The organism is Gimesia aquarii (assembly GCF_007748175.1).
In the GTDB taxonomy this organism is placed as follows: Bacteria; Planctomycetota; Planctomycetia; order Planctomycetales; family Planctomycetaceae; genus Gimesia; species Gimesia aquarii_A.
Genome location: NZ_CP037422.1, coordinates 6033133 through 6494505, shown reverse-complemented (window position 1 = coordinate 6494505; position 461373 = coordinate 6033133). Strand labels below are relative to the sequence as shown.

Sequence of the window (461373 nt, the reverse complement as noted above, 5' to 3'; positions counted from 1 at the left end):
CATGGCCCATGTTTCAACACAGCGATGACGATAGGCACGCTCCTCAAATTTCATTTCCTTATAAAAATCATCCATATCAAATGTGCGTGGTTTTTCACATTCTCCCTCTACACTGACTGACCAGGGAGTGCTTTTGAAATTCTCAACGTACTTCCAGGCTTCTTTGGTAGTCGGACCTGTGAATTCATAAAAGTTGGTGAATTCTTCTGCCTCTTTGGGGACCGTCTCCGGGCGACCATACTTAAAAGTGGGGTTGTGAGGGGCTGGGTAGATCGATTGAAACGCCTCAGGTAGTGGAGCAACGGCACCCGCTTTCTCAATTTCCTCCTCAGTCGCTTGTTGACAACCTGAAAGAAGATTTGAAAAACCAGCGATTCCTACACCATAGCCCATCATTTTCAGAAACTCCCGCCGATGTGCTTTACGATTCTGAAATACCATTTCTGGTGTATGTTCACTCTCGGAGACGTTCCAGATTTTGCGGATCTGATAGTTCATCAGTGATTCCTTTAATTTGTCTTCATAGCAAGGGATATTGAAAGAGTGGCTGACTCTTAGTTTATCCTTATTGGGAGGAATATCCCTGGCGCACCAATCCTTATAGACGCAACATAAATAGTATAACCGTCAAGATATACGCAAAATAGCTTGTTTCAGGAATTGATTCAATCTTTATATCTTTTCTACTTCGCCACATTGTCGAAGAGAAAGGTTGTTGTTTACGCAAAAAATCTAATCAGTTTTCTTATATTGACATTTGAGGATGGATCTCTCGTCTTTAAGAAACAGGTCCGTCAAGTTAGAAATGTACATTGAGAATAGTTCTATGAAATACGATCTTGTCATTATTGGAAGTGGTCCAGCTGGGCATAAAGCGGCGATTGCCGCATCGAAGCTGGGGAAGCGGGTAGCCATTATTGAACGCAATTTTCGTGGGATGGGGGGAGTCTGTTTGCATAAAGGCACGATCCCTTCAAAAACAATGCGTGAAGCTATTCTGTATCTCACTGGATATCGTCATCGTGATGTTTATAGCAAGCAGTATCGCAAAAAACGCCGCATCACAATGCAGGATCTCCGCTTGAAGCTGGCCAGCGTCGCTGAAAATGAATTGGATGTGATACACGATCAATTAGAGCGAAATGGTGTTGAAGTATTCATAGGTGAGGCCAGATTTGCCAGTCCGCATGACGTGGAAGTAGATTGCGAAACGGGGCGAAAGAAATTGTATGGGGAGTATATTCTGGTGGCGACGGGTACAAAACCTTCTCGTCCTTCACACATTCCTTTTGATGGAAAAACCATCTTTGATTCCGACGAAATACTCGATCTGCAGCAGATTCCCCGTTCAATGATTGTTGTTGGTGGTGGCGTGATTGGGATCGAATATGCGATTATGTTCGCCACATTGGGCGTTGAAGTGACTGTCTTAGATGGCCGAGAACGCTTGCTCGAATTTTGCGATCAAGAAATCATTGACGCGTTGATTCACCATGCCCGCTCTTTAGGAATGGTTTTCCGTATGGGAGAAGAGGTTGTAGGGATCGAACGATTCTCCGATAAAATGGCAGCCGTCCAGACAGAAAGTGGAAAGCGTCTCGTAGCCGATTCCGTATTATATACAGTGGGGCGTGTAGGCGATGCCGACGAATTGAATTTCCAGGCAGCCGGGTTGGAACCAGATGAACGTGGTCGACTGTGGTGCAATGAGGAACATCAGACGTGGGTCCCTCACATCTACGGGGCCGGCGATATTGTCGGTTTTCCTGCTCTTGCCAGTGTTTCGATGGAGCAGGGCAGACGAGTGGTTTGTAATGCGTTTAACGAACCATTTGAGGCCTTTGATATTATGCCCTATGGTCTGTTTACCATTCCCGAAATTTCGATGATTGGGAAAACTGAGCAACAGTTGACCGAAGAACATGTTCCTTACGAAGTGGGGGCAGCCCGCTATCGGGAAATTGCGCGAGGACAAATCTCAGGTGATACAGAAGGGATGCTGAAAATTCTCTTTCACCGCGAAACATTGAGGATTCTTGGCATTCATGCCATCGGAGAATCTGCCACAGAAATTGTACACATTGGCCAGACTGTGATGTCATTTGGTGGTACGATTGAATACTTCCGCAATGCAGTCTTTAATTACCCCACTATGGCGGAATGCTATAAAGTAGCCGCCTTTGATGGGCTGGAAAAAATGAGTTTGGATCGTTTATTCGAAGAAGCCAGACTTACAAAAGCGAATGCCGAACAATCCACCGAGGACAAATCGCAAACTGAACTGGACGAACAGGAAACCATTGAGGTCTAGGCACTCCGTAACCGCTGGAGCGTCTGGTGAAAGTCATCGGGTGCTCCAGCGGTTATTTTCATACATAGATTCGTGATGGGATGAGTGAACTCAATTTGTTCGGCATGCAGTGCTTGTCTCGTAATGAGTTGCCGTTCGGTAGAGAGAGATTCATCGTTTCCATAGAAATCATCGGCGATGATGGGAAATCCTAGATCCGCCAGATGAACGCGAATTTGATGCAATCGACCTGTTTGCGGGAATGCCCGTAGCAATGAATTATGTGGAAAACGCTCTATCACTTCAAATTTTGTCAAAGCCGATTTTGCACGCAGTGCCTGTGGATGTGTAGACATGCAGACTCCCGCTTGTGTGGGGTGTTCCCCGATGGCAGAACGGTTTTCAAATTGATCCTGTTGAGGGCTGCCTCGTACAATCGCGAGATACGATTTTCTGATTTGATTTTTCTGAAACTGAATCGAAAGACTCCGATGTGCCACATGCTCTTTCGCCACGATTAAGATACCACTGGTAAATTGATCAAGGCGGTGCACGATGCCCGGTCTTAACAGGCTACGAATTCCTGTTTGCTGATCCAAATAAAATTGGAGTGCGTTGGCAACAGTTCCTGATAAAATCTTACCAGCCGGATGCGCAATGATTCCGGGAGGTTTGTTAATAATGATTAACCAGGCGTCTTCAAACAGGACTTCCAGCGGCAACGGTTCCGGTTCATAGGTTTTGTCTGGAGGCTCTACAAGCGCAATGCTGACTTGCTGCCCACAAAACACGCGCTGGAGTGGATGGGCAGGTATCTCATTGACTCTGGCAAAGCCAGCCTGCACGATACGCTGTAAACGATATGTCGAATAATTTCTGAAATGACGACTCAGAAACCGATCAATGCGGGCACCATTCAAGTATTCCTCGACGATCAGATCGACTTCATAGACTGGTTTCATCAAATCAGGAATCAGGATTGTGCCAGATCACGGAGTACTTTATGGAGGATGCCGCCATTGCGATAGTATTCGACTTCCACCGGTGTATCCACACGACACTGAGCGGTAAACAGAACTTGAGTCCCATCTGCTTTGGTAGCGGTTACGCGAATGGCTTGACCTGGCTTCAGATCGTCATCCAGTTCAATGTCGAATGATTCTGTTCCATCCAGTCCCAGTTCTTCACGGCTTTCGCCATCACGGAATTGCAAAGGCAGCACACCCATTCCGACCAGATTGGATCGGTGAATTCGCTCGAATGAGGTGGCGATGACCGCTTTGATACCCAGCAGAAATGTTCCTTTGGCAGCCCAGTCGCGTGAAGAACCCATTCCATAATCACCACCGGCCAGCACAATTAGAGGTGTACCTGCTTCTTTGTATTTGAGTGACGCTTCGTAAATCGAAGTCTGATCGCCGGTAGGAAGGTAAGTGGTCACACCACCGGTGGTTCCGGGGGCGAGTAGGTTACTGAGACGAATGTTCGCAAACGTTCCGCGTGTCATCACCCGGTCATTGCCACGTCGGCTACCGTAGCTGTTGAAATTTTGGGGAGTGACACCATTTTCCTGAAGATACTTACCCGCGGGTGAGTCGGCTTTGATCGCTCCAGCGGGAGAAATATGATCGGTGGTCACAGAGTCTCCCACAGAAACGAGTACACGCGCTCCCGTGATCGAACTGATGGGAGCCGGAGTGGTTGGCATATCAACAAAGAAAGGTGGTTCCTGCACGTAGGTGCTTTTTTCATCCCATGCAAAAATGTCCCCATCACCGCCATTGATGTCTTGCCATTCAGGAGAACCTTCTGTTGCTTTCCCATACTGTTCTCGGAACATTTCCGGGGTGATCGAAGATTCCATAGCCGCGTTGACTTCAGCCTGGGAGGGCCAGAGATCTTTCAGGAAGACATCGTTACCTGCTTGATCTTGTCCCAGAGGATCCGTGCTCAAATCGATATCCGTAGTTCCTGCCAGAGCATAGGCAACGACCAGCGGAGGACTGGCGAGATAGTTTGCACGGACATCGGGGCTAATGCGACCTTCAAAGTTACGGTTTCCAGAAAGCACGGCAGATGCGACGATATCATTCTCGTTGATGGCCTTGGAAATAGGCTGTGGAAGTGGCCCACTGTTTCCAATGCAGGTTGTACAACCATAGCCAACTAGATTAAACCCAAGTTGATCGAGGTAGGGGGTGAGTCCCGATTTTTCCAGGTAATCTGTAACGACGCGGCTTCCAGGAGCCAAACTGGTTTTGACCCAGGGTTTTCGTGTAAGGCCTTTTTCAGCAGCTTTCTTTGCCAACAACCCCGCACCAATCATCACTGAAGGATTACTGGTATTCGTACAACTGGTAATAGCGGCGATCACAACCGACCCATCTTCGAGATTGAAATTCTGGTTATCATATTCGACTGCAACACTCGTTTCCGAAGGATCAGATTTGCCGAATGTTTCGCTCAGATCTCTGTGCCACTGTGATTTCATTTCGGTCAAGGCGATGCGGTCCTGTGGACGTTTCGGTCCGGCGAGAGACACTTCAACGGTGGAAAGATCCAATTGTAAGCCACTTGTGAAACGTGGTTCGGGCGAACTGTCAGTTCGGAACAGACCTTGTGCTTTGTAATAGCGATCTACCAGATCGACTTCGGCCTCAGTTCGACCGGTACGACGCATGTAATTCAGTGTTTCATCATCTACGGGAAAGAAGCCGATTGTGGCACCGTATTCCGGTGCCATGTTGGCAATGGTAGCGCGGTCGGCCAGACTCATGTTTGATAATCCAGGACCGTAAAATTCAACAAACTTGCCTACAACACCGTGCTCGCGCAACATCTGTACAATTCTGAGTACCAGGTCAGTGGCGGTGGCTCCTTCTGGAAGTCCACCTGTGAGTTTGAAGCCGACAACTTCTGGTGTCAGCATATAAATGGGTTGGCCAAGCATGACCGCTTCGGCTTCAATGCCACCAACTCCCCAACCAACAACTCCCAGGCCGTTGATCATTGTTGTATGGCTGTCAGTACCGACCAGACTGTCGGGATAAGCAACGCCGTCTTTAGTGAGCACGACTTTGGCCAGATATTCCAGGTTGACCTGGTGCACAATTCCAGTAGCAGGAGGTACGACACTGAAGTTGTTCAATGCCTGTTGCCCCCAACGGAGAAACTGATAGCGTTCCTGATTGCGTTCGAATTCTTTTTCCACATTGTGTTGCAGTGAGAACCGGGTCGCAAACTCATCGACTTGAACCGAGTGGTCGATCACCAGGTCGCATGGCACAAGTGGATTGATTTTTTGAGGATCACCGCCGAGCCGCACCATTGCGCTTCTGAGAGCGGCCAGATCGACGACAGCAGGAACACCTGTGAAATCTTGTAATACGACACGACCAGGCTTAAATGGGATTTCTACTGGGTTCGGTGATTCAGCACTCCAATTGGCCAGATTATTAACATCGGCTTCGTTGACAACGAAGCCATCAACGTTTCGCAGGCAAGATTCAAGTAAGACTCGTATCGAATATGGAAGCGTTTCAATTTCACCAATGCCATCATCAATCAGTTTCTGCAGGCGGAAGTAACTCAATTCTCCGTCTGCTGTTTTTAATTGACTTTCCGCGCCAAAAGGATTTCCGGAAGCCATTAATCATCTCCTCAGTACTACATTTAAATGGATTTATGAACGGTTTCAGGTCGCTTTAGGAGACCTATGTTTAGATTAATTTTTTGTATGCCTTGGATATGCTGTATTCTAGGGAGTCGTATCCCGATCGACAAACGGCAGGACTGCCAAAAACATAAAACATCTGTAGAAGCTGGTGGATCACGCTGAAGCTTGGGAACAAAACTCTATTTTAACGAAGGCAAGGTCTATTTTCCATCACGGATCTTTTTCACCTGTCGTTGCACACTTTCAACGATTTTATCTTCGATTTCTTCAGACCAGCGATGTGAGGGCATTCCATAAACGGCCATGGAGGTGTTGCCTTCGTAACCTCCTTCTTTCAGAACCCTCAGTGAGGGCGTGTATGCCATCACATCATTCGCATAGCCCGTTACCCAGGTGTCGGGACCATATTCTTTTTTCATGGCGAGTGCGTAGTCAATTACGACTTCACCACCGATTGCAATCCAGAGCTGTTTCTTGCCGAGTCTCCAGACTTCAACAGGAAAGGGATACGACTTGATAAAGGGTTTTCCGGAGTTAAGTTGTTTGAGTAACCTTGAACCCCAGCGGGTTCTGTAGGAACCCGGGCTACCAGAGGCAATTTTTTCTAACTCTGATTTGTTAAGATGAGCTCCTAATTTGATGTCGATAATCTCAATCTCGGTTTTCAATTCGGGGTCCAGTTCAACCATTGGAAGACGAACAACATCTGCCACTGCATGAGCCAATCGTGAACCATAAGACTGGGCCAGTTCCACAGTTCTGCGAGGAAGCGGGTTCTGATCTGCACCGCAGCCCATATAGAACATAGCGGTCACTCCTGGAAACATGGCTTCCAAATCGTACTGAGCAAACCCGGCATAGTCGCCGCACCATTTCTGAAAACTCAGTGTGGTATTGTGACAAGCATAGCCGAAGACGATGGTTTTCAGTTTCCCAGCTTTGTCTTTCACAGCTAAAATGGGAACGGAATGGTCAATTGGACCCTTTAATTCGTTAGCCAATCTAAGTTTGGGGACTTCTGCTTCTTTATTTGTGCGACGGTTGACTGCAAAACTCGTAAATCCTTTGCCTGAGTAAAGTGAGGCGGGTTCAAGTTTCTTAATGGCGGTTCCCACTGCAGTGACCAGTTTTTGTTCCAGTTTGTCGGAATACTCATTGATGTCTTTGAGATGATTTGCATTTAGGGGATAGATATCATGCAGCGCCCCTCGCAAAACAGGACCGCAGTGAGTGTGAGAGCTATTGAGCATAATCTGGTTGCGGTCGAGATCGAATTTCTCTTTGAGTGCCGCACAGACATTGTTATAGATAGATTGCGGAATTCCCAATGTGTCCGTTGAGACAATCACGCCACGATGGCCATTACTGGCTTCAATCACTAAGACTTTGAGCCAGAGGTCGTGTAATTTACCTTCGGCAGGCGCTGTACGACCACCGTATCCGGCCATCCAGAGGTCTTTTTCTGGAGTGATCACGACACTGGCTGATCCCGCTTTCCAGGTCACATCTTCAGCAAATGTATAACTCGAGTATGACAAGTGGGTAATCATCATCAGACCGAGTAACAAACCAGACCGAAAATACGTTAAATATTTCATGGAGAAGCCCCTCACTTTTGAGCAAATGGCAATAAAACTAAATCTTCTTAAAAAACTTGATCATTTTAGGGTAAAGAGCCCGAGCGGACATATCAAGTGTTTGGGATGTGTTCTCTTATGTTTAAAGAAGTTAATGTGCATCCTTTGAGGAGTATGTTAGAATTGAATTACGAATGATAAGAGGTATTTTCAGGAATCAACGAAGCCGGGCTGAAATAAACGAAAGGACCACCGCCTGTGAATGTGATAGCAGGTCACAAAAAAACATTCTTAGCCACGGCTTTTATCATTATTCTTTGTCTTATCGCTGACCCCGTTAACAGTCTCAATGCGCAAGGCAAACGTCGCGGAAATAAAAAAGCTGCTTCACAAGAGGCCCAACTTCCCGCTGATTACCGATCTAAGAATTTTCTGATTCATACTGACTTAGAGCCAGCAGATGCGAAAGATTTGCTCGAACGACTGGAAAAAATGTTGAAGATTATTTCAACTTACTGGGGTAGTCCAAATCGTAAGGTCATCGAGTGTTATGTTGTTAAAGACCTTTCTAACTGGCCACGTGGTAGCCTCCATCCCAGTGGGGCACAGTCTGTAGCCAATGGTGGTGGAGTGACGATGGGCCGCACATCCTATCGTGGTAATCAGATCGTTTCCGCTAAAGCGATTGTATATGCGACAGCGGATCGAGGAACACCTCAACACGAAGCAGTACACGCCTATTGCACTCAAAATTTTGGCCGTACAGGACCAGTCTGGTACAGCGAAGGTATGGCAGAAATGGGGCATAACTGGAAGGCCCTTCCTAAAAAAGGACAACCGATTGCGGTCGACTGCCCCACTTATGTATTGAACTATATTAAAAGCAGTGAACCCCAAAGCTTGAATGAGATCGTGAACTCGAAATCGATTTCAGGTGATTCCTGGCAGAATTACTGCTGGCGGTGGGCCTTGTGTCACCTGCTGGCAACCAACCCAAATTACTCACCCCGGTTTCGTCCGTTGGGATTGGGATTGTTGATGAAGAAGCCGGTTTCGTTTAATCAAACCTACGGTTCCATGGCGCGTGAAATTTCATTTGAATATTTGTTTTTTCTGGAACATTTCGATCAAGGGTACCGCTGTGATCTGTGTCAATGGGACTGGAAAACCAAATACCGAAAAACCAATAACGTGCGTGGTTTGCTCACGAAAATCGAAGCCAGTAAAGGCTGGCAGGCCTCTCGAACTTTAGTAGAACAAGGGCAGAAATATCAGTTTTCCGTGGAAGGAGAGTGGAAAACAAATAGAGATGCAAAGCCAACTTCAGCAATAGGCTCTGAGGACGGGCTCGGTATGTTAGTAGGTATTGTGCTCTCTGAGAACGATGAGGGCGAGTATACTCTCAGCGATGAATTTGAGCTGGGTGAGACTGGCAGCTTCACAGCACCTGTCAGTGGTAAGCTCTTTCTGCGTTGTCGAGATGCCTGGCATGAACTGGCTGATAATAGTGGTAAAGTTTCTGTGAAAATTAAGCAGTGACTCTTAGTGGTTCTTGCTCCTGATTCAATTTTCTTGAGATGCGATTGTTTCTTCGGCTTGATTTGCTTTGTTTGGCCAGAGGAGTACGATGATGACCAACAGTGCATAAAATTGATATGAAAGTACCGTGAGTGATTGCCAGGGAAGGGCCACCATGCCACCGTTTTCCCAAGGAGTAATTCCCTGCGGTGTGCCGGCCTTCTGAGAATGAATTGCGAGTGCCCAGACAACACGCGGACTGAGGGCCAGAGCAAAGATGACTAAATTCACAACCCAGCGTTTTCCTGTATGTGGCTGCGATAATGCCAGCAGTAACCCAATTGGCAGAGCGAGTAAAATAAAGTAATGATGCCAGGTGGTTGGGGTCATGAGTAACATGGCGGTGATGGTAATCGCGAATCCCCGATCACTGAACTTTTCGGCTCGCGTTTTCCAGATCGACGCCACCACCAATCCTGTCATCACGAGCCAGGACGACCAGACTGAAATTTGTAGTAAAGTGTGCGAATTCACAAGGGGTTGTATGGTGTCTGCTGAGTGTTCGAAGAGTCGTTTCCAGAATGCAAGCAGGGATGCATTACTCCAGTTGTTGGTGACGTCGGCCAGTGAGGGTAAAGCGACCGTAAGGTAATCGCGGTACGTGTCGACCCCGAAGATCGCAGTAGTGAGCAGGGTAATCAGACCAAAAGAGGCAGCTCCTCCAGAGATGGCTCGCCAGTCGCGTCGAACTAGGAAGTACAAAAATATATAGGCCGGGTAGATTTTGATGGCAGTAGCTAAGCCCAGGCACATTCCCGAAACGAAAGATCTTCCTGAATTGCCAGCTTTCCAGGCACCGACGATCAGCAGAGTCAGTAGCAGATTGGGCTGACCCTGAATCAGGCTTTGTTGAAGAGGGTCACAGGCCAGAAGCAAAGTAAGTAATGCGATTGTCGACCAGACAGTCATCTGAATCTCAAGACCTTTTACAATCCAGTACAATGCGAGGCAGAGCATACCAAGTGACACAAGGTTCCATGTCAGGTGGGCATCACGATAGGTTAACCAGGTAAACGGGATGGCAATCAGGTTTGCTGTCGGAGGATGAGTATTGTACTGGTCAAAAAATCCGTTCGAATTTGTCAGTTTGAGATTGAGGTGTTTTTTTAGCGCCACCCGCTGGTCTGAGTAGACAGGCATTCCAGCAGCTCGATTTTTAACAGAGGCCCACTCCTTAAAAAAATCAAAGATTTGTCCCTCGTCAGGTCTCAGGGCTGCGATGTAACCAGGCGCGAACACTGCCATCGCGCAGATAAAGAGGACCACCCACAGGATCTTACGTGCGGCAGGCCAGTTATTGATCTGAGGTTGTTTAGGTGGGATCGACACTTTTTACTCCAGGAACCAGTTCGAATAATGCCCATTTCAACATCGCACTCCCCCCTGTGTCTAGAAATGGAGTGATTTTTTGACCTTTTTTCGGAGATGATTGACTTAATAAGGTTCGTAGACAACCTATTTCAAGTTCGGACTTTGCGGTTCGAAGGATTTCAACGATTGTAGTAGTAAACGTTACCGGAACCTGTTTCTGAATGGAACTTGATTAATCAATGTGATCAAGATTCGTCTGACGCGTATGGTTACTTTTTAGAAGGTCAGATTATCGTTGTGCTCCCAACTAAAGACATCCCCCTCGGGAAGTGGTTTTACACCAGAGACTCTCAACATATAGAGCAGTTGCGCACGGTGATGCATGCTGTGTGTGATAATGTGCGCGATGCTTGTTCCATAGGCTTTGTCTCGTGGTGGATCATCAAGATGATCTGTCCATAATTCGTCCCATGCATCATCTTTTGCAACTTTTCGTGCAAGGTTTGCGAGTCGCTCTTCAGCGACAGCGAGCCGCTGAGTCATTCCCAGAATAGTTAAGTTCGATTGCTTCTGAATTTCTTCCTGCATCATCAATGAGGTCCAAACCTCCATGTTGTGGATGATATGGTCCAATGTCGCACGCAGCGTTCGATGACCAATATCGAATTCCTGATCAAGCTCAGCATCATTGAGTGTCGCGCAGACATCTAATAACTGCCGTGTGGTCCACGCATCGTGTTGAAGCAGGCGATCAAGTAAATCCATTGTATTTGGCTGACCTTGGTGTTTTTGATTCCAAATTACTTGAGACGTCGATCTACAATATTCAAATAGATTTTTATGTAAACCTTATAGGATCCTGTGTTCAAATTTGTTCGTAAAATAGCCATGACACAAATTGATCAGAGCATTGGTGTTTCTTTCATACTTGAACTGAGATGTATTCTACTAGATTGGTTTATTCTGCTTATAGTATTCAAGAGCTTCGTTGGGATTTCCTCCAGCGAGCAATTTGCTAACTGCTTGCTCTGTACAGCGTACCCACAACAGGAGTAATTCTGTATCTTGAGGACTTAGTAAATTATTTCTTTGCAGCATTCCGTCTGGGTCTAAGCCCCAGAGCCTAGTACGCGTGCTAAGTTCCCAGAGTGATTGAATAACGATAAGCTCCGAGGGGAATTCAGGTAGAGCAGTTATAGCTGTGATTACTTCAGTTAAGTTCTTTTCGTTAAGTTCTTTAAAAGGTCGTAACGATCCGAGAAATCCGTTTCTCCAGTGTGGAAAGCTATCAAGATCTGGATGGCAACCACTATGTATTAGAATAGTTTCTCGGGCTTTTTCAGGAGTCACTCATTTCTCCTCACTATATGAATTTATTCTTAAGAGATTATATTTAAGCTATGAAGTAAATTTCTGATGGAACTTCATTTGATGTTTGGTATTCTCTTCGTATTTTGCTGACCAGTGCTGCTACGGACCGATCAGATTGTGGGTGGTCAATGCTTTGGGTAATCATCATGGACCAATCATCTATGTCTAAGCAGAACTCTCCGAAAAGTGAGTCTGCACTGACTATATCGGGATAGAAACAGAACCAGCAATTGGTTCTTTCTTTTTTGACTAGAATTGCTTTGTGATGGAATACACTCATTGGAAACTTACTCAATTATTATTTTTTCTGCTGCGGATTCAGCAGTATTTCTCCAGTGGTGAGATCGACCCCTGACCATGCCTTTGAGTGTTCGCCGAAGATGTAAAGTTTCGAAATTTGCTTTTCTTCGACATAGACTATCACTAAATTGTCACCAATCGTGAGATGACTCTTGCTAGCGTGTGGTAGTTTCAATTTTGCCCAGAGGGCTGACTTTGCAGAATAGGCGTGAACTTCTTGGCCAAATTTACAAGCAGCGAGTGAATTTGAGACGACAGGATTAATCTTAACGTGTGGAATAGATGATTCCTCTATTAATATCTTTGTCTCACTCCAAGTATTTGTTAATGCACTGTATGCCAATAATTTTGCTCGAGACTTGGGAATGATTAGAATGATCCCTTTGCTTTGAACAGTTATTGGCTCAATCTGTTTTGGTTGTGTTGCGTCTTGTCCAAGGGCGATTGTAGTGCTGGTGCTGAAGAGTGTGATTACTAATAAACGTTTTGCGAAATGTTTCATTGCGTGGTTTCCTTTTCTCAGAATACGAACTGCTAACCCATTAATCCATTGAGAAGTTCGTATGGTAACGTGCACAGTCTGACTATGCTAAAAAAAATATGATTTGAGTAAGTTCTCTTTCATATAAAAGGATTTCCATCTGTGAGCGAAAAAGGAACGAATCTTTAAATTCATCTTGTTATTTCATTGGAGAACTCAGATACTAAAGTTGTTCTGAGTTCTACAGACAGTGATGGTGTTTTCCGCATTTCTTAATAACCATCGAGCCTCGCAGCTGTTTTCGCTCACTTCAAAAGTGGAATCGTGGCTCTATAGGATGAAAGGGAAACCATGACACGTATGATGTTGCTTGCTGCTCTCTCAATAATGGTCGTAATGAGCGTTGGTTGTAGTGACCGTGCTCCAGATATGCCCGAACTGGGTAGAGTTCATGGAACCATTACCCTCGATGGAAAACCGCTTCCTGACGTCACGATATATTTCGAACCCGAGAAAGGACGTCCCTCAACTGCAAAAGCGAACCCGGATGGGTTTTACGAAGCGTTCTATCTGATTGATGCAAAAGGAGTCAAAATCGGACCCTGCAGCGTCCGAGTGGAATGGGGTATCGACGACTCCGGTCCAGCGATCCCTGTGAAATATGGTATCAAGAGTGAACTGAGTCTTAATGTGAAACCAGGTGATAACACATACGATATTGAGATGAAGTCTAGTTAAGTTATCTCAATATTGAGTCATCAGCCTGTCCCTATGCGCGCCTGGGGTTTCTGTATGATCTTTCTTTTAGGAGAGCCGTTATGAACAAAGGCCGAATGAAAATTTCAAGTGGGTTTACTCTGATTGAGTTATTAGTGGTCATTGCGATCATCGCTATTCTGATCGCATTATTGTTACCCGCTGTGCAACAGGCGCGAGAGGCTGCACGGAGGTCGTCTTGTAAAAACAACATGAAGCAAATTGGTTTGGCAATGCACAACTATCACTCTGCGCATAACACGTTTCCACCAGGCTATATCACAAAAACAGCCTGTAATACGACAGGTGTCTGGCCTGCTTGCAACATGGGAGAGTTGGGAGTCTACGGGTGGGCAACGTTCGTGTTGCCCTTCATGGATCAGGCTCCTCTGTACAATTTACTCAATACAGGCAGTGTGACCCTTGACCAAAACTTAGCAAATGCCACCGTGCGTCAAGCGTTGCAAAAACCGATGACGGTCTTTCTCTGTCCTTCCGATCCAGGACCCAATCTCAATGATTATGAATCGGCTTCTGATCGATATGATTTCAATGTGACTGATGGCACCACTGTCTATCAGATTGCTCGTTCGAATTATGTCATGGTGGCAAACGCCTGGGACAGCACGACGCCTGCTGTCTATCGGATTCAATACGGTCCCGCTCATGGAATTGGTTTCGCTAATTCGAACATTCGTTTCCGTGACATTACCGATGGAACGAGTAACACGCTCCTTGCTGGCGAAAGAGCGTATATCTACAAAACAGCAAACAAAGTTGGCGGAGCCAATGTAATTGGGTTCTCAGGTTCGAATAATACGCAAAGTAGCAGCTATGCCAGAAAAGGGAACGGGCTGGCTGCGATTGGTCTGACTTACAATGGCATCAACGCGATTGTCGGGGGAGAACACGATGTGCGCGGTTTTAGTAGTAATCATGTAGGGGGCGCCCATTTTGTGTTCTGTGATGGATCGGTCCACTTTTTGAGCGAGAATATCGATTACAAAAAAGGCACTGTTTCAGTGGCAACTCACGTTCAAGACATCAATTCCACGTTTCAACGCCTCGCTGTTCGAGACGATGGACAGGTTGTGGGTGAATTCTAAGCAAAGTCTATGAGAGATTGGTAAATGATGAAAATTAATTGAGCTTCTGTTTTGAGGGGAATCGAGTCACTCGATTCCCCTCAAAACTATACAATTTCTTTTTCTGAATTTTGCATTTCCAGGTTCAGTAGCCTTTGTTCTAAACTTTTGATGGTGTTATCTAACTTTTGAATCCCTGCATAAGCGTCTGCAGCAAGAGAAGAAGCCATAAACCATTTGAAATCCATCACGACTCCTATTACGAGGGGCAAGAATCTACTGTCTGGTTATATATTTATATGATAACTTTGAGCAGCTTTAGGTGCCAAGTATTCATTATAAGTAGAGCCCCAAACTATTTTTGATTGGTCTCAAACTCTGTAGATTCGTAGGTGATTTTGCTGTTTTGAGTGGTGGAAGACAAAACATGTAGATATGCTGATTGATTACGTGGAGCGGAATCTTCTGAGAACATGTCTGAACTTTTTACGGAGTCTGGTTGATGAGCAATTTTAAAATCGTCTCGTTTGCTGCGCTGACTTTGGTTAGTTCGTCTTTGACGATGGCACAAACACCTGAAAAAAGTAAAAAACTTCAGTATCACTATGAGAACATTGCCATTCCACAAGCGAGCGCCGATGAGCCGATTCGTCAAGAATTTTCGCTTGAATTGGCGGACCGTTATCTCGAACAGGGAGCGCTCGCCTGGACGAAGCAGCGGAAATGTATCAGTTGCCACACGAATGGTCTGTATCTTTTTTCCAGACCTGAGTTGAGTGGGGAATTAGGGCCACCGTCCAGTGAAAGTCGTGACTTCTTTGTTAAGGAGCTACGAAAATTGAAAGCCATGGATCGGGAAAAGTTACTAAAAGGAATTCGGCCAACTCAGGTAGCTTATATTGCAGCAGGATTAGCAGAGTGGGATCGGCATATCAGTAAAACGCTTTCACCTCAGACCGACGAAGCATTGCGGTTTATGTTGAGCTTGCAGGCAAAGGATGGGAGTTGGGGCAATGCGGATTGCTGGCCTCCGTTAGAATCGAGCAACTTTCAGGGAGCGACTGTCGCAGCGCGAGCACTTTCCTCTGCACCAGGCTGGTTAGATGGTTTAAAAGACGAGACTTTACAGTCTGGAGTAGAGAGGCTTAAAGCTTACTTACAGAATACGGAGCCAGCACACGATTACGGCCGACTGATTTTCTTATGGACGGCGGCCCGCTATCCGGATTTGATCAGTGATGAGAAGAAACAGGCATTGATCGAGATGGTGATGCAGCATCAACGACCCGATGGGGGCTGGTCCATTCGTACTTTTGCAGCCCCTGAAGCCTGGGGGCGAGGAAATCGTGCAAAGAAGTTACGCGAAGAAACCGAATTTGATAAAACTGCTAATGCCTGGAAGAATCCAGCCAGTGATGGGCATCAGACGGGTTTGGCGATTCTTGTTTTACGCGAAAATGGTGTGCCCGCCAACGATCCACGGATTCAAAAAGGCATTCAATGGTTGCTGAAAAATCAACGCGAGTCGGGACGCTGGTGGACAAGGTCACTTAACACCGACCGCTGGCATTTCATTACTTATAGTGGAACTTTTTATCCCTTGCAGGCGCTCAAACAGTGTAATGTCTTACCGACATTGAAACAAACAACGGCGAGATGATTTACCTGTATTAGCTGATCAAACCTGCAATTACTTTTGGTTCGCTTTCCATTTTTTAAACTGGGTAGAATTCGTAAATTTGGTATAGTTGTCCAATTCACTGAGATCGAGATCTTCATATGAAAAACCAAATTTCGATTTCAAGATGTCCAGATATTTGATGGTTTGATCGAAGTTGCTTTGCATTACGGAAATATTGATGAGATGCATATAGGGTTGTAATAAGTTCGGTTCAATTTCGCTTGCTTTTCCCGCGTATTTCCCTGCCAAGACGATGTCACCCATTTCGATCAGGATGCCTGCTCGTAAAGAGTAAAGGTAAGGGTCGACGATTTTGATTGAGGCATTTAAGCGATCAAGACACTCCAAAGCTGAGGCATAATCGCCCATTAATACAAAGTAATCGATGCTTAACAATTCTGCGGTTGAATCACCCGGATGGTATTTACGGAACACATTCAAGACTTGCAGATATTTTTTGTGATTCTCTTTTTCGATGGTATCTTGAGCCAGTCTCAATAAAACGGTTTTTCTTCCTTTATACTGCTTGGAAAGTTGCTGATAGGCTTGAAAGGGATCGCCTTTTCCTGAGGAGAGGTTTAGAAAGTCGTATAATTTTTTTTGCTCTTGAATGCGGCTTTTTTCTTCAGCATTCAGTTTGTTTTGAACATTTAATTGTGCTTTCTGGATTTCCGGTATTAAAGACCATTTGATCGTTTGCGAGAGCAATTCACCGGTAGAAAAGCTATCGATGTCAATAATCTTTAAATTGCCAGATTGATGTTTTTCAATAATCAAGGCGTGGTAGTCCAAACTCCAGTCTGGTCTAAGAAAGCGGAAAATGACTTTGTACTGATTCTGCTCTTTTCTCATAGTTAAAAAGCGATAATCAGCTCCATTAGCAATTTCAGCCAGCAATTCGCTATCAATCCCCTGGTTAGTTCCATCATAAGTTGCTTGTAGTTGCTGGCGGATCGGTTTCATAGATTGCTGGACGGCTGGATTCTGTTCGAATTCAGCGAGTGTCCTATTTATAAATGTTTGCCAGTCGAATAATTCACGGAATTTTACTGCGTCCTGAGAACGTACTGTCTGTTGGATCTGCTTGCCAAATGCCTGCAATTCTGTCGGAGTCATCGGTTGTGAATTACGATTTCCATTCGTCTGAGCCATCACATTTTGTTGCAAGCATAGACAGACCGTTAAAATAGTGAGATTGAGTGAAATTTGCCGAAAAACAATTCGTTTGAGATAATGATCCATCATAATAACTCTCGATTTTCTGAGGAAATTGCATTCAAGAATGTGTACTGATGTTTTATTCTTGTTTCGCAATATAAAAATATCACTTCTGATATCGACTGTTCCGTCCCCTGTAGCTTGACAGTTGTTTTAAAAATTGCATAGTATGTTCGATTCCTGTCAGAAAAGCTGGTAAGAGAGATCTCCGTGCGCTTACAGGATCAGTAGTTTACGGTAAGTTGTTTTTCTCGTATAGTTTATGCTAAGTCAGATGTTTTAAGGCGGTCTTTTTCATGGCAGTTCCTAAAAGGCGGATGTCGAAATCTAATTCTCGTAAGAGACGCAGTCATAATAGTATTAAGGTTTCCAAACCAACATACTGTCCACAATGTGGAACAGCGTCACCTTCACATGCCATTTGCCCTCATTGTGGTTTCTATCAAGGGCGTACCATCGTTGATACTGAGGATTAAGCATCAATGCGGATTGCACTGGATGCAATGGGGGGGGATTTCGCCCCCGAACCTAATATTACTGGCGCAATCGCAGCGTTACAGGCGGATCCTGCACTGAATGTCGTGCTTGTTGGACCGCAAGATCAAATCGATTCTCAGATCGAAGCTTCCGGCTACTGCGGAGATCGTTTGTCGGTAGCCCATGCGACTCAGGTTGTGGGCATGGAAGAAAAGCCCACCGACGCAATGCGTCAAAAACCTGACAGCTCTATTTCGATCTGTTGGAAAATGATGGCAGCTCGCGAAGTGGATGCCGTCGTCAGTGCTGGAAATACCGGGGCTGTGGTAGCTTCGGGTTTAAAAACACGGTTGTTTTTGAAGGACGTCAAACGACCCGGAATTGCAGTCACTTTGCCTACGATAGCAGGTCATGCCGTATTGATGGATGTGGGGGCGAACCCTTCAGCGCGTCCATCCCATCTCTATCAATACGCGATTATGGGCGAAATTTATGCGCGCGAAGTACTGGGAGTCGAAGTTCCTAAGATCGGGTTGATCAATATCGGCAGCGAAGATGGTAAAGGAAACGATCTTTACCGTGATACTTACCGCTTATTGAGTGAGGGACCTCTCAAGGATAATTTCGTCGGAAATGTTGAAGGTCGAGGGCTCTATCAAGGAGAGGCTGACGTTCTCATCTGTGAAGGTTTTGTGGGTAATGTTGTATTAAAGGTCAGTGAAGGAATGGCTGATTTTCTAATGCAAGAGGCTTCAAAGCAGATATTAGGTAGCCTTGATACAGAACGTGATCAGGCTAAACGGGCGTTTATGGATATGGGGAAGCGATATCGTTACCACGAAACAGGTGGGGCTCCTTTACTCGGAATTGACGGTATTTGTATTATTTGCCATGGATCCAGTGATGCTCAGTCGATTTCGAATGCTTTGAAGGGGAGTGCCACATTTAAGGATCGTGGCATCAATTCACAGATTGCCGAGCATCTGGCTCAAAAGCCTGTAGCATAACTCGGCATTCTTAACGTTTTTAGCAGTATAGATCATAGAGGGATCGACCAGTGAGCAGAATCGCTTTTTTGTTTCCCGGACAGGGTGCTCAGCATGTCGGTATGGGCAAGACGATTGTCGAAAAATATCCGGCTGCTCAGGAACTTTTTAATCGTGCCGCTGAAATTCTTCAATACGATTTAGCTAAGCTCTGTTTTGAAGGTCCCAGTGAAGAATTGGACTCAACGGTTGTTAGTCAGCCTGCTTTGTTTGTGACCAGCCTTGCGGCTTTAGAAATGCTCCGGGCTGATTCTCCCGACAAAGTCTTAGCTTGTGAAATGGCAGCGGGTCTAAGTTTGGGAGAGTATACAGCACTAGTCTTTGCTGGTGCGATGACTTTTGAAGATGGATTGCGTGTTGTACAACGACGTGGTGAAGCGATGCAGGCAGCTGCAGATGCAAATCCTTCTGGAATGGTCAGTATTCTGCTTCTCGATCGAGAAAAGGTGGTTGAAATTTGTGAAGCCGCTTCCTCTGTTGGAAAGATCTGGGTTGCTAATTACCTGTGCCCTGGAAATATTGTACTTTCTGGTGAAAACAGTGCCTGTGAACGGGCAGCCGAGTTGGCCGAACAAGAGGGAGGCCGTGCAATTCCTTTGGCAGTAGCAGGTGCATTTCATACAGAGATTATGAAACCTGCCGATAGTCAGTTATCGGAGGCGCTGGGAGGAGTCGGGCTTAAAAAGCCGGAAATTCCTGTTATTTCAAATGTGGATGCTGAAATTCATGAAGATCCAGACGAAATACGCGAATTGCTGATAAGACAAGTGATTAGCCCTGTTTTGTGGGAAGACTCAATTCGTAAGATGCTAGATAATGGTTTCGATGAGTTTTATGAAATCGGTCCCGGTAAGGTCCTCAAGGGATTGATGAAACGCATCAATCGGAAAATAACCTGCGAAACCGTGAATGATTCCTGAATCGTATGGACGATTGCCTGTGGCTGGACTGCGGAACTGTATGTCAGAGGGCAGAGAAATTATTTCGTATATTTTGTCCAGTGACTCAGAGCTTGATCTAATCTATCGATCTGTGCTACAACAACTTACAACGATCACTGAAAGAATATTCAAGAGAACCTAAAATCGTATGTTCTCAGACTGGAAATATAACTCTGCTCAAATTATGAGATAACTTTGGTGGAGTAGACAAGACTAATAATTCTTGTCCCATTTTAAGGTTTACATAATTAGGGAAACTGGATATATCATCGCTACAGCTATTAGCGAATACATCCAAGTTGGTTTGGTAAAGATGTTTCCAGCCATACTTAAGATTAAGAATCACTAAGACGGTGAAGGAGAAAAAGAGTGTCAATCGAAGAAAAAGTGGTTGGTATCGTTAGCGAACAGTTGGGCCATCCAAAAGAAGATATTACTCTGGACAGTAAATTTATCGATGACTTAAAGGCTGACTCACTAGACATCGTTGAACTCGTTATGGAATTTGAAGACGAGTTTGATGTCACGATTCCCGATGATGATTATGACAAAATTAAAACAGTAGGCGATGTTGTTGGATATATTACTGAGAAAGCCAGTTAATTAGAGGCAATCATTTCTCAGCGCTCTTGTCCAGTTGTTTTGATTTTATAGTGTCCTGTCTTTTCATTGTAGGAAGTGTTCTCGAATGCGCAGGAGAGTCGTCGTTACCGGGGTGTCTGTTGTAACGGCTTTGGGTTTAGATGTCTCAGAGTTTTGGGACAAAATATGCGCGGGTAAAAGTGGAATTGGTCCCGTGGAGCGCTTTGATTGTTCCGATTACAAAGTGCGCTTCGGTGGCGAAGTCAAAGATTTTGATGCTACTGAATATACTAATCTCACGGCGAAAGATCTGAAACGTGTTGATCGTTTTGTACAATTCGGTCTTGTTGGCGCTCATATTGCTTACCGACAGGCACAATTGGAAGATTTTGATAGTGATCCCTATCGCAGGGGGGTTCTGGTAGGGAGTGGGATTGGTGGTCTGAACGAAATCGAAAATCAGCACGATCGTCTTTATAACCAGGGTCCAACCCGAGTTTCGCCGTTTATGATTCCCAAGCTGATGGTCAATGCCGCCAGTGGAAATATTTCGGTGACTTATAAATTAAAAGGGCCGAACAGCGCTGTTGCTACGGCCTGTGCATCTGCGACAAATGCGATTGGAGATGCATTTAAGTTAATTCAAAATGACGTTGCGGATATTATGGTAACGGGTGGCAGCGAAGCGGCTGTGACGCCGATGGGGCTTTCTGGCTTTGCTCGCATGAATGCGCTTTCGACTCGTAATGATGATCCACAGTCTGCCAGCCGTCCTTTTGATCGTGATCGAGATGGTTTTGTGATAGCTGAAGGGGCTGGCATTATTGTACTTGAAGAGTACGAACATGCCAAAAAACGTGGCATTCCCATCCTGGCGGAAGTCATAGGTTATGGAATGTCGGCTGATGGTTCGCATATGACGGCTCCTGATCCCGAAGGTCGTGGGGCAGGGCGTGCTATGCAGAATGCGATTAGAGATGCTGGTATCAATAACGAAGATATCGACTACATCAATACACACGGGACAAGCACTCCTTTGGGCGATGTTGCAGAAACTGCAGCCATTAATACTGTTTTCGGCGCGCATGTAAAAAAGATGCCTGTTTCCAGTACCAAAGGTCATTTAGGTCATTTGTTAGGTGCGTCAGGTGGGGTTGAGTTTGTTGTCGCTGTCAAAGCGCTGCAAGAACAGACTGCTCCTCCTACGGTTAACCTAGATGAACCTGATGAAAAATGTAATCTCGACTACATTCCTCAAGAGCCGCGTGAGATGAAAATTAATCGAATATTGAAGAATAGTTTTGGATTCGGCGGGCATAATGCGTGTTTAGTTCTTCAAAACGCACCATAGATGGCTATTGCTTTTAAGTGTGCTGGGTCAGTGATCACATGATTCTTGATGTCGGTTGTCTTCAGGCCTTCTCCGAGTAAGGTGAATTTTCCCGAATTATTCTGTATCTCGTTATTGCTTCAGGGTTGAAAATCAGGCCTCGATTGTCTTAGCTATCCCATGTCATCAGTTGCTTGAGGATGTATGAATAGTGTATACATGTTTGATTTTACTGCTTTCTTGGGTTCAGGCAGGAGGTCAGACAGCGAAGGGGTAACTCCACAAATTCTACTTTTTTAGCTATGATATATGGGTCAGTGGATTCTCGTACCGAAATAGGCCAGGGTCTTGCCTGCAGGGAATTATTTTCTACGATGATGGTACGTTAATCATAAATGGCTGACGCGAAGTGTAAGCGGGACTTTCTAAAGAGATTCAAATGAATACGGAATCACAACCACGAATTCTGATAACAGGAATGGGCATCCTCAGTCCCATTGGGGTTGGAGTAGAAGCCTTTCAGGATAGTTTGCTGTCTGGAAAATCGGGTATCAAAAAATCGGAATTGTACTCTTACTTGGCAGTGCCAGATATTGGTGTTGGCGAAGTTTCAGATTTCACTGAATCTTCTGCAAAGAAGCAATATCTTAAAAAGCAGCGAAAAAGTATCAAGGTGATGTGCCGTGAGATCCAAATGGGTGTCGCTTCCGCTAATTTAGCAATGGAAGATTCTGAATTGGATCTAAGCACGATTGATAGTGAGCGTTTTGGGATCGAATTTGGGGCAAACTTAATGTTGAGCCCACCGTCTGTACTTTACGGGGCCTGTATGGCGAGTACTGAGGGGACTGAGTTCAAATATGATCATTGGGGTGCTGACGGGCTACCTAAGATGGAGCCGCTCTGGTTATTGAAGTACCTCCCCAATATGCCAGCCTGCCACATCGGTATTATCATTGATGCTCGTGGACCTAATAATTCGATCACTCAGGCTGAAGCGTCCGGGAACCTGGTGCTTGGGGAAGCACAACGCGTCATTGAACGTGGGTGGGCTGACGTCATGATTGCAGGTGTAACAGGGACGCGTGTGCATGAAGTAAAATCGATTCATGCTAAGTTCTGGGACCAGTTAGCAGATTCGCCTGCCGAGTATTCAAAACGATCTCGACCGTTTGACAAAGGACGAACGGGTCAGGTTGTTGGCGAGGCCGCTTGTTCACTGCTGCTTGAAGAAAAATCACATGCTGAAAAGCGTGGTGCAAAAATCTGGGGTGAGCTCTTGGGAACAGGTGCCTCTTGTGTGCTTAAGCCGAGTGGAGAGCCAGATGTCAGAACAGCCATTACGAACTCGATTAAAGCTGCTTTAAATAGAGCTGGAGTTCAGCCTGATGATATTGGACACATTAATGCTCATGGTCTTGGTGACACTGTCTTTGATGTGAAGGAGTTTCAGGCGATTCAGGATGTCTTTGGTGACAAAGCAACAGAAATTCCAGTAACGGCACTTAAGAGCTATTTTGGAAATTCTGGTTCTGCTTGTGGAATCGTTGAAGCCAGTGGTTCGCTGGTAGCTTTGAAGCAGGGGCTCATTCCTGCCACACTGAATTACGAAGAACCGGATCCTGATTGTCCATTAAATGTCGTTCGAAATGAACCACTGGCAACGAATAATAAGCTGTTCTTAAAAATTAGCACAACAACATGTGGTCAAGCCAGTGCCTCAGTGATTTGCGGCGCCTGAATTTGCTAGCATTAAATTATGAAATACATAGCCTTGGAAAATCTTTCCGAGGCTATGTTTATTTAGAACTTCTTTAATGCAAACTGTGCACCACGATATGCAGACAAGTTTTTCATGTTTGTGTTGAGAGCCTGCTGGAAATTCTGAGTTGCTGCTGCACTGTTCCCCGACATCAATGCTTTTTGCCCAATGAAGTAATATGCTTCGCATGTTTGGGCTTTTGCCCGTTGCGGGTCTTTGGGATCAATTGATTTTAGCAGCTCAGTTTCAGAGATTTTACCCATTAAAAAGGCGAGAAGCGTATCAACGGAATCTCGAGTTTCCGGTCTTTTGGCCAGGATCGATTGGAATTTCGTATCGGCTGCTGCCTTTTGATTGCTGCGTACCATTGCAGTGTAAATCCAAGGGTCTAATACTTTCATTTGTTGTGGAGCCAGTTGTGCAGCCTGATTAAACTCCACTAGTGCTTCGGGAAAATTCTGACTGAAGAAGTAAGAAAATCCTAAGTCAGAGCGTAATGCTGCATTCGATGGATCCAGTTTTACTGCCTGTTTCTGGTCCTCAATTGCTTGAGTGATTTTTCCTTGCAGAAGTCTGGCCTCACCCCGCATACCCAGAACAAACGGTTGGTTGGGGACAATCGACAATGATTGTGTCAGGTCTGATTCAGCCGTTTGAGGTTTGCCTCCTTCCAAGTATGCAAAGCCCCGGTTGGTGATAGCATGATGGTATTTCGGGTCGATTTGGATTGCTCGAGAAAAGTCATTAATTGCTTCCTGGATTTTTCCTTGCTGTTGATAAAACATAGCGCGATTATTGTAAACGACGGGAGAATTGGGTTGCTTTTGAATCACCTGGTTGAAGCTGGCCAATGCCATTTCATTGTTTCCTGCCAAAGCATAGGCATCAGGTAGTGCTAATAAGGCGGCGATATGATTTGGAGAAAGTTTGATTGTTTCAGTAAAATCTTTTGCAGCTTCCTGAGGTCGATTGAGCGGCAAATAGATCATTCCCCTCTGGTAGTGGAAATTAGCTCGTTCTTCGGGGGTCAGATTCGGGCGTGCCAGGATTTGATTTGCAACGTTCAGAGCTGTCTCAGCATGGCTTTTTTTGTTTTCCATCACCGCCAGGTTCATCATCCCATATAGATAGGGGAGGTAGTAGTTGACATTTTTGTTCTGGCTGAAGCGGATGGCTTCGCGTGCATCGCCTACCCCATCTCTAATGGTTTTTGTGTTTCCCTCTGCTCTTCCTAGTTCGACTCGGGCGCTAGCCCGAAGATAGTAGGCGACATCGTCATTGGGCTTTTGTTGTAAAACTTGTGAGGCCAATTCAATTGATTTTGCGAAATCCCCTTTTCGCTGAGCTTGATCGGCTTGCATCTTTTGTTGTGCAAATGGGTCATTTGAATTCTGTAGCTGTGCAGTCGCAGTGAATGGAACTCCAAAGCAAATCAACAACAGAGGGAATATACGAGACATTTTGGGGGTGTCCTTTGGAAAGTGAGTGTCTGTTCTCATATTAACAAGCTGAGTTAAGCGTGAATAAGTATCACTACAGTCGTGATTTCGTCACAATACTATAGTAGTTTTCATCTTCGATGGAGATCAATCTTTGTACAAGGAATAGAAATCGTACAAATTGATCCTATCAAAAGTTTACTCAAGACTTTCTTTGATTGAGGGCGTGTGTAAATGTGTTCATTTTGTGCTGATATAATTTCATTCTGGGATTTATGAACTAAGTCGTTGTGAAATAGTTGGCTGCGGTGCTTGACATCTCAACCTGAGGAGATTAATTTCACCTGATAACAGAGTATTCTGCTTAAGGGTACTTTGTGCGCAATTGTTTTGCATACTGGCGTTCAGTATGTGGGTATGTTTGCAAGGGATCGAGCTAGTCAACTTGACTGCTGCTTCTTTGTGATGAATCGTCATTCGTAAACTCGAATGGAGTCCTCTGATATGTAGGCTGGTTGGAATTCGAGCATTTGCTCACCAATCCGATGGTCGTGTTTGTTGTATTGGAAACAACATCGCGGCTCTGCCAGGCTGTCGTTTTGCGATGGTGCAGGTAGTCATAAAGTGGGCATGTTCCCGCTTTTTTTTGTTAATAGTGATATCTTGAAAGTTGAATTTCTGTGATATCTAACAATCAATATAAATAGATTTGGCCGAATTAGGTCTTGGTTGAGTAGTTTTCGAGTCAGTTGGTTCACATCAACTGTCGAATGAAGGAAACACATTATGGACGGTAAGGAAGTTCTTCGGATTGTTGATGCCATTCAACGCGATAAAAGCATTGATAAAGAAATCGTGTTTGGTGGGATTGAACAGGCCATCTTATCCGCTGCGCGCAGGCATTTTGGGGATGATCACGAACTGACAGTTGAAATTGATCGTGATTCTGGTGAGCCGACCGTATATTGTGATTCTGAAGAGTTAGCTCAAGACATTCTTGGTGAAATTCTGGGGCGTGTTGCTGCTCAAACTGCTAAGCAGGTAATGATTCAAAAAATCCGTGAAGCAGAACGTGATTCGGTATTTGATGAATACTTGGAAATGCAACACCAGTCGGTTTCGGGCACTGTATCCCGTGTCGAAGGGGGAGCAGTGCTTATCAACTTGGGGAAGATCGAAGGTATTCTTCCTCGTGGTGAACAGATTCCTGGCGAATCGTTTCGAGTTGGTGATCGCGTGCGGGCAATTGTTCTGGATGTTCGCAAGGCGGGAAGTCGTGTTAAAGTGATTCTTTCCCGAACACACCCGGATATGGTGCGTCGATTATTTGAACTGGAAATTCCTGAAGTCTCAGATCGTATTATTGATGTTCGTTCTTTGGCACGCGAGGCTGGTTACCGGTCAAAAGTTGCTGTTTCCTGTATTGATAGCAGTATTGATTGTGTTGGCGCTTGTGTTGGTATGCGGGGAGCCCGGATTAAGAATATTGTGGATGAGCTTGCTGGTGAGCGCATTGATATTGTTCGTTGGAATGATTCGCTTCAGGTATTGGTTCCCAATTCACTGCAACCAGCCGAAGTAGAAGACGTCATTTTGTGTCCCATGTTGGGGCGTGTGATTGTACTCGTGCGTGATGATCAACTTCCTCTGGCCATTGGTAGAAAAGGACAGAATGTGCGTCTGGCGTCTAAACTGGTCGGCTGGGACATCGAAGTGATGACTCAAGCTGAGTTAGACGAACAGTTAGATAAAACAGTAGAAGCTTTCTCTTCGATTCCTGGAGTCTCTGAAGAATTGGCTGAGAGTTTAGTCTCACAAGGATTCTTTAGTTACTATGATTTATCTGTGATTGAACCTGACCAGTTAGCTGAGTTGGGAGGTCTTACAGCTGAGCAGTGTGAACAGATTGTTGAAGTAGCTGATCGTGAAAGCGAGCGTGTCGAGGCAGAAGAAGATGCGATGCGTGCCGCGAAGAAAGAGCATCCAGTTGCTGCCAACGAAGTAGAAGCTACGACAGAAATAGAAAATGTGCCAGTAAGTGCCTCTACAGAGACTGATGCGACTGACGCGATAGAAAGTCAAGAACCAGAGAATCTTGAAGCTGACGATACTGCAGAAACATCTGCTGAAGAAGACGTCAACGCTTCAGAGATAACGACAAGTTTAGAAGAAGAAACTGGTTCAGATCAAGAACCGGTCAATGTTGAAAAGACAACGGAAGATTCTACAGAAAAGCAGGATTAAATCGTTTTATTACGAGTAAGTGTTATGGGGTAATTGCCCCATCAAGCAATGCGTTTCAGTTCGTTTTTGTTTTGAAAACGTTTTGCAGAATTGTTCACGGGAGAAGGGCTGTTGAAGATTCGTATTTTTGCTCTTGCAAAAGAGTTGGGAATGGACAGCAAAGTGCTGATCGATGAATGTAACCAAGCTGGGGTGAAGCTGAAAAACTCCGCTTTGGCCAGCATTACGCCCGAAGAACGTGACATTGTTATTGAATATTTGAACAAGAATAAACAGCCTTCTGATAGTCCATCTGCAGATGTGGAAGACCAGGCAACTCTGACCCCTCAACGGGAACAGACAAAGTTGCGAACGATCAAGGCGATGACATCTCGTTCTCAACCTTCTCGTTCTGTATCACAAAAATCAGTCTCAAAGGAAAAAAATACAGAAGAGCGTTCGAGTCAGCAGGAAGACAAACCGAGTGTAGAGACTCATGAAACGGAGGAAGAGCCAGAAACAGCTGTAGTTGAAGGGGCGTCTTCTGAGCTTGATCAGCCTGAAGATGCCCAAGCTCGACCTGATTCTATACAACGTATGGCGGGCGGACGTTCGTCGAAAGAAGATAACGGCGAAGGGGATGATCAAGCTCTTAGCCGTGATGACTATGTTCCTGCTGGGGGAGCGGCTCCCTCTTCCACCATACGTGAAATGAAACCTCGAGGATCTACACGTTCTGGGAAACAACAATCCAAAGCAAAATCTAAATCAGCATTGCCTACAGTAGCTGCTCCTCCTGCCTACAAACAACCTGTGATTCCCAAAGCAAAGAAAAAAGAAGAGAAGGCGCAAAAACCTGAGGTTCGTTTGACTGCTGATATTCTAGAGCAGAAGAGTCCGCTGGCTGCACATCTGGCACAACATACAGAACAGAAAAAGCGAGACAAAGATCGCGATCCACAGGATGAGGATTCTAAGCAACGTCGTGGAAGTATTAGTCTGGTCGAAGCACGAAAACAGCGTCGTGAACAGCGTAAAGAAGGCCGTCGCGTCTTTGCTCCTGATGGAACGGAACAGCAGGAAACAGTGGGGCGTCGTCCCCGTCGCACAAAGCGGAAACAGGATTCTAGTAATATTGTTCACAAGACAGAAGCAGAGGTAGAATTGCCTATCACTGTCCGCAGTCTATCGGAAGCAATGGGGCGTCCTGCAAAAGCCATCATGTCAATTATGTTTAAAGAATTTGGTGAGATGGTAACCATCAACCAAATCATTGAAGAAGAGACTGCTTTAGCTGTGGCATTAGAATTAGGCGTGGATCTGACCTTCAAAAGGCAAAAAGGAATTGAGGAGACAGTCAATGAGATTATTGAGCAGGAAGATGCTTCAGAAGATCTCATTACACGCCCTCCTATTATTACGGTATTAGGACATGTTGACCATGGTAAGACAACTCTAGTTGATTCTCTTCGAAATTCCAAAGTGGTAGAAGGTGAAGCCGGTGGAATTACTCAGCATATCGCAGCGTATCAAGTCGAGCATAATAACCATAAACTGACATTTGTAGATACACCCGGGCACGCTGCTTTTAGTGAAATGCGTTCTCGTGGTGCGAACGTTACTGATATGGTTGTGCTGGTTGTTGCAGCTGATGATGGGGTGATGCCTCAAACTGCTGAAAGTATTAGCCATGTCAAAGCATCTGGCGTGCCGATGGTAGTTGCCATGAATAAGATTGATCTACCAGAAATTAACGAACAAAAAGTATTGACAGATCTTGCCGCACAAGACGTGCTTCCCTCGGAGTGGGGAGGGGAAACCGAAGTTGTTCGTGTATCAGCTTTGAATGGCACTGGTTTAGACAACTTGCTGGAAACGTTATTACTAACAGCGGAATTACATGAACTTAAGGCCAACCCAAATCGACCTGCTGTAGGCGTATGTCTGGAAGGTTTCCGAGATGAAGGTCGTGGCTCGGTTGCCTGGTTAATCGTCCAAAAAGGGACGTTACGTATTGGTGATGCTGTAGTCTGTGGAAAGTCCTATGGATATATTCGTGCCATGTACGATGACAGGGACCAACAACTGGAAGAGGCACCACCTTCATTACCTGTAAAAGTAACCGGTTTGGATAGTGTACCTGGAGCAGGTGATCATTTTGCTGTATTGTCTGATATTGAACAGGCTAGGGAACTGGCCGAAGAAAGGCGTCATGAGGGACGAACTGATACTTTGGCAAGGCACAGTGGTGGCCCACGAACACTCGATGACATTATGGGTTCTGTTCGCGAAGGAGAAATTGAAGATCTATCACTGATCATCAAGGCAGATACACCGGGATCTTTAGAGGCGATCCGTAGCGAAATTAGTAAATTCGAACATCCCGAAGTACGGGTGAAAATTTTGCATGAAGGGGTAGGAGGCGTCAACGAAAGTGATGTTTATTTGGCGACGGCATCCGATGCCATTATTATTGCATTTCATGTGGTTGCTGAAGATCGGGCGAAAAATCTAGCGGTCCAGGAAGGTGTTGAAATTCGTCGTTATAGTATTATTTACGAAGTCGTAGATGATATCAGACAATCACTCGAAGGCTTGTTACGACCTGAACTGGTGCAAGAGCAAACAGGTCGTGCATTGGTTTTGCAGACGTTTTCAATCAGTCGTTTTGGAAAAATTGCAGGCTGCCGTGTTCTCAATGGAACAATAAATCGAAATGACAGAGTGCATGTGATACGCGACCAGAAGATCCTCAATCAGTACCCCATTGCATCATTAAAGAGAGAAAAGGATGATACTAAGGAAGTTCGCGAAGGTATGGAATGTGGGATTTTGTTAGCCGGGTTTAATGATATTAAAGAGGGGGACTTGCTGGAGGCATTCCGGATTAACGAAGTGAAACGAACTCTCGATTCTACTTCTTAAATATTAGTAGAATTGAGCCGAACCGAATAGTGAATGCTCGCGGGGACTGAATGACATCACGTCGATTAGCAAAAATCGCTCAGGCGATATTAGAAACAGTTAGTACAACGATTCTGCTGCATTTACGCGATCCTCGCATTCAGAATGTAACAGTTTTGCATGTTGATGTCGCACCGGATGTGCAGTCAGCCAAGATCTACATTTCGATCATGGGGGATGAAAAAACGCAAGCACTTTGTTTACATGGATTGGAATCAGCAAAAGGGTTTATTCAGTCCAAAATTGCTGATCGAATTCAAACCCGATATACACCTGTGATCAAATTTGTTTTGGATTCCGCTGTGAAAGATTCGGTAGAAGCACTTCGTATTTTAGATGAACTACAGGTTGAGAGAGAAGCGGAAGAGTTGACGAAGGGGGCCTCAGAGCAAGATGATCAAATCACTGAAGAAGGATCTCATGTGGATTAGTTGGTGAAATTTCCGTATATGAAAGAGTTGTTTTCGTTACTTTCCATTTGAACTATCTCAAATATTGTTTAGACAAATATGGTTGCCAAAAAAATTTCAACATCAGATAAACAGGCTATTTGTAAGAAGCTGATCACTCTGCTTAAGAAAAGGTATTCAGCGACGTTACCCAAGTATGATCGGCCTGTATTGGAAACAATGTTACACGCCATTTGTCTGGAGAATACAACGAATTCACAGGCTGATGAAATGTTTGATTCACTTCTGGAAGGTTTTCATGATTTGAATGAAATTCGAGTCAGCACGATTTCCGAATTAGAAGCGGTGTTTTCATCAGACATTGATGCGGAATGGAAGGCATATCGAATCAGATCAGTCTTACAATATGTGTTCGACAAAGAATTTTGTTTTGACTTAGAGTTATTGAGAAAGAAGACGTTAGAGCAGGCACAAAAGCAATTAACGAGAATGAAAGCTTTGACCCCTTTTGTTCTCAATCATACTTTACAGGTAGTTTTGGGGAGCCATTCCGTACCGGCAGATGAGAAAATTTTAAATGCTACTAAATGGTTGGGGTTGCTATCTGTTGAGGAATCAATAGAAACAGCTAGCGATAGCTTAAAATCAAGTGTCCGTAAGACAGACGCTCCGTTATTCAGTCATTTATTACGATGTCTGGCGACAGATGAAGAACTTGCTGCTGACTTCAATTTAGTTAAGAATCCGTTGCCTGAAGAAGGCGTGGATCTAAAACAGGCCCCTGGTCGGCTGGAGGAATTATTTGCGAATCCACTTTCCAAACAGAAAAAAAGAGTGACAAGAAAGAAGAAGAAAGCGCCCACGAAAACGAAAAAAACAACTACAAAAGTGAAAAAGAAAGTACCCACCAAAGCTAAGAAAAAAGCAACCAAAAAAGTGACAAAAAAAACAGCCAAGAAAAAAGTTCCAGCAAAGCGAACTTCATCCAGAAAAAAAGTGACAAAAAAGAAATCCTCTTCTGCCAAAAAATGATCTGTTGGAATTTTAATTTCTTAACTTAGCTTGCCATTCGATTACTACTGACTGTCTTAATGCCGGTATTGTCCGTCAGTTCTGCTTTTCCCTGCCTAACATCTCGTATTTCCCTATACTAAAATAATGGAATCCACAGAAAGCAGACTTGGAGGAGCTGGGGAAGAGGCGTTACAATGGAAAGTCTCGATTCTTGTTCTTATTAGATGCAGCAATTCGTTTCGGGTAAAGAATAAGTAATCTCTGTTTCAGATAATGGAGCTTGAAGATGTGCGGTTTTCCGAAGATGGTAATCATTTTAGCTTGCCAGTTCATGTTGTTACCTGGTTTATTGGTATTTAACGCCTTAATTCCTCTTTCTGCCAAGATGCCCGATAAGAAAGAGGCAGCGAAACAGACACAAAAGCAGTCCACACCTAAAGTATTCTCTCTGGAAGAAGGGATTGCAGATGATGTTGTACTGCCCCTTACACCTCTCAAACCTCGCACTCCTGACGAGTTAAAAGAAGTCGACTCCGCTGCCTGGTATATGACAGGTCGTATGCGTGAGGCCCGTAATGATTTCATAGGAGCTTACGAAGCCTACAAGAAGGCCATGGAATTGAATCCCAATTCGGTCGAAATTTATCGAGTGTTAATCAGGTTGGCTTCAGGATTAGATAAGACTGACGAAGCGATTAAATACGCTCAGAAAGCGGTTGAACTTGATCCAGAAGATTATGAACTCATGCGAAAGCTGGGTTTACATATGGCAGGTCAGGGGCGTTTCGAAGAGGCAGTTACGTTTCTGAAAAAAGCATCTGATTCACCATCCATCGATAAAAAATCTGGTGTGTATGTAATTATCAAGCACGATCAGGCAAATCTCTATGAACGATTGGGGAAGAATGAGGAAGCGGCTCAGTGTTGGGAGGTTGTCTTCAATGCATTGTCGAATCCCGACCAATATACTTTTGAGTATAATTCTCGTTCTCAACTTGAAGCTAAGCAGGGGAAGCTCTTTGAGAGAATGGGGCAGTCTTTTCTTGAGACTGACCGACTGAAGCGCGCAGTCGAAGCATTCAACAAAGCAGCAGAGTCACAAAAAGGGCGACCTGGTGTCCTGAAATATCATCTGGCCCAGGTGTACTTTCGATCTAAACAGTACCAGAAAGCACTTAATGCATTACAAGTTTATTACGATGAGCAACTACAATCAAAAGGCCGTAAGGCTTATGAATTTCTTGCAGAAATATTAAAAGCACTGAATCGTTCAGATGAACTGATTCCTAAGCTGGAAAAACTGGCACAAAAGGATCGATTTAATCGCACGCTTCACTACTACCTGGCAGAACAATATGGAGCTCAAGGACGTTTTGACGAAGCAGAAAAAACATATTTGGATTCAATCGGTAAATCATCCGATTCGGAAGGTTTGGCTGGTTTGATTACTTTGTATCAAAAGAATCACAAATATGAGAAGCTGATTGCAACGCTATCCAAAGCTATCCAAACTGGAGATGGAATCCAGAAGATTCAATCGAATTTACAGGAGATGTCTAAAGATGAAAAGTTCGTAAGAGCCTTGATTGCTGAGGCACAAAAATTGAAAGCGAAAAATCCACCAGGGGTCGATGTCTTTTCTGGATTTATTATAGCAAAATTAGCAGCCGAAGCTCACCAAGATAAAGCAGCACGTGAGTTCTATCAGTTTGCGATGGACTCTGCAGAAAGGCACGCCAAACCACAAATTAGAGGTAATTGGACATTACTCATACTACAGGAATACAGCCAACTATTGAGAGAGGAAAATCAATATGGGGAGCTCTCGATGTTGTTGCAAAAGGCCGTCGAAAATCCTTTACTGGCACCGCAGCGCAATAACTTATTATATTTTTTGGCAGATGCACGTGAGCGCAATGGTGAAACAGAAGCAGCGCTCAAGGTGAATGCAGAAGCTCGACAGACAGCACCTAAGTTTCCGTTGCTAGATTACCAACATGCCTGGATCTATTATCATAATCGCGATTGGAAAAATGCAATCGTACAACTACAGAATTTTCTCAAGAAGTACCCAAGGCAGAAGGAACGGGTATATCAGGTTAAGATGATGCTTTCCAATGTCTACGTACAACAAGGTGATCTTGCTAAAGGGGAAGCAATTCTTGAAGAGATGCTTGCTGAAGATCCAGAAAACCCTTCTATCAATAATGACCTGGGCTATCTCTATGCTGACCAAGGCAAAAATCTGGAAAAAGCGGAAAAGATGATACGAATTGCTTTGAAGTCAGAGCCTAATAATATGGCTTATCTCGACAGTATGGGGTGGGTTTTATTTAAACGGCAAAAGTATGAAGAAGCGCTCGAATATCTTGAGAAAGCCAGTAAATTACCTGGGGGAGGAGACAGTACGATTCTAGATCATTTAGCAGACTGTTATCACAAACTGGGAAAAACGGAAAAAGCGAAGGAACTCTGGAAGTCGGCATTAGAGGAAGCACAAAAATCTTCTCCACCCGATGCAAAAATGATTGAACAGATTCAGCAAAAACTCGATCAATAATCATTTTTTTCAAGCTAGCGAATCTGATAATATCGCGTTAACTTATTTCTTGCCTGTGTTATTCTGACGCAGGTTAATCACTTTTATTCAACTGAGCGAATTTATAAATGGCAGGGCATTCACATTGGGCAAATATCGCCGCTAAGAAAGGGGTGATTGATAAAAAGCGGGGTAAACTGTTCGGCAAATTGAGCCGCGCGATTATCGTGGCGGCACAACATGGTGGGGGAGATCCTGCTATGAACTTAGCCTTGCGGTATGCAATTGATAAAGCCCGCAAAGCGAGTATGCCCAAGGAAAACATTGATCGCGCGGTGAAAAAAGGGTGTGGCGAGTTAACTGGAGAAAAATTTGAAGAGCTCGTCTATGAGGGATATGGTGCAGCCGGGGTGGCGGTGTTATGTGATATCCTGACTGAAAATCGTAACCGTACCGCTGGAGAGATCCGCAAGATTTTTGAAGTACACGGTGGTAATCTTGGCAGTACAGGCTGTGTTGCCTGGATGTTTGAGCGGAAAGGCCTTTTTCTGGTTCCCACAGAGAATGTCGTTGAAGATGAATTATTTGAGATCGCATTGGAAGCAGGAGCAGACGATGTCTCTGCCAATGGTGATGTCTTCGAAGTTACCTGTAGCGTCGAATCTTTCCAACACGTATCCGAGGAATTTGAAAACAGAAAAATTCCAACGAATCTGGCAGAAATTTCACGGATTCCAGCAAATACTGTCGATCTGGGGGTGAATGACGGTAAAAAAGTCCTCAAACTAATGGAAGCTTTAGAAGATCACGATGATGTGCAAAGTGTAACTGCGAACTTTAATATTCCGGATGAAATTATGGCTGAGGTCATAGCGGATTAAACAAAAATCTTGTTTTAAGGGGTGGAAACTTGACGATTGAATTCAGTTGCTCGCATTGCAATAAAGTCTTGAAAACTTCTGATGACAAAGCCGGTCGTCGAGCCAAATGCCCCCAATGTGGAGAACCGATCAGTGTGCCCATGCCAGAAGATGTCGCTGCTAGTGATGATGGGTTTGACGGTTTTGGTGAATTCGATAGTGAATCTCCTGTGAGTGAGGATCAGAGTTTCCTCGCGGATTCCCCGGTCAGGGAAGAGGACAGTTTTCTGAACCAAGAAACCATTGACTGTCCCATGTGCGGTGCTCCTGTTAGTGTTGGCGCTATAAAATGCGAGGCCTGTGGTGAGACCTTACAGGCTTCGGGCAGAAAAGGAGGCCGTTGGGAGCCACGCGTTTTCAGTATTGGTGAGGTTTTTTCTCGTACGTGGGAAGTATATAAAGCCAATTTAGGTATGGTTCTTGGAGTACCATTGCTGGCTGGATTAATTTACTTTATTGGAGCTTTTGCTATTGGCATCGTGGCAGCACTACTGGGAGTTGCCTTGGTTTCGATGGTGGGAGGAGACATGGCTCCTTTGGCTCAAATTCCAGTAGCACTTCTACAAAACATTTTAGTGTATGGAATTTTGTTCTACGTTCAGTTGGGAGGCCAGCTTACTTTTCTCAAGATTGTCCGTGGGGAGAATCCTGAATTGAACGTCATGTTTAGTTGTGGCCCTTTTCTCGGGCGCATGTTTCTTTGCTTTATTATCTATGGTATACTCACTTTTCTGGGGTTTTTATTGTTGATTATTCCCGGCATTATCGTAGCGCTTATGTTTTGGCCATACTCGTTTATTCTGGTTGATCGGAATTTACCTGGAATTGAATCATTCTCAGAAGCTCGGAAAGTGACAGCTGGTAATCTGCTGAATCTGTTTGGTCTGTCAATTTTGTTAGGTTTGATTACGATATTGGGGGCAGTGGTCACTTTGGGGATCGGTTTGATCTTCATCATTCCCTTTACTTACATGGCACAGACCGTTGCTTACGCTGAAATGACCAATCAATAAGCAGTATCATTACGCAAAAGCATCGGCAATTCTTAAGAGCTCTCTTGTCTGGGTTTTACGGCAAGGGAGTTCTTTTGCTATGATATCGGCAATTGAACAGGGGCTGAGCAGTTCCTTAACACTGTACATGAGAACTTGGACAATAGCATGGTTCGTGAGCCCGTCATTAAGGGGGAGGATGACCCGGAAGACGATTTTTCCGGGTCGGAAGATACTTGGCATACTGGCTATATGGCCGATGATGCAGAGTATGATGATGCGCTACGACCTCAAAGGCTTAGTGAGGTTGTTGGGCAAAGACAGGTTGTTGAACGATTAGAAGTTTTCCTCGACGCGACCAGAAAACGAAATGAGCCATTGGGGCATCTCTTACTGGATGGTCCACCCGGATTAGGAAAGACAACTCTTGCCTCTGTGTTGCCCAAAGAACTGGGAACTGAGTTACAAATTACTTCCGGACCTTCATTAAGTGCTCCCAAGGATCTGTTGCCTTTCTTGACAAATGCCAGTCATGGTTCGTTTTTATTTATTGATGAGATTCATCGTATGCCGGCGACAGTTGAGGAATTCATCTATCCCGCCATGGAAGACTTCCGGGTTGATATTACACTAGGCGAGGGTCTCAATGCCCGCACGGTCAATATGAAGTTGCAAAAATTCACAGTCATTGGTGCAACAACACGTAGTGGTATGTTAACAGCTCCATTACGCGACCGATTTGTACGCCGAGAACATTTGGATTTTTATGAAGACGATGAATTGATCGAAATTGTCCGGAGAAATTCGAAGAAGCTGCGGACTGAAATTTCTGATGATTCCGCGTTTGAGATAGCCAGACGCAGTCGCGGCACTCCGCGTAAAGCCAATAACCTTTTACGTTGGGCACGTGATTTTGCCACAAGTAAAGCTGATGGAAGGATCACAACCGAAGTTGTGAACCGTGCGTTTGAGATGTTAGAGATTGATCAGCTTGGTCTGGAACGACAAGACAGGCGCTATCTGGAAACTCTTATCAAAACATTTTCTGGCGGACCTGCCGGAGTTCAAGCACTTGGTCATAGTTTGAATATTCCTGCAGATACATTAGAAGATGAAGTTGAGCCATTTTTATTGCGATGCGGATTTATTCAACGTTCTCCCCGCGGCCGAGTCGTCACAATGTCAGCATTAGAACATCTCAAAATGTCGTTACCCGATTCGGGTAAACTATTCAGCTAAGACAGATCTTTTATTTTACAAAGCAAAACTATGAGTCCGTCGGTTTACTATGAATATGATGTGGTTGTCGTGGGAGCCGGGCATGCAGGCTGTGAAGCAGCATTGGCTGCAGCACGTTTAGGCGCAAAAACCGCACTCTTAACTATGAACTGCGATACCGTTGGTCAGATGAGTTGTAATCCTGCAATTGGAGGGGTTGCTAAGGGGCAAATTGTTCGTGAAATCGATGCCCTTGGTGGTGAGATGGGACGTGTGATCGATGAAACGGGAATTCAGTTTCGCATGCTCAATCTTTCTAAAGGTCCTGCTATGCATAGTCCACGTGCGCAAGCAGATAAAAAGGCCTATCAATTCTGCATGAAATGGAAGGTTGAGCAACAGGAAAATCTGACTCTCAGACAGGAAATGGTCAAGGGGCTGATTGTAGAACAGGATCGGATTTCGGGAGTGATAGTTCATGGCGACGCACAATATCATTGTCGTGCAGTGATTCTCACAACAGGAACATTCCTGCAGGCAATTATGCATACGGGAGAAGCTAAGACCAAAGGGGGCCGCGCTGGTGAAGGGACGACAGGAACTCTTTCAGATAGCCTGGTTCATCTTGGGTTTGAGCTTCAGCGTTTTAAAACAGGAACCCCTGCACGGTTGAACGGTCGTACGATTAACTTTTCAGTGCTCGATGAACAACCTGGAGATGAAGATCCCCAACCGTTTTCGTTTATGACAGAAAAAATAAATCAACCGCAAATGTCTTGTTATTTGACAGAGACGAATGACTACGTTCATAAGTTGATTAATGAAAATCTCGACCGAGCACCGATGTATTCTGGTCAGATCAATTCTACAGGGCCACGCTATTGTCCTTCGATCGAAGATAAAGTAGTACGTTTTGCAGAACGTGACTCTCATCAGATCTTTCTTGAACCAGAAGGGCGTTATACGAACGAGTATTACTGCAATGGTATTTCTACAAGTCTACCGCGTGACGTGCAAGACAAGATGATTCATTCTATACGAGGGCTGGAAAATACCGAGATTATGCGGTATGGCTATGCTGTTGAATATGATTTTGCGACTCCTACTCAGTTGAACCCAACCCTTGAAACGAAACAAGTAGAAGGCCTCTACTTTGCAGGCCAGCTTAATGGCACAACTGGTTATGAAGAAGCCGCTGGTCAAGGATTGTTAGCCGGGCTAAATGCGGCATTGAAAATTGCTCGCAAAGATGATTTTATTTTAGATCGGAATGAGGCTTATTTGGGAGTTCTGATTGACGATCTTGTTACGAAAGGAGTGGATGAGCCGTACCGCATGTTTACTTCTCGGGCAGAATTTCGTTTATTACTGAGACAGGATAACGCCGATCGTCGTATGACGCCTGTTGGTCGTCGTATTGGTTCTGTTTCTAACGAACGTTGGCAGAAATACCAAGCGTATGACACAGAACTCAAAAAGGCTGCCCAGTTTATTCAGAGCACTCGTTATCAAGGCAATACTTTGGAAGAGTGGCTTCGTCGTCAAGATATTGGTTGGACTCAAATTAGTGAGTTTGCACCAGCATTGGAGGACTTTCACTTCTCAGAACGTGCCATACAACAGACGCTGATTGAAGTGCAGTATGCTGGATATATCCGTCGTCAAACTGCCGAGATTGAGAAGCAGAAAAATGTTGAAGCACTGCACATACCTGACCATATTGATTACCAGGTTGTTCCTAATTTGCGTAATGAAGCCAAGGAAAAATTATCTCGAGTTAAACCCAGAAACGTGGGACAAGCAGGTAGAATCAGTGGCGTCACCCCGGCTGATTTAACAGTGCTGGTACTATATCTAAATAGCTCAAGTCGAATGGCGACTTAAATCCTTACAATTTAGCAGCATATTTCTGTTTGAAGCCTCCAGATATATCTGTTTTTTTTGATATGTTCAGGTGGGTCTTGAGAAAGTCTATCTGAATTTATAGTATGAAATAACTGGTCTAATTATGTGTAAGTGGTTACTTCGTATGTATTTATTTCAATTATTGGCTCAAGTCCCGGAATGCGTGTTGACCATATCGTCAGAATAGATACAATCGGAGTTATTGATAATACTGGTAAAGTCAAGCGGTATTGAAAGTTTTGGCGTTTGTATCTATGTAGGATACTTGTGACGTCTGGAAAATCAGTAGCGTTTGGCAAGTAAACGGGCCACATGACTGCACCTTGGAGGATGCGGTTTTTTATCAGTTTACTTGGATTCAGGTGAATAGATAAGAGGCTGATTATGGAGATGTCAGTTTCATGCAGAGGTAATGATGAACGGGTCATCGCTATCAATGCGCAGGGGCTCGGTTATTGCATGTTGTAATAACCTTAAAGCGCTTGGTCTTTCCTGCTCAATTGAGCGGGTCTTCAAAGGATGGATGAGCAATATGAAAACGGTTTTTACCACAGGCGAAGCCGCAAAGATTTGCAAAGTGAGTCAACAGACGATTATCCGCTGTTTTGATTCGGGCCAATTAAAAGGGTTTCGGGTGCCCGGTTCTCGCTTTCGCAGAATTCCGCGCGACGTCTTGTTTAAATTTATGAAGGACAACGGAATTCCTACCGATGCCTTGGAAAGCGGAAAGCGAAAAGCTTTAATTGTTGATGATGATGAAGAGCTGGTAGAGTTAATCCGAGATGTACTGGACGCCGATTCCCGGTTTGAGATTCGAGTTGCCAATAATGGCTTTGATGCTGGGATGATGGTGAAGGAATATCACCCTGATATTATTATTCTGGACGTTATGCTGCCGGACATTAACGGTAAGGAAGTTTGCCAGCGAGTTCGCTCTGACTCCTCTATGGATGATGTGAAAATTATCTGTATCAGCGGTATGGTTGAAGCAGACAAAATTGATGACCTGAAAGCTGCAGGTGCCAATGACTTCATGCAGAAGCCGTTTGAAGTAGAACAATTAGCAGACCGTGTTTGCACGCTTCTGAATCTGGAATCAGTTCACGCTGCCGGTTAATTTCGGGATCACACAATCATCAGTTTCATGATGGTCGGGTTTTATTCCGATCGTCATGAATTCTGTTGTATGGAGTATCAGATGTCGAGCGAAGCCGGTATCGTTGGTGGTCAATTACCGGATGCTTATTATAGACGTTTGTTTTCACTGGTTCCTGCGCGATCTCTGAGCTCCGTGATCAGCGAATTGTCTCTAGTCTGGTGTGAAGCAACGGCTGCTGAAGCAGTTTATCTTGCCGTTTTAGAGCGTGAGAACTTAAAATTATCTGCTGGTATTTTTAGATCTTCTGAAAATGAAGCTCATTGTTTTAATACTGATAGCATAGAGCTCTCAAAAGATCGTCCGATTACAGAGCAGACTCAATCTGTATTTGAACAAGGGCAGTTATTGAGTCAGATTTCCGAAACAGCATTCGATTATTTTTCATTTTCATGTGATCAAGCTGAGATTGCAGGAGTCTATGTTTTTTCTTCAACGAAATTAACAGATGAGGTTCCTGTTATTTCACAGTTGATAAATTTGAGTCAGCGATTGTTATCTCAAGCATTGGAACAAAGACTACAGAATTATTCTGCTTTAAAAAGTGGAAATCTTCCTGAGCCGAATCAGAATTTAAGCTTCGGACAAAAAATTGTACCCAGTTCAGATAAGCTGGAAGCGATGGCTGAATTTGCAGCCGGCGCCGGACATGAGATTAACAATCCCGTTGCTACGATTGTAGGGCGTGTGCAGATGCTGCTCAAAGAGGAGACAGACCCACAGCGCAGACAGTCTCTGGCAACAATTGGAGGGCAAGCTTACCGCATTCGGGATATGATTGGCGATGCAATGTTATTCGCTCGACCGCCTGCGCCTCACCCCGTTTCACTCAATTTGCAAGAAATGACTCAGGAAGTTTTAAACAGTTTGAACGAAAAAATTTCCAAAGCTGGCGTTGATGTTTCTATAAAGCTTTCGAGTTTGCTTGCAATCTGGGCTGATGAAGTTCAGTGGAAGGTCGTTCTCAGTAATTTGATTCTAAACAGCTTGCAGGTTCTTAAAACTGGTGATTGTATTGAGATTTCTGCAGAGGAAATGACACAAAATTCGATTCGTATTATGCATATCCGAGTCGTTGATGACGGTCCGGGGTTAACAGAACAAGAGAAAGAGCATTTGTTTGATCCATTCTTTTCTGCAAGACAAGCCGGTCGGGGGTTAGGATTTGGCTTATCGAAGTGTTGGCGAATCATTTCGCTTCATGGTGGATCAATAGAGGCGGAAGTGAATGCAGACCGAGGAATGACATTTCATCTTTACTGGCCAATTGAAGGTCCGAAAGAATAATGGCTTCATTAAGTAACAAAAGGCTTAAAGGGATATAAATCAAGCGACTTTCTCCAAATCATCGCTTGCAGATCAGACAGGGATCGGTTTCAATATAGCCAGCAGGACGTTTGGAAACTATGATTTCGTGTGAGCTTGATCTTTTTGAACCCTTCCTTTATTTGATTAAGCAGCCTGAGGGACGATGGCGGCGATTCAATCCTATCTGATAATTTTGGCAAGTTTCTTAGGGCAGTCTGAGAAGATCTCGGATGTGCCTCTACAGAAAGAGCCTGCAAGATATACGATTGAAGCTCCGGATGTTACCGTCATCGGCATCCCTGTCAGTAAAGTAACCATCCGTGCTCTCACTGTAGAAGGGGAATTGGATAAGGAATTCTCTGGTCATCCCCAGGAAATTCTTGGTTTGGAGCTTTGGGTTAAAGGGGTTGATACTGCGTTACCTCCTTTTAAGAACGGTATTTTAGAATTAAAGACCGATCTGACACAAAACCAGAAGGTCTTCATTACTCAGGATCTGATTATTGTCGATCCTGACATTCGAGGTACAGGTTCGTTAGAGGTTTATCGTATCTCAAAATGGCTGAGTTTATTGCCTCCCGTCTTAGCTGTTGTACTGGCCATCTGGTTTCGAAATATCATTCTTGCTTTGCTGGTAAGTGTCTGGAGTGGCGCCGTTATTTTAGCGCACGGGAACTTGTTTCTCGGATTTGTGCATACTCTGGATACTTTTGTAATCCATGAGATTGTAGAGCCAGGCAATCCTGATAATTCCCATTTGATGATCATCCTGTTTACGATGTTCCTTGGTGCAATGGTAGGAGTCATGTCTGTGGGGGGAGGCTCCGCTGCGTTAGTAAACAGGCTGTCAAAATACGCGTCTAAACGCGAACACAGTCAGCTCATGACCTGGTTCTTGGGACTCATTATTTTTTTTGACGACTATGCAAATTCGTTGTTAGTGGGAAGTTCGATGCGGCCAATGACTGATCGCATGAAAGTCTCTCGCGAGAAGCTTGCATTTCTCGTCGATTCAACTGCTGCACCTGTATCAGGAATTGCCATTATCTCAACGTGGGTTGGGGTGGAAATTGGTTATATAGCAGATTCCTATGCTAGTTTGGGAATGGCAGAAGACTATTATACAACTTTTTTATATAGCCTGCCGTATCGTTTTTATCCGTTACAACTATTAGCCTTTGTTTGGCTGGTTGCCTATTTGGGGCACGATTATGGTCCGATGTTGAAAGCAGAAGTACGAGCAATTGCATTTGACCAGGTCATTCGGCCAGGGCGAGTCAATGTCGTTGAGGCAGAAACAGTTGCAGAGCAGGGGCAATTGGCACATCGCCTGTTATTGCGAAATGCATTGATTCCTCTATTCGTCTTGCTGGGACTAGTAATGATTGGGCTGATGTGGACAGGGACAATTGAAATCGAACGCCTGAATGTTGAGCGGTTCGAGTCGGGACAAACTTTGTTGCAAAAGAATTTTCGAACTGTTTTAGAACATGCGTCACCAAATCGGGTCTTGCTGATCTCTTCGTTCCTGGCTTCAATAGCCGCTATTGCTAGTTGTAGTTTTACTAGAGTACTCTCATTAAATGAATGTGTTGAAGCCTGGTCAGCTGGAGCTAAAAGTATGTTTCTGGCAATCTTGATCCTGGTATTAGCATGGTCCATTGCCACAATTTGTGATGCGAGCCATCTAGATACAGCCGGAGTTTTAGTGGAGTTGCTCTCAGGAAGCCTTTCTCCGAACTGGATGCCAACAATTACATTTCTATTGGCTGCGGCAGTCAGCTTTGCCACCGGTAGTTCGTGGTCAACCATGGGACTATTGATGCCTTTATCGATTTCTGTGACCTACAGTCTTTTAGTTCCCTTGAACGAAGTCGATCCCAACCATCATTTGATGTTAGGAACGATTGGAGGAGTTTTGGCAGGTGCTATTTTTGGTGATCACTGTTCTCCCATTTCGGATACGACGATACTTTCATCCGCAGCAGCTGGTTCGGACCATCTAGACCACGTTCTTACACAGATGCCTTATGCGATTACTGTTGCTGTTATCTCATTAGTATTTGGTTATATTCCCGTTGGTTTTGGTATTCAGCCATACATACTCTTGCCTGTAGGTCTCATTGTATTATTCCTGATTCTGCAGTTTTATGGACGCTCTGGAGAGGCTGAGGCTGAAAAAATTCTGGAGGCCGGTATCAGCGCTGAGGAATTTAATAATCCTAATCATGAAAAAGACGAAGAGGAGAGTGAATTAACGAATAAGGATGAGGAAGAACCTGATCAGCAGGATGAGTCTGAAGAAGAGCCAACGGAAGCGGACTGAAACTGTGTTCTCTCATCGATTTGTATGCTATAATTTTCCTATACTCTGTAAACCAGCAAGTTTTGTTTTTATGTATAGGTAACCCTCAGGATGCAGCCCCAGTCAAAACTTAGTGGAATTTTTACTCCAAACCTTGTTCCCTACGATTCTAAAGGCGAAATTAACGAACCAGAATTACGCCGCTATATTGATTGGCTTATTGAAAAAGGTGTTCACGGCCTCTATCCCAATGGTTCTACCGGCGAATTCACTCGGTTTACTCCCGAAGAGAGACGTCGGATTGTCGCCATCATTGCCGACCAGACGAAAGGTCGTGTACCTATTCTGGCGGGGGCCGCTGAAGCGAATGTTCGTGAAACAATCAAAGCCTGTGAGTATTACCATGGGTTGGGAATTCGAGCTGTCGCGATTGTTGCCCCGTTTTATTACAAGTTGAGTCCTGCTTCTGTTTATGCCTATTTTAAGGAAATTGGTGATAATACCCCCATCGATGTAACGCTCTATAACATTCCGATGTTTGCCAGCCCGATTGATGTTCCTACCATTCAACGCCTTTCTGAAGAATGTGAGCGTATCGTAGCGATTAAGGATTCATCGGGTGATATTCCCAATATGATTCGTATGATTCAGGCTGTGCGGCCTAACCGTCCGGAGTTTTCATTTCTGACTGGTTGGGATGCGGCGCTAATGCCCTTATTGCTTAGCGGAGCAGATGGTGGAACGAATGCCAGTTCAGGAGTTGTTCCTGAATTAACTCGTAAGCTATATGATATGACCCTCTCAGGACAACTAGATGAAGCACGTCGTATTCAATATGACTTATTGACATTATTTGATACGATGATTTATTCGGCAGAGTTTCCTGAAGGCTTCCGCGCTGCAGTGGAATTACGTGGCTTTAGCATGGGAGAGGGACGCCAGCCAATTACACCAGAGCAGCAAACCGATATCTCTACCTTGAGCCGAACACTGCAATGCATGCTTTCAGAGCACGGTTTTACAAATGAACCGATTGGAGGCTGTACTACGGGAATTACAGAAGACCTAAGTAACAGCGATGTTTCTCAGATAGTGCAACGTGTCGTGGCCGAACTCAATCGGCGTAAGCTGATTTAAGCCATTTCAACTGAGAACGACTAGCCTTCCAGCTTATTGCGATAGTAGCTTGAGCCTGTAGAAAGAGCCTCTTCCAACTTCTCGGGATGTTTACCGCCGGCTTCTGCCATATCAGGACGTCCACCACCGCCGCCTCCGACAACTTGCGCAGCCGCTTTAACGCAGTCACCGGCTTTGAGTCCCTGCTTGACCAGATATTGATTGACGGCAGCCATTAAAGCAACCTTATCATCAATAACGGTACCCAAGATCAGGGCAACATGTTTTCCTTTTTTACGCAGATGATCTGCTAATTCACGTAGCTGGTCTCGCGAAGCATCTTTTGCATAATATGCAACAATTTTTACATCGTTTACAGTGGCAGCATTTTCCAGTAGTTTATCGGCAGTACTGGCCAGTGATTTGCTGGAAAACTTCAAGAGCTGCTTTTTAGTTTCGCGTAGTTCATCCTGCAAGTGTGCAATGCGATGAGGTAGTTCGTCCACTCGCGGTGCTTTGAGTTGCACGGCAATTTCCTGGAGCAGTTTTTCAGTATTTCTCGTTTTTTCCAGTGCTTTAGGACCTGTCAGGGCGTGAATACGTCGAACGCCTTTGGCAACAGGTTCTTCGCTCACAATTTTGCAGAGACCCACTTGCCCTGTATTAGACAGGTGAGTGCCCCCACAAAGTTCAATGCTAAAATCTCCCATTCTGACGACACGCACATTGTCTGGATATTTTTCACCGAACAGAGCCATTGCACCAAGATCGCGGGCAACTTGAAGTTTCATCAGCTCTGTCGTGACATTGGCACCTTCTGAGATACGCTGATTGATGATATCTTCAATCTGACTGATTTCTTCTGAAGTCAGTGACTTGCTATGCGAGAAGTCAAAGCGGAGCATATCTTCTTCAACTTTCGACCCGCGTTGCATTGCGTTTTGGCCTAAAACTGATTGAAGACCATGGTGTAACAAGTGCGTTGCCGAATGGGCACGTTGAATTCCTGATCGCCGGGGCTCAGTTACTGTTGCTTTTAGTGTTTGTCCCTGATCGAGTTTACCCTTTAAAAGGTGTCCGATGTGAAGAATCAATCCACCATTTTTCTGTGTGTTAATGACTTCAAAATGTATGTCATCTGATTCTATGAAACCGGTATCGCCTACTTGTCCACCTGCTTCTGCATAAAAGGGAGTTTGATCAAGCACTAGTACAACAGGGTGGGCGTGTCCTTTTTCAACGAGTGATTCCACTAGCCTGTCTTCAGCAATAATCCCAACAACTTTTGCGTCTGCTTCTGTGGTTTCGTAGCCTTTAAAAACCGTATCGCTGGTCGTTTTGTGTAATGCCGTTAATGGACCTTCTGACATGACTGAGTCTAGAAAGGCACCACTACCACTGCCTTCTTTATGTCGCTGCATCAGAGTATCAAATTCAGCACGGTCTACGGAAAGATTATTTTTGGCAGCGAGTGCTTCAGTGAGTTCAATTAGAAATCCATCTGTCTGATGAAGGTCAAAGACCTCTTCGCCAGAGATTTTTGAGAGCCCGTTCTTTTCGGCATTTTTGACGAATCCTTCGAAGCGTGTCAGTCCTTTTCCAATGACACCCAGAAATTGTTCTTCTTCCTCCTTGATGATGCGCTGCGCATTTTCAACCGTTTTTGCTATATCCGGATAAGGTGCTTTCATGATCTCGACTACGGACGGGACAATCTGGAATAGAAATGGTTCATGTTTTCCTAATAGATAGCCTTCCAAGAGTGCACGGCGTAGTAACTGCCGAACAACATAACTCTCTTTCTCACTGCCTGGATTCACGCCTTCATGAATACTAAAGGTGACAGCGCGAACGTGGTCTGAGATACGGCGGAGCGGGCGACCTGCTGCTGATTCGAATTGATAATTCGTTCCCACAGCATCGCCGGCTGCCAAACAGAGTTTTTTGAGAGTGTCAATTTCAAAGTTACTGGGGACTCCTTGCAGGACCGAGGCTGTACGCTCTAATCCCATGCCAGTATCGATATTTTGTTTAGGAAGTGGTTTTAAATTATCAGGGGGATCTCCCACGCGATTGAATTGAGTGAAAACAAGGTTCCAGATTTCTACATTATCTTTTCCACCATTAGGATGATAAAAAATTTCACTGCAAGGACCACAGACACCATCAGGGCCTAAGGAGGGTGCACCTGCAGGCCAGAAATTTTCGTGTTCATTTTCACGGCTGATTCGATTCGAGGGAACTTTAATTTCATCGTGCCAGATATTGTAAGCTTCATCATCGTCCTGGTAGACCGTTACAGATAGCAGGTTAGAATCCAGACCCAACCATTTTTTATCAGTCAGGTACTCCCAGGCCCAATGAATTGCTTCACGTTTAAAGTAATCGCCAAATGAGAAATTTCCGAGCATCTCAAAAAATGTATGGTGGTAGGGAGTCACTCCCACATTTTGAATGTCTCCAGTGCGCAGGCACATCTGGCAGGTTGTAGCTCGGGTAAATTCGAGTTTACCAACACCCAGAAACTGATTTTTAAATTGATTCATTCCTGCGGGAGTGAATAGCACGGTACGGTCATCACGTGGGACCAATACATCTGAAGGTCGTCTAACACATCCTTTTTCTTCAAAGAAGGAGAGATAACTTTCGCGAAGTTCGTCTGTTTTCATTGCTTTTAAGATTACTTAATTGGGGGAAGGATAACTTTTCGGCCATCCAAAAGTTGTAATGTTACTTGTTGTGAATTGCTTATTTTTTGTACTTCCTGATAAAACAAATCAGGTGTCTTGATTGCTTGATTATTAATATGACTTATAAACGTCCCTTCTTTAAGACCAGCAAGTTGAGCGGGACTTTCTGGATCGATATGGGTCACTACGACTGCAGGTGGGTAACTGAACGGACTATATGTAAATTTGCTGCGCGCTGTGGGGTAATCAACTCTCAGTCCGCGCCAGAGTGGGTGGCGGTATTGAGTTTGAACTATCCCTTCATCGTCAACCACTGGCCATTTTCCTAGTTTCACTGTCAGAGTCAACTCACGCGGTTTTCTTCCTCTTAATATTTGAAGCTTTACTTCATTTCCTGCTCCTGCTTTGCCTACTTCCCGCATTAACTCCAGATGATTTGTCAATTTTTTCCCATTGATTGATAGAATCAAATCATGCGGTTGCATGCCGGCCAATTGGGCAGGGGAATGTTGTTTCACATTGATGGCAGATACATAGAAGGGATCTCGGAGCGGCGAATTTCCAATAAAATTGTGTCTTGCCTGACTACGCTCAATCGTAGTTGGCTGGATACCGAGAAAACCGTATTCTGCTTCCAGTCCAGCAGAGAGGCTGTTAATGATCCGCTTTGTCGAATTATCGATGGGAATGGCATAACCTGTCGACTTTTCATATCCGTCTAATGCCGCCAGTGATGTTGTAATTCCAATCAGATTTCCATCTAGGTCCAATAATGCACCACCACTGGTCCCCAGATCAAGACGTGTATCAACCTGTAATAAAGTTCCAAAATGGTGCAGTGTTTCTTCTTTGGCAATTTCTTGATCAAAAAAGTGTTTTTTTACAGGAACAGGAAATCGGTGAAAGTTACTTACAATTCCCCAACTGGCACTCGGTGAGCCATCGCGGGCAATGGCATATGGATTTCCCAAAGCAATCACAAATTGACCCTTCCGAATCGATTCTGTGTTTCCGTATTTAATGGGGGTCAGTGATTGGGCATATTCTCGAGGAAGATCGCGCGCCGGGACGAGGACAGCCAGATCACTACGCGGGTCAGCAGCGATAATTTCCGCATAGAAGCCCCGTCGATTGACTGTGTGAATATAGATACGATTTTCAGGAATTGTCTTTTGCCCTTCTACAGGGCCCCCCTGTGTCAGATGATAATTCGTGAGGATCAGAGTTCGCTTCTGATTTGTTGAATCTGGAATTAGTATGCCTGAACCAAATTCGTTAGGAATAAAACTCAGATTCTGTGGGTTTTGCGATTCATTAAACTGTTGATTAGGGTCCAATCCAAAAGGAGCAGGGACACGAGATTGGAATTGTTGTTTTTTCGTTTTGATTTTTGAAATCGCAACGACGGACTTTTCAGACTTTTCAATGGCTGTGATCAATTGTTTTTCGACGGCAACAGCAATGGCTCTCGCGTCCAGCCCTTGCGCATGTAGTGAATTACTTTTTTGAGGTGGAAAGAGAAGCAGGCCACTCACCAAAGCCAAGATGAACAACGCCTGGCTTTGAGCAAATTTTGTGGATTGATCATCAGACATTTGTTGCCTTAGTTCAAATTAAAAAACTTTTATAAGTGCTATAGGAAAACATTTCCTACTTGGTTTGGATTAAATAAACGCTAATTTTACAGTGTTTCTGGAGAGAACCCAATGCAAAACGACCTTGAATACCACGTTCGGACTCAAGGTCGTTGAGGGAATTGTCACGAATCACTCATTTGGTAGAAAGATTGCCAGATCAGGCTTCCACTGCTTCTGAAGAAGGAACCAGCCCTTGAGCGATTAGTACTTTCTGTTTAATTTCCTGACAGAGTTCAGGATTTTCTTCTAAAACTGTCTTGGAACGGTCTCGACCTTGCCCGAGTCGCGTTTCTCCATAACTGAACCAGCTACCACTCTTTTTGACGATTTTATTTTCAGCAGCCAAATCTAGCAGGTCCAATTCAAAGTTGATGCCACCAGTACTGAGCATATCAAATTCAGCAATTCGGAAAGGAGGGGCGATCTTATTTTTGACAATCTTGGCTTTCATACGTATGCCGGTAACCGTATCGCCATCTTTCAGCGTCGCCACACGGCGAACATCCACACGCACAGAACTATAAAACTTCAGAGCACGACCACCAGGTGTTGTTTCGGGGCTACCAAACATGACACCAATTTTCTCACGAATCTGGTTGATGAATATCACGGTCGTTTTGGACTTAGAAATAGCTCCTGTCAACTTTCGCATGGCTTGACTCATCATGCGGGCCTGGAGACCAACGTGGGTATCACCAATCTCGCCATCCAGTTCTGCTTTGGGAACTAATGCAGCGACCGAGTCGACGACGATCACATCCACAGAGTTCGATTTGATCAGCATTTCGGCAATTTGCAGCCCCTCTTCACCATAAGTAGGCTGACTAACCAATAATTCCGAGATGTTGACTCCGAGTTTTTTAGCCCAGATTGGGTCGAGTGCATGCTCAGCATCAATGAAAGCGGCGATGCCTCCTTCTTTTTGTGCATTTGCGATCACATGTAATGCGAGTGTGGTTTTACCACTTGATTCCGGGCCATATAATTCAATAATCCGTCCGCGAGGAAAGCCGGTACCACCTAGAGCCAAGTCGAGTGAAAGGGCACCACTAGCGATGGCGGGGACAACTTGCGCATTGTCTCCCGTTAATTTCATGATGGCGCCTTTACCAAAGGCCTGCTCAATTTGCCCGAGAGCATTATCAAGCATTCCATCAGGAGTGGCGGAACCGTTGTTTTGAGTTGTGTTTGTACTAGCGGCTCGTTTTGATCGTGCCTTTGCAGCCATTGAGGTCTTCCTTCAATAATATGACAGTTGCCCCGCAATTGAGAATGAGTTCGTCAGGCGAAGCAAGTGCCTAATTTGTCGAGAATTGCGGGGACGTCATTATTGAACGCCGTCTCGACCCATAGATTTAAAGGGAAATGTCTATTGTGGACGAATATATACTAGCAAGTTTTTCTCCTGTCACAATAGAAAACATGAGAGAAATATATCTGACAGTAATTATTTCAGAATTCAGCCAATCTGAAAAGGAATAAATCACAGGAAAGATTCAAAATTTGCAAGACACTGTTAGGGGACCAAATTAAGGTTTATTTTCAAGCAACATCCCTAAATAAGAATTCCGAATCGGATTGGATAATCCCAAAGATCTTGCCAATTCAATGATGGCTTCTTCCGCATTGGTGAGTTCAGATTCCTCTGCCATTAATTCAATTTCTGCAAAAGTTCCGAGTTCTTCCACCTCGTCTATCGTAATTTCAAAAGTATGTTGGCCGTGTGAATAGCTGAAGGGGGTGCGTACTTTTTTGACAGCTTTGAGAGGTTGAAACCCCAGAATTTCAAGCATTTCCGCCAATTGTTCAAATGCGCGTTGACCTGACTCAAATTCCAGTTCAATCTCCTGACGCACTTTGCTGATTGTTGAGAGTTTTGGGCCTTTATACGTGATTCGATTATTGGACCCGTTACAGCGAATACGAATTGCCTCGTCTGTCTCAGCAAAATTACGGGTAGGATGTGCAAAATAGTGATCTTGCTGTTTCAGGGAATTTACACGGCTGGCGCCAATATGCTTGAGTTGTTGTATCAGATTGTTTTTGTCAGAGATGGCAAATTTTTGTTCTACTTCCAGCATTTTAATCCCGCCAGGGGTGTTTGACTTTTTCCCAATAAGAGTCAAATTCGAAATTGGGGCTATTGTCCAGATCGTGGCACTGATAGCAGGTTTTCTTTTTAGCTTCATCCAGTGTAACCCGCATCACTTTTTTGGCTTCTTCGAGTTTGTCCATATCGACTAGTTCGATGTGTCCACTTCCAGGACCATGGCAGTTTTCGCATTGCTGTCCCAGTAAATGCGGAGATTCTTTTTTGTTGACAAAACCACTTTTATAACGGATCACATCCTGTGGATGCCAACCGGTGACATGGCAGGAAAGACATTCTGGATCATAGATACGTGAAATGACGTTCTGCCCTTTCTGGTCTTCTCGGCCGGTGATGAGACTTTCGTAAGCATGAGCATGCGCGGTAGTGAGCCATTTTTCATATGCTTTTGTGTGGCACTCACCACATGTTTCTGCCCCAACATATGTCGCGCCGCGTGGATGGTCAATGGGTAGCTCCTTCGCAGCCAAATCTTCTTGTTTCAGACGATCTTGATAAAATTGCATATGCTCGGCCATACGTGGTGTGTCCTGAAAGCGTTGCTTATCAAGTTCGATCACCGTGAATCGGAATCGTTTAGATGGATCATCCTTGGCTGCGCTTTCTGGATAATAACCAACGACGCCGGCATTTTTTCCTTTATGACCAACATCAACCATCATCGTTTTGCCGATAAATGTTGGTTTCCCAATTGGATCTTCCACACCGCCGGCGGTCAACAGGATATCAAAAACGGGAAGTTTTTCAGCGATGGACTTTGATTCTTCCTTGTCCGATTGAGAAAGCAGAACCATCAAATCAGGTTTCGCTGCTTGCATTTTTTTAATGACTTCTGGTAGTACTTTAACTGGTTCTTGCCAAACGATATCGGGGACTTTTTCCATCCGACTTTTTCCAATGATGGAAGTCACAGCAATCTTCACCCCACCCACTTCAATAATTTTGAAATGGCTTTTACCCAGATCGGGAGTCTCCAGAATAAGAATATTAGCTGCCAGAAATGTGGGCGTTGTGTTAGGAGATGCTGGTTCTGGGTTATGCAGTTGCAGGAAAATATCAGCACCAAACCGAAGTTCTTCAGGACCCAAACCTATACCAGCATACTTCATGTCTTTCATTGATGCCAAAATGGTCTCATATTTAATCTGACTTTGGCGGCGGTTTCGTTTGACAAGCCCCCCTAGATCAAAGGCAGTCACTGGCCATTTTTGATCTTCGATCTTTTTGACAAGATTAGCAAGTAGAGAAACGCCTCCAGTTTGATTTTGGGTACAGCCACAAGGTTCGAGGTAACCACGACGTTCACCGGTAAGTATGATTGCCAGCTTGGGAGCAGGCCAGTCTTTAAAAAGAGGTCTTGGAGAACTTTTGGAAGCTGATTTGTGATGGCCAGATTCCGTTTTTTGATGTGTCTGTGCAGCAGAAGTCTTTTCAGCAGTGTCGGTCGTAACGGGTTTTTCTGTCTCAGAATGTGCTGACTGGTTTTCAGTGACTGTTGAATCTGAATTCTTTGCTATAGGGGGGGAAGATAGTTTCTTTTCGCAACCAACCAGCAAGAGAATGCTAGCGAGCAGGGCAACCCGATAATGATGCTCTGAGTTTCTTTTATAAAACATTCAATGCAACCTTCCATGGGAATGTATGAGGGGAATAAACACAATAAGAAGCCCTCTTCACCTATTTTAGTTCATAGCATGGTATTGCGTCAAAGTAGATCTGGCTCCAGCCCCGGATAGTTCAGGTATTAAAGTCCAAAAAATGAAGTATCTTCAATTGGGAGCGCTAGGATATTAAAGACATTTAGTCTACAGCGAGATAAACCGAACACGGAAGTTGATCTCTTTTGCGTTCGGATGGTTGGTCTGTAACTTTACATTGGCTAAGTTCCCTCGACCAAATGACATGGAAGGTTTTCCAGCTGGTACTCCAAATTTCAGTTCGTAGCGTTGTTTTGTTTTCGATTGAAACTTGTCATCTTTTTTGAGTTCAAATTTGAGAAAATCAGGTACAATTTCCTGACTCAATATTTTCAAGGGTTGTTCTGTTCCTTCCACAAACATGGAAAGTGTAACTTCTTTTCCTTCCTTAGAATCAAATTCCCCCAGATTAAGGACCATGGTTTTGGGATTCCAGTGAACTCCAAAAGTGGGCACAATACGAATGGGCCCCGTGTGATTTCCTGAGACTTGAATCACAAATTCCTTGTACTCTGCTTGTTCATCATGTTTATGATCATGACCATCATGATCAGCATGTTTGTGTGCTTTGTCTGGCTTCTCAGATTTCAAATTATTAGGAATGTCTGTTTTGACAGTCAATCGTTCCATAAATCCACCAAGTGGAAATTTATTGGGGTCTCCAGTAATTTTTATTCCATATCCAGATTTGGCATCAACTTCTTTTAATTCTTCTGGAGTAAGTGGTTTCGAGGAAGAAGTTAAACCGGGATTACTAGATATCATCTCTAAGATTTTAAAATCATCGAGATACTTGGTATGAATTTTTCCCGTGAACGATACAGGCTCTTCGGTTGACATGACAGGGAGAGACCAATTCGGGCTACCCAGTGAATCACCAGTGAAGGAAATCAGGTTATTGACTGTGCCTTCGATTTGTAATTTCATTTCCTGGTTTTTAGGATCATTGGTCCAAATCGTCGCAGTTTGCCCAAAGGTTTCTTGTGGGGTCTTCGGCGTCCAGATGAGTTCGATTTCAATTGACTCGCCTGGTGCGACCGCATTGTCTTTCATTTCACTGAGTGTGCACTTGCAGGTTGTATTTCCTTTTTTCACCTCCAGTGGAGCTTCTCCCTCATTTTTTAGCACAAATTTATGTGATAGAGATTGCCCAACTGCCATTTCTCCAAATTTATAGAGTTCTTCATCTACAACTGCTTTAGGGTAGGGACCGGTCTCTGAAACTTGAGGTCGGTCATCTTCTACCGATTTTTGCGGGTTCCCAGAATTTCCGGTCTCTAGTGTGCTGTTACCTCTTCCTAACCAGATAGTTCCTGCAAGAGCAGCAATTAAAACAACAATGGTTGTGAGAATAGCTCGAAGATTCATATTTACACCAGCGATGAATTTATTAATTGAGATTATAATACGAAAACAAAATCAGGTAGCAAATACATTTCAAATCACTTGGTAAATGATACCCAATGATATTATGAACCTAAGGTTGCCGGAGTTCAATTCTGATTCCTATGACTTAGGTTAATTATCTCTTTCATTTTATTTAAAGTCTTTTCACTCAGATATTTGTCAATGTGTTGAGCTTGATGATTCGCCTCGTCTAAATCAATGGCTTGTCTTGCCTCGCCCTGGCTCTCATTTATTTGACCTGCCTCAAATAAAACTTCGGCGAGAGCAGCTCGATAGCGGGCATTATTAGGATAGCCGGTGACTGCCTGATTCAGGTTATCGATGGCATCATCTAAGTCAGCTTGTGTTTTAGATATATGATATTCTTGGAAAAATTTCTGCCCTAACTCAAAGTAACTGAGTGGGTTGAAGGGATTCCGCCTGATAGCCTCTTTTAGTTGCTTTACTCCTTGATCAAATGCATCACGGTCATCGTGCTCGCGCTGAGTCCATTGGTTAAAATTTATCTGTGCTAAAGCTTGCCAGGGACCGGGAGAAAGTGGGTCTGTCTGGGTTGCTTGTCTGAAAAACCGTTGAGCACTCTGGGCGGACCGACCACGCAGAAGTGCCTGTTCGCCTTTTATTACGAGTCTTTTTCGGTGGATTGTTGGCGCAAATGATGACCAGACGAAGAAAACAATCATTAAAAGACAGACAAATAAGAGTAAGGTTTTCAAATGTATAGATTTCAGAGGCTTAGATTTACCAGAACTGCTCTTTAGTGGCAGGTTTCCACTTTCATGTGCCTGTTGACAGGTAACAGGCACAGCCAATGCGAGGAGCAAAAACCATGTTTGGGTGATGGCTGGCATGGCAATGCCACCTGCTCCCAGCAGATGAATACTGAGAGCAACAAACCCGGCTGCTAATGACAGCGAAAGTAAAGAGGAGCGGTCCTCTATCTGCTGGAATTCATCGTCTGTCTTCCAACCCAAATTCAACATAAAATAAAGTACCAACCAACCGAGGCAGAAGATCCAGAGCAGGGTTTCATCAATGGATTGTAGAAATAATTGAATCCCCCACAAGAATGGGAATGCGAATATAAAACCGAGTAGCAAAGCCACTTGACTGGTAGACATTTCATTTTGAAACGAATCTATTTCAGTCTTGGATTCGTTACTGGAAGCTGATGGTTTGATGACCCAATGATAACAGGCCAGCATAAGAACGGTTAATAAACCAGTGAAAGCTATCATTCCACCATTGGCCCAGACATCGAGAAACAGGTTGTGAGGATCCGCAATTTCTTCACTAGAGCCAGGAAGCTTGTATTTCAAATAATGCTCGCGAAAGTTTCCCGGACCTGTTCCCCAAAGCGGGGATTCTTTTATCAGATCCCAGGTAGCAGTCCACCATTCCAGCCGATATTTCAGTGATTTGGGAGCTTCTGTCAAAACCTCTTTATCAAAACCACCACTGAATGTTGCCAGAAGAAAAAAGCCAAGCAATATGATCCCAGCCATGCTTCCCCATTTGATCGCTTGCTTTTTCCATGCCTGACTTTGTTCTTTGTGTCGAATCAGCTTCAGTATACCAAGACTAACGAGGCCTCCCACCACGCCGACCCAGGCAGTGCGGCTTTTCGTCAGGATCAGGCAATAGCCGATGAGGATTGTGGGAAGCAACAGGATCCAGGATTTGAATCGACTTCCTTTTGAAGTGACATGTCTGGTTTTGTCAAAAAGGGCATGTACCGTCTGTGAAAATGCAATCAGAAATCCGACTGCGAGCAAACCGGCAAATGTATTTGCCAATGCAAACATACCTAATGGCTCTGTGCTATCCAGCAGACGTTGTTCAAATAGTTGTTGGCCGCTGCCCGATAAGGCATCAGCGGGGACACCCATTGATAGGAGTTTCTTCTGAAATTCGGAACGCTCGGCCGGCGTGGAAGCCGTATCAAATTGCTGTCGCGCGGAGAGATATTCTTCGGCTAATTGGCCATACATCCAATGATGTTGCCAGATTCCATAAACCGATAACAGGACAATCGTTGTTAAGAGTCCTTGTAATAAGACTGTGCGCAATTGTGTGGTAGCAATGATTCGTCGAATTAACGAGAAGGAGAGTCCGAGGGATACCCATTCCCACATTAGATTCAAAGCAGCTCGTTTCTGTCCCTCGGTAATCAAAATCATCACCATCGTTGCGATTACCTGACCTGAAACAAGTAGCCATACCCCAAAATCGTAGCGGTCAAGACGAGGCGTCCAGGAACGATCCAATAGTAAAGAGCTAGAAAACAGAATGACGACGATGAACCAGCCAAGCGCTATGTGTAGTGTATCCCCCTGTGGAGCTGATTCTGCAGGCAGAAAATAACGTGTTGTGATCAATGTGCCAACAAGAAACAGTTGAACTCCGTTCAACAACGAAAGCAGTGGATGGTGTTCAGGCGCAGCGGGATCGGGTTTGCTATGAGATGACTGTGACCGATGTTGTTTTCGGCGTTTACTCATTCTCGATTTTTCCGACCTGCGTTTTCCAGTATTGTGACAATAGAAAGCACACACACAATCAGTAATATGATGAGTAATGCTGCATCCCATGACGAGACTTCATAGAGAATCAGCCCCGCGACTCCCGTTGTCAATGTTGCCAAATGGATGGTAAGAACAGTATTTCGTTTACTCAGACCAAGTTCCACCAGGCGGTGAGAGAAATGGCTTTTATCGGCATGAAAAGGGCTGCGTCCCTCTTTTAGTCTTATCACCATGACCGTACAGAAATCGTAGAGCGGAATTGCCAGAATACAAAGAGGGGCCAGGATGACATGTCGGCTGGCAACGGGTTCTCCCTGTGCTGAATTGCCGGAGTAAAATGTGCCGAGGATCGTCATTGTGGAGAGGATCAAGCCAATAAAATAGCTCCCGGAATCTCCCATGAAAATTTTAGCAGGAGGCCAATTGTGACATAAAAAACCAGAAATTGAACCAGCGAGAACCAGTAACACACCAGCAACGAGCCATCGCGGTTCACTGGTAAATCGCAACATAATCAATGCAAACAGCACCGCGGCGATTAGACCGATTCCCGATGTCAATCCATCCATGTTGTCCAGAAAATTTAAAGAGTTAACGAGCACAATGATCCAGGCCACAGTCAATAACATGCCGATCCACGGCTGCTGGATAAAAAGTGTTCCTCGCACACCTGCAAAAACCAACCCCATTGCAACCAGTAGTTGAATGATCAAACGCGGCTTCCATGAGATATTGATTTTGTCGTCAAGCAGCCCCATGACAGATAGGATCGTTCCACCAGCCAGCACAGCCCATAACAGTTGTGAGCGATAGAGTACTCCTTCTAAATGTGGGGCTAGTTCCTGTGGGATCCAGGAGGGAGTCGCGCCTGATTTCAAGAGAATCAAAACAATCAACTGGGCCATGCCAATGGGAACAACGACACCAAGCCAGATACCTACTCCACCACCCAACGGTGTGGGATTCGTGTGTACTTTTCTTTGTGCAGGCTGGTCAATGAGTCCCCATTTGGGGGCCAGTTTGCGCATGGCAGCCGTTGCCAGAAAAGAAATCAGAAATGAAGGGACCAGGCACGCAATTACAAAAAATAACATTACAAATGGCATTCAGAAAAACGATAGAAACTCTTGGACGAGAAGCTATTTTTATTAGTTCTCATTGTTTCTAAAGTGATCAGTTGGAAAAGTTTAAAAGATTCAAAAAGATCTAAATAAAAAACTCATAAAGCACTAGTTTGGCTAACGAAATGATTTAGTGATAGCCAAAAATGCGATTCTCATCAGTTTTCGATTGATATATTTGATGTATGACGTACAGTTGACTCTATCAATATAACCAGAGCAATTACCAGGGATTTCGGAGTCATAAAACTTCTGCAATGAACGAATTATTTGAGGAACAGTTTCGTTTCAATCGGGATAGTGTTCCCAATTGGGAAGAGGGGGCCACGCACCGGAAGATGCTTACTGGTCATCTGAATGATCTGGCAGGTGAGAATCGAGGTCGGTTATGTGTTTTAGGAGCAGGAAATTGTAATGACCTTAATTTGAAACAATTACTACATGCATTCAGTGAGATTCATCTGGTTGACATAGATGGAGTTGCATTGGAACGTGCAATTCAGTCTCAGTCCTTAGAAAATGAGCCCTCAATTTTTCTACACAAAAGTGATTTGACCGGAATTGGTGAACAGCTTGCCGCATGGAATGAAGACGACAGTAATGCCGGTTCAAATCTGACTGATATTATATTGAAACTATCTCAGCCGGTGAATTTGAATCTGCCGAACCCATTTGATGTTGTCTGTTCGAGCTGTTTGTTAAGTCAATTAATTCATCTGGTTGTCAAAGCTGTGGGTGATACCCATCCACGATTTGAAGAGACAATGATCGCTATTCGCTCTCAGCATATGCAAACGATGATCGACTTGATGGGGGAAGACGGGGCTGGTTTGCTGGTAAGTGATTTTGTTTCTTCGGCCTCCGCACCAGATTTACCACATGTACCCGACCATCAATTCGAGCAATATCTTTCTCAGCTACTCTCGTCCCAGAACTTTTTTCATGGCGTGCACCCGGGAGTCTTGTTTTCGTTGTTGGTAGGGAACTCTCCCTTCGCGCAGCAGGTACGCAATGTCGAGATGTTACCTCCCTGGCGATGGAACCTTGGATCGCGGCAGTACGCAGTAGCCGCGATCCAATTTTATGGACTCAAGAAAGATTGATCTGATCAAAGTGATGATTGGCTTGGATCAGACGTCTCTTCTTTCAACGAGCACTTATTTTTTTGGTTCAGATTTTTTTCTCTGCGTTGCGCCAGTGGCTCTGGGGTTGGGTTTGATGTAAAGTGACGGCGGATCTTTTTGCACCGATCCTCTGTCATCGGGAACCTGATACTGCTTTTGTAATCGTTTCAGTTCTGCCTTAAGTTCTGTAACAACTTGAGCATACTCTGGATCATGATAGACACTTTTCATTTCACGGGGATCTTTTTTCAGGTCATAGAGTTCCCATTCCCCCAGATTGTAGAAATCAATTAGTTTATAGCGTTTCGTACGAACTCCGTTATGGCGGCGTACCATATGGGCTGAACGACGATCATTATAAAATTCATAGTAATGATAATAGAGGCTTTCGCGCCACGCGACTTCATTTCCTTTAAAGAGTGGTACTAAGCTGACCCCTTGCATATCTTTTGGTATTTTTGCGCCTGCAATATCGAGAAATGTTTCTGCAAAGTCGAGATTGGAAACCAGATCATTATTCACACTGCCTGGTTTGATGACTCCGGGCCAGCGTGCCACAAACGGCATGCGATAAGATTCCTCGTACATGAAACGCTTATCGAACCAGCCATGATCTCCCAAATAAAACCCCTGGTCCGATGAGTAAATCACAACCGTATTTTTCGCAAGTCCCGACTTCTCCAGATAGTCGAGCATACGCCCCACATTTTCATCGACCGAGGCAATGCACCTCAGATAATCCTTCATATAGCGTTGGTATTTCCAACGGACCAGGTCTTTACCCGTGAGCTTTGCCTTGCGGAATGCTCTGTTTTTGGGTTCGTAAGCGGCATTCCAGACTTTTAATTGTTCGGGAGTGAGATTTCTGGGAGGCGTTAATTTCAAATCGAAGGGGGTCATTGTGGTTGCAATGGTCATATCCTGTTGTTTGGCTGCGGTCCCGCGCCCTTCATAGTTATCGAACAGGTTATCGGGTTCGGGAATGGTCACTTCATCGTACATATGTAAATACTTCGGTCCCGGTTGCCAATTGCGGTGTGGTGCTTTGTGTTGGTACATCAGCATGAATGGTTTATCCGTATCTCGGCTATTTTTGAGATAGTCAAGTGCGAGATCAGTAATGATGTCCGTCGTGTAACCAACGTGTTTGACACGTTTCCCGTTTTTGATCATGGGGGGATTATAATAGGGACCTTGGCCAATCAGAATTTCTGAATAGTCGAAACCGGTGGGTTGGGTGGCAAGATGCCATTTTCCTACGATGGCTGTCTGGTAGCCATTTCTTCTCAGGATTTTGGGAAACGTTTGCTGTGAACCATCAAATTTATTGCCATTCTGTTTAAAGCCATTCAGGTGACTATGTTTTCCGGTCAGAATTACAGCTCGACTGGGGCCACAAATACTGTTTGTGCAGAAACAGTTATTAAAGATCATCCCTTCACGAGCGATGCGATCCAGGTTGGGAGTTTGGTTGATTTTTGATCCATAACAACTCATGGCATGTGAAGCATGATCATCCGTAAAAATAAACAGGATGTTCGGTCGCTTATGCTCATTGCCATTCGCTTCTGTGAGGTCGTAGCTCATTAAGAGCAGAGAACTAATGAGTGCGCCCAGCATCACTGGAATAGAGAATCGGTTTGAGAGATTAGAAAGAGCCAGCATGGGGATCATCCTCAGTTTTGGAAAACGGTTGGTATTAAATCAGAAGAGTAGATATGCAATTTTCTTCTATCATGTAGGTTTGGCAGAGGAAGTGCAAGTTTTGTGATATTCGAAAGAGTTGACGGAATGAATATAGATCAAAAAGAAGCGATGTAGAAATTACAGCTGAATGTGAAGTAGAAAATGCACTTTTCTCTGATACTTTCGATACGAAGGAAATTTATTGTTGTTAAAAAACGTTTATTGACAGTGAGATAGGTGAATTCTGAAACAGTTGCCTCGTATTTGGTACGGAGGTTGCTTTTGAGAATCTCTGTAAATTTATGATGTCTCAGAGGATTGAGACCAGTTACGGAAACACAACTGCAGCCGGGCAATGGATTGCTTGCCCCACCGGTTAAAAAAGGAATTGATCATGTTAGAAAACGTTTCTCCCAAAGTAATTCACAAACTCATGGCCGCCGAAGGTTATCTCGAATTGGGAATGCCCATTCAGGCACTTGAAGCATTACACGCGCTGGAAGATGCAGGTCTGCTAGAAGCTATGCGTCTCTATTTGATTGGCGAAGCCTATCGTCGACAGGAAAAATACCATGAGGCCATTGAACCTTTACATCAAGCGGCTCGTCTGTTTCCTGTCATGGAAAGCCGAAAAGCCTGGTTTTCATTGAGCGAATGTTTTCGTCTGGGGGGGTATTTGGAATTGGCGGAAGTCGCTTCGCTTACAGCAGAAGCGGTCGAAGAAATCGAAGAAAACTACGAGGCGCTTTACCTCGAACAAATCGGTCGTCCTTTTATCGACTGGTCTGACATTTCATCCCGGATGACCGATTTTGCGGAGCCAAATCGATTTCATTTTCCACGAAATCCCAAGTGAAAAATCTCAAAATTGGATAGTTTTTTGCTTGGATTTTGGACGTTAAGTGTTGTTAAGTCATTTTACAGCAAATATTAAAGAGATATTTGCAGAAACCAAAGTCATATTTGAGTTTTGTCATGTGTTCGCTATACTCCGCCTGTCAATTTGATACCTTAACCACTCTCAATTAAGGGTTCATTCTGATAAACGTGTGTCATTGATCGTAAAATCGCATAGATCAAGGCAGAGTTACCTCCTGGTCAAAGTTCCTTCCTGGTTCTGACCACCATTCCCACACAATCAAACAGAAATACGGATGAGACTATCGATGTTCGCATTGACCTTGATAGTAGGTTCACTACGTATAGACGTTCCATTTCACACTGTCTTCCGGGCTACGATCGATCGGGATTTTCTGAAAGATCTGTGGAAGACGTGTCGACAAAGTAAGTGCTGAAACACGATCGCTCAAAACTCATGACTGATTTTAATTTGTTCATCAAGAACGGCATCTCTGCATTTTTGCTGATTATGCTGCTGGCCCTCTCACAAGGGTGTGGCAAGATGATTACCAATAGTGCGACCGAGCAGTTATTGACGTCCGATGCCGTTGATCAGACGATTTCTCAAATCGATTTCAGCAATCTGGCAAATAAAAAAGTCTTCTTTGACACGTCGTATATCAAAAACATCAAAGGAGTGGGGTTTGTAAATGGCGACTATATTATCAGTTCATTACGACAGCAGATCGTCGCAGCCAACTGTTTGATCCAAGAAAAAAAAGAAGATGCTGATTATGTGATCGAAGCGCGTGTCGGCACCCTGGCGACCAATGGGCATGAAGTGAACTACGGAATTCCTGCCAGTAATATGCTTTCTTCCGCTGCATCATTAGTTCCCACAGCCCCTAGTATTCCAACGATTCCTGAAATCTCGTTAGCAAAGAAGAATAACCATAGTGCCGCAGCCAAGATTAGCGTGTTTGCCTACAACCAGAAAACACGTGAGCGCGTCTGGCAATCTGGTGTTCTCCAGGCTAAGAGCACGGCTCGCAACACTTGGATTCTCGGAGCAGGACCATTTCAACGGGGAACAATCTACAAAGATGGAACTCAGTTTGCGGGTTCGAAAATTGAGATTCCATTGTCAGGTGGAGATGAATTTTCTAATGCGAGTACAGTCGATTACCAGGAATCCGCACGGTTCATTGAAACTCCTAAGTCTTCCTCAAATAAGGGTGACACTACTAAAAAGCGTGAAGTGAAAACACTGGAAGAGTGGATTCAAGCTGAGACGACTAAAGAAAAAGAAAAGCAGAAAACAAAACCCACTTCAAACGCGCCAAAAGTAGAAACCAAGTCTGTAGGCACACAAACGAAAACCGTTGAGGAAGCACAGACTATTCCTGAAGCGAAAGCTGAACTTGATCCAGCGAAGATCAAAACGGTTCTCTTCCTGAAACCAGGAAAAGCAACAAGCTATCAGGATTGGTTACAAGGGGACTCATCCCGAATCTCAACAGTCTGGCCTCAGGACCCCAAACCGCCGCTTAAAAAGACTCCTGAGATCTCCCCAGATTCAAACACAACAGAAAAGTTTGAAATTGACGACACGTTTCGCAAAATTCTTTCTGAATAATACCTGATTGTTACGTAATAGGTTCAGACAGAGGAACGAGAAAAGTCCTCATGCTATTCTGAAGGTGATTCGATTCGAGTTTGTTTAACACGAACCGGGTTGTCATATGACTTGTCTAAATACATGGCTCCCGGTGGTGTCGAATTGAAGAGAACTGCCTATAAAGTGATAGCATTTTGGCTGTCAAAGTGGCACTGTCTAACTCTAGCTGTACGATAGTATTTGTTATGTAAGTATTTGTTATTTAATAAGTTATAGTCTTTGTTTGTCAGGGAAGGCAGGTTTGGCACATCCTATGCGGTAAAATTGAACTAGAAGACTATGAATTTCGTTTTCTAAGATGAAATGGGGATTACTTTGAGAGTGTTCACTAAAGTAAATTCCCCAAACGTTCAACCAGAAGATTCACCCAATGAGGTGGAACGGGAGGTTACAATGATGATTCCTCGAATTCCTCAAAAAACGGTTCGCAAATTGATTGCAGCTGAGGGCTATTTAGAACTGGGAATGCCAATACAAGCACTCAGAGAACTGGATAAAGTCACTGATCCGGGATCATTAACGGCCTCCTATTCTTTTCTACGAGGAGAATCACTGAAACGAGTTGGCCGCTACTCAGAAGCGATCAAACCATTACAATATGCTGCTGATTTGTTACCCATTCCACATAGCCAGTTACCCTGGAAATCATTAGAGACCTGTTATCGGGAAAGTGGTCAGAGTGAATTGGCCGACACAGCAGAACGCACCGCTGATGAAATCGCTTCAGAAGCAAATATCCATCTACGATTTGATCCGCTCGGAACACAATTCAACCCCGTCATGCATCATGAAGTTCATCTCACGATTTCATTTGAGCCTGCTCAAGAAGCAGATGAACCAGACTCTGATGAAAATTTCCTGCTCGATGAAGAGTCGGAAGATTTTGACCTCGATCCTGATGAAGAATAGAAGAATCATTATTAATGATTCTTTATGAATCACCTCTCTAATTAGCTCTAAAACAAATTTGTAACCTTAAGATTGAGAAGTCTTGCCTGATTTTGTACGGTAGAGATTGCCAATTTAAAATGGCAATTCTATATCTTTGATTCTTTTGATTGAGGTTGCGTGCACAATGTGCGTTCTAGTGCGTTCGTTTAACTGGCTTTGTTTTCTTTTTTCCTTAGTTCTATTAAATCAATCTGCTTTTGCAGAGGATAAAACATCACCAGCCAGACCCAATATCATTTTGATTTTTGCAGATGATGTTTCCTGGAATGATCTCGGTTGTTATGGGCATCCCACCATTCGAACTCCGAATCTCGATCGCCTCGCGAAAGAGGGGCTGCGGTTTGATAATGCTTATCTCACGACCAGCAGTTGTAGTCCCAGTCGTTGTAGTGTGATCACAGGCCGCTATCCGCATAATACGGGCGCTCCCGAATTACATACACCGCTTCCCCAAGGTCAGGTTTTGTTTCCGCAACTGCTGCGAGATTCTGGATATTATACGGTTATCTCCGGCAAACAACACATGGGCAATTATGCACTTACTGCCTTTGATCACGTCTCGAAAGGAAAGGGGCCGGGCAGAGAGGCCGATTGGGTTCCCATTCTCAAAAAAAGACCGAAGGACAAACCTTTTTTTTGTTGGTTTGCCTCCGTAGATGCACACAGGGCTTGGCAGGCATCCAAAGAATATCAACCCCATCAACCTTCCGAAGTGGTCGTCCCTCCTTACCTGATCGATTCCCCTGAGACTCGTCGCGACCTGGCGCAGTATTATGATGAAATTAGTCGGATTGATTTCTTTACCGGCAAAATTCTTGATGAACTCAAAACACAGGGAATTGATGACAACACATTAGTTCTCTTTTTCGCAGACAATGGTCGTCCCTTTCCCCGCTGTAAAACCAGACTCTACGACAGCGGTATTAAAACGCCGATGATGGTGCGCTGGCCTGCTGTCGTAAAGCCAGAGACAGTCAGTAAGAGCCTGGTCAGTTCAATCGACATTGGACCGACAGTCTTGGAACTTGCAGGAGCCCCCATTGATCCGCGGATTCAGGGAGTCAGCTTTCAGAAATTGCTCACTCAACCTGATGCAATCACTCGTGACTATGCTTTTGCTGAACACAATTGGCATGTATTCAAGGCACACGAACGCATGGTGCGTTCAGGAGATTGGCTCTACATCCGCAATGCGTGGCCGGAACAGCGGAACCTCTGCGTCGAATCGATTGATTTTCCCTCAGGTGAAGTTCTCTGGCAGCGATTTAAGGCGGGTAAATTGAATCAATATCAACAGGATGTTTTTTTAAAGCCTCGACCCAAGGAAGAACTCTATCTCGTTACGGAAGATCCATATCAGTTTAACAATTTGGCCGCGAAACCAGAGTATGCTGATGAATTGGCGCGGCTGAGAGGCGTATTAAATCAATGGACTGAGGAGACAGGGGATACGATTCCAGAGAATCCGACTTTGGATCGAAATCAGCGACCCGGTGCACCCAAGCCGCCTGAGTTTGAACACCGTGAAATGCCGGGAGATGCAAAGCAGGCACATGCGATTAATGCGCCAGGACCCGTTCGGGCCCGCTAATTTGCTGGATTCAGATTTGGCTGCTCGATTTGATGCTACGGCTTTGGTACGATACTTTTTGCTTGAGATGATATGACAACAATATGATTTTACTTGGAGAGAAAAAATGACACGATATCGAGTCTGGGGATTGAGCCTGGCCGTTCTAGCGGCTGTTTGTCTGACAGGAAGTGTGCAAGCTGGCGAGAAGTCTGGCTGGGTAAATCTATTCGATGGCAAGACGCTCGATGGCTGGGTTCAGCATAATGGGACCGCCACTTATAAAGTGAAGGATGGTACGATTGAGGGGACGACTTCAGAAGGGAGTCCGAATTCCTTCTTGTGTACCAAGAAGAACTACGGCAATTTCGAATTGGAGTTTGAAGTTAAAGTTCATAATAAACTCAATTCTGGTGTGCAGATTCGTAGCCAGCAGGAGAATGGCGATGGTCGTGTGAATGGTCCTCAAGTAGAAATTGAAGCCAGTGGCAATAATGGTGCCGAAGCCGGCTATATTTATGGCGAAGCGATCAAATACAAAGTTGACGGTAAACTCAAAGGCATTGGTTGGATGACACCCGACGATCTGCGCAAGCCACATAAATATCTGAAAGATGGGGAATGGAACAAGTTCCGGGTCATCGCGAATGGCCCACGGATTCAAACCTGGGTGAATGGCAATCAAGTCTCAGATCTAACCGATGAGAGAGTTTATAAGTCGCATCCAACAGGCTTCATTGGTCTGCAGGTCCACGGCATCAAAAAGGGAACCGGTCCTTACTCGGTTGCCTGGAAAAATATTCGGATTAAAACACTCGACTAGACTTTCTGGATCTGCTTTTTAAAAGCATCCGAGTCTCATTTCGCGTTAATGAATCAAGGAGAGTCTGTGTCAATCAGGCTCTCCTTTTGGATTTCACTCGTCTGACAATCGATGAGATCTGGTAATCCCTGAAATCGAGATGATTCAACAAACACAAAATTCTGAACAAGACAGAACTGACAATCTGTGAATCTGAACTAAAAACAGTCATCATGAGTCATCGTGGGTATTGTGAATCAGCTCATGAAGATCACCAGCAGACTAAGATCCACTTGACTCGACCGCGACGAGTCTCCTCTTTCCATTTGGCACAGAACCCCGGTGAAATTTTCGCACTTGACGCCCTCGCGCCGTTCTTGAAACTCCCTGATTCTGCGTCGCGCGCGCGAGGCGCGTTTTTCTGAACACTGCTCACCACGCACCACCTCAGTTTGTGCATGCGAAAAAGCGTCTTTTTTTCCACATTTTCACCTGAAGCTTCAGAACCGGTTCCCCATGTCTCGTATTGAGTCACCCTTTTTGAGCACGCTTTCTGAAGCCACAAGCGAAACCAAACTGCGATTTCGTACCACTTCCGAGACATTAAGGCGCATAAGTTTCTCTTGACCCCTGTGTGCCGTTGGGCATGATGAGACCCACTCAACAAAGCAAGCTCGCCTTTAAATAAAGGAAATATAAGCATGACAACTCTCACCTCTCAAACGAGAACCAGAATCAGCAAAGAACAGCAAATTCAACTGGTACAGCTTGTAAAACATTTACTGAGCCTCGGAAAACATCCTTTGGAAATCAAACGCGCGGTCACTCTGGAATTCAACCTTTCCACACGTTCGATTAACCGCTATATCGCCCGTGCCCGCCACGAAATGGTGGAACGTCTGGAAGTTCCGATTGAGCAGTTACGTGCCGAATCGTTCTTCTTTTACGTCAGCGTGATCAACGATGCCAAATCCACTCAACGCGAACGCCTCCGCGCCCGCGAACGCATCGATAAACTCTTAGGCCTCGACAAACCAGCCCAATCCCGCGGCAGCCTCTGGCAACTCAACCTGACCCCGGCAGACATCCAAAACATGTCCGACGAAGAACTGGAAGCCGCCTACCAGAGCCTGCTGAAAGAAGCTAACGAACAAGAGCAAACCACACCATACCGAATAGCGCCCACTAGCCCAAGCTGAAAATGGAGAAGTGCATTGAGTATACGTAGGGGCAAACCCACGTGTTTGCCCGTCAGAGTTGGTGTGATTGTGATGCGTCATGCGGATGTTTTACAAGGTTCCATTTTGGGAGTGAATCGATGGAACGTCGTAAGGCGGGGCGACACATGGGTCGCCCCCTACGAGTGTGATGTTTGTTGGGCGATATCAGGCTCTGGTTATCTTTTTAATGTCACACCAATGACGTCGGCAGCGTCGTAGTTTTTCGTGCTTTTCGTGAATTTCGTGGTAGTAAAAAGCCGAATCGTCATGACAGTGACATTCAATAGTGCGCAAATTTCAAAGCGATCAAACAGTCCCATGAGCGACAGTGCGCTAGCACTCGGTAATTCGAAAGACCGTTTTCACTCACAACAGTAGGTGCCATACCACAATTCCCAGAATTCACTGTGTGCCACTGTCGGCTCGTCCGACAGTGATGGTCTAGAGGCAACCCTCACACCATCGGCATTCAGAATAAGTGAGTAAGCTCAGCTAAAGTTTGGGCCGAGCACAGCTTACTGGAGGTATAAGAGAATTGATGCTTGGTAGAGTGAATTACCACAGAGCAGGGAACCAAATAGTAACTTATGATTTATAAGAAACAGCACCGTCGGACAAGCCGAGCGGTGGCACCCGGCGAATCCAGAGACTAATGACAAATTTTGCTTAACCTGCCGGGATTACGATAGAAAACTTATAGGACTTCACTTGGGTAAAATCATTGTCGTGCAATTATAAAGTGTAAGATCTGTAATGCTCACCAAATTAAATAACTGAAACACATACTGAGTAGCTGCATTATTTGAATTAGAGTTTTGAAGAATTAATTATTGCCGGCTACTCATATGCTCATCGTACACTTTAAGTAATTTGTGATATAGATTATCAGCAGTAGTACGGTCTAGGTGATCCCAGATTTCACCCCTTTCTACTACTCTCGTAATCACAATTTCTTTGTAACAGTCAAATATATGTGTGTCTTTAAGGAAGAATATTATATTAGACCTTTCTTCGAAGATTTCTGGAATATGTTGACGACTTATGGGAATCAACGTAATCTGATCCATTAATCTTGTCATTGAACTTGATATGCCAATATTAGCATAAAGTCGTTCAACAGTAGCTTGTTCATTGGCCAAGTCATCTGGGTAGAAATATACATACTCTTTACGATCTTTAAGGTTTCTAAGAACCATCTCCGCCGTATCTTTTTTCGAAGAATCAGGCTCAAGATCAGGAGTGACTAACCATATCGTTTTGACAACAGGGGATTTTTCAATTTTGTAAATCGCACTTTTATAACTAAGATATCCCTTTTCAATTAAATGACCATACTCCGATTGCTCTGGTTGATCAGTAAATTCTTTTGCGTATTGCTCAATATCTGATAACTTGCTTTCGAGTTGACCTATCAATAATGTCAAGTCAGCAACTGATAACATGCTGAGCCACTTGCCTTTTCTGGCGATATCATGAATGGATTTTAGAGCTCGCTTTAGCTCATCAACTTTCCATTTTGTTTTGATCTTGAACCATATACTTAAACCAGTAGAGATTATTGCTATTGCGATACTCAAATAAGTCGCAATGTCAGTTCCTTTCATCTATCTGATTCCTTTGCGTGTTTGTTAATTTTATCATTCTTATTAACATGCATTTTTAATCATCACCTTCTACTAAAAATGAATGGATAAGCCCGAATAAAATTCGAACTAAGCACAACGAGTAGGAGATCTCAGGGTGATTCAAACTCAACCATTTCCAGTTTCCCTCGCACTTTCAGTCTGCTTCCCATTTCCCTCATACTCTGAGATGACAGCCTTCACGCGATCCGCATATTTAAAAATGTCATCAATACTATCAAGCTCAACACGTTCTTCGTTTTTATTTGAAAAGACTCCCAGGTATTTCTGTGAAGTATTAAAGCGAAGTCGGCAGATGGGCTTGCGGTTGTTATCGTCGAGCAGGATACCGCAATAGCTTTTGGTGTCTCTCATCGTGACACGCGAAACGTCAACCACTTCGCGGAGAATTGCTTTCACAACGTTAAAGCCATCTGTTTCTGCTTGAGTGGTTTCAATACCTTTTCTTTCAGAAGAGCTCTCGTCAGTCTCTTCTGACTCTGCGGCTTCTTCAGCTGTGGCTTCAGATTGATTGGCAGACAGGGCTGTTTTGAGGCGTTCATTAATGCGCTCATTGATAAATTGACTACGTGCGTCTTTGACAATCTTTGTAAACTGCTCAATGACAGGCTGAGTCAAGCGACCATCATAAACCTGATTTGTGATGAAGCGAACAAATGCTTCTGAAGGATTTTTGAGTTCTTCCTCCAAAATTTTCTTAATTGCACCGGCGTATTTCAGAGTACTCGCCGTTGTGAGAATATCTTCCAGAGAAAAAGCTGACTTCGTGAATTTCTTGAGTTCGTTGATATGATGATCTTCAAACTGGAGCATGTTGAATACAAAGAATGGCTTGGAGTCCATTTTGTTTGTTTCATCAATGTCTGAATAAAACTCGTATTCAATTCCATTTGTCAGAATGGCAAACCGCGCTGAGGTGACAGAAAAATAACGGTAAAGCTGTGACGCATGTTGTTTATGTAAATCGGCCCCAGACCATTTACACTCGACTAAGATAATAATCTCATCATCTTTCTTAATCGCGTAGTCGACTTTCTCGCCCTTTTTGGTTCCGATATCAGAAGTGTATTCCGGAATGACTTCGAGAGGATTAAAGACATCGTAACCCAGTGCACTAATGAAGGGCATGATGAATGCATTCTTGGTTGCTTCTTCAGTCTGAGTATACTCCATCTGCTTGGGGATTCTTGAAGCAATGTCTTTCATACGGTCAATCAGATCCATTGTTCCTCCTGTTGTAGAGCAAGAATAAAGTTACATACATGCCTGCTTTTTCAATTGCTGCACCAGATATGGCGCAACGAAGGAGTTCTGGAAGAATGAGCCATCACACTGCTTAAATTAAGAAATACTCTAATCAGTGAGAGTACAAAAGCACACAAACTCAGAACAAATAAACATTATGACATGCGGTATTCCGATGTCAACAATGTAGTTATTTTCAGTTTGTTGCATCAAGAAAGGCCTGACGCAAATGCCGACAGATTGCTGTTGCCTGTAGCAACCCCGAATTTCACAACAGTGATGCTGGACGATTGGAAACAGAATAGACGATTCAGAATGGCCATTAAGAACACGTAGGGGCAAACCCACGTGTTTGCCCGTCAGAGTTGGTGTGATTGTGATGCGTCATGCGGATGTTTTGCAAGGTTCCATTTTGGGAGTGAATCGATGGAACGTTGTGAGGCGGGGCGACACATGGGTCGCCCCCTACGAGTGTGATGTTTGTTGGGCGATATCAGGCTCAGGTTATCTTTTTAATTAATGTCACACCAATGACGTCGGCAGCGTCGTAGTTTTTCGTGAATTTCGTGGTAGTAAAAACCTCAAGCCGGAACATTGGCGGCTTCATATTCCTCGGCTTTGCGAGTTTCAATGGCTTCGAGGATGGGCGTAATGCCGGCATCCAGGGCGATCATTTCTGCGTTTTCCGCAGTGCGCCATTTCGTTTCAATCTCACCATTCTTGAGGCCCTTACCGCCAATGACCACCCGATAGGGAATTCCAATCAGGTCGGCATCCTTGAATTTGACTCCCGCCCGCGCATTTCGATCATCAAACAGCACATCCACACCTGCGGCCTTGAGTTCCTCGTAATAACGTTCCGCGGTCTGCATGACTTCGTCGTCTTTGGTATTCAGTGGAATGACGAGCACTTCATAAGGGGCAATGGAGAGCGGCCAGATGAGGCCGTTCTCGTCATGTCGTGTTTCTGCCAGACCAGCGACAATGCGGTTCACGCCGATACCATAACAGCCCATGATAATCGGATGTCGTTTTTCTTTTTCATCCAGAAACTCTGCATCGAGCGCTTCCGTGTATTTGGTGCCCAACTTAAAGACATGACCAACTTCGATGCCATGCACGATACTGAGCGGCTCACCACTTTTGGGGCAGGGGTCGCCTGCTTCCGCATTCCGCAGGTCATACGTGGTTTCCAGTTCATAGTCTCGACCGACATTGACATTCAATAAATGCGCGTCTTTTTCGTTGGCGCCCGTAACGGCGTTTTCAATCACAGGGATGTCGTGATCCGCGATGATTTTACACTGAATGCCCACAGGCCCGGCGAATCCTGTAGGAGCGTTTGTGACCTTTTGAACGGTTGCATCGTCGGCCAGTTCGACTGCTTCGGCTTCCAAAGCACGTCGAATTTTACCTTCGTTGGCTTCATGATCTCCGCGAATCAGGACGGCAACCGGTTCGTCATCTGCAAGATAAATCAGCGTTTTGATCATTTGCGCTGGCTCGCATCCCAAAAATTTGCTGACCTGTTCAATACTGGTGGCTTCCGGTGTGGCTTTCTTTTCCAGTGGTGCCGCATTTTGAGAGACTTTGATATCAGGAGTGGTGCGACCCGTATCCGCCCGTTCCAGATTAGCCGCATATCCTGAAGCTTCACAGTACACGATCGAGTCTTCACCGTTATCCGCGGGAATCATGAATTCATGCGAGGCATCACCACCAATGGGGCCACTTTCTGCTTCAACGGGCAGATATTTTAATCCACAACGGGCAAAGATCCGACAGTAAGCGCGATACATGCGGTCGTAGATTTCATCGAGTTGCTCAACCGAGGAACTGAAACTGTAGGCATCTTTCATCAAAAATTCGCTCGTGCGCAAAACACCGAAGCGAGGCCGCTCTTCATTGCGGAATTTCGTCTGAATTTGATACACGGTCAAAGGCAGCTGTTTATAACTGCTGATGCAATGACTCATCAATTCGGTGACGACTTCTTCATGGGTGGGACCCAATGCCATGGGAATGAGTCGATTCCCTCGTGGAACGTCAAACTGAATCAACACAGAACCAAAGGCATCTTTGCGCTGGGTGCGTTCGAACAACCCCAGTGGTTGCAGCGCGGGCATATGCAGTTCTGCAGCGCCGGCTGCGTCCATTTCTTCACGAACAATCTGAGCCGCTTTTTGCACGGCTTTCCAGCCGAGCGGGAGATAGGAGTACGCGCCCGCCATCAATTGACGAATCAGCCCCGCCCGCAACATTAATTGATGACTGGGGATTTCTGCATCGGCGGGAACTTCTTTGATGGTGGGGATCAGGGTATTCGTCCAGCGCACGTTATTTCCTTAAGTGTTTGATTTGAATGTGTTTACGTGAATATTATTTGTTTAAGTTAATTGTGAGGACGCCATCCTTGTGGATGGCCGCGTATTCTAGCAGAACAGAATCGTATTCAAAAGGTTCGGCTTCAGTGCGAAGGAAAATATTCAAATTGACCTAAGTCTATGCTCATAAGTGCCTTGTTTGATTTCAGTCGAATCAGCTGAGCCCGTTCTTCGGATTTACAGCAAAGCCGCGAAAAGCAAATAGGACAGACTTTCAGAACGGACAGGTGCCGGACTTGTTGAGCAGAATCGAACGGCTTAAGATCTTTCTATTGTGATTCTTAGAGAAACTTAAGATCGATAACAGCGTTTTTTTGTGTGATACTGAAAGCCGATTCGAGATGTCTCGTCAATATATCAATCAATTGAAGGATGGTGATACGGTAAATGAAGTTTACCTGTTAGTTGATAAGCAGTTACGTGCAAATCGCAATGCCAGCCTTTTTTTGTCAGCAGATTTAAGAGATTGTACAGGAGTTGTGAATGCCCGCATGTGGAATGTGCTTGAAGAACGGATGCAGCATTTTCAGGCAGGCAACTACGTGCAAGTGAAAGGAAAAGTGCATCTTTTTCAAGGCGCGTTACAGGTGATCTTAACCTATATCGAACCTGTTCCTGCAGAAAACCTGGATCCGGCTGAATTTCAACCTCAAGCCTCACAGGATGTGCAAAAGCTGTTGGCTCAACTGCGTGAGATCTTACTGGGCATCGAAAATAATGAGATTCGGACTTTAATGGAGTGTTTTCTCGTTGATGAAACGCTTATGGAAGAATTTTGCAAAGCACCTGCCGGGGTCAAAACTCACCATGCTTATCATGGTGGCTTGATTGAGCACGTCGTTAATCTGATGGAAACCGCTCAACGTCTGGCTGACTTGTATCCCAAAGTCGATATGAGCCTCTTGTTAGCGGGGATTTTCTTACATGATATCGGAAAAGTACGTGAACTCGGTTACGAAAACGAATTCGTGTATACCGATGAAGGACAGCTATTAGGTCATTTGATCATTGGCGTGGAGATGTTGACGGAAAAGGTGAATGCCTATCAGGAAATGACGGGAGAATCGTTTCCGCGAGAAGCAGAACTTCGACTGAAACATATGATCGTCAGTCATCATGGTACTTATGAGTTTGGCAGTGCTCGCTTGCCGATGACCCCCGAAGCAGTGGCATTACACCATCTTGATAATTTAGACGCCAAGGTAAATGAGTTCGCACGATTTATTGATGATGATCTGAATTCGACATCAAGCTGGACCCCTTATTCGCCCCGCTTGCAGCGAAAATTATTTAAGGGAATGACCGAGGATTAAGGTGATGCCCGATTTTGAGAAGAAAATTCTCGATTACGTTACCAGGCCCGGCTACACACCTGTGCGTGAAAAATCGTTGCTCAAAAAAGTGGGAGGCTCCAAATCAACGGCTTCGGAATTTGAGCAGGCCATGGAGAGTCTGCGTGCCAGAAAAGATATTCTGGTTTCTGATTCCGGTTTAATCCGTCCTGTTAAGAAAGAAGGGTGGATCGCGGGCACGATCAAGAAAACCAATTCTGGTGCGGGATACCTGATTCCTCATCATAAGCCCGATGATATTGCGCACGATCAACGTCACGCGGGAGACCTTTATATTTCCGAACGTGATTTGGGTGATGCTCAAACGGGAGATGAAGTCTACGCCACGGTGGTGAACCGCAGGCGAAGTGGTGGCCAGATTTGTGGTCGAGTCGTGGAGATCATCGAGCGGGCTTCGACCACCTTTGTAGGAACGTATTTTGAAGCTCAGGGAGAAGGCTATGTCCACGTTGATGGCAAAATCTTTAATTCTCCGATTCATGTGGGTGATCCAGGGGCTAAAGGAGTACACTCAGATGATAAAGTGGTAATCGATATCCTGCGGTTCCCTTCCAGGAATTATCTTGGCCAGGGTGTGATTTCGAAAGTACTTGGTCCCCATGGTAAACCGGGCGTTGATCTTCTTTCGATTATTTATGAATTTGGGATTCCGATGGATTTTCCAGAGGAAGTACTCGAAGCGGCCCGCGAACAAGCCAGTCTGTTTGATGAAAAAAAATGGGGTGATCGACGAGATCTGACAAAAGAGACTATTGTCACAATCGATCCCGCAGACGCGCGCGACTTTGACGACGCGATTTCTTTAAGCCGAGACGAACGAGGTCATTGGCTGTTAGGCGTTCATATTGCAGATGTGGCTCATTTTGTCAAAGAAGGTTCTACGCTGGACCGTGAAGCGAAAAATCGTGGTACCAGTGTCTATTTGCCTGGACGAGTCATTCCGATGTTGCCAGAAGTCATCTCGAATGGATTAGCGAGTTTGCAGGAGGGGCAGGTACGGTTTACCAAATCGGCGTTGATCGAATTCACGGCAGAGGGAATTCCCATCCATACGGAATTTGCAAATTCGGTCATTAAAGTCACCCAGCGTTTTGCCTATGAACAGGTCATGCCAATCGTGCAAGGGCGTGATCAGGAAGGTGGTAACGTTTCCACTCCCGTTCGTAGTTTGCTGAAAAATATGCATCATTTGGCGATGATCTTGCGTGGACGTCGATTTTCAGCGGGGGCGTTGGAGTTACATCTTTCGGAGGTCAGGCTTACATTTGATGCCAAACACCGAGTGAGTGGTGTGGTGGAGCGTGAACATGATGAAAGCCACCAGATCATCGAAGAGTTTATGCTGGCAGCAAATATTGCGGTGGCGGAGGCCTTCAATGACCGCGAGCTTCGTTTTCTGAGACGCGTGCACCCCTCTCCTGAGTTGCCTCGTCAATTGGCATTTGCAGACTTCGTGAATGCCCTGGGTTACACTTTGAAGAAGGCGCAAAGCCGTAAGGATCTTCAGAAGATTGTTGAGCAGGTGCATGGCACACCTGTTGAGCAGGCCATTAATTATGCTTTGTTACGTAGCTTAAAGCAGGCTGAGTACACGGACGAAGAGTTAGGCCACTATGCATTGGCTGTAGATCATTATTGTCATTTTACCAGTCCCATTCGTCGCTATCCCGACTTAACCATTCATCGGATGATCGATGAAATTATAGAACGACCCGAGAAGGGCAAAGGGCAAAGTCCGCAAGGCTTAAGGCAATTAGGTCAGGAACTTTCCTTGCGGGAACGACGGGCAGAAGCAGCAGAACGAGAGCTGACGAAAGTAAAACTACTCACTTGGATGATCGATAATGAAATTAAAACTCTCAATACGATGATCACAGGCGTCGAAACTTTTGGTCTGTTTTGCAGAGGGACGGATGTACCAGTTGAGGGGCTATTGCATATCAGCCGGTTGGGTAAACATGACTACTTTAACGTCGACTCTGCCAAATTCAGTATTGTCGGTGAACGGACAGGACAGGAATATCGAATCGGTGATATGTTGACGGTCGAAGTCGAAAAGATTGATCTGGATCGTCGCGAACTGGACTTTCGTCTGCCGAACTCGAAAAAAGCGGGGAAACCCGCAAAGAATGGTGCTTCACAACGAGGAGGGAAGTCGTCCAAGTCCTTTTCAAAAGCAAAACCGAATACAAAGAAGAACAGCCGCAAGCTGAAATCACAACGAGGCAAAAAGAAAAAAAGAAAATAGCAGTAAAGAACAATGAGAGCGGAGATCATTTGCTGACTGTCCGATGATAAGTAGCAGCGTATAATATTTATGTGAAGAGACTTTTTTGTGATCAATCTGGATGAAGTCCTTGAAATTTCAAAAAGGGATGTAGTTTATAATCGGGTGAAGATTGATGTTCAAAGGTAAAGAAATATAATAACTTAAGTTGTATTACGAATTGAAACACCTGTCTTTAAAGAAGCAAAGAAGTTCAAATGTGGGGCTGAAGAAGCCGCCGCTTTAACAAAATTTTATTTCACAACATTATTTGCGGGATCGCCTTAGGGTAACCGGGTGAAAGCTGAATTATGGTGACGAAATTGGCAGAACAACAGCAGTCCTCTTCTCCGGGAAGTGGGAGATCGGCCACCAAGTGGATCATGACTCTTCTTTCCTCCTCCATTGGCCAAAAGTTCGTGATGGGCATCACCGGACTCTTGCTGTGCGGCTTTCTGGTCGTGCATTTAGCGGGAAATTTACTGGTCTATGTTGGAGCAAAGGCCTACAACAATTATGCACATGAACTGCATAGTATGATGCTGCTGCCAGTGGCAGAAGTGGGCTTATTTCTGTTGTTATTCGTTCACATTGCCTTGGCTTTTAAGTTAACCCGCGACAATCAACGGGCGCGGCATATCAGTTATCGGGAGACTCAAACAAAGATTCAGGAAAAGCCTTCCCTCTTCAGCAGGACTCCGATGGGGGAAACCAGTTCCTGGATGTTTATTTCCGGTTCGATCATTCTCGGATTTTTAGTCATCCATATGATCGATATGAAATTGCAAGCGAATCCGACTGTCGATTATACGGATGCAAAACCTTATGACATTATTGTTCAAGTGCTCGGTAGTAGTCTGAGCGCTCCGTTTTATATTGTGGGAACCATCGTGCTTGGTTTTCATTTATCACATGGATTCTGGAGTGCCTTTCAGTCACTGGGGCTGAATCATCCCAAATACATGCCCTGGATTAAAAAGCTGGCGATCATATTCGCGTTTGTCATTGCCGCTGGTTTTGTAAGTCTACCGATCTGGGGATATTTCATTCGTTAATTGTTTCTGGTTTCATTCATTGTTGCAGAAAACGCAATTGTTAAACTGTTTCCGTTTTGAAGGTTAACATCATGGCCGAGGCGGCTACTACGGTTCTGAATTCTCGTGTTCCTGAAGGGCCTATGGCTGAGAAATGGGACCGTTGTAAACAGGAAATGAAGCTGGTGAATCCGGCCAATAAACGGAAGCACAAAATTATCGTTGTGGGAACCGGTTTGGCAGGGGCTTCGGCCGCTGCTTCCCTGGCTGAACTGGGATATCAGGTTCAGTCTTTCTGTTTCCAGGATTCTCCGCGGCGTGCGCATAGTATTGCCGCCCAGGGGGGAATCAACGCCGCCAAAAACTACCCGAATGATGGCGACAGCGTCTGGCGATTGTTTTACGACACCGTCAAGGGAGGAGACTTCCGCAGCCGTGAGGCGAATGTGCATCGTCTGGCTCAGGTGAGCAATAACATTATCGATCAATGTACCGCTCAGGGAGTTCCTTTTGCACGTGATTACGGTGGATTGCTGACGAACCGTTCATTCGGTGGGGCTCAGGTTTCACGTACTTTTTATGCCCGTGGTCAGACCGGGCAGCAATTGTTATTGGGAGCCTATAGTGCATTAATGCGACAAGTGGGGACAGGACGTGTCAAATTGTTTCCGCGACGGGAAATGCTGGATCTGGTTGTTATAGATGGTGTCGCACGCGGGATTATCGTTCGGAATCTGATCACTGGCGAATTCGAGAAATATTCTGCTGATTGTGTTTTACTTTGTACGGGGGGGTATGGAAATGCCTTCTATCTTTCCACGAATGCCAAAGGTTCCAATGTGACGGCAGCCTGGCGTTGTCATAAACGAGGCGCTTATTTTGCCAACCCCTGTTACACGCAGATCCATCCGACTTGTATTCCCGTCAGTGGTGATTATCAGTCCAAACTGACATTGATGAGTGAAAGCTTGCGAAATGATGGCCGTGTCTGGGTTCCTCAGGCACAGGATGATAAGCGTCGTGGAATTGAAATTCCCGAAAATGAGCGCGACTACTATCTAGAGCGTCGTTATCCCGCCTTTGGAAACTTAGTGCCACGCGATGTTGCGTCTCGGGCATCCAAGGAGCGTTGTGATTCTGGTTACGGAGTCGGAACAACGGGACAGGCCGTCTATCTTGATTTCCGTGATGCAATTGCCCGCGACGGGAAACATGTAATCGAAGCAAAATATGGCAACCTGTTTCACATGTATGAAAAGATTACCGGTGAAAATCCTTATCAGGTGCCAATGAGAATTTATCCTGCCGTCCATTATACGATGGGAGGCTTATGGGTTGATTATCACCTGCAAAGTACCATTCCTGGGTTGTTCGTGCTGGGAGAAGCCAATTTCTCGGACCACGGCGCGAACCGCTTAGGCGCATCAGCTCTGATGCAAGGTTTGGCGGATGGATATTTTGTCGCCCCTTATACCACTGGTCACTTTCTTGGCTCTCAGAGTTTGCCTGATGTTTCCACTGAAGACGAAGCATTCTCGGAAGCGATGGCGAATGCCCAGGATCGTAATGCCAAAATTCTGGGTGTGCAGGGAACGCGTTCCTCAGACAGTATCCACCGGGAATTGGGGCACATTCTCTGGGACTATTGTGGCATGTCGCGTGAGAAACAGGGACTGGAATCTGCCATGGGTAAAATTCGTGATCTGAGAGATGAGTTCTGGTCCAGTATCAAAGTGCTGGGGCAGGGCGAGCAGCTTAACCAGAACCTGGAACACGCAGGCCGTCTGGCTGACTTTCTGGAATTTGGCGAGCTGATGGTGCGTGATGCACTCGTTCGAGAAGAGTCGTGTGGCGGGCATTTCCGTGAGGAACATCAGACCAAAGAAAACGAAGCATTACGGGATGACGATAATTTTTGTCATGTGTCAGCCTGGGAGTTCACCGGAGTTGGAAACGACCCGGTCGAACATCGCGAGCATTTGGAATTTGTTGAAGTACCTCTGGCTACGAGGAGTTATAAATAATGAGCGAGACACTGGATCTAACGCTCAAAGTATGGCGGCAGGCGGGAGCGAATGCACCGGGACGCTATGTGGAATACCAATTGAAAGAGATTTCCACACACATGTCTTTTCTGGAAATGCTGGATGTCCTGAATGAGCAGTTGAATGAAAAAGGCGAAGAAATGATTGCCTTTGATCACGATTGCCGTGAAGGCATCTGTGGTATGTGCAGCCTGATGATCAACGGTCAGGCACATGGGCCAGATTCTGGCACCACAACCTGTCAATTGCATATGCGTCGCTTCAAAAATGGAGATACGATTGTGGTTGAACCATGGCGTGCGAAGGCATTTCCAGTCGTGCGTGATCTGGTTGTGGATCGCAGTGCCTTTGATCGCGTGATTGAAAAAGGGGGATTCATCTCAGCAAATACAGGTAATGCGCCCGATGCGAACGCAGTCCTGGTGCCTGCGCCAATTCAGGAAACCGCCATGGATGCGGCCGCGTGTATTGGCTGTGGCGCTTGTGTCGCGGCCTGTAAAAATGCCTCGGCGATGTTGTTTGTTTCTGCGAAGGTATCACATTTGTCAACACTGCCTCAGGGGAAACCGGAGCGTGCTTCTCGGGTAGAGAATATGGTGGCGCAGATGGACTTGGAGGGCTTTGGAAACTGCACGAATACAGAAGAATGTCAAGCCGCTTGTCCTGCTGAGATTTCTGTTTCGAATATTGCCCGGCTCAACCGAGAGTATCTGCGGGCTCAGCTTTGCTCCAAAGAATAACGGTTCCAGTTCAATCTCAATTCATGAAAGCGAGGATCCCTGTTTGTGACCTCGCTTTTTTACTGCGCGAAGAGTTCTGAAATTTTGGGATTCCCGCTGTCTGATGATTGCGTGTTGGAACATAAGCTTTCAAAATAGACCAGCCTCGTTTCAAAAAAATTGAATCTATTTTGATCAAAAAATCTGTTTTCAACCGAGAGAAAAGAGAGAAGTCCCTTGTCTGATTCATTGTTATTTACTGCCTGTCATGCATGGCACGTTGCGCATGGTGGCCGCATGGTTGATTTTGCAGGTTGGGACATGCCTTTATTGTATTCCAACATTACCGAAGAACATCATGCCGTACGAAAAACAGCAGGTCTCTTTGATATTGCCCATATGGGACGGCTTTTTTTTACAGGCCCGGATGCCTGTCGTTTTCTGGATACATTGCTGACGAACAATGTGGAATCTCTAAAGCTGGGGCAGATTCGCTATTCACTGGTGACAAACGAGTCAGGGGGAATTCTGGATGATGTGCTCGTTTACCGGTTTTCCAATTTTTATATGCTGGTGGTCAATGCTTCGAATCGATTGAAGATTGTGGATTGGATTGAGCAACAACGCTTGGGGTTTGATGTTCATGTTGAAGACCAAACCACTGAAAAGTTTATGCTGGCCTTACAGGGGCCGGAATCACTGAATGTGCTTTATCCAATCACAGACGCGAATCTAAGCGAGATCAAATATTATTTTGGAGTCGAAACCAAAGTTTTGGGTGTGGATGCCCTGGTGAGCCGAACCGGTTACACGGGCGAAGATGGTTTCGAAGTGGTGCTTGATCAAACGCATGCAGTTACACTCTGGGAGCGGTTGATTGCTGATGGGCAGGCGGTTGGTTTGGTTCCCACGGGATTAGGGTGCCGGGACACACTGCGGTTGGAAGCGGCAATGCCTTTATATGGTCATGAGTTGAACGAGCAGATTGATCCGTTTACCGCTGGTCTGAACTTTGCTGTGAAGTTGAAGGGCGCTGATTTCATTGGCAAAGAAGCTTTAATTGCAGCAAAAGCACGAGACGACAAAGAAATCCGTGTGGGTATTATATTGGACGGAAAACGTGCTGCCCGGGAAGGCTCTCCCCTGTTTCAGGGGGATCAACAAGTAGGAACAGTCACATCGGGGTCTTTTTCTCCCACGCTCGAAGCCCCCATTGGAATGGCTTATGTTAAGCCGTCATTTGCAGAAGCGGGTCAGACGCTGGAAGCTGATATTCGTGGGAAACGATATCCTGTAAAAGTAGTTGCGTTACCATTCTATCAACGCGACACTTAGGAAAAATCATTTATTGGTGACGTGGTCAGCATCCGCCAGGACTTCCTGTGCTACGTCCTGCACGAAGTTGTCGATCTGTTTTTTCTCTTTGGCTGGTGGCGGGGCACCTGCATTCATACCAACTCCCGGGTTGGAAATAAACGAGGGAGCCATGTCAAGAATCGCGCCCCAGTAGGTCCTGAAGACGGGATATTTGACATCCGGGTTTTGTTCCTGATAGTCATCCATTTTTTGCAGAAGTAAGTTGTGAGCAATTCTGGGATGGCGGTGGTGGGGACCATGTACAAAAATGTCAAAATTAAAATACGTACATAACTTGGTAATGATATTCGAGCCAACGACAGTTCGTGTACCCAACATGGGGTCGTAGCTGCTCATTCCCAAGTGTTCGGTAAACTTCCGCGTATTTTGATAAATTCCCGCCAGATAGTGGGGCAGGAACCAGACGCGTGCTAAGTCCCAAAGTGTCCCATAGTAGGCACAGGCTCCTATAATCGACCCCCAGAACAGGACAATTGCAGAAAATTCATAACGAATGGTTCTGCGTAACTTGGGATCTTTGATCGGTGAATCTTTATGCCAGAAAATGCGTCCATATATGTAAGGCGCCATGAAAAGGCCAAGGAAGAGATCAAACCAGATAAAGATTCTTCGAAAGCGGAGTGACGTATTGGGGTCTGAGTAAGGCCATAGCTCCCAGTCACTCGGTTTATTTAAGTAGGCGTGATGGCGAATATGACTTTCTCTGTAGATCGAGTAAGGAACAAACATCGCTGTTCCCAGAAAACGACCTAACCAGATACTGGCATTTTTAGATCCGGAAAGTGTGTGGTGCGAGCATTCATGAAAGCAACTGGTCCAGCAGAAGAGACAATAAGAAGTAAAGAGTGTCCAGAACACTTGCCAGCCGATCGCGTTATTAGGCCAGTAAGTTGCTATGCACCAAAGTCCAACAGCTCCCAACGGTAAGAATAAAAATCGTGGGATTGTGGATTTTTCTTCAAGATCTTTTAATTCCTGCTCAGTGAATTGTGTGACGGACACGTTGTAGCTCCGGTCTTTTTAAACTGCTAGCACTTTTTCTAGTATTTTATTTTGTGTTTTACCTGATAGAGGCAACTCATAGTTGATATTATTACTCTATCTTATCTCAGATAAAATGTACTCCGACTATTTTTGAGAGTCAACTTATCTGATTTTTCGGCCTTTTTGACTCATTGCTGTACTAAGTCTTGCAGCCTCAGATCGTTAGTAGCATTATTTTTTTAAGTCGGATGATTTGGAGTTAATATATACAATAGGAATTTTAAGTTGATTGCAAGGGTTTCGAGTTGTTAAATTATTGCAAGATTTAGTATTCATTTCTTTAAAAATATTGCTATTTCGACCAGATCCGTAGTTATTAAATAGTTCAGACTTAGCATAGATTTTAGTCAGCAAAGTGGTCTTTCAAACCGATAAAAATCTTCATTATCCATATTTGGCAGGGAGATACTACAATATTCCCTTATAAATTCGTAAAACAAGCTAAGGAGTGAATCCTCTCAGATGGCAGAATATTCAAATTATCAAAAAGATGTGATCAAACGCTACTATGATAACCGCGATTCGATCGACCAGCAAAAATTAGCCGAATTGTGCACAAATCTCTATTTGGCAGAGGGCAAGAAAAAAGCAAAGCTTTGGGACAAAGCTCGTGACATCATGGAACGTTTGGAAATTCCTGCCTCGCGGATTGATCATATTCTTACGTCGGAAGACCCCGCGGTTTTGGCAGAACTTGTCAAAGACCTTGAATCGGGATCCATCCGTTAATGCCGTTTTGAGAGTGAAATGTCATCGGTGGTAGCTCGACAGTAACATTCACTTAATCGAGCGCCTCTTCCAGAGTGGCACAAAGTTCCTGTGGGACTGCTGCATCTTTGCTGACACTGTGATTGGCTGTGACTGAGTACACGGTCGCCGTGAGGGTCATGATAGATGCCGACGTATAGAACATCGGAACGATGCCCCAATTGTCGATAATACTCCCCAGAATGGGTGCAAACACAATCGCACCGATATCGAAGAAACCGAGCACAATGGTAGTTCCCGTTCCACGATAGTGTTTGGGGAACGATTCTGTACCCAGTGAAACGACGGCGGGGAACAGGAGAGCATGCCCAAAACCGCACAAAATGGAGGGGCCAATTAATTGCCATTCCCGTGTGATTGATGGAAGAATGATGTGACCGATCGCATGTCCCATCAGCCCCATAATGATCATTTTATTTCGTCCGACAGTCTCTCCCCAGCGTCTGGTCAAAATACGAATGACAAAGGCAGAGATCGCATAACCGGCAAAGAAGGTTCCAATTCCCCCTAATCCGCGTTGCGTGACGAACCGGGTTAAAAAGACACTTACCACCGTGAAGCTAAGCCCCATCATGATGGCAATCACAACGACCTGACCGGGCCAATAGCGGAACAGCAACTGATGAGCCGCGGGTGTGAATCTAGGTCTGCGGTGAATATCATTACGGGTAATGGTAAGCACAATGATAAAGTATAATAGTCCCAGAACGGCAGGGGTGCCGAACACAGCATAAAATTGAGCATTTCCGGGAGCGAACCAACGCATCATCCAGTCACTGATCTGGGTACCGAGAATGATTCCGACGAAGCCACTGCTACCTAAGCTGCCTATGACTTCGGTTCTGCGATGGTGAGGAACTTTTTGTTGAATATGGACGACTGAGCAGGTAAACATGCCTGCAATTCCAGTTGCAAAAAATGTCCTTAAGGCGAATATTTCCCAATCCAATGATCTACATAATGCCGTTCCGCCTGCACCAATGACAAAGACGACTGCGGAGATGGCCCACAATCGTCTGACTCCATAGCGGTCAATTCCCTGGCCCATAAAGAACCGTGCAATCAATGCCACAAATACACCACAACTAACGATGTCTCCAACGAGTTCTTCAGTTCCGCCAAGATAGGTAATCAAATCAGCAAAACGAAAGGTAAGGGCGTTTGCAGTGACCAGAATCACATTTGCCAGGTAACAAAGCCAGAAAAGTCGGTTGTAGATCGGTTCCTCTTGATTAGTGGGAACAATAGGGGTAATTGACATTTGTTTTTTAAATTAAGGTTGGGCAGATTGCCGTATCCAAGAATGAACTTGTTTATGGAATCTGCACTGTTTTCTGTTTACATTCCAAACGTAAATCCGTTGATGAGAAATCACGGACAGAGGAGAGAAGGTTTCACGAGTTTCATTCGTGAAATGTAGTTGTCACGAACCACACCCTTTAGACACCAAACATGCGCCTAAGTTCGTAATTATGAGGCGAGGAGAGACTCATTTTGGGCAAAACGCCACATCTTACGAAAGTATCCTGAACCTTTCACTAATAATTTTAGCAAAGTGGCAGCCATTCGTCTAACGGAGAATAATGAATCTTTGTGGAAAGAGGATCTGATCTCTGGATTTTCAATTTTGTATTCGGGATCAAAATTGAAGTTTGATGTAGTTAAGATCCTTGTATTTCACCATTTAACCGCCAAAGGCACTATAGCGTTTCGTCCCGAAGTGGAAGGCGACTCGATTCATTACAAAGAGGACAACAATCCAGACCACTTCAATAGACAATTCGAAAATGAGCTCTTCGTTTGTATATTTTCCGAGGAACACGGCACCAGGGAAATATGCCAGATATTTAAAAGGCAATAGCTGCATCCAGTGACTTAGCGGTTCTGGAAAGAGGTCGAGTGGGATCATGTGCCCGGAAAGAAAGTAATTCAACATCATATAAATGAAGATCAGTGAACTGACTTCCAAAAACCAGAAGGCGATCAACCCGATCAATGATTCGATCAGGAATCCCACCAGAAACGCCATTAATAGAGACAGAATCCAGGCAGTGATCGTAAATGCATCGGGTACACCACTGAAATACTCACGGCAAAGATAAAAGACAAGAACAAATGGTCCAATGGCGACCAGGTAATATACTAGTTTGTGGGCCACACGAGCCCAAAACAGATATCCCAGCATATCAATCGGTTGAACTAAATATTTTTTGATGGTTCCATCGCGTACGTCGTTGGCAATGCCGTTGGATAACCCCGGCATACTGGAAAATGCCCGCCCTACCATGACAAGCAGATAATAGGCGACCATTTCCTGATAGTTATACCCTTTAATGGAACCAATGGGAGAAGTGGTATAAATTCCGTAGATCGCGCCCCACAGAAAGATTTGCGTCACAATGGGAAGGAACCGAACCAACGTGGCAAAGATAAAATCTCCCCGGTAAACAAGACGTTCTTCTACAGAAGTCTTTAAAATAATCCAATTGGTTCGCAGGTTGGCGATCATATTCTTGATATCGAAAAGTCGGATTTAAAACCGTTGGTGAATCTTACGGGACGATTTGTTTTGTTTCCAATGCATCAGTTAGTCCGTCGTTGATTGCAGCTCACTCTTTGCGTTTTGTGAATGGTCTGAATCCTCTTTATGCTCAGTGAAGACTTCTGCAATCACTTCTTCCAGTGGTCTTTCTTGCACACCCACATCCAGAATACGGTACTTGGAAAGCAGGCTTGACAGAATTTCCGGAATTTTATTTCGAGGGACTTTTAGTTTGACACGAGGTGCTTCATTTTCAATGACTTCTCCCCACTGTGAAAAGTCTCTGGGCATGTCATCGCCGTCGAACTGGACATCCATAATTTTATGGTTGCTGAACCGATCCAGAATGTCGCTCAATGGGCCATCATGTTTGATCGATCCCTGGTTAATGATGACAGCGCGTTTGCAGAGTGCTTCCACATCTTTCATATAATGACTGGTTAACACAACGGTCGTTTTTTGCTCAATCTGATAGTACTTTAGAAATTCCTGTACGCGCCGCTGAGAAACAACGTCCAGGCCGATTGTAGGTTCATCCAGAAGTAAAACATCAGGTCTGTGGAGTAATGCCGCGATGAGTTCCATCCGCATGCGTTCTCCCAGTGAGAGCTCGCGAACAGGTTGACCAATCAGGTGTCGTACTTCGAGCAGACTGGTTAATTCATCAATGCGTCGCGTGTATTCTTGTGGATCAATTCGGTAGATTTCTTTATGGAGACGAAATGATTCCTGGGCAGGCAGATCCCACCAGAGTTGATTTTTTTGCCCCATGACCAGCGAAAATCGACGACGGTATTCATTTTCGCGTTTCCAGGGAATGTGACCTAAAACGGTTGCGGTACCGGCTGAGGGGAAAATGAGTCCAGACAGAAGTTTGAGCGTTGTTGTTTTGCCGGCACCATTCGGTCCGAGGAATGCCACCATTTCGCCCTGTTCGATCGTGAAACTGACATCAGAAACAGCGTGTACGGTTTTATGATCGCGATGCCATAACCCCTTGATAGAAGCGAAGACTCCTTCATTTTTTTGGTATACTTTGTAGGTTTTTTCGAGATTTTTTACGACGATGGCGTTCATGGTGCCATCTTACGGTACCCGCCGTTTCGGGTCGAGCGACAAAGTATGAGAATCGCAAAAAACAGGTGCCCTACCAGTACCAGATGTTAACCGTCTTGTCTGACTACTGTTGTTTTTCGGCTTCAGCCAGAGCGTTACGGATCTGACTCGCGATTTCCGGGTCGCACTTGGGAATGGTTTGCTTCGGAATAACATGTTCCTGTTTGGCGTAGTAGATGTTCAATAGTGAATTTCGGATGCCGGAGTCGCCTTCTAACTGTTCTCTGCCATGCCAGCTCTTTTTTCTCAGAGTGTTAATCACTGAAAACGCGAATGCACTGTTCGGTTCAAATGGATTCTGTTTGACTTTTTCAAATCCTCTGAATCCTTTTGGTTTACCAAGCACATGTTGTGGGACAAGATTACGTCTGTAAAGGGCAGTTCCCAGTTCGAGTTGAGATCGATCCCGGGGCAGAGCAATCTGGAATGTCACAATTTTTTTGCGTGTATCAGGGTGTGGGGTAATGAAGTAACCTGGTTTTTCACGCATCAGGCTTAATCGAGGAAACGCTTCGATTTGGTTGACTTCTGAACGATCAATACCAAATCGATAAGCGATGCCGGAACTTAAACAATTGAAGACCGCCTGTTTCAGTTCGGAGGACGCTAGAGCATTTCGAATTCCCAACCAAAGTTGCTGCTGTTGCTCATTGAAACCCTGGTTGATTCTTTCCGACGCAAGTTCAAATTCAAAGCGGTTTGATTCACCATTCTCCATAATATGCCGTTCCCCCATCGTTGTATAATTTGATTGCTCTGGGAGATTTTCAATGAGCTCGGCATAGATATCATTTGGGAAGATATTTGTCACAGCGATATAGGGAAAAGGCTCTTCGTACGGTTCGGTTTCATTCAACCGCTTCATCATGTGTGTTAAGACATATTGAGTGATTTCAGTACTGGCTGTGAGTGTTTTAAGGGCCATCTTTTCATCCTTGAGTCGTTTGGCTATGTATTACGATTTGATCGATTGCTCTCTATTGACCAGGAATTTCGTTCTATAAAAGTGCCAATGGTCTCGATCTTACCCTGGTCATTTTTAAAATGATTCTGGTGTTTTATCTGATATGTCAACAAAATCCTATAGCAAAAATTTTTGCGTTCTATTTGCTATCTAATCTAATTAAGTGATCGATCACATCCCATCAACAATCACTTTTCTATTATGGAATTTAAATTTCTCGCGGTGATGGGGCTGTACCAGAAAATTTTCATTTTGAGCTACCGCCATCAATGCTTGCTTTCGCTTAAGCACGTAATTGCCCCAATTTCCTTTCCGGCCTCCGTGAAAATAACATGCGAAAGTGCGGATATTTACTTTTAAAACGGAATCAATCTGCTTTGGACCGTAATTGGGAAATGGTTTTTACTTCTCAGCCAAGGCTTTGCGTATTTTATAAGCAACAAGCGGATCGCACATTGCTGCCGTTGCTATATGAGTCGCATTGGCACCGGCGGCGAGAAAACTTTTTACATCACTGGCAGAGCTGATGCCTCCACAGCAAATCAAAGCAGTATCAGTGGCTTTTCCAGATGAGCTTGCGAGTAATGTAGCAAACATTTTAAGTTGCTTGAGAGCTGCCTCTTTGGTTGCCATACCACAGATGCCCCGTTGTTCCCCAGCAAAGAGTGGTTTGCCTTGATTGTCAATGACAGTGGTCGCTACGCTATTTGTCATAGCGATCCCTGAAGCAAAGGGCTGGATTGCCTGTAATAATTCTTGAGCCTGCTTTTGGTCAGGCACATGTCCAATTTTGACGAGGTACGGAACAGAACGGCTTACTTCTTTGACGCGACTGGCGACGAAGGCGGCTGCCTCTGGTTCCTGATAAAGCTGTCCGTCTCGCGTGCAGACGTTTGGACAAGAAAAGTTTGTTTCAATGCAATCAGCGCCACTTTCGATGGCCCAGCGTGCACACTTTGCATAATCGTCAGCCAGATCGTCAAGCGACCAGCCAGGTTCCAAACTGCCGACGACAGATACAGAGAGTATTTTCTCATCGGCAAGCAACTTACGTGTTTGTTCGATATCCTTGCGCCATATGTCTGGCGATGCTGAGGGCATGCCAAAAGAAACGGCCCAACTTCCCTGCATTTGATTTGAAATTGAAACTTGTTGTTCTCCGCCTTCTAATGAAGTCGTAACGACTGGTTGCAAGTTAGGGAGTGGATAACACTCTCGCGATCTGGATCTGACCGTTTTATAGGTGAGAACATCAAATCCAAGACTGGCGTAATAGAGAACCCATTTCCCATTCAGTAATGGTCCTGCAGGCATTCCCAGTGGAGAAGAAACAGGCAGGCCACAAAATGACCATTGGCCCGGAACAGTCGGCTGTTCCAGCTCGACAGGTTGGGGCGGATTGTCATAGTTCCATTGATAGGTCTGCCGTAGATCATAGCGTGGCAAGGGTTCTGTAGTTTGCATGGGAGAGCCAGAATAGGAAACCGTGTGTTCTTGAATGAGGCTGTTAAAATTGTAGCAGTCTCAGATAAATGATCACAGGTTTAAGTGACTCAAAAGATGCATTGCGCTTTGGAGTGTGTTCTTAGAAATCGCAATGGGAAATGCTATGGCAATCAAACAGAGAGCATAAAAAAACTCCGAACCCTTCAATGGGTTCGGAGCAGGGGCTAGTGCATTCGGTTTAATAATTTTAACGTTGAACTGTATTCATGCTTTTCAGAAGATTCACATAGTCGACGGTGATATTCAGAATTTCATCGTTATAGTGATCTTTCTTGAAAATATCTTTGTCGGCTTTGGTATCTTTCTTTTCTTCCTCTTTCTTTTCTTCTTTATCCTTCGTCAACTCTTTACGACGAGCGGCTTCGTTAAGTGAAATGGTCTTCTGGTTTTTCTTTTCGAGATATTTATCAATCTCTTTCTGAGTTTCTTTGAATTCCTTATTTGCGACGATTCGTTTTGCACTCGATTGCTGTAGAGGATTCAAAATTTGTTGGTTCACCATGCCAACAGGAGCGAATTGAGCAACATCAATTTTGTCGAACTCCATTGCATCATCTAGGAACGATTCTCCTAAATCCATATTGTCGATAAGTGAAGGCAGAATCACGTCTGAACGCACACCCCGATTTTGAGTGCTATCGCCATTGACTCGGTAGAATTGCTGAATCGTGAGTTTTAAAGCTCCCAGATCCTGCTGACCTCCGAGAAAACTAAATGCATTCTTCCTGACGGGCATGACATTTTGTACGGTTCCCTTGCCGTGTGTCGTGGTGTCACCGATGATAATACCTCGTTTGTAATCTTTGATCACACCAGCAAAAATTTCTGATGCGGAGGCTGACAGTCGATTACAGACAACCACGAGTGGTCCTGTATAGACAGCCCCCGGTTCGACATCACTATGAATTTTGCGCTCACCGTCCATTTGTTTGACTTGAACGACCGGGCCTTCATCGACAAATAAGCCTGAAACTTCGATGGCTTCACTGAGAGCTCCACCACCATTGAAGCGTAGATCGATCACGATGCCATCCACGCCTCCCTGATCACGAAAATCGTTCAGTACCTTGCGAACGTCGCGAGCGGTACTCTTAAAGTTCTCATCGCCTCGTTGAGCACCACGGAAATCGCGATAGAAGGAAGGGATACTGATGACACCAATCCGGCCTGTTTGACCCGGGATGCGCTCACCGCTTTCAATGATCTTGCCTTTGACTTCCGATGTACTGAGTTCAATTTTCTTACGAGTTAATTTATAAACATCGGTAGTACTGTCTTTTTCTTTCTTGACTCTAAGTTGCACGATGGTTCCCCGTTTACCACGGATGTATCGCACAACTTTGCTGAGTTTCATTTCAACAACATCAACGAAGTCACCATCTTCTTGGGCAACAGCGATGATTTTATCACCTGCTTTGAGACGACCATCTGCATCTGCAGCACCACCGGGAACAATCTCAGCGACCGTCGTGTAACCATCTTCCGAGCGAAGTGCGGCACCAATGCCATCCAAACTGAGCTCCATGCTGATCCGAAAATCTTCCAGAGTCTGTGGCGACATATAACTGGAATGAGGATCAAAACAGTGAGTCAACGCGCTCAAATACATTTCCAGTTTTTCAGGATTTTCAGTCTGGGTCATTGTTCTCAAGTTATTGCGGTAACGTTTATGCAATTGCTCACGCGCTTCACCAATCTTTTTATCGTCCAAAATCAAAGCCAGTAAATCGTATTTCACTCGTTTTCTCCAACGCTCATTCATCTCAGTTTGATTTTTGACAAAATCAAGATCTTTGGCGTCAACCACGATAGATTCATCAACCGTGAAATCATGATCTACGTCAACCAGTTGCTGGGCATAGTCCATGCGTTCCTGCAGTCTCTGCAGATAGAGGTTAAAACAGTCGTAAGCAAATCTGACATCACCGGCTGTCAGCTTTTCATCTAATTGGTTTTGCTCTGCTTTGAAACGATCAATATCCGATTGGTAGAAATAGAGTTTTTGTGGATCGAGTTGTTTGATGAACCGCTTCATCAATTTAGCAGAGGTTTCATCATTAATGGGTTTACCACTAATGTGAAAACGACTGACCATCGCACACACTCGCTTCGCTGTGACCGAATCATTGGATGAATCTGGAGTGGTAGCTTGCTGCGCAAAAATCGCGGTTCCCAACAGGAGAACCATACAAAGGCTAAGAGCAGAGGCTGCTTTAGAGGGAGGATTTAACTTCATAAGTTTCGTCCGTTTATTGGATTTTAGGTGACGTTGAGAAACAATGAGAGAACCCAGCGTTCAGCCGAGTATCTCTTAATGTAGGCAGCTCGATATTATAGGATCAGAGAAAACAGGACAAGATGACATTTTTTGCTCTTTGAGCGCTCATCTGCTTATCAGAAGCTGATTTACCTTTAAGAGTGCCTCAAAACCCACTGCCACGAAATCATGTCTTCAGTGAAAATTAGTACTTCATTAGTACGTCATTTGTGATGTCTCTGTTGGTCATTATTGCCTGCATTTCGCTGAGAAACAGTTGAAATATGAGTAAAACGTCAAGTTTAACGTTATCTCTGTGATTGAGTTTTATAGAATGATATCAAGGTTGATTGTGGGTATGTCCTTTAATTACAAAGGTTTACATCTTGTTTTGTGTGGATTGATGCTATCAGCTTGGCTGAATGAGCTTGATCATGGTTAATAAACATTCAGTCCAATGTTCCTCGAACTCTTTCGAGTTAACCTTATGTCCGGAAATCAGTTGTGCTAATTGAGGCAGAGTTGCAGGGAAGAAGACCAGAGCCGTTAAGATCGTCATCAAACAAGTTGGGTCAAGTCCCTCTGTAATCGCTCCTTCCGACTGCGAATTTTTCAAGCGATCAATGTGCTTTTGATAATATTCTCGTCTCCAGGGCTCATCGATGAGCGGCTCACCATTATTTTGTTGGGCTTCATTTAAGAGCACTCGAACATAATTCTGGTCTCTTAAGTTTTCTTCGAAGTAGAACTGGAGAATTTCGACAATGTCGACCGGAATTTTTTCGACACTCTCGTTTCGTTCTTCAAGTTTGCTTTGCAGAGCCGCCTCAAACAGCCCCCGTTTATCATTAAAATAGCGATAAATCAGTGACTTATTAAATTTTGCTTGACGTGCGACGGATTCAATCCGCGCTCCGTCCACCCCTCTTTCTGCAAACTCATCGATGGCAGCTTTCAGAATGGCGGCTTGGGAACAGCTTTCTTTTTTGACCGGTGCTGTTTCTGCGTCTGTAGGTGTCATCATTGCTCCATTAATTATGAGAAAGCCGAGTGTAACCGCATTACTTCATGCTGTGAAGATTCCAGAGGAAGGCACATTCAAAATCAGCATTTTCAAAAAATTTAATTTTGTCCCGATTTTTGTTGAAATTCGGAACGAGGGCGACTAACATCGAATATATAGTAACGGTAACGTTACCGTTTGTCCAATCTTTTTTCAAATATGTCGAATGAGTGCCACTAATTGTCTTTCTCCAACGTCATTTCTTTCAGGAGCAGGAAGTTACTGGTTGAGTCATGTTGGTTTACCAACTTTTTGATAATCATTTTTAAAAAATGGATATCAATTTTCGTTGTAGTGTAGGTACTAAATAACCAGAACTTGTGTTTGATGCACAAAATACGATTGTTTTTAAGTAGAGATCTATTTTTTCAACTTTAACGAAACGAGAAGGGGCCACTCACGTTTCTTAATAAATATAGATTACATCACTTTTATTGCGTGAGAGTTCCCGACGTCAAACTGATTCACTGATGACAGTGATCAGAATAATTAGACAGTTCCTAACCCTTTTGGAAATGCGAGGAGTAGCGCTATGGCACATCGTAAACCTCTGAAGAGAGGATTCACACTCATCGAGTTGTTGGTAGTCATCGCAATTATTGCGATTTTGATTGCCTTACTGTTACCCGCAGTCCAGCAAGCCCGTGAAGCGGCGCGCAGATCGCAATGTAAAAACAATCTCAAGCAGTTTGGCTTGGCGATGCACAACTATCACGAAGCGCACAGTACGTTTCCCTTGGGCACCAGTGTGAATTTTGCGACTTCTTCCGGCGGTGGAAACTTTATTACGAGCGGGCTCGTAATGATGTTGCCTTACTTTGATCAAGCGAACTTGGCCAATCTTTACGATCACACAAGGCCATGGGAACAGCAGTCAGCCGCTGTGGCCAGAACGGTCATCCCCATATTTGTCTGCCCTTCGAATGTGGGAACCAATCCTGTGACCGACTCCGCTTTTTCGGCCTTGGGACTTCCTGTCGGAGATACATTCGGGATTACGACCTATGCAATGTGCCGGGGATCAAACGTGGCCTGGTGTAATTCGAGTAACCATGCCAGCAACGTCAGAGGTATGTTTGATCTCAATCGAGGAGCCAAAATGCGGGATATCATAGATGGATCCAGTAACACGATTGCGATGGGTGAAGCAGCTTCGGGTCCTCAATTTATGCTCTGTGATGGACAAGGATGTAATACGGCGTCGGCGACACCAGTCGAAGCGTATCAAGCCTGGGTGGTCGCACAACCACCGAATTCAGACTTTAAACCTGCTTTGGGTCCCAGAGCAAGTGTTTTCGGAAGCACGGCAGACCGCATGAACAAACAATTTACTACGGAAACGCTGATTGACCTCTCAAACTACTCTGATTGCTCATTTGGCGCCGGTGCTGATGCCACGAGCAACTTCCGCAGTCAGCATGTGGGGGGAGCCCATTTTCTTTATGGAGATGGATCAGTTCACTTTATCAGTGAGAATGTGGACCTTGGACTTTATCAGGCACTCTCAACGATTCAAGGGGGAGAAGTTGTCGAGACACCGTAGTCTTCTATGCTGGCTTGATAACATTCGTTCCACAGAAATTGGGTGTTTGTTCTTATGATGGAGCCTACAACCTTGCATCAGCAAGAGCGTTCCGATTCGAATCAGCCTGACATTGATCGGGCATTAGAAGATCTGACTGAAGCCAACCGAATGTCGGTTGGCTTTTCAGTCGAACAGCGTATCCAGTTGACGGAACAATGTTTGCAAAGTCTTTCCGAAGCGGCTCCAGAATGGGTCGCGCTTTCCTGTCAGGCAAAGCAAATTCCAGAAGGCAGTCGGGTGCGTGCTGAAGAGGTACTGGCAGGGCCCGTTTCGGTGGCCCGTTTCCTTCAGATCTTGTTGATTAATTTAAAGGCTGTTCGGAGTTCCGGCGAACCTTTTTTACCGGGGGCCGTTTTCCAATCACTGGAAAAACAACAGCGCGTGCCCGTCTTTCCGACGATTGGACTTTATGATGCGATTGTGTTCTCTGGATTAAAGGCGGAAGCCTGGCTAAAGCAGAATGAGGAATCTGCGTCGCTGTTTAACCTCGAGCAATTGGAGCGAACAAATTCTGAACCGCTTCCTTTAACATTAGTACTGGGTGCAGGGAATGTGTCTGCGATTCCTGCGACGGACGTCTTGACGAAAATATTGCAGGAGGGCGAACGCGTTCTTCTCAAAATGAATCCGGTGAATGCTTACCTGAAACCTGTGTTCGAACAGGCATTCAAACCATTAATGGATGAGGGGCTCTTACGAATCGTTTGTGGCGACGCACGCGATGGAGCGTATCTGGTAGAACATCCTTCGATTGATCGAATTCATATTACAGGGTCGACACAAACTCACGACGCCATTGTCTGGGGAAGCGATCCGACGGAACAGGAAACCCGGAAACAGAATAATCAGCCCCGTATCAATGTGCCCATTACGAGTGAACTGGGAAATGTTTCGCCGTGGATTGTAGTTCCCGGTGAATACTCAGAAAAACAACTCCGTTTTCAGGCCGAGAATATTGCGGCATCGATTGCCAATAATGCATCATTTAATTGTCTCGCTACGAAAGTCATCGTCATAGCCACGCATTGGCAGCAGCGAGATCAATTTCTGTCAATGATCCAAAAACAGTTAGATCAAATTCCGAGACGCTATGCTTATTATCCAGGTGCGGCAGAACGCTGGGAACGATTTGCTGGTGAAGTTCCCGATGATAAAGAGTATCTTCCCTGGAAATTGATTCGAGATGCAGATCCTCAAACGTCTCCCCAGTTATTTCGGGAAGAATCATTTGTCTGCGTTTGTGCCGAGACCGGTTTGGAAGCGGATTCAGATACTGATTTTCTGGAACAGGCAGTCAACTTTGTAAATCAAGAGGTTTGGGGAACCCTTTGTGCTACGATTACGGTTCCGAATCAATTTCAGAAGTCGCAGCGGGAGTTTCTGGACCATTGTGTGTCTCGTTTGCACTATGGTGCTGTCGGGATTAATCATTGGCCCGCGTTGAACTATGCATTCATGTCGACTCCCTGGGGAGGTGCGCCAGGGGGCGATCTGAAAAATGTCGCCAGTGGCATGGGGAATGTGCACAACACCTATTTTCTCAGAGACGTTGAGAAAACCGTTTTATATGGACCGCTGACTTTAATTCCCAAACCGGTTTGGTTCCCCTCACATCCCAATCCGGAATCAGTGGGTTGGCAACTCTTAAAGTTGTACACCCAACCTTCGTTAATGAATCTATCAAGAGTCGGGCTTTCAGTACTATTCAAGTAACGTCATTCACTTCAAGCAGAGTCATTGCAGGATCATCAGACATGTCCAAAATCAATTCTTTCATTTCAACACAGGTTGTCAGTCTCGCGAGTCTTATCCTGGCTGGTGTGCTATTTTCAGAGAATTCTCTGTTGAGGGCCGAGGAATCGACTGCTCCCAAGCTGGTTTCAGCGACTTATACATTCTCACCCGGTCCTGATTTTCCGTTTCGCTTCCAATCGCGATTGATTCAGGCGATTCCTGGTGACATTCTTCAGTTAGAGGCAGGAACGTATGAATTACAGTCTGGTTTGAATCTGGTCACCGACAATGTCACCATCCGCGGGCGGGGACAAGATAAAACCATTCTCACATTTAAAAATCAACGTGATGGAAGTTATGGATTATTGGCGAGTGGAGATAATCTGGTCTTGGAGAATTTTGCTGTTGAGGACACCAGCCATAATGCAATCAAAGTATTAGGGGCAGAGAATGTTACCTTTCGTGGGGTTCGTACGGAATGGACGGGAGGTCCCAAGTCGACCAACGGAGCCTATGGTCTCTATCCGGTTCAGTGTAAGAACGTGTTAATTGAGAACTGTATTGCCATCGGAGCCGCCGATGCAGGGATTTACGTCGGACAGACTACAGACGTGATTGTGAGAAACTGTCGTGCGGAATGGAACGTCGCGGGCATTGAGATTGAAAATACCATTAATGCGGATGTCTATGATAATATCGTGACAAACAATACGGGGGGGCTCTTGGTCTTTGATTTGCCGGGGTTGCCTCAGAAAAATGGACGTCATGTTCGCCTCTTCCGAAATCAGATCATTAAGAATAATACCAAGAATTTTGCTCCTAAAGGGAATATGGTTGCTTCTGTGCCCGCGGGCTCAGGAGTGTTAATCATGGCGACGGATGATGTGGAAGTTTTTGACAATTTCATTACTGACAACAACTCCTTCAGTGTGTCGGTAGTCAGTTTTCTGATTCAACAGAAGAAAACGAAAGATAAAAACTTTGATCCCTATCCAGAAGGAATTTTCATACATGACAATCAGATTAGCGGTGGGGGTACGGTACCCGATGGCGAGTTGGGTTTGCTTCTGAAGTCAATTGTGGGCACTCCACTACCTGATATCACCTTTGATGGAATGATTGATCAGAAAAAGCTGGTCGATGGGAAACTGCCGACTGAGAAATCCTTGCGATTGTCTAATAATGGTAAGGCGCGATTTTTAAATATTGATTTCAGTAATTTAAATCCTGCTAATATTGCCGCTGGGAAATATCAGCCCGGTATGGATATGACTCCTTTTAAAGGAACTCTGACATCGCTAAAGCCGGTGCATCTGAAGCTACATGGAAAACCACAGCCAGCCAAAAATACAACATTACTTGTGTATTACGCGGCACCACAGAAACTGTCAGAACTGGGGCTCTTTAAAGGGAGTGGCGTGACTCAGGAACCCGCTGAAGGGGTGATTCCCTATGATTTAATTACGACCTTATTTACCGATTACACATCTAAGCATCGCTTCATTCGTTTGCCAGCAGGGAAAAAAATCAAATTCAAATCAGCGGGTGTTCTTGATTTTCCGGTGGGGACGATGCTGATTAAAACGTTCTCGTATTTAAACGACATGCGAGATCCTTCACAGGGTGAGCGTTTGCTGGAAACAAGAATCGAATTTCTCAAAGACTCTGGCTGGTATGGATATTCTTACATCTGGAATGAGTCGCAAACGGATGCCGAATTAAGTCTGGGGGGAGGTGAGGTCGATGTTTCCTGGATTCATTCTGATGGAAAACAGCGGTCTACACAACATCTGGTGCCGAATGCAAACCAATGTATCAGTTGTCATAGTCGGCATGACAAATATATTCCCATTGGCCCGGTCGCTGCCAACATGAATCGTACATACCAATACGCACATGGCGAAGAAAACCAGCTAGCCTATCTGAAACGAATGGATCTGATTGAAAGTGCTCCCGAACCGGCGGTCATTGAAATGCTGGCTGATTTTGACAACCCGCATTCCGGGAACCTGAACCAGCGAGTACGTGCTTATTTATCAGTGAATTGCGCCCATTGTCATAGTCCCGGCGGGAATGCTCGTACAACGGGATTAGATTTGCGTTTATCACAAACGGATCCTGTGAAACTTGGCGTCTGGAAAACGCCTGTTGCAGCGGGGAGGGGATCAGGAGGGCGAAGTTATGATATTGTTCCCGGCAAACCAGAGAAATCGATTTTAATGCATCGTTTACAATCCAGTGACCTGGCAGCCCGGATGCCCAATATTGGCAATCGGATTGTGCACCAGGAAGCCGTTGACCTGATTCATACGTGGATTAGTCAAATGGAGAAGACGGTTTCGGAAAAATAGAGTGTCTTACAGAGAGTTCTTTTATGGTTTTCAATCTGCCTTTGTCTATTTGAGAATCAAACAGCTTCTTTATTCTTGTACGCGTGGCTGTCTTGAATGATGAGTTGGTTGCGGCCTTGTTTCTGAGATTTGGCTAAGGCATGTAGTCCACGGTCCAGGATCAATTCTGCTGAGTCACCGGGAACACAAGTGACATAAGCAAGGCTGGCTGTGACAACCACTTCTGAGCTGGTCGTTTCCAGGCGGAAATGATGATGCCGAATGGCATCTCGAATGGTTTCAGCGTTAATTTGTCCTTCGCTGCTGGAAAAGCCGGGAAGTAAAATTGCCAGTGTGTCCGATTTCCAAAAACAGATAACGTCTTCGTCTCTGATTTTATGTAACGCCAGTCGTGAAATTGTTTTCATGAATTTGACGGGAGCCATAATTCCAAAGCGTTCTTTCAACTGCTCGTATTGGTTCATTTGCACAAGCAGCAAACCGCTATTCAGTTCCGTCGAAGTTCCCGCCAGTAACATCATTTCCAGGTTGGCTTCAAACGCCGAGGCATCTGGTAGCTTTAAATGTGTTTGTTCCGGTTGTAAAACCCATTGCATCGCTGGGAATTCCTGCTTTTTCTTCTTGTCAGGCTGATTCTCCAGTTGAATTGGTTCTTCATCTGGAACTTTTCGTTCAACCAATCGATTAATCAGATCCAGTAGCTTCCCGCGTCTGCGGCTGATTTCACTGGTTTGTTCTTTCGTTAGCATCATTCCCGGAAATTTTTCGAGCAACGCACATGCAGCTTGAGCAGTATCCAACGTTTCTTTCACGTGTTCAAAGCAACCCTGGATATGTTTTTTGGCTCGTCGGAGATTGCGCGCAGGGGCGCTCTTACCGACAACATAACCTGCCGTAAAACCCAGGCTGACCGCAATGAGTAACCCTGCGCCGAAACAGATGAGAACATCGTTTGAAATGGAAAACTGTGATGTTAATAAGATTGCCATCATGCTTCTCTTCCTGACTGGGAAGCAACCATGTTTTATCTCAAAAGAGATAAAACGTTTAGCGTTGATCATAGAGATTGGCCAGAGGTGACCAATGCGTAAAATCGTTTTTGACTTCTCTAAGTCAATCAAGCTTAGTTCACGCTCAGGAGGAATGTTCCTTACAATTCTAATCCGAACGAGAATATTAGCCGGCGAATGTAATGATTGTAAGGATTTTTATGAGCAGGGACGTTTGATGGGTAATCTTACTGTCTCAATTCCAGGGTAAAACTCCCGAATCGTCACTTTCGTTCGCTGGTTTCAGTAGGTCCAGCCTGAACAGGAGCAGGCTGGGCTTCCAGAAATTTAAGGCTCAGAATAAGGTCGGTGTCTCGATCATTGAGTTGCTCGACTAATTTTTCATCCACGGTAAACACGAAGGAAATCTGCCTGCCGGAAGGAGCGGCACACAGATAATAAATCCATTGCACGGGAATCTCGTTGGCCTTCCCAGCAACGGTGACCCGATGAACGTACTTTCCATCTGCGGAAGAGAGGTTTTCAGCCTTCAGGATTTTGATCAGTTTGTCGCCTAACGAGGTGCGGATGTCCTGTTGGAACTGTTCTTCTGAAGTGTGGCTACCCGGTTTAACAGAAGCAATTTTTGAAATATTGGCTTGCGCAATCAGACTCCCTTTATCGAGCAATCTTAAGACGGCAACCTGATTCGTTTGATGAAATACATACCAGTTCCGTGGCAGAAGTAATTGAACATTCCAGGGAGGTTCGAAGCTCAAGAGTTTGGACTCTGGTTTTGTTTCCAATGGGATAGAAGCCAACGCTTCATCTGTGAGTGGTCCCGGAGCTGCTGCGAGTGTACGATCCCAATTCACTTTGGCAGTGACTTTCATACCGGGACTGACAGAACCCACAGAACGATTTTCCGTTTGTTCCAATTCCAGGTGACTGATGAACTCATCATTCGAATGGAACTGAAATTTACCTTTGACTGCAATTTCGGTTTGCGCGCCAACAGTGGCCCCTTCAATCGTTCCGCTAAAACTAATCACTGCCACGTTGTCTGCTACGGATTCCAGTTTGCAGGTCAACTCTGACTTTAAGACTGCTTCAAGTCCCGTAAGAGACTGAAGTACCCAACTGTCAGGAGTCCAGGATTCACCAACTTCCACTTCGGAACGTGGTAAGAGTGCGCTGACAGGGAGACAGTCACCAGGAGAATTGAGCAATTCCAGTTCTGATGGCATGAGCGGGCCAACGGGAGAATGTAAGGAAAGACCCTCAGGTTTTCCTTCTGCGACAATCATGCGATGTTTATCTCGACCACGGGCAAATGTTTTTTGTCCTTGTACATCAATTGTGGCTGTGGCCGATTCATAGTAGCGAAGAGAACGCAGTGCTTCTGCATCACGTCCTGTTCCTGGCAATTTGCGTTCGAGGTATTGAAGTTTTCCTTCTACATTGAGCTCGAGTTTTCTCGCTTTACCCGATTTAATAGCTGTTTCCAGATGGCCTTCGACTTGAATTGTGGAATCCACACTATAAGTGCGTGAGTCTTTTGTGGGTTCAGAGAATTCATAGGTTTCTGCGTAAACTGATAGTCTGCTCGAGAGCAGTAAAACAATAATCATAGTAACTGACAGACAGAAAAAATATGATACCCGCGAAGGATTGTCTTTACTCAATGAAAACATGCGGAAGGCTCCGTAAATCAAGCGTCCATACTGATTGGAGAAGGAAAGTAGGAAGTTTATTCGTTTACTGCGACATTTGTTTGCTGAACCATATCACGTGATGTTGCGATAATTCCGGCAACATCCAGTCCCAGGTCAACCAGTAGTTCGTTACGATTCCCATGTTCAATAAAACGATCAGGAATCCCAAGTCTTCTGAGATGACTCGTGTTAAGCCCCGCATCATTGGCAGATTCCAAAACTGCTGAACCAAAACCGCCACAAAGTGTAGCTTCTTCAACCGTAATCACAAAGCCCGATTCTCGAATCGCCCGATGGATGACGTCGACGTCTAATGGTTTGGCGAAGCGGGCATTGATCACGCCAATATCATGTCCTTCTTCCCGGAGTTTTTCCGCTGCCTGAATACAATTGGTGAACAGGGAGCCAAATGCAATCAGCATTCCATCTTTGCCCCAGACATAGACTTCTGATTTACCGAGTTCGACTGGAGCGACCTTCCGCTCGACAGAGTCAGCGGCCGCTTTGGGGTATCGAATCGAAGTTGGCCCGGCATGCTTCAAAGAAAATTCAAGCATCGGTTCGACATCCTGTGCATCTCCGGGGGACATCAAAACAAGATTCGGAAAGCACCTCATGTAGCTGTTATCAAATGCCCCATGATGAGTCGGACCGTCTTCGCCGGCGATTCCGGCTCGGTCCATGCAGAATGTAACTGGGAGGTTTTGCAACGCCACTTCCTGAAAGATATGATCGAAGCCGCGCTGCAGGAACGTGCTGTAAATATCAACAATCGGTCGGAGTCCTGCTTTGGCCATACCGCCTGCAAAAGCAACCGCGTGCGCTTCACAAATTCCCGTATCAAAAAATCGGTCAGGGAATCCATCCCGAATCTTGCCTAGTTTGTTTCCAGTACACATCGCTGCGGTGAGAACAACTACACGCTCATTGTCAGTCATTGCCTGAAAGACGGAATTACTTACGACATCCGTAAATGATTTGGGAGAGCTACTGCCCGGCTTTTCAATGGGAACGATTTCGTTTTCTTCATTACGCTGGAACGGAGCCGGGGCATGAAAGGAGACCGGATCATTGGTGGCGGGCTCAAAGCCATGTCCTTTTTCCGTTAAGACGTGCAATAAAACAGGCCCTTTGATGTTTTTGATCATCTGCAGATAACCGGATAACTCTTCAATGTTATGTCCATCTACCGGCCCGATATAGCGAAAACCCATTTCTTCAAACAGCATGCCACCGTGCAGGAAACCTTTGACGGCTTCCTTGAAACTGCCCAGTGTATGTTCCATTGATTCGCCGACAACCGGGACTTTATTCAGTAGCCATGAGACATCTCGTTTTAAACCATTGTAAAACGGAGCCACACGGGCCTTATCGAGATATTTCGCTAAGCCTCCGACACGTGGGCAGATTCCCATTTTATTATCGTTAAGGATCACGAGGACATCTTTATTCAAGCCAGCGGCATTGTTCATTGCCTCGAAGACGACACCGGAAGGCAGTGCTCCATCGCCAATCACAGCCACGGATTTGCGGTTCGATTCACCAGCCAGATCATCACCGGCTTTCATTCCAAGCACCGTCGAAACGCTGGCGCCAGCATGTCCTGTCATAAACAGGTCATAATCACTCTCTTCCGGATTCGGGTAGCCCATCAAACCGCCTTTGCGGCGGATCGTTGAAATTTGCGAGTAGCGGCCTGTGATTAATTTGTGGGGGTAGATTTGATGCCCTGTATCCCAGATGAGCCGGTCCTGGGTAAAGTCATACGCCATGTGGAGAGCAATACAAAGTTCAACGACTCCCAGGTTACTCGCAAAGTGAGCGGATCGGTCTTCGACGACCGTGCACAGAACCTCGCGGATTTCTGCTGCCAGTGTTTCGAGTTCACTCCCCGACAATGTTTTCATATCCAGCGGTGAGTTGATGCGCGGTAGAATTTCGATCTTCATCAATGGTCTCGTTCTAGTACAAAATGGGCCAGTTCTTCCAATCTTTGGCCGTGGCTCCCAAGTGGGGCGATCGAGAGGCACGCTTCATCAATCAAATTTTGTGCTCGTTGGCGACTTTCTTCAACGCCAATCAGGGATGGGTAGGTTAATTTACCGTGTTTAGCGTCTTTTCGCACGCCTTTTCCCATTTTTTCTGCATCACCGGTTAAATCAAGTAGATCATCGGTAATTTGAAATGCCAATCCTATGTAAGTGCCGTATTCTTCCAGTTTTCGCAGTATTGTCATCTCCGCACCACCGATTCGGGCTCCAATTGTGAGTGCACTACAAATGAGTCTCCCCGTTTTTCGTCGATGAATGGCCTCTAATGTTTCCAATGTAGAATTGTTTAGATGCTCGGATTCTAAATCTGCGACCTGGCCTCCTACCATTCCTATCGCACCTGCTGCATTCGCTAAATCAGCACAACATTCTGCAGCACAAGAGTTTACCTTAATTTGACTTGCCATAATTTCAAAAGCAAGAGTTAATAACGCATCTCCTGCCAGGATGGCATTCGCTTCACCGAATTTGATATGGTTCGTCGGCATTCCTCTACGCAAATCATCGTTATCCATGGCTGGCAGATCGTCATGGATGAGAGAGTATGTGTGCACCATTTCGATGGCACAGGCGGCTGGTAAGGCTGCCTCCAATTCTCCTCCACATGCTTCACAACTGAGCAGCACCAAAATGGGGCGAAGTCGTTTTCCGCCAGCTGACAAGCTGTAAGACATTGCCTCTTTGAGAATGGGGGGGCAATCCGTTGAAAGGTCAAGTGACTCTGATAATTGGCGATTTACCAGGCTTTGAAGATGGCTCCATCTGTCTTTAAAAGAAAGGAATTTATGACTCATTCAAAAGGCATCTTTTCTAATGATTGGTGGTTTTGTTTTTCAGTCTGATTCAGTTGCCGTGGCGAGAAGCAGTCCAATCTGACAGGCTTTGAGATATTCATCAATCATCAACGTTTCTTCTGTGGTGTGAATATCCTGTTGGCCACAGCCTAGAGTCACTGTAGGAAATCCATGTGCGACCATCCAGTTGGCATCCAAACCTCCATTACCAATACTTAACTCGGGTAGCCCTCCTATCTTTTCTATGGCATGCTTTGCTGTTTGAACGACAGGCTCATTTTCACTAAGACGAAAGGACTCATATTTCAAATGGGATTCGAAGGAGACCGTCCCTCGCTGACCATCACTGTTTTTTACTGACTTTACAGACCGTTGGAAGGCTTTTTTAAATTCATCAAGGATCTTTTGTCGGAAGCGTGGGTTATGGCTCCGGGCTTCTGCCTTAATTGTCAGTTCAGGCATGACGACATTTGTGGCAGCGCCTCCAGAAAGAACACCGATATTACTGGAACCTGTATTCCTACCTTTGATGACCAGTCCATGCCAACCATTCTCTGAGAGATCTTCGATGGCCTTTCCCGCAATAACGGCGGCACTGACTCCCCGTTCCGGATGAGCGCCTGCATGACTGGCGACGCCTTCAATGCGAATTAACATTCCAGAGTCGCCAGTCGCTCCAATACAAACCTGATCAACCAGTTTCCCATCCCAGTTAAAGCACATTTTGGGCTTTCCCAGCTTACTGGTCGCTAAATGTTTCACACCAACCAGCCCAATTTCTTCCTGCACCATCCAGCAGAATGTCAAGGGAGGATGCGAGAGATTCTCAGTGAGAATCGTAAGCAAGGCGTTTAAAATGACGCTGCAGCCAGAGCGGTCGTCAGCCCCCAGAGCAGTCTGGCTACTTTTAGAATGAATCAGATTTCCTCTTTTGACCGGTTCCGCTCCGACACAGAGTGGAACCGTATCCATGTGTGCCATCAGTGCGCGCCTGGGGCCTTTTCGCGTTCCGGGAAGTTTCACAATTAAATTTCCCGATTCACCACCAATGGGGCTTTTCTTGTTTGCGGTATCGAACGAGATCAATTTTCGGGGCAGTCCTGCTTTTTGCAGCCGCTCTACGATTTCTGCTGCAATTTTTCCTTCTTCGCCACTTTTACCCGGAATGCGCATTAAGTTAGTTACAAGCTGTAATGCCTGTTTCTGGTTGACTTTAACCGTTGTTGCTCTGTTTTGAGTGCTCATTGAAAGGCTTTTCAAAAGGAGCCATCTGTACGATGCATTTGATCGAGTTGACGGAATTTTAGATTACTTCGTTCAACTTAGACTTTTGGCAACTTTTTTTCAACACGACTCGATGGGCTATTTTTGTATCTATTATGGGGGTTTTCAGACTCATATTGCTGTAATTCTGGATCAAAATTAGAATCCCGGCTGATTTGTGGCTGAGTTCCCGAACGGGTTTTAGATGACCCGGGCTGAATCTTAACATCGGAATTCTGTTTTTTGAAGATGATTCGTTCGCGCTTGCGCTGGCTAAAGCATTTGATGCTGGCATTGATTACTCTCGCTCTGTTCGCAGTGGGGGGGGAAGTCGCTTTACGCATTGATCAGTATCAGCAGCAGCATTCAGCGAACACTTTTGATACTGATAGCGTACTGATTCCTTCCGATGTGACCTATCATCGCGTTCGGCCTTTGCAGGAAGTCTCCCGAAAACACCCTGACTCGGGAGAGCTGATTCAGTTTACGATCAATAGCATGGGAATCAGAGGAAAAGAGTATACCATTCCAAAACCAGCTGGCGTCTTTCGAATTCTCTGTTTGGGAGGAGAAACCGTTCTTGCGCCGGAGATGAAAGAGCCTGATACGTTTTGTATGCGACTGGAAAAATTGCTGCAGAAAAAGACACAACTCAAGGTAGAGGTGGTCAATGCTGGTGTGCCTGATGCCAGTCCTTTGATGTCTTATTTACATCTGAGACACTCTTTGTTGGGGCTCCAGCCTGATTTAGTTTTGTTTCATTTTGATATGTCTGATGTTGCCGATGATCATGCTCTAAGACGTTATACTCAGATTGGTGATTCAGGAATTCCTCTTTGCTCAATGCACCCCTTGTTCGAAAAGATCAATACTCCGGAACGACTGGAAAATCAGTTCCTGGTCTATCGATACACGCTGAGATGGCTCGGTGATTATTGGGTGGAAAATCAACCTGCGGGCCTCGATCGTGATATTGATACGCCACAGGGAAAGTACCTCTGGCTAGAAGACCATCCTCCGGATTGGTCTGTGTATGTGAGACAGACTTTAGAGCCCATTCAAAATATTCAGCAGATTACGCAGGGAACTTATTCGCGATTCATCCTGGCGACTTATCCCAAGCCCTGGCAGGTTTCCGAAACGGCCATGAGTGGGAAACGGGCACGAAGTTCTCTGGGAGTTCGAGATGGGGTCGAGTATGCCAGTCGATTTCCTTTTGATCTGCTCGATACTTATGCCAAGCAGTTAAATGTGACTTATTGTGATACTTCGCCCACGTTTCAGGGTATTCAGAATCCCGATCGTTTTTTTCTGAACAATGTTCCCCGGTTTTCAAGAGAAGGACACGCACTTTATGCAAGGGAGCTTGCGCTGTTTATCCTAAAAGAGATTCCTGGAATCTGGTCAGATTCGATTCCTTCAAACTCAGAACAGCCGATTCCCAAACATGCCCAGGTTCCCGCATATTGAACGAGGATTCGGATGTGAATATGATGATAGTAAGGGATTTCATGCATCGGGTTAAGATTGCCAGAGAGTAAAGAATCACGTAATATTAAACAAAATTAATTTATTGAGTGCTTGTTTTGAGGAATAGACCTCAAAACAGCAAGGGAATGACCCAATTACATGATTTTCAAAGTGTTTAGGCAGAAATATGACATATCTTTTATGAACGTTAAGAGATTTTCATATTTGAGTCTCGAACCAACATTCCAATCATTTTTCTAATCATTAACTATTTTTTCAAATCAATACTATCAATATCTTTAACAGGAGATCCTGTGGGTTCCGCTCTGGCAACAGTGAACTCAGGTCGATAGAGGAAAGAATTCTATGGGTTCTTATGAAACAGCATGTCGTTATTTCGATCAGGCTTCACGTCAAGTCGGCTTGTCGCGCAATATGCAGGAATTATTGCGAACTCCGGAACGCGAGGTCAAAGTGGAAGTCGCAATCGAACGTGATAACGGTGAGATCGCAACTTATATCGGATATCGCATACAGCATGACAGTTCCAGAGGGCCGATGAAAGGAGGACTCCGTTTTCATCATGAAGTTGATGCCGATGAAGTACTGGCACTCGCCTCCTTGATGACCTGGAAGACCGCTTTAGTCAATATTCCCTATGGCGGAGCGAAAGGGGGGATTTCTGTGGATGTGAGCCAACTGTCACAAGGTGAGCTGGAACGGGTTACGCGTAAATTTGTTGACAAAGTTTACGATGTGATTGGGCCTTCCAAAGATATTCCTGCTCCTGATATGGGAACGAATGCGCAAGTGATGGCCTGGATAATGAATCAGTTTGAAAAATACCGGGGGTTCAATCCCGCATGCGTGACAGGGAAACCATTGGAATTGCATGGTGCTGATGGCCGTGAAGAAGCGACCGGCCGAGGCGTGGCTATGATTACCCGTGAGACATTGGATCGATTAAAAATTGATGTGACAGGTGTGACGGTTGCTATTCAGGGGTTTGGAAATGTGGGTAGCTTTGCCGCTCATTTTCTCAACGAATTCGGGGCGAAAGTTGTTGCGGTCTCCGATGCGAGTGGAGGAGTCTATAAGGCGGATGGACTGAATATTCCCCAATTAATCGAGTATTCCAAGGATACGGGGGCAGTCAGGGGTTTTCCGGAAACTGAGGCAATTTCTAATGAAGAATTGTTAACTTCGAACGTCACTGTATTAATTCCTGCTGCATTGGGAGGCGTACTGACGAAGGAAATTGCCAGAGATACGAGAGCGAAATGCATTATCGAGGCTGCCAATAATCCGACGGAGCCAGAAGCCGATGAAATTTTTGAGAAAAACGATGTGGTGGTCGTTCCTGATATCCTGGCAAACGCCGGTGGCGTCACCGTTAGCTACTTTGAATGGGTTCAGAATCGACAGCATTTTAGCTGGGAAAAATCTCGCGTTCGTTCCGAGTTAGATCGTATTATGAGTGACAGCTTTGAATTAGTTTGGAAAATCGCGACAGATAAAAAAGTCTCTTTACGTGTTGCCGCCTATATTCTGGGCATTGGTCGGGTTGGTCGGGCAACTGTTTTAGGGGGGATCTAAGTCCCAGCTGTTTCTAATCTCTTCGATCGATTCAATATCAAATTAAAAATCTAAGTTCAGCACCTGGAGTTAATGAGGTGGTTAAAGTGTTACCAGTTGAGCAGTTAATCAATGAGTGTGTCCTATTCCAGTCAGTGACGCCGGAAGAAATGGATGTCTTACTCCATGCTTCTGAACGTGAAGACTTTCCCGAAGGGGCTCGCATTCTTGATGAGGGAAACTCGACGCGTTATCTCTGGGTTATTCAGAGCGGCACATGCGAAGTACGAAAAAGACTTTCCAACGGCAACGAGCAGGTTTTGACTCAATTAAGCCCCTTTTCGATTTTTGGTGAAATGTCATTTTTTAAACCAGCACCTCATTCGGCAAGTGTTGTCGCATTAACGGATGTGGAAGTCTTTCGTATCCCAGGTCGTGAGTTTGATCAAATGTTGAAAGATGGTGTGTCAGGCGCGCAAAAAGTAGTCTTGAATACCGTTCGAATCATGTCAGATCGGCTTAGAATGATGGATGAATGGACAGCGGAAATGGTCCAGAGCACCGGTTCTCGCTCCAAGAATGCGGAATGGCACGATTTCCGATCCAAGCTTTATTCTGACTGGCAATTCTAGAGTTTCGCTTTTAATAGACATTTGATTTCAAAAAGCTCCTTCAATACCAGAGCCGTTTCCCCTCCGTGAAGATCCCGCGTTGACACATTCAGGCTGATATTTGATACTTCGACAAATTGACTGATCTCGATAATATATCGGGGAATCATTTTCTGTGCGCACTTTTCTCGTAATCTCAGTGTCTGTTAAGATAAGTAAAGTGATTTTAAGAAACCCAGCCGTATTCAACGGGTAAAAACGCTCGTAGATTATTTAAGAGTATCATGACTGAATTCGACTTGCCTCATTACACGCAACAACTGGCTCATCAGGCGCGCGACGCCTCCCGAAAGTTAGTGTCAGCAAACGGAAACCAGAAAAACGACTGGTTGTGCCGGATGATCGAGCTGATTCGGGAGAGAACACCTGAACTACTTGAGGCCAATGAAAAGGACTTGAAGCAGGCTCCTGAATACGGTTTGACTGAGGCATCCATCGATCGCCTTAAATTGACTGATGCACGATTGCAGGGAATTGTTACTGCACTCCAGGAGATTACGGCGCTGCCTAATCCGATTGGCGAAATCATTGGTAGTAATATGCGTCCCAACGGATTGCTGGTGACTCAGGTACGGGTTCCGTTGGGGGTGGTCTTCTTTATTTATGAATCAAGACCCAATGTAACGATCGATGCGGCGGCCTTATGTGTCAAAAGTGGAAATGCTGTGATCCTCAGAGGGGGAAAAGAAGCATTTCACAGTAACATGGCCTTGTATGGATTACTACAACAGGGGCTTAAAGATGTGGGGCTTCCCGAGCAGTCAGTTCAGTTGGTTGAAACAACGGACCGTGAAGCTGTTGGTCATTTTCTAAAGCTGGGAAATCTGATTGATGTTACCATTCCCCGAGGTGGTAAGGGATTGATTGAACGTGTTGCCAAGGATGCGATGATGCCTGTGATCAAACACTTCGATGGGGTTTGTCACGTTTATCTTGATGAGGCGGCAGATTCAGAACTGGCGGTGTCGATTACTGTCAACAGCAAGTGTCAACGTCCTGGAGTCTGTAATGCGGCAGAAAGCTTATTGGTTCACGCCGATATCGCGAAAACAATATTCCCTCAGGTGGCAGCTGCTTTGGTAAAGCAAGGGGTAGAACTCAGGTGTTGTCCACGTTCCATGGAATTAATCAATGATGGTCAATTGGCAACCGATGATGACTACGCCACAGAATATGGTGCCATGATCATGTCTGTCAAAATTGTTGATAGTATGGACGCGGCAATTCAACATATCCATCAATACGGTTCCGGACACACTGAATCAATTGTAACCACAAATTTGGCAGCTGCAGAGAAGTTTACTACTGAAGTGGATTCCGCTGCTGTCATCGTTAATGCCAGCACTCGGTTTAACGATGGGGGTGAGTTTGGTTTAGGGGCTGAAATTGGTATAAGCACCGACAAATTTCATGCGCGTGGCCCCTGTGGCTTAAATGAATTGACTAGTTACAAATATGTTGCCCATGGAGCAGGGCAGATCAAACAATAGAAAGCATTGGATCATTCAATTGTGAATATAGACTGCTGCTGATCTTCCAGATCAGAAGTAGTTTTCCAAGGGAGGCTAGGGATGGCAGATGTACTAAGTCAAAATGAAGTCGAGTCATTATTGTCGGCTTTGGACCCTACAGCGAGTAGTGCTGGTGGGGGGGGGACTAGTCGTCCCGCAACTCGCAATGCAGACTTCAATTCCCAAATCAGTATTTATGATTTCAAGCGCCCGGAACGCGTCAGTAAAGAACAGATGCGGGCTTTTCGTGCGCTGCATGAAAGCTTTAGCCGTGAGTTTGGAGCTGCACTCAGTGGGATGCTGAGATCGATTATTGAAGTCAAATTGATTAGTGTAGACCAGCTGACCTACAGTGAATTCGTTTTCAGTCTTGAAAATCCGACCTGTTTCAATCTACTTGAATCGGAAACTCTTGAGGGACACATCATTTTGGATATTAGTCCTTCCATTATTTTCCCGATCATAGACCGTCTTCTGGGAGGTAATAGTAATTCGCAAGGTTCCTATCCCAATCGGCCATTGACTGAAATAGAGATACGTCTCGTGTCACGCATCACAGGTCTGGCCATTGAAGGGATTGAATCTGCCTGGAGTAACCTCTGTGATTGGAAACTGAAAGTTTCTCAAGTGGAAAGTAATCCACAACTGGTTCAGATTGTGCCTCCCAACGAAGTGATTGTGTTGATTTCTTTTGAAGTCACAATGGGGGAAACACGTGGGATTATCAACCTTTGTATTCCCTTCAATACCATTGAACCACTTTCTAATAAGCTGACATCAGATACCTGGTCTGCTTATAAGAAGAAATCTCCTGACTTACGGCAGCAGTTGAGCTTGGAAACCAGTGTGACCCAATCAAAGATTCATATGAAAGTGGATTTAGATAATAGTAAACTGACGACAGGAGAAGTTTTAAATTTGTCAGTAGGTGACGTGATTATGTGTAATAAAGGGAGTTCGCAATCTTTGACTGTTGAATTGGAAGGTGCTCCTGTTTTCACCGCTTATCCTGGAGTCTATAAGGGGCATAAAGCGATCAGCATCGAAAAAATGTTGGCTGTCCCCAAGGATATCATTGAAGAAAAAGTCAAAAAAGCGGGGGGATTACCACTAGAAGAAAGCCAGTCACACTAGTTCTTAATCAGATGATGTGGTCTAGCGTGTGACTTTGTGTTCACTGTTTGTTCGTGAGCTACGATTATGGATAGCAAGTTGACGTTACCAAATTAAAAAGTGACTCAATCTCTGCTCTGAAATTCAAAAATAGCGTTTTAGCCGGTTTAGAATCTTTTTCTCTGAACTAAACCAGTTTTTAGCTTCGTTTCGGTAGAAAAAACAGTGCCTTGCTGATTATACTGCTCGATCAACTTTCAAAAGAATAACAGGTCTGCCTGTTAATTTGAATACATTTTTGCTTCTGCTTGACGCGTGGTTCATGAGTTGATGAGAAGTGAAAATGTTTATTGTAATTAAAGGTTTACGCTCTAAATCTCAGTTTTCACAGAGTGGGACAGGTTGCTGTCTCTGAGTCGTTCACGAAGATTGAAAAAAAATGCCCAAGCAAAAGACACATAAAGGAATGAAGAAGCGGTTTAAGATTACTGCTTCCGGTAAAGCCAAGCACAGAAAAGCGTTTCGCGGTCATATTCTAAGCAAAAAAAGTCCCAAGCGAAAAATCAGACTTCGTGGTGATGGAGTTGTGACCGGAGCGGAAGCAAAGATTATTCTGAACGCGTTGCGTCCCGGTTCATAGCCTTGTGCACGCCCTTGAGAGTGGCAATCAATCCTTAAAGAAACAAAGCATTTAACTTCGCGGTTGGAAAGTAATCATGAGAGTTCGAAAAGGTGCAGCGCGACGCAGAGCAAAAAAGCGTCTGTTTAAAGAAGCAAGTGGTAATTTTGGCGGTCGTGGTAGCTTATTGCGGACCGTAAAAGAAACGGTGGTTCGATCTCGCGTTTATGCATATCGAGACCGTCGAGTGCGAAAGCGTGAGTTTCGGGCGCTGTGGATTACTCGAATTACTGCCGCCTGTCGCGAGCGAGGCATCAATTATTCGCAGTTCATCAATGGATTAACGAAGGCAGGGATTACTTTGAATCGAAAGTCTCTTAGCGAGCTTGCCATTTCTCAGCCACAGGTATTTGATGAAATCGTGAAAGCCGCTCAAGCAGCATTGGCAGCTTGAAGCCGTTGTTGACTTTATGACTCGAACTATTTTACGCGAAGCATGCCCTTCTTATTAGAAGCATGGTTCGCGTAATTTTTTTATCGATTCTAACAAAACCCTGTTTTACAGCAGGGGGCTCACCAGCCGCAGGGTATTTTCTAATAACCGTTCTTTAAACGATCTGGTTTTCCATTCAGCAGAGTCCAGCCGTCTTGAATCATCAATATAGGTTTGTTGCAAAGAACGTAATTCGTTCGCAAATTCTGGCTCGTAGACAAAGAGTGACACTTCATAATTCAGCCACAGACTACGCATATCAAGATTCGCCGTGCCAAACATCGAAATCGCTCCATCGGCCATGACTGATTTGGTATGTAATAACCCTCCCTGATAAAGATAGATCTTTACACCGACTCTGAGTAGTTCATCGAAGTAAGAACGACTCGCGTAGCGTGTCAATAATGAGTCTACTTTCTCAGGGACAATTAACAGCACTTTAACCCCCCGTCCCGCCGCCCCAATGATTGCTCTGAGTAACGATTCATCAGGCACCAGATACGGTGTGGTAAGCACCAGCTCATCTTGCGCTGCATTAATCAGGGCCAGTAACATTTGCAGCAGCCCATCACCACTTTCACCCGGACCTGAGGGAACAACCTGGACGTCTGCTGGACCATATGGATCGACGAAGTGAAGACCTGCATCTTCAGCAATGTCATTGATTGATTCTCCCGTTTCGAGCATCCAGTCACCAATCATAATAGCCCCCATTGGAATGACCACCGTCCCTTTCAGGCGGACCATTGCGTCAACCCACTGTCCTACTCCCGCTCCCTGTTTAAAGAAACGTGGATCCACGAGGTTGGCACTACCGGTCCATGCGACTTCACCATCAATGACGATGATTTTTCGGTGAATTCGCAGGTCGGTGCGTCCTACGAACGTACGGAAGATGCCAACAGGCAAGGCAGGTAAGAGCTTAACACCGGCTTCCCGAAGTTGTTGAGGTTGTTTACCCTTCCACCAGGGACGGGCACCAAGTGCATCAATCAGGAGACGACAGGAAACTCCACGCTTTGCAGCACGAATGACAGCCTCCATGACCTGATCAGCCAGTCCGCCTGCATTCCAGATGTAAAATTCCATCAGCACACTTTTCTGTGCTGCGTCTACATCCTCTGTGATCTTTTCTAAAATCACTTGTGTATCGGAAATCAGTTGTAATTCACTCCCACAGACGGTGCGACTGCCCATGATCGTTTCGCCGAGTTTGTTCATGCCGCGTGCTGTGAAAGCATGACGAGACCAGTCGACGTCAGTGGCACCTTTTTGAATGGCGATATCCGCTATTTTTTGATAGTCGGTACGCAGACGTTCGATGGCACGTGTACGACCGCGGCCGATCCGATGTTCCCCAATCAGTAAATAGATTAGTACGCCTCCGAATGGCACCGCTGCAATCAGCACCAACCACGCCAGGGCGACACCAGTGGCAGGACGCTTCATGATGACACGAATCGAGACTGCGATCGCAAGTAACGGGTGGAAAATTAAGATGATGTTTGAAGGATGTAATAACAAATAATGAAACATGTAATGATCTCGCTGTTTATAGTTCGGTCTTCTGGTTCTGATATTGAACTCGGGAGTCCTCTAAGAATCTGAGTCTTTTGGTGACCGAACGAAAAATAAGTGAAGCCGATAATGAAGGATAATCTGTAAATGAAAAAATAAGTATACCGTTTCGTATTTGATTTGCGGGTTACTGAAGACAGAAAGCGATTTTTCGGAATTATGTGAGGGTAAAGAATCAGAGATCAAACGCATTTTCTTGAAGGATTGTTACAACTGCTTTAGATGTCGATTATAATGAGGGATAGCCTGGAAAAACTCCAAATCTAAAGTACTCTAAGTGAGAACAACCTTAAATTGAAGCTCTGACGGAGAGTTCAATTGAGCGCAATAAGAAAAAAATAAAAATGATTTTTTCAAAATGGTCCATCGTTATTGCTCTTGTCTGTATCATCGTAGCGGTGATCTATGGCCAATATTTTTTAGCGGATCACAATGAATTGTCGAATCAGGCCGTCAATCGATCTGCAGATGAACGGGAACAAAAATCAGATTCCGTTCATCCCGTTTTACCTGCATCGCCTTCTGAGGGATACCTGGGGAGTCAGGCCTGCATTGAATGTCATGCAGACGTTTGTGATACCTATCACTCACATCCCATGTCCTATTCCGCTCAGACTGTTCCAGGGGCACTCACAATTGAAAATTATGAGCTGAACCCTGGTTTTAGTTCTCCAAAGACACATGAATATGTCATTGACAAAGAAGACGGAGATATCTTTCATCACGAAAAAAGATTAACGGCTGAAAACGAAGTGATTTATGACAAAAAGGAACGTATCGATTTTGCAATTGGGTCGGGAAAACGCGGGAGATCGTATGTCATCAATCGCGAAGGCCTGTTGTTTATGTCACCTATTTCCTGGTACAGCGGCGATCAGACATGGGACCTTTCTCCAGGTTATCAACCCGCACATCATAAACAATTTGAAAGACGTTTGATTGACGGATGCATTCAATGTCATGTTGGCTTAGTTTCAAAAACCGATGGAATCAAAGATAAATTCGATCCGGTTCCTTTTCGAGAGATTTCGATCGGTTGTGAGCGTTGTCACGGACCGGGAGAAAAACATATTCAATGGCATTCCGCCAAGTCAGAAAAGTCAGGCCGGGACCCCATCGTGAATCCAATGGATTTAACTCCCGAAGCGAGAGAGGCAGTTTGTTATCAATGTCACCTTACTGGTGAAGGCCGAGTCCTGCGTTATGGTCGTCATGAATTCGATTTTCGACCTGGTGATTTAATAGAGGATATTTGGATTGTTTTTCAACAGGGAGATCGGATCTCTGAAAAGGGAGAGACACAAGCAGTCAGTCAGGTCGAACAAATGCACGAGAGTCAATGCTATCGGATGAGTCAGAACAGGCTGGGATGTATTTCTTGTCATGATCCTCATCTTGTACCAGCAGAGGTTGATCGTGTTGCCTTCTACGAGCAGAGATGTCTGGAGTGCCACGGTGTAGAGGCTACTGAATGTTCTCGTGCCACAGATGCCCAAAATCAAGCAAAGGAGTCTTGTATTTCCTGCCATATGCCACAACGTCAGGCTAAATCTGTCCCTCATACGTCCTTGACGGACCATCGTATCATTCGCAACAAAAACGAGGGGCAGGCACCAAAGGCTTCACAATCGGAATTATTCACGGTCTTCCGAGAACCCAAAGATTGGAATGCCGCCTATGACCTGAAGCGTGCACGCGGCTTTTTTTACATCTATCTGGCGGAAACGAAAAATAAGCTACAATACGCGCAACAGGCACTTGAATTATTATTGCCTTTACTGGATGACAATGATTCTGATGAAGAATTAATGACTCAGATAGGCATGGCCTATTTTCTAGTGGGGGATAAAGCGAAGTCAAAAACGTTTTTTGAGCTGGCGCTGAAATTGAATCCAAGATCCGAATCTGCGCTGCTGAAGCTTACGACGATTTGTCATGATACCGGTGATTATTCCGCGGGCATTCAATATGCGAAACGGTTTATCGAAATCAATCCCTGGAGAGGGCAGGTTTATGGACGTCTGGTTCATATGTCCGGATTGACGAATCAGTTCGAAGAAGGGGTCAAGTTTGCGCATCGAGGGCTGGAAATCAATCCTGCGTCCTGGCAGTTACATGGTTGGCTGGCACAGGTTTATCAACAGATGGGCAAAACAGAGCTGAGTCATCAACATCAGAAAAAACTACAACAATTTCGTGCCAATCCTTGAGTTTGATTGTTTCGGTTCAATTCGCTTTAGAGTCTGGTCGACGTGGACTTCATTCAAGGTTTCGATTTGCCCGTTTGGCCAAATGATTTTCACGGTGCAATCCGTATTTTCCATACCAAATCCAAAAAAGAGGGCGTGTTGGCTACTCGAGCAATAACTACTGCCTCCGACAAGCTCCTGGTAAAATGTTTCATCATTTTGACTGACCTCGACCTTCGTTCCAATGGCAGAGCGGTTACTGGTTGTTCCGATCAACATGATTTTTAACCAATGGTTGTTTTCTGAATTGTTTTGCAGCAGAGCCGCGGGATCATTTTGATTGATCACAATCAGATCCTGATCACCATCGTTGTCATAATCCGCAGCAGCAACCCCACGTCCGATACGTTTTAGACTAAAATACGGACCTGCTTGAGAGCTACAGTCTACCCATTGTGTTCCTTGATAGGAAAAAAGGAGCGGCGCCATTTTCCATTGATAGCTCCGGTCTTCCAATTGGTCAATGTGTCCATTTGCAATAAAGAGATTCATATGGCGGTTGTGGTTGAAGTCGGCCATGATCGTTCCAAAAGCAAGGGAGGAAAGTGTAGGACGGTGTAAGCTGGCGGCTTTGGTAACGTCATGAAAGCCGGCCTCCCCCAGGTTGGCGTAGAGCGTGTTGGAATCGTCGGTGAAATGGGTGACATAGAGGTCAAGGTACCCATTGTTATCATAGTCGCCATGCGCGATTCCCATACTTGCCTGGTTGTTCCCATCACCACTCATGGCACAGCCTTTTTCTATCGCGGCATCGCGAAACGACTGGCCTGCGTGATTCAAGAATAGAAAATTGGGAGTGACATCATTGGCAACATAAATGTCAGGGGACTGGTCTCGATTCAAGTCTGAAATGATCACTCCTAATGATTTACCCTCTTCTGCCCTTAAGCCCAGGTGATCGCCGGCTGCTTCAAAATGACCGTTTCCTAAATTAATGTAGACTTCGTTATATTCTGCTTCCATTTCATTGGGATGACAGATTCGTTTGATGCCTCTGTTGTCAGAACAATATTTGGGATGATGCACATCAAATTTCACATAATTACAAACGTACAAATCGAGATTTCCGTCTTGATTCAAATCCCCCCAGGCAGCACTGGTACTCCATTGAGAGGTATTCGTCGTTCCCGATGTCTTAGAGACGTCTTCAAAAGTACCATCACCCATATTCTGATAGAGAACGTTTTTTCCAACGTTTGTAACATAAATATCATCAAAACCATCGTTATTAAAATCTGCGATGGTTACGCCCTGTCCATAGGCTGAATTGTTGGCTCCTGCAGCAGAAGCGACCAGATTAAAAGTCCCATTGCCCAGGTTACGAAATAACTGATTACTTATTGGTTGATTGAGGTGAGACTTGCTAGTTGGATCTCCACCTTGGATACAATAGACGTCGATATTAGAATCGTTATCGTAATCCAGCCAGCCAGCCCCTCCTCCAATGGCTTCTACCATAAGTTGATCACCTTTGGCGCCATTTTCATAGACGAATTCAATTCCTGCCTGTGTATGCACATCACGGAATGTCGGTGTCTGGATTAAGGTGTGATCTGTCTGTTTATCATGGATGCTTTTCCTTCGAGAAATTCCCAGCGTCAATTTTGAGTTACGTTTGGAAGGGGAGAGGGATTGCTCGGTTGATGTCGTTTCATTCGAAGGGAAATCTGCTTCCTGCAGATCACAGGCGACTGCAAAGAATAACAGAGAGATTGTGAAAACCCAGATGGAATGATGCACGATTGAGTTCACCGAAAGCTTATGGGTTCTGTGAAAGGAGAACAATCGTTTCCTCTTTCTGTTGTATGTAAAAAAATCCCTCCCATCGAATTTGATGGGAGGGGTAAATTGATTTAGCACGTGGTATCGTCTGGGGATTAAAATTCTCCCAAGGTTTCACCACCAGCTCTTGTGACTAGCGCTCTGTTAACTCCAATGTCCAGGTTTTCGCTGATGAATCGAACTGCACCATCTGTCAGCAAACCGTGAGCGCCTCCCACGTGTGTGCTGCTCCAGTTGGTGCAACGGGTATCATCTGCACCATTGCCAGCAGCAATTTCTTCAGGGTCGGCATTGATAGACGATGTATGGGTATCAATGGCTCCGAGAGGACTCATCCAGGCACCAGATTTATTGATTTCTGAAGGGAATTTCTTACTGAAATTCCAATGATGGTTTTCGTAGAGCGCAATTGTATTGGACGCACCATCAACAATATCACTGAGCCTGGCAGAACCACGCCACCAAAAGATTCCACCAACGCGGCCAAGATCGTTATGTTTGAAATCTCTTCCCGGATCGATCCAGGGTGCCCCATTGGATCCTGTATCGCCACAGTCTTTCCAGCCAGTCCAGATAAAACCCATACTGCCAACATAATCTGTTCGCGCGGCTTGAAGAGAACGGGAATTTCCATTTTGGCCCCCAAAGTCATATTGCATGGCTGAAGCAGTCAACTTTGGTTGGGGATTACTGGGACAAAGCAAAACAGGGATTGGTGTAATTCGAATTGGATCATTGGCGACACTATCCATACCCGGCATTGAAGAAGCCGAACCCGAGGTATTAGTGATATCACTAAAGTCCATTCGGTTATACATCGGGGCCTGATCCATAAAGGGGAGTGACATGGAAATCCAGGAGACTCCACAGGCAACTTGACCCGGGGTTCTTGTAAAATCGTAATTCAGCGGGAAAGTACCATGAGTTTCATGATAATTGTGCAACGCGAGACCTAACTGTTTCATATTGTTTTTACAGGTCGAACGGCGTGCTGCTTCACGTGCTTGTTGAACGGCAGGCAAAAGCAAAGCAATCAGGATTGCAATAATGGCGATCACCACGAGTAACTCAATGAGAGTAAACCCTCGGTATCGCAGGCCAAACGAAAGATAATTCCTTCTCATAAATTTACACTCCTCAAATAAAATACAAAAAAGGGAACTCACAAAATGGTTTTAAAGAGAAAAATAAGAGCATTTACTTTACATATGAAAATGCTATTTATGATGATTTGAATTTCTGATCGCTATTAAAATTCGATATCGACGACGTTCTCTCCCTCTTTCACGGTGTAACTCTTGGGAGTCGTTGTTTTTGAGCTATATGATTTGGGAAAAGGCAATTTCGCCAAATTGGGGTCACCTTTTCCTGAATAACTTTCAGGGCTGGTGGTAACGGACAAAACAACTTTATACGCACCAGCACGCGCTCCCATCCCCCCTTTGGGATTGCTCAGTGCATAAGTTCCATCTTCACCAGAAACCCCCACAGCAGGCGTCCCATCATCAACGGGGACAAAAGAGACACGAACGTCTTTTAAGCCTGTGCCATCTTTTTTAATGGTTCCTTTCACAGGATAAAGTGTAGGCGCATCACCCAAATCCCCACCACCGCAACCAGAAACCCAAATACTCAAACAGACTAATAAGGGAACTCTAATCCAGGTGGTCGAAAATGGATTTTGATGCATGTTTAAGCCCTCTAGGTATAAATTTGGAGTATAATTAGTATGAATTAGTAGTTGATTGGTGCTGGAGAATTGGTTTTAGACTTAATTTATGGGTGATCATTGATCAGAAGGCACACAGGTTCCCTTTATGGGCAATTTGTGAACATAATTAAATTAAGTTTGGATATCTTGTATAATTAATACATTGGTTCATTAATATACAACTGGATTCTACAGCTGCGTTTATAAAAATGTCAATTGTTTTCTGACCTGAATTGAAATAGATAAAATTTTTAGTTTTGCTAAGAAATGTGTTATCAGTAAGTCGTTTTTTGAAGCTGACTTAAATAGTGAAAAACTCAGGGTTTTGAACTCTGATTTGACCTGGTCTTAAGGAAAGTGACTGAGTGCACTGGTGGTTATCAGTAAAAAGGATGCAGTAGATAATCGAAAGAGTCGTGATTGAACTCGATTGAAGTTTGATTTGATTTTTAATATCAAAATGAGGTGATTCAAGCTCCTCGTACAGTATGACATCAAATAATCTGATCCTGATCTGGAGCGATCTATAAGCGTTAAGGAGATTTGCTGAGTCGGTTTTGAATCGCTGTTTCCACTGCAATATCACCACATTCGTGAGCATACTGTCCAATTTCTTGTAACAATTCACGGTTGATCGAATTTGCGTTTTCAAGCTGCTTTAGTTGTTTTGAAAATGCTTTTCCCTGGCTTCCGAGCCTTGCCATTTTCTTTGCTTCACTGACTTTTCCTTTTCTTCTCAGTATCTCTGCCAAACCGAGCCTGGCACGCCAATCATAGGGATTCAATTTAAGTGCCTGTCGATAAGATTCTTCTGCCAAATCGAGTTGATTATTCAGTGCAAGATAACGACTTTTAAATCTCCAGAATCGACTGTCTTGTTCTACATCGTCAGGTGCACTCTCAAACAGCTCAGCAACACGATCCAGGTTTCCTTCTTCCAGAGATTTTTCTAAAAAATAGGCAAGCACTTCTCGATTCTGAGGATATTTTTTCAAGCAGTTAGAAATTAAAGACTGGTCTCCTCCCGAAATTAATTGGGAATCTTTTAGTCTCAAGGATTGATTAGAACTGCTACGCGCAATGTAAATAGCCATTGCCACTTGAAGATCCTCGTTGTCCGGATAATTCTGTAACCAGGAGTTGATGAGGGGAGCACCATTGCTGAAGTTCAAAGAATCTGAAAGCAGAAGGTACACATAGGCCTCAGGTGGCTCACAATTTAAGTTAATTGCTTGTCTGATTTGATCTACCATTTTTAAACGAAGTAACATCATTGAATAGATATAAATGAGACGTTGCCGGGCAAGGTCCACTTTGGGATCAATTTTTAGCATGCGATTACATGTTTCGATAGTTTTGATGGGGTCGTGCAGTTCTGAAAGAAGGAGGTCCGTTTTCAAGGCAAGCGCTTTTAAAATTCTTGGGTCGGAGTCACTTAACCGCCCCAACGCATCGGCTGTTTCTGCGAATTGATTTTGTTTGCGACAGGCTTCTGCCAGTGCCAGCCAGGCATCAGAATTATCAGGTGCTCGAACTGTCCATTTTCTCGCGGTCTCTTCAGCGGCAGCCCATTTTTCTGCTTTTAACAGTTGATTGCTGTCTTCTTTTAATCGTTTTGTCTGATAATGGTTCCACCAGGCTGAGGCGGGGAAAAAAAGGACGCCCGTAAACACCAGGATCAACAAAAATGTTGGGATGCGACTTGAGGATTTTGGTTTGTGATCCATGGTTCAAAGTGATATTGGAGGTAAGGACTGGTTATTGAGCCTAGATACGAGTGGGAATCTCTGTTCTCAATGTTGCTCTTTTTTTGCGAGAATCAAAAGTAAGGAAACTGTCAGTGCGAACATTGATTTGGATAGGCTCGACCCTTTTTGTAATCAAATCAATTCACAAAATACTTTGCCTTTGAATGTGACTCATTGCAATAGGATTTTAGGGTTCAAGTGAACATTTTCTGTTGTCTATTTAGATTCTGCCAGCAGAGATAGTCAAGATAAGGGGGTTTTGAGATTTAAGCAGTTCAGTTTCGTTGTATTCTCTCATGATACTTCTGGGAGAGAGAATGGCATGCGAATGATGAAGATCAAGATCTTAAGATAGCCTCAATCATCAAGTTTTGATACATTACGATTGAGGGTTTGAGTCAGGCTGAAAAGCAATTCGAAGTTGTGTTTCCCTTTCAAGGAGGTGGGGAGCAGATGTCGAAAAGTCAGAAGTTTCAACCAGCTGTATGGGAAAAATTTTCCCTATTTTACTTGATCATGGGGGGGCTCGCCTGTTTGATTGGCCTCACAGCGTGTACCAACTTAGATCGAGTGATCCCGGCACCAATGGTTTTCGATGAGCAATCAAAAGAAATCCTTGCGATTGTGCCGCTCGGAACTCAAAAAGAACGGGCAATCAGCTTGTTAAATGCAGCAGGAATCACAGGTGAATTTGCCTCTAGTCCTTCTATCTATTATTGCGACTTGTGGGAACGCGAAAATGGAAAACGTTGGCATCTAAACGTCGCGTTACTTTTTAATGAGGACGGAGAACTTTATAAAACCCGACCCGCGCAAGCCGCTGTCTCTTGGAAGAGTGATTCGGATTCAGCAAGCGATTCTGAGACTGAGCAATAAAAACACAATTGAGAACAGAGTTCTAAATTTGAAAAAATTGTGTTTTCTAAAGCGCGTGCTTTAAGAATCAACTGGATCAGCGGGTTTCTCCAGTAACTGGATATGACCCTGGCAGAATTTGCAGCAAGCTGTCATTCCCAGATATTTATGCGCGATACGTAATTCTTTTCGGCAGTGTGGGCAAGCTGTATAGAAGCCTTGCGAACTGGATTGGCTTGCATCAACTTTTAAAGAAAAGGGGGCCTGGCAGAAATTACAGCTGACTCGTTTGCCAAGATACTTTTTGTGAACCCGCAATTCTTTACGACACTGAGGGCATTGAAAGAAAAAACCAATTGGGAATGCATCACAGCAAACAGAAAGTTCCTTGAGGGGGTGAAATTCGGGGATTTCCACAGTGTCGTGTTCTAAATCTTCGTTGAGTAGTTCGCGACAGGTTTGGCAATGAACCAGATTTGCAGGCATGTCTTCACTGCAGTTGGGGCAGGGACCACCGGGCCAGGCGGGCATAATCAATCCTTAATTTAATACAATCAATTTTTGAAATGTTGACAGAGTCAAGATGGCCCGGCTCTCTTTCACAATCCAGTTCATAATGAACTGTGGGTATTGATCTCTCAATAGGAGGTTTATGGAGTGTCACATCACACCATAACGAGGTCCCTCTCGCTCAAAGATCTCTCAGATTATAATCCACGTCAAACCCAAGTGCACCATGAGATTGTTGAAAAAGCTTACTTCTTGGCATTCAGACAGTACAAATTTCGAAATGTTCTCAGGAACATTTGGCCATTGGCAACAACGACTGTTGCGTGGCTGGGGTCACTGAGTTTGACTTTGCCATGTGATTTAAATTGAGGAGAGGCATTCACCATGGCAACTTCGCCGTCCTCATTGATACAGAAAAGGATTCCGTCGATACAGACTGGCGAACTGCTATAGCCGCCATCAATTCTTTCCGTCCAGATATTTTTTTGAGTCGCCAGATCGATGCAACTGACTACGCCATTATCTCCCCAAAGATAGAGGTGTCCTTCATAAACAATTGGCGTGGGGACATAGGGCAGTTTTGTAGAGCGTGTGTATTTGATATGTGTTTCTTTGATATTCCCTGAACCTGTAGGATCGACGCCATATAAAAGCTTTCCTCTACCTCCACCTCCACAGGTGGCAAAGATCAGACCTTCTCCGTAGACGGGAGAGGAAACCGTTCTCATCGGAAATTCGCCGGTGGTCCAATTGACCTTACCGGTTTCCGGAACCAGGCTGCTGATGCCGGTGGCCCCGCTGACACAAATCAACTGGGGGTCGGTATTAGGATGATTAATGACAATTGGAGTGGCATAGGATGTTCTACGTTCAGCTCGATCTGCCTGCCAGACTGTCTTGCCAGTCCGTTTGTTAAAGGCAGTCACAACACTGGGGCCCTTCTGATCTTTAGTCGCGATTACCAGATCGTTGTAAATCATGGGAGAACTTCCATGACCGTGTTGGCTTGTGAAGGCGCCTAAATCGCGTTCCCAGATTTTATTGCCTTTCATATCGTAGGCGATCAGCAAGTAGGATTCTTCGTCTGCAAACTCCACAAAGACAAATTCGCCGTCTGTGGCAGGTGTGCTGGAGGCCCAACTCCCTTTTCTGTGTTTGTGGCTCTTTTTCAAGTTTGTCTCACGTCGCCATTTTTCTTTGCCGGTTTTAGGATCAATGCAGAATAGATAGCGGGTTTCTCCCTCTCCCAGGGCAGAAGTCACGAATAGATTGTCGTCCCAAATCGAAGGAGAAGAATGCCCCAGTCCGGGCAATTCTTTCTTCCAGGCGTAATCTTTGTCTGTCCATGTGAGTGGGAAGCCTTTTTCGCTCGATATTCCCGCTCCATTGATGCCGCGAAACCGTGGCCAATTCTCTGCCTGTAACTCTGTCAGGGTAGAGAACGCAAAGCAAGCAGCAGGGACAAGCAGCAAAGTGCATACAAAAAAGCGAGGGGAAAACAATCGGTTCATCGGAGATTCTCTTTACAGGCGGGATGTTATTGACAATTCGCTACTTTAGCTTGACGAATTTTATGTTCTGGTGCAAGTTAATTGAATATAATAATTAATAGGGTTATCGTAAGTAAATATGGTAGATTGACTTCGGCCTTGATTGTGGGCGAGGAAGAGGATGGGGTTAGTCTTGCTCATTTTCAATATTGCAACATTTCCTGCGTTATAATCTATGCAAAACTCTGAGAAACAAAATTCAAATGGATCAGCGTCTGTCGCTTATTTGATCATTCAAGAGTTGGATGAGCGGGGCAAGGTTTATCGTTTGGTGGACCGTCAAGTGACGACTGTTGGCCGTGCGCCCACGAATCGGATCGTACTCGATGACGAAGTTTGCAGCCGAAATCATTGTGAGATCTTCTACAGTGATTCCTCATGGATTATTCGCGATCTGGGAAGCCGTAATGGAACGCTCGTTCAAGGAATTCCCATCAAGCAAGACCATCAATTAGAAGAAGGGTGTGTCATTGAAATCGGAGATAGTGAAGCGATCTTCACTTTCGATGTTTCGCGCTTTTCGTCTCGACCCACTTCTGTAGGCTCAGATTCAGACGATGATCTGGAAAGCGAAACGATTGGGGTGGGGCATCAGTCCAGTTGGGATGAATTCAATGTTCCGGAAATCATCCAACGTAAAAATCAGACCCGATTCCATACACCACTTCCGCAAGCCAACCTCGATCGTGATCGTACCAGCCGTGAACTGGGGCGACTCTATCGTCTTGCATTGGATATGGGGAATTCCCAATCAGATCAGGAACTCTCGCAAATTGTATTGAATGGTTTATTTGAAGGAACCAGTGCGGATATTGGGGCTATTTTGTATTTTGATCCCAGCCGACACGAAGCCCGTAAACCAGAAAATTTAAGAGTGATTGCCTTTCAATCGGCTGATGAAATTCCTTATCAGCGACCTTCTAATTTTCTCTCTGAAATGGTGTTCAATGAGGGGGATGCGATCCTGGCACACAATATTGCCGATGATTCTAAGCTATCTACCAGGGACAGCTTGGGAAAGATTCATGCTCAGAGTGTGATTTGCGCGCCGATTCGCAATAAACGAGGGGTCGCAGGACTGATTCATCTCTACTCAACCAATCCCGATAATCCATTAGATTCTGACGATTTGGAATTCACACTGGCTTTGGCGGATCAGTTAGCAATTTCGCTTCAGAATCTTAGCGATAAAAAGAGCCTGGCTCGGATGGAAGGGGAAAACAAGGCCCTGCGCGAGCAACTTGAGTTGGAGAGTGAGTTGGTCGGTAGTAGCCCTAGCATGGTTGCCATGAAGGAGAAGATTCTGCGTATTGCGCCTACCGATGCCAGTGTGTTAATTCGTGGTGAAAGTGGGGTTGGAAAAGAGCTGGTTGCGCGGGCCATTCACTTTAACAGTGAGCGTAAAAAACACCCTTTCGTTTGTATGAACTGTGCGGCCTTGAGTGAGGGACTCCTGGAAAGTGAACTTTTTGGACATGAGAAAGGCGCCTTTACCGGAGCGACAGGGCAGAAGCCGGGAAAATTTGAGCAGGCACATCAGGGAACGCTGTTTCTTGACGAAGTCGGTGAGATGTCTTTGGGCATTCAGGCAAAGTTCCTGCGTGTTTTGGAGGGACATGCTTTTGAACGGGTTGGCGGCAGTGCTTCAATCGATGTCGATGTACGCGTTGTGGCTGCAACGAATCGTGATATGGAAAAAGCTGTGGCCAAAGGGACCTTTCGCCAGGACTTATATTTCCGATTGCACGTGGTTGAAATCAGCGTCGACCCGTTACGAGTTCGTTCTAGCGATATTCTTTTGCTGGCTGATTATTTTCTGAATCGGTTTGTCGTCAAAACAGGACGACCTATTCGTGGGTTCACCCAGGAGGCCAAAGATCTGCTCGAATCATATCATTGGCCGGGAAATGTTCGTGAACTGCAAAACACAATCGAACGTGCTTTTATTTTATGTACCGATGACATTATTGACGGGGAGGATATCCAACTTTCGGTTGTGGGCATGGAAAGTGATCCTCAATGTGTGCTCCCACCCATGCATGGCCGTTTTCGAGATGTATCACTTGAAGTTGTCGAGCAGGAGCACATTCTCTCTGTTTTAAACAATACGAACTGGAATAAATCCCGGTCTGCGCAAATCTTAGGAATTGAACGTTCTACTTTGGATCGGAAACTGAAGCGGTATGGCATTACTCGTCCTTGACCTGTTTGTCCAGTAATGACTTTAAACAGAGCCAAACACGATTTTGAGTCGTCAAAAACTGGCTGATTTGGCGTGTAGGATGATTACTGTACTTGGATTAATCGCTAAAAATCCAAAGTTGTAGATTTGAGACCCCTTTGTGCATTCGATTTCACAGTAGTTTGTAAAAATGTCAAAAATCTTGTTGACATTTTGTCACAAAAACTCAAGAATTGTCCATGAAACAAGGGATACCTATTAAGTGTCCTTGATTGTGGCTTTGAGCTACAACCCTAATAAATTGGGATGTTTTTTAACCACTAAATTTTAGAAGAGTTTCCCACCTGAAAAAAACTTCCCGCACCCTTGGAGGGTGTTGCTTTTAAATCTCCCAAATAACGCAATGGACGCGTACGCTACGAGCGATTGATTTTCTCGGTTTGGTTGAGATGGCTGATGTTTTATTTCACGTAGAAGGTGTGTCCATTCATATGGTATGAGTGGAAGGTATGGAATTACTTATTGTTGTTGGAGAAAGAAGAAGAGAATGCCGGCATTATTGATGGGTTCGGATGACGTTGATGATCTTTCATGCGAACTTGAAAATGACCAGTCACTGGTTGGTTTTGAAGTAGCGGATTACCCTGAGTTTTCTGAAAACGAAGAGTATGATCCCAACTTTGACGCTTTGTTCGGTGAAGAGGAATACCGTGAAATGGGAATCAATCCCGATGAAGCAACCCAGGCAAAGCCCGGGTCAGAACAAAAAGTTCTGATGTTGGCTGCTCGTTATGCGGCTGGTTTGCCTCTCTGGAATAATAGTGATTGCTATGATCATGGTCCTGGAGAAAATTTACTGCAAGGACTGCTTGCTTAAAATCATCGACCTCGTTGTTTATTTGACTGAGCGAGCCGTCGTGTTTTTCATAAAAAAGACCTTCATCCATTTGTTTGAAGGTCTTTTTTACTGCGCCCCAGCATAGTTTTCGTTACTAATTTGCTTGATGTAAAGCACCAGCATTATTTGACCGACTTTCCATCAAAAAAATTCCAAGTCTTGCAATAGTAAAGAATTCTGAATTCTTATTATGGGTTCACAAAACATGGATTCCGTGGATGAGAAAAAAGAAGAAATCCTAGTCACAGGTATCTGTGCTTGATATAATTTTGGAGGGATTAGCCTCATTTGCAGTAAAGCCGGGCTCAATTCTTCACTCCATGTTACCAAAAATTCACTCCACTGACACTCCCAAAGCCTACCATAACTTACTCTCCAAAATACCCAAAATACAAAGCCAAGAAGAAACGATCCGGGCTCGGTTTCCCTAAACAGAGCAAAAAAGTCCCTCCGCAAAATCCATATTCAAATCACTAAATTGAGAACGTTTGCTGACATACCACTGAATGGTTCAGCAATCTGATGACTACAGGAGCTAAATATGAACAAACAAAAACGTGGTTTTACATTAATTGAATTACTGGTGGTGATTGCCATTATCGCGATTTTGATCGCTTTGCTTTTACCTGCAGTTCAACAGGCACGTGAAGCAGCACGACGAAGTACTTGTAAGAACAATCTGAAACAAATCGGTATCGCGTTGCATAACTATCACGACATTCATTCCACTTTTCCACCAGGAATTACAAGGGCACCCCAGCACCCCTATGCAGGAGTAAGCGGATGGAATACAGGAAAAGTATTATGGTCTGCATTTATTCTTCCCAGTATGGATCAGGCGCCACTCTACAATCTCATTGATTTTTCAGTCCCTGACCCAGGAAGAAATGCGGTCAATTCACAGGTGCGCAATACCATTTTACCTGCCTATCGTTGTCCGAGTGATCCGGGAGGGAAGGGAACAACTGGTTCAAGCAGTGGTCCGAGCAATTACACTGGTTGCGTAGGAAATAGTCCCCTTGGATCTGTTAATGGTGGCGGTACCAACTATCAAAACAATGGTACCACCGTATTCTTTACCGATAGTAAAACGAAAGTACGTGATATTACGGATGGAACTTCCAATACGATGATGATCTCCGAGTTATTGGTTGGCTCTGAATATACGAACTACGGCAACGTCAGCACGGGAGGGATTTTGGATGATTGTAGCGCACCGGGAAGTACTGGAAAACTACGAGGTCAGTCCTGGTTTTATGGAGATGCTTCAATCCGATGGGCTTTTCTAACAGTATTTTCTCCCAATACAGATGTCGCTTGTAGAACATATCAGGAATACGCGAACGCTTCAGCTGCCAGTGAACACGAGGGAGGCGTGCATATTTTATTATGCGATGGAGCAGTACGCTTTGTTTCAGAAAACATTCATTTGAAAACATGGCAGGATCTGGGAAACAAGTCAGATGATAATGTTCTCGGAGAATTTTGATTCCCGGTCTGTTTAATGCTTGAGCGTTCAGCCGACTTTGTCGATGCAAAGTCGGCTTTCAGGTTCTTGTCTATTCTATTTCTTCTGGAAAACGAAAATGTATGCAAAGCGCGTTCGAAATATTTTGTTTGTTGGGGCCATCATGCTAGTTGCCATGGGGTGCAATGGCTCATCGGAGATGAAATACACAACAGCAAAGATTCAAGGGACTGTGAGCTATCAGGGAAAACCACTTGAATTAGGCAAGATTCGATTTATTCCTGATGGTAAAGTGGTGAATGGGCAGGTTGCAGGCAAGGCTGTCTTTGCGGATATCAAAGACGGTAAATATTCGCTTTCTTCTGAAGAAGGGGCGACTGTAGGAAAAAATCGAATCGAAATCAAAAGCTACCGGGAGTCTGGCCGTAATGTTGTTACTTCTGACGGTGATGGAAAAAAAGAAAAAGAAATCGTGCAGTTTATTCCTGAAACCTACAATACAGAATCTAACTTATCAATTAATATCAAAGAGGGTGAGAACAAACATGATTTTGACTTGAAGTAAGGAAGATGCTTCGAGAGAGGAATCTGTGCATTGATTGTTATCGTGAAAGTCACCAAAACACTCATTGGATTACACCGCATAGAGAACTAAGAGCGGTGTGGTCGATCCAGTTCTGTCATGTTGCTCATCCCTCATAGGTCGAATTACTTTTTTAAAGCAAAGGAACCAATACGACAACTTTTAGGATACAATGTTACAATACTACGTAATTTTCTTGACCCCCCGATAAACTTTCGACGTTCTTGTTCATAAGAAAACGTGTTAAGCGTAGATTGTGTCCTCTCTTTTCCTTTATTTTAGTAAAGGGCTTCCGATGCAGAAACGATTGTCTGGTTTAATTCTGTCATTCATTATTGGAGCCTACTGTATTCTTTTTGTTCCTGGGCAAGCGGCTTTTGCAACGCAGGGGCAACAGAATGCCGAGCAAGTTAAGTTGGCAAAAGAGTTTGTCAGCCAACTCTCAAAGGGGAAGTTTGAACTATCTGTCGCCCGTTTCGACAAAGTGATGTCAAAGGCACTTCCTGCCGACAAATTGAAGACGATCTGGGGCGGAATTGTACGTCAGTTTGGCCAACTGCAACGAACCTCAGAAACAAGAGAGGAAATCGTCAATCAGTACCACCTAGTTTTCGTTACCTGTGAGTTTGAGCGAGGCAAGCTCGATGCAAAGGTTGTCTTCTCTGTAGATAATAAAATTACAGGGCTTTTTTTTGTGCCGACCGAGTCATATCGAACCCCTTCGTATGTAGATGCTTCTTTATTTGAGGAAGAAGAGGTTACATTCGGTAAAGGCATCTGGCTTTTACCAGGCACACTTTCCTTGCCTAAAGGTAAAGGGCCATTTCCCGCTGTGGTTCTCGTTCACGGATCAGGACCCAATGACCGGGACGAAACAATTGGTCCCAATAAACCCTTTCGTGATTTGGCTCAGGGACTCGCGTCTCAGGGAATCGCTGTCTTGCGATATGAAAAACGGACCAAGCATCATCGACTGAAAATGGCTCTGCTGATGGGGAATATGACTGTCAAAGAGGAAACCATTGATGACGCTGTGGCTGCCGTGGATTTTCTGGTGAAACATGAGCGAATCGATAGTAGTCGGGTATTTGTGTTGGGACATAGTCTTGGTGGGAACCTGATTCCACGAATCGGGACAGAAACGGACCGGATTGCGGGTTTTATCAGCCTGGCAGGCTCTGTGCGTCCATTGGAAGATCTCGTTCTTGATCAAACCAGGTATCTTTTTTCCTATGACGGTAAAATCACGGACGAAGAACAACTGAAAATCGACGAAATTGCCAGACAAGTGAAGAAAGTCAAATCACCAGAATTGTCTCCTGAGACAGATACGAATGAATTACCATTGGGAATTCCCGCGAAATATTGGCTCGGCTTAAGGGGGTACAACCCGGCAGTGAGCGCCAAAGCACTCAAAGCCCCTTTGCTGATTCTTCAAGGCGAGCGAGATTATCAAGTCACGATGGACGATTTTTCAAAATGGAAAAATGCATTGGAATCACGTAGCAAAGTAAAGTTTATTTCATATCCAAAACTCAATCACCTGTTTATGGAAGGAGAAGAGAAGAGTTCTCCTGCCGAATATACTGTGCCTGGCAATGTTGCTAAAGCCGTTATCAATGACATTGCTCATTGGGTCAAGACCCAGAAATAAGCATTGCTATTGGTATAATAGGGGATTTTTTTCAGATATTCTCTTTATGCTCAGTTGAGTTTTCAAGAATCCTGGGTGAGAAGTACCTCTCTCTTCAGCACACTTTTTGAGCAGTTCGCAAACAAACAACGCACATCGAGAATAAACCGAATCGCGACCAATTATTTACAGACGGTTAAGATTGAGTTCAAACTTGATTTTTCTAAGTCTTGTATGTTGAATCAGATAGGCTTTTCTCATATCAATAGCAGCGAGCCAGACGGGCTGTTTTTTCTGAATGGCTTTTGTTTCGGCACATGATTCGCGACTGTCGAAATGATAGTTCAAATCCGATCCAACACACTTTTTTAAGTAAGAATATTGCGATGTCTTTGCAGATTTTACAAAAGCCGCGAAATGTTGTTGCAGAAGAACCAACAATTCTCGAGAGTCTCTTTGAGAACACAAACCGTCAGGCTAAGCAGAAAATGTCACAGCAGGTTTCCAGCAAATGGGAATCCTGTCCTGCACCAGCGAAGCTGGAAACAGAAATTCTTTCCGGAACTCACCGACAGGTGCAGAATGTGAAAGTGTGTTGCGATCACTCAGGAATTACAGTTTACGGTGTTAGTTCCAGTTACTATCTGAAGCAGTTAGTGACACAAACAATTCAAACATTTGCCCCTTCGATTCCTTTAGCAAACCGGATACTGGTACAGGCGAAATCAAGTTAGGGCAGTCAGGCCTAAGCCCATCTGGAAGCTTTCTCTTTTGGTTGGTTTAGCATGAGCGATAAAAAAGCAGCGGCAGGGATACTTGTGTCCCTTGCCGCTGTTTTAATGTTATCGTTTGAACCTTCAGAAGTCAGTCATCGATTTTAACGACTTCAAAACGTAGTGTTCCTGAAGGAACCTCAACTTCCACCTTGTCTCCGACTTTTTTATTGAGTAAGCCTTCTGCCAGTGGACTGCTAGTGAGGATTTTCATGACTTCAGTTGTATAGTCTTCTTCACCCGGGCCAACAAATTCATACATTTCTTCCAGACCGTCATCGAGATTTTTTACGGTAACCACCGAACCAAAGGTGACAACTCCTTTCGGCATAGCCGATTTATCGGCGATATAACAATTAGCCAGTTTGGTTTTCAGGAGATTGATTTTCGCCTGTGTCAAACCCTGGGCTTCACGCTGTGCATGATATTCGGCGTTTTCTTTTAAGTCGCCTTCGGCACGCGCATCTGCAATTGCTTGTGCGATCTCAGGCATTTTTTCGTTTTCAAGATAACGAACTTCTTCGCGCAGCTTGTCATATCCTTCTTGTGAAATTGGTTGACGGTCCATCTTGTTGGCTCCCGATTTATACTCGTTAATTTGTGTGTTTCAATAAATAGCAAAAACGGGCGACTTTAAACGTCGCCCGTTATGAGTAAAGGCTTATTCTACAGCTAGTATAGCATATGAGCTGACAGAAATGCTACGCAATTTCGACCCATTGCTGATCTTTTGCGCTTTGGAGAACAGCATCGCAGACTTTTTGAGTCTCAAGTGCAGACCGGAAGTCAGGCTGAGTCGGATTACCAGAATCCAGACCCTGGAAGAAATCAGCCAAAGCATTCGTAAAGGTGTGCTCATAGCCGATCGTGCAGCCGGGAACCCACCATTTATCCATATAGGGATGCTCAAAGTTCGTCACATGAATCCGACGCCATCCGGTCACGTGATCTTCGACTTTCTGGCCGGTTGTGGGGTTCGCATATTCAAAATATTGTAGAATCTGAGGATCTTCCAGATCGAAGAATACAGAGCCATCTTCGCCATTCAATTCAAAGGTATTGAAGTTTTTTCGTCCACGTGCATAGCGCGAACTTTCAAATGTTCCCATGGAACCATTGGCAAAACGAGCTAAAAACATACAAGCGTCATCAATTTCAACAGGTGTCTTTTCACCGGTTTCCTGATGGACACGTTCTTTGACAAACGTTTCAGTAGCCGCTGAGACAGAAGTAATTGGTCCATTGAGCCAGATCGCAGAATCAATAGAATGCGCTAAAAGATCACCTGTTACTCCGCTACCCGCGACTTTCGCATCGAGTCTCCAGAGCGTGGCTCCTCCTTGTGGGACATCTTCTGCAATCGTCCAGTCTTGCAGGTAAGTGGCGCGATAGTGGAAAGGACGACCAATTCGTTTTTCATCGACCAGTTGTTTAGCGAGTGTGATAGCGGGAACACGGCGGTAATTAAACCAGACCATGTTTGCCACACCCGCTTTTTCAATCGCGTCTGTCATGGCGACGGCTTCAGCCGTATTCATGGCAAGTGGCTTTTCGCAGAGCACCATTTTTCCGGCTTCCGCTGCGGCGATCGCAATGTCATGGTGTGAATTATTGGGGGTCGTGATGTCAATCAGATCGATGTCATCCCGTTCGATCAGTTTTCGCCAGTCGGTTTCATAAGATTCCCAGCCCCAGTTATCAGCGAAGTCTTTGATTTTGTCTTCGCTACGAGCGCAGGCTGCCTGCAAAACGGGGGTGTGTTCGATATCGAAAAATTTGCTGACTTGTCTATAAGCGTTTGAGTGGGTACGTCCCATGAACCCGTAGCCGATGAGACCGACTCGAATTGGCTTAGTCATTGGTGTGATTCCTTATGGATTAAAAACAGATTGAAAGTGAGATTGTTATTTTACGATTAAGACCATCCGTGGGCGTTTCTGACGTTGATCATTGCACCAAGGATGTCGTTCCAGGTTTGAGGATTCATCATGACTTCATTGGAAAACATACAGCCATCCCAACAGATGTGTGCGAACTTTTTCGTCACTTCACCATTTTCATCGCGTAACCAGTAGCCAGCGCGCTTGGTAATATCGAGCTTACCGTTGGGGTCTTTGGGCAGGCAGTGTCTACCGGTCTTGTCATGAGATCCCGTGCCATGCACGGTACCATCATTCTGAGCGACATGAAAATCAATCGTCCAGGGACGCAGAGCATCGGTCAGAGTTTTGTAAGCAGCGTCGAAGGTTGCTTCATCATTCCAGTCAAAGTCCTCAGGAAGAAGGCGATCTTCAGGAGCATTGTAGCCCATCAGATAGAGGAGTGTGTGGGACATATCTGCCTGGAATCCCAGAACATCAGGGCGGTCTACCATTTCCAGTAGTTGGACCATCCGTTTCCAGCTATGCATGCCTCCCCAGCAAATTTCTCCTTCTGCTGCGAGTCGCTCACCATGATCAGCGGCGATATCAGCAGCTTGTTTAAAGGTTTCTGCAATTTTGGCTTGATTGCTTTCAGGATCGGCGACCCAATCACCAGGACCGGCGGCTGAGTCAATTCGAACTACGCCATAAGGACGCACTCCGAGTTCACGTAATTTTTTAGCGATACCACAGCCTTTACGAACCTGCTCCAGAAACATGCCGCGTTCTTCTTCGCTTCCCATTGCAGAACCGCCACCTGTGGGAGGCCAGACAGGAGCCACGACAGAACCGATCACCAGATTTCGAGCCTGTACCTTTTCTGCCAATTGCTTTAAATCGTCATCGCTGGAGTCGATGCTGACATGTGGATCAAACAGAAACAGGTCGGTTCCGTCAAATTTGATTCCACCTACTTCGGCAGCAGCTGTTAGATCGAGCATGGTATCCAGATCAATGGGAGGCTCTGAATCGGGGCCTTTTCCGACGACTCCCGGCCAGGCTGCATTATGAAGTTTGGGTAATGAATTCGATGTGTGATCACTCATGAGCTGGTCCTTCATGTTAGCAGGAATTATAAGATCAAAAAGAAAACTGCCCGGTAGTTCGGGCAGTTAAGAGTGAATGCTGTCTTTTATTTTCGGTAATCACCGACATTGGGAGCGCTGGGGCACGCACCAGGACCAAAGTAACGAAGCGAGACCAATGGCTCACTGCCGGTATTCTCAATGGTGACACCTTCCTGGGCTGCTTTTTCTGAGACGAAGACTTCATCTTCTGTCATCTGCCCAAAGCGGATCATAGCAGGAGTCTGTAATCTCAATTTTCCGATCGAACCTTCTCCTTGAACCGTGATCCAGCCATAGGCCCCCGAATCTTTAATCGTCACTTTCTTGCCGGGGTCAACAGTCAGCTCTTTCGCGGTGAATAACTGCTCGCCTTTGACTTTACCGTAGACGATCCAACGATCTACATAGCCCTCAGCCGCAGTATCAGCCACTGGAATTGGTTCGAGATAGTTGTTGTCTTTAAAGTTAGGGTCTACGTTGGCCTCCCAGTCGAGGGCTTCAACGAGATAGGTGTTATCGTCGTGCTTGTCTTCAGGGAAGTCCTTCGTCAACAGTGAGCGTGGTACAGCGCGGCCTTCGACCATTGACTGGTACATGCCGAATACGTCGCTCCCCCATTGTGGTTCGTAAGTCACGAGACTACCGGGAGCATGCAATACGCAGGGAGGAATCAGCCAGCCAGTCCCCGGTTTGAGGCGATACGCTTTGGAGAGATCGAGAATGCCATTGTCACCATCATTCCAGCGATCGAGACAGTCAATCACATCCTGTTTTGTCGTGCCTGGCTCAAGTCCCATGAATGTATAAGGGAAATTATTGCCAATTGCGTTCATCTGAGGTGGGAAGTAGTACGATTCCGGCTTGCCTTCCTGCCCGACTAATGCTGCTTGCTCAGCATTTTGATGCATGTGATGTGGAATGGGCCCCATGTTATCGAAGAACTTGGAGTAAACGGGCCACTTCTGATACTTACTCCAGATGGAATCTCCGATGACTTCAGCTCCCAGTTCGGCAATCGCGTCTCTGAGAGTAAATCGTTCCCCCCCAAAGTCACAGTAGCTCAAGCCTTCATCTGGTGGAGCACCTTCATTGGCGGCGGCAGTAGTTGAGCCAAACCAGCGTTCATCAATCCCCCCCCGATGTGTTCCTAGTGCATAATAGTCGCTCGGATGCAATTTCAATCGTCGACCAGGCTGAAGAAACGAACGGGGAACCCATGTGGGAGACAGTCGAAATATTCCACCACCTTCAGTCAGCGCATCGGCGGCTAGTTTGGCAACGTTAGACATTCTTTCCTCTTCTTATGTGTTGAACTGGCGGATATCCACTGAAATCCCTGACAATCACCTACAAAAAACGTGATTCCACAAGGAGTTCGGCATACCTGCAAACCTGATTGCGATCGATAAAAATGACTCGGATCGATGATTTTATTGTGATGTTTAGAAAGGTTTTTGAAAAGGAAACCGAATTGATTTTGCAGCTTAATTTGAAAGAATCATATTCAATCAGGGGCGGATGTATGGCATTGTTAATTCTAAATAATCATTATAAAATCGGGATTTGATTCGAGAAAGGAAACTTCTCTTCCTCGTTTCGATTGAATGGTTGTCTTGGATTTGTGCGTTTATGACTTACCTCGTAAAAAATAGAGAAAGCGGGCGATCCTTGAGGGCCAATTGCTTGTCGTCTCCTTATTCACTCCTAAAATGTACATCTCAAATGCAATGACTCTCGTTTTTTAACTCGCAGTGAGACATTATTTAGCTCTTAAGGCATAGTCGGATCAGGTATCAATGACGAAAGTTGCTATTATGGGGGCCTCTGGTTATGCGGCTCTTGAGTTGATCAAAATTCTGTTACGTAATCCTGAAGTTGAAATTGTTGCTTTGACTTCGCGTCAAACAGATGCGCCACATATCAATGAAATCCACCCTTGTCTCGAAGGACGTCTGGATCTGCCATGCGAAGCACTAACACCTGCTCAAATTTCGGAGCGTGCAGATTTTGCTTTTTGCGCACTGCCTCATGTGGCCAGTATGGAGGTCATTCCAGATCTTTTGGCAGATGGCTGCCGCGTCGTTGATTTGAGCGCCGACTATCGATTGAATGATCCTGCTATTTATGAAAAGTGGTATCATCATGTGCACACCGATCCCACCCGGTTGGGGAGTACCGTTTATGGTCTTCCCGAACTTTGGGCCGAAAAAATTCCCCCTGCAGATCTGATTGCCAATCCGGGGTGTTATACCAGTACGTCGATTCTAGGACTGGCACCGTTACTGGCGAACAACTTAATCGAGCCCACAGGAATTATCATAGATGCGAAAAGCGGAGTGAGCGGTGCCGGTCGAAACCCAAAGCTGGCAACATTGTATTCCGAATGTAATGAAAGTATTACCGCCTACGGGGTTGGCACGCATCGTCACACACCAGAAATTGATGAAGTTCTTTCGACTGTCAGTGGCAAAGAAGTGCAGGTTGTTTTCACCCCCCACTTGACTCCCATGAATCGGGGAATTCTGGCGACTATGTATCCCCGGTTAACCAGTGAAGTAAATCGTGATGAGATTTTAAACGTCTATCGATCATTTTATGCAGGGAAGCCCTTTGTGCGAGTGATTGATCGAATTCCTGTAACTAAGGATGTGGCGGGGACGAATTACTGTGACATTTCTGTTCAATTTTCCGGCGATCAATTGATTGTATTTTCCGCACTCGATAATTTGATCAAAGGAGCTGCAGGAGTTGCCGTTCAGAATTTTAATTTGATGGCCGGTTACTCTGAGACGACCGGGTTAATCATCTGAAACTTCTTATTCATTGAGGACAACCTGTTGACTGCTGAATTAAGTTTACCCCAGGGGTTTCGAGCTGCTGGTCTGGCCAGTGGAATTAAAGAAGACAAATCGATTTTTGATTTATCTTTGTTTGTGTCTGATGCGGCTTGCTGTGGTGCTGGTGTATTTACAAAAAATCAAGTGTGTGGTGCACCAGTCAAAGTGTCTCGCGAACGCGTTCCCTCTGATTCTATTCGAGCGGTCATTATCAATTCCGGCAATGCCAATGCCTGTACCGGAGACCGGGGAATTGAAGATGCGCGTTGGATGACCAGTCAGGTAGCCAATGGTCTGGAAATCAGTGAAGAAGAAGTACTGGTTTGTTCCACAGGAATCATTGGACACTTTTTACCTCGTTCACCGCTTGAACAAGGGATTCCCAAAGTCATTCAGCAATTAGACTCTGATTCGCAGGCGTTTTTAGACGCAGCACGTGGGATGATGACTACGGATACGGTTCCCAAGCAGTCAACTCGTTTATTGACAATCAGGGGTAACACGGTACGCGTGAGTGGTGTCGCGAAAGGAGCGGCGATGATTGCCCCTAATATGGCGACAATGTTAGCGTTAATTATGACTGATGCTCCTCTCAGCACATCACAGACGGATCAGATGCTGCGCCATGCTGTGAATCGAAGCTTCAATTGTGTTTCGGTGGAAGGACATACCAGCACGAGTGATACTGTGGTCTTGATGGCCAATGGCGCAGCAGAAGTTGAGGAATTGAACGAACAGGAACTGAACCAGTTACAGTCTGTCATTGATGAAGTTGCGATGGAGTTGGGGCAGGCTATTATTCGAGATGCTGAAGGGGCTGATCACTTCATTACGATTGAAGTCTCTGGTACGAAGCAGCGATCGGAAGCATTCGAAATTGCTCAAACGATTGCCAATGACGCTTTGGTGAAAACTGCGATTACCGGTTCGGATCCGAATTGGGGACGAATTGTATCAGCAATCGGACGAACCACAGTCAAGCTAAATGAGCAGGATGTTATTCTTTCTATCAATGGTACTTTGATTTATGAAAATGGACTACCTGCTGATTTTGATGAGCAAGCAGTGTCAGAGGGTATGCGGCAAAATCGAGATGTGTTAATCCAGGTTCGATTTCCGTTCGGTGATGAATCGACTGTGTTCTGGACCAGTGATCTGACTCAGGAATATGTACGCCTGAATTCTGAATATACGACGTAAACAAAAAAATAGAGTGAGAGAGTCTCGAACGACTCTCCCACTCTAGTCAAATACTGTGAAATCCTTTCTGACTTCAAATCCCATATGAGGCAGGCCCGCAAAGAGTATATGGGGTGAAGATCAAAACAAATTTCACTACTCTTTTTTAGTGACTTTAAAGCCTTTGTCAAATGATTTATCGTTGAAGATCAGCTCAATTTGAGCATCACCTTCAGCTTTGGCTGCTTTTCCTTTACATCCGCCACAGCAGAATTTGACTTCTGTCCCTGCAACCGTAACAGATTGAGCGGGATTCACTGGTTTGCCAGCAAAGGGGCATTTCACCTGTTTGGCTTGTCCTGTTGAAACAAGTTGAAGGTTTGCTTTTGCAGCATACTTGGATGGATTTTTAGTAAATTTCGCTTTGCAACCTCCGCAACACAGGGAAACACTTCCACCTTTGTAAGCAACTGTCTGGTTTGGATTGGCAGGCTTACCGGCAACCGGGCAGAGCGCCTTCCCTTTTTTGGCATCATCAGCGGCATTAGTTTGGCCCATGAACGCAACAACAGCGAACAGGGCTGCAATTGATAAAACGTGACGCATTGGATTCTCCTAAAAGTTAAAAAACGTGTTACTGATTAAAATCAAGATTTGAATATACGTTATTTGCAATCATTTACCGTTCAATCTGTCCTGTTGAAACGATTTGTTTCAGCAAAAGGAGAGCGCATGGATTCAGAATTAAGTGACTGAAGAATGCGAAACGGATTCTGATTCATCCGGTTTTGAATTGTGATTTAGATCAACCACAGGCAGAAATGCGCGCAAAACTCCCCTGAGGAGTGGGAACCGCAGGCAGAAGAGACCTCACCGGTGAGGGGAGATGTTGAGCGACCAGAGAACGAAGACTCAGAAGCCAGATTGACTGTCATGAAGCTTCGGCTGGATTGACGAGCCAGCTTTGTGGATTTCGTAGAACCGATGGTCGCGAATTGTGAGAGTGCCTGCTTACAATGACAGCTGTTTTTCTCGCAGGACTTACGACTCAGTCCTTGCGTTTGCTGTTTTTCAGATTGCTGTAAGTTTTGACAACAGCAGGATTTGACTTTTGTGATCTGATCTGAATCTAATTGACTGCAACAACAGTTATTGGATTGGTTTGTCTGATTTTGGCCACACTCACAGCCCGAAACCGGCACTGTTGGCAGAGTGAGAGAAACAATCAGAAACAAAACAAATACACGTTGCATGTATACTCTCTTCAGTAGGGAGAGAACGACGAAGTAGTGAAAGTACTTTATTGTATTTTTAGACAGTTTGTTTAGCAAGTGGATTTTCTAATTCTTTTCTGGTAGTTGTTCCAGAACAGGAGCAATCGGGGCGCCGTTCGCTAATACATCTGTGTCGTATAATCGAATTCGTGCATTATGTGTTAGAATTTCAATGATTTTTTGCCGTTGATCTACGGCAACTGTATGGATATTGGAGCCAAGGGGCGCTTTCCAGGTGAGTAGGTTTTTTCCTGTTTGCTTATCCACGGCTTGCAGATGCACAATACTGGTGGCACGGTTTCCCGTACGCTTATAGTCTCTTGAGACAAGTAAAATGACAGGTAACAGATTTTGTGTGTTTAGAACAAGATGTTGTTTCTTAAATGATTGATTCCAAATTTTCTTCCCAGTTTGGCGATCGAAAACATAAAGCACTCCATTGATGGGAATTGAAGGAGCATTCACGGAAATGGAGTTACTTGACTGAGAATGGGTGACAAAGTAAATGTATTTCCCATCTGAGATAAGATAGAAATTTCGATATTTTTTGAGTTCGGCTGGGGGAATGGATTCTAAAACCGACTTTTTACCTGTGCGTAGATCGACAAGGAACAGTTCTCCTGAAGGGCTCAAAACAGAGAGATAATGGTAATCAAAAATTCCAAAGAGCGAGTCTTTGGGAAAATCCAGATCCCAGAGATGTTCTGTTGACTGTGAATGAAAGCTGTAGATCGAAGTTTGCTCTTTTTTCTTTCCGTTTGACTCTGATTCAATTGCAACAAATGCAGAATCGTTTTGATAGATGACATTTTGGAGAGAATGATTTATGTTTTTTAAATCTGTCTGTTGTCCATCGCTGACACGTAGGATTTTTCTGGTGACTCGATCTCGAGTGACCAGATAGATCAGGCGGTCATCTCCAAGGACTCTGGTTTCTTGATCGAGGTTGTCATGAGTCCAGCGTACTTTTCCAGTTCTTGTATCAACGAGCACAATTTTTCGGCGGCTGTAATAACAAGTATAGTCTGCATTAGCGGCAGCAATCATTCCTTTGGTTCGTACTGCTATAGAAGGATGATGCTGGTGTAACAGAGTTGTCGCACTCGCCAGATGAGCCGGTCGAAGCCGAGTATAGGAATTTGAGTAATAACCGCTGGTTCGCTTTTTTTCCAGCTTCTTGCTCCAGATCAGTTTCTGATCGACTAGATTGTAAAAATGCAGCATATCGCGATGTTGAAGAATTAAGTTATGGCCTACAATTTCACTTTCATTCAAGCTCGATGAACGTGACCCCAGTGAAGACCGTAAAGGCGTCGACCAGATTAAGCGATTGTTATAAGGCATGCTCATCGTCAGGCGGTTTTCTTTTGAGCTGACTGCAAGTGTTCTTGACTGGTAGAAAGGTAAACTGGATGCTTTCGTATTGAGTGGAAGTCTTCTGGAAGAATAATACCTGGACCGTGATCTGTCTGAGCCGGCGACAATCAGTTTGAGTTTTTGGGGTTGCCAGGGATTATGTTTGTTTTTTTCAAAATCGGAATTCAGCCTGCTTCGCTTCTGCTTCAGAAATTGATCAATGGTTCTGTTGTCCAAAATTGTCAGACTTTGATCGTATTGTGAAAGCTGATCCAGGTAGTATCCGGCATCCTGAGTCAAATTGAATTTCAAGCAAAGGTCTACCATGCGGGCCAGAGCTTGCGCTGAAACTTGTGGGCTTTTGTGCTTCATCAGTCGAGTGAGCCACAATTCTGCTTCATAGAATTGGTCGGATTGCAGTGCCGATTCGATTAATTGTTTCAGGACGGGAAGAGCGGCATCATGAAATCCAAATTGATTGAGGAATCGTTTTTGTTGTAATGGTTCAGCACCTAAGATTTGTTGCGCTCTGAGGCTGATTTTCGAGGTAATCTGTTCGCGGTTCGATGGGCCTGTCTGATTCCAGAGTTCCAAGGCTTTACTAGCAAGCCAATAGTCAATACGTAATTCCGTACTCGCAGTTTGAAAAAACGTTTCTTCAGGGGCGTTTGACAATTCCAATATGAGGTCAAGAGCATCGGTATGCTGTTGTCTGACAATGAAACGCTCAATAAGTAATCTTTTCAGTTCGATGCGTTCTTTCTCTGAACGGACACGTTGGCTTAGCTGGTTAACGAGTTGATCATATTTTTGAAAATCAGATCGAATCAGGGAACTTAAGCAGTTCACGATTAAATCATGAAAGTTCTGCCGATGTTTGGTTGGAAGTTCCAGAATATCAATTTGTTCCAGTTTAGCCAGAGCGTCCTGGTAGCGATGGCTCATCATCAACAATTTAGATTCTTTATACAGAGCTAATGAACTTTGCGAGTTTTCTTCCTTGATCTGCTTGATTTTTGCTTCGAAAGTCTCTTTTTGTTCATAACTAACCAGACCAGACCCGCTGAGCGACAGAAATTGTCCTTCATAAATAATTAAATTGCCTAAAGGCGGCGCATCTTTTGTGCTGAAGATTTTATTAATCACCTTTCCCGAGTCGACGTCAAACGTCCATACCTGACCACTTTGCAACGGAACATGCAAGCGTTTGTCTGCAATCACAGACTGCCCGGAAGGGGGACCAGCTGAACTTTGGAATGCTTTATTCCAGATCTTTTTACCGTTCGTCAGAGAGATTGATGTGACCCCGTTCAAGCCAACCAATAGAATGTGATCATCTACAACACCTGCTAAGTACAGAAAAGTTTCTTTAGCCCGTTTTGTCCAACAGGGGGTTCCCGTGATTAGATCGAGACAAATCAAAGCTTTTTCATCGGGTGGAGTATAAATTACTTTGTTTTTGGAAATCACAGGAGCTGAAGGGCACCAGCGTTGCCCGAGCGTTTCAACGGCTGTCTGGCTAATACGATTAAAACGATTCCCAGAATGATTTGTTGGTACACTGGCGTATTGTGTTGACCACAGAATTGAGTGATTTAGTCGATCAATGGCGGTCAGCAGGCCAATGTTTGTAGGACAGATCAGTACCCCTTGATCGACGGTCACTGGCGCAATCCACCAGCGTCTGACCATATCAGTTTCTATGTCCTGGTCTGGATTGCCGATCTGTTGCGACCAGCGTTCTTCACCAGTTTGTGGGTCGAGAGCATAAACACGAATTTCCCGATCTCGTTCACCAACGACATAAAGTTCATTGCCTGCTGGCGTAGGTGCGCCAAAGAAAAACGTTCCCGCCAGAGGTAGATCAAAGGGTTCATCAAATTTCGTGCCACCCACTTTCCAGGCCGGTTGTCCCGATTTTAAATCATAGGCGACGATTTGATTCGATGACCACAAAGTGCGTTGCGATGAATTGTTCCTTCGGCCAAAGCGGTTAAAACTGCGATAGGATGGAGAAGATTGAAAGTTCAATCGCATGTTTTCGATAATAAATAGATGTTGGCCATCACTACTCTGACTACCCCAATTGGCATTTCTAAAGATTAAGCTGGTCAACGCATGATGGTCTGGATTAGTACCAGTATAGGCAGCCAGCGTTTGTTTCGCGGGAACGGGATCAAACAGACCGCGTGCTTGAGGGATATTCACTCCTTTTAGTTGTGATGCAATATATGATGCTTCCGGAGAGTTTTCGAGCGCGGACTCCCAAAGGGGATCTCCTGTTTGGGCATTGAGAACCTGAACCCCCTTCAGAGTGCGGAACACAATTTTCCCGTTGATCGCCAGTGCGGGGAGTGCGGGAATTGTAGCGCGATTTAAACTTTGTAAATCATCCTGGATGAGTTTTAACTGTGATTGGATCGAATGATTTGAAGTGATGCCTGATGACCAGCGGGGTATCAGCAGTGGGTCTGCATTCTGTGCACGCGCAGAGCGGTTGGGTGACCCTAACAGCATTGGCCATTCATCGAGTAGCAGGTTCGAAGCTAAATTAAGGACAACTTGCTTGCTCAGCCATTCTTCAGGAATTTGCAGGCTACCTGCAATTTCGATTGTCTCATCTGTTTGTGTGGCGTCTCTTCCGGAGCTCAATAATTCTGCGATCAGGGATTGCTTTCCTGTTTGTTTAAGAACAAAGGCGGCTTTGGTTCTCCACTGAGAAGATTCTGTAATCGGCGCCCGATATTTCAAGAGCCGTTGTATGTATAGCTCAGCCAGGCCGAATTCACCCCGGTCGATGTGATACGAAACGAGATAGTTCATTGCCTTAAAACCGAAGGTTGTTGTAGCAAATCGAGTAGCAATCTCCGCATAGATTTCCGGAGACGCTTGATTTAATTGGGCATCGGTAAACAGTTTTTCTGCCAATGCGTGATACTGGCGATTGAATTTCTCACGTTCTTCAGCAGGTAGGCGTTCCAGAAGTTGATAGATTAATTCCCGATCAGTGATTAAAGCGCGATGACCCTTCACATGCACTGGGAGATTGAGGCTGTTTTCAAGCATCAGTTGCAGTTTTTCCCGGGCTGCCTCCCATTGCTGGTCATCAATCAATTGTTGGGTGCTTTTAAATCGCCGTTCCTGTTCCAGGTCTTGAGGGAAACGATAGTGTGCATGGTCTTTTGATTTTGTGGTCGGACTTGCCAACTGCACTCGAGCCGGCTTGGCCTGACCGAACCAGCCTTGAATGATCTTTTTTAATTCATTCAGAGGCTTAGCTTGTTGGTTGGGTTCATTGTGCTCAAAGACTTCATCTTTCTCGTCAGCTGCCTGCGCATGAGTCATTTGTGGAAAGGCCTGGCAGGTTGAGACAATTAGGGCAATTATCAGAATTCGATTAAATGAATGCATCAGCTAGCCTTCTGGACTCATGACAGGTCCAAATGAATCATATCAGCACTGCTGCTGGTAAACAGGGCGTTTATCCCAAGGTGACTTTTATATTTAAGATTCGGGAGATTTGCATATTCTCAAGAACACTTTTCTATTCTACAGCCTGTTTTCATTGAGCCAATACGTAAACTAGAGGATTCTAAGACTCTTTCGCTTTATGACTATGTTATTTGGGGCTCATTACTATCGTTATTGTAATGTGGGTGTGTCTAAATGTATATGTTGTGGGTCGGTCATGAAGGAGAAATGCGATAGAGGGGGCTTGTATGGTGTGAAAGAAATCAGAAAATCAGGTTGTCTTATGACTTTCAACGAAGATAGGGGCGGGAATCGGTTGCAGATTTCCTTGCGGGAAGTTATTTTTGCACGCTTCAACTATCACAAATTAGTGAAAGACCGGCCAGAGGTTCTGGCTTGGAACGCTGTGTTTACACCTGAAGTCACAAGCAAATACAACCACTTACCCAGGTCGGTAACGCTTGACTTTGAGGAATTTACCGGCCACCCAAGGGCTTAGACACATATTGTTAGGTTTTTAGAGTCAAAATATCTTTATTGGTAGAGTTAATTCGCATATTAAGACGGATTGCTACTTTAGGAATGTTGGGAAATGTCAGACGATTTTGTATTGCAGAAAATCAGTGCTTTCAAGCGGGATAAATTAGGGTCGATTGAAAGTAACCGTGTACGTCGAGCGGGCCGAATTCCTGCTGTCGTCTATGGCCATGGTCAGGAGCCTGCCCATATTAGCGTCGAAGATACTGATTTGCAGAATCTCATCAAGAACCGTGAACGGGTTTTTGAAATTGATCTGGATGGTCAAGTCGAAGAAACAATGCTGAGGGACATCCAATGGGATACCTTCGGTAATCATATTTTGCATGTGGATCTAATGCGTATTAATGCTTCAGAACGTGTGACCGTCGAAGTTCAGGTTCGATTGCGAGGAACTTCGCCTGGAGTTACGTCTGGTGGTGTGCTGGAGCAGCCTTTGCACTCCCTGGAGTTGGACTGTTTGGCCCATAATATTCCGGACAACATTTCAATTCGTATCAACACACTGGAGATTGGTGATTCAATTCACATTAGTGATGTGGAGGTGCCTCGTGGGGCCAAACTACACCATCCCGAAGATCAGGTCGTAGTCCATGTGATTGCTCCTAAGGGAGAAGAGGAAGTCGTAGCGACAGAAGAAGAAACTCCCGAGGTAACAGCAGAATAGTAATTGGGAGAATAATAAATATAGCTTGAGTCAAATGTCTAACAGGTGGTGCTGTGAAAGTGGTCGTAGGGCTGGGAAACCCCGGTAAAAAATACGAGCGAACGCGCCACAATGTTGGTTTTGACGTTCTGTCTGAATTGGCGGGCTGGCATAACATATCCAGTTTCAAGAGTCAATTTGAGGCAGAGTTGGGTGAGTTTTCGTTTGCGGATGATAAAGTTTTACTGGTTGCACCGCAAACTTTTATGAATTTAAGTGGCCGCTGCGTTGCGGCTTTGGTAAAGTTTTTCAAACTACCTTCGACTGATTTAATGGTAGTTTGTGATGATATGAACTTACCAGTTGGACGGCTTCGCATGCGGGGAGCTGGTTCGGCCGGTGGTCAAAAAGGGTTACAAAACATCATTCAGAGCTTGAATACCCAGGATATTCCCCGTTTAAGAATCGGAGTGGGACGACCACCCGCGGGTTTTTCAGGCGCGGATTATGTATTGGGGCGTTTTTCACCTAATGAATCTGAGCTCATCACTCAGGCAGTACATTCTGCTGCAAGTGGGATTGAGTGTTGGGTTCAAAATGGACTTGAAATTGCCATGAATCAGGTGAACTCACCTGAATCATGATGTCCCGGTTTGATTTTCAACCGGCTGGTATAACTAATATAAAATAAGAATTTGATCGTCAATCTGGTCAGTAAGCGGGCCAAATTATTTCGGGAGAAAAGTCTTGTCTGTAGCAGAGAAAAAAGCGGTTATGGTCAATTATGAAGGAATGTTCCTGTTGGACAGTGGCAAGTTTGCTGCTGATCACGAAGGAACCATTTCCCACTTGATGGAAATTTTAGAAAAAGCAGGTGCAGAAGTCGTAGCTCACCGTCCCTGGCAGGATGGGAAGCTTGCCTATGAAATTGAAGGGCACATGAAAGGGCTGCACTATCTGGTTTATTTCAAAATGCCTGGCAGTGGGATGGATGTCATTACCCGTGCTTGCCATTTGAGCGATATTGTCATTCGTCAGTTGGTGATCAAACAGCCACTAACTTTGTTTGATGCGATGGTAGCCGCAATTGATCCTGCAACATCTGCTGAACCGCAACCGATTGAAGAAGTGAAAGAAGAAAAAGTTGATATTGATCTGGAAGCTCCCGATTATGATGCAATTGATGATGTCGACGAATAATAGTCATTGTCATTTCTTCTTTTTGCATCGTTTTTGAATATCGTTACTTTCAGAGAGTTCAAGCTCAGAACATTTTGTTTCAGGGAGGCCGGTGATGGCCAGTTTTAACAAAGTTATATTAGTCGGTAATTTAACACGAGATCCTCAGGTGCGCTACACACCAGGGGGAAGTGCGGTTGCTGAAGTTGGGCTTGCCGTCAATCGTAGTTGGTTTGATAAGAACTCCAATTCCCGCAAGGAAGAGACAACTTTCGTTGATGTCACGCTATGGGGGCGCACTGCAGAAGTTGCCAGTGAATATCTGACAAAGGGACGTTCTGTTCTAATTGAAGGTCGTTTACAACTTGACCAGTGGGATGATAAAGAGTCAGGTCAAAAACGTAGTAAGCTCAAAGTGGTTGGCGAGAATATGACGATGCTGGGAGGCCGAGGTGAATCTGGTGGTGGAGGCGGTGGCAGATCCGGTGGTGGACATGCTTCCGGAGGCAACACGCCTGCTCAAGGTGGTGCCGCCAACGCTGCTGATTCATTTTATGATGACGCACCCAGTGGTGGTGGAATGCCCGATGACGATGTTCCTTTCTAACGGGATGACATTCGAAAATCGGTCATTGAAAGCATATCACAGCTTGTTATTAAAAAAATTGTATAACTTGTATAACACAGTAAGTTACGGAAGTGATTGATAATGGTTCGCAAACGACGTAGTACCTCTGTTATTGGTAGTTCAAAATCATCTGTTGATGTTTTGTTAGCAGAAAAAGTCAATCACCTTGGCGATCAAGGTGATATTGTACGAGTGAAGCCAGGCTATGCTCGTAACTTTTTGTTGCCTTATGGTTTGGCGACAATTGCTACTGAACACAATGAGCGTATGGTCGTTCAGCATCAGAAACGACTGGCAGAACTGGAAAAAGATCGACTCAAATCCTTGAAAGCACTCGCAGAAAAACTGAGTAAGCACAGTGTGACAATGGAAGCAAATGCCAACGAAGATGGTCATCTCTATGGGTCCATCGTTGCCGTTGATATCAGTAAGTCCCTGAAAGAGGGGGGCTTTGATGTTGATGCGGAAGGTGTTCGTCTGGAAGGTCCTCTCAAGGAATTAGGGATGTACACTGTCAAATTGCAGTTACACGAAAAAGTAAAAACAGAGGTTAAGGTTTGGGTTGTGCCTGCTGCCGAGAAAAAATAAGCTCAGTTTGACTGGCTGATTAATGTCACTCTGATTTTCCTGAATAAGAGAGAGGTCCGGTATATTGCCGGGCCTCTTTTTGTTTTATATGATCGAGACAGCGGGGTAGAGTCTTTTCTCCGGTTGTTAAACAGTTCTACGACCTCGTTCACGCATCAAAACACCTACGAAGCCAGGGGATGGTTATGTCATTTGCCGGAAAAAAGAATTTTCGCGGCTCTAAACCGGAATCTGTCGAAGAGTTGTTCGGCAAAGTACCTCCTCAAAATCTGGATGCAGAAAAGGGAGTATTGGGCAGCATTCTTTTGGATAATATTGTGATTGACGATCTAGTTCAGATTGTCAAAGCCAATCACTTTTATAGCGAGAAGAATTCCCGAATTTATGCTGCCGTTTTACGATTACATGATTCTGGTGTTCGTGGGATTGACGCACTTACTGTCGCAGAAGAACTCGACTCGAAAGGCGAGCTCGAAGAAGCGGGTGGGGTTCTTTATTTACATGAAATTCTGGAAAGTGTTCCGCATGCGGCCCATGCAGAATATTATGCTAAAATTGTCAGGGACAAATCGGTCCAACGCACTCTGATTCATTCCTGCACGGAAATCATTCGAGAAAGTTATGCACCACAGGGAGACACACTGGATGTCTTAAATAAAGCAGAGCAGAGTATCTTCAGCATCTTGGAACAACAGGGGGAAGGTGATAAGCTCGAGATCAAAGATATCCTGATGGAAACCTTTGATCGAATTCATGAACGGTCACAAAAAGAAGGGATGCTTACCGGATTAACGACTGGTTTCATTGATCTTGATACGCAGATTAATGGATTCCAACCTTCTGAGTTGATCATTCTGGCGGCACGCCCCAGTATGGGAAAGACGGCGCTGGTTTGTAACATTGCAGAATCAGCGGCCGATGATGGCGGAGCTGCGACCATCATTTTCAGTCTGGAACAGTCCAAACTCGAACTCGCTGAACGATTTCTTTGTATTCGCTCGGGCGTGAATGGTCATTCTTTACGAGCTGGTGACCTGGAAGATGACGAGCGACATCGTTTGATTGAAGCTTCGTCCGAACTCAGCGAGTGCCCCTTGTTTATTGATGATAAACCAGGACGTACCATACAGGAAATCAGCGCGATCTGTCGCCGATTGAAACGACTCAATAACCTCGGTTTGATCATTATCGACTATTTACAATTGATCGAACCGGAAGATAAAGCGACGCCTCGCGAACAGCAGATTGCGCAGATTACCCGTCGACTCAAGGGGCTTTGTAAGGAATTGAATGTTCCGATCATCGCCTTAGCTCAGTTAAACCGTGGTGTGGAATTACGCGAAGACAAACGTCCTCGTCTGGCTGACCTGCGTGAGAGTGGTGCCATCGAACAGGATGCCGACTTGATTATGTTCCTGCACCGCCCGGACGCTTACGATCCCGAAGATCATCCCGGTCTGGCGGAAGTGATCGTCGCCAAGCACCGTAGTGGACCGACCGGCATTGTCAACTTAACCTGGATGAAAGAGTCGATGCGCTTTGGAAACTATTCCAATCTGGATGTTCCCGAAGGAGGCTACATGGGCGACGATGGCGGTGGATTCGGTTAATGCCGAGGTAGCTGAGAATTGAAAATCAAACGAGGAGCATATTCCAATTTGGTGAGCGGAGTAATTTCAGCAGTGAATACTCCATACTCCTATAGTCGCAGGCGCTTTCACGGCTGCTGTAGGAAGTTAATCATGTCAACCAATGCCCAGCCTTTTTGGTCATTGTCCAACAGCCAAAAACCTGATTGTCCTGTCTCGTTTCCGTTGGTTAGATTATTGGGATGGAATGATGGATTCTTTTCCCAATACCCGTTTGAGATTGTCGAACAGTTACGCGCGACATTAATATTCCCGTCGAAAACTTCAACCTCACCCAGCCCGCCACCTTTACCACGTATCTTGGTCACATCAATACGAACCTGATCGAATCGAACGTGGGGAGGCCGTAAAACTCGATTTGCCGGGGTATCGGGTTCCCATGGTATCTGAGCTTTTTGCCGCCAAACCGACTTACCTTTATAGAGGAGTGTCACAATACATTCAGTCGTACCACGATCTGAATAACTTCCGTTATGCTGATTCCAGATCACAATTTTGTCAGCTTCTATGATAATTTGTTGTAATTTTTTTTCTCGCCCAACACGTTCCTTGATTGGTAAACGAGGGCGTGCGTGTAAATACCAGTAGCGTCCTCGCAATTGATACGCTTTTCGGACGTTTCCCTTTTCTTGCGCCGCCAGTTTCCACCAGGCATCTGCTAATTGTGCCTGTTGAGCAGGAATGGTGGGACGCTTTAAATCAGCTAGGACTGTCTGACGAAGCGCAGGATTGCTGGACTTAGAAAGCAGCAGTAGGCCTTTTTTCCAATCAGCTTTTACTGCGCAGTAAAAATCCCCAACCTGTTTATACGCCTTAGGATCAATCGATTTCTTTTTCAGTGTTTCATATGACTGGCGAACTTTTGCAAACTCCCGTTTTTGCTGATTGACTTGTTTCATCGTTGATATAACTTCTTCTTGAAGCACTTTGTTTTTCTCTTTCACAGACTTGATTCGCAGGTTTGAGAGCAGCTTAAGCGCCTGGTCATAGTCGTCTCTGTCTAACGCCTTCCTCACTTCGGAAAACTCCAGTGGAACCTCAACATCGAAGGGATCTGATTGAGGAGGTTTTTGGGCGAAGATTCCTGATGGATAGAGACAAAGGATCGAAAAAAGTACGAGCATCATCACAAAAAACTGCAAAGTGGGACGCCGATTGATATCGTAAGATCTATTGTGGGGGATCATTAGTAATCTCAACTCTGAGGGGGGCAATAACAGACAAAGCGCACAACAGTTAATTATATTGTATGTTCTGACTCTTTGTCCATATTGTGGTTCATTGTCTAGTGCGATTTTCGAAAACTTATTGGGTCTACAGTAAGTATGGTTTTCGTTTTAGGGAGCTCTAGTGATCTCGATTCCGCTGATGAGAGACTTTCCTGTTATTGCCTGTAAGGTCATCGTCAAAGTGCCGTCAACCTTGATGTTTTCAATTTGACGAGTAATACCTGTCATCGAATGTTTCGCTTCTGCGATGATGTCGAAGTCACTCAGGACAGGCTGTCCTTGCAAAGAAATCGTCTGCTTTCGTTGTCCGGGTTGAATGTCGTCAACTTCGGCAAAGTAGAGCTTGACGGTATAAGTTCCTGGTTTGAGATCATGTAATGTCAGTTCCTGGAGTCCTTTCACTGTAGACGCGGCAACCCACGGCCATTCGTTGTCACCTTGCATCCAGTTTGTGTGCCGATAACGGTACTTGGGATTCTTTGGTTTTGTTTCGACTCTGATTTGGGGAGAGGGGCCGCCGATAGAAGGATAATCGAGCCAGAGCGTTCCAGCGCGTGTTTTCCGATCACCGGGTGCTCCGAAATTCAAGCCAATCCGCTGTATGGAGGCGGGTTTGATTTTGTCTTCACCCCACGATGACCACTGCTCAAAACTTTCAGGCATAGCCACCATAGACAAACCAGCGGGGAGTGGATAACTACAGGTACAACCTTCATAAAAATAAGGGACGTTCAGCAATCCACCCGAAGGAATAATGCTGTTGGAGCAACCACTACGCGGTCCACTGATAAAAACCGTTCCGCTTTCCAGTGTCTTGTCGTAGTAGGAAGCCGTTCCGCTTCTTAGTGTATAGAATAATCCATAATCGACTCCGCCATCACAGCCATACATTTTTGGGAATGCACGTGGTTCTTTCAGGCCCGTCAGCGGGTTGATGCGTTCTCCCGCGACTGGCGGGTCAGGGTGCAACATTGTCTTTTGGTGTGGTGCGTGATAGTAACTTGGCTGTGGCCCTGTTGGGTTCGCCGCCAGATTCTTGCGTAAAGTGGTTTGTTCTGATGGTTCAAGTACACGGCCAGTGTAGATATCAGAGAGAACAGAGCGGTTTAAAGGATAGTCGATAGACCAGTCACCCTTGACGCGTGTGGCATGCCAGTCTTTAGGACGAGATACCATTATTCCGTCAAAGAAATGGGGTTGTGGTGAGCGTTTGAAGTGCGCGAGCGTATCGTCAAACCAGAGTACGCCCAGCGGAAAACGGACGAGTGTATCTTTACAGTGTTCGTAGTTTCCTCTGTAATCGGCTGTGCCTGGCAAAGCGCCAACACGCCGTACCAGTGCCTGCTCCTCGAATTCGGATGGTTCTGTGTTTGTCAGTTCAAACTCGGAGAGTTCGAAATTACCCGGCTTGAGAGATTTTAGGTTAAGATCGTTAGTAATGCCGGTGTGATGCTTGATTCCCAATGCAGCAATTCCGCCAAATGGTCGGAGAGACTGCAGTATTAGGCTCCAGGATTTAGCGACTTGTTCTGGTGTTTCTGTCAGAATGACACGAGCCAGATAGGGAGGCAAGGTGACTTGCTTCGGATCACATTCGATGACCGCGGCGCGTGTTCCATAGAGTCCAGCTCTTTGTAGTTCACCACGAAGTTGATCGACTCGATCAGTGTGATGATCAAAGGCGATGACGTGATAGTTTGATTCTTTTAGCAGAGCCTTAACGAGCGAGCCATTTTTCAGTCCGACCACCAATGCGATTCCTTGAGGCCCAGCAGATTCCTGAATCAATGCTTTTACGAACCGGGTCGATTGTGGTGTTGTGGTCAGTGGAGTGACACTCTCTTGCCACTGTTTGACTGGTGTCGACTTCACTCCTTTCTGCTCTTCAAAACAGTAGAGTTTTCCGTTTCGCGTCGCGACAAAGAGCCGACCATCGGCAACGATCATTGAGTGGATTACTCCTTCAACGCCATCTAGTTTGTCGTCGAACTTCAAGGAACGGTCGCCAGCACGAATGACACGGCTAATACTTTCTTTGCCCAATCCCTTACGTACTTTATCTTCGTGCCGTTGGCTATTTACTACTTTGTCGAAGGCCAGTTTTCCACGCCGTATCGCTTTAGCGTCTTCAGGATCAAGAGCAGCAAACCAGCCCCCGGGAAAGCCTCCCTCATTGGGTAGCTTAAATTCAATTAATTCGCCTGTTTTCCGATTCAACCGCGCCGGGTATGCTGTTGAGCAGGGCACAATCAATTCATCGCCATTGATGATCAGATAGCCTTGCGGCGCCAGACCTCCAATCGCTTTCGTATTGTGTGGCTGTTGTCCGAACAGATATCCGAGTCGCTCGTTCCGCCAGATCACTTTGCCCGTTGCGATATCCATTGCATAGACGAAAACCCCCTCAAATGGCCAGACGCCTGCGGCGAAGTAGACAATACCCTCTGACACGACTGGCCCGCCGCGGACAGGCCACACCGAAATCAAACGTTGATTTCCAAGCAAACGCCGTTCGTTAGGTACTGCACGGTGTTTCCAACGTAACTTTCCCGTTGACAGTTCAACACAATAGAGAAAGCCATCGTCAGATCCAAAGCAGACGTAATTCTTCCAGACTGCAGGGGCGAATCGGACTGGCCCATTTGTATGATACACCCAGAGTTCACGGCCTGTCGCTGCTTCGTACGCCGTGACCGAATCGTTACGGGAAGACGCGATGAGCAGAACGCCATCAGCCACGATTGGTTCATAACCGGCATCAAATTGCAAACGTGCATTGTGAAACGCAGGCGTGATTTCTGGCAACTTTCGTACCCATTTCAGCGAGAGTGTTTCAGGCAGTGATTCCGTTGTTACCCCGGTTCGCCCCGCATTTTGACGCCACATCGGCCAGTCACTACTGTTGGCATTATCCAAGCCCATCATTAAAGCAATGACAAAGCACCATGATACGATCAGAGGATAAAAACGCTGGGATATGAGGTTGTGCATTGTTCAAATTGATTCTTATTGGAGTTGGATTTTATGAGAAATTCCAGTTTCGCGGCATCGCTTTGTTAGGGCGATTTGGGCACTTTTGATTCAGTACGCGAACGCCAAATTTTTATAGTTAAAACGATGCCACCCAGTACGCCAATAAGGTAACTGGCGCTATGTGCCCAAAGATCTGTGAGAAACGCAACATGTTTTGTAGCAGGCACTCTACTAAACATTGGCTCAACGAGGTGCACCACACCTTGACTTGCGAGAATGTACCCAGTGATGCCCGCGATAAAAGAGAAAATACCCATAAGAGCAAGTAATTTGAATATGTCAGGCATTATTTGAGACAATGTTAATTTTGATTTTTTACCGACTCTGGCAGAGGTTGCCAAAAGACAGCCAAGGATCAGTCCAACCCACCATGTTGCAATTATACCCCAGCCTAAGGCAAGAAGTGTAGGTGAAGTGGTATTGAAAATTATTGGGTGACCAATAGTGAAATACTCTAAGCAGATTCTAACTGTAAATTGATCGTGAATGATGCCGAATACGATTGCTGCAATGATGCTAAATAAAACTATTTTAAGTGCTTGCAACTACAGGAGCCCTATTAACTAAGAGGTAGCTGGATTCAGGTTCTGCTTATCGGAACTTATATTTTGTCCTATTTCTAAAGCGTGATTTTGTCTATGTGAAAAACAAGTTGTCATGTTACGGATAAGCGTTTTCTGACTGTCTTGCTGTTCCGTTATTGTTCTTCCTCAGAATCGTCGCCGACGGCCGTGGGTGCAAATCCGCGACGCATTGTGTTCTCGGTGACATTAACGGGAATCAGAAATTGGAGCAGGTAATCCGGTCCGCCTGTTTTGCTGCCGATACCTGACATTTTGAAACCGCCGAATGGATGCCGTTCGACCATTGCACCGGTGATGTTACGATTCAAATAAATGTTGCCGGCAACCAGATCACGTCTGGCCCTGTTCAGATTAGCCGGGCTGCGACTATAGATACCTGCCGTTAATGCATACGGGGTGTCGTTGGCAATCGAGATCGCTTCGTCCATATCGTCTGCTTTCATAACAGCCAGAACCGGTCCAAAAATTTCTTCTTGTGCAATCTGGCATGTGGAATCGACGTCTGTGAAAATATGAGGGCCGACATAATATCCTTCTTCGTTCAGTTCTGTTGCCTCACAGGCCAATGCCAGTGTTGCTTCCTCTTTCCCTGTTTCAATGTATTCAAGAATTCTCTGTTTGGCATCTTCGTCGATGACCGGTCCAACAATGGTTCCCGGTTCTTCAGCAGGGCCAATTTTCAGGCTCTTAGTGGCCTCCACCAGACGTTCTACAAATGTGTCATGAATCGATTCCAGGACGATGACTCGTGAGCAGGCAGAACATTTCTGACCTGCGTAATTAAATGCGGAATGCATCACACCGAGAACGGCTTCATCGAGATCGGCATCATCGTCAATAATGATCGCATTTTTTCCACCCATTTCGGCAATGACTCGTTTAACCATGTTCTGTCTAAGGTCTGTTTCTGATGCCGATTCGTTGATTGCCAGGCCTACATCACGCGAGCCGGTAAAGGTGATGAGTTCTACATCGGGACTGCCTACCAGTTCCGGACCGACTTCTTCACCGATCCCGGGGAGAAAATTAACAACGCCATCCGGAATACCCGATTCATGAATCAAATCCATGAGTTTCGCAGCAACGACTGATGATTGCTCTGCCGGCTTCATGACGACTGTGTTTCCAGTGACCAATGCGGCCGCGGTCATGCCTGTCAGAATCGCCAGTGGGAAGTTCCAGGGAGCAATCACGGCGACAGTTCCCCTGGGGCGATAGAAATAAGCGTTTTCTTCGCCGGGAACATTACAGTTCAGAGGCTCTGCCAGTCGACGCATTTGGTTGGCATAGTACATGCAAAAGTCAATGGCTTCTGCGACATCACCATCTGCTTCTTCCCACGGCTTACCACATTCGTAGACGATCCAGGCGGCCAGCTCGAAACGCCGTCGACGCATGTTGGCGGCGATCAGTTCGAGGTATTCAGACCGATACTGTGGCTCTGTTTTTGACCATGACGGAAAAGCACGACGGGCGGCATCAATGGCATCGATGGCATCATCGGCTGAGGCTGATGAGACCGTACCCACTGCTTCATCGTGGTGCGATGGGTTGCGAGACGTAATTGTGGTTTTGGTATCGATTGCACGACCATTAATTAACAGTGGGTATTCTTTTCCTAGCTGATCTGCGACAGTTTCCAGAGCTTCCTGCATTTGAGTGCGGGATTCTTCCAGGCTAAAATCAATAAGCGGTTCGTTTTGGAAACCGCTCGTTGTGTCGTCTGAAGCGTTCTTTTCAGAGGTTTGTTTGGCATGGTCGGAAGGATTCATCATCAAGGTCTCCAGATTGACGTGCTCACTAAAGCTTTGTCGAAGGAATGAGTCGTTGGACGTGTTTTCCAGCAAACGCCTGACCAGATAGGCCATGCCGGGTATTAATTCACCGAAAGGAGTATAAATACGAACGCGATGGCCCATTTCTGCAAAGACCTGGGCCTGTTCTTTCCCCATGCCATACAGCATTTGGATTTCATAAGCGGAAGGGGGAATATCCAGTTCATGGGCAACGGCGATGGCGTGGGCCAGGCTCCGCATATTATGGCTACCAAAAGCAGGACGTAACCACTGGTAGTTTTCCAGCAGTATCTGAGTCAGTTTTTCAAAATTGGCATCGGATTCCCATTTTTCCTGATACACGGGAATCGGCCAGCCATGATATTGGGATGTGATGGTTTCATAATCCCAGTATGCTCCTTTGACGAGTCGAATCCAGATCGGGGTTTTACGTTTTTTAGTCCATTTTAAGAGGTCCTTCAGATCCTTTTCGGCCTCGGGTTGATACGCCTGAATCACAATGCCCACATTGTCGAAATCGCGGAATTCCTTTTCCATCAGAGTCTGTTTAAAAATCTCCAGGGTCAGTGGCTTATAAGAATTCTGCTCCATGTCGACATGCAGATAAGCATCATGCTGCATGGCACAACGCAGTAACCGTTTTAAGCGAGGTTGCACTGCAGCCATTGTGCCCACAGGATCGGTTGGTTTGAATTGACTGCATAAGGCCGATAATTTAATCGAAACATTGGTTCTTGGCAGGTGTCCCTGGTTATCCCAGTCGAGTTGTACGTTTTCCGACCATTTTTTGACACGCGGGGAGAGTCCCTTGATCAGATCAAGATAAGCTTGCAGGTAGGACTCAGCCTCTTTCTCACTGATCACCGCTTCGCCGAGCAGATCGAGCGTGAACGCGAAATTCTCGCTTCTGAGTCGATCAACAGTATGATGAACTTGTTCCACAGTTGAACCGGCAATGAAGCGGCTGGCCATACGTCTGGCATTGGAGCGGGCATTCAAAGCCAGGGCACGACCCAAAACAGAATTTGGCTGTGATAATTCAAGCCCAATGCGAGCCGCCCAGGGAAGATGCTTGCGAACATCTTCAAAATATTCCTGCAGGTGGCTGACGATCGACTCGTGAGAACGGAGCATCGGCAGGACATCCACGAAGCGGAACATTTGCACTTTGACTGATTCATCCGCCATTGCCCAGGAAAGAATTCGATCATCCCACCAGCGTTTTTCAAACATGGTTGGTTCGCGACGTTCCAGCAGCCCCCAAATCTGTTGGCCAAGCTCCTGTGTTCGCTGCTCAAATTTTTGATTCAGGCTTGAAGATGCTTTTTTTCGTGCCACTTATATAACCTGCCTCAGAGTGCAGTCTGCACTTTGTTCTTGTGCGGTTTCGATTTTATTTGAGACCACTGGACAAGGGATAATAATACATCGGAGGACTTTGATTACTGACGTCCTGTCAGTAATTTTACGCTGGCACTCCTGAGAGTGTTGGATTTGGCCTCTTGAATAGGGTCCGGTGGAAGCCTATTCTTCCCTAAAATTTGTTAGTTGGGAAGCAGGTTAACAAATCCCAATAGGTGAGGTAAGTGCTGCGGGGAATGCAATCAGAACTTTTCTCGTCTCATCAGCGGGGGTGACAAGACTTGTCAGTACGTGAAGAGGCTTTATTCTTAAGGAAATTATAAAATTAGGAAATCCGGTGGTTGTTCGTCTTTGGTTGCATTGATGTTATATCACTCGTGGTTGATAATAGAGCTTCTGTGAATCGCGATCAATGATCTGAGATTCACATGTAATAGGGAAGACGACTAAGACAATTTGGAGAGGGACGAACCTGCTATGCGTGATTTTGACTATGAAGCCCCCACTTCATTGGCTGATGCTGTCGGCTTATTAGCCAAAAATAATGGGAATGCCCGTCCATTGGCGGGAGGGACCGACCTGATCGATCATGTGCGAACGGGCAGGCTGTCTGCCGATCTGATTGTCGATTTGAAAAAAATCCCGGAATTGATGGCACTCGAACTCAATGAGCAAGGTCTGCGATTGGGAGCCGCGGTTCCCTGTTATCAGATTTACGGACATCCGGGGATTGTAGAAAAATATTCAGCTATTACCGATAGTAGCAACATTATTGGTGGCATGCAGATTCAAAACCGGGCCAGTGTGGGTGGTAATCTGGCGAATGCAGGCGCGGCCGCCGATTCAACACCCGCTTTGATTGCCTTGGAAGCAATAGTTGTGATTGCAGGTCCTGACGGGACGCGCGAAATCCCCGTCGATGAGTTTTGTACGGGGCCTGGCCAAAACGTGTTAGAGCAAGGTGAGATTATTGTGGAATTGCGTTTTCCACCTCGCCCATCACATAGCGGGTCGCATTACCGTCGGTTCATCCCTCGAAATGAGATGGATATTGCGGTTGTGGGTGTCGCCGCTTCAGTTGTTTTGGATGAGAGCGGCGAGAATTTTGTTTCAGTTCGCATTGGACTGGGCGCTGTCGCTGCAAAACCATTTTATGCTCAGGAAGCCAGCGAGATTTTAGCTGGTCAGCCTGTGAATGATGAATCAATTCAAAAAGCAGCCGCGGCCGCACGAGCTGTGATTCATCCCATAACTGATATGCGAGGAACAGAAGAGTTTCGGAATCATGTAACGGGAGTGCTAACCGAACGTGTAATCAAAAAGGCGGTAGAGCGTGCTCGCGGTTGATGCCCGATGTTATTTTTTATCGAAGCATCTAAAATCTCAAACAAATAAATGATAATCAGAATTTTAAATAAGGACTTTTCGATGGCGAAGAAACGGATCGTAACCGCGACTATTAATGGCCGCGAAGAGGAGTTCCTCTGCCAGCCCAGGCAGACTTTACTCGAAGTATTGCGCGACACATTAAATCTGACCGGTGCCAAAGAAGGTTGTTCGAATGGGAACTGTGGTGCCTGTTCTGTCGTCATTGACGGCCGCGCAGTCAATAGCTGTATGATCCTGGCAATGGAAGCCGAAGGAGCCGAGATTGAGACGATCGAAGGCTTGGCTCCTGGCGATGGTCTGGATCCTTTGCAGGAAGCCTTTCTGGAAAATGCCGCGTTACAGTGTGGCATCTGTACTCCTGGGTATATTATGGCAGCCAAAGCATTTCTGGATGAGAATCCTAGTCCGACCGAAGAAGAGATTCGTTTTGCGATGGCAGGGAATTTGTGTCGTTGCACCGGATATGACAAAATTGTGCGTGCAATTCAACAAGCTGCGGAAACAAGGGCGGAACAATCTGCCTCATGTGAGAAGGAGACTGTCTAATGGCGACCATTGATGAAACCAAAGCAGCAGAGGGAAGTGACGAAACTCCTAAATATAAAGTAATCGGAACACGCCCCATTCGTCATGATGGAGCCGACAAAGTGACAGGGCGTGCCTTGTATGGGGCGGATATTAAAGTCAAAGGTATGATTTACGGGGCGATTCTCCGTAGTCCTCATGCGCATGCCAATATTAAGTCGATTGATACTTCGAAAGCTAAAGCGCTACCTGGAGTGCGTGCTGTGATTACCAGTGCGGACTTGCCAGAGCCTGGCGATAAAATTGCGGAACTGGGAGAAGGATCTGTTGTTCTAAATCATCTCAGCAGTAACAACCTGGCACGCACCAAAGTACTTTACAAGGGGCATTCTATCGCCGCGGTCGCCGCGGATAACATTCATATCGCGCAGGAAGCAGCCAATCTGATCGAAGTGGAATATGAAATCTTGCCTCCCGTCCTGGATGTGCTGAAAGCAATGTCCGATGAAGCACCGGTATTGAATCCGGATGTACGAACGGAAGAAGCCGCTACTGGTGAAAAAGGGGATAAACACACTAATATCGCTAAACATTTTCTGTTTGAGAAAGGTGATATTGAAAAAGGATTTGCTGATGCGAAGTACGTTGTTGAGAGAGAATTCAACACGTCAACCGTGCATCAGGGGTATATCGAACCGCACGTGGCGACGGCACTGTGGAACAATGATGGCCAGATCACTGTCTGGACTTCGACCCAGGGCACGTTTTCAGTTCGTCAACAGGTGGCAGAATTATTAGACGTTCCACTGGCACGCGTCAAAGTTGTTCCTGCCGAAATTGGGGGCGGCTTTGGTGGCAAGATCTCCGTTTATTTGGCGCCAGTTGCCGCTACGTTGTCTCGCATTGCGGGGGCACCCGTTCAAGTTGTGATGGACCGAACTGACGTACTACAGGCAACCGGACCGACTCCCGGTTCCCACATCAAAATTAAGATGGGCGTGGATGCCGATGGTCATATTACCGCCGCTGATGCCTGGCTGGCGTATGAAGCGGGGGCTTATCCAGGTTCTCCAATTGGAGCAGGGGCGATGTGTGTTTTCTCCTGCTATGATGTACCAAACGGGAGAGTGGAAGGTTTCGATGTTTGTGTCAACAAGCCGCGTACGAATGCATACCGCGCACCAGGTGCCACCAATGCTGCGTTTGCCACCGAAACAGTGGTGGAGGAGCTTTGTGAAAAACTTGGAATGGCCCCCGTCGATTTCCGCCTGCTGAATGCTTCCAAAGAAGGCACGCGTCGTGTTGACGGAGTCACCTATCCCCGTATTGGACTAGTTGAAACGTTAGAAGCGATTAAAGAAAGTGATCACTTCAAAAGCCCGTTGGAAGGCCAACATCGGGGACGAGGAATCGCTTCCGGTTTCTGGTTTAACGCAGGCCTGAAATCAGCAGTGACTGCAACGGTGAACTCTGACGGTTCCGTTTCACTTCTGGAGGGTTCAACGGACATCGGAGGCTCACGGACTGCGATTGCCATGCAGTTTGCAGAAACATTGGGAATTGCTGCTGAGGACATCAAACCAGCTGTGGTTGATACCGACAGTGTGGGTTACACCGATGTCACAGGTGGAAGTCGCGTGACGTATGCAACAGGCTGGGCTGCTTACGAAGCCGGCAAAGATTTACAACGTCAGATTGTCGCTCGTGCAGCAGATCTGTGGGAAGTTGATCCTGACCAGGTTTCCTATGAGGATGGTTATGTCCTGGGGCCGGACAAGAAAGTTTCCTTTAAAGAGATCGCCGTCGAACTCAGTGCAGTAGGAGAGCCATTGGTAGGACGTGGTGTTTCCAATCATAACGAGCCCGGTGGTGCTTTTGGTACCCATGTTGTTGATGTCGAAGTGGACCCCGATACCGGAAAAGTAGATATTTTGCGGTACACTGCAGCACAGGACTGTGGGACCGCGATTCATCCTGCATACGTCGAAGGGCAGATTCAGGGCGGGGCGGTTCAGGGAATTGGTTGGGGGCTCAATGAAGAATACTGGTATGACGAGGATGGCAGTATGCGGAACGCGAACTTCCTCGATTACCGTATCCCCACTTGTTACGATTTACCGATGATTGACACGATTATTGTGGAAGTTCCTAATCCCGGCCATCCGTTTGGAGTACGCGGAGTCGGAGAAGTTCCCATTGTGCCACCACCGGCTGCACTTGCGGCTGCCATTTATGATGCTGTCGGAGTACGCATGGATGAGCTACCGATGTCGCCTCCGCGTGTACTGCATGAACTCTTGAAGAAGCAAAAGGAATCTTGATCAGGAGTAGCATCGAGAATGCCGCGTTTATTCATTCCACCGTTGCTGAGATCTTACTGTGGAGGAAAGGAAGAAATGATTGTGGAGGGAACCACGGTTCTGGAAGCGGTACAGTCTCTGGACAACGAGTACCCAGGGGTAATGGAGCGACTTTGCCCTGAGGGGAAACTCAGGGCGGGGACTTCGGTGACCGTCGACCAAAATGTGACGCCCCGCGGTTTGTCGCAGAAAGTTTCTTCCGAAAGTGAAATACACTTCCTGCCCGCCATTGGTGGTGGTTGAAATTATTTTGTTTTTTCTATGATTATCAATCGTTTGCTTTTTAGCTTTCAGTTCTATTCATCAATCTCATCGCTGGTATCTAACGAAAATAATTATGTCTCAATCCAAACCAACTTCGTGGATAAATACTAGAGAGATCTTCTTAGTAGCCTGTTTGGTGTTCGTAGCCATTGGCTTGCTGATTTATCTTACGGGGCATAATACCCAAAGTCAGGCAGTCGAAGAACTGGTCCAAGCAGTGGAATCCTTCAACGTACCTGAAACGGAAAAAGCTCTCAAAAAAGTAAAATTAAATGAGGTAACGGAACTGGCAGTCCCACGGCTCATCGAATTACTTGATTCGAATCCCAAAACCGTTTATGCGCCGACTCTCAGTCTGGCTTTTACTGAGCTTGGATCTGATTCCATTTCAGGCTTGGTTGAAAAAGTACAGCCTGCGGAAGAGACCAAGACAAGAACTCAAGCTATGTATATGTTGAGTAAAATCGCACCTGGTCATGAAAATCAACAGGTGGCACAGGCTTTAATTCAAGCCTTGAATGACGAGGATAAGAACGTCAGATTTTCTGCGGCACAGGCAATTGCCCACATAGATACTACAAAAGCAGCGGAAACACTTCCGATCTTAGTCGAATTATTGAAAGATCCTAGTGGAAGTATACGCGCAGAATCAATCTATCATATTGGGCTATTTGGTAAGCGCGCGGAAGCAGTGCTTCCGAAAGTGCTACTGGCATTGAAAGACCCGGTCGCTACCGTTCGAGTGATTGCTGCCAAATCGATATGTAAGGTAGGAACGCCCGACAAAAGAGTCATTGACGCTCTCTCAGAAATGTTATTTGATGAGAGTCTTAGCTGTCAAAGTGAGGCAGCATTGGCGCTGGGACAATTGGGATCTCAATCAGAACCAGCGGTTCCCGCAATACTCGATGCTTTAAAATTGCTTAATAATCCAGACAGACATAGTAAGCGCCAGCAGGAATTAACTCGTAGTTCGATGGTGAATGCGCTGGGAGCGATCGGTTCTGCGAAACCGGAAGTCATTCAGACGCTGATTGATACGCTGAATGAAAAAAAATATGGAATTTCTCGTGTTGCTGCAGCAACATCATTGAAAAATTTGGGACCGAAGGCGATTAAAGCGGTACCCGTTCTGGTGAAGATCATAGATGAATCAAAAGAGGAGTTAAAAGGCCATTCTGAAATAAGCCCGGCAGCAAAATTACAAATGGAATTACAACTCGATCACAGATTAAGCTCAGAAGCAGCAATTGCTCTCAGGGAAATTGATCTGGAAACGTTTGAACGAGTCTGCGACGAATCATCTTCTGAAGCACAATGATTTAAGATAGATAGTAAACTCAATAAGGAGTGAACTTGGTAGCCATATTAGTTCATCATCCGGATGTTTGCTCTGATGCCAATAGCTCGTGGACAACCTCGACCAGTTCTTCGATCTGATAGGGCTTGGCGATAAAGCGATCAACGCCTCGTTCCATGGCGAGTTCTCTATATTTCGGTTCCGTATTTCCCGTGACCATCACAATTCGGGGGGCGCGGGGCTTCTTGTCTGTCATGCTTTCAAGGACTGCGAAACCGCTACGACGGGGCATTACAAGGTCTAGCAGCACCAGATCCGGGGCGTCTCGCTCAATTTTCATGACTCCTTCATTACCATCATGGGCCGTCAAAACTTCATATCCAGCAGCTTCCATTGCAAATTGGAGCGGTTCAATCAGCCCTTCATCATCGTCAATGATTAAAATTCGTTTCTGAGGAGATATGTTCATTAGCCTGGCATAAATTCTTCACATGACCCGCACTGGAGAAGTGTGCAAATGGAATTATATCAGCTAAGGCATCGAAAATCCAATTATTAAGATCATCCTGGCGCATAACGCTCCCCAAACGGCAATCTGTTCGATAAAATGGCCCGGTGCGCGCGTTGTGCGTACTGTTTTTTGATTCCCAGTTGAATCAATATCGAGTGTTTTTTCTTATTTTTTCCTTTCATTTCAACCAGCAGGATAGTTTTGTGTCAGCGACGTCGGTAATTGGATTACAGTGGGGCGATGAGGCCAAGGGCAAAATTGTAGATTTACTTTCAGAGCAGCACGAAATCGTGGTTCGCTATCTGGGAGGCAATAATGCAGGTCATACCGTCAAGTTTGACGGAAAAACATATAAACTCTCACTGTTGCCAGCAGGTGTTCTCAACCCCAATGTCACCTCTGTGATTACAGGTGGGGTCGTGATCAATCCGAAAGCATTTCTGAAAGAGATGGAGTCAATCTGCGATCAGAATGGTCCGATTGAGCCAAGTCGGCTTTTGATCAGCGATCGTGCGCACGTGATTTTTCCTTATCACATGCAGGAAGAGGTTGTTTTCGAAGAAAGTCGCAAAGAGAAGGCCATCGGGACTACGATGCGGGGAATTGGTACCTGCTATCGCGATAAAGCCGGTCGCACACATGCCATTCGCATGGGAGATTTAATTCGACCCGAATTTTTCCGCAGTCGACTGGAAGAGATCGTCGCTTACAAGAATAATATCTTTCAGGCACTCGATCCTGATGCAGAACCTGTGAGTGTTGATGCGATCTACGAGGAATATTCAGAATATGCGAAAATCCTGAAACCTCATGTCGTGGATACGAATGCCTACCTTTTAAAAGCGGTCGCAGAACAGCGGAAAATTTTGTTTGAAGGGGCACAGGGAAGCTTGCTTGATATCGATCATGGGACGTTTCCATATGTCACGTCATCCAATAGTTCCGGGTGTGGTATTCATAATGGAAGTGGTGTCTCGGAACGCTATATTGAGAAGATGATTGGTGTTGTTAAGGCATATACTACACGTGTTGGTGGTGGACCTTTCGTCACGGAACTTCATGACAGTGTAGGGCAACGGATTCGCGATGTAGGCAATGAGTATGGTACGGTTACCGGTCGCCCACGTCGATGTGGGTGGTTTGATGCCGTCGCGACCCGTTATGGAGCCAATATCAGTGGTGTCGATTGCATCGCCGTCATGTTGCTCGATGTTTTAAGTGGGCTGGAAGAGTTAAAAGTCTGTGAAGCCTACGAAGTCAATGGTCAACAGGTGACTGATTTTCCCAGTCATATTCTCGATCTGGAGCAGGCGAAACCCATTTACCGCACGATTCCCGGGTGGCAGGAAGACATTACCGGCATTCGTAAGATGGAAGATTTGCCCGAAAATGCGATTGCTTATATCAAAGCGGTTGAAGAAATCATTGGCAAGCCGGTTGAGATTGTCTCTGTTGGTCCTGATCGTGAGCAGACCATTTTGTTGAAGTAGTCTGTTCTTGATCGAAATCGAGGATGAATTGTGAATAAAGCGCGTCTGCGTAGCAATCTCAGCTTTTCTTCAAAGGTACTTCTGAAATTTCTTTCTTACTGACGGATTTTCATCTCTTGGTAGGAAGTGACTTTCAGATAGAATCCTGGCGCAGGTTTTGTGTGTTATCTTCAAGGCTGAGAACTCCTCTATCTGTGTGTTCTTTGTGCATGGAGATGAGATGTTTCTAAAGTCATTCACAGTCGTTTCATGATTTCGTTTATTCTCTTGATAGGCGTGAATGAGTCAAGCATTGTTTCATGTGTGAAAGGACTCTGAAGCCGATTTGAAGTACATTCATCGAGAGCTGATTTGCGTGTGATGACGTTTGATAGCAGGAAAAAAGAGAGTGAGGATCACGAATTGATTACTATGATTCATCAGTGCAAGTAGTTGAAAAAAGCGACTTTTATAGTGATAAAATCATCAAAGGTGGATGTATTCACTAAGTAGATTATTTTCTCACGCGCGCGACGCAGATCACGCAGTTTCGAGAGATGCGTGATGATGTCAAGAGAGGAAAAAACACCTGAAAATCCTTACGAAAGTAAGAAGATCATTCGGTAACCACGCCTTTGGTCAGAATCAGGTTGGCATAGAGGGCGGTTTCGCTTGTCGCGATGATTGCATAGGCATTTTTGGCTCGTTCATAAAATTCGAAGCGTTCGATTTTTTCAAGTTCGAAACTCCGTCCATCATGCGTTTGAATGAGCCGTTGATAGGTTTCCCAGATGGGAGGTTCAGCGGCTTGATCATCGACGGGATTCATCAATCCCGCAGGTTGCTCGACAAACGTGTCCAGCGGAAAGAATCGCAGAATTGCGTCGAGGACTTGAGGAACATCATGGCCATCCAGACGGATGATTCGTTGTGCGTGTGATTCAGCAGGGAAATTCCCATCTGCTAAAACAAGTTCGTCTCCATGCCCCATTTTCATCAGTACACACATCAGATCAGGTGAGATTATGGGAGGGATTCCTTTGAGCATCGATTTTGCCTTTATATTTCGGGAGATTAATACCCTGGACTAGATTCTCTTAATGAGAACGGATCAAACCGAGTATGTAGATCAAATTATTATGCAGAAATTTTACCGCGATGGCGAGGATGGCTTGCTGGATAACCAGAAGCGAAGCCGTTATGATGGCCTGAGTTCAAGCTGTGAGCTCAACAAATTATTTGAATTGCCACCTTAATTTATCTGGTAGCAAATTTTCAGGAGAAAGTCTGAAAAATCAATGAAAATTCATGAATATCAGGCCAAACAATTGTTTCGTGAAGCCGGGATTCCTGTACCTGAAGGAATCGTCGCAAAAACCGTTGACGAAGCGGTAGCCGCATTTGAGAAATTAGATCGTCCTTTGGTCGTTGTGAAGTCACAAATTCATGCAGGTGGCCGGGGAAAGGGGCGTTTTAAAGAACACCCCGATCAACCCGGAGTTATCCTCGCTCGGTCCACGGATGAAGTTCGTGAAAATGCGGAACGTATGCTGGGTTCGACTCTGGTCACTATCCAGACGGGATCTGAAGGCAAGCAGGTGAATACCCTGTTTATCGAGCAAGGTTTGGATATAGCCAAAGAGCTATATCTGGGATGTGTGGTTGACCGTGAAGCAGGGGGGCCCGTTTTGATTCTCTCGACCGAAGGGGGAATGGAAATTGAAGTCGTTGCCCATGAAAGTCCCGAGAAGATTCTAAGTGAGCCCTTTTCCATTCATACCGGTTTACTGGGATTTCAAGCACGTAAGCTGGCATTCAAGTTGGGAATGGAAGGAAAGACAGTTCGCAGTGCCGAGAAATTTTTCTGCCAACTGAGTCGTTTTTTCATTGATAATGATTGCAGTATGACCGAAATCAACCCATTGGTGATTACCGGCGAGGGAGATTTAGTTGCGTTGGACGCCAAGGTTTCATTCGATGACAACGCATTGTTTCGACACAAGCCATTTGATGAATTACGTGATCTGACTGAAGAAGATCCTGCTGAAATTCAAGCGGGTGAAGCAGACCTGAGCTATGTCAAACTGGACGGAAATATTGGATGTCTGGTGAATGGTGCCGGGTTGGCAATGAGTACAATGGACCTGATTAAGCATCATGGCGGAGAGCCTGCTAACTTCCTGGACGTCGGAGGCGGAGCGAATGTTGATCAGGTATCCGAAGCATTTCGGATCATTCTGGCTGACGATAATGTAAAAGCCGTTCTGGTGAATATTTTTGGTGGGATCATGAAGTGCGACACAATTGTGACTGCATTATTGGAAGCCTATGAAAAGGTAGGGTTCACGGTTCCATTGGTCGTGCGTCTGGAAGGAACGAATGTAGATATCGCCCGCAAGATGCTCGCGGAAAGTGGACGAGATATCGTTTCGGCAACTGATTTAACAGATGCTGCTCAAAAAGTGGTAGCAACTCTGAGTACTTAATATGAGAAAATTGGTCTGTTGAAATCTCAGCAGGCGGTAATGATTTGACGTGGTTTGTTTGCAAAAAGCAATCTGAACCATCTTTTTAAAAACAGATTTCCCGCAAGGGTGAAATATTATGAGTATATTAGTTACTGAAAACACACGCGTCATTTGCCAGGGGATTACCGGTAAGTCGGGTCTGTTTCACAGCCAGCAATGCCGCGAGTATGGCACACCATTATTAGGCGGAGTGACACCCGGTAAAGGGGGAACCGAAGTCGATGGCTTTCCCGTTTTTAACACGGTAGAAGAAGCAGTCGAAAAAACAGGCGCGAATACCAGTCTTGTGTTTGTACCACCACCGTTCTGCGGCGAAGCGATTATGGAAGCCGCTGATGCAGGAATGGAATTGATTATCGCCATTACCGAAGGCGTTCCCGTATTCGATATGGTACGGGTCATGGAATATCTCAAAGACAAAAACAGCCGTCTGATCGGACCAAACTGTCCGGGAGTGATTACGCCTGGCATTGCCAAGATTGGAATCATGCCCGGTTATATTCATACGCCTGGTTCGGTAGGTTTGATCAGCAAAAGTGGAACGTTGACGTACGAAGCAGCCTGGCAGTTGGGAAATGTAGGACTGGGGCAAACCACGGCTGTGGGAATTGGTGGTGACCCGATTATCGGAACGACTTTTATTGATCTTCTGGAATTATTTGAAAACGATCCTGCCACGGAATCCATTATGTTGATTGGTGAGATTGGCGGGACGGCAGAGATTGAAGCTGCGGAGTACATTAAAGAGCATGTTACGAAACCGGTGGCTGGTTTCATTGCTGGTAAGACAGCTCCTCCCGGAAAACGGATGGGACACGCCGGTGCAATTATCAGTGGAGGCAGTGGAACAGCTGATGAAAAGATCGCCGCTTTGGAAGCGGCTGGTGTTGTGGTAGCAGAGAGCCCTGCCGACATGGGCGCTGCCGTTCAAAGAGCCATTGAAGCGGCAAAATGATGCGATTCAACTAAAGATTCAACATATAAAGGGCAGCCAGTTTGATGAATGGCTGCCCTTTTTTATTATCAAAAACAGTTTTAAAGTTTACTTTTCATCGTCGGCACAAACCCACCCACCCAGAGAAGTGCTGTACTCGATCAGTTCCTCTGGCTTGAAGTAGATTTTGATTTCGCGAGTCGCTGCTTCCGGACCATCACTTCCATGGACTAGATTCATCTGACGGCTGACTCCATAATCGCCGCGAATCGTACCGGGCGCAGATTCACGACCGTTCGTAGAACCCATCATCGAACGTACAACAGAGATCGCTTCCGGGCCTTCTGCTACAATCGCAACGACAGGACCGGCTGTGATAAATTCTTCGAGAAGTGGGTAGAACGGTTTTTCCACATGTTCTGCATAATGTTCGGCTGATAGCTCTTTTGTCACTTGCAGCATTTTTAATCCGATAATTTTTAGCCCTTTATTTTCAAACCGTGATAAAAGGGTCCCTGCTAGACGTCTCTGTACTGCATCGGGTTTAATTAGGATTAATGTTCGTTCAGTTGCCATGTGGATTACTTTCTCTAAGGTCTTTCGTTTATGAGAGTTTGAGGGATCGATTTCTATCCCCATTAAATACGAATAGTTTTTTTTCAATCAATGGGTTACTGGAAGGATAGATTAATTCAATTACAAAGTTTTCTTACCTGCTGAATACAAATAAATTTGGCTTTCTTTTCAATCCTGGTTGAGCGACTGGAAGGCGAGGATCAGGATGAAACCCGTGTATTACTACTGATGCAATTATAGAATTGTCGAAACAGGTAGTGACTGTCGTGTGGCCCCGCTGATGCTTCTGGATGGTATTGCACACTGAACGCAGGGTAAGTTTTATGCCTTAAGCCGGCGACCGTATCGTCATTCATATTGATATGAGTGATTTCCACGTCAGCGGGGATTGATTCAGGGTCGATGGCAAATCCATGATTCTGGGAAGTAATCTCTACCTGGCCTGTGTCATGATTGACGACAGGCTGATTGGCACCGCGATGGCCAAACTTGAGTTTGAATGTTTTGCAGCCACAAGCTAAGCCCAATAGTTGGTGTCCCAGGCAGATTCCAAAAATAGGGACCTTGTCTAACAGAGAACGGATCGTGTCGATGGCATAAGTCAGTGGTTCCGGATCGCCAGGCCCATTCGACAGGAAAACACCATCGGGGTTCAACTCCAGGACATCTTGAGCGGTACAGTCACCAGGAAGGATAGTCACTTTACAGCCCAGTTGGCTCAAATGACGTGGAATATTCCATTTCATGCCATAGTCGATGGCCACGATGTGATAGGAATTTTCAGAGACGTAATCGGTTTCAGAGAGACTCTCCAAATTTTTTCCACTGAAAGCGTGAGTTGAACTACTGTGTGCCAGGGGATGTAAACTCTCATTCCATTCACGTGAAGACTTCGGAATGACCTGACTCACTAAATCTTGTCCGGCAAGTTGGGGACTTTCTTGTGCTTTTTTTACCAGGGACTGATCATCCAGATCTTCTGTTGAGAGCACACCTGTCATGGCGCCATGAGTACGAATTTTTCGCACGAGAGCTCGGGTGTCGATTCCCTGCAATCCGATGACACCAGCTGATTTCAGATATTCATCGAGTGTCTGAGTTGAGCGATAATTACTGGGGACTTCACAAAGTTCACGAATAATGAAACCGCGTAAAGCAATTCCAGAAGATTCCACATCTTCCGGAGTAATTCCGTAATTACCGATTTGGGGGTACGTCATTGTGACGATTTGTCCACAATATGATGGATCGGTCAGAATTTCCTGGTAGCCGGTCATGCTCGTGTTGAACACAACTTCACCATGGATTTCTCCTTCTGCACCAAAAGCCGTCCCTGTGAACACACTGCCGTCCGAAAGGGCTAATTTCACTGTTTTCTGCATTGTTTACACTGATCTCAGGCAATAGAAAAAATTTTGGTCAAATCTCGTATGTTTTATCAGAGATGAGCGCAAATAAAAAGAGACCAGCGGTAGATGGCTGGCCTCTTCGATGGGATTTTTCTGAGAGATCTCAATTGGATCAGCTCAGATTTTGTTTCAAAACAAAATTGTCAATGCGTATCACATTTTCATCAGGATCGTTAAAACTGTTGAACAATTCGCCCATAATTGAGTGAAAATGTTCCCGGCAGATGGAGTAGTAATTGTGTTTTCCGTCGCGACGTGCTTCAATCAGACCCGCATCCCGCAATAATGCGAGGTGGTGGCTGACCGCGGGTTGACTCTGATTGAGTCGCTCGCAGAGAGCAGTCACGAATAACTCTTCTTCCTGAGCCAAGTAAAGCATAATGCGTAGTCTGGTTTCGTCAGACAATAACTTAAATACTTTTACCAAGTTCTTTTCCAGATGATTAGGAAGCGATGGAAATCGCTGGGTCGATCCTTCCTGGGGTGGTTCCACAAGATTTGTGGCCATATCACTAGTATCCTTTTTTAAATTCATGCAAAAAAGTTCTTTTTAAACCGTCGCTCATTTTCAGCGACTGGCTTGTGGGGCATAATTAGTTTTTGTTCCGCTCACATTCAAGGCGGGGAAGTGAATCACAAAAAAACAAGCAGCCAACCGCTGGCCATGCCAAAATTTTACTACTATTTGGCCCATTATCGCCTGAAATACATGGCGCGCAGATCTAAGCTGAAATGTCTACTCAACTACTTGTATTGTTTGCCAGACAGGCGAAAGATGTGAGGTAGGGGAGACGCTCTACTTTTAAATTAAAACTAAAGATCGCTCCCTCATTTCGATGGCAATTATGGTAGTCCGCTGCCCAATCGTCAACTAAAATTTATCCAGTTTAGCTAATTATTCAGAAAAAAACATATTCGATATCAACTTAAGTGTCATTAAATATTGGAGTTACATTGTGTCAGTATCTTCCTTCTGTAATCTTTCAGGAATGAAAGCAATGGTCACTGGTTCTTCCACAGGTATTGGTAAGGCGATCGCGCTCGAACTTGCTGATGCCGGGGCCGATGTATTGATTCACTATCGAAAATCTTCTGAGGAAGCACAACAGGTCGTGCAACAAATTCAGGAGCGTGGTAGGAAGTCGGTAGCCATTTCAGCAGATCTAGCGAATCAGGAAAACGACGCCGCTTTCATCGATCAGGCATTTCAGGAATGGGGGAACTTGGACATTTGGATTAATAATGCTGGTGCCGATTTATTAACGGGAGACGAAGCAAAACTGGATTATGGTCGGAAACTGGAAAAGCTATTTGATGTCGATGTGCGGGGTACTGTGCTCTTATCCCATGAAGTGGGACAACGGATGCAGCAACAGGGAGCAGGTTGTATTCTAAATATTGGCTGGGATCAATCTGACCGGGGGATGGAAGGAGATAGTGGAGAATTATTTGCCACGAGCAAAAATGCCATCATGGGTTTCAGTCGTTCGTTGGCGGTTTCCTTAGCTCCGGACGTTCGTGTCAATTGTATCGCCCCGGGTTGGATCCTGACTGCCTGGGGAGAAAACGCGAGCGAAGTCTGGCACGAACGGGTTAAACAGGAAACACCCATGAAACGGTGGGGAAAGCCTGACGACATTGCCAAGATGGCACGCTTTCTTTGCAGTCATGAAGCGGCTTATATTACGGGACAAGTGATTAACGTGAATGGTGGAGCTGTTCGATAGATTTGCATTCGCTATGATCAATCGGAAGACGGATTTTGCTGAGCTTCTGGCAGCAGGTAGGCGATAAGATCACGAAATTCCTGGAGAGTCATTTGATCCACCAGCCCGTTAGGCATGATCGACGTTTTTGAAGGAACCATTTCTTCAATATCGTTGATTTTGAATGAACGAATCTTTCCGTTCGAGTCATAAATAGAGCGTTCTTTATTGTTATGTTTGTGATAGATCCCGGAAGCAGTTTGTCCATCGATAGTGACAATTGTCAGAGGTAGAAAACCAGGATCGATATCTTTACTGGGGTTAATGATCGCTTCCACTAAACGTTCACGATTCAAGGCAATACGCCCCTGCATGCGAATTAAGCCAGGTCCGATCTGCTGGCCTCGACCGTCAATCTGGTGGCAACGGAAACAGCCCGGACCCTTAGGGTGAAAAAAGAGACGCTGGCCAGCTTGAGAATCGGCGGGGCCAGACAATACTTGCATCCATTTCTCTAACTGATCTTTTGCCGGTTTCTGCTGCTTTGATTTCCGTTTTAATACTCTCTCGATCAGTGAAAATTTCTCTCGGTTTTTTGTCGCCATTCTTCTGAGCCTGTTCTGTTCTTCCTCACTCAGAATCGCGCCCGTTAATGTTCGCAGTGCTTCTTTGCTGACGGAATCACTTTGGGAATTTGCTAATTTCAAAAGGGGAGCGACGTTTTCGGGATTTGAAGAATTCAGGCCGATCACTGCCTCTGACCGTAAATTTGCGTCCAGGTTTGAGTTGAGAGCAAGTTCCAGGAGTTTTTTTCGAGCCGAGTCTGTTTTAGTTTCTCGTAAAGTTCGAACGGCCTCTGTTTGAACACCAGAATAATCGGACTTCAAAAGTTGGTTCAGTTTTTTCTCGTTCAATGCAGGATGAGACGCAGGCAGAAAGAGCAAGATTTGTTGTATTACTTCAGGTGAGGTCTCAGGGAGATCAAGTAACTGAGCCGCGTATTCCTGAGACTTGGATTTCTTAACCCACCAGTCACCAGTTGTGCCCCGCGTCCACTCTTTCATGACTCCTTCCAGTTGTGAAATCGAAGCCAGATAGGCTTTGAGCAATTCTGGCGTCGTCGCTTTTTTAGCGAGATCTTTGATGAGTGTCTCACGGAACTCTTTGAGTTCATCACGGCCAATCCACTCTACGGTGACAAAACGGACTTGCGGATTTTCGTCATTCAAAGCTTGCTTTAATAATGAGGTATCAGGAGGTGATGCACTTTCTTTTAACAACAGAATGACCGCAAGTCGTACCTCGGGGGTTTTGTGCAAAAACAGTTGAGACAACTCTTTGTCAGAGAACGTTTGCCGCAGTCCTTGTCGTGCTGCTTGCTGCATGAATAAGTCAGTGCTTTTCAGACGTTCCACAAGAATCGGTAGAGCCGATTTTTCTTCAATCCGTCTCAATGCGGCTGCTTGAACGGCTGGAGAAGTGTCTTCGATTACGATTTTTTGAAAATCCACAAGATGAGAGGGCAACCTGGTAACGGCTTGTTCGCGGAGACCCACGTGTTTGTCTTTCATAATGGACGCAGCGAATTCAGGCGTCATTTTTTCTGCACTGATGAGCGCGTTTAACGCAACTGCTTTGGTTCGTGAGTCAGAATTTTTAAGAGCCGTTTTTAGCCTGGAAATTCCCTTTTTGCCTTGAGCGAGTAATTTACGTGCGGCTGCCTCTCGCTTCTGCCTGTCTTTTGATGAGATTGATTCCGTTTGAGAGCGCTGGAGAGGGTTCAATGCACGAATTCGCCATACACGACCTTTCCCATGTAAAGGATAGGATCGATCGGCCCAATCACCTACATACAGACTCCCATCAGGACCAACGGCAATTCCCGCGGGGCGAAAATGTTCTTCTCCCGCGATGACAGGTTGTGTTGTTGTTTTGAAATTTGTACCTTCAGGAATAAAGTCATAACGATCTATGCGGTGTTCTCCCCAGCTGGCTACGAGTAAACTTCCTCGGTAGTCTTCGGGGAGATGGTCTGATTCATATGAAATCAAACCTGTCGGAGATTCCCCCGTAGAAGAAGTCATAGGGAGCGTGCCCGGCGTTTCTGCATTGATGGCGATGAAGGGTTCGAGGGTGCGACGACGGTAACCATAATCGCCGCCTTCTACGATGGTTAATAAACGGCAGGGGGGGCGATTACCAGGATCGTTATCGCCAACAAACATCCGACCATAGACATCAAAACAGAGATGGAAGGGATTCCAGAATCCCGTGGCAACACGTTCAAGTCGACTGCCATCCGTTCGACAACGAAAAATGCCGCCTTCACCTCGTAGTGCAGACAGCCGCTTATTTCCTTTGCCGATCAGGGTAGCATCATCTCCGTAGTTTTGACCGAGTGTGAAATAGACATTTCCAAAATCGCCGATGAGTTCCGCATCGACACCTTCGTTTTCTCCCATACTGAAATAGAGGTTGTTAAAAAAATCAAAGGCAAAACCAGAGAATCCATTGTGGGGATAAGTGGCTTTGGTTTCGAGTTGAACCAGATTCTGCCTGACATCTGCTTTACCATCATCGTCTTTGTCTCGCAGACGAAAGATCGAGCTGCGGGTGGCGACATAAAGCCAGCCATCAGGATGCGCGCCGACATTCATGGTTTCTGTGGAACCTGCATAGAATGTCTGAATTCGATCAGCTTTGCCATCACCAGTAGTGTCTTCCAGCAGTCGAATGCGGTCTGTTTCAGGGCCTTCATAATTTTCAGGTCGAAAGTGTGTATGGCTTTCCACCACATAGACACGATTTTGCTGATCCACTGTCAGCCCAGTGACTGTGACAATATCGGGCTCTGATGCGAACAGTTCAACCGTCAAGCGATTATCCAGAGAACGAGGAGTTTTGATCTCTTCTGCTTTTGAAAGAGGAGTGAGGAAAAGCGATATGTAAATCAGCAGGATAGAGCTTGTGATACAGGGGTGGGAAAAAGCTTTCCGGGATAATAGACCGGGCATCTTCTCTATTCCTTCTAAAACTGGATGAAGACAAATTATTGGTAGATTAAGGAGTGAAGTTATTTATTTTTTGGTACTGAGATATCCGAGAGACATCAGGAATGTGTCCAATTTTTCAACAGTCGAATTGTAATTCTCTTTGCTTCTGCTCAGATTGAAAAATCCATGCCCCTGATCTTTGTAGGCAGCAAGTTCGCAACGGTTTTGTTTTGCTTTCATCTGCTTGGTAAATCGTTCAACATTCTCAATCGGAACCGCTTTATCAGCCGTCCCGTGAAAAATGATCGTTGGAGGTAGATTGTTGCGAACAAAATGGATGGGGGAAATTTCTTTGCAACGTTTACCAAGTTGTTTAGGCCCACCTTTCCAGCCTGTTTCTGTGGTGTCCACAACGGGATTGAACAAAGCCATTGCATTGGGGACCGATGAAATTTGTTGGTTTTCCTCTGGTTCTTCAAACCCAACTACAGTTCCCGTACAGGCGGCAACATGACCTCCTGCAGAACCTCCGCCGGAAACGATGCGATTCGGGTCAATGCCCAGATCTTTCGCGTGTTGACGAATCCAGCGGACAGCAGATTTTCCATCTGCCACACACTCAAAGGGGGTTGTCTTGTGCTTGGATTTAATGCGGTATTCCGCAGCGCAAGCAACCATGCCTCTTGCTGCCAGATATTGACAATGTGGCTCGAATTGACTCGGATTGCCACCAGTCCAGCCACCACCGAAGAAGAATACAATTACCGGGCGGGAATCTCCCTGTTTCCAATCTTTGGGTTTGAAAATATTAAGATGCAGGTCACCTTGTTCTGTTGTTTTATAGACTTTGTAATCGGCACCCTTTAATGGTTTCCAGCCAGGTTTCGACTTTGGAGGTTTTTTGTCCGCTGCATTGAGTGATGGTGTTGAAGAGAGTCCAACTAGACACGTGACGAAAAATAGAGAAACGCTGAAGATTGCGTGCTGAAGTTTTGAATTCATACTGCTGAAATTCCTTGAATATACCTTAGAATAGATACTTGATTTCGAATCAAAGTTCCCTCTATAGTAAATTAAACTTAAATGAAATGGTCTCTCTTTTCCTATTGGAATAACAAAAAATGAAAATTAAATCAGTTTTGAGTGTGATCTTATTTTTGGGGATGTTTGTTTTTTTGAATCCATTACAGGCTGAGGATAAAACAGTGAAGTTGCCTGCTAAAGAAAAGTTTCACATCTATCTGTTAATCGGGCAGTCGAATATGGCGGGACGTGGGAAGGTGACTGCAGCAGAAAATAAACCGCATCCACGAGTCTTAAAACTGGATGAACAAGGCAAATGGGTTCCTGCGACTGACCCATTGCATTTTGATAAACCGAAAATAGCGGGTGTGGGTCCCGGATCGGGATTTGGACCAATGATGGCAGATGCAGATCCCGATGTCACGATTGGATTGATTCCTGCTGCATTTGGGGGAACCCCGCTTAGCCGTTGGGTCAAGGGAAAAGATCTTTATGAACGCGCTGTGGAATGGGCAAAGAAAAACCAGGACCGAGGTGTTGTCAAGGGGGCGATTTGGCACCAGGGGGAGGCCGAGTGTAAGAACCCCGATCTTTACAATACTTATCAAAAACGACTTTCCGGCATGATTGTCGATCTACGTGCCGATTTGAATGAACCGGATTTGCCATTTGTGATGGGTGAGTTAGGTGAGTTTTTAGAACGGCCTGGCGTGAGTACCGTGAATGATGCGATGCACAAAATCTCGAAATCGGTTCCAGCGACTGCCGTTGCTTCATCGAAAGGACTGGCCGCAAAAAGTGATCAGGTTCATTTCAACGCAAAAAGTGAGCGGGAGTTTGGGAAACGCTATGCGCAGCAGATGCTCAAATTGCAGAAAGCTGCAAAGACCAAATAAATCCTGATCAGAATCACTTCCAATAAGTAACGGAGAGCCAACATGAGTCGTCGGCTCTCCGTTATATTTTTGATTGATGAGTTTAAATCAGACCAATATCTCTTTCACAGGATGATGGTCTTCAACGCCTGTCAGGCGTTGATCAAGCCCCTGGAATTTATAAGTGAGTTTACGATGATCAATTCCCAGGCATTGTAAGATAGTCGCATTGAATTCATGAATATGGACAGGGTTTTCTGTGATATTATAACTGAAATCATCTGTGGACCCGTGAACCACTCCTTTTTTAATTCCACCACCGGCCATCCAGACACTAAAGCAGCGTGGATGGTGGTCTCGTCCGTAGTTTTCCTTGGTTAGTTTTCCCTGACAGTAAGCAGTTCGGCCAAATTCACCACCCCAGATAACCAGAGTATCATCTAACAAGCCGCGTTGTTTCAGATCTTTGACTAGTGCAGCAGCCGGTTGGTCAATATCTTTACATTGCTTGGGTAAGTCACCCGCAATGTTGGCATGCTGGTCCCAGCCACGGTGGAAGATTTGAGAGAAACGCACTCCGCGTTCTGCCATCCGACGGGCTAAGAGACAATGATAGGCGAATGTCCCAGGCTTCTGGACGTCAGGGCCATACATTTCGAGTGTGGCTTTGGTTTCTTTCGAAATGTCTGTCAACTCAGGAACCGAAGTTTGCATACGGAAGGCCATCTCGTATTGTGAGATGCGTGTTTGAATTTCCGGATCGCCGATGGCGTTGAATTCGTTCTGATTCATTTCAGCCAAAGTATCCAGCATACGTCTTCGCAATTTTGAGGTAATTCCGGGAGGATTTGAAAGAAACAAAACCGGATCCCCCTTTGATCGAAGCGAGACGCCAGAATATTTACTGGCTAAAAAACCGCTCCCCCACAGGCGATTGTAAAGTGCCTGTGCTTGTTGCCGCCCGGACCAGGTTGAGGTCAATACAACAAAGGAAGGCAGATTCTCGTTCATGGAACCCAGACCATAACTGAGCCAGGAACCAAGACTGGCGCGACCGGGAAGTTGATTACCCGTGCAGATGTAAGTAATTGCCGGGTCGTGGTTGATCGCTTCGGTCCAGAGTGATCTGACAATCGAGATGTCTTTGACAATTCCGGCTGTATGTGGCAGAAGCTCACTAACCCAGGCACCTTCTGAACCGTTGTCATACTTTTTAAATTTAAATTTGGAGGGAGCTAGAGGAAAACGAGACTGACCTGAAGTCATCGTAGTGAGTCGCTGACCATTCCGAACGGATTCTGGTAAATCTTTATCAAACAGCTTCTCCAACCCCGGTTTGTAGTCGAGTGTATCAATCTGAGAAGGTGAGCCAGCCATAAACAGATAGATGGCGCGTTTGGCTTTAGGTGCAAAGTGCGGGACTCCTGGTAGACCTCCCGTTACTTTCATTTCAGGGGTTGCTGCAAGGGTTTGTTGCTGACCTGCTTCAAGAGAAGCCAATGCAGCTGCACCCAAACCTAATCCACCAGTTTTAAAAAAGTGGCGTCGTGTGATTTGTGAGATATGATCCTGGATCGGGTTCATGACATTACCTTAAAATTTTTATTTGTACTGTAATATGAGTGAATTTGAATTCATGATTACTGAATCAAAGTATTGAACTAGAATCAAATTAACTTTTAGTGAGCACTTCATCTAAATTGAGGATGAGATTTGCAATCATCGTCCATGCTGCCAATTCCTGAGGATTTAAAGTCGCGTCTGCCTTAGATTCTCCGATTGCAATCAGTTCTGTTGCCGCTTTAGGAGCCGCTTGATAATGTGCCAGCATATCCTTAAACGTATTTAAAGTGAGTATCAGGTCTTCCGGAGTGATTTCTTTGGCTGTAGCCAGTCTGTAAGCAAAGCGGATGCGTTCTTCAGGAGATTTGCCTCCTTCTTTCATCATGCGTTGGCCGAGCGTACGAGCTGCTTCCAGATACTGTGGATCGTTCAAGAGTAGCAATGCCTGTAGTGGGGTATTGGTGCGTTCCCGGCGCATAGTACATGCTTCGCGGCTGGGAGCGTCAAAAGTAGACATCCCCGGTGGTGGTGAAGTCCGTTTCCAGAAAGTATACAGGCTACGACGAAACACTTTTTCGGGACCTTTGTCTTGTTTGAAGCGAACTGTATTCGAACCGGAGTAACCGACTGCATGCCAGAGCCCATCAGGTTGAGGGGGTTTGACGCTGGAACCACCGATTTTAGGAACCATGAGGCCACTGACTGCCAGAGCTTGATCACGCAGCATTTCTGCATCCAGTCGGAAACGGGGACCTCTTGCGAGGAGACGGTTTTTCGGATCGATTTTATGAAGTGCAGGAGTCACTTTTGAATTCTGTCGATACGTGGCCGACATCAAAATCTGTTTCATAAAACGTTTGACATCCCAGTGGTGTGTCTGGAAATCCACAGCGAGCCAATCCAGTAATTCAGGATGACTGGGAGCGGCTCCCTGGTTACCAAAGTCTTCGCTGGTTTCTACGATCCCAATCCCAAATAGTTGCTGCCAGAATCGGTTCACAGCAACACGCGAAGTTAAGGGGTGATTGGGTGCGACAAGCCACTTGGCAAGACCTAAACGATTTACAGGCCATTCTGCTGCCATCGCTGGAAATTGAGCAGGTGTTTTTCTTGAGACTTTGTCACCCTTCTGGTCGTACTGCCCACGTTTCAAATTAAATGCTTCCCGAATCTCTTTTCGTTCACGAAATACGAGAGTCGTTGGCAGTGACTGAACGAGGCGTTGTTCCTGTGCTTTGACTTGAATTTTCTTTGCCAGCAGTTTGCGATATTCCGAATCGAACTGATTTAAATAGTATTGTCTCAACAATTCTGTTTGCTGAGGTGAGCGTTTCTCAGCAGCCAATTGCAGGACAGGGGCAATTTGCTTGTCAAAGAAAACTTGATTGACTTCCGTCTCGGAAAGCTCGTGGTTGTAAATTTTAAAATCATCGACAAAGCCATTCGTCAAATGCTTGTTGGCACTGGAATGCCCCAGCAGCAGTGTTGCAGAGTTGAGTGGTGTTGTATTTTTAAACGAATCAGAGGAAATGGTTAGCTCGGATGATTTTCCGTCAATATAGAGGGAGACCCCGTGTGCTTTAGCAGAACCATCGTAAGTTACACAAACATGATGCCATTGGTTTGGAGTGATTTCGTTATTTTTCGTTTGTACTTGAATCGCATAACCGGGCCAACGATCAATTAATCTGACACTGAGGCTACGATTCGTGATTTGTAGATCATAGCCACGTTCTCGTGAATTTTTGTTGAGGCTTGAAACAATCGGGCCTGATGTTCTGCCATTGGTTTTGACCCAGATGGCAAAACTGAAGGGGATCGCTTTGTTAAATTGCCCTGTTTTTCCCAAGTCCAGATAGCTTCCCGGGGCAAACTGAAACCCATTGCCAAATTTGCCAGCAACCCAGTGTGGCTTGCCTTTGACAGTCGCCTTATTTTTCTCGTTGATTTGATTAGCAGCATTTGCCCCTTCTTTTTCATCAAGAGAATACGCTGCCAGTAAACCATCTGGTTGAGGGATGGAAAGGTCCGGATTACTTCCCGTTTGCTGAATCTGCTGTTTCCAGTTCAACCAGGCCTGGAAAGCAGGTTCATTGACTTTGATTCTACTCTGTCCCTTTTTACTGATTGCAGCAATCTGATCTTTAAAAGCTTTCAGTTGCTTTGACTGCTGCGCATTGGGGACTCGCAATGAAGGAGGGGAATCCTTAATATTCCCATCCATGGCAGGACCATCCAGATTATTGAAGAACGCAAACATCTGGTAAAATTCGGTTTTGGTGAAGGGATCAAATTTATGGTCATGGCACACAGCACATCCCAGGGTGAGACCCATGAAAGCTTGCCCTGTGGTTTCAACACGATCAATCACATTACGAACATAGACTTCTTCGGCGATTGAACCACCTTCGTTAGTTGTGACATGGCAGCGATTAAAACCGGTTGCGATTTGTTGATCCATTGTAGCGTTGGGTAGCAGATCACCGGCCAACTGTTCAATCACAAATTGGTCATAGGGAAGATTTAAATTAAAGGCTTTAATGACCCAGTCCCGGTAAGGCCACATTTCGCGATAGTTATCAAGGTGCAAACCGTGTGTGTCACCATAGCGAGCAATATCCAGCCAGTAACGCGCCATGTGTTCCCCATAATGAGGAGATTCCAACAGACGATCTATCACTTTTTCATACGCATTAGGAGACTTATCATTCACGAATGCTTCTACATCTTGTGGTTTCGGTGGTAAGCCGGTCAGGTCAAAAGTGACACGTCGAATGAGTGTGCGTCGATCTGCTTCTGCAGAAGGCTTCAGACCTGCTTTTTCGATGCGTGCCAGAATAAATTGGTCGATAGGAGTTCGGACCCAGGCAGGTTGTTTTACAACAGGAGTCGCTGGCTTCTTGGGAGTCACATAAGACCAGTGATCTTGCCAGAGTGCTCCTTCCTGAATCCAACGAGTCAACAGAGCAATTTCTTCCTTTGTCAGTTTTTTCCCACTCTCTTCGGGTGGCATTTTGAGATCGGCATCGGTTGTTGTGACGCGTGTGATGAGTTCACTTTGTTTGACATTTCCCGGGACGATGGCTTTATGACCATCCAGGTCTGCAAAGGCGCCCTCTTTGGTATCGAATCGCAGGTCGGCTGCACGTTTTTTGGCGTCCGGGCCATGACATTGAAAACAATTTTCCGACAGGATCGAGCGGATTTTCGCAGGATCGAATTTATCTGGATTCTGCGCGTACACTTGATTCAGTGAAGCGCAGAGGAATGATAGTAAAAGAGCAGGGAGTAATCGCTTGCTCAAACACACAAGAAGCATGACAGTCACCTTCTGGAAGTTATTTTCAAGTGGATAATTAAGCCACCCGTAGGTGGAAATTTCGATCAACTTGTCAATGAATCTCTGGTGATGCCCGTCCGACCGACAATCCGTATCAGTTTGCAGCGGTGGTAGCTGATCCACATGGCTCAGCAGGCGGGATGGCAGTGTATTCGAGAATAGAGGAGCAAAGCTGAAATTCTCGAATTCAGGTTCATTTAGCCATTCTAATCACCACTAAAAGCCTTTGCAAGACGTCGATAATTAGAATTTGACGTATCATATTGTGAATTCAATGTTTCGATCGAGACTAAAAACGAGACAATTTTTAGCGATACAGGGCTAAAGCGTGTTTTGGGCATCGAAATAGATCTCTTGCAAAATTCTGTGATGATTGACATTTCTTGAAGACAAGCTCATATCAGATCTACGATGTTGAGAAAGATTTTGTTGGTCATAACTCATGTCGGTTTCCAATCAGATGAGAATGAATCAAGAGATGAAATGTTATTGTTCCAGAAAAAAGGTTCATATTATTTCGATTGACTTTAAAAGTTGAGGGAACCCAACCACTTGCAATGTGTCTAGTGAGAACAAATCGTGATAAGATACAAATAGGTTTGGCAAAGAAGTCGACCTTACTAGGTAAAAAATGGAGAAGAGAGATGAACTCTCGACAATTGCTGAAAATCGGCGTTCCACAATATTGCTTGAAAACTGCTATGACGGCGATTCAACAAGCAGTAGCGGATAATAAAATTCGTGGTAAAGAATTGAAGGAACGCGTTCAAAGCGTAGTAGATCGTCCAGAAGATTTTTTGGAAGACTCTGCCTTTGCGCAACTGGCTTTCGAATTAGTAGACGATAATCGAGAAGAAGTTTTCGAACCTATCGATTACCAAGTTTGGGGTAAAGACGGAATCGATGATGGTGCGTTGTCACAAATGGACTTGGCATGTCATGTTCCTTCTGCACGTGGTGCTGCATTAATGCCTGATGCGCATCACGGCTATGGTTTGCCAATTGGTGGCGTTCTGGCGCTGGAAGACGCTGTGATTCCTTACGCTGTTGGTGTGGATATTGCTTGTCGTATGAAATTATCAGTATTGGATATTTCTGTCGATTCTCTTGACAAGAAACGGCATCAGTTTATTGATGCCATCAATCGAGGAACAGCATTTGGTGTAGGCGCTGCTCATGAAAAACGACAACATCATGCTGTGATGGATGCAGACTGGACAGTCTCTAAAGTGACTCGTGAGAAAAAAGATAAAGCATGGAAGCAATTGGGATCATCTGGGTCTGGTAACCATTTTGTTGAATTTGGTGTTGTTACCTTTACGGAAGACGATGAAGAACTTGGTTTGACCGCCGGTGAATATGTGGCACTGTTGAGCCATAGCGGTAGTCGTGGAGCAGGAGCTGCTGTGTGCAGTACTTATTCTTCGATTGCGCAATCACGTTTGCATAAACGACATCATAAGCTGGGACGTCTGGCCTGGTTGGAAATGGATTCTGAAGCAGGACAGGAATACTGGGCTGCAATGAACTTAATGGGTGACTATGCGGCTGCTAACCATACTGTGATTCATGAAAATGTGTCCGAGCTTCTGGGAAGTAAAGTGATTTCCGGAGTGGAGAATCATCATAACTTTGCGTGGAAAGAAGAGCATGGCGGAAAGGAAGTTTACGTGCACCGTAAGGGGGCAACCCCAGCGGCGGCTGGTGAGCTGGGTGTGATTCCCGGTTCTATGGCTGATCCAGCGTTTGTGGTTCGTGGAAAAGGAAATGCAGCGAGCCTGAATTCTGCATCACATGGTGCGGGGCGTTGTATGTCTCGTCGAAAAGGAAAAGAGAAGTATCGCTGGAATGCCGTTAAAAATGATCTGGAAAAACGAGGAATCACTGTGATTTCTGCGGGAGCCGATGAAGTTCCCGGTGTTTATAAAAACATCATGGAAATCATGGCAGAACAACAGGATCTGGTGGAGATTGTCGCACGTTTCAATCCAAAGATTGTGAAAATGTGCGGTGATGGAAGCCGAGCTGAAGATTGACTCGTTTTGAGAAATGAGAGCAGGCAGATTGGGATCTATTTTCTGATCTGCCTGTTTTTGATGGCCTGTTTTCGAAGCTGATGTGTGGGAGTGGCTTTGACTTTGCCTGCACTCAATTTGAAGTCGGGAACAATGCTCGAAAGCGTTTGCGGATTCAGGCTGAAGATAGTAAAGCCTCCCGTTTTGAGCTGACGAGTGACTCCGACCTGTCCCAGAACGCGATCACTGCTTAAGGTAGTGCGCGTCGAGAGGGCGCCTATGCCCGGGTAGATGGGAATTCTTCCGGCGAGATGTTTTTGCTGGTCTTCGATCCAGATTCTAAACTGGGTATCGTTGTCGGTGTAATCCATCGGGCAGATGAAATCGAGATAGCCACGTTTTGCCCAGAGTGGCCAGTCCTGGGCCACCCAATCACGACAATCTGGGTATTCTCGGAAGACCGCTGCGGAAATCTTGATTCCGGGACGCAGTTTGCGTGCCTCATGTTGGACGGTTTCAACCAGACGTGTGATCTGAGCCGCGCGCCAATCACGGTACTTGCTCTTCAGTTTGCCGTCATAACAGTCATTGGGCCAATTTTGAACTTTGATACCAGTGTCGGCTTCAAATTTCTGACGGCTATAATTGCTGTAACAATGCCGATTATTAGGGTAGCGAATGTAGTCGAAATGAATACCATCGACGGGGTATTTTTTGACAACTTCGAGCATACTATCAACTTCGAGCTGAAAGTTTTCCGGGTGTGCCGGGTTTAGCCAGTCCGATGGTTCTCCTTTCACACTGACTTGTGTACGACCTGCCTCACGCATTTTTTTGAGGAATGATGGGGGCGCTGTGGATAGATTGTGATTTACCTTCCAGACATGGACTTCCAAACCGTGTTTACGAGCCGCTTTCAGACACTGCTCGATCTGATCTCCATACTTTTCATAAGTTTGGCTGCGCGGCAACACGTCGCTGGGATAATGAGCCAAACCTCCCCAGAGCATATTGGGAATGATCATATTAAAGCCCGCGTCGGAAAGTTCTTTGCAGGTACGATTCCAATCACCTGGATAGGGACCTGTTGGCGAATGGTCCCAGAACGCACGTGCTTCCCGTTGCGGACTGGATCTGGTGAGTAGATAGATTTTGACTCGTTTTTCACGACAAACGCGCGCAAACGGAATCGATTTGAATGCCTGGTTCTGCTTCAGCAGGCGCTTAGCCTGATTCAAACTCACGGTTGTCTGATCAAGATCACGAGCGGCGAGCTCTCGGCTTTTTAGAGGTGTTACTGTAGAGACGATATGCTGTCTCAAGTCAGTAAAATTATCGAAAGGACCAACGTGTCCTGCTTGTTCAATTGTTGCTTCGGCAATGGAATGCCAGAGTTGGGGATGAAAGTGTCCCATGATGGCTGTGAGAAGTGCCTGCTTTTTAACAGGATCATCACCCAGAATGAGATGACTGAAGTAAGCGCCACGGTTACTGACAATGAGTGCTGGCTTTCCTGTATTCTTTCCTGTTTCGTCAACCCACTCGCTGACGATACGAGCTCCATGTCCTGTGGGAATTGCGGTGATCAGATTCCAGGAAGCTTGCTTGACTTCTGCTGGCAACCCCTGGATTTTTGAGTCTTTGAGGTGAATCGCTGCCAGTCCGCCGGGACGATCAGGTTTGAAGTAGGTTCCTTTTTTAATTCCCAGGTTCTTTTCCAGGGCAGGGGGGATGTTAAAATTAAGAAAAACTTTTCCTCCCCGTACCATGAATTGATTCAATATTCGACAGGATTTTGTGGAGACATTCGGGTTAAAGGGAAGAATCACGACAGACCGCTTGTCTAGTGCATGAGACGTCAGTTCCGGTTCGCTCATGCGGTCACACTGAATTCCCGAAGTTTGAAGGAATTTTTCGATTCGATCTGCGGCGACAAATGTGTTCTTCTCTTTATTTTGCAATTTCAAGTCTGGGACGAGGATTACAATCTGATTTGTAGTGGCTTTGAGGTTACGTATTTGAAATCGGGTATCTGGCTCTGTAATCGAGTCTCTCCAGACAACAAGACGAATTGTTTCGACTTTATCCCAACCTGAAGGATTGTCTTCTTTGCGAAAGTCATTTTTTGAAAAGCGTAGTGTTTGCCATCTCTGTCCTTTCACTTGTGCTGCCGCAGAATACCAGCCTGTTCCGCTTTTGAAATAGAGGCTGACTTTGTGATTGCTGTTAGGCGATTCTGGTTTGACGTCGAGTGTAAATACACCAGGGGAGGTCAGATCAAGCTTCACACGTTTATCAATGCCTGCCCGTGGAATTTCACGGTTTGACGAAAACGGAGCTGTGAGCAGTAATACGTTCCGGTCATCTACTTTCTGCATCGCGAGCGGAAGCGTTCCTTTGAGCTCTTTCCATTTTTCACGGGCTTCTGATGAGGATTTAAAGTCAAATTGATCCAGAACGTTATCAGTGTCTGTTGAAAATCCAGCGGTCAGTAAAAGGAGATAGGAGAGTTGATGCAGCATCGTATACCTGACAATCGAACAGAGATCACTATATTTGAAATCGGACTGTTAGTTTTATCTCCTCAGCGAGTCACAGGCAAGTCTTTCTAAAATAACGAATATTAATGGGGAGAAAAAAAGGGATCAGCGAATTCATAATTCGCAGATCCCTGTAAAATGACCAGACGACAGTGAATTGAGTTTATTTGTAGCTGAGTTTAGCAAAGTAAATAGACGTCTTACCTTCATGGCTGGAATAGTAGCTGACATTGAGTAAACCATCATGTAGAACCATATTGGCATAACTGGTATCGCCACCACTGGGTAATTCGAGCAGTTCTGTGAGTGTGCCTTTTTCAACATCAATTTGGCAAATCGATGTATGTGCTTTAGGGGAATAAAGACGCACTGTTGCCAGAAAACGACCATCGGGCAGTTGAAACAGTTCCGGGCCACCAATTTTCACTCCCAGGTCTTTCCATTGCCAATCTGTATAAGGTGGCTTTGAGATGCCCAGCAGTCCCGTGGCTCCTTTCCCACTTCCGTCTCGTCGGAGCAGACAATAACAGGTTTTATCTTTGGTAAAGACAAGAGAACTTTCGTTGGAGTACCCCTTATCGATTAATGTATCGACGACCGTTTCGTATTTTTTTCCGTCACTGCTTTTATAGAGACGCGTGAATTTCGGACCTTTTTTTCCAGTGTGATATCCAATCGAGTAAACATTGCCATCATTCCACTTCATACCCCAGAGCCACATGTTGGGATCGCCGATTTTGTATCCCTTTGACCAATGTGTTCCGTCATCTGAAAACCAGGTCATCGATTGGTGTCTCATGGAAGCAGGTTGATGCAAGGCGGCGGCACCGCTTAACATGAGTTGTCCTTGGGGAGTGACGCTAATTTTAGCATCTCGTAAGTCGGCTGTATCAGAGGTGATGCGAGCGACCGGTTTCCAGTTTTTGCCGTCTTTTGAACAGAGTACTTGTAATGCACCATCTGCAGAAACATGGGCTTTTCCCGTACGGAAAACACAAAACCATTGGTCTTTAAAACGGGTAAGTCCTGTGAAAGCGTTATGCGGGTCTTGGTCCCAGATTTTTTCGACGCTTTCCAGTTTCAGTTGAACCGGCTTCGAAGCTTCCAATAGAGATGATGAGTGTAGTATCAGAGTCAAAACTGCGATGAGTGATGCGGCTTTTTTCATGGTGGGTTCCTTAATGTTATTGACGTTAAATCAGATTGAATAGCATTTGAATCCGTTATTTTTTCTCTAGTCGATCCATTACTGCCTGTGGCGGTTTCCAACCGTACGACCTTTTTTCCTGAGGGTGATACAAACAGGTAATGATATAGAGGTCATTGGTTTTTGATTTTTTCGGAGGCACATTGATTTGTACGTGAGTAAATCCGTCCCCATACCAGGTGACGTAGCCATCAGTCGCACTCTTTTGCAATACGTGACCGTTCACTCGAATATCGACTAAGTCTGGATTTTGATAAGGAATGCGTAATTGAAACGCAATACCATGTTCAATGGGAGTTTCCTCTTTAGCCGATTGACCTTTGCTGACTGCGATTTTGATTTCCGGTCCATCATCGACAATGGCTTGGAGGACGCTGTGATTGATCGTTGGGATCGGCTTAATGTTTTCCAGGAATTGTTTGATGTCTGGTGACAGCAACTCACTACTTTTTGCTGAGGTTGCAATGATGTAGGTATCCCTTCCCGCAGTTTGAGGATAGAGAACTGCCTGTGAGAGGCGCGGTTGCTTTTGCCAGAGTTCGACGCGGCTTTGCCTGCGTGCTTGTGGTGTCTTACCCCAGGCACTGACGAAATGCCCGATGTAAGATTGCATTCGATTCACCGGATAGCCGGGAAAATAAGCGCCATTCCAGTTGGAATTACCGATATTCATCAAGCCTTTTAACCGCTCCAACCCACTACTTTCCCAACCTACTTCAAATGCCATAATCATAGTGTGATACCGGGCATATCCGTAATGAGCAGTGTAAAATATGGGACGCCCCAGCCACAGCTTTTTTGACATCGCTGTGAGCTGATTTCCCCAGAATAATCTTTGTGCATCCGCTTCGAAGCGATCATAGCCATAGCCGGCTTTCATACCCGCCTTGTTGATGGCTTCTGTGATACGCCAATCCCAGGGGCGAAGTGTGAAATTAGAATACGCGGAACCAGTCACTTCAAACATGGTTTGACCGCGATACCGTTCGCGGGAGCCCAATTGATCGGGGCTGTATTCCTGCAATCCTGTGCCATGCACGTCTACATGAACTTCAGGTTTAAATTCATCAATGACAGAAAGGACCGCCATAATTTCAGGAGATTTTTCAGGGTGTTTGAACTGGAATGTTTTGAGATCCCAATTGTTGGTTCCGCCTCCCGTGTAGGGATCAATTTTTTGAGAGTTGCCAAAACGATCTGTTTCAAAATACGCATAAGGATTGATAATCGGAATGATGAGTAATAATTGTTTTTTACGTGTTTCCTGAGCAGCCGGGGCATTACTCAGTAGCCATTCGATATAGTGCATCACCGCAGTTGTCCCGCTGCGTTCCGGTCCACCATGCAAGGCCGTCATGAGACAGACCTGTTTGTGTTTGTCTTCCGTTTTTTGATCTGTGATTTTGAGAAGTGAAAGTGGAATTCCTTCCCGTGTGACACCAATGCGATCAACTTGTACCCATTTGGGGTAGGTTTCTTCCCAGTATTTCAGTGTCTCAGTGTATTCTTTGAGTGTCAGTCGATGCAGTTTTTCCTGCCAGGGGTGAGGGAGGTTCGCCAGCTTTTGTTTGAGTGCTTCATTTTCTTCGGCAAGGGTAGAATTGGAAAACACCATTGATACTAAGAGAACCAACGGCAATAGGAGAAATTGCCTACTATATGAGAAAACAGGGAGAGTTGAGTGTCTCGGAGTCATGTTGAGTATCCTGATGTTGATAAGGAGTTCAGGTAAAATTATTTATTTGATTTACCTCTACTTCTGAGGGGCGGGGCCCAGTGTTTGTCCTTCGCTCGTATTGATAGGCATCGAATAGACTTCTGCAGAATCAATGGGTAGTGTTCCCTCTTTCATTAATGTAAGCAGTTCGGCTGCTTTCTGGCCAATGGCGACTTCGTCGACTGTAATGGAGGACAGTCTGCTTTGTATGGCACCATGACGAACAGTGCCGCCAAAGCCAATCAGCGAGACATCATCGGGAACTCGCAAACCCATTTTACCTAGTAGTAGATAGATTAATTCTGCCAACGAATCAAACGTAGCAAAGATTGCTGTGGGAGGATCTGGTTGTTTGAACATTGCTTCCAATGTCGTCAGCAAGTCCTGTTCGTAATCTGTAGGGTGTAGCTGGGAACTGGGACCATGAAAAATGTACGGTTCAGGACAGCTGGCGCCTCGTGAACTCAGCGCTTCACGTAGCCCGGCTTCGTATTCAATAGCGGCTGTGGCACGATGAGGAGAAAAGAGAGCTACTGACTCGTGGCCATGTTTGAGTAGAGTTTGTCCTGCTAAAAGTCCGACTTCTCGAAAGGGGATTGAGAGCAGGGGGGCCTGAACTCCTTTCACTTCGCGATGGCAGAAGACAACAGGAATCCCATGCTGTTGCAGTTGGCGAATTTGATAAGCGGGTGTTGCGAGTACTGTCGCGGGGACTAAGGCGACACCGGCAACGTGTTTGTCGATCAGTTGCAAAATGGTATTTCCCTGTGCATCGACTTTATTTTCGGTACAACAGACAAGAACCTGATTTTGTGTTAATGCTGCTGCTTGCTCAAAACTCCTTTGGAGTGACGGATAAAATCCTGTGCGAGTTTCCGGGAGCACGAACGCAAAAATATCAAGGGTCTTTGAAATCGGGAGCGGAGGTTTCGTGCTTACAAACGAACCTTTCCCATGAATCCGTGTGATCCAACCCTGTTGTTCTAGAAGTTGCATCGCGTTTCGAACTGTTGTGCGCGCCAGTTGATAGGTTTCACACAATTGGTGTTCGGAAGGGAGTGCTTCGCCTGGGCGAACATCGCCTTGAGTTACCTTCTGGATCAATTGTTCGACTAATTGCTTATATTTCGGGCGCTGTTTGCCGGACTGGATTGCGGGAATAATGGAGTCTGTCTGTTCTGGTTCAGGAGCACGTGTTGTCATGGAGTATAGATTTTAATGAAATAGGGTTGAAATTTAGTCCCAGGAGCGTTACTTGTATTTAAATATGATACAACTTGTTCATGTGCTGTCAATCATCAATATTAACTGGTTTTTTCAGTTAATATTGTAAAATCAGTTTGGAACTGCATTGAATAGATACAAGATGTCTTAAATTCATAATAGGGGAATCAAATGAAGCAACAGATGATGATACTGATCGTTTTACTGGGAATTCTGACATTACCAGAGAGTTATGCGGGGGAACCAAAGCCGCTTGAAATTGGAAGTCAGCGCGAGTTGTTCGTCGATGATTATCTGATCGATAAAATGAAGGGAGCTGAATTACGATTGCATCATCCTGTGGATGAAGGTGTGGTGTTAAAGTTTGATAACCCTTGGGAAGGTTTGTTTTGCGGATATTGCACAATCATAAAAGATGGTGACATTTATCGAGCTTATTACCGGGGTAGACCGACTGCCGGAGCTGATGGTGATGTGGGTGAAGTGTATTGTTATGCCGAATCAAAAGATGGTAAGCACTGGACGAAGCCAGAATTTGCGCTGTTTGAAAAACAGGGCCACAAAAAGAACAACATTATTCTCGCTGACGCGGCGCCGATGACGCATAACTTCTCGCCTTTTCTTGATACACGTCCCGGTGTTCCTAAAGCAGAACGGTATAAGGCGCTCGGCGGAACAATGTCGAGTGGTCTGGTTGCCTTTACTTCGGCAGATGGAATTCATTGGAAACAACATCCAGCAGGCGCTGTGATTACCAAAAAAATGGTTCCTTTTCCCTACATGTTCGATTCACAGAATGTAGCATTCTGGTCCCCTGTGGAGAAGAAGTATCTGAGCTATTTTCGTGTCTTTAAAGATGGAATACGTCGCATTGCAAGAGTTGAAAGTGATGATTTTATTCACTGGTCTAAACCTGTTTTAATGGAATATACCCATCGCAATGAAAAAGCACCCATTGAGCATCTTTATACAAATCAGACCCATCCCTATTTTCGAGCACCTCACATCTATCTGGCCGTCGCAGCGCGGTTTATGCCAGGGCGTCAGGTATTAACGGACGCGCAAGCGAAAGAAGTAGGAGTTCATCCGAAGTACTTTAAAGATACTTCGGATGCGATTTTGATGACGACTCGCGGAGATAATACTTATCAACGAACATTCTTGAGCGGATTTATCACGGGTGGTATCGGTGCTCAAAATTGGGTTTCAAGAACGAACTATCCTGCTTTGAATGTGGTTCAGACTGGTCCCAGCGAAATGTCAATTTATGTTAACCAGGATTATGCACAGCCGACCGCGCATTTGCGACGTTATTCTTTGAGACTGGATGGGTTTGCTTCCGTACGAGCCGACTATAAAGGGGGGGAACTCGTAACGAAACCATTGATTTTTGACGGATCTAAGCTAGCGATCAACTTTTCCACTTCCGCAGCGGGGGGTATCAAAGTCGAAATTCAGGATGCAAACGGAAAACCCATTCCCGGCTTTACATTAGCTGATTCTCGTGAACAAATTGGAAACGAAGTCAATCGGATCGTCACCTGGAAGGGAGGCGATGATTTGAAGGCGCTCAGTGGAAAACCGGTTCAACTACGATTTGTCATGAAAGATGCCGACTTGTATTCGCTACAGTTTACAGACTGACAGAAGATGATTTCAGACTTTATTCTCCGGGAAGACAAAGTTTACCCAGACTGGTCTTTCCGGAGTTTTTTGATTAGTCTCAAGGTCACAGGAATCTTATTTCTGATAGATCTCATAAAGAAAAGAAAAATATGGCAGATCAAAAACGATTACTGATCGTAGGCGTTGGTTCGATTGGCGAGCGGCATTTACGCTGTTTCCAGTCGACCGGGCGTGTAGCGGTATCTATCTGTGAATTGAATGCTGACCTGCGTGAAAAAATCGGTAAACAATATCAAGTCGAAAAGCAGTATGTGAATTTAGATTCGGCTTTGTCGGATCCACATGACTGTGCGGTGATTGCGACTCCCGCGCATTTACATATCGCAATGTCTAAGCAAGCTGTTGAGGCTGGATTGGATCTTTTCATTGAAAAACCCTTGAGTACAAACTTTGAGGGAATCGACGAGTTACAGGCGCTCTTACAGGAGACGCGTCGTAAAGCGGCAGTCGCCTATGTCTATCGTGCGCATCCGGCTCTGGCTGCGATGAAAGCGGATCTTGATTCCGGGAAGTTTGGAAAACCTGTTCAACTGATTGTTGTTTCAGGACAAAACTTTCCCACATATCGTCCGGCTTATCGCGATATTTATTACAAATCCAGAGAACTGGGAGGCGGTGCGGTTCAGGATGCCTTAACGCATTCGATGAATGCGGGTGAGTATCTAGTGGGACCAGTAGATGCATTGGTCGCTGATTTTTCACATCAAGTACTGGAAGGAGTTGATGTTGAAGACACAGTGCATGTTATCACCCGACAAGGAAGTGTCTTGGGGAATTTTAGTTTGAACCAACATCAGCCAGCGAATGAGTCGGCGATTACTGTCGTTTGTGAGCGGGGCATGTTACGGTTTGAATATCAAAACAGCTGGTATCGTTGGATTACGGAACCTGAATCTGAATGGCAGATTGGTTTTCATGAAAATCTGGAACGGGATACACTCTTCCAGAGGCAGGCGAACGCTTTTTTAGATTATCTGGAGGATTTATGCCCTCCATTATGCTCTTTTGAAGATGGAGTGCAGACACTGGCTGTGAACCTTTCCATATTGAACTCGGTCGAGAAACAGTCGTGGATCGAGCCGGCAGATTTTATTTCCTCCTGAAACGGAATCATAGAAGTACAGATGAATTCGACAGACGAACCAACGATTCAGCAGTTATTTGATCTCACTGGGAAAACTGTTTTGATCTCCGGAGCCAGTGGCTACCTGGGAGGTGCTATGGCCCGTGGTCTGGCTGAAGCGGGGGCTCGCCTGGTTGTCAGTAGTCGTGATCGAAGCCGAGCACAGCAAACGGCTGACCAAATGCCGGATCCTCATAAACTCAACCACGTTGGCATTGAACTCGACCATATGGAAGAAGCGTCCATTGATCAAGGTTTTGAGTCCGCTTTAAAGGAGGCGGGGCAGATTGATGTGCTGGTGAATAATGGAAATGACCCGGTTGGTGCTGACTGGAGAGATGTAACCGGAGAGGAGTTTTCACGTCATTTGAAGAACGCGACTGGTTACTTTCTGTTAGCACGTAAGTTGCGGGACCATATCGTAACACGTCAGGCTTATGGCAGTGTGATTATGATTGGTTCGATGTATGGCGTTGTGGGATCTTATCCCGAAGCATATGAAGGGATCTGTAATGCCAGTCCGGTGGCCTATCACACGATGAAAGGAGGGCTCATTCATCAGACCCGTCACTTAAGCGTTTATTGGGCCAAGGATCGTGTGCGCGTCAATTGTCTGAGTCCGGGGCCCTTTCCTTCTGAAGCAGCACCGGCACATTTAGCGGAACGACTTTGTGAACATAGCCCGATGGGTCGTATGGGGAAACCATCGGAATTGAAAGGAGCAGCTGTTTTTCTCGCCAGTGATGCCAGTAGCTATATCACCGGTCAAAATATTCTGGTGGATGGTGGCTGGACCGCCTGGTAATTCAAACTCTCTCTCCGACAGTAGGAATCCTATTTTACTTTATGGTAAAATGAATGAAGCTGATCGTCAGATTGTAATATCATCTGATTTCCCAACTAGAGATTGAATACTGCCGGAAGAGTAATGGATTCAGGGATCATTAATTCGCTGGGTGGCTTAGGCTTATTTTTACTAGGCATGGTCATATTGACACGTGGCCTGAAAGAGCTTGCCGGCGACACCATCCGCCGCATGATTGCGAAATTTACAAAGAGCCTCGTGACTGGCATCACGACAGGTGCTATTGTCACAGCCGTTTTGCAGTCGTCCAGTGCAACGACTGTAACCGCCGTTGGTTTTGCGGGGGCGGGATTGTTGACATTGTCTCAGTCACTGGGGATCGTTTTGGGAGCGAATCTGGGAACGACGATTACCGGTTGGATTGTTGCGTTCTTTGGTTTTAAATTTAAATTGGGATTAGTCGCGTTTCCTTTGATACTCATCGGTGTCATTCTGAATTTATTCGCTAGGAAACGAATTGCAGCAGCCGGATTTGCTTTGGCTGGGTTTGGTCTGATTTTTGTGGGAATAGACAGTCTGCAAATAGGCATGTCCGGACTTACAGATAGTGTGACTCCAGAATCATTTCCCTCGGATACCTGGACGGGACGTTTACTATTGGTTTTTATTGGCGTGGGAATCACATTAGTGACTCAGTCTTCCAGTGCCGGTGTGGCGATGGCTTTGACAGCCGTCAGTACAGGCACCATTTCTCTGGCACAAGCATCCGCGATGGTGATTGGCTTTGATGTGGGAACGACGTTTACAGCGTTGATGGCGACGTTGGGAGGTTCAGTTGCTGCGAGAAGAACGGGGTTGGCACATGTGTTTTATAACGTTGTGACAGCCGTTGTCGCTTATTTTTTGTTACCCGTTTATATCTGGGTTTGGAATCATTATCTCAATTCCGGGAATAATGCCTCACCGGAATTTGCACTGGTCGCTTTTCACAGTCTGTTTAATTTTGTAGGGATTCTCATTTTAGTTCCCTTCATAGGTCAATTTTCCCAACTGATTACTCGCATCATTCCACAAGCAGTCAATGATCAATCGGAACGCCTCGAAGAGTCATTGATTCAGAATCCCAATGTTGCGATTGAAGCTTCTCGTTCTACGCTGGCTGATGTTTTTCAAAGTATTTTAAAGTTACTACGAACAATATTGTCATTTGATGAAATTGATCGTATGCAGATTAGTCAGGAGTTAGAGCAATATCGAGATACGCTGGAAACGACTTCCCTCTATATGCGGAGAATCAACATCTCTGAATCTGACCGGGAGACGCTTCGATGCTATCAGGAAGTATTATTGGCGCTCGACCATATCCAACGTTTAACAAGGCGTTGTATAGAAAGAGAACGATTGGATGCCACTCGAAATGTTAAGAAATTGAGTGACATTGTAGACCAGTTGGCCTGTCTGGTAACTCAAACGCAGCAGTCGTTCGAGAGTCGTTCTGCAATGGTTGAAGAACAGTCTTTAGAGGAGTTTTGGCTGGAACTGGATCAGAACCAAAAAGCAACACGGCGTCAGTTGACCGCTTCATCAACAAAAGCAGGTGTAGATTTTGAGGCTCTGTTAGGACAGTTGGATGCGTATCGATGGTTAATGAGAGTCAGCTATCATCTTTGGAGAGTCGTCCATCATTTACAAAATGCCCGAATCATCTTGAATCAGGAGAGGCAGGAAAGTCAGGATTCAAATTAATGTGATGATGTTAGTTTGTATTTTAGAGACAATTATTTGAAACAAATATAAAGCTCGATTCTGATTACTAATAAACAGAGATCGAGCTTTAAAACAGATTGAATTGTAGTGGACTCTCAGATATTTCTATTTTTTGTTTTCCAGATCGAATAGAAACACATTGTCTTTGTCTGGAGAAACTGTAGCGGAAAGCCCCGATTTTTTGAGGTCTCCATATTTTTCAGGTATCAGAGAAACTTCTTTGACCACCACATCGACTTCGTCAAGATTAGCGCCAGCTGGAGGTCCTTCGGTTTCGACACAAGTAATAGAAACACTGTGTTCTCCCGCAATAGCCCCATCACCGTCTTCGAATGTACGAAGCTGGAACGCTCCTTCAGCGTTTGACCGTCCAACGGCTGCTTGAGGTTCACCACCAGAAGAGCGAAACACGATTGTGGCCCCTTCTAATGGTTTTCCATCAAAATTGACTGTTCCTGTTACGGGGTAAGTTTTTGGACGTTGTTTTGTCCATTTATCCTCTGTAGTACCGGAACAAGCTGTGCCTAAGAATAAGGTAAGTACAATAGTAATCAATATGCAACGCATGCGTTCTGTTTCCTCTGTTTTAACGATAGTAGATCCAAGTGAGTAGATCACAATTACTGTATATTCCACTCACGAATTCTATTAGTGCTAGCAAGAAATGAAGGTTAGAATTCGCCTAAAGGTTCTCCCCCATTTTTTGATCCTAGTCCGCCCCAGATACCATAAGGGCTTGCACCTGATGCGACCTGTGAAGCACTAACGTCGCCGGTGTCAATATTTTCGCTAATGAAACGCACAGCACCATCGGCCAACAGAAGATGCACGCCCCCTTCATGGCGGCTGGAAGGGGGTAAAATACCTGTTGAAGCTTGACCGTTGCAGACAGGAGCATTAGGTGGCAAGATCGTATTAAAATTAATATAACCAGATCGGCCATCGGCCCAGCGCGTTCCCAGAGAACGTTCTCTATCTAAGAGTCCGGAAGGGCCAGATGTGAAAGCGCCATTGACAAAACTCGCAAGACAAGCAGAGGGGTTTGTTGAATTCAGTCTAGAATTAGCACCAAAGGTGTTAGCAGGGGTTGTCGCTCCCGAACCGGGTGGGCGAATGCATTCCGAAACCATGGCGGTATTGCTTGTACCGTCGATAATGTCGCGCATGCGTACGCTGGATTGAAGTCCGAAAATCCCACGCAGGCCTCCAGGCGAAGTTGTATCAAGACTACTGTATCGATCGCCTATCGAAAACAAATAATTATGTTGACCGAGTCTTGTGATATCAGCGGTATCGACGTCGGACGGGCAATTGATAATGGGCAACTTAGTTCTGTAGGCATCAAAATTTATGTTCCAGACAAAAGAAGACGTTCCCAAATTGCCAGTAATTTGTTGGTAAAGCGGAGCTTGATCGATAAAGGGAAGTAAAGGGACATACACACTGAAACGAGAGTCAGGCGTGCAGCTGCTACAAGTGCTTTCATAGGGCCCGATGCGACTGGCGGGAAATGTTCCATAAGTAGAGTGGTAATTGTGGAGTCCCAGTCCAATTTGTTTTAAATTGTTTTTACAGGTGCTGCGTCGGGCCGCTTCACGTGCCTGTTGTACAGCTGGAAGCAGGAGTGCGATTAAAATCGCAATGATGGCGATTACGACTAATAACTCAATTAAGGTAAAACCGGCTTTGATTTTTTTTTGTTGTCTCATTTGATTTTTACTCTTTTATAAAAAATATAAATGGTGTTCGAGAACCACTCTCGGTATTTAACGATTTGTTTATTGTGCAAGATGAGTCAGATATCTCTCTGGAATTCCATTGATAAAGCGAACGTCTGATATCTCACCTCCCCAATGTCGGGAGATATCAGTCATTGTGGATCCCCCGATTACAAGAATACCTCCCGCTACTAGCGGGTGTATGTCTTCGATGTCTGTCAAGGTTTGTTGCAAATCAGGTACTGATGCAAACTCAGGAGTTCGTGTCAAGGTGACGATGCTGTCGTTGGGTGTCGGGGTATTAGAGTCATAGGTAAATATGATGTGATACCATCGATCTTTTTGCCATGTCGTTCGTCTATCTGTATGATATCCAACGTATTTGCCTCTAGTATTCAAAAAACCAAAGCCAAGTTTACCATCACGATTAGGTGAATCCCCTACATAAAGATTAAATTGCGATGTAGTGTGTTCTGCGGTATTGCGATAATGAAACAAAATGTCGGAGTCAGCTTGTTGGTCGCTATTCGGGTTGCGTGCCCAGAGTTCAATCGTAAAACGATTCATGTTAAACAGGCGCGCTTCATTTTGAGAGAGTGTGCGAAACAGTTTGCGGAACTGAGAATCGAAGGGGCCGGCTGATGTTGGAGAATTGTTCGGTGCTGGTTTTCCAGTAAATGGTGATTTCCCATTCTCAGCGATAATTTGCAGGTCCAACTGATTTCCGGAGTAATCTTTGGCAATGGGGGAATTTTTCGTTTCCGTTAATTTCCAGTGACCAATCAGTGCTGGTGATTCAATCTTGAGATTTTGAACAAAAAATTCCGGTGTGGTTTCGATTTCGGTAATTTCATGAGAATCAGGATGAATTCGTATTGCATCTTTCTCAAACAGGTTTTTTGTAACTGTTGTTTCTCGTTTTGAATTCAGTAGATTAAATTCGACGAGCCCTTTGAGAACATGGACTTCAGTCTCTTGTGAGGGATCAATGATCAGTCCAAATTTGGTTCCCAGATCAACGATCCTTGATGTGGGCGTATCAATTGTCAGACCTTCCGCCTGAGGAGGGACATTTGCGAATAAGTTACCTTGATCGAGTTGGAACTGGCTCACATTGATCGGAATTAGATGAGAATTTCCTTTGAGTATTACACGTGCTCCCAGTGCAGTCTCTAATTCTATGAGACCGCCACTCAGATGAAGCTCGTCTCTGGCATGAAGAAGCTCGTCGATCTTCCATTTATGTTTTCCTTTTTCCCATACAGCTTTTTGTGTGTTTGTGATACGTGCCAGAAAGGGCGGTGTGTTGTTTTGCCAGAATTGGAAATAAAGCAGAGAGACAGAAACGACTATGACAACTAAGAACGCTGAAAGAGCAAATAGCGTCTTGTTACCAAAGGTCCGCTTAGGAGACGTATGAAGGTATAACGGCAGAGTTCTTAACTCACCGGATGGTAGCGGGTCATAATTCGTTGATCGCCCGAGGGGGCCGGGGTCAACAATTCCCTCCCATTCCAGATTCGCACACATGCCAGCATATTGAATAAAGAAATCACTCGCTTGATCATTATTCAGGACCAGACGCTCCAAACGAGCTGCGTCTTTGTGAGAAAGATCTCCGTACTGGTATTCCCAACATAGCTGCATCAACTCTTCTTGTTCTTCGGGAGTCAGCATTAGAAAAAATCTCCTGATTGAAGTTGTTTCTGAATGCAACTGAAAAGCAGGTCATGTGCCCTGCGGAGTGTTTTGTAGATTGCATTGGGGGAGCGATTTAGCGATTGCGCGACCGATTTAGTGCTCGCCTCTGGTTCATAAGTTTTTTCCAGAACTTCTTTTTGACGCGCGGAAAGCAATTCATAACAGACTGAAAGGGCCGCCTGCTGACGATCGAGTTCGTCGACTGTGACCATTGCGCGTTCCGCAACGCGATTAAAGAATTCATTGCTGAAGATATTTCGTTCGAGGTTTTGTCTACGGCGGTAATTGAGCACTTCATAGCGAACGATTTGACAACTCCAGGCCCAAAAGTTCGAGCCTGTTTCAAAGAGCTCAAACTTCGACCAGAGAACAGTACATGTATTCTGATAGACTTCTTCTGCATCGGTTCTGTTATCTACCAAGGATCGAATAAATCGGTAGATTCGCTGGCTATGCCGCGAGAACAGCATAATAAACTCAGTAGTTCGGTCAGTAACAACCGCCATTATTTACCCTCAATGAAACGCTTCAAATAAAAGGCCCTGTAAACTAAGCCCTTTACTGAATACAGCATGAGCTTGGGTATTTGAGCCGTGGAAAAATTGCAAAATGGTAAAATTCTGGAAATTATTCTGTAGGTAAGATTTATGCTTGAGACATTTTGAAAAGAAACTTAAGCAGTGTGGGGGAAAGTCTGTAGTATATGAATAAAAGCCGTCGGTGGAGTGAAATCATTTACATGATCTGATTGTTATTCATACTTTAAGTTAAAAGTCTAATTTCGTGTATAAGATGAGTGGCTGATTCGTTGAATGAGGACACAATCCAATTTTAACTAACTCCATTTAGGAATTGCATTAGTTTAACTATGAAGGGAATGCTTATTCACAAAATTTGGGGATGTTCTAAATGCCAGGACGTAGCTGTCTGATAGGCGTGTGCGACCGAAAGAATGATATCGTCTGTGAATAGGTTACCAATGAGGGTTATACATCGGGGCTGTTTATCAAATTGATAAGGGAAAACGGCGGCAGGATGTCCCGTAAGGTTGGTTAAGCCTGTGTCACCCGAATGGGTAATATAGAGGTCGATGTTTTCAAAATAATCTGCCATCTTTTGCATCAGCGCGAAGCGGTGCCGTTGAGCATTGAGATAGTCAAGTGCTGTGATGTTACGTGCCGGTCGAAAATTCTTCACTCGTACTTTACGAACCATTTGCTCGTCAAGATTCTGACTGATAAAATCGTCGAATGCCGTTGCTGATTCGACAGTCAGAATGTGTTTTACTTCGCGATAATTAGGAGGAGCGGGCACCTGTATTAGATTTGCTCCCAGACGGCGTAATGTTGTCAGAAACGCTTCGTCGGTGCCTTCTCGATAGCCAATTTTCAAAGCAGCCAGATCGGGCAAACGCTGGAAACGGAATGGAGCAGTTAGTGTTGACGGATCCTTTTCATCCGCCCCGTGAATGGCATTAAAGACGAGCGCACAATCTTCAATTGTACGGCACATAGGACCAACCTTGTCCATCGTCCAACTGAGTGTCATACATCCATGTCGGCTGACACGACCGAAGGTGGGACGCAAGGCGTTAATGCCGCAACGTTTCGAAGGAGAGACAATTGATCCCCGTGTTTCTGTGCCAATCGCAAAGGCGACGCAGCCCGCCGCTGTTGCAGAACCGGGACCAGCAGATGAACCACTTGATCCCTCCTCGGTATTCCATGGATTGCGTGTGCGGCCTCGATACCACTGATCCCCTTGCGCGAAGGTACCCGTTGATAACTTGGCAATAAGAATCGCGCCGGCTTTTCGTAATCGGGTGACTATTTCTGCATCTTCATCAATCATCCGATTTTCAAACGGCTTGGCGCCCCAGGTGGTTCTCGCGTTGCGCGTGGAAAAGAGATCTTTGACTCCCCAGGGAATACCGTGCAATGGTCCGCGGTACTGACCGGAGGCAATGTCCTGCTCTGCTTGTTTGGCTTCCCTTATAGCAGATTTTTCCATGATTGTGACAGCACAGAGAAGCTGGGGGTCAAGTTGTTTGATGCGTTCAAGATAAATTTCGGTCAGCTTGACTGGCGACAATTGACGAGATTGAATCAAAGCAGCCAATCGGTGAACTGGTAGGAATGCAATCTCTTCATCTGACTCTGGTACAGATCCTTTCCATGGTTCAACTTTGATCTCTTCTTTATGAGAAAAGTTATTTTTTTTGTTATGAGAGAGTCGTTCAAGATACGCAGCAGAGCCGTAGGGAGAGGCCTGAAACTGTATCGCCGGTGCCATTGAGTTAGGGAGCAAATTTTGCGACTCGTTTGAAGGTTGTTTCGGCTGCCCTTTCGTCTGCTGGTCCGTAAGGCAGGCTGCGGGAGTACAAGCTGTCACGGCGGCCGTTATACTGAGGAATTGTCGACGGTTGAAGAAACCGTTTGTTTCCCAGAATTGTGCGTTGTCACCGTTTTTTGAATCGTGATCAGGTGGGTCTAACTGGTCTGTAATTCTACTCATTATTCTTTCTTCGGCTTTGATGTCGGAATTCCATTTTGGCTTAACGAAGTGAAATCGATTGATTAAAATCCAAAAGTATATAAATGAAACGGGAATTTATATTTCAGACGATGCTATAACTGTCGTAATTTTAAACTCTACTTTATGTTAACAGTGTTCTCCCCCGTGTGTCTAACATATCAACCAGTTCCAGAAATTTTCCTGATTTCAACAAAATCGGAAATGAGGACACAATGCAATTTGAACGAATTCCTTATCAATCAGATTGGTACCGTGAGGCATGTCAGCTTCGGAATGAGTTATTACGTAAACCGCTTGGGTTAGATTTACTTCAGGCAGATTTATCAGAGGAGTCCGAGTATTTTCACTATGGGATGGTTGTTGGTAATAAAGTGATTGCTTGCGCGTTGGCAATTCCTGTCTCTGGAAACAAAGCAAAAGTTCGTCAGATGACAGTAGCCCTCGAATATCAAAGGCAGGGAATCGGAAAGTTGTTGCTACAGAAGATCGAACTTGATCTGAAAGAGCGTGAAATTGAGATGGTCGAATTAGATGCACGAAGTTCTGCCGTCGAATTTTACAAGAAGCTGGGTTATGTTGCAGAAGGTGAAGAATTTCTGTCTGTTTCCATTCCTCATTTGCATATGGTGAAATCGCTGGTTGAGAATCGATAGCCAAGGCTGGTTTCGCATTGCAAAATGATTTAAGATGACAACTGAAATTTACTTAATGCAAAATACTTATTGCCAAATATGAACAGGTTGGCTTGGGAAATAGCATGAAAAACGTGTTGATTTTATGTACTGGAAACTCTTGTCGTTCGCAGATGGCAGAAGCCTTATGGCGCGAACTGGGTCAGGGAGAATGGGAATCATATTCAGCGGGATCACTGCCTTCTGGCTATGTGCATCCCATGGCGATCGAAGTCATGCAGGAACTTGATCAGGACTTATCACAAAATCGTAGCAAACACGTCGATGAATATTTAAATAAAACCTTTGATCTCGTGGTAACCGTCTGTGATAGCGCGAAAGAAAGCTGTCCGACTTTAGCGGGGGCACAACGTATCGAACATTGGCCCTTTTATGATCCTGCGGATGCAGAAGGTTCCGATACAGAAAAACTAATGGTCTTTCGAGATGTCCGTGATCAGATTCGTGAGAAAATTCAGGAGTTCCTCAAGGCTGAATCTTAAAAAATTGTGGCTTTTTAACCCAGCAATTCTTTAATCACAGCACCGCCTGTCTGACTTAGAACTTTGAATCGACCTTCGTGGAAATAGGTTAATTGATTGTCATCCAACCCCATGATGTGTTCCAGAGTGACATGCAGGTTTCTGATGGGATTGACAACTTCAACGGCGTGATCACCAATTTCATCAGTGGCTCCAATGCGGTGACCTGCTTTCACACCTCCGCCTGCCATCCACATCGCCATGCCTTTTGCGTTATGATCGCGTCCCGCGGCCTGTCTGCCACTCCGCATACCGTTGTCCGGTGAGCGTCCGAATTCACCCGTCCAGACGACCAATGTTTCATCCAGAAGTCCGCGTGACTTTAGATCTTCCAAAAGTGCGGCGATCGGTTGATCAACGGCCTGCATGCGTGCTTTATGCGATCGATCCAGGTAATCATGTGAGTCCCAGCCCGCCGCATAAATCTGAACGAAACGGACTCCTTCTTCCACGAGTTTTCTCGCTAACAGGCAGCGGCGGCCAAAACTATCTGTTTCTGTTTTTCCGAGACCATACATTTCCTGTGTTTGCTTAGTTTCCTTGTCGAGATTGATGATATCGGGAACCTGAGTCTGCATGCGGAACGCAAGTTCGTAAGATTCCATGCGCGCCGCGAGTACTTCTTCATGCGGATTACGTTTCATGTCTGCTTGATTCAACGCTGCAAGCAAGTCTAGGTTCTTGCGTTGGGTCTTTCGTGTGACGTGAGTGGGTGGGTTCAAATCAAGAATCGGAGAACCTTTCGAACGTAGTGCCGTTCCCTGGAAGTAAGCTGGCAGGAAGCCGTTCGACCAGTTAGCAGAACCTCCCTGAGGGTAAGCCACTTCAGGTAGCACAATAAAGGCTGGTAGATTTTGATTTTCTGTTCCCAAACCATAAGTCATCCAGGAACCGACTGCTGGATCACCGCCAAAGCGATTTCCTGTATTCATGTGATAACAGGCGGTGGGGTGGTTAATAGACTCTGCCTGTAATCCATGGTAGACACACAGTTCATCAGCCATTTCTGACAGATGAGAGAAGTGTTCGCAGAGTGAAATACCGGACTGGCCTGCTTGGCGATGCTTGAACGGGCTTTTAATATAATATCGTTTTCCGCTTGCCATTGCAGAGACTTGAGCATCTTTTCGTACAAACTCTTTGAGGTGGAGTTTCTCAAGAGCGGGTTTGGGGTCAAATGTGTCAAGATGACTGGGACCACCTTCCATAAACAGAAAAATGCAAGCTTTGGCCCGTGGTTTGAAATGCGGGTCGCGTGGAGCCAATGGTTGATCCAGAACCAGATTTTTAGGCTTTGGCTTTGATTTCTCTTCTGCCTGCAACATCGCATTAAACGCTACTGTGCCCAGGCTGGCACCCATGCCATAAAGAAAATCGCGTCTGTGTAATCGGTGCATAGGATTCTTATCGCAAATAAATAAATTCGTTGGAATTCATCAAAACCAGGCAAAGCTCTGCCAGAGCGCGGGTTTCTGCATCCACGTTCCAAGGTTTCAAATCTTGTACATAATTGTCGGTTAAATCCAGTTTCTCGGTCCAGGCGAACGATTCCCCGGTTAGCTCTTCGATCATTTCCCGTTTCACATTACGAGGAAGATCCACTTTTTCTGGAGGGTGTGCCTGGTGATAGTCTTTCATTTCTTTAACATGCTTGAGAGCTAATTGGCTTTCTTTAGTATCAGGAGTTCTCAAGACAAGTTGTTGAAAGACCTGATTGATTGCTTCCGTGTCAGATTTCGTTTCCTGATTGATTTTCTTTGCCAGCGCAATGGCGCGGTCGTGTGTGAACTGTCCATTGAAAAGCGCAAATGCCTGTGGAGTGACTGTTGTTTCGTCTCGACGTTCGCAGGAAGATTCACTGCCTGGACGATTGAAAACTTCCAGCATCGGATCTGAAAGTGTGCGATACCGAAACGCATACAAAGTTCGACGATTGCGTTGTTTGGGAAGTGGCATGGGCTGATACGCGGGAGCGACCGATCCCATGATGTGTCGTGGTTGCAATGCGACTTCCCAATTGATTTCAGGAAAGACGCCGGGACCTCCCATCTCTGAATTCATTTCACCTGTAATAGACAGGAGCGAATCGCGGATCTGTTCAGCCGTCATTCTCCGAGTGGGGAAATGAGAGAGTAACCGATTATTGGGGTCTTGAGTTTTGACCATTTCTTGATCGATCGGATGGCTACTTTGCTGGTAGGCATTCGATGTCATAATGAGATGATGTAATTTTTTGATGGACCAACCATGATCCATGAACCAGGTGGCGAGCCAGTCTAGAAGTTCTGGGTGAGAGGGTTTCTCTCCCTTTTGTCCGAAATTATTAGGAGTGGCGACCAGACCGGTACCAAAATGCGTTTGCCAGATACGATTCACTATGACGCGTGCGGTAAGAGTATTATTGGAACTGGCTACCCAGCGTGCGAATGCCAGCCGTCTGCCTTCCGATGACTGAGGGATCGTATTCCAGGCAGTGGGGTCCTGGCTATTGTTGGAACCGGCAACCGCACTGAGAACTCCCGGCGTTACCTTTTGGGTGGGAGCAGTAATAGCACCACCCGCCAGGATAAAGATTTGCTGTGCTTCCCCCTGCTGTTTCTTAAGGTCAGGTAAGAGATTAACGGCTTGTGTCGAGCGATAATTATTTGGTGGTCCATTATAAACACTAAACGCATAAGACTTATAACGTTTGAGTTCTCTTTCAAAATAAGAGATACGTTTATTGTTGATTTTGACCAGGCTTTTTTCGAGTTCGGTCAAACCAAACCATCGCACTGGAGGTCTTTTGTCTGCCGGAACGTCTTTCAGGTTCTTGTAACCGTTTTCTTTTAACCATTTCGAAATTGCTTTTTTTGATTTTTGTGAAAATTGATTTTGAGCTTCGCGTGTTTCTTTGATTAATTTTTCAGTGCGGACTTTCATATTTTTGAAGCCCGAAATATTTTCATAAGACTGATAGGGAACTTTTCGATCTGCAAATTGAACCGGGGCAAAGACCGCTTGTATTCGGTAATAGTCACGGGTAGGCACAGGGTCGAATTTGTGATCGTGACACTTGGCACAACGAAAGCTATGGGCCAGGAATGTGACGCCGACACTCTGGGTGACATCGTCGAGGAACAACTGCCGCGTGACAGCGGCGACGCTCATGCCAGTATGTTCCCAGGGGCCGCTTCGTAAAAAACCAACGGCGATTAACATTTCCGGGTCTTGAGGATCAAGTTCGTCTCCTGCGAGTTGTTCGGTAATAAAACGGTCATACGGTTTGTCTGCATTGAAACTGCGTACCAGATAATCTCGATAACGCCAGGCATTAGGCCGCTCATAGTCATTTGCAAAACCACTCGTGTCGGCATAGCGTACGACATCAATCCACATTTGCGCCATCTGTTCGCCATAATGAGGACTCTTTAGCAATCGCTCGATCAAATTTGACCACGCTTCTTTATTGTTTGGTTGCTTTTGAAATTCGTCAATTTCTTTTAGGGTTGGTGGTAATCCTGTTAGATCATAGGTGGCACGACGTATGAGTGTTTTGCGTTCTGCCGATTGAGAAGGGATGAGCTTCTTCTGTTTGAGTTTTTGCTGAATGAATGCATCGATGGGGTGACGCTTGCTTGCTTGTTTAGTTGAGAGTGCCTGCCAGGGAACTGATGGTCGTTGTATCGGCTGGTAGGCCCAAACGTCTTCCGGTTGGTAGGTTCGTGCTGTCCAGGTAGGACTCTGACCTCCTGACGTAGACATTACCATTTGCGAATCGCTGTCTGCAGGCTTTGAAGTACTTGAGGGTAACTCCCGATCTGACCAGACCGCACCATCGCTAATCCACTGTTTCAAGTCTGTGACTTGTTCTGCATTTAACCGATTTCGTTCTTGCGGCGGCATCTGGATTGAATCGTCATTCCAGGTGACTGCATTCCAGAACGGGCTTTCTTCTGGTTTTCCGACAATAATGGCTGCTTCCCCGGATTCACCACCTTTGATCAATGCTTCACGTGTCAGCATTGTATATTCACCTTTAATATCATCAGGGGTTTTTCCATGACAGCCTAAACACTTTTGTTCCAAAAGAGGTCGTATCTTTTGCAGATAGAATTTTTCTTGCGGACTGAGCTTTGAGTCTGCTGCATCTGCTGGAGAGGGAGTGAGTTGAATCATTATTGTTGTGCATAAAATGATGCAAAAAAAACGCTTGATTGCAGGCAAAGAAAAGAGAATGCACATGGAAGGAGTTCCTGAATTACAGGTCTATTGAGCGGAAAGCTGACTTAGATGAATTTGGTTGCGGTCTTACTAAGATAATGTAGCGAGGACCAAAAATCAATTTGATTTCCATTTTCAGGTCTCTCTAGCGTGTACTAAATAGACGTTGATTATTCTCTTAACAAAGTTGTGTAATTGGGTGGGAACTTGGCAGTCGTTCCTGTACGATAATCATATGCACGTTTTTAAGCAGACATAAAAGAATTTCTGCGTTGGCATATCGTTTTTGAAAGAAGGAAAACCATGAGACATTGGTCTAAAAAATTATTGTTGAGTGTATGCATAATTACAGTTTTATCATTACTGAGTGGGACAGATGTGTTTGGACAATCAGAAAGAAAACGTAGCGGTGATGCTAAGGTTCTTGGCACGCTTGTCGTTAAATCACCAATGGACGCACTCCATCCTGGTTATACTTCATTGTTCAATGGGAAAGATTTGACTGGCTGGGTGATTCCGGAAGGGGATAATGGCCATTGGAAAGTCGTTGATGGAGTGATTGATTACGATGCACAAAGTGAAGCCAAAGGGGATAAGAATCTCTGGACAGAAAAAGAGTATGGCGATTTCATAATGAGCGTCGAATGGCGAATCAAAAAGACGACAGGTTTGTATAAGGTTCCAATCGTTCTTGCTGATGGCTCAGATCTCAAAGATGCTAATGGTAAGACAATTACTGTTGAATTACCGAATGCCGACTCCGGTATTTATTTACGTGGCACACCGCAAGCGCAAGTGAATATCTGGTGTTGGCCCGTAGGTTCCGGTGAAGTGTACTCCTATCGTCGTAATCAAAAAGTATCCCCAGAAGTACGGGCTGGTGTGACTCCGAAAGTGAATGCTGATAAACCCGTTGGGGAATGGAATAAGTTTATTATCATTATGGTGAAAGATCGATTAACCGTAATTTTGAACGGCAAAATGGTGCTTGAAAATGCACAACTGCCTGACGTGCCTGAGAAAGGTCCTATCGCTTTTCAACATCATGGTGGAAAGCGAAAAGATGGAACGTTCAGCCCCGCCAGTAGCCTGATGCAGTTCCGAAATGTTTATATCAAGGAACTTGATTAACTCGAATTGATTCCTCTTGTTTAGTTCTTTACGATTGAATCCGCCTGCTGCTTCCTATTAAATGGATATAGCAGGCGGTTTTTTATGTATATGGTACCGAGGTGAAACAAAAATGAAGCGTAGTGCTCCCAATATCATTTTCCTGAGAACATTATTCTTAGTGTTTTTGGTTTGCTGGATCACTTCACCCTGCAAGCTTTCTGCGCAAAAAACGAATGATCCTTTTCGGGCGTTCATTCGTCCCACAGACCCGCTTTCCCCGCAGGAAGAATTAGAGACATTTACGATACCAGATGGATTTGAAATTCAATTAGTGGCAGCTGAGCCCGAGATTCAAAAACCATTGAACATGGCTTTCGACATTAAAGGCCGCCTTTGGATTACAGAATCGTCTGAATATCCCTATCCCGTGAAGCAGGGGGAAAGAGGAAAAGATGCCATCAAAATTCTGGAAGATACTAATGGTGATGGACGCGCTGACAAAATCAAGACATTTGTCGAAGGACTAAATATCCCAATAGGTTTGTATCCCTACAGGAATGGTGTGATCGCATTCAGCATTCCAGATATTACGTTCTATGAAGATACCGACGGAGATGACAAAGCTGACAAAGCTACAAAACTCTATGGTCCGATGGGGTTCGAACGCGATACACATGGCATGAATAATTCCTTTCGGCGTGGTTTTGATGGTTGGTTGTATGCCAATCACGGCTTTAATAATCAGACCCGTGTCAGTGGTAGCGATGGCCATACGATTGAAATGCATTCAGGAAATACCTATCGCATGCGGCTTGATGGTTCGCGCATTGAACATTTTACGCATGGGCAGGTGAATCCCTTTGGTTCGACGTTCGACGAAAAGGGAAACCTGTTCACAGCGGATTGCCACTCCAAACCCATTTATCAGTTGCTGCGAGGTGGATACTACCCGAGTTTTGGAAAGCCTCATGATGGATTAGGTTTTGTTAAACCAATGATGGACCATCTGCATGGTTCCACTGCGATTGCTGGAGTAGAGATTATCTCAGGAGATCAATTTTCCCAGGAATATCAAGGAAATTTCTTCAGTGGTAACGTCATGACCAGCCGCGTAAATCGGAACTCACCTGTCTATTATGGCTCGACCATTGTTGCCAAAGAAGAGCCCGATTTTCTTTCGACGACTGATTCCTGGTTTCGCCCCGTGGATATCAGGCTGGGACCAGATGGTGCAATCTACATCGCTGACTTTTACAATAAAATCATTGGCCACTATGAGGTTCCGCTGAATCATCCGGGGCGGGATCGTTATCGCGGACGCATTTGGAGAATCGTTCGTAAAGACAAAGATCATACACGCACTGATTTTTCAAAACTAAGCATCAACCAGCTGATCGCTTTACTCGGTTCTAAGAATTTGACAACGCGTTTTCTCGTGACGGATTTTCTCTCCGATCAACCAGGGCTTGATGTCATTGAACCTTTGCGGAACGCGGTTGTTGATGCAAAAGAACCAACGGTTATCGTGCATTCGTTGTGGGTGTTATTTCGACTGGGAGCGCTGACCAATGATTTGATTGATCAGGCCAACTCGAGTTCTTCGGATTTAGTTCGCATACATGTTGCGAAAATTCTCGCGGAACAAAAATCGTGGAGTTCACAGCACCGTTTGCAAATCATTCAGGCTCTTCAGGATGACAATGCGTTTGTGAAACGAGCCGCAGCCGATGCGATTGGCTTACACCCACAAGTGGAAAATATTCAACCTCTGTTTGCGTTACTCAAAAAAGTTCTTACTGAGGACCATCATTTGGACTATGTCGTGCGTCGTGCTTTGATGTTGCAGATTCGTGATCCACAGGTATTAAGCAAACTGGACTGGTCGACGTTGAATCCTGAGCAGCGGAGTGAGCTGGCCAAACTTTCGCTGGCAGTGCCGACCGAAGAGGTGGCGTTATATTTAATCAAATATCTGGAGACAGAGCGTGTTGATCAACGGGCATTACCAGATTATTTCAGGCATATCGTACGTTATCTACCTGCAGAAAAAATGCCTCAAATTATTCATTTGGCCCGCACAAAATTAGCCAGAAATACTGATTTGCAAGTGGAGATCATCAAAGCAGTGCTGCAGGGATACCAGCAGAAGGGTCTGCCGTTTGATCCCTCTCTTCAAGATTGGGCTCTTGATTTGACCAACAGATTGATGATGAGTGTGCAAGATGAGCCGCTTCAATGGATGAACTTTCAGTTGAACGAGGGGAGTCCTGCAAATATTTGGTCCCTGCAGCGAAGGGCTTCTGCTGATGGAAACTCCTCAGCACAGTTTTTCAATAGCTTACCTGCTGGTGAAACATCAACGGGGCGCCTGGTTTCTCACAGTTTTGTGATCCCTTCTAAGTTAGAGTTTTATATTGCCGGTCATGTTGGATTTCCAAAGAAACCTGACAATCGACTGAATTTTGTGCAATTAAGAAGGTCAGATGATCATCGTATTATCAAACGTGTCTCTGCCCCGAGAAATGATGTAGCGCAAAAAGTCAGTTGGGATTTAACAGAGATCGCTGGTGAGCGGGGCTACCTTGAGATTGTAGACAGTGATAGCGGTAAGGCATTCGCTTGGTTGGCCGTTGGAAGATTTCAGCCAGCTCTTGTTTCTGTACCCAAGAGAAGCCTGCAACAACAAATCAATCGCATCTCGGCTGCGGCGTTGCTCGTGCAACAATTCGAAATTCGTTCCGCGCGTGATGTGCTTGCAACAATGTTGTCTCGAGAACATCTGAATGCGCAGCTTAAGAACCAATTGGCAACGGCTTTAATTTCCGTCGATGGTACTGAGGAATTTCAACCTTTGTTTCCTTTGCCAGCCAGTCAGTTCCCACAAACTGATTCATTTCAGAAAGAGATTATCCAAGCAGTAATCGATCAGAAAAAAGATCAACTTGATCATCTCTTTCAACAAGCTTTTAAAAGCTATCCGTTTCGTTTACAAACACAAGTAGCAGAAGAGTTATCTAAACAACCTGCGGGTGCGGAACGACTGATTGGCTTCACGGAAAAAGGTGTTGTTTCACCTCGGTTATTGATGCAACCGACAATCAGCAACCAAATTCAACAATCTGCCAGTCAAAATCTGAAAACACGTTTGCAAAAATTGGTTAGCGGATTACCTCCTCGTGAAGAAAAAACTCAGCAAAATATCGCCGAGCATCTGAAGTCGCATGCAACTTTTAAATTATCAGTGAATAATGGACAGGCTGTCTTCGAGAAAAACTGTGCCGCCTGTCATCAACTGGCTGGAAAAGGAGCAGTGGTAGGACCTCAGTTGGATGGCATTGGCAATCGGGGGCTGGAACGATTATTAGAGGATATTCTTGATCCAAATCGTTCAGTCGATATCAATTTTAGAACGACGACGATCATCACTGAAGCGGGGCGTGTTTTTTCGGGTTTGAAGCGACGAGAAGAAGGAGCACTTCTCGTTTTTGTGGATAACAAGGGTAAGGAATTTCAGATTCCCAAGAGCGAAATCGAGGAACAAAAGCAATCAACCTTATCATTGATGCCTGCGAATATTCTGGAAATCTTGTCGCCGCAACAATTACATGACCTCTTGGCTTATCTTTTACAAAGTACGAGAAAGAAACCATGAGCCTTTTTTGACTGACCTGTAATAGTGAAATCGTATGAATATCTTTTATGAAAGTTACTGTGATCTATGAAGCAAGGATTTTTCTTCATTCTCTTTTTCTACCTGACAATAACGGCAACCATATTCGCGGACGAGTCGCTGGTCATTACTCCAGAGATGCATCACTTGCGGATTTCCGGAGAACGTGAGTGGTCTACTTTTCCTGAAACGCCCCAGGCTGATGAGTTACTGCTTTCATTTCAGGCGAAATTGAATTCTACTGAATCGACACTCCTGTTGAGGCAGGTAGATGTGAAATTAAGCTGGAATGTGGAGTTAAACAAAAAGGTTCTGGGAAAATTGAGCCGTGATGGGAATGACCTTCAATTTTGGTTTTCGGTTCCACCTGGTGTGCTCAAAAACGGAAAGAACCAATTACGAATCTTTCAAGTAGGCAAGCCAACTCCCGATGACATTCGTGTTGGTGAGATTTCACTTTTTCCTGAACCTGTTCAACAGGCTTTAGCAGCATCTCAGTTAACCATTGAAGTCGTTGATGGACTTTCAGGCGATTTGATTCCGGCTAGAATTACGATTGTGAATTCAGAAGGCACTTTGGTTGCTACGACAGCCAAATCGAATCAGCGGCAGGCTGTCAGAAGCGGTGTGATCTACGTGAGTGAAGGAAAGACAGAATTCGGCTTACCGGCGGGGCAATATACAATTTATGCGGGGCGGGGCTTTGAGTATGGAATCGATCGTCGTGAAGTCAATCTCAAGGCGGGGGAAAATCAAAGGCTCCGTTTCAAGATTCGTCGAGAAGTCGATACCATAGGATATGTGAGCTCTGACACACACGTCCACACGCTGACCCATTCAGGGCATGGAGACTGTTCCATAGAAGAACGAATGATAACATTGGCGGGCGAGCAAATCGAATTCCCGATTGCGACGGACCACAATAAGCAAATCAACTATGAACCGTTGGCGCAAAAGTTAAACGTTCGAAAGTATTTTACACCTGTCATTGGAAATGAAGTAACAACGCGCATCGGTCACTTTAATATTTTCCCTGCACAGGAATCGGCTCCAGTTCCCGATTATAAATTGAAAGACTGGACGGCGATATTTAATAGTATCTTTGAGAAGCCACTTGTGAAAGTGGCGATTTTAAATCACGCACGTGATCTCCACTCTAATTATCGTCCTTTTGGTCAAAAGCATCATCTTAGTCAAGCGGGAGAGAATCTGGATGAATGGAAATTGCGCGCAAATGCGATGGAAATCATCAATTCAGGAGCCACACAAACCGACGTAATGCAACTGTATCATGATTGGTTTGGAGCACTGAACCGAGGTCTGTTTTTAACACCAGTCGGATGTAGTGACTCACACGATGTCACTCGTTATATCGTGGGGCAGGCAAGAACCTATATCAAAACCAAAGATCACGACCCATCGAAGATAGAGACTGGAAAAACCATTCAAAACTTCGTTGATGGCAAAGTATTGCTGTCTTACGGGCTATTAACACAGATCAAAGTGAACTCACAGTATGGTCCTGGAGAGTTGGTCCCTTCATCTTCGGATTTAAAAGTAGCGATTACGGTTTCTGGACCGAGTTGGGTATCTGCCGATGAGGTTTGCCTGTATGCAAATGGTCAATTGATCCGTAGAGAGCAAATCAGATCAAAAACAGAAGGGGGAGTGAAATGGCAGGAAACTTGGAAACTCAAGCGGTTTCTTCACGACTGTCATCTCGTGGCAATTGCGACAGGTCCCGGCGTGACAGCTCCTTATTGGCCACTTGCCAAACCCTACCAACCTGATTCTCCCGAGTTTGAGCCGCTCGTTGTTGGTTCCACAGGCGCTGTGTGGATTGATGCGGACGGCGATGGTCAAAAAACGCCCGCCTATGAGTACGCAGATCAACTGGTCAATCAGCATGAGTCCGACCTCAGTGAATTATTGAAAAGTCTGGAAGACTATGATTTGGCTGTCACCATGCAGGCGGCCAGTCTGTTACGGTCGCGTGGGGTTGCACCATATGATTCCAAGCTGAATCATTTATTACAAGATTCACCGCGTCAGGTTCAAAATGGATTCAACATCTATAAAAAAGCGTGGCGAGCCAGTCAGATTGCCCGTCAAGAAAATTAGATTTCCACAGATCAAAATCATGAGTGTGATACGATCCTGTTTCCTTCATTAAGTGTCACACTTGAAAAAGCGACTAAAAATTGACGGAAAGTTAGGCTGGATCTTGGCTTTCGAGTCTCAATGCTTTGACAGCAATGCAGGTCTCCAGTAAGCTATCAGCCTTCAAAGTCAGCCATATTGAAAGGCAGAATTTGATATCAATCTTCTTTGTATATCGAACATGATAAACAATGATCAGAAAACAACTTGGGGCCGTAGCTCAATCGGTTAGAGCAGCAAACTCATAATTTGTTGGTTGCAGGTTCGAGTCCTGCCGGCCCTATTTTTGTCTTTTACTTCTTTAAGTGCAACTGGCCAGTATTGCGATAACCAGCGCAATCCGTTCTATCGGAATCATTTCGAGCAAGAAACACATCGCTTTTGGTGTTTTTCACGACTTCATACTGTGCACAAACTAAGTTTGTAGCACTAAGTTGTGGCAGCTGCCGACCATCAGAAAGCAATATCGAAACAGCTTTGTCACTTCTGATGCGCGCTTTGGTTACTTATTGCGTTATTGAAATTGAAACAGAGAACATTGATGCCAGGGGGCTATCTTGAGTGTAATCGAGTTGAATGAGATCGAGGGCTTAAAGGCTTACCACGCCGACTGGAATCGGTTGTTGGCAGTTACCCCAGGAGGAAATTTTTTTCAGTCTCTCGATTGGTTACAGGTCTATTGGCAACATTTTCATGAAAAGCAGTATTTGCGAGTACTCGTTATTCGTGATGCCGATGAAGTCACAGGTATTGTCCCTTTATGTATTCAGCGTCTGAAGACGAAATTCGGGTCCTGCCGGATCTTGACTTACCCGTTTGATGATTGGGGGAGCTTTTATGGTCCTGTTTCCGCCAATCCTGAGAAGACACTGACGGCAGCACTGAATTTCATTCAGCAATCTCAGCGAGACTGGGATCTGATTGATTTACGCTGTGTGGACTCCAATGGATTTGATGACGGTGCCACTGAAAGAGCTCTCGAAGCTGCGAATCTTTCGTTAAAAAAGACTTCCTGGAATCAAACGGCGTATGTCGATCTGAGTCAAAATTGGGATGAGTATCTGGCAGGTCGATCTGGAAAAGCGCGTCAGACTTATCTCCGTTCAGAAAGAAGAGTGGAAAAAGAGGGGGAGATCGAATTTTTGCGGTATCGGCCGCGTGGAGAAAATTTTGGTGAGAGCGATCCACGTTGGGACCTGTATGAGGTCTGTGAAGAGATTGCGCGTAAAAGTTGGCAGGGGGATTCAACGACAGGAACGACCTTATCGCATGAGAATGTAGCTCAATACTTTCGAGATACGCATGAGAGTGCTGCTCGATTTGGAGCAGCCGATTTAAACCTACTATACGTTTCAGGACAACCTGCTGCCTTCATTTATAACTATGTGTTTCAGGGATTAGTTTTTTCGCTACGGATGGGGTTTGACCCAAGCGTTTCCAATAAAGGGCTGGGGCGTTTACTGATGGGACGAATGCTTCGCAACAGTATGGAACGGGGAGATCGAATTTATGATATCGGCCCCGGTTCTCTGGATGCCAAGAAATACTGGTACACATCGGTAGAGAACAGTTACCGCTATGTGCATTATTCCTCCGTCTCAAAAATAGCGAAGGTCCTACAGATTAGTAACCGGATTGCAAACTGGTATCGCGACCGGTTTTCAAATGATGTCGTATCTCAATCGCAAATCTCTTCCGATTTTGAACATCCAACATCTCAGCATTGAGATGATGATCAAGAATGATCAAATCAGCTTATCGTTAATGCAGAATTTGTATCGTATATAGTCAAAATTCAAGGTTTCATCATGAATTCACAGTCTGCTCAAATTCATTTACGTATTCCCCGTCCTGTTCAAGTAACGCGTATTTTATTACTTGTCATTGGTATATTGCTTAGCTTGAGCCTTTGTTCGCAATTGGTGAAGTACGGCACGGGACATGATCAGGTATTCGGAATCGTTCCGCTGCTTTACGTTGACTATGAAGCCAACTTACCAACCTGGTACTCGTCTATGGCTTTGTTAGTAGCTTCGTTTGTGTTGTGCCTCATTGCATTAAGTAAACGATTTCAAGGGGATCGATATACGTTTCACTGGTTTTTCTTGTCGGGTTTGTTCTTTCTACTCTCGGTAGATGAGGTCGCTACGATTCACGAATGCGCGATCGAACCTATGCGCAGGCTGATTGATGCACGGGGAGTACTGCATTATGCCTGGGTGATTCCTGGAGGCATCTTCGTCTTGATCGTGGGCGCCATAATGTTGCGCTTTCTAATTGCGCTTCCGTCTCGAACCCGTAATTTGTTTCTCACAGCTGGGGCCGTGTTTGTTGGAGGAGCGATCGGCGTTGAAATGATCAGCGCTTACCATGCGTATTCACATGGAGAAAAAAACCTACTCTACGCGCTGATTATTACTTTCGAAGAAGCAATGGAGATGCTGGGCGTGATCATCTTTATTCATGCCAGTCTGGAGTATCTTTGTGAGAGCGCGAAAAGTTTTCAAATTGATATGCCGAAGAAAAGTGAAGCTTCGACTTAAGCCTTGGAATCGGGGCTGACCTCCGTTGTATTATCTATCAGCTCTGCCAGCCAAGTGAGAACGATCTCGATCCAGCTGCCACAGCACACTTTCTAGTCGAGAACACTCTATTTTAGCTTCAGTAATCCTCTTGGAATTTCAGGTTTGTTTCCTGCCACAAGTCTTTTTTAGATCGACGTTTGGGGTTTTGATCAAGAGAATGACGCTTAGTGTTGAAACGGACATATAAACGAAGTTCTATGCTTGATTGTTCTCTGGCGGTCATTTACGATACGGTTTCAAAACTCTGTGATGTAAACTCTTCTGGAGTCTTAATATGAGGACCGTACTCAAACAAATTGCTTTGACCATACTGATGTGTACCTGTGTGTCAGGTGCCGTCTTTGCCGCTAAAGAAAGCGCTCCAGAGAAATTGACGTATGAAGAACATATTCGTCCGATTTTTCGGGCACATTGTTTTGACTGTCATGGCGCGACTGACGAGATCGAAGGGGGGCTCGATTTACGTCTGGTTCGCTTTCTGATCAAAGGGGGAGAATCCGGAGAAGCGATTATTCCGGGTAAACCTGCTGAAAGTAATTTGGTCGCTCGAATTGCAAGCGGAGAGATGCCACCCGGTGAGGCTCGTGTCCCAGATAACGAGATTGAAATTATCAAACGCTGGATCGCAGGCGGCGCTAAAACAAGTCGTCCGGAGCCAAAAACGATTGGTCCCGGATTGGGCATTACTCCCGAAGAACGTGCCTACTGGGCTTTTCAACCGATTAAACGGCCTCAAATTTCCGAAGAGATTGAAAAACATCCAACTGTTCGCACGCCAATTGATGCATTGTTATTACAGGCCATGCCAGAAGGATTGGCGTTTTCTCCTGAGGCGGAAAAGCTGACTTTAATCAAACGAGCCTATTTCGATTTGTTAGGGCTACCACCCAGTCCTGAAGAGATACAGCGGGCACTTTCGAATCATTCTGAGGGTTGGTATGACTCATTATTGAATGAGTTACTAAATTCACCGCATTACGGCGAACGTTGGGCACGGCACTGGCTGGATATCGCAGGTTACTCTGATTCAGAAGGCTACACGGTCAAAGATGATGTTCGTCCGTGGGCCTGGAAATACCGTGATTATATCATTAAATCGTTAAATGATGGCAAGCCGTTTGACCAGTTTCTTCAAGAACAACTCGCCGGTGATGAATTAGCGGGGAAACGGGAAGGCAATCTCAGCCAAAGGCAGATTGAACTACTGGCGGCAACGGGTTTTTTACGAATGGCCGCTGACGGAACAGGTAGCGGAAAAAACACTCCGGAAGCGCGCAATCAGGTCATTGCCGACACCATGAAGATTGTCAGTTCATCGTTATTGGGCTTAAGTGTTGCCTGTGCTCAATGCCATGACCACCGTTATGATCCGATTCCCCAGACGGACTACTTTGCTTTGCGTGCGATTTTTGAACCTGCATTTGACTGGCAAAAATGGCAGACACCGCAACAACGACGGGTTTCGCTTTATACAGCCGAGGATCGGGCCAAAGCAGCGAAAATTGAAGAGGAAGTCAAAAAGGTGGCCGCGGTCAAAAACGAAAAACGAACCAAGTACATGGCTGAGGCGCTTGAAATTGAACTGAAGAAGTATGAGCAGCCACTACGAGATCAATTGAAAGCCGCTTATCAAACTCCAGTCAAAAAAAGGTCACCTGAGCAGGTCGCTTTGTTAAAGAAGAATCCAAGTGTCAATATTTCAACAGGTGTGCTCTATCAATATTTGCCAAAAGCTGCTGAAGAGCTGAAGAATTATGATAAACAAATTGCAGAGATCAGAAAAAAGAAGCCGATTCATGAGTTTTTACGTGTCGCTCTGGAACCGGCAAACCATCTTCCTGAAACAAAGTTGTTTCACCGTGGAGACCACCGACAACCAAAACAAACGCTCACTCCAGCGGCGTTAACGGTGGTTTCACCGGAAGGACAGCGGCATCAAATTCCCCTTAACGATAACACACTGCCGACAACGGGACGTCGTCTTGCGTTTGCCCGTTGGCTAACAAGCGGTAAACATCCCCTTGTTGCCCGAGTGTTAGTCAACCGGATCTGGATGCATCATTTTGGTCGTGCGATTGTGGGAACCCCCGGTGAATTTGGCAAGCTCGGTGCCAGCCCGACACATCCAGAATTACTAGACTGGCTGGCGGCGGAGTTTATGCAACAAGGCTGGGATCTAAAAAAACTGCATCGTACGATTATGCTCTCAACCGCGTATCGTCAGGCGGGAGCTCACGATCCGAGCAAAGAGTCAATCGACCCAGAAAATCATTATTACTGGCGAAAGCCCATTCTCCGTTTAGAAGCGGAAACATTGCGCGATCGCATGTTGACTGTATCAGGTGTTCTTGATCGCAAATTGTATGGAACTCCTGTCGGAATTAAAGAGAATGAATTCGGTCAGGTCGTTGTTTCAGGCGAACAACTCCGTCGTAGTTTGTATATTCAGGCAAGGCGCAGCCAGCCAGTAGGAATGTTGCAAACATTCGATGCACCTGTAATGGAAACGAATTGTGAACGTCGTTCTAATTCGACCGTGGCAACCCAATCGCTGATGCTGATGAACGGAGGATTTATACTTTCTCAATCAGACAAACTGGCTGATCGGATTGCTCGCGAAGCACCAGAATTGAAACCAGAACTGTTGGCTGGATTACCTAAACTTTCACACACAGGGAAGTCTCCCTGGAGTTATGGTTATACAGCTCTTGATGAAAAGAATTTGAATTCTGCCAAGTTCACAGCGTTGCCACATTGGACTGGTTCCAGTTGGCAGGGAGGGGCAAAACTTCCCGACACGAAATTGGGTTGGGTGATGTTGCGTGCCACTGGTGGACACCCCGCGAGAAAATACGCAACAGTCAAACGTTGGACGGCTCCAGTGACAGGTAAATTATCTGTGACAGGCAAATTACAGCATGGGACCAAAAACGGAAATGGTGTGAGAGGACTCATATCATCGAGTCGCTCAGGTCTGGCCGGCAAGTGGATTGCCTATAATGGAGTTGTGGAAACAAAAGTGACGACTCTGGCAATACAGCAGGGAGATCATATCGATTTTATTACGGATTGTAATGGAGACGTTAATTCTGACTCCTTTTCCTGGAACGCTCAGTTATCACTCACTCGTGAAAAAGGGCCGGCGTTGAAATGGGATACTGTTGCTGATTTCCATGGTCCGGAACCAGTTCAAAAGCAAAGTCTGCCTGCACAAGCATCGTACGCGTTTGAACTGGCTCTTTGTCGAAAACCAACCCCAGACGAATTGCTGCTTGTTGTTCGTTTTATGGAAAATCAACTGACTTACTTACAACAAAATCCAGGACAAACACCCAAAGGGGTGACGTCTGCTAAGCAAACCATTACCAACTTGTGTCAAGCACTCATGAGTTCGAATGAGTTTCTCTATGTTGATTAAATTGATATGAAAGCATTTCGGAACGCAGCCCTCACCGATCGGTTTCCAAGTTTAGTTATACATCAGGTATGATTTACAATGATGCATTATAGTCGAAGACAATTTCTCGCAGACAACGCAATGGGCATTGGAACTGTGGCACTGGCCTGGTTACTGAAACAGGACAACCTACTCGCGAAGCCTAAGAGTGTTTCCATTAAGCAGCCGCATTTCGATTTGACTCCCAAAAAAGCTCAATTCGTTCCACAAGCCAAGGCCATGATTTCATTATTTCAGCATGGTGGTCCTGCACATATGGATCTGACCGATCCCAAACCGGAGCTGACCAAGTTTAGCGGAACGGATTTCAAAGGAGACATCCAATATAGTTTTGTTAATCAGGCGAGTAAAAAATTACTAGGTAGTCCATGGAAATTTCGCAAACATGGTGAGTGTGGAACTGAGCTGTCTGAATTGTTGCCAAATTTGGGAGAAATTGTTGATGATGTTTGTCTGATTCGTTCCATGCATACCGGAGCGAATGGACATGAGGTTTCGATTCGTTACTTTCATGGTGGAATTCCCGGAGTACTAGGCCGACCCAATTTAGGTTCGTGGTTAGTTTACGGGCTAGGCACTGAGTCTCAGGATCTACCAGCCTATATGGTTTTGACAGACCCTGGTGGGCTCCCCGTTGATGGTGTGACAAACTGGTCGAACGGTTTCATGCCTTCGCTATTTCAAGGAACGGTTTTGCGTCCTAAAGAACCTCGTATTTTGAATCTGGATGCACCACCACATTTACGTGGTTCTCTGCAAGCACAAAATCTGGAACTGTTGCAGGCTTTAAATCGTAAGCATTTTAAAACTCACCCCCATGAATCGGATCTGGAAGCGCGAATTGCAAGTTATGAACTGGCTGCTCGGATGCAAACTTCGGCCCGTGAAGCACTCGACCTTTCGCAAGAAACAAAGGCGACGCAAGACATGTACGGTCTCGACAACCCCAAAACACGCGAGTACGGGACACGGTGTCTGATAGCCCGTCGTTTGGTTGAACGAGGTGTCCGGTTTGTCCAACTATTCCTGGCGGGTCAACCATGGGATAATCATAGCAATATTACAACAGGATTGCCTGCGATTTGTGGTCGAACTGATAAGCCTTCCGCAGCGCTTGTTAAAGACTTAAAACAACGCGGTATGCTCGAGTCGACCCTGGTCCATTGGGGGGGAGAGATCGGGCGGCTTCCGGTCACCCAAAGCCACGGTGATCCGAAGAAAGCCGGTCGTGACCATAATGGGCAAGGATTCAGCATCTGGCTTGCCGGAGGTGGTATTAAAAGGGGAATGGCATTTGGTAAAACAGATGAGTTTGGTCATCGCGCAGTCGAAAATGTGGTGACCCCCAATGATTTTCAGGCTACCATTATGCGTCTCTTCGGCCTCGACTTTAAGGAACTTCTCTATCACTATAATGGCCAGGAGCAAATCATTACCAACGGCCGACCTGCCAAAGTCGTTTCGCCGATCTTGGAAAATCCTCCTGAGGCTCTAAGCTAGAATTTGCCGCTTCTCTTTTTGAGAGGAGTATCAATAGTGTATGCATTAACTTAACGACTTTCGCACGTGCTCAGACTGTGATCTTTAGGTCAATTGAAGTCTTGAGAATTTCTGAAGGGAAGATAGCTAATAAAAAAGGGAACGTCAGCCGTAGCGTGATGTTCCAGCTGACGTTCCCAAACAACGGTGTGACCGGCCCGAAGCCACACCGCGCTATGGTTTCAATTTAAGCAAGAAACGTCTTAGGAAATCTTATTTGATTGTTTGTGGTTCGGATATTTCAGTATCACCAAGATACTTGTACCACCCTTTCATGTGACTAAATGAAATGGGATAGATCATAAGCTTCCAATCAATATTCAGACTGACCGGTTCTGCCCCTGGTTTTAGCTTCAACAAAGGGCCCGTCTCTTTGAATTTGACGTAGAATGATTTATGACCGGTATTTTGAATTTGGTAGATCGCGACACGCCCGGAATCAGAGAGGTCAACGATAGTTTTCGGTTGCGTAGGACTTGCAACGTCGAAAATCATTCGGTGGTGCCTAGGGTCCTCTGGATCATCGAATCTACAGTGGTGATCAGTGCGTTTTTCAGACATTGGCCCGCTTGCTTGAAAACAACAACTTGAATAAATTGATAATTGAGTAAAAAGCAATATTTTTACATAGTGAATAAACCTTAGCTAAATATGTATAGATTTACCTCCCTGCTTGTAGATGGATCTTAGCGAACGTGAAGCTTTGGTCAATATGAATCTGTGGGTATCGATATAAGACTCAAGACGAATTTTCACAGTACACCAGATTAAGTAATACACCAAGATAGTGAAGTAGATAATCAAACGACTGGAATATAAACAAGTTGATAGATTTTCAATCTTGTCTGTCGGCAGTGATTTCGAGGATAGTAATCAACTTATTGTTATTTCTCTTCTGTTTTCAGCTTATCAGCGAATTTACTGCGGAATTTTTCTAATTTTGGGCGGATGACGTATTGGCAATACTGTTGATTTGGATTGAGCTTAAAGTAGTCCTGGTGATAGTCCTCGGCAGGATAAAATTCTTTGAAGGCAGTGATTTCTGTCACGATAGGACTTTTAAATTTCCCTGATTCATCCAGTTGTTTTTTATACTCAGTGGCTTCTTCTTTTTGCTGTTCGTTATGATAAAAGACAGCAGAACGGTATTGCGTACCCACATCAGCACCTTGTCGATTTAAGGTAGTGGGGTCATGTGTTTCCCAAAATACTTTGAGTACATCTGTGAATGAAATCTGTTTGGGATCATAGGTAATCTGAATGACTTCGGCATGGTCTGTTGTGCCCGCACTCACAGCTTTATAAGTGGGGTTGGGAACCTTACCGCCTGAATATCCGGAGATAGCAGATTTGACCCCTTTCAATTCGCGAAATACAGCTTCAGTGCACCAGAAGCAGCCTGACCCAAGCGTGGCGACTTCAAGTCCGTCTTCTACTTCCTGAGCAACAGGGGTGGAATTTGATTCTGGTTGTTCCTCGGCAATCGCGACAGGACGGTCCTCTTGTGTGAGCGATTTTTCACAACCACTCAACAAAGTCAGCATTGTGGTGAGAGAGAGACCAATAAATACTAAGAGTGGTAATTGTGTCAATGTCATGACAATAAATTTCCTATGAGATTGAGTCAGGTATTGGAAATCAGTGAATACTACAAACGGGTAGAGTCATTTTAGACAATACTCCTTAGTAGGGACAGGGGGAATCTATTCTGATCGATTGATTCGCTTTGACTACAGCTAGTTTCATGCTGATAACCTCTGGAGACTCAGTTCACGATTCTTGTTTGACTGAACGGTATACTAATATTTATTCCGGTTCTTTCTAGCAGCCAGACAGTTTTAAAATGAATATACAGACATCCGACTTTGTGTAATTATTTTGTGTTTAGAGTGGTAATTTTCTGTTGACTGACTAAAAAATCAATGAGAGCTTGTAGAACGTACTATTTTTGAACTTGAGACTCTTGAGCAAGCATTTTTAATGATTAACCGGAAAAAATTATAAATGACAAATTCATACGATGCAATTTTAGTGGTTTCGTTTGGTGGTCCTGAAGGCCCCGATGATGTAATCCCTTTTCTGGAGAATGTGTTGCGAGGTAAAAATGTGCCTCGGGAGCGGATGTTGGAAGTGGCTGAACACTATCAACACTTTGGGGGTGTCAGTCCCATCAACGAGCAGAATCGTTTATTAATCAAAGCATTGGAACAAGAGCTTGAGCAACATGGGCCTGATCTACCAATCTATTGGGGTAACCGAAACTGGGATCCACTTCTGTCTGATACTCTGGAGCAGATGAAACAAGCGGGAATTGAACGCGCATTGGCTTTTTTTACCTCAGCTTTCAGTTCCTATTCTGGTTGTCGACAATATCGGGAAGATATTCAACGTGCTCAGGAGCAGGTAGGGGAAGGGGCTCCTGAAGTTCAAAAAATGAGAGTCTTTTACAATCATCCCGGTTTCATCGAAGCGATGGTTGAACGAACACAGGAAGCGCTCACTCAAGTTCCTGAAGAGAGACGCGATCAGGCACATATTTTGTTTACTGCTCACAGTATTCCTCTCACCATGGCTTCCGGATGTCAATATGAGGCACAGTTGAAAGAGTCTGCCCGACTCGTGAGTGAGCGGCTGGGATCCTATCAATGGGATCTGGTGTATCAAAGTCGTAGTGGTCCTCCGCAGCAACCCTGGCTGGGACCTGACGTTTGTGATTTCATCACTCAGATGGGAGAAAAGAATGAGGTGCAGGATATCGTGATCGTTCCTATCGGGTTTGTTTCCGATCATATGGAGGTTCTATTCGATTTAGATACGGAAGCCAAAGATGTGGGAGAGAAATTGGGTATTAATGTAGTTCGCGCCAAAACTGTGGGAGTGCATCCCCGGTTTATCACGATGATCCGTGAGTTGATTGAAGAACGAATTAATGGTGCAGAGGAACGTCCTGCATTAGGTGACCGGGGAGCCAGTCACGATGTCTGTCCAGTTGATTGCTGTTTACGTACTTCGGAAGCACGACGCTGAACGGACTCTGCTTATTTAAATTCACTTTGGGAAACCACTTCTCATTCTCTGATTTCAGATATGAACAGTCATCAAAGTTTCAATGTGTGTTTAGCAGAGCCTGATATATTTAAACGATAGACTTCAACTCCTTGAATGCAAAAAATTTCTGGATGACCTGCGACGGGTTGTTTAAGATAGCAGTATCTTCATTTCTTATCATTCTCCTCGATATCAACTTTGGTTGACGTCGCGACTGCAAGGAGTTGCTGTGGGTCGATTTCATTTTTCAGACTGTCTTGTAAGTGTCTTCTTTAGTTTAATAATTTTTCCGAGTATTGGATTTGCTGAGCCAAATCTCAATTATCGTCCGGCTGATACCTCCAGTCCGCGGAGTACACTTAAAGACTTCATTGACGCAAGTAATCAGATTTCGAAACATGTTCGCGACACCAAATTTGTCAATCGAGATTCTGAGGCTTTACGCCCAATTATTTTACGGATACTTGACTGTCTCGATCAAAGCGACTTACCGGCGTTTGCCAGAGAAATGCGAGCTGCAGAAGTGGCGATTTGTTTGAAGGAAATTATGGATCGTGTTGAGTTGCCTCCGTTTGATGAAATTCCAGGGATTGAAGAGGTCGACTCAGCAGGCGATAAATTGACCAGTTGGCGGATTCCCGGAACACGAATCACAATCGCACGGATGGAAGAGGGGCCGCAAAAACATGAGTATCTCTTTTCAAAAGGGACCGTTGATCGAGCGGTACGCTATTACCAGGATATGAAGGCGTACCCTTATCGAACTTCAGGACCTGAAACTTCACCCGGGTTTTACCGTTGGTATTTTTCTTCTCCCGGTCATTCAGCGGTGGTACCAATCATTGAAAGATTGCCCAAGGGGTTTCGCGATCAGGTATTTGGTATGGCGGTCTGGAAATGGCCTGCGCTTTTTCTTTCGATCATTGTGGCGAGTCTGGTAATGCTACTAATTTACCGTATTCATTTCAGACTGACTCAACGTTGGAAAGGTAAGAACATCGTTTGTTACTGCTTGACGATTATATTTCCGATTTTAGCTGTGTTTGCTCCTTTCATCGTAACATATGTAGTGAAAGATCAACTCATCGTACGGGGATGGCCTTTATATATTGTCGATTTTGCTTCTCTCCTGATTGCATTACTGGCTTCCATTTTTGTTGTGTTCGCTGCCAGTAATCGTGTGGCGGAAACGATCATCGCTTCGCCAAAAATTAATCCACAAGGTCTCAACGCACAATTGATTCGAATTATTTCAAGACTCATGAGCATGGTGATAGCCGTCGCAGTATTTCTTGTTGGTGGGCAATACCTGGGAATCAAGTTGACAACATTATTAGCCAGTGCTGGGATTGGTGGATTTGCTGTGGCACTAGCTGCTCAGGATACGCTGAAAACTTTATTTGGTACCATTATGTTAATGGCTGACAAACCGTTTCGGGTGGGGGAGCGTATTCAGTTCAATCAATATGATGGAAACGTAGAAGACATCGGTTTGCGCTCAACGCGCGTTCGTCTCTTAACAGGGAATCTGGTAACGATTCCGAATGATGAGCTCGCGCGTTGTGACATCGAAAACATCACTCGTCGGCCTTATATCCGTCGTAGTGCAGATATCAAAATTCCATTAGATACTCACAGAACAAAAGTAGAACAATGCATCGAGATCATCCGAAATACCCTAAAGGATCACGAAGGAATGAATCCGGATTTACCAGCGCGCGTTTATTTCGATGAGTTCAACGATGATTCTTTCAATATCAAAGTGATTTACTGGTATACACCACCAGAATTCTGGGATTTTTTAGCGTTTAGCCAGAAGGTGAATCTGCAAATATTTCAAGCATTTGAAGAACAGGGAATTCAATTCTCACAACCATTACGTGTCGTGCATACTGACACGGAAAGTCAAGGACCGTAAGCAAAAATAACTGCTCTGTCCAAAAAGTCCAGTTTAATAAAAGAGCATCAATTCAGATTGCTTGTTCTGTTACTCTTGGGTGATCTTAGGAATTTTTTTCTAAGTAGTGATCAATAAACTCTCCAACTTTTTTTCTTTGGCCACTTGCTCAGCAGTTTGACTGACGTTCTTCTAGACAGTTGCATTTCCACCCTAGTGAAATCGAAGCAACACACGATACATTCACTTCTTCTTTACCCTACTGACTGCACGGGCTAAGAGCCCCTATTAAGTCTAGGATAATGGAGACTGAATTCCACTGTGTATTTTGATTCAAAGGTTTATTGAAAGTGGTCATCAAAAAGCTGACCACCTATAGAGCAAAAATTTGTTATAACCAGTGAAAAAATTCACTTTTCGTCGGTATCGCGTATCAAATTATGGCATTTCACACAGGTGATTGTTAAGGCTGCGAAAGCGGTGGCTGATCCATCGGCATTTTTGTCTTCGGCCATTCGAATCAATTCCTTGTTGGCGAATTCGAATTTGTTGAGCTGTGCTTTATATTCTGATTTCGAAGTCTCTGGACTGTCACGCAGCCAGGATTCCAGAATCCCGAAGCCCTGCAGGGCACGAGCATTTTTTTCAACAGATTTAAAATCACCTTCGGTCAACGCTGCCAAAATCCGTTGTGATTTTTTCAATTTAGCTTGCATCCAGAAATCTTTTTCCTTTTCTGACTTGTCTTTTTTGCTAACCGCTGAGTTTTTTTGAGCCTTGTTTTTAGGCTTCTCTTTGTCTGCATAACTGCTTAGTGCAAAAGCGGAAAGACAAGTGACAGCAATAACAAGAATGTAAGGCATGTTCTTTTTCATGGAAAATCTTTCTTTCAGTTCCTAACTTAATTACAAGACAAGACCGTAGATCTAACTTGTCTCGTCACGACGAAACAAATTACATTGTCGTTAATCTAGTGAATCATTTATGCAAACAATTCAAGGCTACCTTATAAGTTGAAAACGAATATAGGTTTTTGTTCTATTTACTACATAGGGGTATTCCTGATGGAGTCACTCTCAGGCAGAGGATGCATTAATATGACGCTCATACTCAGATACGAAAAACAAAATTTTGTTTGGTGTCGACGATCATGCTGACAGCATTAGTGTGCGTTCTATCGTCAGAAGCATTGCTGTCGATGCGCAGCAGATCTCGTATTGTTATGAAGGCCACCTACGGTATTTTCGCGGCGCGTATTATTTTGCCTCAACTGACGAGCCAGAATCTCGGGGTGGTTACGAGTCTTATTAAGTGCGCAAAAATCACTATTACTTTCATACCTTTCCAAAACTATCAATCGATGGGAGATGATAGAGCAGAAATTCCTGATGATTTCATTTCGAAATTCTGTTGGCCTGATGACTATATTAATGAGCTCCCTATTCTTTATATTCTATGAATCAGTGGCTACCTAGGATGTTCCCATCCTCCTCTCTGGTCCATGCCGAGTATAGAGTTCATGAATAACAGGCTGATTTAGCCACACTAATTCAAATCTCTATTTAGCCAGTATGAATATTCGGAGAAAATTCCCAACATGGAATTGAAATCGAGGCAGTTTTAAGTAAGCTTGTCAGAAGGAAAGTGATCGCTCACATTTTTGATGAAAAATAAGGCCTTCCTAAGTTATGAAACCTTAATTGTTTAGCCCTCCCCGAATTCATTGGTTCATCTAAAAAGATTCTCATTTTTAATTATCAGCACTAACGATGGGATCTTGCTTTAATCCGTTTCACTTAATACAGGTAAAGATAATGATAAACAAAAAGCGTGGGTTCACTCTCATTGAGCTGCTGGTTGTGATCGCCATTATTGCGATTTTGATTGCCCTGTTGTTGCCTGCAGTGCAACAGGCACGCGAGGCCGCTCGCCGGGCGTCCTGTAAAAATAATCTGAAGCAAATTGGCTTAGCACTTCACAACTATAATGAAACTCATAGCTGCTTTCCTGTTGGAATATCCGGATCGCCCGTCGATATCAATGGGGTTCGCTGGTACAACACCGGAAAAGTATTGTGGATGGCTTATGTCTTACCCTTTATTGATCAGGGAAACTTGTATCAGGATATCGATTTTAATGTGGGTGACCCGGGAAGAAACGCAGTCAATTCTCCTGTGAAAGCCAGAATACTTCCCATCTATCGCTGCCCCAGTGATCCAGGCAATCAGGCTGCAACCGGTTATCTGCAAGAAGGTCCCAGTAATTATGGAGCCTGTTTAGGTCGAGATCCGATCAATGCAATTTTTGGTGGTGGATCGGCGCATGCAAATAACGGTACTTCGGTGCTCTATATGAATAGTAGAACAAAGCTTCGAGATATTACCGATGGTTCATCAAATACAATGGTCGTAGCAGAATGTCTGGTGGGAGGGATTTACTACGATTATGGAAATGGTGTGAATAGCCCTCTTCCCGCTTGTAGTAATAATCCTTCGGGGACACCAAGAACCGGTAGAGGTCGTTCCTGGTTTTTTGGTGACAATGCGATTGAGTGGGGGTTTACGACAACATTCCCTCCCAATGCACTTTCAGAAACAGGTGGTTGTAAATCCTACCAGGAATTTGGAAACTCGGATGCAGGCAGCAAACACGAAGGGGGCGCTCATATTTTATTATGTGATGGAGCGGTGCGATTCGTTTCTGAGAACATGCATTTGCCTACCTGGCAGAACCTGGGAGACAAAGCTGATGGGAACGTATTGGGAGAATATTAATCGACTGAGTGGTTAACTCGATCCTGCTGATTATACTCTTTTCACATCATGCTGGTTGCTTCAGAAGAAACTCCAATGAACTTAAGCAGATTTTATATTTATTTGGTATTTGGGATTTGCCTCATTCTATTTACCGCTTGTGGAGGCAATTCTGCGCTGGAATTTACAAGGGCTCAAGTAGAGGGAACTGTTAATTATAAAGGAGAGCCATTGGAGGAGGGCTTGATTCGTTATGTCCCTGATGGTGAGATCATCAATGGGCAAGTTGCCGGGAAACCCATTTTTGCAAAAATTGAGCAGGGGAAATATCAGATTCCTGCAGAGAAGGGGGCCACAGTAGGGAAAAACAGAGTCGAAGTGACCCGTTATGTAGAAGCGGGGAAACAGGGAAACATGTCAGGCGGAAAGGCAGAATTAGTCAAACAAATTATTCCTCCCAAATACAACTCTCATTCCATCCTTTCGGTCGAAATCAAAGAAGGAAAAAATACACAGGATTTTGATTTGAAGTAAGACATGACATTCAGACACTCGTTCCCTTTTAGATGGCAGAATTATTTAGCGAGCGATTTTCGAAACTGGCTAATTTTTGAGACCATTTCCTGGTGTTCTTTTTCTGCTTTCGTTTTGTCTTTGGCATCTTCAATTTTTTTAATCGTTTCTTTGACTCGAGTTTTCAACTGTTGGTCATCTGTATTTAGTGTCTCCTGCAAAGTTGGTAGCAGAGGCTCGGCTTTCTTGCCGAAAGTTGCCAGGGCACCTGCTGCATTTAAACGGACCCACTTGTCATCGTCCTCTAATAAGCGAGCGATCGCCTTCATATTACTTTCGCTGTATGGATCAAGTCGAGCCAGTTGCCCGTTACTCCAGCCACGCACGGTAGTATCAGTACTTTTCAGTCCCTTAGAATAGCGTTTTTCCAGATCGGCAAGTTCGAGTACTGAGACACCTTTGGGAATCTTGATTTTGTCCAATTGAATATTGCCACCCACGTAAATCGTTAGAATCGGGTGCTTGCTCCAGATTTTAGCACCTTGATCTTTTTTCGTCATCGTTTTGGCGATGCCGCCGACAAGATGCAGATTCCAATGATAGTGAATCGTTTTTGACTTGTTGAAAGAGTCCACTACTGCTGGTCCCGGTCGCAACACAACCTCATGCACTTTTTCGTCAGTAGCAGCAAATTTTTTTAACACATCATTTAGTGACTCGTTATTTCCGCGGTAGAAACAGTATTCATTGCCGTTGACCCATTGATGATAAACGCGGCTTTCATGGTTGACGACCGGAACAATTCCCGGCCAATCCTGAAAATTGGCCGCATTCAAAGGTTGGTTGCCAAAACTCTCTTCCCCTAAAGCCCATGCGCATGTGGCGCCACTGCAAATAGTCAGCAGGAAACTCAATATTATTAAGATAACATGCCGCATAAGGTGATCTCCTCTTTCAAGAAAATAGTTCAAACATCAATTAAGATAACTGGCATGACAATTTTGTTTCAAGAATTCTCTCATAATTAACAATTTTCACAAAGAGTGTCGTATTGAAGGGAACTTCTGGCTCATTGAAAACCGAATTCACTGTTGGGGGTTTGTGAGATAAGAAAACTTTCATCGATCAAATCAATTTTAGTTAGGCCAGCATTGCTTGAACGAACAATCTTACTAATTTCGGAGCGAATGGAAGCTAGATGACCGAATTTGCATAAAAGAAATGACAAAGTTATGATGCAGCGAATAGAAATTTCACTATGTCCACGAACTACTCTAGGCAGTTGGCATGACAGCAGACGGGCAAACGATGAGTCGCACTCGCGAGATAGATGATGATCTGGAACACGCGAGTTTGGAGGCAGTTTACGAGCAACTTGATACTTCTTCCAAGGGATTGACTTCGGCCGAAGCACAGACGCGGATTGGCCAGTATGGCCGTAACGAATTGACCGATAAGGAAGTTAACGACCTGCAAAAATTCCTCCGTTTTTTCTGGGGGCCTATTGCCTGGATGATTGAAGCCGCGGCTTTACTGTCGCTTCTGATGGAGCATTGGGCCGATCTCACAATCATCATGGTGCTGCTTCTCTACAATGCCGTTTCGGGATTCTGGCAGGAACGCAAGGCGTCGAATGCTCTGGCGGCTTTGAAAGCAGGACTCGCTCCCAAGGCGACAGTATTGCGCGATGGCCATTTTTCTTCTATCGACTCTGCAGAGGTTGTGCCCGGAGATGTGGTACGGATCAAGCTGGGTGAGGTCGTGCCCGCTGACGTGCGGTTTATTGAAGGAGATTATATCAGCATTGACCAGTCTGCATTGACGGGAGAGTCTCTGCCTGTGAGCAAAAAAGTCGGTGATGAGGGCTACTCCGGCAGCATTGCCAAACAAGGTGAAATGCATGCAGTGGTAATCAGTACTGGGAACAATACTTTTTTTGGTCGCACTGCCAGTCTGGTCGCAGGGGCTGGCGGCGAGGCTTCGCATTCACAACGGGCGACGACTCAGATCGGAAATTTTCTCATTCTTATCTCGGTACTCCTCTGTGTTATATTAGTGGGATTCGAGATCTATCAGGATGTCGTAGTAAAGCACCTCTGGCAGTGGTCTGACTTGGCGGCGATTGCCCGTATGGTATTGGTTCTATTAATTGCTTCGATTCCAGTCGCAATGCCGACGGTGATGACTGTGACTAATTCATTGGGGGCTCAGAAACTAGCCCGGAAGAAGGCTATCGTTTCTCGACTGGAGGCGATCGAGGAACTCGCTGGAGTTGACATCCTCTGCTCAGACAAGACAGGGACCCTCACCAAGAACATTTTGACACTCGGTGATCCAATCCTTTTCGATGCAAGCACTACCGATGATCTCATACTAGCTGGTGCATTGGCTTCCGAAAGGGGCAGTGAGGACGCCATTGATAAAGCAGTCTGTGGAGGACTAAAAGAGAGCAAACTGCTGGATGATTATCAGGTAACCAGGTTTGTGCCTTTCGATCCAGTCAGTAAGCGAACTGAAGGGCAAGTAACCGATCCAGCTGGCAATGCAATTAGATATACCAAAGGCGCGCCGCAGGTTATCATCGAGTTGTGCGCATTGGATGATAATGTCAAATCAAAGGGCGAACAAACCGTTTCAGACCTTGCTGCCAAAGGACTACGCGCCCTTGGCGTGGCGGAATCAACTGATGATGGCAAGAGCTGGTGTTTTCTGGGTATCTTGCCAATGCTTGATCCGCCTCGAGACGACTCTCAGCAGACGATCGCGCGTGCCAAGGCACATGGGTTGCATGTTAAAATGGTAACTGGAGATGATGTCGCAATTGGCAGCGAAATTTCGACGCAGTTGGGTATGGGGTCTCACCTCATTGCAGCTGCCGACATGTTTACCAGAGATATGGACATGAGCCATTTGTCTGATCACATCACTGGGTGTGTCGAAAAAGCAGATGGGTTTGGCAGAGTGTTCCCCGAGCATAAATATGGCATCGTCAAGGCGTTGCAGGATCGAGGACATATTGTTGCCATGACCGGTGATGGAGTTAATGATGCGCCAGCTCTGAAACAGGCGGACTGTGGTGTTGCCGTCAGTGGTGCGACCGACGCCGCCCGGGCTGCAGCAGACCTGATACTGACTGCTCCCGGACTGTCTACGATCATTGAAGCCATCGATGAATCGCGCGAGATATTCGAACGGATCATCAACTACATACTGTTTCGAGTTGCCATGACTTTGGACATTATGTTTGTGGTCGTTCTGGCAACGGTGTTCTTTGGCTTCTCGCCGCTAACTCCGATCATGATTATTCTGCTGGCTTTGCTAGACGACATTCCGATCATTACGATCGCTTACGATAATACCCAGTTGCCGAAAGAACCGGTGCGCTGGGAAATGAAGCGACTGTTGTTCATTTCCAGCTTCATGGGGATCATGGCGATAGCTCAAAGTTTTGGCTTGTTGCTGATTGGCATGGAATGGCTCAGCAACAGTGAGTGGCAATCCTGGATCAAACTGAATCAGGAACAGGTTCAGACGGTCGTCTTTTTACAGATTGTGGCGGGCGGTCACCTGCTATTGTTTGTCATGCGTTCGCGGGCAAGTATTTTCCGGCCCCCCTGGGCGGCTATGCCTTTGTTTCTGGCGATTGTGGGGACCCAGATTTTTGCCGTCCTGATGTGTGGATTTGGCTGGTTTGTTACCGCGCTACCTTGGACTATCATCGGGCTTGTTTGGATTTACATCTTGGTTTGGATGGTTGTACTCGATGTGATGAAACTGGCCTTGTATTACAAGCTCGCACATGATCAGCATCATACATAAACTTCAGAGGTAACTGTCATGGATTACATCAAGAAATTTCGTGTTCAGCCAGGCAGTTGTGTGGATCTTGAAAAGATTGACGCCAGTTTCAAAGACAAGCATGAATCTCATCAACGTGCGTTACCAGAAATAGATTCCTATGCTCAAAAGTTGCAGGACCTTCAGTACCTCATGTATGCAGAAGGGAAACGCTCGCTCTTGATTTGCCTACAGGGCCGTGATGCCGCAGGAAAGGATGGGACGATCAATCATGTATTGGGAGCGATGAACCCTCAAGGATGCACCGTTACGAGCTTCAAGGTCCCTTCAAAAGATGAGGCGGCCCACGATTTCCTCTGGAGATATCACAAGGTGGCACCGGCTCAAGGACAGGTGGCGATTTTTAATCGTTCTCACTACGAAGATGTGCTCGTCGTGCGCGTACATGACATGGTGCCTAAGGAAGTATGGTCAAAGCGTTATGAGCATATTAACAATTTCGAGAAGCTGTTACATGATCATGGAACACACATTCTCAAGTTCTACCTACACATCGATGCTGAAGAAGAAATGGCGCGTTTCAAGAAGCGAATTGACGACCCGACGCGTCATTGGAAGATCAGCGAAGGCGACTATTCAGAACGGCCATTCTGGAATGATTATACTACTGCATTCGAAGAGGCAATGAGCCAGTGTAGTACCGAACATGCTCCGTGGTTCATCATTCCTGCAAACCACAAATGGTTCCGCAATCTTGCCATTTCCAGAATTATTGTTGAGACAATGGAAGGGCTGAACATGGAGTTTCCAGAACCGACAGTCGACATCGAAGAGATCAGAAAGAAATACCATGCAATTGTAGAAGAGGAACTAGATGAAGCGTAGCCTGGAAAATTGTCTGTTTCAACAGAGATTAAAGGATAGAATGCTTCGTTTTTTTACACCTGATGCCCGTCAGATAAGCAATCTTGAGCACTGAGTAAAATATAAACACTCAAAATTATGTTTCAAAAGTCCTCTGCTGAGAACGATTTTTTGAATATTTAGTTAATGATAGATACGAAGTGTCTTTTAAGTATTTGCGTTATTTCTATTGAAAAACATAGAAAATCATTCCGAAATCAGATTCATTGTGCTGATTGTCACCATTGAGTGGTTATACTTGTAAAAATTAACTTTTGCCCTAATCGAATTCGAGGAGAACCAACATGACCGACCAACAAATTACTCGTCGTAAAGCCCTGCAGACTACAGCTGCTTTAGGAGCGGGGCTCTGGTTGGGAACTTCTGTCAGACCGACGCGGGCGGCTGCGAATGAAAAACTAAATGTGGCTGTGATTGGTATTGGTGGTCGTGGTGCTGCGAATTTAAACGCTGTCGGCAAAACAGAAAATATTGTTGCCCTCTGTGATGTCGATGAGAAACGAGCGGGTAAAGCCTATGAACGTTATTCGCAAGCAAAAAGTTTTGCCGATTTCCGCCGCATGCTTGACGCGATGGAAAATCAGATCGATGCTGTTGTGGTAAGTACTCCCGACCATACGCATTTCCATCCTTCGATGATGGCGATGACGATGGGCAAACATCTTTATTGCGAAAAACCGATGGCTCACTCAGTTTGGGAAGTACGCGAAATGACCAAACTAGCTGCCAAAAAGAAACTTGCAACGCAACTGGGTATGCAGCGGCATGCTTATAAAAATATGCATCGTGTTGTCGAACTCGTACAATCGGGGGCGATAGGTGATGTGAATGAAGTTTATAGCTGGGTGAGCAGTAGCCGAGGGATGCCTGCACTTCCTGTGAAAACTGTTCCGCCTCCGGAAACTCTCGATTGGGATTTGTGGATCGGTCCTGCCAAATTTCGTCCTTATGCTTTGAATGCTAAAGGGCAGGGAACGTTAGCACCATACAATTGGCGCTTCTGGTGGGATTACGGTACAGGAGAAACGGGAAACTGGGGTTGTCATATTCTGGACATCCCTTTTTGGGCACTCGACTTGAAATACCCCACACGCGTTGAAGCCTCGGGGCCAGAGGTCGATGCTGAGCGAACCCCTACAAAAATGCAGACCAGTTTTGCTTTCCCTGCGACCAACAAGCGGCCTGCTCTTGAACTTCACTGGTCTCAGTCAAAAAAAGGCCCTGCTATTTTGAAAGAAAAAGAAATTAGTCTGAAAGGTGCGAATACTCTCTTTATCGGTTCGAAAGGGATGCTGTTGACGGGGTTCAATTCTCACAAATTATTCCCTGAAAAAACTTTTGAAGGATTCAAAGCACCTGAACAGTCCATTCCGGATTCACCCGGTTTTCATCTGGAATGGATTAATGCCTGCAAAGGTGGCACACCTGCAACGTGCAACTTCGACTACTCCGGTCCCTTGTCCGAAACAGTTCTCTTGGGAAACACAGCTTATCGTGCGGGAGGAGGCTTCGATTGGGATGCAGCCACTTTGACAGCTGGAGGAAATGAGAATGCCAGGCAGTATCTTTATTCCAAGTTTCGTAAGGGATGGGAAGATTTCACGAGCTAAAGCTGATGGTTTCATTTGAGAAAAGACTTGGAAAAAGTATTTTCTTTCGTTGTCTGATTTCAGCGAGATGGCAGATCTCTTCACTTCAAGAAAAGAAATACCTCCTCTATCTAATGGAGGCAAACTACTTTCATTTTGCAAAAATGAACAGAAACACAGTTTTATTTTAGTGTTTCTGGACTATTCATTTTTAAAATGGGACAGTGTGTCTTAAGATAGAGATACGGACACACATTTTTGCTATCTAAGAATCAGTCCCTTTTTCTGAAACCCATAACCGTCAACTCATCAAGATGTTTTTTTGCGATTTTGTGCTATCTATTGAATCACGGATTTTATAACTGACTAGCCACAGATACTGGGAACGATCTATGACAAACTCTGGTCAAAAGAGCAGCCTGAAAGTTCAAAGCAGTCAGCAAAATGAAGAACCAGCAGATGAGTTTCACATTGTCGGGGTCGGTGCCTCTGCAGGTGGGCTTGAGGCACTAGAGTTGATGTTTAAGATGATGCCTGACGACGCTGGTATGGCATTTGTCATTGTACAACATCTCTCCCCGGATTTTAAAAGTCTGATGGATGAGCTAATGGCGCGTCACACCAAAATGCGCATTAACCGAGTTGTAGATGGGATGGTGGTGGAACCTAACTCTCTTTATCTGATTCCTCCGAAACAGGATATGGTCATTTCTGATGGAAAATTACTTTTAACAGAAAAAGATACGTCACAATCCTTATCATTGCCCATTGATCATTTCCTGCGTACATTGGCTCAGGACGTAGGTCGAAGAAGCATCGCTGTTATTTTATCCGGAACAGGCAGTGATGGTTCAAGAGGGATTCGTGATATTCATGAAGCAGGTGGACTGGTCGTCGCACAGTCTCCACAAACTTCTAAGTTTGACGGAATGCCTAAAAGCGCGATCGATACAGGAATTGTTGATGTTATTGTACCACCGGAAAAAATTTCTGATGTTCTGGAACGTTATATTAATCACCTGCATCAGACAGAATTGGACCAGCCACCACTTGATGAATCAAGCATTGAACATGTTTTTCGGCTGTTGCAGGAGCGTCACCGCATTGATTTCAATCATTACAAGCCTTCCACGATTGGACGTCGAATTGAACGTCGAATTCAATTAAATCACCATGGTAATATTGACGAATATGTCAATCGACTTGAAAAAGAACCGGGAGAGGTCGATCAACTCTATAAAGATTTATTAATAGGTGTCACTCGCTTCTTCCGTGATCGTGAAGCATTTAAAGTTTTAAAGACTGAGATTATTCCCCAGTTATTACCAGAGAGAAAAAAATTTGAGGAATTTCGGGCCTGGGTGGCGGGATGTGGGACCGGAGAAGAAGTTTATTCCATTGCAATTTTGATCAACGAATACTTGCGTGAAACAAATAGGAATATCAATGTCAAAATATTTGCTACCGATGTTCATCAAGCATCCATAGATGTAGCTCATCTGGGAATTTATCCCGAAACGAGTCTGGGAGAAATGGAACAATCCATACGAGATCGTCACTTTATAAAGACGGAAGATGGATATCAAATTTCTTCTGAGATCCGCAAAATGATTGTTTTCGCGCAGCACAACCTGGTTAAAGATGCACCCTTTACTCGTTTGGACATGATTTCATGCCGAAATTTGCTGATTTATCTTCGCACGATGGCCCAGAAAAAAGTATTGTCGTTATTTCACTTTGGATTAAAAACTGAAGGAATCCTTTTTCTCGGTTCGAGTGAAAGTCCGGGCGAGCTTGCTGAAGAGTTTGAAACACTTCATGAACGTTGGCGATTCTTCAAAAAGCGACGTGATATCAAACTTCCCGCCTATTTACGGGATCCCATTAATACCGAGCGAGAGCGATTAAACGCACCAGCTCGAATGGGATCAAGAAAGAAGTCGGATTCTTTTGGGAAAGATTTGATTGCAACCTATGACAATTTGCTAGAGCGATTTATGCCTACCAGTGTGCTGGTGAATGAACATTGGAATGTTCTTCAACTGTTTGCTGGAGCTGGAAAGTATCTGGTTCATAATGATGGTCGCTTATCAACTAATTTACTTGAAATGATCGATGATGATTTAAGGCTGGCATTGGCGGGAGGGCTACATCGAGTCTCTCAAAAGCGAAAGGCAATTCGATACAACAATGTACTTGCCAGAACATCAGAAGGAGAGACACAACTCAATATCCAAATTTCTTTAATGGAAGACGAGTCACCTAATCCTAATTATTTAGTCCAATTTGAAGAAATAGACGTGTCTCCTGAAGAAGAAAAGCAGGGATCCGACTATCTCGATGTTGAGGAAGTGACGAGAAACCGAATTTTGGATTTGGAACAGGAAGTTCGATATACCAAGGAAAACTTACAAGCCACGATTGAAGAGCTGGAAACCAGCAATGAAGAATTGCAGGCCACTAATGAAGAGATGGTTGCCTCAAATGAAGAGTTACAGAGTACTAATGAGGAGTTACATTCTGTCAATGAAGAGCTCTATACCGTCAATGCAGAATATCAAAATAAAATCGCAGAATTAACAGAACTGACCGATGATATGAATAACCTCCTGGTCAGCACTGAGGTTCACACGCTCTTTCTCGACGATACACTATCGATCCGAAAATTTACACCTAGGATGGCACAGGTGTTTAATTTTATTTCCACTGATGTAGGCAGAAAAATTAGTGCGTTCACTCACAATATTATTTGCGACGAATTAGTTTCTAAGATCCAGAATGTATTGGATAAAGGAGAAACTTATGAAGAGAAAGTGCTGAGCAAGCAAAACGTACATTTTTATATGCGAGTACTTCCCTACAAGTCGGCTGAGTATGTTCCCGGTGATGAAATACCGGGAATTGTACTGACCTTGATTGATATCAGTTCTCTTGTTGAAGCAGAAGAGTCCATTCAAAGAGAGCAGGAGCGTTTTTCGAGAGCCATTGCAGCTAACAGAGATGGTACCTGGGACTGGACCAACGTAGGAAATGATGAGATGTGGTGGTCCCCTAATTGTTACACTTTATTAGGTTACAAACCAGATGAGTTTCCTGCTTTGCATTCTGAGTGGCTGAATTTAATACATCCTGATGATCGTGAACGGGTACAGGAAACAAGTGTGCCAGGAAGCGATAGTTGTTATGTTGAATTGCATCGCGATTTTGAATATCGCATGTTGCACAAAACTGATGGGTACCGCTGGTTCCGGCATCGTGCGATTGTCGATCATGATGTTTCAGGTAAACCGGTACGCATGACGGGGTCCGTAGGCGATATCCATGACCGCAAGTGCGCAGAAATGCAAAAGGTGGAAGAAATATTGAAACGTGACAATTTCCTGGCAATGCTGTCACATGAACTGCGTAATCCGATGGGAGCAGTGCTAAATGCGATTAGCCTGATTCAAGATAAGACGTACCTGCAATCTCAAGCTTCAGGCGAGATAAATACAGACGCTCCTCAAATAATTGAGCGGCAGACAAGACACATGGCACGATTATTAGATGACTTGCTGGATATCGCCCGATTTGGACAAGGGAAAATTGAATTTCGACTGGAAGTCGTCGATGTGATCGCTCTCGCACAGGAAGTTCTTGAATCAGTCAACTATCAGATTGGTGAAAAATCGCAGACGTTACATATGATGATTTGTGATGGTCCCATTTATATCTATGCTGATCCGATTCGAATCAAACAGGCCCAAGTCAATTTACTCAACAACGCGTCGAAGTATACGCCTGAGGGTAACGATATCTGGTACAGTATTGATTATCATGATCATCAAGTCTGTATTACTGTGCAAGACAATGGTGACGGGATTCCAAGCGAACTCTTAGCAAGTATTTTCGAGCTATTTGTTCAATCTGATTCCACTTTAGCACGATCTGCTGGGGGTCTGGGAGTTGGTTTATCGCTTGCCCGAAGCATCGTGACGACCCATGGTGGCGATATTCAAGTTGAAAGTGATGGAGTCGGGAAGGGCAGTACCTTCAGAATCTTTTTACCGATGACGGATAAGACTCCCAAGACGTTGAAGCATGAACCAGATCTTAGCTTTGAAGGATGTAAGATACTTCTTGTTGAAGATAATTTTGACGCGCGAAATATGTTGGCGGAAACACTTCAGATAAAAGGATTTGAAGTATCGGTTGCCGGTGATGGACTGTCAGGGTTAGAACTTTATAAAGTGAAAAAGCCTGATGTTGCTGTGATTGATATTGGGCTTCCCAGAATGGATGGATACCAACTTGCCAGAGAAATTCGGAAACAAAACACTGAGTCACCTGCCGTATTAATTGCATTAACTGGTTATGGGCGCCAGTCTGATCAAGAAGCCGCTTTGGCAGCAGGATTTGACACACATCTTGTGAAACCAATAGATCCCGGCGAATTGATCATTCAGATTATCCAGCAAAGAGCAAGTATACATCCGAATCTTAGTGAAATGTAAGGTATCTAACTCATTTACAAGAAAATGATTGACAGGTGAAATATATTTCGTTAAAAATTTAGATCGCATTGATCGACACCAGCAGGCATGACTAAAACAGAGCAGGGATGCTTAGTGAATTAACATGATTGTTCTCGACTTCCATGGATGGAACATCGAAAGCCAGTTATTCCACGGAAGGAAATTCCCATGCTTATTCTCAGTCGTAAGCAGGACCAAAACGTCAGCTTCCCCGATCTTGGTATTACGGTAAAGATTCTTGGTGTGAGAGGCTCTACTGTAAGAGTCGGATTTGACGCTCCCGTCGAATTCAAGATTGTCCGAGGGGAATTACCCGAAGCGATACCTCATGACTCAAAAGAGCACCAGATTGTTCAAGTCCCTCCTGAACTGCGACACAAACTCCGAAATCAATTAAATTCTTTAAGTATTGCTACGCATCTTTATAAAGAACAAGTGGCAGCTGGCTTTCATAAGGAAGCTGAAAAAGTCTTTAAAAGACAAGTCGAGTTACTGGAAAGTATTCTCGAACAAAATCAGATTTCTTCTGAGGATGCCAAATATTTAGAAAAGAAGCCAAATAGCATCTTGTTAGTCGAGGATCAGGACAACGAGCGCGAAATGCTGGCAGGCTTACTCGAGATGCATGGCTATCAAGTTGCGACAAGTAAAGATGGTGCCGATGCCATTGAACATCTGGAGAATAACCCGCTACCTTCGATTATACTTTTCGATATGCGGATGCCTCGCTGTGATGGACCGACGGCAATCAGACATATCCGAAAGAACGAAGCTTATAATCAAGTGAAAATATTTGCAATAAGTGGAACAACCCCTGAGGATTGTTTCGCTCAATCAGAAAATGAAGGTGTCAATGCCTGGTTTATGAAGCCCTTGAATCCAGGAAAACTTATTGACGCGATGGCAGTTTCCTGTCGCACTTAATGGAGTCTCACTAAGGCACGAGTATTACTTGGAAGGATCGTTGCGGGGCGAAAAACGCTGTTCATGGATGGGAACAAAACCGCTCAAAAAGCAATACTGTGTGATTTAGAGAGCCATCAGTAAGCTGATGGCTCTCTTTTTTAATACGCCCCGTTCTGATTCTGACAAGTGTTAACTGATTCAAAAGATCAAAGAACAAAATCAGGTAGATTTCGGTTTGGTTTGTTCCAGCGAATTCTTGAGAGTAAGAGATCACCCTTATAGCCACCTCGGGGAAGCCACTCTCCGACAGTCACGCAAGACTCATTCGGGCTGAGATTCGTCACATCAAAGTTACCCATGATGGCGACCTGGTTGGGTTTATTGACTCCATCACCCACTAGAGGCAGGACAACTTGTTCTGTCTCCCGAATCAGACAGAGTTTTTTGGGATCAACGCGTGCGACCCACAGTGGAGAACGCCAACGGATAACATTTTTATTCGATTCATCTTTTCTCGTGTAGACCAGAAAGAGTTCATCGGAATGAGTGAGCCAGTGTTGTTGTGTCGTTGACATGCCAATTGGCTGGCCATCGTCCCAGACCCAGGCTGTTTTATTGTGGTAGTTCAAACCGTCCGGGCTGACGGCAACATATCCATGTCCATCCTCTGCGCGAATGGTCATGAAGAATTGATTCTGGAACCGTGTGATGGAAGGTTCGAGTAAGCCACGCCCGACATTATTTTTTAATGGAGGCCCCACTTCCAGGATTTTTAGTTCTGAACCATCAAACGAACAGCGAACTCCGGCCACCATGCGATGGTCTTTTTCAGGTCCAAATGTGAACGACATCATGATATCGCCGTTAGGCATCACAATACGTTGCCCACAATTATTGGTGTAGATAAATGAACCGCGTGGATCGTCCCATTCCAGAATTTTCCGTTCCGACCAGGTGCCATTTTTTTGTCGCACTGCATACACCGGATAACGTGCCAGTTGATCACCTCTTGCAAATCGAGGTCCGCGATAGAAGACGACATGTCCCAGGGAGAGAATTGTCTCTGTCTTTTGATGGTACTGCGGCGTCACATCACAGACCCCTGCCATCAATCCCGGGTGTCCTTGGACTGGATCACGTCCGAGTGCAAGAATTGGTTGGGGAATACTCCAGGTCATTCCTCGATCCTGGGATTCACTCCAGTGGACAGGGCCAAAATAATCTGAGCCTCCAATCTCCTGCAAGTTGGCAAAGAGTGTCGCTTTCCCGCTTTTACCTGGAATCAGGCAAGCGCGTGGGTGAAACCAGGTTGTTCCAGACCCATTACGATTGCGAAAGACCGTTTCTTTTGTAATCGATTTGATTAGTTTGGTGTTTTTCTTCTTACCGTAGGCAGCTTGTAATGCAGCCGTCCCGATGGGACTTACCATCGCTAATGCAGTGGAATGCATAAAACTACGACGGGAAATAAGTGAATGATGAGTCACGAATTTACGCTTTCTAATAGAGAAAATGTTTCATATGCATCAGGCGTAACGAAATCATAGACAACACTTTGTTACGATTACAAGATAAACTCTCACTTCTACTAATTATGCTAACGTCATCAGGAAACGAGGTACCTCGCTTCAAAGATACTTAATTCTGGGAATGATTCAACTTATTATAATCAGTTTAAAATATGAGTTGTTTTTACCAATTTCCAATAATAGATTCATGAATTACCGAATTGCGCAATTATGTGAAAAGCATATTTATCATCGAATCGGTCTTGATGTTTTCTAGACATATCGGTAGTCTTTGATGTATTGCTGGAGCTAAATGTCCATCTGATAAACTAGTGAGATGTAATCGATGCTGACAGTCAATGGTTATAAACAACGAGTTTGTTCTGGTCTGTCGCGGCGTGAAGCGTTGCAAGTGGGAGGCGCGGGGTTGTTTGGTCTCAGCCTGCCGGGTGTCCTGGCTGCTGAAGAAGCTGTTGGCACCTTTGGCAATGCAAAGGCGAAGTCTGTTATCTTTCTGTTTCTGTTTGGTGGTCCAAGTCAGCTTGAATCATTCGACATGAAGCCGGAAGCACCCAGCGCGATTCGTGGACCGTTTATGCCCATTCATTCTCGTACCCCGGGTTTACAAATCAGCGAGCATCTGAAGCGTACTGCGAACATTTCAGATAAAATCTGCGTGATTCGTACGATGACACATCCGCATAACGATCATAATGCTTGCCATTATATTCAGACCGGCCATAAATGGACCCGGTCTGCTGCAGATGGGGGGGATGTGAATGCCCGTTCGACCGATTGGCCCGCAATGGGAAGTGTCGTCGAATATCTTTCACGCAAAGCCCCGGATGCTCATGAGCGTAGTCTTCCCGATTATATTTATTTACCGAATAAGCTGGGGGCGCTGCAGGGGTTGGAGCGTACTGGACAACACGCAGGCTGGCTTGGCTCAGCCTACGACGCGTTTGCGACCAACATTCGCAAACGGAACTCTGCGGACAATCCTTATTTTCGCGACTGCAACGATGAAGAACTGGATTTCCGTATTCATGGTTTAGCAACGACGAAAGCACTTACGCTGGATCGTTTGAACAAGCGGAGCAGTTTGTTGAAACAGTTTGATCAGGCAAACAAATCATTCCACAATGATCAGGTTTATGATAATTACGATCGCATCCAGCAGCGTGCCCTTTCGCTGGTTACATCGAAAAAGATGCGATCGGCCTTCGATATTAAGCAGGAGTCGGCTGCGATGCGAGATCGTTATGGTCGGCATCTGTTTGGTCAATCGGCTTTAATGGGGCGTCGGATGGTAGAAGCAGGGGCGCGGTTTGTCACCGTCTGTTGGGATGCACCCGATGGTTTTAGCTGGGATTCGCATCGTAGTGCGCATTACCTGGAAAAGTATCTTTTACCCGGTTTTGATCAGACTTATACTGCATTGATTACCGATTTGGATGAACGTGGTTTACTCGATGAAACGCTAATCGTCACCATAGGTGAAATGGGCCGGACACCTAAAGGGACAAGTAGTTGGGGCCGCGGGCACTGGTCGCACTGTTTCCCCTGTTTGCTAGCCGGAGCAGGGATTCGTGGCGGTGTTCTTCATGGAACGTCCGATGCCCATGCCGCTTATCCAGTCGAAAATCCCGTCAGCCCCGAAGACCTTGCAAAAACAATCTATTGGTCACTTGGCATCGATCCCGATCTCTTTCTTACAGATCAGGAAGATCGTCCGATCCCCATCATCGAGAGTGGCAAACCGCTGAAACAGTTGTTTGGTTGATCTTCAAATTCTTGCGTCTAACTTGATGAGCTTAAGGCTTTCAAAACTTCTTTTACGTTGGATCGATTTCCATGAGTCTTGCTGATTTTGGCAAACTTCACTTTTCCATCTGTGCCAATGACAAAGGTTGAAGGATATGCTGTTTCGTTCTTTGCATCCCAACGCAGACCATAGGCATTCGTGAATATGTAATCGGGATCGAGCAGGAATTGGAAGTTAGCTGGAAGCTTAATGTTTCGGGTAAACTCGCTCGCGCGTGTGTTAAGATCTTTTGCAGTGCCGGGATAAACCATCACAACGGTTGCATTTGCCGATTTCAGTTTCGCAGCGCTCGTGATAAATTGACCCACCTGACGTGTGCAAAGAGGACATTGATATCCGGGGTAGCCTCGCAGCACAAGCAATACAACAGGGCCTTTTTTGAGTTCACCTGAGAGCTTGATCTGCTTGCCGTTTAAGTTGGACAGCGAGAAATCCTTGGCAGTTTTTCCCACAGCAGGCGGAGACGCATTTTCGACGCCAGCATACACATGGGTCTGGGATACATTTTGGGAGAACAAAATTAAAGACAGAGTTAATGTAGTTTTACTTACTATATTAAACAGTTTCATGAAATCGGTTCCTTAATTGTAAACGTTACGAGCTGCGAGATTTGTTGATGTGTGGAATTGAAATTAAACGAAAGTTCTCGTATTCAGCGCTATTCGTTGTATTCAGCTGCAAATGGTTCACGTATTATCTGATGTTGGTTAAAGAACCGCAATCAAAATTCTCTTGACTTGGTAAGATTATAGCTTCAACAAATATTCCAAAATGTGAGACACATCACAGAATCAGAAAATAAATCAGATAAGTAATCAACAGACTAAATGTTAACTCTATGAAACATCTTCGATGATATAACAATAAAATTTTCAACTGGCGAACATAAAGTTGGGAGAATCTGGTCTATTTATTGTTTTATGTAGATTTGATATGCTGATTTGAAAGTGATAGCTCGCTCTTGAAAATTAAATGGTTATTGAATGCCATGACATAACTGAGGTAATACCATGAGTCAATCAAACAGAGTTCGTTGGGGAGTCATTGGTCTAGGTTGGTTTGGTGAAGTTCATGCTGATAACCTTGCCGAAATTCCGGAGATTGAATTGGCGGCGCTCTGTACTCGACGGCCTGAACGGTTAAACGAAATCGGAGAACGGTTGGGAGTTAATCGGCTGTATACAGATTATCGCGAGCTTCTGGCAGATACTGAGATTGATGTAGTGAGTATTACGACGCATATCAATGACCATCGTGACATTGCCATCGATGCACTGCGCAGTGGAAAGCACGTCTTGTTGGAAAAGCCAATGGCACCAACGGTGGCTGACTGTGAACAGATTGTTGAAGTTGCCAATAACGCAAAGGGCTTCTTCATGGTGGGGCACATCTGCCGGTTTGATCCTCGGGTGACGATTGCCAAACAGGCCATTGACGAGGGGCGGATTGGTAAAATCATCTCAATGCATGCGCGACGTAACCTGTCGAAGGCAATTGGTCAGACAGTACTTGATGACATTTCGGCATTGATGGGCGATGGAATCCACGATGCAGATCTGATGCTCTGGTTCAGTCAGGCGAATGTATCGACCGTGTATGCACAAGAGGTACATCCAGGGCAGAACAAATTCCCTGACGGTGGCTGGTCTATTGCACGACTTGATAACGGTGCGGTTGCTGTGGTTGAATCGGTCTGGCATCTACCGGAATCAACGCCCTACGCCATTGATGCACGACTGGAGGTCATTGGTACGGAAGGAGCCCTGTATATCAACTGCGGTGAAGCAGGTCTAACAATCCACGACGCACAAGGCGTCAAAATGCCAGATACGATGTATTGGCCACGTCCGTTCGGTAATTACTTTGGTGTGCTGAAAGAAGAGCTGTGTTATTTCGCAAACTGTGTAAGAAATAACGAAGTGCCAAAGCGGATTACGCCTGCGGAATCGTGCGCTGCAGTTGCCTGGATGGAAGCGGCGACCGAGTCAGCGCAAACAGGGTCCGTGCTTCGCTTCTGAATTCAGTCTGTTTATGAAGTAGAGATTAAGATATATCCAGACTCTATTAAGATCATATCAAGTTTTTGACATCTGTTTCATCTGAACTTGTCAAGGTAGAAAATCCGAGTAGTTTGTGCGAGAGTTTAGCGTTTGATTCTCCCAATACCGTACTTCATTCTACCATAAATCGCCTTCTTAAAGCGGAGCGTACTCAGATGAAGATGTCTTACACCTCAAGAGAATTTCGGCCAGGATTCACCCTGATTGAACTGTTGGTTGTGATTGCAGTTATTGCGATCCTGATTGCTTTATTACTTCCCGCCGTCCAGCAGGCGCGTGAAGCAGCTCGTCGAAGTCAGTGCAAAAATAATTTGAAGCAACTTTGCCTGGCAATCCACAATTATCATGATAATTACCAGACGACGCCTTTGCATATGCACCGTGGTTCCGATGATTACGATGGTGCGGCTAACGGTGGATCAGGAAATTTGTCCTGGTATGTGGGCCTCTTGCCGTTTGTTGATCAAGGTAATATTTACGATCAAATCCCATTTGAAACCAGTGGACAAGGAGATTCCTGGAGTGGTATTGCCAACAATACTTCTATCCTGGGTGGTTTGGCAAGAATTCAGATTCCGCTTTTTAAATGTCCCAGTGAATCGGTCGTAAACACGGTTGTTTCAACTGCCAACTTTAACTACGTTGCGAACGCGGGGCGTCCGCGTAACTTACTGTTTCCCGGGCAACCTTCTACCGGTGGCGCTGCACCACCCGCCTCTAAAGGTATTATTTCGATGTCAAGAATGAACGAGGGAGGGCCGTACAGTTCTAATTGGCGTTCCACTACCAATGCCAGTTTCGGATTCCGAGAAATCAAGGACGGACTTTCAAACACTGCTGCCCTTTCAGAATCACTAGTGAATGACGGAAGTGGAAATCATCCTGATCGCCGCCGTAATCTCTATTACACAAATTCCGCCATGATTGAACAGTACGATGCGTATATTGATCAAGTCGTAGCAGATGGACTGTCCGGTTTTATCAACTGGTCATCCTGGAGCCAGTACAAAGGGCATTCCTGGCTTTATACTGACTCCTGGCAGAAACACGTTTATACACACGTTTTTCCTCCCAATACGATTTCGATTCCCGCCTACTCCAGCGATACATTTCGCTGTCATGAGGGCGATTCTGGTATTACTCCTTCCAGCGGCCATACAGGCGGAGTCCATGTCGCGATGATGGATGGGGCCGTTCGATTCATTTCCAACTCCATCGATTTGAATACATGGTGGGCATTGGGAACAAAGCGATCGAATGAAGTGATTGGAGAGTTTTAATTTCTCATCTACGAATGCATTCTTAAGAAAGAAGCTCATCGACGGACGATGAGCGTTCGAATTGACTTGGGGCCAAATAATGTCCAATCCAATAATGCGTTTATCCCAAATTATAAGTGCTGTTTTATTTTACTCAATTTTATCCGGCTGTGCAGGCGAAGAAGACCCTATTGAGGCACGCCTGAAAGAAGTTGGATATACTCCCGACAAAATTGTAAGTGAACTAGAGCTAAGAATTACCAATCTGAAAAAGATGCCTGCTCGTGAAAAACGATCACAAGAAGGGGCAAAAAAGGACGGTACACGCAATGATGGTCCGGGCGGGAATCCATTCACATTTGAGTCGATCATTGACGATATCAAACATAAAATAAACCAGTTACAGGAGCGTTCGGGCGACGATGTGAATGTGCTTGATCAAGTTAAACAGAAAATTGAGGAGGGAAAGCTGGACTCTGATACACGTCAACGTGTTCTGTCAGCGCTACAGTAGTAAAGAGAGTCTACTCTGTAGCTCAACTCATAACATACAAGTATTCTGGAAGACTGCAGAACAGGCAATGCCCGCCGAGTAGGCAATCGATGGCATCCGTGCAGAGATGCCACAAAAGTCCGACTGCGACAGCGCGCCATTTCCAGGAGGGTATCGCCAGTAAACCCAGATAAACCATTCCCGCCCAGACTGTGTGGAGTGGATGAAATCCAATACTGCAACGGTTTGGATCAAAAATGGGGTCAGCTAAAAGATGATCCACGTCAATGAGCATCGTGGCCAGCATGATGAGCCCGGCTTTCCACCAGTTCTCTTTCCAGAACAGTTTCGCAATCACGAATGGTACCAGCAGGTGGCATGAATAGTGGATGATATGCCTGATGAGATCAGGTACATTTTCCATATAAACCGCACTTCTGTTTATGGTTTTACATTATGAGTTTCAGTTTTACTTACGTTGGTAAACCGTAAGGACTGCGATAGGTTTTGTCTAGCATTCCGTTGGCTTCGTCACAGTCAATGAATTGTTCTTTTACGGGATCAAAATCAAGACGCCCGCGGGTACGGTATGTGATCTCGCCCAAATGTACCAAAGCGCAACTGCGATGCGCGGTTTGAGGGTTGGCTTTTGTGGGCTTGCGAGTTCGTACTGCATTCAGGAATTCCGACATGTGTTCGGCATAACCGCGTTGTCCTCTCAGAGCTTTTCCTTCGGTGGGACCTTTTTTGTTCTTGGACCCCAGGAATACACTGAACGCACCTCGCCGTGAGAAGATCATATGACCCTCTGTGCCATAAAATACGTTACCGTTGTCAAAGCCGTGCAAACCATAGGATGTGAAGGGGTAATTTTCGTAAATCAGTAGTCGACCATCAGGGTACTCATAGGTAACATTCATGTTATCAGGGTATTCGCTGGCGTGACCGTGTAACATCATACGGCTGCCACGGGCGGTAATTTGCCCGGGCAGGGTTTCAACCCCCAGTCCCCAGGCTGCCATATCAAGATCATGGATTCCGTCATCCCCTATTTCACCATTGGCATAATCACGGAACATGCGCCAGGAGCCATGAAAACGATGTTGATTAAACGCACGCTTCGGTGCCGGTCCGAGCCAGCGGTCATAATCAACACCCTGGGGAGGAGTACTATCGGGAACGGGTTTGACAACGCTTCTTGATTCCGCGGTCCAGGCACGGGCGATTTTGACTTCGCCGATGATTCCCTGTTTTAATAGTTTTTCAGCCTTTTGTGTCACAGGACTGTTGCGCATTTGGCTTCCCTGTTGCACAACGCGTTGATACTTCTTAGCTGCCTCTATTATTTGGTGCCCTTCGTTATAAACGTGTGAAATTGGTTTCTCAATGTAAACGTCCTTGCCTTCCATCATGGCAGCGATTGTCATCGGAGCGTGCCAGTGATGAGGTGTGGCGATAATAACTGCATCTACATTTTTATCTGTGATGACATCTTGAAACTGAGCGGTGTGTTTAGCTGCCTTCGCTTGAAAGCCGTTCAAGTACTTTGCCGTACGTTCGATTTGACGTGGATCGACATCACACAGATACGAAATGGAGACCGGCTCTTTGCGTGCGACGAGCCCTTTGACATGATGTCCCATAATTGAGCCACATCCGATAATTCCCACGTTTAGTTTTTCCGGGACCTCAGCACCAAATGTGTGGACTCCACCTAAAGCTGATGTTGCAGCCGTGATTGCTGCAACTTTGGTTGAATTCTGTAGAAACCTTCGTCGTGTCTGTTTGTGATTCATGGCTTGTACCCTTTTACTCTGTTTCTTCACGATTTGTTAATAAAATATTTATGAAAATATTAGAGAGCCCAATCTGTGTTAACTTCAAGTTAGCAATCAGTTAAATGTCATTGTACTGAGCACATCGACATTGAAGTGTAAACAGTCAATGGATAACGTAACCGCGTCATTATTAAACATTACTTTTATACCATAGTTTAAGTAGTGTTTCAGTATTTACCCTGATTTGCGGACTTTTCTATCCACATTTTTCAAAATAAGGAATTCACGATGCGAACTCATTCGTCTTGCCGAACTGTTCCCGGGCTTCATCGTCGTTTTGCATTCACTTTAATCGAATTGTTGGTCGTGATTGCCATCATTGCGATCTTGATTGCTCTATTACTTCCTGCAGTCCAGCAGGCACGTGAAGCAGCCCGACGTTCTTCTTGTAAAAATAATTTGAAACAACTCGTCCTGGCATTACACAACTATCACTCGACCTATTCGGTGTTTCCTCCTGGGAGCGTAAACGGACGAGGCGATAATCCAAATGGCGCTCATGGGTCTGGAACAGCTGCCATTGGTGGTTCATGGATTTTGATGTTGCTGGCAGACCTTGAGCAGTCGGCTATGTTTGATGATTTCATGACGATTGCGAATGAACGACCGGAAGTTCTCGATTGGCTGGGAAATGGAACGTATACCTCTCAAGGAATGGACGTCGGCAGCAAACAAATCAACTCAATGCTTTGTCCCTCACATCCTAAAAATAAAGAACAGTTTGCCAATGGAACTGGATTGGAACATTTAGCCCGCGGTAATTATGCAGCCAACTACGGCAAAGCAGGCTATGGCCGGATTCATACAAACAATGGGAGTGTCGGGGGCGTCTTTGGCAATAACTCCAGCATTGGTATGCGAGATATTATTGATGGCACTTCAAACACGCTGGCATTGAGTGAGCTTAAATTCCGTTTGCAAGATTCTACTGGACCATCCAGTCAGGATACGCGTGGTACCTGGGCGTATGGAGTCATGGGAGGTAACGTTTTCAGCACTCAGACTGGACCAAACAGCTCTACTCCCGATGGTATTTGGGGCTGCCGCAGTTTCCCCGCTGAAGACATGCAATGTGTCCAGATTGGTTCGCCTTATACCGAGATGTATTCGGCGGCACGCAGTTATCACATTGGTGGCGTTCAAGGGGCGATGGCAGATGGCTCAGTACGTTTTTTCTCTGAGAACATCGACTTAACACTCTGGCAAGCCCTGGGTACACGAGGTGGTCGCGAAGTGGTGGAAGGTTTCTGATCGGAACCATTAGCATCTCGTATTCGATTCACTCAGTTTCTATTCATTTTGAATTCGACTTGTAATGTTCCTTACAAAGGGTACGTTGCGTCGAGGTCTTTTAGTTCGAAGAAGCACAATGATTTCATTTAAACGACGAACTTACGCTCTCTGTTTTTTTCTGAACTTGTCAGTCATGATGACCGGCTGCGGTGGTGATGATAGCTTACCTGTTTATCCCACTGGTGGTGTTGTTCTCTATGATGACAAGCCCATGGTGGGAGGTGGGGCTATTTCATTTACTCCCATCTCAGCACAAAAAGGTAAGATGGCTGGTGGAATTATCAAAGAGGATGGCTCATTTGTGATGTCAACTTATGATGAGGGAGATGGTTCAATTGCTGGGGAATTCCGAGTCGTCGTTTATCAAACAACGGTGCAAGAGCCAGAAACTGTAGCAGAAGATAGTGACGGAACTGAAACAGGGAAAAACTTTGAGCCAGCTCCCTCTGAGCCAATTCAAACTGTGGACAAGAAGGATCGTATTCCAACTCTCTATTCGGATGCTGTGAAATCACCAATCACAGTCAAGATCGAGCCAAACGGTCAAAATGAGTCGTTAAGTATTGAGCTGAACCCCATATAATCTTTTTGATTCCACGAAAATTAAGGAAAAACTGTCTTAGTTTTTAGTACTTATTGTATCTCAAGTGGTGGAAAAAGTATCGCTGTAAGAAGGAGATTAAGCGGATTCGAGAACTCTGGAATCATCCGATTCAATTCCGTTTGATTCAGAAATCCATCTCTGGTATCATATCAACATCCTTTTATGTTGATTAATGGGCTTTGCGATTCTTTGTTTCCAGGGAAGAGATTTCATGCTGACGATTCTTGGTAAACCGACTGCGAAGAACGGTTCATTTTGTGATGGTGTTTCTCGCCGCAGCTTCTTGAAAATCGGAGGCATGGCCCTTGGTGGGATTTCACTACCGGGTGTGCTCAAGGCCGAAACCGAGAGCCGAACTGGCAGCAATCACAAAGCGATTATCAATATTTATATGCCCGGTGGTCCATCACACATTGATTTGTGGGACCCTAAGCCGGATGCGCCTATAGAAATACGTGGCGAGTTCAACCCGATTCAAACGAATGTACCCGGAATTCAAATCTGTGAACTGTTCCCGCGAATGGCTGCCATGATGGACAAGTTCATTCCCGTGCGTTCTATCTCTGATGCCGACGGCAGGCACGATGCCTATCAATGTATGACAGGCAGGCGTTTCAATAGTCGCAAGCCACCCGGAGGCTGGCCGGCAGCGGGAGCCTTTGTCTCGAATCTACAAGGTCCAGTCAATGCAGCCGTCCCGTCGAACGTGGCTTTGATGTATAAAACGGGTAACGGCACTTGGGGCCAACCTGGTACGGGTGGCTTTCTGGGAGTTCAACATTCGCCGTTCAATCTGGTAGGGCGTAAAGCGCGTAGTTCACCTGAGAATATGATTCTGCAGGGGATCACACTCGAACGTTTACAAGACCGGGTTCAGTTACAGCGCGCGTTTGATACGTTTCGTCGAGACGCCGACACTTCGGGCTTGATGGAAAGTATGGATGTATATGGTCAACAGGCGATGAATATTTTGACTACCTCGAAACTGGCCGATGCATTGGATCTATCGAAAGAAGATCCAAAAATTCTTGCTCGTTACGGTAAAAGTGATGAAACATTTCAACGCGATGGTGCGCCCCGGATGATCGAAAATTTCTGTCTGGCGCGGCGACTGGTCGAAGCGGGAGCCCGGTTTGTTTCTTTGAACTACAGCCGTTGGGACTGGCACGGTCCCGATGGTATGAACTTTCCCAAGTCTCGAGAAGAATTTCCACTACTCGACCAGGGTCTCTCTGCTTTGGTAACTGATCTTCACGAACGCGGACTCGACAAAGATGTTTCGGTAGTGGTTTGGGGTGAGTTCGGACGCACGCCGAAGATCAATCGAAATAACAGCCGCGACCATTGGCCGAAAGTCTCTTGTGCGATGCTCGCTGGTGGCGGTATGCAGACCGGTCAGGTGATCGGCAAAACCAACCGCAACGGCGAATATGCGATTGATCGCCCCGTCAAATTCCAGGAAGTCTTTGCCACGCTATACCGCAATGTCGGCTTGGACCTCAACGGTACCCGCATCTTCGATACCAGTGGCACACCACAGTATCTGGTCGACCAGGGGATCGAACCGATGCGCGAACTAATTTGATTAACATATCAAGTGTATTTGGTGTTGTCTGGAATGCAGAGTAGAGTAAAAAGCCCAGACCTAAGACTATTAAACCTTTATTGCTTTCCTGTGCATGTTCTTCGTGATATTGTTTACAATGTCACTTCACAAGCGTTAAACTATTACACGCTAGACGCGGGCATAACAATTCATCTTCGGTGAGGAATCGCTATGCGCAAGACTTATCAATTGCCTGGTATCGTGTTGTCTTTAGTCGTGTTTTCGGTATCAGCGAGTGCTGAAGACACTGTGCTCTTTAACGGGAAAGACCTTGATGGTTGGTCTTATCATCGCCAGGGCGATAAACCAGCAGTGGAGTTGAGTGATGCCTGGGTGGTCCAGAACGGATTACTGGTTTGTACTGGCGCTTCTAAAAGTTTCTTGATGCACAAGGGGCAGTTCGAAGACTACGTACTCACACTTGAATGGCGGGCGAAACGTGTGAAGAATGGAGTCACCGTTGGGGCCGCAAGTTCGGTTTACATTCATACGATCGATGAACCAGGTGCTTTTTCGGCTCCGAAATCGGTCGAAGTATCAATCAACAATGATATCGGTGCGGTTTATTTTCGTGATGTGAAACCTTCTACAGACCCAAAGAAGTGGGCCTTCCGGGCGCCCAAGCTTCCCAAGAAAGTGGAAAAGGACTTGGGCGAATGGAACCGTTTGAAGTTGATCAGCCGTGGGAAACGACTCACGGTTATTATCAATGATGTGGTAGTGAATCAGATTGACGGTCTGAACCGGACCAAGGGGGCGTTTGCTATCAAATCTGTCCCCGGATTTTTTAAGGCGCCTACTTATTACCGGAATATTCGAGTACAGCCGGTTTCCGATGCCCATTTGAACGACGAGAAGAAGGCAACACAACAGTTGGCTCAATTCAAAGCGGAAATTGCCAAAAAAGAGGCCGCTGAAAGAGCAATGCGTAGCGAAGCAGAACGAAAGAAGCGGATGAAACAAAAGGCACTTGCCAAAGGCTGGGTGGACGTTGACATCGCTCAGGAAATTGATTTCAAGGCTGATGCATTTCGCTTACCGTTCCCAGCCGATGCACAAAAACTGGAATTTGATGCCAAGTTCAAGGACATCAGCTTTACCAGTCCTTCTACGCTCGCGAAGCTAACGAGGTTCTATCAAATCGAAATGGCTAAGCGCGGTTGGAAAGTCGCTGAGAAAGAAATAGAGGAAGATTCGATTGATGTGACCTTTAAAAATGGCAAAGCAGAAGTTGAGTTGAGCCTGAATGAACGATCGAAGGGAATCAAAGTCGACATGGATTGCAAAGGACTTTCGTTTGAAGGCTCAAATGACCCTGCGGCCCTTGCTGCTCTGGGTATTGCGCAACCAAAAGGGCATCTTTTTCTGCAGAAAGAAATTCAACTTCCTGAGAATATTCAGTCTCTGAAGTACGATGGTGACGATCGTTGTACGTTTAAGTCGAGCTTCGAACTGCAGAAAGCGTTTGACTATTTTAGCCAGCAGCTGCGCGATAAAGGCTATCGCGAAACGCGACGCCCTATCGTCAGCAGTAAACGACTCTATACCGAGTTCGCCAAAGATGGTATTGAGATCAGCGTCAATGTTTTCACCGACGTGGTCGGCTCCAGGATCATTCTTGAATATGATGAGTAACGCTGAAAAGTACGAATCCGAAAATATAATCACTTTACTACAAAATACAAAAAGTCATTTTTCGGTTCAGGATATTTTTATTAATTCTCGTCAAAGCTTCGACCTTAGGGGAAGAAGTCAATATTCCCGTGACCGGTTATAAAGATATTTGCTGGCGAAATGCCGTTTGCCGTGGCAAGTTCGGTGATGTTGCCTGCACCCGTCACGTTTATTCTAGTAACTAAACCTGTATGTAACCTGATACTACCAGTACCGGCTGGATTACCTAGTACGTTGCCCAAAACTTCGATAGTCACCATCTGGAATCCGTGATTTGCTTCAGCAAGGATGCTTACGTCATTGGGGGCAATAATTTCAGATCCCAAAACAGTTAGGTTGGCATTATCTGACGCTTGGATACCAATTCCTGTATCAGAGAAGACGGTACTGGAATCTGTAATCCTTATACGACTTTCACCCTGCGACACGATGGCGTTGGTATTGAGCCCGTTGGCGGTGATGTTACTGCCTTGACCGATATCTACTTCGGAGTTATGAAAATGAAAGATGCCAAAGCCACCATTTCCATTGGTGGTAATACTACTGTTAGAAATTTCTAGATAAGTATCGTCCCGTGACAAGATACCGTATGCATTCTCTCCATGGGTGATGATACTAGTACCGGCATCAAAAAACGAAGAGAGAAACACACGGGATGAGTTCAGCGCATAGATGCCAATTGCATCTTCGCCACTAGTGGTAATATTACTGCCGTTAAAAACCGATACTCTGGATGAGTTCAGCGCATAAATACCATATGCGGTGTTTCCGTGGGTGGTGATACTACTACCATTATCGACCGTCACTTCAGAGGTGTCTTGCGTATAGATACCATATGCAGTATTTCCATGAGTTGTGATACTACTGCTGTGATTGATTGTCGCCTGGGATGAGCCGATCAACGAGATGCCGAATGCGTTGTCTCCATTGGTGGTAATGTTACTACCATGCTCGACCTTTACGACAGTACCTTGCGTATAAATGCCGTCTGAACCGTCTCCATTGGTGGTGATGTTACTATTATTGTCAACGGTAATTGTGGATGAGTCATGTGCATAGATGCCAAATGCATCGAGTCCGTTGGTGGTGATGTTACTGTTATTGGTAAGCGTCGCTTTCGAGGAGTTCAGCGTATAGATGCCGTATGCGGAGTGCCCATGCGTGGTGATACTACCACCATTATCAACTGTCGCTTGGGATGAATCTACAGTATGGATACCGTATGCATTGAGCCCGTTAGTGGTGATGCTACTGCCATGATCGACCATCACAGCAGAAGTATCCTGGGTAAAGATACCATATGCGGTGTCTCCATGAGTGGTAATCGTACTACTGTTGTCAACCGTTGCCCGGGATGTGTTTTGTACAAGAATGCCGTATGCATCTTTTCCGTTAGTGGTGATCTTACTGTCGTGATCGACGGTCACAACAGAAGTGCCCTGCAGGTGGATGCCAGCTACATTATCTGCTGTGGTGCTGATCATCACATTGTCGATCACTGAGCTTGCGACGTTATTTCCTAAGATGCCAGCTCCCGTAGTTGGGTCGATGATTGACAGGTTCGAGACAAGAGTATTATTTGCGAGTTCAATCGCGTTATTTGTTGAGTTTTTAATGATGGGAATCATACCACCTAAGCCATTACCCGCCGGCAGGGCCACAGATCCCAGTTGCAAGGTGTTGACCTTGCTTGCGAAGTTACCACCTTCACCGAACAGACGCTGACCATCCTGAAGCTGCAACGTTCCTTCTCCAGAAAAAGTGCTACCGGAATAAAGATAAACATTGTCACCGGTTTGGGAATTCGCGAAAATATCACCCAGGATGTTGAGCGGGTTTTCATAGGTGCCATCGCCGCCATGGGGGGCTGCGCTATTGACATGTACAACCCGTAAGGCACTTCCGTCCGGATTGATGAGCGTGACATGACCTTGCACCGGTGGGGGGCCGATGATGCCTTGTGCGACAGTGATCGCGGACTTTCGATATACGGGGTCGTTCATTAAAGCATAGGATGAGCGGCGAAACGCTGGTCGATCTCTTTTCAGAATATCGGTGTAAAGTGTCGCTCCAAAAGTGATTTGCGTTTTGAAGAAACGATCATGCTGAATTCCCAGATTGAGAACGACACTATTGGAAAAATTTGTGTTCAACCGTCCTGAAATACCAGGGGCATCTGTGAGGCCGGGGTTATCGTAATAATAGGCGCCGAGATAACCACTGATAGTGGTCCCGTCGATGAGATCTTCAGCAAGTTCTCCACCAACCTCGCAGTCGAAGCCTCGCAATGATTGTTCAATCTGTGACTTTTGACCAATCAAGGTATCAAAGAGCAGGGAATTGTTTTCAAACAGCAGTGTTCCTGTTCCGCTGCCTCCCAAACCAGTTGAAAGAATCGTACGATCCCGGCCTACAGGAACATAAAAGTTATTACGGAACTGCAGACGCTCGAACATCAGCTCCCAACCAAAACCGACCTGACGGTATGTGGAGAAAGCAGTCCGGCGTTGATCGGTGAAGACATTGATTCCCCAAAAACCATCGAGCCCAAGTTGTCCGCGGAGTCCGGTTCCCAGGTTAAAGCCAAATTCAGAATTATGATCGACCAGCAATCGTGTGTCGAAAAAGAGCAGCAGGTCTTCATCACCAAAAGGGATAAAGGCACGGAAGTCAGAAAAATTTTCATCCACGCCGTTCTCTGGAGTTTGTGTGTGGTGTCCGAAGCGTGGGGTAAAATCTTGCGCAAAAGCTGTGGATGTTCCATGGAGCGCAAGTAGAATCAACAGACCTGAACCGATCAGAATTCGAGATCTCGATTGTTGTGAGTTCCGTCTCATGCTGATCTTCTATGACTGAATAAACCGACAAATAACTCCATTTTTGTGTTGATATGTATATAGATTTTCGACGGAGGAGAATTCCTTTCTGTGACTAAAGGAGATATCGGATTTTATTTTGATATGAATCTTGACGCATACTCCTGCTATACAGGTTATAGAGCCTGATTATACCGATTACTCAGAAAGATCTGAAAAAAGTATCTGGTGCTTTTACTCTGTCAATTTCGATTGATCCGCCAGGATCTTTTTGAGGTAGGCCGGATAATTTACTTTGGCAGAGCCTTATGTCAGGCTATCACCGAAACAGATGACTTTCTTAATATTCAGATTTTCCATGAGCAGCTTTTGTGCAATCAGTTTTGCCAGAAGTTGATAACCTTGTGGAGTCAGATGGACGCCATCTTTCAGACCACTATTGGCAACATTGCGAATGACGCTGGTTTTCTGTTGATCCGCGATCTTGTTTTGTATGAGATACTGATGAAAATCGAGCAAAGGGATCTTTCGCTTTTGGGAGATGTCTAGCAGAATGGAGCGTACTTCCTGCATTCGTTCAACGGGCGATTGATCAGAAAAATTTTCAGGATCATGTCTGCTGAACAGCAATTCTGGAATACATGGGGGTGGGGTCATCAGTAATACTTTCGCGCCACTGGCCTCGATTCGATCAATCAGAGTATTCACATTCTGTTTGTAGGCCTTTGCTTCGACAAAGCCGCCGGAATTGAGCCGGTCATTGGTGCCCACCATCAGCACAACAACTGTGGGATGATGCGCAAGCACATCTCGATTGAGACGTTTCAGCAGTTGGGAACTACGATTGCCTCCGACACCCGCATTAATTACTTCAGCGGCACTCGCATTTTGCAGCAACGCGAAGACACAGACTGTTAAGTAAATGGAAAAGATTTTGTGCATGCTATTTCTGCTCAGTAGACCTGTTCGAGTATCAGGAGAGATCTGCAGAAAAACTTAGCCTGATCATGATTTTATAGTGAGTGTTCATGGTACAGAATACCGTATGAAAGAGGCAAGCAAGACTTCAAAGATAATAAATTGTTCATAACGAGAGAATAATCTTGGTTGCATTGACTACGCGGGTGTCACACAATGGATGTGAGCCTGACCAACAAGTTAGGCCGAATGACTGAGTAGTTTTAATACAAGCTTTGGAGACATCGTCAATGTACGGAAAACTTATTGGTTTCATCCTGACCAGTTTAGTAATATTTAACCTGGAAACGGTTTCTCACTCTGCGGAAGCGCATGATGATCGTTGTGTGGTCCTAGTGAGTGTGGACGGACTGGCAAATTTTTATCTGGATGATCCTCTGGCAGATATGCCGACGTTAAAAAAACTGGCAAAAAATGGTGCACGCGCTGACGGGATCGTTTGCTCGTTTCCTACGGTTACCTGGCCCAATCATACCACACTGGTTACCGGCACAACGCCTGCTAAACATGGAGTCATTGGGAATAACTATCTGGACCGCAAAAGTGCCTCTCCAGTGCCGTTCATTCCCGATCCCCTGTTCGACAAGGATCAGATTGTCAAGGTGCCTACCATATATGATGTCGCACATCGGGCAGGGTTGGTGACTGCAGGAATTATTTGGCCCGCGAGCCGCAACGCCCGCACGCTCGATTGGACCGTGCCGGACATGTTTGGCAAAGAGGCCTGGCCGAAGTATGGAACGAAAGTCTGGCTGGACGAATTGCGGGAAGCCGGTTTGCCCGTTGATCTGCATGGTGCATGGACGCGTGAGAGCGGCGGGGGTGTGAAACGGGATTGGCTGTATACCCGCATGGCTCGGCATCTGTTCCAAAATCATCCGCCCAATTTGTTGTTGATTCACCTCGTCGAGGTCGATCATGTTGAGCACAAACATGGTCCCAGGAGCCCTGAGGCCTACTGGTCGGCCAGCTATGCCGATGATCGTCTGCGAGACCTTGTGGAAGCGGTGAAACTCTCTCCCTACGGTGAAAAGACGACTTTTGTGATTGCCAGCGATCATGGTTTCTATCCGATTACGAAAGATATCCGACCGAATGTGCTGCTTAAAAAGGAAGGCTTGTTGTCCAAAGAGAAAAAACAGGCCTATTGTCTGGCACAAGGGGGGGCCTGCATGGTCTATGTTCTGGATGACGCAAATCGCGCGGAAACCATCAAGAGTCTGAAGAAAAAACTTGAAACGGTAGAGGGAGTTCAGTCAGTACTCGGTGCCGATGAATATACGAAGCTCGGTCAGCCCACACCAGAACAAGATTCCCATGCACCGGACTTGTGGCTGGCGGCGAAATCAGGTTATTCGTTCTCGAACAGTCAGTCAGGCGATGAAGTAGTGGCCCCGCGTAAGACCAAAGGAGGGACGCACGGTTATCTTCCCGATGACCCGGACATGCTCGGAACACTGGTCATCTCAGGTTACGGTATTAAGCCAGGCACCAAACTTGGCAAGGTCCAGAGTCTTGATGTGGCTCCCACCATCGCAAAGCTGTTGGGGGTGAAACTGCCTACTGCTGAAGGAAAACCGCTGACTAAGGCGTTGCAGGAAGACTGAATGACGATGGCCTCATCGGAATCAATGAGTGAGGCTTTTTTACCTTCTTCTTGAGCGGAATGGCGCTAGCCACCGGTCAAAAAGCAAGAGTCATAATACCGGCGGCTAGCGCCGTACCGCTCAGCTCGGTGTGCAGAAATCAATAAAGGACTATTTTCCTTAATCATGCCGTGACTAGCGTCCCTTTCGTTTTTAGATTTCCTTTTTTCTCTCATATTGCTGTTGACGACAGTTGTCGTTTGTGTATACTGACGACACATGTCGTTTAACTGGTCATGCTCAGGGAGTTCACAAAATGACGAATGCCGAGGGGACATTAACAGCGGCGCAATACCAGATTCTCGAAGTGATTTGGAACGGACCGAAGGTTGGAATGACGGTGACGGAGATCTGGGAGAAAATATGCGAGCAAAGAGAAGTGACACGGACGACTGTCTTGAATCAAGTCGATCGTCTAGAGAAACGTGGCTGGTTGCAGCGAAAGAAACATGACGATGGTTTTCGCTACGTGGCGACACAGAGTCGAGAACAGGCTTCTCGTGAAATTGCTGAAGAGTTTGTCGATTCGTATTTTGCAGGTTCTGCCAGTGATTTGCTGATGAGCTTGCTGGGGACTAAGAAGCTCAAGCCTGCTGAGATTACACGCTTACGTGAAATACTCAATTCGAAGTCATCAAACCGCAAGACGAAGAAGTAGGAGTTCCTCAATGCCATTCTTGCCATTTTCTACTCAGGTCGAATTGCTGATTTTTAATGTTGTTCTGGCTTCGATTATTTTAAGCGTCGTGGCTGTATTAGTCGGATTATGGGCTCGTCGATGGACGTTACCGACGCGGCATGGATTATTTTGTATCGCCCTCGTATTGATTTTGGTCAGTCCATTGGCGATCTGGGTTTCTTCCGGTCAAGGGTTTGGTGTTGTGCCGATTGCCATTGGCTCATTAGAGCGTGTGGATTTACCTGCTTTAGAATCGTCTCTAACAACTGATAATTTTGTTGACCATGTTCCCTGGTCGGTTATATCACCCAATTTGACCACAACAAAAACACACGACACAGGTGACGATCAAAGTAGGATTGAAAGCTCCTCTACTGCCGAACCAAAGCAGGAAACAGCGGAGATTGCCGCTGATACCATGCCGAAGGATTTAGCGGTAGCTGAGTCACCAGGAACATCCAAATCAAATCAAAGATTTTCAAGTTTCGAAGTCATTCGAAATATTGGTCGCGTGCTTGCGTTAGTTTGGGCAGCCGTTGCTTTTTGGCTTCTGGTGAAGTTCGTTCGTGGATTGTTTGTTATTTGGCAACTGAGACGCTCACTACAGCCGATAACCGATGTACGCATCATGAACGCAATGCATCAAGTCTATCCTAATAAGGAGGGAACTAAAACAGCAACTGTTTTTGAATCGCCAATAGCACCTGCTCCCTTGACTCTGGGTCTCTGGCGATCAGTGATTGTTATGCCGGAAGGGTTGGCTGAGTCACTGAATGATGAAGAACTTGCCTGTGTTCTGGCTCATGAGGTGGCACACGTTACGCGCCACGATACGTCAATCGCAATTCTTCAACAGTTGGCTGGTATCGGGTTTTGGTGGAATCCTTTGCTGCGACACATCAATCAGCAGATTAGCCGTTTGCGCGAACGTATCTGTGACGATCACGTGGTTAAACAATTGGGCGATGGGCTACCGCTGGCCGAAGCAATTGTGAAAGTTGCTGAATGGTCTGTTACCCAAAATCTTCCTATTCCATTGACCACGACCTTACTTGATGATGCGGGTGACATAGAACAGCGCATCACACGACTGATGAAATCAGATCGAACATTTTCTATCAAGTTAAGCGTCAAATCAGCGGTGCTCATTGGTCTGATCGGAATCATTCTCGCTGCGATACCACTGGTACCAGTTGTACGCGCTGAAGTCATCAGTCCAACAACAGATTCTCCCACAGCGGTTGTTAACGATAGAGTACCTGCGGCTGACACGGTTGCAGTTCCACAAGTCAAAACCAAAATCGAACCGAAGATCAAAGTTGACATCGATCAGAAGAATCGTAAGTTAGACAATGCCAAGTCAGCGGTCATAGTCAAGCAAAAAAATACCATTATCGGCCGTATCGTGGATCAAAATAAACAGGGAATCGACGGTGCCAAGGTCGCTTTGGTCGCCTATTCCGATTTTCAAAAACGAGATCAAGGACGTGTCATCGCTTCGGGGGTCGCAGATTCGCTGGGGAATTACTCACTCAAAATTCCAGCTGAGGAGATGAAGAAACGCGAATTCGGTGCAGTCTGGGCCAAGGCCGATGGATATGTGGCTGCTCGTAGCAATTGGTCTACGGTGATTACTTCCTTATCTAAAAGAAAACGATCTGAGTTGTCGCTGGCAGCAACGACAGGAACTTGGATAAGTGTGCTCGACTCAAAAGGGACTCCGTTAACAGGTGTACGTGTCATTCCGCGAAGTATTGGTGTTCCGAGAGGAGTAGGATACCCGATGCCGAAAGAATGGGAGGTGCAGTCAACTGGGATCACGCGAGCGGACGGAATGGCCCATTTACCATACGTTACTCCCGGAGCTCTGAAGGAGATGATACTCGTTCCACCAGGTGATATGGGTAAGATGCGATACAACCAGAATTTTTTCCTGAATGTACGCCCGTCGGAGAAGATGCCACACTTCAGTCTGCGTCTGCCTGAAACAGGATCTGTAAAGGGGCAGTTGCTTGTTGCGGAAGGTTTTGCGTTACCAAAGGAACTACCGTTTAAGTTAGAATCAGTGCCAGGAAGGCCGACAGGGTTCCAACATATTGTCAATGTACCTGTTGCTACCGACGGGAAGTTTTTCGTCGAAAAAATGGCTGTGGGTTTCATTTTTGTACCTGCGTTTCTACCGGAAGACCAACCGTTGCGAGCCAATGTGGCCCCCCGAATTGAAGTGAAAGCAAATCAGGAAATTCCTCTCAAGATTCGCGTAGCTCCTGGTGTCAAAGTCCATGGGCGAATTCAAAAGTATGATACTAAGGAGAACGTCAAAGACTACAAGCTGACATTAATTTATGGACAGACCATTAGTAAACGTTGGCCAGGTTTTAGTTGGTTGAAGTTTGATCTTGTGACCGACTTTGAGGGACGATTCCAGTGTATTGTTCCTCCGGGACTCATCAACTTAAGATTCAATTCCTATGCAGATGGGTATTCGGCGGTGACGTCCTGGTTACCCAAAGAAAAACGTGGGGTTTTGGGGATGAGATCTGAGATACCAGACCAGGAGTCGTTTGATTTAGGAACCATTGACCTCGTCAAAAATGTTCCGATTGCAGGTCGGGTTGTCGATCTCAAAAATCAACCACTGGTTAATTGGACCGTATATGGTTACCCGAAAGTTCCTAACTTTACTCAGTCAGAAACCATGAACTCCATGGCGGGAGTCTTTACGATAAATGACGGGGCTTTCAAAGGTAGCTATCCTCAGACTTATCCTCCTGCCTACTGGAAAGTATCTCATCGAGTCTGGAAGACCAAGTACGAATTCGATGATCTGAAATATGCCGCCAAAGTTATATCTCATGAGCCGTTTATTCTGCAAGTCGATACTTCAAAGGAATGGCAATACGGAGAACAGATTCCGTATGACACAACTCCACTTAAGAGCAGTAATTCTTCTACCAATTCAGATCAATAGAGATGAGGCCGTGTTCCATTCATCTCTTAGCTAGGGGCGTTCGTCTTGTGGAGCACGTTCATCACACTTCTTGCAATCGAGCTGATGCCCCAACATGGAATTACGACCGGATTCTGATGTAACCCATTCACGAACAATCATGGGGGGATCATGACGGACATGCTCATTATGCCCACAATCTAATTGCGCTACCCAATGTCCCTCATCGTCAGTGTGGAGACCAATGATTGGTTGCAGCACTTGTCATTCTTCCTTAGATAAAAAGATTACCAAGATCAGATTTTCTACCACGAAAGTCACGAAAAGCACGAAATCTCAAAACATCGACTATTAATTTCGTGTCTTTAGTGTATTTCGTGGTAGTAAAATTGCACTAGAATCAGTTTTCAGTAGATTATCGGCCGATTTTTTCAAATGTTTGATTTCCGATGCGATATTTTTTCCAATCCTTGAAATCGAAGTGCCACCATTCAAATTCGTAGACTGTGAAATCTTCTGCTTCCATGGTCTGACGCAGTAATTGTCGGTACCAGCGCTGGCGAGACGTTCCTCCGGGATACAGTGGAAAAGAACGTGGTGAAAATTCATCATAGCCGGCAACCATCTGGATTGGTTTATCTGTCTTAAGATCGTAAAGCGTCAGGTCGACTGCACAGCCGCGGTTGTGACGAGAACCGTAGGCGGGATTGGCGACAAAATCTTTGAGGTCAGATGGCGTTGCGTCCCAGAACATTTTTGTGACGTGCCAGGGGCGATAGGCGTCGTGGATAAGTAATCCAAGACCTCGTTTTTTAAGCCGTGCGTTCGCCCGGACGACTGCTTCGGCGGCAGGACGCTGCATGAAGGCCCGTGGTTGTTTGTAGAAGACGGCGCCGGTGAAGTTGTTTTTTGTGGCATAACGAATATCGAGCTTGATGGTGGGGTCAAGAGTTGTCAGATCGACCAGATCAGCCTGTCGATAATTTCCGGGTTCGGGTGGTGGAGATGCAGCGAGTGCCGCTGCGCGGAGATCATCGATCGGTTTGACGGGTGTAATACGAAAGGTTTCGCCATCTTTGGTACCGACTTCACGACGCAGAAATTTCACCTCGGCAGCAACGACCTCAGTCGCAATGTCATCTTCACCACGAGTAAAGTTCAGACCTTCACCATGGTACAGGCCGTAGTCGGGAAACTCGAATGTGTTGCGGTCGACCTGCTTCAAAGGGTAATAATAGAACCATTCGATCAACGCGTACAACTGACCTTCGTCTTCAAAGATATACAACGTATTGTGATCCCAGCCATATTCGCCAATCAATCCTTTCCAGTCTGTGGGAATTTTCGGTGGTGGTGAGTCTGGTACTCGATCGTATTTTGTTTTACCAACCTTGAGGACATCCTTGTTTTCCAATTGCACTTTGGTGCCAAAGCCGAACGAATCATCTGTTACAATCGTACCGTCATCGGCGGCAGAACGGAGTTCGTAGCGATAGGAGCCGCGGTGCATAAAAACATCGCCGTTTAGCTCTGTGATGCGAGTAAACTTGTTTTCTTTTTCATTTCGGTAGAGGCCAACCAGCTCTTCTGCACGTTCTGCAGGAAGGGGGCCAGTCATACGGTAAACCGGAAGTGGTTTACCATCTTGAGCGGCGATCATCAATCGCAGCGCATAATTAGCCAGCCGACTGACAACCCCGTTTGTTCCATCCAGTGAAGAGACGGCGGCAACACCTATCTTCCGTTCGGGTAATGCTTCCAATTGTGTGGAAAAGCCGTAGACCGCACCACCGTGACCGACTTTAGCGTAACCATCCAGGTCCTGGATACGAAACCCAATACCATAACTTAGCGGTTTGCCATCGGGGTCTTTCTGTGGTGAAATCATCGATTGATACGTATCTTGTTTTAGAATTTGACCATGGTCAATTTGCCCTTCGTTGAACATACAGGTCAGAAATTTTCCCAGATCCACAACATTTGAGTACAAGTTACCTGCCGGTCCCGTACCGAGGAGAAAGCTCGGTGCTATAAAGCGTCGGCCATCATTGGTTCGCATCCAGCCCGTGGCGAGATGTTTTTTTACGGTGGGAGTTACTGTGAATCCACTATGATTCATCTGTAGAGGATCAAGTATTTTTTGGTGAACCTGTTCGGCGTGAGAGAGGTCAAGTTGTTTTTCTAACACGGCACCAACCACGGCAATCGCTGCATTCGAATACTTCGTTTTTGTGTCTGGCTTGTAGACCAGTGGTGTGCTGTTGAGACTGGCAACGGTGTCTGCCAGCGTTGGTTCTGTAGGGTCAAAGTAGTTCCCGACCGGTGATTCACGTACCAGGCCGGAACGATGTGTCATGAGTTGACGAAGTGAAATGTTGACCCCATCCGGATTGATCGGTTTAAAATTGGGAAGATAGTTCTCCACGTTGGTGTCCAGGTCGAGAGTCCCATTTTCAACGAGTTGCATGACTGCTACATCGGTGAAGAGTTTTGAAACAGAACCAACCCGGTAGACCGTTTCCGCTGTGGCAGGGACTTTACGGTCCTTGTCTTGAAAGCCGAATCCCTCTGCCCAGACCAGCTTATCGTTGTCAACGAGCGAAATGGAAAATGCAGGAATTTGCTTCTGTTCGACTTCGTGTCGTATCGCAGCCTTCAAGCGATCAATTGCGCTCATGTAGTCGGAACTTTTTTTTTCATGGGAATTCTGTGGTGGACGTTTCGGCTCTTCTGCACGAGCACAAATAACCAAGCCAGGTAAGAAGACAAAGATAAGAACAAGTTGCTGGAAGATTTTCATTGTAACCTCATTCGATGTTGATCAATCATTGGCACGTGCGGCTACACGTGGCATGTTCGTCTTTGTTGGATTCACGTTCTTTTATCAGAGCGCGGATGATCTTCTTTGACAGATTGTTTCTAAAATGCAGTCGTTCGCCTCAATACATTCCATGAAGCAGAATGTGTTTAATTAACAATTGTACCCTGTTATCGTAAATTGCTTGAACTTTAGAGTCAAACATGAATCACAAAAGAGATCACATTCGATCGTGAGAATTGAACGCCCCCTGCATGGTCAGAAAAAACGGCACGGCAATTCTGGTTTCGACATCTGTTGAAAATCTTCGAGTTTGGTGAGTCTTTTGAATATTCTGAGTTGGAGAGGCAAACCTCAACCTGAAAGCGTGATTATTCAGAGTCGGGATCGCTTGTTTCCTAACTCTATTAAATTTATTTAATAAGGAGCCTTAGTTGTGGTCGTATCACGATGCAACTTTCAATCAAAGATCCACACAATTCGAAACATCCCTTCCATTGGTAACCAGATTTAACGACAATGCGTTCTCGATAATCCGTTCTGAAATTTACATAGAATTCACCGACCCATTCGGAGGTAATACCATGAAGGCAACACAAGAACTCAACAATCTCGGGCAAAGTCTATGGCTTGACAATATTACACGCGACCTGCTCAATAATGGGACACTCCAACGGTATATCGACGAACTTTCGACAACCGGTTTGACCTCAAACCCTACGATCTTTCATCAGGCAATCAAAAACAGCCAGTCTTACGACAGCGCGATCCAGGCAAAATTCAAAAACGGTGAGAGGGGGGAGCAGCTCTTTTTTGAGGTTGCCCTTGAAGATATCACGCAGGCTGCGGATTTGTTTCGACCGGTCTGGGATAAAACAGACGGAGTCGATGGGTGGGTCTCGTTGGAAGTTTCCCCTTTACTCGCTTATGACACGGAAAGCACTTTAGCGGCTGCGAAAGATTTGCATGCTCGCGCAGGACGTCCCAATGTGTTGATCAAAATTCCCGGCACGAAAGAAGGACTTCCGGCAATTGAAGAAGCCACGTTCGCGGGAATTCCCGTCAATGTAACACTCCTGTTTTCAAGCGAGCACTTTATGGAAGCCGCCGAAGCCTTTTTGAGAGGCGTTGAACGACGGATTGAAGCAGGATTGAATCCTGCCGTCGGTTCTGTCGCTTCCTTATTTATCAGCCGCTGGGATCGTGCTGTTGTCGACCAGGTTCCTGATTCACTGCATAATCGGTTAGGAGTTACCGTCGGTAAACGGGCCTACAAGGCGTATCAAGACTTGCTGAATTCCCCGCGCTGGCAGCGCGCATTGAATTCCGGTGCCCGCCCACAACGATTACTCTGGGCAAGTACGGGAATGAAAGACCCTAACGCGTCTGATATTCTCTATATCACGTCACTCGCATCGCCTTTTACCGTGAATACAATGCCTGAGAACACATTGAACGCGTTTGCCGATCATGGTGAGGTTGGACCTGCTCTGCCTGCAGACGGCGGTGACTGTGAAGACGTGCTCAATGAATTTGAAAAAGCGGGCATCGACGTTCAGGCGCTTGCAACTAAGCTTCAAGAAGATGGTGCCGAGTCATTCGTTAATTCGTGGAACGAATTGATGGAAGTCATTATCACCAAAAGCGAATCACTGGCGAACGTCGATTAACAATTTTTTTCATTCGGACATCAACGAACTGGAGCACTGCGACCACTTTTTTTGAACTGCTCAAGTTGATTCTTTAATTTCTTGACGATTTCGGGATGCTTGAAGTACAAATTTGTCGTCTCGCCTGGATCACTCTTCATATTGTAGAGTTGTCCCGGCGCGTCAGGAGCTTTGTCGTGCAAATTGAATCGTTTCAACTTTCCTCGGCCGTAGTTGTTTCCCCCGGACCCTTTGTGATCGAGATACTTCCAGTCACCATTTCGAATCGCTAACTTCAGACTCATAGTCTGGTGCAATGTGAAATCACGAATATCCTCTTTTGTCTCGCCTAACAGAATTGGCAGAATATTGAAGCTGTCCTCGGCAGCGTCATTCGGTAATTTGGTGTCAACAATCGCAGCGCAAGTTGCCACCATATCGGTCAGACACACGGTTTGATCGCTGATTGAACCTGCCTCTACTTTTCCTGGCCAACGAACAATCATGGGAACGCGATGTCCCCCCTCCCAATTATCACGTTTCATGCCCCGCCACGGTCGCGCTCCGTTGTGTTGATGTTTTTCACGCATATTGATCACGGTGCCTACTTCGGGGCCATTATCACTGGTTACGATGACGAGTGTGTTCTCAGTCAGTCCCAGTGATTCGAGCTTTTGAAGCAACTGTCCCACAATATAATCGAATTCAAAGATGAAGTCCCCGTGAGGTCCTGCTAGAGTCTTGCCATGAAAGTCTTTCCCGGGGAATGAGGGAAGATGAACCGCTTGCAGTGAGTGAAAAAGAAAGAAGGGTTTCTCCGGATATTCTTTGCTGTGCTTGTCTAGAAATTCCAGACTCTTTTTCAGAAAGACCATGTCCACTTCTTCATGGTCAAAATCAGGGGCAATCAATCCCTGACGACAGTCAAATGACCACGCGTGCTTAGGCAGACTGGATTTATCAAGCAATTTGGCAGGTGGTACCGGAATGCGGTCACCGTCCATGAAGGCATACAACCAGTCTGTTGTTGGGCAACAGACCGTCCCAAAAAAGTGATCAAAACCTCGGTGAATTGGCGCATCAGGTACGGTCCGTGAATAATCAATTCGTCTGACGGCTTCCACACCAGGATTGATTTTAATTGTACGATCAGTATTTTGAGCAGGTCGCCTGGCATGGATCATTTTCCCATCCTTGTCCAAAAATGTCATGCCGATGTGCCATTTCCCAAATATTGCGGTCTCGTATCCTTTATCACGCAACATGCCGGGAAGCGTCAATCGATCCTTGGCAATCAAGCAAGGTCCGCCCACGCCGGTAAAGACACCGGGGTAATTCAGGCGGAACGCCATTTGTCCCGTCATGATGCTATAACGGGTCGGCGTACAGACAGTCGAGGGACTGTGAGCGTCAGTGAAACGCATACCATCGGCGGCGAGTTGATCGAGGTAGGGCGTCGGAACTTTTGATTCTGAGTTAAAACATGCGACATCGCCGTAGCCTAAATCATCCGCAAGGATGAAGACAATGTTTGGTTTCGTCGCTGCATGAACGGACGAAGTAAATAATAGGCATAACAGAATTCCAATTCTCATCACGCTTCTCCTCGATAACATTTAACTCAGCAGGCAACAAGGATACTGATGCGGAAAAAATTCAAGTGGCTTGGTTTTATTGTTGTTTACTGCGATTGCCTTCATTCGTTAAGGAAGTTTCTCTCCTGTCTATCAGATGATATATGATAGAGTCCTGTGACACAAATTATTTCTGCTCCGATGTGAAGACGACGATCGTTTGTATCTCATGAGAAATTCTCATCAAATTCCGAACCTGTTTGCGAACGCGATTGTCTTTTTATGACAACTAAGAGACACGGGAACTAGCAAGTCAATACAGCTAGCTCAATGGTAGAGCACTAGGCTATTACCCTAGAAGTCGAAGGTTCAAATCCTTCGCTGAAACCCTTGACCCGCAAATTGACCTCGCTTTTAGTTTAACCAGGGACTCGCACGTCAATTCAGGACAACGGCTGTTAACCGTTGAGGTTCAACTCCCCAATAGCAGGACTTTGACCGGCACTATTCCCTGGTTTTTTAATCATCAACTGACTGTTGCGCAATCAGTCTGCCAGCAGCGAAATGATACAACCGGAAACTGATATGTCGATTCTGAAGAACGTTGTGCTGCAAATAGCAGCTTGGGAGTTCAAATCTCCCCTCTCGCATTGAAAATCTGTGCGAGAGTGGTGGAATGGTAACACGCAATGACCAATCTCGACCTGCAAAGTATTCCGGTCTTTTAATCTATTAAATCAGTCATGTATTGATTTTGTCTGGCGCAGCTGCGCCTTCGCTGTCACGAAAGGAGTGTAATATGATGGAATTGACTCGCAAAATGGTAAAGCCAGCTGTGTGTATGACATATCTGTCGAATGAGCAGCGTGAATTATTGCCATTGGCTTTCAGTGCATTTATAGATACAGCTGCGACAGCAACTTCACGTGCTACATTCTATAACACACGTGTTGAACAAGAAGCGGCGATTGAAATGGTTCACCGTGAACTATTTGAAATGGATCGTGGCGTTTACACGGCTGTGCTGATGCTGCCAGGACTGACCGATTTCAACCGACAGCTGGGCGTCGTTCGACTGCTGAATGAAGCTCAATCCGCTGAGGGATGGATGTCTGCTGAACTGGAAGGAGCAGTGATCAGTAAGTTGTCGCAAATGCTACCGACGCAGCGAATGTTAAAAATGTTCGGGATTCTGCGGAAGGACCGTGTCAATAATGCGCGGACACGTCGTCTGATCTTGTCGAGTATTTTACGTGCAGACAAACTGGAATTCTGGGCGGTCAAGTATCGTCGCAAGCTGGAAACCGCGTTGGTTCATGCTTGGGGACGCCGTATTGCAAGTATTATGTATACGATTCTTGCAAAACGGACAGATGACCGTAGCGAGAAAGAGCGGCAGATCATCTCGCGGCATTTAGGTCGGTTTGTTGATCAAGGTAACATCGCACGCGTGGAAGAGTGTATTCGATTTGTACTAGGTGATGAGAATGGTTTGAGTCTACGTCGACTTGTGGCTTATCGAGACGCGAAACGAGACCTTGCAAGTGGTCGTACGCTTCCGTTCGAGACGCTGGAAGGACTACGTAGTCGTTTTCACCGTGATAAGGCCAGTGCGGAAGTACTCGAGTTGACGAAGTCACAATTGACATCGGGTCAGAAAATCGGTTTACAACGGAAGGCACAAGCTGCTGACGTTGAAGTCGACTTTGATCCGGCCAATTACGATGCCGTTCGGTTGTACGTTTATGCGTATGAAATGGGTATGAATGCTGCAATTCGTGAGGAACTATCTCGAAAGGCTCGTACTACGGCAGCAAGACTTCCAGTTCGTTTCGAGCATGTTGGTATTTTGTTAGACGTTTCGGAGTCAATGCAGGGACACGCTACACAGGCACGGCGACCAATCTCGGTTGTCTTAGCTTTACGTGATGTACTTGCTGAAACTGCCGCGCAGTCAACCATTGTTACGAGTGATGGGCGAACGGGTTCGACGACAGAGTTGATAGAACCAGTCGGCGATACATCACTCGCCATGGGTTTGATTGCGTTGCTGAAGCATGATCCTGATGTTGTCTTTGTTTTGACTGACGGATATGAGAACGCACCAGCAGGGCGCTTCGGAGAAGTTGTTCATGCGGTACGGCGAATCGGCGTTGAGACGCCCATTCACCAGTTCTCGCCGGTGTTTGCTGCAGAAGCTCGTGGAATTCGTTCGTTGAGCCATGTAGTTCCAGGTCTGCCTGTGAGCAAACCGGAGGCAATTGGGTTGGGGCTATTGAAGGCGCTGTTCGAAGCGGATGTTGATCGCGGACTGACAGCTCTGATGGGCATGGTTTGCCCATTGATTGAATCAACCGGATCACCAGATCATGTCGAGCTTATGCTCGGTTAAAGACTCTTGTTCCCGTTGGCCACATCGACCAACGGGAACAAGAAATCGTTTGAATAACAAGAGGGATTGATGCGCGATGCATCATGGAGGTGGAAAATGGTATTTCGAAGTCAGAAAAAAACAGTTCGAATTGCTGAGGTATTGCATGGTTGCACGCCAGGTCGTATCCAAAGCGTTGGTTATATGCAGGTTATTCCACTGATAAGTGAACTTTCCGATGATCGCTTTGTTTCACCTGTGAATGGTGAAGCCGAGATATTCACGACTGAATATGGAACACTTGGATTCCGTAACCAGAGTGATCGAGTGCTGATCGTGCCTTGTCATGCAGGATATGTTGTGAAGCAAAGTGCTCAGGATCACGCAATGGCGCATGCTGGTGTGATTCGCTCGACACACGAACGTTCTTTCGATACGGCGATGTGCATCCAGCAGTCACAGGGTGGGTACATTCGACGTGGTGCCTACCGGATGCTGATCCTGCCTTACGCATTGCGTGAGCGCGCGTTAGACATGCGGAAGGTGAAAAGCTACAACAAGCTATGGACTGCGATTTCAGATTTTAACCGCGAAATGGGAATTCAGTCAGCGGGGCATCTTGAGTACTTTCTCAACCATTTTCGCAAGGAACTGGATGAGTTTGTTGCCGAATTTGAGTGTGTGCCGCAGCAGATTGGCGCGATCATTTTAGTCGATGATCAAGTGGTCGGAATCGAGCGAGCTCCTTCGCATGCGTACTGGCAGAGTGTTTGGCCATGCTTAATCCGAGAGTGCTATGGTTCATTGGCGATTCGCGTTGCTCAGCAAAAGGGACCCTATCCAGTAGTGCCGACATCAAAGACGATGCTACCGGATGAAATCAGTTCACTGGATGAACTGGAGTCGTTGATCGCTGAGATCGCAAATCAGGAAGACGAGCGGGCTAAGTCGACCGTACGTGAATTACTCGACGAACAGTTGAATCTAACATATGACGAATCAACTGAAGGCCTGACGATTGAAACGATCCAACCGGGGCGGTTTTCCGGACAGGTCATCCGAGACGGTAACCGAATCGTTTATGCATCAATGCCGACGGCCAAGAAATGGCTTGCCGAGAACAAGTGGCAAACAGCTCAGCCGTTTGTAATTTGATTGGGATTTCAATTGAGAACAAGACCCCCTGGTTCGATTAATCAAATCAGGGGGCTTTGCTTTGATCACTTGTTTCACTAAAGGCATACATTCATATCTGGAATTATTTCCGATCAGAAGTCTGCTTGAGTAGATCTTTGACATGCAGGAGTACGGTTGAATCTGCCTTAACCGTTTCTGAGTCAAGCAACGTTTTTTGCTGAGCCGGTGTGAGTTTTGTATCCTGGCTTGCAAATTTTGTGATCAGTCTCTTGGCAGTATCGCGAGGTGCGCTATATTTTTTGTCTCCATTGACGTCCAGGTAAATTGGGTTTGTGATTGCTTGTGTCGCTTTGCCGTAGGTTGTCCAACCGGGTAATGTGATGCCGTCTCCCAAGACAAATGCTATGATGTGTGCGTCATGAGCAGGTAAATCAAGTAAGAATGTGAGCGTTTGATTGGTGGGCTGATTCATTTTCGAATCAATATTTTTGTGTGCAACTTGTTTCCCATTCACGTAGATCATGGCTTCACGAGGACGGACCCAAGAAGGTGCGGCGACTCGTAAACTGGCAGTGAATTTCTGGTTATCACGATGCTCAGTCACTGTTGTGGCTGGAACAAGGTCTCCCATGTTGTACTGTTTGGCTAGAGTCAAATTTGCAAAAATGCCCGCTGCCACTGACGCGCGCCCTTCTGTGAATGCGCGATAAACCTCTTTGCGATCGATTTGAGAAACGTCATCCATGTGACTCTTGAGATACGTTCGTGCTTGTCCGACCGGGTCATTGACTGTGTGAGAATCAGTGGCGCCTACAGCCGTGAGTCGCAATCCCCGATTCAGTAATGTCATCCAATCTTCGAGGGCGTAGAAAAAATCAGGGGTTTCATTTGCAGGCTGTGCGACTTCAAAGCCGTCGAAGTTAAATGCAGGTCCATCAATCCGACTACCTGTGCTACGGCTAAAGCGAAATCGACCGAAGGGGCCTTTCGGTATCGTGGGCCAATAGGGATGATTCAGAATTACGACTTCGGCCCCTTTGTTTCGCATATCGGCGATCAGCTCAGACCAGTCTTCTTTTTTCAGAAAGAGTGGATTGCGGCCTTTCACACCTCCGGGAACTGCTTTTGAGGGGTCGAGTGGAAACGCGGTAAAATGACCATTATGAGTTGTGACTTCATCGCCGGAGATTGCGTGGAAATGAGCGTTAGTGCCCGATTGTTTTTGATATGGCGTGTAATCGGATATGTGATTGTGATCGGTGGCAATAGCGACTTCAATTCCTTCGCCGGCAATTGTAATCATGCGTTCGGCGTATGTGGCATTTCCATGGCCACTACCAGGTAAAGTATGAATATGGCTATCACAGGCAACAAAACCTGTTGTGTCGACTTCGCGTGAAATCACTAATGTGTGACTCTGAGGCTTTAGGCTTTCGACTACAATTGGCTGCTTGGCCACTCCCCATTCCATCCCGCGCGTTGCATAGAGCGTGTACTTTCCCGGCGGCAAATCAAATGACTCACCGGTTCCCAGTGTGTAGAGAATACCGGGCCGCACTGCGTTTGTTGGCCTGCGTACGTTATAGAGTTTTGCGAGTTGTCCCAGATGATTCACGATGGTAATGCGCGCGGGGACAGCCTGTCCCTCTTCCGTGTTTACTTTCACGGAAATCGTTTCCAGCTGAAGCGTCTGTTTTAAGGGTTGGGGATGCAATTCGAAATTGCGTAACACTGCTGGCTGTCCTCGACCAGTCACTGCCAGTGTGTTCTCACCCTCTTTGAGAACATTGGGAGGGACAGCGAAACCGATTCGATGAAATCCATCGTGTTTTTTGTTCGAACCGATCTGGGGAGTGTGTGCTTCAAGTCGTCCAAGCGTGTTACCATTGAGGTTGACGATCCAATACCCACCCGAGCTTTGTTTCTCTAGATCTTGCTCCAAGAGGAGTGTGAACTCGGTCGGATTGTTCCTGGCAGAAAACGTTTTTTGATACGAGAGTTTGCCTTTTATCTCGTGTGATTCACGATCGATGACGATCGACTTCTCTGCAGCTTCTAAAGTGCCTGTGATATTAGTAATTCCACAGGCAGCTAGCAGAATGAGTGCCCCAATACGGCAAATGTCCATTTGTTGGACTCCTTAATGTTGGATCATTTTCAAAGCTGATAGTACAAATAGATGTTTTTAACGTTACTTGGGGGTGAGTATTTTGAAAGTCTGATTTTAGATTTTATGGGAGAATCTTAGCCTATCACAAATGGGGAACACAGAGGATTGATAGAGATCATCGACTTCTCTCGTTTAATCAATGTCTGATATTGAATTATAGGTATTCGATTTTTCGAGACAAGGTAACAGAAACACAACCATTCAATACAGACGTTCAAAATGGTCGATAGAAATTGGCACGATAAGGCAGGAACATCGTTTGTGTATGAAAAAGACACATTGCTTCTTAATGTTTATCTTAGGTTGATACGATCATACCCGATACAATCTGGGAGCACAAATTGGTTCTGCTATGAGTGTATTGTTACTTAGATCTATTGGACCGGTGGCTGGCGCCATTCCGCTCAGGTAGGTTACACACTGGTAGCAATTATTTCATCGCTTTGATTTGTTGCTGGGGAGAAAGCAATAGTGATCATCGTGAAGATGTTTATGCGCGTTAATGTCTGAGTTTGTGACAATCGAGGCATTAATTCGCAGTATTTTGATGATTTGAGGTGCGTGATGAATAGTACTCATCTGGAACTACTTTAGCTGAAGAGACTCAAAATGCCGTAAACATAGCGGGTTTTATACTGCTTTCTTTGGCACCTGCTGAAGTGTTTCCTATCAGAAAAAATTTCCCACGCGCGCGCGACGCAAGTGAGTTAGTTTAGGAAAGGAAACGGCTGAGTCAAGATCTGAAAAAGTGCTTTGTTTTCAGCGATAAAATTCGTGTTTTAATTGGCAAGATACGGTCAAGTTTGTTTGTTTTCTGGATTGATTAGCGAAGTAAGATGAACAGCGCTAACCATGGCGATTTATTTTTTATGATCTTGGTCTTGTGTTTTTGGTTTCTTGCTCAAGAATGGAGTTTTCCACATTCCGAATAGAGTTTGCCAGTGCCACTGTTCATAGTCACTCAAGCCGAAGCGAATGTTTTCAAGATCATGACGCATGCGAAATGTACCAGCGAGGCGATCCCAGATCGAAAAGACGGTTGAATAATTGGAGTTGGTTTCTTCGGGCAATTGAGAGTGATGTATTTTATGCATATCAGGAGTCACGAAAATCCACCTCAAAATACGATCTACTTTGCCAATCGAAATGTTGGCGTGATGAAATTGAGTGGATAAGAACACCAGCAAGCCATAGAAAATGAATTGCCAGGCTTGTAAGCCGAGAAGTGGAATGAGTAAAAGACGAAACAGAGTCGAAAAAAATAACTCTCCCCAATGAAAGCGGGTCGCCGTTGAAACATCCATATAAGGGTCACTGTGATGCATACGATGGAACCGCCAGAAGAAGGGGATGCGGTGGTTCATCCAATGCCAACAGAATGTCCAGACATCCAAAAGGAGCACCGCTATGATCGTCTTCCAGATGATTCCGAGAGAGGATTGATTAAGCAGCCCCCAATGGTGATCCAGAGACCATTGTGAGACGACTTCGATGGAAGTACCAAACAATAACCCCAGAAGCAAGGGATTCAGAATTGCTAAAACGATATTATGAAACGCGTGTTGATATCTTGTTTTGGTTTTGACTGGTTTAAAGGCAGCCCAACTTTCCCAGACCCAAAACAGTGCTAACAGTCCAATGGGTAAGATGCGGTAGATGATCGACAGGATCTGTAATTCTGAAAGTTCAGAGAACATGGGCGCATCTGATTGATTAAGAAAAATAACAGTCAGTCAATTTGTCTGTAATTTAAACTCATTCCAATATGGGATGAGATAAGAATTGTGAGTCACAGATTCATTTTGTCAGATGCAAGAATCAGATGCAAGAAACGGAAACAAGTGATAGATTATCGCGCGCGATAAGTGGCTTTAATTTTTCCCTGTTGTTGAAGTTCTCGTACAAAAGTCATTTGTTTGGGCTTGGGGATTTGCAAATGATGCATTAAAGCCAAAAGATCATTCAGGCGACACGTTGTCGAAGAGGGCAAGGGAGTAATTTCCAAAACGAAGTCGCTGTATTCCAGTTTCGCTGGATCGAGAAGCACATTTCCTCTGGTTTGAATTTTAGATTTTGCAAAATCGATGACCACTTCGGGGGACTGATTTGCAGGAGACACTGGTTGTATGGGAATTGGCAGTGACTGTAGTTGCGATACTAATTGATGAGCCAGTTGTTGATTAGAATTGGGAACGGATATCGAGATCATGCTGGATGAACGCAGGATCGCTTTGGAATGGATTGATGGTTGTGATTGTAAAAATTGATTGATTCTTTGAGTGATCAATTGACTGATTTGAGGCTGACTATTAGAGGTGCTCAGAAAAAAATTGAGATGAGGTATCCCATTGTCAGAAATTAATTTTGGTTTGAGATTTGTTAAGAACTGTGAGCCTTTGGGGATGATACCCTGTGATTTCATACGGCTTTGATTTGTGAGCACAGGTCCCATTGCCATGGCGTCGGCATGTATTTTTCGAGAGCCGACAGCGAGTAATGCAGTTGGCAGGAGATAACCACCACTGAGGTCTACATTTTTGTTAACAGCAGTGATGTAACATTCAAGGTACTGCCCTTTCTTAACGCCCGTATTAGGGACATAAGCGATGATGGACACATTGGCAAGATTGCCAGCACGAATTGGATTTTTGATCTTTTTGAGATCAATATTCATAGTCTTCACTGAAGAATTCAATGCTTTAATGGCTTCTGCTGAATAGCTATGGTCTCCCGTTCCGTTCAATCCAATGACCAGACCGGCTCCAGAGATTTTAATGATTTCAGCTGGTTGAAATTCTCCCAATTGGGATAACTTCATTTCCGGAGACATTCGAATTTCTTTTGGTAGAGAAAGTTCAGAGTGGATTTTCAATTCCGCCCTGTTTTTTCCGAGTATGGAGGCTTGAAAAATTGAATCGCCGAATACAGGAGTGACCTGGATCGTCTGGTGCAGAGTGCCACTTTGAATTGGGATACCGACGGTTTTGATCGTGACTCCCCGATAAGAGGCTATAAGATGAATGGGATTTTTTTGTCGAACCAAGGGGGCTTGAGTGGAAAAATCTGGTCTCGGCTGTTGAGTCACCGTATAGCCGGCTGAAACAGTCTGTTGTTGCACAGGAGTCGACATCGAAATCTGCTGGACTGTTTTGACATCTGTTGCAGATATGGTTGGTTGAATGGCAGGTTTAAATGCGATTTGTCGAACCAGTTCCGCGTCAACACGGAGCAATTCTTCAATCAAGGACGTTCGTTGTTCCCTGGTTGTTTGTGAGAGCAATAGAATATTTAAAGCAGGTGGTGCAGTAGCTAATTGATTTGAGGCTGTAACAAGATTGATTTGAGGAGGGGAATTTTCTGGTAAAAATTGATCACGTGTTTGATTGTTGTTCGAATGAGCTACCATCGCGGAAGGTGTCAGTGATGTCTGTGAAGGAAGGTCAATTTTTTCAGAGTCAGTTATATCAATTTGACTTTGATTCGTACCCGCAGGGAAATCCAGACTAAGGTCGGGAAAGTCCGACGGTTCAGAAAGGGCGACATCCAGCGTAGTTTCAGTAGAGTCTGATTTACCTTCGAGAAAACCTTGAATCGATTGAGACAGAAAAAACATGGCCAGCGCAAACAGACCGATTCCTGTCAGGATTGAGAATTTAAAGTAGCGCATAGTTTCCCTTAGCCGTTAAAATAGGGCTTCGTGAAATGAATTAATTTGTGAAGGGATAATGATCTGAGAGAGGAGATGTGAGCACCTTATGAGAATCCCTTTTTTCTGTCAATATGGGACATTTGGATGAGGGGAAACCCTTTATGCTTGTTCCATGTATTACGTAATTTGTTCAGTTCGATGTTCCAGAATCTTTGAATAAGCGGTCGTCAATCTGAGATGATTCGCACCTTGAATTTGTGCGCAGTTATATTGGAATTGACCCTGATAGACGAGACGTCGTACTATTCCCACATTTCAAAAGTGGCTGGGGAAATAATGCCGCAAAAAAAACGGCTTAAATACTTATTATTATTCATTTTATTGATCTCCGCAATGATTCGATGTGGAATTGCGGTTTATGTACAGCGCCAGCTTGATCGGCAACCTGGACGTACCTATGTGATTGAAGGTGATGCAGACGGGTATTGGAAACTCGCTCAAACGATCCTTCATGGCGAAGACTATACAATTTATACACCACCAAGACGTGTACTACGGATGCCTGGATTTCCTGTATTCCTGGCGGGAGCCATGTCGGTCTTGGGAGAAGAGCATTTTCGTGTTCGACTGGTTCTCTCACTGACGGGTGTCGTAGCATGTTTTGTTGTTTATTTACTGGGAAAAGAATTAGTCAATGAGGTTACTGGCGTGATTGTGGCGGCATTAGTTGCTGTCTCACCAGTGATGGCTGGGTTTAGTGTGTTGTTTTTAAGCGAGACCCTGTTTGCATTAGCAATGCTGTTTTCATTATGGGTCTTTGCCAAGTTATCAAAAATCGAATTTGGAGAAGAGCAGAGAGTTCGTGGGATTATGCTGTCACTGCTGGCAGGCATTTCACTGGCGATAGCCTGTTATGTCAGACCTAGCTGGTTGTTGGTTCTTCCCTTGGTTGTCGTTGCTTTGATCTGGAACGCAAAAAGGAATCGAACAGAGGCCATCAAGCGATGTCTATTTATGATACTGGGATTTGCAGTCATGCTGGCTCCCTGGACATATCGCAATTATCGAGTCACAGGTCACTTTGTGCCAACGACACTGTGGTTAGGTCCGAGTCTGTATGATGGATTGAATGCACAGGCAACCGGTGATAGCGATATGACTTTTTTTGATCAAGAGAATGTATTGGATACAATGAGTGAATACGAAATGAATCAGCACTATACACAACGGGCGATCGACTATGCCAGACAGCACCCTGGTCATGTCTTCCAATTGATGGGAGCCAAACTGTTACGCTACTGGAAGCCTTGGCCGAATGCATCGCAGTTTCAGTCGTGGTGGATGATGGCTGCCGTTTCGATCATTTTTATACCGGTTGTCTGCTTTGCCATTTATGGGGCGTGGGTTTCACGCGATCAGTATTTATTGTTGCTGATCACATTAGGGCCGATTGTTTACTTTTCCATGCTGCATTTGATATTTGTCAGTTCGTTACGTTACCGTCTGCCTGCGGAATACAGTTTATATATCTTGTCAGCGGTTGGTATTTATCATTTTTTCTTCAGTCAAACAGAAAGAAGTCAGTCCGGTTAACTGACCGGGTTTTAAAGATTTTTTGTTGATATGGTTGTTCGCAAAACATTTCAATGGTGTCTGCTGATCCTGATTTCGCTGGTGATCTCCGGCGGAAGTTATGGGTATTATATGTGGATGCGCAGCGACGAAATTGTGCGAACCGGCATTCTGAAGAAGGTACTGGAACAAATTCCCGATCTGATGATCGATATCGATCGTGCCCAATTTGATTTTCGGCGGCGGGTTCGGATTGAGGGATGTCGCGTACGCGTTCCCAGTCATCAAGATACGATCATTGATTTACCGGAAATCATAATCACTTTAGACCAGGAAAAACTGGCACGGCATCAGGTAATCGAAATTCAGAAAGTCGTTCTCAACAGACCACAGTTGGTTTTAGTTCGCATGCCAGATGGTACCTGGAACTGGGAAGGGCTACCTGAGTTTATTAAGAGCGATAACCCTCTTCCAGAACTGGTCATTGAACGTGGAAGTCTTTCTTTGAAATTTGAACAGGGCGCCGAAAGTGTTCCTACTGTTGTGACTTTTCAAAACCTGGACTTACGACTGATTCCATCGGGAACGACTCGCTTTGAAATCGAAGGGCATACTTCAATTCCTCAAGCGGGAAAACTGGAAGTTACCGGCTATTGGGATATTGCTTCGAGAATTGGCTCAATGGAAGGAACATGGAGCCAGTTGGAAATCGGGCCGAATCTAGTCCGAATGGCAACGGGAATCTCGCCGGAATTAGCGGCGAAGTTAAAATCAGCCTTTCCCTCAATGAAACTCACACCAGATCAGTCCACAGGCATGTATGATCCGGGAGTGAGTGCGCAGATGGATATTCAATTCAATCTCTCAAAAGAGAAACAAGATCAAACCCTACAATTTCAGTTATTGGCACATTTGCGTGAAGGGAAACTCAAACATGCATTGCTTCCATTTCCGCTGCGAAATATCGCAGGCAAAGTGTATGTCAACAATCAAAGGTTATTGATTGAGGATCTGCAGGCGCATAATGGCGAAACCAGTTTTAATGTAGATGGTTACTACCGCTTCTCCAGTCATTCTCTGGACCAAAACCCGCCAGCAGTGCAAAGCGACTTTTCAATCCAGGTTCGTAAACTTCTTGTTGACGCGCGACTCAGAAGTCGATTGACGGGAGGTCTTGCGAGAACTTTTGACACGCTGCGTCCGAGCGGGAATATTGATCTGAAAGTCAATATGAGCCATCCGGGTGTGGGGAAATGGCGAATTCAAAATCTGGTTGTTTCTGCCAATGATGGTGAGATCATGCCAATTCATTTTCCCTACCGCGTAGACCACATCAAAGGTAAGCTCACGCAAAGGGAGGCTGACACTCTCGAATTGAAATTTAGTGGGTTGGCGGGCAACAGGCCTGTGAGTGCCAAGGGTTATATTCAACATCCTGGACCTGCTTCCAAAATCGATATTACTGTAGAGGTTGAACAGATTCCCATCGATGCTGCCGTAAGAGCTGCTTGTCCGGAGGGAATTAGAACCGTTCTCAATCAACTTGATCTTCAGGGAAAAGCGGATGCCGTCACTCGCTTGACACGTGAACCACTACTGAACCAGCCAATACACCTCGATTTTCTGGCCAAGATGGACCATGGCGCTTTACAGTATCGAGATTTTCCCTATCGAATCAGTGATCTTTCAGGCAGGGTCTTTTATTCCAGTAAAACCGGAAAGACTTCGTTTGATGAATTGAAAGGGGCGCACGGTAGCGCCCGTCTCTCTGGACGAGGTTCATATGCCCGATTTGAAAATGATGGAAAGTTAGCATTAAGTATCATTGCAGAAAATGCAACCTGTGATTCCAATTTGCGATTAGCACTTCCCGAATCATTACAGGAGCTTTGGGGGGAACTGTCACCTACCGGAAAAATCGATCTCAAGACAGACCTGCAATGGGAGCGCGGCAAAGCATTGAAGATTAGCATTCCGAATGGGAGATGGCGATCAGGAAGTCTGATGGTGAAATCCTTTCCCTATCCGCTGGAGATTTTAAATGCAAGTTGGAACTATTCCGTGAATCCTCAAACACAGAACAGTGAAGTTCGGTTGACCTCTGTTTCTGGAAAACATGATGAGACTCAAATTCGTGTTGAGGAAGCGTTTGCAGAAGTCACACCACAAGGGGACTGGCGGATTCTGTTAGAAAAGATGAGCGTCGATGATCTAACAACTGATCGTGCCTTTCAAGAGGCGCATCCTGAAGCGGTAGCGACGGCTTTGAATACATTGAATATTCAGAGACCGGTCTCTGTCACGGGGAAGATTGAATTTCGAGGTTCGCAGCAACCGGGAACAGCTGTGACAACTGCCTGGAACTTTGACACGTTTCTCGCGGAAAATACCATTACAGCTGGCGTCGATATCATGAAGGTTTATGGTAAAGTCCATTCGGAGGGAACCTGGGATGGAACCCATTTGAATTTGACAGGTGAAGTCGATTTGGATTCCGCGGTGATTCTCGATTACCATCTCACTGAGATTAAAGGGCCATTCGAAATTCATGATGACCAGTTGACCGTCGGTTCCAAACAAATCCGTAGAGATCAATTCCGGTCTGTCAGTCTGCCGCAAATTAAAGCGAAGCAGCCTATCACAGCCAAGGCAATTCGTGGTGTCTTGACCTGCATGGGAGACATCGCGTTGACTGAAGTGCCAACCTATAATATACAGCTTGAGCTGAACCGAGGACTGTTGGAAGAGTATGCCGCGCGTTACATGCCTGGGGAGTCTCAATTACGAGGCGTGATGAACGGGTGGATTCAGCTCTGGGGACGTGGATCGAGCAAATCAGATATCAAAGGACAAGGGCAATTGCAGATCAGTCCAGCTGCGATTTACGAACTGCCTCCGATTGCTCAAATTTTCAAAGTGGTTCGACTGGCCCAACCCGACAAAACCGCCTTTGATTCCGCGTTCTGTGATTTTACCGTTTCCAACCAGACATTTTATCTGAAGTATATTGAGTTAAAGGGCAACGCCATCAGTCTGTATGGACAAGCGGGTGAAGCTCACTTTGACGGGCGCTTAAAAGTTGACCTGTTTTCTAAATTAACACGCCGGCAACTTCCATTATCCGCAATTACACAGCTTATTGGTCATGCCACCAGTGGATGGATTCGAGTGGAATTGCGAGGGACAACTTCAAGCCCCATTGTGAATATCAAGTCGATTCCCTTGCTAGATGGCTCTTTAAAGAAGTTTCTGAATAACGTGATGCCCAACAGACCTGCGAATAGTCCGACAGGACGTTGGTCTCGACCTGGTCAATCTGGCACGCAACCGACCAGACGATTTCCACTACGGTTTGCTCAGTAACGACGGCTTTGGTTTGGGGCGATCTGATGGAATTGGCTTATTTCAATTTATCGCTGGATCGTTTTTTCGCGCTTTGAGAAATCTCCTCGGTTTCCTGCTTCGCTTTCTTTTTCCATCGGGAGAGAATGATGGTCAAGACAATCATCACGCCAAGATAGGCTCCCAGGATCTTAAGCATCCAGAAAAAAATTCCGGTGGCAATTTCATTCATGAGAGAGGAAAACTTGCTATTCTGGCTGAAGTTGTGGCCAGCAAAGGAGCGGCGGATTAGAAAATTGAGTTGCTATTACTCTAATCCGGTCATAGCGCTGATTTCAAGTTGTTTTCCTGAAAGCGTAAAGCCAAATGTTGATAAAAGATCAGGAATCGGGGTCGTACCATTCATATCAGTCAGGTTGAGGCAAACTGTTACCTTGACCTCAAGGGGACTAGGGGCAGGACCAACGGGAGTGCAGGGGATATCTGAATTTCCAATGGTCTGTGTGGGGACTCCACCACCAGTTTCAATGACAACCAGCACATCTCCTTGTCCAGGAGCAGCTGGTTGTGCGCCGACATCTAAATTTAACGAATTGATTGACACATATTGGTCAATCAAGTTTCCGACTGATGTGGTCGTTGCTCCCACATGAGCCGCTTCCCGTGAGCCCTCGATCGCTGATAAAGTGATCGTTTGTTGCAGTAGGGAAAAGAATCCAAACTCAATAATCGCCAGAGAAATGATCAGGATCAAAGGAAACGCCAGAATGAACTCCAGTATTACGGAGCCTCTTCGCTGTTTGTTTCTAGCAGGTTGCAGTTTGGACTGATTATGAGACAATGATGGCTCCCTGGTGACTTCCATCTTACGTACTTCTAAATACACAAGTGTTAACAAATGGAGACACTTGATTGACACTTGCTAAGGTCAGTTATCATATTTCAAATCGACAAGATTTGAAACTCGACTCAAGAGACCTTGAATTGAGACGAATTACTCAGCTTACCTCTTTTCTCGAATGAATCACTAGAGATCTGAGGCCTCTCTTGACTAGGGAACGCAAATTGCTTGCCAAACTAGTATTGTAGCGAATAGATTAAGATAAATCGTCCCATTTTTAAACCAAATACATAAAGTGGTGCCAGACTGTGCTAAAAAACAGACGACAAACTGTAAAACGATTCCCATCACGATCAGGCGTTGTGGTGTTAGAATTAATTCTGGTGATGCCCGCGTTCCTGATTATCATGCTGGCGACGGTACAGATTTCATTGATCTATGTCGCCATCGAACAGACGGCTTATGCGAGTCGATTTGCTGCCAAGATCGCGTCCGAAACACCCGCAGTGGGTATCAATGCTTTAAATACGGGATTACTAAAAAATCGAGTTGATAATGTCCTTATTGTCGGGGGGTTACCCACAGGAAGTTGTCGCGTCATTTTAGAACATGATATTGGTGGACCTACTACAACGATTGCTGATCCCGTTGTGGCCGTTCCGAATTGTGACTGCGATCCACCAGTCACTCCTTTGCCAGTTGTGGCAGGAGCTGTTCGAGATGAGTCAGTTCGTACCACAGTATGTGTACCTCTGGCTGGAAATGTTCCCGATTTTTTATCGAGTTTTGGTTTTTCGATTCAGACATTTGTTGTTGAAGAGTCTACAACATATTTGCATGAAATCTAATCGAAATAAGCTGCCCGCTGAAGAACTTTCGACATCATTAGTTTAGACAGACACATATCCCATGAAACGAATTCATTTTAATAAAGAATCTCATCAGAACCGTCGCGGAATTGCCGTCCTTTGGCTGGTGCTTTGGGGATCTTTGTTTCTGACTTTTTTCTGTGTCGTATTGGAAATTACTACGCTGTGGCAAGCACAGGTCGAAATTAATAACGCGCTCGATTCTGCAGCACTATCAGCAGTCAAAGAGTGGGGTGCGAGCGGGCTTGGTGCAACTCAAGTTCCCCGTGATGTCGGAATCGCTTATACTGCAGGCAATCCTGTACTCGGAGTTCCTACTACAATTACTTCCAATTTCAATGGTGCCAACTTACCCAATGAAAATAATAGCTGTAATGGGAATTTAATTTTTGGTGGATTAAATACCCTGGTTTCTCCGATTACATTTGATGCCTCAGCAGATGTGACTTTGCCGGGTGGAATTCCCGCCGTCCGAGCACAAGCAACTGTCCCCGTACAAGGGTTTTGTAGTACGTTATTTGGTTTCAGTTTTCTTAACGTCTCTGCATCTTCTACCGCTTACTTTAACACAGCTACCGGACGAGTTGCTCTTGTCAGAATCACAACATTCGTCTGCCCCTGATCCAAAGACTATTTTTGTCTCAGATCATTTTCCGTTTCTTCTACCTGGTCTATCGTAAAACACATCATTCCGTCTCCTTGGCTGAAATTGGAATCAAACAGCAGACATTCTCGTTTCTGTCTAGTAATACGTAATTCCCTTCTCTTTGACTCAAAAAAAATGGAAGAAAAAACAAGATATTGGTAAGTGAATCGCAGAGTGATCTTCTCAGAACAATAAAAAAAGCAGACTGAATCCAGTCTGCTTTTTCGGTTGAACCAGAGTATCCTGGGAAACCTTTAGAAGCGCGGTTTTCCATCGCCGGGAGTAGGTTGATTCTTGTTCAACTTTCCCCTCGGTTTCCAGAGAGGGTCTGGAGTATGTGATTGGTCCATCATCTCTTCTATTTTGGAGACGAGATCAGGATGCTGGCTGGCGACGTTATTCCCTTCACCCAGGTCTTTTGACAGGTCGTAAAGTTCTGTTTTTCCGGTAAACATCGGCATGCGGACAGCTTTCCATTTTCCAAATCTCACTGCCTGTTTGCCACCTCGTTCGTAGAACTCCCAGAAGAGGAAGCCATGCTGCTTTTGTTTCCTGGGGTGTCCTTCAATGGTGGGCGCAAAACTGACACTGTCAAGATCGGGCGGACAGGGGACATGTGCCAATTCGCAGGCGGTTGCCATCAAATCTCCAAAATAGCCAATGTGATCAGAGACGGTTCCCGCAGGTGTTGTTCCCGGCCAACGCACGATGAACGGCACACGAATGCCTCCTTCGTAGAGGTCGCGTTTCATACCACGAAGTGGGCCGTTCGCATCAAAAAACTTCGCATCGTTTCTGCCTTCCTGATGATGTCCGTTATCTGAGGTAAACATGACGACTGTGTTGTCATCAATGCCTAACTTTTTAAGTCGATCCAGAATCTGGCCCACGCCGGCATCCATGCGGGTAATCATCGCGGCTTGCCCTTTATTGGGGTTCGACCAGTCTTTATTTTGATAGATTCCATAGTCGGGAACTTCCTGTCCGTCGCCAACCATTCTGCCGGCTTCGTTATTGGCATGGGGAATCGTTAAGGCGACATATAGAAAAAATGGGTTCTTTGCATTCTGGTCTATGAAGTCGAGCGCTTCATTCATGATCAAGTCATGCGAGTAATCGACCTTCTTGGTCGCGACACCTCCGATGCCGGCAGGGTTTACCGACTTGGGATCAATCACGTTGCGGAGTGGCTCTTTTTGGTTATTTCTCCAAAGGAAGGGAGGGTAATAATTGTGTGCGTTGTGCTGGTTCAAATAGCCATAGAAAAAATCGAATCCTTTCAGATTCGGGACACCGGCGGTTCCTGCTTCACCAATGCCCCACTTGCCTGTGAGCCCTGTTTGATAACCCGCTTTTTTCAGAACTTGAGCAACGGTTACGTCATCCTCTTTGAGAGACTGGTTTTCCTGGACCGATGTGTTGCCACGTACCCGGGCGTGTCCCATGTGCAGACCGGTCATCAACACACAACGTGAGGGAGCACACACGGTACAGCCTGCATACATTTGAGTGAATTTCATGCCTTCTGCCGCCATCTGATCGAGGCGAGGTGTTTTAATGATTTTTTGACCGTAACATCCCAGGTCACCATACCCGAGGTCATCGGCCATGATAAAGATGATATTTGGTTTCTTTGGTGGGGCTGCTTTGAGTTGTGTTTGAACAGGAAACAGGAAACAGACGGCAATAGTCAAAAGCGTAAGTCGAGCAGTTTGAATCATGATGACTTTCAGGAATAGAAAGTGAATGGATAAGGAATTATGTTGAGACATCTAACGATCTCTCAATTTTGCCAAGTTTTGTGTCTTCGTTCAATGAATGGGCAGGGAACTTATCATTCTGGTGCTGTCAAATTGAGTTTTTAAAGTTTTTTTAAGATTACCATCACTCTTCACTTGAAGCTGAATCGGGTTTCATTCGATAAGAACTGTAACGCGTTTTCCGTGTTGATCTACATTGCTCACCTAGGTTCGTCAACTCCTGTGGCTTTCAGGGGCTCTGTTCTTCACTAGAAATAGTACTATAATTCTTGTGAATATTAAGATTTAGGTCACGCAATTATTTTCCAAATTACTGTCGAGGAATGTTATTCATGATTTTTACCTGGTTGCGAAACCGCCGACGCAGGAAAATCCTCGCTTCACCCATTCCCAATCATTGGAAAACCATTCTTGAGCATAACGTAGCGCAACTCGTTCACTTAACGGCACAGCAGAAAACGCTCCTGTTTCAACGCGTTCAGATTTTCGTCAAAGAAAAATACTGGGAAGGCTGTAACGGCTTTGAAATTACGGAAGAGGTCAAGCTGACCATTGCCGGTCAGGCCTGTCTGATCACACTAGGGTTTGCCAACGATTGTTTTGATCGTCTGAAAACGATTCTTGTTTATCCCGATGCATATGTTGCAAAAGAGACTCTGATCGATTCCATTGGCGTCATGACAGAAGGCACCTCATTTCGTTTGGGAGAATCCTGGGGTTCAGGGCCGATCGTATTGTCCTGGGAAAGCATTTACGAAGGGGGGCAGGTTCCCGATGATGGTCGCAATGTCGTCATACACGAATTCGCGCACTACTACGATGCCCTAGATCGGCAGTTTAGCGGAACCCCTCCCTTACATGATTCGGAACAGTACGAGCAATGGACACGAGTCATGACTGCGGAATATGAATCATTGGTTTCACAGTTACAGCATGGCAGAAAAACATTCATCGATCCCTATGGTGCAACCAATCCAGCTGAGTTCTTCGCCGTCTGTACGGAACATTTTTTTGAACAGCCTCGCCAGATGCGAGAGTACTCTGTCGATCTCTACGAGACGATGAAACTGTTCTATCAGCAAGATCCCGCTCAGGCAGTTTAAATTAGAAGAGCCGCAATTGCCCTGAAGTAGGCAGGGGGGGACGAAAGTGTTTCGTTTCCAGCGCAGGTAAAGATTGGTCTAACCCATGTTTTTTCGCGAAGACCCGGAATAGTTTTCCGATCTGCTCTGCAATAGTTCCAGTTCCTTTCATCCGTTTGCCGAACTGAGCAGTATAAAGATTACCGTCACGACAAGCTCGAATCCGTGATTCGATACGTGTCTTTTCATCAGGGCGCGTCCGCTCAAGCCATTCCAGAAAAACCGGTTTGACGGTATACGGTAATCGTAACAAAATGTAGTGCGCTGTTTGTGCACCTGCGTCCGCCGCTGCTTCCAGGATCTGTGGAATTTCTGAGTCGTTGAGTCCGGGGATGACCGGCGCAACCATCACATTCACGGGCACACCAGCCTGTGACAGCTCTCGAACCGTACGGAGCCGTGCCGCAGGAGCACTCGTTCGCGGTTCCAGTGTGCGCGTCAATTCCTGTTGGAGTGTCGTGATACTGACATTCACTGCGATGGTACGGTCTTCCGCCATACGGCTGAGAAGATCCAGATCACGTAGAATGAGTGCGTTCTTGGTGATAATCGAGATCGGTTGTCGTGCCTCGGCTGCAATTTTCAGACAGCTTCGTGTGAGTTCAAACTGTTTTTCCGCGGGCTGATAACAGTCTGTCACACCAGAGAATACGATGACTTCGGGTGACCATTGATCGCGCGCCAGCCAGTCGCGAAATAACTCGGGCGCGCGTTCTTTCACAAAAATTTTTGTTTCGAAATCTGTTCCTGCGCTTAAGCCATGATATTCATGAGTCGGTCGTGCATAGCAATACGCGCAACCGTGAGCGCAGCCGCGATAAGGATTCACACTGTAGCGGAAACCGATATCCGGACTCTGATTTTCCATGACAAGAGACAGGCTGTGATCAGGATAATACTTCGTGGGCAGATGACGCAGACCCTCCAGGTACTCCGTATCATATTCGAGCTGCTCGAAGTCTTGCTCATAAAGTACGGGTAGAAATCGGTTCGGAGGGTTGATCTGTGATCCCCGGCCTTTGGCCTGTGGTGGCTGTGACGAATTGATGAAACACCTCACACTCATTTTGGTAGAGTCTCGGAAAACTGCAGGAAGTCTATACGAATGATCATTTTTGTCAAGCGGTGTGTGAAGTTCTTTTTTCAGGTCATGGCAGCAACCGTGTGTGAGAAAGGCTGTCTCAATCGGCAGAAATTGCCGAACGGATGACATTTGTGAAACTATAGGTTTTACTCCAGCTGGGAATTCAAGAAGACTCTATCGATTCTTTGACTTCTTTCATCTTCGAGAGGGGGGAAAGACGATATCTGATAATAAGTCCCGTTGTTTTGTGCTAGTTTTCTCTCAAGCAAAACTCCACACGGCATTTATTAAATTACTTCCGAGTAACTTTCAGGTCGAATTTAAACTTTTTGATACATTTAGTTTTGGCCCAGGATGGTCTGAGTGTTTCTCACAATGGATAGTGAAACATCACAATTTTATTTTGTGAGGTAAAGGAATGCGAAACTCAACTAATAAATGGTATTTAATTATGATTGCGGGAGTGGCCACTCTGTATTCAACAGGGTGTTCACATACGCATAATATGGTAGGCACGAATCTGATGCTGCCTGCTCAAGAGTCACCTCAAATGGTAATGGCTCGAACAGCAGAGGAGAAAGGTCAGTTCGCAACAGCAGAACGAACCTATCGTGTCGTGCTTCAAAGAAATCCCAAAAATGCGACCGTTTTAAATCGTATGGGAATTGTCTACTCCAAAATGGGGAAGCAGGATCAGGCAGCTAAATATTTGATGGAAGCTGTTAAGGCTCAACCGGAAAATCCCAAGTTTCTAACAGACCTGGGATATGCTCTCTATCTCCAGAACGATCTGCCAGCAGCCGAAATTGCTCTGGAAGAATCGATCAAGCGTGACCCCAGTTCTAAACGTTCATTCAATAACTTGAGCCTGGTTTTAGGGCATCAGGGACGAATGGACGAAGCATATCAAATTGCTCGTTCTGTCCTGAGTGCAGAAGAAGCACATGCCAATATTGGCTATATTTGTCTGCAACGAGGAATGTTGGATGATGCAGCCCAGCATTATAATCGGGCTTTAGAACTCAATCCCGATCTGGATTCTGTCAAGGAAGCCATCGTGCAGGTTGCGGAACTGCAGAAAAAACAGATGCAGTTCAATGAGCAGCAATCCGAAGTGGAAATTGCTCAGACTCCTGTGATCGAGCCTGCTCCTGCAGAAGAAGCTGTTGTATCTGAAGAACCACAGTTCCGGATTATTTCTGAAGCTGAAGTCATCAATCCTGAAATGATCGAAGTGGACGAAGTGCCAGTTGCTCAAATCTCGGGTGTTCAAGAAATTTCGATTCAAGGATTTGAGCCTCCCCTGCATGTTAGCAATGATGATTATATTCCGTCAGAGAGTAATGAATTCTTTGAAACGGTTCAGAGCACAGAGTCGATGACCAACGTGTATGCTGAAGAATAATCATATCTGCTATCTGAAGTGATCATTCAAGACAAAAGGAGCAGAGGTCTGACGACTTCTGCTCCTTCTCTTTATGCGTTCTAGTCGATTCTTTTCACTGACTAGCGTGTGTTTGGTCTGGTACTGGCAGTATTAGCTATATTGTTTTCACCACGCAGGGGATCATTGGGGTCCACTTTCTGGAAAAGGAGTTTTCGTTTGCGTTCACTCTCTTTTTTATTTTCACCTACCCTTTTGAGATGGGTTGGTGTGAGTTCGATATGTTTGGAAGAGAAAGCTGCATAATCAAAGTACAAAATAGACTTCAAATCACTTTTTCTCATATCCATGATGATGGTTTGCGGCTTGGTTTCGGTGTTGAGATAGTAAATTCCTTTTTGACGTCGATCTCCTTTATTGATCGTGTAAACGATTCCGTCTTCTTGAAAGATCATATTTGGCCCACCTCGACTCGTCCAACGGCCAATCAGATTGGCTCGTTCCGATTTTTGGCACGAACTGGTAATGCAGACCACAACCAACAGTAAACCCATCCCCAAATGCTTCAAACGCATCACAATCCTCTAGTTTTAAGCCATTTCCGATACCGATTCGCGCAGTTCTACTAAGAAGACTGCCCCGTTTCACAATATTGTGTGTTGAGAACAGACCAAATGTAAAGAAAAATAGTCTGCATTGAATAGAAGTTTTCAGATATTCGCACAATTTTTGAGGGATAAAAGGCGCGAAGGGGCACGCTGTCATTTGTTAAAAGGTGATCTTTAGGGAGAAGACGTGATGAAAATACTGTTCGCGATGAATATTTTGTGTAGGTGTGAGTGGTTTGAGTGAAATGCAAACATCTTGGTAAATTTGTTAAAATTGGGAGAAGAGGTGCTTTTTTTGTGGAAATATTTGGGATATTTCGATATTGATGGTTAGATAATTCAAGGTGGATTCTTTGCGCAGATTCTGACTCTGAGCATTTTGACATCTTAAAATCATAAAACATGGTGCTGAATGGAATGATGAGTGGGCGGAAATTTTTCCATAATACATAGAGTCATTCAATTCAGTCAGTAGCGAATAAAGATTATTACAGTTCTTACATTTGGTTGTCCTTTCTACAACTATTTGACCTACTAACTGAGGAGTTGACAGGATGCTGCTTACTAACTGGCTCGGTACTCTCACATCTCGAATTCAAAAACGTCGTGTTTTCCGATCGCGAGATCGACGCAACATACGACAACGTTGGCAGTCGGTTGTCAACAATCAAATCTCCACAACAGAAGTTCTGGAAGATCGGACGTTGTTGACGACCTTCTTTGTGGATGACGATTTCTCTGGTCTGTCAAACGGTGACAACATCGTCGGCACTGATACCGATCCCATCGCACCTGGAGATCAGAATGCCATTTTTGGAACGACAGCCTTTGATACGATTCAGGCAGCGGTGACCGCAGCAGTCGCAGGCGATACCATCAATATTGCCGCCGGTACTTATACCGAAGATGTGATCGTAGATACCTCCGTGATTCTTCAGGGAGCCAATGCCGGGATTGCTGCGGGGGTTGACCCTGGTGTCCGCGGCCCGGAAACTGAACTGACCGGCGGGTTTCGTCTCTTTGCGAACGATGTCGTGATTGACGGACTCAAGATCGTCGATGGGACCGGTCCGGCCGGCATTGGTGATATAACTGCTGTCTTCATGACCGCCGGCACTTCGGGGCATACGATCGAGAACAGTATTCTGGAAGGCCCGGGATCGGGAGTCAGTAGTCGTGGTGTGCTCTCTACATTTAATGGAAATAACGACAACATCACGATCCAGAACAACGAAATTTATAATTGGGTCAGCGGTATTTTTAACCAGGGCAACACGAATGTAGACATTTTCGGCAACAACATCCATGACGTGGTCGTAGGCATCGCCAATGACTTCGTTGCTGATGTCAGTATCGAAGGCAACGCCTTCAGCAACGCATCGGGAGGTGTCGGCGTCTTCAATAACACTTCCAATGGCGTATCCGATGTAGCCGTTCATAACAACTTTTTCGACTCCTCAACGCTCTCCGAACTCATCGGTCACCACGGTGGAGATGCTATTGACGCTTCCGGCAACTGGTGGGGCAGCACGGACGAAACAACAATCGCTAATTCCATGAAGAGCGGCGGTGTTGCGGGCGACGCTTCGATGGTTGACTTCACTTCATTTTTGAATGTCGGAACAGACACGGATAGCGGGACAGCCGGTTTCCAAGGTGACTTCTCCACACTCAATGTCACGACACTGGGTAGTCAAACAGGTCTTGCTGGGCGTATTCAGGAAGCGATTGATAATGTCACGTCCGGGGGAACCGTCAACATCCTTGCTGGAACTTACAATGAAAATACGAATGTCAATAAGTCCGTCACTTTGAATGGAGCCGGCACTGGCAGCACGATTATTGATAACGCCGGCAATCTATTTATTGTAAGTGCAGATGATGTGACATTCCAGAACATGACCTTGCAAAATGCCTCGCAGGGGATTCGTGCTCATTTACCAGCAGGCACAATCGATAACCTGCTGGTCGACGATGTGGAATTCATTGGTAACAGTTCGCGTGGGATTGAAATTCACAATGACACTCTGATGACAAACATGACTGTGTCTAACAGTCTTTTCCAGAATAATGGTTCAGGCATCCGGTTTGCCTCTTCTGCTGTAGGCGATGGAGTCTATATCACAGATTCTGTCTTTGATGGGGGTTCATTAGGCTTTTATCAGGCAAACGATGGCAGCACTGGTAATGTGCGCGATGTACAAATTACTGGATCTACCTTCAGAAACTTTACAAATACCGCTGTCTTCGCGGAGGAAATTCGTGATTCCGCCATCGACAACAATACTTTTGAAGACAACCGCCGTGATTTCACGCTTTTCAAAAATTACACCGGTGCCGGAACGGACGTTGAGAATCTGCAGATCACGAATAATGATATGACAGACTCTGAAAACTCATCCATTCTCATCTGGAGTTTCGGTAGCGGCTTGGCTGGTGCAATCGATATTAACGGTAACACGATTAACAGTGATGTCGGCGTTGTTACTGCTGACTGGGCGAAGATTGATATTCGTCTGGATTCCAACTTCACCCACGCTCCGATTAATATTAACGAGAACTCAGTCACACTCTCGGGTACGTTTGGTGCCGGTGCGACAGCCGTGCATGGAATCAAAGTTCGGGGTGCATCTGACAATATTAATATCGAACGTAACACGCTTGATGGCGGCAACGTCGGGAATATTGGTGGTACTCCTACGAGTTCAGGTGTCTTTGTACAAACCGATGATGCCACGATGGGGCAAATCGCGTCAAGCGCCGTGATCAATGTGGCAAACAACACGGTCACCGGCTTTGATAACGCCGTCAGTGTTTATGATTCTGTAGCAGCTGGCTTCGGTGGGCTCACTGCAGGAGCCCAACTCAACGTGAATGGCAACACACTAGCCGGTAATACGCTGGGAGTTGTCAGCGGTGCTGGAGAAACTGTCAATGCCTCCAACAACTGGTGGGGCAGTAGTGACGCAGCAACCATAGCTGCCCTGATGACAGGACCCGTTGACTTCACTTCATTTTTGGATGTAGGAACAGACACCGATGGGGGCACAGCCGGTTTTCAGGGAGATTTCTCTGTACTCAATGTTACCACGTTAGGTAGTCAGACCGGACCGACAGGTCGTATTCAAGAAGCAATTGATAGCGTATCCTCTGGTGGAACTGTCAACATTTTAGCCGGTGTCTATGCGGGAGATGTAGACGCTACTGGAAACGATGTCACTCTCGCGCCCGGTAACAGCCCCGGTCAGGTCACCATGAATGGAAACCTGATATTGGATGCCGACGATACCCTGGACATCGAAATCAATGGTATACTTGCAGGAACCGACTTCGATCAATTGGTCGTCAACGGAACCGTCGACTTAGGTGGTGCTACTTTGAATCTGATCGATGGTTTTGATCCCGCGGAAGGGAATCAGTTTGTAATCATCGACAATGATAGTACTGACCCTGTCACAGGTACATTCAACGGTCTGCCCGAAGGTCATGAATTTACAGACTTCCTCGGCGTCATTGGACAGAGCGCATTTCTGACTTATGCAGGTGGTGATGGTAACGATGTTGCGATTGTTGTCGAAAACTCAACACCTGTGGTAGATCTGCCCGTCGATGGAAATCCCGATAATTACACCATCGCTCTGGTAGGTGGAAATGTGGTCATCACTGACGATGCCACCGGAGACGTCATTTCGAATACGCCGTTAGCAGCACTCGGTGGACCGCTTGTCATTAACGGCGAAGACAACCAGGACGATACCCTGACATTCGACCTGTCCGGCATCGATGAAAATACTGGTTTGGAAATTGTGTTCAACGGGGGAGTCGGCGGTAACGACGAAATGACTCTCATCTCAACGGACACCCTGACATCACTGGATCATATTTTTCAGACTCCCAACGATGGTTTGATTTTTATCAATGGTCAGCTCTCTCCAATTATTACTTACACGGGTTTGGAGCCAGTAACAGATAATCTCGTCGTTGCGAACCGTATCTTTACATTCGTCGGGGCAACAGAAACGATTACACTGTCTGATGATGGCGATGTGGGCGATGGTCAATCCTTCATTGATTCTAACCTGTCCGAATCAGTTGTGTTTGTACATCCTACTAACTCGTTGACGATTAGAACCGAAGCCCTGGGGGGTAGTGGGGCAGACACCATCAACATCGATGGTATTGACTCAACATTTGATCAAGACTTGATTGTCCTGGCGGGCACCGATGATACGATCAATTTGGATACACTTAACATCAACTCCGGTATGCTGGATCTGACTGCCGATCAGGTCAACGTTAATGGTGCCTTTACCACAACGGGCACTGTAGACATTGAATCTACGGCTCAAGACATTACATTTGGCGCCGCTGGTTCGATCGACGCTGGTGCCAGTGATATCGATTTAACGGCGTTCTTCAATGTGGAATCGGTGAATGTGACAACAACCAGTGAAGTACGCGTGACTGCCACCGGTGGGGGTATTAATGACCTGACTGGAAATGCCCTGATCACTGCTGATCGCGTGGCCCTGCGTGTTGGTGGTCCAGGGGGGATTACCGGTCTCGAGACTGATGTCAATACCTTGGCGGCCAGTTCAGCCGGTGGAGGATTTATCATCGACAATCCAGGTGATCTGGAAATTGGCACCGTCGATGGCTTAAGCGGAATCACTGCGAACGCAAGTACCGTTTTCCTTACCACAACCGGATCGCTCACAGTGAATGATGCTGTTTCTGCTGGAACCAATGTTTTGAGAACTCTTGATTCTGCTAGTGCGGGACAAGATATTAACGTCAACGCTGACATCACCAGTACGAGTGGCGACATTTTACTGGAGACCGGTGATAATCTTAATCTGGCAACCGGTGTCACATTGGATGCCGCATCTGCATTGAATATCAATATTGATTTCTTGGATTTCGATGCTGTCGGGGGCATTGCTAACCTGAACGGGGATCTGATTGCAGGAACACAGATTACTGTGACTGGAAACACCGATGACGATCAGGTGATCATCGATGGCAATGGCGGGGCCACCAATGATGGTGGGACCGTAGACGGAATTCAGTCGCTCTTCACATTCGTAGGGGGTGGGGGTACAGACGAGTTGGTCGTGGACGACTCCGGTGATGTCACCGGCGATACCATTGACATCATCAGCACGCTTCCCGGAAGTGGCGCAGTCGCTGGTGCTGGCGCGATTGCCTTGAGCTTTGAATCGTTGGAAAACCTGACACTGTTTGCCGGGACGGATGCCGATGACATTACTGTCTCTCCAAATGTTCTGACAGCCATCGATATCTTTGGTGGTGATCCTTCAGCACCGACTTTTCCCGCTGATACATTGACTTACTTGACTCCTCCGTTACAAACTTCCACATTCACTCCCGATGGTCCAGATGGTGGTACCATCGGTATCAATGGAGGCGGGTTTGGAGATGTGGTATTTGATGAAATCGAAGGCCTGACCTTTGGGGGCAGTGTGGCCGTCAATGGTACCGCCGGCGACGATGTGCTCGTAATTACGGCGACCAGTGTTGATTCTGGTACCTATCAAATTAACGGCGGTCCGGTCATCAATTTCAACGCGGCTACTGATTTCACTTTCAACGGTTTGGCCGGAGATGACCGTCTAGTAATTAACAACCCGGGAGGGGGCCTGTTTGATCCTTCTGGCGGTATCTTCTTCAATGGTGGCTCCGGTGGAGAAACGAACGGCGATGAACTGGAGATTCTCGGTGGATCCGCAACCACAGTCGAACACCGCTTTTTGAATAATAACGACGGCAGCGTATTCTATAATGGTGAAGGCGTAGCGACGATTACTTACACCGGTCTGGAACCGGTACTCGATACCATTGTCGCCACCAATCGTACTTTCAGTTTCCTCGGTGGAGCAGAGACGATTACCCTGTCTGATGATGCCGGTGCAGGTGATGGTATCTCACTGATTGATTCCGATCTGGGTGAATCGGTTGCGTTTGTGCATCCCACTGGGACGTTGACGATCAACACCGAAGTCGCTGGTGGCAGTGGTGTGGATGCGGTCAATATCGAAGGGCTGGACAGTACCTTCGATGCAGACCTGAACGTGAACGGAGGCACCGATGACACGGCGACCTTCCAGACCAACGCGACAGACCTCGGTTCAGGCGACCTGACTGTAGACATCGGCAACGTGGTACTCGATCAAGATGTGACCACGACTGGTAACGCAGACCTCAATGCCTCCGGTGGTTCAATTACCGATGGCGGATCCAGTGCTGCCGACGCCTTAACCGCAACCACAGCGATCTTAACGGCCACCGTTGACGTAGGGGGCGCAGTGGATGCGGTGGATATTGATGTTGCGAATCTCGAAGCTGATGCGGGAGGTGCCATTAATCTCAACGGCGTCAGTGGAGCGACCTTAACCATCGGAGGGATCAGTGGTCTGGTAGGGCTCCAGTCAGCATCAACACTTACTCTAATCACGGATGCCGATTTACAGATCGATGAGAATATTACTACGACAGATAGCCTGATTCATCTTGAATCTACCACAGGTGGGATCACCATGTTGGATGGGGTCGTTGTGAACTCAGGCACTGATGATACCAATCTGATAGCCGATGGTGATATTGATCTCTCGATCATTGTGGGTGATGAGGTGCGGCTCACCAGTAACAATGGTGCCATTCTCGATAACACCGGTCTGGAACAGGTTCTGATTTTTGCAGACCGTGTGGCTCTGCGAGCAGCAACGGGGATTGGCACAGGCGACGAAATCGAAGTGGACGTGAATACTCTGGCCGCTGATTCGACTGCAGGCGTCATTAATATTGCAGAATCCGATGGGATTTCGATTGGAACTGTTGATGGCCTCTCTGGGATTTTGGGTGCGGACGCGATTACTCTGTTTGTGGGGGGAATTGCCACAGTCGACGAAAACATCGAGTCCACTGGTGCCGCTTCACCAATCAGCTTCACTTCCGGATTTGATATCACTGTCAATGCGACCATTCAATCCAACGGCGGAACCATTGATCTGCTGGCGGATCGTGATTTGATTTTGGGAGCGACTTCGGTCATTGATACCTTCTCCGCAGCCGCAGTGACGCTGGTCGCTGACAATGATGGTTTTGGTGGTGGTTCCTTCACGCAGGCAGAAGGCGGAGTCGTCAATGCCTGGGGCGGTGTTATGGATGTGATTTCCACTGGCGATGCCCGGATTGCCGATCTGCGCAGTGGCGGTGGTACCGTTCTCGTGGAGTCCCTCAGCGGAGCAATCATCGACAATACCGCTGGCGAAGCCGCGTTGATTACCGGTAACGAAGCTGCATTAGAGGCATTCGCTGACATTGGTGCGGGGGGCCCGGCCAATATCGATACGGCAGTCAGCACACTGGCCGCCACAACACCTAACGGCAATATTGAAATCAGCAATACGGGTGCTTTGGAAATTGATACCGTCGATGGTCTGGTAGGCGTCAGTGCTGGTCTGGGAATGGTGAACGTGTCCACTGCCAGCCCACTGACCGTGGCCGCGAATGTAACAGGAGCCGGCGATGTGACGCTGACTGCGACTGATGCAGCCGGACCCGGGGATGACCTCACCATCAATGGTGGTGTCACCGTGACATCCACTGGGGCGAATGTGATCCTCAACTCAGGCGATGACTTCCTGCTCTCGCTGGGGGGATTCGTTCTGGCTTTATTCGGCACGATTGAGATTAACATTGATCCGATTACTGACGGTACGGGTGCGACAGTCGACCTGCTGGGCAACGTGAGCGCCACACAGACGACGATCAACGGGGGTGACGACGCGGATACCTTCAACATTCTGCCGACCGCGGGTTCCCCGATTACGGTGAACGGTGGCGATCCCACATTGCCCGGACCCGGTGATGTGCTCAACATGGACTTCAGTGGTCTGGCTGCTGCACCATTCCTCACACTGGGTGGGGCACCCGGCTCGGGTTCCTTTGGATTTATTGCTCCGGACCTCGAACAGACTGTGGATTTCACCAGCATCGAAAATGTCAACAGCGGTGGGACTCCCTTCCACCTGGTATTGGACATGTTTGCCGCCGGTTTCCAGAATGCGGCCGATGATACGATTGACGTGCAACTGGATGCCGCAGGCACCAACCTGTTGATCGACGTCAACGCCAGCAATATCTTCTCTGGAGCGGCCGCCGACATTCTGTCCTTTACCGTCATTGGTTCGACCGACAACGAAACACTCAACATCAACGAATCACCGGGTGGTCTGCCTCTGTTCGATGTGGCCGCACCTGCGATTCCTGGCTCAAACGGTTCGCATCTGAACAATGCTGCCGATACGTTGCTGGAAGATCAGTTCAATCCGACCACCTACGATGCCGACGACATCACGATTCACTACGATGGGGGTGATGGTACTGATGCCATTAACGTCAACTTCACGACCGTGCACAATGCGGCTTACTTCTCAGACAATATTGACAGTCTGGGCAGTGGTAACATCGTCGCAGCAACACCGGCAGGGCTCGACATTGATCTGGGTCTCTCCTTTGGTGCTGTGGAAGGTGTGGGTATCAATGGCGCCGGTGGTGGCTTGCGGGTCGATGCTTCATCCACAGAATTTACCACGGAAGTACTGATCGACGATGACGGTGCCGTGGGAGACGGTGTTTCCCAGATCACGGCCAACGGCGGTTTCACGAATCTGGTCTTCAGCGGCTTCCAGGGACTGCAGGTCGTCTCCGGTACGGGTGAAGAACTGATCGACCTGATCGCATTGGACTCTGCAACAACTGTCACCCAGATTGAACTGGATGCCGATGATGTGTTTGCCGCCCCGGATACGGCCAACGACACGATCCGCGTCCGTTCCACACCCGCAGGCGTGACCGACATTAACATCCTGGCTGGTCTGGGTGATGACGAGATTCAACTGTTCGACGCCAGCAACACGGTCAACAACATCTTTGCCAATATTACCGTGGATGGTGAAGGCGGCAACGATACACTGACGATCGTTGATTCCGGTGATGCCACGGGGGATATCTTTGAAGTCACTTCGACCACTGTCAATGGTCTCTCTAGTGTCGCAGGGCCTGATGTCACGTTTGCGAACATCGATGACTTGATCGTGACCGGGACCGGTGGCAATGATGTGATCGACGTCAATCTGAGCACACAGGAAGACCTGAATAACGTCGTCCTCAACGGCTTTAACGGCGATGATGATTTCTTTTTATTCAACACCACGCCTGCCGGCGTTGACACCCGCCTGAACGGGGATGCCGGGGAAGATTTCTTTATCTTCCTGGGCAGCAATGTACTCAACGGGTTCATCGACGGGGGCGGCGATGCAGACACCCTCAACTACAATGCTTACAGCAACGCCGTGCATATCGCCCTGTCCGGTCTGGGTACGATTGATGGCTTCCAGGGCCGCGAAAACAACGGCAGCATCCTGGGTACCGGTGTTGCCAGCCTCGGCTTTGACAATATCGACGATCTGATCGGCAGCCTGGGCAATGATATTCTGGAAGGTCCCGACCTGAACAACTACTGGGGGATTACCGGTACTGACGCAGGTTTCCTGATCGCCGACCGACCTGATTTGATGATTGGCCGTCCGACGACTGCCGGTGATACAATTGCCACACCACCCGAACAGCGAATCGACTTCATCCTGTTCGAAAACCTGATCGGTGGCAACCAGCAGGATCGCTTCGATGTAAGTGATGGCGCTGGTCTGACCGGTACGCTCGACGGGGCCCTCGGTAACGACAGCCTGGACTACCGCGACTTTACAACCGGCGTCACCGTCGACCTGTTTGCCGGTACTGCCACCAACATTGGTGGTGGCCTGGTGGCCGGCACCGGTGGTGGCGATGACGACAACAGCATCGAAAACGTGTTCGGTGGTGATGGCAACGACAATATCACTGGCGACAACGACAACAACATCCTCGGTGATGGCTTCGGCAACGACAACCTGGACGGCGGCGGTAACGGCGTCGGCAGTGAAAACGGGGGCAACGATGTCTTCCTGATGGAACCGGGGGCTGGCGGTAGCCAGGATGTGATTACCGACATCCACGGTAACGACACGATCGACTTCCGCTTCGCCAGCCAGGGCATTATCTTTGATGTCGACATCATCAACACCCCACAGGATGTCTTCGGTGGCAACACCATCGAACTCAGACAGATTCAACCTCAGCAGCCCGACACGAACCCCAGCTTCATGGAAAACATCGTGGGCAGTGAGTTCAACGATATCATCTTCATTGATCCGCTCTCCCAGGACGGCAACTTCCCGATCGACGGACCTCCGGTGCTGCGTTCGGCTGACGGCCGCGGGGGCATTGATGTACTCGACTTCGACGCCAAAGGCCAGGAAGTGATCGACACCGGTTTCTCCCTGACCGCCGACGGGGTGGGCACCGTGCAATACCTGAACTTTGAAAACGTACGGCCCTTCGAAGACACCCCCGCCTTCATCGTCGATGACGGTGACCTCGGCTTCTCACTCGGCGGCGACTGGCCCTTCCATCCGGGTGGTACGGCCGCCATTACGAATGGCATCGGTTTTGAAAACGACGTGCATTCGGTACGTGAGGAATCGCCGATTGGTAACGGACCCGCCCAGGCCTTCTGGGAATTCTATGGTTTGACACCGGGTGACTACCGAATTTCGGTCACCTGGCCCGTTTCTACTAATCCCACGGTCATCGGACAGGCGGCCACGGATGCCCCGTATACAATCTTCGATGGCGCCCGCACCGACATCGGCACCGCCGCCGTCGATCTGGGAACCATCGATCTCAACCAGCAACTCGAGCCGGATGACTTTACCGCCGATGGCACGGTCTGGGAAAACCTGGGTGTGTTTACAATCAACAGCCGGACGTTGACCGTGATGCTGACCAATCTGGCCAATGGCCGCATCACCGCCGATGCGATCCGCATCGAACGCGTCTCTGCCGGACCCGAAATCGAACTACGCGATATCACCGATGCACCGGTCCCGCCGACGATCATCATGGACGGTCATCAGGGGGGCATCAACTTCGGTGCTACCGAACTGTTGACCGACGCAGTTCGCACCTTTGAAATCACGAACCAGGGTAGTGCACCGCTGGATATCAGCAACATTGTCGTGCCAGCCGGCTTCACGACCAACCTGGTCAATCAGTCGATTGCTCCCGGCAATACGATTCAGTTCACACTGACCATGGATTCCAATACCTTCGGCGACCGTTCGGGGATCTTCTCCTTTACCACCAATGATGTGGATGAAGAGACCTTCAACATCCTGTTACAGGGTTCGGTTTCGAATGTGATCATCATTGATGACGGGGATACCGATTTCTCCGCCACAGCCGGCTTTGTGAGCTTCCCGGATGCGGTCAATAACGGGGCCGGTGGGTTTGAAGGCGATGTTTCCGGTGCGGTTCCCAATCAACCGGGTAGTACACCGCAACCGGGGGCGGAAACCGCAACCTGGACCTTTACCGGTCTGGCCGATGGAAACTACCGGGTCTCCACCACCTGGTCGACCACACCGACGGCGACCAACCGTGTGGATGATGCACCTTTCACTCTGAACGGAGGGGGTCCTATCGATGTGGATCAGACCGTTGCCCCGTCGAGCTTTGTCGACGCCAACGGGGTGCAATGGTTCGATCTGGATGTCTCCTTCTCCGTGATCGGCGGGACACTGACTGTGGAACTGACCAACGATGCCAACAGTTTCCCCCGCGACCACTTCACGCTCTCCAACGGTGTGATTGCCGATGCGGTCCGCATTGAATATCTGCCGGAACCTGATATTCAGGTGACCGTGGACGGCGACGTCGTGGAAGACGACACCGGCGTGGTCGACTTCGGCAGTACGCTGCCGGGCATTCCGATCATCAAGACCTTTACCGTGACGAATTTGTCAGCCGATTCCGTGGATGTCACCGGCCTGATCGAGTTTCCGCCCGGTTTCAGCATTGATCCAACCTCTCCCTTCGGGACCGACACCACACCGGTGACGATCAATGGCGGGTCTTCGGTGACCTTTACCATCCAGTTTGACGGGGGCACCACAGGTTCGACCTTCGGTCAGATCTCCTTCACAACCGGTGATGAAGACGAAAATCCTTATAACTTCACCGTGATGGGGGAAGCGGGTCCTTCCACCGTGGGTGTCAACGATGCGGACTTCTCCACCGTGGGAACCTGGAATGAGCTGGAAACAGGTAGTCAGCTCGATCCGGAGTTTCTGTATGCGGGCGACTTCTTCCAGGGGGGCACAGGCGCCAATGCGGCGACCTGGACCTTCGATGTGGAACCGGGCCGTTATCAGGTGGTCGCGAACTGGTACGTGAATCCCAACATTACCACCAATGGAGTGGGGGCTGCTTCAAATGCTCCCTATACGATCTTTGATAACGGTGCGACTGTGACCACGGTTGCTGTGGACCAGCGGACGAGCAGCGATGACTTCCTGGATGACGGAATCCTCTGGGAGTTCATCGGCGATCCGGTGCAGATCACCAGTAACACCCTGAGTGTGCAACTGAGCGATAATGCGGACGGCATCGTGTATGCGGATCAAATCCGGATTTACCGTGTTGTGGATCCGGTGATCGTTGTGGAAGTCGGCAGTGGCCTGGACACACAAGAAGTCGCAGACGGGGGCGCCGTTGATTTTGAAGAGACCATCGTGGGGGCTCCAGTCATCCGCACGTTTACGATTACGAACTTTGGTGAACGCAACATGGCTCTGGGCCCCATCAGTATCCCAGCAGGCTTCAGCATGGTGGCCCCTCCGGGTAATAACAACCTGCCTCCGGGCGCTTCCACGACCTTCAGTCTGCAGATGAACGCCGCCACGGCGGGTAGCTTTGGGGGCATGGTCTCCTTTGGCGTGGATTCCACCGATGCGAATCCATTCAACTTTACCGTTTCCGGATCGGCTTCGGCTTCGATGATTGTGGACAACGGCGACCTGGATTACACCAACACGGGTGATCCCTGGGAGACCAGAACCGCAGGCGTGGCCTACATTGACTACTTCCAGGACGACCAGGATTTACTGATTGGCGGCGATTTGCCGGGTGTCAATACAGCGACCTGGCAGTTCACCAATCTGGGCGCGGGCACCTATCAGGTTGCCAGCCACTGGTTCCAGCACAGTAACCTGGCTTCGAATGCTCAGATTACGATCTCGGGCATTGTTGGTGGTCCGATTACGGTCAGCCTGGATCAGCGGTTTGCTCCGAATGACTTTAGTGCCGATGGCACGAACTGGGAAGAACTGGGCAACTTCCAGGTTGCCGCCGGTGGGACCCTGACGGTCACGATGAGCGATGATGGTGCCACGGGTCACTTGGCGGCCGACGCCATGCGACTGGAATTGCTTCCCATCGGTTCCATTGATCCGGAAATTGAAGTCCGGGCCGGTGCCACCAATCTGACCAGTGGTGCCAGCAGTGTGGATCTGGGCACCTCCAACTTCGGTGGTTCGTTGTTCCAGACATTTACGATTACGAATACGGGAACCGATACGTTGAATTTAGGAGCCATCACACCGCCTGCCGGTTTTGTGGTTTCGACGCCTTTGGGAACAACGGCTCTGGCCGCCGGTCAGTCGACGACGTTTGAACTGGAGTTCAATGGAGCGACTTCGACAGCGGGTGTCTTGACCATCGCCAACGATGATGCGGATGAGAATCCCTTCAGCTTTACTGTCTCAGCGACGGCGGTCAATTCACTGATCATTGACGATGGTGATGCCGGCTTCACGAGTGGGGGCGACTACTTCGCATCGGGGGCTGTGGCATACCGTGGCTTCGATTCTCAGAAAATGAATATCGGGCAGACCGGTACGGCAAGTTGGAACTTCACCGGTCTGGTGGCCGGCACATATCAGGTCGCAGCGACCTGGGACGGTCATCCACTGCGTGACACGGGTGTGGACTATAACGTGACCAGTTCGGGAATCGGTGGCGGAGCGATTGCCATCAATCAGCGACTGGATCCGAATGACTTTAACGCTGAGGGTTCGAACTGGGAGATCCTGGGAACCGTGACCATCGGAGCCGGTGGTTCGATTACGGTGACTCTGAACGATACGGCCGTGGATGGTTCGATTCTGGCTGATGCAATCCGCATTGAACGTACGGGACCGCTTCAGGCCACTAGTAGCGTGGCCAACTCGGGAGCCCCTGTGCTGACGCAGGCCGATTTGAATTCGGTCCGTGATGCGGCGTTGAGCTACTGGACGGCTGCGGGGATTTCCGCCGCTGAGCTGGAGCGACTGCAGTCGATCAGCTTTGTACTGGCCGATCTGCCGGATACGATGCTGGGTGGTGCCACGAGTACGACGATCATGATCGACATTAATGCCGCCGGTCATGGCTGGTTTGTGGATGACACGCCCTTTGATCACAGTGAGTTCACAGAGGACGCCGATGGCGGCCTGACTGCGAACGAAGAGAGTGATGCCTTTGGTCGCATGGACCTGTTGACCGTGGTATTACACGAATTCGGTCACACCCTGGGTTATGCCGACCTGGATGCGGACGAAGCGGGACACGATCTGATGAGTGAATCCCTGGGTGAGTCGCTCAGATGCCTGCCCGTGATCGAAGAAGCGGCAGAAACGTCCGACGTGGATGACTTCTTCAGTTCGATTGTCGATGGCGACAATCCGCTGTTGAACTAGTCGTCTGACTGCGAAAAACTTCAGCCCCCTCGAACTTTGGTTTGAGGGGGCTTTTTTTGTGGATTGGAAATAGCTACAGATATGGAAAGAATGCAAGTAAAGTGGCAGATATGATAGCTCTGATAATATGATTTCAGCTGATACTTTCTTTCAGTTTCTGTTTTCGTTCTACACTCAAATCATTCCAGTGTTGATCATGAAGTGCTCCCTCAAATGAGTACAAATAATAACAGACAGGCAGAGTTTCATTAGGGTACTTTGCTTTGAGCTTTTTGTGTGCTTGTATTGCGCCTACTTTTCGTAGCTCCGCCTCAGAAGAAATTCCGATTTTATTAAGACGTTCAGCAATTTTCTTTCCTATATTTTTTAGATCAGTGAGCGGTCGATTTTGTGGCATGGTCATGCTGAGATCCCTTTGCTTGTTCTGTTACCTTAGCAAAATAAGATAGATTTGATTTGGAGTTCATACAAAATAATGGTCTGCCCTGCACTCGTCATGGCGATAATGATAGAAAATGACAAAGATAACAAGGAATAAAATGAAAGTTTAAGCCTTGTGTTCAATATCTCATGATAGGAGAAATCGATTTAAAGTCGCAGGTCAGGCATCGTGTATTGTGGTTGCAAGTTGTATATTTCGATTACTTTGCCAGACAAGTATCAGTAACCAAATAGACCAGATAAGATAAGTCCCGCTCAGAGCCAAGGCAGTAATTACGATCTTTGCTTTAAGGTGAGGAGCCAATAAGACAACCGTTGTTATAAGCATGGCGGCTACGGCGAACGCGATCCAGAATTTTCGACGGTCTTTTTTGATTGCCGGAGAGTCTCTTGTTAATATCCGTGGACCAAAGCAGAATGTGGTCCACATTGCGAACATGCCAAGTTGTAACGAATTACTTCCTGGTCCGTTTCCCAGCAGAATCCACTCGATCGCCAATCCGAAAAAGCCAGCGGCACTATAATGCAGAAGGTCGCCTTTCCACTGTGAAGATATAAAGCGACCAAGCAGTTTACTACCTGCATAGGACATCGTGAGAATCACGCGATAGGCGAAAAGCACTGTAATAAACATTGAGGGATTAATACCTGCGATTAGTTTCAGTTCGACTTCAGTGAATAGCCCTAAAATAAGCCCCGTTAGAAGGAATTGTAAATAATTCTTCATTCGCCTCTCCTCAATCGATCAAGTGAACGAGGCAACAGCCTCTTTCGCTATTCGTATTGAAGAGGTGAATTCTTGTTGAAGAGGTGAATTCTTGAAGAGAAAACGACTTTGATTGAAGAATATTGGTAATACTTTCCTGTAACTGCTGCCAAGTGAGGTCTCTCTACGAACGTAATTATCACTGGCCGTTCTGTCTACAAAGTAAAGTGGTAGACATCGAACTGATCATCTTGTTTCCAACCAGCTGACTCGTACAGGGCTTGTGCTGACTTGTTGGTTATTTCAGTAGACAATGTGAGACGAACTGCATTTAAGGATTTGGCATAATCAACGGCGGCTGATAGAAGCCGGGTACCAACTCTTTTTCGACGTCCCTCAGCTGTGACGAAGAGATCGTTGAGAATAAATATTCTGGACAGCGAAACTGAAGAAAAACTTGGGTAGAGCTGAGTGAAACCAACCGGTGTATCAGCATCAAAGGCAATGAATAATACGGATTCTCCATGATTGAAACGTGCAGAGAGAAATTCACTTACCGCACCAAGATCACTGGAGCGTCCATAAAACTGGCGGTAACTGTCAAATAAAGGTACAAGTACATCAATATCGGTGAGAACGGCTTGTCTGACAGTAATCTTGTTCATGGCACACATAGGAGTCAGTTAACAGATTATTTTGTAACATCTTTGAATGCAAAATAGTCTCTGTTTTCGTAATTGTCCATGTACTGACAGAATGTATTAACCAGTTTTGTTGATCCAATGTGAGCAATCAGTTTATGAATTGACATAAAAGAACAGGTTCATTTACACCCTTTTTGACTTTTAATCACTACTTACCAATGCAATACAATTCAGTTCCAGTCCGAATAAGAATGGTTTGGTCAACAGCTGCAGTTCCATAAACAGTGGGGCCTAATTGGGGATAGCCCCCTGATTGAGGTTTTTCTGAATTTGTTTTCTCTTTGGCAGGAGACGATTTTTCATCGGGATTAGAGAAAATCGCGTTTGATGCAAGAATGTCAAATTCGGGACCTTTCTGGATCACATCAGTTAGTCCTTTTTTCGTGAAAAAATAGATGTAATCCCCTGCTCCGAGAGGTGAACTCCAGCAGGGACCAGCGAGTCGTTGTGCATAGTGTTGTTTACCTGTTTCCAGATCGAGACAATATACGACACCCACTTTATTGACGAAATAAGCACAGCCTTCATACGCCAAAGGAGTGCAATAATAAGAGACCGCTTTTTTAGCTTTCCAGAGAACTTTGTACCCTGGCTTTCCATCGATCGTGACAAGTTTCAAACAGCAGTTCGAAGCACTCGCTTTTTCTGCATTCGGATTCCTGCGACTCATTGCAGCGCCAATTAAAATATAATTGCCAAAGACTGATGCAGAAGGAATAGTGTTTCCACTGAGACCAGTATGAGTCCACAGTAATTTCCCTGTTTCTCCGTGATATCCTTTTACGGTTCCGCGGGAACTGACGATTACTTCCGGGGTTCCTGCTCGATTTGCAATTACTGGTGAAGTCCAGGCGACTCCCGATTCTCGATCTATTTTCCAAACCGTTTCGCCCGTCTTCTTGTCCAGCGCCAGTAAATAAGAAGGTCCATCGTGTGCAGTCAGTACGATGACATGGTTCTTTGTCTGTGCGAGAGAATTGCCAATGCCATGATTACTGATAAATTTGCCGTAGTCTTTCACCAAAGAACGACGCCAAAGTTTCGAACCCGAATGTGAGTAAGCCACAACATCTCCACTTTCAAAGAAGGTATAAACTCCCTTTTCATCTATGACGGGGGTCGGGGCAGCACGAGAGACCATTGAAGACGATTTTTTAGTTTGGCTGGCGTTGAACTCTTTCGACCAAATATGGCTTCCGTTAGAAAGATCGAAAGCATGCACCAGGCATGTTTCCTGCTGGGGCCCTTCGATCGAAGTCACATAAACTTGGTTTTTCCAAATGACAGGTGAAGATTGTCCGTAACCGGGTATTGTCTGTTTCCAGCGTATGCCTTTTTGGGGTGACCATTTTAATGGTAGCTTGCTTGCTTTCGAGATATTGGATCCGTTACCACGGAAACCAGACCAGTTTTCAGCACCCTCTAATTGTGAACTAAGCAGACCAAAAAAAAGAGTCAGTACCAGCTTCAGATTAGTGTTAAACACGATTCAATTCCTTCATTCGAGTTGAATGCGAATGGCCTATAAATAAGATATGCAATTCTAAGTCAGATTGTGTACGAGACAATGATTTCAAAAACGATGATAAACGATTCATTATTTTTTCAAGAAGCTCGAAAAACGGTCGACCTTTAGTTTGGACGACGAGTGTTCTTGGACGGGCTGAAGAGAATTGAGTTTTTTAAGACATATTTCATGTCGAGAGTCATCTCCTGCCAAGGAAAATATGCGAATTAACTTTTGCAGACAATCAGCACAATGAATTTCGTTAAGCTCCGATTTCTGAATTGCTTTGACGACGAGATAAGCTTCTTCACTTTGTCCTATTTGTTCCAATAAGTTACCCAGAGCAATCCGATAGTGTCGCTGCTCCGGATCTATAGTGACGACCTTACGGAGCACGTTAGCGACATGTTCTCTGGGATAGCCCATTTTCCCCATAAAATAAGCAACCCCAAACCACGACTCTGCACATTCCGGATCGAGCTCAACAGCTTTTCTGCATGCTTCCAATGCCAGATGAGTCAGATCAGGATATTGTCCCAGATATGAAGAGATTGCCGGTAATAAAGTTTCTGGAATATCTTTTCTTTGTAATAAGATTGAAAAAACCGACCTTGCCAGCGAATGTTTTCCTGTTTCTCGATAATTTTTGGCCAGCACATACTGGCCCGAAGCGGAAATCGGAATTAATGTTGTGGCGGTTTCAAGCGAGTTGATTGATGATTTATGCCAGTGTATTGCGTCCTCAATCAAACCCTTCAATTCCCAGGCTTTGCCATTTTCGGGATTGACTTTTAGCAGTTGAGTCAGCTCTTCCCGTGATTGATAGTGCAAACTTTGTTTAAACAGAGAGATTGCTTTTTGCAATGATTTTTGTGCGTCCATGTCCTATTCACTCAGAGAAAAGAGTTTCATTGTTGATCCTAAAACGAGGAGAGACAAGAGCTCCTGGAAATGGGGCGTCTCCTGAGTAGAACTCTTGTCTCTTCAAGCGGAAATTCACATTTAATTCAATTTGACTTGCTCAATCGATTTGAGATGTCCTTTACGAGAAGCACCACCGATGGCGATTAAACCGCCATTGCCATCTGGGAGCAAACGGTGGAAAAACCGGGGTGTGGTAAGAGAACTTACTTTTTTCCACTTCTGATTTTTCTGATCGAGCTGATAGACTCCACCATCCATAACACTGACATAGAGGTTTCCATCGATACTCCAGGCAGTCGTTCCGAATCCATTCATCGTACTCCCCGGAATTTCCGGTCCTTTGGACCATTTACCGGTTTCAGGACAGTAAATGTCGACTTCATGACTGATATCTCCACCAGAGTCGATTCCCCCCATGACGTAAATCTTTCCCTGATGTGCGGCTGCAGACAGGGCGCGTCTCTGGAATGGTTGTTTGATGGCTTTCCACTGTGGATTCTCTGCTGAAGCATCAAGCACTACCATGTCTTCCTGCCAGATCGAATCGATGCCGTTCTGCATTGTCCAGCCACCAACGACGTACAAATGATCTCCTAAAAATACAGAATCATGAGAAGATCGGCCTGTAGGCATTGATGGAATTGATTCCCAGGTTTTCTTTTCTGGTGAATAGCGTTCGACAGTAGGAATCGAGTTCATCTTGGACTCTTCTTTTTTCTTGTTGGTGACAGAGAGGCCTCCCACGCGATAAACACTGTCGCCATGTGGCGCCATTGCTAAACCTTGCAGAGGGGTTTTCAAAGGCAGTGATTCCCATCCTTTGGGGTGTTTGAGGTTCAGACGTTGGAATTTCTGTGAAAGATTTTCTGCGCTATGTTGATGGGCGCGTCCGATGTGGCCACTATAGACATAAAGATAGTCACCACTGACGGCTGCTCCGAAACTTGAAATGGCATCGGGAAGCTGAGGGTACTTACTCTTCACAGCGGGAGTCGATTTTGTGGCAACCGTTTTGTTGCTCTTTGACAGCGAGACATATGGTAGTGTCAGTGTGGAGTAGTGTCTGACACTATCGTACTTGTCACCGTTATGCTCACCTTTTTTCTGTTCCGTATGTTTTGCTCTGATCGAGTAGATACCGTTTGAGAGTTTGGTCTGAAATTGCCCCTCAGCATTAGTGGTTGCTGTAACAGATTCACTACTTGTTTTGGGACCAATGATTTTGAGTTCGGCATCTGCCAGTGGTTTGCCGTTCCAGTTGACTTGAAGTGTGACTTCTTCTCCTTTTAAGACCGGTACAATTTCCAATGGTAATTCCTTTGAGCAGGAAATTTTATTCCAGACTCCCTGGCTTTTTTGTGGAAAAGCTTTGGCGTAGTACTTCAAGAGAAATTGACTATCGCCACGAGAAATGACCCCATAGGTATGGTCCAGACCATAGGCTGCTTTCCCCGCTCCTTTGGGATTAGGAGTAACGAAGAGTGAATCATCACCTTCGGTTAGGGAATAAGGTTGTAGTTTCCCATTGGGACTCTTTTCCCAGACTTTGATTTTGGTGAGCCGTTTTAGTAAGTCGGGATCATCAGGCTCGGCGGCCTCACCGAAATAGAGCTGTACTTTGGCAGCGTTATTTTTGCCTTCCGCTTGTGGCAAGAGCCAGAGGAAGTGTGCCTGGGCCTGATTGGATACGAATAATGCCAAAAGACAGGCGACTGTAGTCATCCATTGAAATGGTCTCATAATCATACTCTTGTTTTAAGGTTTACGGTTGAACTGAGTTTACTTTGTTTGTGAAATTGACGTGGGAGTGAGTAAACGATGGTTTGACAGCTTGATCGAACCGACGTTTCTATCAAAGTTTTCACTGCATTCCACAGTCAACATCGTTTCCGGCAAATCAAAATGACCTACTCTTTTAAAAGAAAAGGTATTACTGCGATTGGACGTAATCGCTCCCGTTTTGGGGTTACGATAGGTCACTGAAGTGTCGCGAGGCAGAACAGAGCCCTCTTTAGTGCGCCAGACGTCGAGTGTCGAAATTGTGAACCATGATTTTTGGGAACGCCGATGGACTTCGGTCATGACATCGTCCTTTAAGCGAAAGGAAACGTGCTTACCATCGATATTCACTAAGCGGCCGAGTGGATGATCTAATTGAGCATCCGCAAAAGTGGCGGGGATCGGTTTTTGCAGGCGGTACTTGCGATGGCCGATGACGGATTTCAGTTTCGGCAGGCTCCATTCCAGTAGTTGATCATCCTCCAGAGTGAGTTTGACTTGGAAATCTTGATCGGCTGTCAGTTTTCCCTGTGTCTTTTTACCGTTATAAAGCACAGTCACATCGGCACTGAATCCTGGGAAATCACGCCAGACGGCGCGAGCTTCTCTGGCTTTTTGATAGAGTTTTGTCGCCTCTGCTTTATTCGGATTTGAAACCAGTTGCGATTCAACTTCAGCGGGAGTCCATTGTAGTGTCACTGACAAGGTCAGTAAGACGATGAGCCCGGCTAAGCCCCACTGTTTCAGTTCTCTATGCAAAAATGAATTTAATCTCATGAAAAATCTCCGCGCGGTGAATGAACAAGTTATGTTGCATCTATTTGGATTCGATCTTAAATTCGAATGTGTTTTTCCCGTCTTTTGTGATCATGGCCGTCAGTTTTGAGTTTTTGTTATAAGTCGCAGGAATTTCTATGCTTGTCGGGTCTCTAAATGGCTTGCCTTGTTTTTTTGCTTTTTCCTGAATTTCAATAAATTCCTCCATCTCGGGAATGGTTGGATAGATTTCCACTCGAGCTTTACCGACTACGGGTCCACCTTTTTGGGGAATTTGAAAAATGCCTTCACTCACGATCCCGGCAGATTTGATTTTTCCTTCAGGTGTTTCCGAAATAAAGAGAATTCGAGCACTCGTTAAGGGGTCTTCATCGTAATAGACAAGTCCTGAAACACTGACACGTTCGCCGCGAGGATCTTCTTTTGTTCCGCTGCAACCGAGACAATTCAATAGAAGCAAACCGATTACAAAATTATGTCTGGTGATATAGTTTACGAATATTTGTTTCATTGATAGCTTGAAAATAAGGGACATTTTAAAAATCCTCACATGGCTTTCGAAGAAATACTTTTTATCTTTCAGCAAGAATATAAGTACTTCCGCAGACCATTCTAGATAATAGAGTTTACTAGTATTGTGGAAAGATCATTAAAATTCGCCGATGACTTCACCTCCAGATTTAGTAGCAAGCGCATCCAGGGCTCCGGCATCAATATTTTCACTCACAAAGCGAACTGCGCCATCTCCTAACAGGAAGTGAGCACCACCGATATGGTCACTCCTCCAGGTGGAACGATTCGCACTAAGATTGACATTAAAGTCACCACCTGTGTGTCCTAAGGCAACTCCAGGATAACTTCCCCCCCATCGATGACTTCCCCAACGTGGTGTGCCTTGAACTGCAGGGTCACCGGGGCATGACGAGGAATGGCCTGACCATAAGTAGTCTTCAAGTCGGTAATTAAATTCACCGCACATGATCGTATTTGATAATCCATCAGTGACATCTCGAAAAAGCGTGGGCTTTACAGACGCATGATTTTGTCCAGGGAACATTCCATCTGGGTTACCAGATCGTCCATCATGAATTCCAGTCGAAGCACCATAACTGGTTGGTCCCCCTCGCTCTGCACAAGATAAGTTAGGCACTGCCCGAGGAAGCACCATTGTTGGGCAGAGGTAAATTGTAATTGTCCGGTTCAGTGCATCTAAGTTTGCTGGATCCGTATAGAAGAGATCGAAATCATACAGGTTTTGTAAATTGGTCTGATCCAGGTAGGGTAGGATTGCTGTAAAAGGGCTAAATAATTGATTATTTCCACCCATGGGAAGCGAGGTATGCACATCATGATAATTGTGCATTGCCAAGCCAATTTGTTTCATGTTGTTTTTACAGGAAGAACGGCGAGCCGCTTCACGGGCCTGTTGTACGGCAGGAAGCAGTAATGCGATGAGAATTGCGATAATGGCGATGACCACCAGCAGTTCAATGAGGGTGAATGCGCGTCTAGTATGCTTGAGAGGTGACATGGTTTCTCCTGATTTGTAATAGTTTCCAGAATGATCAAAATGAATTGGAAATGGTCCAATTCACAGTCCAATTAGATCTGGCTGGCTGGCTACAAATGGAGAAAAGCCACTTTTTGCTGGCTGGCTGATTGAAATTGAAACTCAATCTCAATAAATGGATCGTATAAATAGATCGTCTTCTCTGCAAGATTTCTCGTTCAAATTTTGAGAAAAAAAGCGAAATCCATCATTTCGAGCGAAAGCACATTTATTTTAAGGGTTTTCACTCATTATAGCAGGATGGAATCTTTCTGATCTTATAAAGTGGATCGGCAATTCAAGCGAGTTATTTGGCGATACATTCCAGGAACTGTTGGCCAAAGTCATCACATTTCTTCTGCCCTACTCCCCAGATTTCCAGGAATTCCGCGATCGTTTTGGGTTTGTCGCGCGCCAGTTCTCGCAATGTGGTATCGCCAAAGACCATATAGGGCTGCACGCCTTTTTCACCGGCGATTTGTTTGCGAAGTTGACGCAATTCTTCAAAGAGACCTTTATCGACGCCTTCCCAGTTCGCATCTGCTAGTTGACTTTTAGCACGTTTTGTTTTCTCTGACTTGCTTGCCTGTGCGGGACGCATCAATTGCAGAGTTGCTTCCCCACGCAACAACTGCCAGCCCGAGTTAGTAATTCGCAACTGTTGATATTCGGCCGTTTTGGTGACAAAATTTTGAGAAACCAACTGACTTAACCAGTTACGAATGGTTGAGAGGCTTTCATTTTTCAGTAGACCATAAGTGCTTAGCTGATCGTGATTGTTGGCGAGTACTTTTTTGTCTTTCGACCCTTTCAGGACAGCGGCTGTGTAGGCTGCACCATAATTTTGATCTTGTCGAAAAATAGATGAGAGGATTTTCTGACCGATTTCTACTGAATCATCTACTTTTTGGAAATCACCGCGACAGAGATCACAGCCAGTTTCACAATCTTGCTCGAGATCCTGTCCGAAGTGCTGCATCAGATACCGGTGACGACAGTCAAAGGCATGGCAGTAATTTTGCATGGCTTGCAGTGATTGGAACGCGGTGGCCTTCGATTCGTCCGGCTGGTCTTCCAGAATCAATTTCCAAATCACAGTATCCTGTTCGGAATAGAATAAGACACATTCTGCCTCCAGACCGTCCCTCCCTGCCCGGCCACTTTCCTGTTGATAATTTTCCAATGACTTTGGTAAACCAGCATGAATCACATAGCGTACATTGGGTTTATCAATGCCCATGCCAAATGCGATTGTCGCAACAATAATGTCCACACGATCCTGAATAAAATCTTCCTGATTGGCGGCGCGTTCTTCATCTGGCAGTCCCGCATGGTAGGGTCTTGACTCATAGCCGGCATTATTTAAGGACTCACTAAGCGATTCCACATCGGCGCGAGAAATACAATAGATGACTCCCGGCTCATTCGGGTGTCTGTCGAGTACTTCGCAAACCTGTGCTAATCGGTCTGCTCGTCGCGCGACAGAATAAGTTAAATTCGGACGGTCAAATGAACCGACGAGTAGTTCGGGAGAATTTAATCCCAGTTGCACTGCGATATCGGATCGTACTTGTTCGGTTGCCGTGGCGGTATAGGCATGAATGCCGCATTTTGGAAAGATATTTTTCAGTTCCTGCAGCTCACGATAGTGGGGGCGAAAGTCGTGCCCCCACATACTCACACAATGGGCTTCATCGATCACGATAAATGCCAATTTGATTTCGGCCAGCATGCTGAGCATGCCTTCCAGCATGAGCCGCTCGGGAGCAACATAGAGGAGTTTAATGTTGCCTGCACGCACTTCTCTTAAAACATGTCGGGATTCTTCTTGCTCCAGCGAACTATTAAGATATGCGGCGGAAATACCGCAGACGCGGAGCGCGTCGACCTGGTCTTTCATAAGTGAGATTAACGGGCTGACAACGACTGCCATTCCATCCACACACAGTGCAGGTGCCTGATAACAAAGTGATTTTCCTCCACCAGTGGGAAGTACGACCAGAGAATCGCGGCCTTCCAGGACCGCCGTCATCGCTTCTTGCTGGAGAGGACGAAATTCTGTGTAACCCCAAAACTCGTGTATGATATCCAGTAATGCGTCTTCCATCCCTGTTTTAGCCATCACTAATCCTGCTGAATCTATGCCGTCTGTAAAGTTACCTTCAAGAACTGACACATATCCTAGCGGTTCGCTATGAAAAGCTAAAGGATGGTTTTCAGAGATGTACTAGAAATCAAATGACTTCTGGCATGGGAGAATAGTTATCGACCAGATAATGTGGACGACCAGAGAGATCTTGGATTGAGGCGGCAGTATAATCGATGCCCAAATGGTGATAGAGAGTGGCAAACACTTCCCCAAAGTGGATCGGGCGATCAGCGATTTGCGCTCCCAATCGATCCGTACTACCAATCACCTGTCCGGTTTTGAAACCACCTCCTGCCAGTAATCCGCCACCGACGGCTGGCCAGTGATCACGTCCCGCATCTTTATTGATTTTGGGAGTCCGCCCGAATTCGCCCCACGCGACAACGGCCACATCGTCTGCCATTCCTCGTTCGTGTAAATCTTCTATCAGTGTGGCTAACCCCTGGTCAAAAAGTGGGAGATGTGTATTTTTTAATCCACTGAAATTGTTGCTGTGAAAATCCCAACGACCAAAATTCAATGTAACGATCCTTGCCCCCGCTTCGACCAGACGTCGCGCCATGAGAAAATGCTCAAGATTACGAGGCGCACCATCACCAAAGTTCTTGGGATCTCCTTTTCCATAGCGTGCTCTGGTAGCTGGGTCTTCCTGAGAAAGATCAAGCGCATTGACCAGACGGTTGGAAGTCAGGATATTAAAAACCTGTTCGTTCATATCATCCATGCCCACCATGGAACCACTTGAGTCTGCTTCGCGTTTGAATTGGTCAAAAGAGGCCAGTAGTTGTTTACGGTCATCTAAGCGTGTCGCATCGATGCCATTCAAAACCATATTTTTTCGCGCGGGACCGGAAGGACGAAAAGCCGCGTGACTTACACCCAGAAAACCAGGGAGTCCGGGAGATCCATAAGGGGGATGGCGGGCATCAGGAGAGAGCCCAACAAAAGGTGGCACCGCAGGATTCGCTGGACCTTGCAATTTAGAAACAACAGAACCGATGGCGGGCCAGCCACCGGCTGGCTGATTCCGAGTGGTTCGACCTGTATAACAGATGAACGAATCATGTGCCCCGTTGGGTGATCCATGCACGGAACGTAGTGGAATAATTTTGTCAGCGATCTTTCCCAGTTTGGGAAGATGCTCACAAATCTGGAACCCGGGAACTTGTGTGTTGACTGGTCTGAATTCACCACGGATTTCAGAAGGAGCGTCCATTTTCAGATCATACATGTCCTGATGCGAAGGAGCACCACACATGTAAATCATGATGACTGCTTTTTGCCGTTTGCTTTGTCCTGAATTGGACTCTGCTTGAAGAAGTTGAGGCAGAGTGAGACCACCTAAACCGAGTGCGCCGATTTTCAGGATTTCTCGACGAGAAACACGATCACAAAGTTGAGTTTCTGGACCCAATATGGAAAGCATAGATGTTCCTTTTCAAGGATTGGCGGGATTACAGTGTTGTTATCGGTAGGTGAGCATTCAGGTATGAAATCAATGATAAGAAATCATTGATATGTATAATTGTAGACTTCATTTCGTGTAAATCCAAGCCCAAATTACCAAAGTCTTCCCTAAGTTCAAAAAAACAAAATGTATTGATTTTAGGGGATCAAGTTAGATCTGGAGAAATAGAGTGAATATCGAGTTTCTTTTACAGATCATAAAGATAAATACGACTACTTAAACTTCATTTTGTTAATCATCAATCAGAACTTGTTGAGCGAAGTAGTGTCCTGTATCAGAGTCTCGTTCCTTTCAGCACTTTTTATAAATTTGATGATAAGTGATCATAAAGTCAAAAATGATTTGAAATTTGAATTAGGAACGAGAAAATAAAAGAGACAATCAAGTTTGAAGAGTAGAATTGAATTCACCATGAAATCACGATTTGCGAAAAACGAAAGTCGTTATTAATAGAAGTGAGAATTTGGTCATCTTAACTTGGGAGGCCCACAGTGAATCCAGCAAAAATTGACTCTGCATCAAAAGAAGCTCAACCAAGAGAAATTGTCAATTCTGAAAGTAAAACGGTTCTTTCGAGCGATCCGCCTGGATCACCTGATCCTCAACATACTTTGAGTAAAGCCACCACCTTTGACAAATGGCTCATGCGAACCATGTTGCAGAAGGCAGGAAATCCCGACATTGAAGTGGTTTTATGGGACAAGTCCATTATCTCTAATAGAACTTCTACTCCTTCTGTTCGCGTGCATATTCATAATCGGAGTACCCTCTATAAATTGATGCTCGATCCCAGTCTTTATTTTGGTGATGGGTATTCACAGGGCACGATCGAAGTCGAAGGCGATTTGATTTTGTTTAATGAAGAAATGAATCGCGGGACAAATTCGATTAATACGAAGCGGTTTTATCGAGATAGAATGCGCAGCTGTTTTAACTGGCTCAAACGCAATACGATTGATGCTGCTCGAACGAATATTCATCACCATTACGATATCGGAAATGAATTCTATCAACTCTGGCTTGACGAGCAACTGGCTTATACCTGCGCATATTTTTCTGACACGGCGATGTCTCTGGAATCGGCACAAATTGCAAAGATGGATCATGTTTGTCGAAAAGTAGGACTGAAACCAGGAGATACTGTTGTCGAAGCGGGCTGTGGATGGGGGGCCCTGGCTTTGCATATGGCAAAATATTATGGAGCCAAAGTGAAAGCGTTTAATATTTCTCACGAACAAATTGTTTACGCACGTGAGCGTGCGAAAGTGGAAGGCTTGAGTGATCGGGTTGAATTCGTTGAAGATGACTGGCGCAACATTACCGGAAGCTATGACTCTTTTGTTTCTGTCGGGATGCTAGAGCATGTTGGTTTGAAAAATTATGAAAAACTGGGCGAAGTCATTGCCCGTTGTCAAAGCGTCCATGGTCGAGGCTTAATTCACTCGATTGGTTGCAACTCGCCACGCGTGCTGGACAGCTGGACCACCAAACGCATTTTTCCTGGCGCTCATGTTCCCAGTCTGAGTGAGATGATGCAAATTTTTGAACCGCAGAAATTTTCCGTTCTCGATGTCGAAAATATTCGTTTGCATTATGCCCTCACCTTGCAACATTGGTTACAAAGATATGAGCAGCACCTAGACCGTGTCACAGAAATGTTCGATGATAATTTTATTCGTGCCTGGCGACTTTATTTATCAGCTTCTGTTGCCGCTTTTCGAGCAGGGTCACTTCAGCTATTTCAGGTCGTGTTTACGAATGGGGCTAATAATGAAATTCCCTGGACGCGAGCCGGTTTGTATCAGGATAATGCATCTGGACCAATGAGAGGATAAAGCGACCGTGATTGAGGAGTCCTGTGATGTTCTGATTGTTGGTGGAGGACCAGGAGGTTCCTCTTGTGCATGGGGCTTACGCGATTCGGGGCTGGACGTACTTATTCTTGATAAAGCAACATTTCCACGCGATAAAATTTGCGCAGGATGGATTACTCCCGCTGTTGCTGAATTGCTCGATATCGATTTGCTATCGTATGACCGAGATCATATTCTCCAGCCTATCACCCATTTTCGGACAGGGATTATCGATGGTGCGACTGTTGAGACGGAATACTCGGATATCGTCAGTTATGGAATCCGTCGTTGTGAGTTTGACGATTATTTGCTCAAACGTTGTCGTGCTCGAACCAGATTAGGAGAAGCGTTAAAGTCGATTGAGCGTCTGGATGATGCATGGATCGTCAATGGTTGTCTGCACGCAAAATTTGTCGTTGGTGCAGGCGGTCATTTCTGTCCGGTAGCCCGATGGCTGAATCAAGAAAGCCACTCTGAAAAATCAGTCGTCTTAGCGCAAGAAGCGGAATTCCCACTCAATCAGGAACAACAAGAGCTTTGTCGTGTAAAACCAGACACACCAGAACTTTATTTCTGTCGCGATTTAAAAGGTTATGGCTGGTGTTTTCTGAAAGACGGCTATTTAAATGTCGGCCTGGGACGCGAAGGTGAAAAACAACTTTCGGCAGTACGAGATGAGTTTACGCATTTTCTGGATCGACAGGGACGTGTTCCCAGGGAGATTCTTGGAAAATTTCGTGGACATGCCTATCGCCTGTATGGTTTGCAAAAGCGTAAAATTATAGACGATGGAATGTTATTGATCGGTGATGCTGCTGGCCTGGCAGTCCCGCAAAGTGGGGAAGGAATTCGACCTGCAGTGGAATCAGGGCTCATCGCAGCGGATGTGATTCAAAATTGTCAGCAACAATATTCCAGAGATTGTTTGGTTACCTATCAGGAGAAACTTATCAATCGATTTGGGAAGTGGCCTGACGCTCCTGCAAAGAGTGTTGTGCCGGCGGCACTTCGGCAGTTTATCGGCAGACAATTAATGACTTCCCAATGGTTCACTCGGAAAGTCCTGCTGGATCGCTGGTTTCTGCAAAGACATTTACCACCATTGATCCGCAACTAAATCTAAAAAGCAAGTTTGCAAATCCATAAAAACATTTGGCTGTACGAGAGATTTAGTATCAATTCTATATTGCGCCTGATTTAATCATAGTAGTCTCAAAGCAATGATACCAAGTCCAAACAGTCTTGAAGACGCGACAATAAACTGGATACATGCTAGCTTAATTGAGACCATTCGAGTTCGATTCCCTGCTTTGTCAGTAGATTCTGAAAATCCTCAAGTTGTTGTGGGTTGTTTCGAATCATCCGCGGTGTGGTACCTTTAGAGATCGCCCGGGCACAGAGTGCTCCTGCTGCTTCACCAATCGACCATTCCACCGGATGCAAACGGTAGCAGCCATTCGAGATGTGGGTCGTACCAATGTTTTTGCACGCTGGAATTACGTTTTCAATTCGTTGAGGAATCATTGCACCGAGTGGAATTTGAAAAGGGACACTCGCCATGTCGATATAGTTGTCCCCCCCGGAACTGGGATGAAGATCCAGATGATAATATCCAATGCCAACCGAGTCTGAGAATGGCTTTGCCAGGAGTGGTTTATGGTCTTTACCCATGACTTTGGTTCGTTCTGTAAGAGTCAAGTCTTGTTCTTTGATTGTCAGCTCTGCTTTAATGCGGCGAGACTCACGAATGTAGGGATACTTGGCCAGTCCGTCATCTGTACCCACAATATCTTTTCGCAGACGCAGTCCTTTCCAGCCTTGCTGACCATCGGGTCTGGGAGCTTCTGTTTGAAGCCAATAGAGTAACGAGAGGCTGAGTTGTTTCGCAGCGTCCAAGTGCTTCTCTCGTTCGGCGGGAGTCACATCTGTTATGTTGCCCAGCATGTAATCATTCTGTGGCCAATTGACAACCGTAATGTCGCTGGCATAAGTACCCGGAATAAAATTGTTGCGATCAATCATTCTGCGATAACGCCAGAGATTCAGCGTTTTGGTTCTTGGCAGAACTGCTTCTTTACCGCTGGGAACAAATGAGAGTGTTTTGGGTTTTAAGGTACGGGGGTAAGAGTAATCAAGCGAAAGAATTTTACCTGACCAGGCTGGTGTTAATGGTGGAACATGATTCTTCCAGAATTCGTACATTGGGGGCCGCTCGATGGTGTGGTCTTCCCCTTCCAGGTGGTCTATGGCAAAACAATGTGTAAACGATTGAATGTTTGCCGGATTGGCATGTGCAGGTGCGTGTGGTTCATTGGTCTCTTTTTGTGACTCTGCACCTAACACGTACTCTGTTCCCGTTAAAGGAAGTAAGTCCCCTTCTTCGCTGGCGTCGACAAAATATTTTCCTTGTAATGTAACTGATTTGTTCAACCCTGAAGTGTGGCACTTCACTGCCTCAACCTGATCACCAGTATAATTGGCACTGACTGGAGATGTATTCAAAAGCAATGTCAATTGCCCTCGACTGATTTCAGGTGCTAACATCGATTGCAATGCCGCAAGTCCCACCTTGGGTTCGTGACAGATGCGCGAGACGGAACCATTACCCGGGTTCAAATTGGGAATCTGTTGTGCCTTGCTCGTTAATGGATAATGCTGCTTGTAATAACTGCGGATAAGAGTTCGCAGTTGCGCATACGATTTTGTGCGACCAAATGATTCAATCCACCTGTGCTCATCGGGAGGCACAGCCTGTTGTGAAATCTGGCCTCCGATCCAGTCTGTTGGTTCGGTCAAAATTACAGTCGCTCCATTACGACAGGCTGCGAGAGCGGCTGCACAACCTCCCAAGCCACCACCGATGATCACGACATCGGCTTTGAGTTCTAATGGGCTGGTAGCATAGCAATTTTGAGATTGTAAAGCTTGCAAGAAAGCGGGACTAAATATACTGGAACCAATGAGTCCACACTGAGATAAAAAATGTCGTCGTTTCATGTGCCGTGAATTCAAGAAAGAGTGAGGATGAGATTCCAATTTCGCATTATTGAAAAATGACTCAAGTTAAAAATGAAATAAGAATTCGTCGGTTCCTAGCTCTGTATTTCCAGATAATGAGCGCTTGGAACAACATATTCACCAACTGAGATTAGTAAGAAACATCGTTGAATTAAGAGTCGTTGTTCAAAAGTTTGTCCAGCAAAAATTCATTCGCGTTTTTATACTGTTCTGATTTTGAGACCCCCGGAATTAAAAGATGACATTCCGTGCCGGCCTTATCGGCCTTTTCTTTCATTTTCACTCCATATACGGGATGATGAATTCCATGCCCCGCATTTTCAGAAGGGAGTTTCATATTATTGCCATAGGTCATTAAGAGGGGCGGATCATCTGCTGTGAGGTGGTTATAAGGCGAAAACTCTTTGTAGAGGGCCTCGTGTTTTTTATAGTTATCCATGACATCCTGCATGCTCTTACCACCAACTGCTTTGTGAATCATGGCATGCTTGAGCACGTTGGGGCCGAGCCAGGGTTCGATGACTTTGGGATCAATGGATGTCTGCCCGCCTCCAACGGCAGCCGCAATCACACGCGTGGATTCACGTAAGACAGGATCTTTAGCCTTGGGGTCAGCCAAATCATCATGCAATAGTAACCACATTGATGTGCAAGCCCCTGCACTGCCACCAGTCAGAGCAATTTTTTGTTTATTAATATTCCACTCTTTTGCTTTGGAACGTAAGAATTGAATTGCGCGAGCGGCATCGTGTACGGGAGCCGGCAACGGGGCTTCACCTGTCAAGCGATAGTTGACCGCTGCATAAGAAATGCCTTTGTCAAGATATGTCTGAATCTTACCAGGAAGACGGCTTTTGTCTCCTCCAATCCAGCCGCCACCATGAATATAAACCAACAATGGACGTGGTCCTTTTCCTTTGGCTTCCCAGAAGTCCAGTTTGTTCATCTTATAAGGACCATATGAAACATCCGCATACGTTGGTTTGGGAGCTCCTTTTTTGTCTGCTGCGATCGCTGTCGAAGTCACTAAACTACATGTCAACATTATGGAAAACAGAACACGCAACATATCATCAGATCCTTTTTACATGGTGAAAAACAATAAGCCGTTGAATAAATAGCGCGAACTACTGAAAGAGAATCGATCTACACACTTATCTCTGATGATCTATTTTGAGTGGTTTCTTTTCACGAATCAACAGATTATTATATGATAATTGAAATTGTGATCAGAACCGACAGGCAAGGAAAGAGTTTTCACCGGAGATGGGATGCATGAACATGTTGAGATTTTATGGAATGCTGCACTTTCTAATATTAATCGTCTCGATTCAATCTGTATTCGCTGGTGAACAAGGGGACTCAACTTCAGCAGATAAGAAAAAGGGATTTTGGAAACAGATTGCCCCTTATTTTGAACCACCCGATGAGTTTAAAGGGAATCTGGGGAAATACAAATCACCATTGAAATTTTATGATGGGCGGCCAGTCAAAACTCCTGCAGACTGGCAAATGCGTCGTCAGGAAATTCTGAAAACGTGGCACACGATGATGGGTGAGTGGCCAGCTGTGAATGAGAATCCTCAAGTGGAATACCTGAAAGAGGAACACCGTGACAATTTCTCACAGTACACAGTTAGGTTTAACATTGCACCAGGACATCCCAATACTGGCTATCTGCTAATTCCTGATCGGGCAAAACAGAATCGGAGTACACCGGCAGTTCTCGTCGTTTTTTATGATCCCGAGACAGGCGTTGGTTTGAAGGGAGAGAATCGTGATTTTGCTTATCAACTGGCAAAACGCGGCTTCGTGACATTTTCAGTCGGTCATGATTACTCTCTCTATTACCCTAACAGAGAGAATGCGCAAATTCAGCCTTTGTCTGCATTGGCCTATGGGGCTGCGAATGCATTTCATGTATTGGCAAATCGTAAAGAAGTCGATCCCAAACGAATTGGAATTGTTGGTCATTCCTATGGTGGCAAATGGGCAATGTTTGCTTCCTGCCTATATGATAAATTCGCTTGTGCTGCCTGGTCTGATGGCGGGATTGTCTTCGATGAAAACAGACCCAGTGTGAATTATTGGGAGCCCTGGTATCTGGGATATGCGGGTCCTAACTTTCGTAAACGAGGTTTGCCAACCAAAGAGAATCCAAGAACTGGCCTTTACAAAAAACTGATTAAAGAAGGCTATGATTTGCATGAGTTGCATGCCTTGATGGCCCCTCGCCCCTTTCTGGTTTCTGGTGGTTCGGAAGATCAACCTAAACAATGGCGGGCTTTAAATCATACTGTTGCCGTGAATCGATTCCTGGGCTACAAAAATCGGGTCGCGATGACCAACCGCGAAAAGCACGCTCCCAACCCTAAATCAAATGAGCAAATGTACCAATTCTTCGAATACTGGCTGAAGAAAAATCAGTTGAGTGCGAATTAGAGCGATCGGATGAGAAGTATGGAAATTGAGGCTATTTTTATACTAGTGTAATTGGTATTGATACTTATTTTGATGCGTGCGTATTCGGAAAATTCTCGATTCTGTAAAAAATTGTAGAGAATTTCACACATTTTTATCTCTGGAACGACGTCAATATCTTAGTTGGCTTTAAGTCGTTGGACTGTCATTGAGTGTGCCAAAAAATCTTCACAACAATGATTGCTCTTGGTCCTTCTGCTGAATATTATTTAGAAGTAATGATTCCTTCCTTGAAGCCTTCCCCATAATGAATTCGTCTAAAGCTGTAAGCTGACACTAGACTTGCATCTTGTTAATCCTCCCTTTTATTTATATCCATGATCACTGGAGAATCCTAGATGGACAACAAACCTCATCCAAGAGGTAAACGTGGTTTTACGCTCATTGAATTATTAGTTGTAATTGCGATTATCGCGATTTTGATTGCTCTTTTACTACCTGCCGTACAACAGGCACGTGAAGCGGCACGACGTTCGACGTGTAAAAATAACCTCAAGCAAATTGGTCTGGCTTTACACAATTATCACGAAACATTTACCCGGTTTCCTCCAGGTAGTATCGGATGGTCATTTACAGCAAGTTCTTCTGCCAATCCCCAGTTGAACAGCATGGGACCGTTAGTCATGATCCTGCCGTACATGGATATGTCTACGATTTATAATCAGTTTGATTTCAGTCTCAGCTACGCCAATCCTGCGAATGTCGCCTTATCGGAAAACATTATTCCCACTTATCTCTGCCCTTCTTATTCCGGCGATACCACTGTTTCCGAGCATGGCTATCGTGGCTGGAATTCCAACACCAGGAAGGCGATTACAAATTATTTAGGAGTCGGGGGTTATGCAACTACGGGTTCCCGGGTTGGTGTTACATCTGGAACGAGCTTGCCCGCAAATCAGAGGGGAATCTTCTGGCCAAACAGTAGTACCCGCATGCGGGATATTACTGATGGTTCATCCAATACCTTCATTTATGGTGAATTTCGTCCGTCCATCATGTCAGACGTAGGTTGGGGATCCAATGGTTCGTGTTACGATAATCGCTGCAGCCCCTGGGTGCGTGGTATTACGCTTGAAGGTAGCGGCGCGATTAAGGTGATGCGTTATGGGCCGAATCAGGTGTTTCCGAAGACATCGACATATACCAGTGACTGGACTGTGCTCCCCTTTAGCTCACAACACGTGGGAGGAGCTCATATGCTAAATACCGATGGGACTGTGGTTTTTGTCAGCGAAAATATTGATATCAATATCTGGCGTTATCGCGGGAGCATGGCCGATGGTCAAGTGATTGGAGATTAACGTCATGCTGAAATCATCAAACCGACTATTTACAGATTGCTTTGGAATCAAAGTAGTGCGAATCCAGTGGTGGAATACGCTCCTGCTTCTATCTACATGCCTGATTTTAGTAGGCTGTAGTGGAGGCCCTACGGACACACCACCGCTCGCCAGAGTCAAGGGCACTGTTACCCTTGATGGAAAACCACTCACAAGTGGAACTGTTCAATTCACCCCGAACAAAGACCGGGGTACAACAGGACGAATGGCGTTGGGGGGCATTCAACCCGATGGAACTTTTGAGCTCATGACAATCAAGGCTGGAGATGGGGCTCAAATTGGCCATCATCTCGTAGCGATTGAATGTTATGAATCGACAGAGTTTGATCCGAATAACCCGACGAACCCAAAACCTAAATCAGTGATTCCAATGCGTTACACTGATTCAAATAAAAGTGGACTGTCTGCAGAAGTAAAAGCAAACGAAGAGAACTCATTTAAGTTCGATTTAAAAACGACTCCCTAAGTGAGCTTCAATGTCACCGCGATCCCGTTTTAAAATTGGATCGCGGTTTTTATATAAAATGCATTCCTTCGATCTACTTAAGATCAAATTCTAAATCTGCTGTTCCACCAATGGGCACGGTTGTCGAAAACGGAGAGCTTCCAAAGTCACTGAACTTGTGCGGTAGTTGATTGATCGCTCCAACGTCTGCGGGAAATTCATTTTCGGGAACTTTTGAACCATCTGGCATTGTGAAATATTCGAACAGCACTTTATATTTTCCTGCGGGAACTCCGTCTCTCCCATCCTGATATTTCAAAATAAATTGGCCGGATTCATCAGTGATTCCACGTCCTCCCTGCCCGCCGGTTTCCTCTTCGGGGAAGAAAACAACAGCGACTCCCGGTAGCGTTTTTCCTTTGATTTTTACTGTACCCCATGTGGGGAAGACTTCCAGGTTATCGCGTCTGATATCAGATCCACAGGCAGTTAACAGTGTCACACACAAGACACATAAGACACGCGCAGACATCTTGTACGTTTCCAATTAAAGTAAGTAAAAGTCGATAGAGAATCCAGCCGGTAACAAACGCGTTACCGGTTGGGTTAAGTGAGTTTCGTTTTACTCTATGAGAATCAGGGGAAGTCAACAACATTGCCATCAGCGATATATGCCAGGTGGGCACGAGTGGGTGCGTGAATGTTTTCGCTTACAAAACGGACTGCTCCGTCACCCATCAGAACGTGACAGCCACCAGTGTGTAAACTCCCGGAATATGACCAGGAAGCAAGGTTTCCAATTGGGCCGGTTGAATACCAGGTGTTGATGTTGGCTCCAGCGAAATTAGTTCCGTTTCCAACCCACTTGGAAAATCCCCAGGCAGTTCCTTCGCCGTTTGCAACCAGTCGAGTTGTTTCTACAAGCGCCACTGTGTTGCTCATACCATCTGTCACATCGCGAAATTTGGCGCAACCGTTAAATCCAAACATGGGACGTGTAGTCAAACCGAGCGCTCCCCAATTCGTACACGAATTATACTGGCTGTTCGTACTGAATTCGTAATTCGTAAAAACACCGAGTAATGTCGAATTTCCTGGTGAGATTGAATAATATGTACTGGAAGTAGTGGTATAGACTTCAGGTGTCGAATCTGACGGACAGTGAAATAAAGGAACAATCGTAGAGACAACTTCATCATTGGGGTTTCCAGCAGTGCCCGGCGGAACGATGGTTCCACCTGATGGATTAAACGAACCTGTTGCGACACTGGGATTAAATTGGTTATATAAGTTAGCTTGTTCCAAATAGGGCAACAGGAGCAGGAACCCACGGTGATTGAGTGTCACAGTACTCGCTGTGGAAGCAGAACCGGTACTGCATGAACCGGAGTGTGACACCGAATAAGGCAGCACTTTGAAAGTTTCATTATAATTGTGCAACGCTAAGCCAAGTTGCTTCATGTTGTTTTTGCAAGTACTACGCCGAGCTGCTTCTCTTGCTTGTTGTACAGCAGGTAACAAGAGTGCTATTAAAATCGCAATGATTGCGATCACGACTAACAACTCAATAAGTGTGAATCCTTTTTTCTGATGACTCAAATTAAACACCGAAATACTCCTTCATCATATTAAGACAAATACAAACAAATACACTCGCAGTGACGGATGAAACCATTTGTTCAAGTCGCAAGTTTAACGGTCATCCGGAATAGGCCGTGTAAAGAGATGGCAAATTTAATAACAAGATTAAATAAGCAAGCAGTGTGCCAGTTATGAGAGTCGAGTAATCCATTACGCCCGGGTTTTGTGAAATCTCAGTTCAAAAAGTAACTGATCATTTTTTCTGAAGCGCTCAGATTTAGAATTCCGAAAAAGAGAGAGAAGAGAGAGTTGGTAATGGACCAGACATCCTTGCATTTTTTTTAAGCAGTACAGGATGGAAGTGGTTTTTATTTGAAGCAGTGGTTAGCAACAATTTGAAACGATTGTTATGTATATCTCAGCATAAATGTTCTCGTCATCGAGAAATCAAAATGTGAAATAGGATTTGATTTCCTGCCTCTTTTCTCTTCTTTGTTACTACAAAAAACTGCTTGAGTTTATGTTACTAGTTAGTTCTTGTCCAAGAAACGGGATAATTTAATGAATGATGCCCTACTCCCTCCCTCAAAAGACTTCAAATTAACTGGCATCATACTTTGTGTGATCGGTGTCATTTGTTTAATTGCACCCTTTGTTGCGGGTACTGCCGTTGTCTTTGTAATCGGCTTTCTATTACTACTGGGAGGGATTCTCTATGCGATTCAAGGTGCGCGAGTTGATGATGTCCCAGGAAAAACACAGCACTTAATTCTCGGGATTCTTATGGTTCTGGGGGGAATCGGAATTATTAGTCATCCGGTCTTCGGATTGACTTTTCTGACATTGCTGATGGCAATGTTTTTCATCTTTGAGGGTGTCTGGAAAATTGTAATGGCTTTCAACGTTCCACCAGCCAATGGGCGCAACGGAATTCTATTCAGTGGAGCGATTTCTTTGCTGCTTGGTGGCCTGATCTGGAGCCAATGGCCACTCTCAGGTTTATGGGCCGTTGGTACTCTGATGGGCGTTGATTTTTTACTGACCGGATTTTTTCTGATCAATCTGAGTGGGCCTCTCAATACCGGTTCATCAGACACCATTGAGACTACAGCTACCACCAAAGAGTAAATAGCCTTCAATTCACTAATTGCGTTGAAGTCTGCTTTTTAGGCTTGCCTGTAGAGAATCAGGGGGCGGGAGGCGGTGTTGAAGCTTCAGGAGTCGCAGGTACTACGGGTTTGAGAACTTTGACATCAGTTTTCGAACTGCTTTTTTTCAAGAAACTTTTATTTCCCAGTTGCGCGGTATGATCGGGAGACATACGGTTTCGATAAATGACCAAACCATCAATTGCGTGATAGAGAGCAGAATAATCAACAGGTTCGTCTTTGTTTTCAATGATGTCATTTGCCATCAATGAGATGGCTTTGCGAACCCATTCTTCATTGAGACGATCATCAGGTAACGCCATCATTAAGAATTCTAGCGTATGCCCTGTCGTTTCCAGTCGTTCCTGAAAATTCTCGCTTTCACTTTTTTGAAAGAAGTAATCGTACGAAAAAGAACCATCAAGATTTTGCATCGCTTTGGCTTCTTCAATGTAGCGTTTAATTTTTTGATCGGCTTCCAGCCAGTAACCGCGTAGACGATGTCCCGCATTTTTATATGTATTTCTGGCATACGACAAAGCGAACAATGCGTGTGTGCCCCCACAGGCGGAGTCATTCGATAGAGTTTCGTTTTGCATATAGACTAGATCATCCATGCGCCACTCTTCTCCCTTTTTATCCAACCAGGTGGCATCGGGGCCCAGGTAATGCACGAGAGCCCAGAGAGACCAGGTTACCTCTTCATTTTCCTGAATTTCTTTTTGCGCGTCACGCACAATATCAGCTACAGTAATCGGGCCATCAGGTGTTTGGAATTGATGATCCAATGGAACATTCGCCATGGCAAGAATGGCCAGTGACTGATTTTTGTGACCTTCAAACGCATTCTCCTTGGTATAACGATGCGCGCGGCCACCAAATTCTGTTTTTTGAAACCAGGGTTCGTTATCGTAGTAAGCTCCGGAAGAGATCCAATCCAAAGCATTTACCGTTTTATTGTTTTGCCTGATTTGATAATCCTGTCGAAATGCCAGAATGCCGTGGTAAATTTCCCAGGGCGAGTGTTTGTCAGACTCCAGATAATGTTGCTGGGCAATTTCAATGGCCTGTTCTACTTTCTTCAAAAGCGCTTCGCCAGATTCGACCTGCTGTTCATTTTTTGCGGGTGCGGTTTCCGTGTTCGCAACCTCTTGCGAACTCTTCCCGCAACCAGAAATCAGCATGACATGAGACAAAAATAGAATCAGAAATGACAGACGAGTCAAAAATCTCATCGTGTAGGTAACTCCAGGCGAATAAATTCAAATAAAGGAATGAAAATGAGCGGATTTGTGTTCAGAGTATCAGTATGTTGAGGATAATCGGCTTGCTCAAATGTATCAACGCCTTATGGCGTTGTAAACTTTTTATTTTTACTAATCTCTCATGCTACTAAGGTGGAATTCGAATCTCAACTGGCATCGTGGTGAATCTGAGCAAGCGCCTTCAAGGGAGAGGAATTTCTACTTTCAGGCTTTGATATTCCCTGTTCTCTCTTGGAATCTATGTCAGCAAGATCTCCCAGAAATACTCGACACTCTCTCTTAGATTTGGACGAGTTAAGTCTTTGAATTGAAAATCTGATGGAAGTCTTTGCTTCACTCAAAACAGTGCTAGTACATCTGTGATAATCAACATAATCATACCAGTTGTCAAAAATGTCTATTCTTCTAGTTGAAAACAGCCTCTCGTTCTCAGATTACAAGGTATTTTTTTGAACTGGCTACCTATATGGATCATTAATTTCGAATAGACCTTATAGCTAACAAGAAAAGAACAATAATGAAGCAATGGATTTCAACAATCTCACTCGGGGCAGTTATTGCGATTGCATCTATCTATTGGGTAGTAGACGAATCTCAATCCCAAACAGTCGTTTCTCCTAATCAAAAGTCGGTTAAGTATGTAAATTCAGGAACTGATTATGAGGGAGTGCCACAATCAGTTGAGTTGTCTTATATTTTTACATCGACAAGACCCCCGTGTACCGAATGTTCTCATTCCGATTCTGGATTACATCACAAATACCAATGCCAGCAGCACAATATAAAGCGAGGTAATAAATACCGCGGTATCGAAGTCGGTGAGAACCGATGGATCAAGATGGCCTGTGAAGAAGCACACCAGTCAGTCAAGGAAGGTGGCGGTCCGTTTGGTGCCGTCGTTGTTCAAATCGATGATGCATCAAATCAAGTCATTCGTTTCTGGCGGTGTCGTAATCAGGTGACCAAAAATATTGACCCTACAGCACATGCTGAAGTGAGCGCCATTCGAACTGTTGCCAGCGAGTTAGGAGTATTTGACCTTGGGAATATTCGACGTGATGATCCTCGTTTGAAGTTAGCTCAACCTGACGAAACATCGCATTGTGAGATCTATAGTAGCTGTGAGCCTTGCCCAATGTGCTATGCCGCGATTCGTTGGGCGCGTATTGACACGATTGTCTTTTCTGCCACACGTTTTGATGCGGCCGAACCGGGAGTCGATTTTTCAGATCTCGATCTCTATCAGGAACTAGCTACCCCTTATCAAGACCGTGTTAGCAATGGGCTTCGTGTCTATCAAGCGACTACTACAAACTCATTAGACGCTTTTAATCTTTGGAAAAATATAGACAAAGTTATGTATTAGACTTTGTTTTTCGAATCTACCTACATCTCTTTAGGGAATAAAAATGACGAACAATTCAAAATTCATGAGAAATATTGGTTTGGCAATTGTCGTATGTGGCCTGCTTGCTTCCGCATCGTTTGCTTATGAAGCTCTTACATATGACAAGTTACCGAGTGCAGTTAAGAAGAACATCGAAACATTACACCCAAACTCACGTGTATTGACAGCGAACGTCGATGAAGATGGTCTCTATCAGATCGATTTGAATGCTGACAATGAACATTTTCTCATGGAACTGACACGATCAGGCCGCGTGGTAAGCAATAAAAGTCAGGGAAAGGTTCTAAAGAGTACACCAAAATCTGTAAACCTTCCTGCCAGAGTGCGGGCGGCAGTCAAGAAGCTTTATCCCAACGGTAAGGTTATTTCTGCGTCAGCTGATGAAGATGGTGTTTACCAAATTCAAATTAAGAGACCACAAGGAATAAGCAATGTTGAGTCAACGAGATCAGGAAGGATCTTAAGCAATGATCGCGACGCGACAGACAAGGATGAAGATCTGAGCATTTCGCCATCCTCACAGGCGCGGCACATTGAAAGCGTACGAAAGTTGCCTTATGCCGTACTTGCCGCGGTCGAAAAAGCACATCCACAAGGTGTGATTGTCCATGTTTATCAAGACCTGTATGGACCTCGTTATGGGCGTTCAGCTTACTATGTAAACATTGTCAAGAATAACGAAGTTTATAATGTGGGCCTCACCGCTACTGGTAAAGTCCTTAAGGACACACTCGATAACCAGACAGAACGTCTGGCACGACTTCCACAGGTTGTCAGCGATGCTGCCCAAGCAGCCTTTCCTAATGGAGTAATTTACGGTAGCGGTACGCGAAATGGAAATTATGAGGTTGATGTCTTAGTCGATGGTCTTCCCTATGATCTGGTAATCACAAAAAGTGGCCATGTGATTTCGAAGAAACGCGATTATCACGAATAGAATAATTGGGAAGTCAAATTAATCTGCTAACTGACTTTTACTTTCGATGTTCAGTAACTTGTGCATTTTCTGCACGGTGATGTCATCTGGAGACAACCAGGTGACTTCGCCGTTGTCGAACAGTACATGCGATCCATAAGTGGCAAACGCATTTTCCTCTATCAACGTTTGTAATTCATCAAGTGTGAAATCGGTTGGTTCATTCCACAAACTTTTGAGGCCAGGGACTTCCATCAAGATGATTCGTTTTTCTGCTTTGTTACCCGAAACTAGTCGGTGACAGTCTATTGCTGGGTTCCAGTACGTAGACTTGTCAATGATTGCGACTAATTTTGATGTTCGTTTTGTATTGTCATCTCTCGTAATAATGAAACGATAAAAATGAGGATTCTGTGATGCAATTTTCTGATTTGTTTCACTATCCGAGGGTTCGTCAAACTGATAGCCATACGGTCGACTCTTAGTCTTGAAATAAGGCTCGAGCAGTGGTAGTAGCAAGGCTCGCCAGCTATGCATAGGTGTTCCCTCTTCACCTTTTAGTGCTGCGGGAGGTAAACAGCCATACGCGTCTTGATATTGATGCAGAGCCAGTCCAACAGCTTTCATCTGGTTCCGAAAACGTTCTCTAGGGCCACTGTTTACAGCCTGCTGTACGTCTGGAATCAAGAGCAGACACAGAATTCCAATGATCACCAGGATTGTGAAGATCTCCCAGAAACGATTTGTCTTTGAATTGATAGCCATAATAAGCCTTTTCTTCAACTTTTAGGCAGTTTTATAAGGGCAGGATCCGGGTGCCCCCATAAAAGTCATGTTCGAGAGCGATAGGATTCTAAAGTACATTTATTTGGTGACATTCCTAGAACAATTGTATTCTTCATATAATTTTCTTGAACTAAAAACAAAAAAATGTACATTGTGTTAATATGTTTGTTTGCAGACATTTTAACACATGAGTTACTGATGACGAACAAACTCACACATGCTGTATTCACGCTAATACTATTGTCGCCCTTAATTCAGGCCTCCTGTGAGAAAGAAACGTCCAATTCTACTCATCTTGAGTTGGGTACTTCTTATAATATAGATGCAAGCTCTCACTCAAAACACGAACCATTAATTAATCTTGATGAAAGCACCTTAACATATATCTCGAACAATATCCGTTTACATAACCCGTCAAATAGCCGTATCTCGGAAGTTCTTCATGTACTGAGGGTTCATGGATCAGGTTACAGTAGTCCTGCCGTCCAAGACAGACTTCTCGTTGATTCACTACTTGATGTAAGGGTTGGTATCCGCTTATTTGGGTCCCCCGCGATGGTAAAAACGCGAGATGGAATCGGGTTCTCATCAATCATCGCAAAATCCAGGCCATCGGAATATCATCATGATCAAGTTCTTGCTTCTCTTGGTCAACTGGAGATCCCAGAATCAACTAATATTCAACTGCAGAATTCGATGGGATCAGTCAAGGATGTCCTAAAGCAATCTGTGGCGCGATTTCATTTGAAGCAGAAAGAGCTCGAATGGTCTGCTATTGGCTTTTCATGTTACCTCAAGAAGTCAGGCCCATATAAAAACAAATACGGAGAGAGTTGGTGTTTTGACGATCTGGCAAAAGAGCTTCTCTCGCGAGATTTCAGCGAGGCAAGTTGCGGCGGAGTCCATCGTCTTGAAGCGCTCATATCCATCTATTTCGCCGACAAACGCCACTTTCTATTATCAAAAAACATGCGCTCCCGTGTGAAAAACATGATTGTCGGCAAAATGACACAAGCGATAAAATCTCAGTCACCATCAGGATACTGGACGATTCACTGGTGGCGAAATGACAATTCTCCTGCACCACCTCAGAGTACAGCATTTGCCAATAGCGATACAGGGCGCCTACTCGCTACCAGTCATTTGGCTGAGTTACTAATGAGACTCCCCAGTGATCTAGTAAATCAACACGAAAAACGTAATTCTGTCGAACGTGCTGCTAATTGGTTGGTTCCACAGTTAAAAGACCTGACATCAGAACAAATCCAGGCTACCTTTTGCCCTTGTTCGCATGCATCTGCCGTAGTCCTTAGCGTTTCAAGACCTCGTTCCTCACCAAACACTGAATGAGGTTTCACATTCCCTCTTTTCTAAAGGAGTATGATGACATGTTTTACAAAAGATTTTTGTTGCTGTTGTTATTTGTGATCGGAAGTGGTGTTTTACTCACCGAAGTCTCATCGAGTTCTATAACCGGTGAGGATGTCAGTGCGGCAGAAGCAGCGACAATCCTTGGAGGTGCCACTTGCTATGACTGGGTGTCTAAAAGATGCGAGAGGCCAAACCAGACCACGTGTAATCGACGTTTGTGTTGGCGATGGTCAACGGAAAATCCACATGGAGACTATCATGTTAACGGAATATGGTGTTGTTTAAACTCCTCAACTCCCTGCGACGCTGTCAGTACTTTACGAAATACATGTAATGGTAGCTGATAGAAGCCTTTCCAGGACGTCCGGCATGTCTCGAATCGATACTCTCGGGGCATGCCTTTCTACTTAAGCTACCGTATTCTAGAGAATTTCTTTTATGATGACTCCGCAGAGTATTTATTTATTTTATATAATACTTGTGTTCTGTGGATTACAAGAGGAGACACCGCAGGAACAACCAGCCCCTATCTGGAAGAAGATCAATTCCTGCGGGCCCAATGTACTCTATCTTTACCTCACATATTACTCATGCGACATTACGCATGAAATGATCTCTTCTGAAGTCCGTATCAATAAGAACGGCATCAGTCTATATGATCTAGCTCTGATCTCAGAAAGGCATGGGATTCCATCAAGGATCATTAAGACCGATAAAATGCTGGTCGGAGAATTAGAAACGCCCTTTATTGCTCACTTTGCGTATGGGAATGTCAGTTCTCCAAGTGGGCATTACGTGTTTGTTTCTGAAGTAAACAATGACATGGTAACATATATTGATGGAACAACAGGAACAGAGATCACGATTCCCATAGAAAATTTTAAGCACTACTGGTCAGGTTATGCCATGATTCGATCTGAGCGAAACAGCTTACTGACAGGAATATTGACATTGTGTTTAGTATTGAACTTTATCATTCTTTATACGCTCATCACTCGATACCGAAAAAAGCCGTTGATTGTCGCATCGTTTCTGTTTTTTTTGAATCCAATCTTTGCGATTCCCACGTATGCAGACGACACAAGTGTCGCATCGTATATTGAATCTGTTTCTGACGATATTCCAGATCATGAACTCGTTCGTACTTCTCGTATGGGGGCTGTCAATTGCCTTTATATTTACCTTAAATATTCCGGCTCTGATGTCACCTGGAGAAACATATACGATCTTACTTCACCTAAGGAAGGAGCTTCACTTCTTGCGATCATGCGTATTTCCAGCCTTCTGGGGCATCCCCTAAAAGGGAAACGCATCTCGCCATCAGAACTATTTCATCGAGGGCCGACGATTTGCTATCTAGAAGGAGGGGCAAAATCAGAAGGCAGCTTTGTGATTACGTTTTCTCACGGCGATGGTTTCATATGGGCACTAAATGGAAATAGTGCGACGATGAGACAATTTACTGAAGATGAATTTCGTCAGATATGGACTGGAATCGCTGTTGTCGAATCGAGTTCAGCCTATCACAATCAGCGACTTTTGTATGATTCATTTGCAGGTCTTGTTGCTGGAATTGTTCTGTTCTTTTCCATTTCTTCGGTTGTTCATCGAAAGATAGCGAATTAAAGGAAGGTATCACTATGAAATTGAGGCGTACCTATACCGTGTTAATGCTGTTTTTATTTTCTAACGTATGGGGTAATGTTGCTTTTTCTTCAGAATTGGATATCGTTCTACAGCGTCTGGAAACGGATTCCGCCTCATTACCATCTCTTACGGTTGAATGGAGCACAAAACGAAAGTTATTGATACCTCCCGATGAATTTAAAGAGAAAGTAAAATTTCCCGCTTACTCAGAAGAATTTGGATTCTATCAATTCACTCGCTATAGTTATCAGCACCCTTATGCGCGTGGCTTTCGACAAATTGAATCTTTGCAGAACGTCGCAGGTATGACTAACGATCTCTCAAAAACGTCCATGACTCCCACAAAGCCAACTGTGCTGTCTCGGAAAGCGCCCTCGCAAAATAAAACACAGTTCATCCAAACAGTCACTAAGCAAGAAGTGGCCATCCAACTGGAAAAGGTCTTTGAAGGGACATTAGAAGTCCCAGATTCTATTGTCCCAGATTCAATCTGTATGCTAATGATTTCTACATTGGATGAACTCAAAACCGAGAGCCCTCATGCCAAATTCATCTGGCCTGATTACCTGAAACTTGCCGGTTATTTTTTTCCCGAAACCCCTATGGAAGTCGGTTTAAAGCCAGTTCCTTTGCCAGTCCGTTGGTCCCAAAATGCACAAGAGAGCAACAAGCTGACTCTTTTGAACAATCAGGACGGAAAAACAGAATTGGTTTTTCACGATTCGAACTCATCTTTAACGGAGAAATTACATTTTTCCAATACTTCCAAGTATGCAGTCGAGTCGAGGGAATTGTTCGATGCATCCGATAGGATCATTCGAAGGTATCACTATCAAGGAAGTGTTAATATCGAAGGTACAACATTTTATTTACCTGAAAAAATACGCGTCGAGTATTTTAATTGGGAAACAAATTCTGAATATGTTTCATTCACTCCCATTGTAGAAATCACTTATGAACTTAAAGACATTTCTTATGGCCCTTATCCCGACGAATATTTTACACTGAATTATAACACACCAGGTGATATGATAGCTGATCGTACTCTTCCAGAATCTAGTACATTTCCAGAAGGGCAAGTTCAATATCGTATTCCGTCAAACCCAGCTGACTTAAAACGTGTAATTGAAAAAGCCAAAAAAGATAATGACTCTTGGCGCCAACAATCATTTTTCAATGTCCATAAAAAGAGACCATTCAGTCAAATTTTGATCGGAGGCAATATTTTGCTGATTATCGTTTTGGCAATTGTTTTTTTTCTAAACAGACGAAAACTATGAACGTAATTAACTGCATTTCAATATTATTCAGATCGTTTTTGATTACTTGTTGTTTATTGAATTCTATTGAGGCTAGCAATGAATCCGAATCACAGCCAAATTCAGCGCTAACAATCTCAGAACTAAAACAACAGATCCTCGAATCTCAAAATCTTATTAAAAGTATTTCTGTGTCTTACAAAGATTCAAATTATTCGAATAATTATCCAGCCGGTTATTATGTTTACCAAGAGAGTGTAGCCCGATATCCTGACCGTATGTATCAGTTTGTCGCACACGGTCACGATAGACTGCATTGGGCTGATGATCCTTTTCAGCAACAAGCTTTTGTGAAGGATGATTTATTTCACCGATTTAATGGTGTCAACCGAACAATTGAAGTGACATCATTAAGAAACCAGCAACGCTTGCCGGGACGAATGGAAGAAAGTTTCTTCTATTACGCAACGGGTATTTGGCCAATTAAACGCTGGACTTCGTTCCGGCCTGAAGGAACTTTTCCATTCACTCTTCGTGAAGTTGCAATGAGTGATAAGTACACTCTGCGAGTTGAAGATTTCGAGGGAATGGAATGTCATGTTTTAGAGCTTCCCCAACGGGATCAACTTTGGTTTGATGTTTTACATGACTGCAGATTAATCCGCAGAAAATTCATCTCTCCGGATACCGGACAAGTCATGCAAGAAATACGACTCCGCAATCAAGTTGAAGTGATCCCAAGAGTCTGGATCCCTAAATCAATTGAAGAGATTCATTTCGATATTACCGCGAGCACAACTGAGGGCAGAAACCGAATTGTACGGCAAAGCAATGTCGATATTTTGAAAGTGGAAGTTAATAAATCCTTTGATGACCAGTTGGAACTTTCTCTACCTCCGGGAACTTTATATCTTCCACAGAAAGAAGAACCAATACAAATCAAAAATGGGGGAGTCGAACATCTTGATTCAATGGTAGAAATGTTAACTCGCTTTGAATCACATTCAAACAGAAATGAAACTACGGGAGACTTTCGTTCATCTCTTATTAGAATCAGTCTGATCGGCTTAGCATTCACATGTATACTTTGTGGTATTATGGCTCTGATTCACCGAAGGCGACTCAAGGCATAGCTCAAATAATCCTGACCTTGATGATTCAACAATTTCGCATAAATCCGGTGATCTTGATTACTAACTCACGACTCTCTTGAGGCTTCCGTTTACCGCTTTTAGGATTCTTTGGTTTAGGTCTGCCCTTCCTTCCATCTCGCGGACCCACCGTGAAAATGTTGCTGGGCTGACAATCGAATTCAGCTCCTCAATCGCTCGACCAAGAACCTTTCCATACTTCAACAAGGTTTGGCGTTCTTCGTAAGTTGTATGGATTTGCCTCGGTCGTCTTGAACGCAAAATCGCATTCTCGTGTTTTAGATATTTGATATATTTAGCCAATTCATTATCGGTAGCGGAAGCAATTAAAGCCAGTAGTGGGTGGAAAATTCTGCTTATGAGTGTATTGCCGGTACGTGGTCAACGTGAAAACGGTTATACGTTCGTTTTACCCCGCTGGGCGGCTGATTAAAAAACAAAAATTCGATATGCGAACATGAAATTTCAAACTACCTCCAAATGACCTATTCAAATACCATAGATTGTCTGGTTAGAACTTTGGAGAAGCATTCGAACTCTCGAACCTTTAGTCGGTTTGCTCAAGGATTGCCCCCATTTATCTCCCCACAGATGCGCGTTATCAAAGTAAAAGCAAAACATTGTGAAAGTAACTACGGTCTTCGGAACCGAGGGCTCTTCACAGTTTCCTGCTAACAGCCAAGTAATATGCGTTTTATCCACGCCTCCTTTGAGATTGATGACTGTAATCGCCTGGGCGCATTTAGATAATAACATGACCAGAGACTACCAGTTCAACTCCGGCTGGGTCGAGTCGTAGTTCGTTAGTTGATTGTGAGAAATAAAAAAGTTGTGATTAACAAGACTTCTATATACGAAGACCAATTCCAAGTAACGCAATCAAATAACATATTTGTAAAAGGCATTGGAAGCTCGAACCTTTAGTTAGTTGGTCCGACGTTCCCCCCCCACTAATGCATGATCATTGTACAAAAGCAAAATCAAAGCGTAGTGAAAGTGAATGGCTTTGAAAACAGGATTTGATGAACCGTCGTCGAAGTTTGGTCTAATCTAATTTGGTCTTCGAAACCTTGGAGATAAAAGTCGTTATTTACCATCAACTCAGTACACAGTGATCATATGAGTAAATCCAATGGGTTAAATATCAAATAATGGTATTGATCAAAAATATAGATCATAATAGATTAATAAAAGTAGAGTATACAATGTAAAATATGTTCAAAAAGACATATATAAAATTCATAAAACCATTTAATTAAATGCTTTAGATAAGTATATTTATTGCTCATTGATTCTAATATTCATTTAAAACTAAACAAAAATCAAAATAAAAATAAACATAAGAACATATTTCAAATTCAAGGAAGAATATGAGTTCTAAACCTACAAATAATGAATGGCAGAAGAATATTTCTGATTTTGTTCAGGTATCTCTAAACGGCGCAACAGGAAACCTATTACCGTTCAACGACGACTACGATTTGGAGCTTCTTCATTGCCGATCCAAAAGTTGTACTTGGGAATCCGCGTTTCCTGTCATGAATGGGCTGGCTAAGGCAGTCTTCGTTGTCACGCAAAACAAAGATGGTTCCTTTGAAGTTTGGTTCAGTCTTGAAGGGGATATTCAAGGACCTGAGTGGACCGCATTAGGAATACAAGGATTATACAATACGATCAAATTACACCTAAGTCCTGATTTTCCGGCAGACCCCTCGATTATCGAAGGCTGGCCGGATGAAATCCAAGTAACGTTTCCTCCTTTGACTCTAGAGAAGAGCGGATTCTATATCGCACCAGAGCTGAGCGCAGACCAATTTGCCATGATGGCTGGCATGGAAGCCGTTGGTTCTGGTTCTGGTTCTGGTTCGGAAAGCTCCACCTCTACCTCTTCTGAACCTGGAAACTCTTCCGCCTCATCAACTTCAGATTCATCTGACTCTTCCAGCTCCGACGGACCGGGAGATTCCTCTGCTTCTACCGATTCAGGGTCTTCTAACTCGGAATCATCAACCTCTACAACATCCATGGCATCCACGACCTCCGACTCATCGCAGAGCTCAGGAGACTCTTCTGAATCAGCTGGTTCTGATTCATCCAGTTCTGAATCATCTGAGTCTGATGCAAGTGGTGGCAGTGGAGGTAGTGGCGGCAGCGGTGGTAGTGGCGGCAGCGGAGATGGTGACAGCAGTTCCAGCAGTGCTGAACCAGATGTGCCGGAACCAAGAATAGAAGTCGCCGGCTGTGGTGATGTTTCCGAAGACCCCATCCGCTACGTCGATGGTCAAATTCAGCTGCAAGCCGTTGATGTAGCCAGTCGTGGTTTTGGACAGTATTGGGCGCATGAAAGAAATTACTCCAACCAGTTAGAGCGTAGTGTCAATCTGGGAAATGGCTATAACTGGTGCCTGACTTATCTACCCCAAATCATCAAAGTCACTGCCACCAAATATGCGCTGGTGGGCAATATGAATAATGTGGTCTATTTTGAAGAAGACCCCGAAACGGGACAGTTTACAACTTTGAACGGAAACCTCGAGTTTCTCTCTTATAATGATGCAACGGAAACATTTTTCCTCCTATCCACTGATGGCACTCGCAGTAGATTCCACGGACTTAGTGATCCCGGCAACTATGGAAAACTTGAATATTCAATTAGCCCAGGAGGAAATCAGACCACAGTCGTCAGAGCGGGATCAAACTTTAGTGTCGAACGATCCATTGCAGTCGGAAGTGAAACCTACACCCAATATTTTAATTATCTGCTATATGATACAGAGAATGGAAGTGCACATAAGGGGCTCATCAAAACGTGTACTTTGCAAGTTAAAGATGAAGCTGAAAATCTAACGACAATCTCAAAAGCTGATTACACCTACTACGACTCCACTTCTGATGACGGATCTCTGAATGACCTAAAGACGGTTACGATTAGTCAATGGGACACTGCTAACATCAATTGGGTTGATCAGGGAACCACATACTATCGATATTACAAGCTAAATGAAACGAATGGTTTTGAGCACGGCCTCAAGTATGTCGTTCTACCCGGTTCTTATGCGCAAATGGTAAGTGATAGTATCGATCCGCTTACAACGCCAAATACGACGATCGCGCAATATGCCGACAATTATTTCGAATTTGATAGCTCCCAGAGAGTCGTCCTGGAGCGGAACAAAGGGGGCGCATTAACCTTTACGTTCAGCTACAGCGAAAACTCTGCGATAAGCTCATCATCCAGTGGGGGAGTTTCTACTTTTAATCCCAATTACTGGGTGAATAAAACCGTGCAGACTCTGCCCGATTCCAGCCAGAATATTCTGTATTTCAATGGTGTGGGCCAAACGATGCTCGAAGTTATGAAATCTGGTAATGATGAGTGGTGTCGCTTTAAAAAATATGATGCTAATGGGCGGGTGATTCTGGAAGCAGAACCCTCGGCAATCGTGGGATATAGCGAACAGTATCCTGATTTACTAAACTATTCCGGTGGTAAATATCAGTACCTGTATGATAACTCGGGACTCATTCATCTTTTCGAATACTACTCCACTACGGGAACTGGTGCAGCGAATGGTTATCCGTCTTTTACCAAAATTCAACATGGTCAAAACGGAACTCCTATTAACCTTACCAAAATTGAATATGTATCTCACTCAGCAGGTGGAAATACGATCTATCTACCCTTAAAAGAAATCACGTATCCTGATGACTCAAATCAATCCACGACAATCACGACCAGCTATTCCTACACGTTTCATACGGGAACCTTGCAAATTGCCCAGAAGACAATCACTCTGCCGATTATTTCAGTCTCACAAAATGGGTCCGGCACAGCTAATACCAGAGTGGAAGTCTATGATACAGAGGGCAATCTGACCTGGGTCAAAGATGAACTCGGCTTCATCAACAAGTTGACTTATGACAATAGAACGGGTGGATTAATTCAGCTGATCGAAGATGTCGATACCACTCAACAGTCTGACGAGCCTGCTGGCTGGGTAACCCCCTCGGGAGGCGGAAAAAACCTGATCACCGATTACGAAATCGACGACGAAGGACGAGTAACTCAGACATTGCAGCCCGAACACACAATCGACCTCAATGGTCAGGCAACCACCATTCGTACGGCAACCTGGTATGTTTACAAGACCAATGCGAGCGAAGACGAGGTCTGGCAGGCAAACGGCTATCAGTCAGGCCCCTCAAACAACTATCAATACACTTTGATTAATCCAGTTACGATTACGAAGGTTGATAAATACGGCAACCCACTCGAGAGAATTCAAGCGACTCGCAGTTCGACAAGTGGAAAACTACTGCCCACCGATTCCTTCTCACAATCTTCTTATGTAAGCTGGATCACTCGCCAATACACGGGTTGCTGCTTACTTGAGTCCGATCGTGTCTATCATTCCATTCCTACTTCAGGTACAGGCTCCTCAGGAACAAACTATGACCAGTCCAACTACGGTTATGACAATATGCAACGTCAAAATCGGTCCACATCACCAGGAGGCACGATTTCCTTTACCGTATTTGATGTCCGGAATAATCCCGAACAGGTTTTTGTGGGCACCGATGATACGGGAGCCACGCAACAAGATCCTACAGGTGGTGGCGCTGTTGGCAATAATATGGTCATTATTTCCCAGAATGAATATGACGACGGTGCTGATGGAGGAGACAACAATCTCACGAAACAGACCTTATACGCCGCCTCGTCAGACACGCGAGTTACCTTATTCTATTATGACTGGCGTGATCGTCTCTTTGATACCAAAGGCGAGATAGGCTTTTATCAAAGACAGTACTATGACAATCTAGACCGTGAAATTAAAGTCGAGCGGTACAATGCATCGGCCCTGTCTAATTTGCTGGCACGCTCCGAAAATAAATTTGATGACCTGGGACGCATCTATCAGTCCATTACATATGCCGTCGACCCAACAACGGGAACAGTGGGAAACAGTCTGGTCGACAATACCTGGTATGATGCAACAGGCAAGGTACTGAAACAACTTCCTGCCGGCTCTGATCTGTTTACCAAATTTGAATATGATGGCCTTGGACGACAAACTGCCACTTATACGGGTTACGACCTGGATGAAACCAGCTATGCCGAAGCAGGAACAGTCATGGGTGATACAATCCTGGAACAAACGGAAACGGATTATGATGATGCAAATAATGTGATCGAGAGCACCACGCGAATGCGATATCACGATGCCCCTGCCAGCCAGACGGGAGCGCTACAAAACCCCAGTATCGCACCCAAAGCACGCGTGAGCTATTTGGCAAATTATCCGGACGCCATCGGACGACTTGTAGCCACCGCTGATTATGGCACCAATGGGGGAACAGCCCTGTCACGCTCCGCTACGATCCCCACTCGCAGTGATACAGTGCTGATCACAACAACGGCCTTTGATTCGGCAGGACGCGTTAATCAACTCATTGGCCCTGATGGAATGGAAACACGCAATGAATATGATGCTGCCGGACGTACTGTCAAAGTGATTGAAAATTATCAGGCAACTGTTTCTTCCAGCTCTAGTAGTTCGTCGGGAACCAACCCTTCAGATGACACCAATCGTACCACTCTCACGACATATACACCCGATGGCTCCATCGCCACTCTAACTGCTGAAAACTCGGTGACGGGGAATCAGGTCACTACTTATACCTATGGAACGACATTAATTGATTCAGAAATCGCCAGTAGTACGTTGTTGCAAAAAGAAACCTATCCTGATTCAGTTGACGGTACCGATGTCGTCACCTACTCCTACAACAGACAGGGGCAGCAAATCAAACAGACCGATCAGCTAGGTACGATTCATGAAATCGACTATGACAAACTGGGGAGAACTGCTCAGGATCGAGTCACCACTTTAGGGACTAGCGTGGATGGCGCAGTACGTCGTATTGGACTGGCTTATGACTCACGTGGGCTCAACACGGAAATCACCAGCTATGATAACGCAAATGTCGGCCAGGGAACGATAGTCAACGAGGTTCAATTTGCCTATAATAACTTTGAGCAGGCTATTACCGGTTATCAGTCACATACAGGAGGGGTGAATGTGAGCACCAGCCCCAAAGTTCAATACGGTTTTGCAAATGGCAGTGCCAACACAATTCGTCCCAATAGCCTCACCTATCCTGACGGACGCGTTTTAACGTTCAACTACGGTTCTGCCAGCAGCATGAATGATGCCGCCAGCCGTGTGGCAGCTATCGTGGATGATGATCTCAGCGCCACGCATCTGGCTGAATATTCCTACCTTGGTTTGGGGAGCCCAGTCATTGCCGACGATTCTGAACCGGAGGTCAGATTTACGCTGGTTGGCACAGCGGGAGGCAATGATCCGGATACCGGAGATATTTATCGTGGTCTGGATCGCTTCGGACGGATTAAAGACTCGCTCTGGTATGATTATGGTGCAACCGCAGATAAAGCCAACATCCAGTATGGCTACAATCGCGCATCCAATCGTACCTATCGTGACAATCCCCTGGACACCACCAATAGCTTTGATGAAGCTTATACCTATGATGGCCTCCAGCGTTTAAAAGAAACAGAACGCGGTGCGCTGAATGCGCAAAAAACGGGAATCGATACGTTGAAATTTGCCCAATCCTGGTCACTCGACGAAACCGGAAACTGGAAAGGTTTCCAACAGGACGATACTGGCAACGGAACCTGGGATCTGCAACAAGCCCGCACCAGTAATAAAGTCAACGAAATCACAGACATTACTGAGACGGCTGGCTCCAGTTGGCTTACTCCCGCTTACAGTAAAGCGGGCAATATGACGACGATCCCTCAACCCGTTGACCCGACAACCAGTTTCAGCGCGACCTATGATGCCTGGAATCGCCTGGTGAAAATCACAGAGGGTAGCAATACCGTTTCAGAATATGAATACGACGGACGCAATTATCGGATCATTCAAAAATCGTATACCAGTGGTAGTTTGAGTGAAACCCGACATCTCTATTACACTGATTCCTGGCAGGTCGTTGAAGAACGGGTCGACAGCGAAACCAGCCCCGAACGTCAGCTCGTCTGGGGACTGCGCTATATTGATGATCTGGTACTTCGAGACAGAGACACAACCGGTAATGGTACTTTAGATGAACGCCTCTACGCATTACAAGATGGCAACTGGAATGTGACGGCGATCTGTGATGAGAACGGTGATATTCAGGAACGCTATGCATACGACAGTTACGGCAGTCCCACGTTTTTGACTCCCAGCTTTGGTTCTCGCAGTAGCTCCAGTTTCGACTGGGAAACTCTTTCTTCAGGCTATCGGTGGGAAACAGCAACAGAGCTGCTTCACGTTCGTAACCGTGTGTACCATTCTGTCCTCGGAGTTTGGATTCAAAGAGATCCGCTTGGATACTTTGACAGTATGGACCTCTATTTATATTCTGGAAATAATCCAATCAGATTTATTGATTCACAGGGAAGCGACTGGCTTGATACATCCGCAAATTTTGCAGCCGGAGTAGGTGATTCACTGACCTTTGGATTAACATATGGTATTAGATGGACTTATTCAGGGAATGATGGAATAAAAACTTCTAGCACAGCATACCTAGCAGGAGAGTGGGTAGAAACTTCTTTTGAAATTGGAGTTACATTAGGTGGAGCTAGCTTAAAAGTAGCAGCTAAAAAATCCGCTCAAAAAATTGGCAGTGAAGCAATTCAAAAAGGAACAACTAAGGCAGCCAAGAAAGCTCAAGCAAAAGGTACTAGTCAGGCCGTTGAATCTTTAGGAAAAGATATAATCCATCAAAAATCAGCAAAATTTAAGAAGAAGTTTAGAGAGAAAAAAGGAGTATCGGGCGGCGAAACTCATCATCAAAATCCTTTATTTGGTCATAAAAAGGGCAAGGGTTCTAAAGGAGATCATAGCACACGATTCCCAACAGGAGGCCTTCCTGATTACTTAAAAAATAATCTAAAAAATTTCAAGCAATTAAGTGTAAAAGATCATTTAGCAAAACATAAATGGCTTAATACATTAGAAAAATCAATCATTAACAAATTGTGGCTACAAAGTGGTGCTACAATACCGTCTCGAATTTTAGCAAGAGAATTACGGCACCAATTTACAGATTCTGAACAAGATGAAATTCAAGATTTGTTTGATGAATTATCAAATGATCGTCAAAGAGAAAATGGAAGTTATGATTGCAAAAGATAATCTCGAAAGGCAAATACAAGTATCATGATTGAAACTTCAAATATTAATTATCATTTTAGGGAATGGCCATACGGAAAGTTTCGCAATGACAACTTTTTTATGGATCTCGTTATTTGGCTCATAGGATTACCTATTGTTGGTCTAGTACTGATCATGCCCGTGGCAATACTTTTTCGCCTACTGGAAGTTAATAACAATGTTATGATTAATAGAGCAATAGCGATCGTTAGTATCAGTGTAGCAATGGTATTTGGACTTAAGAAGATACTTAAAAATCGTAGCGATAAGCACAGGAGTTGGTTGAAAGAAAAAGAATTGTATGAAAAGGAATTTGCAAAATCTTATGCAGAAAAAAATACGATCACCAACATTATCCAGTATTGGACAATTGAAGAAGACGAGCCCATATATGGCTATTTGATAAGAACCCAAGAAAATGAATGGTTTTATATAATTTCAGAACAGTTAGGCGAATTTGAATTAGATTCTTTTCCCAAAAGCCAAGTGACAATCATCAGGGCACCATTCTCAAAAAATATACTAGAAATTGACACAAAAGGGAGAGAGGCAAAATATATGGATACTGTCCAACTCTATAAATTTATTGACGACTACAGCTATGTGAATCTTGGTTTTGATGTTTTAGCTCCTGCTTTATGCCAAACACTACAAACAAGTTTGGTAGAAGATGAGAAACAAGAAAGCTAAAGGGGACATAAAAAGGGTCAAGGCTCAAATCTTTCGAACCGCCTTTATTACATCTCTAACTAAATATGGGACGTTTACTCGCAATTGGTGATATACATGGTTGTCTTATTTCACTCAAACTATTGATCGAAAAAGTACGACCAACTCATGAAGATCTCGTTATCGTATTAGGCGACATCATTGCCAGAGGACCAGAGAGTAAAGGATGTCTTGATTTTCTTATTGAATTAAATGAAGAACTCAAAATGGTATTTTTGATGGGGAATCACGAAGAATTTATGCTTGAAGCAAAAACATCCTCTATCGCATGTGGTAGCTGGATTTATTTTGGTGGCGAAGAAGTACTTCGTTCATACGATCCTCTCCATCAAACTGTAGATATTAAAAATGTACCTGAAAATCATTGGAAATTTATTGAAAGCTTTCAGGATTATTTTGAGACAGACGAGGAAATTTTCGTTCATGGAATGATAGAACCTGACAAACCAGTTCATGGGCAGGATTCCACTTCATTTCGTTGGCTCACATTTTCAAAAGCAAGCCCTCACATATCTGGAAAGCGAGTGATTTGTGGTCACACTTTACAAGAATCTGGGGTTCCCTCAAATCTTAAACATTCTATTTGTATCGACACAAACACCTGCGAGAATGGATGGCTCACCTGTTTAGACGTAAAAGCTGAACTCGCACATCAGACAAATGAAGCAGGTGATTATCGAATTCTTGATATAAGTTCCACGGAATAACTTACACACAAAAGAGTCAGGACTCATTTCCAATAGACCTGCCACCTAATTTAATCTAGCAATTGTTAAGTGACTCATAATTTTACAAAAAAAATTTTTCAGCCAAAGGATTGGCCTGTATATGGAACCACGGAAGTTCATCTTTAAAAACACATTGAGTCCCGGTGATATCGTCATGCTGACCGCGGGAAAAAAAGGGCTCATTTTAAAAGACCTGACCCCTTAAATATCCCCAAGTTGAGAGACCACGAATGAATATTATCGGTGTTATTATGATTTTCGCAGGATGCTGGATAGTAGCAATGAACTGGTTAGTGGCATGGAGAATCTGGGTTGTAAAGGATGAGGCACCATCATGGGTACCCATTGTTGGCGGTGCTTTGGTTTCCTTCGGACTGTGGCTCCTGCCTTATGAATCTCTGTCCCGTTTGTGGTGGATTGGTTTTCTTGTAGATTATGGTTGTTTCTTCGGCTTCGTTCATACAGCTTGGTGTTGGATGTTGTACTTTTGGAGACGCTCAGGAGACGATAAGAAAGGGTAAAATCTATAAAACAGGACGCCTCATTTTAGGGGAAGGAGTTAAGGTGTCAGGGCTCATTTTTAATAAACCTGACACCTTAAATATCCCCCCCTAGCCCAGAATAATTAGTTTTTTAAAAAGTTACTTGTCGCTAAACGAGCAATATTTTTTAACTATATGATCAAGCCAAGAGGGGGTTAACTCAATTATATGGGACGCTTACTCGCAATTGGTGATATACATGGTTGTCTTAAAAGGGAAAAAAGGGTCAGGACTCATTTTTAATAGACCTGACCCTATAAATATCCCCTTTGATTTAGAAATGATCTCAAATCAGACTGACTAACGAGACGTATTTGAGGCTCACAGGTGAAACAATCACGGTTGATTAAAATATTGTTTATCCTGACAGGAGTACTTGTAATTTTACTCTTATCAGCACAAGCGTGCATGATGATAATTATTTGGTCTGCGACTGAGAATCCTTGTGGATTGTATAAATCTATCATACTAGAAAATACACCACACGCAGAAAAATTAATTTCTCAAGGTATGTTTGATAAACCATGTGGTGGAATATTTCCAATCCACGCTGCTTCAGAAAAAGCAAATCAGCACATTCTGAAACTTTTGCTGAATAAAGGAGAAGATCCAAACCGTCTAGATGAAGCTGAATCCAAGACCCCCATAATGTGGCTTGTTGCCGGAAGCGGTCTTACAAATAAAAGAAGCATTGAGTGTTTCGAATTATTAGTAGAAAAAGGTGCCAATATAAATCTGAAATCTCCCGATACAGGGCGGTCTCCCCTTCACATGTCCGTTGATTATAAGGACTTTATAACAACGAAAGGTCTTGTTGAGCGTGGTATAGAAATTGATGCTCAAGATAAACAGGGAAAAACACCATTACACTTTGCAGTTGAGGATAACAATGAGATGCTTGTTGAACTCTTATTGGATAGTGGAGCAAATAATTCGCTTCTTGATAATAATAATGAAACACCCCTGGATATCGCAAAACGAATGGATTTTCCTGAGATCCAAAAACTGCTTAAAGAACAATCAGATATCAAGTAAAGATCCCCATTATTGTAAGCTGTTTTTTTCTCAGTTTTTTATTCCCTAAGTAAGACTCAGTTTAGAAAACACTGGAAGTGGATGTTGGATTTATTATGAGGCACAATCAGATGAATAATCCTTTTTCATTTCCATTGCTTCTCGTTGCTGGTGGAATAGCTTGGAACATTATATGTGTTTTCTTGGCTTGGCTTCTCTCTAGGAGACATAAGTTTTCACCACCATCTTCTTTTTGGTTACGACAAGCTGGGTGGATCGGTTTTCCGTTTTCTGTGATCGCTGCCTTATTTATATTTTTTGATTAATTGAACTTAGAAGGGTATTAAGGGGTCAGGAATCATTTTAAATCGACCTGACCCTTACATTTCCGTAAGAGGGAATGACTAGATGAAAATCAAAAAACAAATTAATCCGGTAAAGGTTTGGAAGTGGACAGTAAATTTATTACTTTTAATTTGTGGAGGGTTTACACTACTAGGCTTCCTATTAGCAGACGAATGGTTCTTTCAATGGTCCTTAATTTTTCTGGTACCTTTTGTTTGCGTTGCCTTTGCTCCATCAATTTTAGCGATGTTGGATATTTTATTTAAAAAACGAGACGATCAATAGTTATCAGGAGACGTACATAAAAGAAGGCAGGACTCTATTTTAATAGCCCCTTATTTAACCAACATGAAAAAACTGTTCCAGAACAATACAAAGGTCGCATATTCCATCTTCTGGTCTAGTTTCTTGCTACTTACTGTCCTTGATTATTTATTAATTAGAGTAATTGGAATGGACTTGGAAGTAGCACCTGGAGAAGTATATCTATATCCAGATAAAGTTTTAGGACCTCTTTTTTGGGCTCTAGCATTTTCTTCTACTCTGCTACTACTAGTCTCTTCTTTTTACATAAAATTAACGAAGAATAAAGTTATCAACGCATTTCTTGCTGTAGTGTTTTTCTTAATTCAAGTAATCTCTAATTATGTTATATACATTTTTTTTATTATCATTTACTTCCGGTACATTTTAGGAAGATCTTTAGACGGAGTTCTCTACCAATAGAATAGGCCAAATGAATAATGAAGCCAAAGGTATCAAACGATTAATGGGTCAGGACTTATTTTTAATCGACCTGACCCATTATTGGCTCTTATTGGATACCCTTATGAAACTATACCAGAACAATACGAAGGTCGCATATTTCATCTTCTGGATAACTGTAGCCGTTAACATCCTCTTGGATTTCTCTCTAAAAAAATTGTTCAACTATAATCTGCTGTCGGGGTCTTTAACTACACCTAAATTGATTCATTTTATTATCACAAATCTTTTGTTTTTTTCTGCGATCATGATCTTATTTTTTTCGTCATTTCATTATAAAAATATTCGACACAAAAAAATGAGCATTATCTATGGCCTATTCATTTTCATTATTCAATTAGCATGCAATTTTGGTATGTATGTGCTGATAATGTTGCTTTATCTAATCGATATAATGCATAGGCGATTATAATTCACTATATTAAAAATAATAAAGGACAAAAAAGGGGCAGAAGGGTCGGGACTCGTTTTTTACTGAACCTCCCCTAGCCTATATCTTCATAAATACCATGCTTTATTCAAAGTGGTCAAAATGGCGAATCACCCTCTGGTTAATGGCTGTTTTTTTCTCAGTCTTTTTTGTCTCCTACGTAAAGATCAGTTTAGAATATCCTGGAAGTGGAGGTTGGGGGGGTTCTATATTTAGCATTGTTATAACTATATTTAATATAGTTGTTATCATGATTGATAATACGGTATTGGTAGCAAGATTATTTATGAAACGTATCTCAACTGATTTTTTCTTAGCTTCAGTTGGAATTAATGTAATAATATTTTTTTTAGCGATACTCGGACTTGGACTGTTGATACACTAAATAAATAGCCATCAGAAGATGATGACTTTGTCACCTGGCCGAATACGATTGATGATGACAGATCAAAAAAGGGTCAGGACTCATTTTTAATCGACCTGATCCCTTACATTTCCGCAAGAGGGAATGACTAGATGAAAATCAAAAAACAAATTAATCCGGTAAAGGTTTGGAAGTGGACAGTAACCTTACTAGCTCTGATTTGTTGGAGTCTTTTACTATTGGGATGCCTTTCAGGTAATGAACAGTTTATTCGATGGTCTTCAATCTTACTAATACCACTAATCTTATTTAGTATTATTCCTTTAATCGGTGGAGCATTGGTCATTTTTTTTGAAAAACGAAGACGCTAACCATGTAGCATAAGAAAGGCGATTAAGGGCGCAGGACTCATTTCCAATAGACCTGCCCCTTATTTAATCTAGCAATTGTTAAGTGACTCATAATTTTACAAAAGACATTATCCAGCCAAAGGATTGGCCTGAATATGGAACCACGGAAGTTCATCTTTAAAAACACATTGAGTCCCGGTGATATCGTCATGCTGACCGCGGCAGTCAGAGATTTGCATCGGGCGTATCCTGGTCGATTTATAACCGATGTGCAGACAACAGCGATGCAGATCTGGGAGAACAACCCCTACATTACTCCCCTTGATCCTCAGGAACCAGGTGTTACGACGATTAAGATGCATTACCCCCTTGTGCATCAAGCAAATACCAACTCCTTTCACTTCATCCACGGGTTTACCCAGTATCTGGAAAAGCAACTCCAGCTCAAAATTCCCGTCACGCATTTCTGTGGCGACATCCATTTAGCAGATCAAGAAAAACGCTGGATGTCGCAAGTTGCAGAAACCGGATTTAAAGGGAATTTCTGGATCATGATGGCCGGGGGGAAATATGACTTTACCGCCAAGTGGTGGAACCCCGCTTTTTATCAGCAAGTGGTCGACCATTTTCGTGGTCGGATTCAATTTGTGCAATGCGGTGAAGCAAAACATTTTCATCCCCCTTTAAAGGGCGTCATCAATCTGATTGGTAAAACCGATACCCGACAGTTCATCAGATTAATGTATCACGCCGATGGCGTTGTTTGTCCGGTAACGTTTGCCATGCACCTGGCAGCCGCCGTCGAAACCAAACGAGGAAAACCAAAAAATCGAGCCGCCGTCGTTTTGGCCGGAGGGCGAGAACCTGCACAATGGGAAGCATACCCACATCATCAGTTCATTAATACCAATGGTGCGTTGAGGTGTTGTGATCAGGGAGGCTGCTGGAAATCACGCTGTCAACCAGTGGGCGATAATGATCCCAAAGATCAGGACCTTTGTTTGTATCCAGTTCAAATCAACAAAGATCTGCAAATCCCCAAATGCATGAACATGATCACACCAGAGGATGTCATTCGACGCATAGAAATGTATTACGAAGGTGGTGCCCTTCAATATAATGATAAGGATGTCAATACAAACTCAGTTGAAGTTCCAGAAGCACTCGTTGCTTAAAGCGGAAACCATCCCTCATCCCTATTCAGTACTTTAAAGAGAGATGTGCGAAGAAGTATGCCAAGTTATTCCTTTATTACAGTAACCGATTACGCTTTTTTTCCTGGCACACTTGCTACTGTGAACAGTGTATTACACTATCATCCAGACTCAAGCATTCATGTCATTGTCAATGAAAATAATCCATTGACGGCTCCACAAATGGAATGTTTAAAAACTGATGATCATGTTAAGCTGATTAGTTCCCAGGAATTGGAAAAGAACTCTCGATTTATTAATGCCTGGGAATTAAAGGCGTACGCTTGCGAGGACCTTTGTGAAGGGTATGACGTCGTTATCGGAATTGACTCGGACTGTCTCTTGTGCAGTAATGTCGACGATGTCATCGAGCGCTGTCATCAGAGCGGCGGTTTCCTGGGAGGTGCAGATGGAACCGGCACTGATTATGGCATTAAATATCAGATCTATGGAATTGATGCACCGGTACACAATCCGAAGTACATGAGCACGTCTCTATTCTTCTGTGCGGTGACTGATGAAAATCAACGAATTCTGAAACAGTGGAGTGAATGTTGTAATGCTGCTGAATTTAATGGTCAGGGATCTCATCCTGGTCATGGAGACCAAGGTGTCCTCAACGCGATCCTTTTTGCTGAAGGACGCACTCAGGATATTGAGCTGTTACCCAATCACTTGTGGAGTCAGCATTGGGTTTATTGGAATTCCATTATCAGCTTCCTGGGTAATCAGTTTATCAATTGTTCGCAGGAAGATGCTCCTCAAAGATCTTTTCATTGTGGAGGGGCAGAAAAATATTGGTCAAAGAGTCATCGAGAACGGATCTTTAATGGATATGCTTTGCAAACCTATCCCTATGTATGGTTCCTGACGATGTTTTGGTTTGGAAAGTGCAGCCATTGGAAAATGGATCCTTTTCAATATCTTCCCGAAGCAAGCCACCATTTAGTACAAGACTTAATAGACTTTCTGCCGCAAATAATTCAATTGTATCCAGAATCACGGATCCTCTGGGAAGAGTTGGAAGAGCCAATCTTGGAACGCATTGTGAACGGCGTCCATCGCATACTAAGTCTGGGGGGAGGTAGTATGTCTGAAGTGATTGAATTGGTGAAAAACAACCCTGGAATTAAACGGTATGCAGAAGTCGGCAGTTATGAGGGGGGCTCCATCATGACTTTGGGTGTCCGCTTTGCTAATCGTGATTTGGATTTTTATTCCGTTGAATCGTTTATGGGCAATCTGGATGGGACTATGGACGGCCACCAACTTCCATCACGGTCTCGTTACTTGGAGACGTTGTCTCGTTTTCCTTCTGTTCGTGTCAAATTAATACCCGGTGATTCACGATACGCGGTAAATTTATTTGATAATGCAAGTTTGGATTTTGTGTTTGTAGATGCCTGTCACGAATCACAAGCGGTTTTATGCGATATTGGTGTCTGGATGCAAAAGATCAAACCAGGAGGAATCATTGCCGGTGACGATTATGACTGGGACTCGGTAAAAGTTGCTGTTCATGAAAAATTTAATGAAGTTCAAAGCACTCCTACGGGACAAGTATGGTGGACTCGTATTACTTAATACGGAAACCCAATTCCTTTAAAATGTTGATCGTTCAATAAGGTAATATGGCATGGATGCTTGTAAATTTCGAAATATTTCAAACTGGTCAGTCGGCATCACAACGGCTCCTCGTAAGCAGCCTACGTTGTGCCAGACAATTGCCAGCATCAAAAAAGCGGGATGGGAACGACTGCAAGTATTCGCAGAACCTGGTGTCGAGATTCCAGAAGATTTCAATGACCTTATTTTTGTACAACGCTATGAGAGGCTAGGTGCGTTTCCCAATTGGTATCTTTCATTGACAGAAATGGTACTGCGAGATCCTAAAGCAGAAGCATATTTGTTATGCCAGGATGATGTCCTTTTCTCTGAAAACACACGTGAATATCTTGAATTTAAACTATGGCCCGCTCCAGAAGTAGGTGTTGTTTCGATTTATTGTCCCAGTCATTATCAGCAAAAGATAACACCAGAGTTTATTCGAGAAGATCGAGGATGGAGAAGCTGGGGTGCGCTAGCCTATATCTTTTCAAATCCGTCGGCTCGATCACTGTTAAGTGATTCTGCTGTTTTGAATCATCGTGATTTTGGCCCTGCGGATGGCTTGAAACATATTGATGCCGTTGTGGGCCTTTGGTGTGAACGAAATCAATTACCATACTTTGTCCACTCACCTAGTTTGGCACAGCATATTGGTGACACATCAACAATTTATCCTACTGCCTCAGTGAGAGGGCATCGGAAAGCAGACCAGTTTCTCAAGAAAATTAGATGACCCTTAAATTTGTATGGTTGTTTTAATTTTCAATTAATCAGAGAGTGCCATGGAAAAACAATATTCAGATGAGGAAAACGAAGACTTTCTCAAGGAGCATTTTGAATCAACAAAATATCGAGGACGGCTGGAATCACCAACGGTCAGTCAACATCTTTTGAATCGTACTTGCGGTGATAGTGTCACTCTTGATTTAAATATCGTGAATAACCGAATTGAACAGGCAAGAGTTGTTTCACAAGGATGTGTTATTAGTCAATCAGCGGCGTCTATTTTGTGCGAGTCAATAGAAGGGGAGTTACTTTCGGACCTAAAGAATTTTGATGTCAATATGATGCTCAAATTCATCCGGATCCCCTTGTCTCCACAAAGAACACGATGTGGGCTCCTTGCTTTTGAAGCATTGAAGCAAATCATGAGTACGATTGAATAAACTGGTAAAAAGGGACTTACATTGATGAAAGCGGAATGTCTCGAATTAGAGATTTTATTATCAAATTCAGAAAGTAAAGCCGAGAAAGGTAGTACTAATGGTAATAGTTCAAATTGTGACTTGACTAAATCGATAGAAGAAATACTCTATTCGATTTTATTCTTAAAAGAAGAACTAAATAAAAATCGAATTTCTCATAATAATCAAAGAGCGATCGCGTCCGATCTAATGAATATCATTTCACAAAACCAAATTCTGTGGAATCAAAGCGAACTTCTTTTGAAATTAGACGGACATTCATTCCCACAACATGAGAGCTTCGCAGAATTAATTGAACAAATAAGATGTCGTCTTGAAATCTACTTTCAGAATTCACGACCAGATTACGAGCTGAAGCATCAACAAGTTAAAAAACGAATCGAACGTTGGGAAAGAAGTTATTACTTAAATACAACCATCAAAACATTCTCAACCGATTCGTCGCTTCAAGATTTTAAAAACACGGTTTCAATAAAATTAATTCCGAAAATGAATGGAAATCCTGTCAGTAAAAAAGATACAAAAACAATTCAACTTCAGCTACATGATGGACAATTAATTAATCTGAGTCAGCAAAAGTCACTCTGGGATTTGCCAAAGAAAATTGAGCGCAGTGGCGAAGTAAATTCATATAATTATGACATTGACGTCTTTATTCCCTATCACGAAAACACGAATATGCGGGAAGGAAATATTGTTAATGAGAGCATCAATCCGTTCGCTTCGTCAGATGACAGATTGAATCAACGCATTAATAAAATTCCGAATCAAATAAGCAAAGGTAATAATAACTTACAAGAATCTGTAGCGATCATTATCACAAGCCATAATTACGGACATTATCTGAGTGAGTGCCTGGATAGTGTGATTGGGCAAACACATTCTAATATAGAAATTATTGTTGTTGACGATGCCAGTAGTAATGATGATATTTCAAAGAAAATTTCTAATAAGTATGGTGTAACGTATTTGAGAGTTGAAAACAAGAACGTGCATCAATCAAGACACGATGGCTTTTTGAATACAAACTCTGACTTCATTATCTTTCTGGATGCTGATGACATTCTTTCAGAAGATTACGTTGAAAACGGTCTGAAAGAGTTTTCAGAAAGAGATGTCGGTGTTGTCTATGCAGACTGCCAGCATTTTGGAATATCAAATAAAAAAACTAACTTTCCCGAGTACTCGAAAGACCTGTTGCTCACCGGAAACAATTTCGTGAGTTGTTGCTCGATTATAAGAAGAGAGGCACTGCTGCTTTGTGATGCCTGGGACAGACAGATCGATGATGCCGCTCTTGCCGAGGACTACTGGATGTTTCAAAGGCTGGCACTTGACGGCTGGGACTTTAAAAAACAAATTTCAATATTTTACTATCGAATGCATAGTGAGCAGCGAAGCAAAACCCAACGAAAACTACTGACAAATCATGTGTATTTTCATTCGCACGGAATCAATCACCAAAACATAACCTTATTTGTACCTTTGGCTGGCAGGGCATGGGCATGGAAAAGGATGAAAAAGTATCTGAACCGACAACAATGGCCCCACGATCAAATAAATCTTATCCTGTGTGATACCAGTAGCAACAAAGTTTTTTCAAGAGAGGTAAAACAGTGGGTAGCCGATTGTGATTATACCGACGTGAGATACTACCAGCTGAACGTAGGTGTTCCGGGACTAGCGGATGCTAATAGACGCAATCGGGAAGTCATCACACAAGTCCGGCAGGCTGTTTGTCGTATCTACAATAAGTTGCGAGCGCAGTTAGAAACTCAGTTTTGTTGGATACTCGAGGATGATATCGTTCCTCCCGATGATGTTCTAGAAAGGTTATTGAAACATTTTAATGCTGATGTAGGGAGTGTCTCGGCACCTTATGCTTCGAGGTATCACTCCGGGGCAATCGTCTGGTTGAAAGACGGTATTAAAAACAAGGTCAAGGTTTTAAGAGCGGAAGCCCCGAGTGGTGATGAGAGTCCAGTGACTGAAATACGGGGTTCCGGTTTTGGCTGCCTGGTTGTTAGATCGGAGTTATTAAAGAAACATGTCATGGCTTTACCTTCCAGCGAGAGCGATCTTGATCCCTATTTTTTTAGCAGAATGGGTGATGAGTGGCGAAGGATATGCGACTGGTCGTGTCGCTGTGAACATTACGAAGAGAGCAAGGTATTTAAGATAAACTAATGACAATAATTCCTGAAGACATACAAGGCTGGATGACTACAACTGAACTGAGATGGTTGCAACAACGGGCAGATAAATGCCATGTAATCATAGAAATTGGTGTCTGGAAAGGGCGCTCTACACTTGCTCTGTCTGAACATTGCCATGGTATTGTTTATGGAATTGATCCTTATATAACAGCAGTTTCGGACCAACGGTCAGATATCATTATTGCTGCTCAAAATAACTTGCAGCAACCAATTAAGCAGGGCAAATGCTTTTTAATCGAAGCAACATCGAAGCAGGCGTTGCCTCTCATGGAGAAGCTGCTATGGTCACGTAAAGCGGACATGGTGTTCATCGATGGGGATCACACGACAGACGCAGTGAGTTATGATATTGAACAGTACAGAAAACTGATTCGCCGTGGCGGTATACTTTCCGGACACGACCGAGACTATGTTGGAGTGCAAACAGCCCTGCAATCATTACTTCCTGATTACAAAAACGGTGCGGGATCAATCTGGTACACCGAAGTCCAAGAATAATACATAGGTATTGGAGAAATTTATGCTACTACAGGGACCTGAAAACTGGCCAGATGGCTGGTGTGATATTAATGAAATGAAGATGGAACAATGGTGCCTTGGTTTTATTCATGGAGAGGAGGCTGCCCAATTGCTATATGATAAACTGCAAGGCAGTCAACCTGTGAATTTACATCCCTGGGGAGACTCAGAAGTCGCTCTTCTGGGAGAGGAGTCGTTAAGCAAAACGCCTGGAGTCAATCCAGAAGCTCTACAGAAATTGACTGCAGCAGGAGGCTGGACAATAGAAGACCGCAACTACTTCAGGGCAGATATGGGAAAAGCCATCTGCGATACCGATATCCTGATAGTTAATATGCTATGGCAAGTTTATGTGTCTGTTACAATGGTCGCATTCCAACAATACGGTATTTCTTGGGACTCTAACAGATTTACCCATTCAACTGGAGAAAAAAAGAAGGTCGATTTGGCAGCCTGTTATAGGTTGGCTGAATATGGGTTATTCTGGAAGGCGTTAAGAGATCGAAAAGTGTTAATTATTTCTGGATTGGCTCCGATTGTTGTTGAAAGATTGAGAGACAAAGAATGGCTGAAAGCACAAGGTTGTACATGGGACTTTGAAGTAATTGGTGGCATACAGTGTCCAAGCACGTTTGAGTCGAAGATTCCACATTGGCAACAGATGAAGCGGCTGATGGCTGAGTATGAGTGGGATATAGCGCTTTCGTCATGTGGAGCAACATCGATTGCGGTAGGAAATTTTGCGGTAGAACTTGGGCGAAAGAGTATCGATATTGGTGGTGTTGACATGGTCATTTCTGGTAAGCCTAGAGAGTGTGTGAAAGGAATCACGCCCATCCCGCACAGCCGCACTGATTTTTCGAATCGAGGGTTAAAGGTGAATTATTCTAACCTTTGGATTGAATAAACTGCATTAGTTAAGACTTAATCTGACATTCCTTTCTGTTAGTGGTTAAGAATGGATCTGTGCAACGAAGTGAAAGTGAGTGTAGCGAACCAAACGAAGTTGCACAAATCATCGCCACGCCTCATCAAGCTGCTTTCCGCTCAAACGATTTTACTAAAAAACCGATGTGTGAATTTACTTGAACTTCATCGAGTGAAATTTTCTCAATTACGTTTGGTACGTCTGGAAGATCTTGATTACGCGAAAAGGTGTGAGTTTTCCGCAAGGGTAGAATGTCTGTTTTAACATTCGTTTTCGCGGAATACTGAATTTTCTCCCATTTCAGCAGTGCAGTTCGCAACTTGATTCCCATAAACTCTTCCGCGAAATCAAAATACCGACATCCACTGGGATGCTGACCGATTCACTGTGATCGCCCCAAAGACAAAGCGGTACGGCAAGGGAACGCGAGTTGTACCTTTATTCCCTGAGTTGCGGCCATTTCTAAATGAGGCATTCTTAATGGCGTATGAAGGCGAACAGTGGGTTGTTCCAATGCTTGGTGGACATGGTGGTAAGAACCTGGGAACTACATTTCAGAAGATTGTGCGGCGTGCTGGTGTCGAGGAATGGCCAAAACCTTTTCAAAACTGCCGGTCAAGCCGACAAACAGAACTCGAACAGCAGTTTCCCACCTACGTGGTTTGTGCCTGGCTTGGAAACACACCAACAGTCGCCCGCAAGCACTACCTGACTGTAACAGACAATCACTTCGATGACGCTGCCGGCAAAACTGGGGACGCAAACACCCGTTATGACTCGCGGCGACTCGCAAAAGAAAAGACGAGCCGTTCATAAAGTGCTAGAAAATACGAGTTTTTCGAAAGTTGTGGCCATTCTTGAAAATGGCCAAGTAGCGGTGGAGGGATTCGAACCCCCGACACGCGGATTATGATTCCGCTGCTCTAACCGACTGAGCTACACCGCCAAAATGGGTTGGGACAGACTCTTGAATATAGTCCCTATTCTAATGAATGTTGCACGAAGAGAAAAGCGATTCTCCAGTGCTAACTTCCTTAGTTATCTCACTTTATCGGCAAAATACCGATGAAGAATCGACAGCTTAACAAATTCTTTGCGGACCGCAAGTCAATCAGCGTTTTCAACTAGAAATGTAGCCGAAATTGGTTGATTGTGAGGCATTTCGCGTGGCGTTATACTCGTCTGCGACAGATCAACCGCATTTGAATAGCTAGTGGAGCACCTCAATATGAGAAAATGGTTTCCTTTCTTTGTTGTACTTAGTTTCCTGTTTCTGAGTGCTGAGCGGTCTGAAGTCAATGCTCAGGAAACAAAGTCCCCTGCTCTGAAAACAATCACCAAAAACGTTGTCTTTCAGCGAGGTGATGGTGGTTATCACTCATTCCGTATTCCGGCTTTGGTTGTTTCGACCAAAGGAACCTTGCTGGCATTTGCGGAAGGACGGAAAAACAACTTACGTGACAGTGGAAACATTGATCTGGTTCTCAAGCGAAGTACAGATCATGGTAAAACATGGTCAGAATTGTCTGTTCTCTGGAACGATGGCGAGAATACTTGTGGCAATCCCTGCCCGGTCGTTGATCAATCAACGGCGCGTATCTGGTTGCCTTTGACTTGGAATCATGGTAAGGACCACGAAAAACAAATCAAAAACAAAACCTCGCGGGATACGCGACGTGTTTATATGAGTTTTTCAGACGATGATGGTTTGACTTGGAAGACTCCTTATGAAATCACCAAGTCTACGAAAAATCGGGAATGGACCTGGTATGCCACTGGACCCGGTAATGGAATTCAACTAACGCGTGGAGCACACAAAGGCCGACTTGTGATTCCCTGCGATCATAATGTGACGTTGGATGGCAAAGTTGTGCGTCGGTCGCATGCGATTTATTCAGATGATCATGGCAAGTCTTGGCAGCTTAGCCAACCAATCGGTGAAAAAACGAATGAATGTGCTGTTGTTGAATTAGACGATGGTCGTCTGTTGATGAATATGCGAAGTTATCATGGTAAGAATCGGCGGGCAATTGCGATTTCAGAAGATGGTGGAGCTTCATGGTCCAAAGAATCACTCGACTCTGCGTTAATTGAACCGGTATGTCAGGCCAGTCTGATACGGGTGCGTTTTCCTGAACCGGGAAAGCGAGGGCAAATTCTGTTTAGTAATCCTGCCAGTAAACAACGCGCGAAAATGACGGTTCGATTAAGTGAAGACGAAGGAAAAAACTGGGCTTCCTCGCGACTGGTAACACCAGGTTCAGCCGCCTATTCCAGCCTGGCGGTATTAGCTAATGGGAATATTGGTCTGCTTTACGAACGCGACGGCTATCAGAAAATTGAATTTGTTGCCTTTGACTTGGATCAATTCCAAACCGCACGTTAATCAGCGTGTATTTCGCTCATTTATTTTAAACATGAAAAGAAAAGTTGGCTTATATGGATACATTACTCGATCGTTTTCTGCGTTATGTAAAAATTGATACCCAGTCTGATGAAACAAGCCCGACATTTCCCAGTACGGAAAAGCAATTGGTATTAAGCCGCATGTTGTTTGAAGAGTGTCAACAATTGGGGCTTGAAGAGGTGACAATCAACGAATTTGGCATTGTGATGGCAACCGTTCCAGGAACCGTTGAGAGAGATGTCCCTGCGATTGGTTGGGTAGCGCATGTGGATACCTCACCTGAATTCTCAGGCACAAATGTCAAACCAATTGTGCATGAAAACTATGGAGGTGAAGATCTGGTGCTCCCGGGAGACTCTTCGCGAGTGTTACGAGTCAGTGATGAGCCTCGCTTGAAAGCGATGCAAGGCAAGACGGTCATTACGACAGACGGAACGACTTTGTTGGGAGCTGATGATAAATCAGGTGTGGCGGTCATGATGTCTGCTGCTGCGGAATTGATGTCAGACCGTTCAATTCAACATGGTCCCATCCGTCTCTGTTTTACCTGTGATGAAGAGATTGGTCGGGGGATCGAAAAGTTGGATTTGAATGCGTTTGGTGTCTGTTGTGCATACACACTGGATAGTGACGGGAGTGGACGCATCGATTCTGAAACGTTTTCGGCAGATCAGGCAGTGATTGTCGTGCGTGGGGTAAATACTCATCCTTCTGTCGGGAAAGGCGTGATGGTCAACGCGAATCGTATCTTGTGCGATTTGATTTCAAAATTACCGACGGAAACGCTCAGTCCTGAAACGACAGAGGGCCGAGAGGGCTTTATCCATCCTTATCATCTGGAAGGAAGTGTCTCTGAGGCATCTGCTCGCTTGATCTTGCGAGATTTTGAGACGGAAAAACTAGTGGAATATGCACAGCTCCTGGAATCGTTGGCAGCTCCTTTGCGAGCCCAGCACCCGAAAGCAGAAATTACGATAACCATTCACAAACAGTATCGAAATATGCGCGATGGCTTGCAGAAGGAGCCTCGTGTGTTGCACAAAGCGATTGAGGCCACACGCGCTGCTGGGTTGGAACCTAAGTTGGACGTGATTCGTGGAGGAACAGATGGTTCTTTATTAACCGAAAAGGGATTGCCGACTCCCAATCTTTCCAGTGGTCAACACAATCCTCATTCTCCTTTGGAATGGACAACACTTGAAGAGATGCAACAGGCGGTTGCCGTACTGAAACAACTTGCCATTCTCTGGGGGCAAGAATGTTGAAATTTCGAAACGTGGAACATACTAAATGTAGAGTTGAGTCGATTTTGTCTGTTTGTTTTAATAATTCCTGAAGGAATCGCTTAAGGTTCGGTTATGCCAATCGTACGGATTAGGAAGCCTGGTGAAAGGTAACTGACCCTCCTCTGTCTATAGCCGTAACGGGTTAAGGCAAAACAACGGCTCTCAAGTGAGCTGTTCGATTCTCTGCTTTTGAATCGACATTTAAAAATAAAACGATTATGCAGATCATGCAACATCTTCATGAAAACGATTGTTTGACCATCGATTTTTTGTGGCTTATGTTAAACATATCGGCAAGATAATTGTTTAATATACGTTGTACATTTTTGTGCAGCGCGATCCGGCGCTTACTTTCCTGCTTGCTATTGATGAGCCCTGCTTGTGGCGGCCATCAGTAACAGGATGAATCGCTGGAATAGAGGGGGAACTATGTTTTCAACTACTAAGACGCGGCTTCTGAAGAGTCTGCAATCAAGTAATATATGTGTTTATTTATTGGGATGTTCGTTAGCATTGGCTTCAACTTTTGCCTATGCAGACCCCGGTGAATTACCCATTGTCATTCCTGTGACACAAAGCCAGGCCATTGCTAAGGGCGAAGAGTTTGAGCAGACACGACAATGGATTAAGGCAATTGAGCATTATGAATCGGCTTTGAAAAAGTGGCCTGAGAACAACAATATTAAATATGGTCTGCGTCGTGCCAAAATTCATTTTGGTATCGATCGACGTTACACGGATGACAGCTTCTCTAAAGTTCTCTTGTCTCAGTCTCGACGTGAAGCATTCATTCTTTTCGACGAAATTTTATCAAAAATTCAGTCACATTTTGTCGATCCGCTTAGCACAACATCGTATGTAGCGCATGGTACTGAGAGTCTTTATCTGGCGCTTGCGAATGACGAGTTCACCAAAACACACTTGAGTAATGTACCACCTGCAAAAATTCGTGCAGTTCGTCGTATCTTAAGAGAAAAGTATTGGAACAAACAAGTTTCAAGTCATCACGGGGCACACCAACTGATTAATGAAGTTTGTGATTTGTCTTACCAATATCTTCAACTACGTGACACGGCAGTGGTCTCTGAATACATGTTTGGTGGTTGTAATGCACTCGATGATTACAGTAGTTTTCTGACTCCTGAACGTCTGGGTGATCTTTACGATAATATTGAAGGAGAGTTTGTCGGTGTTGGCATCGAGATGAAGGCGGAAATTGGCGAAGGGATGTTGCTCATCAATGTTCTGCCAGACAGTCCCGCTGAACGGGGAGGCGTGTTGCCGGGAGATCATATTGTTAGCATTGATCAAACAGATTGTCGAAACATGACAACTGATCAGGCTGCCAATCTCTTACGTGGTCCTTCTGGAAGTCAGGTTGTTTTAGAGCTGGAAAGTCCGGATGGTGGTGCGACGCGTGTTGCCAGAGTCACGAGAAAAGCGGTTCAGGTGAAAAGTTTTCCGATTGTGAAGATGCTTGATCAAGACAACGGCATTGCTTACATTAAAATGTCAGGTTTCCAGAAAACGTCTGCTTCTGAACTGGATGCTGCGTTAAAAAAATTGCATGGCCAGGGAATGCGATCCTTGATTTGGGATGTCCGTGGAAATCCCGGTGGTTTGCTTTCAGCGGCGGTCGAGGTTCTTGACCGATTTCTGGAAGAAGGCACATTAGTTTCGACTCGTGGACGTGTTTCAGATCAGAACTGGAGTTATACGGCTCATCGTCCTGGAACTTGGAAGATTCCATTAGTATTATTAGTGGATGAGAACAGTGCCAGTGCTAGTGAAATCGTGGCGGGGGCTCTTACCGATCATCGTCGAGCGACTGTGATTGGTCGTAAGACTTATGGTAAATGGTCGGTACAAAGTATCTTTCCTATTCGAGGTTCGACTGGTTTACGTTTGACAACAGCTAAGTTCTATTCGCCTCAAGGAAATACTTATGGTAAGATCGGGATCGAACCCAAGATCACGGTTGAGAAAGATGAACTGCAAACGGCCATGTATGGTGCGACACGTGAGCAACGACTGGCGGCAGACTCTGACATCAAACGTGGATTACAAATCCTGCAAAGGCAATATGCAGTAACACCATGATGGATGAACGTGCCACCTGGCTCAGACAAGGAAAAGGACCGACTCCCGATTTACGGTGGTCATTCTCGACAGAAGCTCCTTTACTTGCGTTGGACTTGGCACGGGAAACAGGAGAACTTCTGGCCGCCGATATTTCAGGCGGCCTTTATTTATTAGATCGACAGGGACAGTTCCTGCATCTAAATCGCGGTATTAAAGACGTACAGCTCGTTCACTGGAGTGACCGTGGTAAATTGGGAGCCGCAATTTACGCCGATAATAATATTTGTTGTTTTGATCGCGATCTGAATGTGTTATGGGCGATTTCTTTTTCTGTTGAATGTTTAGCAATTACGATGGACTCTTATGGTGACTACATCGCCGTGAGCATTGCCAGTGGAAAAACGATTCTCATAGACTCACAGAAGAAAAAGGTCTCTAGCTTTGAAACCATTCGCCCTCTCAGTTATTTGCAATTTCAAGTCACAGAGCCACATTTAATCGGTGCTGCAGAGAATGGTTTGCTCTGTTGTTACGACTTGGAAGGTAATTGCATCTGGAGTGAAAAACATTGGTCCAATTGTGGCGGGATTGCTCTCGCCGGTGATGCACGTCGGATTTATCTCGCAGGATTCAACTACGGGATCTTAATCTTTGATCACGAAGGAGAGACGGCAGGTACACTTGTTTTCGAAGGAACACCAAAAGTGATTGCCTGTGATTATACGGCAAGTCGAATTGTCGCTGCGACCGTTGAGCAGGAATTGTATTGGTTAAACGAGGAAGGAAAACTTCTCTGGGGGGGCGCTATTCCAGACGACGCGATTGAAGTTGCCTGCGACCCCTTTGGTCAATGGTGCATTTGTGGCATGAAATCGGGGCTTGTTCAGTGCCTGGACTGGGCAGATGCAATATAAACCGACTTAACGAACATTCCGACGACAAAAGATGCTACAGGGCAGAAAGTTTCTGAATTCATTGTCTCAGAAATATCGAAAAGAAAGAGAGTCTATTTTGACTCTCCCCTTCCAACCCCTTATGATATATAGTCTTCCAGCTTCATGTAACTAATAGCATGAAATCAATTCTTGATTATTCAAAAAACGAATGCTGCAAGTGAAGCGTTTTTTGAATTTGTCGATTCAGACAGTTCTGAGGTAGGCGATGGCCAAGCGGAATAAGGAGACTCCTGAAAGGAAAAAACGCCAGTCCGCGCGCGTCCCCAAACTGGAATCACTCGGTAAGTATCAGATTCAAAAAGAAATCGGTGCCGGAGGCATGGGAGCAGTCTTTCTTGCCCGGGATACGACATTGAATCGGCTGGCTGCTTTGAAAGTTTTACCCCGCGACAAAGCAGAGAATCCCGTACTTGTTAAACGCTTTAAGGCGGAAGGTCAAGCAGCCGCACATCTGCGTCATGAGAATATTGTTTCTGTTTATGATGCGGGCGAAGAAGATGGTTATCTTTATATTGCATTAGAATATGTAGAGGGTACGGACTTACATAATCTGATCAGTAAACGGAATCGCGTTCCAGTTCGCCGTTCACTGGAAATTATCACGCAGGTCACAAAAGCATTGGCTCATGCCTATCAGCAGGGCATTGTGCATCGAGACATCAAGCCTGCGAATATTCTCATTCGGCAGGATAGCGTCGTTAAACTGACAGATTTAGGGCTGGCGCGGTCAATTGATGATAATACAGAGACAAGTATTACGCGGGCCGGTACCACTGTGGGGACAGTGGATTATATGGCGCCAGAACAGGCGCGAGACAGCAAGGCTGCAGATATTCGGAGTGATATCTACTCTTTGGGATGTACCTGGTATCACATGTTAACTGGGCGTGCTCCCTTTTCCGAAGGAAGTCTGACCAATAAGTTGGCTGCGCATGCTTCCACTCCCCCACCCGATCCACGGCAGTTAAATGACCGAGTACCTGAGGGAATTGTGGCCATTATTCAGCGGATGATGGCAAAATCGCAAAATGATCGATACCAAAACCCCGAAGAGTTACTGGAAGACTTAAAAAATTCAAACCTAAAACGATCGAATGTCGACAACAACGTTCTGGAAGCACTGGCCAGTGATGAATCGGATAGTGAGCAGGCAACACTTGAAACTATTGCAAATGAATCGTCAGATAGTAGTGATTTTCAAATCAATCAATTTATGCCCGATTACAGTAGCCCAACTGAGACAACCGAAGAAGAAACATCAAGCCGTCTCAGTACCAGCTTCGATTTAGAGAAGTTGGCTGCGGAAGTAGAGATTGAATCGGAAACTCTTGTGCCCGAGGTGAAACGTTCGCACAAACGTGTAAAAAAAACTGTTGAGCCAGAACCAGCTGCCGATGAAACAACCGAGTTTTCGAGAACACAAGATCCCGCTTCTCCAATTGAAGAAGGTTCGGTGATTTCTGATTCTGCGATGAAAGCGAGGGAGACTGCACGTTCGAAAAAACAAGAAGCCCCTGTCAAGCAACAAAAGCGAACAAAGCCAACTTCTCAGAAGCCTAAAAAGTCTCGGAGAGAATCTGTAGCGGCAAGCCGTCCTCAGAAGTCTTCTCGGAAAAAGGTTCCAGTTACTCCGAGCGATACATCTACTTCCGAAACTGGTGTCGCCGTAGATTACATACAGATTGCCAAGCTAATTGGTGGAATGATCCTGTTGATTCTACTGATCTGGTGGGGCATCAAAACTTTTAGTTCATCCGCTCCTACTCCACAGGGAAAAGGGAACAATCCCTTTGCATCAGCAGATCAGCAGCAACAGCAGCAGGCAAATCTAGACGACTCTGAAGCTCAGAATCCTGATGAAAACACCGATCAAGCAAAGTCGATTGATGATGATTCGAGCCAGAAACCGGTTGGTGATTCTGATGACAACAGCAACGCGGAAAAGAGTCAGGCGGCTGATCAGAATCAAAAACCGAATGAGAAGTGGCAAAATGTGGCAGTGCGAGGTCAGGAAAAAAAGCATCTGCCTCGATGGGGTACTGGATTCATGTCGCTCAGGGGAGGCAATGGCAGCAAAGCATATCCCAATTTACCGCTTTTGAAAGTAGCTAAAGGGAAGTCAGAAGCCGGGATCTATCAAAGTTTGAATAGTGCGATGAAAGCTGTCACTTCAAAAGGAGCAGTGATTCGTCTGCTTGGCCAAGGACCTTTTCTACTGAAACCACATCGTCTCCAAAATATCTCAGAACTCATTCTTATGGCGGATTCGGAACAGAACCCGGTTGTAGTGATTCAGGCGGATGAAGTCACACAGAAGCAAACAGAACTAAATGTGATCTCGTTTTCTGGTGGAGTACTTCGTTTACAAGGCATTCATTTTTTGTGTGATGTTTCTCAATTTCCAGATTCTGGCACATGCGATATTTTTAAGATCAATCAGAGTGACATCACATTTCAGAACTGTTCTTTTGGGTTGATTGGAGCGAATCAAAAAAGGACCTTTCGGTTGGTAAATTCAATCGGTAAGATTCGTGCAACAACAGCAAGGCCTCAAGGAGAAACACGTATTCTCCTGGAAAATTCTGTGATTACAGGTGACGAGCTGAAAGCAATTCATGTCGACCAGCCTTATGCTGACGTATTGGTTTCGAATTGCTTTATTTCTACGAAGGGAAGTCCTTGTCTGGAGCTGGCATCTCAGGAGATAAAACCCAAATCCAATAGCGATTTGGAAGCACGTAATGTTCCGTGTATTTTCAGAATCTTTTCCAGTACCCTGCTCTCTGACCGTTCCATATTTGAGTTGAATGGTCCAATAGAAACAAAAAAATTAAATCAACCTGGACAGGATGCTACAGCAAAAATCTCACCCTTACAGACCGATATAATCGTCGTGAATTCTGTTTTGATAGGCAATCCAAAGGAAAAGCAATCATCCATGGTTTCTTTGATCAATTGGCCTCAGGATAAATTACGCGCACAAAATAAAAGTCGTTTCAGTGGGCTCAAATTTCAATTGGAAAGCAGTTTGCTGTGGGGGTGGCCTCTCTATTTAAAATCTATAGATTCCGATAACACTCATAACATGTTTCAAATTGATTCTCACCGTATCTGGCAGCAAAGCTGGGGAGAAGTTGTATCAGAAGACGCATTTAATAATCAAATTCCTCCTAAAATGAGTGAATTACGTACTCCAGCTTTTGTGAAGTCTCTACTGGATTTTTCCAAACAGAAGAGTGTTTATGCGATTTCCGAAGGAGGACTGATTGCAGGCTGTGACCCTGCCAAATTAACATCTCTTTCCCAAGGCCAACTGAAACGAATCAGCGCGTATCAGGATAGACCTCAAAATTATGATCAACTTCGTAAAGTGTTCACAAAAGCGAAAACGGTTACCTTCGACATGACAAAAGGTGATCTAAGTGAGTTTCTCAAAAGTTCGGCAATATCAGGCCCTACGAATGTTCTCGTAAATGGCGAAGGAATTTGCTACACCTCTCCCATCATATTAGAGAATAAACAGGTACGTTTGCAATTTCAGCAAAAAGCAGGTGGTAGCCCACTTATCGTACAATTAAAACTGTCACCTTCTGCTACTCCAAAACGTTCTCGAGATAAAAAGTCGACTGCGATTTCTTCATTCTTCACATCAAGAAACTCGACTTTGGAGATGGTCGGTGGTAACTTCCAAATTGCAGCTGAACGAAGAGGTGTCATTCCTAAGCATTTTCTGATTTGCCAGAATAGTCGAGTGGCATTGGACCAATGTGTTTTGAAAGCGATGTTGTTCAACGAGAAACGCTTTCAATCTGTTGTGTATGTGGAGCCTGCTGCTGCGAAGCAAACGAGCCAGGTTATGATCGATCGTTCTTTTCTGACTGCTTCTGGAACGATTGTTGAGTCACGCGCATTACGACTTAGTCTAGAGATTCAAAATGGCCTCTTATTAGGATTGCAAAATCTTTTTACATTTGATGCACCAAGATCGGGTTCGCCGTCAATTCAAGTGTCTTTGAAACAAAGCACGTTTGCTCCAGGAGGATCTGTTTTTACATTTCAAGAGTCTCTCGGAACTTCAGCAGGCACAGGTTCTTTACAAATTTTTGCCGACGATTCGATATTTATGCCAGCACCCTCAACTTCCGCTGTTCGTGCAGATTTATCAAGGACTGTATCTTTATTTGCTATTCCCCCCTCTCTCCAGAAGAAAAAGTTAATCCAGTGGTGGGGTAGTTCGAATGGCTTTATGATTGAGCGGTTGAATTTACTGGCTGAGAGTGGGAATGCTTCTCAATCAACGAGCACCACATTTTTGGAGGCTATGAAAAGTCTATTCGGCGAGGAGGTGACTCAACGTCCGTTAGTTTCACCAGGAGGGATCATCTTACAAGAACAGAAGCTTCCGCCTTTAGTTAAAATTATGTCAAGTGATTTTCAACTTTTGTCAACTTGTAAGGCTGCAACCTGGTCGGAATTAAAACAGCCCATTGGGGCAAATCTATCTGAATTAGAACAGAACTTGAAAGGAAGCAGTAACAGCCGTTCTAAACCTGGACGAAATAAGCTCGCCTTTTAAAAAGCGATGGTTCTACAAGGTAGCAACTGGTGGATGATCTTCATCCAGACAGGGGATGGAGAGCGTGAAACGCGAGCCTTTCTCTGGTTCACTTTCGATTTTGATTTCGCCACCATGTTCTCGAATAATCTTCTGACTCACAGCAAGTCCGATTCCAGTGCCTCTTGCACCCTTTGTCGATTCAAACAGGTTGAAGATTTTGCTGATTTGCTCTTCTGGAATGCCTGCACCATTATCAGAAATCATAACTAAAATCTGATCAGATTTGGCTAAAAACGTGGTTTCGATCAGGACAATCCCTTCGCTCTCAGAACCTTCTACGGCATCAATGGCGTTGATCACAATATTCAAAACAGCTCGATGAATTCCCTCATGATCAAAAACAGAGTCTGGGAGATCTTCTGCCAGTTCACACTTTAGTTTAACACCACATTCTTCAGCCCGTGCTTGCATCAATTCATAAACGTCTTTGACGGGAGTGTTGATCGATCCTGGTTCCAGTGCGGGCTTTCGCTCTGTGCTGAAAGTGAGCATGTCCATAACCAGGTGATAGATTTTATTCTGATTTTTTTCAACAATGTTCCAGCCTTTACGTACTAAATCCTCTTCGGATTTATTCAGGCCCATGTCGATCAGATAACTACCGCCACGAACTCCCTGTAAAATATTTTTTATGTGGTGGCTCAATGTGGCAATGGTTTGTCCCATGGCGGCAAAGCGTTCCGCCTTTAACATGGCGTTTTGGAATCGATAGTTCTCAATTGCCAGTGCCGACTGACGCCCGATCGCTACCAGTAATCTCAGATGTTCTTCGCTGAATTTTTCAACGGCACCATTTTTTAGCAGGCTTTCAGGATGTGATGTTGTCGTATCGACATAAATGACCCCCATTAATTCGTGTCTTCCCTGCATGGGAACACACATGGCTTCACGGATTCCTGCCTGGAGAATACTGCCTCCTCCATCAAAACGCTGGTCTCGCTGTGCGTCCGAAGTACGGACTCCCTGTTTTTTATTGAGGACATAATCAACGATGCTATGAGAGACCGGCATACGCGATCCAGCTTTTATCTTTTCTCTACTACTATAGATCTGCGGAAGGATTTCACCCGATTGCGGGTCAGTGATCAACATACAGCCCCTGTCCGCGCCTACGGTATTTATTGTGAGGTCGAGAATTCGTTTGAGCAGTTCTTCCTGGGAGATGGTCGGGCTGACAGAAGCCTCAGCAACACGATAAAGCGCTTGGAGGTCATTTTGAACTTCATGTTGTGGAATAATTCCAGAAACGTCGGCTGTATCAAGAATCACAGAATCGAAGTGGTGATTTACTTCGTGTGTAATACTGGAGTGGTGAGATTCCTCATTGCTGATTAAATCGACCTTCTCAGCCATATAGCGGGAATCTTCATCGATTGATTGATTCGAAAAAAGAAGCAGGCTGCGACCGATTAAGATGTGGTCTCCATTGTTTAATTTAATCGATTGAATTTGTGTTCCATTTACCAGGGTGCCGTTAGAGCTATTCTGGTCGGTGATGATGTAGGAACCATTTTTGAATGAAATCAGGGCATGTCGTCTGGATGCTTCGGTATCCAGGATCCGAATTTCGTTTCGAACACCTCGCCCTACTCCCGCTGGTTCAGTGCCGAGCTTAAACCGAGTTCCCAAATCAACACCCTGGATTACCAGTAGCGTTGCTTTGGATACCTCTTTCTCAATAAACCTTTTCATTGTTTGTTGTTCCCAGCCAACGACTGGACCTGCAGCACGTTGAGATATTGTCTGCTATCTATTCAAAGTGAGCAAATATCTGGATTGATTCATTTAGATTATTCTTGAATAAGTTGAGTATCAGGATTCCCGCTAGTCAGCTCTTATATAAGCTTTGCAAACGTGCATCCACCATGGGGGGGACATTGTATCGCTTCATTGTTGCCATTGCTCATTTTGTGTAATTTTCACCCTAATTAGCATCATATCCCAATGGGAAGCCATGTTCAAATACTAGCTTCAGCCCGAACTGAGATGTGTGGGGAGAAATTACGTGTCGTCAATGCGTTGACTGAGGTTGTTGCAAGAGACTTTCAATCGAATCAATCAATTCGGCGTATTGAAATGGTTGAACGAGAAAGCGAGTGGAAGCAGTAGTATTCTCTGGTTTTGGTGCCTTTACTGAACCAATGATAACTTTGGGGACTTCGTTCCAACCGAGCTGATTTGTTGTGGATTCAGTCGAATCATCATCATGCACGATAATAATACTGGGAGTTTCTTGATGACCGGAAACTTCAACTCTGTTCTGCATTCGTACTCGATTAACCCGACAACCCTGTGGCTCTAATACTGCTTTCAGAACTTCTTCTGTTTCATTTAAACCATCAAAGACAACAATATGTTGACCAGTTACCACGTTTGGGGTCCTTCCCGTTTCGGCAATATACTGTGAAGATCATTTCACAGTTAAATTTTCAGCAAGCAAGGCCAGGAAGATAACTCTTATTAAGAATTCTGTCAAAAGCAGAATATCAGGCGGAATTCCAGTTTTCTGAAATATGTAATCTTTACAAAGGCAGGCATTCAAACGAAATCTAGACTTGGACTACCAGGCGGCGGGAGCCGGGAAATTCTGGTTGTAGATTGGCTCTTGATTGATGAATTCATCGGCTCTTCGCAGGCTATCCAGTTGCAAACGTCGTCGTGTATTCTTCAACTCTTCATCAGTGATGGGGCCTCTGATTTCAGCCAGTGGTGCATGATATTTGGGTTGTTTAACTTTGACGTCGTTGGGGAAAAAGACTCCTTGATCAGCTTTCTCCCGCACTGCCGAACTTTCGGGTAAAGAAGCGATGGCCGTTTCTGGATAGATTTTCTGATGGTAGGTACTACTAAATCCAGCAGGCTGATGATAGTCGGGAATGGTTTTACAGCCTACTTGCAAAAAAAGCATGCTGAGTATAATGGCTAAGTAGTTGCTATGTTTGGACATTCACAAATCCCCTAATATCAAAAGCGGCCTTCATTTTTGAAGGCCGCTTTCATTTCATCGGCAATTTAGGGGTTGATTGTCGATGCAAAAGCTGTTTTTGATCGATACTTAAAATCTTGAAACGTCGAAGATTTCTAGTCTGAACTGGTAGACGTTTCAAATCAATCAAAAGCACGACCAAATGGCTGTTCAACTGGCTGCAGCATACCGCTTCGCTACTTCATCCCAGTTAACTACATTGAAAAATGCTGAAATGTAATCAGGGCGTCTGTTTTGGTAGTTTAGGTAGTATGCGTGTTCCCAGACATCCAGTCCCAAGATGGGAGTTCGGCCTTCAGAGAGCGGAGTGTCTTGGTTTGGGGTGCTTTCAACAACTAATTTTCCGCCATCAACAGACAGCCAGGCCCAACCGCTTCCAAACCGTGTTGCAGCGGCGTTGGAGAACTGTTCTTTGAACGCATCCAAGCTACCAAAAGTGGAGTCAATAGCCTCTGCAAGATCACCACTGGGGGTTCCCCCTCCATCCGGAGACATCACGGTCCAGAATAAGCTGTGATTAGCATGACCACCACCATTATTTCGAATCGCACCACGAATCGCTTCTGGTACAGCACTCAAGTCAGATACGAGATCTTCAATGGATTTGGCTGCAAGGTCGCTGTGTCCTTCCAGAGCGGCATTTGCTTTGGAAATATAAGCCTGATGATGCTTAGTATGGTGAATTTCCATTGTTTTCGCGTCAATATGCGGCTCAAGTGCATCGTAGGCATAGGGCAGATCGGGAAGCGAATAAGACATTCGATTAACTCCTTCGTAGTTCCATGTAAATTGTCTTAGTTGTTAGTGATTTTACGTATATTGCCTGATGTGTCGAACTCGTTTGTTTGAAAACGAAACTCATGCTTCTGCAAATACATCTTCTGGTTCTATTGTAGAAGATTAAACCATTCTCACAACCAACCGGGTTCTAAGTTTTTGCAATGTTCAGGCGTTAGTTCGCATTGCGGAACTAGAATAGTTGACCCTGTGATGATCTGTCCTACAATGAAACTGTGCCTGACAAATCTGATAGAGAACTCCAGAATCTTGAAGGAGCTGTATATGAGCAGGAAAGCATTGATTGCTTTACCCGTATTCAATGAAGAGAGCCATGTGGTCGAAGTTTTGACCGAAGTGAGCAAGTATGCAGAGGATATCCTGGTCGTTGACGATGGCTCCTCAGACCAAACTCCAGAACGGCTCAAAGCAATGACAGGAATCAAAGTGATTTCTCATCCACAGAATCGAGGTTACGGTGCTGCCCTGAAAAGTGCATTTGATTATGCAATAGATCATCTGGATAAATATGATGTACTGGTAACGATTGACTGCGATGGTCAGCACGAACCAGCGTTATTACCTGATTTAGTCATGCAAATGCGTAAAAGTTTTGAAAGTGAACCACTGGATATTCTTTCCGGGAGTCGTTATTTAAAAAGCTTTTCCAGCGATAGTATCCCTCCTGAAGAGCGCCGACAAATCAATGTAGCAGTAACTCAGCGAATCAATGACCAGCTGGGATTTCAAATCAGCGATGCTTTTTGTGGATTGAAAGCGTATCGGATTGAGTCCCTCTCAAAATTCAAGATAACCGACATGGGATACGCGATGCCATTGCAGCTTTGGGTCCAGGCAGCCGCACATGGAATGAAGCTTCTTGAATTTCCTGTCCCACTCGTTTATCTCGAAGAGGAACGTAGTTTTGGAGGCTCATTGGATGATGCGATCAAACGCAAAGCGTATTACGATGAAGTACTAGATCGTGAAATTCAGGCTTCTGGATTAACCTGCTGTACGACTGAGAGTTGTAACGATCATGCCGATTCTTACAATGAATAAATTACCAGCAACTCAAAATAGTTGTTTATCATAGTACGCATAGGATCATTTCTATTTGAATTGAATTCAAACGGGCTCGACATTCAGTAATAAATTGGTCAAACTAGAGTGCTCAGATATAGTTTTCATGTCTCATGAATGACTGTTTTCACTACTCATATAATCGATTTCAGCACACCTTAAAGCATTGAAATGTCTTCAGTGACTACTTTTCCTTGTAAGAATCCCGATTCCCGATTTGATTCTGGTCCTGGTACGGTCCCAGAACTATTATGGGAGAAACAGGATTTATTGGTTCCGCGATATGACGACGCGATTTTTTCCCGTCCTGAGCTGAGTCAGATGCTCAGTGATGCCGAAGAAAATCGTAGAGTGTTCAAAGCCTGTTCACGGGACCGAAGCGGCAAAATCATATCCGGTCTTAGAGAATGGGCTCGTCGTGCTGTTTTAGAGGAAGCAGTACGCTATACATCGGAATTGACAGGGAAGGATATCGAGCTTCCAGAAGATTTCAACGAGCGCTTGCTGTTGATTACTGGACATCAGCCTGCTTTATATCATCCTGGTGTGTGGGTAAAGAACTTACTGATTGGTAAAGTCGCCCAAAAAACACAAACTCTGAGTCTGAATCTGATTGTTGATAACGATCTCGTCAGTTCTACATCCATCCGAGTACCTCAAGGCACTCGTTCAGCACCTTTTTTCTCAGACATTTCTTTTGATGAATCCATCGAGAAAAAGCCCTGGGAAGAAACAACAATTCAAAATAAGGACTTATTCTGTTCGTTTGCAGAGCGAACAGAACAGGCGCTCGAACAATGGCCAGAGCTTTCCTCACCTTTATTGAGTGAAATCTGGCCTGCTGCAATCGCTCATATGAAAGTGTCAGACCGATTGGCTGATTGTCTGGTGGCAGCACGCCATGCACAAGAGCAACGCTGGGGGATCGAAAATCTTGAAATCCCAATCAGTCGTCTTTGTCAAACCAGTCCATTTTTGTGGTTTGCTTGTTATTTGTTTAAATTTGCTGAACAATTTCGAAATACGCATAATGAAGTACTGGGTGAGTATCGTCGAGTGAATCGTGTGCGAAGTAAAACACACCCTGTCCCGGAACTAACAGAGCAAGATGGCTGGATCGAGTCTCCCTTTTGGATCTGGCGCGTCGGAGAAACCCACCGGCATCAATTATTCATTAAGCGGGATCAGAATCGTATTCTTCTTTCGGACGGGAAGAATGTGATCACCACACTGCCGATGCAGGAAAATTGCGATTTATCTGCCGGCATCAAGGTTTTGAAACAATTATCCGCACAGGGAATTCGATTGCGAACACGGGCTTTGACGACAACATTATTTGCTCGATTGTTTCTGGGGGACCTGTTTGTTCACGGAATTGGTGGTGCAAAATACGATGAAATGACCGATCGGATTTTTACACGTTTTTTTCATCTGACTCCCCCTCGTTACATGACCCTGTCTGCAACAAAATATTTACCTTTTTGCCAACCGTTTGATATTCAGCAATGTGATGAAACTTGCCTTTTGCAGGTGTTGCGCGATCTGGACTATAATTCAGATCGACACTTGAATGCGAATCAATTGCCGAAAGCTGCCTCTTTAGTCAAAAGAAAACAGGTTCTGATACACGAGCAACAAAAGGTAAGAGAAGACCGGGCTAAAGCTATGAATCAGGCAGAACGTAGACGCCACAACAGACAACGCTTTCGAGAATTCAAACAAATCGATGCTGAACTCGCTCTGTTGACTTCGAATTTGCGGGATCAGATTAACGAGGATTTGGTTTCTGTGCGACAGCAAATCAAAGCAAATGAAGTCATTCAAAGTCGTGAGATTTCATTTGCACTCTATCCGGAACAGGTTCTCAAGCAACTCTTTGATAATCTCAAATATGAATAATTTTCAGTTGATTTTGTACCCTACCCTACTCGTCTGATCTGATCGAACAGGAATTGATGTTTGGAATTAAACAAACATCGAAAGCCCAGCAGCACAGAAATAACGGTTCCCAATGCGGTTCCCGACGCGATCAGAAACATGATGACAATCTGATATTTCACAGAATCCAGTGGGCTCGCACCGGCTAGAATTTGCCCCGTCATCAAACCCGGAAGTGAAACCAGGCCTACTACCATCATCGAATTGATAATGGGTGTCATCCCGGAACGGACCGCATTTTGAAGCGCCTGTCGAGCCGCTTCGTTTCGAGTGGCACCCAAAGTGAGTTTCAATTCCACTTCTGCCCTGCGCATCACCAATTCTTCACTCAATCGATCAAGACCCAATGAGATACCATTGAGCGTATTACCCAGGATCATTCCCAACAGGGGAATGAGGTATTGAGCAGGATTTTCTGACCAGCTATGTGGTGGGATAATAGCCGCTAATGCGAATCCGGTGACCAGCCAGGAACTGGCAAAAACCGCTACGGTGCTGTTTAACCAGATTCCCGGAAAACGACGTTGAGAACGTTGGACTGCGGTGAGACTCGCAATCAACGTCATCGTGAACATTAACAGACCGATGATAGGCCACCACGAAAGTTCGAAAATCCATTCCAGGATTAAGCCAATCAGTAACAATTGCACAATCGCACGAATTGAGGCAAGCAACAGTTGTTTCTCCAACTTTAGTTTCATCCAGATGGAAATGATTCCATTGATCAAGACCAACATGACAGCTAGACCAATATTGATTGGAGTTAAGTCATACATGGAGATCACCTGCTTGTGGATTCCTGAATTTCGAGAAGTAATACAGCGAAGTAACTCTGTGATTTGGATCATAAAGTCTTCATTGGACTATGTGAAGTCTTTATCTACATCAGTTCATTAATGGGATATGCTTCATTTCAAAGCAATGTACCCTTAACAAAATCTTTATTTAAGACGGATTTTTGATTCTATGAATTCTTGAGACCTTAACTTTGCATTCATCAACAGCGAATAATGGAGTGTTATCATCCTCGCCAGAATGAAAACAGAACAAATAACGAAACAGTCAAAGATTGATCTGTGTGGAGAATGTAAAACAGCGGGTAAATGTTTTCGCGGAGCTATGTCATTAAGGAGAATGATATGATCTCGTCCGAGAAACAAGGCGCTGACTCAGTCAGTAGGGAAGTTCGTACAATTTTTGTCAGCGATGTGCATTTAGGATGCATGCACTCCAGAGCCAGTGAGTTTTTGGAATTCCTGAATTTACATGAGCCCGAATCTTTGTATCTGGTAGGAGACCTGATTGATGGTTGGAAATTGCGTAAGAAGTGGCGTTGGCCACAAACCTATAACGCGATCTTCGACCGGGTCGAAGAATTGAGTTCAAAAGGAACTGAAATCTTTTATACCCCTGGAAATCACGATAATTTTCTCCGTGATTTTGGGAAACGCTTTGGATTTGTCACTCTTTCCGATGAGTTCGTGCATATTACAGCGGATGGCCGTCGGTTTTTGATTATTCATGGTGACCAATTTGACAAGTTCGAAACCGGAGCGCAATGGTTATCTATTCTGGCTTCTTTTGCTTACGATGTTTTGCTGACATCGAATACGTTATTCAATCGACTATTGAAACGAAAAGGCCAAAAGAAATATGCATTGTCTTCGGCTGTAAAGTCACGCGTTAAACAATTGATGCGGTTTATCAGTCATTATGAACAAAAGCTGGCCGGGCACGCTCGCGAGAATCGTTGTGAAGGAATCATCTGTGGTCATATCCATGCACCTAACATTTTAGATATTGAGGGAGTCAATTACTGTAACACGGGTGATTGGGTCGAGCATTGTAGTGCGTTGATTGAATATGGCGATGGCAAAATGGAGATTGTATTTTTTGATCAGGAGAAGGCTTCTTCGCATCAGCCCATGAATCAGGAGCAACCAGTCAAGAAGCTGGGATTGCAGCGAGAGTTTGATGAACTGCAAGTTCCAGGTGTGCTGAGCCGTTTTCTGAAAAGATTACACCCTTTGAGGTTGATTCGTCGTTAATCAACCCTGTTTTCAATACTTTAGCAGGAACAGAATAAATGATTTCTGAAGGGATTAGCCGTAAGAGTTTTCAGCTGGTTCATCAAAGTAATCTGGTTTACAACACCTGTTGGGAAGATCCACGTCTTGATCGGAAAGCTTTGAATCTTAGTACCGAGGATGAAGTTTTGGTGATCACATCCGCGGGGTGTAACGCGCTGGATTACTTGTTGGATGAACCCAGGTCTGTTCACGCAGTCGATGTAAACCCAAAACAAAACGCACTGCTTGAGTTGAAACGATCAGCTATTCGTAACCTGGATTACGAATCATTTTTTGACTTGTTTGGTCGAGGGAAATCTCAATATTGGGAGAGCTTGTATTCTCAAAAATTACGTTCTGATTTGTCATTGACGGCTCAGAAATACTGGGACCGTCATGGAAGTTTTTTTTCCTGTGGAGGGAGACGTTCCAGTTTTTACTTCCGCGGTTCCTCGGGATTATTTGCCTGGCTCGTGAACTGTTACATCGATCGGGTTGCGAAAATTCGTGATGATATTAATAGCTTACTGGCAGCCCAGGATGTAACCGAGCAAAGTTCCATATACCAGTCTCGGAATTTAAACGAATTACTGTGGACACGTATGATCAAATGGTGGATGCGCCGGGATTTAACACTATCGATGCTGGGAGTACCCCGCCAGCAACGGAATCAGATTGATCAATCTTACGCTGGCGGGATCGCGCAGTTTGTTATTGATCGGATTGAAACAGTGTTTACAAATCGTTCATTACAGGACAATTACTTTTGGCGTGTTTATTTGACAGGAAGCTATGAGCATGACTGTTGCCCAGAGTATCTCAAGCCGGAAAATTTTCAAAGACTCAAGTCAGGTTTAATTGACCGCATGACTGTGAATACGAATACTGTAGAAGGATTTTTGAGACGGTATCAAGGAAATATTTCTCGCTACGTATTGCTCGATCATATGGACTGGATGGCCGGTGCACAGCCAAAAATGTTACAGAGTGAATGGCAGGCGATCTTTGATCGCGCTGCACAAAAAGCCCGAATTATCTGGCGTAGTGCCGGCATGACTGTTGATTTTATTGATCCTTTAAAAGTACGACGTGGAGGACAAGAGCAGGAAGTCGGCGAATCACTCAAGTATCAAACGCAACTCGCCTCTGAATTGCATGAACGAGATCGCGTGAATACATATGGAAGCTTCTATATTGCTGACTTAATGGTTTAACACAGTTCTATAATAACGTTTGTCGGATGATTTAGACTAAAAAGCAGAAATCAATGAGCAATCTGAGTGCCCGATTCAATGATTTAAAAACGCTATGGCATTTGCTGGTTTCCAGAATTGACGGGAAAACCCATTCCGAACGTCTGAATTCTTTTTATCAGGGACAAGCCTCAGGTTACGATCAATTTCGTAAACGTTTATTGCATGGTCGCTGTGAATTATTCGAAAGTCTGCCTGTTCCTGATAATGGAATATGGGTAGATATGGGGGCCGGAACAGGTGAGAATGCAGAATTGTGGGGGCAAAAGCTCTGTCAGTTTCAGCGGGCTTATCTCGTTGATTTGTGTCAGCCACTACTTGATGTCTGCTCGAAACGCATCATGACTCAGAACTGGTCTAACGTCAAAGCCATTTGTGCGGATGCTACTACCTTTAGGTCCCCTGAAACGCAGATCGATCTCATCACGTTTTCCTACTCGTTAACAATGATTCCAGATTGGTTTCAGGCCGTGAATCACGCTTGGGATTTGCTACGACCTGGTGGAATACTCGGAATTGTCGATTTTTATGTCTCGCGAAAATATCCACAGTCAAATCATGCTTCTCATTCGTGGTTTCAGCGAAACTTCTGGCCAGTTTGGTTTTCCAGTGATAATGTGTTTTTAAATCCTGATCACCTTCCCTACCTGCATGATCGTTTTGAAGTCATCTCGCTCATTGAAAATCTGGGGAGCCTTCCTTTCCTTCCTCTACTGAAAGCTCCCTACTATATTCTGATTGCACAAAAAAACTGATTTTAAGACGCAGTAGGGAATCTGAGATACAGCTAATTATTTTCCAATGGTGTTTCCTGCTTTAGAGGTATGACTCTAATCTTTACTGATTTTCTGTTATGATATGAACTCAGTAAAAAAATATACATAACAGAATGCGCAGGGAAGATGCACCATGTTGATCGAATCATTACAAAATAAATCGCTCTATGATCACCCGGTTGACGAGTTTCAGGTTTTAGAGACACACATTTCCTGGGTGTTATTGACGGGACACTATGCATACAAACTCAAAAAGCATGTCAATCTGGGGTTTGTTAACTTTTCAACATTGGCACTTCGAGAAAAATATTGTCAAGAAGAACTACGCCTGAATCGCAGGCTGGCACCAGAACTTTATCTGGATGTAGTTCCAATTACGGGAACTGAAGCAGCACCTCAACTTAACGGCGAGGGGGAAATTTTCGATTACGCGGTTCGAATGGTGCAGTTTCCTCAGGAAAAACTCCTCAGTCAAGCCATTACACAAGATCACTTAAGAGCGAAGCACATTGATTTGCTGGCTCAGGAAGTCGCTGAATTTCATGCATCGATAGCAATTGCAGGCGCGGATACCGAAGCGGGAACGCCGAAAATGGTTATGGCTCCGGTGGAGGAAAACTTTCGGCAATTGAGGAAACAGTTTGCATCTGATAAAGCGATTATGGAATCGGTCGAGTTGATTCAAAGGGAAAACGAAAAATGGCATGAAGAACATCAAACTTTGCTTGCACAACGCAAATCTCAAGGATTTATTCGTGAGTGTCATGGCGATATGCACCTGGGAAATATGATTCTTAGCGAAAAAGGAGTGACGATTTTTGATTGTCTCGAATTCAATGCGGAATTGCGTTGGATTGACGTCATGAGTGAAGTCGCATTTCTCGTCATGGATCTCGAAGATCGTGGACGTCCTGATTACGCGATGCGGTTTCTGAATCGATATCTGGAAATAACTGGTGATTATGCAGGTATCCCCTTGTTATGGTTTTATATGTCGTATCGGGCAATGGTGCGTGCAAAAGTTGCAGCATTGCGTATTAATCAACAGCAGTCTGCCCATCAAAGAACGACTCAGATTTATGAAGAATTTCACTCGTATTTAGAACTCGCAAAAAATTACGTACTCGGAACAAAACCATTGTTGATTTTGACTCATGGTGTTTCTGGTAGTGGGAAATCGTATGGAAGTGCTTTATTACTGGAAGGAATGAAAGCGATTCGTATCCGCTCTGACGTGGAACGCAAACGCATACAAAGGGAAAACCAGCTTGAGAAAGTAGAACTCTATTCATTGGCAGTCACAGAGAAAACATACCAGCAATTGTCCCAACTTGCTCAAATGATTTTGAAAGCAGGTTGGACTGTCATTGTAGATGCAACCACTTTAAAAGCCTGGCAACGTTCCTTATTTCAAGAATTAGCAGAATGTTTACAGATGCCCTTTTTACTTCTGAACTTCTCTGCAGACCGAAAAACTCTCGAATCACGGATCATTGACCGGCAAGTCTTCAGCGACGATCCATCAGATGCAACAATAGAAGTGTTGGCGCGGCAGTTAGAAGTGGCTGAGCCACTTTCAGAAGCGGAAAATAAAACGGCAGTCTCCATTCCTGCAGATCAGGAATGGAGTACTGAGATGCTGGTTCAACTTGTCAAAACGCGTGATTGAATCCATGGCCGTGAATACGGTTTTGGGTTTCGCCATTTCTTATGTAGATTCGGTGATCCACGTTTTTGCTGCTTCCAACTCAGAGGCTTCAAAGTACTTGATCTTTGCTTTAGTAAAGGGCTTGCAGAAGGTAGCCATGCCTTCTTGCCATTTACTTTCGCCAACCATAGCCAGGCGTGCGATGTCGTTAAAGTGCTTCACGTCAAATTTGATATCTTCCCACAAAGCACCGGCTGTCCAGCCATGGAAATCATGCAGCTCTAAAAGAATGTGTAACAGCCCTTTTTGCTCGATCATGGTTTCAATGATTGGAATGAATTCATGATAGTCTTCTTTGGTCAGTTTTCCTGACATCTGAATTTCGAGGTAATTCTGATCCTCATGTTGCTGAATATTAACGGGCATCTGTTGTCTCCTTAGAAGAGGTGAGAGAAAGCTCAACATCATAATCATACTTAAAATCCGGTTTCGTTCCAATCGGATTCATTTCATTATTAACAAAAGAGATCATCCTGCGAAATGCTCATGGGGTTTTTTGACTTTCAGAAATATTTCCTGACGGAAACGTCATGATCTGGCTGGCGATTCGCTGTGCTTGACTCTGATCGTGTGTAATCCAGACAAATGCGGGGTTCAATTCTGAAGTTTCCATCCAGGTTAAAATGATCGATTCGAACATTTTTGCAGTCTGCTGATCGAGTGCCGACGTTGGTTCATCAAGGAGCAGTACTTGTGGTGATAGCACCAGGGCACGTAGTAAAGCAACAATTTGTCCCTCTCCGCCTGAAAGTAGACTGGAATGACGATGTAGGAATTCTTCTGGTCTCTCAAACGAGTTCAGTAAATTTAAAACAGCTGAGGTGTCTTGAGGTTTATGTTGATTCGTTTGAAATTTCAATGCGAATTCCAAGTTGGCTTGCACGATTCCTTCAATTAAGACAGGTCGTTGTTGCAGATAAACCACCTGACTGCGAAAATGCGGAATCTGTTTATCCTTTATAAGCTTGCCATGAAAATGAATCTCGCCTTCCTGAATTTCATCCAGGATTGCTAGAGAACGTAAAAAGAGCGATTTTCCGGAACCGGTTGGCCCCACGATGGCGATCCGGTCACCTGAGTGGATTGTGAGCGACAAATTCCTGATGAGCCATTGTCCGGTTTCTGTTTGCCGTCCCAATTGCTGAGCTGCCAGCAGAGCAGGTTTTTGATTATTTGGTTCGTTGATCAAGCTATTTGTTCCAGTTCGACTTCTTCGTAAAACGCTTGTACTTTGGGTAGCGAGAGTCTCGCGGGCAGTAGTTGAGTCAAATTATCAGCAGCGGCAGCCATACCCCAGCGGATCGCATCGGGAATAGTCCACTCTCGATACAGACCGGCGGCAATTCCTGCAGCAAGACTGTCACCACACCCAATGGGATTCACACCTTTGACTGGAGGAGGCGTGAATCGAAAAACCTGGTCTCCTGATGTTGCCCATAATGATGCATTTCCTTGAGAGATCACAACCCAATCTGCGCCTCTCCGATTGATTTCCTGCATGCCTTCGATCAGTTCTTTGGTATTGGAAAGAGAACAGGAAAGTGTGCGTTCCAGTTCTTCGAGATTCGGTTTCACCAGGAAAGGTTTTTGACTTAATGCCGTCTCCAATTCAGGACCACGCGCATCCAGGATCACAGGGCAATCTGCCACAGCAATCAGGTCACGATAAAATGTGGCTAGTGTTCCCGCTGGAAGTGATCCAGAGAGGACTACGATATTTGCCTTTGAAACCCAACGGTTAAATTCGTTTGAAAATGCGTTGAGTTCTTTTTCAGAGAGTGGTGACGCATTTTCGACAAGCTCCGTTGTCTGACCTGAAGATTGATCCAGAACAGTGGTGCAAATACGAGTCGGGTTTTGTTGGTCCAATACACGATAGCGAACTTTTAAAAGATCAAGGTCTTGCTCAATGAAAGTTCGAATCGGACCTCCGGCAGGAAATATCGTCTTATTAGGAACCTCTAGATGTTGTAAAGCGATTCCCACGTTAATCACTTTTCCCGAGGCACACCAATGAGCAGTTCGGCAGCGATTGACCTCCCCTGTTCGTAACTGATCAACTTCCAGAATTTGCTGCCAGGCCGGGCTCAGGCCGGCTGCGATAATCATGCTGTCAATGCCCTGTCTGAAAGAATGGATTTGGAAAAATATATTGTTCGAAAAAGTGTGGTACTACTTTATTTAGTAGAATGTGCCAAACCGTTACGACAGCATTCTAACGAAAGCGAGAACGAATTAAAATGAGTACGACATTCTTTGCACACTTTACGGACAGCCAGCGGCCTACGTAGCGTCGATCAGGTTTGATCGTAGAATTTTCATCATTACAACAGATCTTCCAGGATATGTGTCAGCTCTTCATCTGAGATTTCTCGAGGATTTCCACTCATACTATTACCTCGCGAACTGGCGACGAGGTCCGGAATCTGTGAGTGAGTTACACCAAGTTCAGAGAGAGTACAGGGAATCTTAATACGGTTGTTTAATGCTTGTATCTGATCAATGAGATACTGAGCCGCGTCCGTTTCATCAAATGAAAGTTCGGGCGAGATAAAACGAGTGATTTCAGCATACTCTTTTTGACGAACTGATAAATTTGTTTTGAGGGTTGCAGGTAACATGACGGCACACGCTAATCCGTGTGGAATGTTACAGTGAATTCCAAGGGCCGGAGCAACTCCATGTGCCATTCCCAATCCGGAGTTGGCCAATGCGATTCCGGAAAGTAACGCCGCATGCGACATGTTTTCTCGACTACTTCTAGAGTCTCCATCTTCAACTGCCTCTGCGAGTGCAGGTAATGCTAACTTGAGTCCTTGCAGGCAGAGTGCCTGTGGAATGGGTTTAGCACGAGAGGAGATGTAACTTTCCAACAGTTGGGTAATGGTATCCATTCCGGTTTGTGCAGTAATGTGGGGAGGTACGGAACACGAGAGTTTTGGATCACAGAGCACCAGATCAGGAATCATCTGATTGGCTCTCAAGCTTTTTTTAAATGCCGGTGAATGATTGGAAATGACGGCGTTCTTCGTGGCTTCACTACCTGTACCCGCAGTGGTGGGAATTGCCAGCATGGGGAGTGGCGCTTGAGTCAGACTTAAGCCACGACCAACGCCCTCCAGATAATCCAGAACTGAGTCGCTTTCACGGTTTGTCACCATTGCAGCACAAGCTTTGGCCAGATCAATTCCAGAGCCTCCACCAATTCCAATGACAAAATCCCCTGCTCTAATTCCACTGTGATGTAGGATATTTGTGGTCAGATCAACGTCGGAGACCAGTGGCTCATTTGAAACCGTTCGGATCAATTCGCTGGTGACATTTGCACGGGATAGCAATCTTTGCAAATCATGAATCACACCGTTTGCTTCCAGCGAACGTGAGCCAGAAATGATCAAAGCACGTGTACCGAGCGAAGCAGCAAGCTGTCCTACTTCATTGAATCGTTCCCAGCCAAAGTGGATTTGTTGAGGGGAGAAAAAATCGTAATTCATGGAACATATTTCATAAAAAAAGGGACACACCTAATCCAGATGTATCCCTTTGATGTGTGAGAAGCAAATGATTATTTCTTCTTTAATTCCGCTTCAACAGCTTTGGTTACCTCTTTAGACTGCGGATTGACGCGTGTTCGGAACCGTGCTGCAATTTCTCCATCACGATTGATCAAAAACTTTTCGAAGTTCCATTTTACTGGACCAGCGGTTTTAGGATTTGCTTTTTTGGATGTCAGGTACTTATAGAGATCATCGGCGTTTTCACCATTGACATCGATTTTGCTGAACATGTCAAAAGTGACCCCATAGTTTTTGGTACAGAACTCAGAAATCTGTAATGCGGTTCCAGGCTCCTGAGCACCAAACTGATTGCAGGGAAATCCAAGAACGACTAGCCCCTGGTCTTTGTACTTTTCATGGAGTGCTTGCAGGTCTTTGTATTGTGGTGTTGCGCCGCATTTGCTGGCAGTATTGACAATTAATAAAACTTTATCCTGGTACTTACTCAGGTCGACATCCTTACCATCAAGTGATTTCAGTTTGTGTTTCAGGACAGGTGGAACTGATTTTTTACTGGTTTCACCGGCGAACGAACTTGAAAAGGCGATTGCCAGTATTCCCGCAAGAATTGTTGTTGTTTTGAGACTTCTCATAGATCTCTCCAAAGTTTGTGTCCAGATGATGTATATAATCCAGAACGAATAAAACGAATGGTTTCTTAGATCGCATCTTGCGAGAACGAAGCGGTCCCTCATTGGGTATTGTAAATTAAACTAGATCAATCATGCTGGAATCAAGTCTTATTACGATTAATTCTAGTGAATCATTGATGAAACAGTAACCAGATACCCAAGATGCTTGAAGACTTTGGCAAAATTTATGGTATGGGTTAGGAGAGACGATTGGCGAGGTTAGCTTTATGGAACAGAGAACGAAATAAACTGGAAATGGGAAAACCATCAGCAGTTGAGCCTTCTTCAATTTCCTGCACGTTGACCCAACGATTTCGCAAGTCACATTCAAGGACTTTTTGTGCATGTTCATTCAGAGACTGAAATTCGAACAACTCAATGATAAAATGTTCGGACTCTTGCGAAGAGCGCATCTTTTCACTGAAAGCCAGGTGGGCCAACGGTTCCTGAAAAAGGATAAAATCATCAAACGGGACGAGTTCAAATGATTTTTCAAGTTCAGAAATCAGGCAATGCTGGAACGTTTCAAATGGTCTTTTGCTGCCCCCCGGCAGCATGAATTCCTGGCGTTCATAGTTCCAGTGAGCCAACCAGTGGAGTTTCTGATCGAAGGAATTTTGGAATAGAATAAACGAACCAACAAAGTTGCTCATCTTAAAAGTGTGCCTTTTTTGAATATCGAATTTGCAGAATTTCTAACTTGTGAGCCCATTAAAATTTTACTCCTAAAGGAGTTACAAAAGGCTGAATTTTTAAGGAATTGACCGACATCACTAAAGAAAAGCCAATGTATTCCGGTATTCCACACTAATTCGGAAATCTCTGATTCACCTCATTTTGAGGGAAATTCAGATTTTACGATCTTTTTGTGGTTTCCCATTGCAGGTCCAGTAATTTATTAGTAGAATTACGCATAAGAGTTTGCATATGTGATGTACTTAAATTCCGTTATTATCCTCGCTATTGCCTACCCCTTATTTGACCCACCCCAATCGCAGATGATTAAAGAATCAACAACTTGATTCTCATTCTGCCAGAGAGTGAAAAGGTTCTTTCCATGAAAATTCATCTTATCAGTGACCATCCTGATTTACCGGATATTGATGTCAGTATTGATGAATTGCCCGTTGTATTGGGAAGAAGTAATAGTTGCGATTTACGAATTCTTGATCCTATGTTGAGTCGGCAGCAATGTGAATTGATGTTTGTTAATAATGCAGTTCGCGTGCGTGATTTGGAATCTACAAATGGCACGATAGTTAACTCTGAGATCGTTAACGAGACATTGCTTTATCCAGGTGATATCATAACCATTGGTATGGCGAATTATGTTGTTAGTTATTACGATGGCGAAGGCCAGGAAAATTTCGAAGAAAGTTATTTCTCTGAGAACTCTATTTAGTTTCCTGTCTTTTTAATTTTTTCTTTTTCACTGACTCGATATCGGTTCATTCTATTCCGCGCTCTGATGTTCTACATATCCAACCATAAGTGAAGTTCTCTCAATGGAATCAGAAGAACTGTTTGATGTGGTTGACGAGCAAGATCGAGTATTAGAACAACTGCCCCGCTCTATTGTTCACGCGCGCAAACTATTACATCGTGCTGCGAATGTATTTGTCTTCAATTCACAGAATGAGTTGCTATTACAGTTTCGCTCTGCCACCAAAGATGAATATCCCCATTGTTATACCTCTTCGGCTTCAGGACATCTAAGTGCAGGCGAAGATTATGCTGAATCGGCTCAACGGGAGATGTGGGAAGAGATTGGTATAGCAACGCCTCTCGAACCGTTGAAAAAATTTCCTGGTACACCGCAGAGCGCATACGAGCATACGATCTTGTTCCGTACATTTTCAGATGGCCCCTTCACTTTCGATCCCAAAGAAATTGAGCGGGCAGATTTTTTTGAATTACAAACGATTGATGCAATGTTGCAGGAATCTTCTGATCAGTTCACTCCCCCATTTCGTCAGCTCTATTTCTGGTATCGAGAGAATTTTGGTTCGTGATCATTACTGCTATTCGATGGCAACTCCTGCTCTGAAACAAACACAGTTGAAAATCGTGAATCTTAAATTAACAGACTATTCACGCTACACCTTTTCCAATCAGATGTTATTCTTGGTCGCAGATCCATTGTCCCGCAATAAACAGGACGGCAGCACCCGAGATTTGCATTAAAAATCGTTGGCTTGATTCTCCAATATGTTCTTCCACCGCTGTGGGAGCGATCATTCCAGCGATTAGTAGCGCCGCCAATGCTCCCAGGATATTCAATAATAGAAACAGTTGATTAGGTTTGATTGCTTTGAGTGGGAACGCGACGAAAGAGAGAATCAGCATCCACCATTGCAATCCCCATTTACCAGCTTGAAGAAACATGCGCCAGAGCAAATGTTGGATTGCCCAGGTAAGCGCGGCCATTCCTTCAGCAAAAGTTGAAATTTGCATCCTGCTGAAATACCCCATCTCGGTTGTCGATGGAAGTTGCTCTCTATGATAAAACCATGGGGCAACAACAATTACTGTCGTGATCCCAAATTTGAATATTGATGTTACGGCCAATACGAACTGGTTTCGAAAATAAATCAGCGTAATGATGGATAAAGCGATGAGGTCGATGAGGAAAAAAGCGATACCTTCATCTTTTGTAAAAATCGTCATTCCTGCCGTCAGTCCTGCAATGATCAAATAACGTGTAGACGAAGATCGCTTGTCCTCCGGATTTTTGAGACCACTGAGGTAACGCCAGAGATAGAGCAAAGTCACTGTATGAAAGCAGGCAATAGGACCATCAGCCTGACCTGAAAGAAAGCCGTATTCAAATGGCACCATTACAGGAACGGTTGCAAGCATTAATGTGAACAGCCAGGTACGAACTTTTTGCCGCGTGAGTTGTAGAATTGTACCTAGAAATGTGAGAGTCATTCCGACATAAAGCATAGGGAATATGATTTTTGACCAACGGTCATTGACTTCTCCGAACAGCAAGTAGAAGTGAGCTTCATTTAGTGGAATCAACAATGGGTATTTGGGGTGATACTGCACAAAATCAGGATGTAACAGGGAGTCACTTTGAATTGTGGCTTCCTGAAAAATGACAATCGCTTTGAGCCCGAAAATAGCGCGTTCATCCCAGAAACGTTGAGGGGTCATCAGGCATTGTAATATTGTACTTACTGACAGAAATAAAAGGATTCCCAGACAAAGACGTTTAAAATCAATTTCTGCGGTGGACTCAGTACAATGAGTCTTTTGTTTTAGAGATCGATTCTGCACAAATAGAGTGCTGATGCCGATAATTATTCCCATGCTCATCCAAATGTAGGAGAGCGGAGATGTATATGATAGACCAGACATTCCCCACAACAGATAGAATAGCGCGGTTCCACCAAATCCAAGTATGACTCCCAGGCCAAGAACTTCTACGATGTGAGAAAAGGGTTCTGAAGACTTGGCTGGTTTGGGAAGCAGGTTGACTGAAAAGGCAATACCAATTCCCCATACTCCAATTACACCCAACAGTGTCAAGGCCATGTCCATCAAGGCACTACCACCTGTTCTGGTTTTGGGGGGGATGAGGATGTTGTCGAAGGAGTGATTTGATGCAGTCTTACATTGTAAGTTGGTTGATGGCCATATCCGTATTTCTTCTGCAGAAATTGTAACCAGCGAGGATCTTCGCGAAATCGATCTTTCTCGAGATAATCTGCTCCCTCATAGTATTCAAGAATATAATCGGGATTGAGTTTGGAAATGTATTCAGCATCAAGATCTGATAGTCGATACGCTTTCAGTTGTCTTTGTTGATGCTCTTTGGGAATGACAAATTCACTCTCGGGATGGATCGGGTGAAATAATTTTCGTGGGAGAAGATAGTACGAAAGAAAGAACAGTTTTTGATCGCTCAATACCAGGATTCGTGCATCGCCATCTGTTGTTTCTTTCAGAAAACGGATTACGTCTCGGTTGGAATCGCTCATATTCGGCAAAATAGTGGCACCGGAATTAAAATGATACCAGGGCCAGTCTTCAATTCTTCTCCAGGCACCACCTGCAAAATGTACTATTCCGAGACTGAACCAGGCAAGTAGTAAAAATCGAAACAGAATCGTATGTTTTGTTTGAGAATGCCCTTCTTGTCTGATCGTAGTTTGTTCGGCAACAATTCCCCAGCAACGTGAAGTAAATTGAATCAGACTTGAGTAATAATAAAAACAGATGAGTGTAAGTAGAGAGAGAATCGAGATCAGAATTCGCAAGAAGACTAGAATTGCAGTCGCTTGTTCATGGGCTGCAAACTGTGAAAACTGGTCAGGAGCGGCACGTTTGATCATCCAGGACTGAAAAAATTCTGTTGGCATCAGCCATAAGAAAAAAAGACCTGGAATCGAAACGATCAGCAGTAACAAGAGGATCATTCGAAACAAGCGTGTCATGCTTAAAACTCAAGAGACGATATGCAGATAAGTTGAACAGATTTTAAGACAGAGATTGAGTCTATTCCTTATCTGAGATGTTGTCAATAAGTCTGATGACTTCATGAGCAGATAAGAAATGCATCGTTCTCTGGAATCGAAAATGGAGACTTGAAATGTGATACGATTTATAATCTTGCCAGCAAAAGTATGATGCACCTGAGTTAGACTCGTGATACAATCATTGTTCTGATGAGCCTGCATCGTTTTTCAGTTCAACCCCAATGGGGTATGTCGATTCGAGGACAAATTTGATGAGACTGAGATCGCGGAGTATTATTTTTTTGATGAGTCTGTTGATGACTTTCTCTATGGGAATGAGTCCAACAACAGGAGCAGAAATTGATTTCAACCGTGATGTACGACCAATCTTATCTGATCTCTGTTTTCAGTGTCATGGACCGGATAAGTCGCAACGCAAAGCGGAATTAAGACTTGATTTAAAATCAGGTTTATTTGGCACTGACGCTGAATCAGGCGTGATTATCTCTGGCAAGCCTGAAGAGAGTGAATTGTTTTCCCGGCTGATTACTTCAGATCCCGACTTACAAATGCCCCCTCCCCAGTCTGAGAAACAAATTACGGCTGCGCAAATCGCAACGATCAAACAATGGATTACTTCCGGCGCGCCATGGCAGAACCATTGGGCTTTTATTCCACCGCGGCGTCCAGAGGTTCCTCAGGTAAAACAGTCAAATTGGGTGCGGAATCCAATTGATGCGTTTATTCTCGACCGACTCGAAAAGGAGGGACTGACTCCGTCCGCTGAAGCAGAAAAAACGACGCTCATTCGTCGGCTTAGCCTGGATCTCACGGGGCTACCTCCGACCCTGGCTCAACAGCAAAAATTTCTGAATGATCAATCATCAACTGCTTATGAATCTTTAGTCAATCGATTGTTAAAATCACCGCATTATGGTGAGCGAATGGCAATGGAATGGCTGGATGCGGCTCGATATGCAGACACGAGTGGCTACCAGACTGATGGTGAACGGCATATGTGGCGCTGGCGCGAATGGGTGATCGAGGCGTTCAACAGTAATTTGCCCTTCGATCAATTTACAGTGGAACAATTGGCCGGTGACCTGCTTCCCAACCCGACACTCAACCAGCGGATTGCAACCGGTTTTAATCGAAATCATCGAGCCAATTCTGAAGGGGGAATTATTTTCGATGAATATTTACTGGAGTATGCTGTTGACCGGGTGGAGACAACGGGCACTGTCTGGCTCGGTTTGACGATTGGTTGCGCTCGCTGCCATGAGCACAAATACGATCCCATTTCACAAAAAGACTTTTATCAATTAATCGCTTTTTTCAATAATATTCCTGAGCGTGGTCGGGTGATTAAATACGGGAATGCAGCGCCATTTGTGAAAGCGCCGACCCAAAGACAGCAACAAAAACTGGCTCATTATGATAACGAAATTAAGCAGCTTGAAGAGTATTTACGAGACGTGGAACCCGAACTACGGCAATTGCAAGTTGCCTGGGAGCAAAATGCGTCAGTAGAAGATACGATTAAGAAAGTTCCGGAAAAACAATTAGCATACCACGTTAAATTTGAAGGTGACTTGCGAATGCAGGTGATTGGAGAGCAGAACAAAGATTTTTACGCGAAGAAAGCGAACGCTGCCTCTGATACCACGGTCGTAAAGCAAGAAAAGGTTTCTTCAAAACCCCAATTTGCTGAGGGGATTGAAAATCAGGCATTGAAATTACAGGGTGAGCAGAAATTTAGCACAGATAAAAAACCAACATTGAGCGACAAGAATCCATTTACAATTGCTTTCTGGGTTAAACCGCAACAGAAGGATGGTACGATTCTGGCTTCGTTAACTCCCGCACAGGATGAAAGCGGTTTTCGTCTTTTTCTCGATGATGGCAAAGTTAAAATATTCATGGGGGCGCGGTGGTTGGATGATGCGATTCGACTGCACTCAACGCAGGCTTTGAAAGTCAATCACTGGTCGCATCTCGCTGTGACATATTCCGGTAATTCACAAGCGCGCGACATGAAACTTTATCTCAATGGAGTGGAGCAGGATTTAAAAATTAAATTGAATATGCTCACTGGAGGGTTTACTTTTCCTTCACCACTCCAATATGGAGCATATCACAAACAGGATTATTTTCGTGGTTTGATTGATGATTTGAAAATTTACCGTACTAATTTATCGAGCGATCAAGTCGCGGTGTTATCGGTGACTGAATCGGTCAACCAGATCCTTAAGATTCCCAATGCGAATCGAACAAATTCCCAACGCTTGAAAGTGCAAAATTACTTTTTGACTTTTTTTGCTCCAGAGAAGCATCGTGTGGCCATCTCCGAGTTGAGTACGCTCAAAGACAAACGCCATTTGTTTTATCGAAGTTTGCCGACTAGCATGGTAATGCAGGAACGCAAGCAATCAAAATCAACGTTTGTGCTAATGCGTGGTGAGTATGATAAGCCGGGCGAAAAAGTGACAGCTGATATCCCTGATAGTTTAGGGGCGATGCCAGAGGGATTGCCTCGCAACCGTTTGGGGTTAGCCCGCTGGTTGGTTGATCCCTCCAATCCATTAACAGCACGTGTCATCGTGAATCGGTACTGGCAGATGTATTTTGGTAATGGACTCGTGAAGACGGCCGAAGATTTTGGCTCGCAGGGGGACTGGCCGACGCATCCTGGTTTACTGGATTGGCTGGCTACTGAATTTATTCGTTCCGGGTGGGATGTCAAACAGTTACAGAGACTGATTGTGACTTCTGCCACCTACCGGCAGTCTTCTCATATTTCTTCTGCATTAAAACAATCTGATCCCGAGAACCGATTATTAGCCCGCGCCAGTCGATTACGTTTACCTGCAGAAACGATTCGTGATCAGGCATTATTCTCTGCGGGCTTGCTGCGTACAAAAATCGGCGGTCCATCTGTAAAACCGTATCAACCCTCGGGGGTTTGGAAAGAGATTGCCAGTCAGGAATATCAACAGGGAACTGGCGACGATCTGTTTCGACGCAGTATGTATACCTATTGGAAGCGGACGGTACCACCTCCTGCGATGGCGACATTCGATGCTCCTTCGCGTGAAACTTGTATTGTGAAACGTTCGCGCACAAACACGCCCTTACAGGCATTAGCATTGTTGAATGATGTGACCTATGTGGAAGCGGCACGAAAGTTGGCAGAACGAATGCTGCAAAAACAGGCTCAACAGCCAGAAAAACGTATTCAATATGCGATGCAGTTGGTCCTGGCACGTGAGCCGGACGGACATGAATCGACAATTTTACTGAAAGGTTATGAGCGGTATTTAAAACGCTTTCAGGCTGAGCCAGAAGCAGCGAAGAAATTCTTGTCTGTAGGGGAATCACGTTCCCAAAAACAATATGATATTGCACAACATGCAGCATATACCGTTATCGCGAGCCTGATTCTTAATCTGGATGAAACAATCAACAGAGAATAACAAATGCAAAATACACGATATGGATTTCAGAGTGTAGTAAATCGGCGTGCATTTCTTCGCAAAAATGCTGCCGGTGTAGGAATGGCTGCTTTGGCGACTCTGCTGCAGGAAGCGGAAGCGACAGATCAGCAAAAGGCCAGCATCAGCGGTTTGCACTTCCCCGCGCGTGCCAAGCGGGTGATTTATTTGAGTCAGTCAGGGGCACCATCTCAGATGGACTTGTTTGATTATAAGCCGGAATTAAAAAAGTATCATAAAACCGAACTGCCTGATTCAATACGTCGTGGGCAGAGATTAACGGGTATGACTTCCGGTCAAAAAAGTTTTCCAATTGCCGCGTCTATGTTTCGATTTGCGCAACATGGTAAAAGTGGAATCTGGATGAGTGAGCTCCTGCCGCATACAGCAAAAATCGCTGATGAGATTTGCGTCGTGAAATCGATGTTTACCGAAGCAATCAATCATGATCCGGCAATCACGTTTTTGCAGACAGGTAGTATTCAAGCGGGACGTCCCAGTATGGGTTCTTGGATTTCGTATGGTTTAGGTAGCGAGAATCGAGATCTGCCTACCTTTGTTGCCTTGACATCCGGCGCGGGTGGCCAACCGTTGTATGATCGACTCTGGGGAAGTGGCTTTCTACCTACAAAACATCAGGGAGTGAAATTTCGTCGTTCCAGCGATCCCGTGCTCTTTCTTGCTAATCCACCAGGCATTGATCAACAGGCGCGTCGTGAAATGCTCGATGATTTAGACGCGCTGAATCGTTTGTCCCTAGAGCAAAAGAGAGACCCCGAGATCGCAACGCGGATTGCACAATATGAACTTGCTTTTCGTATGCAGGCTTCCGTTCCAGAATTGGCTGATCTTTCTAAAGAAACTGCAACAACATTTGAATTATACGGCGAGCAAGCAAAGCAGCCGGGCACATACGCTGCCAACTGTTTGTTGGCGCGACGTCTGGCGGAACGAGGGGTACGGTTTATCCAGTTGTATCATCGTGGCTGGGATCATCATCTGAACTTACCAACAAAAATCAAGCAACTTGCTAAAGAAACGGATCAGGCAACAGCCGCTTTAATTCTCGATTTAAAACAACGAGGTATGTTGGATGATACGCTTGTCGTCTGGGCCGGAGAATTTGGGCGAACTGTTTATTGTCAAGGCACGCTGACTGCCACCAACTACGGGCGCGATCATCACCCACGTTGTTTCTCCATCTGGATTGCCGGTGGTGGCATGAGGCCAGGGATGACGTACGGGCAGACCGATGACTTCAGCTATAACATCACTGAAAACCCCCTACCCATCCATGATCTTAATGCGACAATTTTGCACTGTCTCGGAATTGATCACAAAAAATTGACTTTCAAATTTCAAGGACGCTACTATCGCCTGACCGATGTGCATGGTGATGTGGTGAAGCCGCTATTAAGTTAATGCCTGAAAAATCAAGTTGATGTTTATAAAAAAGAAGAATATAAAATGGAGCTTTTCCTTACAGAATTAAAGATTGTTGACGACAGTGCCTTACTTATTGAATGGAATGATGGTCTACGGCGGCGTTATGAATTTTCGCAGTTACGTAATGCATGCCCTTGTGCCGCTTGCCGGCACAGCAAGTCTGAGGAACCTGCAGATCCAATGAAACTTCCCCTGCTCTCACCCAGTGAGATTGAACCTATCAAAATTACTCAAATGGTTCCCACTGGTAATTATGCTTACCGGATCACCTTCAGTGATGGACACAATACAGGACTCTTTACCTTCGAACTTTTGAGGGAACTGGGCAAAACTGTTGAGTAGAAATATTGGTGGCATCACTCTTATATCCTTAAATAGCAGTGGAATAAAGATACCTGTTGACTGGCGATTTTGTTTTTTGATACGATCATAATATGGTCGACAGTTAGATATTGTAGGCTCGTAGACTATCCCATAAGCGGTTCCTTTGGTTCTAAATGAAGCCGAATCATAAACAATTCAAAATCCAATGTAAGGAGTTCCGACGATGAAAAAATGGTCTCTTTCACTGATGGTAGTGACGTTACTGTTTTGCATAGCCAGTGAAGGGTTAAAGAGTGCTCCTGAAATTGAGAAAACTCAAACGAAATCAGATCTTGATATGACTGAATTACTCGAACGGATTGTAAAGTTGGAAAAACGTGTTGCCGACTTGGAAAAAAAACAAGTCAAAAATCTAGTTCCTGTGACGCTGACACCTCACGTTCCTAAAATGATTCCTCAATCGGTGACTCTCCTACCGCACAAAGATTGGAAACGTAAACAATTTAACGGCCTCGATTACTATATTGTGCCTCTCAATACATCAGAGAATTCATCAACAGAATATACACGTTGAATGTAACTACTATTTTGATGCAAACTAGTTGCTTTTTCGTATTGTTCAATTCTATCAACATCAGAGCTTCAGAATATGAAGCAGTTCTCATTATTACTCGGTTTGGTATTCATCTGCGGTTGTGGGCCGTCTGATAATGCATCGACTCAAAAACCAAACGTAACCAAAGCCGTTGTCGACTCATCAACGAAAACGAGCACCTTTCGGTTTGACGAACAGAATCTTGTTATTTATCTCGATACCCAAATTGCGCCCCCCCAGTCTCAGCGATTCGACATTGGACAGGGTTCCATCACACTTGAAACCTTGCATGTTAAAGACAGTAAGCTCACGTTTCAGTACACACCTGAGATCGAAGGTGGGTACACAATCTATGAATGCACCGTGCCTGTCTCTTCGGCTCCTTTGGAATTTAAGATTACCTCCGATGGTATTCCAGGTGCAACATCGTTTAGTCTTAAGAACTGCAAAAAAATTCGCAGTGGAAATTTACACTTTGAGTGACGATTCCCAATAAGTTTGTAAACCATTATATGTACCAGAGTGATCAATCTTTTGCTTTTATTAACTTTAGACGTATCCAGTTATATGATAGGTTCCAACCTCATGGTGGACGGTTAGGAATAGAAAATTGTCAGCCCGCCAAACAGGCCCGATCTGGTTCGATCTAATTGGCAGGCTGACTTTTCGCATCCATATATCAGCTGGAGACGTCTATTTATTTGATGTTCATGAATTATTGTTAGCGCCTGCTAGAGTGCTAGTTCAATCTTTTCACTGATTATTTTTTCAAATCAAAGCTAACCGTGTTTTCTTCATTGCTTTTGATCAGGGCGTTGAGACCAGATTTTTTGAAATCGTTGTATTTTTGGGGAATGAGCGAAATCGGCAATCAGATTCAATAAGAATACCTATTTCGAAACTAGGTTGGTGTAATCCTGTATTATATCTCCCGTGACTTGAAGTGTAAGCTCTGACTCTTCGTTATACTTCTTGGGGATGTAGGAAACAATTTTGGGAATTGGATTGCCATTAATGTCTGGCTCCGTTTCTGTTGGATGTTGACGGGTTGCCAGAATGCGAACTTCTTTTACTCCCGGTTGAACGAGTGCTTCGTATTTTCCATCTTTTATGGTTGCTGCCACTTCGCGGCCCTTGCCATCAGACGGAAAAAAAAGAATATCACCTTCTTGAATCGGTTTGCCATCGAATGTGACAGTACCACTCACTTTAAACGTCTCCGGTTTTGCCTCGCTCGAACCGCAACCACTGAACAGCATCAACGAACACACGAAGGCCATTCCTGCAACTATCCGGGAGTAGAATTGATTTGACGTAAGCATTAATCCACACCTTGTATCAAGTTCGGTAAAGAATGTAACGAACCAGCCCCTTATATCATCTGTATTGAGAAGAAGCCTAAATACGGAGTTTATGTTCTTTGCTATCAGATATCTAAGTTAGGCATGATTCAAACAATGGTGTCAACCCGCCGAACAGACCTGAGTAATTCAAGAATGTTTGGTGGGCCGACTTTTTATTAGTCAAAGTAAACGGTTAGAATTCTCCGATCACTTCGTTTCCACGGCGTGTTGACAATGCTTGCCAGAGAGACAGGTCAATGTTTTCAGAGACAAACCGGGCCGAACCATCAGCAAGTCCTACATGGACGCCTCCCGTGTGGAGGCTTCGCGAGCCGATGTATCTGTCTCCCGTTGTAACACAAGGCATTCCCGACTCACCACTAATACACCAGCCCCTGTCACCGACGCTTGAATTAGGCCCCGTGAGTGTCGAAAAGAAAGGGCCTCCACCATCGTCGTTATGATAGAGCCCGCGAACATCAAAACCTCCTGTTGCGGGTTCTGGGTGGACCCGAACTTCCGAAAATGCCAATGTATTAGAAGTGCCATCCGTGATATCACGAAAACTGATACGAGATTGCATAAAAAAGAGACCATTACCACGTCCCATTGTGCGAATTTGAGTTCCTTCTTGAAAGTCTGTGCTTCCAAAAGACCCCGCATAGTTACCTCGTGCACCTTGAGCAGAAACACCAGCCGCAACGACACCGATATCAGACGGGCATCGATAGCTCGGAATAATCTCCTCACGAAATTCTTGAAAAGCTGGAGAACAACAGATCGAGACATTAATTTCAAAATTTGCTAAATTGTATACGTTGGCTGCTTCTACATAAGGAAGCAACATGTGAAACCATGTTGTACGACGTGAACTCCCATCAGATCCGAATGGAATGACATTGTGAGTGTCGTGATAGTTATGCAATGCCAGCGAAATCTGTTTCATATTGTTCTTGCAGGAACTTCTTCGTGCTGCTTCGCGGGCCTGCTGCACGGCTGGCAACAAGAGTGCGATCAGAATCGCAATGATAGCTATCACGACCAACAGTTCAATAAGAGTAAAGCCTTTTGAGTTGTGCTTAAGTGTGGTTCTAGGCATTAGCGGCGCGTCCTAATGAATAAAAGAAAAATGAAAATGTTCAGCAAGGCCCGATGCCAAAAATACTGAAAAATGGTCTTAATTACTCGTGAGCGTTGTTGAAAATCGGACTTGTTCCAGGAATATGTAGAGAGGTATTTTGTAATATTGAGAGAGTGGTTCTGTATAAGTGTTTTACAATATGAGCACTCTTCAGGCATTTACTGCCGAAGAATTCAAATCTTGACACCCTTTTTCTGTTTTTTATGAAAAATGAATGAATTCATTCACTATTCATGGCCATTTACAGTGTCTGCGGCAGTTTACTTGTAATGGAACATTCAGAAAACATCCTGCGATATTCCAATCATTCCTCATCTTCTCGAGATGAGGAGGCGGAGCGGTTCGTGCGCCTGTTCACAGAGAATGAACGGCGGATTCGTTCCTATTTATATAACTTTCTGCCGGGCACGAATGAAGTGGATGAAGTCATGCAGGAAATCAGTACTGTTCTCTGGAAGAAGTTTGGAGAACTTGAAGACGACTCCGGTTTCCTGCCATGGACCTATGTGATTGCACGGTACGAGATACTGATGTACCGCCGCAGGCTTTCAAGAGATCGTCTGGTTTTCGGTGAAGGTTTATTGACCACACTATCAGAAGAATACTCAAAGGAAGATGAACACGAACGCGGAGAAATACGGAAAGCCCTGGATGGTTGCCTGAATAAGCTTACCGAAGAGGATCGTCGGTTGCTGATGGTTGCCTATGGTGGAGGGATGAAAGTAAATCAGTTGGCCGATCAACTGGACCGAACCGTCAACAGTGTTTACAAGAATATTAGTCGGCTGAGACGGCGCTTGGAAAAGTGTGTCAGGCTGCAAACTGAGGCATCAGTACGATGAATTCAAATTCTGGACATTCAAAAGACTCTGCAGCGACAAACGAATTAATCGATCGTTACTGCTGTGGTATTATCTCTGCGGAAGAGTTTGCCGCTCTGGAAGCGATCCTGGAATCGGACGCTGACGCACGTGCTGAGTTTCGGCGTCAGATGCGCGTCCATTCCTCTCTCTATGAAATCGCTGATTCGGTTACCAGTAGCAATGAAGAGTTTGCCCCCTTGCAATCATCGATTAAGAATTATTCTCAGCCAGAAATCAATTATGCAGGTGAACGCAAATTCCTGCTATCAGCAATTGCAGTACTGTCCATCGTTGTTGGAGTGGGGATGATCTGGTTATGGCAAGGAAGAAACAGTGCAAACCTCGTTGAAAGAAACGGAATCGAAGCGCCATCCGTCAGTCACGAGAAACCGCTCATTACTCCTGAGCCAGATGAGCGGACAATAGTCTCCGAGAAATTTACTGCGGTTTCTATACCTTCAAATCCTAATGTGGTCAAAAATCCTGTGGCTATATTGCAAAGTCTGGTGAATGTGGTTTGGGGAACCAATTCCACAGCGCATCGTCCGGGCGATTCGATCGGGGCGGGTCAAATTAAAATTGATGCGGGTGTGGTCGAAATTGTATTTCTCAGTGGTGCTTCGGTCATCATTGAGGGCCCGGCAACTTTGGATCTGAAGACGGCTTTCAAGGGGGTTTTACATAACGGGAAAGTAAGGATTCATGTGCCTCCTCAGGCCAGGGGATTTGTGATCGAAACCTCGAAAGCCCAGTATGTTGATCTGGGGACAGAATTCGCCGTGGAAGTGAAAGACAACGGTAACCAGGAACTACATGTTTTTGACGGAGAGGTTGAGGTAAGACCTCGCGCGGATAATTTGTCAAAACGACTGATTAAGTCCGGAACCGGGCTTTCTGTCAATCCAGAGAGTCTCTGGGAATCTATCAAATCAGAACCGGGACGCTTTACTGATAGTAAACTGGTGTCGCAAATGGTGGCACAGTCGGCAGCAGATTCGTTCAATAGATGGAAGCGGAGCCGTGAATTCGTTCGATCTCACCCTGCTCTGATCGTACACTATGAATTTGAATTCGATGCCGACAGACCACAGACCTTAATCAATCTACAAGACAAGAAAACCCATGGTGCTATTATCGGATGTCGATGGACTGAAGGACGTTGGGCGGGCAAAAAAGCTTTGGAATTCAAGCGGCCTAATGACAGGGTGCGGCTCGATATTCCTGGTGAATTCGATTCACTGACGCTGACAACCTGGATGCGTCTGGATGGCTTTGATCGTCATTTCAACTCGATCATGTTAACCGATCAATTTGAGGATGGAGACGTGCATTGGCAAGTCAAATCAGATGGGACGATTGATCTCGGAATTAAACCGAAAGATGATCTTCGATTATTGTTTCTGACACCACACAGAATGTTGCATTACGACGACCTGGGACGCTGGTTTTATCTCGCCACTGTCATTGACCGGCCACGGAATCTGGTGACTCATTATCTTGATGGAATTCCCGTCTATCATGAGAAACTGTCAACGGGAAATGACAGCGTCAGAGAACCAGTCATCGAGCCGTTCAAGCTGCGGATTGGAAAGGCAGAACTAGGGAATTGGAGCCCAAAACGTCCGAAGAATCCGGAGTGGGTCTTGAGAAACTTGAATGGCTGTATTGATGAATTTTCCATTTATGCAACAGCCTTGTCCGCTGACGAAATTCAGACGCTTTTCCAATTAGGCAAACAATAGTATCAAGTTTCTGAGTATCGGTTTTCTTTTCAACACCGACTACGAAATCTCGATCACCTGGCAGACACTTTCGATAAACATGTCCGGCGGATAAGTTGCTTCCCCTCTTAACTCGATCCGCAATGCCCGCCATTCGCGACAGAGCTCAGCTACCTCAGACTTTGACGGATCGCCTTCGAACATTTCTAAATCACGCACCATCCGGTCTCGCACTTCATGGACCGCATCAACGCCGTCAGGATCCTGATGCCAGTCGCCGAGTGCTCCGAAATATTCGTACGTTGTGTCAACCATTCCAATTAAGTCCTCTGCCGCCATTCGATCACCTTTTGTTGCTTCACTTGTTTGACTCATTTCTCGTGAGGGGTGGCTACAGCAGTAAAAGGATTCTTGCTGGAACGCACTTTTTTTCACCATCCTTGAAAGTCGTGGTCGTCGTTTTGGAGACACCTTCAATATTCCATTTGATTCTCGATCCACGGAGTGTAAATGAAACATGATCAATGACTACTTTGTCTTTTGAGTTCTTATTATTGGTTGCTTTGTTGAGAGCATCGCCAACCTGTTGAATTTGCTTAGTAAAATGATTGTCGTTGACCACAAAAGTATCGTTTTTTTGTTTTGCGATGAATGAGAGTACGCCCAAATCAGCATTCTTGCCTAATACCTGAATAAACTCTTTTGGAAGATAAAACCGTCCCTGAACAGTTTGGCTGTCGACGGGTTCCCAACCGACCAAAAACGATGTCGTATTTTCTGCTTTCTTCTTTCCGAATGAGAAATCGTACAACATTTCCGCACGCAGTTTTTCCTTCAATCGCCAGTACTCAAAGCTGTGATCTTTGAAGGGCACGTTGAGAGATTTGTTCCCGCCCGTTACAAGAAACACACTTTCATCACCATCCTTTGTCAAGATTTTACCGTTGTCGGTCACAATTGCCACATGCATACATTTCTGTGTGCCGTTTGGGTAGTGCTGTATGCAGGCGACAATATCGCCTTTCTTTCGTGCAGATTCACCGTTAATTTTCTCACAAAATCGCGGCATAAATTTAAGATAAAAATTGTTCGCTCCCGGACCGCGCAATTCCGCAACACGATTTCGCGAAGAGAGGTTGCCGCCCCAAAATAGACGTTCAGTGACAAAACCGACACAGTCCTGCTCGGTTGCCGGCCCCTGTTTGCGTTTGCATTGGTTCGTATCCAGGATACCGCCATATCGTTTGGCTTCCTTAGCGAGTTGTTCGCTCCTGGCAGTGCTGGTGATTTTGTCGGTACGAATGTAGTACACGAGTTCAAGGAGCTTGACGCTGGAATTTTTTGAACTCGGCGAGAAACGAACTTGAATCGATTGGGCCTGAGCAGTCTCGCTCTCATTCAGAGCAGCGAACGCGAACACAAAACCGGCAAGAATGGTACAGCAACGAAACATGGTACTCCCCCTTCTTCAAGTAACTCAAAATGGAAACGATTTGGCACGCTCCTTCTGCTGTCATGACGCTTACAATAGTAAGCCTCTCCCTCATCGTTCACAGTACCAGAGAGACATCAAAAATCCTAGCACAGAATGTCAAATCACAACCTGAAAAGAGGGGAATCTGGTTCCCGATTTTCAGTATTGATTTTCAACTTGACACCGTCGTGACTCTGACGAAACTGCTTGCTTAAGTGGCTCGCGCGCGCGAGTGAGAAAATTCTGTGAGTGCATAAAGCAACGTAGTTCCTGTTGATCACTATCAAAAACGCTACAATAGTAGAGTCTGTGAAATGCGTCCCCAAAACGAGTGCAGCCTGTGCACCTGATTTTCGACCAAGAATGACAACATTCGAGACACTAAGGCGCATAAGTCTTCTCGCTCTGTACCAATCCCGAGACATTAAGGCGCATAACTCCAGCTTGACCATCACACGCCCTTCACCATAATCGACAACATTGAAACAACAGGCTTCTGCTCGTAATAATTTATCCTCTGCGTGGCACTGTCGGCTGGCCCGACAGTGCCTGGTATAGAACAGACAAACCATAAAATCATACACATAGTACTACTTCGCTTTTGTTAAAAATGACATTGGAACCAAGGGTCAGTTCAATCAAGGAAACAATCATTGCTGAAACAAAACATTTGATCTCTGTTAAATTCTAAGCATCTCAGCCAAACTCATTTGGCATTGAGACTGATTGCCCCTGCTTTTCACTGTCGGACGAGCCGACAGTGCCACCCGCTAATAAAATCACGTCGGAAAGAGTTTACCCGATATCACCCAACACACCACAGATGAAGATCTGGCACGTGTCATACGAGCAGAGTAGATAAAGATTACTAGGTTTTGGTTCTCAGCAGAAATCACTGTTACTGAAACAGAACACAAACAGAGACTTCAGACATGTTTTACAAAAATTTCGTGCCTTTCGTGTTTTTCGTGGTAGTACAAAATCTTGTTGAAGTGAATTCCCTATCTGCCACCCGACATTGATAAGAACCACGTGTTGTGCTGTAATAACTGTGAAAAAAACGTCGCGGGGCATAGCCGCACAGGTCAATGGGAAGGCACCTTCTCAACGTTGGTGAAAGTGAGACCGCCATGCTTTATGAAATTCGGGAAGAAAATGGCTCGTTCAAACTATTCGTCAGTAAGAAAAAAGGACTGAAGTTCAAAAAGTCGTTTTCAAAACGTGACTCTGCTGAATGGTTTATCAAAACTTATCTGTCACATTGTTGCTTGATTTGCCAAGAACAGGGATGGGTTTATAAAACGCGTTGTTCAGGCGGCTTAAGAGGCGGAGGATCAAAGCACGGCCGCGGTTGGAACGGTATGCCTCACTGGGGCAATCCACCAATTGGAACGATTGTCGCTTGCCCGGAATGCCGCGCCAAGCATCAGGTTCTACGCGATCATAGTATGAAACTTAAATTATTAGAGAATGATTAATGATCATATGCCCGGACTAAATAACAAGCCGACAATGGCACCCGGTAATAAAAACCTGCAGGAAAGGGTTTACCCGATATCACCCAACTCACCACAGATGAAAATCCGGCAGGTGTCACTACAGCATAGTACATAGATGATATTGTGTTTTTTGTTTTTCAAAGGAGCCTTTTTTATTCGAACAGAACACAAACAGAGTCTTCAGACTGGTTTTACAAAAGTTTCGTGCCTTTCGTGTTTTTCGTGGTAGTACAAAATCCCCTTTTCGCTCCCATAATGACAACCAGACTTGTTTTTTAGAATGGGAGCATGTACTTATGTGATGAGTACCATTGTAGCGGTGGGGTCTGTTGAACCACATAATCAGTCAGTGTCGGTAGGAGACCATAACTCGTGATTCCGTCTTCTCAGTATGTGGCTGTCCAGCAAGCCGCCAAACAGGTTCTCTCCGAGATTTCGGACTTCATTTCACCGACATCCACAGAACGGAGTATCGCGACATTCGCGACCGAACGACTTGCGCAGCTCAGATTTTTACAGACGTGGTATTATGCTTGTCCCGCACTTGTTCTGTTGGGCTCACGAAGTTGCTTATCCATCTCCGGTCGTGACTACAAACCTGATACGGAGCCAGTAGGTGAAATAAACCTTGTCACAGTTGATCTGAGCCCGTGCAAAGAATCGTTTTGGGGAGATTGTGCGCGGTCTTTTGTCGTCGAAAATGGCCGCGTTGTCTGTACTCCAGTTGACGTTGAGTTTCAGCGCGGGATTACATTTGTTAAGGAGCTACACCTTCAGGTTCGAAGTTTTGTAACGCCACAAACAACGTTTGGCGATTTATATGAATTTGCGAATCAGCAGATCACTTCGGGGGGATTTGAAAATCTGGACTTCCTTGGTAACGTTGGACATAGCATCGCAAAGACACTGGACGATCGTGAGTTCGTTGAGGAAGGTAATCGTCGCGCTCTTGGGACTGTGCCAGGTTTTACGTTTGAACCACATATTCGGAAGATCGACAGTCGATGGGGATTCAAGCATGAAAACATTTACTACTTCAACGATGCTGGTAATCCTACAGAACTCTAACACTTTTAAAGACTACAAATATGGGAGAAAATTTTGAACCTCGCCTTACGGATCAAGGAAGCCGCTGAAATTCATGGGGATTTCACTCTGCGGAGTGGCAAGAAAAGCAATCTGTATTTTGATAAGTATCGATTTGAGTCCGATCCACTTCTGTTGGCTGACGTTGCCAAAGCGATGTTACCACTGGTACCAGCAAAGACGGAGGTGTTGTGTGGATTGGAAATGGGAGGAATCCCCGTCGTCACAATGCTCAGTCACTTCACTCAACTTCCTGCGGCATTTATTCGCAAAGCACCCAAGGAGTATGGCACGTGCAAGTTCGCCGAGGGCGCGGACCTGGCCGGGAAGCGGATTGTCCTGGTCGAGGACGTTGTATCGAGCGGCGGTGCGATTATTGACGCAGCAAACATGATGAGGGCAAGCGGAATCGACGTAGACACTGCAATCTGTGTCATCGACAGACAAACCGGCGGAGCAGAAAATTTGCAGAAAGCCGGCATTTCCTTAATCAGTGTTTTACAAGCAAGTGACATTGAAGCTGCATCAAACGGGAGGGCTTGAACTGAAATCGGTTCCTGGAAACTTTGACATCTTAATTAAGTAACTGGTAATTTCTCGTAAATAATCATTGCTCTAAATGATCTTTTTTCTGATAACTTCGTTCTAATCAAGTAGAAGATTTCTTAACATTTAGAGGTGCGTATAAGCAGTATGATACTAGGTACATTCAGGAGTAAAATCGATGAGTCGACTATATGATGAAGTGATGATGGAGCGATACCAAAAAAAAGAAATGCTACTGGAAGTTCCTGAATCCGTCGAATCAATAAAGAAAAATATCAACAGTCTCGAAGATCAAGTTAATGATCTGAAAGAAGCTCAAGAATATTCACAGAAATGGAAATCCAAAGCACGAGAATATGTACTTGGTGGAATTGTTGGTGCCATAATCAGTTTGGTTTTAACTCTATTATTCGTCTGAAATTACCTTTCTGAAACTTCTTCGTGTAGCAAACATAAATTTTCAAAAATGAATATGGTTCCTGAAAAATCTCATTTAGTATAATAGTTATTAGGCTGGAGAATCTCGAACGCTCAATTTGACATCGTGATCTTCCCAGGCCAGAATACTACAATGTGTAGTTAAGTTCATGTTCTGGTAGTATTGTTATTGATTGTCAATCGAAAGAAATGGGCTGATGTCTCACCAAATGATAAAATGGGATTTTTTTATTGCTCATGCTGGAAGTGACAAAGAAATAGCAAAACAATTTTATGATGGACTTCAAAACCATTCCCAGGTCTTCCTTGATTCTAAATCATTGATTCTTGGTGATGATTGGGATATAGCTTTATCCAAAGCGCAGAAGCAATCACTGATTACTGTTGTCCTAATCTCGTCTAAGACAGGAGCTGCCTATTATCAACGCGAAGAAATAGCAGCGGCAATTGCTTATGCTCGGAAAAATCCAAATGGCCACAGGATAATCCCTATTTATTTAGATGATGAATGCAGAGAAAGTAATGAAATTCCTTATGGCCTTCGGCTAAAACATAGTTTAATTATTTCAGAAAACTGCACGATTCAAACAGCAATCTCAAAACTTATTGAAGTTCTAAAATTTCTTAAAAACGTAGACAAGAAAATATCAGATCAAGATTTATCATCAAGTTCTGTAGCGAAAAACGAGCTATTAAAAGTCTTTGATGTCCCGTTTCGTGAGAATCCTCTTTTTACGGGTCGGGATGAGGAACTTCAAAAGCTTCGAGAACGACTGATCTCTGGAAAAAAAGCAGCTTTAACACAAGCTATTCGTGGATTGGGTGGAATTGGGAAAACACAGCTCGCCGTTAAATACGCCTACCTATATCAATATGAATACGAGCATGTATTCTGGGTTCAGTTGTCAAACAAGTTTTCTAAAAGCGACGAGGGGTCTATAGCCGAAGAAACTGAGCCAAAGCTGCAAATCGTAAACAGCTACGTCGAATTATGCCAAAAGCTGCGCGTTCCCTTTGATGACTCGCAACCGCAGACTGCTATCTATGCTTTTCAGCAGTGGATGGAGCAGAATCCTAATTGGTTACTAATTTTTGATAATGCGGATGATCCAAAACTATTAAAGTCGTTTTTACCCCCACAACCTCAGGGGCATATTATTCTTACATCTAGGGCTCATACTTTTGACTCACTGGGAATCCTAAAACCGATTGAAGTTGAAAAACTACCTCTCAATGAAGCAACGGATTTTCTGATTGAAAGAATTGCCAGAGAATTGGAAGATTCAGAAAAGGATTTCGCTGAGCAATTAGCAAAAGAGTTAGATGGGCTACCTTTGGCTCTGGAGCAAGCCGGAGCTTATATACATGAATCGTCCCTTACTTTTAAGAGATATTTGGAGAACTATCAACGTTCAAAACTTGATCTGTTGGCAAAGCAGAAACCAGTTTTGGGAGAGTATCCGAAATCGGTTCAAACAACATGGTCGATGAATTTCGAAGCAATCAGACAACAATCAGAAGCAACTGCTGATTTACTTCGTTTTAGCGCTTTTCTTGCTCCCGATGCTATACCGCATGAATTGATTGCTGAAGGCGCCAGTTTCTTAGGTGACTCTATCCACAAGTTCATAAGGCAATTTGAGGATCCCATGTTGGCAGTTGTTGAACTGCTCCAACCACTCGCAAATTATTCGCTGATTAACTTGGCTCCTGGAGAAGAAGAATTCAGCATTCACCGTCTTGTACAGGAAGTCATGAAAGCAGAAGTACGTTCTGAGAATGAGGAGCAGAAGTGGATAGTTCGAGTTGTGAATGCCATGAATGCAATTTATCCCCATCCTGATTTTAGTAATTGGTCAACTTGTCGTCGTTTCACATTACAATGTTTAGTAGCAACTGGTTATATCGAACAATTAAAAATTGAAACAGAATACAGTGGAGAGTTGTTATGTAAATACGGTCGTTTTTTATGTGATATTGGTGAATATTTGGAAGCTAATTCACTCTTTCTCCAAGCATTAGAAATCTGTCATTCTGTATTAGAAGAAGACCATCCATTATTCGGTACTTCTCTCAATGACCTCGCTAGTACTTATATGATTCAGGGACGTTTCACAGATGCCAAACCACTTCTTCTCCAAGCAATAAAAATTCGCCGTTCTGTTTTTGGGGAGAATCATACATCCTATGCCCAATCCATCCACGATCTAGCTTATCTTTATTTTTGCCAAAAGAGGTGTGTAGATGCTGAAGAACTTTATCTCCAAGCAATAGATATTTATCGTTCGGTGTTAGGTGAAAACCATCATTACTTTGCGGCTTCACTCCATAATTTAGCCAGAGTATATATAAGCCAAAAACGTTATGCTGAGGCCGAACAATTCTTTCTCCAGGCAATGGAAATACGCCGAACAGCCTTGGGGGAAAGACATCCAGACTTTGCTTTGTCCCTGAATGACCTTGCTGTTTATTATAAAAGTCAGGGGCGTTTTTCAGATGCCGAAGAACTTTATCTTCAAGCAAAAGATATTTATCAAACTGTATTAGGCATCACACATCCGCACTTTGCCGTAACAATAAACAATTTAGCTAACCTTTTCATGGACCAGGGACGCTATGATGAGGCCGCTCAAAATTATCTACAGACGATCAACATTTTAAAATTAACCTTTGGTCCAGAGCATCCGGATACGAAGATTGTGATTAAAAATTATGAACAATTAAAAGAGAAGCAAAGTGGGTGTGATAAACAAGCACAATAAAGTATGGGGGCCATCCGTTACCAAAATGGAATGCCTCTAAGTATTTGCCGTAATTTATTACATTTGATATATCAATTCTGAATATCTTAATCCACAATTACGTTAGCCATCGGCCCTACCGCCGCCGTTGTACTATGCCCCAGCGGATATTTTTTGAGCAGTTCTCGAATCGCATCCAGCGTCACACCATTAAGCAGTTTTAGGTCATCTTCCACCGAAACATATTCCTGGCGGTAGACCCAGTTGCCGCCTAAGGATGACAGGCGGCCCATCGGGCGTTCGCTTCTTAGAACCAGACGCGAGGCGATTTTGTTTTTGGCGCGGTCTAGTTCTTCCTGGGTGATGCTGTTGGTGTTGACTTCGTTGTAGATTTGTTGAATCAGTTTGAGGTTGCTTTGAGTCAATTCGGGATCGGAACAGAGATAGGTCAGCCAGGTGCCGCTGCCGTCGTATTCGTTGAAGCCGAGTTCGGCGGATTCGGCTAAGCCGGGATCGACCAGCGTCCAGAACATGCGGCTGTTGGAATCGTCGCCGATGATCACCGAAAGTAATTCGGCCGCCAGTCGCAGCGGGTCTTTTGCCGCGGGTGCGGGGGCCAGTTGCATAATGTGCTGTTGCTGAATTGGTTTTTCTGTGATGATCTGTGCGCCGGGAGTCGGTTTGGCTTCGTCGGTGGGCCGGTCTGTAGAACCGGCGGGCCAGACGTCACAGAACTGGTGCACCAATTCGAGAATCTGATCCCAGTCGGCGTTGCCCGCGATGGCGAGTGTGATATTGCCGGCCATGTACTGTTTGGCGTGATACGCACGCATTTGTTCCGAAGTGAGATCGGTGATCGATTGCACCGAACCCAGGATGCTTTGTCCCAGCGGATGCCCCTGGAAATGCGCCTGCATCACTTTTTCATACGCGGTGAAACTGTGCAGATCGTCGTACATGCCGATCTCTTCCAGGATCACTTTTTTCTCGATGTCAAAATCGTCCTGTCGTAAGGTAGGATAGATCAAGGTGGAGAGCAACTCCATTGCCGTGCCGATGTATTCCGGGAGAAAGGAACCATAGTAAAGCGTAATTTCTTCGCTGGTCGAGGCGTTGTAGTTGGCGCCGATCTCATCGAAGATGCGATTCACATCGTCGGCAGAATATTTTTCGTTCCCTTTAAAGGCCATGTGTTCCAGAAAATGGCTGACGCCCGAAACGGGCATGACTTCATCGCGTGCGCCGGTGCGTACGAAATAGCCGATGGCTACGCTGTGGGCATGCGGGTTGAGTTCTGCAATGATCTGCAGTCCGTTCTCGAGTTGTGTGTTATGAAATATCACTGGGAACCTCTAAGGGTTGGGGGCCGATCGTTAAGATAGTGAAATTCCTGGCGGGATACGCATGGGTATAATCGAGCACGCGCTGTATTGTCAGTTTTTGAATTTCGTCATTGACCTGATCGAGTGTGGTCACGCGTTTGAGATAGAACCAGTCGCGGGCAATGGAAGACGCACGCGACGACGTGGACTCCTGCGACATGATCAGCGAACTTTTCGCGCGTGCTTTACAGCGCTCAAGTTCCGATTCTTCAATGCCCTCGCTCAGACGAAGTAATTCCTGTATTGTGACATCCAATGTTTCCTGAGCACGTTCCGATGTGGTGCCTGCATAACAGAGCACACGCCCCAGTCCCGGCATGCCGGTCAGTGAAGCGGACACGGTGTAGCACAATCCCCGTTTCTCGCGGACTTCGGTAAAGAGTCGGGAACTCATGCCGCCACTTAAGATACCAACGGCGGCCCAGGAAGTGTAATAGTCGGGATGGCCGTAAGGCACCGCATCGTAGGCGATGCCAAGATGGGTTTGTGTTGTCTCCTGTTTTGTGAAGAACACCTTTTCGTCGTCGAAGACCATCGCCGGCTCTTCGCTGATGTCGCTGGACTTCCAGGAACCAAAGGTCTCTTCGACTAATTGCTGAATCTCGTCAAAGTCGATTTTTCCCGCGACTCCGATAATCATTTCATTCGGATGAAAACAGGTTTCATAATGTCGTTTGACGTCTTCAATCGTGATATGGGGGAGTGAAGCCAGCTCACCATCACTGGGCAGACCCCAGGGCGCGGGAAAGGACCGCCGTTTTAATTCGACCATTGCCTTTTGTCGTGGATCATCCTCCACGGAGAGCAGCGCCTGTTCGGCCCCTGCTCTGGAAGCATCAAATTGGTTCTCAGGCAAATGCGGTGCTTTGAGAATCTCGCTATAGATTTTGAACGTCTCGGCCAGATTGTCCGCGAGAGTGGCGCCACTAAATGTAATGTGGGCACTCGAAGCACCTTCGTGCCGCTGGACGCCCAGGTTATCGAGGGCACTGGAAAGCTGCTGACTATCATAGGGACCGGCACCACGGGTGATGAGATCGGAAAGGATACTGGCGGTTCCATGTCGATTTGGTTGATCGTAAATACTGCCGCCCGGAACCATGAGTGAAAATGCGGCCGATTGAACATTTTGCATCGATTCCATGACCAGCGTTAAGCCGTTCGAAAATTGATGCGTTTGAATCAGTTGTTTACCCATGCGGGGGGCAACCTTCCTTCTTGTTTTATGATTTCAAGGATCTTGGGAAGCAGGCACAATCCTCGCTCATGTTGAACGGCCTGTGGTGGCCCGTTGCCTCCTGCGAACCCATTTCAATATCAATATTAACTTCGCGATCTTAGCGATTGCCAGAGCGAATTGGTAGTTTGATTCACAAAGAAGAAGACGGAATCTACCGACTCGATTTGTACAGAGTCCGTATGAGCTACGAACTTCCGCGGTGGCAAAAAATAACAGAAAAAATCGCTCGGCGCTGGACGCAAGGGGGGGACGCGATGTTAGGATGGGAAGTGAAACAGGTCTGGAGCGGGTCCAGGCTCGACTCAGTTCAACCCAAATGGGGAATCCCGAATCAAGGAATCATTTGGTGCACGCACAGAATCAATCGATAACAATGTTTACAACGAACCGAATCTCCCGAAGAAAATTTTTGGCAACCAGTCTGGCCGGCGTTGCAGGTTCCGGAATTCTGACCACGATTTCCCATTCTGTGCAGGCAGCAGAAAAACGGGTAGCAAAGAAGCATTTACAAATCGAACGTATCGAGCGAACCACGGTGAAAGTTCCCTTTCGGGAAGTGCCTGCCCGGAACATGGCGCGTGAATTGCCGCATTGGGCTTATACCGAAATTATCGAAGTGCATTTAAAATCGGGCCATGTCGGTTTCGGTGAGACCCTGCTCTACTATACCTGGAATGCGACGTCCGACGAGGCGGTGCAGCAGGCGCAAGGCAAGAATGCCGCCGAGTTAATGTGGGATGACGAATTGGGAGCCGGTCTGCAAATGGCTCTATTCGATGCGGTCGCGAAAGCAGCCGAGGTTCCCGTGCACGCATTACTGGGAAAGAAGATTAATGAGCAGACTCCCCTCTCCTGGTGGAACATCGATACTTCGGTCAAAGATATGGCTCTGGAATGTGCCGAGGCTTATAAGCAGGGCTATATGTCCTACAAAACCAAAGGCCGTCCATGGTTCGATGTCTGGGCGCAAGTCGAAGAGGCGAGCAAAGTCGTTCCCGAGAACTTCAAAATCGACATGGACTTCAACGATACGTTGCTCGATGCTAAGCGGGCGATTCCGATTCTGAAAGATCTGGCCGAGTTCCCGCAGGTCGATATTTTTGAGTCTCCCATCTTTCAAACCGACATCGCCGGAAACAAAAAGTTGATGGCGGCCACCGATGTGAATATCGCCATGCATTATGGGATCCCCAGTCCACTGATTGCGATTCGCGAAAACATCTGCGATGGTTTTGTGATTGGTCACGGAGCCAGTGAGCTGATGGCCGCCGGAGCAGTCGCTGCGATGGCGGACAAACCGTTCTGGTTACAATTAGTCGGCACGGGAATTACCGCTGCCTTCTCATTGCATTTTGGTGGAGTTCTGAGCCATGCGACGTGGCCAGCAGTAAATTGTCACCAGCTTTATAAGCACAATCTGTTAACCGAACCGATTGTCGTCAAAGACGGATTTGCCCAAGTTCCCGATAAGCCGGGACTGGGCTATGAACTGGATCGTGATTTGATTGAAAAACTCCGCGTCAAAAAACCGTCCGCTCGCCCGGACCCGCCTCGTTTAATCGAAACGACATGGAAAGATGGCCGGAAGATGTATTTCGGTAACACGGGTGAAGTGAATTTTGTACTCACCGCAGGGCAGGAAGGAAAGGTTCCCTTCTTCGAACGTGGTGTCGATACACGTCTGGTTCCGAACGATGGCTCGAAAGAATGGAAAGAACTGTATCGCAAAGCCAGCCAACAACCATTCTTAATTAAAGGGTAAAGCAAAAAGACATACCCTTACGCGGATACTCTCTTTAATAGGAGGGGGCTTCCACGTGTTGGCTTGGTTTGTAGAGAGTCCGTGTGAGGCGAAAACCGATTGAGCGATAGAGGTTGATCGCCGGTTCGTTGTCGGCGGTGACTTCCAGGTACACACGTTTCATACCCGCTTCGCGGAATCCGATCAGACATTTATTGACCAGGGCTCGGCCCAATCCCATGCCGCGATGTTTGGGGGTGATGCCCACATTCTGAACCGCACCCATGATCTTACTGGGCACGATGGCTTGAATCGTTCCACAGTCGACGGGATCTTCATTGCCCATACCGTCCCAGGTAATCAGCCAGGTGCCCGTCGCCAGAAAGTTGCGCTGGCGAGAAATATCGGTCATCAATTTGTGGCAACCCTCGTATTCGCCAAGACAGGGAAACACCTTGGCATCCAATTCTGATTTGAAGCTGTGGTATTTGACGATCGCATGGCGATCGACGGTGGTGAGTTCCCAGGGACACCAGCGATACCCGTCGGGGAGTTTGGAATCCTCCAGACGCGCATTGTATAAATCGATCTCCATTCGAAATCTACGAAAATACGTATCGGTAAAATCCATGAGAGTCTCACAGGAAATGAGGAGCCGCACTGAGAACCGGTCCAACAGCAACATAGGAAATTCTACCATACTCTATACTACTGTCAATTGGGAGACCTGATTTGCGGTGGAATCGTCCTATTTTCTCCATGAAGCGGATGCATCGTGTCTGCTGTATGTAATTCGTGTCGTACACCCAATGTAATCAAAATGCGGGTTAACTCTATTCGTCTCAAAAAAATGCGGATTTGCTTTCTTTTCTACCTACTTTCACTGAAGTTTCCCAGCGGTTTATGCTGTTCCCAAATAGTCGTTAGGTTCCTTAGTTGAAAATCAGGCTGAATGCTCTAAAATGAAATCTGAGTACACGTTTCCTGGTGAACGTGTCATGTTCCCCGCCGCTTTTCCTTCCCTGTTTGGAGTAATTCCCACAGTGACAGACAATAACAACCTCGACGAATTGGTAAAACAGAATCAGGAAGCATTAGATGCTCATACTCGTGAGTCTGTTCAGTGGCACTTCAGTCCGGAAACCGGTTCTCCCTATTGGCTGGAAAAAGCCAAAACGCTCGATTTCAATCCTTTGACCGACGTGAACTGTTTCGAAGATTTAAACAAGTTCCCTCTGTTTGAAGATGATGAACTGCGGGGCGGACCCGTCGACCGTTGGATCCCCAAAGCATTACTCGGGAAACCGACCTATGTCTTCGAAACCGGGGGCACCACGGGCATTCCCAAGTCGCGCGTCGTGATTGACGATTTCCGCATTGACTATGAAAATTTCAGTGACACCCTGCCCGATGAGTCGTTTCCTAAAGGCTCCAACTGGTTAATGCTCGGTCCCTCTGGTCCGCGCCGTCTGCGACTGGCTGTTGAGCACCTCGCGCAATACCGCGGCGGGATTTCATTTTGTGTCGACCTGGATCCTCGGTGGGTGGTCAAACTGATCAAGAAGGGTAAGATTGATGAAGTGAAAGAGTACAGCGCACATGTCATCGATCAGGCAATGGCGATTTTAGGAGCCGGTCATGACATCAAATGCATGTTTACCACTCCGAAGCTACTCGAAGCGCTGGCGATGCGATTGATGGATGAAGGTTCGAGTATTGAAGAAGCCGGTATCAAAGGTATCTTCTGTGGTGGAACCGAATTCACGCAGCAATGGTATCGTTTCGCCCGTGAAGAATTGCTGGGAGAAAACGTTTACATTACCCCGACTTATGGAAACACGTTAATGGGTCTGGCTTGCGGTCGTCCCTTTGATCCTGCTGATGACTATAAAATTACTTACTACGCACCGCAGCCGCGAGCTGTGATTCGTGTTGTCGATTTCGACGATCATACAAAAGTCGTTGGTTACGGCGAAACAGGCCGCGTGAAACTGTTCACGATGACCAAAGAACTGTTTATCCCCGGCTTTCTGGAACGAGATGAAGGCGAACGTGAAGTACCTCACGAGAAGTATCCGTGGGATGGAGTGAGTGGCGTGCGTCCGTATCATAAGATTGCCCAGTCAACGACTGTGGGCGTTTATTAATCAACTCGTCTGTATTGGCGATCTGATTTGCTGATGTCTGTCTTGTCAGTCAAATTGTGGTTCGTCTGCGAGTGACTATATTAAGTTTTGAAACATTTGCCTTAATGCGAGATCGCATTTGACTCGCGTTCTATTCACAAAGGAAAGCCGTCGTGTTGGAAATACCTGTACTTCGCTGGGGAAAACCTTACGAAAGTTTTGATCAACAGGAAGTCGTTCATTTTGAAACGGGCGAACCTTTGGCCAAAGTCCATCAGGCCAACGCGGGTCTGGTCAAAATGGACATGCGAAAAGCACAGCGTGCCCGCGATTTACTGCGTGAAATTCCCTGTTCAAAACTGCTGGAAATTTGCAAGAACGCTGCCGATCTTTATATGACAGCGGAGCTTCCTTTAGGCAATGGAAAGCAGACACCCGAAGAATTTTGTCGCATTCAATCTGCCAGTACCGGAATGCCAGAGTGGATGTGTGCCGGAAATATGAAAAAGATTTCCTTCGTGCTGGAGAACATGGAATCGATTCTCGATTCTCTGACACGCGGCCTGCCACTGGATATTTTAACCCGTGGATACGGCAAAGAAGAACGTGGCGTGATGATGAGTTATCAGGCGAATTCACCAGTTCTGGGTCTCGTATTGCCATCGAACTCCCCTGGAGTACATACACTGTGGATGCCGATTCTGCCGATGCAGGTTGGGCTTGTGCTTAAGCCAGGATCGTCTGAACCCTGGACTCCCTATCGGATGACCGAAGCCTTCTATCAGGCTGGTATTCCCCGTGAATGTATTTCTGTTTATCCGGGACCGCATGATGTCGGTTCGACAGTCACTGAGCTCTGCCAGCGGGTGATGTTATTCGGCGGTCAACAGACCATTGATAAGTATAAAGGAAATCCGAACGTCCAGGCACATGGCCCCGGTTTCAGTAAAATTCTACTGGGTGACGATGTGGTCGACCGTTGGGAAGACTATCTGGACTTGCTGGTGGATAGTATTTTCCAGAACGGCGGTCGCAGTTGTATTAATGCCTCCGGTGTTTGGGCATCGCGACATACCGAAGCGATTGCGGATGCGATTGCAAAACGCATCGGACCAGCCGGACCGACATCGATGACTGATCCTGAAGCACCACTGGCTGCCTTCACAATGACTGGTGCTGCCAAAGCAATGAATGGTCAAATTGAAACCGGTTTGAGTGAACCGGGAGTGACTGAAGTGACTGCGAAGTATCGGGATGGCGAGCGGCTCATTGAGTTGGAACGGTGCGATTACCTCAGACCGACCATTGTGCATTGTGCGAACACGGATGCCACCCTGGCAAATACGGAGTACATGTTTCCGATGGCGTCGGTCGTACAATGCGATCAAAAAGAGATGTTGAGGAAAATCGGACCAACGTTAGTTTGTACGGCGATTACCGAAGACCAGCAATGGTCCCAGCAGTTGCTCGATGCGACTCATATTGACCGGCTCAACATCGGGCCGATCAAGACAAATGCACTGAACTGGTTACAGCCGCACGAAGGGAATATTGTCGAGTTCCTCTACCGTGCACGTGCATTCCAGAATGAAGCACCGGCCGCACATTAGCATACGGCCCTGTTTCACATCCTGTGATCAGGCCGACTGTGCAAGCGGTTGGCGAGAGCGCTCCCGAATTTGGCCTGCGAGGCTTTCAGGTGATTCACAGAGCAGCCAATCCATGATGCGCCAGTCTGACCAGCGCGGGTCGGGGTCCGATGTGGGACCGGAGATATAACCCAGGTGACCACCATGCCTGGTCAAGTGCAGAGTCACTTTGTCGTGATCTGACAAATTTTCCAGTGCATCCTGGTATGTTGTGACAGGAACCAGAGGATCATCCTGTGCTGAGATGATTAATGTGGGGACACTGATCTCTTTCAGGACTTCTGCAGGACTGCATTGTGAATAATAATCTTCTGCCGATTCAAACCCGGCAAGAGGTGCCGTGAATTGATCGTCAAAAGCGAGCATGCTCCTGGGGTAGTTCTCTCCCGAAATCTTATGTGTATGTTCTTTAAAGAGATGTGATTTCCGGACATGTTTAATCAGATTACTGACGAAGTGCCGTTGGTATCTTCCAAATAAAGGTCTGCCGAAGACTTTCACGCTCTCGGATAATTGTAACGGAGGATTGAGGACCACTGCGCGGTCTACCAGATCAGACGAAGCAGCGTATCTCCCCAAAAAATTCAGGGTGATTGTACCACCAAGTGAAAAGCCCGCGATACCGATGGGTGAACGAGGACACAACGACTCGATGCGTTCAAGAGCAACTTGCAAGTCCAGGAAGCTGCCGGCATGATAGGGAGATTTTGCTAATCCGGTCCCTGCTCCGCAACCTCGTAAATCCATCCGAAAAACGCGCACTCCCTTTTGATTGAGTTTGTGCGCCATGCGAATCATGTAGGAGCTGCCGTGACACCCCGAGAGACCGTGTAGTAAAATGACAACACGATCTCCCAGCATCCAATTACCGGGACAATCGTCGTGCAGGATCAGCAGATCATTATCAGGCAAGCGGCAGCTGTGCTGCTCAGCCTGATAGCTGGTTTTAATCCGCGAGTGAAATTGCCCTACAATCGTTTGCAGGTGCGGATTTCGATAAAATCGGTGTGGAATAAATAGTGGAAATTCCAAATCACTCTTCATTCTGTCCTGTCCTGCAGAACGCTCTCGAGTTGGGACTGATCAAACAAAAGCGGCTGTTGTGGGTTTAATTGTTAAATCAGGAACATGAGCACGTGGAGGGAGATGACAAATCATCATCACTGCAGCAGCAACATCTTCCGGCTGTAATATTTTGGCACGATGTTCTTTACTGACGGGAACAGGTCGATCATCCAGAATCGGGGTTTCCACTTCACCTGGATAGATTGTGGAGATGCGTACTCCACGGTCTTTTTCTTCCTGAGCGACCGTCGTACCGAGCGCTGTCATCGCGAATTTAGAAGCATTATAGGCAACTCCCCCTAACAGACCAGCCCGAATTCCAGAGACAGAGCAGATGTTAATAATCAAGCCGTCCTGACGCTCTCGCATTTGGGGCAGTACAGCCTGCATACAATTGAAGGCCCCAGTCGCATTCACGTTCATTAAACGGTCCCAATCTTCAGGTGAGACGACTTCCATGGAACGGTCACGACAGTTGATACCTGCACAATTTACGAGAATATCAATCTGGCCTAACTGCTGATTTACAGCCGCGAAGAACATTGAGACACTCTCACGGTCAGCGACGTCCAGCACATGACATTTGATTTTCCCTTCGGCTTCTGCAGCAGTTTTTTCAAGTGGCTCAAGACGTCTGCCACCAATCATGACATTGGCACCTGCTTTGGCTAAACTCAAAGCACAGGCGGCCCCGATTCCAGTGCCTCCACCGGAAACAACGATATTTTTGTTTTCTAGTCCTGACATGTTTTCTATTTCTCGCTCTGTTTTCACTAAGGTGGGTTACTCTTGATGATGTCGTGAGTCAATATTCGTGATATTCCAGAGTTTACGACATCGAGCGAAAAATTGAAATAGTGGTAATGAGCTAAAAATAGCGTGAATCGCTGAATGAGATGAGATTTTTAAGTTTCTTTTGTGACCTCTTGCTTTTTCGCTCTTTGAGGAGGAGCAAGAAAAAACGTGATCAACACAAAGAGACCAAATAGGCTATAGCAGAGTGTAAACACCCAGGGAGGTGCTTCCATGAACAAGGCTTCATGAACACAGGCTGCAATAAAATCGCCTTGATAGCTGACTTCACCCGCCTGATCGCGCAACCATTTTTCGAATGTTGTTAAAGGACAGGTTACTCCCACCAGCGATTCGAGCACCACGAACAGGATAGAAAGAAGGTGGATCATGCGGAATTTGAAATTACGAACCCACTTCCATCCTGCCAGCGCACCGATGAGAATCAGTATTTGTCCTAATAGAACAAACATGACAAAAGAGAAATGAATTACGACAGTTAGATCGGCACCAATACGGTACAGTAACTCTGTTGCGAGGAATTCCATTTGATAGTCCTGATGCGCTGAACTGCAGAGAAGGCACTCTACACGACTGTAATCTGTTGCTGAACCGCACTCTTTTAGAGGCTTCGAAAAGTGGAAATATTCCTGGAGAAAAAGCGATTCATCAAAAAAATACAAAATTCTTTGGTAGGCAAGCATCTGAATGTTGAACTGCACTTATTTTATTTTCAGCCATGATTCTCATAAAAAACAGGTAGTGAAGTTCCGGGGAATTGTTGTTTTGTTCATACTCTCCATTATTATTTTTAGATATACTGGTAAGTATCAAATGAAGCTGGTGTGATAAGTGTGTTTACAAAGTGGGCATGCAGTGCATAGTAGCGAATCAATACTCTAAGGCGCATGATTGATCGTGGCAAAATCGAAAACTCAGAGTAAGGAAAGTATGGTGTCATCCACTGGACATCAACAAATTGATGATCGACAGCAGGAGGGAACTTCTGTTGTTGAGACGCAAATGCGTTCTGGAAATGGTAAGGCCTTGAAGCTGATGCGCAAGGTGCGCAGTGGTCGTTTGCGACTGCCGATTACTCTGAGTGTGGTATTGATGTCTTTGAACATCGCATTGATGGTGTTCTGGATCGTACTGGCCGCCCAAATCTATTGGTGGACTGCTTTGACGATCGGTACCGTCGTGTTTGCGTTGATTCTGGTTGGATTAACTTTCTACTTGATCCTGACAATTAAAGAAGTACGTCTGAGCCAGCGGCAGTCTGATTTTATTGATAGTGTGACCCATGAATTGAAAACTCCCATTGCTTCTCTCAAACTCTATCTGGAAACGCTGCAACTGCATTCGTTGTCAGATGAGAAACGCGGCGAATTTTATGAGACGATGAAAGTCGAGCTGGAGCGACTGGATCATTTAATCTCCCAGTTGCTAGAAGTCAAACGTCTGGATGCGTTAGGCATGGAGTCCGATCCGGAAGATATTGCACTTGAACCATTAATCAGGCATTGTGCACGCGTGGAATGCAACCGACGTCATTTAGAAGTGGATCAGATTTTCGAGTTTGATTTTGAGCCCACCGTAATCCATACGCGACGTATTTTATTGGAAATGATCTTTCGCAATGTGATCGACAACGCCATTAAATATGGTAGTGCACAGCCTCGGATTTTGGTTCAAGTTCGATTGAGTAAAGGCGGCCGTGTAATCACCCGCATTATGGATAATGGGGAAGGCGTTGATCCTGAAATTCGCAAAGATATCTTTAAAATCTTTTACCGCGGCGAAAGTGAACTTGAGAGGCGGAAAACAGGTACGGGTCTGGGACTCTATATTGTGAAAACTTTAGTACATTTATTGGGAGGAAAAGTAACAGTGCATGATCGCCTGGATGAGTCTGGGAGTGTGTTTGCCATCGATTTACCCGGGAGCGCGGAATCATGAAACTGTTGGTTGTCGAAGATGAAAAAGCACTCTCGCAGGGATTGAAATTCAACTTCGAACAGGAAGGTTATACTGTTCTCACTGCGGAAGATGGCCCGACTGCCCTCAATTACTTCAGAGAGTGTTATGAAACAGATCAAGACAACATTGATCTTGTGGTTCTGGATCTCATGTTACCTGGCATGAGTGGTTACGAAATTGCCAAGGAGATTCGCAGAATTGATGAAGTTGTTCCCATTTTGGTCCTCAGCGCACGAGAACTGAGCGAAGACAAAGCCTATGCATTTGACTGCGGTACCGACCAGTATATGACGAAGCCATTTGCTTTGCCTGAATTACTCAGCCGGGTCAAAAATTTGTTAAAGCGAAAAAGCCTGGTTCAGCCAGTGACAAACACGTCCAAAAAATTGCCGGCCCTCTATCATTTTGGCAATGTGACCGTCGATTTTGAGTCGTTTGAAATTGAAGTCGGAGAGGAACGCAAAAGCTTGACAAATCTTGAATTGAGATTACTCAAGTATTTCATTGAACATGAAGGTATGGTACTCACCCGCTCTCAAATCTTGGAAGACGTCTGGGGGGAGCAATCCGCTTATGTGACAACACGTACGATCGACAATTTTGTTCTGCGATTACGCAAGTTGGTTGAGACGAATCCCGCGGAACCCGTGTATATCGTTTCCGTGCGTGGTGCTGGCTATCGCTTTATGCCAGAGGAATCTTCAGAGTGAAAATGTGAACAAACGTAGTTTTCTAAGGCGTTGTTTCTCTGAATTTTCAATCTATTTTTCACTTTGACACAATTTTGACAGTTCTATGACGCTTACCAGACAACGGATTCCGACCTCATTGATAGAATTCTGCTGAAATGTGGGAAGGAGCAAAATGCTCATTCCCGGAATATGAATCATTGAAGCACCCAATCAAATAGCGAGGCCACGATGTCGAGTGTCACCCTGGAGGAACCTGTTCAAAAAGACTCGGCTGTTTCACCGCAAATCACGAAATCAAAAAAACGTGAAGAGCGTGAGCAGATTCTTGCCAAGTTTCATAAGGAAAATTTGAAATGGAGTAATGTGGATTGGGTTGTCCTGTTGTGGATGATCGGAATTCATGTGGGTGCCGTCGCCGCCTTCTTTTTCATCTCGTGGCAGGCAATCGTCACTTGTCTGGTACTGCATTGGGCGACAGCCAGTATCGGTATTTGTCTGGGCTTTCACCGCTATATGTCACACAAATCTTTTAAGCTCAAAGCACCTGCGGAATTCTTTGTTTTACTGTGTGGTGTGTTGTCGGGTGAAGGTTCCCCATTAACGTGGGCTGCCACGCACCGGTTACATCATCAAAAGTCAGACAAGGATGGTGATCCCCATTCTCCTTTTGAAGGAACCTGGTGGTCTCACATTCTGTGGTTGTTCGTCTATCGTAGTAAAGAAATCAACGACAAATTTGCGGAACACTATATTCCCGACTTTAAAGATCGCCCGATGATTCAGTTCTTCGAAAAGACATACCCTCTCTGGTTGGTTGCCTCTGGGTTTGCCATGTTTGGTGCAGGCTATGCTATGGGTGGCAATTATATGGGCTGGTCAATGTTGCTCTGGGGCTTATGTGCCCGTATGGCATTTGTCTACAACTCAACCTGGTTCGTGAATTCTGCAACACACCTGTGGGGCTATCGCAATTACGAAACGACAGATCAGTCGAAAAATCTTTGGTGGGTTGCCATCGTTGCTTACGGCGAAGGCTGGCATAACAATCACCATGCTCATCCTTCTGTTGCGCCCGCCGGTCACCGTAAATGGGAATTTGATATTACCTGGTGGTCGATCAAGCTTTTGCGGGCAGTGGGTTTGGCTTATGATGTTAACGATCGCATCCCTGAGCGAAATGCAACACCGGAAGTCGACCCCGAACCGGGAAAAAACGGGATTGTTGTTAAGTCGTAAGAGACGTAACATCTAGAAAATGTTAATTCAAAGAGCATTACCAGCGAGAATTGGTAATGCTCTTTATTATGAATTCTGAAAAACAATGTTTGAGTGTCGCTGAATATCCATTTCTACCGAGTCGATCAATCAATCTTGTGAGCGAAAGTGCGCTAGCACTCGGTAAAATTCGACTTCAGGTTTCCCTGCGAAATAATACTCAATAGGGAATGCAGAATATAACGAAGAATATGATATCACTAAACCGGCGGCTAGCGCCGAACCGCTCACTATTTTGTCGATTCTTAAAACAATCCGGTGGGAAATGATAACCGTTTTTTCAGGACAAGATCTGTTCAAGATAGCCAGGACGCAAAACGTCTTCGCACCATTGAGCGGCGAGTAGGAGATCGTCGAATTTATCGGGGTGTCCTGTGATTTGAATCGCCAGCGGAAGCCCTTGTTCCGTGACAGTAACGGGAATGGAAATCGTCGGAAAACCGGTCATGCTCCAGGGAGCGTTCAGACTCGGATCACCCGTCGTTGAGATATCAGGCGCAGCCCCTACGGTAGCGGGTGAGATTAAAATTTCGTATCTGGAAAAGAGTTTTCTCATTTGAGGGGCAATCTGAGTCTGATAGTTCAAACTTGCCTGATACATTTCATCGGTGACTGCCCTGCCCGCGTCCAGAACCTGACTGATGGCGGTGCCGTAAGCATCGGGCTCTTGCTCATAGTCCTTCCCTAGATTCTGAGCCATTTCATATTGCATCAAGTTCAGATGGTTTTCGAGAATCGATGCAAACTCTGCAGGCAATTCACCATTTTTGACTGTCGCTCCAGCAGCTTCCAGTTTCTGTCGAGTTATTGCCATCGCCTGACGCATCGTTTCATCTGCTTTGCTTTCGAAGAAATCGGAGAGCCAACCAATCCGTGGGGCCTCTTTGACCGGTTCAATTAACAGCGGAAGGTATGTTGCTTGATCCGTCATCGCATCCAGCATCATCACCAGGTCCGTTAAGGTATGGGCGATGGGGCCGATGTGATCCAGATGCTCGGAAAGTAGAATCAGACCTTGGCGATCGACCATACCATAAGTCGGTTTCAAGCCAGCAACTCCACAGAACGAAGCAGGTCTGATAATCGATCCGCCTGTCTGTGTTCCGACGGCTGCCAGACACATGCCTGCGGCGACTGCAGCCGCTGACCCGCTGGAGGAACCACCGGGAGTCTGCTCCTGATTCCAGGGGTTTCGTGTGGGAGGTGGGTCAAAACAGGCTAGTTGTGTCGTCACAGTTTTACCGGGAAAGATAGCGCCTTCGATTCGCAGGTTTTCGACGACTGTCGCATCCCGAATGGCGGGGGAATCTTCGCGTTCTGGAAAACCGGCTTTGGTAGGCATACCTTTAACATCAATGATGTCTTTGATACCAACGGGGATGCCATGCAATGGACCTCTCCATTTGCCTTGTTTCAATTCTTGGTCAAGAGTTTCAGCTTGCTGGAACGCCGATTCCTCGTCGAGATAGGCCCAGGCGTGCAGGAGCGGTTCTTTTTGTTTGATTTGTTCGAAACAGGTTTCTAGCAGTTCGCCGCAGGTAAGTTGCCCTGCTTTCATAGCGACCTGAATGTCGGTGATTGTCTGGGGAGGTGTCTGGAATAGATTCATGTTCGGTTTCTGATGCATAAGTGAGGGTTGTGACCGGATTTTTGTGATTTTCGACGATTCACTTCCGGAATTCAAATGTCAGTGGCTTGACGCTTGAGAAATTAGCTTCATAATGCATGGTCCAAGCATTAATTCGCTATCTATGAGGGGGCGAAAAGCTGTCTCCGAGTATGGTGGGGTAGTCGTTGACCGGGTCAGATCTTAACCGAAGCAGCCCACAATGGTTTATTCCAGGTGTACGAGGAGGCAGCTTTTCGCCCCTTTTTTATTTTTAGTTCGACTCGTTCGAGTCCCCGATGCAAATTCAGTATAATCTCTCACTGGATTGTCAGACCAGAGTTACGTATTGTGAATCACTCTGGAATCTGATGATTATCGTCATTGGAAGTTTGCCTCTTACTGATTCAGATCTCTGAAAACAAGCATGTCTAATAAATCGATACAGTATACGGTGTTGGCCCGTCGGTTCCGTCCTCAGAATTTCTCGGAAGTCGTCGGACAGGAAATGGTCGCCAAAGCCCTTCAAAATGCAATTTGTGCTGATCGAGTGGCGCATGCGTACCTGTTTACCGGCGCACGTGGAGTGGGTAAGACATCCATGGCGCGCATACTGGCCAAAGCTTTGAATTGCCCGAATTCACAAGAGGGCATTCCGTGTGGAGAGTGTGAAGTCTGCCAGAATATTTCCGTGGGTAGTGATATTGATGTTTTAGAAATCGATGGTGCCTCGAACCGCGGGATTGATGATATCCGGTCATTGAGGGCCAATGTAAACGTAAAGTCGATGCGATCTCAGTATAAGATTTATATCATCGACGAAGTTCACATGTTAACCAAAGAGGCGTTTAATGCCTTATTGAAGACTCTTGAAGAGCCCCCTCCTAATGTGAAGTTTATTTTCTGCACGACAGAACCGAATAAGCTGCCAGATACCATTTTGTCTCGTTGCCAGCGGTTCGATTTTGGATACATTGAAGAGACCAGCATCTGCAACCGCTTGAAGCAGATTGCAGAATTGGAACAGGTCGAAGTGGATGAGAGTGCGATCCAGCTTGTAGCACGTCGTGCCGGCGGTTCGATGCGTGACAGCCAATCCATTTTTGATCAATTACTCTCGTTTGGCGATTCCCATCTGACAGCAGAAAGTGTGCACCGCATCTTGGGAACAGCCAGTGATGAGCGGTTGATTGAGTTGATTGACGCTTTGATTGACCGCAAGCGAGATGTGGCCCTTGCCCTGTTTGAGGCGGCTTTGAATTCTGGTGTGCAGCTCAATGAATTCGTCGATCAATTACTGAACTATCTAAGAGATTTATCAGTGGTTGCAACTGGTGCCGATCAGGTAACCTTATTGGCAATCTCTGAAATTAACCGCAGCAGTTTACAGAAACAGGCTCAGATTTGGGGAATTCAGACCTGTCTGGCTGCCTTTGAAATTCTGAATGAAGCACGCAATAAAATGTTTCGTGCCAGTCATGGACGAGCACTGGTTGAATTGGCATTGATTCGAATTTCGCTGCTGGAAGATCTGGATCAGTTGTGTTCCCTGTTGACAAATGGGGTCCAGATTCCTGCTCTGCCTCCCACCCAGCGACCTGCCTCACAGCCTAAAGGCAGCACGCAAAACGCTGTTTCTACCCCTGAGGTGAATCCATCTACTCAGAATGAGCCTCCTACTCAAAAAAAAATTGAAAAAAAAAGTGAAATAAATTCGGTTGTAACACAAAATTCAATTGAAAGTGCTACTTCGACAGCTGAATTGATCCCATTTCGCGCAGGAGTAGAAAGTTTATTGTTAACGCAACTCATTGAAATCAATGAAGATCTGCTAAAAGACTCTTTGAAGGGAGTGGAGTCAATAGCAATTTCTGGGCCGAAACAACTGGATTTACAATTCTCTAAGAGCTATAATTTTTCAAAGCAATACTGCGAGCGACCGGAAATCATGGTCAAACTCGAAGGATCGCTGGAAAAACTGACTGGGGAACGAATCAAAATTCGATTACAGGAGTCCTCGTCAGAAACGACAGCAGAGAAAGAAAGCAATTCAACGCTGACAAAAAGACGGGTTGAGCAGCGCGATTTATCGCCTGACTCAGACGAGTTTTTGCAGGAAGCACTTGCGGTTTTCAATGCGAAAAGTGTGCGGGTCAGTGTTTTAAATAAGCAAACAGAAGATGAAAAAGAGGATTCGTGACCATGTTCAAAGGACTGGGAAATATCGCCGGCATGATGAAACAATTTTCAGAGATGCAGGGGCGCATGCAGGAAATGCAGGAGAAATTGGGAAAGCTTCGATTTGAAGGTTCCGCCGGGGGTGGAATGGTTAACGTCGAAGCCAATGGTCAGCAGAAAATTCTGAGTTACAAGATAGATCAGACTCTACTCGACAGTGATGATAAGGAGATGCTCGAAGACCTTTTGACCGCGGCAACCAATCAGGCATTGGAAAAGGCTCGTGAAGGGGCCGCCGAAGAAATGGCTCAACTGACGGGAGGAATGAATATTCCCGGATTGGATGAGGCATTGGCAAAATTCAATCCGAATGCTTAGTACGTTTCTAACTGGCGATCGTTTTCATCGATCTCCAGATAAGAGTTCGCGATTCTTCAGTTGTAAAAGATTCAGTGTTATGTCGATACGTGGAAGAGAGAGTCAGTCTCATCCTTATGGTTCCAGTGTGGGACAATTGATCGATCAATTTGCCACTCTGCCTGGGATTGGTCGCAAATCTGCAGAGCGACTCGCTCATTATATTTTATCGATATCCGAAGGAAATGCGCGGCAGTTGGCTGATGCAATCATGGCTGTCAAACAGTCCGTACGGCCCTGCACCGTTTGTTACAACCTTACCGAAAATGAAGTCTGTAGCATCTGTGCGGATACTCGACGGGATAAAACGCTGGTTTGTGTTGTAGAGCAACCACGCGATGTGGTCTCTCTGGAAGCAACCAGTTCCTTTCAGGGAGTTTATCACGTTCTACAAGGACGGATTTCCCCTTTGGAGGGAGTGGGGCCTGAAAAACTGACAATCGATGCGCTCGTTCGTCGTGTGAAACAGGATGGTGTCAGCGAGATCATCATGGCGACAAACCCGACACTCGAAGGGGATGGGACGGCTTTATACATATCAAATCTTTTAGAAAACGAAAATGTCGAAATTACCAGATTGGCGCGGGGGATTGCTTCTGGGAGTGTGCTAGAGTTTGCTAACAAAGAGATGTTATCTGATGCGTTACAGGGGCGACAACGTTTTTAAAAAAAACGCTGGTTTTATTTACACTACATTACATATGAGTTTGGATTCGGATAATACATGCATCTGAATATTTCCCAGCAAATGAAACTGGGCCAGCAAATGAAGCTGGCACCCAGAATGATTCAGTCGATGGAAATCTTACAGCTTCCATTACAGGCGCTGGAAGAACGCATCGACCAGGAACTGGAAGAGAACGTCTGTCTGGAACGTGAGAGTAACAACGAGAGTACCCCCGACACTGAATCGGAACTTCTGCGTGATCAAGCGAACTCAGAATCGAACGGCCATGAGATTGACGAAAAAGAAATCATCGCGGGGAGTGAGCAGAATAACGAGTCGGACTTTGAGCGTTTATTAGAGATGGCAGAGCAATGGCCGGAAGATAATGTGACTTCAGCCACGAAGCCTTCAGCGAACCGTATCAGCGATGATATGGAACGTAGTAATGACGCCGTTGCGAATATTTCAGAACGACAACAGACAATTAATGAATACCTGGTGGAACAGTTTCATTTCTTCAATTGTTCTCCGGAAGTGCGGGAATTTGGTGAGTATCTCATTCAAAACCTGGACCATAATGGTCGGTTGCAAAGCTCATTGCCTGAGATCGTACAGGTTTATGAGAAAAAAATCTCACAAGAAGATGCGGAAGCAGCGCTCCGTTTAATTCAAAAATGTGATCCTCCTGGCGTGGGAGCCAGAGATCTGAAGGAATGTTTGCTGCTCCAGTTGAAACCGGATGCACCATTTCGAGAAGTGCTGGTCACATTGATTTCTTCTCATCTGGATGACCTGGGGCAGAACCGTCTTCCCGTGATTCAACGCAAAACAGGCTATTCAATCGATACCATCAAGAACGCGATGTCGTATTTGCGTTATCTTGATCCTTTCCCCGGGCGTGGCTTTGAATCGGAACCCGTTTTGAAGGTCACACCTGATGTCTTTGTCAAACGCGATGAAAACGGGAAATATGTTGTCGAAGTGGAGAATGAATACACGCCACCACTAAGAATTAGCCGCTATTTTCAAAATTTATTGCGTAACAACGCAGACGATCAGACCAAAGAATACATTAAGAAAAAAATTGATTCTGCCAAATGGTTGATCGAAGCCATTGAACAGCGTCATAGTACTTTGAAACGTGTGGCACAAGCGATCGTCGACTTTCAGACAGAGTTTCTGGATAATGGTCCTGAGCACATTGTTCCTTTAAAGATGCAGCAAATTGCAGATGTGGTCGGCGTCCATGTAACGACCGTTTCCAGAGCTGTCGACGACAAATGGATTCAGACTCCACGTGGACTCTATCCACTCAAGCGGTTCTTTGGCGGAGGCACAAAGACGTCGGATGGAGAAGACGTTGCCTGGGGAATTATCCGCTTGAAGATGAAAGAGATTATCGACGCGGAAGACAAAAATAAGCCACTCAGCGATGATGCCCTTGTGGAGGCACTGTCTAAGGAAGGCTATAATCTCGCTCGCAGAACCGTGACGAAATATCGTAAAGCGATGAATATTCCTTCATCACGCCAGAGACGCGAATATTAATCATTTCGCTTTTGACCTGATAGCGAATGTTCCCAGCCAGTCCGTTTGAGCGAAGTTCGAGAACCATCTGCGTGATGGAGAACGGCGCCCTGCTCTTGAGTAATTTCACCGATATGTGTCAGCTTAATTTGTAACGGATTTTGACTTACAAGTCGTTTTCCGTCTTCCGGCGAAACGGTAAACAGTAGCTCAAAATCTTCTCCATCCGACAAAGCATGTTGCAACCGAGAGGTCTGTGGATGATCCAGGGTAACTCTGTTGCTAATGGGAATCTCTGCTGCATTAATTTGGGCACCAACTTTAGATTCGTCCAGAATATGGAACAGATCAGAGGCCAGGCCATCGCTAATATCAATCATCGATTTGATGGTCACGGATTGACTGAGCCGGTTTGCCTCATCCACTCTGGGGGTAAATGTGAGATGATGCGAATGGATGCTGCCACCTAACTTGCCGGTTACAAAAATCCAATCGCCGGGAGTACTCCCTGAACGTGTTACTGATTGTGCTTGTAGCGCGGTTCCAATAATTGCGACATTAATAACGAGCGGTCCCTGCCAGCTGTTTGTATCACCACCAATGAGCTGTACTTGAAACTCTTGTGCCAGATCAATCATCCCCTGCATCACGGCCTTAGCGAATTCTGGTCCTTTTGATTGGGGTAACGCCAGACTGACAAGTGCCGAATGTGGTTTACCCCCCATCGCTGCGAGATCGCTCAGATTCACGGCTAACGCTTTACGACCTGCCAGTTCAGGAGTAGCGGGTGGAAGCGTGAAGTGAGTCCCTTCCATCAGCATGTCTGTTGCCAGTAGTAGCTCGCGATCTTTGAGTGGTTGAAGGATCGCGGTGTCATCACCAATGCCCAGAAGATCCGTTTGTGAATCGGGGCACTGCTCACGAATCCATTGAATCAGGTCAAATTCGTGAAATGGAGGAGTCATGTTAAGCGTTTGAATTGTTTCTAGTAGACTATTTATCTGAAAAGGATCACTAACAAAGTGTTATTATACCAGGATTATATAATCTACAGCGAGAGTCTGAATGTCAGAGGTTTGTGATCTGAGTAAATTTTCAAGAACTACTCTGACTTAATACAAAAAAGCCCGGCAGATGTTTAGATCATAGCGCCGAGCTTGATAATCGTATAAAGGTAGATGAAGCCAAGAATCTCATTTAGTGGGAACTAGTGAGATTCAGTGGTAAATGACCGTACAATGTTTCATTTTTCCGGAGAATGTAAAACTTAAGCGGACTAAAGCTGGCTAGCTTTGAGTTGCTTAGTACGTAGGAAACATTACTCAGATTGACGGTCTCCCAGATGTGCAGTCCAACGAGAATGTCGCCTCTTCGCATGCCGTTGATAGCGGCAGGACTTTTAGGACGAACTTCTTCGATCAACATCCCCCCTTCGTAGCGAGGATTTAGCAGATGTTTTTGTGTTTCAGGGACTTTAGAGATTCGAATGCCAAGCAGTTCCCATGTTTTGTTGATGGTAGGGTCAGTCGAAACTTCTGTATTTTGAGCGCGAACAATGGGAGCACTTACGGGAGTCGTACGAACAACATTTCCAACGTCTACCAGAGTGATTTGAACGGTTTGAGTTTTTTCTTTACGTCGAATCAACAGGTCGATGGTGTCACCCACTTTGTGGCCCATTAAAGCCCGTTCCAGATCGGCACGGTCGACCACGTTTACAGAGCCTGCTTTCATGACGATGTCATCTTTTTGCAAACCTGATTTTTCAGCAGGACTGTTTTTCAGCGGTTGCTTGAGTACAAGCATCTGCTTGTCACCCTGCTTAACATCTTTGGCTTGAATTCCGTGATAAGTGTGGTCGATCAATTCGGTACTAATCAGGTTGGCAATAATTTTTCGAGCATCATCGATGGGAATCGCGAAACCGATTCGTTGTGCACCAGCGCGAATGGCGACATTGATGCCGACGACCTCACCATCAAGATTCAGGAGCGGTCCACCACTGTTTCCCGGGTTGATACTGGCATCGGTCTGGATCAGATTTTTGTATGATTGTTTTTCATTCACTTCAACATCACGCGAGAGCGAACTGATGATTCCGGAAGTGACGGTATGTTCGTAGCCAAAAGCATTCCCGACAGCAATGACGGTTTCTCCCAACATCAGATCTGAGGAAGTTCCTGGTGGCATTACAGTCAATTTTTTCGTGGGATTGATCTTGATGATCGCAAGATCTTCGCTTTGGTTTGAAGAAATGACTCGGGCGTTAAACGTGCCGCCATCTATCATTGTCACACGTAACGAATCGACACCATCCACAACGTGATGATTCGTGACAATATAGCCTCTGGGGTCGACGACAATTCCCGTTCCCATTCCATTGACTTTTCGGCTTTTTCCAGAGCCGAAGAGCGAGTCATCGGTACGAGCTGTTTTTTCGCTGTGGATGTTCACCACAGAGGTTTTAGCACGTTCGATAGCGCGTACCAGTGGAGTTTTTCTGATATCGGAAGCGGCACTATGTTCACAAAACGCACCTAATCCAGTGAGAAGGAGAGCGGTGCATAGTGTAAATTTATAAAAACACTTAATCATTCGGTGGCTCAGTTCATCGAGGTGGCGGGCGATTACTCGCGTGTGTCCTAGTTCCATCTACCGACCGGAAGCGATCCATCAATGCTCCGTAGAACTGGATATCGGAATGATTTCTATAGTGTCTTAATCATGAACACACTCTCTGGAATAGTTTACCTAGTTGACAGTGCGTTAATTTGGATAAACAGTATCGATAATTCGGCCTCGTCTTTGGGAAAAATGTGAGGCGATCTGGAAATCTCCTCATGAATTTTATGCGCACAGAAGCCGTAGCAATGAGGAATGAGTCGCTGGGGCAGAAATCGCCTTAAAATTCGTCATGAAAAAGATTTCTTGAATCAGAATTTAATCTTTTTTGATTTTCTCGAGCTTCTTTTTTATTATATTTTTTTGATCGTCAGGAGCCTTTTCAATCGCTTTTTTGAGGAATTCCACTGCTTTGTCAGTTTGTTGATTTTCAAGATAAGCTGTCGCTAAAGTATCGAGCAGGTTGGCGTCTCCAAATTCTGTCAATTCACATGCTTTTTGGGAATGGAGCACAGCTGCTGTTGAGTCACGAAATCGAGAGTCATCACAAGTGACGTAAAGCCAGGCGAGGTCATTGTGAGCGATTGCCGACGAGGGATTAAGCTCGATCGCCCTTTTATAGTCTTTGATCGCAGATTCAAACTGTTTTTTTTGCTCCCAAACTGATGCACGATTGCTGAATACTTCGGATACGAAGCTATTGGCTTTGATAGCCTGATTGAAATCCTGTAGTGCAGAATCCAGTTGGTTCAACTCCCGGTAGGCAATTCCCCTGGCATTCAAAGCAGAAATCATTTGAGGTCGAATGCGAATTGCTGCACTAAAGTCCTGGATCGCTTTCTTGATTTCCTGGTTGTAAAAGTAAACCAGTCCACGAATATGAAACGCGTTCGCGCGGGATGGTTCGAGTTTGATAGCACGATTGAGGTCTTGCAGTGCTTCCGCAGGCTTATTTTGTAAACGCCAGATATTTCCCCGATTAACATAGAGATGCGCGTTGTCAGATTCCAAAGAGAGGGAAGCATTGAAGTCTGCCAAAGCCTTTTCATATTGCTGAAGCGCCTGGTAGGCGATTCCTCTCAGTTGATAGCGATCTGCAGTAGGTGCCGCCTGAATCGATTGATCGAGAAGTTGAATCAGCACATCAGGGGCTTTGACATCAGTCTCTTTGATCCATCCCCCGAGAAGTGGAATCCACAGCCATTCTTTATTGCTTTGTGTAACAACGAGCACTTCACCAGGACTAACCTGATGAATAGTGCCAGTACCAGTTTTGATTTCCGCCCCTTTTGAAGTCACAATTTTGGTTTTGGAAAAGATTTTTGGTTCTTCCAATCCATAAACGACCTCAAAATCAAGAATTACGACCGTCAAAACTATCAATAGCGCCGCATAGAGTTCTCGTTTTCTTAACATTACGCTGGTGTCCAGGTCTACCTAATCGTTTGATTGTGAAAATTGGTACTTATTTTGATATAGTTGGCATATTTCGTAGTATTCCTATATTAACATGGTATCCTATAGCTTCATATAACTCTTTCCCAAACTAAAGGGAATTAGAAAATTCAGATGGTCATTTTTTTGGGTCGCGAACTACAAGCAACAATGAAAGGGGAGGAAAGTGAAACCAATGTTTAAGTTTTTATGTGCTCTGACGGCCATTACGATGATGACGTCAGCAGCTCAGGCTGGGAAATGCCGGGCGCAGCAATGTTGTGTGTCTGCTGCACCGTGTCAGACTGGATGTAATCCATGTGCGACCGTCGTCTGCAAACCACAATGCAAAACGGTCGAACGAACCGTGATGGTACCACAAATGGTAACCGAGATGCGCAAAGTAAAGTGCACCGAGTACCATCCCGAAACACGTCATCGTGATGTGACTGTTTACGATCTGGTTCCCGAAACGAAAGAAGTCACTCACACTTATACGGTTCAGGTTCCAGAAGTCCGAACGCGTATGGAAAAATACATTGCCTGTAAGCCAGTTTGGAAGACTTCAAAAAAGACTTATACAGTCAACGTTCCCTATTATGAAAAGCGGACAGGAACCCGTCTGGTTAAAAAGACAACTTGGAATGATGTCAAACAGGATTACTACGCGAACGTGCCTTACACCGAAAAACGAACAGGTACACGCCAAGTTCAAAAAATGGTTATGAAGGATGTCAAGCAAGAGTACTGTGTCCGAGTTCCTTATACAGAAAAGTGTCAGGGAACACGCACTGTTATGAAATGCGTTCCTGTGAAGAGTTACCGCATGGTCTGTGAAGATCAAGGGCATTGGGAAGAGCGTCCGATCAAGTCTGCCTGCCCTGCCCCTGCTTGTGGTGATTGTGGAACTTGTGACAATTGTTGCCAGACTGCATGTGCTCCAGTTTGCACACAGCGCGTCTGGGTACCTAAAATTGTCAAAAAGAAAGTCGAGTACACTTCGTATCAACGTCAGTGCGAACAAGTCCCTTATACTTATGAAGTCCAACGTTGTAAGTTGGAAAAGCGGACTCGTACCGTGAAAGTATGTGAAACCGTTTGTGTTCCTGAAAAATACACTTATCACGTTCAGCTTTGTAAGCGGGAAAAACGAACTCGTACTGTGAAAGTTTGCGAAGTGACTTGTGTTCCTGAAGAGTATACTTATCAGGTAAAGCTTTGTAAGCAGGAAACACGTACCTGTGACGTGAAAGTCTGCTCTTATGTCAAAGAGGAAAAAACACGTAAAGTGAACTATACGGTTTGTGTGCCACAGCAAAAGACCTGCACACGGAGAGTTACGGTTTGCAAGCGTGTGCCGAAAGTGGTCAAGCAGGCCTATACTGTTTGTGTTCCCAAGACGGTCGAGAAAGAAGTTCCCGTTCAGGTTTGTCGGCATGTCGCTAAAAAGGTCTTGGTCCAGGTACCTGATTGCGATGTCGACTGTGTGACCTGTAACTGAATGGCTGAGAAAATAGGGTAAGATCTTGTATCTTCCTCAACAGATTCGAGCCTCATACTTTCGAGTATGAGGCTTTTTTTATAGACTGAGGATGAGTGGAGTGTCATTTTTGAATTTTGGGGTGATCGAGATCATGGGAGTGCGCCAACGGAGCACGTAAACTACACTTCCAACCCGCAATTTCAAGCTTGACAAAGTACTAGAGTGAAGAGTTCCCCTGTTTACACGAGAAGAGAAAAGGGATGTCGGACGATTACTTAAATCAAATCAAGCCAGAACGATTTGCTGCAGAATTCGATGCTTTGTTAAAGACGGTTTCAGATTACGCGCACCGTCCCGAGACAGAGCATCTCTGGCCCGACGAATCGTGGGAAGTACTCAAGCAAGCGGGCGTCCTGGGTTGGAATATCCCGCTTCAATTTGGTGGAGCCGATTTCAGTGCAATCGAGATGACATACGGCTATGCGAGTTTGGCAGAGGCCTGTTTAACGACAACGTTTGTTTTAACTCAGTTTAATGCGGCTTGCCAACGGATCAACTGGTCTGAAGATCATGATGTCAAAGCCAGAGTGTTCAATGAATTGGCAACCGGGGCGAAATTTGCCACGGTGGGAATTTCCCATCTCACTACTTCCAGACAACACTTGAGTAAACCAACAGTGGTTGCAAAACAGACAGCAACGGGGTGGTTGTTGGATGGCTTTGTCCCCTGGGTCACGGGAGCCGTCCATGCCGACTACATTGTGACCGGTGGCGTCTGTGAGGATGGGACCCAAATCCTCGGACTGGTTAGTACGGGATTGCAAGGTGTGGAAGTTCAGCCCGCGATTGAAATGTTATCGATGACAGGGTCACAAACAGGTCCCGTTAAACTCAATGAAGTGGAGATTCCTGCAGAACATCTGATTGCCGGCCCGGTAGAAAATGTCATGAAGCGTCCCGATGGTCAGGGAGGCGCCGGTTCTTTGACGACTTCAGCATTAGCTTTGGGCGTCGCCAGGCGAACAATTATAAAATTAAAAGCAGAAGCCGACAAACGCCCTGATCTGGAAGAAATCTATCAGCCATTCAATGCCGAGTGTGAAGTAATCTTTACCGATATGTTTGGTGCTTTAAATTCGGGAACACTGAACGGTTCAATTTCTGAAAAGATACGCGAGCGATCCAACTCCTTGGTACTTCGCGCCTCCCAGGCGTTACTGGCGGCTGTGAAAGGTGCGGGTTTTGTCAAAGGCCATCCGGCAGAAAGAGCAATCCGTGAAGCGATGTTCTTCCTCGTCTGGTCCTGTCCGCAACCCGTCGTGCATGCCAACATGAAAGAATTTGCCTGTGTGCTTGACTGACGGTTACTATTTTTCCCCAGCCATCGCTTCAGCCAGATTCACAACATGGTCTCGCACACGTCGCAATGCATTCAGAGTTGATGTGTAAGAGACATTGATGTAGGGGTCGACTTTTTCCGCCGACAAATAATCTAGATGTTCTCGCTGCAACGTTTTGACTTTGCGTTTAATTTCTTCGCCGGATTGAACAGTCGCTGCCACGACATCAGCATTGTCTTCGATGTATGCCTTCGTGACATGCGTCAGCTGTTTCTCGACCATGTTGAGCAAATCGAGCAGCGAATCGTTATGCGCCTGGTCAAATACCCTACCCTGCTTATTCAGTTTCAGCCTGAATTTCGCGATACGCTCCAGGTAATCGCTGATCGATTCATACTCATCTGCCATTCTTAACTGACAGCGCCCATTTGAAATGATCTCCTGTGGCAGATCCATCGACAAGAGATGGGTAATATAATGCGTGATTTCATCCTGCATGCGGTCCAGCTCTTTTTCATCTTGAAAGAGCTTCTCAACTTCTTCCGGATCTGGCTTTTCTCGTGAGAGAATCCGGTTAAGAATTTGAGCCATTTCGTCACAGATTTCACCCATTTTAATCACTTCGCCACGAGACTGCTCAATGGCCAGAACCGGGGTTTCAAGAATGCGAATATCAAGGCTGGTCAGGTGTGAAATTTCCTCAGGCTGATCTTTAACAATGCGCGTCAGTAGCTTTGCGATCTTTCCCGCAAAGGGGAGAAATACGAGTGTATTCAAAATATTAAATACCGAATGAGTGGCGGCAATCGCCTTGACACTACCGGGATAACTCGCCTGACCATTGACCATGACGGCCTTTGTAACATCTGCATCAATCAGCCAGGGAATAAATTTGACATACCAGAAAAAGATTGTCGAAATCCAAATCACCCCGCTGATATTGAACAGGACATGAAAATAGGCGGCACGGCGAGCATTTGTGGTCGTACCCAATGAGGCGAGTAATGCGGTGACTGTGGTGCCAATGTTTTCTCCCAGCACCAGCGCAGCTGCCGTTTCAAAAGGAATGAGGCCTGTCGCCGCGAGTGAAATCGTAATGCCCAGCGTGGCGGATGAGGACTGCACCAGAATCGTCAAAATACAGCCAACCAGCATACACTGATAAAGCCCCACATAGGTATTCGCCGTAAAGTGAAGAAACCAGTCTTGAAATTCGGGCATGTCTTTTAAGAATTTGCAGGCTTCTTTCATCAGTTGTAAACCAAAGAAAACCATCCCAACGCCCATCACTGCCAGAGCCGTATAGCGCACTTTTTCGTGTTTGGTAAAGAGATACACAAATGCGGCGACACCCAGCATCGGGAGACCGTATTTGCCAATTTTCAGAACCAGAATCCAGCCTGTCACAGTCGTCCCGACATTGGCGCCCATGATCACTCCGATCGCCTGCGTCAACGACATCAGCCCGCTGTTCACAAAGCCGACAGTCATCACCGTCGTGACTGAACTGGACTGCACCAGAACCGTCACCAGAAATCCGACAATGGTGGCCAGAAGACGGTTATTGGTCACCGCGCCAATCAGTCTTCTCAGACTGGCTCCTGCAATGGACTGCAGCCCCTGGGACATGTATTTCATCCCGAGGAGAAAAATTCCCAAACCTCCAATGAGGGTGGTCGACATTTCAAACATAATATTCAGGGACCCTGTCGTGTTGACTCAGAACCCCAGCATTTTGTGTTGAGGAATGAGAGTACGCTTTGGTGTTCATTTGAATTGATAAATGTTAAGATTCTGCCTATTTATTATGAAGATCTCTTAATATTACAAGCCTCGGACAGGGCAGTCTTTCAACTCAGTATCAAAATTTGAGAGCTGATACTTGTGAGATCGCCTGATGAACGGTAAATCAGTTCATAGAGCCTGATTCAAATGACAGGATCAGAGCAGCAGTGGCTGAAAACAGGGCTTTTTCAAGCAGTTGCTCAACTTCTCAGGCCCCCGTAGCTCAATTGGATAGAGTGCTGGCTTCCGAAGCCAGAGGTTGCTGGTTCGAGCCCAGCCGGGGGTATATTTTTCTTCATCTAGCGAGTGCTGCGCCAGAATCCGAGCTGGGTAGCTTTAGAGTGCAGCGGCTTTGCAAGTCAATCATGTTCGTGCCGAACAGGATTGAACCTGATTCTTTTTTTCCATCCCTAGATATAGGTTTACTATGGAGTTTTATTTTCAACAAGATCTCAATGTTCGAAAAAATCTCGAAGAATTAATTCACTCTGCCTATGAAGGTAAATTAGTACCTGAGCAACAGCAAGAATTTAATGAAAACCTTCTTTTACATGGATCCCATTCAGAAGATAACATCGATGCAATTTCAAGAATTGAATTTGCACCACACAAAGTAAATGAACAAATTACAGATTTCTTTTTTCGTTTAAAAAACTACCAAACAGAATTAGCCGATATTACTAACCATTTAGAAGGCGAGCCTATCCCTGAGCACATTAAAGCTGCATTTCCACATTTGTCGCAAGAGGATTAGGATGCAACCTTTAGATACATTACCCTTTTATTAACACTCTTTGGTGTTAGAGTTCGAACAGAAGATAATTAACTAACGTGGAAGTAAAAAGTGCCATTCGGATCAGGTCGCGATGCAAAAGAGTTTGGAATGTGATTCCAAATAGAAAACAGTAAAAGACAAACGAAGGAAAGCCTATAGTGACTCTCCTTCGTTTGAAATGTATCACCGAGCATTCTTAGGAAATCGTTCCGCAAAAGGAAAGTGAGAATTGCGAATTCTCTCTTGTGCCATCGTGTAGTGCCGTTTCCTGTGTCACGGTTTGTTTCGCACATTCTGGGCGGGAAATGGGAACTTCTGGTGGTGCCGAGATTCCAATTCGGACCGCACCTTTTCGCGTTTCTAAAACTGTAACATGAATATTGTTACCAATTTGAATGGATTCATTGGTTTTGCGGGATAAGACCAACATTGAAAGACTCCTTCTTGTCATGGTGGAATAGGAACATGTTTCAAAATTCTTTTGAATTGCCAAGCCGAGCTTGGACTGACCTTGCCAAATATTTACAAGGACACTTCCATTTCGTAGTCAAAACAGTCAAAAAGTCTGAATGTAGACAAAGGCAATCAAAATCGCTGTCAAACTGAGTCTTCAGCTTAACCGCAGCAAAATATTGCTATCGCGTCGCTAGTTAGTAAGGCTCGCACCTCCAGCGGCGAGCATGCGGCCGGCACCTGCCGGGCGAGTAGTTGATTGCTGAGGGAAATATACCTCCTCAGTTTTTTATTGCAAGAGCAGTTTCGGTTTATTTTATAATTCGCCGGTGTTAAGTCCCCTGTCTTATTTGATCTAGAACTTTGTCGTTGTTTGCTTTCAAGTGAGAGAGAATTTTTTGATGTAATTTCTCTTTCATTTTAACTGTTTTCGAATCTTCTGAATCAATCAGATTCGTGGTCTCTTCCGGGTCTTGAGTCAGGTTGTAGAGTTCATCTCTGGCGGGATTCAAGAAGTCACGGACCAGCTTCCATTCCGGGGTGCGGAACATACGCATGTGCGTCTTTGACTGATGTTTGGTGCTATACTCTGCATAGAATCCGTTGTCCCAGTCATTCACATTTCGATTTTTTAACAACGGGACAATACTCCTGCCACGGAGTGTTAACTGATCTGGTTTGGCAACGTGGGCCATTTCTAATATCGTTGGAAACCAATCCAGGTTGGAAACCGTTTGTTTGACTAGCTGATTATGTTGCGTGACTCCCGGCCAAAGGACTGCGGTTGGGACTTTGATCGAATGATCGTACATATTCGGGCGTTGTCCTGCGGGAATATTTTTGGTTGCCTTCGGTTTCGTGTTGAGGACCCAATGACCATTTCCTTTATGCCAGATCCCATTATGTCCCATGTTATAACCATGATCGCTGGAGAAAATGATAATCGTGTTGTGGTGCAAATTTTGTGTTTTTAATGCTTCAAGCAGGCGACCAACGTTGCGGTCCACACTGGCGACGCTTGCCAGATATTCACGCGTCATTGTTTTGACTCGTTTTACGTTGAGGTCAGGATAGTCTGGATTCGGAATTTGTGGATCAAGATTTTCGAAGGGTTGCCAGTCTTCAGCGGCAACTGGCAGCCAGCGTGCATGCGGGGCGCGAAAATGCAGCGAAAGCAGGAAGGGGATCCCCTGCTCCTGTCCGATAAACCGGATGGCATCATCGACAAGAATGTCTGGAAGTAATCCTTTGAGTTTGGTTTCTTTGCCGTTCACCTCAAGTTTCGGATCTTTGGGAACATTTCCTCCTCCACGAAATCCCATAAAATAGTCATACCCGAATTTTGTCGGATGCTGTTTGTCAAGCAAACCCAGATGCCATTTTCCAATGAGTCCGGTACGATAGCCTGATTCTTTCAGCAGGTGCATCCAGGTTGTGATTTTTGGATTGAGCCCATGCTTGGGTTCGACACGAGGGTTGATCCAATCGGTGATGCCAACTTCACTGCCATACCGACTTGTAATCAAGCTGGCACGTGAAGGGCTACAGACCGGTGTTGTCGTAAAGGAATTAATCAGATAGGCACCCTCTTGAAAAATTTGATCGATGTGTGGGGTGTGTGCGTGAGGATGACCGGAACGTCCCAAAGCCCAGGGAGCCTGATCATCTGTAAAAATGAAAAGGATATTCGGTTGTGTGGCTGCATCGACTACGTTGCTGGACAAACTTAAAATGGCCAATAGCAATAGAAAAGGTTTCAGAGAGTTCCACATGTGATTTACCTTACTTATTTCCAGATTAATGACAATTCGTGGACACCAGCTTGTCATGTACGAACAGGGCCGTCAAGTGTGATCTTGATAGACCATTTTTCCAATGAATACGAATTCAGGTGTTCTTTTTTGCATTCTGTCGCCCAAGAAAATACAATAGTGACTGATATATCGCTCGTTCATCTTATTTCTTACTAATGGGATTTCTGCAGATGGTCAAACGTCAAAGTCCGATTGCGCAACTCAATCACAGACGAGGTGGGATTGTGTTGTCTGGTTTTTGTGTTTTGTTTTTGACGCCAGTCGTTTTTGCTGCAGAAACCAATTCTGAACAACCGATTGTTGCCAAGCGTCCTGCGATCGGTACATCAACCTCCTCTCAGGAAATGACTGCCGAGCAAATTGCTGAATACGCAAAAGAATCCGTAGCCGCTGTCTCTTTTGCTGGACGAGATGGAAAACAGGCTGGACTGGGGACCGGTTTTGTGATTGCAGCAGAGGGGCTTATCGCTACGAATTTGCACGTGATTGGAGAAGCGCGGCCGATCTCCGTTCAATTTTTAAACGGGAAACAATACGACGTGAAAGAGGTTTATGCCACTGATCGTCAGATGGATCTGGCTGTGTTGAAAATAGAGGCCAAGGATCTGACCCCACTTCCTTTAGCAGAACCCGATTCCTTAAAACAGGGGGCCGCAGTCGTGGCACTCGGTAATCCACAAGGGCTTCGTTACAGTGTTGTGAAAGGTGTGAATTCAGGGACGAGGGAAATTGAGGGAAAGCCAATGATCCAACTGGCGATTCCTATCGAACCGGGCAATAGCGGAGGTCCCGTCCTGGACTCTTTAGGCCGTGTTCAGGGTATTGTTACGTTGAAATCAGCGGTGACTCGAAACTTAGGGTATGCCGTCAATATCAGTGCGCTCAAAGTGCTGTTAGAGAAACCAAATCCTGTTCCCATCAATCGTTGGTTAACCATTGGGACATTGGATGAACAGCATTGGAAGCCTTTGTTTGGTTCGCGTTGGCGACAGCGAGCGGGGCGCATTATGGTTGATGGTTTTGGCACTGGATTAGGTAGCCGCTCGTTATGTGTTTCACAGGAAGACTTACCAGAACTGCCTTATGAAATTGCAGTCGAAGTAAAGCTGGATGATGAATCGGGAGCGGCTGGTCTCATTTTTTATTCCGATGAAAAAACGAAGCATTATGGATTTTATCCGAGTAATAAAAATTTACGAATCAGTCGTTTTGATGGTGCAGATGTCTTCTCCTGGCATGTTCTCGAAGAAAAAAAGAGTCCTTTCTATCGTCAGGGAGAATGGAACCATCTAAAAGTCAGGCTTGAGGCAGATCGTACATTATGTTTCATCAATGATCAGCAGGTATTTGAAATCAAAGACAGACAGTATCAAACTGGAAAAGTCGGCCTTGCGAAATTTCGGAATACGATTGCGACATTTCGAGGATTTCAAGTCGCATCTCGGATTGAACCGTATCGCCCTTCTAAAGAGACGGCACAAAAAATTCTGGATCTGACGGAGGACCTCAGAGTTGATCGTCCCCCTTTGGATGAACTCATCGAAAAGGTTGTGAAAGCGACAGATGAAACACGTGCACAACAAGCACTGCAGGAGAGGGCCCGGTTGCTCAAAAGGCAGGCAGAACGTCTGCAGCAGTTAGCGCAGTCCATCCATGAACGCGTCGTACGAAATGAACTCGCAAAACTGTTTGTTGGAAAAAAAGAAGCAGACATCGATTTATTATCGGCTGCCTTGTTGGTGGCCCGACTGGATAATTCTGAAGTGGAACTCAAGTCATATCTCAATCAGGTGGCAGGCATGGTGGCAGAGGTGCAAAACTCGTTGCCTGAGAATGCAAATCAACAGATCAAGCTCGATGCACTGAACCGGTATCTGTTCCTCGAAACTGGTTTTCATGGCAGCCGTACCAATTATTATAACAAATCCAACAGTTATATTAATGAGACAATCGATGACCGTGAAGGACTTCCCATCACTCTGGCAATTCTCTATATGGAAATGGGGCGGCGGTTGGGGGTCAATATTGAAGGGGTTGGGCTTCCCGGTCATTTTGTCGTACGTGTCGATTCTCAAGAAGAGAAAACGCAATTAATTGATGTGTTCGAAGGGGGCAAAATCCTGAGTGATGAAGCTGCCAAAATCATGATTCTAAATGCAAACCAGGGTCAATTTGATGCTGCGTTTCTGAAAGCTCAGACCAAAAAAGACATTATTAAACGTATGCTGAGAAATTTGTTAAATCTTGCCCGAGATCGTGAAGATATTCCTTCCATGCTACGCTATGTCGAAACGATGATCGCCATCGATGACGACCTGCTTCAGGAACGCTGGTTGCGCGCCGTTTTGCGGTACCAGACGGGACGGATCACGGAAGCGATTATGGATGCCGATTACCTATTAGAAAAATCACCTGAAGGGTTTGATTTACGCCGTATCCATGAATTCAGAAACTTTTTAACAACAGTGAAGCAACCTGAATAATTGGCTCCAAACAAAATTGATTGAGAACGGGGAGTATTAACGTGCGCTTGATGAAATATTTTTTTTATGTTTTCATATTAACGGGGTTTGTGACTATGATGTCAGGAACTCACCTTTACCGTGCTCCCGGGGTGACAAGTCTGACAAATTCTCAAGTCAAATACAAAGTGGCTGATCAGCACTATGTCGTTTTAAAACGCGGGCCGAACACGGCGATTGTCGTTGATAATGCAGCTGTGGATATAAAAGAACTACCGGGGCATCGTGCCGGCTATAACGGTCTGGCTCTCCTGAAACATCGAGACCAAAGCGATAATCTCTTTGTCCCCTCATTAGCAGGATTGAATTTTGAACATATTCATGATGGAACTCCTACACTCAAAGAGAAATTCGAACCGCGTAAATTCCCGATGCAGTTGCGAATCATTTCAGATGATACGGTGGAACTTTATCAGGCTCCGACTCCAAATTGGAAACTGGAGAGCTGTGGACGCTATCAGATTTTGGAAGATGGTACGATCGAATATACGTTTGAATGTATTCCGCATGCGGATCGATTCAAGAATGGTTATATCGGCTTGTTTTGGGCCAGCTATATACAAGCACCGGAAGATCGCAGAATTAACTTTTATGGAAAATCAATAGCGAATTTAGCTAAAAGGGAAACTTTGATTACTGCCAGAACTCCCTCACATGGTGTCAACAGCACTCACCCACCGTTGAATGTGTTGTTTTATCCCAATTTCGCTCCCGATTTTCCCCTCACTCTCGTGAATCACCCTTCTGACTATGTGTATTCCCAACCCTGGTACTATGGTATTCGTGGGAAATATTCTTATACTCAGATTTTTCGTGATCGTGATCATATCTGGTTTGCTCAGTCTCCGACAGGAGGGGGGCGACTCAATCCAGCCTGGGATTTCCAATGGTTTATTCCCAATTACGAAGTTGGTAAAGCCTATGGATTTATCATACGGGCGCATTATGCTCCCTGGACAGATCACGAATCATTACAAAAATCAGTCAGGAAACATTTATCTGCCTTGGCACAAGAATAAGCCGGTCACAAGACGATTAGTGCAGTTTTGATTCAAGCATAGATTGAAATCACGATGAGAAAAATAGGCTCGCTCGAATCAGGGCAGCAGGCAAATTTGTTTAGAGATTATTTGCTAACAAAGGGAATTGATGTCACTGTTGAGTCAGCCTCCGATCAATGGACTGTTTGGGTATACGATGAAGATCATGTGGAACAGTCTAAATCAGAATTAGATGAATTCTTAGAGAACTCTTCAGCTGAAAAATATCAGGGAGTTTCTCAGCAGGCGGATTCAATTCGTGAAGAAAAAATCAAAAAAGTGCGCGAGAACCAGAGTCGTCAAGTCGACGTTCGCGAAACCTGGAATCGTCCCTTTACGAGCCGTTGTCCTGTGACTTCATTGCTAATTGGTATCAGTGTGGTTGTGTTTCTTTTCATGCAGTCCGATGAATCTAAGACTCAAGTCAGGCAGGCATTGAGTATTTGTTCCTTTCAAGTTTCAGGCGATATGATCAGATATGACAAACGCCTGGTTGACGTCCGGGAAGGTGAGGTCTGGCGATTGGTAACACCAATCTTCATTCACTTCTCGATCATGCATATTGTGTTCAACTGCATCATGACTTACCAGTTGGGAGGTGCTATTGAGGCCAATCGAGGGAGCGGTCGGCTACTATTATTAGTGTTATTAACGGCAATTCCTTCTAATCTGGCACAGTTTTATTGGAGCGGTCCCAGTTTTGGAGGTCTCTCGGGGGTTGTGTATGGAATGTTTGGGTATATGTGGATGAAAAGTAAATTTGATCCGCAATCGTATTTCTTTGTACCACCCAACATGGTTTTTATTCTGATCGGATGGTTTTTTCTCTGCATGACTGGGTTTGTTGGACCGGTTGCAAATATGGCACATGGATTTGGATTGGGGACCGGCATGGCAATCGGTGTTGCAACGACATTTTTAAAACAAGCTGGTAAATCAAGATGATCTCCATGATTTCTAATAGTCGGAGATTGTTGGCATTCCTGGATTTGCCTATAATTCCCAAACTGGACATTAAACACAGTTGAGTTAAGGACAAACAATATTGCTTACCCTCTCAAGTGGAGCGAGATTTCGAATGATGAATCGTCAAAAATGGAGTTTAACTGCAGGGGTATTTTTAGTAATGAGCTTTGCATCAAATTCATTTCTTTCAGCTGCCAAGTCCCCTGCTCCTCCTGAAAAAGTGCGAACGGTAGAAGGCATTACCGAATACTCTCTGGAAAACGGGATGAAAGTGTTGCTCTTTCCAGATCCTTCCAGTCCCAAGGTCACGGTGAATCTGACTCTCTTAGTCGGTTCGCGACATGAAGGATATGGGGAAACGGGTATGGCTCACCTGCTGGAGCATATGCTATTCAAAGGGACTCCCACACATAAAAATATTCCCAAAGAATTACAGGCGCGTGGTGCCCAATTCAATGGTACCACCTGGTTTGACCGAACCAACTATTACGAAACGTTGCCTGCCAGTGAGGATAATCTCGAGTTTGCTTTAAAGATGGAAGCAGACCGTATGATGAATAGTTATGTGAAAGCGGAAGATCTCGCTTCTGAAATGACGGTGGTACGAAACGAATTCGAGCGAGGTGAAAACAGCCCATCTCGGATGCTGATGCAAAAAGTGATGGGATCCGCCTTTGAATGGCATAATTATGGAAAGTCTACGATTGGTAACCGGGCAGACATCGAACGTGTTCCCATTGATCGCTTGAAAAAGTTTTACAAGAAATACTACCAGCCTGATAATGCGGTTTTAATTGTCGCTGGTAAGTTTGATCAGACAGAAGCTCTGAAGCTAATCAATCAATATTTTGGTACGATTCCGCGCCCTGAGCGAAAATTGGATTCGACTTATACTGAAGAGCCTCCTCAGGAAGGTGAGCGGGTTGTCACTCTGCGGCGTGTGGGAGAAGTTCCTGTTGTCGGCGTAGTCTATCATATCCCTGCTGCTGCTCACAAAGATATGGCTGCCCTCGATGTACTGGAATCTGCGCTCACAAGTGATCCATCGGGCGTACTCTATCAGGCTTTGGTGAAGACCAAAAAAGCGTCCAGCGTTTCAGGGTCAATCTTCGCGTTGCATGACCCGGGTGTTTTACGATTAATCGTCGAAGTCGTTAAAGGGAATGATCCACAAGTGATTCTGGGTATTATGTTTGACACTCTTCAGACTGTCATTGACAAAGGAATTTCTCCTGACGATGTGACTCGTGCCAAAGAGAAGCTGTTAAAACAATACGAACAGGCAGAAAATAACAGTTCCCGATTGGCAGTCGAGCTTTCTGAGTGGGTCGCAATGGGAGATTGGCGGCTTCGATTTCTTTATCGCGATGCATTAGAAAAAGTGACTCCCGCAGATGTGAAACGTGTAGCGGACCTCTATCTCAAAGAAAATAACCGCACAGTGGGGATCTTTGTCCCCGTTGATAAAAGTGAAAAAGTTTCCATTCCGCAAGTCAACGACATTGCGAAAATGATTGGTGACTATAAAGGGCGTGAAACGGTAGCGATGGGAGAAGACTTCGATGTTTCTCCTGAAAATATTGATAAACGGACAACCCTTAAAACGTTATCGTCAGGTGTTAAGGTCGCATTGCTTTCAAAGAAGACACGTGGAGAAGAAGTCAATTTGAAGATGACGTTGCGGTATGGCAACCTGGAAAACCTGAATGGAAAACGGCTCGCCTGTGAATTCCTACCCGTGGTGATGAAACGGGGGACGAAGAAGATGACTCGTCAGGAAATTGAGGATGCACTGAATAAATTACGTGCACAATTAAGTATTTCTGGTTCTCCCGGTCAAATAAATGCAAGCATAAAAACTCGCAGGGAAAATCTGGGTAAAGTCTTAGACATTCTGAAAGACATTTTACGTGAGCCCACTCTTCCAGAATCAGAACTGGAAGTTCTCAAAACTCAGCAAATCGCGATGCTTGAGAAACAAAAGACTGACCCGCAATCGCGGGCGATTCTGTCGGTCCGTCGACAGCTTCGACCTTACTCTGTTGAAGACCCTCGCTATGTACCTGACATTGACCAGGAGATTAAGCGAATTAAAGCATTAACGCAGAGTGACCTGCAATCACTTTATGAGAACTTTATTGGGGCATCCGTTGGTGAAATTGCCGTCGTTGGTGATTTTGCTGAAGATCAGACATTTTCACAACTCAATTCGATGTTGGAGAATTGGGAGTCCAAAGCGGCCTACAAGCATATTCCCGCTATGGCACATCAGATTCCTGGTAACTTCACAGAGATTATCATTCCGGACAAAGCGAATGCCTTTTATTTCGCAGGTCTGACATTTCCGATGAATACGTCCTCTCCCGATTATCCCGACCTCATCGTTGCAGGTTCGGTACTGGGGTCAAGCGGCCTCTCATCCCGTTTGGGTGATCGTGTTCGTCAGAAAGAAGGCCTGGCATATGGTGTCGGTGCATTCATTCACGCTGACTCGATTGATGAGCGAGGCTCGATTTCGATTTACGCCAGTTGTAATCCTGCAAACATGAATAAAGTAGAAGTGGCGATCAAAGAAGAGCTCAACCTTTTAAGCTCCAAGGGAATCACCAAGGAAGAGCTTGCCAATGCACAGAAAGGTTATCTGGAACAGCAGGAAGTCTCGCGAACCAACGATTCTTCATTGGCTTCGATTCTAACTGCGAATTTATTTGCCAAACGGGATATGAAATATTATTCCGAGTTGGAGGAAAAAATTAACGCTGTGACGGCTGAAGCAGCACAGCAGGCGTTTGCAAAATATATTCATCCTGAGAATCTAATCATTACTGTTTCGGGTAGTTTGACGGATTAGTGCTGCGAATTTCGGTTCTGATTGACGGAGTTAAGGAAGCTCGGTTCCTCTTAATGGAGTTAGTTTAAGCATTCGATGACAAAGAAGATTCGCATTCTTTTTGCAATTGGAAGCTTAGGAGGAGGTGGAGCCGAGCGTGTGCTGTTAGATCAATTGGCAAAACTCAATCGAGAGCGGTTTACCCCGCTCTTGTATCTTGTTGATCACACAGGTTCGCTTCTTAGTGAGCTTCCTGAAGATGTTCCCGTTTTTGCTTTCAACTTACGGAAGCCAGTTTCTCGGTGGAATTGGCCGGGGAGAATCCATCAACAGCTAGTGGCTGACCTGGTGGCAGTCATTCAAGAGCAGCAGATTGATCTGGTATTCGATCATACATTCCACATGACACTGATTGCAGGGCCTGCGACCGCACAGACAAAGTCAAACAGAATCTCATTAATTGTCTGTGATCCCGAAAATGATTTTATAAGTACAGAACGCCGTTTTCAGTTCTTCAAGAAACGGATTTTAAAGCGCGCTTATCAAACTGCACAGACTGTGGTTGCCGTTTCAGAAGGAGTAAGACAAGCAGCAATTACCTGTTACGATTTAGATCCTGAACTGGTTCAAACTCATTACAATCCCATTAATATCGAACGAATTAATCGGCTGTATCAACAGGGAACGCTTCAACTGGATTCAGAAAAATTTCATATCGTAAGCTGTGGGAGGCTTCATCACCAGAAAGGAATTTCGTATTTGATCGACGCGGCTGCGAAGCTGGTTTATGATCGGGGTTTGACTAATTTAAGGTTTCATATTCTGGGGGAAGGTCCCTGTCGCGAAGCATTACTGGAACAGATCAAACAAAAGCGTTTGAGTGACCATGTTGTCTTGGAAGGTTATCAAAGCAATCCCTTTCAATTTTATCGTGAAGCACAACTGTTTTGTTTGCCTTCATTGTATGAAGGGTTCGGTTTGGTATTGGCAGAAGCGATGGTTTGTCGGATTCCCGTTGTTTCAACTGATTCTCCTAGTGGTCCTGCGGAGATTCTGGGGAATGGAGAGTATGGCCGGCTCGTTCAGCCAGGCGATGTCGAGGCTCTGGTAGAATCTATTTTTGATGCGGTTTCACATTATGATGTCTGGCAGGCGTTGGTCCCGGCTGCTCGCGAACGTATTGAGAATATGTTTGGTTATGATTCGGCGATAAAGAAATTAGAAACGCTGTTTGAAAGTGTGTGTGATGACTAAGGTGAGTTTTCTTCATTTAGCGGTGTCAGAAAGATCCAGTCCATGATGCAGGTACGATTTTCACGCAATAGTTCTCTCCGATCATTGAGATCGTAGTCTTTTAATTCTGCGATTGAGTATGTTCGCGCTTTTTCGAGGTCATCTATGCTCTTGATAATGGTGATCTCATGAGTATCAGCAAATTGCTGTTTGATTTTATTTGAAATATTTAGATCAATAAAATCGTGGAGTTCAACTAGCAAGTCACATTTTTTTAAATGTGCAATCACTCGATCAGAAAAGAGTTCTGCTTCATATCCTTCGCAGTCACAGATAATGAGTCCTCTGCTTGAAATGGGAATGGACAATAAGGTTTCCGGGCTGCAAAAGTCACTGATCTCAATTCTTTGTTCACAGTGATTCAATTGGGCCAATCGTAAGCAATGCTCTTGTGCCAGCTGTTTGACGTCGTAAGCGTATATTCTGGCTTCCGGGAATTTTAATGTGAAACCAACTGCGTAATATCCTTCAGCGCAACCGACATTGATAATTTCCGAATAGGAACGGTCACTGATTATACTAATGGTAGTATGCAGTTCAGACTCGTAAGAACCAATCAATTTGGGAAAGAGATTGCCGCAAACAGGATTGATTTCCGCATAAGTGATGTCCTTGAAAGTCCCACGGGTGATTGTTGAGCTTGGATATTTTAGTCCTGCAAAAGGGCCGCGTTTTACAATGAAGTCCGGACAAAAACGTTCTATTGCTTCCACTTCAATAGGGATCCCCTTCAAGCGTACTGTTTGAGTGTGATGTTCCCATTCGATAAATCGAGCCAGTTGCAGAAAAGTTGCATTGAGGATTTTCCAGATGAGATCGAATTTTACACAGTAAGAAACTGCTTTTTTTAAAGTTGATTTGAAGCTCATGTTACTGATTTCTAAATGAACTCGTTAGAATCAGTGGATTTCTAATTCTGTTCAATGCTTGATTCTCAATCCAGAACTGGTTACCTTGGTTTCTCGGAATTGACCTTTTCTTTTAATTTAACATAGCCAATAAATATTGGTATAGCAAGAGTTTGCAATGACAGACGAACAAGCAAATTCACGGATTGAACAAGACCGCCAGTTAATTCTGGATGCGAAGCAAAAAGGCGTTGGTGCCAAGCTCAAAGCTTATACCATCCTCTCTGGACCAGGTTGGTTGCAAAGTGCGATTACACTCGGCAGTGGTTCTCTGGCGGGGGGCTTGTATCTTGGCATTTTGTCTGGTTATCACCTGATGTGGTTACAACCACTGGCGATGATCATGGGCGTGATTATGCTAAGCGCAATTGGTTATGTTGCTTTATCGACTAAAGAACGTCCGTTCGCTGCGATTAACAATCACATCAGCCCTGTTCTGGGTTGGGGTTGGGCAATCGCCACCTTGATGGCGAACTTAGTCTGGTGTATGCCACAGTTTGCGTTAGGTTCTGCTGCGTTACAGCAAAATCTGGCACCCGAGATTTTTGCCGACAATGATACTGGAAAAATGCTCGCTGTCGCTGTGCTATTTGTACTTTCAGGCATTGTGATTTGGTTTTATGATTCTGGCGGATGGGGAATCAAGTTATTTGAGGTAATTCTAAAAATTATGGTCGGTATTGTCGTCCTCTGTTTCATAGGTGTTGTGTTGAAAATGAGTTTCGCCACAGATGATCTGGAGTGGAGAAAAATTTTGGCAGGTTATATTCCTAATTTCAGCCTGTTAACAAACCCTTCTCCTGAATTTGCTGACGTACTTTCACAAGCTGGAACTTATGCCGAATATTGGAAAAAACTGATTATTGGCGATCAACAAAAAGTGATGATTACAGCGGCTGCAACTGCGGTTGGCATTAATATGACGTTTTTGCTTCCCTACTCCATGCGTGCCAAAGGTTGGGACAAAGATTTCCGCGGGTTGGCCGCATTTGATTTGTCGACAGGTTTGTTTATTCCATTCTTGCTGGCGACCAGCTGTGTTGTGATTGCAGCAGCCTCGCAGTTTCATGCTAAGCCGGCTGCCGGATTATTGGGCGAGAAAAATGCAGAAGGTCAGATCGTTCAGGCAGATCCAGGTCTATTGAAAAAGTATCACAAACTATTAGATGAAAGACTGGAAAAAGAACTGTCACCTGAAGTTTGGAATCAATTAAAAGAGGATCCGTCGGCGTTACAGCAGAAACGATCTGAAATTCCTCTCGCTGAGCGAACCTTGGCAGCCATGCTGATCAAACGGGATGTGTTTCAGTTAGCAGCAGCTCTTGCCCCTTTGGCAGGTAAAACGGCCTCTCAGTTAATTTTTGGTTTAGGAGTTGTGGCAATGGCCATTTCGACGATTATCATTTTGATGCTAATCAATGGATTCGTCTTTTGTGAAATGCTGGGAGTTGAATCCAAGGGAACACTCCATCGTGTTGGCTGCTATATGCCCGCAATTACAGGAGCCGTTGGTTCTTTTTTCTGGACGGGTGATGCCAGAGCCTGGTTAGCAGTGCCCACATCCATGTTTGGATTTGTTTTATTGCCGATCGCGTATGCTACATTCTTTTTTATGATGAATTCCCCTCAAATTTTGGGTGAGCATCTTCCCCAGGGAGGTAAACGAATTGGCTGGAACTTGGCGATGGGGATCTCAACACTGTTAGCGGCACTTGGATCTCTCTGGAGTATCAAGTCCTCTGACTATCCCATTGCTGGATTCTGTGCATTTGGAGCGTTCATTGGATTGGCAATTCTTGTCCACTTTATACGGAAGCCTTCATTAAGTACCTCGACTGTCCAAGATACTTAATGCTACCGTTTCCACTATTTGAGGTTTTGATCCTGAAAAGCAGGATTATTGTAATTGGATGCGGTTTTCTGAGTCTGAATCAATTTGTTTACTGAAGAAAATTCTTGAGGGACGAATTCTTAAGCGTTGCGCCCAGAATCGCGTCAGTACAGCCAGAGTTCCCAGCCCGTATTTAACACAGCGTCGGAAGTTGATGCTCGAGGCTTCGGGAAAGTAGCGGACTGGTACGGGAATGTCACCAATGCGGAAGTTAAAGTGAACCGCTTGTGCTAAAAACTGACTGTCAAACACAAAGTCGTCTGAGTTATGTTCAAAGGGAATTGTTTCCAGGACCTCTTTCCGGTAAGCACGAAATCCGCTATGAAAATCACCTACATTTTGACCAAGTGCCACATTCTCTGTAATAGTCAAAAGACGATTGGCAAGATATTTCCAGGCCGGCATGCCACCTGCAAGCGCTTCTCGCCGTGTACGAATTCGTGAGCCAAGCACCACATCGCAAATCCCTAATTTCAAAAGCTGAATGGCGACACCAACCACACGACTGTCATATTGGTAGTCGGGATGAAGCATGACGACATACTCGGCGCCATGCTCAAGTGCATATTGGTAGCAGGTTTTCTGGTTTCCACCGTAGCCACGATTTTCTTTATGTTTGATGACTGTTAAGCCATGACTCAAAGCGAGTTCAACCGTGTTGTCGGTACTACCATCATCAACAAGGATGATTTCGTCTACGATACCTGTAGGAAGATCTGTTAATGTTTTGCTCAAGGTGGAAGCTGCATTAAATGCGGGCATAACGATGATTGTTTTACCTTGTGGAATGCAATTTCGCTCAATTTCTTCAAGCAGTGGCTCCATACTTCGGATTTGTGTCATCACCTCGGCACAGTCAGGAGCAACAGCAGGTTCTAATTGTTTAATACTTGGACTCATTAATGAAGTGTGTATTGGCATGATAATCTCCCTCGCTGTTGCAACTCAAAGACTCGATCTAATGGCAATAGGCGCACATTATCATTGAAATCTAGCTTATAGATTTGGTGATGGATTATCTGATTCGAACAGCAAAGCTTATAAACGAGGTACCAATGGATACTTGGTTCTGTTGAATCGATTGTGCCGGTTATCAGGTTTTCTACCCTGGTTGATGTTTCAATTAATCATCATTTTTCCTGAAATTTCGACAGTGAACTGAGTGAGACCTATGTTAAAGGTAACCAGGGAGATGTTCTATTAATCCCTGTCGTGAACGGGATTATAAATATGGTGAAACAAGTACAACAAGAACCTCCCTGGCAACTATTTCAGGCAATGAAAAGCCAGAAAGTGCCCATCTTTTCTTTGGCATTCGTTGTTTTGATTTGTTTTGGCATGGCAACCAGTTTTGATTTTGTAAA

General features: G+C 45.3%; 338 protein-coding genes and 3 tRNA genes (2 of these 341 cut by a window edge). 194 read left to right on the top strand and 147 right to left on the bottom strand.

Translation table 11 applies throughout. The annotated features are described in order from the left end of the window. Positions 1-498 carry the start of a protein-methionine-sulfoxide reductase catalytic subunit MsrP gene (msrP, locus tag V202x_RS24555; RefSeq protein ID WP_145179439.1) on the bottom strand. It extends 510 nt beyond the left edge of the window, so 498 of the gene's 1008 nt are visible here — the first part of the coding sequence; its start codon is at positions 496-498; the stop codon falls past the left edge of the window. A 328-nt stretch (positions 499-826) separates the two neighbouring features. Between msrP and sthA the strand changes: the two genes are divergently transcribed. Beyond that, positions 827-2311: a Si-specific NAD(P)(+) transhydrogenase gene (sthA, locus tag V202x_RS24550; protein WP_145179438.1), complete on the top strand. Its 1485-nt coding sequence runs from the start codon at positions 827-829 to the stop codon at positions 2309-2311. Here the strand turns inward: sthA and V202x_RS24545 are convergent. The 3 genes from V202x_RS24545 to V202x_RS24535 all read right to left on the bottom strand — a co-directional run bounded on the left by V202x_RS24545 (position 2308) and on the right by V202x_RS24535 (position 7564). Further along, entirely contained in the window at positions 2308-3252 is a 945-nt protein-coding gene (locus V202x_RS24545) for an RluA family pseudouridine synthase (RefSeq protein ID WP_145179437.1), read from the bottom strand. The genes sthA and V202x_RS24545 overlap by 4 nt on opposite strands. Before the next feature lie 11 nt (positions 3253-3263). Continuing rightward, a complete protein-coding gene (gene acnA, locus V202x_RS24540) occupies positions 3264-5939 on the bottom strand; it encodes an aconitate hydratase AcnA (protein ID WP_145179436.1) in 2676 nt (891 codons plus the stop codon). Between the two features lie 227 nt (positions 5940-6166). Beyond that, a complete protein-coding gene (locus V202x_RS24535; RefSeq protein WP_145179435.1) occupies positions 6167-7564 on the bottom strand; it encodes a neutral/alkaline non-lysosomal ceramidase N-terminal domain-containing protein in 1398 nt (465 codons plus the stop codon). Between the two features lie 237 nt (positions 7565-7801). Between V202x_RS24535 and V202x_RS24530 the strand changes: the two genes are divergently transcribed. Continuing rightward, positions 7802-9082 carry a hypothetical protein gene (locus tag V202x_RS24530; RefSeq protein WP_145179434.1) on the top strand — a complete coding sequence of 427 codons (1281 nt, stop codon included), beginning with the start codon at positions 7802-7804 and terminating at the stop codon, positions 9080-9082. 24 nt (positions 9083-9106) lie between these two features. Here the strand turns inward: V202x_RS24530 and V202x_RS24525 are convergent, their stop codons facing one another. The 4 genes from V202x_RS24525 to V202x_RS24510 all read right to left on the bottom strand — a co-directional run bounded on the left by V202x_RS24525 (position 9107) and on the right by V202x_RS24510 (position 12605). Beyond that, positions 9107-10450 carry a glycosyltransferase family 87 protein gene (locus V202x_RS24525; RefSeq protein WP_145179433.1) on the bottom strand — a complete coding sequence of 448 codons (1344 nt, stop codon included), beginning with the start codon at positions 10448-10450 and terminating at the stop codon, positions 9107-9109. Between the two features lie 258 nt (positions 10451-10708). Next, positions 10709-11197 (bottom strand): DinB family protein, encoded by a 489-nt coding sequence (locus V202x_RS24520; protein WP_145179432.1) that lies wholly within the window; start codon positions 11195-11197, stop codon positions 10709-10711. Positions 11198-11380: 183 nt separating this feature from the next. After that, complete coding sequence (locus tag V202x_RS24515; protein ID WP_145179431.1) at positions 11381-11782, bottom strand: hypothetical protein; 402 nt, start codon at positions 11780-11782, stop codon at positions 11381-11383. Between the two features lie 319 nt (positions 11783-12101). Further along, on the bottom strand, positions 12102-12605 hold the full coding sequence (locus V202x_RS24510; protein ID WP_145179430.1) for a hypothetical protein: 504 nt from the start codon (positions 12603-12605) through the stop codon (positions 12102-12104). A gap of 330 nt (positions 12606-12935) precedes the next feature. On the opposite strand from V202x_RS24510, the gene V202x_RS24505 reads away from it, so the two are divergent. Together V202x_RS24505 and V202x_RS24500 are read left to right on the top strand one after the other, a co-directional pair. Further along, the gene (locus V202x_RS24505; RefSeq protein ID WP_145179429.1) at positions 12936-13322 is read left to right on the top strand and encodes a carboxypeptidase regulatory-like domain-containing protein; all 387 of its coding nucleotides are present in this window, start codon (positions 12936-12938) and stop codon (positions 13320-13322) included. Between the two features lie 80 nt (positions 13323-13402). After that, complete coding sequence (locus V202x_RS24500; RefSeq protein ID WP_315851524.1) at positions 13403-14446, top strand: DUF1559 domain-containing protein; 1044 nt, start codon at positions 13403-13405, stop codon at positions 14444-14446. Positions 14447-14532: 86 nt separating this feature from the next. Here the strand turns inward: V202x_RS24500 and V202x_RS27655 are convergent, their stop codons facing one another. Beyond that, positions 14533-14673, bottom strand: a complete 141-nt coding sequence (locus V202x_RS27655; RefSeq protein WP_197993081.1) for a hypothetical protein — start codon at positions 14671-14673, stop codon at positions 14533-14535. Between the two features lie 254 nt (positions 14674-14927). Here V202x_RS27655 and V202x_RS24495 point away from each other — a divergent pair, with 254 nt between their 5' ends. Beyond that, the gene (locus tag V202x_RS24495; RefSeq protein ID WP_145179428.1) at positions 14928-16085 is read left to right on the top strand and encodes a prenyltransferase/squalene oxidase repeat-containing protein; all 1158 of its coding nucleotides are present in this window, start codon (positions 14928-14930) and stop codon (positions 16083-16085) included. A 30-nt stretch (positions 16086-16115) separates the two neighbouring features. On the opposite strand, the gene V202x_RS24490 is transcribed toward V202x_RS24495, so the two are convergent. Next, positions 16116-17351 (bottom strand): tetratricopeptide repeat protein, encoded by a 1236-nt coding sequence (locus V202x_RS24490; protein ID WP_145179427.1) that lies wholly within the window; start codon positions 17349-17351, stop codon positions 16116-16118. 269 nt (positions 17352-17620) lie between these two features. Here V202x_RS24490 and rpmF point away from each other — a divergent pair, with 269 nt between their 5' ends. The 6 genes from rpmF to V202x_RS24460 all read left to right on the top strand — a co-directional run bounded on the left by rpmF (position 17621) and on the right by V202x_RS24460 (position 23441). After that, positions 17621-17800 (top strand): 50S ribosomal protein L32, encoded by a 180-nt coding sequence (gene rpmF / locus V202x_RS24485; protein ID WP_144988196.1) that lies wholly within the window; start codon positions 17621-17623, stop codon positions 17798-17800. A 6-nt stretch (positions 17801-17806) separates the two neighbouring features. Beyond that, entirely contained in the window at positions 17807-18808 is a 1002-nt protein-coding gene (gene plsX, locus V202x_RS24480) for a phosphate acyltransferase PlsX (RefSeq protein WP_145179426.1), read from the top strand. 50 nt (positions 18809-18858) lie between these two features. Next, positions 18859-19767, top strand: coding sequence for an ACP S-malonyltransferase (gene fabD, locus V202x_RS24475; RefSeq protein ID WP_145179425.1), 909 nt, complete (start codon positions 18859-18861; stop codon positions 19765-19767). Positions 19768-20157: 390 nt separating this feature from the next. Beyond that, on the top strand, positions 20158-20391 hold the full coding sequence (gene acpP, locus V202x_RS24470; protein ID WP_002649181.1) for an acyl carrier protein: 234 nt from the start codon (positions 20158-20160) through the stop codon (positions 20389-20391). Between the two features lie 85 nt (positions 20392-20476). Continuing rightward, positions 20477-21721, top strand: coding sequence for a beta-ketoacyl-ACP synthase II (gene fabF, locus V202x_RS24465; protein ID WP_145179424.1), 1245 nt, complete (start codon positions 20477-20479; stop codon positions 21719-21721). A gap of 418 nt (positions 21722-22139) precedes the next feature. Further along, positions 22140-23441 carry a beta-ketoacyl-[acyl-carrier-protein] synthase family protein gene (locus tag V202x_RS24460; protein WP_145179423.1) on the top strand — a complete coding sequence of 434 codons (1302 nt, stop codon included), beginning with the start codon at positions 22140-22142 and terminating at the stop codon, positions 23439-23441. Between the two features lie 62 nt (positions 23442-23503). Here the strand turns inward: V202x_RS24460 and V202x_RS24455 are convergent, their stop codons facing one another. Then, positions 23504-24922 carry a tetratricopeptide repeat protein gene (locus tag V202x_RS24455; protein WP_197993080.1) on the bottom strand — a complete coding sequence of 473 codons (1419 nt, stop codon included), beginning with the start codon at positions 24920-24922 and terminating at the stop codon, positions 23504-23506. Between the two features lie 765 nt (positions 24923-25687). Between V202x_RS24455 and nusA the strand changes: the two genes are divergently transcribed. The 13 genes from nusA to V202x_RS24390 all read left to right on the top strand — a co-directional run bounded on the left by nusA (position 25688) and on the right by V202x_RS24390 (position 44992). Continuing rightward, a complete protein-coding gene (gene nusA / locus V202x_RS24450) occupies positions 25688-27145 on the top strand; it encodes a transcription termination factor NusA (RefSeq protein ID WP_145179421.1) in 1458 nt (485 codons plus the stop codon). A gap of 111 nt (positions 27146-27256) precedes the next feature. Further along, on the top strand, positions 27257-30049 hold the full coding sequence (gene infB / locus V202x_RS24445; protein ID WP_145179420.1) for a translation initiation factor IF-2: 2793 nt from the start codon (positions 27257-27259) through the stop codon (positions 30047-30049). Between the two features lie 50 nt (positions 30050-30099). Continuing rightward, complete coding sequence (gene rbfA, locus V202x_RS24440) at positions 30100-30519, top strand: 30S ribosome-binding factor RbfA (protein ID WP_145179419.1); 420 nt, start codon at positions 30100-30102, stop codon at positions 30517-30519. A 78-nt stretch (positions 30520-30597) separates the two neighbouring features. After that, entirely contained in the window at positions 30598-31530 is a 933-nt protein-coding gene (locus V202x_RS24435; protein WP_145179418.1) for a hypothetical protein, read from the top strand. Positions 31531-31798: 268 nt separating this feature from the next. Beyond that, complete coding sequence (locus V202x_RS24430) at positions 31799-34072, top strand: tetratricopeptide repeat protein (RefSeq protein ID WP_145179417.1); 2274 nt, start codon at positions 31799-31801, stop codon at positions 34070-34072. A gap of 107 nt (positions 34073-34179) precedes the next feature. Further along, on the top strand, positions 34180-34932 hold the full coding sequence (locus tag V202x_RS24425) for a YebC/PmpR family DNA-binding transcriptional regulator (protein ID WP_145179416.1): 753 nt from the start codon (positions 34180-34182) through the stop codon (positions 34930-34932). A gap of 29 nt (positions 34933-34961) precedes the next feature. Next, on the top strand, positions 34962-35984 hold the full coding sequence (locus tag V202x_RS24420; RefSeq protein ID WP_145179415.1) for a hypothetical protein: 1023 nt from the start codon (positions 34962-34964) through the stop codon (positions 35982-35984). 147 nt (positions 35985-36131) lie between these two features. Continuing rightward, entirely contained in the window at positions 36132-37202 is a 1071-nt protein-coding gene (gene ruvB / locus V202x_RS24415; protein ID WP_145179414.1) for a Holliday junction branch migration DNA helicase RuvB, read from the top strand. A gap of 30 nt (positions 37203-37232) precedes the next feature. Further along, entirely contained in the window at positions 37233-39065 is a 1833-nt protein-coding gene (gene mnmG, locus V202x_RS24410; RefSeq protein ID WP_145179413.1) for a tRNA uridine-5-carboxymethylaminomethyl(34) synthesis enzyme MnmG, read from the top strand. A 553-nt stretch (positions 39066-39618) separates the two neighbouring features. Beyond that, complete coding sequence (locus V202x_RS24405; protein WP_144988164.1) at positions 39619-40203, top strand: response regulator; 585 nt, start codon at positions 39619-39621, stop codon at positions 40201-40203. An 81-nt stretch (positions 40204-40284) separates the two neighbouring features. Further along, positions 40285-41529, top strand: a complete 1245-nt coding sequence (locus V202x_RS24400) for a sensor histidine kinase (RefSeq protein ID WP_197993079.1) — start codon at positions 40285-40287, stop codon at positions 41527-41529. Positions 41530-41713: 184 nt separating this feature from the next. After that, a complete protein-coding gene (locus V202x_RS24395; RefSeq protein ID WP_145179411.1) occupies positions 41714-43876 on the top strand; it encodes a Na+/H+ antiporter NhaC family protein in 2163 nt (720 codons plus the stop codon). A 90-nt stretch (positions 43877-43966) separates the two neighbouring features. Further along, positions 43967-44992: a dihydrodipicolinate synthase family protein gene (locus V202x_RS24390; RefSeq protein ID WP_145179410.1), complete on the top strand. Its 1026-nt coding sequence runs from the start codon at positions 43967-43969 to the stop codon at positions 44990-44992. 20 nt (positions 44993-45012) lie between these two features. On the opposite strand, the gene alaS is transcribed toward V202x_RS24390, so the two are convergent. The 8 genes from alaS to V202x_RS24350 all read right to left on the bottom strand — a co-directional run bounded on the left by alaS (position 45013) and on the right by V202x_RS24350 (position 58131). Continuing rightward, entirely contained in the window at positions 45013-47640 is a 2628-nt protein-coding gene (gene alaS / locus V202x_RS24385; protein ID WP_145179409.1) for an alanine--tRNA ligase, read from the bottom strand. An 11-nt stretch (positions 47641-47651) separates the two neighbouring features. Further along, positions 47652-49256 carry a trypsin-like peptidase domain-containing protein gene (locus V202x_RS24380; RefSeq protein ID WP_145179408.1) on the bottom strand — a complete coding sequence of 535 codons (1605 nt, stop codon included), beginning with the start codon at positions 49254-49256 and terminating at the stop codon, positions 47652-47654. Between the two features lie 199 nt (positions 49257-49455). After that, complete coding sequence (gene recA, locus V202x_RS24375; RefSeq protein ID WP_145179407.1) at positions 49456-50526, bottom strand: recombinase RecA; 1071 nt, start codon at positions 50524-50526, stop codon at positions 49456-49458. A gap of 301 nt (positions 50527-50827) precedes the next feature. Further along, complete coding sequence (gene cyaB / locus V202x_RS24370) at positions 50828-51379, bottom strand: class IV adenylate cyclase (protein ID WP_197993078.1); 552 nt, start codon at positions 51377-51379, stop codon at positions 50828-50830. 1 nt (position 51380) lies between these two features. Then, positions 51381-53024, bottom strand: coding sequence for a multiheme c-type cytochrome (locus V202x_RS24365; protein WP_145179405.1), 1644 nt, complete (start codon positions 53022-53024; stop codon positions 51381-51383). A 189-nt stretch (positions 53025-53213) separates the two neighbouring features. Beyond that, positions 53214-54473, bottom strand: coding sequence for a DUF1573 domain-containing protein (locus V202x_RS24360; RefSeq protein ID WP_145179404.1), 1260 nt, complete (start codon positions 54471-54473; stop codon positions 53214-53216). A 125-nt stretch (positions 54474-54598) separates the two neighbouring features. After that, a complete protein-coding gene (locus tag V202x_RS24355; RefSeq protein WP_197993077.1) occupies positions 54599-57013 on the bottom strand; it encodes an O-antigen ligase family protein in 2415 nt (804 codons plus the stop codon). Continuing rightward, the gene (locus tag V202x_RS24350) at positions 57010-58131 is read right to left on the bottom strand and encodes an MraY family glycosyltransferase (protein WP_232098683.1); all 1122 of its coding nucleotides are present in this window, start codon (positions 58129-58131) and stop codon (positions 57010-57012) included. The genes V202x_RS24355 and V202x_RS24350 overlap by 4 nt, the downstream gene beginning before the upstream one ends. Before the next feature lie 284 nt (positions 58132-58415). Here V202x_RS24350 and V202x_RS24345 point away from each other — a divergent pair, with 284 nt between their 5' ends. Further along, positions 58416-59261: a hypothetical protein gene (locus V202x_RS24345; protein WP_145179401.1), complete on the top strand. Its 846-nt coding sequence runs from the start codon at positions 58416-58418 to the stop codon at positions 59259-59261. Positions 59262-59315: 54 nt separating this feature from the next. On the opposite strand, the gene V202x_RS24340 is transcribed toward V202x_RS24345, so the two are convergent. Beyond that, positions 59316-60947 carry a sulfatase gene (locus V202x_RS24340; RefSeq protein WP_232098681.1) on the bottom strand — a complete coding sequence of 544 codons (1632 nt, stop codon included), beginning with the start codon at positions 60945-60947 and terminating at the stop codon, positions 59316-59318. 415 nt (positions 60948-61362) lie between these two features. Between V202x_RS24340 and V202x_RS24335 the strand changes: the two genes are divergently transcribed. The 5 genes from V202x_RS24335 to V202x_RS24315 all read left to right on the top strand — a co-directional run bounded on the left by V202x_RS24335 (position 61363) and on the right by V202x_RS24315 (position 66830). Next, positions 61363-61824, top strand: coding sequence for a hypothetical protein (locus tag V202x_RS24335; protein WP_145179400.1), 462 nt, complete (start codon positions 61363-61365; stop codon positions 61822-61824). A gap of 459 nt (positions 61825-62283) precedes the next feature. Then, entirely contained in the window at positions 62284-63444 is a 1161-nt protein-coding gene (locus V202x_RS24330; RefSeq protein ID WP_145179399.1) for a DUF6655 family protein, read from the top strand. Between the two features lie 435 nt (positions 63445-63879). Beyond that, complete coding sequence (locus V202x_RS24325; RefSeq protein WP_145179398.1) at positions 63880-64395, top strand: hypothetical protein; 516 nt, start codon at positions 63880-63882, stop codon at positions 64393-64395. Positions 64396-64573: 178 nt separating this feature from the next. Then, a complete protein-coding gene (locus V202x_RS24320; RefSeq protein WP_232098679.1) occupies positions 64574-66028 on the top strand; it encodes a sulfatase in 1455 nt (484 codons plus the stop codon). A gap of 106 nt (positions 66029-66134) precedes the next feature. Beyond that, on the top strand, positions 66135-66830 hold the full coding sequence (locus tag V202x_RS24315; protein WP_145179396.1) for a DUF1080 domain-containing protein: 696 nt from the start codon (positions 66135-66137) through the stop codon (positions 66828-66830). Positions 66831-67080: 250 nt separating this feature from the next. Here V202x_RS24315 and V202x_RS24310 read toward each other — a convergent pair whose 3' ends face one another. After that, complete coding sequence (locus V202x_RS24310; protein WP_145179395.1) at positions 67081-67512, bottom strand: hypothetical protein; 432 nt, start codon at positions 67510-67512, stop codon at positions 67081-67083. Here V202x_RS24310 and V202x_RS24305 point away from each other — a divergent pair. Both V202x_RS24305 and V202x_RS24300 read left to right on the top strand, forming a co-directional pair. Further along, a complete protein-coding gene (locus V202x_RS24305) occupies positions 67511-68008 on the top strand; it encodes a hypothetical protein (RefSeq protein ID WP_145179394.1) in 498 nt (165 codons plus the stop codon). The genes V202x_RS24310 and V202x_RS24305 overlap by 2 nt on opposite strands. Before the next feature lie 15 nt (positions 68009-68023). After that, entirely contained in the window at positions 68024-68248 is a 225-nt protein-coding gene (locus tag V202x_RS24300) for a hypothetical protein (RefSeq protein WP_145179393.1), read from the top strand. 608 nt (positions 68249-68856) lie between these two features. On the opposite strand, the gene V202x_RS24295 is transcribed toward V202x_RS24300, so the two are convergent. From V202x_RS24295 to V202x_RS24285, 3 genes are all read right to left on the bottom strand, one after another. Then, entirely contained in the window at positions 68857-69633 is a 777-nt protein-coding gene (locus V202x_RS24295; RefSeq protein WP_145179392.1) for a hypothetical protein, read from the bottom strand. A 147-nt stretch (positions 69634-69780) separates the two neighbouring features. After that, a complete protein-coding gene (locus V202x_RS24290) occupies positions 69781-70896 on the bottom strand; it encodes a type I restriction endonuclease (RefSeq protein WP_145179391.1) in 1116 nt (371 codons plus the stop codon). A 602-nt stretch (positions 70897-71498) separates the two neighbouring features. Continuing rightward, entirely contained in the window at positions 71499-73253 is a 1755-nt protein-coding gene (locus V202x_RS24285) for a proline--tRNA ligase (protein WP_145179390.1), read from the bottom strand. A 389-nt stretch (positions 73254-73642) separates the two neighbouring features. Here V202x_RS24285 and V202x_RS24280 point away from each other — a divergent pair, with 389 nt between their 5' ends. The 6 genes from V202x_RS24280 (at position 73643) to gcvT (ending at position 82052) form a co-directional block, all read left to right on the top strand. Next, entirely contained in the window at positions 73643-74614 is a 972-nt protein-coding gene (locus tag V202x_RS24280; RefSeq protein ID WP_145179389.1) for a 3'-5' exoribonuclease YhaM family protein, read from the top strand. Between the two features lie 4 nt (positions 74615-74618). Then, the gene (rnr, locus tag V202x_RS24275; RefSeq protein WP_145179388.1) at positions 74619-76901 is read left to right on the top strand and encodes a ribonuclease R; all 2283 of its coding nucleotides are present in this window, start codon (positions 74619-74621) and stop codon (positions 76899-76901) included. A gap of 329 nt (positions 76902-77230) precedes the next feature. Beyond that, positions 77231-77974, top strand: coding sequence for a succinate dehydrogenase cytochrome b subunit (locus V202x_RS24270; RefSeq protein WP_145179387.1), 744 nt, complete (start codon positions 77231-77233; stop codon positions 77972-77974). A 71-nt stretch (positions 77975-78045) separates the two neighbouring features. Then, entirely contained in the window at positions 78046-79977 is a 1932-nt protein-coding gene (locus V202x_RS24265; RefSeq protein ID WP_145179386.1) for a fumarate reductase/succinate dehydrogenase flavoprotein subunit, read from the top strand. Continuing rightward, positions 79977-80738, top strand: a complete 762-nt coding sequence (locus V202x_RS24260; RefSeq protein ID WP_197993076.1) for a succinate dehydrogenase/fumarate reductase iron-sulfur subunit — start codon at positions 79977-79979, stop codon at positions 80736-80738. The genes V202x_RS24265 and V202x_RS24260 overlap by 1 nt, the downstream gene beginning before the upstream one ends. A gap of 216 nt (positions 80739-80954) precedes the next feature. Then, the gene (gcvT, locus tag V202x_RS24255; protein ID WP_145179385.1) at positions 80955-82052 is read left to right on the top strand and encodes a glycine cleavage system aminomethyltransferase GcvT; all 1098 of its coding nucleotides are present in this window, start codon (positions 80955-80957) and stop codon (positions 82050-82052) included. A 6-nt stretch (positions 82053-82058) separates the two neighbouring features. Here the strand turns inward: gcvT and V202x_RS24250 are convergent, their stop codons facing one another. Then, positions 82059-83096 (bottom strand): fatty acid desaturase family protein, encoded by a 1038-nt coding sequence (locus V202x_RS24250; RefSeq protein WP_145179384.1) that lies wholly within the window; start codon positions 83094-83096, stop codon positions 82059-82061. Between the two features lie 504 nt (positions 83097-83600). Here V202x_RS24250 and V202x_RS24245 point away from each other — a divergent pair. Further along, complete coding sequence (locus V202x_RS24245; RefSeq protein ID WP_145179383.1) at positions 83601-83867, top strand: hypothetical protein; 267 nt, start codon at positions 83601-83603, stop codon at positions 83865-83867. 52 nt (positions 83868-83919) lie between these two features. Here the strand turns inward: V202x_RS24245 and V202x_RS24240 are convergent, their stop codons facing one another. The 7 genes from V202x_RS24240 to V202x_RS24210 all read right to left on the bottom strand — a co-directional run bounded on the left by V202x_RS24240 (position 83920) and on the right by V202x_RS24210 (position 93315). Beyond that, entirely contained in the window at positions 83920-85167 is a 1248-nt protein-coding gene (locus V202x_RS24240; protein ID WP_144988071.1) for an MFS transporter, read from the bottom strand. A gap of 423 nt (positions 85168-85590) precedes the next feature. Beyond that, entirely contained in the window at positions 85591-86415 is an 825-nt protein-coding gene (locus tag V202x_RS24235; protein ID WP_145179382.1) for an ABC transporter permease, read from the bottom strand. 78 nt (positions 86416-86493) lie between these two features. Then, on the bottom strand, positions 86494-87525 hold the full coding sequence (locus V202x_RS24230; protein WP_145179381.1) for an ATP-binding cassette domain-containing protein: 1032 nt from the start codon (positions 87523-87525) through the stop codon (positions 86494-86496). A 103-nt stretch (positions 87526-87628) separates the two neighbouring features. Then, positions 87629-88489: a hypothetical protein gene (locus V202x_RS24225; protein ID WP_145179380.1), complete on the bottom strand. Its 861-nt coding sequence runs from the start codon at positions 88487-88489 to the stop codon at positions 87629-87631. A 441-nt stretch (positions 88490-88930) separates the two neighbouring features. Continuing rightward, a complete protein-coding gene (locus tag V202x_RS24220; RefSeq protein ID WP_145179379.1) occupies positions 88931-89992 on the bottom strand; it encodes a hypothetical protein in 1062 nt (353 codons plus the stop codon). 229 nt (positions 89993-90221) lie between these two features. Continuing rightward, positions 90222-92270 (bottom strand): carboxy terminal-processing peptidase, encoded by a 2049-nt coding sequence (locus V202x_RS24215; RefSeq protein ID WP_232098678.1) that lies wholly within the window; start codon positions 92268-92270, stop codon positions 90222-90224. 430 nt (positions 92271-92700) lie between these two features. Further along, positions 92701-93315, bottom strand: coding sequence for a TetR/AcrR family transcriptional regulator (locus V202x_RS24210; RefSeq protein ID WP_145179378.1), 615 nt, complete (start codon positions 93313-93315; stop codon positions 92701-92703). 571 nt (positions 93316-93886) lie between these two features. On the opposite strand from V202x_RS24210, the gene V202x_RS24205 reads away from it, so the two are divergent. The 3 genes from V202x_RS24205 to V202x_RS24195 are packed head-to-tail and all read left to right on the top strand — an operon-like array spanning position 93887 to position 99024. Then, positions 93887-94897: a DUF1559 domain-containing protein gene (locus V202x_RS24205; protein WP_145179377.1), complete on the top strand. Its 1011-nt coding sequence runs from the start codon at positions 93887-93889 to the stop codon at positions 94895-94897. 54 nt (positions 94898-94951) lie between these two features. Further along, entirely contained in the window at positions 94952-96652 is a 1701-nt protein-coding gene (locus V202x_RS24200; RefSeq protein WP_145179376.1) for an aldehyde dehydrogenase family protein, read from the top strand. Between the two features lie 41 nt (positions 96653-96693). Then, entirely contained in the window at positions 96694-99024 is a 2331-nt protein-coding gene (locus V202x_RS24195) for a parallel beta-helix domain-containing protein (RefSeq protein ID WP_145179375.1), read from the top strand. Positions 99025-99080: 56 nt separating this feature from the next. On the opposite strand, the gene V202x_RS24190 is transcribed toward V202x_RS24195, so the two are convergent. The 5 genes from V202x_RS24190 to V202x_RS24170 form a co-directional block, all read right to left on the bottom strand. After that, on the bottom strand, positions 99081-100016 hold the full coding sequence (locus tag V202x_RS24190; RefSeq protein WP_197993075.1) for a GGDEF domain-containing protein: 936 nt from the start codon (positions 100014-100016) through the stop codon (positions 99081-99083). A 281-nt stretch (positions 100017-100297) separates the two neighbouring features. After that, on the bottom strand, positions 100298-101707 hold the full coding sequence (locus tag V202x_RS24185) for a hypothetical protein (RefSeq protein ID WP_145179373.1): 1410 nt from the start codon (positions 101705-101707) through the stop codon (positions 100298-100300). Positions 101708-101763: 56 nt separating this feature from the next. Next, entirely contained in the window at positions 101764-103677 is a 1914-nt protein-coding gene (dxs, locus tag V202x_RS24180) for a 1-deoxy-D-xylulose-5-phosphate synthase (protein WP_145179372.1), read from the bottom strand. Further along, positions 103677-104573, bottom strand: coding sequence for a polyprenyl synthetase family protein (locus tag V202x_RS24175; protein ID WP_145179371.1), 897 nt, complete (start codon positions 104571-104573; stop codon positions 103677-103679). The genes dxs and V202x_RS24175 overlap by 1 nt, the downstream gene beginning before the upstream one ends. A 39-nt stretch (positions 104574-104612) precedes the next feature. Beyond that, the gene (locus V202x_RS24170) at positions 104613-105818 is read right to left on the bottom strand and encodes a M20/M25/M40 family metallo-hydrolase (RefSeq protein WP_145179370.1); all 1206 of its coding nucleotides are present in this window, start codon (positions 105816-105818) and stop codon (positions 104613-104615) included. Positions 105819-106085: 267 nt separating this feature from the next. On the opposite strand from V202x_RS24170, the gene V202x_RS24165 reads away from it, so the two are divergent. The 7 genes from V202x_RS24165 (at position 106086) to rplT (ending at position 113249) form a co-directional block, all read left to right on the top strand. Further along, entirely contained in the window at positions 106086-107306 is a 1221-nt protein-coding gene (locus tag V202x_RS24165; RefSeq protein ID WP_145179369.1) for a hypothetical protein, read from the top strand. 366 nt (positions 107307-107672) lie between these two features. After that, on the top strand, positions 107673-108902 hold the full coding sequence (locus V202x_RS24160) for a Glu/Leu/Phe/Val family dehydrogenase (RefSeq protein WP_145179368.1): 1230 nt from the start codon (positions 107673-107675) through the stop codon (positions 108900-108902). Positions 108903-108979: 77 nt separating this feature from the next. Next, positions 108980-109513: a Crp/Fnr family transcriptional regulator gene (locus tag V202x_RS24155; RefSeq protein ID WP_145179367.1), complete on the top strand. Its 534-nt coding sequence runs from the start codon at positions 108980-108982 to the stop codon at positions 109511-109513. Between the two features lie 263 nt (positions 109514-109776). Further along, on the top strand, positions 109777-111042 hold the full coding sequence (locus V202x_RS24150; protein ID WP_145179366.1) for a glutamate-5-semialdehyde dehydrogenase: 1266 nt from the start codon (positions 109777-109779) through the stop codon (positions 111040-111042). Positions 111043-111123: 81 nt separating this feature from the next. After that, a complete protein-coding gene (gene fliM, locus V202x_RS24145) occupies positions 111124-112197 on the top strand; it encodes a flagellar motor switch protein FliM (protein WP_145179365.1) in 1074 nt (357 codons plus the stop codon). A 418-nt stretch (positions 112198-112615) separates the two neighbouring features. Continuing rightward, positions 112616-112816, top strand: coding sequence for a 50S ribosomal protein L35 (rpmI, locus tag V202x_RS24140; protein ID WP_145179364.1), 201 nt, complete (start codon positions 112616-112618; stop codon positions 112814-112816). A 76-nt stretch (positions 112817-112892) separates the two neighbouring features. Then, entirely contained in the window at positions 112893-113249 is a 357-nt protein-coding gene (gene rplT / locus V202x_RS24135) for a 50S ribosomal protein L20 (protein ID WP_145179363.1), read from the top strand. A 105-nt stretch (positions 113250-113354) separates the two neighbouring features. On the opposite strand, the gene cls is transcribed toward rplT, so the two are convergent. Next, the gene (gene cls / locus V202x_RS24130) at positions 113355-114824 is read right to left on the bottom strand and encodes a cardiolipin synthase (RefSeq protein ID WP_145179362.1); all 1470 of its coding nucleotides are present in this window, start codon (positions 114822-114824) and stop codon (positions 113355-113357) included. A gap of 386 nt (positions 114825-115210) precedes the next feature. Between cls and V202x_RS24125 the strand changes: the two genes are divergently transcribed. Further along, on the top strand, positions 115211-117076 hold the full coding sequence (locus V202x_RS24125; RefSeq protein ID WP_145179361.1) for a multiheme c-type cytochrome: 1866 nt from the start codon (positions 115211-115213) through the stop codon (positions 117074-117076). Here the strand turns inward: V202x_RS24125 and V202x_RS24120 are convergent. The 4 genes from V202x_RS24120 to V202x_RS24105 form a co-directional block, all read right to left on the bottom strand. Then, a complete protein-coding gene (locus V202x_RS24120) occupies positions 117050-118855 on the bottom strand; it encodes a CRTAC1 family protein (protein ID WP_145179360.1) in 1806 nt (601 codons plus the stop codon). The genes V202x_RS24125 and V202x_RS24120 overlap by 27 nt on opposite strands. A 137-nt stretch (positions 118856-118992) precedes the next feature. Beyond that, complete coding sequence (locus tag V202x_RS24115; protein ID WP_145179359.1) at positions 118993-120021, bottom strand: DUF1559 domain-containing protein; 1029 nt, start codon at positions 120019-120021, stop codon at positions 118993-118995. A 125-nt stretch (positions 120022-120146) separates the two neighbouring features. Continuing rightward, positions 120147-120587 carry a hypothetical protein gene (locus tag V202x_RS24110; RefSeq protein ID WP_145179358.1) on the bottom strand — a complete coding sequence of 147 codons (441 nt, stop codon included), beginning with the start codon at positions 120585-120587 and terminating at the stop codon, positions 120147-120149. Positions 120588-121141: 554 nt separating this feature from the next. Beyond that, positions 121142-122335 carry a tetratricopeptide repeat protein gene (locus tag V202x_RS24105; RefSeq protein WP_145179357.1) on the bottom strand — a complete coding sequence of 398 codons (1194 nt, stop codon included), beginning with the start codon at positions 122333-122335 and terminating at the stop codon, positions 121142-121144. A gap of 474 nt (positions 122336-122809) precedes the next feature. Between V202x_RS24105 and V202x_RS24100 the strand changes: the two genes are divergently transcribed. After that, entirely contained in the window at positions 122810-123232 is a 423-nt protein-coding gene (locus tag V202x_RS24100) for a hypothetical protein (protein WP_145179356.1), read from the top strand. A gap of 60 nt (positions 123233-123292) precedes the next feature. Here the strand turns inward: V202x_RS24100 and V202x_RS24095 are convergent, their stop codons facing one another. Then, entirely contained in the window at positions 123293-123742 is a 450-nt protein-coding gene (locus V202x_RS24095) for a hypothetical protein (protein ID WP_145179355.1), read from the bottom strand. 224 nt (positions 123743-123966) lie between these two features. Continuing rightward, complete coding sequence (locus tag V202x_RS24090) at positions 123967-125232, bottom strand: PQQ-binding-like beta-propeller repeat protein (protein WP_145179354.1); 1266 nt, start codon at positions 125230-125232, stop codon at positions 123967-123969. A 214-nt stretch (positions 125233-125446) separates the two neighbouring features. On the opposite strand from V202x_RS24090, the gene V202x_RS24085 reads away from it, so the two are divergent. The 6 genes from V202x_RS24085 to V202x_RS24060 all read left to right on the top strand — a co-directional run bounded on the left by V202x_RS24085 (position 125447) and on the right by V202x_RS24060 (position 132769). Continuing rightward, positions 125447-127474, top strand: coding sequence for a sigma 54-interacting transcriptional regulator (locus V202x_RS24085; protein WP_145179353.1), 2028 nt, complete (start codon positions 125447-125449; stop codon positions 127472-127474). Between the two features lie 526 nt (positions 127475-128000). Then, positions 128001-128330: a hypothetical protein gene (locus V202x_RS24080; protein ID WP_144988009.1), complete on the top strand. Its 330-nt coding sequence runs from the start codon at positions 128001-128003 to the stop codon at positions 128328-128330. Between the two features lie 562 nt (positions 128331-128892). Further along, positions 128893-129840, top strand: a complete 948-nt coding sequence (locus tag V202x_RS24075) for a DUF1559 domain-containing protein (protein WP_145179352.1) — start codon at positions 128893-128895, stop codon at positions 129838-129840. Positions 129841-129937: 97 nt separating this feature from the next. Beyond that, a complete protein-coding gene (locus V202x_RS24070) occupies positions 129938-130384 on the top strand; it encodes a hypothetical protein (RefSeq protein ID WP_145179351.1) in 447 nt (148 codons plus the stop codon). Positions 130385-130697: 313 nt separating this feature from the next. After that, on the top strand, positions 130698-132056 hold the full coding sequence (locus tag V202x_RS24065) for an alpha/beta fold hydrolase (RefSeq protein ID WP_145179350.1): 1359 nt from the start codon (positions 130698-130700) through the stop codon (positions 132054-132056). Positions 132057-132421: 365 nt separating this feature from the next. Continuing rightward, entirely contained in the window at positions 132422-132769 is a 348-nt protein-coding gene (locus V202x_RS24060; RefSeq protein ID WP_145179349.1) for a hypothetical protein, read from the top strand. 130 nt (positions 132770-132899) lie between these two features. Here the strand turns inward: V202x_RS24060 and greA are convergent, their stop codons facing one another. The 4 genes from greA to V202x_RS24040 all read right to left on the bottom strand — a co-directional run bounded on the left by greA (position 132900) and on the right by V202x_RS24040 (position 137086). Further along, a complete protein-coding gene (gene greA / locus V202x_RS24055) occupies positions 132900-133376 on the bottom strand; it encodes a transcription elongation factor GreA (RefSeq protein ID WP_145179348.1) in 477 nt (158 codons plus the stop codon). Positions 133377-133509: 133 nt separating this feature from the next. Next, entirely contained in the window at positions 133510-134667 is a 1158-nt protein-coding gene (locus tag V202x_RS24050) for a Gfo/Idh/MocA family protein (protein ID WP_145179347.1), read from the bottom strand. Between the two features lie 56 nt (positions 134668-134723). Then, entirely contained in the window at positions 134724-135776 is a 1053-nt protein-coding gene (locus tag V202x_RS24045) for a sugar phosphate isomerase/epimerase family protein (RefSeq protein WP_145179346.1), read from the bottom strand. A gap of 86 nt (positions 135777-135862) precedes the next feature. Continuing rightward, on the bottom strand, positions 135863-137086 hold the full coding sequence (locus V202x_RS24040; RefSeq protein WP_145179345.1) for a hypothetical protein: 1224 nt from the start codon (positions 137084-137086) through the stop codon (positions 135863-135865). Positions 137087-137593: 507 nt separating this feature from the next. On the opposite strand from V202x_RS24040, the gene argC reads away from it, so the two are divergent. Both argC and argJ read left to right on the top strand, forming a co-directional pair. Then, positions 137594-138607 (top strand): N-acetyl-gamma-glutamyl-phosphate reductase, encoded by a 1014-nt coding sequence (gene argC / locus V202x_RS24035; RefSeq protein WP_145179344.1) that lies wholly within the window; start codon positions 137594-137596, stop codon positions 138605-138607. 27 nt (positions 138608-138634) lie between these two features. After that, positions 138635-139834, top strand: coding sequence for a bifunctional glutamate N-acetyltransferase/amino-acid acetyltransferase ArgJ (gene argJ / locus V202x_RS24030; RefSeq protein ID WP_145179343.1), 1200 nt, complete (start codon positions 138635-138637; stop codon positions 139832-139834). A 135-nt stretch (positions 139835-139969) separates the two neighbouring features. Here the strand turns inward: argJ and V202x_RS24025 are convergent, their stop codons facing one another. The 3 genes from V202x_RS24025 to V202x_RS24015 form a co-directional block, all read right to left on the bottom strand. Next, the gene (locus V202x_RS24025; RefSeq protein WP_145179342.1) at positions 139970-140419 is read right to left on the bottom strand and encodes a hypothetical protein; all 450 of its coding nucleotides are present in this window, start codon (positions 140417-140419) and stop codon (positions 139970-139972) included. 194 nt (positions 140420-140613) lie between these two features. Beyond that, the gene (locus tag V202x_RS24020; protein ID WP_145179341.1) at positions 140614-141066 is read right to left on the bottom strand and encodes a hypothetical protein; all 453 of its coding nucleotides are present in this window, start codon (positions 141064-141066) and stop codon (positions 140614-140616) included. A gap of 87 nt (positions 141067-141153) precedes the next feature. Further along, positions 141154-145854: a PQQ-binding-like beta-propeller repeat protein gene (locus V202x_RS24015; RefSeq protein ID WP_145179340.1), complete on the bottom strand. Its 4701-nt coding sequence runs from the start codon at positions 145852-145854 to the stop codon at positions 141154-141156. A 652-nt stretch (positions 145855-146506) separates the two neighbouring features. Between V202x_RS24015 and V202x_RS24010 the strand changes: the two genes are divergently transcribed. The 6 genes from V202x_RS24010 to dnaB all read left to right on the top strand — a co-directional run bounded on the left by V202x_RS24010 (position 146507) and on the right by dnaB (position 151102). Then, positions 146507-147118: a 50S ribosomal protein L25 gene (locus V202x_RS24010; RefSeq protein ID WP_145179339.1), complete on the top strand. Its 612-nt coding sequence runs from the start codon at positions 146507-146509 to the stop codon at positions 147116-147118. Between the two features lie 53 nt (positions 147119-147171). Continuing rightward, the gene (gene pth / locus V202x_RS24005) at positions 147172-147741 is read left to right on the top strand and encodes an aminoacyl-tRNA hydrolase (RefSeq protein ID WP_145179338.1); all 570 of its coding nucleotides are present in this window, start codon (positions 147172-147174) and stop codon (positions 147739-147741) included. 103 nt (positions 147742-147844) lie between these two features. Further along, a complete protein-coding gene (gene rpsF, locus V202x_RS24000; protein WP_232098677.1) occupies positions 147845-148297 on the top strand; it encodes a 30S ribosomal protein S6 in 453 nt (150 codons plus the stop codon). Between the two features lie 94 nt (positions 148298-148391). Then, positions 148392-148883, top strand: a complete 492-nt coding sequence (ssb, locus tag V202x_RS23995; protein ID WP_145179337.1) for a single-stranded DNA-binding protein — start codon at positions 148392-148394, stop codon at positions 148881-148883. 102 nt (positions 148884-148985) lie between these two features. Further along, complete coding sequence (rplI, locus tag V202x_RS23990; RefSeq protein ID WP_145179336.1) at positions 148986-149492, top strand: 50S ribosomal protein L9; 507 nt, start codon at positions 148986-148988, stop codon at positions 149490-149492. 185 nt (positions 149493-149677) lie between these two features. After that, positions 149678-151102, top strand: a complete 1425-nt coding sequence (gene dnaB, locus V202x_RS23985; RefSeq protein WP_145179335.1) for a replicative DNA helicase — start codon at positions 149678-149680, stop codon at positions 151100-151102. Positions 151103-151209: 107 nt separating this feature from the next. Here dnaB and V202x_RS23980 read toward each other — a convergent pair whose 3' ends face one another. From V202x_RS23980 to pruA, 4 genes are all read right to left on the bottom strand, one after another. Further along, positions 151210-152328 (bottom strand): hypothetical protein, encoded by a 1119-nt coding sequence (locus V202x_RS23980; RefSeq protein WP_145179334.1) that lies wholly within the window; start codon positions 152326-152328, stop codon positions 151210-151212. Between the two features lie 150 nt (positions 152329-152478). After that, complete coding sequence (locus V202x_RS23975; protein ID WP_145179333.1) at positions 152479-155361, bottom strand: PQQ-binding-like beta-propeller repeat protein; 2883 nt, start codon at positions 155359-155361, stop codon at positions 152479-152481. Between the two features lie 65 nt (positions 155362-155426). Continuing rightward, complete coding sequence (locus V202x_RS23970) at positions 155427-155948, bottom strand: hypothetical protein (RefSeq protein ID WP_145179332.1); 522 nt, start codon at positions 155946-155948, stop codon at positions 155427-155429. Positions 155949-156100: 152 nt separating this feature from the next. Further along, positions 156101-159121 (bottom strand): L-glutamate gamma-semialdehyde dehydrogenase, encoded by a 3021-nt coding sequence (gene pruA / locus V202x_RS23965; RefSeq protein ID WP_145179331.1) that lies wholly within the window; start codon positions 159119-159121, stop codon positions 156101-156103. Positions 159122-159622: 501 nt separating this feature from the next. Here pruA and V202x_RS23960 point away from each other — a divergent pair. From V202x_RS23960 to V202x_RS23940, 5 genes are all read left to right on the top strand, one after another. After that, the gene (locus V202x_RS23960; RefSeq protein ID WP_145179330.1) at positions 159623-160492 is read left to right on the top strand and encodes an FAD binding domain-containing protein; all 870 of its coding nucleotides are present in this window, start codon (positions 159623-159625) and stop codon (positions 160490-160492) included. A gap of 81 nt (positions 160493-160573) precedes the next feature. Then, positions 160574-161080, top strand: a complete 507-nt coding sequence (locus V202x_RS23955; RefSeq protein ID WP_145179329.1) for a (2Fe-2S)-binding protein — start codon at positions 160574-160576, stop codon at positions 161078-161080. Next, positions 161080-163380, top strand: coding sequence for a xanthine dehydrogenase family protein molybdopterin-binding subunit (locus tag V202x_RS23950; RefSeq protein WP_145179328.1), 2301 nt, complete (start codon positions 161080-161082; stop codon positions 163378-163380). Before V202x_RS23955 ends, V202x_RS23950 begins: the two co-directional genes overlap by 1 nt. Before the next feature lie 18 nt (positions 163381-163398). Continuing rightward, positions 163399-163662: a MoaD/ThiS family protein gene (locus V202x_RS23945; RefSeq protein WP_145179327.1), complete on the top strand. Its 264-nt coding sequence runs from the start codon at positions 163399-163401 to the stop codon at positions 163660-163662. 94 nt (positions 163663-163756) lie between these two features. After that, positions 163757-165004 carry a HEAT repeat domain-containing protein gene (locus tag V202x_RS23940; RefSeq protein ID WP_145179326.1) on the top strand — a complete coding sequence of 416 codons (1248 nt, stop codon included), beginning with the start codon at positions 163757-163759 and terminating at the stop codon, positions 165002-165004. A gap of 55 nt (positions 165005-165059) precedes the next feature. Here the strand turns inward: V202x_RS23940 and V202x_RS23935 are convergent, their stop codons facing one another. Next, positions 165060-165452 carry a response regulator transcription factor gene (locus tag V202x_RS23935; RefSeq protein WP_145179325.1) on the bottom strand — a complete coding sequence of 131 codons (393 nt, stop codon included), beginning with the start codon at positions 165450-165452 and terminating at the stop codon, positions 165060-165062. Between the two features lie 245 nt (positions 165453-165697). Between V202x_RS23935 and V202x_RS23930 the strand changes: the two genes are divergently transcribed. After that, a complete protein-coding gene (locus V202x_RS23930; RefSeq protein WP_144987941.1) occupies positions 165698-166984 on the top strand; it encodes an adenylosuccinate synthase in 1287 nt (428 codons plus the stop codon). Between the two features lie 595 nt (positions 166985-167579). Here V202x_RS23930 and V202x_RS23925 read toward each other — a convergent pair. Beyond that, positions 167580-168011 (bottom strand): RbsD/FucU family protein, encoded by a 432-nt coding sequence (locus tag V202x_RS23925; protein ID WP_145179324.1) that lies wholly within the window; start codon positions 168009-168011, stop codon positions 167580-167582. A gap of 52 nt (positions 168012-168063) precedes the next feature. Between V202x_RS23925 and V202x_RS27650 the strand changes: the two genes are divergently transcribed. The 3 genes from V202x_RS27650 (at position 168064) to sucD (ending at position 170446) form a co-directional block, all read left to right on the top strand. Next, on the top strand, positions 168064-168219 hold the full coding sequence (locus V202x_RS27650; RefSeq protein ID WP_197993074.1) for a hypothetical protein: 156 nt from the start codon (positions 168064-168066) through the stop codon (positions 168217-168219). 42 nt (positions 168220-168261) lie between these two features. Continuing rightward, entirely contained in the window at positions 168262-169449 is a 1188-nt protein-coding gene (gene sucC, locus V202x_RS23920) for an ADP-forming succinate--CoA ligase subunit beta (RefSeq protein ID WP_145179323.1), read from the top strand. 118 nt (positions 169450-169567) lie between these two features. Next, a complete protein-coding gene (gene sucD / locus V202x_RS23915; RefSeq protein ID WP_145179322.1) occupies positions 169568-170446 on the top strand; it encodes a succinate--CoA ligase subunit alpha in 879 nt (292 codons plus the stop codon). An 87-nt stretch (positions 170447-170533) separates the two neighbouring features. Here the strand turns inward: sucD and ndk are convergent, their stop codons facing one another. From ndk to V202x_RS23900, 3 genes are all read right to left on the bottom strand, one after another. Then, the gene (gene ndk / locus V202x_RS23910; RefSeq protein ID WP_144987934.1) at positions 170534-171001 is read right to left on the bottom strand and encodes a nucleoside-diphosphate kinase; all 468 of its coding nucleotides are present in this window, start codon (positions 170999-171001) and stop codon (positions 170534-170536) included. A gap of 200 nt (positions 171002-171201) precedes the next feature. Then, positions 171202-172383: a glutamine-hydrolyzing carbamoyl-phosphate synthase small subunit gene (gene carA / locus V202x_RS23905; RefSeq protein WP_145179321.1), complete on the bottom strand. Its 1182-nt coding sequence runs from the start codon at positions 172381-172383 to the stop codon at positions 171202-171204. A 139-nt stretch (positions 172384-172522) separates the two neighbouring features. Further along, positions 172523-172918, bottom strand: coding sequence for an ArsR/SmtB family transcription factor (locus V202x_RS23900; RefSeq protein ID WP_144987929.1), 396 nt, complete (start codon positions 172916-172918; stop codon positions 172523-172525). A gap of 448 nt (positions 172919-173366) precedes the next feature. On the opposite strand from V202x_RS23900, the gene V202x_RS23895 reads away from it, so the two are divergent. Further along, entirely contained in the window at positions 173367-174137 is a 771-nt protein-coding gene (locus tag V202x_RS23895; protein ID WP_197993073.1) for an SDR family NAD(P)-dependent oxidoreductase, read from the top strand. Between the two features lie 17 nt (positions 174138-174154). Here V202x_RS23895 and V202x_RS23890 read toward each other — a convergent pair whose 3' ends face one another. After that, complete coding sequence (locus V202x_RS23890) at positions 174155-177130, bottom strand: PVC-type heme-binding CxxCH protein (RefSeq protein WP_145179320.1); 2976 nt, start codon at positions 177128-177130, stop codon at positions 174155-174157. Between the two features lie 63 nt (positions 177131-177193). Next, positions 177194-178111: an alpha/beta hydrolase gene (locus V202x_RS23885; protein ID WP_145179319.1), complete on the bottom strand. Its 918-nt coding sequence runs from the start codon at positions 178109-178111 to the stop codon at positions 177194-177196. A 119-nt stretch (positions 178112-178230) separates the two neighbouring features. Between V202x_RS23885 and V202x_RS23880 the strand changes: the two genes are divergently transcribed. Next, positions 178231-179028 carry a sialate O-acetylesterase gene (locus V202x_RS23880; RefSeq protein ID WP_197993072.1) on the top strand — a complete coding sequence of 266 codons (798 nt, stop codon included), beginning with the start codon at positions 178231-178233 and terminating at the stop codon, positions 179026-179028. 87 nt (positions 179029-179115) lie between these two features. On the opposite strand, the gene V202x_RS23875 is transcribed toward V202x_RS23880, so the two are convergent. Then, positions 179116-180591, bottom strand: coding sequence for a DUF1501 domain-containing protein (locus tag V202x_RS23875; protein WP_145179318.1), 1476 nt, complete (start codon positions 180589-180591; stop codon positions 179116-179118). Positions 180592-180679: 88 nt separating this feature from the next. Further along, complete coding sequence (locus tag V202x_RS23870; RefSeq protein WP_145179317.1) at positions 180680-183889, bottom strand: DUF1553 domain-containing protein; 3210 nt, start codon at positions 183887-183889, stop codon at positions 180680-180682. A 665-nt stretch (positions 183890-184554) separates the two neighbouring features. Here V202x_RS23870 and V202x_RS23865 point away from each other — a divergent pair. Further along, positions 184555-185946 (top strand): RtcB family protein, encoded by a 1392-nt coding sequence (locus V202x_RS23865; RefSeq protein WP_145179316.1) that lies wholly within the window; start codon positions 184555-184557, stop codon positions 185944-185946. 35 nt (positions 185947-185981) lie between these two features. Here the strand turns inward: V202x_RS23865 and V202x_RS23860 are convergent, their stop codons facing one another. The 4 genes from V202x_RS23860 to V202x_RS23845 form a co-directional block, all read right to left on the bottom strand. After that, positions 185982-188447 (bottom strand): glycoside hydrolase family 10 protein, encoded by a 2466-nt coding sequence (locus V202x_RS23860; RefSeq protein WP_145179315.1) that lies wholly within the window; start codon positions 188445-188447, stop codon positions 185982-185984. A 181-nt stretch (positions 188448-188628) separates the two neighbouring features. Beyond that, positions 188629-189633 carry a sialidase family protein gene (locus tag V202x_RS23855; protein ID WP_145179314.1) on the bottom strand — a complete coding sequence of 335 codons (1005 nt, stop codon included), beginning with the start codon at positions 189631-189633 and terminating at the stop codon, positions 188629-188631. Positions 189634-189688: 55 nt separating this feature from the next. Further along, the gene (locus V202x_RS23850; protein WP_145179313.1) at positions 189689-191368 is read right to left on the bottom strand and encodes a M14 family zinc carboxypeptidase; all 1680 of its coding nucleotides are present in this window, start codon (positions 191366-191368) and stop codon (positions 189689-189691) included. A gap of 57 nt (positions 191369-191425) precedes the next feature. Further along, on the bottom strand, positions 191426-192592 hold the full coding sequence (locus V202x_RS23845; RefSeq protein ID WP_145179312.1) for a GntR family transcriptional regulator: 1167 nt from the start codon (positions 192590-192592) through the stop codon (positions 191426-191428). Between the two features lie 192 nt (positions 192593-192784). Between V202x_RS23845 and V202x_RS23840 the strand changes: the two genes are divergently transcribed. The 4 genes from V202x_RS23840 (at position 192785) to V202x_RS23825 (ending at position 197973) form a co-directional block, all read left to right on the top strand. Then, positions 192785-194257, top strand: coding sequence for a hypothetical protein (locus V202x_RS23840; RefSeq protein ID WP_145179311.1), 1473 nt, complete (start codon positions 192785-192787; stop codon positions 194255-194257). A 131-nt stretch (positions 194258-194388) separates the two neighbouring features. Continuing rightward, positions 194389-195402, top strand: a complete 1014-nt coding sequence (locus V202x_RS23835; protein ID WP_145179310.1) for a Gfo/Idh/MocA family protein — start codon at positions 194389-194391, stop codon at positions 195400-195402. A 21-nt stretch (positions 195403-195423) separates the two neighbouring features. After that, a complete protein-coding gene (locus tag V202x_RS23830) occupies positions 195424-196227 on the top strand; it encodes an SDR family NAD(P)-dependent oxidoreductase (RefSeq protein ID WP_145179309.1) in 804 nt (267 codons plus the stop codon). A gap of 123 nt (positions 196228-196350) precedes the next feature. Then, positions 196351-197973 (top strand): Na/Pi cotransporter family protein, encoded by a 1623-nt coding sequence (locus V202x_RS23825; RefSeq protein ID WP_145179308.1) that lies wholly within the window; start codon positions 196351-196353, stop codon positions 197971-197973. A 126-nt stretch (positions 197974-198099) separates the two neighbouring features. Here V202x_RS23825 and V202x_RS23820 read toward each other — a convergent pair whose 3' ends face one another. The 5 genes from V202x_RS23820 to V202x_RS23800 all read right to left on the bottom strand — a co-directional run bounded on the left by V202x_RS23820 (position 198100) and on the right by V202x_RS23800 (position 203927). Further along, positions 198100-198561: a DUF4198 domain-containing protein gene (locus tag V202x_RS23820; RefSeq protein ID WP_145179307.1), complete on the bottom strand. Its 462-nt coding sequence runs from the start codon at positions 198559-198561 to the stop codon at positions 198100-198102. A 104-nt stretch (positions 198562-198665) separates the two neighbouring features. Beyond that, a complete protein-coding gene (locus V202x_RS23815) occupies positions 198666-199703 on the bottom strand; it encodes a DUF1559 domain-containing protein (protein ID WP_145179306.1) in 1038 nt (345 codons plus the stop codon). Positions 199704-199772: 69 nt separating this feature from the next. Next, the gene (locus V202x_RS23810) at positions 199773-201389 is read right to left on the bottom strand and encodes a FecR domain-containing protein (protein ID WP_145179305.1); all 1617 of its coding nucleotides are present in this window, start codon (positions 201387-201389) and stop codon (positions 199773-199775) included. Continuing rightward, positions 201389-201919, bottom strand: coding sequence for a sigma-70 family RNA polymerase sigma factor (locus V202x_RS23805; protein WP_145179304.1), 531 nt, complete (start codon positions 201917-201919; stop codon positions 201389-201391). Before V202x_RS23805 ends, V202x_RS23810 begins: the two co-directional genes overlap by 1 nt. Positions 201920-202298: 379 nt before the next feature. Next, entirely contained in the window at positions 202299-203927 is a 1629-nt protein-coding gene (locus V202x_RS23800; protein ID WP_145179303.1) for an amidase, read from the bottom strand. 233 nt (positions 203928-204160) lie between these two features. Between V202x_RS23800 and V202x_RS23795 the strand changes: the two genes are divergently transcribed. Then, on the top strand, positions 204161-204601 hold the full coding sequence (locus V202x_RS23795; RefSeq protein ID WP_145179302.1) for a GNAT family N-acetyltransferase: 441 nt from the start codon (positions 204161-204163) through the stop codon (positions 204599-204601). A 104-nt stretch (positions 204602-204705) separates the two neighbouring features. After that, entirely contained in the window at positions 204706-205122 is a 417-nt protein-coding gene (locus V202x_RS23790; protein WP_145179301.1) for an arsenate reductase ArsC, read from the top strand. A gap of 14 nt (positions 205123-205136) precedes the next feature. Here the strand turns inward: V202x_RS23790 and V202x_RS23785 are convergent, their stop codons facing one another. Continuing rightward, complete coding sequence (locus V202x_RS23785) at positions 205137-206558, bottom strand: DUF1501 domain-containing protein (protein WP_145179300.1); 1422 nt, start codon at positions 206556-206558, stop codon at positions 205137-205139. A 7-nt stretch (positions 206559-206565) separates the two neighbouring features. After that, entirely contained in the window at positions 206566-209385 is a 2820-nt protein-coding gene (locus V202x_RS23780) for a PSD1 and planctomycete cytochrome C domain-containing protein (RefSeq protein WP_145179299.1), read from the bottom strand. A gap of 282 nt (positions 209386-209667) precedes the next feature. Between V202x_RS23780 and V202x_RS23775 the strand changes: the two genes are divergently transcribed. From V202x_RS23775 to V202x_RS23740, 8 genes are all read left to right on the top strand, one after another. Further along, the gene (locus tag V202x_RS23775) at positions 209668-210495 is read left to right on the top strand and encodes a DUF1080 domain-containing protein (RefSeq protein WP_145179298.1); all 828 of its coding nucleotides are present in this window, start codon (positions 209668-209670) and stop codon (positions 210493-210495) included. 112 nt (positions 210496-210607) lie between these two features. Then, on the top strand, positions 210608-214129 hold the full coding sequence (locus V202x_RS23770; protein ID WP_197993070.1) for a PVC-type heme-binding CxxCH protein: 3522 nt from the start codon (positions 210608-210610) through the stop codon (positions 214127-214129). A gap of 66 nt (positions 214130-214195) precedes the next feature. Then, a complete protein-coding gene (locus V202x_RS23765) occupies positions 214196-216268 on the top strand; it encodes a CehA/McbA family metallohydrolase (RefSeq protein ID WP_145179296.1) in 2073 nt (690 codons plus the stop codon). Between the two features lie 248 nt (positions 216269-216516). Further along, a tRNA-Ile gene (locus V202x_RS23760) sits at positions 216517-216590 on the top strand. Positions 216591-216864: 274 nt separating this feature from the next. Next, positions 216865-218034 carry a GNAT family N-acetyltransferase gene (locus V202x_RS23755; protein WP_232098675.1) on the top strand — a complete coding sequence of 390 codons (1170 nt, stop codon included), beginning with the start codon at positions 216865-216867 and terminating at the stop codon, positions 218032-218034. 81 nt (positions 218035-218115) lie between these two features. Continuing rightward, a complete protein-coding gene (locus V202x_RS23750) occupies positions 218116-218850 on the top strand; it encodes a hypothetical protein (protein ID WP_145179294.1) in 735 nt (244 codons plus the stop codon). 316 nt (positions 218851-219166) lie between these two features. Further along, complete coding sequence (locus V202x_RS23745; RefSeq protein WP_145179293.1) at positions 219167-222310, top strand: PSD1 and planctomycete cytochrome C domain-containing protein; 3144 nt, start codon at positions 219167-219169, stop codon at positions 222308-222310. A 78-nt stretch (positions 222311-222388) separates the two neighbouring features. Next, positions 222389-223849 carry a DUF1501 domain-containing protein gene (locus tag V202x_RS23740; RefSeq protein ID WP_232098673.1) on the top strand — a complete coding sequence of 487 codons (1461 nt, stop codon included), beginning with the start codon at positions 222389-222391 and terminating at the stop codon, positions 223847-223849. Between the two features lie 252 nt (positions 223850-224101). Here V202x_RS23740 and V202x_RS23735 read toward each other — a convergent pair whose 3' ends face one another. Both V202x_RS23735 and msrA read right to left on the bottom strand, forming a co-directional pair. Then, on the bottom strand, positions 224102-224383 hold the full coding sequence (locus tag V202x_RS23735) for a hypothetical protein (RefSeq protein WP_145179292.1): 282 nt from the start codon (positions 224381-224383) through the stop codon (positions 224102-224104). Positions 224384-224772: 389 nt separating this feature from the next. After that, positions 224773-225486, bottom strand: a complete 714-nt coding sequence (gene msrA / locus V202x_RS23730) for a peptide-methionine (S)-S-oxide reductase MsrA (RefSeq protein WP_197993069.1) — start codon at positions 225484-225486, stop codon at positions 224773-224775. A gap of 406 nt (positions 225487-225892) precedes the next feature. On the opposite strand from msrA, the gene V202x_RS23725 reads away from it, so the two are divergent. After that, positions 225893-226915 carry a ferrochelatase gene (locus tag V202x_RS23725; RefSeq protein WP_145179291.1) on the top strand — a complete coding sequence of 341 codons (1023 nt, stop codon included), beginning with the start codon at positions 225893-225895 and terminating at the stop codon, positions 226913-226915. 250 nt (positions 226916-227165) lie between these two features. Next, the gene (locus tag V202x_RS23720) at positions 227166-228854 is read left to right on the top strand and encodes a mechanosensitive ion channel family protein (protein ID WP_145179290.1); all 1689 of its coding nucleotides are present in this window, start codon (positions 227166-227168) and stop codon (positions 228852-228854) included. A 389-nt stretch (positions 228855-229243) separates the two neighbouring features. Here V202x_RS23720 and V202x_RS23715 read toward each other — a convergent pair whose 3' ends face one another. Further along, positions 229244-229708, bottom strand: a complete 465-nt coding sequence (locus V202x_RS23715) for a hypothetical protein (RefSeq protein WP_145179289.1) — start codon at positions 229706-229708, stop codon at positions 229244-229246. Positions 229709-230647: 939 nt separating this feature from the next. On the opposite strand from V202x_RS23715, the gene V202x_RS23710 reads away from it, so the two are divergent. Next, a complete protein-coding gene (locus V202x_RS23710; RefSeq protein WP_145179288.1) occupies positions 230648-231607 on the top strand; it encodes a DUF1559 domain-containing protein in 960 nt (319 codons plus the stop codon). A gap of 75 nt (positions 231608-231682) precedes the next feature. Continuing rightward, the gene (locus V202x_RS23705; protein ID WP_145179287.1) at positions 231683-232120 is read left to right on the top strand and encodes a hypothetical protein; all 438 of its coding nucleotides are present in this window, start codon (positions 231683-231685) and stop codon (positions 232118-232120) included. A gap of 41 nt (positions 232121-232161) precedes the next feature. Here V202x_RS23705 and V202x_RS23700 read toward each other — a convergent pair whose 3' ends face one another. Then, on the bottom strand, positions 232162-233037 hold the full coding sequence (locus tag V202x_RS23700) for a HEAT repeat domain-containing protein (RefSeq protein ID WP_145179286.1): 876 nt from the start codon (positions 233035-233037) through the stop codon (positions 232162-232164). Between the two features lie 370 nt (positions 233038-233407). Here V202x_RS23700 and V202x_RS23695 point away from each other — a divergent pair, with 370 nt between their 5' ends. The 5 genes from V202x_RS23695 to V202x_RS23675 all read left to right on the top strand — a co-directional run bounded on the left by V202x_RS23695 (position 233408) and on the right by V202x_RS23675 (position 243848). After that, positions 233408-235918 (top strand): plasma-membrane proton-efflux P-type ATPase, encoded by a 2511-nt coding sequence (locus V202x_RS23695; protein WP_197993068.1) that lies wholly within the window; start codon positions 233408-233410, stop codon positions 235916-235918. A gap of 18 nt (positions 235919-235936) precedes the next feature. Then, positions 235937-236782: a polyphosphate kinase 2 family protein gene (locus tag V202x_RS23690; protein ID WP_145179284.1), complete on the top strand. Its 846-nt coding sequence runs from the start codon at positions 235937-235939 to the stop codon at positions 236780-236782. A 323-nt stretch (positions 236783-237105) separates the two neighbouring features. Beyond that, positions 237106-238431, top strand: coding sequence for a Gfo/Idh/MocA family protein (locus V202x_RS23685; protein WP_145179283.1), 1326 nt, complete (start codon positions 237106-237108; stop codon positions 238429-238431). Between the two features lie 371 nt (positions 238432-238802). Continuing rightward, positions 238803-242903, top strand: coding sequence for a chemotaxis protein CheB (locus V202x_RS23680; RefSeq protein ID WP_145179282.1), 4101 nt, complete (start codon positions 238803-238805; stop codon positions 242901-242903). A gap of 189 nt (positions 242904-243092) precedes the next feature. After that, complete coding sequence (locus V202x_RS23675; protein WP_197993067.1) at positions 243093-243848, top strand: response regulator; 756 nt, start codon at positions 243093-243095, stop codon at positions 243846-243848. A 188-nt stretch (positions 243849-244036) separates the two neighbouring features. On the opposite strand, the gene V202x_RS23670 is transcribed toward V202x_RS23675, so the two are convergent. After that, positions 244037-245317 (bottom strand): sialidase family protein, encoded by a 1281-nt coding sequence (locus V202x_RS23670; RefSeq protein WP_232098671.1) that lies wholly within the window; start codon positions 245315-245317, stop codon positions 244037-244039. A gap of 367 nt (positions 245318-245684) precedes the next feature. On the opposite strand from V202x_RS23670, the gene V202x_RS23665 reads away from it, so the two are divergent. Next, complete coding sequence (locus V202x_RS23665; protein WP_145179280.1) at positions 245685-247121, top strand: DUF1501 domain-containing protein; 1437 nt, start codon at positions 245685-245687, stop codon at positions 247119-247121. Positions 247122-247138: 17 nt separating this feature from the next. Here the strand turns inward: V202x_RS23665 and V202x_RS23660 are convergent, their stop codons facing one another. Further along, positions 247139-247732 carry a peroxiredoxin family protein gene (locus V202x_RS23660; RefSeq protein WP_145179279.1) on the bottom strand — a complete coding sequence of 198 codons (594 nt, stop codon included), beginning with the start codon at positions 247730-247732 and terminating at the stop codon, positions 247139-247141. A gap of 441 nt (positions 247733-248173) precedes the next feature. Here V202x_RS23660 and V202x_RS23655 point away from each other — a divergent pair, with 441 nt between their 5' ends. The 3 genes from V202x_RS23655 to V202x_RS23645 all read left to right on the top strand — a co-directional run bounded on the left by V202x_RS23655 (position 248174) and on the right by V202x_RS23645 (position 250996). Further along, positions 248174-249181: a Gfo/Idh/MocA family protein gene (locus V202x_RS23655; protein WP_145179278.1), complete on the top strand. Its 1008-nt coding sequence runs from the start codon at positions 248174-248176 to the stop codon at positions 249179-249181. A 197-nt stretch (positions 249182-249378) separates the two neighbouring features. After that, positions 249379-250503, top strand: coding sequence for a DUF1559 domain-containing protein (locus tag V202x_RS23650; protein ID WP_145179277.1), 1125 nt, complete (start codon positions 249379-249381; stop codon positions 250501-250503). 79 nt (positions 250504-250582) lie between these two features. Further along, complete coding sequence (locus V202x_RS23645; RefSeq protein WP_145179276.1) at positions 250583-250996, top strand: hypothetical protein; 414 nt, start codon at positions 250583-250585, stop codon at positions 250994-250996. 22 nt (positions 250997-251018) lie between these two features. Here V202x_RS23645 and V202x_RS23640 read toward each other — a convergent pair whose 3' ends face one another. After that, positions 251019-251399, bottom strand: a complete 381-nt coding sequence (locus V202x_RS23640; RefSeq protein ID WP_145179275.1) for a DUF6122 family protein — start codon at positions 251397-251399, stop codon at positions 251019-251021. A 49-nt stretch (positions 251400-251448) separates the two neighbouring features. Beyond that, positions 251449-252771 carry a Gfo/Idh/MocA family protein gene (locus V202x_RS23635; RefSeq protein ID WP_145179274.1) on the bottom strand — a complete coding sequence of 441 codons (1323 nt, stop codon included), beginning with the start codon at positions 252769-252771 and terminating at the stop codon, positions 251449-251451. A gap of 270 nt (positions 252772-253041) precedes the next feature. Between V202x_RS23635 and V202x_RS23630 the strand changes: the two genes are divergently transcribed. The 4 genes from V202x_RS23630 to V202x_RS23615 all read left to right on the top strand — a co-directional run bounded on the left by V202x_RS23630 (position 253042) and on the right by V202x_RS23615 (position 257951). Further along, on the top strand, positions 253042-254064 hold the full coding sequence (locus V202x_RS23630) for a DUF1559 domain-containing protein (protein ID WP_145179273.1): 1023 nt from the start codon (positions 253042-253044) through the stop codon (positions 254062-254064). Positions 254065-254182: 118 nt separating this feature from the next. Beyond that, entirely contained in the window at positions 254183-254689 is a 507-nt protein-coding gene (locus tag V202x_RS23625) for a hypothetical protein (protein ID WP_145179272.1), read from the top strand. Positions 254690-254921: 232 nt separating this feature from the next. After that, complete coding sequence (locus tag V202x_RS23620; RefSeq protein ID WP_145179271.1) at positions 254922-256295, top strand: DUF1501 domain-containing protein; 1374 nt, start codon at positions 254922-254924, stop codon at positions 256293-256295. 192 nt (positions 256296-256487) lie between these two features. Continuing rightward, the gene (locus V202x_RS23615) at positions 256488-257951 is read left to right on the top strand and encodes a DUF1080 domain-containing protein (protein ID WP_145179270.1); all 1464 of its coding nucleotides are present in this window, start codon (positions 256488-256490) and stop codon (positions 257949-257951) included. 104 nt (positions 257952-258055) lie between these two features. On the opposite strand, the gene V202x_RS23610 is transcribed toward V202x_RS23615, so the two are convergent. Both V202x_RS23610 and V202x_RS23605 read right to left on the bottom strand, forming a co-directional pair. Then, entirely contained in the window at positions 258056-260827 is a 2772-nt protein-coding gene (locus V202x_RS23610) for an inverse autotransporter beta domain-containing protein (protein ID WP_145179269.1), read from the bottom strand. Between the two features lie 285 nt (positions 260828-261112). Beyond that, the gene (locus tag V202x_RS23605; protein WP_145179268.1) at positions 261113-261748 is read right to left on the bottom strand and encodes an SGNH/GDSL hydrolase family protein; all 636 of its coding nucleotides are present in this window, start codon (positions 261746-261748) and stop codon (positions 261113-261115) included. 266 nt (positions 261749-262014) lie between these two features. Here V202x_RS23605 and V202x_RS23600 point away from each other — a divergent pair, with 266 nt between their 5' ends. From V202x_RS23600 to V202x_RS23590, 3 genes are all read left to right on the top strand, one after another. Beyond that, a complete protein-coding gene (locus V202x_RS23600; protein WP_145179267.1) occupies positions 262015-263391 on the top strand; it encodes an alkaline phosphatase family protein in 1377 nt (458 codons plus the stop codon). A gap of 295 nt (positions 263392-263686) precedes the next feature. Continuing rightward, a complete protein-coding gene (locus V202x_RS23595) occupies positions 263687-264088 on the top strand; it encodes a BlaI/MecI/CopY family transcriptional regulator (protein ID WP_145179266.1) in 402 nt (133 codons plus the stop codon). A 10-nt stretch (positions 264089-264098) separates the two neighbouring features. Beyond that, the gene (locus V202x_RS23590) at positions 264099-267080 is read left to right on the top strand and encodes a M56 family metallopeptidase (protein ID WP_145179265.1); all 2982 of its coding nucleotides are present in this window, start codon (positions 264099-264101) and stop codon (positions 267078-267080) included. A 30-nt stretch (positions 267081-267110) separates the two neighbouring features. On the opposite strand, the gene V202x_RS23585 is transcribed toward V202x_RS23590, so the two are convergent. Next, entirely contained in the window at positions 267111-267320 is a 210-nt protein-coding gene (locus V202x_RS23585; RefSeq protein WP_145179264.1) for a DUF3565 domain-containing protein, read from the bottom strand. Positions 267321-267474: 154 nt separating this feature from the next. Beyond that, positions 267475-269859, bottom strand: a complete 2385-nt coding sequence (locus V202x_RS23580) for a serine hydrolase (protein ID WP_145179263.1) — start codon at positions 269857-269859, stop codon at positions 267475-267477. A gap of 602 nt (positions 269860-270461) precedes the next feature. Between V202x_RS23580 and tal the strand changes: the two genes are divergently transcribed. Continuing rightward, complete coding sequence (tal, locus tag V202x_RS23575) at positions 270462-271547, top strand: transaldolase (protein ID WP_145179262.1); 1086 nt, start codon at positions 270462-270464, stop codon at positions 271545-271547. A 20-nt stretch (positions 271548-271567) separates the two neighbouring features. Here the strand turns inward: tal and V202x_RS23570 are convergent, their stop codons facing one another. Continuing rightward, on the bottom strand, positions 271568-273121 hold the full coding sequence (locus V202x_RS23570) for a sulfatase-like hydrolase/transferase (protein ID WP_145179261.1): 1554 nt from the start codon (positions 273119-273121) through the stop codon (positions 271568-271570). 778 nt (positions 273122-273899) lie between these two features. On the opposite strand from V202x_RS23570, the gene V202x_RS23560 reads away from it, so the two are divergent. After that, positions 273900-275492 (top strand): vWA domain-containing protein, encoded by a 1593-nt coding sequence (locus tag V202x_RS23560; protein ID WP_197993065.1) that lies wholly within the window; start codon positions 273900-273902, stop codon positions 275490-275492. Between the two features lie 96 nt (positions 275493-275588). Beyond that, entirely contained in the window at positions 275589-276626 is a 1038-nt protein-coding gene (locus tag V202x_RS23555; RefSeq protein WP_145179260.1) for an ARPP-1 family domain-containing protein, read from the top strand. Between the two features lie 103 nt (positions 276627-276729). On the opposite strand, the gene V202x_RS23550 is transcribed toward V202x_RS23555, so the two are convergent. The 3 genes from V202x_RS23550 to V202x_RS23540 all read right to left on the bottom strand — a co-directional run bounded on the left by V202x_RS23550 (position 276730) and on the right by V202x_RS23540 (position 282445). Beyond that, complete coding sequence (locus tag V202x_RS23550) at positions 276730-278736, bottom strand: CehA/McbA family metallohydrolase (RefSeq protein WP_145179259.1); 2007 nt, start codon at positions 278734-278736, stop codon at positions 276730-276732. Between the two features lie 902 nt (positions 278737-279638). After that, positions 279639-280475, bottom strand: a complete 837-nt coding sequence (locus V202x_RS23545) for a sterol desaturase family protein (protein ID WP_145179258.1) — start codon at positions 280473-280475, stop codon at positions 279639-279641. Positions 280476-280627: 152 nt separating this feature from the next. Continuing rightward, the gene (locus V202x_RS23540; RefSeq protein ID WP_145179257.1) at positions 280628-282445 is read right to left on the bottom strand and encodes a flagellar basal body P-ring protein FlgI; all 1818 of its coding nucleotides are present in this window, start codon (positions 282443-282445) and stop codon (positions 280628-280630) included. A 318-nt stretch (positions 282446-282763) separates the two neighbouring features. On the opposite strand from V202x_RS23540, the gene V202x_RS23535 reads away from it, so the two are divergent. Together V202x_RS23535 and V202x_RS23530 are read left to right on the top strand one after the other, a co-directional pair. Then, on the top strand, positions 282764-284020 hold the full coding sequence (locus tag V202x_RS23535) for an ArnT family glycosyltransferase (protein WP_197993064.1): 1257 nt from the start codon (positions 282764-282766) through the stop codon (positions 284018-284020). Positions 284021-284050: 30 nt separating this feature from the next. After that, positions 284051-287362: a hypothetical protein gene (locus tag V202x_RS23530; RefSeq protein ID WP_145179255.1), complete on the top strand. Its 3312-nt coding sequence runs from the start codon at positions 284051-284053 to the stop codon at positions 287360-287362. Positions 287363-287399: 37 nt separating this feature from the next. On the opposite strand, the gene V202x_RS27645 is transcribed toward V202x_RS23530, so the two are convergent. Continuing rightward, positions 287400-287573 carry a hypothetical protein gene (locus tag V202x_RS27645; RefSeq protein WP_197993063.1) on the bottom strand — a complete coding sequence of 58 codons (174 nt, stop codon included), beginning with the start codon at positions 287571-287573 and terminating at the stop codon, positions 287400-287402. Between the two features lie 75 nt (positions 287574-287648). After that, positions 287649-288182, bottom strand: coding sequence for a TadE/TadG family type IV pilus assembly protein (locus tag V202x_RS23525; RefSeq protein WP_197993062.1), 534 nt, complete (start codon positions 288180-288182; stop codon positions 287649-287651). A 365-nt stretch (positions 288183-288547) separates the two neighbouring features. Here V202x_RS23525 and V202x_RS23520 point away from each other — a divergent pair, with 365 nt between their 5' ends. Together V202x_RS23520 and V202x_RS23515 are read left to right on the top strand one after the other, a co-directional pair. Beyond that, positions 288548-289030, top strand: a complete 483-nt coding sequence (locus tag V202x_RS23520) for a TadE family protein (RefSeq protein WP_145179253.1) — start codon at positions 288548-288550, stop codon at positions 289028-289030. Positions 289031-289091: 61 nt separating this feature from the next. Then, the gene (locus tag V202x_RS23515) at positions 289092-289673 is read left to right on the top strand and encodes a TadE/TadG family type IV pilus assembly protein (RefSeq protein WP_145179252.1); all 582 of its coding nucleotides are present in this window, start codon (positions 289092-289094) and stop codon (positions 289671-289673) included. Positions 289674-289951: 278 nt separating this feature from the next. On the opposite strand, the gene V202x_RS23510 is transcribed toward V202x_RS23515, so the two are convergent. Beyond that, complete coding sequence (locus V202x_RS23510) at positions 289952-291418, bottom strand: arylsulfatase (protein ID WP_145180781.1); 1467 nt, start codon at positions 291416-291418, stop codon at positions 289952-289954. A 371-nt stretch (positions 291419-291789) separates the two neighbouring features. Here V202x_RS23510 and V202x_RS23505 point away from each other — a divergent pair, with 371 nt between their 5' ends. Beyond that, positions 291790-292560 (top strand): zinc-dependent peptidase, encoded by a 771-nt coding sequence (locus V202x_RS23505; RefSeq protein WP_197993061.1) that lies wholly within the window; start codon positions 291790-291792, stop codon positions 292558-292560. A gap of 1 nt (position 292561) precedes the next feature. Here V202x_RS23505 and V202x_RS23500 read toward each other — a convergent pair whose 3' ends face one another. After that, positions 292562-293665: a PA0069 family radical SAM protein gene (locus V202x_RS23500; protein ID WP_145179250.1), complete on the bottom strand. Its 1104-nt coding sequence runs from the start codon at positions 293663-293665 to the stop codon at positions 292562-292564. Between the two features lie 436 nt (positions 293666-294101). Between V202x_RS23500 and V202x_RS23495 the strand changes: the two genes are divergently transcribed. Next, positions 294102-295088, top strand: coding sequence for a tetratricopeptide repeat protein (locus tag V202x_RS23495; protein WP_145179249.1), 987 nt, complete (start codon positions 294102-294104; stop codon positions 295086-295088). Positions 295089-295189: 101 nt separating this feature from the next. On the opposite strand, the gene V202x_RS23490 is transcribed toward V202x_RS23495, so the two are convergent. Continuing rightward, positions 295190-295642, bottom strand: a complete 453-nt coding sequence (locus V202x_RS23490) for a hypothetical protein (RefSeq protein WP_145179248.1) — start codon at positions 295640-295642, stop codon at positions 295190-295192. Between the two features lie 587 nt (positions 295643-296229). Between V202x_RS23490 and V202x_RS27640 the strand changes: the two genes are divergently transcribed. Further along, positions 296230-310374: a choice-of-anchor D domain-containing protein gene (locus tag V202x_RS27640; RefSeq protein WP_197993060.1), complete on the top strand. Its 14145-nt coding sequence runs from the start codon at positions 296230-296232 to the stop codon at positions 310372-310374. Positions 310375-310507: 133 nt separating this feature from the next. Here V202x_RS27640 and V202x_RS23475 read toward each other — a convergent pair whose 3' ends face one another. The 11 genes from V202x_RS23475 to V202x_RS23425 all read right to left on the bottom strand — a co-directional run bounded on the left by V202x_RS23475 (position 310508) and on the right by V202x_RS23425 (position 322336). Beyond that, complete coding sequence (locus tag V202x_RS23475) at positions 310508-310777, bottom strand: TfoX/Sxy family protein (protein WP_145179247.1); 270 nt, start codon at positions 310775-310777, stop codon at positions 310508-310510. Positions 310778-310975: 198 nt separating this feature from the next. Beyond that, positions 310976-311542, bottom strand: coding sequence for a hypothetical protein (locus V202x_RS23470; RefSeq protein ID WP_145179246.1), 567 nt, complete (start codon positions 311540-311542; stop codon positions 310976-310978). Positions 311543-311736: 194 nt separating this feature from the next. Further along, positions 311737-312186 (bottom strand): GNAT family N-acetyltransferase, encoded by a 450-nt coding sequence (locus V202x_RS23465; protein ID WP_145179245.1) that lies wholly within the window; start codon positions 312184-312186, stop codon positions 311737-311739. Positions 312187-312373: 187 nt separating this feature from the next. After that, positions 312374-313711 carry a PQQ-binding-like beta-propeller repeat protein gene (locus tag V202x_RS23460; protein ID WP_145179244.1) on the bottom strand — a complete coding sequence of 446 codons (1338 nt, stop codon included), beginning with the start codon at positions 313709-313711 and terminating at the stop codon, positions 312374-312376. A 111-nt stretch (positions 313712-313822) separates the two neighbouring features. Beyond that, on the bottom strand, positions 313823-314614 hold the full coding sequence (locus tag V202x_RS23455; RefSeq protein WP_145179243.1) for a hypothetical protein: 792 nt from the start codon (positions 314612-314614) through the stop codon (positions 313823-313825). Positions 314615-314734: 120 nt separating this feature from the next. Next, positions 314735-316396, bottom strand: a complete 1662-nt coding sequence (locus V202x_RS23450; RefSeq protein WP_197993059.1) for a kelch repeat-containing protein — start codon at positions 316394-316396, stop codon at positions 314735-314737. Positions 316397-316435: 39 nt separating this feature from the next. Further along, positions 316436-317212, bottom strand: a complete 777-nt coding sequence (locus V202x_RS23445; RefSeq protein WP_145179241.1) for a DUF3386 family protein — start codon at positions 317210-317212, stop codon at positions 316436-316438. Positions 317213-317252: 40 nt separating this feature from the next. Then, positions 317253-317747, bottom strand: coding sequence for a hypothetical protein (locus V202x_RS23440; protein WP_145179240.1), 495 nt, complete (start codon positions 317745-317747; stop codon positions 317253-317255). 114 nt (positions 317748-317861) lie between these two features. Then, positions 317862-318743, bottom strand: coding sequence for a DUF1559 domain-containing protein (locus V202x_RS23435; protein ID WP_145179239.1), 882 nt, complete (start codon positions 318741-318743; stop codon positions 317862-317864). Between the two features lie 325 nt (positions 318744-319068). Continuing rightward, positions 319069-320883 (bottom strand): DNA helicase RecQ, encoded by a 1815-nt coding sequence (gene recQ, locus V202x_RS23430; protein ID WP_145179238.1) that lies wholly within the window; start codon positions 320881-320883, stop codon positions 319069-319071. 112 nt (positions 320884-320995) lie between these two features. After that, positions 320996-322336, bottom strand: coding sequence for a DUF1501 domain-containing protein (locus tag V202x_RS23425; RefSeq protein WP_145179237.1), 1341 nt, complete (start codon positions 322334-322336; stop codon positions 320996-320998). Positions 322337-322869: 533 nt separating this feature from the next. Here V202x_RS23425 and V202x_RS23420 point away from each other — a divergent pair. Both V202x_RS23420 and V202x_RS23415 read left to right on the top strand, forming a co-directional pair. After that, positions 322870-324213, top strand: a complete 1344-nt coding sequence (locus V202x_RS23420; protein WP_232098667.1) for an SAM-dependent methyltransferase — start codon at positions 322870-322872, stop codon at positions 324211-324213. 7 nt (positions 324214-324220) lie between these two features. Beyond that, positions 324221-325348: a geranylgeranyl reductase family protein gene (locus V202x_RS23415; RefSeq protein ID WP_145179236.1), complete on the top strand. Its 1128-nt coding sequence runs from the start codon at positions 324221-324223 to the stop codon at positions 325346-325348. 155 nt (positions 325349-325503) lie between these two features. On the opposite strand, the gene V202x_RS23410 is transcribed toward V202x_RS23415, so the two are convergent. Beyond that, the gene (locus V202x_RS23410; protein WP_145179235.1) at positions 325504-327228 is read right to left on the bottom strand and encodes an FAD-dependent oxidoreductase; all 1725 of its coding nucleotides are present in this window, start codon (positions 327226-327228) and stop codon (positions 325504-325506) included. A 172-nt stretch (positions 327229-327400) separates the two neighbouring features. After that, the gene (locus tag V202x_RS23405) at positions 327401-328318 is read right to left on the bottom strand and encodes an alpha/beta hydrolase (RefSeq protein ID WP_145179234.1); all 918 of its coding nucleotides are present in this window, start codon (positions 328316-328318) and stop codon (positions 327401-327403) included. A 206-nt stretch (positions 328319-328524) separates the two neighbouring features. Here V202x_RS23405 and V202x_RS23400 point away from each other — a divergent pair, with 206 nt between their 5' ends. The 3 genes from V202x_RS23400 (at position 328525) to V202x_RS23390 (ending at position 331536) form a co-directional block, all read left to right on the top strand. Then, positions 328525-329691: a prolyl oligopeptidase family serine peptidase gene (locus tag V202x_RS23400; RefSeq protein ID WP_232098665.1), complete on the top strand. Its 1167-nt coding sequence runs from the start codon at positions 328525-328527 to the stop codon at positions 329689-329691. Between the two features lie 377 nt (positions 329692-330068). Continuing rightward, a complete protein-coding gene (locus tag V202x_RS23395; RefSeq protein WP_145179233.1) occupies positions 330069-331031 on the top strand; it encodes a DUF1559 domain-containing protein in 963 nt (320 codons plus the stop codon). A 4-nt stretch (positions 331032-331035) separates the two neighbouring features. After that, on the top strand, positions 331036-331536 hold the full coding sequence (locus V202x_RS23390) for a carboxypeptidase regulatory-like domain-containing protein (RefSeq protein WP_145179232.1): 501 nt from the start codon (positions 331036-331038) through the stop codon (positions 331534-331536). A 73-nt stretch (positions 331537-331609) separates the two neighbouring features. Here the strand turns inward: V202x_RS23390 and V202x_RS23385 are convergent, their stop codons facing one another. Then, the gene (locus V202x_RS23385; protein ID WP_145179231.1) at positions 331610-332047 is read right to left on the bottom strand and encodes a carboxypeptidase regulatory-like domain-containing protein; all 438 of its coding nucleotides are present in this window, start codon (positions 332045-332047) and stop codon (positions 331610-331612) included. Positions 332048-332151: 104 nt separating this feature from the next. Next, positions 332152-333123, bottom strand: a complete 972-nt coding sequence (locus V202x_RS23380) for a DUF1559 domain-containing protein (RefSeq protein ID WP_145179230.1) — start codon at positions 333121-333123, stop codon at positions 332152-332154. A gap of 534 nt (positions 333124-333657) precedes the next feature. Here V202x_RS23380 and V202x_RS23375 point away from each other — a divergent pair. Continuing rightward, positions 333658-334224, top strand: a complete 567-nt coding sequence (locus V202x_RS23375; protein WP_144986078.1) for an HdeD family acid-resistance protein — start codon at positions 333658-333660, stop codon at positions 334222-334224. Between the two features lie 58 nt (positions 334225-334282). Here V202x_RS23375 and V202x_RS23370 read toward each other — a convergent pair whose 3' ends face one another. Continuing rightward, positions 334283-335479, bottom strand: a complete 1197-nt coding sequence (locus V202x_RS23370; protein ID WP_145179229.1) for a hypothetical protein — start codon at positions 335477-335479, stop codon at positions 334283-334285. Between the two features lie 547 nt (positions 335480-336026). On the opposite strand from V202x_RS23370, the gene V202x_RS27635 reads away from it, so the two are divergent. Then, a complete protein-coding gene (locus V202x_RS27635) occupies positions 336027-336875 on the top strand; it encodes a nucleoside deaminase (protein WP_197993058.1) in 849 nt (282 codons plus the stop codon). Between the two features lie 43 nt (positions 336876-336918). Continuing rightward, on the top strand, positions 336919-337854 hold the full coding sequence (locus V202x_RS23360; RefSeq protein ID WP_145179228.1) for a hypothetical protein: 936 nt from the start codon (positions 336919-336921) through the stop codon (positions 337852-337854). 18 nt (positions 337855-337872) lie between these two features. On the opposite strand, the gene V202x_RS23355 is transcribed toward V202x_RS23360, so the two are convergent. Further along, positions 337873-338598 carry a DUF1559 domain-containing protein gene (locus V202x_RS23355; protein ID WP_145179227.1) on the bottom strand — a complete coding sequence of 242 codons (726 nt, stop codon included), beginning with the start codon at positions 338596-338598 and terminating at the stop codon, positions 337873-337875. 576 nt (positions 338599-339174) lie between these two features. On the opposite strand from V202x_RS23355, the gene V202x_RS23350 reads away from it, so the two are divergent. The 5 genes from V202x_RS23350 (at position 339175) to V202x_RS23330 (ending at position 344029) form a co-directional block, all read left to right on the top strand. Beyond that, positions 339175-339969: a hypothetical protein gene (locus tag V202x_RS23350; RefSeq protein WP_145179226.1), complete on the top strand. Its 795-nt coding sequence runs from the start codon at positions 339175-339177 to the stop codon at positions 339967-339969. A gap of 38 nt (positions 339970-340007) precedes the next feature. After that, a complete protein-coding gene (locus V202x_RS23345; RefSeq protein ID WP_145179225.1) occupies positions 340008-340334 on the top strand; it encodes a hypothetical protein in 327 nt (108 codons plus the stop codon). 94 nt (positions 340335-340428) lie between these two features. Further along, a complete protein-coding gene (locus V202x_RS23340) occupies positions 340429-341616 on the top strand; it encodes a cysteine peptidase family C39 domain-containing protein (protein WP_145179224.1) in 1188 nt (395 codons plus the stop codon). Between the two features lie 14 nt (positions 341617-341630). Beyond that, positions 341631-342917: a hypothetical protein gene (locus tag V202x_RS23335; RefSeq protein ID WP_145179223.1), complete on the top strand. Its 1287-nt coding sequence runs from the start codon at positions 341631-341633 to the stop codon at positions 342915-342917. Between the two features lie 170 nt (positions 342918-343087). Further along, entirely contained in the window at positions 343088-344029 is a 942-nt protein-coding gene (locus V202x_RS23330) for a hypothetical protein (protein WP_145179222.1), read from the top strand. Positions 344030-344536: 507 nt separating this feature from the next. Here V202x_RS23330 and V202x_RS23325 read toward each other — a convergent pair. Further along, positions 344537-344803 carry a ParA family protein gene (locus V202x_RS23325; RefSeq protein WP_145179221.1) on the bottom strand — a complete coding sequence of 89 codons (267 nt, stop codon included), beginning with the start codon at positions 344801-344803 and terminating at the stop codon, positions 344537-344539. Between the two features lie 614 nt (positions 344804-345417). Between V202x_RS23325 and V202x_RS23320 the strand changes: the two genes are divergently transcribed. The 14 genes from V202x_RS23320 (at position 345418) to V202x_RS23255 (ending at position 366033) form a co-directional block, all read left to right on the top strand. Beyond that, the gene (locus V202x_RS23320) at positions 345418-352263 is read left to right on the top strand and encodes an RHS repeat domain-containing protein (RefSeq protein WP_145179220.1); all 6846 of its coding nucleotides are present in this window, start codon (positions 345418-345420) and stop codon (positions 352261-352263) included. 24 nt (positions 352264-352287) lie between these two features. Beyond that, positions 352288-352971: a hypothetical protein gene (locus V202x_RS23315; RefSeq protein WP_145179219.1), complete on the top strand. Its 684-nt coding sequence runs from the start codon at positions 352288-352290 to the stop codon at positions 352969-352971. A 65-nt stretch (positions 352972-353036) separates the two neighbouring features. After that, a complete protein-coding gene (locus tag V202x_RS23310; protein ID WP_145179218.1) occupies positions 353037-353717 on the top strand; it encodes a metallophosphoesterase in 681 nt (226 codons plus the stop codon). Positions 353718-354019: 302 nt separating this feature from the next. Further along, entirely contained in the window at positions 354020-354259 is a 240-nt protein-coding gene (locus V202x_RS23305) for a hypothetical protein (protein WP_145179217.1), read from the top strand. 348 nt (positions 354260-354607) lie between these two features. Further along, positions 354608-355315: an ankyrin repeat domain-containing protein gene (locus tag V202x_RS23300; RefSeq protein WP_145179216.1), complete on the top strand. Its 708-nt coding sequence runs from the start codon at positions 354608-354610 to the stop codon at positions 355313-355315. A gap of 387 nt (positions 355316-355702) precedes the next feature. After that, the gene (locus tag V202x_RS23295) at positions 355703-355924 is read left to right on the top strand and encodes a hypothetical protein (RefSeq protein ID WP_145179215.1); all 222 of its coding nucleotides are present in this window, start codon (positions 355703-355705) and stop codon (positions 355922-355924) included. 1779 nt (positions 355925-357703) lie between these two features. Next, positions 357704-358723, top strand: a complete 1020-nt coding sequence (locus tag V202x_RS23290; protein ID WP_145179214.1) for a glycosyltransferase family 9 protein — start codon at positions 357704-357706, stop codon at positions 358721-358723. Between the two features lie 57 nt (positions 358724-358780). Continuing rightward, a complete protein-coding gene (locus tag V202x_RS23285) occupies positions 358781-360325 on the top strand; it encodes a class I SAM-dependent methyltransferase (RefSeq protein WP_145179213.1) in 1545 nt (514 codons plus the stop codon). 52 nt (positions 360326-360377) lie between these two features. Then, a complete protein-coding gene (locus V202x_RS23280; RefSeq protein ID WP_145179212.1) occupies positions 360378-361082 on the top strand; it encodes a hypothetical protein in 705 nt (234 codons plus the stop codon). A gap of 49 nt (positions 361083-361131) precedes the next feature. Continuing rightward, entirely contained in the window at positions 361132-361515 is a 384-nt protein-coding gene (locus V202x_RS23275; RefSeq protein ID WP_145179211.1) for an iron-sulfur cluster assembly scaffold protein, read from the top strand. A gap of 24 nt (positions 361516-361539) precedes the next feature. Beyond that, positions 361540-363741 (top strand): glycosyltransferase family 2 protein, encoded by a 2202-nt coding sequence (locus V202x_RS23270; protein ID WP_145179210.1) that lies wholly within the window; start codon positions 361540-361542, stop codon positions 363739-363741. Next, positions 363741-364268, top strand: coding sequence for a class I SAM-dependent methyltransferase (locus V202x_RS23265; RefSeq protein ID WP_145179209.1), 528 nt, complete (start codon positions 363741-363743; stop codon positions 364266-364268). The genes V202x_RS23270 and V202x_RS23265 overlap by 1 nt, the downstream gene beginning before the upstream one ends. 82 nt (positions 364269-364350) lie before the next feature. Continuing rightward, positions 364351-365196 carry a hypothetical protein gene (locus V202x_RS23260; RefSeq protein WP_145179208.1) on the top strand — a complete coding sequence of 282 codons (846 nt, stop codon included), beginning with the start codon at positions 364351-364353 and terminating at the stop codon, positions 365194-365196. A 501-nt stretch (positions 365197-365697) separates the two neighbouring features. Then, positions 365698-366033, top strand: a complete 336-nt coding sequence (locus V202x_RS23255) for a hypothetical protein (protein ID WP_145179207.1) — start codon at positions 365698-365700, stop codon at positions 366031-366033. A gap of 56 nt (positions 366034-366089) precedes the next feature. Here V202x_RS23255 and V202x_RS23250 read toward each other — a convergent pair. After that, positions 366090-366163 (bottom strand) — tRNA-Met (locus tag V202x_RS23250). Between the two features lie 282 nt (positions 366164-366445). On the opposite strand from V202x_RS23250, the gene V202x_RS23245 reads away from it, so the two are divergent. The 5 genes from V202x_RS23245 (at position 366446) to V202x_RS23225 (ending at position 376524) form a co-directional block, all read left to right on the top strand. Further along, positions 366446-367603, top strand: a complete 1158-nt coding sequence (locus V202x_RS23245; RefSeq protein ID WP_145179206.1) for a sialidase family protein — start codon at positions 366446-366448, stop codon at positions 367601-367603. 53 nt (positions 367604-367656) lie between these two features. Next, the gene (pepT, locus tag V202x_RS23240; protein WP_145179205.1) at positions 367657-368889 is read left to right on the top strand and encodes a peptidase T; all 1233 of its coding nucleotides are present in this window, start codon (positions 367657-367659) and stop codon (positions 368887-368889) included. A 450-nt stretch (positions 368890-369339) separates the two neighbouring features. Then, entirely contained in the window at positions 369340-371010 is a 1671-nt protein-coding gene (locus tag V202x_RS23235; RefSeq protein ID WP_232098663.1) for a S41 family peptidase, read from the top strand. Then, a complete protein-coding gene (locus V202x_RS23230) occupies positions 371007-371906 on the top strand; it encodes a hypothetical protein (RefSeq protein ID WP_145179204.1) in 900 nt (299 codons plus the stop codon). Before V202x_RS23235 ends, V202x_RS23230 begins: the two co-directional genes overlap by 4 nt. 247 nt (positions 371907-372153) lie before the next feature. Further along, positions 372154-376524: a serine/threonine protein kinase gene (locus V202x_RS23225; RefSeq protein ID WP_145179203.1), complete on the top strand. Its 4371-nt coding sequence runs from the start codon at positions 372154-372156 to the stop codon at positions 376522-376524. A 12-nt stretch (positions 376525-376536) separates the two neighbouring features. Here the strand turns inward: V202x_RS23225 and V202x_RS23220 are convergent, their stop codons facing one another. From V202x_RS23220 to V202x_RS23205, 4 genes are all read right to left on the bottom strand, one after another. After that, complete coding sequence (locus V202x_RS23220) at positions 376537-378258, bottom strand: ATP-binding protein (protein ID WP_145179202.1); 1722 nt, start codon at positions 378256-378258, stop codon at positions 376537-376539. Between the two features lie 319 nt (positions 378259-378577). After that, positions 378578-378937 carry a hypothetical protein gene (locus V202x_RS23215; RefSeq protein WP_145179201.1) on the bottom strand — a complete coding sequence of 120 codons (360 nt, stop codon included), beginning with the start codon at positions 378935-378937 and terminating at the stop codon, positions 378578-378580. A gap of 189 nt (positions 378938-379126) precedes the next feature. Beyond that, positions 379127-379513: a hypothetical protein gene (locus V202x_RS23210; RefSeq protein WP_144986045.1), complete on the bottom strand. Its 387-nt coding sequence runs from the start codon at positions 379511-379513 to the stop codon at positions 379127-379129. 189 nt (positions 379514-379702) lie between these two features. Then, positions 379703-380311: a superoxide dismutase gene (locus V202x_RS23205; protein WP_145179200.1), complete on the bottom strand. Its 609-nt coding sequence runs from the start codon at positions 380309-380311 to the stop codon at positions 379703-379705. A gap of 303 nt (positions 380312-380614) precedes the next feature. On the opposite strand from V202x_RS23205, the gene V202x_RS23200 reads away from it, so the two are divergent. Together V202x_RS23200 and V202x_RS23195 are read left to right on the top strand one after the other, a co-directional pair. Next, positions 380615-381391: a glycosyltransferase family 2 protein gene (locus tag V202x_RS23200; protein WP_145179199.1), complete on the top strand. Its 777-nt coding sequence runs from the start codon at positions 380615-380617 to the stop codon at positions 381389-381391. A 192-nt stretch (positions 381392-381583) separates the two neighbouring features. After that, positions 381584-383311 (top strand): hypothetical protein, encoded by a 1728-nt coding sequence (locus V202x_RS23195; RefSeq protein ID WP_145179198.1) that lies wholly within the window; start codon positions 381584-381586, stop codon positions 383309-383311. 20 nt (positions 383312-383331) lie between these two features. Here V202x_RS23195 and V202x_RS23190 read toward each other — a convergent pair whose 3' ends face one another. Next, positions 383332-384132: an ABC transporter permease gene (locus tag V202x_RS23190; RefSeq protein WP_409996690.1), complete on the bottom strand. Its 801-nt coding sequence runs from the start codon at positions 384130-384132 to the stop codon at positions 383332-383334. Between the two features lie 357 nt (positions 384133-384489). Here V202x_RS23190 and V202x_RS23185 point away from each other — a divergent pair, with 357 nt between their 5' ends. The 4 genes from V202x_RS23185 (at position 384490) to V202x_RS23170 (ending at position 389117) form a co-directional block, all read left to right on the top strand. Next, a complete protein-coding gene (locus tag V202x_RS23185; RefSeq protein WP_144986041.1) occupies positions 384490-385398 on the top strand; it encodes a UDP-2,3-diacylglucosamine diphosphatase in 909 nt (302 codons plus the stop codon). Positions 385399-385436: 38 nt separating this feature from the next. After that, the gene (locus V202x_RS23180; protein ID WP_145179196.1) at positions 385437-386633 is read left to right on the top strand and encodes a DUF3419 family protein; all 1197 of its coding nucleotides are present in this window, start codon (positions 385437-385439) and stop codon (positions 386631-386633) included. A gap of 53 nt (positions 386634-386686) precedes the next feature. After that, positions 386687-387427, top strand: coding sequence for a class I SAM-dependent methyltransferase (locus tag V202x_RS23175; protein WP_145179195.1), 741 nt, complete (start codon positions 386687-386689; stop codon positions 387425-387427). A gap of 154 nt (positions 387428-387581) precedes the next feature. After that, positions 387582-389117 carry an AAA family ATPase gene (locus tag V202x_RS23170; RefSeq protein WP_145179194.1) on the top strand — a complete coding sequence of 512 codons (1536 nt, stop codon included), beginning with the start codon at positions 387582-387584 and terminating at the stop codon, positions 389115-389117. 39 nt (positions 389118-389156) lie between these two features. Here the strand turns inward: V202x_RS23170 and V202x_RS23165 are convergent, their stop codons facing one another. The 6 genes from V202x_RS23165 to V202x_RS23140 all read right to left on the bottom strand — a co-directional run bounded on the left by V202x_RS23165 (position 389157) and on the right by V202x_RS23140 (position 393998). Next, positions 389157-389522 (bottom strand): STAS/SEC14 domain-containing protein, encoded by a 366-nt coding sequence (locus tag V202x_RS23165; protein ID WP_145179193.1) that lies wholly within the window; start codon positions 389520-389522, stop codon positions 389157-389159. 118 nt (positions 389523-389640) lie between these two features. Further along, complete coding sequence (locus V202x_RS23160) at positions 389641-390345, bottom strand: ATP-binding cassette domain-containing protein (protein WP_145179192.1); 705 nt, start codon at positions 390343-390345, stop codon at positions 389641-389643. Then, a complete protein-coding gene (locus V202x_RS23155; RefSeq protein ID WP_145179191.1) occupies positions 390342-391265 on the bottom strand; it encodes a 1-phosphofructokinase family hexose kinase in 924 nt (307 codons plus the stop codon). The genes V202x_RS23160 and V202x_RS23155 overlap by 4 nt, the downstream gene beginning before the upstream one ends. A gap of 215 nt (positions 391266-391480) precedes the next feature. Then, positions 391481-392650, bottom strand: a complete 1170-nt coding sequence (locus V202x_RS23150; RefSeq protein WP_145179190.1) for an iron-containing alcohol dehydrogenase — start codon at positions 392648-392650, stop codon at positions 391481-391483. Positions 392651-392721: 71 nt separating this feature from the next. Continuing rightward, positions 392722-393306 carry a glutathione peroxidase gene (locus tag V202x_RS23145; RefSeq protein ID WP_145179189.1) on the bottom strand — a complete coding sequence of 195 codons (585 nt, stop codon included), beginning with the start codon at positions 393304-393306 and terminating at the stop codon, positions 392722-392724. A gap of 236 nt (positions 393307-393542) precedes the next feature. Beyond that, entirely contained in the window at positions 393543-393998 is a 456-nt protein-coding gene (locus V202x_RS23140) for a hypothetical protein (RefSeq protein WP_145179188.1), read from the bottom strand. Between the two features lie 404 nt (positions 393999-394402). Between V202x_RS23140 and V202x_RS23135 the strand changes: the two genes are divergently transcribed. Together V202x_RS23135 and V202x_RS23130 are read left to right on the top strand one after the other, a co-directional pair. Continuing rightward, the gene (locus tag V202x_RS23135; protein WP_144986031.1) at positions 394403-394747 is read left to right on the top strand and encodes an FHA domain-containing protein; all 345 of its coding nucleotides are present in this window, start codon (positions 394403-394405) and stop codon (positions 394745-394747) included. Between the two features lie 103 nt (positions 394748-394850). Continuing rightward, positions 394851-395357, top strand: coding sequence for an NUDIX hydrolase (locus V202x_RS23130; protein ID WP_145179187.1), 507 nt, complete (start codon positions 394851-394853; stop codon positions 395355-395357). A gap of 106 nt (positions 395358-395463) precedes the next feature. On the opposite strand, the gene V202x_RS23125 is transcribed toward V202x_RS23130, so the two are convergent. Beyond that, a complete protein-coding gene (locus V202x_RS23125) occupies positions 395464-396891 on the bottom strand; it encodes a hypothetical protein (RefSeq protein WP_145179186.1) in 1428 nt (475 codons plus the stop codon). Continuing rightward, positions 396891-397787 carry a hypothetical protein gene (locus V202x_RS23120; RefSeq protein WP_145179185.1) on the bottom strand — a complete coding sequence of 299 codons (897 nt, stop codon included), beginning with the start codon at positions 397785-397787 and terminating at the stop codon, positions 396891-396893. The genes V202x_RS23125 and V202x_RS23120 overlap by 1 nt, the downstream gene beginning before the upstream one ends. Before the next feature lie 338 nt (positions 397788-398125). Between V202x_RS23120 and V202x_RS23115 the strand changes: the two genes are divergently transcribed. The 5 genes from V202x_RS23115 (at position 398126) to V202x_RS23095 (ending at position 404147) form a co-directional block, all read left to right on the top strand. Continuing rightward, on the top strand, positions 398126-401281 hold the full coding sequence (locus tag V202x_RS23115; RefSeq protein ID WP_232098661.1) for a DUF1553 domain-containing protein: 3156 nt from the start codon (positions 398126-398128) through the stop codon (positions 401279-401281). 3 nt (positions 401282-401284) lie between these two features. Then, complete coding sequence (locus V202x_RS23110) at positions 401285-402721, top strand: DUF1501 domain-containing protein (protein WP_145179183.1); 1437 nt, start codon at positions 401285-401287, stop codon at positions 402719-402721. Between the two features lie 45 nt (positions 402722-402766). Next, positions 402767-403087, top strand: coding sequence for a DUF971 domain-containing protein (locus V202x_RS23105; RefSeq protein ID WP_145179182.1), 321 nt, complete (start codon positions 402767-402769; stop codon positions 403085-403087). A 205-nt stretch (positions 403088-403292) separates the two neighbouring features. Beyond that, positions 403293-403643 carry a hypothetical protein gene (locus V202x_RS23100; RefSeq protein WP_145179181.1) on the top strand — a complete coding sequence of 117 codons (351 nt, stop codon included), beginning with the start codon at positions 403293-403295 and terminating at the stop codon, positions 403641-403643. Positions 403644-403718: 75 nt separating this feature from the next. Further along, positions 403719-404147: a hypothetical protein gene (locus V202x_RS23095; RefSeq protein ID WP_145179180.1), complete on the top strand. Its 429-nt coding sequence runs from the start codon at positions 403719-403721 to the stop codon at positions 404145-404147. A gap of 407 nt (positions 404148-404554) precedes the next feature. Here V202x_RS23095 and V202x_RS23090 read toward each other — a convergent pair whose 3' ends face one another. Then, positions 404555-404986 carry a hypothetical protein gene (locus tag V202x_RS23090; RefSeq protein ID WP_145179179.1) on the bottom strand — a complete coding sequence of 144 codons (432 nt, stop codon included), beginning with the start codon at positions 404984-404986 and terminating at the stop codon, positions 404555-404557. A gap of 214 nt (positions 404987-405200) precedes the next feature. Continuing rightward, on the bottom strand, positions 405201-406106 hold the full coding sequence (locus tag V202x_RS23085) for a DUF1559 domain-containing protein (protein WP_145179178.1): 906 nt from the start codon (positions 406104-406106) through the stop codon (positions 405201-405203). A 386-nt stretch (positions 406107-406492) separates the two neighbouring features. On the opposite strand from V202x_RS23085, the gene V202x_RS23080 reads away from it, so the two are divergent. Together V202x_RS23080 and V202x_RS23075 are read left to right on the top strand one after the other, a co-directional pair. Continuing rightward, positions 406493-406990, top strand: coding sequence for a sigma-70 family RNA polymerase sigma factor (locus tag V202x_RS23080; RefSeq protein ID WP_197993057.1), 498 nt, complete (start codon positions 406493-406495; stop codon positions 406988-406990). Beyond that, positions 406987-408753 (top strand): LamG-like jellyroll fold domain-containing protein, encoded by a 1767-nt coding sequence (locus V202x_RS23075; protein ID WP_145179176.1) that lies wholly within the window; start codon positions 406987-406989, stop codon positions 408751-408753. Before V202x_RS23080 ends, V202x_RS23075 begins: the two co-directional genes overlap by 4 nt. Positions 408754-408792: 39 nt before the next feature. Here the strand turns inward: V202x_RS23075 and V202x_RS23070 are convergent, their stop codons facing one another. Continuing rightward, complete coding sequence (locus V202x_RS23070) at positions 408793-409107, bottom strand: hypothetical protein (protein WP_145179175.1); 315 nt, start codon at positions 409105-409107, stop codon at positions 408793-408795. A 16-nt stretch (positions 409108-409123) separates the two neighbouring features. Then, positions 409124-410185, bottom strand: a complete 1062-nt coding sequence (locus tag V202x_RS23065; RefSeq protein WP_145179174.1) for a hypothetical protein — start codon at positions 410183-410185, stop codon at positions 409124-409126. 1151 nt (positions 410186-411336) lie between these two features. Here V202x_RS23065 and V202x_RS23060 point away from each other — a divergent pair. The 5 genes from V202x_RS23060 (at position 411337) to V202x_RS23040 (ending at position 416537) form a co-directional block, all read left to right on the top strand. Continuing rightward, positions 411337-411684: a hypothetical protein gene (locus V202x_RS23060; protein WP_145179173.1), complete on the top strand. Its 348-nt coding sequence runs from the start codon at positions 411337-411339 to the stop codon at positions 411682-411684. A gap of 393 nt (positions 411685-412077) precedes the next feature. Next, positions 412078-412773, top strand: a complete 696-nt coding sequence (locus V202x_RS23055; RefSeq protein WP_197993056.1) for a M24 family metallopeptidase — start codon at positions 412078-412080, stop codon at positions 412771-412773. A gap of 33 nt (positions 412774-412806) precedes the next feature. After that, on the top strand, positions 412807-413334 hold the full coding sequence (gene pyrE, locus V202x_RS23050) for an orotate phosphoribosyltransferase (RefSeq protein ID WP_232098659.1): 528 nt from the start codon (positions 412807-412809) through the stop codon (positions 413332-413334). A 181-nt stretch (positions 413335-413515) separates the two neighbouring features. Further along, the gene (locus V202x_RS23045) at positions 413516-413755 is read left to right on the top strand and encodes a hypothetical protein (RefSeq protein ID WP_145179171.1); all 240 of its coding nucleotides are present in this window, start codon (positions 413516-413518) and stop codon (positions 413753-413755) included. Between the two features lie 217 nt (positions 413756-413972). Beyond that, positions 413973-416537 carry a toll/interleukin-1 receptor domain-containing protein gene (locus V202x_RS23040; protein ID WP_145179170.1) on the top strand — a complete coding sequence of 855 codons (2565 nt, stop codon included), beginning with the start codon at positions 413973-413975 and terminating at the stop codon, positions 416535-416537. An 86-nt stretch (positions 416538-416623) separates the two neighbouring features. Here the strand turns inward: V202x_RS23040 and V202x_RS23035 are convergent, their stop codons facing one another. Then, positions 416624-417859 (bottom strand): M16 family metallopeptidase, encoded by a 1236-nt coding sequence (locus V202x_RS23035; RefSeq protein ID WP_145179169.1) that lies wholly within the window; start codon positions 417857-417859, stop codon positions 416624-416626. Further along, positions 417846-419096 (bottom strand): M16 family metallopeptidase, encoded by a 1251-nt coding sequence (locus tag V202x_RS23030; protein ID WP_145179168.1) that lies wholly within the window; start codon positions 419094-419096, stop codon positions 417846-417848. Before V202x_RS23030 ends, V202x_RS23035 begins: the two co-directional genes overlap by 14 nt. Positions 419097-419484: 388 nt before the next feature. Here V202x_RS23030 and V202x_RS23025 point away from each other — a divergent pair, with 388 nt between their 5' ends. After that, complete coding sequence (locus V202x_RS23025; protein WP_232098657.1) at positions 419485-420900, top strand: mandelate racemase/muconate lactonizing enzyme family protein; 1416 nt, start codon at positions 419485-419487, stop codon at positions 420898-420900. A 34-nt stretch (positions 420901-420934) separates the two neighbouring features. On the opposite strand, the gene V202x_RS23020 is transcribed toward V202x_RS23025, so the two are convergent. Continuing rightward, the gene (locus tag V202x_RS23020) at positions 420935-421510 is read right to left on the bottom strand and encodes a GNAT family N-acetyltransferase (RefSeq protein ID WP_232098654.1); all 576 of its coding nucleotides are present in this window, start codon (positions 421508-421510) and stop codon (positions 420935-420937) included. 412 nt (positions 421511-421922) lie between these two features. Between V202x_RS23020 and V202x_RS23015 the strand changes: the two genes are divergently transcribed. After that, positions 421923-423026 (top strand): hypothetical protein, encoded by a 1104-nt coding sequence (locus V202x_RS23015; protein WP_145180763.1) that lies wholly within the window; start codon positions 421923-421925, stop codon positions 423024-423026. Positions 423027-423178: 152 nt separating this feature from the next. Then, on the top strand, positions 423179-424615 hold the full coding sequence (locus V202x_RS23010) for an aldehyde dehydrogenase family protein (protein ID WP_145179167.1): 1437 nt from the start codon (positions 423179-423181) through the stop codon (positions 424613-424615). Positions 424616-424642: 27 nt separating this feature from the next. Here the strand turns inward: V202x_RS23010 and V202x_RS23005 are convergent, their stop codons facing one another. The 3 genes from V202x_RS23005 to V202x_RS22995 all read right to left on the bottom strand — a co-directional run bounded on the left by V202x_RS23005 (position 424643) and on the right by V202x_RS22995 (position 427059). Beyond that, positions 424643-425698, bottom strand: coding sequence for a YheT family hydrolase (locus V202x_RS23005; protein ID WP_145179166.1), 1056 nt, complete (start codon positions 425696-425698; stop codon positions 424643-424645). Positions 425699-425737: 39 nt separating this feature from the next. After that, entirely contained in the window at positions 425738-426466 is a 729-nt protein-coding gene (locus tag V202x_RS23000; protein WP_145179165.1) for an SDR family oxidoreductase, read from the bottom strand. 158 nt (positions 426467-426624) lie between these two features. Continuing rightward, the gene (locus V202x_RS22995) at positions 426625-427059 is read right to left on the bottom strand and encodes a DUF2784 domain-containing protein (RefSeq protein ID WP_145179164.1); all 435 of its coding nucleotides are present in this window, start codon (positions 427057-427059) and stop codon (positions 426625-426627) included. 403 nt (positions 427060-427462) lie between these two features. On the opposite strand from V202x_RS22995, the gene V202x_RS22990 reads away from it, so the two are divergent. The 3 genes from V202x_RS22990 (at position 427463) to V202x_RS22980 (ending at position 430419) form a co-directional block, all read left to right on the top strand. Then, positions 427463-428470 carry a sensor histidine kinase gene (locus V202x_RS22990; RefSeq protein WP_232098650.1) on the top strand — a complete coding sequence of 336 codons (1008 nt, stop codon included), beginning with the start codon at positions 427463-427465 and terminating at the stop codon, positions 428468-428470. Then, on the top strand, positions 428467-429201 hold the full coding sequence (locus tag V202x_RS22985) for a response regulator transcription factor (protein WP_145179163.1): 735 nt from the start codon (positions 428467-428469) through the stop codon (positions 429199-429201). The genes V202x_RS22990 and V202x_RS22985 overlap by 4 nt, the downstream gene beginning before the upstream one ends. Before the next feature lie 210 nt (positions 429202-429411). Continuing rightward, positions 429412-430419, top strand: coding sequence for an acyl-CoA desaturase (locus V202x_RS22980; RefSeq protein ID WP_145179162.1), 1008 nt, complete (start codon positions 429412-429414; stop codon positions 430417-430419). A 319-nt stretch (positions 430420-430738) separates the two neighbouring features. Here V202x_RS22980 and V202x_RS22975 read toward each other — a convergent pair whose 3' ends face one another. Then, complete coding sequence (locus tag V202x_RS22975) at positions 430739-432067, bottom strand: amidase (RefSeq protein WP_197993055.1); 1329 nt, start codon at positions 432065-432067, stop codon at positions 430739-430741. Positions 432068-432491: 424 nt separating this feature from the next. Here V202x_RS22975 and dnaX point away from each other — a divergent pair, with 424 nt between their 5' ends. The 4 genes from dnaX (at position 432492) to rpoN (ending at position 436874) form a co-directional block, all read left to right on the top strand. Continuing rightward, positions 432492-434264, top strand: a complete 1773-nt coding sequence (gene dnaX, locus V202x_RS22970) for a DNA polymerase III subunit gamma/tau (RefSeq protein ID WP_197993054.1) — start codon at positions 432492-432494, stop codon at positions 434262-434264. Positions 434265-434266: 2 nt separating this feature from the next. Continuing rightward, positions 434267-434620: a YbaB/EbfC family nucleoid-associated protein gene (locus V202x_RS22965; protein ID WP_145179160.1), complete on the top strand. Its 354-nt coding sequence runs from the start codon at positions 434267-434269 to the stop codon at positions 434618-434620. A gap of 79 nt (positions 434621-434699) precedes the next feature. After that, positions 434700-435326, top strand: a complete 627-nt coding sequence (gene recR / locus V202x_RS22960; RefSeq protein ID WP_145179159.1) for a recombination mediator RecR — start codon at positions 434700-434702, stop codon at positions 435324-435326. Positions 435327-435383: 57 nt separating this feature from the next. Then, positions 435384-436874 carry an RNA polymerase factor sigma-54 gene (rpoN, locus tag V202x_RS22955; protein WP_145179158.1) on the top strand — a complete coding sequence of 497 codons (1491 nt, stop codon included), beginning with the start codon at positions 435384-435386 and terminating at the stop codon, positions 436872-436874. Here rpoN and thiL read toward each other — a convergent pair. The 3 genes from thiL to V202x_RS22940 form a co-directional block, all read right to left on the bottom strand. After that, the gene (thiL, locus tag V202x_RS22950; RefSeq protein WP_145179157.1) at positions 436871-437818 is read right to left on the bottom strand and encodes a thiamine-phosphate kinase; all 948 of its coding nucleotides are present in this window, start codon (positions 437816-437818) and stop codon (positions 436871-436873) included. The two genes, rpoN and thiL, sit on opposite strands and share 4 nt — an antisense overlap. Before the next feature lie 232 nt (positions 437819-438050). Beyond that, positions 438051-439505 carry a trypsin-like peptidase domain-containing protein gene (locus V202x_RS22945; RefSeq protein ID WP_232098649.1) on the bottom strand — a complete coding sequence of 485 codons (1455 nt, stop codon included), beginning with the start codon at positions 439503-439505 and terminating at the stop codon, positions 438051-438053. Positions 439506-439793: 288 nt separating this feature from the next. Further along, positions 439794-440891 (bottom strand): tetratricopeptide repeat protein, encoded by a 1098-nt coding sequence (locus V202x_RS22940; RefSeq protein ID WP_145179156.1) that lies wholly within the window; start codon positions 440889-440891, stop codon positions 439794-439796. Between the two features lie 214 nt (positions 440892-441105). On the opposite strand from V202x_RS22940, the gene V202x_RS22935 reads away from it, so the two are divergent. Further along, on the top strand, positions 441106-442410 hold the full coding sequence (locus V202x_RS22935; protein WP_145179155.1) for a hypothetical protein: 1305 nt from the start codon (positions 441106-441108) through the stop codon (positions 442408-442410). Between the two features lie 242 nt (positions 442411-442652). Continuing rightward, positions 442653-443753 carry an acyl-CoA dehydrogenase family protein gene (locus V202x_RS22930; RefSeq protein WP_145179154.1) on the top strand — a complete coding sequence of 367 codons (1101 nt, stop codon included), beginning with the start codon at positions 442653-442655 and terminating at the stop codon, positions 443751-443753. Positions 443754-443759: 6 nt separating this feature from the next. On the opposite strand, the gene V202x_RS22925 is transcribed toward V202x_RS22930, so the two are convergent. Then, the gene (locus V202x_RS22925) at positions 443760-445415 is read right to left on the bottom strand and encodes a Na/Pi cotransporter family protein (RefSeq protein WP_145180755.1); all 1656 of its coding nucleotides are present in this window, start codon (positions 445413-445415) and stop codon (positions 443760-443762) included. A gap of 314 nt (positions 445416-445729) precedes the next feature. On the opposite strand from V202x_RS22925, the gene V202x_RS22920 reads away from it, so the two are divergent. Both V202x_RS22920 and V202x_RS22915 read left to right on the top strand, forming a co-directional pair. Continuing rightward, positions 445730-445803, top strand: a tRNA-Arg gene (locus tag V202x_RS22920). Positions 445804-445944: 141 nt separating this feature from the next. Beyond that, complete coding sequence (locus V202x_RS22915) at positions 445945-446271, top strand: hypothetical protein (protein WP_145179153.1); 327 nt, start codon at positions 445945-445947, stop codon at positions 446269-446271. A gap of 217 nt (positions 446272-446488) precedes the next feature. Here the strand turns inward: V202x_RS22915 and V202x_RS22910 are convergent, their stop codons facing one another. Together V202x_RS22910 and V202x_RS22905 are read right to left on the bottom strand one after the other, a co-directional pair. After that, positions 446489-446722, bottom strand: coding sequence for a carbon storage regulator (locus V202x_RS22910; RefSeq protein WP_145179152.1), 234 nt, complete (start codon positions 446720-446722; stop codon positions 446489-446491). Positions 446723-447077: 355 nt separating this feature from the next. Further along, the gene (locus V202x_RS22905; protein ID WP_197993052.1) at positions 447078-448517 is read right to left on the bottom strand and encodes a sulfatase; all 1440 of its coding nucleotides are present in this window, start codon (positions 448515-448517) and stop codon (positions 447078-447080) included. A gap of 212 nt (positions 448518-448729) precedes the next feature. Here V202x_RS22905 and V202x_RS22900 point away from each other — a divergent pair, with 212 nt between their 5' ends. From V202x_RS22900 to V202x_RS22880, 5 genes are all read left to right on the top strand, one after another. Then, positions 448730-451042, top strand: a complete 2313-nt coding sequence (locus V202x_RS22900) for a tetratricopeptide repeat protein (RefSeq protein ID WP_197993051.1) — start codon at positions 448730-448732, stop codon at positions 451040-451042. Positions 451043-451137: 95 nt separating this feature from the next. After that, positions 451138-452100: a hypothetical protein gene (locus V202x_RS22895; protein WP_145179149.1), complete on the top strand. Its 963-nt coding sequence runs from the start codon at positions 451138-451140 to the stop codon at positions 452098-452100. 54 nt (positions 452101-452154) lie between these two features. Beyond that, positions 452155-453066, top strand: coding sequence for a rhomboid family intramembrane serine protease (locus V202x_RS22890; RefSeq protein ID WP_145179148.1), 912 nt, complete (start codon positions 452155-452157; stop codon positions 453064-453066). Positions 453067-453199: 133 nt separating this feature from the next. Continuing rightward, a complete protein-coding gene (locus V202x_RS22885) occupies positions 453200-455938 on the top strand; it encodes a M16 family metallopeptidase (protein ID WP_232098647.1) in 2739 nt (912 codons plus the stop codon). 75 nt (positions 455939-456013) lie between these two features. Then, positions 456014-457171 carry a glycosyltransferase gene (locus V202x_RS22880; protein ID WP_145179147.1) on the top strand — a complete coding sequence of 386 codons (1158 nt, stop codon included), beginning with the start codon at positions 456014-456016 and terminating at the stop codon, positions 457169-457171. Here V202x_RS22880 and V202x_RS22875 read toward each other — a convergent pair. Then, the gene (locus V202x_RS22875) at positions 457168-458079 is read right to left on the bottom strand and encodes a hypothetical protein (RefSeq protein WP_145179146.1); all 912 of its coding nucleotides are present in this window, start codon (positions 458077-458079) and stop codon (positions 457168-457170) included. The genes V202x_RS22880 and V202x_RS22875 overlap by 4 nt on opposite strands. 157 nt (positions 458080-458236) lie before the next feature. On the opposite strand from V202x_RS22875, the gene V202x_RS22870 reads away from it, so the two are divergent. Further along, on the top strand, positions 458237-459970 hold the full coding sequence (locus V202x_RS22870; protein WP_145179145.1) for a divalent metal cation transporter: 1734 nt from the start codon (positions 458237-458239) through the stop codon (positions 459968-459970). A 45-nt stretch (positions 459971-460015) separates the two neighbouring features. Here the strand turns inward: V202x_RS22870 and V202x_RS22865 are convergent, their stop codons facing one another. Continuing rightward, positions 460016-460930, bottom strand: coding sequence for a glycosyltransferase family 2 protein (locus tag V202x_RS22865; protein WP_232098645.1), 915 nt, complete (start codon positions 460928-460930; stop codon positions 460016-460018). 309 nt (positions 460931-461239) lie between these two features. Here V202x_RS22865 and V202x_RS22860 point away from each other — a divergent pair, with 309 nt between their 5' ends. After that, positions 461240-461373, top strand: partial view of a hypothetical protein gene (locus V202x_RS22860; protein WP_145179144.1) — the beginning only. The gene runs 1315 nt beyond the window's last position; the window shows 134 of its 1449 coding nt (coding positions 1-134); its start codon is at positions 461240-461242; its stop codon lies off the right edge, out of view.

Excerpts from the sequence above, each read along its gene's own strand:
- sthA (WP_145179438.1), top strand. The coding sequence starts at position 827 with ATGAAATACGATCTTGTCATTATTGGAAGTGGTCCAGCTGGGCATAAA.
- V202x_RS24545 (WP_145179437.1), bottom strand. The coding sequence starts at position 3,252 with ATGAAACCAGTCTATGAAGTCGATCTGATCGTCGAGGAATACTTGAAT.
- acnA (WP_145179436.1), bottom strand. The coding sequence starts at position 5,939 with ATGGCTTCCGGAAATCCTTTTGGCGCGGAAAGTCAATTAAAAACAGCA.
- V202x_RS24535 (WP_145179435.1), bottom strand. The coding sequence starts at position 7,564 with ATGAAATATTTAACGTATTTTCGGTCTGGTTTGTTACTCGGTCTGATG.
- V202x_RS24520 (WP_145179432.1), bottom strand. The coding sequence starts at position 11,197 with ATGGATTTACTTGATCGCCTGCTTCAACACGATGCGTGGACCACACGG.
- V202x_RS24510 (WP_145179430.1), bottom strand. The coding sequence starts at position 12,605 with ATGAAACATTTCGCAAAACGTTTATTAGTAATCACACTCTTCAGCACC.
- V202x_RS24505 (WP_145179429.1), top strand. The coding sequence starts at position 12,936 with ATGACACGTATGATGTTGCTTGCTGCTCTCTCAATAATGGTCGTAATG.
- V202x_RS24500 (WP_315851524.1), top strand. The coding sequence starts at position 13,403 with ATGAACAAAGGCCGAATGAAAATTTCAAGTGGGTTTACTCTGATTGAG.
- V202x_RS27655 (WP_197993081.1), bottom strand. The coding sequence starts at position 14,673 with ATGGATTTCAAATGGTTTATGGCTTCTTCTCTTGCTGCAGACGCTTAT.
- V202x_RS24495 (WP_145179428.1), top strand. The coding sequence starts at position 14,928 with ATGAGCAATTTTAAAATCGTCTCGTTTGCTGCGCTGACTTTGGTTAGT.
- V202x_RS24490 (WP_145179427.1), bottom strand. The coding sequence starts at position 17,351 with ATGATGGATCATTATCTCAAACGAATTGTTTTTCGGCAAATTTCACTC.
- rpmF (WP_144988196.1), top strand. The coding sequence starts at position 17,621 with ATGGCAGTTCCTAAAAGGCGGATGTCGAAATCTAATTCTCGTAAGAGA.
- plsX (WP_145179426.1), top strand. The coding sequence starts at position 17,807 with ATGCGGATTGCACTGGATGCAATGGGGGGGGATTTCGCCCCCGAACCT.
- fabF (WP_145179424.1), top strand. The coding sequence starts at position 20,477 with ATGCGCAGGAGAGTCGTCGTTACCGGGGTGTCTGTTGTAACGGCTTTG.
- V202x_RS24460 (WP_145179423.1), top strand. The coding sequence starts at position 22,140 with ATGAATACGGAATCACAACCACGAATTCTGATAACAGGAATGGGCATC.
- V202x_RS24455 (WP_197993080.1), bottom strand. The coding sequence starts at position 24,922 with ATGTCTCGTATATTCCCTCTGTTGTTGATTTGCTTTGGAGTTCCATTC.
- nusA (WP_145179421.1), top strand. The coding sequence starts at position 25,688 with ATGGACGGTAAGGAAGTTCTTCGGATTGTTGATGCCATTCAACGCGAT.
- rbfA (WP_145179419.1), top strand. The coding sequence starts at position 30,100 with ATGACATCACGTCGATTAGCAAAAATCGCTCAGGCGATATTAGAAACA.
- V202x_RS24435 (WP_145179418.1), top strand. The coding sequence starts at position 30,598 with ATGGTTGCCAAAAAAATTTCAACATCAGATAAACAGGCTATTTGTAAG.
- V202x_RS24430 (WP_145179417.1), top strand. The coding sequence starts at position 31,799 with ATGTGCGGTTTTCCGAAGATGGTAATCATTTTAGCTTGCCAGTTCATG.
- V202x_RS24425 (WP_145179416.1), top strand. The coding sequence starts at position 34,180 with ATGGCAGGGCATTCACATTGGGCAAATATCGCCGCTAAGAAAGGGGTG.
- ruvB (WP_145179414.1), top strand. The coding sequence starts at position 36,132 with ATGGTTCGTGAGCCCGTCATTAAGGGGGAGGATGACCCGGAAGACGAT.
- mnmG (WP_145179413.1), top strand. The coding sequence starts at position 37,233 with ATGAGTCCGTCGGTTTACTATGAATATGATGTGGTTGTCGTGGGAGCC.
- V202x_RS24405 (WP_144988164.1), top strand. The coding sequence starts at position 39,619 with ATGAAAACGGTTTTTACCACAGGCGAAGCCGCAAAGATTTGCAAAGTG.
- V202x_RS24400 (WP_197993079.1), top strand. The coding sequence starts at position 40,285 with ATGTCGAGCGAAGCCGGTATCGTTGGTGGTCAATTACCGGATGCTTAT.
- V202x_RS24395 (WP_145179411.1), top strand. The coding sequence starts at position 41,714 with ATGGCGGCGATTCAATCCTATCTGATAATTTTGGCAAGTTTCTTAGGG.
- V202x_RS24390 (WP_145179410.1), top strand. The coding sequence starts at position 43,967 with ATGCAGCCCCAGTCAAAACTTAGTGGAATTTTTACTCCAAACCTTGTT.
- alaS (WP_145179409.1), bottom strand. The coding sequence starts at position 47,640 with ATGAAAACAGACGAACTTCGCGAAAGTTATCTCTCCTTCTTTGAAGAA.
- V202x_RS24380 (WP_145179408.1), bottom strand. The coding sequence starts at position 49,256 with ATGTCTGATGATCAATCCACAAAATTTGCTCAAAGCCAGGCGTTGTTC.
- recA (WP_145179407.1), bottom strand. The coding sequence starts at position 50,526 with ATGGCTGCAAAGGCACGATCAAAACGAGCCGCTAGTACAAACACAACT.
- cyaB (WP_197993078.1), bottom strand. The coding sequence starts at position 51,379 with ATGCTGGAAGTAGAACAAAAATTTGCCATCTCTGACAAAAACAATCTG.
- V202x_RS24365 (WP_145179405.1), bottom strand. The coding sequence starts at position 53,024 with ATGTTTTATAAAAGAAACTCAGAGCATCATTATCGGGTTGCCCTGCTC.
- V202x_RS24360 (WP_145179404.1), bottom strand. The coding sequence starts at position 54,473 with ATGAATCTTCGAGCTATTCTCACAACCATTGTTGTTTTAATTGCTGCT.
- V202x_RS24355 (WP_197993077.1), bottom strand. The coding sequence starts at position 57,013 with ATGAGTAAACGCCGAAAACAACATCGGTCACAGTCATCTCATAGCAAA.
- V202x_RS24350 (WP_232098683.1), bottom strand. The coding sequence starts at position 58,131 with ATGTTATTTTTTGTAATTGCGTGCCTGGTCCCTTCATTTCTGATTTCT.
- V202x_RS24345 (WP_145179401.1), top strand. The coding sequence starts at position 58,416 with ATGAACGAATTATTTGAGGAACAGTTTCGTTTCAATCGGGATAGTGTT.
- V202x_RS24340 (WP_232098681.1), bottom strand. The coding sequence starts at position 60,947 with ATGCTGGCTCTTTCTAATCTCTCAAACCGATTCTCTATTCCAGTGATG.
- V202x_RS24335 (WP_145179400.1), top strand. The coding sequence starts at position 61,363 with ATGTTAGAAAACGTTTCTCCCAAAGTAATTCACAAACTCATGGCCGCC.
- V202x_RS24330 (WP_145179399.1), top strand. The coding sequence starts at position 62,284 with ATGACTGATTTTAATTTGTTCATCAAGAACGGCATCTCTGCATTTTTG.
- V202x_RS24325 (WP_145179398.1), top strand. The coding sequence starts at position 63,880 with ATGATGATTCCTCGAATTCCTCAAAAAACGGTTCGCAAATTGATTGCA.
- V202x_RS24315 (WP_145179396.1), top strand. The coding sequence starts at position 66,135 with ATGACACGATATCGAGTCTGGGGATTGAGCCTGGCCGTTCTAGCGGCT.
- V202x_RS24305 (WP_145179394.1), top strand. The coding sequence starts at position 67,511 with ATGACAACTCTCACCTCTCAAACGAGAACCAGAATCAGCAAAGAACAG.
- V202x_RS24310 (WP_145179395.1), bottom strand. The coding sequence starts at position 67,512 with ATGCTTATATTTCCTTTATTTAAAGGCGAGCTTGCTTTGTTGAGTGGG.
- V202x_RS24295 (WP_145179392.1), bottom strand. The coding sequence starts at position 69,633 with ATGAAAGGAACTGACATTGCGACTTATTTGAGTATCGCAATAGCAATA.
- V202x_RS24290 (WP_145179391.1), bottom strand. The coding sequence starts at position 70,896 with ATGGATCTGATTGACCGTATGAAAGACATTGCTTCAAGAATCCCCAAG.
- V202x_RS24280 (WP_145179389.1), top strand. The coding sequence starts at position 73,643 with ATGTCTCGTCAATATATCAATCAATTGAAGGATGGTGATACGGTAAAT.
- rnr (WP_145179388.1), top strand. The coding sequence starts at position 74,619 with ATGCCCGATTTTGAGAAGAAAATTCTCGATTACGTTACCAGGCCCGGC.
- V202x_RS24270 (WP_145179387.1), top strand. The coding sequence starts at position 77,231 with ATGGTGACGAAATTGGCAGAACAACAGCAGTCCTCTTCTCCGGGAAGT.
- V202x_RS24265 (WP_145179386.1), top strand. The coding sequence starts at position 78,046 with ATGGCCGAGGCGGCTACTACGGTTCTGAATTCTCGTGTTCCTGAAGGG.
- V202x_RS24260 (WP_197993076.1), top strand. The coding sequence starts at position 79,977 with ATGAGCGAGACACTGGATCTAACGCTCAAAGTATGGCGGCAGGCGGGA.
- V202x_RS24245 (WP_145179383.1), top strand. The coding sequence starts at position 83,601 with ATGGCAGAATATTCAAATTATCAAAAAGATGTGATCAAACGCTACTAT.
- V202x_RS24240 (WP_144988071.1), bottom strand. The coding sequence starts at position 85,167 with ATGTCAATTACCCCTATTGTTCCCACTAATCAAGAGGAACCGATCTAC.
- V202x_RS24235 (WP_145179382.1), bottom strand. The coding sequence starts at position 86,415 with ATGATCGCCAACCTGCGAACCAATTGGATTATTTTAAAGACTTCTGTA.
- V202x_RS24230 (WP_145179381.1), bottom strand. The coding sequence starts at position 87,525 with ATGAACGCCATCGTCGTAAAAAATCTCGAAAAAACCTACAAAGTATAC.
- V202x_RS24225 (WP_145179380.1), bottom strand. The coding sequence starts at position 88,489 with ATGGCCCTTAAAACACTCACAGCCAGTACTGAAATCACTCAATATGTC.
- V202x_RS24220 (WP_145179379.1), bottom strand. The coding sequence starts at position 89,992 with ATGCAAACTACAGAACCCTTGCCACGCTATGATCTACGGCAGACCTAT.
- V202x_RS24215 (WP_232098678.1), bottom strand. The coding sequence starts at position 92,270 with ATGAAGTTAAATCCTCCCTCTAAAGCAGCCTCTGCTCTTAGCCTTTGT.
- V202x_RS24210 (WP_145179378.1), bottom strand. The coding sequence starts at position 93,315 with ATGATGACACCTACAGACGCAGAAACAGCACCGGTCAAAAAAGAAAGC.
- V202x_RS24205 (WP_145179377.1), top strand. The coding sequence starts at position 93,887 with ATGGCACATCGTAAACCTCTGAAGAGAGGATTCACACTCATCGAGTTG.
- V202x_RS24200 (WP_145179376.1), top strand. The coding sequence starts at position 94,952 with ATGATGGAGCCTACAACCTTGCATCAGCAAGAGCGTTCCGATTCGAAT.
- V202x_RS24195 (WP_145179375.1), top strand. The coding sequence starts at position 96,694 with ATGTCCAAAATCAATTCTTTCATTTCAACACAGGTTGTCAGTCTCGCG.
- V202x_RS24190 (WP_197993075.1), bottom strand. The coding sequence starts at position 100,016 with ATGATGGCAATCTTATTAACATCACAGTTTTCCATTTCAAACGATGTT.
- V202x_RS24185 (WP_145179373.1), bottom strand. The coding sequence starts at position 101,707 with ATGTTTTCATTGAGTAAAGACAATCCTTCGCGGGTATCATATTTTTTC.
- dxs (WP_145179372.1), bottom strand. The coding sequence starts at position 103,677 with ATGAAGATCGAAATTCTACCGCGCATCAACTCACCGCTGGATATGAAA.
- V202x_RS24175 (WP_145179371.1), bottom strand. The coding sequence starts at position 104,573 with ATGAGTCATAAATTCCTTTCTTTTAAAGACAGATGGAGCCATCTTCAA.
- V202x_RS24170 (WP_145179370.1), bottom strand. The coding sequence starts at position 105,818 with ATGAGCACTCAAAACAGAGCAACAACGGTTAAAGTCAACCAGAAACAG.
- V202x_RS24165 (WP_145179369.1), top strand. The coding sequence starts at position 106,086 with ATGATTCGTTCGCGCTTGCGCTGGCTAAAGCATTTGATGCTGGCATTG.
- V202x_RS24160 (WP_145179368.1), top strand. The coding sequence starts at position 107,673 with ATGGGTTCTTATGAAACAGCATGTCGTTATTTCGATCAGGCTTCACGT.
- V202x_RS24150 (WP_145179366.1), top strand. The coding sequence starts at position 109,777 with ATGACTGAATTCGACTTGCCTCATTACACGCAACAACTGGCTCATCAG.
- fliM (WP_145179365.1), top strand. The coding sequence starts at position 111,124 with ATGGCAGATGTACTAAGTCAAAATGAAGTCGAGTCATTATTGTCGGCT.
- rpmI (WP_145179364.1), top strand. The coding sequence starts at position 112,616 with ATGCCCAAGCAAAAGACACATAAAGGAATGAAGAAGCGGTTTAAGATT.
- rplT (WP_145179363.1), top strand. The coding sequence starts at position 112,893 with ATGAGAGTTCGAAAAGGTGCAGCGCGACGCAGAGCAAAAAAGCGTCTG.
- cls (WP_145179362.1), bottom strand. The coding sequence starts at position 114,824 with ATGTTTCATTATTTGTTATTACATCCTTCAAACATCATCTTAATTTTC.
- V202x_RS24125 (WP_145179361.1), top strand. The coding sequence starts at position 115,211 with ATGATTTTTTCAAAATGGTCCATCGTTATTGCTCTTGTCTGTATCATC.
- V202x_RS24115 (WP_145179359.1), bottom strand. The coding sequence starts at position 120,021 with ATGAGAAGGAATTATCTTTCGTTTGGCCTGCGATACCGAGGGTTTACT.
- V202x_RS24110 (WP_145179358.1), bottom strand. The coding sequence starts at position 120,587 with ATGCATCAAAATCCATTTTCGACCACCTGGATTAGAGTTCCCTTATTA.
- V202x_RS24105 (WP_145179357.1), bottom strand. The coding sequence starts at position 122,335 with ATGGATCACAAACCAAAATCCTCAAGTCGCATCCCAACATTTTTGTTG.
- V202x_RS24100 (WP_145179356.1), top strand. The coding sequence starts at position 122,810 with ATGTCGAAAAGTCAGAAGTTTCAACCAGCTGTATGGGAAAAATTTTCC.
- V202x_RS24095 (WP_145179355.1), bottom strand. The coding sequence starts at position 123,742 with ATGCCCGCCTGGCCCGGTGGTCCCTGCCCCAACTGCAGTGAAGACATG.
- V202x_RS24090 (WP_145179354.1), bottom strand. The coding sequence starts at position 125,232 with ATGAACCGATTGTTTTCCCCTCGCTTTTTTGTATGCACTTTGCTGCTT.
- V202x_RS24085 (WP_145179353.1), top strand. The coding sequence starts at position 125,447 with ATGCAAAACTCTGAGAAACAAAATTCAAATGGATCAGCGTCTGTCGCT.
- V202x_RS24080 (WP_144988009.1), top strand. The coding sequence starts at position 128,001 with ATGCCGGCATTATTGATGGGTTCGGATGACGTTGATGATCTTTCATGC.
- V202x_RS24075 (WP_145179352.1), top strand. The coding sequence starts at position 128,893 with ATGAACAAACAAAAACGTGGTTTTACATTAATTGAATTACTGGTGGTG.
- V202x_RS24070 (WP_145179351.1), top strand. The coding sequence starts at position 129,938 with ATGTATGCAAAGCGCGTTCGAAATATTTTGTTTGTTGGGGCCATCATG.
- V202x_RS24065 (WP_145179350.1), top strand. The coding sequence starts at position 130,698 with ATGCAGAAACGATTGTCTGGTTTAATTCTGTCATTCATTATTGGAGCC.
- V202x_RS24060 (WP_145179349.1), top strand. The coding sequence starts at position 132,422 with ATGTCTTTGCAGATTTTACAAAAGCCGCGAAATGTTGTTGCAGAAGAA.
- greA (WP_145179348.1), bottom strand. The coding sequence starts at position 133,376 with ATGGACCGTCAACCAATTTCACAAGAAGGATATGACAAGCTGCGCGAA.
- V202x_RS24050 (WP_145179347.1), bottom strand. The coding sequence starts at position 134,667 with ATGACTAAGCCAATTCGAGTCGGTCTCATCGGCTACGGGTTCATGGGA.
- V202x_RS24045 (WP_145179346.1), bottom strand. The coding sequence starts at position 135,776 with ATGAGTGATCACACATCGAATTCATTACCCAAACTTCATAATGCAGCC.
- V202x_RS24040 (WP_145179345.1), bottom strand. The coding sequence starts at position 137,086 with ATGTCTAACGTTGCCAAACTAGCCGCCGATGCGCTGACTGAAGGTGGT.
- argC (WP_145179344.1), top strand. The coding sequence starts at position 137,594 with ATGACGAAAGTTGCTATTATGGGGGCCTCTGGTTATGCGGCTCTTGAG.
- V202x_RS24025 (WP_145179342.1), bottom strand. The coding sequence starts at position 140,419 with ATGCGTCACGTTTTATCAATTGCAGCCCTGTTCGCTGTTGTTGCGTTC.
- V202x_RS24020 (WP_145179341.1), bottom strand. The coding sequence starts at position 141,066 with ATGCAACGTGTATTTGTTTTGTTTCTGATTGTTTCTCTCACTCTGCCA.
- V202x_RS24015 (WP_145179340.1), bottom strand. The coding sequence starts at position 145,854 with ATGCATTCATTTAATCGAATTCTGATAATTGCCCTAATTGTCTCAACC.
- V202x_RS24010 (WP_145179339.1), top strand. The coding sequence starts at position 146,507 with ATGTCAGACGATTTTGTATTGCAGAAAATCAGTGCTTTCAAGCGGGAT.
- ssb (WP_145179337.1), top strand. The coding sequence starts at position 148,392 with ATGGCCAGTTTTAACAAAGTTATATTAGTCGGTAATTTAACACGAGAT.
- rplI (WP_145179336.1), top strand. The coding sequence starts at position 148,986 with ATGGTTCGCAAACGACGTAGTACCTCTGTTATTGGTAGTTCAAAATCA.
- dnaB (WP_145179335.1), top strand. The coding sequence starts at position 149,678 with ATGTCATTTGCCGGAAAAAAGAATTTTCGCGGCTCTAAACCGGAATCT.
- V202x_RS23980 (WP_145179334.1), bottom strand. The coding sequence starts at position 152,328 with ATGATCCCCCACAATAGATCTTACGATATCAATCGGCGTCCCACTTTG.
- V202x_RS23975 (WP_145179333.1), bottom strand. The coding sequence starts at position 155,361 with ATGCACAACCTCATATCCCAGCGTTTTTATCCTCTGATCGTATCATGG.
- V202x_RS23960 (WP_145179330.1), top strand. The coding sequence starts at position 159,623 with ATGCGTGATTTTGACTATGAAGCCCCCACTTCATTGGCTGATGCTGTC.
- V202x_RS23955 (WP_145179329.1), top strand. The coding sequence starts at position 160,574 with ATGGCGAAGAAACGGATCGTAACCGCGACTATTAATGGCCGCGAAGAG.
- V202x_RS23950 (WP_145179328.1), top strand. The coding sequence starts at position 161,080 with ATGGCGACCATTGATGAAACCAAAGCAGCAGAGGGAAGTGACGAAACT.
- V202x_RS23945 (WP_145179327.1), top strand. The coding sequence starts at position 163,399 with ATGCCGCGTTTATTCATTCCACCGTTGCTGAGATCTTACTGTGGAGGA.
- V202x_RS23940 (WP_145179326.1), top strand. The coding sequence starts at position 163,757 with ATGTCTCAATCCAAACCAACTTCGTGGATAAATACTAGAGAGATCTTC.
- V202x_RS23935 (WP_145179325.1), bottom strand. The coding sequence starts at position 165,452 with ATGAACATATCTCCTCAGAAACGAATTTTAATCATTGACGATGATGAA.
- V202x_RS23925 (WP_145179324.1), bottom strand. The coding sequence starts at position 168,011 with ATGCTCAAAGGAATCCCTCCCATAATCTCACCTGATCTGATGTGTGTA.
- V202x_RS27650 (WP_197993074.1), top strand. The coding sequence starts at position 168,064 with ATGAGAACGGATCAAACCGAGTATGTAGATCAAATTATTATGCAGAAA.
- sucC (WP_145179323.1), top strand. The coding sequence starts at position 168,262 with ATGAAAATTCATGAATATCAGGCCAAACAATTGTTTCGTGAAGCCGGG.
- sucD (WP_145179322.1), top strand. The coding sequence starts at position 169,568 with ATGAGTATATTAGTTACTGAAAACACACGCGTCATTTGCCAGGGGATT.
- ndk (WP_144987934.1), bottom strand. The coding sequence starts at position 171,001 with ATGGCAACTGAACGAACATTAATCCTAATTAAACCCGATGCAGTACAG.
- carA (WP_145179321.1), bottom strand. The coding sequence starts at position 172,383 with ATGCAGAAAACAGTGAAATTAGCCCTTTCGGACGGCAGTGTGTTCACA.
- V202x_RS23900 (WP_144987929.1), bottom strand. The coding sequence starts at position 172,918 with ATGGCCACAAATCTTGTGGAACCACCCCAGGAAGGATCGACCCAGCGA.
- V202x_RS23890 (WP_145179320.1), bottom strand. The coding sequence starts at position 177,130 with ATGCCCGGTCTATTATCCCGGAAAGCTTTTTCCCACCCCTGTATCACA.
- V202x_RS23885 (WP_145179319.1), bottom strand. The coding sequence starts at position 178,111 with ATGAATTCAAAACTTCAGCACGCAATCTTCAGCGTTTCTCTATTTTTC.
- V202x_RS23880 (WP_197993072.1), top strand. The coding sequence starts at position 178,231 with ATGAAAATTAAATCAGTTTTGAGTGTGATCTTATTTTTGGGGATGTTT.
- V202x_RS23875 (WP_145179318.1), bottom strand. The coding sequence starts at position 180,591 with ATGAACCCGATCCAGGATCATATCTCACAAATCACACGACGCCACTTT.
- V202x_RS23870 (WP_145179317.1), bottom strand. The coding sequence starts at position 183,889 with ATGCTTCTTGTGTGTTTGAGCAAGCGATTACTCCCTGCTCTTTTACTA.
- V202x_RS23865 (WP_145179316.1), top strand. The coding sequence starts at position 184,555 with ATGAACTCTCGACAATTGCTGAAAATCGGCGTTCCACAATATTGCTTG.
- V202x_RS23860 (WP_145179315.1), bottom strand. The coding sequence starts at position 188,447 with ATGCTGCATCAACTCTCCTATCTCCTTTTACTGACCGCTGGATTTTCA.
- V202x_RS23855 (WP_145179314.1), bottom strand. The coding sequence starts at position 189,633 with ATGAAAAAAGCCGCATCACTCATCGCAGTTTTGACTCTGATACTACAC.
- V202x_RS23850 (WP_145179313.1), bottom strand. The coding sequence starts at position 191,368 with ATGACTCCGAGACACTCAACTCTCCCTGTTTTCTCATATAGTAGGCAA.
- V202x_RS23845 (WP_145179312.1), bottom strand. The coding sequence starts at position 192,592 with ATGACAACACGTGCTCCTGAACCAGAACAGACAGACTCCATTATTCCC.
- V202x_RS23840 (WP_145179311.1), top strand. The coding sequence starts at position 192,785 with ATGAAGCAACAGATGATGATACTGATCGTTTTACTGGGAATTCTGACA.
- V202x_RS23835 (WP_145179310.1), top strand. The coding sequence starts at position 194,389 with ATGGCAGATCAAAAACGATTACTGATCGTAGGCGTTGGTTCGATTGGC.
- V202x_RS23830 (WP_145179309.1), top strand. The coding sequence starts at position 195,424 with ATGAATTCGACAGACGAACCAACGATTCAGCAGTTATTTGATCTCACT.
- V202x_RS23825 (WP_145179308.1), top strand. The coding sequence starts at position 196,351 with ATGGATTCAGGGATCATTAATTCGCTGGGTGGCTTAGGCTTATTTTTA.
- V202x_RS23820 (WP_145179307.1), bottom strand. The coding sequence starts at position 198,561 with ATGCGTTGCATATTGATTACTATTGTACTTACCTTATTCTTAGGCACA.
- V202x_RS23815 (WP_145179306.1), bottom strand. The coding sequence starts at position 199,703 with ATGAGACAACAAAAAAAAATCAAAGCCGGTTTTACCTTAATTGAGTTA.
- V202x_RS23810 (WP_145179305.1), bottom strand. The coding sequence starts at position 201,389 with ATGCTGACTCCCGAAGAACAAGAAGAGTTGATGCAGCTATGTTGGGAA.
- V202x_RS23805 (WP_145179304.1), bottom strand. The coding sequence starts at position 201,919 with ATGGCGGTTGTTACTGACCGAACTACTGAGTTTATTATGCTGTTCTCG.
- V202x_RS23800 (WP_145179303.1), bottom strand. The coding sequence starts at position 203,927 with ATGAGTAGAATTACAGACCAGTTAGACCCACCTGATCACGATTCAAAA.
- V202x_RS23795 (WP_145179302.1), top strand. The coding sequence starts at position 204,161 with ATGCAATTTGAACGAATTCCTTATCAATCAGATTGGTACCGTGAGGCA.
- V202x_RS23790 (WP_145179301.1), top strand. The coding sequence starts at position 204,706 with ATGAAAAACGTGTTGATTTTATGTACTGGAAACTCTTGTCGTTCGCAG.
- V202x_RS23785 (WP_145179300.1), bottom strand. The coding sequence starts at position 206,558 with ATGCACCGATTACACAGACGCGATTTTCTTTATGGCATGGGTGCCAGC.
- V202x_RS23780 (WP_145179299.1), bottom strand. The coding sequence starts at position 209,385 with ATGTGCATTCTCTTTTCTTTGCCTGCAATCAAGCGTTTTTTTTGCATC.
- V202x_RS23775 (WP_145179298.1), top strand. The coding sequence starts at position 209,668 with ATGAGACATTGGTCTAAAAAATTATTGTTGAGTGTATGCATAATTACA.
- V202x_RS23770 (WP_197993070.1), top strand. The coding sequence starts at position 210,608 with ATGAAGCGTAGTGCTCCCAATATCATTTTCCTGAGAACATTATTCTTA.
- V202x_RS23765 (WP_145179296.1), top strand. The coding sequence starts at position 214,196 with ATGAAGCAAGGATTTTTCTTCATTCTCTTTTTCTACCTGACAATAACG.
- V202x_RS23750 (WP_145179294.1), top strand. The coding sequence starts at position 218,116 with ATGAATTCACAGTCTGCTCAAATTCATTTACGTATTCCCCGTCCTGTT.
- V202x_RS23745 (WP_145179293.1), top strand. The coding sequence starts at position 219,167 with ATGAGGACCGTACTCAAACAAATTGCTTTGACCATACTGATGTGTACC.
- V202x_RS23740 (WP_232098673.1), top strand. The coding sequence starts at position 222,389 with ATGATGCATTATAGTCGAAGACAATTTCTCGCAGACAACGCAATGGGC.
- V202x_RS23735 (WP_145179292.1), bottom strand. The coding sequence starts at position 224,383 with ATGATTTTCGACGTTGCAAGTCCTACGCAACCGAAAACTATCGTTGAC.
- msrA (WP_197993069.1), bottom strand. The coding sequence starts at position 225,486 with ATGACATTGACACAATTACCACTCTTAGTATTTATTGGTCTCTCTCTC.
- V202x_RS23725 (WP_145179291.1), top strand. The coding sequence starts at position 225,893 with ATGACAAATTCATACGATGCAATTTTAGTGGTTTCGTTTGGTGGTCCT.
- V202x_RS23715 (WP_145179289.1), bottom strand. The coding sequence starts at position 229,708 with ATGAAAAAGAACATGCCTTACATTCTTGTTATTGCTGTCACTTGTCTT.
- V202x_RS23710 (WP_145179288.1), top strand. The coding sequence starts at position 230,648 with ATGATAAACAAAAAGCGTGGGTTCACTCTCATTGAGCTGCTGGTTGTG.
- V202x_RS23705 (WP_145179287.1), top strand. The coding sequence starts at position 231,683 with ATGAACTTAAGCAGATTTTATATTTATTTGGTATTTGGGATTTGCCTC.
- V202x_RS23700 (WP_145179286.1), bottom strand. The coding sequence starts at position 233,037 with ATGCGGCATGTTATCTTAATAATATTGAGTTTCCTGCTGACTATTTGC.
- V202x_RS23695 (WP_197993068.1), top strand. The coding sequence starts at position 233,408 with ATGAGTCGCACTCGCGAGATAGATGATGATCTGGAACACGCGAGTTTG.
- V202x_RS23690 (WP_145179284.1), top strand. The coding sequence starts at position 235,937 with ATGGATTACATCAAGAAATTTCGTGTTCAGCCAGGCAGTTGTGTGGAT.
- V202x_RS23685 (WP_145179283.1), top strand. The coding sequence starts at position 237,106 with ATGACCGACCAACAAATTACTCGTCGTAAAGCCCTGCAGACTACAGCT.
- V202x_RS23680 (WP_145179282.1), top strand. The coding sequence starts at position 238,803 with ATGACAAACTCTGGTCAAAAGAGCAGCCTGAAAGTTCAAAGCAGTCAG.
- V202x_RS23675 (WP_197993067.1), top strand. The coding sequence starts at position 243,093 with ATGCTTATTCTCAGTCGTAAGCAGGACCAAAACGTCAGCTTCCCCGAT.
- V202x_RS23665 (WP_145179280.1), top strand. The coding sequence starts at position 245,685 with ATGCTGACAGTCAATGGTTATAAACAACGAGTTTGTTCTGGTCTGTCG.
- V202x_RS23660 (WP_145179279.1), bottom strand. The coding sequence starts at position 247,732 with ATGAAACTGTTTAATATAGTAAGTAAAACTACATTAACTCTGTCTTTA.
- V202x_RS23655 (WP_145179278.1), top strand. The coding sequence starts at position 248,174 with ATGAGTCAATCAAACAGAGTTCGTTGGGGAGTCATTGGTCTAGGTTGG.
- V202x_RS23650 (WP_145179277.1), top strand. The coding sequence starts at position 249,379 with ATGAAGATGTCTTACACCTCAAGAGAATTTCGGCCAGGATTCACCCTG.
- V202x_RS23645 (WP_145179276.1), top strand. The coding sequence starts at position 250,583 with ATGTCCAATCCAATAATGCGTTTATCCCAAATTATAAGTGCTGTTTTA.
- V202x_RS23640 (WP_145179275.1), bottom strand. The coding sequence starts at position 251,399 with ATGGAAAATGTACCTGATCTCATCAGGCATATCATCCACTATTCATGC.
- V202x_RS23635 (WP_145179274.1), bottom strand. The coding sequence starts at position 252,771 with ATGAATCACAAACAGACACGACGAAGGTTTCTACAGAATTCAACCAAA.
- V202x_RS23630 (WP_145179273.1), top strand. The coding sequence starts at position 253,042 with ATGCGAACTCATTCGTCTTGCCGAACTGTTCCCGGGCTTCATCGTCGT.
- V202x_RS23625 (WP_145179272.1), top strand. The coding sequence starts at position 254,183 with ATGATTTCATTTAAACGACGAACTTACGCTCTCTGTTTTTTTCTGAAC.
- V202x_RS23620 (WP_145179271.1), top strand. The coding sequence starts at position 254,922 with ATGCTGACGATTCTTGGTAAACCGACTGCGAAGAACGGTTCATTTTGT.
- V202x_RS23615 (WP_145179270.1), top strand. The coding sequence starts at position 256,488 with ATGCGCAAGACTTATCAATTGCCTGGTATCGTGTTGTCTTTAGTCGTG.
- V202x_RS23610 (WP_145179269.1), bottom strand. The coding sequence starts at position 260,827 with ATGAGACGGAACTCACAACAATCGAGATCTCGAATTCTGATCGGTTCA.
- V202x_RS23605 (WP_145179268.1), bottom strand. The coding sequence starts at position 261,748 with ATGCACAAAATCTTTTCCATTTACTTAACAGTCTGTGTCTTCGCGTTG.
- V202x_RS23600 (WP_145179267.1), top strand. The coding sequence starts at position 262,015 with ATGTACGGAAAACTTATTGGTTTCATCCTGACCAGTTTAGTAATATTT.
- V202x_RS23595 (WP_145179266.1), top strand. The coding sequence starts at position 263,687 with ATGACGAATGCCGAGGGGACATTAACAGCGGCGCAATACCAGATTCTC.
- V202x_RS23590 (WP_145179265.1), top strand. The coding sequence starts at position 264,099 with ATGCCATTCTTGCCATTTTCTACTCAGGTCGAATTGCTGATTTTTAAT.
- V202x_RS23580 (WP_145179263.1), bottom strand. The coding sequence starts at position 269,859 with ATGAAAATCTTCCAGCAACTTGTTCTTATCTTTGTCTTCTTACCTGGC.
- tal (WP_145179262.1), top strand. The coding sequence starts at position 270,462 with ATGAAGGCAACACAAGAACTCAACAATCTCGGGCAAAGTCTATGGCTT.
- V202x_RS23570 (WP_145179261.1), bottom strand. The coding sequence starts at position 273,121 with ATGAGAATTGGAATTCTGTTATGCCTATTATTTACTTCGTCCGTTCAT.
- V202x_RS23560 (WP_197993065.1), top strand. The coding sequence starts at position 273,900 with ATGATGGAATTGACTCGCAAAATGGTAAAGCCAGCTGTGTGTATGACA.
- V202x_RS23555 (WP_145179260.1), top strand. The coding sequence starts at position 275,589 with ATGGTATTTCGAAGTCAGAAAAAAACAGTTCGAATTGCTGAGGTATTG.
- V202x_RS23550 (WP_145179259.1), bottom strand. The coding sequence starts at position 278,736 with ATGGACATTTGCCGTATTGGGGCACTCATTCTGCTAGCTGCCTGTGGA.
- V202x_RS23545 (WP_145179258.1), bottom strand. The coding sequence starts at position 280,475 with ATGTTCTCTGAACTTTCAGAATTACAGATCCTGTCGATCATCTACCGC.
- V202x_RS23540 (WP_145179257.1), bottom strand. The coding sequence starts at position 282,445 with ATGCGCTACTTTAAATTCTCAATCCTGACAGGAATCGGTCTGTTTGCG.
- V202x_RS23535 (WP_197993064.1), top strand. The coding sequence starts at position 282,764 with ATGCCGCAAAAAAAACGGCTTAAATACTTATTATTATTCATTTTATTG.
- V202x_RS23530 (WP_145179255.1), top strand. The coding sequence starts at position 284,051 with ATGGTTGTTCGCAAAACATTTCAATGGTGTCTGCTGATCCTGATTTCG.
- V202x_RS27645 (WP_197993063.1), bottom strand. The coding sequence starts at position 287,573 with ATGAATGAAATTGCCACCGGAATTTTTTTCTGGATGCTTAAGATCCTG.
- V202x_RS23515 (WP_145179252.1), top strand. The coding sequence starts at position 289,092 with ATGAAACGAATTCATTTTAATAAAGAATCTCATCAGAACCGTCGCGGA.
- V202x_RS23510 (WP_145180781.1), bottom strand. The coding sequence starts at position 291,418 with ATGATTCAAACTGCTCGACTTACGCTTTTGACTATTGCCGTCTGTTTC.
- V202x_RS23505 (WP_197993061.1), top strand. The coding sequence starts at position 291,790 with ATGATTTTTACCTGGTTGCGAAACCGCCGACGCAGGAAAATCCTCGCT.
- V202x_RS23500 (WP_145179250.1), bottom strand. The coding sequence starts at position 293,665 with ATGAGTGTGAGGTGTTTCATCAATTCGTCACAGCCACCACAGGCCAAA.
- V202x_RS23495 (WP_145179249.1), top strand. The coding sequence starts at position 294,102 with ATGCGAAACTCAACTAATAAATGGTATTTAATTATGATTGCGGGAGTG.
- V202x_RS23490 (WP_145179248.1), bottom strand. The coding sequence starts at position 295,642 with ATGCGTTTGAAGCATTTGGGGATGGGTTTACTGTTGGTTGTGGTCTGC.
- V202x_RS27640 (WP_197993060.1), top strand. The coding sequence starts at position 296,230 with ATGCTGCTTACTAACTGGCTCGGTACTCTCACATCTCGAATTCAAAAA.
- V202x_RS23475 (WP_145179247.1), bottom strand. The coding sequence starts at position 310,777 with ATGACCATGCCACAAAATCGACCGCTCACTGATCTAAAAAATATAGGA.
- V202x_RS23470 (WP_145179246.1), bottom strand. The coding sequence starts at position 311,542 with ATGAAGAATTATTTACAATTCCTTCTAACGGGGCTTATTTTAGGGCTA.
- V202x_RS23465 (WP_145179245.1), bottom strand. The coding sequence starts at position 312,186 with ATGAACAAGATTACTGTCAGACAAGCCGTTCTCACCGATATTGATGTA.
- V202x_RS23455 (WP_145179243.1), bottom strand. The coding sequence starts at position 314,614 with ATGGACGCACAAAAATCATTGCAAAAAGCAATCTCTCTGTTTAAACAA.
- V202x_RS23450 (WP_197993059.1), bottom strand. The coding sequence starts at position 316,396 with ATGAGACCATTTCAATGGATGACTACAGTCGCCTGTCTTTTGGCATTA.
- V202x_RS23445 (WP_145179241.1), bottom strand. The coding sequence starts at position 317,212 with ATGAGATTAAATTCATTTTTGCATAGAGAACTGAAACAGTGGGGCTTA.
- V202x_RS23440 (WP_145179240.1), bottom strand. The coding sequence starts at position 317,747 with ATGTCCCTTATTTTCAAGCTATCAATGAAACAAATATTCGTAAACTAT.
- V202x_RS23435 (WP_145179239.1), bottom strand. The coding sequence starts at position 318,743 with ATGTCACCTCTCAAGCATACTAGACGCGCATTCACCCTCATTGAACTG.
- recQ (WP_145179238.1), bottom strand. The coding sequence starts at position 320,883 with ATGGCTAAAACAGGGATGGAAGACGCATTACTGGATATCATACACGAG.
- V202x_RS23425 (WP_145179237.1), bottom strand. The coding sequence starts at position 322,336 with ATGCTTTCCATATTGGGTCCAGAAACTCAACTTTGTGATCGTGTTTCT.
- V202x_RS23410 (WP_145179235.1), bottom strand. The coding sequence starts at position 327,228 with ATGAAACGACGACATTTTTTATCTCAGTGTGGACTCATTGGTTCCAGT.
- V202x_RS23405 (WP_145179234.1), bottom strand. The coding sequence starts at position 328,318 with ATGTTGCGTGTTCTGTTTTCCATAATGTTGACATGTAGTTTAGTGACT.
- V202x_RS23400 (WP_232098665.1), top strand. The coding sequence starts at position 328,525 with ATGAACATGTTGAGATTTTATGGAATGCTGCACTTTCTAATATTAATC.
- V202x_RS23395 (WP_145179233.1), top strand. The coding sequence starts at position 330,069 with ATGGACAACAAACCTCATCCAAGAGGTAAACGTGGTTTTACGCTCATT.
- V202x_RS23390 (WP_145179232.1), top strand. The coding sequence starts at position 331,036 with ATGCTGAAATCATCAAACCGACTATTTACAGATTGCTTTGGAATCAAA.
- V202x_RS23385 (WP_145179231.1), bottom strand. The coding sequence starts at position 332,047 with ATGTCTGCGCGTGTCTTATGTGTCTTGTGTGTGACACTGTTAACTGCC.
- V202x_RS23375 (WP_144986078.1), top strand. The coding sequence starts at position 333,658 with ATGAATGATGCCCTACTCCCTCCCTCAAAAGACTTCAAATTAACTGGC.
- V202x_RS23370 (WP_145179229.1), bottom strand. The coding sequence starts at position 335,479 with ATGAGATTTTTGACTCGTCTGTCATTTCTGATTCTATTTTTGTCTCAT.
- V202x_RS27635 (WP_197993058.1), top strand. The coding sequence starts at position 336,027 with ATGAAGCAATGGATTTCAACAATCTCACTCGGGGCAGTTATTGCGATT.
- V202x_RS23360 (WP_145179228.1), top strand. The coding sequence starts at position 336,919 with ATGACGAACAATTCAAAATTCATGAGAAATATTGGTTTGGCAATTGTC.
- V202x_RS23355 (WP_145179227.1), bottom strand. The coding sequence starts at position 338,598 with ATGGCTATCAATTCAAAGACAAATCGTTTCTGGGAGATCTTCACAATC.
- V202x_RS23350 (WP_145179226.1), top strand. The coding sequence starts at position 339,175 with ATGGTAAAAACGCGAGATGGAATCGGGTTCTCATCAATCATCGCAAAA.
- V202x_RS23345 (WP_145179225.1), top strand. The coding sequence starts at position 340,008 with ATGTTTTACAAAAGATTTTTGTTGCTGTTGTTATTTGTGATCGGAAGT.
- V202x_RS23340 (WP_145179224.1), top strand. The coding sequence starts at position 340,429 with ATGATGACTCCGCAGAGTATTTATTTATTTTATATAATACTTGTGTTC.
- V202x_RS23335 (WP_145179223.1), top strand. The coding sequence starts at position 341,631 with ATGAAATTGAGGCGTACCTATACCGTGTTAATGCTGTTTTTATTTTCT.
- V202x_RS23325 (WP_145179221.1), bottom strand. The coding sequence starts at position 344,803 with ATGTTATTATCTAAATGCGCCCAGGCGATTACAGTCATCAATCTCAAA.
- V202x_RS23320 (WP_145179220.1), top strand. The coding sequence starts at position 345,418 with ATGAGTTCTAAACCTACAAATAATGAATGGCAGAAGAATATTTCTGAT.
- V202x_RS23315 (WP_145179219.1), top strand. The coding sequence starts at position 352,288 with ATGATTGAAACTTCAAATATTAATTATCATTTTAGGGAATGGCCATAC.
- V202x_RS23310 (WP_145179218.1), top strand. The coding sequence starts at position 353,037 with ATGGGACGTTTACTCGCAATTGGTGATATACATGGTTGTCTTATTTCA.
- V202x_RS23305 (WP_145179217.1), top strand. The coding sequence starts at position 354,020 with ATGAACTGGTTAGTGGCATGGAGAATCTGGGTTGTAAAGGATGAGGCA.
- V202x_RS23295 (WP_145179215.1), top strand. The coding sequence starts at position 355,703 with ATGAAAATCAAAAAACAAATTAATCCGGTAAAGGTTTGGAAGTGGACA.
- V202x_RS23290 (WP_145179214.1), top strand. The coding sequence starts at position 357,704 with ATGGAACCACGGAAGTTCATCTTTAAAAACACATTGAGTCCCGGTGAT.
- V202x_RS23285 (WP_145179213.1), top strand. The coding sequence starts at position 358,781 with ATGCCAAGTTATTCCTTTATTACAGTAACCGATTACGCTTTTTTTCCT.
- V202x_RS23280 (WP_145179212.1), top strand. The coding sequence starts at position 360,378 with ATGGATGCTTGTAAATTTCGAAATATTTCAAACTGGTCAGTCGGCATC.
- V202x_RS23275 (WP_145179211.1), top strand. The coding sequence starts at position 361,132 with ATGGAAAAACAATATTCAGATGAGGAAAACGAAGACTTTCTCAAGGAG.
- V202x_RS23270 (WP_145179210.1), top strand. The coding sequence starts at position 361,540 with ATGAAAGCGGAATGTCTCGAATTAGAGATTTTATTATCAAATTCAGAA.
- V202x_RS23265 (WP_145179209.1), top strand. The coding sequence starts at position 363,741 with ATGACAATAATTCCTGAAGACATACAAGGCTGGATGACTACAACTGAA.
- V202x_RS23260 (WP_145179208.1), top strand. The coding sequence starts at position 364,351 with ATGGAACAATGGTGCCTTGGTTTTATTCATGGAGAGGAGGCTGCCCAA.
- V202x_RS23255 (WP_145179207.1), top strand. The coding sequence starts at position 365,698 with ATGGCGTATGAAGGCGAACAGTGGGTTGTTCCAATGCTTGGTGGACAT.
- V202x_RS23245 (WP_145179206.1), top strand. The coding sequence starts at position 366,446 with ATGAGAAAATGGTTTCCTTTCTTTGTTGTACTTAGTTTCCTGTTTCTG.
- pepT (WP_145179205.1), top strand. The coding sequence starts at position 367,657 with ATGGATACATTACTCGATCGTTTTCTGCGTTATGTAAAAATTGATACC.
- V202x_RS23235 (WP_232098663.1), top strand. The coding sequence starts at position 369,340 with ATGTTTTCAACTACTAAGACGCGGCTTCTGAAGAGTCTGCAATCAAGT.
- V202x_RS23230 (WP_145179204.1), top strand. The coding sequence starts at position 371,007 with ATGATGGATGAACGTGCCACCTGGCTCAGACAAGGAAAAGGACCGACT.
- V202x_RS23225 (WP_145179203.1), top strand. The coding sequence starts at position 372,154 with ATGGCCAAGCGGAATAAGGAGACTCCTGAAAGGAAAAAACGCCAGTCC.
- V202x_RS23220 (WP_145179202.1), bottom strand. The coding sequence starts at position 378,258 with ATGAAAAGGTTTATTGAGAAAGAGGTATCCAAAGCAACGCTACTGGTA.
- V202x_RS23210 (WP_144986045.1), bottom strand. The coding sequence starts at position 379,513 with ATGTCCAAACATAGCAACTACTTAGCCATTATACTCAGCATGCTTTTT.
- V202x_RS23205 (WP_145179200.1), bottom strand. The coding sequence starts at position 380,311 with ATGTCTTATTCGCTTCCCGATCTGCCCTATGCCTACGATGCACTTGAG.
- V202x_RS23200 (WP_145179199.1), top strand. The coding sequence starts at position 380,615 with ATGAGCAGGAAAGCATTGATTGCTTTACCCGTATTCAATGAAGAGAGC.
- V202x_RS23195 (WP_145179198.1), top strand. The coding sequence starts at position 381,584 with ATGTCTTCAGTGACTACTTTTCCTTGTAAGAATCCCGATTCCCGATTT.
- V202x_RS23185 (WP_144986041.1), top strand. The coding sequence starts at position 384,490 with ATGATCTCGTCCGAGAAACAAGGCGCTGACTCAGTCAGTAGGGAAGTT.
- V202x_RS23180 (WP_145179196.1), top strand. The coding sequence starts at position 385,437 with ATGATTTCTGAAGGGATTAGCCGTAAGAGTTTTCAGCTGGTTCATCAA.
- V202x_RS23175 (WP_145179195.1), top strand. The coding sequence starts at position 386,687 with ATGAGCAATCTGAGTGCCCGATTCAATGATTTAAAAACGCTATGGCAT.
- V202x_RS23170 (WP_145179194.1), top strand. The coding sequence starts at position 387,582 with ATGTTGATCGAATCATTACAAAATAAATCGCTCTATGATCACCCGGTT.
- V202x_RS23165 (WP_145179193.1), bottom strand. The coding sequence starts at position 389,522 with ATGCCCGTTAATATTCAGCAACATGAGGATCAGAATTACCTCGAAATT.
- V202x_RS23155 (WP_145179191.1), bottom strand. The coding sequence starts at position 391,265 with ATGATTATCGCAGCCGGCCTGAGCCCGGCCTGGCAGCAAATTCTGGAA.
- V202x_RS23150 (WP_145179190.1), bottom strand. The coding sequence starts at position 392,650 with ATGAATTACGATTTTTTCTCCCCTCAACAAATCCACTTTGGCTGGGAA.
- V202x_RS23145 (WP_145179189.1), bottom strand. The coding sequence starts at position 393,306 with ATGAGAAGTCTCAAAACAACAACAATTCTTGCGGGAATACTGGCAATC.
- V202x_RS23140 (WP_145179188.1), bottom strand. The coding sequence starts at position 393,998 with ATGAGCAACTTTGTTGGTTCGTTTATTCTATTCCAAAATTCCTTCGAT.
- V202x_RS23135 (WP_144986031.1), top strand. The coding sequence starts at position 394,403 with ATGAAAATTCATCTTATCAGTGACCATCCTGATTTACCGGATATTGAT.
- V202x_RS23130 (WP_145179187.1), top strand. The coding sequence starts at position 394,851 with ATGGAATCAGAAGAACTGTTTGATGTGGTTGACGAGCAAGATCGAGTA.
- V202x_RS23125 (WP_145179186.1), bottom strand. The coding sequence starts at position 396,891 with ATGGACATGGCCTTGACACTGTTGGGTGTAATTGGAGTATGGGGAATT.
- V202x_RS23120 (WP_145179185.1), bottom strand. The coding sequence starts at position 397,787 with ATGACACGCTTGTTTCGAATGATCCTCTTGTTACTGCTGATCGTTTCG.
- V202x_RS23115 (WP_232098661.1), top strand. The coding sequence starts at position 398,126 with ATGACTTTCTCTATGGGAATGAGTCCAACAACAGGAGCAGAAATTGAT.
- V202x_RS23110 (WP_145179183.1), top strand. The coding sequence starts at position 401,285 with ATGCAAAATACACGATATGGATTTCAGAGTGTAGTAAATCGGCGTGCA.
- V202x_RS23105 (WP_145179182.1), top strand. The coding sequence starts at position 402,767 with ATGGAGCTTTTCCTTACAGAATTAAAGATTGTTGACGACAGTGCCTTA.
- V202x_RS23100 (WP_145179181.1), top strand. The coding sequence starts at position 403,293 with ATGAAAAAATGGTCTCTTTCACTGATGGTAGTGACGTTACTGTTTTGC.
- V202x_RS23095 (WP_145179180.1), top strand. The coding sequence starts at position 403,719 with ATGAAGCAGTTCTCATTATTACTCGGTTTGGTATTCATCTGCGGTTGT.
- V202x_RS23090 (WP_145179179.1), bottom strand. The coding sequence starts at position 404,986 with ATGCTTACGTCAAATCAATTCTACTCCCGGATAGTTGCAGGAATGGCC.
- V202x_RS23085 (WP_145179178.1), bottom strand. The coding sequence starts at position 406,106 with ATGCCTAGAACCACACTTAAGCACAACTCAAAAGGCTTTACTCTTATT.
- V202x_RS23075 (WP_145179176.1), top strand. The coding sequence starts at position 406,987 with ATGAATTCAAATTCTGGACATTCAAAAGACTCTGCAGCGACAAACGAA.
- V202x_RS23070 (WP_145179175.1), bottom strand. The coding sequence starts at position 409,107 with ATGAGTCAAACAAGTGAAGCAACAAAAGGTGATCGAATGGCGGCAGAG.
- V202x_RS23065 (WP_145179174.1), bottom strand. The coding sequence starts at position 410,185 with ATGTTTCGTTGCTGTACCATTCTTGCCGGTTTTGTGTTCGCGTTCGCT.
- V202x_RS23060 (WP_145179173.1), top strand. The coding sequence starts at position 411,337 with ATGCTTTATGAAATTCGGGAAGAAAATGGCTCGTTCAAACTATTCGTC.
- V202x_RS23045 (WP_145179171.1), top strand. The coding sequence starts at position 413,516 with ATGAGTCGACTATATGATGAAGTGATGATGGAGCGATACCAAAAAAAA.
- V202x_RS23040 (WP_145179170.1), top strand. The coding sequence starts at position 413,973 with ATGTCTCACCAAATGATAAAATGGGATTTTTTTATTGCTCATGCTGGA.
- V202x_RS23030 (WP_145179168.1), bottom strand. The coding sequence starts at position 419,096 with ATGGGTAAACAACTGATTCAAACGCATCAATTTTCGAACGGCTTAACG.
- V202x_RS23020 (WP_232098654.1), bottom strand. The coding sequence starts at position 421,510 with ATGGATTTTACCGATACGTATTTTCGTAGATTTCGAATGGAGATCGAT.
- V202x_RS23005 (WP_145179166.1), bottom strand. The coding sequence starts at position 425,698 with ATGAAGAGTGATTTGGAATTTCCACTATTTATTCCACACCGATTTTAT.
- V202x_RS23000 (WP_145179165.1), bottom strand. The coding sequence starts at position 426,466 with ATGTCAGGACTAGAAAACAAAAATATCGTTGTTTCCGGTGGAGGCACT.
- V202x_RS22995 (WP_145179164.1), bottom strand. The coding sequence starts at position 427,059 with ATGGAATTCCTCGCAACAGAGTTACTGTACCGTATTGGTGCCGATCTA.
- V202x_RS22990 (WP_232098650.1), top strand. The coding sequence starts at position 427,463 with ATGGTGTCATCCACTGGACATCAACAAATTGATGATCGACAGCAGGAG.
- V202x_RS22985 (WP_145179163.1), top strand. The coding sequence starts at position 428,467 with ATGAAACTGTTGGTTGTCGAAGATGAAAAAGCACTCTCGCAGGGATTG.
- V202x_RS22980 (WP_145179162.1), top strand. The coding sequence starts at position 429,412 with ATGTCGAGTGTCACCCTGGAGGAACCTGTTCAAAAAGACTCGGCTGTT.
- V202x_RS22975 (WP_197993055.1), bottom strand. The coding sequence starts at position 432,067 with ATGAATCTATTCCAGACACCTCCCCAGACAATCACCGACATTCAGGTC.
- dnaX (WP_197993054.1), top strand. The coding sequence starts at position 432,492 with ATGTCTAATAAATCGATACAGTATACGGTGTTGGCCCGTCGGTTCCGT.
- V202x_RS22965 (WP_145179160.1), top strand. The coding sequence starts at position 434,267 with ATGTTCAAAGGACTGGGAAATATCGCCGGCATGATGAAACAATTTTCA.
- recR (WP_145179159.1), top strand. The coding sequence starts at position 434,700 with ATGTCGATACGTGGAAGAGAGAGTCAGTCTCATCCTTATGGTTCCAGT.
- rpoN (WP_145179158.1), top strand. The coding sequence starts at position 435,384 with ATGCATCTGAATATTTCCCAGCAAATGAAACTGGGCCAGCAAATGAAG.
- thiL (WP_145179157.1), bottom strand. The coding sequence starts at position 437,818 with ATGACTCCTCCATTTCACGAATTTGACCTGATTCAATGGATTCGTGAG.
- V202x_RS22945 (WP_232098649.1), bottom strand. The coding sequence starts at position 439,505 with ATGGAACTAGGACACACGCGAGTAATCGCCCGCCACCTCGATGAACTG.
- V202x_RS22940 (WP_145179156.1), bottom strand. The coding sequence starts at position 440,891 with ATGTTAAGAAAACGAGAACTCTATGCGGCGCTATTGATAGTTTTGACG.
- V202x_RS22935 (WP_145179155.1), top strand. The coding sequence starts at position 441,106 with ATGTTTAAGTTTTTATGTGCTCTGACGGCCATTACGATGATGACGTCA.
- V202x_RS22930 (WP_145179154.1), top strand. The coding sequence starts at position 442,653 with ATGTCGGACGATTACTTAAATCAAATCAAGCCAGAACGATTTGCTGCA.
- V202x_RS22925 (WP_145180755.1), bottom strand. The coding sequence starts at position 445,415 with ATGTCGACCACCCTCATTGGAGGTTTGGGAATTTTTCTCCTCGGGATG.
- V202x_RS22915 (WP_145179153.1), top strand. The coding sequence starts at position 445,945 with ATGGAGTTTTATTTTCAACAAGATCTCAATGTTCGAAAAAATCTCGAA.
- V202x_RS22910 (WP_145179152.1), bottom strand. The coding sequence starts at position 446,722 with ATGTTGGTCTTATCCCGCAAAACCAATGAATCCATTCAAATTGGTAAC.
- V202x_RS22905 (WP_197993052.1), bottom strand. The coding sequence starts at position 448,517 with ATGTGGAACTCTCTGAAACCTTTTCTATTGCTATTGGCCATTTTAAGT.
- V202x_RS22900 (WP_197993051.1), top strand. The coding sequence starts at position 448,730 with ATGGTCAAACGTCAAAGTCCGATTGCGCAACTCAATCACAGACGAGGT.
- V202x_RS22895 (WP_145179149.1), top strand. The coding sequence starts at position 451,138 with ATGATGTCAGGAACTCACCTTTACCGTGCTCCCGGGGTGACAAGTCTG.
- V202x_RS22890 (WP_145179148.1), top strand. The coding sequence starts at position 452,155 with ATGAGAAAAATAGGCTCGCTCGAATCAGGGCAGCAGGCAAATTTGTTT.
- V202x_RS22885 (WP_232098647.1), top strand. The coding sequence starts at position 453,200 with ATGATGAATCGTCAAAAATGGAGTTTAACTGCAGGGGTATTTTTAGTA.
- V202x_RS22880 (WP_145179147.1), top strand. The coding sequence starts at position 456,014 with ATGACAAAGAAGATTCGCATTCTTTTTGCAATTGGAAGCTTAGGAGGA.
- V202x_RS22875 (WP_145179146.1), bottom strand. The coding sequence starts at position 458,079 with ATGAGCTTCAAATCAACTTTAAAAAAAGCAGTTTCTTACTGTGTAAAA.
- V202x_RS22870 (WP_145179145.1), top strand. The coding sequence starts at position 458,237 with ATGACAGACGAACAAGCAAATTCACGGATTGAACAAGACCGCCAGTTA.
- V202x_RS22865 (WP_232098645.1), bottom strand. The coding sequence starts at position 460,930 with ATGCCAATACACACTTCATTAATGAGTCCAAGTATTAAACAATTAGAA.